Annotated in this window: 417 protein-coding genes, 17 pseudogenes and 1 riboswitch (2 of these 435 running past the window's edge); of the genes and pseudogenes, 221 read left to right on the top strand and 213 right to left on the bottom strand. The window is 61.2% G+C overall.

What is annotated here, in order from left to right; genetic code table 11:
• The 4 genes and pseudogenes from PZN02_RS22665 to PZN02_RS22650 all read left to right on the top strand — a co-directional run.
• A protein-coding gene (locus tag PZN02_RS22665) for a sensor histidine kinase (protein WP_280662911.1) crosses the window boundary here: on the top strand, positions 1–110 show its end. The gene continues 1,489 nt to the left of window position 1, outside the view; only the last 110 of its 1,599 coding nucleotides appear in the window; its start codon lies beyond the left edge, outside the window; its stop codon occupies positions 108–110.
• A gap of 96 nt (positions 111–206) precedes the next feature.
• Positions 207–674, top strand: a complete 468-nt coding sequence (locus PZN02_RS22660) for a response regulator (RefSeq protein WP_425336358.1) — start codon at positions 207–209, stop codon at positions 672–674.
• Between the two features lie 347 nt (positions 675–1,021).
• Entirely contained in the window at positions 1,022–1,165 is a 144-nt protein-coding gene (locus PZN02_RS32270) for a hypothetical protein (protein WP_425336342.1), read from the top strand.
• Between the two features lie 528 nt (positions 1,166–1,693).
• Positions 1,694–1,873, top strand: a pseudogene (locus PZN02_RS22650) (hypothetical protein); the annotation flags it as partial.
• A gap of 313 nt (positions 1,874–2,186) precedes the next feature.
• Here PZN02_RS22650 and PZN02_RS22645 read toward each other — a convergent pair.
• The 3 genes from PZN02_RS22645 to PZN02_RS22635 are packed head-to-tail and all read right to left on the bottom strand — an operon-like array spanning position 2,187 to position 5,588.
• Positions 2,187–3,695 carry an ABC transporter transmembrane domain-containing protein gene (locus PZN02_RS22645; protein WP_280662909.1) on the bottom strand — a complete coding sequence of 503 codons (1,509 nt, stop codon included), beginning with the start codon at positions 3,693–3,695 and terminating at the stop codon, positions 2,187–2,189.
• Positions 3,692–4,738, bottom strand: coding sequence for a hypothetical protein (locus tag PZN02_RS22640; protein WP_280662908.1), 1,047 nt, complete (start codon positions 4,736–4,738; stop codon positions 3,692–3,694). The genes PZN02_RS22645 and PZN02_RS22640 overlap by 4 nt, the downstream gene beginning before the upstream one ends.
• Complete coding sequence (locus PZN02_RS22635; RefSeq protein ID WP_280662907.1) at positions 4,731–5,588, bottom strand: alpha/beta hydrolase family protein; 858 nt, start codon at positions 5,586–5,588, stop codon at positions 4,731–4,733. The genes PZN02_RS22640 and PZN02_RS22635 overlap by 8 nt, the downstream gene beginning before the upstream one ends.
• A 71-nt stretch (positions 5,589–5,659) precedes the next feature.
• Here PZN02_RS22635 and PZN02_RS22630 point away from each other — a divergent pair, with 71 nt between their 5' ends.
• Together PZN02_RS22630 and PZN02_RS22625 are read left to right on the top strand one after the other, a co-directional pair.
• On the top strand, positions 5,660–5,806 hold the full coding sequence (locus PZN02_RS22630; protein ID WP_280662906.1) for a hypothetical protein: 147 nt from the start codon (positions 5,660–5,662) through the stop codon (positions 5,804–5,806).
• 642 nt (positions 5,807–6,448) lie between these two features.
• The gene (locus PZN02_RS22625; protein WP_280662905.1) at positions 6,449–7,999 is read left to right on the top strand and encodes a hypothetical protein; all 1,551 of its coding nucleotides are present in this window, start codon (positions 6,449–6,451) and stop codon (positions 7,997–7,999) included.
• A gap of 305 nt (positions 8,000–8,304) precedes the next feature.
• Here PZN02_RS22625 and PZN02_RS22620 read toward each other — a convergent pair whose 3' ends face one another.
• Positions 8,305–8,604 carry a HigA family addiction module antitoxin gene (locus PZN02_RS22620; protein WP_280662904.1) on the bottom strand — a complete coding sequence of 100 codons (300 nt, stop codon included), beginning with the start codon at positions 8,602–8,604 and terminating at the stop codon, positions 8,305–8,307.
• A 180-nt stretch (positions 8,605–8,784) separates the two neighbouring features.
• Positions 8,785–9,480 (bottom strand): DUF899 domain-containing protein, encoded by a 696-nt coding sequence (locus PZN02_RS22615; RefSeq protein ID WP_280662903.1) that lies wholly within the window; start codon positions 9,478–9,480, stop codon positions 8,785–8,787.
• A 387-nt stretch (positions 9,481–9,867) separates the two neighbouring features.
• Here PZN02_RS22615 and PZN02_RS22610 point away from each other — a divergent pair, with 387 nt between their 5' ends.
• On the top strand, positions 9,868–10,281 hold the full coding sequence (locus PZN02_RS22610; RefSeq protein ID WP_280662902.1) for a hypothetical protein: 414 nt from the start codon (positions 9,868–9,870) through the stop codon (positions 10,279–10,281).
• 83 nt (positions 10,282–10,364) lie between these two features.
• Here the strand turns inward: PZN02_RS22610 and PZN02_RS22605 are convergent, their stop codons facing one another.
• On the bottom strand, positions 10,365–10,835 hold the full coding sequence (locus PZN02_RS22605; protein ID WP_280662901.1) for a DUF6522 family protein: 471 nt from the start codon (positions 10,833–10,835) through the stop codon (positions 10,365–10,367).
• Positions 10,836–11,292: 457 nt separating this feature from the next.
• Between PZN02_RS22605 and PZN02_RS22600 the strand changes: the two genes are divergently transcribed.
• Positions 11,293–11,766 (top strand): MarR family winged helix-turn-helix transcriptional regulator, encoded by a 474-nt coding sequence (locus PZN02_RS22600; protein ID WP_280662900.1) that lies wholly within the window; start codon positions 11,293–11,295, stop codon positions 11,764–11,766.
• Between the two features lie 42 nt (positions 11,767–11,808).
• Positions 11,809–11,963 (top strand): annotated as a pseudogene (locus tag PZN02_RS22595) (chloride channel protein); the annotation flags it as partial.
• A gap of 547 nt (positions 11,964–12,510) precedes the next feature.
• On the opposite strand, the gene PZN02_RS22590 reads toward PZN02_RS22595, so the two are convergent.
• A complete protein-coding gene (locus PZN02_RS22590; RefSeq protein ID WP_280662899.1) occupies positions 12,511–15,012 on the bottom strand; it encodes a TRAP transporter permease in 2,502 nt (833 codons plus the stop codon).
• 160 nt (positions 15,013–15,172) lie between these two features.
• Positions 15,173–16,156, bottom strand: coding sequence for a TAXI family TRAP transporter solute-binding subunit (locus PZN02_RS22585; protein ID WP_280662898.1), 984 nt, complete (start codon positions 16,154–16,156; stop codon positions 15,173–15,175).
• Between the two features lie 117 nt (positions 16,157–16,273).
• On the opposite strand from PZN02_RS22585, the gene PZN02_RS22580 reads away from it, so the two are divergent.
• Positions 16,274–17,146: a MurR/RpiR family transcriptional regulator gene (locus tag PZN02_RS22580; protein WP_280662897.1), complete on the top strand. Its 873-nt coding sequence runs from the start codon at positions 16,274–16,276 to the stop codon at positions 17,144–17,146.
• A gap of 6 nt (positions 17,147–17,152) precedes the next feature.
• Here the strand turns inward: PZN02_RS22580 and PZN02_RS22575 are convergent, their stop codons facing one another.
• The gene (locus PZN02_RS22575; protein WP_280662896.1) at positions 17,153–18,478 is read right to left on the bottom strand and encodes an aspartate aminotransferase family protein; all 1,326 of its coding nucleotides are present in this window, start codon (positions 18,476–18,478) and stop codon (positions 17,153–17,155) included.
• A gap of 126 nt (positions 18,479–18,604) precedes the next feature.
• Between PZN02_RS22575 and PZN02_RS22570 the strand changes: the two genes are divergently transcribed.
• On the top strand, positions 18,605–19,453 hold the full coding sequence (locus tag PZN02_RS22570; protein ID WP_280662895.1) for a beta-keto acid cleavage family enzyme: 849 nt from the start codon (positions 18,605–18,607) through the stop codon (positions 19,451–19,453).
• 169 nt (positions 19,454–19,622) lie between these two features.
• Positions 19,623–19,859: a hypothetical protein gene (locus tag PZN02_RS22565; protein WP_280662894.1), complete on the top strand. Its 237-nt coding sequence runs from the start codon at positions 19,623–19,625 to the stop codon at positions 19,857–19,859.
• Between the two features lie 256 nt (positions 19,860–20,115).
• Here the strand turns inward: PZN02_RS22565 and PZN02_RS22560 are convergent, their stop codons facing one another.
• Complete coding sequence (locus tag PZN02_RS22560) at positions 20,116–20,436, bottom strand: DUF1476 domain-containing protein (protein WP_280662893.1); 321 nt, start codon at positions 20,434–20,436, stop codon at positions 20,116–20,118.
• Between the two features lie 364 nt (positions 20,437–20,800).
• Here PZN02_RS22560 and PZN02_RS22555 point away from each other — a divergent pair.
• Both PZN02_RS22555 and PZN02_RS22550 read left to right on the top strand, forming a co-directional pair.
• Positions 20,801–21,467: pseudogene (locus tag PZN02_RS22555) on the top strand (IS110 family transposase); the annotation flags it as partial.
• A gap of 128 nt (positions 21,468–21,595) precedes the next feature.
• Positions 21,596–22,276 carry a DUF2161 domain-containing phosphodiesterase gene (locus tag PZN02_RS22550; protein WP_280662891.1) on the top strand — a complete coding sequence of 227 codons (681 nt, stop codon included), beginning with the start codon at positions 21,596–21,598 and terminating at the stop codon, positions 22,274–22,276.
• Between the two features lie 282 nt (positions 22,277–22,558).
• Here PZN02_RS22550 and PZN02_RS22545 read toward each other — a convergent pair whose 3' ends face one another.
• Positions 22,559–22,825: a GNAT family N-acetyltransferase gene (locus PZN02_RS22545; protein ID WP_280662890.1), complete on the bottom strand. Its 267-nt coding sequence runs from the start codon at positions 22,823–22,825 to the stop codon at positions 22,559–22,561.
• Positions 22,826–22,874: 49 nt separating this feature from the next.
• Between PZN02_RS22545 and PZN02_RS22540 the strand changes: the two are divergent.
• The 8 genes and pseudogenes from PZN02_RS22540 to PZN02_RS22505 form a co-directional block, all read left to right on the top strand.
• A pseudogene (locus PZN02_RS22540) lies at positions 22,875–23,033 on the top strand (type II toxin-antitoxin system RelE/ParE family toxin); the annotation flags it as partial.
• Positions 23,034–23,255: 222 nt separating this feature from the next.
• Positions 23,256–23,687 carry an acetyl-CoA carboxylase biotin carboxyl carrier protein gene (locus tag PZN02_RS22535; RefSeq protein ID WP_280662889.1) on the top strand — a complete coding sequence of 144 codons (432 nt, stop codon included), beginning with the start codon at positions 23,256–23,258 and terminating at the stop codon, positions 23,685–23,687.
• The gene (accC, locus tag PZN02_RS22530; RefSeq protein ID WP_280662888.1) at positions 23,687–25,078 is read left to right on the top strand and encodes an acetyl-CoA carboxylase biotin carboxylase subunit; all 1,392 of its coding nucleotides are present in this window, start codon (positions 23,687–23,689) and stop codon (positions 25,076–25,078) included. The genes PZN02_RS22535 and accC overlap by 1 nt, the downstream gene beginning before the upstream one ends.
• Entirely contained in the window at positions 25,075–25,503 is a 429-nt protein-coding gene (locus tag PZN02_RS22525) for an acetyl-CoA carboxylase (protein ID WP_280662887.1), read from the top strand. The genes accC and PZN02_RS22525 overlap by 4 nt, the downstream gene beginning before the upstream one ends.
• Positions 25,500–26,207 carry a 5-oxoprolinase subunit PxpB gene (gene pxpB, locus PZN02_RS22520; protein WP_280662886.1) on the top strand — a complete coding sequence of 236 codons (708 nt, stop codon included), beginning with the start codon at positions 25,500–25,502 and terminating at the stop codon, positions 26,205–26,207. Before PZN02_RS22525 ends, pxpB begins: the two co-directional genes overlap by 4 nt.
• Positions 26,204–27,199 (top strand): 5-oxoprolinase subunit C family protein, encoded by a 996-nt coding sequence (locus PZN02_RS22515; protein ID WP_280662885.1) that lies wholly within the window; start codon positions 26,204–26,206, stop codon positions 27,197–27,199. The genes pxpB and PZN02_RS22515 overlap by 4 nt, the downstream gene beginning before the upstream one ends.
• Before the next feature lie 31 nt (positions 27,200–27,230).
• A complete protein-coding gene (locus tag PZN02_RS22510) occupies positions 27,231–27,998 on the top strand; it encodes a 5-oxoprolinase subunit PxpA (protein ID WP_280662884.1) in 768 nt (255 codons plus the stop codon).
• 42 nt (positions 27,999–28,040) lie between these two features.
• A complete protein-coding gene (locus tag PZN02_RS22505) occupies positions 28,041–29,252 on the top strand; it encodes a pyridoxal phosphate-dependent aminotransferase (RefSeq protein WP_280662883.1) in 1,212 nt (403 codons plus the stop codon).
• Positions 29,253–29,304: 52 nt separating this feature from the next.
• Here the strand turns inward: PZN02_RS22505 and nac are convergent, their stop codons facing one another.
• Positions 29,305–30,210: a nitrogen assimilation transcriptional regulator NAC gene (gene nac, locus PZN02_RS22500; protein ID WP_280662882.1), complete on the bottom strand. Its 906-nt coding sequence runs from the start codon at positions 30,208–30,210 to the stop codon at positions 29,305–29,307.
• Between the two features lie 241 nt (positions 30,211–30,451).
• Between nac and PZN02_RS22495 the strand changes: the two genes are divergently transcribed.
• The 10 genes from PZN02_RS22495 (at position 30,452) to PZN02_RS22450 (ending at position 38,455) form a co-directional block, all read left to right on the top strand.
• Entirely contained in the window at positions 30,452–31,231 is a 780-nt protein-coding gene (locus PZN02_RS22495) for an SDR family oxidoreductase (RefSeq protein WP_280662881.1), read from the top strand.
• The gene (locus PZN02_RS22490; RefSeq protein WP_280662880.1) at positions 31,228–31,935 is read left to right on the top strand and encodes an amino acid ABC transporter permease; all 708 of its coding nucleotides are present in this window, start codon (positions 31,228–31,230) and stop codon (positions 31,933–31,935) included. Before PZN02_RS22495 ends, PZN02_RS22490 begins: the two co-directional genes overlap by 4 nt.
• A complete protein-coding gene (locus PZN02_RS22485) occupies positions 31,932–32,690 on the top strand; it encodes an amino acid ABC transporter permease (RefSeq protein ID WP_280662879.1) in 759 nt (252 codons plus the stop codon). The genes PZN02_RS22490 and PZN02_RS22485 overlap by 4 nt, the downstream gene beginning before the upstream one ends.
• A complete protein-coding gene (locus tag PZN02_RS22480) occupies positions 32,687–33,451 on the top strand; it encodes an amino acid ABC transporter ATP-binding protein (protein WP_280662878.1) in 765 nt (254 codons plus the stop codon). The genes PZN02_RS22485 and PZN02_RS22480 overlap by 4 nt, the downstream gene beginning before the upstream one ends.
• Positions 33,452–33,481: 30 nt before the next feature.
• Entirely contained in the window at positions 33,482–34,318 is an 837-nt protein-coding gene (locus PZN02_RS22475) for an ABC transporter substrate-binding protein (RefSeq protein ID WP_280662877.1), read from the top strand.
• A gap of 98 nt (positions 34,319–34,416) precedes the next feature.
• Complete coding sequence (locus PZN02_RS22470) at positions 34,417–35,091, top strand: 4-carboxy-4-hydroxy-2-oxoadipate aldolase/oxaloacetate decarboxylase (protein WP_280662876.1); 675 nt, start codon at positions 34,417–34,419, stop codon at positions 35,089–35,091.
• Positions 35,092–35,152: 61 nt separating this feature from the next.
• Entirely contained in the window at positions 35,153–35,923 is a 771-nt protein-coding gene (locus tag PZN02_RS22465) for an SDR family oxidoreductase (RefSeq protein WP_280662875.1), read from the top strand.
• Entirely contained in the window at positions 35,892–36,452 is a 561-nt protein-coding gene (locus PZN02_RS22460; protein WP_280662874.1) for a gluconokinase, read from the top strand. The genes PZN02_RS22465 and PZN02_RS22460 overlap by 32 nt, the downstream gene beginning before the upstream one ends.
• A gap of 13 nt (positions 36,453–36,465) precedes the next feature.
• Positions 36,466–37,413: a 2-hydroxyacid dehydrogenase gene (locus tag PZN02_RS22455; protein WP_280662873.1), complete on the top strand. Its 948-nt coding sequence runs from the start codon at positions 36,466–36,468 to the stop codon at positions 37,411–37,413.
• 10 nt (positions 37,414–37,423) lie between these two features.
• Positions 37,424–38,455 carry an L-idonate 5-dehydrogenase gene (locus PZN02_RS22450; protein ID WP_280662872.1) on the top strand — a complete coding sequence of 344 codons (1,032 nt, stop codon included), beginning with the start codon at positions 37,424–37,426 and terminating at the stop codon, positions 38,453–38,455.
• A gap of 818 nt (positions 38,456–39,273) precedes the next feature.
• On the opposite strand, the gene PZN02_RS22445 is transcribed toward PZN02_RS22450, so the two are convergent.
• The 7 genes from PZN02_RS22445 to PZN02_RS22415 form a co-directional block, all read right to left on the bottom strand.
• A complete protein-coding gene (locus PZN02_RS22445; protein ID WP_280662871.1) occupies positions 39,274–40,269 on the bottom strand; it encodes a Gfo/Idh/MocA family protein in 996 nt (331 codons plus the stop codon).
• Entirely contained in the window at positions 40,266–41,147 is an 882-nt protein-coding gene (locus PZN02_RS22440) for a sugar phosphate isomerase/epimerase family protein (protein WP_280662870.1), read from the bottom strand. Before PZN02_RS22440 ends, PZN02_RS22445 begins: the two co-directional genes overlap by 4 nt.
• A gap of 22 nt (positions 41,148–41,169) precedes the next feature.
• A complete protein-coding gene (locus PZN02_RS22435; protein ID WP_280662869.1) occupies positions 41,170–42,003 on the bottom strand; it encodes a carbohydrate ABC transporter permease in 834 nt (277 codons plus the stop codon).
• Positions 42,000–42,923, bottom strand: a complete 924-nt coding sequence (locus tag PZN02_RS22430) for a carbohydrate ABC transporter permease (RefSeq protein ID WP_280662868.1) — start codon at positions 42,921–42,923, stop codon at positions 42,000–42,002. Before PZN02_RS22430 ends, PZN02_RS22435 begins: the two co-directional genes overlap by 4 nt.
• Before the next feature lie 117 nt (positions 42,924–43,040).
• Positions 43,041–44,240, bottom strand: a complete 1,200-nt coding sequence (locus PZN02_RS22425) for an ABC transporter substrate-binding protein (protein WP_280662867.1) — start codon at positions 44,238–44,240, stop codon at positions 43,041–43,043.
• A 24-nt stretch (positions 44,241–44,264) separates the two neighbouring features.
• On the bottom strand, positions 44,265–45,230 hold the full coding sequence (locus PZN02_RS22420; RefSeq protein ID WP_280662866.1) for an alpha/beta hydrolase: 966 nt from the start codon (positions 45,228–45,230) through the stop codon (positions 44,265–44,267).
• Positions 45,227–45,913, bottom strand: a complete 687-nt coding sequence (locus PZN02_RS22415; RefSeq protein ID WP_280662865.1) for a GntR family transcriptional regulator — start codon at positions 45,911–45,913, stop codon at positions 45,227–45,229. The genes PZN02_RS22420 and PZN02_RS22415 overlap by 4 nt, the downstream gene beginning before the upstream one ends.
• Positions 45,914–46,013: 100 nt before the next feature.
• Between PZN02_RS22415 and PZN02_RS22410 the strand changes: the two genes are divergently transcribed.
• Entirely contained in the window at positions 46,014–47,090 is a 1,077-nt protein-coding gene (locus PZN02_RS22410) for an ABC transporter ATP-binding protein (protein WP_280662864.1), read from the top strand.
• A 218-nt stretch (positions 47,091–47,308) separates the two neighbouring features.
• Here the strand turns inward: PZN02_RS22410 and PZN02_RS22405 are convergent, their stop codons facing one another.
• The 3 genes from PZN02_RS22405 to PZN02_RS22395 form a co-directional block, all read right to left on the bottom strand.
• Positions 47,309–47,656 (bottom strand): type II toxin-antitoxin system MqsA family antitoxin, encoded by a 348-nt coding sequence (locus PZN02_RS22405; RefSeq protein WP_280662863.1) that lies wholly within the window; start codon positions 47,654–47,656, stop codon positions 47,309–47,311.
• The gene (locus tag PZN02_RS22400; protein ID WP_425336341.1) at positions 47,643–48,038 is read right to left on the bottom strand and encodes a hypothetical protein; all 396 of its coding nucleotides are present in this window, start codon (positions 48,036–48,038) and stop codon (positions 47,643–47,645) included. The genes PZN02_RS22405 and PZN02_RS22400 overlap by 14 nt, the downstream gene beginning before the upstream one ends.
• Before the next feature lie 202 nt (positions 48,039–48,240).
• Positions 48,241–49,428 (bottom strand): right-handed parallel beta-helix repeat-containing protein, encoded by a 1,188-nt coding sequence (locus tag PZN02_RS22395; protein ID WP_280662862.1) that lies wholly within the window; start codon positions 49,426–49,428, stop codon positions 48,241–48,243.
• A 276-nt stretch (positions 49,429–49,704) separates the two neighbouring features.
• Between PZN02_RS22395 and PZN02_RS22390 the strand changes: the two are divergent.
• The 7 genes and pseudogenes from PZN02_RS22390 to PZN02_RS22360 form a co-directional block, all read left to right on the top strand.
• Positions 49,705–49,794, top strand: a pseudogene (locus PZN02_RS22390) (type IV secretion system protein VirB1); the annotation flags it as partial.
• Between the two features lie 58 nt (positions 49,795–49,852).
• A complete protein-coding gene (locus PZN02_RS22385) occupies positions 49,853–49,981 on the top strand; it encodes a hypothetical protein (protein WP_280662861.1) in 129 nt (42 codons plus the stop codon).
• Positions 49,982–50,026: 45 nt separating this feature from the next.
• Positions 50,027–50,496: pseudogene (gene tnpA / locus PZN02_RS22380) on the top strand (IS66-like element accessory protein TnpA).
• Entirely contained in the window at positions 50,493–50,849 is a 357-nt protein-coding gene (tnpB, locus tag PZN02_RS22375) for an IS66 family insertion sequence element accessory protein TnpB (protein WP_280662860.1), read from the top strand. Before tnpA ends, tnpB begins: the two are co-directional and overlap by 4 nt.
• A 48-nt stretch (positions 50,850–50,897) precedes the next feature.
• Positions 50,898–52,472, top strand: a complete 1,575-nt coding sequence (tnpC, locus tag PZN02_RS22370) for an IS66 family transposase (protein ID WP_280662859.1) — start codon at positions 50,898–50,900, stop codon at positions 52,470–52,472.
• A complete protein-coding gene (locus PZN02_RS22365; RefSeq protein WP_280662858.1) occupies positions 52,469–53,032 on the top strand; it encodes a YecA/YgfB family protein in 564 nt (187 codons plus the stop codon). The genes tnpC and PZN02_RS22365 overlap by 4 nt, the downstream gene beginning before the upstream one ends.
• Positions 53,033–53,412: 380 nt before the next feature.
• Complete coding sequence (locus PZN02_RS22360) at positions 53,413–53,784, top strand: response regulator (protein ID WP_280662857.1); 372 nt, start codon at positions 53,413–53,415, stop codon at positions 53,782–53,784.
• Between the two features lie 368 nt (positions 53,785–54,152).
• On the opposite strand, the gene PZN02_RS22355 is transcribed toward PZN02_RS22360, so the two are convergent.
• The gene (locus PZN02_RS22355) at positions 54,153–54,281 is read right to left on the bottom strand and encodes a hypothetical protein (protein ID WP_280662856.1); all 129 of its coding nucleotides are present in this window, start codon (positions 54,279–54,281) and stop codon (positions 54,153–54,155) included.
• A gap of 366 nt (positions 54,282–54,647) precedes the next feature.
• On the opposite strand from PZN02_RS22355, the gene PZN02_RS22350 reads away from it, so the two are divergent.
• From PZN02_RS22350 to PZN02_RS22335, 4 genes are all read left to right on the top strand, one after another.
• On the top strand, positions 54,648–55,064 hold the full coding sequence (locus tag PZN02_RS22350; protein WP_280662855.1) for a hypothetical protein: 417 nt from the start codon (positions 54,648–54,650) through the stop codon (positions 55,062–55,064).
• A 285-nt stretch (positions 55,065–55,349) separates the two neighbouring features.
• Positions 55,350–56,069: a response regulator transcription factor gene (locus tag PZN02_RS22345; RefSeq protein ID WP_280662854.1), complete on the top strand. Its 720-nt coding sequence runs from the start codon at positions 55,350–55,352 to the stop codon at positions 56,067–56,069.
• Positions 56,070–56,231: 162 nt separating this feature from the next.
• Complete coding sequence (locus tag PZN02_RS22340) at positions 56,232–59,072, top strand: ATP-binding protein (RefSeq protein ID WP_280662853.1); 2,841 nt, start codon at positions 56,232–56,234, stop codon at positions 59,070–59,072.
• Positions 59,056–60,372, top strand: coding sequence for an MFS transporter (locus tag PZN02_RS22335; RefSeq protein WP_280662852.1), 1,317 nt, complete (start codon positions 59,056–59,058; stop codon positions 60,370–60,372). The genes PZN02_RS22340 and PZN02_RS22335 overlap by 17 nt, the downstream gene beginning before the upstream one ends.
• A gap of 453 nt (positions 60,373–60,825) precedes the next feature.
• Here PZN02_RS22335 and PZN02_RS22330 read toward each other — a convergent pair whose 3' ends face one another.
• A complete protein-coding gene (locus tag PZN02_RS22330; RefSeq protein WP_280662851.1) occupies positions 60,826–61,059 on the bottom strand; it encodes a hypothetical protein in 234 nt (77 codons plus the stop codon).
• Here PZN02_RS22330 and PZN02_RS32265 point away from each other — a divergent pair.
• The 12 genes from PZN02_RS32265 (at position 60,991) to PZN02_RS22275 (ending at position 73,656) form a co-directional block, all read left to right on the top strand.
• Positions 60,991–61,296, top strand: a complete 306-nt coding sequence (locus PZN02_RS32265; RefSeq protein ID WP_425336340.1) for a helix-turn-helix transcriptional regulator — start codon at positions 60,991–60,993, stop codon at positions 61,294–61,296. The two genes, PZN02_RS22330 and PZN02_RS32265, sit on opposite strands and share 69 nt — an antisense overlap.
• A gap of 251 nt (positions 61,297–61,547) precedes the next feature.
• Positions 61,548–62,576: a substrate-binding domain-containing protein gene (locus PZN02_RS22325; RefSeq protein ID WP_280662850.1), complete on the top strand. Its 1,029-nt coding sequence runs from the start codon at positions 61,548–61,550 to the stop codon at positions 62,574–62,576.
• 69 nt (positions 62,577–62,645) lie between these two features.
• Entirely contained in the window at positions 62,646–64,172 is a 1,527-nt protein-coding gene (locus tag PZN02_RS22320; RefSeq protein WP_280662849.1) for a sugar ABC transporter ATP-binding protein, read from the top strand.
• A 22-nt stretch (positions 64,173–64,194) separates the two neighbouring features.
• Positions 64,195–65,184: an ABC transporter permease gene (locus tag PZN02_RS22315; RefSeq protein ID WP_280662848.1), complete on the top strand. Its 990-nt coding sequence runs from the start codon at positions 64,195–64,197 to the stop codon at positions 65,182–65,184.
• 1 nt (position 65,185) lies between these two features.
• Positions 65,186–66,193, top strand: coding sequence for a sugar-binding transcriptional regulator (locus PZN02_RS22310; protein ID WP_280662847.1), 1,008 nt, complete (start codon positions 65,186–65,188; stop codon positions 66,191–66,193).
• A complete protein-coding gene (locus tag PZN02_RS22305; protein ID WP_280662846.1) occupies positions 66,190–67,185 on the top strand; it encodes an aldo/keto reductase in 996 nt (331 codons plus the stop codon). The genes PZN02_RS22310 and PZN02_RS22305 overlap by 4 nt, the downstream gene beginning before the upstream one ends.
• 8 nt (positions 67,186–67,193) lie before the next feature.
• Positions 67,194–68,942, top strand: coding sequence for a glycerol-3-phosphate dehydrogenase/oxidase (locus PZN02_RS22300; protein ID WP_280662845.1), 1,749 nt, complete (start codon positions 67,194–67,196; stop codon positions 68,940–68,942).
• Complete coding sequence (locus tag PZN02_RS22295) at positions 68,915–69,757, top strand: class I fructose-bisphosphate aldolase (protein ID WP_280662844.1); 843 nt, start codon at positions 68,915–68,917, stop codon at positions 69,755–69,757. Before PZN02_RS22300 ends, PZN02_RS22295 begins: the two co-directional genes overlap by 28 nt.
• 31 nt (positions 69,758–69,788) lie before the next feature.
• Positions 69,789–71,318, top strand: a complete 1,530-nt coding sequence (locus PZN02_RS22290) for an FGGY-family carbohydrate kinase (protein WP_280662843.1) — start codon at positions 69,789–69,791, stop codon at positions 71,316–71,318.
• 2 nt (positions 71,319–71,320) lie between these two features.
• Positions 71,321–72,937, top strand: coding sequence for a GMC family oxidoreductase (locus PZN02_RS22285; protein ID WP_280662842.1), 1,617 nt, complete (start codon positions 71,321–71,323; stop codon positions 72,935–72,937).
• A 90-nt stretch (positions 72,938–73,027) separates the two neighbouring features.
• The gene (locus PZN02_RS22280) at positions 73,028–73,288 is read left to right on the top strand and encodes a type II toxin-antitoxin system Phd/YefM family antitoxin (RefSeq protein WP_280663234.1); all 261 of its coding nucleotides are present in this window, start codon (positions 73,028–73,030) and stop codon (positions 73,286–73,288) included.
• Positions 73,285–73,656, top strand: coding sequence for a PIN domain-containing protein (locus PZN02_RS22275; RefSeq protein WP_280662841.1), 372 nt, complete (start codon positions 73,285–73,287; stop codon positions 73,654–73,656). The genes PZN02_RS22280 and PZN02_RS22275 overlap by 4 nt, the downstream gene beginning before the upstream one ends.
• Here PZN02_RS22275 and PZN02_RS22270 read toward each other — a convergent pair.
• Positions 73,634–73,912 carry an HU family DNA-binding protein gene (locus PZN02_RS22270; RefSeq protein WP_280662840.1) on the bottom strand — a complete coding sequence of 93 codons (279 nt, stop codon included), beginning with the start codon at positions 73,910–73,912 and terminating at the stop codon, positions 73,634–73,636. The two genes, PZN02_RS22275 and PZN02_RS22270, sit on opposite strands and share 23 nt — an antisense overlap.
• Positions 73,913–74,250: 338 nt before the next feature.
• Here PZN02_RS22270 and PZN02_RS22265 point away from each other — a divergent pair, with 338 nt between their 5' ends.
• From PZN02_RS22265 to PZN02_RS22245, 5 genes are all read left to right on the top strand, one after another.
• On the top strand, positions 74,251–74,850 hold the full coding sequence (locus tag PZN02_RS22265; protein WP_280662839.1) for an SOS response-associated peptidase: 600 nt from the start codon (positions 74,251–74,253) through the stop codon (positions 74,848–74,850).
• Entirely contained in the window at positions 74,850–75,401 is a 552-nt protein-coding gene (locus PZN02_RS22260) for a DUF4334 domain-containing protein (protein ID WP_280662838.1), read from the top strand. Before PZN02_RS22265 ends, PZN02_RS22260 begins: the two co-directional genes overlap by 1 nt.
• A gap of 279 nt (positions 75,402–75,680) precedes the next feature.
• Positions 75,681–76,553 carry a S1C family serine protease gene (locus tag PZN02_RS22255; protein WP_280662837.1) on the top strand — a complete coding sequence of 291 codons (873 nt, stop codon included), beginning with the start codon at positions 75,681–75,683 and terminating at the stop codon, positions 76,551–76,553.
• A gap of 16 nt (positions 76,554–76,569) precedes the next feature.
• Positions 76,570–77,142 (top strand): helix-turn-helix transcriptional regulator, encoded by a 573-nt coding sequence (locus PZN02_RS22250; protein ID WP_280662836.1) that lies wholly within the window; start codon positions 76,570–76,572, stop codon positions 77,140–77,142.
• A gap of 552 nt (positions 77,143–77,694) precedes the next feature.
• Positions 77,695–78,060 (top strand): phosphoglycerate kinase, encoded by a 366-nt coding sequence (locus PZN02_RS22245; RefSeq protein ID WP_280662835.1) that lies wholly within the window; start codon positions 77,695–77,697, stop codon positions 78,058–78,060.
• A 68-nt stretch (positions 78,061–78,128) separates the two neighbouring features.
• Here PZN02_RS22245 and PZN02_RS32165 read toward each other — a convergent pair.
• Positions 78,129–78,415 (bottom strand): annotated as a pseudogene (locus tag PZN02_RS32165) (hypothetical protein).
• Positions 78,416–78,581: 166 nt separating this feature from the next.
• Positions 78,582–79,055, bottom strand: a complete 474-nt coding sequence (locus PZN02_RS22240) for a Ros/MucR family transcriptional regulator (protein ID WP_280662834.1) — start codon at positions 79,053–79,055, stop codon at positions 78,582–78,584.
• Positions 79,056–79,418: 363 nt separating this feature from the next.
• Between PZN02_RS22240 and PZN02_RS22235 the strand changes: the two genes are divergently transcribed.
• Both PZN02_RS22235 and PZN02_RS22230 read left to right on the top strand, forming a co-directional pair.
• Entirely contained in the window at positions 79,419–79,694 is a 276-nt protein-coding gene (locus tag PZN02_RS22235) for a type II toxin-antitoxin system ParD family antitoxin (protein ID WP_280663233.1), read from the top strand.
• Positions 79,691–80,020 carry a type II toxin-antitoxin system RelE/ParE family toxin gene (locus PZN02_RS22230; protein ID WP_280662833.1) on the top strand — a complete coding sequence of 110 codons (330 nt, stop codon included), beginning with the start codon at positions 79,691–79,693 and terminating at the stop codon, positions 80,018–80,020. Before PZN02_RS22235 ends, PZN02_RS22230 begins: the two co-directional genes overlap by 4 nt.
• 123 nt (positions 80,021–80,143) lie before the next feature.
• Here the strand turns inward: PZN02_RS22230 and PZN02_RS22225 are convergent, their stop codons facing one another.
• Positions 80,144–81,028, bottom strand: coding sequence for a LysR family transcriptional regulator (locus tag PZN02_RS22225; protein ID WP_280662832.1), 885 nt, complete (start codon positions 81,026–81,028; stop codon positions 80,144–80,146).
• 89 nt (positions 81,029–81,117) lie between these two features.
• Here PZN02_RS22225 and PZN02_RS22220 point away from each other — a divergent pair, with 89 nt between their 5' ends.
• Positions 81,118–81,822, top strand: coding sequence for a haloacid dehalogenase type II (locus PZN02_RS22220; protein WP_280662831.1), 705 nt, complete (start codon positions 81,118–81,120; stop codon positions 81,820–81,822).
• 19 nt (positions 81,823–81,841) lie between these two features.
• Positions 81,842–82,633, top strand: coding sequence for an aldolase (locus PZN02_RS22215; RefSeq protein ID WP_280662830.1), 792 nt, complete (start codon positions 81,842–81,844; stop codon positions 82,631–82,633).
• A gap of 115 nt (positions 82,634–82,748) precedes the next feature.
• Here PZN02_RS22215 and PZN02_RS32260 read toward each other — a convergent pair whose 3' ends face one another.
• Positions 82,749–82,967 carry a hypothetical protein gene (locus PZN02_RS32260; protein WP_425336339.1) on the bottom strand — a complete coding sequence of 73 codons (219 nt, stop codon included), beginning with the start codon at positions 82,965–82,967 and terminating at the stop codon, positions 82,749–82,751.
• Positions 82,968–82,990: 23 nt separating this feature from the next.
• Between PZN02_RS32260 and PZN02_RS22205 the strand changes: the two are divergent.
• Positions 82,991–83,577, top strand: a pseudogene (locus PZN02_RS22205) (substrate-binding domain-containing protein); the annotation flags it as partial.
• Positions 83,578–83,600: 23 nt separating this feature from the next.
• Here the strand turns inward: PZN02_RS22205 and PZN02_RS22200 are convergent.
• Positions 83,601–83,728: pseudogene (locus PZN02_RS22200) on the bottom strand (ThuA domain-containing protein); the annotation flags it as partial.
• A 174-nt stretch (positions 83,729–83,902) separates the two neighbouring features.
• Between PZN02_RS22200 and PZN02_RS22195 the strand changes: the two are divergent.
• Positions 83,903–86,050 (top strand): ParB/RepB/Spo0J family partition protein, encoded by a 2,148-nt coding sequence (locus PZN02_RS22195; RefSeq protein WP_280662829.1) that lies wholly within the window; start codon positions 83,903–83,905, stop codon positions 86,048–86,050.
• Between the two features lie 121 nt (positions 86,051–86,171).
• Positions 86,172–86,669 (top strand): annotated as a pseudogene (locus PZN02_RS22190) (DUF932 domain-containing protein); the annotation flags it as partial.
• Here the strand turns inward: PZN02_RS22190 and PZN02_RS22185 are convergent.
• From PZN02_RS22185 to PZN02_RS22165, 5 genes are all read right to left on the bottom strand, one after another.
• The gene (locus PZN02_RS22185; protein WP_280663232.1) at positions 86,667–87,338 is read right to left on the bottom strand and encodes a recombinase family protein; all 672 of its coding nucleotides are present in this window, start codon (positions 87,336–87,338) and stop codon (positions 86,667–86,669) included. The pseudogene PZN02_RS22190 and the gene PZN02_RS22185 overlap by 3 nt on opposite strands.
• A 125-nt stretch (positions 87,339–87,463) precedes the next feature.
• Entirely contained in the window at positions 87,464–87,829 is a 366-nt protein-coding gene (locus tag PZN02_RS22180) for a hypothetical protein (protein WP_280662828.1), read from the bottom strand.
• Positions 87,826–89,964 carry a hypothetical protein gene (locus PZN02_RS22175; RefSeq protein ID WP_280662827.1) on the bottom strand — a complete coding sequence of 713 codons (2,139 nt, stop codon included), beginning with the start codon at positions 89,962–89,964 and terminating at the stop codon, positions 87,826–87,828. The genes PZN02_RS22180 and PZN02_RS22175 overlap by 4 nt, the downstream gene beginning before the upstream one ends.
• Positions 89,961–91,745, bottom strand: a complete 1,785-nt coding sequence (locus PZN02_RS22170) for a hypothetical protein (RefSeq protein ID WP_280662826.1) — start codon at positions 91,743–91,745, stop codon at positions 89,961–89,963. The genes PZN02_RS22175 and PZN02_RS22170 overlap by 4 nt, the downstream gene beginning before the upstream one ends.
• Positions 91,742–93,205, bottom strand: a complete 1,464-nt coding sequence (locus PZN02_RS22165; protein WP_280662825.1) for a tyrosine-type recombinase/integrase — start codon at positions 93,203–93,205, stop codon at positions 91,742–91,744. The genes PZN02_RS22170 and PZN02_RS22165 overlap by 4 nt, the downstream gene beginning before the upstream one ends.
• Before the next feature lie 159 nt (positions 93,206–93,364).
• Between PZN02_RS22165 and PZN02_RS22160 the strand changes: the two are divergent.
• A pseudogene (locus tag PZN02_RS22160) lies at positions 93,365–93,592 on the top strand (P-type DNA transfer ATPase VirB11); the annotation flags it as partial.
• Between the two features lie 37 nt (positions 93,593–93,629).
• Here the strand turns inward: PZN02_RS22160 and PZN02_RS22155 are convergent.
• A complete protein-coding gene (locus PZN02_RS22155; RefSeq protein WP_280663231.1) occupies positions 93,630–94,010 on the bottom strand; it encodes a MerR family transcriptional regulator in 381 nt (126 codons plus the stop codon).
• A gap of 685 nt (positions 94,011–94,695) precedes the next feature.
• On the opposite strand from PZN02_RS22155, the gene PZN02_RS22150 reads away from it, so the two are divergent.
• A complete protein-coding gene (locus PZN02_RS22150; protein ID WP_280662824.1) occupies positions 94,696–95,157 on the top strand; it encodes a hypothetical protein in 462 nt (153 codons plus the stop codon).
• 119 nt (positions 95,158–95,276) lie between these two features.
• Here PZN02_RS22150 and PZN02_RS22145 read toward each other — a convergent pair whose 3' ends face one another.
• Complete coding sequence (locus tag PZN02_RS22145; protein WP_280662823.1) at positions 95,277–95,927, bottom strand: LuxR C-terminal-related transcriptional regulator; 651 nt, start codon at positions 95,925–95,927, stop codon at positions 95,277–95,279.
• The gene (locus PZN02_RS22140) at positions 95,924–97,366 is read right to left on the bottom strand and encodes a sensor histidine kinase (RefSeq protein ID WP_280662822.1); all 1,443 of its coding nucleotides are present in this window, start codon (positions 97,364–97,366) and stop codon (positions 95,924–95,926) included. Before PZN02_RS22140 ends, PZN02_RS22145 begins: the two co-directional genes overlap by 4 nt.
• Positions 97,367–97,426: 60 nt before the next feature.
• Between PZN02_RS22140 and PZN02_RS22135 the strand changes: the two genes are divergently transcribed.
• Both PZN02_RS22135 and PZN02_RS22130 read left to right on the top strand, forming a co-directional pair.
• Positions 97,427–98,335 carry a hypothetical protein gene (locus tag PZN02_RS22135; RefSeq protein ID WP_280662821.1) on the top strand — a complete coding sequence of 303 codons (909 nt, stop codon included), beginning with the start codon at positions 97,427–97,429 and terminating at the stop codon, positions 98,333–98,335.
• A 67-nt stretch (positions 98,336–98,402) separates the two neighbouring features.
• The gene (locus PZN02_RS22130; protein WP_280662820.1) at positions 98,403–99,188 is read left to right on the top strand and encodes an EAL domain-containing protein; all 786 of its coding nucleotides are present in this window, start codon (positions 98,403–98,405) and stop codon (positions 99,186–99,188) included.
• 115 nt (positions 99,189–99,303) lie between these two features.
• Here PZN02_RS22130 and PZN02_RS22125 read toward each other — a convergent pair whose 3' ends face one another.
• A complete protein-coding gene (locus PZN02_RS22125) occupies positions 99,304–100,200 on the bottom strand; it encodes a LysR family transcriptional regulator (RefSeq protein ID WP_280662819.1) in 897 nt (298 codons plus the stop codon).
• 100 nt (positions 100,201–100,300) lie between these two features.
• Here PZN02_RS22125 and PZN02_RS22120 point away from each other — a divergent pair, with 100 nt between their 5' ends.
• Complete coding sequence (locus PZN02_RS22120) at positions 100,301–100,678, top strand: Atu4866 domain-containing protein (RefSeq protein ID WP_280662818.1); 378 nt, start codon at positions 100,301–100,303, stop codon at positions 100,676–100,678.
• Positions 100,679–100,810: 132 nt separating this feature from the next.
• Positions 100,811–101,545, top strand: a complete 735-nt coding sequence (locus PZN02_RS22115; protein ID WP_280662817.1) for an SDR family oxidoreductase — start codon at positions 100,811–100,813, stop codon at positions 101,543–101,545.
• Positions 101,546–101,597: 52 nt separating this feature from the next.
• Here PZN02_RS22115 and PZN02_RS22110 read toward each other — a convergent pair whose 3' ends face one another.
• The 9 genes from PZN02_RS22110 to pepT all read right to left on the bottom strand — a co-directional run bounded on the left by PZN02_RS22110 (position 101,598) and on the right by pepT (position 113,398).
• A complete protein-coding gene (locus tag PZN02_RS22110; protein ID WP_280662816.1) occupies positions 101,598–103,418 on the bottom strand; it encodes a hypothetical protein in 1,821 nt (606 codons plus the stop codon).
• Positions 103,419–103,904: 486 nt separating this feature from the next.
• Complete coding sequence (locus PZN02_RS22105; RefSeq protein ID WP_280662815.1) at positions 103,905–105,824, bottom strand: caspase family protein; 1,920 nt, start codon at positions 105,822–105,824, stop codon at positions 103,905–103,907.
• On the bottom strand, positions 105,772–107,766 hold the full coding sequence (locus PZN02_RS22100) for a C1 family peptidase (protein ID WP_280662814.1): 1,995 nt from the start codon (positions 107,764–107,766) through the stop codon (positions 105,772–105,774). The genes PZN02_RS22105 and PZN02_RS22100 overlap by 53 nt, the downstream gene beginning before the upstream one ends.
• A 105-nt stretch (positions 107,767–107,871) precedes the next feature.
• Positions 107,872–108,819, bottom strand: coding sequence for a glycoside hydrolase family 19 protein (locus PZN02_RS22095; protein ID WP_280662813.1), 948 nt, complete (start codon positions 108,817–108,819; stop codon positions 107,872–107,874).
• 22 nt (positions 108,820–108,841) lie between these two features.
• Positions 108,842–109,300 carry a hypothetical protein gene (locus PZN02_RS22090; RefSeq protein WP_280662812.1) on the bottom strand — a complete coding sequence of 153 codons (459 nt, stop codon included), beginning with the start codon at positions 109,298–109,300 and terminating at the stop codon, positions 108,842–108,844.
• A gap of 556 nt (positions 109,301–109,856) precedes the next feature.
• A complete protein-coding gene (locus tag PZN02_RS22085) occupies positions 109,857–110,246 on the bottom strand; it encodes a hypothetical protein (RefSeq protein ID WP_280662811.1) in 390 nt (129 codons plus the stop codon).
• Between the two features lie 342 nt (positions 110,247–110,588).
• Positions 110,589–111,620, bottom strand: coding sequence for a glycoside hydrolase family 25 protein (locus PZN02_RS22080; RefSeq protein WP_280662810.1), 1,032 nt, complete (start codon positions 111,618–111,620; stop codon positions 110,589–110,591).
• A 64-nt stretch (positions 111,621–111,684) separates the two neighbouring features.
• Positions 111,685–112,071 carry a substrate-binding domain-containing protein gene (locus tag PZN02_RS22075; protein WP_425336357.1) on the bottom strand — a complete coding sequence of 129 codons (387 nt, stop codon included), beginning with the start codon at positions 112,069–112,071 and terminating at the stop codon, positions 111,685–111,687.
• A 94-nt stretch (positions 112,072–112,165) separates the two neighbouring features.
• Positions 112,166–113,398 (bottom strand): peptidase T, encoded by a 1,233-nt coding sequence (gene pepT, locus PZN02_RS22070; protein ID WP_280662808.1) that lies wholly within the window; start codon positions 113,396–113,398, stop codon positions 112,166–112,168.
• A gap of 159 nt (positions 113,399–113,557) precedes the next feature.
• Between pepT and PZN02_RS22065 the strand changes: the two genes are divergently transcribed.
• A complete protein-coding gene (locus PZN02_RS22065) occupies positions 113,558–114,616 on the top strand; it encodes a maleylacetate reductase (RefSeq protein ID WP_280662807.1) in 1,059 nt (352 codons plus the stop codon).
• Between the two features lie 62 nt (positions 114,617–114,678).
• On the opposite strand, the gene PZN02_RS22060 is transcribed toward PZN02_RS22065, so the two are convergent.
• From PZN02_RS22060 to PZN02_RS22025, 8 genes are all read right to left on the bottom strand, one after another.
• Positions 114,679–115,752: an ABC transporter ATP-binding protein gene (locus PZN02_RS22060; RefSeq protein ID WP_280662806.1), complete on the bottom strand. Its 1,074-nt coding sequence runs from the start codon at positions 115,750–115,752 to the stop codon at positions 114,679–114,681.
• A 4-nt stretch (positions 115,753–115,756) separates the two neighbouring features.
• On the bottom strand, positions 115,757–117,685 hold the full coding sequence (locus PZN02_RS22055; RefSeq protein WP_280662805.1) for a glycoside hydrolase family 127 protein: 1,929 nt from the start codon (positions 117,683–117,685) through the stop codon (positions 115,757–115,759).
• Between the two features lie 22 nt (positions 117,686–117,707).
• On the bottom strand, positions 117,708–118,571 hold the full coding sequence (locus PZN02_RS22050) for a carbohydrate ABC transporter permease (protein WP_280662804.1): 864 nt from the start codon (positions 118,569–118,571) through the stop codon (positions 117,708–117,710).
• The gene (locus PZN02_RS22045; RefSeq protein ID WP_280662803.1) at positions 118,568–119,485 is read right to left on the bottom strand and encodes a carbohydrate ABC transporter permease; all 918 of its coding nucleotides are present in this window, start codon (positions 119,483–119,485) and stop codon (positions 118,568–118,570) included. The genes PZN02_RS22050 and PZN02_RS22045 overlap by 4 nt, the downstream gene beginning before the upstream one ends.
• 172 nt (positions 119,486–119,657) lie before the next feature.
• Positions 119,658–120,896, bottom strand: a complete 1,239-nt coding sequence (locus tag PZN02_RS22040) for an ABC transporter substrate-binding protein (RefSeq protein ID WP_280662802.1) — start codon at positions 120,894–120,896, stop codon at positions 119,658–119,660.
• A gap of 39 nt (positions 120,897–120,935) precedes the next feature.
• On the bottom strand, positions 120,936–121,928 hold the full coding sequence (locus PZN02_RS22035) for a LacI family DNA-binding transcriptional regulator (protein ID WP_280662801.1): 993 nt from the start codon (positions 121,926–121,928) through the stop codon (positions 120,936–120,938).
• Between the two features lie 92 nt (positions 121,929–122,020).
• Positions 122,021–122,704: a DUF6064 family protein gene (locus PZN02_RS22030; protein WP_280662800.1), complete on the bottom strand. Its 684-nt coding sequence runs from the start codon at positions 122,702–122,704 to the stop codon at positions 122,021–122,023.
• 47 nt (positions 122,705–122,751) lie between these two features.
• Positions 122,752–123,669, bottom strand: a complete 918-nt coding sequence (locus PZN02_RS22025; RefSeq protein ID WP_280662799.1) for an aldo/keto reductase — start codon at positions 123,667–123,669, stop codon at positions 122,752–122,754.
• A gap of 322 nt (positions 123,670–123,991) precedes the next feature.
• Between PZN02_RS22025 and PZN02_RS22020 the strand changes: the two genes are divergently transcribed.
• A complete protein-coding gene (locus PZN02_RS22020; protein ID WP_280662798.1) occupies positions 123,992–124,879 on the top strand; it encodes a DUF930 domain-containing protein in 888 nt (295 codons plus the stop codon).
• A gap of 95 nt (positions 124,880–124,974) precedes the next feature.
• Here PZN02_RS22020 and PZN02_RS22015 read toward each other — a convergent pair whose 3' ends face one another.
• From PZN02_RS22015 to PZN02_RS22000, 4 genes are read right to left on the bottom strand one after another with little or no spacing between them, the layout of a single operon-like run.
• Complete coding sequence (locus PZN02_RS22015) at positions 124,975–125,748, bottom strand: ABC transporter permease (protein ID WP_280662797.1); 774 nt, start codon at positions 125,746–125,748, stop codon at positions 124,975–124,977.
• Complete coding sequence (locus PZN02_RS22010; protein ID WP_280662796.1) at positions 125,732–126,562, bottom strand: ABC transporter ATP-binding protein; 831 nt, start codon at positions 126,560–126,562, stop codon at positions 125,732–125,734. Before PZN02_RS22010 ends, PZN02_RS22015 begins: the two co-directional genes overlap by 17 nt.
• 13 nt (positions 126,563–126,575) lie before the next feature.
• Positions 126,576–127,577 carry an ABC transporter substrate-binding protein gene (locus PZN02_RS22005; RefSeq protein WP_280662795.1) on the bottom strand — a complete coding sequence of 334 codons (1,002 nt, stop codon included), beginning with the start codon at positions 127,575–127,577 and terminating at the stop codon, positions 126,576–126,578.
• 47 nt (positions 127,578–127,624) lie between these two features.
• Complete coding sequence (locus PZN02_RS22000) at positions 127,625–128,707, bottom strand: 4-oxalomesaconate tautomerase (protein WP_280662794.1); 1,083 nt, start codon at positions 128,705–128,707, stop codon at positions 127,625–127,627.
• A gap of 111 nt (positions 128,708–128,818) precedes the next feature.
• Here PZN02_RS22000 and PZN02_RS21995 point away from each other — a divergent pair, with 111 nt between their 5' ends.
• The 7 genes from PZN02_RS21995 to PZN02_RS21965 all read left to right on the top strand — a co-directional run bounded on the left by PZN02_RS21995 (position 128,819) and on the right by PZN02_RS21965 (position 135,927).
• The gene (locus PZN02_RS21995) at positions 128,819–129,754 is read left to right on the top strand and encodes a LysR family transcriptional regulator (RefSeq protein WP_280662793.1); all 936 of its coding nucleotides are present in this window, start codon (positions 128,819–128,821) and stop codon (positions 129,752–129,754) included.
• A gap of 223 nt (positions 129,755–129,977) precedes the next feature.
• Positions 129,978–131,237, top strand: coding sequence for an ABC transporter substrate-binding protein (locus PZN02_RS21990; protein ID WP_342394730.1), 1,260 nt, complete (start codon positions 129,978–129,980; stop codon positions 131,235–131,237).
• An 83-nt stretch (positions 131,238–131,320) separates the two neighbouring features.
• Positions 131,321–132,247 (top strand): carbohydrate ABC transporter permease, encoded by a 927-nt coding sequence (locus PZN02_RS21985; RefSeq protein WP_280662791.1) that lies wholly within the window; start codon positions 131,321–131,323, stop codon positions 132,245–132,247.
• A 5-nt stretch (positions 132,248–132,252) separates the two neighbouring features.
• Positions 132,253–133,119, top strand: coding sequence for a carbohydrate ABC transporter permease (locus PZN02_RS21980; protein ID WP_280662790.1), 867 nt, complete (start codon positions 132,253–132,255; stop codon positions 133,117–133,119).
• Between the two features lie 3 nt (positions 133,120–133,122).
• Positions 133,123–134,184, top strand: a complete 1,062-nt coding sequence (locus PZN02_RS21975; protein ID WP_280662789.1) for an ABC transporter ATP-binding protein — start codon at positions 133,123–133,125, stop codon at positions 134,182–134,184.
• Positions 134,177–134,941: a formylglycine-generating enzyme family protein gene (locus PZN02_RS21970; protein WP_280663230.1), complete on the top strand. Its 765-nt coding sequence runs from the start codon at positions 134,177–134,179 to the stop codon at positions 134,939–134,941. The genes PZN02_RS21975 and PZN02_RS21970 overlap by 8 nt, the downstream gene beginning before the upstream one ends.
• Positions 134,920–135,927: a ScyD/ScyE family protein gene (locus tag PZN02_RS21965; protein ID WP_280662788.1), complete on the top strand. Its 1,008-nt coding sequence runs from the start codon at positions 134,920–134,922 to the stop codon at positions 135,925–135,927. Before PZN02_RS21970 ends, PZN02_RS21965 begins: the two co-directional genes overlap by 22 nt.
• Positions 135,928–135,940: 13 nt before the next feature.
• On the opposite strand, the gene PZN02_RS21960 is transcribed toward PZN02_RS21965, so the two are convergent.
• The 3 genes from PZN02_RS21960 to PZN02_RS21950 form a co-directional block, all read right to left on the bottom strand.
• Positions 135,941–136,723: an ATP-binding cassette domain-containing protein gene (locus tag PZN02_RS21960; protein ID WP_280662787.1), complete on the bottom strand. Its 783-nt coding sequence runs from the start codon at positions 136,721–136,723 to the stop codon at positions 135,941–135,943.
• The gene (locus PZN02_RS21955) at positions 136,713–138,965 is read right to left on the bottom strand and encodes an ABC transporter permease (RefSeq protein ID WP_280662786.1); all 2,253 of its coding nucleotides are present in this window, start codon (positions 138,963–138,965) and stop codon (positions 136,713–136,715) included. Before PZN02_RS21955 ends, PZN02_RS21960 begins: the two co-directional genes overlap by 11 nt.
• 185 nt (positions 138,966–139,150) lie before the next feature.
• Positions 139,151–140,233, bottom strand: a complete 1,083-nt coding sequence (locus PZN02_RS21950) for a substrate-binding domain-containing protein (RefSeq protein WP_280662785.1) — start codon at positions 140,231–140,233, stop codon at positions 139,151–139,153.
• Between the two features lie 720 nt (positions 140,234–140,953).
• On the opposite strand from PZN02_RS21950, the gene PZN02_RS21945 reads away from it, so the two are divergent.
• The 5 genes from PZN02_RS21945 to PZN02_RS21925 all read left to right on the top strand — a co-directional run bounded on the left by PZN02_RS21945 (position 140,954) and on the right by PZN02_RS21925 (position 146,427).
• Positions 140,954–141,703, top strand: coding sequence for a GntR family transcriptional regulator (locus PZN02_RS21945; protein ID WP_280662784.1), 750 nt, complete (start codon positions 140,954–140,956; stop codon positions 141,701–141,703).
• Between the two features lie 131 nt (positions 141,704–141,834).
• A complete protein-coding gene (locus PZN02_RS21940) occupies positions 141,835–143,298 on the top strand; it encodes a putative N-acetylmannosamine-6-phosphate 2-epimerase (RefSeq protein WP_425336356.1) in 1,464 nt (487 codons plus the stop codon).
• A gap of 51 nt (positions 143,299–143,349) precedes the next feature.
• Positions 143,350–144,681, top strand: a complete 1,332-nt coding sequence (locus PZN02_RS21935) for an extracellular solute-binding protein (protein ID WP_280662782.1) — start codon at positions 143,350–143,352, stop codon at positions 144,679–144,681.
• A 54-nt stretch (positions 144,682–144,735) separates the two neighbouring features.
• Complete coding sequence (locus PZN02_RS21930; RefSeq protein ID WP_280662781.1) at positions 144,736–145,602, top strand: carbohydrate ABC transporter permease; 867 nt, start codon at positions 144,736–144,738, stop codon at positions 145,600–145,602.
• A 3-nt stretch (positions 145,603–145,605) separates the two neighbouring features.
• Positions 145,606–146,427, top strand: a complete 822-nt coding sequence (locus PZN02_RS21925) for a carbohydrate ABC transporter permease (RefSeq protein ID WP_280662780.1) — start codon at positions 145,606–145,608, stop codon at positions 146,425–146,427.
• Positions 146,428–146,455: 28 nt separating this feature from the next.
• On the opposite strand, the gene PZN02_RS21920 is transcribed toward PZN02_RS21925, so the two are convergent.
• Positions 146,456–146,875, bottom strand: coding sequence for a GlcG/HbpS family heme-binding protein (locus PZN02_RS21920; RefSeq protein WP_280662779.1), 420 nt, complete (start codon positions 146,873–146,875; stop codon positions 146,456–146,458).
• A 217-nt stretch (positions 146,876–147,092) separates the two neighbouring features.
• On the opposite strand from PZN02_RS21920, the gene PZN02_RS21915 reads away from it, so the two are divergent.
• Entirely contained in the window at positions 147,093–147,608 is a 516-nt protein-coding gene (locus tag PZN02_RS21915) for an acyl-CoA thioesterase (protein WP_425336338.1), read from the top strand.
• A gap of 276 nt (positions 147,609–147,884) precedes the next feature.
• On the opposite strand, the gene PZN02_RS21910 is transcribed toward PZN02_RS21915, so the two are convergent.
• Together PZN02_RS21910 and bdcA are read right to left on the bottom strand one after the other, a co-directional pair.
• Positions 147,885–148,322, bottom strand: a complete 438-nt coding sequence (locus tag PZN02_RS21910; RefSeq protein WP_225168725.1) for a hypothetical protein — start codon at positions 148,320–148,322, stop codon at positions 147,885–147,887.
• A 250-nt stretch (positions 148,323–148,572) separates the two neighbouring features.
• Positions 148,573–149,286 (bottom strand): SDR family oxidoreductase, encoded by a 714-nt coding sequence (gene bdcA / locus PZN02_RS21905; RefSeq protein ID WP_280662778.1) that lies wholly within the window; start codon positions 149,284–149,286, stop codon positions 148,573–148,575.
• A 72-nt stretch (positions 149,287–149,358) separates the two neighbouring features.
• Between bdcA and PZN02_RS21900 the strand changes: the two genes are divergently transcribed.
• The 3 genes from PZN02_RS21900 to PZN02_RS21890 all read left to right on the top strand — a co-directional run bounded on the left by PZN02_RS21900 (position 149,359) and on the right by PZN02_RS21890 (position 151,460).
• Positions 149,359–149,952: a TetR/AcrR family transcriptional regulator gene (locus PZN02_RS21900; RefSeq protein WP_280662777.1), complete on the top strand. Its 594-nt coding sequence runs from the start codon at positions 149,359–149,361 to the stop codon at positions 149,950–149,952.
• 169 nt (positions 149,953–150,121) lie between these two features.
• Positions 150,122–150,224: riboswitch (TPP riboswitch) on the top strand.
• A 113-nt stretch (positions 150,225–150,337) separates the two neighbouring features.
• On the top strand, positions 150,338–151,132 hold the full coding sequence (thiD, locus tag PZN02_RS21895; protein ID WP_280662776.1) for a bifunctional hydroxymethylpyrimidine kinase/phosphomethylpyrimidine kinase: 795 nt from the start codon (positions 150,338–150,340) through the stop codon (positions 151,130–151,132).
• 115 nt (positions 151,133–151,247) lie between these two features.
• The gene (locus tag PZN02_RS21890) at positions 151,248–151,460 is read left to right on the top strand and encodes a hypothetical protein (protein ID WP_136507612.1); all 213 of its coding nucleotides are present in this window, start codon (positions 151,248–151,250) and stop codon (positions 151,458–151,460) included.
• Between the two features lie 125 nt (positions 151,461–151,585).
• Here PZN02_RS21890 and PZN02_RS21885 read toward each other — a convergent pair whose 3' ends face one another.
• The 8 genes from PZN02_RS21885 to PZN02_RS21850 all read right to left on the bottom strand — a co-directional run bounded on the left by PZN02_RS21885 (position 151,586) and on the right by PZN02_RS21850 (position 160,500).
• On the bottom strand, positions 151,586–153,952 hold the full coding sequence (locus PZN02_RS21885; protein WP_280662775.1) for a polysaccharide biosynthesis tyrosine autokinase: 2,367 nt from the start codon (positions 153,950–153,952) through the stop codon (positions 151,586–151,588).
• A 54-nt stretch (positions 153,953–154,006) separates the two neighbouring features.
• Positions 154,007–154,912 (bottom strand): UTP--glucose-1-phosphate uridylyltransferase, encoded by a 906-nt coding sequence (locus PZN02_RS21880; protein WP_280662774.1) that lies wholly within the window; start codon positions 154,910–154,912, stop codon positions 154,007–154,009.
• The gene (locus PZN02_RS21875) at positions 154,879–155,925 is read right to left on the bottom strand and encodes a glycosyltransferase family 2 protein (RefSeq protein WP_280662773.1); all 1,047 of its coding nucleotides are present in this window, start codon (positions 155,923–155,925) and stop codon (positions 154,879–154,881) included. Before PZN02_RS21875 ends, PZN02_RS21880 begins: the two co-directional genes overlap by 34 nt.
• Complete coding sequence (locus PZN02_RS21870; RefSeq protein ID WP_280662772.1) at positions 155,922–156,872, bottom strand: glycosyltransferase family 2 protein; 951 nt, start codon at positions 156,870–156,872, stop codon at positions 155,922–155,924. Before PZN02_RS21870 ends, PZN02_RS21875 begins: the two co-directional genes overlap by 4 nt.
• Positions 156,869–157,861 carry a glycosyltransferase family 2 protein gene (locus PZN02_RS21865; protein WP_280662771.1) on the bottom strand — a complete coding sequence of 331 codons (993 nt, stop codon included), beginning with the start codon at positions 157,859–157,861 and terminating at the stop codon, positions 156,869–156,871. The genes PZN02_RS21870 and PZN02_RS21865 overlap by 4 nt, the downstream gene beginning before the upstream one ends.
• Positions 157,858–159,066: a glycosyltransferase family protein gene (locus PZN02_RS21860; protein WP_280662770.1), complete on the bottom strand. Its 1,209-nt coding sequence runs from the start codon at positions 159,064–159,066 to the stop codon at positions 157,858–157,860. Before PZN02_RS21860 ends, PZN02_RS21865 begins: the two co-directional genes overlap by 4 nt.
• 109 nt (positions 159,067–159,175) lie before the next feature.
• A complete protein-coding gene (gene exoK, locus PZN02_RS21855; protein WP_280662769.1) occupies positions 159,176–159,967 on the bottom strand; it encodes an endo-1,3-1,4-beta-glycanase ExoK in 792 nt (263 codons plus the stop codon).
• A 5-nt stretch (positions 159,968–159,972) separates the two neighbouring features.
• Positions 159,973–160,500, bottom strand: coding sequence for a hypothetical protein (locus PZN02_RS21850; protein WP_280662768.1), 528 nt, complete (start codon positions 160,498–160,500; stop codon positions 159,973–159,975).
• On the opposite strand from PZN02_RS21850, the gene PZN02_RS21845 reads away from it, so the two are divergent.
• The gene (locus tag PZN02_RS21845) at positions 160,472–161,020 is read left to right on the top strand and encodes a hypothetical protein (protein ID WP_280662767.1); all 549 of its coding nucleotides are present in this window, start codon (positions 160,472–160,474) and stop codon (positions 161,018–161,020) included. The two genes, PZN02_RS21850 and PZN02_RS21845, sit on opposite strands and share 29 nt — an antisense overlap.
• Positions 161,021–161,203: 183 nt before the next feature.
• On the opposite strand, the gene PZN02_RS21840 is transcribed toward PZN02_RS21845, so the two are convergent.
• The 4 genes from PZN02_RS21840 to exoX all read right to left on the bottom strand — a co-directional run bounded on the left by PZN02_RS21840 (position 161,204) and on the right by exoX (position 164,115).
• A complete protein-coding gene (locus tag PZN02_RS21840) occupies positions 161,204–161,461 on the bottom strand; it encodes a hypothetical protein (RefSeq protein ID WP_280662766.1) in 258 nt (85 codons plus the stop codon).
• On the bottom strand, positions 161,458–161,949 hold the full coding sequence (locus tag PZN02_RS21835) for a thermonuclease family protein (protein ID WP_280663328.1): 492 nt from the start codon (positions 161,947–161,949) through the stop codon (positions 161,458–161,460). Before PZN02_RS21835 ends, PZN02_RS21840 begins: the two co-directional genes overlap by 4 nt.
• 632 nt (positions 161,950–162,581) lie before the next feature.
• Entirely contained in the window at positions 162,582–163,607 is a 1,026-nt protein-coding gene (locus tag PZN02_RS21830) for a glycosyltransferase family 2 protein (protein ID WP_280662765.1), read from the bottom strand.
• A 220-nt stretch (positions 163,608–163,827) separates the two neighbouring features.
• Positions 163,828–164,115 carry an exopolysaccharide production repressor ExoX gene (gene exoX / locus PZN02_RS21825; protein ID WP_280662764.1) on the bottom strand — a complete coding sequence of 96 codons (288 nt, stop codon included), beginning with the start codon at positions 164,113–164,115 and terminating at the stop codon, positions 163,828–163,830.
• A gap of 788 nt (positions 164,116–164,903) precedes the next feature.
• Between exoX and PZN02_RS21820 the strand changes: the two genes are divergently transcribed.
• The 4 genes from PZN02_RS21820 to PZN02_RS21805 all read left to right on the top strand — a co-directional run bounded on the left by PZN02_RS21820 (position 164,904) and on the right by PZN02_RS21805 (position 169,233).
• Positions 164,904–165,584: a sugar transferase gene (locus tag PZN02_RS21820; protein WP_280662763.1), complete on the top strand. Its 681-nt coding sequence runs from the start codon at positions 164,904–164,906 to the stop codon at positions 165,582–165,584.
• 62 nt (positions 165,585–165,646) lie between these two features.
• Complete coding sequence (locus PZN02_RS21815) at positions 165,647–166,918, top strand: polysaccharide biosynthesis/export family protein (RefSeq protein ID WP_280662762.1); 1,272 nt, start codon at positions 165,647–165,649, stop codon at positions 166,916–166,918.
• 8 nt (positions 166,919–166,926) lie between these two features.
• A complete protein-coding gene (locus PZN02_RS21810; RefSeq protein WP_280662761.1) occupies positions 166,927–168,207 on the top strand; it encodes an O-antigen ligase family protein in 1,281 nt (426 codons plus the stop codon).
• A gap of 30 nt (positions 168,208–168,237) precedes the next feature.
• Positions 168,238–169,233 (top strand): acyltransferase family protein, encoded by a 996-nt coding sequence (locus tag PZN02_RS21805; RefSeq protein ID WP_280662760.1) that lies wholly within the window; start codon positions 168,238–168,240, stop codon positions 169,231–169,233.
• Positions 169,234–169,397: 164 nt separating this feature from the next.
• On the opposite strand, the gene galE (PZN02_RS21800) is transcribed toward PZN02_RS21805, so the two are convergent.
• Positions 169,398–170,405 carry a UDP-glucose 4-epimerase GalE gene (gene galE / locus PZN02_RS21800; protein ID WP_280662759.1) on the bottom strand — a complete coding sequence of 336 codons (1,008 nt, stop codon included), beginning with the start codon at positions 170,403–170,405 and terminating at the stop codon, positions 169,398–169,400.
• A gap of 468 nt (positions 170,406–170,873) precedes the next feature.
• On the opposite strand from galE (PZN02_RS21800), the gene PZN02_RS21795 reads away from it, so the two are divergent.
• From PZN02_RS21795 to PZN02_RS21785, 3 genes are all read left to right on the top strand, one after another.
• Entirely contained in the window at positions 170,874–172,688 is a 1,815-nt protein-coding gene (locus PZN02_RS21795; protein WP_280662758.1) for an ABC transporter ATP-binding protein, read from the top strand.
• Positions 172,689–172,984: 296 nt separating this feature from the next.
• Positions 172,985–174,001 (top strand): NAD-dependent epimerase/dehydratase family protein, encoded by a 1,017-nt coding sequence (locus tag PZN02_RS21790; protein ID WP_280662757.1) that lies wholly within the window; start codon positions 172,985–172,987, stop codon positions 173,999–174,001.
• Positions 174,002–174,198: 197 nt separating this feature from the next.
• Positions 174,199–175,347, top strand: coding sequence for a CapA family protein (locus PZN02_RS21785; protein WP_280662756.1), 1,149 nt, complete (start codon positions 174,199–174,201; stop codon positions 175,345–175,347).
• Positions 175,348–175,607: 260 nt separating this feature from the next.
• On the opposite strand, the gene PZN02_RS21780 is transcribed toward PZN02_RS21785, so the two are convergent.
• The 3 genes from PZN02_RS21780 to PZN02_RS21770 form a co-directional block, all read right to left on the bottom strand.
• Complete coding sequence (locus PZN02_RS21780; RefSeq protein ID WP_280662755.1) at positions 175,608–176,954, bottom strand: SLC13 family permease; 1,347 nt, start codon at positions 176,952–176,954, stop codon at positions 175,608–175,610.
• 96 nt (positions 176,955–177,050) lie between these two features.
• Positions 177,051–178,565 carry a malonate--CoA ligase gene (locus PZN02_RS21775; protein ID WP_280662754.1) on the bottom strand — a complete coding sequence of 505 codons (1,515 nt, stop codon included), beginning with the start codon at positions 178,563–178,565 and terminating at the stop codon, positions 177,051–177,053.
• Positions 178,562–179,986 (bottom strand): malonyl-CoA decarboxylase, encoded by a 1,425-nt coding sequence (locus PZN02_RS21770; RefSeq protein WP_280662753.1) that lies wholly within the window; start codon positions 179,984–179,986, stop codon positions 178,562–178,564. The genes PZN02_RS21775 and PZN02_RS21770 overlap by 4 nt, the downstream gene beginning before the upstream one ends.
• 165 nt (positions 179,987–180,151) lie before the next feature.
• On the opposite strand from PZN02_RS21770, the gene PZN02_RS21765 reads away from it, so the two are divergent.
• Positions 180,152–180,802: a GntR family transcriptional regulator gene (locus PZN02_RS21765; protein ID WP_280662752.1), complete on the top strand. Its 651-nt coding sequence runs from the start codon at positions 180,152–180,154 to the stop codon at positions 180,800–180,802.
• Between the two features lie 29 nt (positions 180,803–180,831).
• Here PZN02_RS21765 and PZN02_RS21760 read toward each other — a convergent pair.
• From PZN02_RS21760 to PZN02_RS21750, 3 genes are all read right to left on the bottom strand, one after another.
• Positions 180,832–181,780 (bottom strand): IS630 family transposase gene (locus PZN02_RS21760; RefSeq protein WP_280662751.1). Its coding sequence is split into 2 segments (ribosomal slippage): positions 180,832–181,443 and positions 181,445–181,780, totalling 948 coding nucleotides; the frame shifts between segments, so codons are not numbered across the junction.
• A gap of 147 nt (positions 181,781–181,927) precedes the next feature.
• Positions 181,928–182,638, bottom strand: coding sequence for a metallophosphoesterase family protein (locus PZN02_RS21755; RefSeq protein ID WP_280662750.1), 711 nt, complete (start codon positions 182,636–182,638; stop codon positions 181,928–181,930).
• Positions 182,635–183,456 carry a nucleotidyltransferase family protein gene (locus PZN02_RS21750; RefSeq protein ID WP_280662749.1) on the bottom strand — a complete coding sequence of 274 codons (822 nt, stop codon included), beginning with the start codon at positions 183,454–183,456 and terminating at the stop codon, positions 182,635–182,637. Before PZN02_RS21750 ends, PZN02_RS21755 begins: the two co-directional genes overlap by 4 nt.
• 357 nt (positions 183,457–183,813) lie before the next feature.
• Here PZN02_RS21750 and PZN02_RS21745 point away from each other — a divergent pair, with 357 nt between their 5' ends.
• Entirely contained in the window at positions 183,814–184,254 is a 441-nt protein-coding gene (locus tag PZN02_RS21745; protein WP_280662748.1) for a DUF2267 domain-containing protein, read from the top strand.
• A gap of 139 nt (positions 184,255–184,393) precedes the next feature.
• Here PZN02_RS21745 and PZN02_RS21740 read toward each other — a convergent pair whose 3' ends face one another.
• Positions 184,394–186,379, bottom strand: coding sequence for a protein-L-isoaspartate(D-aspartate) O-methyltransferase (locus PZN02_RS21740; protein WP_280662747.1), 1,986 nt, complete (start codon positions 186,377–186,379; stop codon positions 184,394–184,396).
• Positions 186,380–186,697: 318 nt separating this feature from the next.
• Here PZN02_RS21740 and katE point away from each other — a divergent pair, with 318 nt between their 5' ends.
• Both katE and PZN02_RS21730 read left to right on the top strand, forming a co-directional pair.
• Entirely contained in the window at positions 186,698–188,815 is a 2,118-nt protein-coding gene (gene katE, locus PZN02_RS21735) for a catalase (RefSeq protein WP_280662746.1), read from the top strand.
• 81 nt (positions 188,816–188,896) lie between these two features.
• Positions 188,897–189,172 (top strand): hypothetical protein, encoded by a 276-nt coding sequence (locus PZN02_RS21730; RefSeq protein WP_280662745.1) that lies wholly within the window; start codon positions 188,897–188,899, stop codon positions 189,170–189,172.
• Positions 189,173–189,279: 107 nt separating this feature from the next.
• Here the strand turns inward: PZN02_RS21730 and PZN02_RS21725 are convergent, their stop codons facing one another.
• Positions 189,280–190,359 carry an AI-2E family transporter gene (locus PZN02_RS21725; protein ID WP_280662744.1) on the bottom strand — a complete coding sequence of 360 codons (1,080 nt, stop codon included), beginning with the start codon at positions 190,357–190,359 and terminating at the stop codon, positions 189,280–189,282.
• Between the two features lie 43 nt (positions 190,360–190,402).
• A complete protein-coding gene (locus tag PZN02_RS21720) occupies positions 190,403–191,146 on the bottom strand; it encodes an endonuclease/exonuclease/phosphatase family protein (protein ID WP_280662743.1) in 744 nt (247 codons plus the stop codon).
• A gap of 80 nt (positions 191,147–191,226) precedes the next feature.
• Between PZN02_RS21720 and PZN02_RS21715 the strand changes: the two genes are divergently transcribed.
• The gene (locus PZN02_RS21715) at positions 191,227–192,168 is read left to right on the top strand and encodes a lysylphosphatidylglycerol synthase domain-containing protein (protein ID WP_280662742.1); all 942 of its coding nucleotides are present in this window, start codon (positions 191,227–191,229) and stop codon (positions 192,166–192,168) included.
• Here PZN02_RS21715 and PZN02_RS21710 read toward each other — a convergent pair.
• A pseudogene (locus PZN02_RS21710) lies at positions 192,123–193,717 on the bottom strand (phospholipase D-like domain-containing protein). The gene PZN02_RS21715 and the pseudogene PZN02_RS21710 overlap by 46 nt on opposite strands.
• A 470-nt stretch (positions 193,718–194,187) precedes the next feature.
• On the opposite strand from PZN02_RS21710, the gene PZN02_RS21705 reads away from it, so the two are divergent.
• On the top strand, positions 194,188–195,180 hold the full coding sequence (locus PZN02_RS21705; RefSeq protein WP_280662740.1) for a YihY/virulence factor BrkB family protein: 993 nt from the start codon (positions 194,188–194,190) through the stop codon (positions 195,178–195,180).
• Positions 195,181–195,278: 98 nt separating this feature from the next.
• Here PZN02_RS21705 and PZN02_RS21700 read toward each other — a convergent pair whose 3' ends face one another.
• A complete protein-coding gene (locus PZN02_RS21700; RefSeq protein WP_280662739.1) occupies positions 195,279–195,707 on the bottom strand; it encodes an FKBP-type peptidyl-prolyl cis-trans isomerase in 429 nt (142 codons plus the stop codon).
• Positions 195,708–196,148: 441 nt separating this feature from the next.
• On the opposite strand from PZN02_RS21700, the gene PZN02_RS21695 reads away from it, so the two are divergent.
• On the top strand, positions 196,149–196,673 hold the full coding sequence (locus PZN02_RS21695; protein ID WP_280662738.1) for a tetratricopeptide repeat protein: 525 nt from the start codon (positions 196,149–196,151) through the stop codon (positions 196,671–196,673).
• Between the two features lie 183 nt (positions 196,674–196,856).
• On the opposite strand, the gene PZN02_RS21690 is transcribed toward PZN02_RS21695, so the two are convergent.
• The 4 genes from PZN02_RS21690 to PZN02_RS21675 all read right to left on the bottom strand — a co-directional run bounded on the left by PZN02_RS21690 (position 196,857) and on the right by PZN02_RS21675 (position 200,015).
• Complete coding sequence (locus PZN02_RS21690; protein ID WP_280662737.1) at positions 196,857–197,414, bottom strand: hypothetical protein; 558 nt, start codon at positions 197,412–197,414, stop codon at positions 196,857–196,859.
• 102 nt (positions 197,415–197,516) lie between these two features.
• Positions 197,517–198,050 (bottom strand): L,D-transpeptidase, encoded by a 534-nt coding sequence (locus PZN02_RS21685; RefSeq protein ID WP_280663327.1) that lies wholly within the window; start codon positions 198,048–198,050, stop codon positions 197,517–197,519.
• A 173-nt stretch (positions 198,051–198,223) separates the two neighbouring features.
• The gene (locus tag PZN02_RS21680; RefSeq protein ID WP_280662736.1) at positions 198,224–198,556 is read right to left on the bottom strand and encodes a pilus assembly protein; all 333 of its coding nucleotides are present in this window, start codon (positions 198,554–198,556) and stop codon (positions 198,224–198,226) included.
• Entirely contained in the window at positions 198,537–200,015 is a 1,479-nt protein-coding gene (locus tag PZN02_RS21675) for a type II and III secretion system protein family protein (RefSeq protein ID WP_280662735.1), read from the bottom strand. The genes PZN02_RS21680 and PZN02_RS21675 overlap by 20 nt, the downstream gene beginning before the upstream one ends.
• A 485-nt stretch (positions 200,016–200,500) precedes the next feature.
• On the opposite strand from PZN02_RS21675, the gene PZN02_RS21670 reads away from it, so the two are divergent.
• The 7 genes from PZN02_RS21670 (at position 200,501) to PZN02_RS21640 (ending at position 211,605) form a co-directional block, all read left to right on the top strand.
• Positions 200,501–203,713, top strand: a complete 3,213-nt coding sequence (locus PZN02_RS21670; protein WP_280662734.1) for a PAS domain S-box protein — start codon at positions 200,501–200,503, stop codon at positions 203,711–203,713.
• Between the two features lie 226 nt (positions 203,714–203,939).
• The gene (locus tag PZN02_RS21665) at positions 203,940–204,623 is read left to right on the top strand and encodes a LuxR C-terminal-related transcriptional regulator (RefSeq protein WP_280662733.1); all 684 of its coding nucleotides are present in this window, start codon (positions 203,940–203,942) and stop codon (positions 204,621–204,623) included.
• Positions 204,624–204,810: 187 nt separating this feature from the next.
• Positions 204,811–206,175: a CheR family methyltransferase gene (locus PZN02_RS21660; protein WP_280662732.1), complete on the top strand. Its 1,365-nt coding sequence runs from the start codon at positions 204,811–204,813 to the stop codon at positions 206,173–206,175.
• Positions 206,172–206,834, top strand: a complete 663-nt coding sequence (locus PZN02_RS21655) for a chemotaxis protein CheW (protein WP_280662731.1) — start codon at positions 206,172–206,174, stop codon at positions 206,832–206,834. Before PZN02_RS21660 ends, PZN02_RS21655 begins: the two co-directional genes overlap by 4 nt.
• Entirely contained in the window at positions 206,812–208,437 is a 1,626-nt protein-coding gene (locus PZN02_RS21650; protein WP_280662730.1) for a methyl-accepting chemotaxis protein, read from the top strand. Before PZN02_RS21655 ends, PZN02_RS21650 begins: the two co-directional genes overlap by 23 nt.
• A gap of 1 nt (position 208,438) precedes the next feature.
• Entirely contained in the window at positions 208,439–210,559 is a 2,121-nt protein-coding gene (locus PZN02_RS21645; protein ID WP_280662729.1) for a hybrid sensor histidine kinase/response regulator, read from the top strand.
• Between the two features lie 8 nt (positions 210,560–210,567).
• Positions 210,568–211,605 carry a chemotaxis protein CheB gene (locus tag PZN02_RS21640; RefSeq protein ID WP_280662728.1) on the top strand — a complete coding sequence of 346 codons (1,038 nt, stop codon included), beginning with the start codon at positions 210,568–210,570 and terminating at the stop codon, positions 211,603–211,605.
• 140 nt (positions 211,606–211,745) lie between these two features.
• Here the strand turns inward: PZN02_RS21640 and PZN02_RS21635 are convergent, their stop codons facing one another.
• The 4 genes from PZN02_RS21635 to PZN02_RS21620 all read right to left on the bottom strand — a co-directional run bounded on the left by PZN02_RS21635 (position 211,746) and on the right by PZN02_RS21620 (position 215,436).
• Complete coding sequence (locus PZN02_RS21635) at positions 211,746–212,714, bottom strand: type II secretion system F family protein (protein WP_280662727.1); 969 nt, start codon at positions 212,712–212,714, stop codon at positions 211,746–211,748.
• An 8-nt stretch (positions 212,715–212,722) separates the two neighbouring features.
• Positions 212,723–213,724 (bottom strand): type II secretion system F family protein, encoded by a 1,002-nt coding sequence (locus tag PZN02_RS21630; protein ID WP_280662726.1) that lies wholly within the window; start codon positions 213,722–213,724, stop codon positions 212,723–212,725.
• A 28-nt stretch (positions 213,725–213,752) separates the two neighbouring features.
• Positions 213,753–215,183: a TadA family conjugal transfer-associated ATPase gene (locus tag PZN02_RS21625; protein ID WP_280662725.1), complete on the bottom strand. Its 1,431-nt coding sequence runs from the start codon at positions 215,181–215,183 to the stop codon at positions 213,753–213,755.
• A 91-nt stretch (positions 215,184–215,274) separates the two neighbouring features.
• Positions 215,275–215,436 (bottom strand): Flp family type IVb pilin, encoded by a 162-nt coding sequence (locus PZN02_RS21620; protein WP_280662724.1) that lies wholly within the window; start codon positions 215,434–215,436, stop codon positions 215,275–215,277.
• A gap of 271 nt (positions 215,437–215,707) precedes the next feature.
• Between PZN02_RS21620 and PZN02_RS21615 the strand changes: the two genes are divergently transcribed.
• Complete coding sequence (locus tag PZN02_RS21615; RefSeq protein ID WP_280662723.1) at positions 215,708–216,226, top strand: pilus assembly protein N-terminal domain-containing protein; 519 nt, start codon at positions 215,708–215,710, stop codon at positions 216,224–216,226.
• Positions 216,227–216,230: 4 nt separating this feature from the next.
• Here PZN02_RS21615 and PZN02_RS21610 read toward each other — a convergent pair whose 3' ends face one another.
• The 4 genes from PZN02_RS21610 to PZN02_RS21595 are packed head-to-tail and all read right to left on the bottom strand — an operon-like array spanning position 216,231 to position 219,771.
• On the bottom strand, positions 216,231–216,653 hold the full coding sequence (locus PZN02_RS21610; RefSeq protein WP_280662722.1) for a TadE/TadG family type IV pilus assembly protein: 423 nt from the start codon (positions 216,651–216,653) through the stop codon (positions 216,231–216,233).
• Positions 216,650–218,395 (bottom strand): TadE/TadG family type IV pilus assembly protein, encoded by a 1,746-nt coding sequence (locus PZN02_RS21605; RefSeq protein ID WP_280662721.1) that lies wholly within the window; start codon positions 218,393–218,395, stop codon positions 216,650–216,652. The genes PZN02_RS21610 and PZN02_RS21605 overlap by 4 nt, the downstream gene beginning before the upstream one ends.
• A 26-nt stretch (positions 218,396–218,421) precedes the next feature.
• Positions 218,422–219,216 (bottom strand): Flp pilus assembly protein CpaB, encoded by a 795-nt coding sequence (gene cpaB / locus PZN02_RS21600; protein WP_280662720.1) that lies wholly within the window; start codon positions 219,214–219,216, stop codon positions 218,422–218,424.
• A gap of 42 nt (positions 219,217–219,258) precedes the next feature.
• Positions 219,259–219,771 (bottom strand): A24 family peptidase, encoded by a 513-nt coding sequence (locus PZN02_RS21595; protein ID WP_280662719.1) that lies wholly within the window; start codon positions 219,769–219,771, stop codon positions 219,259–219,261.
• Positions 219,772–220,003: 232 nt separating this feature from the next.
• On the opposite strand from PZN02_RS21595, the gene PZN02_RS21590 reads away from it, so the two are divergent.
• Together PZN02_RS21590 and PZN02_RS21585 are read left to right on the top strand one after the other, a co-directional pair.
• The gene (locus PZN02_RS21590) at positions 220,004–221,257 is read left to right on the top strand and encodes a pilus assembly protein TadG-related protein (protein WP_280662718.1); all 1,254 of its coding nucleotides are present in this window, start codon (positions 220,004–220,006) and stop codon (positions 221,255–221,257) included.
• Positions 221,258–221,552: 295 nt separating this feature from the next.
• Positions 221,553–223,745 carry a putative bifunctional diguanylate cyclase/phosphodiesterase gene (locus PZN02_RS21585; RefSeq protein WP_280662717.1) on the top strand — a complete coding sequence of 731 codons (2,193 nt, stop codon included), beginning with the start codon at positions 221,553–221,555 and terminating at the stop codon, positions 223,743–223,745.
• A gap of 163 nt (positions 223,746–223,908) precedes the next feature.
• On the opposite strand, the gene paoC is transcribed toward PZN02_RS21585, so the two are convergent.
• From paoC to paoA, 3 genes are read right to left on the bottom strand one after another with little or no spacing between them, the layout of a single operon-like run.
• Positions 223,909–226,110 carry an aldehyde oxidoreductase molybdenum-binding subunit PaoC gene (paoC, locus tag PZN02_RS21580; protein WP_280662716.1) on the bottom strand — a complete coding sequence of 734 codons (2,202 nt, stop codon included), beginning with the start codon at positions 226,108–226,110 and terminating at the stop codon, positions 223,909–223,911.
• A 4-nt stretch (positions 226,111–226,114) separates the two neighbouring features.
• The gene (locus PZN02_RS21575) at positions 226,115–227,065 is read right to left on the bottom strand and encodes an FAD binding domain-containing protein (protein WP_280662715.1); all 951 of its coding nucleotides are present in this window, start codon (positions 227,063–227,065) and stop codon (positions 226,115–226,117) included.
• Positions 227,062–227,697 (bottom strand): aldehyde dehydrogenase iron-sulfur subunit PaoA, encoded by a 636-nt coding sequence (paoA, locus tag PZN02_RS21570; protein ID WP_280662714.1) that lies wholly within the window; start codon positions 227,695–227,697, stop codon positions 227,062–227,064. The genes PZN02_RS21575 and paoA overlap by 4 nt, the downstream gene beginning before the upstream one ends.
• A gap of 346 nt (positions 227,698–228,043) precedes the next feature.
• Here paoA and queC point away from each other — a divergent pair, with 346 nt between their 5' ends.
• The 3 genes from queC to queE are packed head-to-tail and all read left to right on the top strand — an operon-like array spanning position 228,044 to position 229,841.
• On the top strand, positions 228,044–228,751 hold the full coding sequence (gene queC, locus PZN02_RS21565; RefSeq protein WP_280662713.1) for a 7-cyano-7-deazaguanine synthase QueC: 708 nt from the start codon (positions 228,044–228,046) through the stop codon (positions 228,749–228,751).
• A complete protein-coding gene (queD, locus tag PZN02_RS21560) occupies positions 228,751–229,107 on the top strand; it encodes a 6-carboxytetrahydropterin synthase QueD (RefSeq protein ID WP_280662712.1) in 357 nt (118 codons plus the stop codon). Before queC ends, queD begins: the two co-directional genes overlap by 1 nt.
• Positions 229,104–229,841, top strand: a complete 738-nt coding sequence (queE, locus tag PZN02_RS21555) for a 7-carboxy-7-deazaguanine synthase QueE (RefSeq protein ID WP_280662711.1) — start codon at positions 229,104–229,106, stop codon at positions 229,839–229,841. The genes queD and queE overlap by 4 nt, the downstream gene beginning before the upstream one ends.
• A gap of 166 nt (positions 229,842–230,007) precedes the next feature.
• Here the strand turns inward: queE and PZN02_RS21550 are convergent, their stop codons facing one another.
• Positions 230,008–231,819, bottom strand: a complete 1,812-nt coding sequence (locus PZN02_RS21550) for an ABC transporter ATP-binding protein/permease (RefSeq protein WP_280662710.1) — start codon at positions 231,817–231,819, stop codon at positions 230,008–230,010.
• A 624-nt stretch (positions 231,820–232,443) separates the two neighbouring features.
• On the opposite strand from PZN02_RS21550, the gene PZN02_RS21545 reads away from it, so the two are divergent.
• Together PZN02_RS21545 and PZN02_RS21540 are read left to right on the top strand one after the other, a co-directional pair.
• A complete protein-coding gene (locus PZN02_RS21545; protein ID WP_280662709.1) occupies positions 232,444–232,695 on the top strand; it encodes a helix-turn-helix domain-containing protein in 252 nt (83 codons plus the stop codon).
• Between the two features lie 235 nt (positions 232,696–232,930).
• The gene (locus PZN02_RS21540; protein WP_280662708.1) at positions 232,931–233,620 is read left to right on the top strand and encodes an alpha/beta fold hydrolase; all 690 of its coding nucleotides are present in this window, start codon (positions 232,931–232,933) and stop codon (positions 233,618–233,620) included.
• A 54-nt stretch (positions 233,621–233,674) separates the two neighbouring features.
• On the opposite strand, the gene PZN02_RS21535 is transcribed toward PZN02_RS21540, so the two are convergent.
• Positions 233,675–234,295 (bottom strand): TetR/AcrR family transcriptional regulator, encoded by a 621-nt coding sequence (locus PZN02_RS21535; RefSeq protein ID WP_280663326.1) that lies wholly within the window; start codon positions 234,293–234,295, stop codon positions 233,675–233,677.
• A 116-nt stretch (positions 234,296–234,411) separates the two neighbouring features.
• On the opposite strand from PZN02_RS21535, the gene PZN02_RS21530 reads away from it, so the two are divergent.
• Positions 234,412–235,635, top strand: a complete 1,224-nt coding sequence (locus PZN02_RS21530) for an MFS transporter (RefSeq protein ID WP_280662707.1) — start codon at positions 234,412–234,414, stop codon at positions 235,633–235,635.
• Positions 235,636–235,671: 36 nt separating this feature from the next.
• Here PZN02_RS21530 and PZN02_RS21525 read toward each other — a convergent pair whose 3' ends face one another.
• The 3 genes from PZN02_RS21525 to PZN02_RS21515 form a co-directional block, all read right to left on the bottom strand.
• The gene (locus tag PZN02_RS21525) at positions 235,672–235,845 is read right to left on the bottom strand and encodes a hypothetical protein (RefSeq protein WP_280662706.1); all 174 of its coding nucleotides are present in this window, start codon (positions 235,843–235,845) and stop codon (positions 235,672–235,674) included.
• A gap of 67 nt (positions 235,846–235,912) precedes the next feature.
• Positions 235,913–236,278, bottom strand: coding sequence for a response regulator (locus PZN02_RS21520; RefSeq protein ID WP_280662705.1), 366 nt, complete (start codon positions 236,276–236,278; stop codon positions 235,913–235,915).
• Positions 236,275–239,133, bottom strand: coding sequence for a PAS domain S-box protein (locus tag PZN02_RS21515; protein ID WP_280662704.1), 2,859 nt, complete (start codon positions 239,131–239,133; stop codon positions 236,275–236,277). Before PZN02_RS21515 ends, PZN02_RS21520 begins: the two co-directional genes overlap by 4 nt.
• Positions 239,134–239,338: 205 nt before the next feature.
• On the opposite strand from PZN02_RS21515, the gene eglC reads away from it, so the two are divergent.
• Positions 239,339–240,736 carry an endo-1,3-1,4-beta-glycanase EglC gene (gene eglC / locus PZN02_RS21510; protein ID WP_280662703.1) on the top strand — a complete coding sequence of 466 codons (1,398 nt, stop codon included), beginning with the start codon at positions 239,339–239,341 and terminating at the stop codon, positions 240,734–240,736.
• A gap of 61 nt (positions 240,737–240,797) precedes the next feature.
• Here eglC and PZN02_RS21505 read toward each other — a convergent pair whose 3' ends face one another.
• Both PZN02_RS21505 and PZN02_RS21500 read right to left on the bottom strand, forming a co-directional pair.
• On the bottom strand, positions 240,798–241,787 hold the full coding sequence (locus tag PZN02_RS21505) for a sugar-binding protein (RefSeq protein ID WP_225109504.1): 990 nt from the start codon (positions 241,785–241,787) through the stop codon (positions 240,798–240,800).
• 47 nt (positions 241,788–241,834) lie between these two features.
• A complete protein-coding gene (locus tag PZN02_RS21500; RefSeq protein ID WP_280662702.1) occupies positions 241,835–242,815 on the bottom strand; it encodes an NAD-dependent epimerase/dehydratase family protein in 981 nt (326 codons plus the stop codon).
• Between the two features lie 261 nt (positions 242,816–243,076).
• On the opposite strand from PZN02_RS21500, the gene PZN02_RS21495 reads away from it, so the two are divergent.
• Together PZN02_RS21495 and PZN02_RS21490 are read left to right on the top strand one after the other, a co-directional pair.
• Positions 243,077–243,817, top strand: coding sequence for an ATP-binding cassette domain-containing protein (locus PZN02_RS21495; RefSeq protein ID WP_280662701.1), 741 nt, complete (start codon positions 243,077–243,079; stop codon positions 243,815–243,817).
• 31 nt (positions 243,818–243,848) lie between these two features.
• Positions 243,849–244,847, top strand: a complete 999-nt coding sequence (locus PZN02_RS21490) for an ABC transporter permease (RefSeq protein WP_280662700.1) — start codon at positions 243,849–243,851, stop codon at positions 244,845–244,847.
• Between the two features lie 25 nt (positions 244,848–244,872).
• Here the strand turns inward: PZN02_RS21490 and PZN02_RS21485 are convergent, their stop codons facing one another.
• From PZN02_RS21485 to PZN02_RS21465, 5 genes are all read right to left on the bottom strand, one after another.
• Positions 244,873–246,117, bottom strand: coding sequence for a S41 family peptidase (locus PZN02_RS21485; RefSeq protein WP_280662699.1), 1,245 nt, complete (start codon positions 246,115–246,117; stop codon positions 244,873–244,875).
• A gap of 256 nt (positions 246,118–246,373) precedes the next feature.
• Positions 246,374–246,874, bottom strand: a complete 501-nt coding sequence (locus tag PZN02_RS21480; RefSeq protein ID WP_280662698.1) for a DUF1772 domain-containing protein — start codon at positions 246,872–246,874, stop codon at positions 246,374–246,376.
• A 78-nt stretch (positions 246,875–246,952) separates the two neighbouring features.
• Positions 246,953–248,083, bottom strand: coding sequence for a site-2 protease family protein (locus tag PZN02_RS21475; protein ID WP_280662697.1), 1,131 nt, complete (start codon positions 248,081–248,083; stop codon positions 246,953–246,955).
• A gap of 157 nt (positions 248,084–248,240) precedes the next feature.
• Positions 248,241–248,543 (bottom strand): cupin domain-containing protein, encoded by a 303-nt coding sequence (locus tag PZN02_RS21470; RefSeq protein WP_280662696.1) that lies wholly within the window; start codon positions 248,541–248,543, stop codon positions 248,241–248,243.
• Between the two features lie 161 nt (positions 248,544–248,704).
• Entirely contained in the window at positions 248,705–249,742 is a 1,038-nt protein-coding gene (locus tag PZN02_RS21465; RefSeq protein WP_280662695.1) for a substrate-binding domain-containing protein, read from the bottom strand.
• Between the two features lie 172 nt (positions 249,743–249,914).
• On the opposite strand from PZN02_RS21465, the gene PZN02_RS21460 reads away from it, so the two are divergent.
• From PZN02_RS21460 to PZN02_RS21435, 6 genes are all read left to right on the top strand, one after another.
• A complete protein-coding gene (locus PZN02_RS21460; RefSeq protein ID WP_425336336.1) occupies positions 249,915–250,904 on the top strand; it encodes a Gfo/Idh/MocA family protein in 990 nt (329 codons plus the stop codon).
• 8 nt (positions 250,905–250,912) lie between these two features.
• A complete protein-coding gene (locus PZN02_RS21455) occupies positions 250,913–251,815 on the top strand; it encodes a sugar phosphate isomerase/epimerase family protein (RefSeq protein WP_280662693.1) in 903 nt (300 codons plus the stop codon).
• A gap of 62 nt (positions 251,816–251,877) precedes the next feature.
• Positions 251,878–253,107 carry an ABC transporter substrate-binding protein gene (locus PZN02_RS21450; RefSeq protein ID WP_280662692.1) on the top strand — a complete coding sequence of 410 codons (1,230 nt, stop codon included), beginning with the start codon at positions 251,878–251,880 and terminating at the stop codon, positions 253,105–253,107.
• Between the two features lie 126 nt (positions 253,108–253,233).
• Positions 253,234–254,136 (top strand): carbohydrate ABC transporter permease, encoded by a 903-nt coding sequence (locus tag PZN02_RS21445; RefSeq protein WP_280662691.1) that lies wholly within the window; start codon positions 253,234–253,236, stop codon positions 254,134–254,136.
• Complete coding sequence (locus tag PZN02_RS21440) at positions 254,133–254,960, top strand: carbohydrate ABC transporter permease (protein ID WP_280662690.1); 828 nt, start codon at positions 254,133–254,135, stop codon at positions 254,958–254,960. The genes PZN02_RS21445 and PZN02_RS21440 overlap by 4 nt, the downstream gene beginning before the upstream one ends.
• On the top strand, positions 254,957–256,093 hold the full coding sequence (locus PZN02_RS21435; RefSeq protein ID WP_280662689.1) for an ABC transporter ATP-binding protein: 1,137 nt from the start codon (positions 254,957–254,959) through the stop codon (positions 256,091–256,093). The genes PZN02_RS21440 and PZN02_RS21435 overlap by 4 nt, the downstream gene beginning before the upstream one ends.
• 250 nt (positions 256,094–256,343) lie before the next feature.
• Here PZN02_RS21435 and PZN02_RS21430 read toward each other — a convergent pair whose 3' ends face one another.
• From PZN02_RS21430 to PZN02_RS21330, 20 genes are all read right to left on the bottom strand, one after another.
• Entirely contained in the window at positions 256,344–257,099 is a 756-nt protein-coding gene (locus PZN02_RS21430) for a FadR/GntR family transcriptional regulator (RefSeq protein WP_280662688.1), read from the bottom strand.
• A 20-nt stretch (positions 257,100–257,119) separates the two neighbouring features.
• The gene (gene yjfF / locus PZN02_RS21425; RefSeq protein ID WP_280662687.1) at positions 257,120–258,088 is read right to left on the bottom strand and encodes a galactofuranose ABC transporter, permease protein YjfF; all 969 of its coding nucleotides are present in this window, start codon (positions 258,086–258,088) and stop codon (positions 257,120–257,122) included.
• Positions 258,085–259,110 carry an ABC transporter permease gene (locus PZN02_RS21420; protein WP_280662686.1) on the bottom strand — a complete coding sequence of 342 codons (1,026 nt, stop codon included), beginning with the start codon at positions 259,108–259,110 and terminating at the stop codon, positions 258,085–258,087. The genes yjfF and PZN02_RS21420 overlap by 4 nt, the downstream gene beginning before the upstream one ends.
• Positions 259,107–260,627 (bottom strand): galactofuranose ABC transporter, ATP-binding protein YtfR, encoded by a 1,521-nt coding sequence (ytfR, locus tag PZN02_RS21415; protein ID WP_280662685.1) that lies wholly within the window; start codon positions 260,625–260,627, stop codon positions 259,107–259,109. The genes PZN02_RS21420 and ytfR overlap by 4 nt, the downstream gene beginning before the upstream one ends.
• A 138-nt stretch (positions 260,628–260,765) precedes the next feature.
• Entirely contained in the window at positions 260,766–261,728 is a 963-nt protein-coding gene (ytfQ, locus tag PZN02_RS21410; RefSeq protein ID WP_280662684.1) for a galactofuranose ABC transporter, galactofuranose-binding protein YtfQ, read from the bottom strand.
• 136 nt (positions 261,729–261,864) lie between these two features.
• Positions 261,865–262,908 (bottom strand): glutathione synthase, encoded by a 1,044-nt coding sequence (locus PZN02_RS21405; protein ID WP_280662683.1) that lies wholly within the window; start codon positions 262,906–262,908, stop codon positions 261,865–261,867.
• A gap of 9 nt (positions 262,909–262,917) precedes the next feature.
• The gene (locus PZN02_RS21400; protein ID WP_280662682.1) at positions 262,918–264,792 is read right to left on the bottom strand and encodes a flavohemoglobin expression-modulating QEGLA motif protein; all 1,875 of its coding nucleotides are present in this window, start codon (positions 264,790–264,792) and stop codon (positions 262,918–262,920) included.
• Complete coding sequence (locus tag PZN02_RS21395) at positions 264,789–265,619, bottom strand: N-formylglutamate amidohydrolase (RefSeq protein WP_280662681.1); 831 nt, start codon at positions 265,617–265,619, stop codon at positions 264,789–264,791. Before PZN02_RS21395 ends, PZN02_RS21400 begins: the two co-directional genes overlap by 4 nt.
• Before the next feature lie 148 nt (positions 265,620–265,767).
• Entirely contained in the window at positions 265,768–265,980 is a 213-nt protein-coding gene (locus PZN02_RS21390) for a hypothetical protein (RefSeq protein WP_280662680.1), read from the bottom strand.
• Between the two features lie 238 nt (positions 265,981–266,218).
• Positions 266,219–266,761 (bottom strand): molybdopterin-dependent oxidoreductase, encoded by a 543-nt coding sequence (locus PZN02_RS21385; RefSeq protein WP_425336372.1) that lies wholly within the window; start codon positions 266,759–266,761, stop codon positions 266,219–266,221.
• A gap of 113 nt (positions 266,762–266,874) precedes the next feature.
• Entirely contained in the window at positions 266,875–267,849 is a 975-nt protein-coding gene (locus PZN02_RS21375; RefSeq protein ID WP_280662679.1) for an alpha/beta fold hydrolase domain-containing protein, read from the bottom strand.
• 87 nt (positions 267,850–267,936) lie between these two features.
• Positions 267,937–269,256 (bottom strand): glycosyltransferase family 4 protein, encoded by a 1,320-nt coding sequence (locus PZN02_RS21370; RefSeq protein ID WP_280662678.1) that lies wholly within the window; start codon positions 269,254–269,256, stop codon positions 267,937–267,939.
• A complete protein-coding gene (locus PZN02_RS21365; RefSeq protein ID WP_280662677.1) occupies positions 269,253–271,466 on the bottom strand; it encodes a hypothetical protein in 2,214 nt (737 codons plus the stop codon). Before PZN02_RS21365 ends, PZN02_RS21370 begins: the two co-directional genes overlap by 4 nt.
• A gap of 10 nt (positions 271,467–271,476) precedes the next feature.
• Complete coding sequence (locus PZN02_RS21360) at positions 271,477–272,208, bottom strand: hypothetical protein (protein WP_280662676.1); 732 nt, start codon at positions 272,206–272,208, stop codon at positions 271,477–271,479.
• A gap of 10 nt (positions 272,209–272,218) precedes the next feature.
• Positions 272,219–273,481 (bottom strand): glycosyltransferase family 4 protein, encoded by a 1,263-nt coding sequence (locus PZN02_RS21355; protein WP_280662675.1) that lies wholly within the window; start codon positions 273,479–273,481, stop codon positions 272,219–272,221.
• Positions 273,478–274,320, bottom strand: a complete 843-nt coding sequence (locus tag PZN02_RS21350; protein ID WP_280662674.1) for a class I SAM-dependent methyltransferase — start codon at positions 274,318–274,320, stop codon at positions 273,478–273,480. Before PZN02_RS21350 ends, PZN02_RS21355 begins: the two co-directional genes overlap by 4 nt.
• Positions 274,317–276,560: a glycosyltransferase gene (locus PZN02_RS21345; RefSeq protein ID WP_280662673.1), complete on the bottom strand. Its 2,244-nt coding sequence runs from the start codon at positions 276,558–276,560 to the stop codon at positions 274,317–274,319. Before PZN02_RS21345 ends, PZN02_RS21350 begins: the two co-directional genes overlap by 4 nt.
• Before the next feature lie 72 nt (positions 276,561–276,632).
• Positions 276,633–277,292 carry a calcium-binding protein gene (locus PZN02_RS21340; protein WP_280662672.1) on the bottom strand — a complete coding sequence of 220 codons (660 nt, stop codon included), beginning with the start codon at positions 277,290–277,292 and terminating at the stop codon, positions 276,633–276,635.
• A gap of 277 nt (positions 277,293–277,569) precedes the next feature.
• Positions 277,570–278,994 carry an HlyD family type I secretion periplasmic adaptor subunit gene (locus tag PZN02_RS21335; RefSeq protein ID WP_280662671.1) on the bottom strand — a complete coding sequence of 475 codons (1,425 nt, stop codon included), beginning with the start codon at positions 278,992–278,994 and terminating at the stop codon, positions 277,570–277,572.
• On the bottom strand, positions 278,994–280,760 hold the full coding sequence (locus tag PZN02_RS21330) for a type I secretion system permease/ATPase (protein ID WP_280662670.1): 1,767 nt from the start codon (positions 280,758–280,760) through the stop codon (positions 278,994–278,996). Before PZN02_RS21330 ends, PZN02_RS21335 begins: the two co-directional genes overlap by 1 nt.
• Positions 280,761–280,964: 204 nt before the next feature.
• Between PZN02_RS21330 and PZN02_RS21325 the strand changes: the two genes are divergently transcribed.
• The 10 genes from PZN02_RS21325 to rfbB all read left to right on the top strand — a co-directional run bounded on the left by PZN02_RS21325 (position 280,965) and on the right by rfbB (position 293,274).
• Positions 280,965–281,537, top strand: a complete 573-nt coding sequence (locus PZN02_RS21325; RefSeq protein ID WP_280662669.1) for a MarR family transcriptional regulator — start codon at positions 280,965–280,967, stop codon at positions 281,535–281,537.
• A 45-nt stretch (positions 281,538–281,582) separates the two neighbouring features.
• The gene (locus tag PZN02_RS21320) at positions 281,583–282,830 is read left to right on the top strand and encodes a glycosyltransferase family 4 protein (protein WP_280662668.1); all 1,248 of its coding nucleotides are present in this window, start codon (positions 281,583–281,585) and stop codon (positions 282,828–282,830) included.
• Between the two features lie 182 nt (positions 282,831–283,012).
• Positions 283,013–284,485 (top strand): DUF6212 domain-containing protein, encoded by a 1,473-nt coding sequence (locus tag PZN02_RS21315; protein ID WP_280662667.1) that lies wholly within the window; start codon positions 283,013–283,015, stop codon positions 284,483–284,485.
• A complete protein-coding gene (locus PZN02_RS21310) occupies positions 284,472–287,150 on the top strand; it encodes a glycosyltransferase (RefSeq protein WP_280662666.1) in 2,679 nt (892 codons plus the stop codon). The genes PZN02_RS21315 and PZN02_RS21310 overlap by 14 nt, the downstream gene beginning before the upstream one ends.
• A 37-nt stretch (positions 287,151–287,187) precedes the next feature.
• A complete protein-coding gene (locus tag PZN02_RS21305) occupies positions 287,188–288,366 on the top strand; it encodes a polysaccharide pyruvyl transferase family protein (RefSeq protein ID WP_280662665.1) in 1,179 nt (392 codons plus the stop codon).
• A 44-nt stretch (positions 288,367–288,410) separates the two neighbouring features.
• The gene (locus PZN02_RS21300; protein ID WP_280662664.1) at positions 288,411–289,583 is read left to right on the top strand and encodes a polysaccharide pyruvyl transferase family protein; all 1,173 of its coding nucleotides are present in this window, start codon (positions 288,411–288,413) and stop codon (positions 289,581–289,583) included.
• Complete coding sequence (locus PZN02_RS21295; protein ID WP_425336335.1) at positions 289,570–290,703, top strand: glycoside hydrolase; 1,134 nt, start codon at positions 289,570–289,572, stop codon at positions 290,701–290,703. The genes PZN02_RS21300 and PZN02_RS21295 overlap by 14 nt, the downstream gene beginning before the upstream one ends.
• Positions 290,704–290,755: 52 nt before the next feature.
• Positions 290,756–291,637, top strand: coding sequence for a glucose-1-phosphate thymidylyltransferase RfbA (gene rfbA, locus PZN02_RS21290; protein ID WP_280662662.1), 882 nt, complete (start codon positions 290,756–290,758; stop codon positions 291,635–291,637).
• On the top strand, positions 291,630–292,193 hold the full coding sequence (rfbC, locus tag PZN02_RS21285; RefSeq protein ID WP_280662661.1) for a dTDP-4-dehydrorhamnose 3,5-epimerase: 564 nt from the start codon (positions 291,630–291,632) through the stop codon (positions 292,191–292,193). The genes rfbA and rfbC overlap by 8 nt, the downstream gene beginning before the upstream one ends.
• A 10-nt stretch (positions 292,194–292,203) precedes the next feature.
• Positions 292,204–293,274 (top strand): dTDP-glucose 4,6-dehydratase, encoded by a 1,071-nt coding sequence (rfbB, locus tag PZN02_RS21280; protein ID WP_280662660.1) that lies wholly within the window; start codon positions 292,204–292,206, stop codon positions 293,272–293,274.
• 262 nt (positions 293,275–293,536) lie between these two features.
• Here rfbB and PZN02_RS21275 read toward each other — a convergent pair whose 3' ends face one another.
• The 3 genes from PZN02_RS21275 to rhtA form a co-directional block, all read right to left on the bottom strand.
• Positions 293,537–294,586, bottom strand: coding sequence for a siderophore-interacting protein (locus tag PZN02_RS21275; protein WP_280662659.1), 1,050 nt, complete (start codon positions 294,584–294,586; stop codon positions 293,537–293,539).
• The gene (locus PZN02_RS21270; RefSeq protein ID WP_280662658.1) at positions 294,583–295,551 is read right to left on the bottom strand and encodes a GNAT family N-acetyltransferase; all 969 of its coding nucleotides are present in this window, start codon (positions 295,549–295,551) and stop codon (positions 294,583–294,585) included. Before PZN02_RS21270 ends, PZN02_RS21275 begins: the two co-directional genes overlap by 4 nt.
• Before the next feature lie 143 nt (positions 295,552–295,694).
• Positions 295,695–297,929 (bottom strand): TonB-dependent siderophore receptor RhtA, encoded by a 2,235-nt coding sequence (gene rhtA / locus PZN02_RS21265; RefSeq protein WP_280662657.1) that lies wholly within the window; start codon positions 297,927–297,929, stop codon positions 295,695–295,697.
• A 162-nt stretch (positions 297,930–298,091) separates the two neighbouring features.
• Between rhtA and rhrA the strand changes: the two genes are divergently transcribed.
• The gene (gene rhrA / locus PZN02_RS21260; RefSeq protein WP_280662656.1) at positions 298,092–299,039 is read left to right on the top strand and encodes a rhizobactin biosynthesis transcriptional regulator RhrA; all 948 of its coding nucleotides are present in this window, start codon (positions 298,092–298,094) and stop codon (positions 299,037–299,039) included.
• A gap of 76 nt (positions 299,040–299,115) precedes the next feature.
• Here the strand turns inward: rhrA and PZN02_RS21255 are convergent, their stop codons facing one another.
• The 7 genes and pseudogenes from PZN02_RS21255 to PZN02_RS21225 all read right to left on the bottom strand — a co-directional run bounded on the left by PZN02_RS21255 (position 299,116) and on the right by PZN02_RS21225 (position 308,777).
• Positions 299,116–300,921 carry an IucA/IucC family protein gene (locus PZN02_RS21255; RefSeq protein ID WP_280662655.1) on the bottom strand — a complete coding sequence of 602 codons (1,806 nt, stop codon included), beginning with the start codon at positions 300,919–300,921 and terminating at the stop codon, positions 299,116–299,118.
• Positions 300,905–302,269, bottom strand: a complete 1,365-nt coding sequence (rhbE, locus tag PZN02_RS21250) for a rhizobactin siderophore biosynthesis protein RhbE (RefSeq protein WP_280662654.1) — start codon at positions 302,267–302,269, stop codon at positions 300,905–300,907. Before rhbE ends, PZN02_RS21255 begins: the two co-directional genes overlap by 17 nt.
• 2 nt (positions 302,270–302,271) lie before the next feature.
• The gene (gene rhbD, locus PZN02_RS21245; RefSeq protein WP_280662653.1) at positions 302,272–302,862 is read right to left on the bottom strand and encodes a rhizobactin siderophore biosynthesis protein RhbD; all 591 of its coding nucleotides are present in this window, start codon (positions 302,860–302,862) and stop codon (positions 302,272–302,274) included.
• The gene (gene rhbC, locus PZN02_RS21240; protein ID WP_280662652.1) at positions 302,855–304,612 is read right to left on the bottom strand and encodes a rhizobactin siderophore biosynthesis protein RhbC; all 1,758 of its coding nucleotides are present in this window, start codon (positions 304,610–304,612) and stop codon (positions 302,855–302,857) included. Before rhbC ends, rhbD begins: the two co-directional genes overlap by 8 nt.
• Positions 304,599–306,095, bottom strand: coding sequence for an L-2,4-diaminobutyrate decarboxylase (rhbB, locus tag PZN02_RS21235; RefSeq protein WP_280662651.1), 1,497 nt, complete (start codon positions 306,093–306,095; stop codon positions 304,599–304,601). Before rhbB ends, rhbC begins: the two co-directional genes overlap by 14 nt.
• Positions 306,092–307,505 (bottom strand): annotated as a pseudogene (rhbA, locus tag PZN02_RS21230) (diaminobutyrate--2-oxoglutarate transaminase). Before rhbA ends, rhbB begins: the two are co-directional and overlap by 4 nt.
• A gap of 3 nt (positions 307,506–307,508) precedes the next feature.
• Entirely contained in the window at positions 307,509–308,777 is a 1,269-nt protein-coding gene (locus tag PZN02_RS21225) for a RhtX/FptX family siderophore transporter (RefSeq protein WP_280662649.1), read from the bottom strand.
• A gap of 244 nt (positions 308,778–309,021) precedes the next feature.
• Here PZN02_RS21225 and PZN02_RS21220 point away from each other — a divergent pair.
• The 3 genes and pseudogenes from PZN02_RS21220 to PZN02_RS21210 all read left to right on the top strand — a co-directional run.
• Positions 309,022–309,213: pseudogene (locus tag PZN02_RS21220) on the top strand (MBL fold metallo-hydrolase); the annotation flags it as partial.
• A 176-nt stretch (positions 309,214–309,389) separates the two neighbouring features.
• Complete coding sequence (locus PZN02_RS21215; protein ID WP_013851102.1) at positions 309,390–310,391, top strand: IS30 family transposase; 1,002 nt, start codon at positions 309,390–309,392, stop codon at positions 310,389–310,391.
• 126 nt (positions 310,392–310,517) lie between these two features.
• Positions 310,518–310,699: pseudogene (locus tag PZN02_RS21210) on the top strand (ISNCY family transposase); the annotation flags it as partial.
• 151 nt (positions 310,700–310,850) lie between these two features.
• Here the strand turns inward: PZN02_RS21210 and PZN02_RS21205 are convergent.
• From PZN02_RS21205 to PZN02_RS21195, 3 genes are all read right to left on the bottom strand, one after another.
• Positions 310,851–312,368, bottom strand: a complete 1,518-nt coding sequence (locus PZN02_RS21205; RefSeq protein ID WP_280663324.1) for a sulfatase — start codon at positions 312,366–312,368, stop codon at positions 310,851–310,853.
• Positions 312,369–312,650: 282 nt separating this feature from the next.
• On the bottom strand, positions 312,651–313,460 hold the full coding sequence (locus PZN02_RS21200; RefSeq protein WP_280662648.1) for a glycerophosphodiester phosphodiesterase: 810 nt from the start codon (positions 313,458–313,460) through the stop codon (positions 312,651–312,653).
• A gap of 13 nt (positions 313,461–313,473) precedes the next feature.
• Positions 313,474–314,517, bottom strand: coding sequence for a LacI family DNA-binding transcriptional regulator (locus tag PZN02_RS21195; protein WP_280662647.1), 1,044 nt, complete (start codon positions 314,515–314,517; stop codon positions 313,474–313,476).
• A 111-nt stretch (positions 314,518–314,628) separates the two neighbouring features.
• On the opposite strand from PZN02_RS21195, the gene PZN02_RS21190 reads away from it, so the two are divergent.
• The 6 genes from PZN02_RS21190 (at position 314,629) to PZN02_RS21165 (ending at position 321,777) form a co-directional block, all read left to right on the top strand.
• A complete protein-coding gene (locus PZN02_RS21190) occupies positions 314,629–316,002 on the top strand; it encodes an ABC transporter substrate-binding protein (protein WP_280662646.1) in 1,374 nt (457 codons plus the stop codon).
• Positions 316,003–316,076: 74 nt separating this feature from the next.
• Positions 316,077–317,030 (top strand): carbohydrate ABC transporter permease, encoded by a 954-nt coding sequence (locus PZN02_RS21185; RefSeq protein WP_280662645.1) that lies wholly within the window; start codon positions 316,077–316,079, stop codon positions 317,028–317,030.
• A gap of 1 nt (position 317,031) precedes the next feature.
• Positions 317,032–318,099, top strand: coding sequence for a carbohydrate ABC transporter permease (locus PZN02_RS21180; protein ID WP_280662644.1), 1,068 nt, complete (start codon positions 317,032–317,034; stop codon positions 318,097–318,099).
• 5 nt (positions 318,100–318,104) lie between these two features.
• Positions 318,105–319,169, top strand: coding sequence for an ABC transporter ATP-binding protein (locus PZN02_RS21175; RefSeq protein ID WP_280662643.1), 1,065 nt, complete (start codon positions 318,105–318,107; stop codon positions 319,167–319,169).
• A 41-nt stretch (positions 319,170–319,210) separates the two neighbouring features.
• Positions 319,211–320,080 (top strand): glycerophosphodiester phosphodiesterase, encoded by an 870-nt coding sequence (locus PZN02_RS21170; RefSeq protein WP_280662642.1) that lies wholly within the window; start codon positions 319,211–319,213, stop codon positions 320,078–320,080.
• A gap of 164 nt (positions 320,081–320,244) precedes the next feature.
• Positions 320,245–321,777 carry an FAD-dependent oxidoreductase gene (locus tag PZN02_RS21165; RefSeq protein WP_280662641.1) on the top strand — a complete coding sequence of 511 codons (1,533 nt, stop codon included), beginning with the start codon at positions 320,245–320,247 and terminating at the stop codon, positions 321,775–321,777.
• On the opposite strand, the gene PZN02_RS21160 is transcribed toward PZN02_RS21165, so the two are convergent.
• Complete coding sequence (locus tag PZN02_RS21160; RefSeq protein WP_280662640.1) at positions 321,774–322,052, bottom strand: hypothetical protein; 279 nt, start codon at positions 322,050–322,052, stop codon at positions 321,774–321,776. The genes PZN02_RS21165 and PZN02_RS21160 overlap by 4 nt on opposite strands.
• Before the next feature lie 387 nt (positions 322,053–322,439).
• On the opposite strand from PZN02_RS21160, the gene PZN02_RS21155 reads away from it, so the two are divergent.
• Both PZN02_RS21155 and PZN02_RS21150 read left to right on the top strand, forming a co-directional pair.
• Positions 322,440–323,111, top strand: a complete 672-nt coding sequence (locus tag PZN02_RS21155; protein ID WP_280662639.1) for a protein-L-isoaspartate(D-aspartate) O-methyltransferase — start codon at positions 322,440–322,442, stop codon at positions 323,109–323,111.
• A gap of 423 nt (positions 323,112–323,534) precedes the next feature.
• The gene (locus PZN02_RS21150; protein ID WP_280662638.1) at positions 323,535–323,744 is read left to right on the top strand and encodes a hypothetical protein; all 210 of its coding nucleotides are present in this window, start codon (positions 323,535–323,537) and stop codon (positions 323,742–323,744) included.
• A gap of 123 nt (positions 323,745–323,867) precedes the next feature.
• Here the strand turns inward: PZN02_RS21150 and PZN02_RS21145 are convergent, their stop codons facing one another.
• Positions 323,868–324,887, bottom strand: coding sequence for a LacI family DNA-binding transcriptional regulator (locus PZN02_RS21145; RefSeq protein WP_280662637.1), 1,020 nt, complete (start codon positions 324,885–324,887; stop codon positions 323,868–323,870).
• Between the two features lie 173 nt (positions 324,888–325,060).
• Between PZN02_RS21145 and PZN02_RS21140 the strand changes: the two genes are divergently transcribed.
• From PZN02_RS21140 to PZN02_RS21120, 5 genes are all read left to right on the top strand, one after another.
• Positions 325,061–326,320 carry an ABC transporter substrate-binding protein gene (locus tag PZN02_RS21140; RefSeq protein WP_280662636.1) on the top strand — a complete coding sequence of 420 codons (1,260 nt, stop codon included), beginning with the start codon at positions 325,061–325,063 and terminating at the stop codon, positions 326,318–326,320.
• Positions 326,321–326,493: 173 nt separating this feature from the next.
• Positions 326,494–327,372 carry a carbohydrate ABC transporter permease gene (locus PZN02_RS21135; RefSeq protein WP_280662635.1) on the top strand — a complete coding sequence of 293 codons (879 nt, stop codon included), beginning with the start codon at positions 326,494–326,496 and terminating at the stop codon, positions 327,370–327,372.
• The gene (locus tag PZN02_RS21130; protein WP_280662634.1) at positions 327,365–328,201 is read left to right on the top strand and encodes a carbohydrate ABC transporter permease; all 837 of its coding nucleotides are present in this window, start codon (positions 327,365–327,367) and stop codon (positions 328,199–328,201) included. The genes PZN02_RS21135 and PZN02_RS21130 overlap by 8 nt, the downstream gene beginning before the upstream one ends.
• A gap of 12 nt (positions 328,202–328,213) precedes the next feature.
• Positions 328,214–329,356, top strand: coding sequence for an ABC transporter ATP-binding protein (locus PZN02_RS21125; RefSeq protein WP_280662633.1), 1,143 nt, complete (start codon positions 328,214–328,216; stop codon positions 329,354–329,356).
• Between the two features lie 26 nt (positions 329,357–329,382).
• A complete protein-coding gene (locus tag PZN02_RS21120) occupies positions 329,383–330,507 on the top strand; it encodes a glycoside hydrolase family 172 protein (protein ID WP_280662632.1) in 1,125 nt (374 codons plus the stop codon).
• Positions 330,508–330,627: 120 nt separating this feature from the next.
• Here the strand turns inward: PZN02_RS21120 and PZN02_RS21115 are convergent, their stop codons facing one another.
• The 4 genes from PZN02_RS21115 to PZN02_RS21100 all read right to left on the bottom strand — a co-directional run bounded on the left by PZN02_RS21115 (position 330,628) and on the right by PZN02_RS21100 (position 334,030).
• Positions 330,628–331,017: a type 1 periplasmic-binding domain-containing protein gene (locus PZN02_RS21115; RefSeq protein ID WP_280662631.1), complete on the bottom strand. Its 390-nt coding sequence runs from the start codon at positions 331,015–331,017 to the stop codon at positions 330,628–330,630.
• Between the two features lie 37 nt (positions 331,018–331,054).
• Complete coding sequence (locus tag PZN02_RS21110) at positions 331,055–331,870, bottom strand: oxidoreductase (RefSeq protein WP_280662630.1); 816 nt, start codon at positions 331,868–331,870, stop codon at positions 331,055–331,057.
• Between the two features lie 75 nt (positions 331,871–331,945).
• Positions 331,946–333,244 carry a beta-ketoacyl-ACP synthase II gene (fabF, locus tag PZN02_RS21105; RefSeq protein WP_280662629.1) on the bottom strand — a complete coding sequence of 433 codons (1,299 nt, stop codon included), beginning with the start codon at positions 333,242–333,244 and terminating at the stop codon, positions 331,946–331,948.
• A gap of 198 nt (positions 333,245–333,442) precedes the next feature.
• The gene (locus tag PZN02_RS21100) at positions 333,443–334,030 is read right to left on the bottom strand and encodes a TetR/AcrR family transcriptional regulator (protein WP_280662628.1); all 588 of its coding nucleotides are present in this window, start codon (positions 334,028–334,030) and stop codon (positions 333,443–333,445) included.
• A gap of 97 nt (positions 334,031–334,127) precedes the next feature.
• On the opposite strand from PZN02_RS21100, the gene PZN02_RS21095 reads away from it, so the two are divergent.
• From PZN02_RS21095 to PZN02_RS21085, 3 genes are all read left to right on the top strand, one after another.
• A complete protein-coding gene (locus tag PZN02_RS21095; RefSeq protein ID WP_280662627.1) occupies positions 334,128–335,243 on the top strand; it encodes an efflux RND transporter periplasmic adaptor subunit in 1,116 nt (371 codons plus the stop codon).
• Complete coding sequence (locus tag PZN02_RS21090; protein WP_280662626.1) at positions 335,240–338,350, top strand: efflux RND transporter permease subunit; 3,111 nt, start codon at positions 335,240–335,242, stop codon at positions 338,348–338,350. Before PZN02_RS21095 ends, PZN02_RS21090 begins: the two co-directional genes overlap by 4 nt.
• A gap of 146 nt (positions 338,351–338,496) precedes the next feature.
• On the top strand, positions 338,497–339,120 hold the full coding sequence (locus PZN02_RS21085; RefSeq protein WP_280662625.1) for a TetR/AcrR family transcriptional regulator: 624 nt from the start codon (positions 338,497–338,499) through the stop codon (positions 339,118–339,120).
• A 210-nt stretch (positions 339,121–339,330) separates the two neighbouring features.
• Here PZN02_RS21085 and PZN02_RS21080 read toward each other — a convergent pair whose 3' ends face one another.
• The 4 genes from PZN02_RS21080 to PZN02_RS21065 form a co-directional block, all read right to left on the bottom strand.
• Positions 339,331–340,404, bottom strand: a complete 1,074-nt coding sequence (locus tag PZN02_RS21080) for a lipocalin-like domain-containing protein (RefSeq protein WP_280662624.1) — start codon at positions 340,402–340,404, stop codon at positions 339,331–339,333.
• Positions 340,394–342,805 carry an FtsX-like permease family protein gene (locus PZN02_RS21075; RefSeq protein WP_280662623.1) on the bottom strand — a complete coding sequence of 804 codons (2,412 nt, stop codon included), beginning with the start codon at positions 342,803–342,805 and terminating at the stop codon, positions 340,394–340,396. The genes PZN02_RS21080 and PZN02_RS21075 overlap by 11 nt, the downstream gene beginning before the upstream one ends.
• Positions 342,802–343,458, bottom strand: a complete 657-nt coding sequence (locus PZN02_RS21070; RefSeq protein ID WP_280662622.1) for an ABC transporter ATP-binding protein — start codon at positions 343,456–343,458, stop codon at positions 342,802–342,804. The genes PZN02_RS21075 and PZN02_RS21070 overlap by 4 nt, the downstream gene beginning before the upstream one ends.
• Positions 343,459–343,663: 205 nt before the next feature.
• Positions 343,664–344,587: a LysR substrate-binding domain-containing protein gene (locus PZN02_RS21065; protein WP_280662621.1), complete on the bottom strand. Its 924-nt coding sequence runs from the start codon at positions 344,585–344,587 to the stop codon at positions 343,664–343,666.
• 127 nt (positions 344,588–344,714) lie between these two features.
• Here PZN02_RS21065 and PZN02_RS21060 point away from each other — a divergent pair, with 127 nt between their 5' ends.
• The 3 genes from PZN02_RS21060 to PZN02_RS21050 are packed head-to-tail and all read left to right on the top strand — an operon-like array spanning position 344,715 to position 346,657.
• Positions 344,715–345,104: a RidA family protein gene (locus PZN02_RS21060; RefSeq protein WP_280662620.1), complete on the top strand. Its 390-nt coding sequence runs from the start codon at positions 344,715–344,717 to the stop codon at positions 345,102–345,104.
• A gap of 49 nt (positions 345,105–345,153) precedes the next feature.
• A complete protein-coding gene (locus tag PZN02_RS21055) occupies positions 345,154–345,543 on the top strand; it encodes a RidA family protein (RefSeq protein ID WP_280662619.1) in 390 nt (129 codons plus the stop codon).
• A 1-nt stretch (position 345,544) separates the two neighbouring features.
• Entirely contained in the window at positions 345,545–346,657 is a 1,113-nt protein-coding gene (locus PZN02_RS21050; protein WP_280662618.1) for an NADH:flavin oxidoreductase, read from the top strand.
• Between the two features lie 133 nt (positions 346,658–346,790).
• On the opposite strand, the gene PZN02_RS21045 is transcribed toward PZN02_RS21050, so the two are convergent.
• The 9 genes from PZN02_RS21045 to PZN02_RS21005 form a co-directional block, all read right to left on the bottom strand.
• Complete coding sequence (locus PZN02_RS21045; RefSeq protein ID WP_280662617.1) at positions 346,791–347,168, bottom strand: DUF3307 domain-containing protein; 378 nt, start codon at positions 347,166–347,168, stop codon at positions 346,791–346,793.
• Positions 347,104–349,026 carry an adenylate/guanylate cyclase domain-containing protein gene (locus tag PZN02_RS21040; protein WP_280662616.1) on the bottom strand — a complete coding sequence of 641 codons (1,923 nt, stop codon included), beginning with the start codon at positions 349,024–349,026 and terminating at the stop codon, positions 347,104–347,106. The genes PZN02_RS21045 and PZN02_RS21040 overlap by 65 nt, the downstream gene beginning before the upstream one ends.
• 2 nt (positions 349,027–349,028) lie before the next feature.
• Positions 349,029–350,345 (bottom strand): NAD(P)/FAD-dependent oxidoreductase, encoded by a 1,317-nt coding sequence (locus PZN02_RS21035; RefSeq protein WP_280662615.1) that lies wholly within the window; start codon positions 350,343–350,345, stop codon positions 349,029–349,031.
• A gap of 3 nt (positions 350,346–350,348) precedes the next feature.
• On the bottom strand, positions 350,349–350,822 hold the full coding sequence (locus PZN02_RS21030) for a DoxX family protein (protein WP_280662614.1): 474 nt from the start codon (positions 350,820–350,822) through the stop codon (positions 350,349–350,351).
• Positions 350,819–351,619: an HvfC/BufC family peptide modification chaperone gene (locus PZN02_RS21025; RefSeq protein WP_280662613.1), complete on the bottom strand. Its 801-nt coding sequence runs from the start codon at positions 351,617–351,619 to the stop codon at positions 350,819–350,821. The genes PZN02_RS21030 and PZN02_RS21025 overlap by 4 nt, the downstream gene beginning before the upstream one ends.
• On the bottom strand, positions 351,606–352,637 hold the full coding sequence (bufB, locus tag PZN02_RS21020) for an MNIO family bufferin maturase (protein WP_280662612.1): 1,032 nt from the start codon (positions 352,635–352,637) through the stop codon (positions 351,606–351,608). Before bufB ends, PZN02_RS21025 begins: the two co-directional genes overlap by 14 nt.
• A 35-nt stretch (positions 352,638–352,672) precedes the next feature.
• A complete protein-coding gene (locus tag PZN02_RS21015; protein ID WP_280662611.1) occupies positions 352,673–352,942 on the bottom strand; it encodes a BufA1 family periplasmic bufferin-type metallophore in 270 nt (89 codons plus the stop codon).
• A 390-nt stretch (positions 352,943–353,332) separates the two neighbouring features.
• The gene (locus tag PZN02_RS21010) at positions 353,333–354,415 is read right to left on the bottom strand and encodes a patatin-like phospholipase family protein (RefSeq protein WP_280662610.1); all 1,083 of its coding nucleotides are present in this window, start codon (positions 354,413–354,415) and stop codon (positions 353,333–353,335) included.
• A 26-nt stretch (positions 354,416–354,441) separates the two neighbouring features.
• Positions 354,442–355,272 (bottom strand): 3-hydroxybutyrate dehydrogenase, encoded by an 831-nt coding sequence (locus PZN02_RS21005; RefSeq protein ID WP_280662609.1) that lies wholly within the window; start codon positions 355,270–355,272, stop codon positions 354,442–354,444.
• A 175-nt stretch (positions 355,273–355,447) separates the two neighbouring features.
• Between PZN02_RS21005 and PZN02_RS21000 the strand changes: the two genes are divergently transcribed.
• From PZN02_RS21000 to amrS, 5 genes are all read left to right on the top strand, one after another.
• Entirely contained in the window at positions 355,448–356,383 is a 936-nt protein-coding gene (locus PZN02_RS21000; RefSeq protein WP_280662608.1) for a LysR family transcriptional regulator, read from the top strand.
• Between the two features lie 112 nt (positions 356,384–356,495).
• On the top strand, positions 356,496–356,990 hold the full coding sequence (locus PZN02_RS20995) for a cupin domain-containing protein (RefSeq protein WP_280662607.1): 495 nt from the start codon (positions 356,496–356,498) through the stop codon (positions 356,988–356,990).
• 81 nt (positions 356,991–357,071) lie between these two features.
• Positions 357,072–358,331 (top strand): MFS transporter, encoded by a 1,260-nt coding sequence (locus PZN02_RS20990; protein WP_280662606.1) that lies wholly within the window; start codon positions 357,072–357,074, stop codon positions 358,329–358,331.
• A gap of 37 nt (positions 358,332–358,368) precedes the next feature.
• On the top strand, positions 358,369–358,848 hold the full coding sequence (locus PZN02_RS20985; RefSeq protein ID WP_280662605.1) for a DUF302 domain-containing protein: 480 nt from the start codon (positions 358,369–358,371) through the stop codon (positions 358,846–358,848).
• Between the two features lie 205 nt (positions 358,849–359,053).
• Positions 359,054–360,127 (top strand): AmmeMemoRadiSam system radical SAM enzyme, encoded by a 1,074-nt coding sequence (gene amrS / locus PZN02_RS20980; RefSeq protein ID WP_280663323.1) that lies wholly within the window; start codon positions 359,054–359,056, stop codon positions 360,125–360,127.
• 167 nt (positions 360,128–360,294) lie between these two features.
• Here amrS and PZN02_RS20975 read toward each other — a convergent pair whose 3' ends face one another.
• The 7 genes from PZN02_RS20975 to PZN02_RS20945 form a co-directional block, all read right to left on the bottom strand.
• Positions 360,295–361,422 (bottom strand): ribonuclease Z, encoded by a 1,128-nt coding sequence (locus tag PZN02_RS20975; protein WP_280662604.1) that lies wholly within the window; start codon positions 361,420–361,422, stop codon positions 360,295–360,297.
• A 199-nt stretch (positions 361,423–361,621) separates the two neighbouring features.
• Positions 361,622–361,846, bottom strand: a complete 225-nt coding sequence (locus tag PZN02_RS20970) for an HP1242/YdcH family protein (RefSeq protein ID WP_280662603.1) — start codon at positions 361,844–361,846, stop codon at positions 361,622–361,624.
• 97 nt (positions 361,847–361,943) lie between these two features.
• The gene (gene acs / locus PZN02_RS20965; RefSeq protein WP_280662602.1) at positions 361,944–363,974 is read right to left on the bottom strand and encodes an acetate--CoA ligase; all 2,031 of its coding nucleotides are present in this window, start codon (positions 363,972–363,974) and stop codon (positions 361,944–361,946) included.
• Between the two features lie 470 nt (positions 363,975–364,444).
• The gene (locus PZN02_RS20960) at positions 364,445–365,875 is read right to left on the bottom strand and encodes an RtcB family protein (protein ID WP_280662601.1); all 1,431 of its coding nucleotides are present in this window, start codon (positions 365,873–365,875) and stop codon (positions 364,445–364,447) included.
• 9 nt (positions 365,876–365,884) lie between these two features.
• On the bottom strand, positions 365,885–366,322 hold the full coding sequence (locus PZN02_RS20955) for an archease (RefSeq protein WP_280662600.1): 438 nt from the start codon (positions 366,320–366,322) through the stop codon (positions 365,885–365,887).
• 160 nt (positions 366,323–366,482) lie between these two features.
• On the bottom strand, positions 366,483–367,907 hold the full coding sequence (gene glnA / locus PZN02_RS20950; protein WP_280662599.1) for a type I glutamate--ammonia ligase: 1,425 nt from the start codon (positions 367,905–367,907) through the stop codon (positions 366,483–366,485).
• Positions 367,908–367,987: 80 nt separating this feature from the next.
• Entirely contained in the window at positions 367,988–368,515 is a 528-nt protein-coding gene (locus PZN02_RS20945) for an aminoacyl-tRNA deacylase (RefSeq protein WP_280662598.1), read from the bottom strand.
• Positions 368,516–368,940: 425 nt separating this feature from the next.
• On the opposite strand from PZN02_RS20945, the gene PZN02_RS20940 reads away from it, so the two are divergent.
• Positions 368,941–369,426 carry an adenosine-specific kinase gene (locus tag PZN02_RS20940; RefSeq protein WP_280662597.1) on the top strand — a complete coding sequence of 162 codons (486 nt, stop codon included), beginning with the start codon at positions 368,941–368,943 and terminating at the stop codon, positions 369,424–369,426.
• A gap of 98 nt (positions 369,427–369,524) precedes the next feature.
• Here PZN02_RS20940 and pqqE read toward each other — a convergent pair whose 3' ends face one another.
• From pqqE to PZN02_RS20910, 6 genes are all read right to left on the bottom strand, one after another.
• On the bottom strand, positions 369,525–370,649 hold the full coding sequence (gene pqqE / locus PZN02_RS20935; RefSeq protein WP_280662596.1) for a pyrroloquinoline quinone biosynthesis protein PqqE: 1,125 nt from the start codon (positions 370,647–370,649) through the stop codon (positions 369,525–369,527).
• Positions 370,646–370,954 carry a pyrroloquinoline quinone biosynthesis peptide chaperone PqqD gene (gene pqqD / locus PZN02_RS20930; protein ID WP_280662595.1) on the bottom strand — a complete coding sequence of 103 codons (309 nt, stop codon included), beginning with the start codon at positions 370,952–370,954 and terminating at the stop codon, positions 370,646–370,648. The genes pqqE and pqqD overlap by 4 nt, the downstream gene beginning before the upstream one ends.
• Positions 370,951–371,721 carry a pyrroloquinoline-quinone synthase PqqC gene (gene pqqC, locus PZN02_RS20925; protein ID WP_280662594.1) on the bottom strand — a complete coding sequence of 257 codons (771 nt, stop codon included), beginning with the start codon at positions 371,719–371,721 and terminating at the stop codon, positions 370,951–370,953. Before pqqC ends, pqqD begins: the two co-directional genes overlap by 4 nt.
• The gene (pqqB, locus tag PZN02_RS20920; RefSeq protein WP_280662593.1) at positions 371,718–372,629 is read right to left on the bottom strand and encodes a pyrroloquinoline quinone biosynthesis protein PqqB; all 912 of its coding nucleotides are present in this window, start codon (positions 372,627–372,629) and stop codon (positions 371,718–371,720) included. Before pqqB ends, pqqC begins: the two co-directional genes overlap by 4 nt.
• A gap of 249 nt (positions 372,630–372,878) precedes the next feature.
• A complete protein-coding gene (gene pqqA / locus PZN02_RS20915) occupies positions 372,879–372,974 on the bottom strand; it encodes a pyrroloquinoline quinone precursor peptide PqqA (protein WP_026187092.1) in 96 nt (31 codons plus the stop codon).
• Between the two features lie 371 nt (positions 372,975–373,345).
• On the bottom strand, positions 373,346–374,287 hold the full coding sequence (locus tag PZN02_RS20910; RefSeq protein WP_280662592.1) for a LysR family transcriptional regulator: 942 nt from the start codon (positions 374,285–374,287) through the stop codon (positions 373,346–373,348).
• Positions 374,288–374,391: 104 nt separating this feature from the next.
• On the opposite strand from PZN02_RS20910, the gene PZN02_RS20905 reads away from it, so the two are divergent.
• Genes PZN02_RS20905 through PZN02_RS20865 form a run of 9 tightly spaced genes read left to right on the top strand, consistent with a single transcriptional unit; the run spans position 374,392 to position 383,612 of the window.
• On the top strand, positions 374,392–375,441 hold the full coding sequence (locus PZN02_RS20905) for a class 1 fructose-bisphosphatase (RefSeq protein ID WP_280662591.1): 1,050 nt from the start codon (positions 374,392–374,394) through the stop codon (positions 375,439–375,441).
• Positions 375,442–375,451: 10 nt separating this feature from the next.
• Positions 375,452–376,321, top strand: coding sequence for a phosphoribulokinase (locus tag PZN02_RS20900; protein WP_280662590.1), 870 nt, complete (start codon positions 375,452–375,454; stop codon positions 376,319–376,321).
• A 10-nt stretch (positions 376,322–376,331) separates the two neighbouring features.
• Complete coding sequence (tkt, locus tag PZN02_RS20895) at positions 376,332–378,419, top strand: transketolase (RefSeq protein WP_280662589.1); 2,088 nt, start codon at positions 376,332–376,334, stop codon at positions 378,417–378,419.
• Between the two features lie 2 nt (positions 378,420–378,421).
• Positions 378,422–379,501, top strand: a complete 1,080-nt coding sequence (gene fba / locus PZN02_RS20890) for a class II fructose-bisphosphate aldolase (protein WP_280662588.1) — start codon at positions 378,422–378,424, stop codon at positions 379,499–379,501.
• A gap of 30 nt (positions 379,502–379,531) precedes the next feature.
• Positions 379,532–380,992 (top strand): form I ribulose bisphosphate carboxylase large subunit, encoded by a 1,461-nt coding sequence (locus tag PZN02_RS20885; protein WP_280662587.1) that lies wholly within the window; start codon positions 379,532–379,534, stop codon positions 380,990–380,992.
• 27 nt (positions 380,993–381,019) lie between these two features.
• Entirely contained in the window at positions 381,020–381,409 is a 390-nt protein-coding gene (locus PZN02_RS20880; protein WP_280662586.1) for a ribulose bisphosphate carboxylase small subunit, read from the top strand.
• Positions 381,410–381,423: 14 nt separating this feature from the next.
• Positions 381,424–382,359 carry a CbbX protein gene (cbbX, locus tag PZN02_RS20875; protein ID WP_280662585.1) on the top strand — a complete coding sequence of 312 codons (936 nt, stop codon included), beginning with the start codon at positions 381,424–381,426 and terminating at the stop codon, positions 382,357–382,359.
• Positions 382,356–383,042 (top strand): ribulose-phosphate 3-epimerase, encoded by a 687-nt coding sequence (gene rpe, locus PZN02_RS20870; protein ID WP_280662584.1) that lies wholly within the window; start codon positions 382,356–382,358, stop codon positions 383,040–383,042. The genes cbbX and rpe overlap by 4 nt, the downstream gene beginning before the upstream one ends.
• Positions 383,043–383,045: 3 nt before the next feature.
• Positions 383,046–383,612: a thioredoxin family protein gene (locus tag PZN02_RS20865; RefSeq protein ID WP_280662583.1), complete on the top strand. Its 567-nt coding sequence runs from the start codon at positions 383,046–383,048 to the stop codon at positions 383,610–383,612.
• A gap of 368 nt (positions 383,613–383,980) precedes the next feature.
• Here PZN02_RS20865 and gfa read toward each other — a convergent pair whose 3' ends face one another.
• The 5 genes from gfa to PZN02_RS20840 form a co-directional block, all read right to left on the bottom strand.
• Positions 383,981–384,550: an S-(hydroxymethyl)glutathione synthase gene (gfa, locus tag PZN02_RS20860; protein ID WP_280662582.1), complete on the bottom strand. Its 570-nt coding sequence runs from the start codon at positions 384,548–384,550 to the stop codon at positions 383,981–383,983.
• A 51-nt stretch (positions 384,551–384,601) separates the two neighbouring features.
• Positions 384,602–384,736 (bottom strand): hypothetical protein, encoded by a 135-nt coding sequence (locus PZN02_RS20855; RefSeq protein ID WP_280662581.1) that lies wholly within the window; start codon positions 384,734–384,736, stop codon positions 384,602–384,604.
• A 136-nt stretch (positions 384,737–384,872) separates the two neighbouring features.
• Positions 384,873–385,316 carry a cupredoxin domain-containing protein gene (locus PZN02_RS20850; RefSeq protein ID WP_280662580.1) on the bottom strand — a complete coding sequence of 148 codons (444 nt, stop codon included), beginning with the start codon at positions 385,314–385,316 and terminating at the stop codon, positions 384,873–384,875.
• A 36-nt stretch (positions 385,317–385,352) separates the two neighbouring features.
• On the bottom strand, positions 385,353–386,327 hold the full coding sequence (locus PZN02_RS20845) for a YVTN family beta-propeller repeat protein (RefSeq protein ID WP_280662579.1): 975 nt from the start codon (positions 386,325–386,327) through the stop codon (positions 385,353–385,355).
• A gap of 1 nt (position 386,328) precedes the next feature.
• Entirely contained in the window at positions 386,329–387,516 is a 1,188-nt protein-coding gene (locus tag PZN02_RS20840; RefSeq protein WP_280662578.1) for an ABC transporter substrate-binding protein, read from the bottom strand.
• A 270-nt stretch (positions 387,517–387,786) separates the two neighbouring features.
• Between PZN02_RS20840 and PZN02_RS32255 the strand changes: the two are divergent.
• Positions 387,787–388,012 (top strand): annotated as a pseudogene (locus PZN02_RS32255) (hypothetical protein).
• Between the two features lie 37 nt (positions 388,013–388,049).
• Here the strand turns inward: PZN02_RS32255 and PZN02_RS20830 are convergent.
• The 6 genes from PZN02_RS20830 to PZN02_RS20805 form a co-directional block, all read right to left on the bottom strand.
• On the bottom strand, positions 388,050–388,916 hold the full coding sequence (locus PZN02_RS20830; protein ID WP_280662577.1) for a substrate-binding domain-containing protein: 867 nt from the start codon (positions 388,914–388,916) through the stop codon (positions 388,050–388,052).
• Positions 388,873–389,409, bottom strand: coding sequence for a c-type cytochrome, methanol metabolism-related (locus tag PZN02_RS20825; protein ID WP_280662576.1), 537 nt, complete (start codon positions 389,407–389,409; stop codon positions 388,873–388,875). The genes PZN02_RS20830 and PZN02_RS20825 overlap by 44 nt, the downstream gene beginning before the upstream one ends.
• A 78-nt stretch (positions 389,410–389,487) precedes the next feature.
• Positions 389,488–391,293, bottom strand: coding sequence for a lanthanide-dependent methanol dehydrogenase XoxF5 (xoxF5, locus tag PZN02_RS20820; RefSeq protein ID WP_280662575.1), 1,806 nt, complete (start codon positions 391,291–391,293; stop codon positions 389,488–389,490).
• 273 nt (positions 391,294–391,566) lie between these two features.
• A complete protein-coding gene (locus PZN02_RS20815; protein WP_280662574.1) occupies positions 391,567–391,980 on the bottom strand; it encodes a c-type cytochrome in 414 nt (137 codons plus the stop codon).
• A gap of 13 nt (positions 391,981–391,993) precedes the next feature.
• The gene (gene fghA, locus PZN02_RS20810; protein ID WP_280662573.1) at positions 391,994–392,824 is read right to left on the bottom strand and encodes an S-formylglutathione hydrolase; all 831 of its coding nucleotides are present in this window, start codon (positions 392,822–392,824) and stop codon (positions 391,994–391,996) included.
• An 8-nt stretch (positions 392,825–392,832) separates the two neighbouring features.
• Positions 392,833–393,960: an S-(hydroxymethyl)glutathione dehydrogenase/class III alcohol dehydrogenase gene (locus PZN02_RS20805; RefSeq protein ID WP_280662572.1), complete on the bottom strand. Its 1,128-nt coding sequence runs from the start codon at positions 393,958–393,960 to the stop codon at positions 392,833–392,835.
• A gap of 171 nt (positions 393,961–394,131) precedes the next feature.
• Here PZN02_RS20805 and PZN02_RS20800 point away from each other — a divergent pair, with 171 nt between their 5' ends.
• Positions 394,132–394,737 (top strand): hypothetical protein, encoded by a 606-nt coding sequence (locus PZN02_RS20800; protein WP_280662571.1) that lies wholly within the window; start codon positions 394,132–394,134, stop codon positions 394,735–394,737.
• A 130-nt stretch (positions 394,738–394,867) separates the two neighbouring features.
• Here the strand turns inward: PZN02_RS20800 and PZN02_RS20795 are convergent, their stop codons facing one another.
• The 6 genes from PZN02_RS20795 to PZN02_RS20770 all read right to left on the bottom strand — a co-directional run bounded on the left by PZN02_RS20795 (position 394,868) and on the right by PZN02_RS20770 (position 401,679).
• On the bottom strand, positions 394,868–395,221 hold the full coding sequence (locus tag PZN02_RS20795; protein ID WP_280662570.1) for a hypothetical protein: 354 nt from the start codon (positions 395,219–395,221) through the stop codon (positions 394,868–394,870).
• Positions 395,218–395,895 (bottom strand): hypothetical protein, encoded by a 678-nt coding sequence (locus PZN02_RS20790; protein ID WP_280662569.1) that lies wholly within the window; start codon positions 395,893–395,895, stop codon positions 395,218–395,220. Before PZN02_RS20790 ends, PZN02_RS20795 begins: the two co-directional genes overlap by 4 nt.
• Positions 395,896–396,004: 109 nt before the next feature.
• Entirely contained in the window at positions 396,005–398,248 is a 2,244-nt protein-coding gene (locus tag PZN02_RS20785) for a hybrid sensor histidine kinase/response regulator (protein WP_280662568.1), read from the bottom strand.
• On the bottom strand, positions 398,245–399,414 hold the full coding sequence (locus PZN02_RS20780) for an FIST signal transduction protein (protein ID WP_280662567.1): 1,170 nt from the start codon (positions 399,412–399,414) through the stop codon (positions 398,245–398,247). The genes PZN02_RS20785 and PZN02_RS20780 overlap by 4 nt, the downstream gene beginning before the upstream one ends.
• A gap of 46 nt (positions 399,415–399,460) precedes the next feature.
• Positions 399,461–400,150 carry a response regulator gene (locus PZN02_RS20775; RefSeq protein ID WP_280663322.1) on the bottom strand — a complete coding sequence of 230 codons (690 nt, stop codon included), beginning with the start codon at positions 400,148–400,150 and terminating at the stop codon, positions 399,461–399,463.
• 377 nt (positions 400,151–400,527) lie between these two features.
• Complete coding sequence (locus tag PZN02_RS20770; protein ID WP_280662566.1) at positions 400,528–401,679, bottom strand: helix-turn-helix domain-containing protein; 1,152 nt, start codon at positions 401,677–401,679, stop codon at positions 400,528–400,530.
• A gap of 392 nt (positions 401,680–402,071) precedes the next feature.
• On the opposite strand from PZN02_RS20770, the gene PZN02_RS20765 reads away from it, so the two are divergent.
• The 6 genes from PZN02_RS20765 to PZN02_RS20740 are packed head-to-tail and all read left to right on the top strand — an operon-like array spanning position 402,072 to position 408,042.
• Positions 402,072–403,085: a UDP-glucuronic acid decarboxylase family protein gene (locus PZN02_RS20765; protein ID WP_280663321.1), complete on the top strand. Its 1,014-nt coding sequence runs from the start codon at positions 402,072–402,074 to the stop codon at positions 403,083–403,085.
• On the top strand, positions 403,085–404,071 hold the full coding sequence (gene galE / locus PZN02_RS20760) for a UDP-glucose 4-epimerase GalE (RefSeq protein ID WP_280662565.1): 987 nt from the start codon (positions 403,085–403,087) through the stop codon (positions 404,069–404,071). The genes PZN02_RS20765 and galE (PZN02_RS20760) overlap by 1 nt, the downstream gene beginning before the upstream one ends.
• Complete coding sequence (locus PZN02_RS20755; protein ID WP_280662564.1) at positions 404,068–405,927, top strand: glycosyltransferase family 2 protein; 1,860 nt, start codon at positions 404,068–404,070, stop codon at positions 405,925–405,927. The genes galE (PZN02_RS20760) and PZN02_RS20755 overlap by 4 nt, the downstream gene beginning before the upstream one ends.
• A 9-nt stretch (positions 405,928–405,936) precedes the next feature.
• Complete coding sequence (locus tag PZN02_RS20750) at positions 405,937–406,551, top strand: DUF995 domain-containing protein (RefSeq protein ID WP_280662563.1); 615 nt, start codon at positions 405,937–405,939, stop codon at positions 406,549–406,551.
• On the top strand, positions 406,548–407,501 hold the full coding sequence (locus PZN02_RS20745) for a glycoside hydrolase family 26 protein (RefSeq protein ID WP_280662562.1): 954 nt from the start codon (positions 406,548–406,550) through the stop codon (positions 407,499–407,501). The genes PZN02_RS20750 and PZN02_RS20745 overlap by 4 nt, the downstream gene beginning before the upstream one ends.
• A 25-nt stretch (positions 407,502–407,526) precedes the next feature.
• Entirely contained in the window at positions 407,527–408,042 is a 516-nt protein-coding gene (locus PZN02_RS20740; protein ID WP_280662561.1) for a DUF995 domain-containing protein, read from the top strand.
• Positions 408,043–408,139: 97 nt separating this feature from the next.
• Here the strand turns inward: PZN02_RS20740 and PZN02_RS20735 are convergent, their stop codons facing one another.
• Positions 408,140–408,445: a hypothetical protein gene (locus tag PZN02_RS20735; protein ID WP_280662560.1), complete on the bottom strand. Its 306-nt coding sequence runs from the start codon at positions 408,443–408,445 to the stop codon at positions 408,140–408,142.
• 132 nt (positions 408,446–408,577) lie between these two features.
• On the opposite strand from PZN02_RS20735, the gene PZN02_RS20730 reads away from it, so the two are divergent.
• On the top strand, positions 408,578–408,721 hold the full coding sequence (locus PZN02_RS20730) for a hypothetical protein (protein ID WP_280662559.1): 144 nt from the start codon (positions 408,578–408,580) through the stop codon (positions 408,719–408,721).
• A gap of 75 nt (positions 408,722–408,796) precedes the next feature.
• On the opposite strand, the gene PZN02_RS20725 is transcribed toward PZN02_RS20730, so the two are convergent.
• A complete protein-coding gene (locus PZN02_RS20725; protein WP_280662558.1) occupies positions 408,797–409,996 on the bottom strand; it encodes a GGDEF domain-containing protein in 1,200 nt (399 codons plus the stop codon).
• A 157-nt stretch (positions 409,997–410,153) separates the two neighbouring features.
• Between PZN02_RS20725 and PZN02_RS20720 the strand changes: the two genes are divergently transcribed.
• Both PZN02_RS20720 and PZN02_RS20715 read left to right on the top strand, forming a co-directional pair.
• The gene (locus PZN02_RS20720) at positions 410,154–411,452 is read left to right on the top strand and encodes an amidohydrolase family protein (RefSeq protein ID WP_280662557.1); all 1,299 of its coding nucleotides are present in this window, start codon (positions 410,154–410,156) and stop codon (positions 411,450–411,452) included.
• 330 nt (positions 411,453–411,782) lie between these two features.
• Positions 411,783–412,004, top strand: coding sequence for a hypothetical protein (locus PZN02_RS20715; RefSeq protein WP_280662556.1), 222 nt, complete (start codon positions 411,783–411,785; stop codon positions 412,002–412,004).
• A 23-nt stretch (positions 412,005–412,027) separates the two neighbouring features.
• Here the strand turns inward: PZN02_RS20715 and PZN02_RS20710 are convergent, their stop codons facing one another.
• Together PZN02_RS20710 and PZN02_RS20705 are read right to left on the bottom strand one after the other, a co-directional pair.
• On the bottom strand, positions 412,028–413,827 hold the full coding sequence (locus tag PZN02_RS20710; RefSeq protein WP_280662555.1) for a PAS domain-containing sensor histidine kinase: 1,800 nt from the start codon (positions 413,825–413,827) through the stop codon (positions 412,028–412,030).
• A gap of 258 nt (positions 413,828–414,085) precedes the next feature.
• The gene (locus PZN02_RS20705; protein ID WP_280662554.1) at positions 414,086–414,736 is read right to left on the bottom strand and encodes a response regulator transcription factor; all 651 of its coding nucleotides are present in this window, start codon (positions 414,734–414,736) and stop codon (positions 414,086–414,088) included.
• Between the two features lie 497 nt (positions 414,737–415,233).
• Between PZN02_RS20705 and PZN02_RS20700 the strand changes: the two genes are divergently transcribed.
• The 9 genes and pseudogenes from PZN02_RS20700 (at position 415,234) to PZN02_RS20660 (ending at position 423,852) form a co-directional block, all read left to right on the top strand.
• Positions 415,234–416,793: an ABC transporter substrate-binding protein gene (locus PZN02_RS20700; protein WP_280662553.1), complete on the top strand. Its 1,560-nt coding sequence runs from the start codon at positions 415,234–415,236 to the stop codon at positions 416,791–416,793.
• Positions 416,794–416,913: 120 nt separating this feature from the next.
• Positions 416,914–418,713 carry an ATP-binding cassette domain-containing protein gene (locus PZN02_RS20695; protein ID WP_280662552.1) on the top strand — a complete coding sequence of 600 codons (1,800 nt, stop codon included), beginning with the start codon at positions 416,914–416,916 and terminating at the stop codon, positions 418,711–418,713.
• A gap of 8 nt (positions 418,714–418,721) precedes the next feature.
• Positions 418,722–419,564, top strand: coding sequence for an ABC transporter permease (locus PZN02_RS20690; protein WP_280662551.1), 843 nt, complete (start codon positions 418,722–418,724; stop codon positions 419,562–419,564).
• Positions 419,468–420,556, top strand: a complete 1,089-nt coding sequence (locus PZN02_RS20685) for an ABC transporter permease (RefSeq protein WP_280662550.1) — start codon at positions 419,468–419,470, stop codon at positions 420,554–420,556. Before PZN02_RS20690 ends, PZN02_RS20685 begins: the two co-directional genes overlap by 97 nt.
• 187 nt (positions 420,557–420,743) lie before the next feature.
• On the top strand, positions 420,744–421,328 hold the full coding sequence (locus PZN02_RS20680) for a helix-turn-helix domain-containing protein (RefSeq protein WP_280662549.1): 585 nt from the start codon (positions 420,744–420,746) through the stop codon (positions 421,326–421,328).
• A gap of 446 nt (positions 421,329–421,774) precedes the next feature.
• A pseudogene (locus PZN02_RS20675) lies at positions 421,775–422,019 on the top strand (hypothetical protein); the annotation flags it as partial.
• Between the two features lie 263 nt (positions 422,020–422,282).
• On the top strand, positions 422,283–422,942 hold the full coding sequence (locus tag PZN02_RS20670) for an NnrS family protein (RefSeq protein WP_280662548.1): 660 nt from the start codon (positions 422,283–422,285) through the stop codon (positions 422,940–422,942).
• 7 nt (positions 422,943–422,949) lie between these two features.
• Positions 422,950–423,216, top strand: coding sequence for a DUF6522 family protein (locus PZN02_RS20665; protein WP_280662547.1), 267 nt, complete (start codon positions 422,950–422,952; stop codon positions 423,214–423,216).
• Between the two features lie 198 nt (positions 423,217–423,414).
• A complete protein-coding gene (locus PZN02_RS20660) occupies positions 423,415–423,852 on the top strand; it encodes a pseudoazurin (protein ID WP_280662546.1) in 438 nt (145 codons plus the stop codon).
• A gap of 890 nt (positions 423,853–424,742) precedes the next feature.
• Here PZN02_RS20660 and PZN02_RS20655 read toward each other — a convergent pair.
• Positions 424,743–426,035, bottom strand: coding sequence for a carboxymuconolactone decarboxylase family protein (locus PZN02_RS20655; protein WP_280662545.1), 1,293 nt, complete (start codon positions 426,033–426,035; stop codon positions 424,743–424,745).
• Between the two features lie 169 nt (positions 426,036–426,204).
• On the opposite strand from PZN02_RS20655, the gene PZN02_RS20650 reads away from it, so the two are divergent.
• Positions 426,205–427,119 carry a LysR family transcriptional regulator gene (locus tag PZN02_RS20650; protein ID WP_280662544.1) on the top strand — a complete coding sequence of 305 codons (915 nt, stop codon included), beginning with the start codon at positions 426,205–426,207 and terminating at the stop codon, positions 427,117–427,119.
• Between the two features lie 39 nt (positions 427,120–427,158).
• Here the strand turns inward: PZN02_RS20650 and PZN02_RS20645 are convergent, their stop codons facing one another.
• Entirely contained in the window at positions 427,159–427,605 is a 447-nt protein-coding gene (locus PZN02_RS20645; RefSeq protein ID WP_280662543.1) for a DUF2214 family protein, read from the bottom strand.
• A 137-nt stretch (positions 427,606–427,742) separates the two neighbouring features.
• On the opposite strand from PZN02_RS20645, the gene PZN02_RS20640 reads away from it, so the two are divergent.
• The 4 genes from PZN02_RS20640 (at position 427,743) to PZN02_RS20625 (ending at position 433,616) form a co-directional block, all read left to right on the top strand.
• A complete protein-coding gene (locus PZN02_RS20640; protein WP_280662542.1) occupies positions 427,743–428,339 on the top strand; it encodes a TetR/AcrR family transcriptional regulator in 597 nt (198 codons plus the stop codon).
• 484 nt (positions 428,340–428,823) lie between these two features.
• A complete protein-coding gene (locus PZN02_RS20635; protein WP_280662541.1) occupies positions 428,824–431,967 on the top strand; it encodes an efflux RND transporter permease subunit in 3,144 nt (1,047 codons plus the stop codon).
• Positions 431,968–431,982: 15 nt separating this feature from the next.
• Entirely contained in the window at positions 431,983–433,134 is a 1,152-nt protein-coding gene (locus PZN02_RS20630; RefSeq protein WP_280662540.1) for an efflux RND transporter periplasmic adaptor subunit, read from the top strand.
• A 293-nt stretch (positions 433,135–433,427) separates the two neighbouring features.
• Positions 433,428–433,616, top strand: a complete 189-nt coding sequence (locus PZN02_RS20625; protein WP_280662539.1) for a hypothetical protein — start codon at positions 433,428–433,430, stop codon at positions 433,614–433,616.
• A gap of 110 nt (positions 433,617–433,726) precedes the next feature.
• On the opposite strand, the gene PZN02_RS20620 is transcribed toward PZN02_RS20625, so the two are convergent.
• Positions 433,727–434,674, bottom strand: coding sequence for a LysR family transcriptional regulator (locus tag PZN02_RS20620; RefSeq protein WP_280662538.1), 948 nt, complete (start codon positions 434,672–434,674; stop codon positions 433,727–433,729).
• Positions 434,675–434,973: 299 nt separating this feature from the next.
• On the opposite strand from PZN02_RS20620, the gene PZN02_RS20615 reads away from it, so the two are divergent.
• The 3 genes from PZN02_RS20615 to PZN02_RS20605 all read left to right on the top strand — a co-directional run bounded on the left by PZN02_RS20615 (position 434,974) and on the right by PZN02_RS20605 (position 437,284).
• Positions 434,974–435,606 (top strand): response regulator transcription factor, encoded by a 633-nt coding sequence (locus tag PZN02_RS20615; protein ID WP_280662537.1) that lies wholly within the window; start codon positions 434,974–434,976, stop codon positions 435,604–435,606.
• 381 nt (positions 435,607–435,987) lie between these two features.
• Positions 435,988–436,467: a carboxymuconolactone decarboxylase family protein gene (locus PZN02_RS20610; protein WP_280662536.1), complete on the top strand. Its 480-nt coding sequence runs from the start codon at positions 435,988–435,990 to the stop codon at positions 436,465–436,467.
• A 61-nt stretch (positions 436,468–436,528) separates the two neighbouring features.
• Positions 436,529–437,284, top strand: a complete 756-nt coding sequence (locus PZN02_RS20605) for an SDR family oxidoreductase (protein ID WP_280662535.1) — start codon at positions 436,529–436,531, stop codon at positions 437,282–437,284.
• Positions 437,285–437,428: 144 nt separating this feature from the next.
• On the opposite strand, the gene PZN02_RS20600 is transcribed toward PZN02_RS20605, so the two are convergent.
• On the bottom strand, positions 437,429–438,235 hold the full coding sequence (locus PZN02_RS20600; protein ID WP_280662534.1) for an SDR family NAD(P)-dependent oxidoreductase: 807 nt from the start codon (positions 438,233–438,235) through the stop codon (positions 437,429–437,431).
• A gap of 274 nt (positions 438,236–438,509) precedes the next feature.
• Between PZN02_RS20600 and PZN02_RS20595 the strand changes: the two genes are divergently transcribed.
• On the top strand, positions 438,510–439,484 hold the full coding sequence (locus tag PZN02_RS20595; RefSeq protein WP_280662533.1) for an alpha/beta fold hydrolase: 975 nt from the start codon (positions 438,510–438,512) through the stop codon (positions 439,482–439,484).
• Between the two features lie 455 nt (positions 439,485–439,939).
• Here the strand turns inward: PZN02_RS20595 and PZN02_RS20590 are convergent, their stop codons facing one another.
• A complete protein-coding gene (locus tag PZN02_RS20590) occupies positions 439,940–440,332 on the bottom strand; it encodes a response regulator transcription factor (protein ID WP_280662532.1) in 393 nt (130 codons plus the stop codon).
• Positions 440,333–440,967: 635 nt separating this feature from the next.
• Between PZN02_RS20590 and PZN02_RS20585 the strand changes: the two genes are divergently transcribed.
• The 6 genes from PZN02_RS20585 to PZN02_RS20560 all read left to right on the top strand — a co-directional run bounded on the left by PZN02_RS20585 (position 440,968) and on the right by PZN02_RS20560 (position 447,938).
• Positions 440,968–441,111 (top strand): hypothetical protein, encoded by a 144-nt coding sequence (locus PZN02_RS20585; protein ID WP_280662531.1) that lies wholly within the window; start codon positions 440,968–440,970, stop codon positions 441,109–441,111.
• Positions 441,108–441,734, top strand: coding sequence for a response regulator transcription factor (locus PZN02_RS20580; RefSeq protein WP_280662530.1), 627 nt, complete (start codon positions 441,108–441,110; stop codon positions 441,732–441,734). The genes PZN02_RS20585 and PZN02_RS20580 overlap by 4 nt, the downstream gene beginning before the upstream one ends.
• Before the next feature lie 14 nt (positions 441,735–441,748).
• Positions 441,749–442,120 carry a response regulator transcription factor gene (locus PZN02_RS20575; protein WP_280662529.1) on the top strand — a complete coding sequence of 124 codons (372 nt, stop codon included), beginning with the start codon at positions 441,749–441,751 and terminating at the stop codon, positions 442,118–442,120.
• A gap of 443 nt (positions 442,121–442,563) precedes the next feature.
• Complete coding sequence (locus tag PZN02_RS20570) at positions 442,564–444,621, top strand: MASE1 domain-containing protein (protein ID WP_280662528.1); 2,058 nt, start codon at positions 442,564–442,566, stop codon at positions 444,619–444,621.
• A gap of 504 nt (positions 444,622–445,125) precedes the next feature.
• Entirely contained in the window at positions 445,126–446,160 is a 1,035-nt protein-coding gene (locus PZN02_RS20565; RefSeq protein WP_280662527.1) for an HlyD family secretion protein, read from the top strand.
• A complete protein-coding gene (locus PZN02_RS20560; protein ID WP_280662526.1) occupies positions 446,157–447,938 on the top strand; it encodes a DHA2 family efflux MFS transporter permease subunit in 1,782 nt (593 codons plus the stop codon). The genes PZN02_RS20565 and PZN02_RS20560 overlap by 4 nt, the downstream gene beginning before the upstream one ends.
• On the opposite strand, the gene PZN02_RS20555 is transcribed toward PZN02_RS20560, so the two are convergent.
• Positions 447,831–449,285 (bottom strand): GntP family permease, encoded by a 1,455-nt coding sequence (locus PZN02_RS20555; protein WP_280662525.1) that lies wholly within the window; start codon positions 449,283–449,285, stop codon positions 447,831–447,833. The two genes, PZN02_RS20560 and PZN02_RS20555, sit on opposite strands and share 108 nt — an antisense overlap.
• Before the next feature lie 3 nt (positions 449,286–449,288).
• Complete coding sequence (locus PZN02_RS20550; RefSeq protein WP_280662524.1) at positions 449,289–450,329, bottom strand: patatin-like phospholipase family protein; 1,041 nt, start codon at positions 450,327–450,329, stop codon at positions 449,289–449,291.
• 285 nt (positions 450,330–450,614) lie between these two features.
• Between PZN02_RS20550 and PZN02_RS20545 the strand changes: the two genes are divergently transcribed.
• From PZN02_RS20545 to PZN02_RS20520, 6 genes are all read left to right on the top strand, one after another.
• Positions 450,615–451,091, top strand: coding sequence for a MarR family winged helix-turn-helix transcriptional regulator (locus PZN02_RS20545; protein WP_280662523.1), 477 nt, complete (start codon positions 450,615–450,617; stop codon positions 451,089–451,091).
• Positions 451,092–451,348: 257 nt separating this feature from the next.
• Positions 451,349–452,284 (top strand): NmrA family NAD(P)-binding protein, encoded by a 936-nt coding sequence (locus tag PZN02_RS20540; RefSeq protein ID WP_280662522.1) that lies wholly within the window; start codon positions 451,349–451,351, stop codon positions 452,282–452,284.
• Positions 452,285–452,476: 192 nt separating this feature from the next.
• The gene (locus PZN02_RS20535) at positions 452,477–452,878 is read left to right on the top strand and encodes a cupin domain-containing protein (RefSeq protein WP_280662521.1); all 402 of its coding nucleotides are present in this window, start codon (positions 452,477–452,479) and stop codon (positions 452,876–452,878) included.
• Positions 452,879–452,928: 50 nt separating this feature from the next.
• Positions 452,929–454,242, top strand: coding sequence for an epoxide hydrolase family protein (locus PZN02_RS20530; protein WP_280662520.1), 1,314 nt, complete (start codon positions 452,929–452,931; stop codon positions 454,240–454,242).
• A 144-nt stretch (positions 454,243–454,386) separates the two neighbouring features.
• Positions 454,387–455,124: a response regulator gene (locus PZN02_RS20525; protein WP_280662519.1), complete on the top strand. Its 738-nt coding sequence runs from the start codon at positions 454,387–454,389 to the stop codon at positions 455,122–455,124.
• The gene (locus tag PZN02_RS20520) at positions 455,124–456,446 is read left to right on the top strand and encodes a sensor histidine kinase (protein ID WP_425336334.1); all 1,323 of its coding nucleotides are present in this window, start codon (positions 455,124–455,126) and stop codon (positions 456,444–456,446) included. Before PZN02_RS20525 ends, PZN02_RS20520 begins: the two co-directional genes overlap by 1 nt.
• A gap of 163 nt (positions 456,447–456,609) precedes the next feature.
• Here the strand turns inward: PZN02_RS20520 and PZN02_RS20515 are convergent, their stop codons facing one another.
• The 3 genes from PZN02_RS20515 to PZN02_RS20500 all read right to left on the bottom strand — a co-directional run.
• A complete protein-coding gene (locus PZN02_RS20515) occupies positions 456,610–457,245 on the bottom strand; it encodes a VOC family protein (RefSeq protein ID WP_280662518.1) in 636 nt (211 codons plus the stop codon).
• A gap of 421 nt (positions 457,246–457,666) precedes the next feature.
• Entirely contained in the window at positions 457,667–458,713 is a 1,047-nt protein-coding gene (locus PZN02_RS20505) for an alpha/beta fold hydrolase (protein WP_280662517.1), read from the bottom strand.
• Between the two features lie 194 nt (positions 458,714–458,907).
• On the bottom strand, positions 458,908–459,594 hold the 3' portion of the coding sequence (locus tag PZN02_RS20500; RefSeq protein ID WP_280662516.1) for a GlxA family transcriptional regulator. It continues 252 nt past the right edge of the window; 687 of the gene's 939 nt are visible here — the last part of the coding sequence; the start codon falls outside the window, past its right edge; its stop codon occupies positions 458,908–458,910.

The following is a 459,594-nucleotide window of genomic DNA, read 5'->3' as shown; positions in this document are numbered from 1 at the left end:
AGAACCGGCGCGAGGGCGGTTCGGCCTTCCATCTTGATCTGCCTTGGGGGAAACGTCATCAATCCAAGGCGGTTGGCCGAACTGAAGGGAAGCATGTGGGCTTGAGTTGAGGGGCAGCGGCCGGAGGCCAACGCCGGGCGCGCCGTAGCCGTTCATGTCCATGGTATAACGAGCATCTTCTATGAATTGTGAAACTGTGAGGAATGATGTCAGAAACCTCCGATCTCATGCGCCGATCCGTGATCCTGATCGTGGACGACGAGCCCGCCAACGTCACGCTGCTTGAGCGGCTCCTCAAACGGGAAGGCTTTACTGACCTCCTGATGGCCACCGACCCGCGCGAGGGCCTACGGCTTTTCCAGGAGCATCCGGTCGACCTCGTCCTCCTCGACCTGATGATGCCCGACCTCGACGGCTATGCGCTCCTGGAGAGTTTTTCTCGGCTGGTCCCCGCCCAGGCTTATTTGCCGATCCTGGTGCTGACGGCAGATGTTACGCTTCCTGCCCGTCGCCGCGCACTCTCGCTCGGTGCCAAGGATTTTTTGACGAAGCCGTTCGATGCCATCGAGGTCGTGTTGAGAATTTTCAATCTGCTCGAAACGCGCATTCTGACGCTTGAGCTTGCCAAACATGGCCTGCCACGGCCGAACAGCCCGAGGCCGATGTTCGGCTGACACATTATGGACCTGGCGAGAGCGTCGGGGTCCCGCTTCCGGGCCAACTTGAGTTATTCATGGCGCCGGATGCCAGTGACAGCAATGGGTCGAGAATTCGCCTTCATCCGCGTCACGGTTGGGTGGAGGGCGGGAAGTCCGAGGTGAACGAGCAAGTCGGCCGATATGCGCCGATAGGGCGGCATTCGGCGGCCTTCTTCAAAGCGAAGGTTGCGGTGGCGTCGCCGTCGACACATACGCGACGTAAGCGCCCACACTGGCTTTGATGTGTGGGAGACGTCTCGAGTCGCAGTTCGCATCGGGGCCGCGAGTCGAAGACTCTCGTCGCGAAAACGATCGTCCTTGGATTGTCCACCAACGTCTACCTCTCGCTCGCCATGCTCTGGCTGCTCGGCGCGTCGGACGTCTTCAGCGTGGTGATCCGCCAAACATTGGTCCAGAGCGATACTCCGGATGTGATGCGCGGACGGGTGGCGGCGGTCCTCGAATGAGCTCGGAGAATTCGAATCCGGTGTCACGGCGGCGCTGTTCGGTCTCGTGCCGGCAATCGTCGTTGGGGGTGCCGCCACGCTCTTTGTCTCTGCTCTATGGGCAATCATGTTCCCAGACCTGCGAAAACGTGATCGCCTCGTCGACTGATCAGTTCGGTTGCGATTTACTGGGGCAGTTTAGAACCATTGGCGTTGCCGCACTATTGCTAGGGCGTACAGTTCGGACCGAGGCCTCCTGCATCTTCCTGGCTTCGAAACACATTTGAGAGAGCGAATTGGGTCCAGCCCAACATGGCGTTGACCGCTGGTTCGGAGTCACGGCGCGAATTTCGAGACCCCGTCTGCCACCGTCCTCTGCATGGAAGGTCAAACCCTATGGCGAACCTGAAAATGCTTCCGTTTACTTGATCGCTCGGCTCGGCCACGGACTTTGCGATAGTCAATCAGGCCGATGCGTTCACGATCCGTGCCTCGGCAGTTGCATAATGTATCAATGGAACGCGAGGCGCCACGGATGAAGACAACCTCGTCCGACTGCGCCAACTCGACAATCACGAACTCCCAATTTCGTCGGTCGAGAAACAAGCTGCCGCCGCCACCTCCATGCGCGCTGTCGAGAATACCCTGAACAATCTCAGCTCGGACATGCGGCTGGTGCGGAAATTCTGCAGCGTACGCGAACGTCATAACTCACTCATTCAGGGCTGATCGACGAGTCGCGCAAGCCGAAAAGTTGATAGCGGACCTGCCGCGTTCGAGTGCCTTAGTTGCAGCGAACCGCGCCAAAAAACTCCCGGCAGGTCACATCTACCGAATTTGCGGCTGCCGTGTCCTCGCGGACGCTTGCGCGACGGCGCCGGGCGATTTCGCCCTAGGTCCTCCGCGCGCGCCAAGGTTAATGTTCGATCATAAAATGGTTTTGGCAAAGATGGGTGTTCACTGAAATCGTTGGCGGAAATCGTCTCGCATTTATCGGCTAAACCTAACGGGCGTATGACGTTTTGCGGTTTGAAACGACAAACTAAAAGCCACACGGATGCCGGCAAGGCACCAACCAGAGCCGTGTCGCGGGATGGGTTCGGACCCAAACGTCAATGGATGGGTCAGGCAGGTTCGCGACAATCAAAAGCAAGCCCGGACGCCCCAGCGCTGCGCGCAGGGCGGCAAGGCGGATACGTTCGGCATCCGATAGGTCCGCGGCCCCCTCGGCGATTCGACGGTCCAGACCGCCAAGACACTCAAGGATAGGTCCAAGGTTCTGTACGGCCAGCCTGTTGCGAATAGCCTCATCAGAAGGACGGTCCAACACGCCAAGCGTCAGTGCACGCCGTATGCTTCCACGCAAAACCGCTGGCTTTGGACCAATGACGCAGACGCTGCGCCGCAGACTTCCCAATGTCAGCCGTCCAATCGGCTCGCCTCCGAGCGCAATTCCATCCACGGGCGCAGCGTCGTGGCCGCTTAAGATGGGCACGATTGAAGATGCTGTTTCAGGGAGATACCCGTCTCCGCCCGGCCCCAACGTCAATGGGGGTATGCCAGGAAGCGTGAGGGCAAGCGACAGAGGGCCTCTTCCCAGTCGAAGGTTGCGGAAGGAATCGGCACGGAGAGGGCGAGCCAGAGCCGCTGCCAGTTTAGCATGTGCGGCGCGGAAGGCGGCGAGGTGGTTTACCACTCCCATTGCCTGGCGCAGGGGATACAGCGAGAGACCAAGAGCTGCCAACGCCGCTGCAATGGTTCCCGAGGCCATCCCAGCATGCGACCCATGGATTAGGATCACAGCGGCGGCGATCCCGGCTAGCGCCTCCGGCAGGCCGTGCAGCAATTCGGCTAAAGCGACTCGTTCGAGGGCCACGTGGCGCAAGGCGGCACTACGCTTCCTGATGAGGCGTAACTCGCGTGCGCGGCGCCCTAGCGCAGCCAATTGCGGGGCGAGCGGCAGCCTTTCCGTCATGTCGGCCGCCAACCGCGCCCGACGTGCCCGCAACAGCCTGTGCGATGCCGTTAGAGTGTTGGCTCCAATCAAAATTGCCACAAATGCTGCGGCGGTCATCACCAAGCCGGTCCACCCGAAAGGGGCCGCCAACCAGAACAACACGCCGATGGCGGCAGGCAATAGTGCGGCCGCTTGCACGAGCCGTGGCAAACCAAGACCCGGCCAATTCTTTAACGCAGCTAGGTCGCCGATAAACCGCATCGCCATGTGGCCAGTCCGTCGCTTCGTCAGTTCCGAGGCGGCGGTTCGACTGGTATGGTCGAACAGAGCCAGGCGCACGTCACGGGCATAGTCCTGACCGAAATCTTCAGCCAGCGTTCTGAACAAGGGGCGTAATACGGTCATTGCCAACCCGGCGCCCGCAAGCGCACAGAGCACGGAGGGTGGAATCTTCCCTGTCGCTTCGAGCCAGGAGAAGGCCGCCCTTGTCGCGAAGGCGGTGGCGGCCAATGCGACCGCCTGGGCGAGCGCAGCTCCGATCAGGCCTGCGAACAACATCCGCCGTCGCCCGGAGAAGAGTGGCGGCGCGTTCATGCCGCACTCGCAACCCGTTGCGCCCCGACCTGTACGGCAAAACGGTTCGCTTCCGCCGGATCCAAAAGCTGTGATCGATTGATGACAGGAACGCCCGTGGCGGCAAGCGCCTCGGCAGAAGCCATCGGTGAGCAAGACAGAAGGCCGGTCAGCGCCAATGGATGTACCCCCTGGCGGGCCAGCTCGGCCACACCGCCGGCCGCCGCCACGGCGTCCCCACAGGCAAAGATGACACCTGATGCCCATGTCCGGAATCCTGGATCAGCAATCAATGCCGCCGTCTCCCGCTGGAAAATGCCATCGGCAATCTCCATTACTGCTAAATCGCAGCCCGCATCTTCGGCGGCGGCCAGCAGGTCCCTGATTCCCTGCGCTACGCGCGCCAACGGCTCGCGGTAGGTCGTCACCATTCCTGCATCGGTGAAATCGGCCACGAAGGCTGAGCCGGCATCCAGATAGTGGTTAAAGTCGCCAAATGATCCCGTCCCCGTACCCTTCAAGGTCGCCACGCGCCATCCCGCCAGTGTCAGACCGTGCGAAAGCGCGACTGTCGCCGTCGTCTTGCCGGAATTCATTGCGGTACCCAAGACGATGATTACCGGCAGCGCGGGCGTGGCCGTCGCGCGAGGCAGGGCAAAGTTCATCGTATCCAGCACCTGCCCATCGGCAGCAGTTATGCGCCCAAGCGGCTGCACTCGCGTCGGTGGCTTAATTCGATCATTGCGGTACATCATTCGCCCCAAGCATCCACCGCCCGCCAGCATGTCACAGCCCTTGGGATCGATCTCGGCAACCCCCTCGAACTGGTCCGGGGCATAGCGCGCACCGCAGGGCATGACGATGAGATCGCCGGGGTAGAGGGTCGAGGGCCGCCCTGACGCGAGCTGCATCCGGCCGTGCTGTCCGATGGAAATCACCTGCCCAAGGATGAGCTGTCCGGGAACCACCTCGTCCCACCGCTGGTCAAGATCGGACGCAAAGGCACGGGTCGCACGCCGGGTGGAGAAGGCCCATTTAGCACGGGCGAAGAGATGCTCATTCATACTCGTCTCCTTTGGTTATTGACAATCCGCAGACCTGGGCAGCGAGGCCAGCGACCTGGGCGCATTGGGGGAAATCGTGGCCGCAGCCGGGTAGGACCGTAAAGCTCAGGGTCGGAACGATCCCGCGCGCGTGCGCAGCGCTCTTAAAGGCAGTGGCAAATGCATGGGCACGAGCCACGCGATCTCGGCCTTGCAATGCATCTATGCGTCGGTCCCGCCGGAGGGCGGGGTCTCGCAGGCGATCATCTTCGCCTACGTAGATTCGAAGCGGGAGTTTCAGGAAGGCTGAAAGCTGCGCCCGCATCAAACCCGCGATATCCGGTTTGCCCGGGGGAACCATGTTGGCTTCGGTTCGCAGTCCCATGGGGAACGGCACGCTATCGTCCGGCAAGCAATACCAGCCCGCAGCAGCCACATGGAGCGCCGCCACATGCTGCGGATAGAGCATCGCAAACCGGTGCGCGAGTTGCGCGCCACCTGAAAAGCCGAAGAGGTCAACTTTCCTCGTATCCGCCAGCCCCATCGCTTGCAATCGGGCGAGAAGCGCCAGCACAGGCTTATCTGGCCGCGCGCCGCCGATCCGCTGAAATACTGGCCAGTCGCCTGGCGGAAAACGCGGAACGATCAACACCCTCCCCGCGGCGGCGGTCAGCGGAGCAAATGCTGTGGAGAGGGCATTCGCGGCGCGCGAGATCCCGTGTAAGGCTAAAAGCGGAGGCACCGAAGCCTGGGGGTTAGCCGGCACAAAAATGTCTGCACGCAGGCGTCCCTCTGGCAATCGTACCCACAGACGTGTCGTGATGGGCTCCTCTCTCCCGGCCAGCACCTCCCAATTGGCAATGTTGAGCATCGCGGCCCCTCTCGCTCCGTTGAAATCGGAAGTAGAACGGGCGAGCCCCCCGGTTATTCCATGGAGACTTTATGACTGCGTTTCTCATCCTCGTCGCGATCACAAAGGCAGGGGAATGCATGGATATCAGTCAGTTCGAGTGCTCCCCGCATTGGGTGACTGCGCTGCATGGCTGCACCGCGCAGCTGAGTGTTGGTCCAGCCGCGCTGCAAGAATGACACTCCAAGACTGGCATCGGCGGGCCGTCGGTTTCACAACACTCACGCATGCCGCGGGCGTTTCTTCCACCGGCGATCGACTCCAAGGCGGGCATGTCCGAAAGCCGCTCCGGTCGCAGTCTCGACCAGTGCAGCTATTTTGAAGGTACGACCTCGCGAATGGCGGAGGGATCAGGCGCCGTAAGCCGTTCAGCGAAGTGAATCGGCCTGTGATGAGCATAGCTGCTCCGCGAGAACGGCCCCTTGGGGGCATTCCCTGGTTTGGGCTGACTTGCCTGGGGTCGCACATGGTGGGCGCATAGGGCGCCGCAGCCAAGCCAATGCCTGTAAGAGTATGATGAATCAATAAACCCATCAATTCTGATTTTTTTCTCTACGATTTTAGGATAATTATCTTTTCTGCAACGACCAATTCTTCCCCGAACGTCCTTAGAATCTGCTGTATTGGCAAGGGGGGGAAGTGTTGCTGTGTCGATGCTCTATGTTGCATTAGATATAGTTTGAACATGACTAAGCCCGGATCTCAATGATCGGGGCTTCTTTCATCTGTTCAGCCTAACAGGTACTTCCCCGCCATCCTTCCGATCTGGGTCCGGTCGCGTTCTGCCCGGGCTCCCGTGCGGCTTGGCCAAAGAGGAACTTGTGCACCGCGAGACGATGGCGCCGGAAATTGGTTGCCACCGAACTGTTTCAGTTCAGTGTTCTTCGCCACGTGGTACTTCGGCTCATGGCCAAGTGCCGGAGCAGCGGCGATCAGAATCGCTGCCGACAGGGCGCTGGAGAGAAGGTGCGTTTTCATCTTGCGCGATTTGTTTCTGGGGCGAGGCGCTCGTGCTCGGCCCGAACATCAACGCGCCGATGGATCCCGATGGAAATGCTACGGCGATGGCCGCAATGGCGAAGGCCACGGCCCTGGCGCCTAACGCATCTCCGCGTGAGCAGGCGTTGATCGCTGCTCTGGCCCATCGCTATGCGCCGGATACCGACCGTACCGTTCTTGATCAAGCCTACGCAGATGCCATGGCCGAAGTCGCCAGTAAGTTTCCGGATGACGATGATATTGCCGTTCTTTATGCCGAGGCGTTGATGGACCTCAGCCCCTGGGACTACTGGGCCGACGGAGGCGAAAAACCAAAGGGACAGACTGTGGAGATCATCTCGACACTTGAACGGGTGCTGGCGCGCAACGCGGACCATGTTGGCGCGATCCATCTCTACATTCATGCTGTCGAGGCTTCGACCACGCCCGAGCGGGCGGAGCCGCACGCCGATCGCCTGATGAAGATGGAGATCGATGCCGGTCATCTGGTCCACATGCCCTCTCACATCTACTACCGGGTTGGACGCTATGCGGATTCGCTTGCGGTCAACCGCCGGGCGGTCGCGGCGGACGAGGCCTTCTTTCAAGCCGTACCACCTGAGGGGCTCTATGCAGGCGGCTACTATCCGCACAATATCCACTTCCTTCTAGTTTCGGCGCAAATGGCCGGCGACGGACCGACTGCAATCGAAGCGGCGCACAAGCTCTCGCGGGTAGTTTCGGACGAGCTCGCGCGCGCCGCGCCTGCGTTCGTTCAGCCGATAAAGGCCGCCCCCCTGTTTGCGCATGCCCAGTTCAGCGATCCTGAAACGATCCTGGGGCTCGCGCGTCCAAGCGGCGCTTTCCCGTTTGTTGATGCGGCCTGGCATTATATGCGCGGGGTGGCCCAAGCTGCCCGCGGTGATGTCGACGCTGCTCGGGTCGAAGGGGCGGCGATCGCAGAGATCGCACGATCTTCCGACTTAAGCGGGCTCGAGGCAGGCGGAATGCCCGCTGCTGACGTATTGGCTATCGCCAGGCACGTCCTCACGGCTCGCATTGCCCAAGCCCAGGAAGATTGGCCGGCTGCCGCTCGCGCATTCGCAGATGCCAAGACAGTTGAGGATCGCCTCTCATATATGGAACCACGCCACTGGTATTACCCAATCGGACAGTCACTTGGGGCGGCGCTGCTCCGCGTTGGCGATATTGATGGCGCGGAGAAGGCCTTTCTTGAGAGCCTCGATCTTGCTCCGAATAATGGCTGGGCACTGTTCGGCCTGAGCGAGGTCTACCGTGCACGCGGCGACGAAGTTTTGGTTGAAAAAACAACGCGTCAATGGCGCGATGCTTGGGTTGGCAACACCTCGATGCTGCGGCTCGACCGGCTTTAGGGGCGAAAGGGCGCAGCAATTGCCGGCTCGAATTGGTGCGATCGGTACAAGTTCCAGCCGGCGGCGCAGTGCGCGTTCGGCGGGATGGTGCACTGGCGCCGCCGCCGAGCGTGGTGAGTGATGCAGCGAACGTCCGCATTTCGCTGACTGCCGAATTGCGGCGCAAGAGTGGCCCCCGGTAAGCAAGCAGAATGTCCTCGTTTTGTGCTCCGAAAACGCATAATGGATCGATTGGAACCCGGCTTTGGTGGACGCTGACGGGTTATGCGCAGGCTAGATTGGGCAGCGCGGGGGGCACGAACCAGCTATGCCGCCGTCTCGATCTCCGGGATCCGTTCCAGTTCGTCATGAAGCGCAATTTCCCCTGTCTTGAGGTCGAAGCTGGTCTGCATGTTCATCCAGAATTCCGGCGTCGTGCGGAAATACCTGGCGAGGCGCAGGGCGGTATCCGTCGTTATCGGTGTTTGCTCCGCCGCGATACGCTCGATGCGGGTGCGGGGAACATTGAGCTTCTTCGCCAGTGCGCCGGCGCTCATCTCGAGGGGAAGCAGGTATTCTTCGCGAAGGATTTCGCCCGGATGGACCGGGGGAAGGATATGGGTCATCTCAAGCTCCTTGTGCGCCACCATTGGCTTTCAATGGTAGTCGACTATTTCGACGTCTTCGATACCAGCATCCGTCCACACCTACGGCGCTGTTTATGGCATAGGCCCTTGGAAATTCGCCGAAATCGGTCCCGAGAAACGCCGCTGACGTTTTGCAGTGCGTTCAGAGGCTCGCCCAACTCATGCGTCTCCCTTCGGTTGCGGAGGGTTGGGAGCAGCGACTGGGCCGTAGTTGTCGTGAAGACGCCACCACGTGTAGGGATCGCCCTGAGGACGCCCGGGCGGTACCTCCTGCCAAGTCTCCTGCCGACCTAACAGCGTCATGTCGAGAAATGACCAGACGGGACCTATTTCCTCAATGCCGCGGCCGTTCAGAAAGTAGGTGCGGAAAATACGTTCACCGCGCCGGATGAAGACGTTGATGCCGAATAGTTCTTCAACACCGAAATCCCGAGAGAACCGCTCATCGGGCAGCGAATAGAAAGGGATGTGGTTCCATCCCATCCGTTCGCGCAGGCTCTCGATCTTGTCGATAGGAGCAGCAGTGACGAAGGCGAGGGTCGTGTCGCGTGCTGCAAGATGGGCAGGATGAACGACGGTGTCAGCAAACAGCGAGCAACCGCTGCACGCCCCATCCGGCCAATTCTCGACATCGGGCCCATAGAAGAAACGATAGACTACAAGCTGTCGTCGTCCTTCGAACAGCCCCAGCAGATCCCTATCACCATTCGCGCCTATGAATTTGTAATTGCGGTCAACTTCGGTCACCGGAAGGAGTCTGCGCTTAGCGACCAGACGATCCTTGGCCTTCATCAGGGCCTTTTCCTCCGCAAGCAGCTTCTCGCGGGCAGCGTTCCATTCATCTTCCGAAACCACATCGAAGTCGCCAATGGGCTCGCGCATAGACGGAGCAAGGACTCCGGGACCTTCTTGTCGAGCCATATTCTCCTCCGCTGAAAGTGTTGCATGTTTGCATTCAACGGCTATGCGACACGCGGGTTCCAAGGGAATGATTTGTCTGCGGTTCGAAGCTTCTACTCTCCCTAAGCACGACCGTCTGCTTTCCATCCCGAAACCACCCCTCGACAGGGTCGGACCGTAGGGTCGGCAGAGGATCAGATGATGACATTGGAGGCGTTCACGCCGCCGTGCGCGATCGATCGGTCGCGTCTCCCGGTCCCGCGCGTGGCTCGACCGCAATGCCGATGCCTTTGCGTGCGAAATATATCATGATATGATATAGTTGGAAGAAGGAGGAGAGAGATGTCCGAAATCAATGAAAGCGGCTGGTCGACCTATCGCCCCACGAAAACCGTGTGGTTCTGGTCGACCGTAGGCGCTTCAATACTGACCATGGTCGTCGGCTTCACGTGGGGCGGCTGGACTACAGCCGGCGGCGCTGCGCTGATGACCGATCAGGCGGTCCGCTCAGCTCGTGCAGAGCTCATTTCAGATATCTGCGTGCACAACTTCGCGTCCGCTGCGAATGCTACGGAAAATCTGAAGGAGCTCAAGTCGAAGTCCAGTTGGGAACAAGACGACTTCATCGAGAACGGCGGCTGGGCGATGGTTACCGGTCTCTCGAAGCCGGTTCCCGATGCCGCCGACACCTGTGCCGATGCGCTGGTAAAACTGAAAGAGCTGCCATCGGTCGCCGAAGCGGAGACCAGCAGCTGAAAGAGAACCCTTGGCCGACCGCTGACTAGCTGGGGGCGACCAAAGGCAAGGCCCGCCTGAAATGACTTCAGGCGGGCCGTCGCTCATTCGGGTATGCCTGCCGTCGCTGGGTCGATACTTAGGTCACAGTTCGCGTTGCGAGAAACGCCCTGCTCGACGCGATTCCAGACTGGGCGCCGAGAGCAGGGGCTCGCTTGCGCGCGGAAGCAGATGCCGAACCACAGGCTTAGAGTATTCGTCTTCAGGGAGCTCAGCTGGCGGTCCGGTTTCGGTCTTGCCAATTTGCCGCGCAGGAATGTCGTGGTTTCATGAACGACAGTTCCTTCCTCGTTGACGAGCGCTTCCCATACACGATTGCCAAGACGGCATTTAACGCGGCTTATGCCCGTTTGACCATCGACACCGCAATCGACGCTCGCGACAATCATGCCGAGGTGTCGATAACGTTCGAAATCACTCACCGACAGACCAAGCTGTCCAGCGATGTAATCGGTCTTCAGAATTAGGTTGTCAGACGAATGAGAGCCGAACCCCTGACGGCGCTTGCGGGTCACTGCCTTCGTCCCGATGATGCGAATTGCTGTGCGGCGCGAGTCGGGCGTGCGGGGTCATGGTCGTCAATCCGCGTTACGGAGCCTCCATCGATAACAACCCTACCGCCCTTATTGACCAACGTGCCCCGAACCGTTCCGTGAACGACTGCAACCGCATCCTTCTCAATCACAAGATCATGTCCGACCGTGCCGAAGAGTTCGAATGTTCGTTCCGGCGGAACTGTGAGAGTGCCGGTGATGGAGCCATAAAACCGCACGTCTCGCGGCAGTTCGAGCGATCCGTTGATGTTTGCGTTCAGGTCGTCCAAGGATATGCCCTCGCCGTGACACTATTCAGCAATACGATTCGCGAGCGCGGCATTTGCCCTTTTTAGTTTCGCTGACGCGCTCGCGAACGCCCTCCCACAGGGTACAAAGCAGTATATATCATGGCATGATATAAATAAAGGATGTATCGATGCCCTCCGGCGCACGTCTCAGATCTAGCAAACAAACGCCCGGCACACCCGATGAGGCGATTCTTGATCCGGGGATCTTTCAATGCCTTGCTGGGGTCAGGCTGGCCATGCGTCGCTTCCTTTCCTTCAGCGAAGCGGTGCTGACCGAGGCGGGAGTGACCTCGCAACAGTACCAGGCATTGCTGGTCATCAAAGTCGCTCCGCAAAGCCGGATTATGGTTCGGGCACTCTCCGAACAGATGCTGATACAGCATAATGGCGCCGTTCAGCTCGTTGATCGACTTGAAGCGGCGGGTCTTGTCCTGCGCGTCCAATCGACTGCCGACAAACGCAGCGTCCTCGTCGGCCTGACTGTCGACGGTGAAAGGGTGCTCAACGCCCTAGCCAGGAGACATTTGGGTGCAATGCTTGAGAATGAACCGTTGCTGGTTGAATCGCTCGCGCAACTTCGACAATTGGCTCAGATAGGCTAGGCCCTGCGGCAGTCCGCGATCAGCACGGGTTGGCATGCAAGACGCGGCCGTATCCTGGGCGGCTCCGCGGCAGGGATCGCGGCCGCATTACGCCGCTTACTGGAATCGTGTTTGCGATCGAGGAAATGAGCCGGGCCTACGAGGCTCGTGCAATTGGTGTGGTGCTGACGGCCGTGATCCTATCGGGCCTTGGTGCTTGCCGCGATTATCCTTGGGTTCGAACCATTCTTCTGCGAGCAGGGCCGGCTACCCACAGCCATTGACGGCAATTTTCATCCTTATTCGCCACTTGGACCACCGAGCTCAGGTGACGGAGACTTTCAGCGAAGCCTCTTCCGACTCAGGGTTCTTGGAGCTATTCGCTGCGGCTTGGTGAAGCCAAGGACATAGCGCCGCGTTTGCCGTCAGTCGTGGCGCGAGCACATGACTTCTTGACCAGAGCTCGCGCCTGTTCGCACACGGCAACTGCTGTACCGACGAGAGCGACAGCGACGAGCGCCGCAGCGGCTTGGTTTGCTGTTGAACCATCCCATAGCAGTCATAGGGGTTGATGTTTCGTCGACCTAGACTAGCTCAACGGCGATTCCTTTTGCGCGGCTTGGCACGGCCGCGGTGATGGCTTTTGCCTTGTCGAGCTGCACCACAACTCGGGCCGAACTCCGCAAAAATGCGAAAGCCGTCAGTAAAGCCGCACTCTGCAGACGGTTTAAAGCCCTCTGCGCTGTCCGACATGCTTGCCTTCCGTCACGGTCGCTCGGCCGTCGTCACCTGGACTGGCCTTCTTCGAGCGAACTGCAGGCCGGCAATGCCGGCGGTCAGGGCCAGCGCAATGCTTACCGGGATAAGGCTTGATGGCTGCTCGGCTCTTTTCAGCACTGCGACCACGTCGTATCCGACCTCGAGCCCGATGCGCTTGGCGTAGGAGCCGAAGGCGACATTGCTAATCATCAAGTTGTCGCCTGCGGGCGTGACGGTGAGCCCGATCGATCGCAGCCGCTGCAGCGCTTCGCCCGGTTCGCCGAGTGGAACGTTGACAGTCTTGCGAACCTCGTCGCCCATGAGGTCGATTCCTTGGACCACGAAGTTGATCCGGCCTTTTGCCGGAACCTCCTCGATGGCCGACAGGAATTCGGAGGCCGGCAGTTCCTTGTAGGGCGGCGAGACCTGATTGAGCCACCAGTCCGGGCGGAACAGCGTAAAGCAGGCGAGCAGCAGCACCGCGCTTTCCCACAGCCGGCTTTTCGTCACGAACCAGTTCATCGTCGCGGCGGAGAAGATGAGGATGGCGGCAAGGGAGATGGCAGCGACCCAGATGGTGTGGGCCCAGGTTTCGACGCCGATCAGCAGGATCGCTGGATTGAATACGAAAACAAAGGGCAGGATGGCGGTGCGCAGTGAATAGAGCGCCCCCTGGAAGCCCGTGGCAATCGGATCTTCCTTGGATATCGCCGCCGCCGCGAAGGCGGCGAGCCCGACAGGCGGCGTGATGTCGGCCATAATCCCGAAATAGAAGACGAAGAGGTGCACCGCGATCAGCGGAATAGCGAGCCCTGCCTGAGCGCCGAGTTCGACGACCACGGGCGCCATCAGGGTGGCGACCAGAATGTAGTTGGCGGTCGTCGGTATGCCCATGCCGAGCACCAGACTGATCGCTGCGATGAGAATAAGCATCAAAATGACGTTGCCGCCCGAGATGAACTCGACGAGTTCGGTCATCATGAGGCCGAGACCCGTGAGCGTGATCGTTCCGACGACGATACCGGCCGTGGCGGTGGCAACTGCAATGCCGATCATGTTGCGCGCGCCGAGCGCCAGACCGTCGGTCAGGTCCCAGGCTGCCGCACGCACCGAACTTGCAAAATGCTTCCTCCGGAAAATCGCCATCAACGGCTGGCGGGTGGCGACGATGCCGATGATCGTTAGCGTCGCCCAGAAGGCCGAAAGTCCGGGCGAAAGCTGCTCGACCATCAGACACCAGAGCAGGACGGCAATGGGAATGAGAAAATCGAGCCCGGTTCGCGTCACATCCCATGCCCGCGGCAGTTCGAGTATCGGTGCGTTTGGATCGTCGAGTTCGAGATCCGGGTAGCGAGCCGAATACCAGATCGTCCCGACGTAGAGCGCCACGCCCGCGATCGCGAGCACAAGGGGCGAAGTCTCGCCGAATGCGGCCTTAACGGCGACGATACCGTAGTAGAGGAGGCAGACCGCAAGGACGCTCCCGGAGAGCCCGAGAGCCATGCGGAGCCATCGCTCGCGCCTCGGAGTCGGGCGCTGCGGGATCGGCTGCATGTTCAGCTTCACCGCCTCCAGATGCACCATGTAAAGAAGGGCGATGTAGGAAAAGACAGCCGGCAGCAGCGCGTGCTTGACGATCTCCGCGTAGGGAATACCGACATATTCGACCATCAGAAATGCGGCGGCGCCCATCACCGGTGGCATGATCTGACCGTTTATCGAGGCCGAGGCCTCGATCGCGCCGGCCTTCACGCCGGAAAGTCCGGTGCGCTTCATCAGCGGAATGGTAAAGATGCCGCCCGACACGACGTTGGAGACAGACGAGCCGGAGACGACACCATTCAAGGCCGAGGAGACCACGGCGACCTTGGCCGGGCCACCGCGCAGATGCCCGAGCAAAGCGATCGAAATCTGCATCATCCAGTTGCCGGCGCCTGCCTTTTCAAGCAACGTTCCGAACAGGACGAAGAGAAAAACGAAGCTCGTCGAGACCCCGAGCGCAATGCCGAACACGCCTTCCGTCGTCAGCCACTGATGATTGATGAATTTCACCAGCGATGCGCCGCGGTGCTGGATGACGTCCGGCATGTACTGGCCGGCGAAGGTGTAGAAGATGAAGGTGCCCGCTACGAACACCATCGGCAGGCCGAGCGCACGGCGTGTGGCCTCGAGCAGCAACAGGATGCCGGCGGTGCCGCTGACGAGATCGAGTGTCGTCGGCTGGCCGGGCCGCCCGGAAAGCACGACATAGAAGAGGAATAGATAAGCGCCGGCGAAGGCGCCCAGCACCGCAAGCACCCAATCAGCGAACGGCACCCGGTCGCGAGGGGATCTTTTCAGAGCGGGATAGGCGAGAAAGGCCAGAAACAGCGCAAACCCGAGGTGGATGGCGCGCGCTTCGGTATCGTTGAGCACGCCGAAGCCAAAGACAAATGGCAGGGGGGACGCGTACCAGAGCTGGAACAGCGACCAAGCGGCAGCGGTCCAGAGCAATATCTGCCCCGTCACCCCTTTGGCGTTGCGCCCACCGGTATCCGCCTCGGCGACAATCTGCTCCAGGTCCAGATCGACCTGCCGTTCTTGAACGTCGCTCGTGACACCCTCCCACTTTTGTTCGCCGGCGGGGACACCATGGAACCCGCCGGCCGCCGCGAGAATATGCCGGTGCTTATTTCAGCCAGCCCTTCTCCTTGTAATACTTTTCCGCGCCAGGATGCAGTGGCGCCGAGAGACCGTCCTTGATCATCTTGGCCGGATCGAGATTGGCAAAAGCCGGATGCAGCGACTTGAACTCATCAAAGTTCTCGAACACCGACTTGGTCAGCTGGTAGACGCTTTCCTCCGGAACATTGGCCGACGTGACCAATGTCGCCAGAACACCAAAGGTTTCCGTATCCTCCGGATTGTTGTTGTAGAGGCCACCCGGGATGGTCGCCCGTGCGTAATAGGGATTTTCCGCGACCAGCTTGTCGACCGCATCGCCGGTCAGCGACACCAGCTTTGCGCTACAGGTCGTCGTCGGATCCTGGATATTGGCGGAAGGATGGCCGACACCGTAGAAAAAGCCGTCGATCTTGCCGTCGCAAAGTGCCGGGCCGTGCTCGTCGGCCTTGAGTTCCGACGCAAGCGAAAAATCGGCCAGCGTCCAGCCCATCGTGGCGAGCAGACGCTCCATGGAAGCGCGCGTGCCCGATCCCGGATTGCCGACGTTGAAGCGCTTGCCTTTGAAGTCTTCGAACTTCGTCACGCCGGCATTCGGATGAGCGAGCACCGTAAACGGCTCCGGATGAATCGAGAAGACCGCCCTGAGGTCGGCGTGTGCGCCGCCCTCCTTGAAGGATTCCTCGCCCTTGAAGGCGTTGTACTGGATATCGGACTGCGCCATGCCGAAGTCGAGTTCGCCCTCCTTGATTGTGTTGACGTTGAACGCCGATCCGCCGGTCGATTCCACTGAGCAGCGGATTCCGTGCGTTTTCCGGTCTTTGTTCAAGAGCCGGCAGATAGCGCCGCCGGCGGCGTAGTAAACGCCAGTGACGCCGCCAGTCCCGATGGTCACGAACTTCTGTTGCGCCACGGCGCTGCCTGCAAACAGCAGTGCAGCCGAAAGAGCGGCGATCTGCGCTCCGCGCAGGGTAATCCGTTCATGTTTCATCTATTTCTCCCTTGATCCTGTGCGTGCCATTGCAGCCGTCCCGAGTTTTTGTGTCTGAGGCACGTCGAGGCATGCTACGATCGTTGCGCTTCATCAAGCAAGAGGAATACTTGTTACATGGACGGGCCGGACATGAATTATGATGCGGTGCAGGCGCGCATCTTGACCGAGATTCCTGATTTGAGCTCGGAATTGCGCAAGGCGGCCCGGTTTCTCGTAGACCATCCCGATGAGGTCGCATTGGTATCGATGCGCGTGCTGGCGTCGCGCTCGGAGGTGACGCCGACGACCTTTGTCCGGCTGGCTCGGCGCCTCGGCTTCACCGACTGGGCGGCGTTTCGCAAACCGTTTGAGAACCGGCTTCGTTCCGGCAACGCTCCGTTCGCAGCCAAGGCCGATGCGCTGGTTTTGCGCGGTCCGGAAGCAATCTTCGTCGAATCGCTTCGGACCAACGCGGCTAACTTCGCGGCAGCCGAAGCCGCCAACGACGGCAAGGAGATTGCGAGAGCTTGCGCGATTCTGGAACGGGCACAGCATGTCCGCGTGGCCGGCTTCCGGAGTTGCCGCGCTCCGGCTCACGCCCTTGTCTATCTCTGCCGGATGTTCCGACGCGACGTCACGCTGCTGGGCAGCGACGGCGGTTCATTGGAAGCGGAACTCGCGGCGCTGGACAGGAAGGACGCGGTCGTCGTTATCGGCTTCGCGCCCTATTCTCGCGAACTCGGGCCCGTCGTGGAGACCGCGCAGCGGCACGGCGTCCCGATGATCGCGATAGCCGACAGCATCGCCGCCCCGATCGCGCGGCACGCCGAGGTCACCCTGCGCTTTTCGACTGACAGTCCATCGTTCTTCCCATCGGTTGCCGCGGCACTGGCGATCGTCGAGGCATTGGCAGCGACGATGCTTGCGCGCAGCGGCCCCGCCGCGGCGGCCCGGGTTCGGGCTACCGAACTGGAGCTCCAGGGCCTGGGGGCCTATCTGCCCGAATGACGCGCGTTAATCGGCAATAGCCGCATCAATCGCTTCGCCTAACCGATCGACAACCGTGTCGACCGTCACCGCATCGATGATGAAGGGCGGGGCGATAAGAACGTGATCGCCACGCACGCCGTCAATGGTGCCGCCGCCAGGATAGACCAGCAAGCCGCGCGCCATTGCTTCGCGCTTCACTCGTGCGTGAACATTGAGGTCAGGTTCGAACGGCGCCTTGGTCGAACGATCCCTGACCAGTTCGACGCCCATGAACAGACCGCGTCCGCGGATGTCGCCGACGTGCGAATGATTGCCGAAGCGTTCACCCAGCCGCCGCGAGAGGTACGCACCCATTGTCCTGACGTTGGCCAGCAGATTGTCGCGCGCAATCGCCTCCTGCACGGCAAGTGCCGCGGCACACGCCATCGGATGGCAGATGTAGGTGTGGCCATGCTGGAACTGGCCCGTGCCGTTGGCGAAAGCATCGAAAATCCGCTGGCTGAGCAGCACTGCGCCGATAGGCTGGTAGCCGCCGCCGAGCCCCTTGGCGATCGTCATCAAATCGGGGGCAATGCCGTCCTGCGTGCTGGCGTGAAGCGTACCGGTCCGGCCCATGCCGCACATCACCTCGTCGAGGATCAGAATGATACCGTAGCGGTCGCAGATGGCGCGGATGCGCTGGAAATAATCTGCAACGGATGGCACCGCACCGGCGGTGGCGCCGACCACCGGCTCCGCGACGAATGCCATTACCGTTTCGGGTCCAAGTTCGAGGACCTTGTCTTCGAGCGCCTGCGCGGCGCGCACCGCATAGGCTTCGTCTGTTTCGCCGGGCTCCTGGAAGCGGTATGCGAAGCAAGGGTCGATATGGTGCGTTTCGATGAGCAGCGGATGAAATTGCGTCCGGCGCATTTCATTGCCCCCGGCCGCGAGTGCCCCCAGCGTGTTCCCATGATAGCTCTGTCGCCGGGCGATGATGTTGCGCCGTCCTGGCTGGCCAGTTTCAACGTAATATTGCCGCGCCATCTTCAGTGCTGCCTCGATCGCCTCCGAACCGCCCGACACAAAATAGGCGTGGCTGATGCCTGCCGGCGCGCCTTCGATCAGCCGGTCGGCCAGTGCCTCGGCGGGCGTGTTGGTGAAGAAACTCGTATGGGCATAGGCAAGTCTATCGGCCTGTGCGTGCAGAGCGGCGATCACGTCGGGATGGCCGTGGCCGAGGCAAGACACCGCCGCGCCGCCGGATGCGTCGATATAGGACCGTCCGGCAGTGTCGACAAGGTAAACGCCGTGCCCACCGTCCGCCGTCGGCAGTTTCGCATGGATCTGGCGGTGCAGGATTCGTGTCATGACGTCCCTCGGATCAATGGTGTTACAAAGCCAAACTTCCGCCTGGCAGGAGGTAACCTCCCGTAGCGCCGGGCATGCAACATATGTTACACTAGCAGCGATTATAGAAACAAATGAATTGCGTGCATGACCACATCTGATCCGACCACCCAGAGCGGTCCTACGCCAATCGCTATCGCCGTCGCGCCCAATGGAGGCCGCCGCTCCAAGGCAGACCATCCGGCCCTGCCGTTGACACCTGATGAACTCGCGGCGGATGCCAGGGCCTGCCTCGAATCCGGCGCTTGCATGATCCACATTCATGTGCGCGACAGGGATGGCAGGCATCTGCTGGATGCCGGCGTTTACCGCGCGGCGATCGCCGCAATCCGTGCGGCGGTAGACGACCAGCTCGTCATTCAAATCACCAGCGAGGCGCTCGGCATCTACCGGCCGGCAGAGCAGATGGAGGTGGTGCGCAAGGTGCGGCCGGAGGCGGTGTCGATTGCGCTGAGAGAGCTACTGCCGGATGAAAGCCACGAGACTGGATTTGCCCAGTTTTTGGAGTGGCTTCGCAGCGAAAGGATTGTACCGCAGATCATCCTCTACACGCCGGAGGAAGCCGCTTTACTCGCAGCGCTAACGGCGCGCGGCCTGATCCCGTTCGAGCACCTACCCGTCCTCTTCGTGCTCGGCCGCTATGCCGCCGAGCAACGCGCGATACCCTCGGATCTTCTGGCGTTTCTGGCGCCCGGCGTGCCGCGTTTTGCACACTGGAGCGTTTGCGCCTTCGGCCCCCGGGAGGCCGCTTGCGTGACGGCCGGCGCTTTATTCGGCGGACATGTCCGGGTCGGCTTCGAGAACAATCTCTGGCTGCCGGACGGTTCGCTGGCATCTGACAACGCGGCCCTTGTCGCGGCGAGCTCTGGAGCCTTGCGCGCCTCTGGGCTCACCATCGCGGATGCCGATCGTTTGCGTCGCATGTGGTCCGCGTGATGAGCCGGCCCATGGGAGTGTCGCTCGACGTCCCCGAGTGCCTTCGGATCGCAGCCTACGGTTGCGACCCTCCTCCGGACCCGGAAAGGCAGAGCGTGTCGCTAGGTGCTGAGCCGCTGATCACCACGCTGCACGCGAGGTTGGGCCGACTGAACAGGAGGATGCAACCATGCCCAGACGCGACCAGTGCGGCAACGACTATGACAGGGCTTTCCAGGCGAACCTGGGGGATGAGACCCACACTTTCGATAGTTTCGAATGCGCGATCCAGAAACTTGCTCCGACATGCCCGCATTGCGGCGTCCGGATCATCGGGCACGGAGTCGAGCAGAGCGACATCATTTACTGCTGTGCCCATTGCGCCGAGCCGGAGGGAGCCGACGCTCTTACCGATCGTGCACCTTGATGCAGTCACCGTCCTGCGAGCTTTTTGCGGACATTCCTGGCGCTGCTTCAAAGCCGACATCCACGTTACAGAGGGGTCGACCGCTCGACGATGGTCATGGCGATCCAAACCGAAGATCCGGAATTGCCGGGATTGGCGATACCCTTGCAACGCCGCTCGCGGGCGTCCTCTCCGCGGCCCAAAGCACTAAACCACCGGATTGGACTTCCCAGTCCGAGACCGTAGTCGACGGTTTTCTGTCAGAACTTACTGGTAGTCAGGTGTCCCTGATCTGGTCGACTGCAGTTGCCAGCAGTTCGTCCATGATGACGCGTATCTGTTGATCGGACTGGGCTACGCCAGCCGCGTCGAAATCGGCGCGCACCTTGCGGAACACATCGTTGTCCCCTGCTTCTTCGAAGTCCGCGCGGACTACTTCCTTCGCATAGGCGTCGGCGTCTGCGCCGGTTTTACCGAGCTTTTCAGCAGCCCACAGGCCAAGCAGCTTGTTACGCCGCGCCATCGCCTTGAACTTCAGCTCCTCGTCCATCGCAAACTTCTTTTCGAAGCCTTCCTGACGGTCCTTAATGCTGCTCATCGCTTGGCCTTCGTTTCAGGTTGTGAGTTTCGACCTTCATCCGACATCCAGAAGATGACCGGCTAGGCGCGACCGAGAGTGGCGCGAATGGACGTCGTTTGCAAGACCAGGCCATTCACATCAGCGAGGTCGGAAGGCCCGGATTGCCCAACATCACCTACCTTTCCGGGATCAGAACAAGAACCGCACCATTCCAGAGCCCTGTGCACGGCTTGTTGCGAGGATGTTCACGTTCTGGGCTAAAAAGGGGGTGTAACGGGCGGAACCCGGCCCGCCAGGTTTGAAGGGCCGGTGGTCGTCCCTCACAATGATGGTGTCGCGGAGTCAGGAGTGGCCTGCTCCATAGCAGCACGGAGAGACGACCATGAAGCAGTATGCCGGCATCGACGTATCACTGGAATACGCAAGTGTGTGCGTGATGGATGCGGATGGCGGCATTGTGCGGGAAGCAAAGATCCTCAGCGAACCCGATGCGCTGATCGCCTGGTTCGGCGAGCACGGCGTGGCGATGGAGCGAATTGGTCTGGAGGCCGGGCCTTTGTCGCAGTGGCTCCATGCCGGGATGGTGAAAGCAGGTCTTTGCGTCGAGCTGATCGAGACGCGCCACGTGCGTGCAGCCTTTGAGACGATGCCGGTGAAGACCGACAAGAAGGACGCACGGGGCATTGCGCAGTTGATGCGGCTTGGCTGGTTCAGACCGGTCCACTGCAAATCTCTTGCCGCCCAGGAGGTGCGTGCTCTGCTGACCGCCCGCAAGCTCATTCAGGGCAAGCTTCACGACATCGAGATGAGCCTCCGCGGCATCCTGCGCGGCTTCGGCCTCAACGTCGGGCCGACGACGCGGCGCAGTTACGTGGGCGCGCATCCGCGCGCTGATTGCAGGCCTTTCGACCCTGGAAGCGATCGCGACGGCACTGCTGAAGGTGCGCGACGCGCTTGTGCATGCATTTGCAGGTTTTGCGCGCAAGCTGCGTGCCATCGCCCGCCAGGACGACAACGCACAGCGGTTGATGACGACGCCCGGCGTTGGCGCTGGTCGATCGCCGCAGGGATGCGTTGGCGCAACCATACCGTGTAACCGCGGCGGCGATAGATGGGTGTCCCGGACAGGCGGATCGATGTAGTTATGGAACGATTCTTCGCTTGAACCTGCAGGCATATGGAAACTTCGCTTTATCTGCCCGTCAAAGGCTTTCTCGAAAAGGCAGGTTACGTCGTCAAGGGCGAGGTTGGCGGCTGCGATCTCGTCGGGTTGAGCGATGACGATCCGCCTGTGGTCGTGATCTGTGAACTAAAATTGAGCTTCAATCTGGAGCTCATACTGCAGGCCGTCGATCGCGCAGCTGTCGCGGACGAGGTCTGGATCGCGGCGCGAGTCTCGGCCAAGGGCAAAGGTCGCGAGGCCGACAAACGCTACCGCGATCTCTGCCGCAAGCTCGGGATCGGCATGCTCGGCATTTCCGATGCCGGCGACGTCAGCGTTATCGTCGGGTCCGTATCGCCGATGCCGCGAACCAATCCGAAACGGCGTTCGAGGCTCATGCGTGAACACCAGAGGCGACGCGGCGATCCGGCAGTAGGCGGGAGCACACGCGCGCCTGTCATGACCGCGTACCGCCAGCAGGCGCTCGGCTGTGCATTAGCCTTGGCATCAGGACCGATGCGCGTGCGTGAAATCAGATCCAGCATACCGGATGCCGGGAAGATTTTGCTTGCGAATGTCTATGGCTGGTTTGAACGGCTCGACAGAGGCGTCTATGGCTTGACCGACGCCGGACGGGAAGCACTGCAGCGATGGCCGCAGCAGGACATGCCGACAACAATAGCCGTCCCGGCCTGATTTCTGTTCCGCAATAGAGCTTTACGCCGCTCAATCGAAAACATGGCCTGTAGTTCGAGTCCGCTCAAGGCGAGGGATCGAATCTCACTTCCGGAGGCCGCAAAGGGCGGAGGGCGGTCACTGACCGGTCAGGTTCGCGAAGGAGTTAGGATGTAGCGGTGCTGCATGATGGTTTCGCCTCGTGGGCGAGAAAAGCGCTGAGCCATATCGATTGGATAAACCCCAGCTTGGTGAGAACGCGCCCAGAGGCCGGGTTGTCATGCGCGTGACCGGACGTGAGCTTCAAAAGCCCAACTTCCTCAAATGCAAGCGTGTCACGGCATGTGCAGCCTCGAAACTATAGCCCTGACCCCAGGCCGCGCGATCGAACCAGTAGCCCAAGGATCCCTCGCGTTCGGCAACGCCGTCAAAATCGACCACGCCGATCATTGACGCCTCACGTTCTATGGCGAAACGATAAGCCTCGCCCACCAACCATTCTCGCTGGTGATCGGCAACCCACAGGCCGACCTCATCTTGGTCCGGAGGGAAGGATGCCATGCGCAGCATGCGCGTAACGTCCCAGACCATCTGAATCTCAAATGCACGACCCGCTTCTCCCGAAAGTGGTCGTCCTAGTCGGATCGCCGGGACTCGGGAGCTTGTTATCCCGCGTACACCTGTCATTGCCGCCTACACCGTGATGGCGGATAGAGTTCGCATTCTGCGTGTTTTGCATGGCGCCCAGACGTGGCCCGTAGAGTTCAACGACGAATAAACGCGATCGACGCTACTTTCTCCTCGCCGTCTCAGGTTCGATACCGCTCAAGGCGCTCGCATTCGGTAGGAAGTAGCAAGTGCTACGTTTGCATGCTGCCGATGGCCATCAAAAGTTCTTCTGACCCCATCGCACGGGCCATCGTGTTACGGAGGAAGTCAGCCGAACGCGGTCCGATCTGTCCGGATCATGAAGAGGCATTCCGAAGTACCGAGTGCGCTCATGGACCTGTCTAAGATAAAGACCCTGATCGATTTTGTCGGACACTCGAAGATTACCGAGCTCCGGGTAACGGAAAAGGACCTCACGGTTCGCATCTTCCGCACGCCGGATGTCGAATGGACGCTAACTCCAAACGAAGCAGCGGGTACTTCGCCCAAGCCGCCTCGCGAGACGTCCTCGGCAACTGCCAAGACGTCGGCGTTCCCGGTGAAGGCGCCGACCTTCGGCATCCTGCATCGGGCGCCGGCTCCGGGACAAGAGCCGTTCGTCGACGTCGGTGATACGGTGGACGAGGGTCAGACCCTATTTATCATCGAAGCGATGAAGGTTTTGAGCACCGTCGCAGCACCGCGTGCCGGTCGTATCACGCAACTGACTGAAATCGACGGCGGCGAGGTCGAGACCGGCGACGTGCTGGCGGAGATTGCATAATGGCCGAGTCTCTCGATAACACTGCGTCGGCCAAGCAAAGTTTCGATACGGTGCTGATCGCCAATCGGGGGGAGATCGCCGCACGGATCCAGCGCGCCTGCCGTGAACTCGGTCTAAAGACGGTTGCGATCTGTTCCGAGGCAGACAAGCACGCGCCGTATGGCAAGACTGCCGACGGCTTTCTATGCATTGGTCCCTCGAATGCGGCAAAGAGCTATCTCAATCAGGACGCGATCCTCCTGGCGGCGCGTCTGACCGGCGCAGGGGCCGTCCATCCGGGTTATGGGTTCCTGTCGGAAAGCGCGACGTTCTCCAAAGAGGTCGAAAACGCCGGCCTTGTTTTTATCGGGCCAGAGGCTTCATCGATCGCGACCATGGGCGACAAGATATCGGCGAAACGGGCGATGGTCGGCGCAGGCGTACCCTGCGTGCCCGGTCCGGATACGTCACTTCCCGGTGATTCCGTCGCCGTCGAACGCATAGCACAGGAGATCGGATATCCTGTCATCATCAAGGCCGCCGGCGGTGGGGGCGGGAGGGGCATGCGCGTCGTGCGGGAGATCGACGCGTTGCACGAGGCAATCGCCTTGACCCGGGAGGAAGCCCGTCAGGCGTTCGGTTCGCCCGAGCTCTACATGGAGAAGTTTCTTGAGCAGCCGCGGCACATCGAGATCCAGGTGCTCTGCGATGCCCATTGCAATGCCGTCTGGCTCGGGCATCGTGATTGTTCGATGCAGCGCCGTCACCAGAAGGTAGTGGAGGAGGCGCCAGCGCCGGGCATTGCGCCGGATGTGATCCGCCCTGTCGGAATGGCTTGTGCGAAGGCCTGTCGGCAGATCGGCTATCGCGGCGTCGGAACCTTCGAATTCCTCTACGAGAATGGTGCGTTCTATTTCATCGAGATGAATACGCGCCTGCAGGTCGAACATCCGGTCACGGAAATGACCAGCGGCATCGATATCGTCCATGCCCAGATCAGGACTGCGCAGGGAGAGCCCCTGGATTTGCGTCAGGGCGACGTGAGATGCGATGGGCATTCTTTCGAATGCCGCATCAATGCAGAGGATCCCGACAGCTTCCTGCCTTCGGCCGGCCTCATCACCGATCTTGCTTTGCCCGAGGGGCCGGGCATTCGCGTCGACACGCATATCCACGCCGGCTACAGGGTTTCGCCCTACTACGACTCCCTGATTGCCAAGTTGATCGTCCATGCGCCGACCCGGGCGAAAGCAATGGCGAAAATGCGCGAGGCGCTGGCAGCCACGCGGGTGGAGGGAATTTCCACCAATCTGCCGGTCCTGCGCGCGCTCTTCGAGGATGAAGCCTTTGCCCGTGGAGAGACGGACATCCATTACCTCGAGCAATGGCTCAGGCAACGGAGGACAGCATGAGCGCGATCGATTTCAGCGATCCGGCGACGATCGCAGTCCTGACCGACGCACTGATCGCGGCGGGTGTCGACGGCCTGGAAATCTCCAAGGCAGGCGCACATCTGCGCATAGTCGTTTCGAAGGGAGGGGGCGCTCGGGTCAGCCTCACCGGAAATGCGCCGCCAGATTTGGCGGCGGCACCGGCAGCGATCGTCAAGGCGCCGATGGCGGGCCGCTTCTGCGCCTTGCGCCCTTCGGCTCCCGCCGAAGCCGGGCAACTCCCGCGTGCGGTTTCCGACAAGGAGGTGATCGGCTTCCTACGCATCGGTTCCGTCCTGCTTCCCATTCCTGCCGGCCGGTCCGGCTTGCTGACCAGACGGCTGACAGAACCCGATGCCCTGGTCGGGTTCGGTGATCCCCTGTTCGAAATCGAGCCACAACAATGACTGTCACTTCGAACATCCTTGCGTCATCACGCGTGATCGTTCCGGCGACCAAAGGACGAGCGCGGGTCTCGTTCATCGGTGCCCGTGCCTTCCTTCTCGAAGTACCGGGAGATTTCGACCTCCCTGCGCAGCGCCGGATTTGGGCCCTATCCCAGACAGTTAGGCGTTGGGTGGATATCGCGGAAGTGATCCCCGGCATGACCAACCTTTTGTCGATATTGAAGGAAACGCCCGAGGATCCCGAAATCGTCGTCGGCCGGCTGCTTGAAGCGTGGAATAATGCTGAGAGCCTTGATCTCACCGGAAAGTCGATCGACATCCCGGTCCACTACGGCGGAGATTACGCGATCGATCTTCCCGCCATCTGCGACTTTTCGGGGCTGAGCGATCGCGAGGTCGTGCGCATTCATCATGAGGCGACCTACCGCGTCTTTGCCCTGGGAAGCGCCCCCGGGTTTGGCTACCTCCACGGGCTCGATCCCCGAATATACATGCCCAGGAAGACCGTTCCGTCGCTCAGGATGGAGAAGGGCTGTGTGACGATCGGCGGGATGCAGACGGGCGTTGCGATGCTGACCGGTCCGAACGGGTGGAATTCGCTCGGCTACGCAGAACTCCAGATGTTCGATCCAACCTCTCCGACGCCCGCATTGATGGCGCCGGGCGACACGGTCCGCTTCGTGCCGGCGAGGATCGAGCTATGATCGAGATCATCGAAGCCGGTCCATTCAATACGGTGCAGGACCTTGGCCGCCCCGGTTATCGCGATATCGGTGTGTCTGCCAGCGGCGCCATGGACCCGCTCGCTGTCAGGATTGGCAACATTCTTGTTGGCAATGACGACGGCGCGGCTGCCATTGAGGTTCAGACCTTTCCTTTCAAACTGCGTTTCGAGGCTCGTGTGGCTTTTGCCGTCACCGGCGCGGATGGCCATCCGGTGCTGGACGGAAGGGAACTGCTTCCATGGTGCACCCACGTCGCCGAAACAGGCCAGATCCTCGAGCTGAGGCAGCCGCCGACGCTCGCGCGCGCTTATGTGGTTGTCGGCGGGGGACTCGACGTGCCGGTTCTCATGGGCTCCCGAAGCACCGCACTGCGCGGCGGTTTCGGGGGAAACAGCGGTCGGCCTCTGGTCGACGGCGACCGGATCGAGATCGGCACGCATTCCGATGCACTGCCGCTGCCAGCAAGCGGAATCGCCGTAGTCGAGCCGACTGTCGCGCTGCGCGATGTATTTCCGGCTCCGGTCGATGGCGTGCTGCCGATCCGAGCGATTGCCGCCGGCGAGCATGAGCTGTTTGCCTCTGATGGGGAGGCTTTCTGGAATCAGGCTTGGCGTATTTCCTCGCGCAGCGACCGGACCGGCTATCGCTTGTCCGGTGAGCCCATCAAACCAACGGCGACGATCGAGATGCGCTCCCATGGTGTTGTGCCGGGCGTGATTCAGGTGCCGCCCGGAGGAGAGCCGATCATCCAGATGAGCGACGCCAACACGGCGGGGGGCTACCCAAAGATTGCCGGGGTCATCGAATGCGACCTGTGGCGGCTCGGCCAGGCACGCATCGGCAGCCGGTTGCGATTCATCCGCTCGACGCACGCCGAGGCGCGAGCGGTCGAGCAGACCGCTGCCAGGTACATCGAAGATGTCAGGCAGACGTCGCAGATGATCAAGCGCGCGTTGAAGGCGATGACCTGACGACAAGTGAACCGGTCAAAAGGAGGAAGCGGTGAAGATCGATCTGAATTCCGACATGGGCGAAGGTTTCGGTCCTTATCGGCTATGCGATGACGAGGCGATGATGAAAGTCGTTTCGTCGGCCAACATCGCCTGCGGCTTTCATGGCGGTGACCCGGATACGATGGCGCGCATGGTGCGGCTCGCGAAGAAAAACCGCGTCGGTGTCGGCGCGCATCCGGGCCTGCCGGATCGGTCCGGTTTCGGTCGGCGCGAGATGCCGTTCCAGTCGGACGAGTTGCGGCAGCAGATGCTCTACCAGCTCGGCGCGCTGATCGCGATCGCCAAAAGCGAGCAGATGACCGTCGGCCATTTCAGCTTTCATGCGGCCATGGGGAATATGGTCAATCGCGATCCCGCGCTCGCCGATCTGATGATGGATGCCATTTCCACCGTGGATCCGCGTCTTGCGGTGTTTGTGACCCCGCAGAGCGAAATTGAAAAGGCCGCCAAACGTGCCGGGCTCAAGACGCTGGCGTTGTTCCTGGCCGACCGCGCCTATGATGCCGGTGGCAAGCTGGTGGCGCGCGGCCTGCCAGGCGCATTGGTCAAGGATGAGGCGTCGGTACGGGCCCGGGTGCGCCGTTTTCTGACCGACGGAAGCATCGAGGCGATCGACGGCACCGTCATTGCCATGCCTGCACGCTCCATCCTCGTCCATAGCGATACGCCCGGCTCTCTGGAGCTTGCCCGCATCGTCCGCAGTGAAATCGAGGCCTACGGCGCCACGCTCGCGCCCGCGGCCGAACTTGCATCCTGATCAGGTCGCTGATCGCCACGTTTTCCATCTCACCGAAAGATCATGTCGATGTCTTCCATAGCCGACCGTCTGAAAAACGTTTCCATCTCCGCATCCGCCGCCATGACCCAACGCGCCAGGGAACTGGCCGCCGAGGGGATCAAGGTCGTGAGTCTCTCCTCCGGGGAGCCGGATTTTCCGACGCCCGCCCATGCGATCGAGGCGGCCCATGCCGCAGCACTGGGCGGCGACACGAAGTATCCGCCGATGGATGGCACTCCGGCGCTGAAGGCTGCGATCAGCAGGAAGTTCAAGAGGGACAACAATCTCGATTACGATGCCACCCAAATCGTCGTTTCCGGCGGCGGAAAACAGGTGATCTTCAACGCGATGCTCGCCACCTGTAATCCGGGCGATGAGGTCGTCATCCCTACACCGTCGTGGGTCAGCTACGCCGATATTGTCAAGTTTGCCGGCGGCGTCCCGGTGGCTGTGCCCTGCTTCGAACAGGCTGGGTTCAAGCTGCGTCCCGAGGACCTTGCGGCCGCGATCACGCCGCGCACCAAATGGCTTATCCTCAATTTTCCGAACAATCCGACCGGGGCAGCCTGCTCGCGCGCGGAAATGGCCGCAATCGCTGAAGTCATGCTGCGCCATCCGCATGTCTGGATCCTGACCGACGATATCTACGAGCACCTGGTCTATGACGGATTCGAATTCTGCACCATCGCCGATGCCGAACCCGGTCTCTATGATCGTGTCCTGACGATGAACGGCGTCTCCAAGGCCTATGCCATGACTGGTTGGCGGTTGGGATATTGCGCCAGCGGCTCGAAGGAACTGATCCGCGCAATCAGCAACGTCAACGGCCAGAACGGAGGTGGCATCACCACCGTGACGCAGGCCGCAGCCATCGCGGCGCTGGATGGTCCTCAGGACCTCCTCAAGGAGCGGGCGGCAATCTACAGGGAAAGGCGCGATTTCGTCCTGGGCCAAGTGGCGAAGATCGAAGGGTTGCGCTGCCACAAGCCTGAAGGCGCCTTCTATATCTATCCCAATATTGCCGGCCTGATCGGCAAGACCTCGAAGGGTGGACGCAAGATCGAGACCGATGTCGATTTCGTCATGGCTTTGGTGGATGAGCACCACGTCGCGACGGTGCAGGGCGCGGCCTATGGGATGAGCCCATATTTCCGCATTTCCTACGCGACAAGCATGGAAATGCTGAACGAGGGCTGCGCGCGCATCGCCCAATTTTGCAGGGATATGCGCTGATCCATGAGCCGCAGCCTTCCGGCCCGGAGGGACCAGCACCAGCTCGCGGGCTTCAGAGTTTCAGTCGCTCAGTCAGCTCAACGAGTATGTCCTTGACGGCGAATGCCGGCTCCGACAGCGAGCCCTGATCGGACGTGCAAAGAGACAGGGTTTCCTCGATCCTTGGGGAGACCAGCCGGCAAACGAGAGGTTCGCTTGATTCCGATACGATGCGATCGGCGATGGCCTTGGGCATGATGGTCGCGCCTAGGCCGCCGCCCACCGCGCGGGCGAGCGTGCGCACGATTTCCACTTCCGCCACCACCTTGAGATTGATCCGGCTGCGCGTGAAGGCCGTATCAACGGCGCGGCGCACGAAATTGTAGACCGGTGGTAACAGCATCGGCATCCCGTCCAGCGAACCGACCGGCACCGGTTTCGAATCCGCTTCGATCGCGAAATTTCGGTGCGCAACGAAATAGAATTCCTCGTTGAGGATAGGTTCGAACCGGACGCCCTTGATTGGACCGACACCATGAATCAGCGCCATTTCCAATCGGCCGTTCATGATCATCTGACTATAGGTTTGACCGACGCTTTCTGTCAGATGAAGCAAGATCCCGGGATGCCTTTTCCTCGTTTCCGCGAGGAGGTCGACGGAGAGCGTGGCGGCGCTGCTGAACGGCACGAGACCCACGGAAACACGCCCCGCAAGCGAATTACCTGCGGCCGCGGCGTCTGCCTGCGCCTGTTCCATCTGGCGCAGGATGATCTGCGCATGCCGATAGACCGCATGTCCGGCATCGGTCATGGTGACGCCCTGCTGGCTTCTGATCAGCAGTTTCTGGCCGAAATGTTCCTCCAGTGCCGCCAGTTGCTGGCTCAGTGCCGGCTGGGCCAGGTGCAGGATATCCGCCGCACGCGTTATGCTGCCGCTGTCCACGATGACGATGAAGGATTTGAGGCGTCTTATATCCATGGGGATTGGCGTTCTTTGATCTTCGCAGGAGCATGTTTACAGACGCGCCCCTGATTTTGCAAAGCGAGCACGACCGAAGCCGTTTCGCCCTTGAGTAAAAGGCAAGATTTCCCGCGTTTTGGACCGTTCGTCCGCTGCCGGCCAAGCTCCATAAAAGTTGCTTATTGCTCCAAAAATAATCGGTCTTAGGCAGAGAGTTAAAGCTCCGCTAATGTCCAACACAACAAAAAAGGGGATCAGAATGCCATTCTCCGATTACAAGACCGCATTGGTGACCGGCGCTTCCTCCGGTATCGGCGCTGCAGTCGTAGAGCGGCTTCGCCGTGAGGATATCGAAGTACATGCAATCGCCCGAAGCGCCGGCGCCCTGAAGGAGTTGGCCGAGCGTACGGGCTGCATGGCGCACGTTATCGATGTCACCGATCGGCTGGCGATCGCCGATCTCGCGAACCGCGTGCACTTCGATATTCTGGTCAACAATGCCGGCGTCGATCGGCCAAAGAAATTCCTCCAAGCGGACGAAGAGGACATCGATCTCTTGGTTGATGTCAACCTTCGCGCCGTCCTGCATATTTGCCGTCTGATCGTGCCCGGGATGGTGGAGCGCGATCGCGGGCACGTCATCAACATCTCCTCGATTGCCGGCAATTATAATTTCGGCGGCAACTCTACCTATCATGCCGTCAAGGCCGGCGTCGCCATGCTGTCGAACCAGTTGCGCATTGATGCATTCGGCAAGCGCGTGCGCGTGACAGAGATCTGCCCCGGCCGCGTCGCGACGGACATATTCAACCACGTTCATGGCAATGACCCGAGTGTCCGTGAGCGCTTCATCGACGGGTTTGAACTGCCGCAGGCCGCCGATATCGCCGAGGCGATCGCCTTCGCGATTTCCGCGCCGGTCGCAGTCAACATCGGGCATATGGAGATAACGCCGACATTGCAGGTGATGGGCGGTTTGCAGACGGCCAAGCCGCAGGCCCCGGCGGAGCCCAGCACGTCGAAGGAGCCGAGGCCGTGAACGGGTTCGACCTTTCGGCCATCCTGAGAAATCAGGAATATGTCGCGATGCTCCTGCACGGGATCGAGATGACGTTCGTCATCTATGTCGGATCATGGCTTCTGGCGATGACGCTTGCGCTCATCCTCCTCTGCATCCGGTTTTCGCCTTCGCGTTTCGGCGATCGCGCTGTGGCAGCCTATGTCTCCTACCATCGCAACGTGCCGACCCTCGTGCAGTTGATGTTGTGGTATTTCGGCATATTCACGCTGTTGCCCTCGGGACTGGCCGATTGGCTCACAGCCCACAACGGCGAAACGATCTTTGCGGTGATTGGCCTCGGGCTTTGTCAGGCAGCCTATTTCAGCGAGGACCTCCGGTCCGGCCTGCGTTCTGTCAGCCCCGGCCAGATGGAGGCGGCGAAGGCGTTGGGACACAGCTATCTCTCGGCGATGCGCTTCATCATCATGCCGCAGGGCGTGCGCAATGCGCTCCCGCCTCTCATCAATCACAGCGTCTCCCTGTTCAAGAACAGCAGCCTTGCGATCGTCATCGGAGCGCCCGAACTGACGCATGCGGTGAAGGAGATCGAGAACTTAAGCTTCCGCACGTTCGAGATCTATCTGGTCGGCACGGTTCTCTATCTGGTCTTCTCGCTGCTGATCATGGGTGCCGGCGCCTACTTCGCGATGCGCGCTGATCCGGTACGGAGGGCGCGCGCATGATCGGCGACATCGTCAATATCATCAACGACTACTGGCTGCTGCTGCTGATCGGCCAGTATCCGAACGGCCCGCTCGGAGGACTGGCGAACACACTGATCCTCTCGGGGCTCAGCATCGCGCTTGCCTTCCCGGTCAGCATTCTCCTCGCGTTGGCGCGCCTCTCCAAGTGGGCGCTGCTGCGGTGGCCGGTGACGGCCCTCGTCTACATCACACGCGGCGTGCCGCTGCTGATGCTCATCCTGTGGAGCTATTTCCTGGTACCGCTGCTCACGGGAGCCGACGTCCCGAGCTTCTACACCATGCTAACGACGCTGGTAATCTACCAGGGCGCCTTCCTAAGCGAGGTGGTGCGAGCGGGGATTGTCGCCTTGGGACCTGGCCAGATGGATGCGGCGCGTGCGCTCGGCCACAGCTACATGGGTGCGATGCGCCTCATCATCCTACCCCAGGCGCTCTACAACATGATCCCGAGCATGATCTCGACATTTGTGGCGACGATCAAGGACACCACGCTCGGATATGTCATCAACGTGCCTGATCTCACGTTCGCGGCAAGCCAGGTCAACAACCAGCTTCTGACGCAGCCCTTCCAGGTGTTTCTCATCCTCGCGGTCGTCTACTACGCCATCTGCTGGAGCCTCACGCACGTCGCAAACGTCATTGAGCGACGCATCGCCCGCAAGCGTGCCGGAGTGGTGTATCGCGAGTCCTCCGCGTCGCTGGCGCAGGTCAAAGTCATAACGGAGCAGCCATGATCACGTCAGCATCATCGCCCCAGCAGCAGACGATCCGTCTTTCCAACGTCTGCAAGAGCTACGGTAACTATCCGGTCCTGAAAAACATCGACGCCGAGGTTGCGCGAGGCGAGGTGGTGGTGATCTGCGGACCGTCCGGGTCGGGCAAGTCCACGCTGATCCGCACCATCAATCGCCTTGAAGAAATCAGCAGCGGATCGATTACCCTGGATGGCCAAGACATTCATGCCGAAAAGAGGACTAAGGAACTCAACCTTTTGCGCAGCCGCATCGGGTTCGTCTTCCAGAACTTCAACCTGTTCCCGCATCTCTCGGTCGTCGAAAACGTTACGATCTCCCCGATCCGCGTGAAGGGAGTGGCGCCAGACGTCGCTCATGAGAGGGCGCTTAAGCTGCTCGACCGGGTCGGTCTTGCCGAGAAGGCAGGAGCCTATCCAGGTCAGTTGTCCGGCGGCCAGCAGCAACGCGTGGCTATTGCCCGGGCGCTCGCCATGGAGCCGCCGGTCATGCTGTTCGACGAGCCGACCAGCGCGCTCGATCCGGAAATGGTTGGTGAAGTGCTCGCTGTCATGAAGGGCCTTGCTGCCGAAGGCATGACCATGCTCTGCGTCACCCACGAAATGGGCTTCGCCCGCGAGGTGGCCGATCGCATCTGGTTCATCGATGCCGGCCAGATCCTCGAAATCGCTCCACCAGAAGAGTTCTTTAAGAACCCACGTCATCCGCGCGCGCAGCGGTTCCTCACAGATCTGCGCCACTGATACTCACGAGAAAATACAAGGAGAACAGCAATGAACTGGAAATGCATCACGCTCACGGTCGCGCTTGCAGGTGCTGCCGCAGCCACGCCGGCAAAAGCGGATCAACTCGACACGATCCTGGCAAACAAGACGCTGCGTTGCGCGACATTTGCCGATGTTCCGCCCTTCGCGGCGCCCGATCTGAGGACCCGCGAAATGGCCGGCTTCGACGTCGATCTGTGCAATGCCATCGCCAAGGAGCTCGGCGTCAAGGCCGAGGTCAAGCCGGTATCGGTCGAAGCCCGCGTGCCGGAAGTCAAGCTCGGGCGCGTAGACATCACCGTTGCCAATCTCGCTTATACCCTGAGCCGCGCCGAGCAGATCCAGTTCAGTGATCCGTATTACCTCGCCAAGGAAATGCTAATTGTCCCGGTGGACGATCCGGGGAAGAAAAAGTCCGACTACGAAGGCAAGCGCGTCGCTTCGACCAAGGGCTCTACCTCGGAGATGTCGATCAAGCTCAACAAGTCGGAGCCGCTGACCTTCCAGGATACGGCGTCCGCCTACCTCGCCGTCCAGCAGGGCAAGGCACGCGGCATGGTGGCGAACACTATGACGACGACCAAGTTCGTCAATGAATCGAAGAACAGGGGCAAGGAAATGCGGATGATCGAGGAACCGATGCTGTTCCAGCCGATCGGCATCGGCATGGCCAAGGACAATCCTGCCCTGACCGCCAAGATCAACGAAGTGCTCCATAAGCTCGATACGTCCGGCGAGCTCAATAAGATCTGGGACAAGTGGCTCGGCCCGGATACCGAATACAAGATGACGCGTACCGACAAGGTCGTACCGCTCTCTGAGCTGAAGTTCAACCCAATCCCGTAAGCCCAATTCTTGCTCGGCTCAGCCAAACCAATCTCAAAACATCGAACACTCCAGGCGGCGGGAAATGCCCGCCGTCGGTCTCACCATGGGAGTTTCTTATGATCCATATCAAAGACATCGTCGAACGTCCCAGCCGGGCCGACATCGAGGCGCTGTCCAAATTTTCGCCTGCGACCATCCACGAAGCCCAGGGACGCAAGGGGGCGCTTTCCTCCCGCCTGAAGCCGGTCGATTATCGCATGAAGCTGTGTGGTCCGGCCTTTACCGTAAGATGCGCGCCGCGTGACAACATCATGCTGCAACTCGCCATTAACTACGCCAAGCCGGGCGACATCATCGTCGTGTCGGCCGGCGAATATGAAGAAGCCGGTTCCTTCGGCGACGTTTTGGCCAATGCCTGTCTTGCCAAGGGTATCGGCGGTCTCGTGACCGATACAGGCGTGCGTGACACTCTTCAATTGAAGGAGCTCGGCTTCCCGGTCTTCTCGCTCAGTGTCTGCATCAAGGGTACGGTCAAGGAAACGATCGCCGCCGTCAACGACCCGATCATCGTCGGCGGGGAAATCATCAATCCCGGCGATATAATCGTGGGCGATGCCGACGGTCTGGTGGTCGTCCGGCGCGCCGAGGCCCAGGAAGCCGCACGTCTTTCGCAGACCCGCGAGGATGCCGAGGCTGGCTATATCGAGGCCTATAAACAGGGCAAGTCGGTGATCGAAGTTAGCAAGCTGGAATCGGTTTTGAAGACCAAGGGGCTGGTCGTAGATATCTGAGCCCGGCCTGCCGCCCTGCCGCCGTGTGGTGTTTTCATTTCTATCCTCGCAAGGAAGTTTCATGACCTTCCCGCTATTTGATCTTTCCGGTTCCCGCGCGTTGGTCACAGGATCGTCGCAAGGGATAGGCCTTGCCTTGGCGCGCGGGCTCGCGCAACACGGCGCGTCGATCGTGCTGAACGGACGAGACGAGGCCAGGCTCGCAGGTGCTGCAACAGCCCTCAAGAACGAAGGTCACGGTGCCATCGATGTCGCGGACTTCGACGTAACGGATGCGGAAGCAGTTCGGCGCGGTGTGGATGCAATCGAGGAGGGTATCGGTGCGATCGACATCCTGATCAACAACGCCGGCACGCAGTTCCGTGCGCCACTGGAAGACTTTCCTGCCGACCGTTGGGAACAGTTGCTCAAGACAAATATCTCCAGCGTCTTTTATGTCGGCCAGGCGGTTGCCCGCCACATGATTGGGCGAGGGCGCGGCAAAATCATCAACATCGCTTCGGTGCAGAGTGAACTCGCCCGTCCCGGTATTGCGCCCTATACGGCGACCAAGGGGGCGGTGAAGAATCTGACGCGCGGCATGTGTGCGGATTGGGCGCGATACGGCCTGCAGATCAATGCGATCGCGCCCGGCTATTTCAAGACGCCGCTCAATCAGGCGCTGGTCGACAGCACCGAATTCTCGTCCTGGCTGGAGAAGCGCACGCCGGCCGGCCGCTGGGGCAATGTCGAGGAACTGGTCGGCGCGGCGGTTTACCTGTCAGCCAGGGCTTCCTCCTTCGTCAACGGACACACGCTTTATGTCGACGGCGGCATCACGACCAGCCTCTAAGGTGGCGAGCGCCTTCGGCCCGATCGTGGTGATGGGCGTATCCGGCTGCGGCAAAAGCTCGGTCGGGGAGCGGCTTGCCGGATATCTCGATTGCCCGTTCGTGGAAGGCGATAGCCTGCATCCTGCGGCCAATGTCGAGAAGATGCGGATGGGCATCCCGATTGATGATCACGATCGGTGGCCCTGGCTTGACGCGCTCGGCAGGGAGTTGGGCGCGGCGAGGGACATCGTTGTTTCCTGCTCAGCCCTAAGGCGGTGCTATCGCGATCGGCTGCGGATGCTCGCCGGGCGCCCGATGACATTCGTCTTCCTGCAAGGCGACCGCGCGCTGCTGGCGGCGCGCATGGCGGGGCGCCAGCACGAATACATGCCGCTTTTGCTTCTCGACAGCCAATTCGCCACGCTCGAACTGCCGACGGGCGAGAAGGACGTGGTGACGCTGGACATCAATCAATCGCTGGAGGCCATCGTCGCGATGGCCATGACGCTTCTGGCTGCCCGCAAGAGAAACGCAGGCCAGACCTACTGATCGGAGGAGAACAATGAGCAGACCGGAAATCTTGATGACGGGGCCTTATCCGGACTGGGACCTCGTCGAACTCGAGGGCCGCTATATCGTCCACAAGCTCTACGAGGCGGAAGACAGCGATGCCTTGATCGACCGGCATGCCGAGAGCATTCGCGCGATCGCCACGCGCGGCGAGCTCGGCGCCTCGGCCGCCCTGATTGAAAGGCTTCCTAAGCTCGAAGTCATCTCTGTCTACGGCGTGGGTTACGATGCCGTCGATCTGGCGGCCTGCCGGGCGAGGGGCATCCGCGTCACCAACACGCCGGACGTGCTGACCAATGATGTCGCCGATCTTGGCATTGCGATGATGCTGTGCCAGTCGCGCGGCATGATCGGCGCCGAAACCTGGGTGAAGGACGGAAGCTGGGAGGCCAAGGGTCTTTATCCGCTGAAGCGCCGCGTCTGGGGCCGCAAGGCCGGCGTACTTGGTCTCGGTCGCATCGGCTTCGAGGTCGCCAAGCGCCTGCGCGGCTTCGATATGGATATCGCCTATAGCGACGTTGCCGACAAGCCGTATGGGGAAGGCATGGCCTTCATCGCCGATCCCGTCGCGCTGGCGTGCCATGCCGACTTCCTGTTCGTGACGCTGGCCGCATCGGCCGAGACCCGTCACATCGTCTCGAAAGACGTGATTGCGGCGCTCGGTTCGGACGGCATGTTGATCAACATCTCGCGGGCGTCCAACATCGATGAAGAAGCGCTGCTCGAGGCGTTGGAAAACGGCACGCTGGGATCGGCGGCGCTCGATGTCTTCGAAGGCGAGCCGAAGCTCAACCCGCGCTTTCTGAAGCTCGACAATGTCCTGGTGCAGCCGCATCATGCATCGGGCACGGTCGAAACCCGCAAGGCAATGGGCAAGCTGGTGCGCGACAATCTCGCGGCCCATTTTGCCGGCGCCGCCCTGTTGACCCCCGTTATCTGAGAGAAGCCCGATGAAAGCCGTCGTCATCCACGCCGCCAAGGATCTGCGCATTGAGGAAAGAGAGGTCGAAAGCCCCGGCCCCGGACAGGTGGAGGTGGCCATCGAGGCCGGCGGCATCTGCGGCTCCGATCTGCATTACTACAATCACGGCGGCTTCGGCACGGTGCGCGTCCGCGAGCCGATGATCCTCGGGCACGAAGTGGCCGGCACGATCAAGGCTCTGGGGGAGGGCGTTTCCGGCTTCGCAGTCGGCGACCGGGTCGCCATCTCGCCGAGCCGGCCCTGCAATACCTGCGACTACTGCCTGAAGGGGCAGCAGAACCATTGCCTCAACATGCGCTTCTACGGCAGCGCCATGCCGATGCCGCATATCCAGGGTGCGTTCCGCCAGCGCCTCGTCGCTGAACAATGGCAATGCCACAAGGTGGCGAACGGCGTGTCGATCCACGAAGCGGCGATGGCTGAACCGTTCGCCGTGGCGTTGCACGCGGTCGTGCGTGCTGGCGCGCTCACCGACAAGCGGGTTCTCGTCACCGGCTGTGGGCCGATTGGCGCGCTGGCCATCATCGCGGCGCGTGCGCACGGCGCCCGTGAGATCGTCGCGACGGATGTAATGGATGCGGTTCTGAAGAAGGCGCTCGAGGTCGGCGCCGACCGGGTCATCAATGTAGCGAGCAACGCGGAAACGCTTTCGGCTTACTCGGCAAACAAGGGATACTTCGACGTCCAGTTCGAGGCGTCCGGCAACCAGAGCGCCCTGCGTTCCGGTCTGGAGGTTCTGAGACCACGCGGCGTTCTCGTCCAGCTCGGCCTCGGCGGCGATGTCACCATCCCGCAGAACATGGTGGTCGCCAAGGAAATCGAGATGAAGGGGACGTTCCGGTTCCACGAGGAGTTCGGTCTTGCCGTCGACCTCATCAACCATCGCCGGTTCGACCTGAAACCGCTCGTGACCGGAACCTTCCCACTCGAGGACGCCGCCAAAGCCTTCGAAACCGCCGCCGACAGGAACAAATCCATGAAGGTCCAACTGCTGTTCTAGCGCCCAAAAGGGATTGCCCCATCGGCGCCTGCTTTGACCGGAGTGCAATGAGAACAGGTCGATTGCTGTTCACGCTCTGTGCTTCGAAAATCGCATAATGTACCCCTGGAACATTCGACCGAAGCCGGGGCGCTATTCATTGTCGGAGGCGTCCTGGGCGCGGACCCCGCCGATGTGGGAATGTTTGGCGGAGCAATGGCCGCCGAATGTTGCTGATCACGAGGATCGGCTGTTGCGGATCGCTCGAAGCTCAGCAAGGAAGGCGACAGCAATCTCGGTCGCCTCAAATGCTTCCGCGGTCGCCACGTCCAATCCGTGCGCTGCGCGGTTCATCGCGTGAAGGGCGTTTCGGAACCGCTCGGCTGTTTGCGGCGCTAGTCCGAGTCGCTGGAGCTCCGTTAGCATCGGCCCAGAGCGGCCGATCGCTCGCCCTCGGCCTGGTTGGCCATCAGTGGGCGGATTTCACGCTCAACCTCTGTGCGCAGCTTCACGAGCGACATCAATGGGACCCCGCGTGCAAATTCCGCCTCTGTGGGGAGCTCCTGCAATGGTTCGGGGAGGGCTGCAGAGATCCTATATTCCGCAACGCCCATCGGCCTTGTCGAATCTCGAAGAACGATCGCCGAGACCATCGGCCGGACCGCCAGGGATGCGGACCCGGTGGCGATCATCGAGGCGGCCGAGCAGGCCGGTGCATCAGATGATTCGGTCGATGCCGGAAGGCTATGACACGCGGACCGGCGCCGGCGGCGCCACCCTGTCCGCCGGACAGCGCCAGCGCATCGGCCTTGCCCGGACGCTCTACGAATGATTTTTGATCAAAGGGCGAGTTCGCGCCGCAGCGTTTCCAAGCGCTCCATGGCGACGACGCCGTCGCGGATGGTTGGAGCCGCGGTCGTCGCTCCGCCAAGCGTCGGAACAACGTCAGCGAGAAGCGAATGGTAGCCCTTCGGGTCCTCGTTCGCCGCCGCCGTGAAGTTCGGCTTCCAGGTGAGGCTGTCGACCGTATCGGAAAGCGTTGCCGCCGGATCGTCCACCTTGAAGGGCGGATTGCGGTTCCAGCGCACCTCGATGACGTTGTCGATCTCGATGCGCTGATGGTCGCCCATGATCTCGATGCGTTCGACCGGCGCCCCGCGCGATTGCGTGGTGCCCATGGCAATCGTGCCGATCGCACCGCATTCGAAGTCGAAATGGACGTGGAACAGCACCTTGCCGCGCTCCTTCTCCACCTTGCGGGCCGAAAGTCTGGAGACGGGCGACACTAGGAAGGACACGAGGTCCATGTAGTGTACGCAATGGTGCAGGAAGAAGCCGGTATAGTCCACGTTACCGGCGAAATAGCCCGGCGCGGTCATGTAATAGCCGGTCAGGCCGTAGATCTCGCCGAAGCGGCCGGAGCGCAGGATGTTCGCGGCGATCCTGTTGCCGGCGGAATAGCGCTTCATGAAGCCGACCAGCAGCGGCTTGCCGGATTTCTCGGAGGCCGCCAGCAGTTCCCGCGCGCCAGCGGCGCTGCCTGACGGCGGCTTCTCCATGAAGACGGGAAGACCGCGCGCGAGCGCCGCCTTGCCGAAGGCGAGATGCTGGTCGGGCCCGACCGCCATGCCGATGGCGTCGATGCCCGACATGGAGATCAGCTCGGCGGCGTCGCTTGTCAGCCGAGATACGCCGAACTGCCGGCCGGCCGAGGCGAGGCGCTTGCCATCGATGTCGCAGAGGGCTGCGAGCTCAACGTCATGGCGAACGAGTTGCGGGAGCAGCATCTGGGTGGCGTGTACACCGCACCCGATCCAACCGATCTTAAGTGTCATCGACGATATTCCGTAAGCAGGATGTGGGATTTGATGAATTCAGCGCTGGCTCTGAGGCGTGCGCTCTCGTCCTCGTGCGGCGGCCGCCACTGGGCAAAGGGCACGCCGAACCGGTCGTCGTCGCGCCGGAAGGGCTCCAGCGATACCGGCCCCTCGTAGCCGATCTCGCGCAACGCGCGGAACACCTCGACCCAGTCGGTCGCGCCCGTTCCCGGAAAGCCGCGATGGTTTTCGTTCGCCTGGAAATGCACGACGCGCTTGCCGCCGAGGCGGATCGCCTCGGCGATCGAAGCCTCCTCCATGTGCATATGGAAGGTGTCGAGCATCAATTGGACCGCCGGGTGTTGGACCGCATCGAGAAGCTCGATCGCCTGCTTTGTCGTGCAGAGCACGTCGCTCTCGAAGCGGTTGAGCGGCTCGACCGCAAACATGACGCCGAGCGCCGCCGCGTGGTCGCCGGCTTCCTTCAGCCCGGCGACCGAGCGCGCCTTGCGCGCGCGCCGTTCCTCCTCCGCGACCGGTTGCGGCGGCCGTCCGGCGAAGACGAGGGGGTTGCCCGTCAGTGGACCGCCGACGATCGTGGCGCCGAGCGCAGCCGCGCAGTCGGCGGCGTATTTCAGGTAGTCGATGCCGGCGCGGCGGGCTGCCGGGTCGTCGGAGGAAAGGTTGCGCTGGAGGTTCACGCGGGCGGCAAGCACAACGGAGAGTTCGGCCGCTTCCAGGGCCTTGCGGGTCTCCGCAAGATCGAGTTCACCGGGCTCGGGCACCAGCAGTTCGACGAAGTCGTAGCCGAGCCTGCGCATCTCGTGGAAAAGCGGAAAGTGTTCGGCCGTGAAGGGCCGCGCATATTGCATGGAGATCAACCCGACGGGGTTCATTGGCTGTCCTCTTTCATGAGCGTCACCCCTTCACCGCGCCCTGCGTCAGTCCGCCGATCAGGCGGCGCTGGACGAGGAGGAAGAGGATTGTTGCCGGCATGGCGCCCACCACCGCGCCGGCAGCGAGAAGGCCCCATTCGATCTGGTACTCGCCGATCAGGGTCTGGATGGCGACGGTGACGGGCCGCACATTGCGGCCGCCGAGCGTCAAGGCGTAGAGATATTCGTTCCAGGCGGTGATGAAGATGTAGATGCCGGTCGAGATGATGCCGGGCATGGTGAGTGGCAGAACGACGCGGCGAAGCGCCGTCAGCCGCGAGCAGCCGTCGATCATGGCCGCCTCGTCGAGGCTCTTCGGAATCGCGCCGACATAGCTCGTCATCATCCAGACGGCGAAGGGAATGGCGACCGTCGCATTGGCGAGAACGAGGCCGAAATGCGTGTCGAGGATGCCGATCCGCCGCATCAGGATGAAGAGCGGCAGGATGAGCAGCACGACGGGGAACATGTTGATCAGCAGGAACTGCAGCATCAGCAGCTTGCGGCCGGTGAAGCGGAAGCGCGAGAAGGCATAGGCAGCGGTCACAGCGACCGCCAATCCGAGCGCGACCGTGCCGCAGGCAATGATCAGGCTGTCCAGCATGTTGTCGAGAAAGGACGTCTGGCGCAGAAGCCGCGCATAATTGTCGAGGCTCCAGCCGGCGGGCGAAACCGAGACGCCGGTGGCGTTGAGCGTCGCCGTCGGCGTGAGCGAGGTCAGGACCATCCAGGCGAAGGGCCCCATCGCGAAGAGCACGATCAGGAGCACCGGCAGGTCCGTGGTGAGGATGCGACGTATGGTGCCTGGCCCGTTCATCGTTCTACCTCGCGCATGGTGCGGGCCAGATAGGCGGCGACGACGGCCCCGAGCAGGATCGTGAAGGTCACGGCGATCGCAGTGCCGTAACCGAAGTCGAGATTCTGTCGGGCGCGGATGAAGGCATAGAGCGGCAGCGTGTGGGTGGCATAGCCCGGTCCGCCTCCGGTCATGACGAAGATCACGTCCATCGAGTTGGCGACCCAGATGACGCGGAGCAATCCCGCCGTCGCCAGCACCGGTGCGATGCCGGGCAGGGTGATGTGGACGAATTTTCGCCATGGCGTCGCCCCGTCGATGGCGGCGGCCTCATAATGGCTCTTGGGAATGCCCTGGAGCCCGGCGAGGATCATCACGGCGAAAAAGGGAAAGCCCTGCCAGGTGAGTGTCGCGATGATCGCGTAGAGTGCGAGGTCGGGATCGGCAAGCCACGGCACCGCGGACTGCACGATGGAGAGGTGGATGAGGACGTCGTTCAGCACGCCGGTATTGGGATCGTAGATCCAGCGCCACATGAGAGCGATCACGACGCTTGGGAGTGCCCACGGAATGATGATGAGCGCGCGGGCCAGCCCACGCCAGGGAAACTCGCGGTTGAGGAGCAGTGCCGTCACCAGGCCGAGACCCATTTGTAGCGGCACGGTGAGGCCGATCCAGATCGCCGTGTTTGCGAGCGCCGTCCAGAAGATGGGGTCGACGAACAGCTTCACATAGTTACCGAAGCCGACGAAACGGCTGGCATTCGGCTTCCACAGGATCATGTCGTAGAAGCTGGTGACGACTGCCTGCAGCATCGGAAAGAAGACGATGAAGAGCGTCACGAGCACTGCGGGCGCCAGTAGCATGTAAGGCATCAGCCGCACGCTCCAGGGCGTGGGGATGGCGATATTGGTTGGGTGGCGGGCGATTGTCACGGTCATGCGGTCATATCCCGGCCGGTGAAGGCTCTCGAAATTGGTCCGGCCGCCGGTGTTCGGCCGGACGTGAATTCGGAGGTCGGGACTGCCCGGTGTCCCGGCCAGTCCCTGGGCAGGACATCATTGCGCGAAGAGAGACTCGAGCTGTTGCATCATCTGCTCGGAGGTGATTTGGCCCGTCAGCGCCTGCTGCATCGTGGTCTGCCAGGCGGTGTTGACGAACTCCGAGGTCGCCGTGTTCGGGGGTAGAACACGCGCGAAGGGCAGCGACTGCACGGTGGCGTCGACGAAGCGGCGTTCATGCAGGTCCCAGTTCTCCGAGCCGCTCTTGGTCACGGTCAACTGGCCGGTCGCCTTGTTGAACTCCACGTTGTTCTCGGCCTCCGCGAGGAACGAGATCCATTTCCAGGCTGCGTCCTTGGCCTCGGACGAAGAGAAGATCGCCAGCGACTCGTCGCCGTAGGACGTCCAGCGGCCGCCGCCGCATTCCGGAACGGGCACGGCGGAGACCTTGTCGCCGAGAGCCGTCACCATGTCCTTGGACGAGCCGATGTGATGGATGGTCATCGCCGTCGTGCCGTTCTTGAAGGCGCCGGTGATTTCCTGGAAGCCGTCGTTCGGAGCCGACGGCGGGATCGCCTTGTCCTTCTGGAAGAGGTCGATCAACCATTGGTTGGCAGCGACCGCCTGCGGCGTGGTGAGACCGCCGGGCTCGAGCTTGGCGCCCTGCGACAGCACGAAGGCGCCCCACTGGTCCCAGCCGCCCTTGCCGCCGCGAAGGCCGAAGCCATAGGTATCGGGCGCCTTGGTCAGCTTGATCGCGGCATCGCGGAACTCGTCGCAGGTCGTTGGCGGCTTCAGGCCAGCCTGCTCCAAGAGATCGGCGCGATAATAGAGGTAGAGCACCACATACTGGACCGGAAGATAATATTGCTGGCCGTCCGGACCTTTGTTCAGTTCGAGAAGATTGTCGAGCAGGTCCGCCTTGCCGGACCAGGCGTCGATACGCTCGCCAATTGGTTCGAGCGCACCCATTTCGATCAGCCGCGGCTGGGCGAAAAGCTTGACCATGGCCGCATCGGGCGCATTGCCGCCGACCAGCGCGGTGTAGAGATTGTCGTAGTAGCTGTTCCACGGAACATTTTCCGCTTCAATCTCGATACCGGGATTGGCGGCCTCGAACTTGGCGACCAGCTCGTCCATCGGGTTTTCCGGATTGTCGAAATGGTACCAGAAGCGAACGGTCTCCGCCGATGCGGCGCTCGCGACCAGCGAGACCGCAAGCGCGGCGCCAATGGTGAATGTCCTCCAGATTTTCATTGTCTCCTCCTCTGAAAATCGAACTCAGGTGGTTGCGGCCATTCGAGCGGCCGCTCGCCCGGCCTCGGCCAACGCCTCCCGCGCTGCCGCAAGATCGAGGGTATTTTGCAGGAAGCCATGCGTGACCCCGGGTATGACGGTCGCCGTTTCGCTGCGGCCGAGCGCGCGAAGGCGTACTTTGAGGGCGAGGGTGTCCGACAGCAGGGGATCGACGCCCGCGGCCATGAGGTGAAGCGGGGGGAGGGTGGCGAGCGCGGCGTCTTCGGCCAGGAGCGGGCAGGCCAAAGGGTCGGTGGAGACATCACGATCGCCGACATACCAGCGCCAGTAGCGTTGCATCTTGCCCGCGGTCAGTCCCGGTCCGTTCTCGAATTCCCTGTAGGAAGCGGTCGCGAAGTCGCCCGCATAGGTGCCGTAGAAGAGAAGCCCGCCCGCCACCGGCGGCAGTCCGATCGCCTGCTCGTGCAGCATCGCGGCGAGCGCCAGATTGGCGCCGGCGGAATCGCCGGCAAGGATCAGTGGACCGGCTTCCAGGCCAGAAGCCTTCATAAGAAGGGGGGCCTGCCGGACCGTCGAGATCACGTCCCTGAGCCCGGCCGGGTACGGGTTTTCCGGTGCCAGCCGATAGTCCGGCAGCAGAACCGGCAGGCCGGATTCGAGCGCCAGCACTCGCGCGCAGCGCTCATGCGTTTCCGGGCTGCAGAAGGCGAAACCGCCGCCATGGACGAAGACGATTGCGCCCGCTCCAGGGCGATCAGGCACCAGGACCTTGACGCGCACCCTCTCGGAGCCAAGCTCTGCGATCGGCTCGATCCATGCCTGCGCGGCGCGTGCCATCGCAGGCAGCTCGCGGTTCCAGCGGCGGTTGCTTTCCTCGGACAACAGCCGTCCTTCGGCAGGTGGCATCAGGGTCGGGTCGACCTGAGCGAGGGGGGTAAGCAGCTCTGCCATTTCCGGCGAGAGGCGCGACATGTTCGTCGTGTCGTTCATTGGCTGGCATCCGGAAAGACGTCCGGTCCCAGATCGACGATCGTCGCGATGTGATGGCTGAGCGCCGCGCTCGTCCTGGCGAGGTCGCCGCTCTCGATCGCATCGATGATCGGGCCGTGGCGTTGAGCGGTCGCCGTGAGATCGCGCGGCGTCGTGCTGCGCGAGATCTTGAAGCGATGGTTATGGACGAGGCAGCGGTGCAGGATCGGATCCAAGGCCGGCAGACGCGCGTCCTGGAAGATGCGGCGGTGAAAGTCCCGGTCGAAAGAGGCAAGCTCGAGCTCGTCGCCGGCCCTGGCGGCTTCTACCATCTCTGCGAGCAGTGCGCGGAGGTCCGAGACGAGGTTGCGGCTCGGCGCCTGCAGCACGCGGACGATGCCGTTGCATTCGATCTGCTGGCGCACGCGGAACATCTCGACGGCCTCGGCCTCCGTGCATTCGGAGACCTGCGTGCCGCGATGGCCCTGACGGCGCACGAGACCCTCTTCCTGCAATTGAAGCAGCGCTTCGCGAACCGTGCCCTGGCTGCAGGAGAAATGGGCCGCCAGATCCAGCTCCGTCAGCGCCGTCCCGGCCGGCAATACGCCGAGCATGATGTCCCGCTTCAGCGCATTGAAGGCTGCCGTCGACTTCGCCGGCTTGCCGGCATTTCGACCATGCGGCCCTGCGGGAAAATAAGTCATGGATGCGACCTGTGGAGTTGCCAATCGTCGTGTGTATCATTATTGATATTGATATCGATAATAAAGGTCAAGGACCGATTGGCCTGGTGGAGGAAAATTCGTGACCGCTATCGCGTTGAGGCAGATCCGGAAAACCTATGGCTCGCTGCAAGTCATCCATGACATCGACATCGAGATCGCGAGCGGAGAATTCCTCGTGCTGGTTGGCCCCTCCGGCTGCGGCAAATCCACCCTGCTGCGCATGATCGCGGGGCTGGAGGAGATCTCCGGCGGCGTGCTCGATATCGGCGGCAAGGTGGTGAACGCCCTGCCGCCTTCCGATCGCAACATCGCCATGGTGTTCCAGGACTATGCGCTTTATCCGCACATGAGCGTGCGCGAGAACATGGCCTTCGGGCTCAAGATGCGCCGAGCCGACGAGGAGACGATCAAGCGGCGCGTTTTGCAGGCTGCCGATATCCTCAAGATCCAGCCTTTCCTCGATCGCCGCCCGGCCCAACTTTCCGGTGGTCAGCGCCAGCGCGTCGCCATGGGGCGCGCGATCGTGCGCGAGCCGTCCGCCTTCCTGTTCGACGAACCGCTCTCCAATCTCGACGCCGCCTTGCGCGTGGAGATGCGCCTGGAGATCGCCAAGCTGCACAACCGAATGAAGGCGACGACCATCTATGTCACCCATGACCAGGTGGAGGCGATGACACTTGCCGATCGGATCGTGGTGCTGAATTCCGGCGCCATCGAGCAGATCGGCCCGCCGCTCGACCTCTACCATCGTCCGGCGAGCCTCTTCGTCGCCCGCTTCATCGGCAGTCCGACCATGAACACCATGCCGGTGGATGTGGTTGGCGACGGTACCGGCCGGCGCACAATTCGCCAGAGTGGCCGCGAGTTGCCCGCTTCGGGCATCGGTCTGTCGCAGGACGGGCCCGCGATCCTGGGCATCAGGCCGGAGGACCTGTCACCCTGCCTGGCGGAAGATGCCTGGTTCAGCGGCAAGCTGGCGGTCGCCGAACGGCTGGGCAGCCAGACCTACGGCTATGTTGAAATCGGCGAGGGACAGATGCTCACCGTCGAATTCCCGCGGAATGCCACGATCCGGGTGGGTGAACAGATTCACTTGCGCGGCAATCCGGAGACATTTCATCTCTTCGACGCCAGGTCGGGCCTCCGCCTCAGCTGACCGGGACCGCCGCGCAACCGCCGGACTCGGCGGAACGTGCCCGATGGGGTTGCCGTCCTCTTTGAAGGAGCAGGTCTCGGAAGCCCTTACATGTCCGGCGTGACGCTGGCCGAACGGCTCCGCCGCGAGAGGTCGTAACCGAATAGGGGTTCTGAGCCTCGAATGTCGCATAACATCTCATTGGGAACCGCGTTGCTCCACGCTGGCATCATGAGCGACTAGGCCACGCGTTGACGGAGTTCCTCGATCAGCTCGGGATGGTGATCCAGTAGACGTAACAACTGGCTGGTCGGGCCGCTTGGCTCGACCAGCCCCCGCTCGTACTTGTCGAAGGCATTTTCCCCAACCTTGAGCAGGCCGCCAGCCTCACGCTGAGACAGTTTCAGTTTCTTCCGTACTCTTTTTATAGTGGCAGGCGAGGGAATGCCTTCGAGCGCCTCCTTCAACGCCCTTAAGGCCGCGTCGGTAACGGCCATGTCGTCACCCACATGAATACCTTCGTCACCGTTTTCCGGATGGTATCCCGGTAGTTCATTGGTTTTGCTCTTGCCCCTATAGATAACCACGAAGGGGCGCATCCCCCGGCGTAGCGTCTCGCCGGTCTCGGGGGAGACCATCGTGTCGGGCAGATCCCTTTTCGATACTAGGACCTCCTGCGATCTTGATGTTGCGGCCCTTCAGAATCACATGAGCAAAGTCACGATCGAACACGTTCCGAGCCGTGCTCAGGCTCATCGCCGGATAAGATCCGAGCTTTTCTTGATCCATTTCTGGTCGCGCCATTGCTGGGGCCATCCGGTCTGCAGTTACGCGGGTTGGCATCGGCTTCATAACGAGGACGAGCCGGCCGGTGCCATGGCCTTCACCATCGATGAGGTTTAACTGCTTGCCGCTCTCTTCGACTTGTTTCAGCGCGCGGCGAATTTCTCCATTCGTGAGGCTTGGCACTTGGCTCTCCCGTCGGCTCTGAAGTGGGGTCGCCAGACGGGTTCCTGGGGTCGCCGACTTGGGTCAGAAGGGTGCTCGATCCCCCAAAAAAAATGCCACGGCATCCTGTAGTGCGACAACTCAGAAAACGTATGTGATTCAATGGTAGAAGCGTAATTGACCGCGACTGGAAATCGACGAGTAGGATGGTTGTGGATGATCATCATCGTCCGACTATTGCAACATTGCCACCTATGTCATTCGTAGGATCGTCGTTCCGAATGAGATCTCTCGGGCCGCCTTGAAGTTTGTTGCCACGGACGACGTTGTGCCGGGCGAGGTCCAGGTTGCTCGCGCTGCTGCCAAAAGGAAAGGCAGGATCCTTGAAGCAATAATTGCGCTTGCCGTTGCGAGAGTTCAGCCAGACGGCGGGCTTCAGGAAGTACAACGAGCGATAGCGAAACGTATTGCCAATGATCTGATTGTATTGTGGTTCCTGATGTCGGATAACGCCGCCTTCACCACAATTTCGGTAAAGGTAAATACCGCCGTTTTCGGCCTGTCCGAAGACATTATTGGTGATCCTGTTGCGGGCTGAACCGTCGATGGCAATCAACTCGCGCTTCTCTGTAGCGATCGTGAACAGGTTGTTGCTGATGTTGTTGTTGGCGGACTCAGCGTCAAGGTAGACTGCGACTGACGTCGACGTGCCACCGATCCTGGTGTCGACCAACGCTGCCCCTGTTACGCCAGGGCCAACGTAAAAGGGAATGCCGCCGGGCGCATCGAAGGCCACGTTTTCAACACGCACGTCCTTCGGAGCGGATGCTTGAGCGAATGCCGTGTGATGGGCGTTGTGGGACGACAGTCTCATTGCCTCACCGTTGGCGTTTTCACCAAGTCCATAAACGCGAACGAATCCCTTAATCTTGCAATTGCGCACCGTCACGCCAGAAGGCGCGTCCCAAGTCCCAGAACCGGTTCTTCTAGAGCGAACGACGATCGCGGTTTTTTCTTTCCGGGAGCGCCCCGCGCTGACGTCGAGTGTAGCTCCGTTGCAGTCCAGCAACGATCCGGAAGCGCCGCTTCCTTCGAAGACAAGTGGGTGAGTGATAACATTCGCGGAGGACAAACGGATGCTGCAAGTCAAAGAAATGGGCTCAGAACCGGACGCCAAGAGCGCGGTGACGACGACTTCGCCGCAACGCGGTTTTGCAGTACGGTTTTGAGCGACCGATGCGTTCGGAGCCGCCGGTTGAACTAACTGCATGGAACTGTCCTTGGGAGCGGATTTTCGTGCCGGCGGGTGGCGAGGAACCTCCACCACCGTTTCGTCCGCGGCTGTGGCAAGTTCGCTTTGGCAGAGGATTAGGCTGATTGCGGTCAACGCTGGTATCAGCTTCTGATGCATTCCGAGTCCCAATCAGTGCTCCGGCATTCACGTTCTGTAGATCCGCAAGAAAACGAAGCGGGCTGCGCTTGCGATTTCAACTAGACCACCCAACGTTCTTACGGCCTTGTTTATTTGTATGTCCAGGGTCGCGGGCGGGTCAGGAGCGCACGCCGATGGCGTGGGTAAATCGAGACGATAGCAAATCCGCTACCGCCTTGCCGCGCTGACGATAGGGCAGGTGGCTTCGGCACCCCGAGGGCGATGGTGCACCTTCGCGTGAGGCTGTTCGTTCTGGCAAGCGTCCCATCCTGGGATGTCTTCAAATCGCGACGGAGATCTTCCGTCCTCGTCTTCCAAAACGAACAATCGGAGCAATCTGAATGAGATACAAGGCCGTAATCCGCCGCGTTGCCGCGCCCTCCTGATGGCTTGCGTCTTGTCGATGGGCGCGATCGAGCCAGCATTCGCGCAGGCGACCGGCGGCATCGAGAGCGTCCTCGAAAACATCGTCACCATGCTGACCGCGTGGCCAATCGTGAGCGCGACGAACACCCCACCTTTCCTTTTGTGATTGAGGCCGCGAGATAAGCTCCTTCATCGATAGGAGCGGAACGGGATGGTTGGAGATCGCGCTGATGCCATGCTTGAAGTCATGGATGAAGGCATGGATGAAGCCAGGCATGACGGAAAATATCGTCGGATCGAGGTGATCACCGGTCGGCGGCAGCGGCGGAATTGGACTGACGAGCAGAAGACGCGGATCCTTGCGGAGAGCGCCGAACCCGGAGTGAACATCTCGGCTGTTGCCCGGCGCTGGGGCGTCAATCGCGGTTTGCTGAACGTCTGGCGTCGGGAAGCCGGGCTGACCTCTCGTCGATCTGCCAAGGCCTGCGCGCAGCAGGCGGTGTTCGTGCCGGTGACGTGGTTGGAGATCGAACGCTTCACGAGGGCTCGCGGTCGGATGTCGCCCCCGTGGCCGCTGGTCGAATTGAGATCGAGATTGCCGGCGCGCGCCTGACCGTGATCGGCTCGGTGGCGCCCGAGTTGGCGCAAGCGGTAGTAGCGGCGTTGCGAGGTCGCCGGTGATCGGTCTTTCGCCGAATGGCGTGAAGATCATGGTGGCGACGCGGCCTGTCGACTTCCGGCGCGGCATGAATGGCCTGGTGGCATTGGTGGCGTCAGCCCTTGCGGCCGATCCTTATTGTGGCGACGTGTTCGTGTTCCGCGCCAAGCGTTGCGATCGCCTTCGCTGCATTTACTGGGACGGGTCAGGCATGATCCTGGCGACGAAGTGGTTGGAGCAGGGCAAGTTCGTTTGGCCACCGATCCGCGATGGCGCGATGCAGATGAGTAGCCAAGAGTTCTCGCTTTTGCTGGCCGGTATCGACTGGACTCGGGTCAAGCGAAACGCCGTAAAGCGGCCAACGAAAGCGGGCTGATCCTATTGGTTTTGCTTGAAGATTCAGGATCATGTGCTAGGGTCTGCCATGCCGCTTCGACCCGACCCTTTACCTCAGGATGCCGCGCAATTGAGCCGGATCATTCTCTCGCTTGATGCAGAGAATGCCGACCTCAAGGCGCGCGTTGCCTTCCTGGAGCGGCAGCTCTTTGGGCCGAAATCGGAGAAGATGACGGCGATCGACCCGACGCAGGCGACGCTTGACCTTGGCGATCTCAGCGACATTCCCGAGGCGGCCAATGACGATGTTGCACCCGTGGCTGAAGGGCCAAAGCAGGAGCGACGACCGCCGTCGCGCAACATCGGTCGTTTGCCCAAGCACCTCCCACGGTATGAAGAGCTCATCGAGCCGGAGAGCAAGATTTGCCCGTGCTGCTCGTTCGAGCTTCATTGCGTCGGCACGGACGTCAGTGAGGCGCTCGACATCGTGCCGGCGGTTGTCCGGGTGAAGCGGACGATCCGGCCGCGCTATGCATGCCGGGCCTGCGAAAGCGTCATTGTGCAAGCGCCCGCGCCGGCGCGCGTGATGGACGGCGGCATGGTGACCACGGCCTTTGCAGCCCATGTCGCCGTTTCGAAGTTTGCCTGGCATCTGCCGCTGCATCGCCAGGCGCAGATGCTTGCCTCCTGCGGCGTGATCATCGATCGCGGCACGCTTGGCGCCTGGGTGACGCGGGTCGCCTGGTGGCTCGAGCTTCTCTACGATGCGCTTACCGCCTTCATCCGCTCCCAGCCAAGGGTATTCTGTGACGAGACGCCGCTTCCGCGGCTCGATCCGGGGCGCAAACGCACCAAGCTTTGTCAACTCTGGGCGCAGGCGGTCGACGATTGGCCATGGAATGGTCCGGCGCCGCCGGCGGTGGCCTATACTTTTGCCGAAAGCCGCAGCGCTCGCGAGGTCGAGGGGCAACTGTCGTCGTTTGCCGGCGTGCTTCAGGTTGACGGGTATCAAGCCTATAAAACCTTGGCCAAGCGCCGGGGGAAGAGCAATGTCGCCCCCATGCGGCTGGCCTTCTGCCTTGCTCACGCACGACGCAAGTTCGTCGATGTCGTCAAGCTGACCGGCTCTTCGGAGGCGCTGTCGATCCTGGCCAGGATCGCCGAGGTCTATCGCATCGAGGCGAAACTGCGCGGCGAAAGTGCCGATACCCGGCTCGCGATACGGCGTCGCGAGACAGCACCCATCATGAGAGAACTGAAGGTCCAGCTCAGCGAACTGAGCGAAGAGGTGTCGGCAAAATCGGCGCTGGGCAAGGCCGTCTCCTACGCGCTCAATCACTGGAGCGGGCTGGCAGCCTTCCTGGAGGATGGCCGGATCGAAGTGGACTCCAATGTGGTCGAGCGTTCGATGAAATCGGTGGCTCTGACGAGGAAGAACTCGTTGTTCGTGGGCAACGAACGCGGTGGCAAGTCCTTCGCGGTCCTGGCATCGCTCGTCAACACAGCAAAGCTTAACGGCGTGGATCCTGAAATCTGGCTTGCCGATGTGTTGGAACGCATCATCTCCGGCAAAGTGAAAGCCGACCGGATGGAAAGCCTCTTGCCGTGGGCTTGGAAGGCCGAACGCGAGGACATTGCAGATCAGGAGCGACGGGCGGCATGACACAGAACAGCCAGGGGACGACGGCACGACCGAAGCTCGATGATGAGGCGTTCGAAGCCTTCATCAGGGCGCGCCGTCCAGTATCTCCGATCTGGTCGATGAGTGGCCTTGACGGCTATCTCACGGCTCTCATCATCGGCCCGAGGTTTATCGACCCACGTCAGTGGATCCCGGAGCTGACTGGCCCGGAGGCGCTGAACCTGCCAATGGAAACAATCGAGCATCGGGCCGTGCAGACCATCGTTGCGGAATACAACCGGATATCGGCGAGCCTCGCCGAAACGCCGAAAGACCACCGGCCCAGGTTCACCAGGATCGATGATCTAACTTTCGATGCCATGGACTGGGACGTCTGCTTTCTGATAGGAACCGGGTTCGCCCCCAAGCTGTGGCGGCCCGTCATTCGCGGCCATGCCGTCACCGGCGATATCATCGCGCCAATCCGCAAACTCAGCGAGACTAAAGGGCCCACCACCCACGAGGATGCTGCTGCCGTCGGCGAAGCGCTCGTCAACATCCGAAGCTACTTCATGCCAAAGCGGGCAAAGCAGAAGTTCTGAAAAAAGCGCTACTGCCATTCCGTCAATGCCGAAAGCAGTGGGCCGTTCGTCGCGCTCACGGCCAATCCCCTTCCGACCATCGGAAGCGGTATCGGTGACGACATGTGACCGATTTTCCGGGGCGCGCTCCGGAAGACCGGTCACGGCGCAAACTAGGGAAGATTCAAACGGCACATTTGGTTGACTGCAGCAGGCAATCGAACCCCTGTGGCCGGACGATCGGGACCAACGCCTCCGGTATAAATTGAGAGGAATGACTTCCTCCTCGGAACTGCGACACACAGCAAACGTTGGTTTACATGTTCGTTTAGCGACCTTTGATATAGTGAAGGGGTGAGTTGGCGTCATCGCTCTTTGCGACAACCACTCTCCGAGGATCAATGCAGTCAGAAACACAGAAACCAGTTGCTATTATCGATGACGATCCCTTTATACTCGAGTCACTGCGTGATCTCTTTGAGTCGATGGGGATGAAGAGCACTACGCACACCTCCGCCGACGCGTTCCTGGCGTCCGGTGATTTGCGCGGCGTGCATTGCATCCTGACCGATCTGAAAATGCCGGGCACGAACGGACTTGATCTGTTGCAGAAGGTTATCGCGGAAGGTGGGCCGCCTGTGTGTATCATGACGTCTCTTACGGACAGCCACACGGAGGCCGCGGCTCAATCACGGGGCGCGGCAGGCTTCCTTCGAAAGCCGATAAGTTCCGCCCAGCTTCTCGGCTTTGTCTCCAGTTGCCGCAGCAAGTGAGCCAAGCCGGTGTTCGGCTGGCCGCTCATCCTAGAGGCTCCAAAAGACGCAGTAGAGTGCTCTGAAGCGAACGCGCACCGAGACTGGTCGGATTCTCGCGCCTAGCGCATTCGAAGCGCGACCTGTTCAATGAGCAGCAGTTCGCTCGACTGTGCTTGCCGACACGAACGTATATTTTGGAGCCTGGGCCGGCATAGCCGCAATAACGCCCTTGATCCGGTAATAGGCAATTGCGAGCGCATCATCGTCTATTGGTAGTGCATGTGGGGATCGTTCCCCACCCCTCGATCTTGCGTCAATGCAAACCAAGGCTCGCGTGGTTTTGCGCACCGCAGTTCCTGGTTCCGGTGCAAAACGTGATGGCGGACTTAGACGCGTTGCCCGACAAGGGCGCGCGCGGCGCTCTGCAGAAGCTGCGCGAACGACTGCTGCCCGATCCCGTCTGCCGCGTTGAGCAGGGCAATCAGTTCGTCTGTTGCCGCCTCTGCGAGCGTCATTTCCCTCAAGCAACAAGCATTGCATTGCGAGGCCGGGGTCGATCGAGGTGCCGGGGCGGGACCGGCTCCGAGATAAGCTTGGCGCTGACTCACGCGCCGTCGACGCAGACGCCCACGCATAGTGTTTTTCCCTAAGGGGTCGAGCATGAGATCCTCCGAAGCGGTCGTTATCATCGGATCATAGCGACGGGCCGCCCTGGGGCACACTAAACTTGAGTACATCTTCGTATGAGTATCGGTATTCGCGACGCCACTACCGGAAGCGATCGGCGATGAGGATGCACTCGCAATGGAAATAAACTCACAGTAGCCGCAGCTTAACCAAATTTAACGTCTCTTAACATGTGATCGCACGCGCCCTGACTTATGTTCGAGCCAATTCGTTTCAACGGTCCTCCGGTAATGAACCAATCGTCCGCAGATATATTGCGACAGCCAGCAGAAATCGCTCCCGCTGTTCAAGCATTTGTTGCCGCCGTCAATGACGGCAGCTTGCCGGATGTCATCAACGCCTTTCTGTCCGACGCAATCGTTAACGATCAACTCGTGGAGTACGAGGGGCACCATGCAATAGGGGTTTGGGCCCGCAACGATCTTCTCGCCCAGCGCACCCGAATGTCCGTCATCCGATGCAGGACACGTCCGACCGGCGTCGTCCTGACCGTTGAAATGACCGGTGACTTCGATGGTTTGGGCTTGCCGGAACCATTGGTTCTTTCGTGCTATTTCTCGCTTAGCGATCGGAAGATCGATCAACTCATTATTCTGCGGAAAGACCTTTAGTCCTGCTCAGCGCGTGCGATCCGCCGCCGTTCACTCGCGCGACAGCTCCTTTTCAGAAGTTTGCGCCTGTTCGGCACCGCAACTCGTTTTACATCGTTCGAGCGCGATCCCGAACTTGTCGTGAGCTGCAAGCGCATGATGCATGCACAGTTGGTGTCCCTAACACCACCGAAGTGCTCCCAACGAGACTTAGCCTTTAACAACAAATCTAAACTCGCGGCGATGTGATCTGCGGAACAAGATGACCAGGCAATCATCGACACTCCAAGTTTGAAGGAAGTTTCCATGCATCTCCAGAAGGCTGTAGAAGCGAAGCGTCCCGGCGCCGGCAGACACCCGAAGGTATTCCTCCTTGATGCCGACCATCAGACCATACATTCGTTGACCGAGCTATTCCTCGACATGGGTCTGGATGTGATGGCCTGTGGGGACGCTGGTGAACTGATGGAGAGCATCGAAAGCCACGAACCCGGCATCGTTGTCTTGAACAGCCTTCTGCCGGAAGGGCCGGGACTCGACGTGCAGAAGCAGCTCCTGGCAAGCGACGTCGAAATGCCGATCATCTTCCTTAGCCAGGAGCATGACGTCCACACATGCGTGCAGGCAATGAAGGCCGGCGCAATTGATTTCTTGCTGAAGCCCATCGACAAGTACGCGCTTTTGCGCGCGCTGGATGCCGCGCTCGTCAAAGAGGAATCGGGCCGACGCATCGCCGAGATACGGCGCAAGGTCCTCAATTGCGCCAGGACGCTTACCCGACGCGAGCGTGAGGTATTCGATGGGGTGACGAGGGGGCTGATGAACAAGCAGATCGCATACGATCTGGGCATCAGCGAGATCATGGTGAAGATCCATCGTGGCAATATGATGCGCAAGATGCAGGCGCGGTCCTTGGCCGATCTCGTCCGGATGTCCGAGCTGGTGGCTGCCGCAAATTCCCGCAAGCAGGTCACCGAGGAACGATTGTTCGCAAGAGAATCAAAGCGAGCAGGCTGCACCCGCTAACGGCAATTTCTCGCCGCGCCACCTATACCTTGGTTTGCGTCGTCTAAGGTTCCGATCGCCAGTAGTGTCTTAGCTGCCGCGCCCTTCAGGCGCGGTGAGGCTCCTTGCCGCCAGCCGGCTATTTGGGGCAGCGCTGCACGAATGGAGACATCGGAGCCACGGATGGCCTTCAGATTCGGACCCTTCCGCATCGTTCCGGCGGAGCGGGTCGTAGAAAAACACGGCGAACGTGTTCAGATCGGTAGCCGTGCCTTCGATTTATTGCTGGTGCTTGTGGAAAACAGTGGCGAGGTAGTCAGCAAGAAGCAGCTTACCTCTCGTGCGTGGCCCGATACCGTGGTCGACGAGGTAAGCTTGCGGGTTCACATCTCCGGGCTGAGGAAAACACTTGGCAAAACGCCGCTGGGCACTCCCTACATCACCAACGTGTCCGGCCGCGGCTACATGCTCGTCGTACCTGCGGAACGGGACGACGCCCCCCCGCAGCTGCGGCCCGTTCGCGCGGCGGCAATGGCTGCGAGCTTGCCGCCTCGTCTGTTCCGCATGGTTGGCCGCGACCAGTGCGTGCGTGAAGTCGAAGCGCTGCTTGGCGAGACACGATTTGTGAGCATCGTCGGCGTAGGTGGCCTGGGCAAGACCACTGTCGCCGTGGCAGTGGCTCACGAACTCCGTGAACGGTTCGATGACGGTGCCTTCTTTGTCGATCTCGCTTCTGTCTCTGATGGCGAATTGGTTCCTTCCACGATCGCTTCACTCTTTGGAATTTCGGTCACGGCGTCTGATCAGGTTCCCAGCCTTGTCTCCTTTCTACGACAAAGGCGGGTCCTCGTTGTCCTGGACAATGCTGAGCACCTTATCGACGACGTTGCCGTTCTGGCCGAAAGAATTTTCGAGCATTGCCCCGGCGTCCACATCCTGACAACCACGCGTGAGGCCCTGCGCGTCGAGGGCGAACACATCTATACCCTTGCGGCACTTGAGATCCCTCCGCTCGAGGCGGGACGCGGCTCGCGGGATATTACGGACTACTCCTCCGTCAGGTTGTTCATCGATCGTGCCTTCGCGAGCGGCGGTCGGCGCGAACTGGAAGAGCCGGAAGCGCAGATCGCCGCTGAGATCTGTCGCCGTCTGGACGGAGTAGCACTCGCCATTGAGCTTGCGGCGGGCAGGGCGGCGACGCACGGAGTTGCTGGCGTTCTTGATCTGCTCGACCGCCGGTTCGGTCTGCATTGGCAAGGACGGCGAACGGCGCTTCCGCGTCATCAGACGCTCGCGGCATTGCATGACTGGAGCTACAACCTTCTCGATGACGACGAAAAGCTTGTCCTCAGGAGGGTTGGTTGTTTCGCCGGCCCATTCACGAACGAGGCAGCCCGTACGGTTGTCGGGGATCAGTGGCCGGTCACCCGGATAATCGATGCGCTTTCTGAAAAGTCTCTCGTTTCCCGGGTGGTGGGACCGGACGGCAGAATAGCCTACCGCCTTGCCGAAACGACGCGCGCATATTGCGTTGACAAACTTCGTACGGCTCCTGACGAACAAACGAAGGTTTCGGCTGCGCATGCTTTGTACTACACCGAACTCCTAGAGGGTCTGGTGGGCGGACGGGATTTCTTTCGCGTGACAGGCCTGACGGCCATCAAGCCCGAACTGCTCGGAAACATACGGCAGGCGTTGGAATGGTGCTTCAACGGCGGCGACACGAAACTCGGGGTGCGGTTGGTCGCGAGTTCGGTTCCCTTGCTACTCGAGCTTTCTCTGCTGGCGGAATGCCACAGCTGGGCTTCGTTGGCCGTCGAAGTCATGCCGCCGGAACTGGTTGGCACGCTTCAAGATGCCACCATCAACCAGGCATTGGCGATATCAGGCATCATCGTGCGAGACGCACAGGGGAAAGTGAAGCAAGCCTTCGCCAGAGCGTTGGAGATCGCACGGGCGCTGCAGCATAAGCGCCTCGAGCTCGATATCCTCGCCGGCATGAACATCTTCGTCATGAGAGCTGGCGATTGTTACGCCGGATCGGAGTTGGCGATCGAATGCGAACAAGCCGGGCAGGGCATAAACGACGGCGACGTCCGAGCCCTCGTCAGTTGGATAAAGGGGATCGCGTACAGCTACGCCGGTGAATGCGGCGCTGCCATTCGATGCTTCGAGCTTGGTTGTGCGCAGGACGCGCCGCCTGGGCTCGATCTCAACCTGGTGGTCTTCACGCAGCGGATAAGGGCCATCGTACAATATGCCCGATGCCTCATGGTCCAGGGTTCTGCTTCTTTGGCGAAACGAACGGCGGCGCGAGCCGTCCAGGACGCTACCGCATACGGGCATCCGATCCCTCGTTGCATTGCCCTTGCCTACGCCGCTTCGACATACATCTGGAAGGGTGACTGGGATGATGCGATCTCGCTGGCGGATGAGCTCGCCACGGTCTCTCAACAACACTCGCTGACCGCTTTCCACGCCGTGAGCACTGGTTTGAAGGGCGAACTTGATGTTCGCAGGGGACTCCCTTCTGAGGGAATTAGGCAATTGCGTGAAGCCCTTGCCATCATGACCGCGGAGAACCATCACCACATGGTCGTCAGCTTTCTTGCCGCGCTTGCCGAAGGACTGGCGGACACCGGCGAACATGCCGAGGCCCTGGTCACCCTGGCCCGCGCCATGGCGCGCGCCGAAGAAAGCGGCGAGATGTTCCAGATGGTGGATATGGTCGGATTGAAAGCGTCGATCGAATTGTCGACCGGGCCTCACGAAGCGGCGTCGATAGTCCCTGTGATGGAAGCCTTGGCGCTAGCACGAAAGGAAAATGCCTTGACACTGGAGTTGCGCATTGCACTGAGAGCGGTCAGGGACGAGCAATCGGCGGTCGTTCAGTCATCCCAACTGGCCCAGGAAATCAAGTCGATCATCTCGCGTTTCGGAAGCGTCCAAGATACGCAAGACTTGCGTATCGCTGGAGCAATTTTGTCGAAGTCCAGGATCGGACGTGATGCAGCGGCCGGTTGATCATTCGGAGGTTCTAGCAACGAGCCGATCGAGGTTCAGGCTGCTTGCAGCCGCCGTACTGGGCAATGTGTGCGAGTTTTTCGATTTCACAAGTTACGCCTTCTTCGCGGTAATGATCGGGAAGGCCTTCTTCCCTTCCGACAGCCCATATGCATCCACACTACTGTCCCTGGCGGCATTCGGGGTCGGCTTCGTGGCACGTCCATTTGGAAGCTTGCTGATCGGCCGCTACGCCGATCGATCAGGACGCCGCCCGGCGCTCCTGCTCACGATCCTAATGATGGCCGGCGGAACACTGATGATCGCAGTGACGCCAGGCTATGAAACGATCGGCTTTGCTGCGCCACTGCTTATCGTTATCGCCCGCCTTCTCCAAGGGGCTGCCCTTGGTGGGGAACTAGGTCCTGCAACAGTCTATCTCTTCGAGGTATCTTCCGTCACGACGCGGGGGATCTGGACCAGTTGGCAACCCGCCAGCCAAGGCCTGGCCACGATGCTGGCCGGCGCAACGGGCGCGTTGCTGGCTACGAGCTTGAATGAAGAGGAGTTGCTTCAGTGGGGATGGCGCATCCCGTTCGTGCTTGGCATGGTGATCGTTCCAATCGGCCTCTATCTGCGGCGAAATCTGCCGGAGACGATGCCCCTTCCTCGACGGGAATGGCGCCCTTCGACACATTCGGCCTTCGGCCGGAGACCTGGAATGAAGTTGCAGATCGCAATTTTCGCCCAGATAGGCTTCGGAACCATATCGATCTATCTCACCACGTATATGACCACATTCGCAACGCAAACACTCGGCCTTTCGCCCAGTGTTGCGTTCTATAGTGCGATCGTCGCCGGCCTTGCCGTCTTTGCTAGTTCTCTTATAGGCGGCTGGGCGTCGGATCGCTTCTCGCGGCGCATCGTGATTGCTGCCCCGAGATGTCTCATCGTCCTGGTAGCTATCCCGATGTTTTCGGCAGTCGTCAGCAGCCAGGACATACTGCCGCTCATGCTTCTCAGTTTCGCGCTGCCGTTCCTTGCGATGATAAGCGGCGGTGCAAGTTTCGCCGCCATGATTGAGGCGCTTCCGGTGGGCTACCGCAGTACCGGCCTTGCAACCGCCTACGCCTTGGTGGTGACGCTCCTTGGCGGTACCGCTCAGTTCGTTGTGACCTGGCTGATTGCTGCAACGGGCGACGGTTGCGTTCCGGCCTATTATTTGATCGCTATCGGCGCGCTGAGCACGGCGACATTGCCTTGGCTGCAAAATGAGGGTCTCGCTAGCGCTGAAGCGGCAGGCATTTTGCAGTCGGATTGAAACACCTGGATCGCCCGCCGAGCCAAGGCTCAGGCTCCGGTGTAGTCGCCGCGGCACTCCGGATCTTAAAAAAGTGGGGCCGTTTCTTTCTGAGCAAACGGCCCTCAGGTAACCGGCGTTGGCGGTCGTGTCGCGGGGAGGCGACCGTGCCACCGCAATCATCACTTCAAGGAGGGAACGTCGGCGAGTGATGATGTCACGGAGTTTAGCGACCCTCGGGCGTCTGCGTGAGTATACATGCGTTTAGTCTGGCGCCCGGTCTTCGACCGCTCCTCGTATTCTTGCTGCGGTGTCGCTCAAGCGGATGGATGCGATGGGAATAGACGCAGAACTGCTTTTCCGCGTGTCGAGCCCTGCCGAACGCATGGCGGCACGCAAAGCGACGAACTGCAGATGGATATTATTCGCCCGCGATCCGGGAGCCGCCAGTTCCGCCGACGACTGCTGCACGACTCAGATGTATGCTCCGGTCATGGCCTTTGAAATATCCCAGAGGCGCCGCGCCGCAACAGGATCGATCGCCCAACTCGCCACACCCCTGCTGCCCAGTTCACCATTACAGGGGCCGGCGACGTCGAAGTCTTCCAGATAGAGGCCTCCAAGGCCATCCAACCAGCGATGCAGGCCATTCATGCCGAACCGGCGCGCGCCTGGACGGTGAGTGAGTTGGCGCGCATCGCCGGGCAATCGCGCTCCGGCTTTGCGGCCAGATTTCATGACCGGATGGGGCGCTCGCCAATAGACTATCTCGCGCGCTGGCGCGTGCGACTGGCAGCCGCCCGGCTGCGTAGCAGCGGGGCCCCAATATCGGCCATCGCAATGGAAGTCGGTTCTGCGACGGACAGCGGATTCAGCGCCTTGTTCCGCAGAGTGATGGGCATGTCGCCGCGTCAGTATCGGAACCGGAGCAAGGCGGACGACTGACCCGCACCGTCCGGGCTTCTTCGCACCCGTCCAGGAGCGCGAGAGGAGGATGGGACCGGTGAAGGAAGTCCCAGAGTGAATTGCAGTGTCCGTGAATTTTAATTCACTCCGTGAATTATATTGACAGGCAATGAGCTTTGCGTTTAGCTGCCCATACCGGACTTCGAGGAGGAAATCCGGTCTTCACTGAGATCGGCGTCGGTTCGGCGCCCTCGGGCTTTTTGGAGGGGCTTCGGCCTCGAGGAGGACACTTGCGCACTTTTTTCAGCACGACCGCAATGGCGGTCCTTGCGGCAACGCTTTTTGCCGGTTCCGCAGCCGCCGAGACGGAGAAACCGTTCCGCTGCAAGCCGGGCGAAAAATACGTCATGAACGTCATGGTCTCGGGCGTCGAATACTGGTTCCCGGTCTATGAAATGTTCAAGCAGGCGGGCCAGCAGTTCGGCTGCGAGACGGAATATACGGGCACGCCGGAATATGACGTCAACAAGCAGATCGCCACCTTCGACCAGGCACTGGCACAGAACCCGGCCGGCATTCTCGTCCATCCGATGAACTCCGACCCCTTCATCGAGCCGATCAACCGCGCGATCGATCAGGGCACGGCGGTGGTGACCTTCGCGGCCGACTCGCCGCTCTCCAAGCGCGTGTCCTTCATCACTTCGGACAACACCCGCGAAGGCATCTATGCCGCCGATGCAATCGCCGAGAAGATGGGCGGCAAGGGCGAGTATGCGGTTCTGGAAAATCCGGGTCAGGACAACCACGACAAGCGCATCGCGGCCTTCATCGGCCGCATGGAGGAGAAGTGGCCGGACATGAAGCTCGTCGGCCGTGCCGCCTCCAACCAGGATCCGACCAAGGCCTATCAGGGCCTCAACAGCATCATCCAGGCCAACCCGAACCTCGGCGCCGTCTTCATGCCAGAGGCGAATTCGGCAATTGGCGCCGCGCAGGCCAACAAGGAAAGCGGCGGCAAGGTCCTCGTCATGTGCGCGGACGTCAACGCCAATATCCTCGACATGATCAAGGCTGGCGAGGTCTTCGGTTCGATCAACCCGAACCAGGGCATGCAGGGCTATATGGGCTTCATGTTGCTTTGGCTAGCCAAGCATCCGGAGCTGATCGATCCGATGAACGACGCCAAGCGCTCCGGCTTCAACCCTATGAGCATCCCGGTCGTCGACAACGGCCTCTCCATCGTGACGGCGGAAAATGCCGACGACTTCTATTGGGACAAGTACCTGAAGCGTCGCGGCACGAAGGGTATCGAGGAGTAAGCTCCGGATTAGCGCCATCCGCGCCTCACGGTGCGGATGGTCTCAGGGATCAGGGAGGAGAGGAACACGATGGCGGAGCCTGTGCTCACCATTCATGGCGTCACCAAGTACTTCGGGTCGGTGAAGGCGCTGACGGATGTCGACTTCACGCTCGAACGCGGCGAGGTCCATGCGCTTTGCGGCGAGAACGGCGCCGGAAAGTCGACGCTGATGAACATCATCGCCGGCGTGCTGGAGCCGACCGCGGGCGAGATCCGCGTGGACGGCAAGGTTGTGCGAATCTCCTCGCCTGCCGTCGCCCAATCGCTCGGCATCGGCCTCGTGCATCAGGAAATCGCGCTCTGCCCGGATGCGACGGTGGCCGAAAACATGTTCATGGCGGCGACCAACCGTCGCCATGAACTCTTCATGAATTACCGCGCGCTCGAACGCGACGCGCAGGCGGTGATAAACCGGCTTGCCGCGATCGACGTCCGTCGCAAGGTTGTGGACCTGCCGGTTTCCAGCCAGCAGCTCGTCGAGATCGCCAAGGCCCTGACGCTCGATTGCCGCGTGCTGATCCTGGACGAGCCTACCGCGGCGCTCACCGAAACCGAGGCGCAGCAGCTATTTTCGATCATCCGCGACCTCAAGGCGAACGGCATTTCGATCATCTATATCAGCCACCGCATGGCGGAGATTTTCAGCCTATGCGACCGGGTTACCGTGTTCCGCGACGGCCGATACGTCTGCACCGATCGCATCTCCGATATCACGCAGGACGACGTGGTACGCCGCATGGTGGGGCGCGAGATCACGCAGCTCTACCCGGAAAAGCTCGGGCCGGATGAGGCGTCTGGCGAGACGATCTTTGAGGTGGACAGCATCGGTGACGGCGAGCGTTTCCATCGGGTCAGCTTCGCGCTGCGCAAGGGCGAGATCCTCGGCATCGGCGGCCTGATCGGCTCCGGCCGCACGGAAATCGCCGAGGGCATCTGCGGGCTCCGGCCACGCACCGTGGGCACGGTACGTCTGCGTGGCAGGGCGCAGAAGCTCAATTCCTACTCCGATGCCGTGAGGGTCGGCATCGTCTATCTGTCGGAAGACCGCAAGGGCGCTGGGATCTTTCTGGAGATGTCGATCGCGCAGAACATGTCCGTGCTGGATCTCAAGTCGCTGACCAATTCCGCTGGCCTCATGAACGCACGTGCGGAGGCCGCGCTTGCCGAGGATTTCGCCCGGCGTCTTGCGGTGCGCATGGGCGGTATCGAGGCACCCGTAAAATCGCTCTCCGGCGGTAACCAGCAGAAGGTCGCGATCGCCAAGCAGCTCGCGGTGAAGCCGAAGGTCATCCTGATGGACGAGCCGACACGCGGTATCGATGTCGGCGCGAAGGCGGAGATTCACCGGCTGCTGCGCGAGCTTGCGCGCTCAGGCATCGGCATCATCGTCATCTCTTCGGAAATGCCGGAGCTGCTCGGGCTCTCGGACCGCGTGCTCGTCGTCCGGGAGGGGCGCATCGCCGGTGAGCTCGGCGCCGCCGAGATGACGGAGGAGGCTGTGATCCGCCTCGCCTCGGGGGTGGGAACGACAAGGGTGGCGGGCCATGCCGCGTGACGAGAAAGTGGGAGGGACGGGAATGGCAATCGACACGATGGTGGCAGGCGCGCCTAAGACATCATCCTGGAAACGCATCGGCACGATGCGCGAGGCGGGGCTGATCGCGATCATCCTCGCACTTTGCGTGATAATGAGCTTTGCCTCGCCGCACTTCCTGACGCTCGGCAATTTCCGCGCCATGCTGATGAGCTTTTCCGTCGAAGGCATCGTCGTCGTGGGAATGACGATCCTGCTCATCGTCGGCGGCATCGACCTCGCGGTCGGCTCCGTGGTCTGCTTTGCGATGGTGCTCTCGGGCTCGCTCTTCCTCGCCGGGCTCGATCCCTGGACGGCCTCTCTCGTCGGCATCGCCGCGAGCAGCGTGATCGGCGGCGTCATGGGCCTCTTCGTGACGGTCGTGGGCCTCAACCACTTCATCACGTCGCTCGCCGCCATGGTGATCGTGCGCGGGCTTTGCCTCATCGTCACAAAGGGAACGCCGCTTTCGCTCTTCACGCTGCCGGCGGGCTTCAAGGCGGTGGGGCAGGGCACGTTTTACGGCGTACCCTATGTCATCCTAATCTTCGTCGCTGTCGTCATCCTGTTCGATTTCCTGCTGCGCCGGGCGACCGCCTTCCGCAAGGTTTTCTACACCGGCAGCAACGAGAAGGCGGCGCTCTATTCCGGCATCAAGACCAATCAGGTGAAATTCTGGGTGACGGTGCTCTGCTCCACGCTCGCCGGTGTCGCTGGCGTCATTTACATGTCCCGCTTCGGCGCGGCGACCCCCACCTTCGGCGTCGGCATGGAACTCAACATCATCGCCGCGGCGGTGATCGGCGGCGCTTCGCTGAATGGCGGTTCAGGCACAATACTTGGCGCTATCCTCGGCATCGCCCTTCTCTCAGTCGTCACCAGCTCTCTGATTTTGCTCGACGTTTCGGTCTATTGGCAGGACATGCTTAAGGGGTGCATTCTGCTCGCTGCCGTTTCCATCGACCATTTCCTGCAAAAGCGGAAGGCCGCCTGACATGCCAATTGCCAAACTGAAACGCAAGACGACAGCACCGCGCGAGGAGATCGTCATCGCCCGCCAGATGCACCAGGCGCTTGTCCTGCATTTTATGGAGGGCCTGACGCAGGCACAGATCGCCGGACAGCTCGGCATCTCGCAAGCCACCGTCAACCGCCTCATTAAACGGGGCCGTCAGCTTGGCCTCGTCGAGATCAAGATCAAGTCCCCGGTCGAGCCGCTGGTCGACCTGGAGGAACGACTTTTGGCGCTCGGTGGCATCAGCCGTGCGGTCGTGGTGCCGACCATTTCCGACAATCCGCAGACCGCGCTTCAGGCAGTCGGAGAGGCGGCGGCCCGCCTGCTGCTCGATGAGATCGGCGACGGCGACACAATCTGCATCACTGGCGGCAAAGGGGTGAGCGCCGTCGTCGCCGGCCTGCAGCCGCCGCGCCGTTTTGATGTCGAGGTCATTCCGGCAACGGGCTGCGTGCAGGGCAAGCACTATACCGACGTCAACCATGTCTCGACGCTGATGGCCGAGCGGCTCGGGGGGCGCTCCTACCAGATCCACGCGCCCCTCTTCGCCGACGATGCCGAACAGCGGGCGATGCTGATCAACATGCGCTCCGTCGCCGACGTCTTCAAACGGGCGCGCGAGGCGAAGGTGGCGGTGGTCGGCATCGGCTCGATCCTTACCGACGACTCGAGCTACTACGACCTGCATCCGTCTTCCAGCACCGACCGGGCGGCGATCGAACGCTCCGGCGCGACCTGCGAACTGCTCGCCCACCTGCTCGACGACCGAGGCCAGGTTTGCGACTACAGCCTCAACCGTTCGCTGGTGTCGCTGACGCTTGAGGAATTTGCCTCGATCCCGACCAAGATCGGGGTCGCGAGCGGACCGAACAAGGCGGGTCCGATTCTCAGCGTCATGCGCGGCAACCATCTCGACACGCTCGTCACCGACGAGGCGACCGGCGCGCGTATTCTTGAAATTGCGTCCGAGGGAGGAATTTCCGCATGAGCGGTGAGCAGTTAACCCGCGAGATCGGGCGCTCCGGCGTAAAGGCGTCGGCCGTCGGCCTCGGCACCTGGGCGATCGGCGGCTGGATGTGGGGCGGAACCGATGAGGCGGAATCCATTGCCGCTATTCAGGCTTCGCTCGAGGCCGGCGTCACCCTCATCGACACGGCGCCGGTCTATGGCCTCGGCCGGTCGGAGGAGATCGTCGGCAAGGCGATCGCTGGCCGCCGCGACAAGGCGGTGATCGCAACGAAATGCGGCCTCGTGTGGCATACGCAGAAAGGCAACCACTTCTTCGATCAGGACGGCAAGCCGGTCCATCGTTATCTCGGCCGGGACACGATCATCCATGAGGTTGAGCAAAGCCTGCGCCGGCTCGGCACAGATCATATCGACCTCTACATCACCCATTGGCAGGACGCGACGACACCCATCGAGGAGACGGTTGCGGCGCTGGAGGACCTGAAGCGGGCCGGCAAGATCCGCGCAATCGGCGCGAGCAACGTCAACCACTCGGAGCTGAAGCAGTACATCGAAACCGGTTCGCTCGATGCAATCCAGGAGCGGTTCAGCATGATCGATCGCGAGATCGAGGCGGACCTGCTGCCGCTCACCGTGGCCAATCGCGTGTCGACGCTCAGCTATTCCTCGCTGGCGCTCGGCCTGCTCTCCGGCGCGATCGGACCGGAGCGGGTCTTTTCCGGCGACGATCAGCGCAAGGACAATCCGCGCTTTTCCATCGCAAACCGGCGCAAGGCCAGGGATTTCGCCGAGGCGATCCGGCCCGTCGCAGAGCGGCACGGCGCGAGCATCGCGCAGACGGTAATCGCCTGGACGTTGAAACAGCCGGGCGTGACCTTTGCCCTCTGCGGCGCGCGCAACCCAGCGCAGGCGATCGACAATGCGCAAGCCGGAACCTTGCCGCTTTCCGGTGAAGACCTGGCAGCCATCGAAACTGCCGTTTCGGCGACGCTGGCCAACATGGACGGATAACTGTCACCATGAATCGCAAAGAGACATTGGACGGGCTCCGCCACGGCCCGAAGTTAGATGTGTGCATCCTCGGCGGCGGCATCAACGGGATCAGCGTCTTCCGTGAGCTGGCGCTGCAGGGCGCGAGCGTGCTGCTGGTCGAGAAGGGCGACTATTGCTCCGGCGCGAGCGCCGCCCTCTCGCGCATGGTCCATGGCGGTCTGCGCTATCTCGAGAACGGTGAGTTCAGCTTGGTGCAGGAGTCGCTCGTCGAGCGCGATCGGTTGCTGCGCAACGCCCCCCACTATGTCGCCCCGCTGCCGACCACGGTGCCGATCTTCGATACCTTCTCCGGTCTCGCCAATGGCATCGTGCGTTTTCTCGGCCTCACCCGCCGCCCCAGCCGCCGTGGTGCCGTCGCCATTAAGGCCGGTCTTGGCATCTACGATTTCCTGGCGCGCAAGCGGGCGCTGCTGCCGCGGCACCAGTTCCGCGGCCGCAAAGCAACGCTGGAAAAATGGCCCGCGCTCAATCCGGCAATCCGCAGCTCCGCGACCTATCACGATGCCTGGGTCAGTCATCCCGAACGAATTGGCATCGAGCTGTTGCGCGACGGACTCTCCGCCGGGCCGCATGCCGGGGCGCTGAACTACGCGACGATTGACCAGGCCCATGCCGGGGAACTCCTGCTGCGGGACTGCCTTTCCGGCGAAGCGTTCCCGATGCAGCCGCGGCTGGTCGTCAACGCGACCGGCGGCTGGATCGATATCGCGAACGGCACGCTGTTTCCCGCGGACACGCGGCCCGCGCCGCTGATGGGCGGCACGAAGGGCTCGCATCTGATCATCGACAATCCTGCGCTGCGCGACATGCTCGATGGGCACATGATCTACTATGAGAACGAGGACGGACGCATCTGCATCCTGTTTCCCTATCTCGGCAAGGTGCTGGTCGGCTCGACGGATATCCGCGTCGATGATCCCGGTACGGTGCGGTGCGAGGACGATGAGCGGGATTATATCCTGCAATCTCTCGCCTTCGTGCTGCCGGGCGTGCGTATCCGACTGGAAGAAATCGTCTTCCAGTTCGCTGGCGTCCGCCCGCTGCCGGCCAGCAATGACAGTTTCACCGGCCGCATCCCGCGTGACCATTTCTGCACCGTGCTCGAAGGCCGCGACGGCGGACCGCCGGTGCTCTGCATGATCGGGGGCAAGTGGACGACCTTCCGTTCCTTCGGCGAACTCGCCGCCGACATGGCGTTGGAACGGCTTGGCCGGAGCCGCCGCGCCGACACGGCGGATCGCCCCTTCGGCGGCGGACGGGTATTTCCGAAAGATGGTAGCGGCTGGATTCGGGACTTGTCGGAATCGACGGGCCTGTCCCGCGATCGCGTCGCAGAGCTTTTTGGCCGCTATGGCACAGACGCGGAGGATGTCGCCCGATTCACCGTCGCAGGGCCGGACCACCTCTTGCCCCATCCCGGCTACAGCGCTCGTGAGCTCCTGCATCTCATCCGCACCGAAGCCATCGAGCATCTGGACGACCTGCTCCTGCGGCGTACGACAATCGCCATCACCGGCGAGCTTTCCCTCGACATGGCCGAGGCCGCGCTTGATCTGCTTGCAGCCGAAAAGGGCTGGCTGGCGCCGCAGAAGGCCGAGGAGCGCAGCCGTTTTCTCGTCCTCATGCGCGAGCGCCACGGCGTCGCGGAGTCAACCCTTTCCGCAAGGAACGAACAAAGGAGCAAATTATGCGAGACAACCGTAAGGTCCGGATGAACCGGCTGTTCGGCAACGGTCGTTGCCTGGACGTGGCGATCGATCACGGCGTGTGCAATGAGCCGTCCTTCCTCAACGGGCTGGAGGACATGCCCGTCGTCGTGAAGGCGCTGGTCGATGCCAAGCCCGATGCGATCCAGATGAACTACGGCCAGGCCGACCTGTTACAGGACATCCCCGGCAAGGAGAAGCCGGCGCTCGTCATGCGCATCGACATGGGCAACCCCTATAACCGCATCCGCCATCGCGACATGTGGGCGGTTCTGCAGAACGAGGCCGAGCCGCTGATCGGCGCATTGCAGATGGATGCCGCCTGCGTGGTGGTCAACCTCTTCATGCTGCCGGACGAACCGGATCTCTTCCGCCAATGCGTCCAGAATATCGCCCGCGTGCGGGCCGACTGCGAGAAATACGGCATGCCGCTGATGATCGAGCCGCTGGTCATGCAGCCCGTGACAGAATGCGGCGGCTACATGGTCGATGGCGACGCCGACAAGATCGTGACGCTGACAAGGCTTGCCCGCGAGATGGGCGCTGACATCGTCAAGGCCGACCCGACGGCGAATGCAGAGGAGTTCCATCGCGTCGTTGAGGCGGCGCGCTGCCCGGTTCTCGTGCGCGGCGGCGGCAAGGAGGATCTTCGCGCCGTATTCGACAAATCCGCCGCCTTGATGCGGCAGGGCGCTATGGGCATGGTCTACGGGCGCAACATCTACCAGCACGCTAACCCGAGCGCCGTGGTGCGCGGACTGATGGCGATCTTGCACGCGGATGCGAGCGGCGAAGACGCCTTCGCACTCTATCGGCAGGGGTGATGGCGTCAACGAACCTTAGGAGGGGTTCCGAATGGGAGACTATCTGTTGGGGCTCGACGCCGGCAACACCGTCATCAAGGCGGTGATCTTCGACCGTACGGGCAGGGAAGTGGCGTATGCCGGGGAGGAGGGCCACAGTCACATGCCTTTTACCGGCCATGTCGAGCGTGACCTCGGCGAACTCTGGGCCAATGCCAAGCGCGTCATCCGTGCCTGCCTTGACAAGGCGGGGCTTGCCCCGACCGGCATCGCTGCGATCGGCTGCGCCGGTCACGGCAACGGGCTCTATGCGCTGGACCGGCAGGGCGAGCCGCTCCTCGGCATCCAGTCGCTCGACACGCGGGCGACCGGCCTCGTCGAGGAATGGGCGGCGGAAGGCGTGGGCGACAGGACCTATCCAATCGCCCGCCAGCGCCCCTGGGCCTCGCAGACGCCGACACTGCTCGCCTGGCTGAAGCGTAACCGGCCGGAGCTCTTCAAGGGCATCGGCACGGTGTTCTTCTCCAAGGATTTCGTCGTCAACCGCCTGGCAGGGAGCCGCGTCAGCGAGGTCTCGGACATGTCGGGCGCTGGCCTGCTCGATCTCGCCGCCCGCCGGTACGACGGGGCCCTGATGGAGGCTTACGGGCTGGCAGATTGCATGGACTTGTTGCCGCCGCTCATCGAAAGCGCCGACATCGCCGGCACCGTAACGGAGGCGGTGGCGAGAGAGACCGGGCTTGCCGCGGGCACGCCGGTGATCGGCGGGCTCTTCGACGTCGTCGCCTCGGCGCTTGGGTCCGGCGTCACGCGCACCGGCAGCGCCTCGATCATCGCTGGCACCTGGAGCATCAACCAGGTCATCATCGACCGTCCCGATCTCGACGGCCCCGTCTTCATGTCGTCCACCTTCGACCGCACTCGCTACATGGCGATGGAAAACAGCGCCACTTCGGCAGCCAATCTCGAATGGCTGGTGCGGGAGTTCCTCCCGGGCGAGCAAGCCGAGGGTGTGTCGCCGTTCGATGCCTGCTGCGCGCTCGCTGCGGTTATCGAGCCTGCGGCGGACGATCCGCTTTACCACCCCTACCTCTACGGTGCCCAGCAGGACGGCCACGCGCGGGCGGGTTTTTATGGGATCGCGGGCTGGCACAGCAAGGGGCATCTGATCCGTGCCCTGCTCGAGGGCGTCGCCTTCGGCCACCGCCAGCATATCGAGACGATCCGCAAGGCGGGGGCCAGCTTTGACGAGGCGGTGCTGTCCGGTGGCGGTTCGCGCAGCCGACTGTGGCTGCAGATCTTTGCCGATGTGCTCGGCGTCCCCGTCTCCGTCGCGGCCTCGCGGGAAACGGGCGCGCTGGGTGCGGCGATCGCCGCTGGAACGGGCGTCGGTCTCTTCGCCGATTTCACGGATGGCGCGGCCGCCATGGTGCGTGTCGACCGCGAATACAGGCCGAACGGCGGCCTCGCCGCTCACTATAACCGGCGCTACGCGCTCTACAAGGACATCGCGGAAGCCATGACGCCGATCTGGCGTCGGCTATCGGCGCCGGCAGAAAAGGCATCGGGAGTTGCCGCGTGAGCATGCCTATAACTGAAACTGCAGTGGACGAAGGCACCTACGATTTCATTATCGTTGGTGCCGGCTCGGCAGGCTGCGTTCTGGCGAACCGGCTTTCGGCCGATCCCAAGAACCGGGTGCTGCTGCTCGAAGCTGGTGGTACGGACCGCTACCACTGGGTTCATGTGCCGATCGGCTATCTCTACTGCATGGGCAATCCAGGCACGGATTGGATGATGAAGACGGCCGCCGAAGCCGGCCTCAACGGCCGCGCTCTTAATTATCCACGCGGCAAGGTGCTCGGCGGCTGCTCGTCGATCAACGGCATGATCTACATGCGCGGCCAGGCGGCCGACTACGACGGCTGGCGGCAGGCGGGCAATGCCGGCTGGGGGTGGGACGACGTGCTGCCCTATTTCCTGAAGTCGGAGGATAATTACCGCGGCAAGTCCGCCGTGCACGGGGCAGGCGGCGAGTGGCGCGTCGAGCGCCAGCGCCTCTCCTTGCCGATCCTCGACGCATTCCGCGATGCGGCGGAAGAGCTCGGGATCCCGAAGACCGACGACTTCAACGATGGTGACAACGAGGGTTCCGGTTACTTCGAAGTCAACCAGCGCGGCGGCGTGCGCTGGAACACAACAAAAGCCTTCCTGCGGCCGGCAATGAAGCGCAAGAATTTGCGCGTCCTGACCGGGGCCGAGACCGAAAGGCTGAAATTTGACCGCAAGATGGTCACCGGCATGCGTTTCCGCCTTGGCGGCCGCCTCTGCGTCGCTCGTGCATCACGCGAAGTGGTGTTGTCTGCTGGTGCCATCAATTCGCCAAAAATCCTAGAGCTGTCGGGCATCGGTCGACCGGACGTGCTGTCCACCCTCGGCATTCCCGTCTACCACGAAATTCAGGGCGTCGGCGAGAACCTTCAGGACCACCTACAGATCCGCACCGTCTTCAAGGTCGAAGGCGCGCGCACACTGAACCAGCTCTATCACAACCTCTTCAGCCGCGCCGGCATGGGTCTGCAATATGCCATTAACCGAGCCGGCCCGCTCTCGATGGCGCCGAGCCAGCTCGGGATCTTCGCCAAGAGCGATCCGGCCGTCGCGACGGCCGATCTCGAATACCACGTCCAGCCGCTCAGCACGGACCGGCTCGGTGAGCCCTTGCACCGCTTTCCCGCTGTCACGGTGTCCGTCTGCAATCTCCGGCCGGAGAGCCGCGGCACAGTGCATGTCACCGCGAGGGATGCGGCGCTGCCACCTGAAATCCGCCCAAATTACCTCTCCACCGCCGGCGACCGATTGCTTGCGGCGAAGTCCATCCGCCACGCCCGCAGCCTCATGGAAACGAATGCGCTCGCGCGATTCCGGCCGCAGGAAATGCTCCCCGGCCGCGAGCACAACAGCGACGAGGATCTGATCCGCCGCGCCGGTGACATTGCGACAACCATCTTTCACCCCGTCGGTACCTGCAAGATGGGGAGTGACCCTATGGCAGTGGTGGACGCGAAGCTGCGCGTGCACGGCATCGGCCGATTGCGTATCGTCGACGCCTCCATCATGCCGACGATTGTCTCCGGTAACACGAACTCACCGGTAATTATGATCGCGGAAAAGGCATCGGAAACCATTCTGAAGTTGTGAGCATCAATCGACGGGACGTTCATGTTCTGTACTTCAAAAGTCGCATACCGTCGAGAACGCTGGCAGCGCCAGATCACCTGCTGTTGGAGCCTGACGCGCCTCGGGTCTGCTCGACTTAACCGAGAACTGAATCATGACGTCAGTAGCGCCAAGAAGGCGGCAAAAAGCGGTCCGGTTATCATCACGGCTCGCGGCAAGCCTCCGCATGTCCTGATGACCTATGACGAATTCGAGCGTTTGACCGGCAAGCACCGCAGTCTTGTGGACGCTCTCGCCATGCGTGGCCTCTCGGGGATCGGTTTCGAGCCGCACCGCGTTGAAATCGGGCCGCGCGAAGTGGATTTGTCTTGAGATACCTGTTGGATACCAACGTCGTTTCCGAACTGCGCAGGATTGGTGACGGCAAAGCCGATACCAACGTAGCGTGGGTAGGAGCGGAAGATGCGAGGCGCTTTCTCGCTTCGGCCATCACGATTCTTGAACTGGAGCGCAGTGTACTCGGGGTGCAGCGCCGGGAGCGCTTCTTCAGAGCTAATGGCTTCAAGTCGTCTGGAGCGGCTTCATGTGGGTTCAACTGGGGCAAGAATGTCGGCGGGATCTTCAGCGCACGCACTGCGCACGTGACGGGATGCCGTCGGGGGATCGTCGTCGCTCGAGGAGAAGCCTTGAAAAGGCAAGGCTTCTCCACCAATCGGCTTACTTGTTCAGTGCGTCCTTGAGTGCCTTCGCCGGCGTGAAGGTCAGCTTCTTCGCGGCGGCGACCTTGATTGTCGCGCCCGTCGCCGGATTGCGTGCCTCTCGCTCCGGCGTGTCCTTGACCTTGAACTTCCCGAAGCCCGGAATTGATGTCTCGGCACCGGAGGTCGCGGCCGCGGTGACGGCGGCAAAGACGGCCTCGACGATCGCCTTGCTCTGCGCCTTGCTCAGGCTGTGATCGGCTGAGATCTTGTCTGCAATTTCGTTGGTTGTAGTCATGATTTAGCCCCTCTTTTTATGACGACCGAGATACTTGTCAGTTTGAACCCCTTTGTCACCGGGCCGACTTCCTCCAGGGGTTCAAAGAATAGGATTTCCACAGGTGCTTTTGAACTCCCTGCCGGTCGAGATCCATTTTCGGGGGTGTCGGATCGACGGACCGCGCGCAACTTGCGGACGCAAGCTCGGGAGCGGAGACGAATCCGCCTCCCTGGACTACCGGCACATGCCTCGTTCCACCAACGAGCGCTTGGAACCATCGATCAGAGCCAGGTCGACGGACATACTTGCACCGAGCCGTCTGGACGTCCTGATCACGAGCGCTACGTTGATGGCGCATGTGTAACGACTACGAGCAGCACATCAGATATGCCGAATACTGCAGAATGATGCAGCAGATCGCGCTCGGCATTCCCCCGCATCAGTCGGAACTCGACCTCCCACAGGCGGACGACATCCGGATCGGCGACACCGGACCGGTGGTGAGGGCTGCAGGGGGCAACGTAGTCGAACTCGTGCCGATGACGTTCGGCTTCCCGCCGCCTGAAGGACGCAAGGGCGGACCGGTCTTCAATTTCCGGAGCGAGGGGCGCAGCTTTGCAGAGAGCAGGCGATGCCTCATACCAGCGTCGGCCTTCTTCGAGTTCACCGGTACAAAATATCCGAGGGCCAAACATCGGTTCACGCTGAACGACGCGCCGTTCATGGCGATTGCCGGGCTCTGGCGGGAAGGGCAGGGAAACCAGCCCGCGTCGTTTACAATGCTGACCACGGAACCCGGACCTGATGTCGCGCCCATCCACAATCGCCAGATCGTCGTTCTGCGCCCGCCGGATTGGAAGGACTGGCTTGCCCTGTCGAGGCCGGAGAGGGAGCTTCTCCGACCGCTTCCCGAGGGAAGCCTCCACGTCGAGGAGGTCAGGTCAGGCAGCGATTGATGATCAACCGATTGACATTCCCGTCCGAAGAGGCGGCCTTCGCATATTTCGACAGGCTGCATCCGGTGCCCGCGGGCGAACTGGTCGGCCTTTGGAAGGGAAGTGAAATCTCGACAGGACATCCGTTCGATGGCGTGCTCGAAAATCTGGGGTGGTACGGGAAGCGCTTCCGCGCCGACATGCGTGCCGACGCCCTGTTGTTCAAGAAAGACGGCAACCGCCTTGTGCCGATCGATCCGTCCCCGATCCCGCTGGGACTTGCCTTTCGCTTCCGTCGACTGGGCCGTACCGAAGCTGCCAGGAAACTGTTCTCCCACCTGATCAAGCATCTGCGCGCGACCGGACCAGTCGCCTCGTTGCGAATGATGCGCTTCCGCGGCGACGTCAGCGCGGCAATGGTCTATGACACCAAGCCTGTTGCTGATCATTTCAGAAAGATCGACACCGACACATTGGTAGGGGTGATGAGCATACAGGGATACGACGAGCACTTCTTCTTCCAGCTCGAGCGTGTCAAAGTGCCTGACCCCTCGCGTCAGGAGGCCGCCTAGCGTCGTCACCGCCTGGCTGCCTTATCGCCGATGGCACCGCCGGGGCGTATAGGCGAACTCAATCACGATATGCACTGGTTGAAGGCACCCGGTGCCTATGCTGCTGGTCATCCTTTGAATCGTCACCACAGCCCCGGCCGATCGATGCTTGTATGTGTGCTGGAGCCGGCGTGGTGCGACCTGCCCGGATGGCCAGTTCGCGCCAAACCTAGCCGTCAGGCCAGTTGGACGGCGTGGTGAAACAGACGACATTCCTCGTATGCTTTGAGGAGAAAGACCATGCCGAAAGCCAGCCTTGCCGACTTCTCTCGCGAGATCGCCGGCCTTGTCGCCGCCACCGCTGCGGGGATCGCCGCCGTCCATGCCAGCCGCCACAGTTCTTCGAGCGCCGTCCATTGGCGTGAAGGATTGTTCGTTGCCGCGAGCGAGGCGATCGAGACCGAGGAAGGCATCACTTTGACCTTGCCGTCCGGCAACTCCGCGGCGGCTGAACTCGTCGGGCGCGACCCAACGACAGGGATCGCGGTGCTGAAATCGGATGTGCCTGATGGCGCATCGGCTCTGAAACCTGCCGGGCCGACGGAGGCAGGCAATCTTGTCGTCGCTGTCGGCCGCTGGGAAGCTTCTACGCTGGCCGGCTTCGGGATTGTCAGCGAGGCCGGACCCGCTTGGCGCAGCATGCGTGGCGGCCTGATCGACCGGCGCATCCGCCTTTCCGCGAGCATCGACCCGCGCGCCGAGGGCGGTGCGGCGATCGATGCCGAGGGTGGCTTCATCGGACTCGTCCTGTTCGACCCCCGCCGGCGCGCTCTTGTCATTCCGGCCGAAACGGTCGACCGGGTTGCGGCAACGCTCGCCGAAAAGGGCCATATGCCGCGCGGATATCTCGGAGCAGGGTTGCACCCGGTGCGTCAGGAGAAGGTGCGGGGCGCAATGGTGATGAGCCTCGAGGCGGGCGGTCCGGCGGAGAAGGTCGGGCTGGTGCTCGGCGACATCATCACATCCTGGAACGGCGAGACGGTGGAAGGCGTGCGGGACCTGATCCGCAAGATCGGTCCCGACAGTGTCGGCAAAACGGTGGCACTCGGAATATTGCGCGGTGGTGAGGCGCGAACCCTCGACGTCGTCGTCGGCGCACGGCCGCGCTCCTGAGCGACAGTGAGGATGGATGGCTCAGCGCCCGCTGACAGTGATGATCGCCCTGTCCGATTCGGAGCAGGCGGAGGAATTGGAACAGGCTCTGGGAGAGCGCGGTCATGTGGCCGTCGCGACGTCTTTCGATCTCGAGCAGCCGGAGGATTTCGATGTGGTCGTGACCGATGGCGAACCTGTCGATGCAGCGACGCCGCATATCGTGCTTGGTGCAGCAGCCCCCGGTGGCAACATCCATGCTGTGCTGCCGCATTCCGCGGATGCGGCGCTCATCGCTGCAGTAACGACGGTCGTCGCGGCAGGATATCGCCTGTCAGCCGCTGACGCTGCAGATGCAAACGAGACCGCTGATACGGACGAGGCAGTGCTGCCGAGAGACGTACCTCACAATCTGTCCCTCAGCCCCCGCGAATTGGAAACGCTTGCGCTGCTTGCTGACGGGGCCTCGAATAAGGTGATCGCCCGCCAGCTCAAAGTCTCGGTGCATACCGCGAAATTCCACGTCGCTGCAGTGCTCGCCAAGCTTCATGCGCAGAACCGCGCCGACGCTGTGGCCATAGCGCTGAGGCAAGGGCTGCTTTACCTATAACGCTCATAGGAAATGCCCATGTGCCGCGATGCAACCGAGATCTAGTGTGCTCGCAGCTGCTGCCCGTCGTAAGAAGATCGACGTGGCGCCGCCGCCAATGCGGCTCTCCGGTGAGCTGTTCTCGCATAATGTATCCATTGGAACACCGGGTCGTGGGAGGCGCCCGACCAGGGAAGGTTGCTCGCCAACGAGCGTCGCAGCTTGCGAAGACATCCGACACCGCAAGTCAATCGCGCGTTCGTTTTTCAGCCGCCAGACGCCCGGAGAATCGTTGCTCTGGACCGTTGCGAGGCTCATCCTCCTTCGCACCCCCTTAGCAGAATGGCACTCTTCAGGTGCAGGACGAGGCCGGTCCCACGCTCCTTCGCGTTGTCGTCCCTCCGGGTTTTCGCGTTTCTGCCGGACGGCGCCTTGCCGTCAATGCCCTGCCCGCGCCAGCCATCGGGGGCGGGACGCCCCGGCGAAGGCCCGTGTTGGCCATGACGGCGGCGGCTAGTGCCGCCCGGCCTTTCACGCCGCGTCTTTCGGGACGAGCAACGAAAGGAGAAAATCGTGGGACTCGACATGTATGCCTGCACTCTTCGCAAACCACCCGCCGTGCCGGTCGACTTTGAAGTCGAAGAGGCCGCGGCGCTCCACTACTGGCGCAAGCATCCGGATCTTCACGGCTGGATGGAACGGCTCTACCGCGAGAAGGGCGGCAACGACGCGAATTTCAATTGCGTCAATCTTCAGCTAACCGCCGACGATCTCGACTGCCTGGAAACAGCGGTCCGTGATCGCACCCTGCCGCCGACCGACGGCTTCTTCTTCGGTGTGTCCGACGGCAGCGAAGTCGGCGATGATCTCGCCTTTGTCGCCAAGGCCCGCGACGCGCTCGCGGCCGGCCTTGCTGTCTTCTACACATCCTGGTGGTAAGCACCCGGAACCGGGACGGTCAGACCGTCCCGGTTTCCGCCGTCCGGCGGCCCAGCGGTGCGGCCGGCTCACTCGGTCCGGTCCAAGACGATCTTTATGTCCTGATAACGTCGGCCGCATCGACGAGAGCATTCCTGGCGTCATCGGCGGAGAGGTCGCGAGTGCGCTCCGATGATATCCGCAGATCGATGAGAACGTCCGTGCATCATCGATACCTGCCATGCCAGTCTGTTCGCGCATGTCGCAGATAGCGTCTATCGAGCGATCAAAGAGCCGGCTTATCTCGTGGCGTCAGTCGATCGACCTCGTTTGCCGCCCTGATCAGCTCTGCAATGAAATCGGTCGTTAGAGTCATCGAGGTGATCCTGCACGCTCATTCCTTGACCGGTGGCACTTTCTACTAGGCCGGCATTCGGGCAGGTACATGCCGGGCCCCATCGTGACCCCCCATGTCTTGCCAGTCGATTTTTGGCTCTGTCGTCTTGGCAACATGCTCACTTGTGGTGGCCCGGGCCGCGGCGTTAACGGAACTTCAGGCCTATCTTTTTGCGAATAGGAGGCGAGACTTCTGCGGGCGCTGATGGCTGTTTCTTTCCCAGGCCGGTCGCGCGTGCAAGTTCGGAGCGCTGTCGGGCATAATTCGGAGCTGTCATCGGGTAGTCGGCTGGAAGCTTCCATTTCTCTCGATATTGCGATGGCGTGATTCCGTACTTTGCCATCAGGTGACGCCGCAGGGATTTGAATTTCCCGCCGTCCTCCAGGCAGATGATGAAGTCCTCTGTCACGGATTTCTTGATCGGGACGGCGGGCCGTTGCTCTTCGAGGGCGGCCCCGGCTTTGACCGGCTGGGAAGTCCCTTCCAGCGAATCGTAGGTTTGCCGGATAAGATGCCGCAGGTCACCTGCGGGAACGACGTTGCGGCTCAAATAGGCTGACACGATGCGGCTGGTGAGCTCGAGTCTCGGTTCCCTTATTTCCGAACGCGATTCCGTCAATAATCTTCTCCGTGGCTCATGCAGTTTGAAATCGACGTGCGTAACTTGCAGGTATTTCGGCCGGAAGGAAGGCTGCTTGAGAGTAGGGGTATGTTTGTTACCAATTTTCCGGGCCTTTGTTCTTTGATGTCCTGGCAACATTTCATTTGCAAGAAGCCCTCCAGCTTTCTGTCGCAATTGTGGTGCGACTCGCCCGACGGACTGCGCCGACGCGTCAGGTCCGCTTTGGGGTCGGGAGCAGCCGCGCCGTTAGGAGCCTTTGGCGCAGCGTATCGGTGGATGTTCCCGTCCTGTGCTCAAAACATCGCATAATGTATCAACGCCGCGTCGGGTTCGTCGTTGAAGGGAAAGCGGTCGTCGTTCTTGCCAATTTTTGCCAAAGCCGCCATGATCTTTCGCATGAGCACAATGAACATTTCCCTCCCGGACCATCTTAAGAGCTTCGTCGATGAGCAAGTCGCCGGACGGGGCTATGGGACAAGTAGCGAATATATCCGGGAATTGATACGTCGAGATCAGGATCGTCTCGCTCTACGCAGGCTGTTGTTCGACGGAGCCGCGTCCGCACCGACCGACCCGGTTGACCCTGATTATTTCACTAGCCTGCGCGATCGAGTTCGTGGTCGGCACAGCAAGTGAATAACAAGAGGATTATTCCACGGGAGCTCGCTCGCAGCGATGTCGAGGCGGCCATCGATTATTATGCACGCGAAGCTGGAACCGAGGTCGCTTTCCGTTTTATCGACGCTCTTCAGGCGGCGTACGATTTGATCGCGAGCCATCCGGAGCCCGGATCGTTGCAGTATGCATACGAATTGGGATTACCTGACTTGCAGAGCGTCTCTCTGAAGCGACATCCCTATCTCGTTTTCCATCACCACCAGCCAGGTCATGTCGACGTGTGGCGCGTGCTTCATGCCAGGCGGGACATCCCGCAATGGATGCAGGAGCCGGATAATCACTGACTGCTGCGTCGTGGAGGAGGGTCGAATCCGTTCGAATGGTCGAGCATCCAACGGCGTAGGCTCGGGATAGGAGCCGTGATCGCATCGCGTGCTAAAATCCGGGAAGAACGAAGGTTGGTTGGTTCATGCGGCTGCCGGCGTTCGCCGCAGTGACGTCAGATTGACCACCAGGAAGTCCGCAAGCTCGCGCACCGCCGGTTCCAGCTTCTTCGTGATAGCGATGAGCGCGAGTTCCGACGGAGGCTGCGGGGTAAAGCCGTCGGCGCCGTTCAACAGATGATGCTCGGGTAGAATCGCATCGGCCGGCAGCAGGCTGATGCCGAGCCCCGACGCAACCGCTGCCTGGACACCCATCAGACCCTGGCTGGAATAGGCGATACGCCAACGACATCCACTGCTTTCGATCGCGCGTATCGCCCGTTCGCGATAAATACATCCGGCGGGAAACACTGCAAGAGGAACCGGATTGCTGCTGGTCGCAAGTGGCTGGTCACCAACCCAAACCAGCTGCTCCTCCCATTTGGCAATGCATGTCCCGTCGCCCGGCTCGCGCTTGATGAGGGCGAGGTCGATCTCCCCCGCTTGCAGAAGTCGGCGCAGTTCAAAGCTCCATCCACTGACCGTGTCGAGCCTTGTGCGCGGTGAAATTTGCGCAAAGCCGGAGAGCAGATCGATCATGCGCCGCCCGGCGAAATCCTCCGGAACGCCGAGCCGCACGGTCTTCGGCAGAGGCACGGATCGGCCGAGAGCCTCGCTCGCTTCGGAGGAAACCGACAATATCCGCCGGGCGTAGCTCATCAAAAGTTCGCCTTCCTCGGTCGTCCGTATTCCCCCCGTCGCGCGGTCACGGATGAGAAGGGTACGGCCAAGATTTGTCTCGAGCTTCTTGATCTGCTGACTGATCGTCGACTGTGTGAGGTGAACGCGTTCCGCCGCACGCGTGAACCCGCCCGCCTCTACAACCGCGGTAAAGCTGCGCAGCAGATCGAGATCGAAACCGAAGCTCATTCGATTCTCCAATAAAAGTTATGGCGACATTTAATTTCCAAATGAGGACGGCGGATGTCAATCCTCTCGCCGACAATCAGGAGATCGACATGACGCTTTCAGGACCGCGGCCAGAATGGCTGACCTTCGATTGCTACGGCACCCTTATCCAGTGGGATGAGGGATTGCTGGCGGCAATGGACAAGATCCTTGCCGGAAAAGGCCGCTCCATCGACCGCGATGCGTTCCTCGCCGTTTATGATCGGTACGAACATCGGCTCGAAGCGGAGCGGCCGCATCGTTCGTTCAGGGATGTAAGCGCCACGGCGCTTGCGCTTGCCATGGATGAATTCGCTCTGGAGTTCTCGGCCGGTGACTCCGATACTCTCACCTTGTCCATCGGTCGCATGCCGCCGTTTCCGGAAGTGGTCGCCACGCTTGCCGGGCTGAAGGCGGCAGGATTCAAACTTGCCATCATCTCGAATACGGATGATGCGATCATTGCGGGGAATATCGCGCAACTCGGCGGTGCGATCGATCGCGTCATTACGGCGGAGCAGGCGAGGGCCTACAAGCCGGCGAAACAGATATTCCAGCATGCCTGGAGAGAACTCGGCGTGGAAAAGGAGCAACTGGTTCATATTTGCGCCAGTCCGCATCTCGATCTTGCGGCGGCAAGAGAGCTTAGTTTCCGGACGATATGGGTTGACCGCGGGAGCGGCCGGAAGCCGCTTGCCGACTACGCGCCGAATGAAACGGTCGCCCGGCTCAGCGAGGTTCTCGGCTTGCTTTCGGTGGCAGGATGGACGGAATAGTTCTTGAGGAGATCTTAGCATGGCCCATGAGCTTAAACGCCCGCAGACAGCACCGGCAACCCTGCGAAATATCGACTTCGACAGGCAAGAGATCTGGCAGGCGCGTGTGGACTTAGCTGCTTGTCTGCGGGCGGCGGCCCGGTATGGTCTGGAAGAGGGGATCTGCAATCACTTCTCGGCGCTCGTGCCGGGACATCACGATCTCTTCCTCGTCAACCGGCTCGGCTGGGCTTTCGAGGAGACGACAGCGTCCAGCCTGCTGATCTGCGATTTCGATGGCAATGTCGTTTCCGGCGATGGCGAACCGGAGGCGACGGCTTTCTTTATTCATGCCCGGCTGCACAGGATGGCGCCGCGTATTGGCGCGGCATTCCATACCCACATGCCGAACGCGACAGCGCTCAGCATGATCGAGGGCGAGCCGCTGGTCTGGGCCGGGCAGACCGCGCTGAAGTTTTACGGTCGCACGGTGGTTGACGAAGACTATAACGGTCTTGCGCTCGATGAACGGGAAGGGGATCGTTTGGCGAGCGTTCTCGGCGACAAGGATATTCTCTTTATGAAAAACCACGGCGTCATGGTCTGCGCACCGAACATCGCGGAAGCCTGGGACGATCTTTATTATCTCGAGCGGGCGGCGGAGGTGCAGTTGAAGGCGATGAGCACGGGGCGGCCTCTATTGCCCGTCCATCCCGAAATCGCGGCTGCGACCGCCAAACAGATGCGGGAGGGCGATCCGGAAAGCGCGCGCCTGCATCTGGAAAGCCTCAAGCGCAGGCTCGACGTCAAATCCCCGGACTACAAACTTTGATTGTGCCGTACGGTGTAGCGGCGGTGCTTGAACACACCGCTGCTATTTCCCGCTGAATCAGGCAGTGAGCACGTCGTCCTGATATATCTGGTAATCCGTGTATCCACGGGCATCACTACCACAGAAGGTAATCACGATCGGCTTGGGCAAGCGGCCAATCACGGCGGAAGCGCTCCACGAGGTCAGGATTGGCGATGAACGGTTCGCCGAAGGCTGGCAGGTCGATCAGGCCGTCATTGAGCAACTGTCTGGCCTTCGTCAGATCGAGCCGTAACGACGTGCAACTCGCTGATCTCGCCCGCTCCAGTGCCGGCTCTTGCTCATCGGCCCGCATGACCGGGACGCCATCGCCGCAGCCGCTCCATCGCCTTTGTCTACGGCACGCCCAGTTATCGCGGTCGCCGGGAGCGTTTCTACGGCGCCCGCGAGATTGCCGAGCGCTACGAAAACGTCGAGCTGCATGTCCGGCAGTTCGAGGAGCAGACGGGCTTTCGTGGGGCGTTTCGCAATCTTAAGGAAAAAGGCATTCATCCAACCGACTATTTCTGTGCTCATGACGGCCTTGCCGTGACTGTCGTCAACGAGCTTCTCGGCCATGGCTACCGTATCCCTGAAGATGTCTCGGTAGTCGGCTTCGGGACTTCTCCCCGGCGACGCAGATTTCACCGCCGCTGACCACCGTGCGCATGGTAGGCGCCGAATGCGGCGCTGTGGGTCTCAGGTTGCTGCTCGAAAGGATCGAGCAGCCGCGCCTGCCCGGCATGCCGGCACGGCGCATCAATGTCGCCTCGCGGATCGTCGAGCGCGCCTCAGCGGGCCCCTGTCCGGCCCCGCCGGATCCGCTCCAAAAGGCTGGAAGCACCCTTCCGTTCGCGGCGACCGACAGTCCCGACAAGGCGCGTCCCGCCGAGGCGCGAAGGCCTGGCCGCGAGGTCCGTCCGTAAGGCTCCGCGCGCAGCAAGGTGATGCCGCGGCGGAAGATGGTCTTTATCTGCGGCACGTTGAATTCCTTCGCCTGATGGCCGAGCGGGGGATAGAAGGCGCGGCCCTTGCGTATTTCCGCTTCCAGACGACTGGCATGACCACGCCGTCGATCTAGGAGTGCAGCTATGCGTATTCGCGGGCTCGATCTGTCGGCGGAATCGGCAGCGCTTCAGCGTCCGCCTGGCGGGAGGGCGTGACGGCAGAGGGAGGGGAGGGAGGGTGGAACCGTGACGGGTTGAGAGGTTCGGAGAGAGTCTTCGGCCGGCCCGTTATGGAGAAGTGGACATGGCCCAAGCCAACCAGAAAATCATCCTCAGCGCCGCGCGCGACATCCCCTTCAACAAGCTCGTCTTGTCGCAGCAGAACGTCCGCAGGACCAAGGCTGGCGTTTCGATCGAGGATCTTGCCGAAGACATTGCGCGCCGCGGTCTGCTTTCGAGCCTCAATGTGCGGCCTGAACGCGATTCCGACGGCAAGGAGACCGGTTTCTACCATATTCCGGCCGGCGGCCGGCGCTACCGTGCCTTGGAGCGGCTGGTCAGCCAGAATCGCCTGGCAAAGACGGCCGCCGTTCCCTGCATTATCAGCAGGGGCGAGACGCTCGAGGTCGAGGACTCTCTTGCCGAGAACGTCCATCGCCTGCAACTCCATCCGCTAGACCAATTCCGCGCCTTCCAGACCCTGCGCGAACAGGGGCTGGACGAGGATGAAATCGGCGCCCGGTTCTTCGTCAGCGTCGCGGCTGTCCGGCAGCGCCTGCGGTTGGCTTCCGTCTCGCCGCGGTTGCTCGAGCTCTACGCCAATGACGAAATGAAGCTTGAACAGGTCATGGCTTTCTCGATCACCGATGACCATGTCCGGCAGGAGCAGGTCTGGGATACGGTTTCGCGGCAGCATTCACGCGAGCCTTACTATATCCGCAGGCTGCTCACCGAGACCGCGATCCGGGCGACCGACCGCCGCGCCGTCTATGTCGGCGTCGAAGCCTACGAGGCGGCCGGCGGTGTGGTGATGCGCGACCTATTCGATGAGGACAATGGCGGATGGCTGCAGGACCCGGCGCTGCTCGAACAGCTCGTGGTCGAAAAGCTCACCGCGGACGCCGAGGCCCTCAAGGCCGCCGAAGGTTGGAAATGGGTCGAGGCTGCCTTCGATTTCCCCTACGGATATACCTCTCTTCTTCGCCGCTTCTACGGCGAGCGGGCCGAATTCACCGAAGAGTCACGTGCTCGCTTTGATCAGATCAAGGCGGAATATGAAAAGCTCGATGCCGAATATGCCGACGCGACCGAGTATTGCCCAGAGACCGAACAGCGACTGGAGCAACTCGGAAACAAGCTCGACCGGCTGAAGGACCGGCCCTATGTCTTCGATCCGGCTGAAGTCGCCCGCGGTGGCGCCCTCGTCTCGCTCGGTGCTGATGGTGAGCTCAAGATCGAGCGCGGTTTTGTCCGGCCCGAGGATGAGCCGCAGGTCGAAAGCGTCGTTGATGGTGCGTCGGATGCCGATGGTGAAACCGGTGATGACGTGTCTGGATCGTCATTCGTCGGCGAAGCCGCGGTGAACGGCGCGCCCGCTCACAAGGCACACATCGACGAGGGGGACGACGACGGTAAACTCCGACCGCTCTCCGACCGTCTTGTCGAGGACCTGACGGCGATGCGCACGGTCGCGCTCAGGAACGCGCTGGCGAACAATCCGGTCATTGCTTTTATCGCGGCTCTGCATGTCTTCGTCCTGAAGACCTTCTACGTCTACGGATCGGATTCGTGCCTGGAAATGACGCTGCAGAGCGTGAAGTTCGGCCAGACCCAGGGGCTCGGCGACACGGTCTGGGCGAAGGAGATCGAGCTGCGGCACGAGGCCTGGGGGCAGGATCTTCCGAAAAACCCGAACGAGCTCTGGGACTTCCTGATTGCGCTCGATGACGTCAGCCGCGAGGTGCTCTTCGCCCATTGTGTCTCGCTGTCCGTCAATGCGGTTGTTCAGCCGTGGAACCGACGGCCGGCGGCGATCGCCCATGCCGATCGGCTCGCTCATTCGATCGGCTTCGACATGGTGCAGGCAGGCTGGGAGCCAACGGTCGACAATTATCTTGGACGCGTGACTAAAGCGCATATCCTTGAGGCGGTCCGCGAGGCGAACGGCGAGCAGTCGAGCGAGCTCATAGATCACCTGAAGAAGCAGGATATGGCGCGTGAAGCCGCGCGGCTACTGAAGGGTAGCGGATGGCTTCCCGAACCGCTTCGGCTCGCTGTCGATAACATCCCGATCGGCGACGCCATTACCACGACTGACGCCATCATCGAGGACGATCCTTCCGAGGGCGCCACGGTTGAACTTCCGGCATTCCCGACCGAAGACGTGCATGCCGAAGAGGCGTCCCCCGACACCCACGCAGACGAGCACCAAGACATCGCCGCTGCAGAGTAACCTGATTCCGGCCTGCGTATCTCTTCCCACCTGACTACATCGTCGCCTGCCACCCTCGGCAGCAATCATCCCCATTGGCCCGGCCCTCATGCCGGGCGTTCTCATTTTGAGGAGACTGCACATGAACACCATGGCTTCCAGCGTTCCGCCGGCATCGACCGGCTTCAGGGTCGACATCTCGCGCGGAGAGCGCGTCGGTCGCGTGTCGTCGGAATGGTTCTCGCGCCCGGACGACGAGCGCTATCTCTCCCTCGGCGACCTCTACGATGCGGTAAAATCGCGGACCGACCGCGCCCATGCCCGCACGGTCGAAAGCTCCTCCATCCGGGTCGAGGCGAGCCGTAATAATTCCGAGCGGCTCGAACTAATCATTCCCGCTGAGAAACGGCCCGTCACGCCGACACACTGGAGCTACGGACAGCTTTGCAGCCTGGTCGGCGCGCCGGCGAGCTACATGCGCCAGCTTCCCGCTCCGCTCGCCGGCATAAACCTCCAGCACGGCCTCCTCAATCACCGCGCCGAACTGGTCAAGACGCTGGAGGCCGATGACGGTCGGCTCGAACTCAGGGCGATTACCGGGCCAGAATACATTGATTATCTGAACGGTCATCTTGTCTCACTGCCAGTTCATCGGTCCCTTTCCATCGGTATCGCGCCAGACTTGGTTCGGAAGCGGCTGTCCGCTTTCGACGGGTTTGGAGCGTTTAACGATATCGGCGACGGTATTCTTGCTGATGCCAAGATCACGGGCGATCCAGCGGTAACTGCGACCTTCGGCGACAAGCGCGAGAACTTTTGCCGCAAGCCGATCGGATTTGGGCCGCTGCCCGGTCTGCCGGCCAAGCTTTTTGCCGCGCGCTTTCGCTGCTGCGAGCCCGGACTTAACCCGCTCGCTGATCAGGTCGCGTTCGAATTCGGCGATGCCGGCAAGGAAGGTTGTCAGCATCCGGCCGTACGGCGAGGACAAGTCGAAGGTTATTCCGTTCGTGGCGATGACCGACACGTTCCAGCTCGCCAGCGCCCGCAGCGTGTTGAGGAGATCGATGGTCGAACGGCCCCATCGGGAAAGCTCTGTCACCAGGACGGCATCGATCTGTCTGGCCTGGGCGAGCGCCATGATCTTTTTGCGTTCAGCACGATCAAGCTTCGCGCCGGAACCCGTCTCTTTGAAAATTCCCGCCACGTCGTAGCGGGCGCGGACAGCGAACGATGTCAGGTCGCGCTCCTGCCTCTCACATGACTGGTCGGCGGTCGAAACCCGACAATAGATGGCGGCACGCTGTCCCAATTGAACCTTCCGGAATCTGAAAATCGGAAGGCCTTGATAGGTATGGCGCGAGTGTTGTCCAGAACAGACTGTAATTTAATGGGGACAACAGCATGCCGCCGATTCACATCCGGAGTGAACGGCGGTTAGGCATCATTTAACTTGCTTATCGTGAACACCAGCTTACCACCCCGGTTCGCGCTGGCGCGTTGCAACAGGGCGCGGACTTGAAGGTGCTGGGCGATCACATTCGCCGCGTCGCGCTGATCGCGCGTTGCGTCGATCGGCTGGGGGCGGGGCTCTTTGAGGGGCGGAGTGGCGGTCTCAGCCACAACCGCGCGCAGCTGTGCGACGATTGCCGTGGCGCGGTTTGCCGTTGCCCGGCTGACATTGGCCTCCCGTGCCAGATTGGCAACCGTCAGACGTCCATCGGTCCGGATTGCCTTGCCCGAGACAAGCCGGTTCAATGCGGCACGAAGTGCCTGGTCGGTCGCTATGCTGACAGGCTTCAAGACCGTTCCTCCAGGAGCGGAGCGATCAGCTTGCGCATCCGATCCCGATCCTGCCGGATGGCGCTGCGCTGCAAGCTCGACAATCGCTTCTCTTCGAGCATGGCTTCGGCGTGCGCGATCGCGGCTTGCCACGCCGGCAAATGGCGGCGTGCAATGCAGGAGTTCGGGCAGCGATCGGGAGCGCAGTTCGACAGGATGGGCTGGCTTGGCGAGGTCTCTGACCGGCCGAGGCAGAGCGCGGTTGCCGGCTCAAAGAAGCAGTCGTTCAGGTAGCCGACATGCAGCGTGCGTGCGAGGTGAGCAAGCATTGCCTTCACGCGTTTGCCATCCGCAATCACGCCAGGCAGGGAGCCGATCTCCTGCGCCGCCCGATCAATCTCGTGTGTGATGCGGGATGCGCCGGGGCCGGCCAGGCGCTCCCCCCGTCGTGTCGCTTCATAATGCTCGACGATGTCATCGAGCTGCCCCAGACAGTGTTCCTGCTCCACCTCCTGACGGAAGCCGGAGGTCGACGAGCCGGCGTAGCCGTCGAACATTGCCACGGAGGCATGCTTGTACTGGATCTTGCCGGCGACCACACCGAAAGGGCGGTTGGCAATGTACCAGGCGACCGTGCGGCGGAACTGCCGCGTGTTGAAGACCCAACTGCGCCCCTCGACGAGCGGAATTGCTGGCTCGTCCTTGGTTCCGAACTGCTTGTCCAGGTACTGGCGGTACCGATTGATCCGATCTACCACATCCGGTATGCCACGGTCGCTCACAGTCGCACGATGAAGAGCGATCCAGATGCCATCATGCTTGCGTTGTGGTCGGTGCCTCAATGCGAGGCGCTCGGCCACCTCAATGGCACGCGCGACTGGCGCGATCGTCACCCACTCCTCGGGAGTGCCCTGTTCTTCACGTCCCTTGTAGACGGTGCTTCGGATGGCCAGCCGCTCGATCATGCCGTCGACGCTGCGTTTGCGCTGAAGACAACCGGGTTGCATCGCCTGGAGTTCACTGTCCCGCATGCCGGTCAGATAGGCGCAGACGATATAAGCGGCCATCTGGAGCTGGCGCTCCTCGTGCGCCAGGGCGTAGTCGTCGAAGCGAGGCCGCCATGGGCGGCCGCTCTCAGGATTGATAGCGATTGGCGTGTCCATGCCGCCGTGCTCCACACCCAGTTCCTGCACGGCTTCGAGGAGAAGAGCGTAGGCAGTCTTGTTGTAGAGGCGGATCGTCGGGCGCACACCGCTGTGCAACGAGATCAGCCGCATGTTCAGCACTTCCCCGCCGATCCGGGTCCCGCGCGCAAGAGCACCGCAAAAGCCACCAATGCTGGCAGGACCGTTCCACACCGGGATGCCGCGGCCGGCACGACGGCGTGCCTCGATGTAGGAAACGACGCGCGGGAGAATACTGCCTGGCGCAGCTCTGTGAGGGCGGATCGGAGAGGCCGCTTCCAGTCTGTCAAGTTCCTCGCGCGCTGCAAAGATGTCGGTTGAAAACAGCTCGACATAGCGAAGCGACCACCGTAGCAGTTCGGTGATCACCGGCTCGGGTATGCGCGGCGTCCGGTTCTCATGGGGTCGGCCGCCACATCCTGCCACTCTGTAGGGCGCTGCGCCGTTCCATGGGACGAAACTTAATCCGCCGTGTGTCAGGAAGCGGCCGAGCCGGTGAAGCTGCAAAGGCGCTTGCAAGTAATCGGCAACCCGTCCTGGCGAAACGGACCGGCGCAGGTGGGACGTGAGATAGGCATCGAGCAGAGCCTGATCGACGAGAGCGGAGTCGAACCGTCCCCTTTGTTCCCGTACGAAAGCCATGAACTGACGCAGGGTATTGAGCACCCCGCGTGCTGCCAACGGCCGCAGCCGACCGGAGCGATCTGGCAAGCGCTCATTGAGCCAAGCGTAGATGTATTCCTTGGCAGTCAGCTTCTCCACCGGACAGACGAAGGTGGTGAAGTCAAGGGTGCGGCCTTCGCGTACCCTCTCCTGGAAAATTGCCGGCTCGAGATCCCAGACGTCCGCGCCAAAGAGAGACAATGCTTTCCGATCGGTTCCTTCTCGGAGCTTCATCGACGCAAGGACAATGTCGGTGTCGCTTCGGATATGAGACGAACGCGGGATATGGTCGAGGCTTGTCGCTGTCATCGTGCCGTCGCTTCCACTGGCAGATAGAGAAGTGTCGGGTCTCCGGCTTCAATCGTAGTTCGGGCCGCTTCCACCAGCTGCGGCGCAAAGGCCGGAAGGATCTGGTGGGTGATGCGATGCCAGGCGCGAGCAAACTTGACCGACCACTCTTCGGCACTGAGGGCGGCGCGCTGGTCGGCGATGAACGACTGAAAGGCGAGAAGTGCAGGGAGCTTGCGTTCGGTAATGACGGCGTTCTCGCATTCCAGGCATCCCCAGAAGGGGATCGGGCAGGGTTTGCCGGCTTCGATGAAAGGACTCTCGTAAAAGCCGCCGCAGCGCGCGAGCCAGACATCCTGCTCACCCTTCGGCGGAGCCTGCTCCTGCGGCTCTACGATAGGGTTCTGCCGCTGGCTGGTGACGAGGCGTGGTCTAAGTGCGGCGTCGAGGGCGTCGTGAAACGCGTCAGCCAGTGTCTGCTCGTGGACATGACGCAGGGCCGGTATGTCGGCATAGTGCCTGGCTGCAACGCCGATCGAGTGGCCGACGGCGAACTGCTCGAGTTGTCCGTTCGTGCGACGATACCATTCTGCTTTATAGGTCTTTCGAAGCCGGGAGAGCTGTAAGCGCAACGGCTTGCCGTCATCATTCGCCAGCTTGTACTGCTCGACAAACGTCTCGACGCCCAGTCCGCCACCCTCACTCAGAGATCGTAAGCCGTTGACAGTCCAGAGAATCCACAAGCGGTCCGATCCCGTGTGCCGGCGTGCTCGTTCGGTCAATGCGATCGCGAGTCTGATCAGTCCGCCTGGCGTTGCGATCGATCCGTCCCGCACCCGCAGGCGCTTCCATTCCGAGCCGCGTGCCCGCCGCTTGTAATACTCGATCTCGACGTAGCCTTTGGTGGGATTGCGCAGGCAGTCTGCCTTGAGACGGTTCAGGCACTCCATCTCCATGCCGGTCTCGAGCGAGAGCAGCACCAGGAACGCCGCGAAGTCGATTGCCGTCAGGTGGAATCCCCTGTGCAGCACCTCGACCCTCGGATCGACCTGTCGAGAATAGCCGAGTTGCATGAAGCGTTTAAAGGCTGGATGTCTTGTCTCGATCCTGCCGGATCTTACGATCTCGGCCCTGACGGCATCATAATGGGCGCGCAGCTGCGTACATGTATCAACGCCGGGTGGAGGCGCTGGAAGGTCGTCGCCGATGGTGATGCGCTGGCGGGCGTTGGCGACTTGCGCGCGCGCGGCGGTCCGCAATGCTTCGGCGATCCTGCTGCTATAGGCGTCACGAGGGCGGCTGCTGCCGCCGTGACCATGTCCCAAATAACGCAGCCGCAACACGACATCAGGGGTGAGCACGCCGGGACGATCCGTGAGCGCGATCCGCAACACACCGATCAGGGCCGCCAACAGGTGCCGTTGCGACAATCGGGTCCCTACATTCTGCTCAAGCCAACCTTCGTAGTCGTCGATCAGCTTGACGCTGATGTCGCCCAAAGCACGTAACGTGTGCCCTTCAGCATCGAGGAAGGACCAAAACCGCCGCAGCTCCAGGATGTTACGCTGCAGTGAGCGCCCGATCGGGGTTGGTCCCATCTGACGGATGCGCTCACGCAGCAGCGGCGCGATCTCCGCGACGAAGGATGGGTGAGTCCAGGCGCTCAGGTCGACGAGGAGTTCGCTGCCCGTGTCGACACGCACGGCGAAGCGGCGCGGATCGGCGGTGATGATGGCCGCGACCGTATCCGCATCCGATGTCTCCGACTGCGGCGGAAATTTAGCCCGTCGTCCCCGCCTCATGGCACGAGTTCCCCGGACACCGCGTCCAGCCCGAAGCTGCTTACGGCCGCATCGACGATCTCCTGACTGTCGGCAAGATGGTCGAGATAGATGTAGGTGCTTTCGATCCGACTATGTCCCATCAGCCTTTGAAGCTTCAGCAGCGGGTCGCCGATCATCCGGCGATAGGCGGAGCCGAGATGCGCCGATCGTTCGCTGACCACCCAACGGACCTGCTCGCGCAGAAGCAATGTCAGCATGTGGACGGCAAAGCTGTGGCGGAGCATGTGCGGCGTGACGTGCATGTCCTCGAAGCCAAAGCGACGGCATCGTTCGCTGGCCCGCATGAACACGGCTTCCCAGGCAGCCATCGAAGCCGGCTGTCCGTCCTCGGTCAGCCATAGCGCCAGTGGCGAGCCGGTGGCTTTGTCGACAAGGCGGGCCCGTTCGGAAGGGCTCAGTTGATCGACGCTTACTCTGACGGCGTGATCGCCGTTGACCAGGCGCAGAGCGCGGTGCTCATATCCGGCGACCGCGATCGATCGCTTCATCCGGTAGATGCGACCGCGCCGCCGACGACGCTGAAGAGCATTCTCCCGCTCAATCAAACCGTAGTCCTGGAGCTGCCTGATCAGGCGAATGGGCATGCGAATATCCCGGCCGCGCGACCCCTTTGCCGTCGCCGCGGCGAGACGGAAGGCTAGGGAACGAGCGGTATCGCCTGTTTGGATGTCCAGCTTTGGCAGCTCGTTCAGCAGCAGGCTTGATGCTTCCTGCAGTCGCAGACCGGTCGTGATCAGCAGTTCCGCAAATAGGGCGTTGCGCTCGCCATTGCGGCCGCGCCAGGTGGGGTCTTCCTGCCCGTCAGGGAGCCGGCCGCGCAACCCGACGTCGCGGAACACCAAATAGCGCGGCAGATCCAGGAAGCGCATGTCGCCCTTGCGCGCCCCATTCTCCTTGGCGCAGTTCACCGCTACGGCCATAACCGCTCCCGAAGAAGAGGAGCGTGACCACATCTGCCTGTAGGTGAATGGCGCCGTTGCGACGATCCTCTCATCGACGGCCCAGCGATAGAGTTTGTCGAGTGCCGCAATCATCCGGTTCCAGGACGAAGCCGATATGCGAAACGGCGGCTCCGACAGGCGCCGGGCCTCGTGGAAAGCGGCAATGTCGTCACGGTCCGCTGCCCACACAGACTTGCCGTCCCGTCGCTCCTCGAGAAAGCGCATCCAGACGACGATGTCTCGCGCATAGGCGCGAAGGCTGTTCAGCGAGCGTACGCCCATGGTCGGACACGATCGCAGGAAGCGGTTGACGTTATGGTCGTAGGTTCCGTCTTGCCTGAGAATGAAGGGCATCCCCTCGACAAGCCCGATGTTGTCCGCGGCCGCTATCTCTTCCTTCGACAGCTCATGCGCCACGCCCTCGATCGTCACCGACCGATGCAGGGTGGAAAGGTCGGTGAAGAAGAGCTGTGGCAATGGAGCCCTCCGAGCGGCGGCGATGATTTGCCGGGACGGGCTCGAGCCCGCCCCGGCAAATCATCGCCGGCACATACGCAACGATGCGCATTCCAATTGCCGGCATACTGATCATGATGCCGTGAAACCTGTGAGACAGGTCCGCAGAGACGAGATAACCTCCGCAATGTCAACTCTGGTCATCCTGGATCAATCACCACAGTGCATGCCGATTCCGCCAAGCTCGCCTTCCAGCAGTTAACGCTCCTCGTGAAAGAATCCGAAGCGGGGCGTAATCTAGATCGTGAAGACATCGACAGTCTGCTGAGGTTCTCGATCGACGTGATTGTCCAATGCAAGCGAATGGATGGACGGTTTCGCGCAACAGAAGTCTACTTTCGGATTTGAAAAATCACCGAGTTCCGCCGTTGTCGTCGATCACCATTTACAACAATTGGCGCGTCGCTGACGACATGGCGCGACTCCGAACCGCTTGCCGAGCAGGGAAAGCCTGCGGCCTCCGGCCCTTGCGTCCTGCCGCATCGGCAGGGTTCGCCAGGCTACATCGTTCGATAGACAGGCAGCCGCAACCGATGCACTCGGTAAGCCCGGACCGCAGGCGCTGCAACTCGTCGACGCTTTGCCCGCTCGCCCGCGACCAATCCCGACGCGACGGCACGCGATCGGCCGGCAACTTGGCGACCTCGGTGCCGATCCGCCCAAGCGTCAGCCCAATGTCCTGCACAAAGACGATGAAGGTGATCCGGCGCAGCACGGACCGGTGATAGCGCCTATGTCCCGAGCCGGCCCGCTCGGACGCGACCAGCCCGCGCTCCTCGTAGAAACGCAGGCCGATGAGGCGACGCCGCTCGCGGGCGGCGACTGGTCTTTTGCCGGCATGCCAGGCGGTGCTCTCGGCCGTGCATCCTTCAAGGAAACCCGCCTGAGGGAAGCGGACCTTACCTTACGGGCGCATCCTGACGGGAACCCTCCTTTGATCCTCATGCATGCAGAGGGCTGCGCGCGTAATTCGAATAGCCTACGCTGGGTGTCGTTCCTGGATCCTTTCAATTGGCAACAATCCGGCATGGAAGCCAGAGTGGTCTAGCTCTCGATCCGGTCAGACTTTCACCGGAAGGCATGGTGGCTGACAGCGGCAATCGACTGTGCGCATCGTCCGGATTGCTGAACCGTCTGCCAAAGTTTCGATTGCAGGGGCGCCGATGGTTACCTAAGACCTTGGTCCTAAACGGACCGGACGAACGTCTGAGCGGGCTGGGTTAAAAGTCCGGGGCAGCCGGGGTTTTCGGTGCCCGGAGTTGACGGCGGGATTGAAGCGTGAGCAAAGATTTGATGGTCTTGCTGCGCGCGCTTCCAGGCTGCCCGCGGGCTTGTCGAGTGAACGGCGCCTCCTCGCCACCCGGAGATGGGACAGTCATTGGCGCCCGTGCATGTGTCCAAGGCCGTGGTCGAGTAAGCGGGGCGCCGATGGAGGTTACTAAAGGGCTGAAATGATGGAGCGTCGAAAGTTCGTCACTGCGTTATGTACCGCCTCGATCGGCTTCGCCATCGCGGCCCTTCCGTACAAGATCACGGTGTCCGGCTCCACGCTTGAGCTCGCTTCCCAATCCGCCTTCGCCAAGGACGGCAACAATGGCAAGGGTAATGGGGGAGGGGGCGGCAATGGGGGCGGGAACGGCAAAGGTGGAAGCAGCAACGGCGGCGGAAATGGCAACGGGAAGGGAAGTGGCGGCACGGGCAATAGCCGGTCGAGCAACGCTTCGACCGGGGCGAGCGGAAAGAGTACGAGTGTTCGAGGCAACGGCTCCGGTTTGAGTATTCGCCATGCCGACGGAATAAGCGAGGAGATCAGGGCCGGCCGTTACATCATGAAGGACTCGCGCGGGCGTACGATCGTCAATCGGCGCGCCACCTCGGCAGATGAAAAGCGGCTTCAAGCCCTCGTCGATTAGAGCGCCTTCGTTGAAACAGCGGCGCGCTCTACAGCGCCGCGCGTCCAATCAGACGCGCAATGGACGCTGCTGCATGTTTTTATCCTTGAATCGGATACGATTTAAGCGGCTCTTCCCGCTTAACCGGGGCGACCGTCGATTGCGTCGCGCAGCACCATCGCCGCTTCCGTCCGGTTGGCGGCGCCAAGTTTCGTCATGATCTGCGTCATGTGGTGCTTGACGGTCTTCTCCTGGAGATCGAGCTTTCTTGCGACCTGCTTGTTGCTCATGCCGGAGGCCACGAGATGTAGAACCTCTTGCTCCCGAGCGGTCAGTTCCGCGATGAGGTCGGATTTGCTCGCCGTGGCCGGCGAAGGGTTCGAGAGCAACTTGGCAGAGAGTGTCGGTGCGACATAGCTCTCGCCGGAGGCGACCGTCCGTATGACGTCGGCCAGCGCCCTCGATCCGATCCCCTTCAGGACATAACCTTTGGCGCCGCCATTGAGAGCAGCGGTGACGTCGTCACCGGCCTCGGACACGGTGAGCATCACGATCTTCTGTCGCGGTACCAATTCAAGAATAAGCGGAATCGCGTTCAGTCCACCTCCCGGCATGGAGATGTCCAGCAGCATGACGTCTGGAGACAGGTTCGCGGCGATCCTCAACGCGTCGTCGCACGAGCTTCCCTCCGCAACGATCTCAAAACCGTCGATCTCCGAAAGACTTCTCGTCACGCCCTCTCTGAACAGAGGGTGATCGTCGATTACCGCCACGCGTATCGCTGCAGTCATGCCTGTCCAATCTCCTCGATGCCGAGTGACATCCTAACAATCGTGCCGGGGCCGGCACCGTCGATTTCAAATGTACCGCCCAGACTCTCTATCCGTTCCCTCAGCCCGGCAAGACCGAGGCTTGTCGGTCGGATGTCATTGGGGTCAAAACCCGCTCCGCCGTCGGCAACCGCGATGCAGACCCTGTCGCCTTCCGTGCTCTGCACCACACGCTGCGCGACACCGCCACCGTGGCGGTAAGCATTGTTGAGCGTTTCCTGCACGAAGCGGTATATGCATATCTTTGCGGAGGGAGAAAGGCGTTCGGGCGGATCGGACAGCGACAGATCGACAGTCGATCCGGTTCGTTCTTCATGGGCGCGAACGACGCGCTCCAGGAGTTCGGGCAGGCTGGCCGTCTCGATCTGCGGCAGGACCAGTCCGCTGCATATCGTTCTGATCTCGCGCATCGCCTCGTCGAGGCTTGACTTGATGGTCGTGATTTCCCGTTCCCGCACCTCCGCCGAAGTCGATGCGCTGACCAATTTGTTGCTGTCCAGCCGCAACGAGGCGAAGGCGACGAGCTGTGCCGGGCCGTCATGCAAGTCGGCACCGATCCTGCGCAGCATGTTCTCGTTCAACGCTGTTGCGCGTTGCGAAGCCTGCTGCAAGCGCCCGCGCAGAGCCTCGTTCTGCGAAAGCAACGCCGAAAGCTCGTCTACGCGTTGGCGCAGGGCATGGCGCTGCTTTTCGATGGTTCTGCTGCCGCGCATGACGATTGCCGAGAGCATGATGAAGAAGGCAAGCGTGAAACCCGCGACGGCAAGCCACGTGAGAACGCGGGCCTGGCTCAAGCTGAGCTCGAAGTCATGGGCAACTTCATGGAATTCCGAAACGGCGACGACCTCTCCGGACCACGGCTGAAGTACGGGATTGTAGATCTCGAGCAGCGGTTTGCTCGCACTCTGGTTCGTCTCGTCCGCGGTATCGTCGGCCGGCTTGAACTGAGCCACCATCTCGCCGCTGAATGCGGTTCTCAACTCATCGCCGAGCTCGAAACGCCGTCCGACCATGTTCTCTTCGTTGGAGTAGAGAATCGTGCCGTCCGAGCGCCACAGGCGAAATGCCAGCAACCGGTTTCCTAGAGCCCCTTGTCCAAGCGTCTCGTCGAGCGCGCGCGCAACCGTGTCGTCGAGAACTTGCGTCGTCTGCATGTCGGGTAAGAGCGGCGCGATCACGCTGTCGACGTATAGTGCAGTCGTCGCTGCCGAGTTTCGGGTGACGGCGCCTTCAATGAGGCTGGTGACGAAAGCGCCCACCACCAGCATGGCGGACGCTGCAACGATCCCGCCGATCAGCAGGAACTGCCTCGCCAGTGGCTGCGCGTTCCATCGTTTGATCAGGTCACTGGCACGCAAGGGGAATCTCGGAGTTATACGCTCAGCAAAGTGGCTGGACATCGGTCGCAGTCGCGCCGGTAAAAGTAATGCGTCCAGTCGAACGGTCAATGGCACGCGATCTTGGTCAATGTCCATCGGACTTTCGATGGCAGGTTGATCCGACCTAAGTCCTATTCACCAACGCAATGGTCCGGGGACGGTGGTGCCCTCCAGCGACGCAAGTTAACGTTGCGCAAATTCGAATGTGGTTCGATCAGCGCCATCTGCAGCGGGCCGCGAAAATCAAAAGACATGGAGAAGTTCATGACCATTTCCAAAGTGATCGGACGAAGCTTCGTCGCACTGGCGATCGCCATCGCCCCTGTGGCAGGCGTTACCTTCGGCGCATCGACTGTTGCTTTTGCCAAGGGCGGCAATGGCGGTGGGAACGGCGGGGGAGGTGGAAATGGCGGCGGCCACGGAGGCGGAAACGGCGGCAGCCACAGCGGTTCGCATTCCAGTTCGGGCAAATCGGGAACGTCAGGGACGACCAAGAAAGGCAGCGATAGCCGCGGTACGTCGAAGCAGAAGTCCCTCACCACACATAAGAAAACCGGCTCGGCAGTCAAGTCAGCGAAGGCCGTGACCACGGCAACGACGGTAACCACGCCGGAGAACACAGCTCCCGACACAGCAAAGCTCAGTTCGCTGAACCGGAACTTTCATGCCTATTTGAACTCCAACGATCCCCGCATGGTGGCCATTTCCGCTTATGCAACCGCCTATGCGGCGTTCGAGGCTGAGAACGGCCCAGATGCCATTCCGACGGATCCGGCCCTGAGCGACGAAGCACTTCGCGAAGCGCTTGAGAGTTTCACGAAGGACGGTGTTGTGACTGATGACACGCTCGCTGACGCCAAGGAGATACTCGGCGTCGGGCCGGCTGTCGGCAAAATCGACGAAATCCGTGAGACGCTTCCTGAGCCGGAACCTATCGATCCGGAACTGGAACCTGAGACAGTCGATCCGGAGTTGGAAACCGTTAACTGAACCTAAGCCCGGCCGGCCGCGGCGATCGCCGCGGCCGGCCTTAAATCCGAAAGGGGCGGTTCGATCCATGGACCTGGAGAAATTCAGCAGCGTCGTCCGACATGTGACACAGGCGATGCAACATGGACGGATCGGTTTTTCCCTCCAGCAAATCAACTCGGTCGACGACCCAAGCGAAGTTCTCTATTCGGAATGCCTGGGAAGGCTCGTCGAACCCGACGGCACAATCAGGACCTGTGGCGAGTTCATAGCCTTTCTCGAAGCGTCGGGGCGTGCTCCCGCTTTTGACCGGCATGTGGTTGACCTCGCATTCGAGTGGTTGGCTCGCCATCCATCGGCTGCTTTGGGGTGCAACATCTCGGCAGAAAATATCGCCGACATACAAAGCTGGGCCACTCTTTACGATCTGCTTTACAAGCACAGGGCGATGGCGCCACGCCTGGTTCTCGAAATAACGGAAAGCCTGCCGATTGCGACGCTCTCCGCCGCCGCTGACTTGCTTCAGAGCGTTCGCGAACTGGGATACAAAATCGCGATAGACGACTTCGGCACCGGCTACTCGACGCCCGAAACGCTTCTGGCCCTTCCCGTCGATATCGTGAAGATCGACGGCTTTTTCGTACAGCGCCGCGGCGATAAAGCAGAGCGGTTCCTTCGGCACATGGTCGGCCTGGCATCCTGCGCGGCATCCACCGTGATTGTCGAAGGCATTGAGACCTATGCCCAGTTGGAGGCTGCAAAAACAGCCGGGGCGACACATGTGCAGGGGTTTCTTTTGTCCGAGCCAACCCTGCCGCCCGTCCATTGCGGACAGGTGAGTCGGCACGCGGTAGCTACCAAATGGATGATGTGAGTGGCCGGTGGGTGCGGACCAAGCGGCTCGGCGTGATTGCGCCGAGGTGATCCCACGGCGGCGCTCACCCGACGGTGATCTTGCGGCCACACTCGACCTCCCGGAACTTGTTCGTTCAAGTCTTTCGCGATTTCCGAATGTATTCGACCAACGCGCGGAGCTTCAGCGGCTGCCGGTGACGCGTGGGATAGTAGAGGTAGAAGCCGGCAAACGGAGGACAGTAGGCTTCGAGCAGCGGCACGAGCTCGCCGCGCTCGATATAGGGCTGGAACGTCTCCCGCATCCCAAACGTGATGCCTGCCCCGGCCCTGGCCATACGGATCATCACTCCCATGTCATTGGTCGTCACGGCCGGATCCACTGAGACATCGAAGTCCCGACCATCCTGCGTGAATTCCCAGCGGTAGGGCGCGACGTCCGGGCGCGGCCGCCAGCCGACGCAGACATGCAACGGAAGGTCGCGCGGATGGCTGGGGCTGCCGTGTCGTTCGATATATCCGGGGGAGGCGACGGCGCATTGTCTTTGCTCCGTCGATACCGGCAGCGCGATCATGTCCTGCTCGATCACTTCGCCAAGCCGTACGCCCGCATCGAAGCCGGCCTCGACAATGTCGAACTCGTCGTCCGTGATCGTCAGGTCCAGCCTCACATCCGGAAAGCCCTCGATAAAGCCCGCGAGCAACCTGCCGGAAAGGAAGCTCTCGGCGATCGATGAAACGGCGATCCGCAAGCGCCCGCTCGGATGGGCTTCGACCTCCCGCACCGCCTGCACCGCCGCGCTTACCTGGGCGGCGGATAGGCGCACGGTCTCGTAGAAAAGTTCGCCTGCTTCCGTCAGCCTGACGCTGCGCGTCGTGCGCTGCACAAGAGCTACGCCGATGCGATCTTCCAGGCGCTGAAGTGCTTGGCTCACCGCCGAGCGGGTGACGCCGAGCCGCTCGCTCGCAACGCGGAAGTTGCGCGCTTCGGCTACCGCCAGAAACACTGAGATGCCTTCGAAATCATCGGCCATTGGTTAGCAAATCTAACCAACCCATCCGGGATTGGCAACTCGATCGCGACGTGTCAGGCGCATAGTCTGCGATCGTTATCAGACCTTCATGAGAGGAAACATGTCCACTTCCTTTTCCAAAAGCCTGGCGCTCGGCCCGGCCATCACCTTTGTTGCGACCTGCGGATCGGCGAGTTCCGCCTCCGGTGAAACCCGGATCCACGATTCGTCACCGCATCAACACACGCAACAGCAAGCAACGGCACCGCATCCCTATGTCGGGATGTGGGTGACGGACGACGGGTATGTCCGGCACGAGCTTCTCGCCAATGGACGCTACAACGAAGCCCGCGGTAACCGGCAGAGCGCCTACCAGGGGCGCTACGAGGTGTTCGGCAATCATATCGAATATTGGGACGACACCGGTTTTACCGCCGACGGCGATTTTGTGGACGAGAACACGCTCCACCACGGCGGCATGATCCTTCGCCGCCGATGATGCATCCCAGATTTCGCGAAAGGGAAAGCCGCACGTGGCCGGAAACCAGCGCTGATTGTGCACCGAAAGCCGAACCTTTTCAAACAGGAAGCCCTCGCATTGCCGTGAGGTGAGCAGGGAATGGAGTGAGAGATGTCGAATATTCAAGGTAAAGTCATCGCGATCACGGGAGCCAGCAGCGGTATCGGCGAGGCCACGGCGCGTGTTCTCGCGGCCGCGGGAGCCCATGTGCTGATCGGTGCCCGGCGGGCGGATCGGCTGGAGCGTCTCGCCGAGGGGATTGCTGCTGCCGGCGGCTCCGTTCGCGTCAGAAGACTGGACGTGACCAGCCGAACGGATGTGGAGGCCTTTGCGCGTCACGCCTGGTCAGAGTTTGGCCGTCTCGACGTCATCGTCAACAACGCGGGCGTCATGCCGTTGTCGCCAATGGCCGCGCTCAAGGTCGACGAGTGGGACCGCATGGTTGACGTCAATATCAAAGGCGTCCTCTACTGCATTGCAGCGGCACTGCCGATGATGAGCGAGCAGGGGAGCGGGCAGATCGTCAATCTGTCATCGATCGGCGGTCACAGTGTTTCGCCGACCGCCGCGGTCTATTGCGCCACCAAGTTCGCCGTCTGCGCCATTTCCGATGGCTTGCGGCAGGAGACCGACAAAATCCGCGTCACCGTCATCTCGCCCGGAACCACGACGTCCGAGCTAGCCGATACCATTACCGACCCGACCGCCCGCGACGCGATGAAGGCCTGGCGCGCGATCACGATCAGTCCCGAAGCGGTCGCCAACGCTATCCTTTACGCGGTCAGCCAGCCGGAAGACGTCGATGTCAGCGAGATCATTATCCGACCGACGGCTAGCCCCCACTGAACACGTCGTATTGCAATGGCGGTGGCAGCCTGCCATCGCCGTTGCCCGCGATCTACCGGGTCCGCACACCGGCCAAAGCTGCCTGGGCTCTGCCCGGACCATGTGACTGCAAGCTCAAAGCGAATGTCGTTAGCGCGATCAACGAGAAGAGAGATTTGGACACCAAGCTGACCAAGAATGTCGCTCGATAGGCAGGTTCGATCAGGATGCTCGTCTCAAGTAGAATATAGATCACGGTGAATATTGCTGCGAAGCAATAAAGGGGAAGTCTGAAGCCTTCAGGTCTTCCGTCGTTTTCGATGACGTAATCCGTTATTACGCAGATACCAAGACCATACATTGCCGGAATAAGAGAGCAGATTGCGTAATACCCCGTCAGCACAAGGATTCCTCCTCGGCCGATCTGCAATAGCCCGGCTACACTGTCATATCGCCACTGATACAAAATGACCCAAATGATGGCTGTCGCGAAGGCGCAAGTCATCGCGGCAAAGATGATGCCGCCATACTGGGAAAGTGGGAAATTGCGGATATCCGAGAAGGGTATCCATGTACCCTGGTCGATCTTGTGGCTTCGTATGAAAAGAGCGCAAATCCCGGCCGCGAGGAAACTTGTAAACAGTGATGCTGACGTGAAGAAAGCCTCTTCGAACGGACCGACGCTCGAAGGGCTGAAGAAAACTGCATGTATCTTGTGGTATGCGGTCAACAGGATCACGCAGCCTACAAATGCAGTGAAGGTCGACAACAAGGCTGCATTGTTCCATGGCCGAGGCTTGCTGCGGCTCCTTCGTACGAGCAACAGCAGTTCTCGCAGCACGACGTCGAGCGGCCGCGCTCCTTGGTCGGGATGCAGATGTGCCTTCATCACTCGCGTGTCATTGAGAGCGATGATCGAGAAGAGCGCACTCAATCTGCGGTTGGATATGCCGATTTCCGTCGCTTTCGCGCGCCATAGGTCCGCAAGCGTCAGGTAGAACCGAATGTCCTCTTGCTGCAGTGAGGCGAAAGACGACGTTGGGTTAGCGAGAATTTCGGCGGAAATAGATTGAATTCTTTGCGCATCGCCGTCCCCGATCGGGACTTCCGGCGAAGTGTTGCTTTTTTCAATTATGTATCTCACGACAGGCGAAGAAGAGGTCTTTGAAACAAGTTCCTTTACCTCCTGCTTCAGGCTTTCGGACTTGGGTCTGAGAACGTCCAAGACATCGCGGTATTTGTCGAATTCTCCCGCCGACCAAATGTCTTGTCCGTTAATCGTCCATCGGGCGAACAGCTCCGCGCCCACCGTCCGCCTTGCCACTTTGTCAGCCTCCTCCCGCGAGCAGCCTGCGTAAAGAGCGAGACTTTGAATCTTGCGAAATCGTTGCAGGTCCGGCTCATAGCGCGGGTCCCTTCCCACATACGCCTCGATCTCGCTCTGAGAGAGCTTGGTGACGCGCTCAAAAAACTCGTCGGGAATGTTGGATACGCTATGGGCCATGCTGCGCAGGGAAATCTCGATCTGGGCGAACAATGGGGTGGACGGGATTACGCCTATGACAATGAGGGCCGCACCAAGCGGCCATGCCGGTCCCTCAAAACCATCGAGTTTTCCCTCGACCAGGACGCGTATGATCGGCTGTGACGCGCACATGAAGAAATAGAGGATTTCCAAGGACACCGTGTAGATGAGGTAGGCCTTGCGGAAAACGCTCTTGCCGACAATCGCCGGCAGCGAAAGAAGCCGGACGAAGTCGAATTCTTCGCCTCTGGGCGGTGTTATCAGGGACTCGACGCGCTTTCTTGAATGAAAGGCGATCGTCAAAGCCCCGAACAGGAATGTCAGGCTTGTTGGGTCACGCAACCAGTCAAACGAAAGCAACGCGCCCATGGTGTGCACCCCTTCAGCATCGATTGATTTGCGGATTACATTGCGCGTTCGCATCCCCCGATGCAGCGGGAACCAGCCCACATGCTATGGAGGCCGCCAAAAATAGGGTCAGGAGGATTTTCTTTCGCATGGCCAGCTCCACGAATAGATCTCGCGGCACATTTCGGGCGTGAGATGGTTGAGTTTTGATACAAAGCCGCCTTTGGAAAGAATAAAAGCCTTCGGATAAGAGGGCGGTCTGTAGATATTACATGATAGCGCACATCGATCGCTGGACCTGTTACATTTGTTACACTACGGCTTCTTTGGCCCGTGTGAAACAAAGTATCTTTTTTGTCCGTGATGCGAGCGAAACGGCGGACTGCATCGGTGAGCCGATAGCGGCCCTTCCAGTGACATTATGGCCAGTCGGCTCCCTCGTGGGGAGCCGACTGGTCGAACTCCACCTTTACCCCTGCATCCTGTGAGCGACCTGCTCGGAGATGATCAGATGGCAAAGGGCGTCTGCGCATCGTAAATCGGGTTCCTCGGTCCGACCTGCCAATGGTTGGGGGTTTGATCGGGTGGCAATTTCATCATGATGGCCCGGTGGAAGGCGGCATAGTCGCGGTTGAAGCGACCATGGTTCCAGGCGGAGATCAACGCGGCGGTAAAGGCGCCGTTGCCGATCCCGTCAAGCGAGACCTGATTGTCCTGACATCCGGAAATCAGGCGAACGCTGCACGAGATTGGAGACGTGATTTCGCGGGTCAGATTGCGTCCTTCGCCAAGCGTGATGGACGCGCCCAGCCTGGCATAGAAGTCGCGGTTCTGGCGGAATGTCCGCGTGGCGACATCGATGGGCATAGCGCGCGGTATTCCCGCGGCAACTGCGTGTCCGTTGGCCAATTCATGCCCGTTAGGGAGGCCGGCGCGCACGACGGTGCCGCTGTGGCAACTGTCCGAGATCACGAGCACCCGCACCCCCGACCTGAATTCGGACCAGAGGCCATAGAGCTCATCATCAACAAGCTGGCCGTCATAGAGGCACCAGGTTTCGTCGGTGGAATCGTCTTCATCGTTGTTGAAATCGGGAAGCTGTCCGCCGTGTCCCGAATAGCTGATGAGGAAGATATCGCCCTCCTTGAGGTCCCTTGCGGCTCTCTTGACCTCGCTGATGACGTTTTGGCGCGTCGCCTCCTTGGTCAGCAGCGACTTGGTCTCGTATCCGAGGCCGTCGGCAATCTCCTGCATGTCGCTCGCGTCGAATTCACACGCGCGCAGCGGTCCTTCCCAGCCCGCGTAGTGAGCGGCGCTGACCATGTTCAGGCCAATGTGGAGAGACATTCCTGACGGTCCGTCCGTTGCCCGCGAAGCCGCGGCCGCCGGGCGGGCAGGTGTTTCGACTGCCGCCGTCGCGGCCGACGGAGCCTTGGATTTTCCGGCGCGCGCCTTGCTCGCTTTATGCTCGACCTCGCGCGCCTTTGAGGTGAACTGTTCGATCAGGGTCGAGAATTTTTGCGCCACTTTGGCATAGCCGGTGTCTGTCGGATGCAACTCGTCGAACCACTCCGTTGCATTCACTGTGCTACGGCAGTTGATGTAGTGGAGCCGCGCCGATGAGCTCTGCAGCAGCGACAGGCGTTCATTGAAGCGATCGATCATGACGCGCGCAATCGCACGCTGGAAATCCGGATCCTTGATGCCTCGCGATTCCATCGGCTTGCCAAGCCAATTTCCCTTTGCCGGGATCGTATAGTCGTAACCATGGCATAGGATCTGCACTTTCGGAAAAGCCTTGGCGACCTGACGAACGAGCTTGCCATACATGCCGATTGCATCGTCGAGCATTGTCTCGAACGAGGGCCTGAGATGCCCCTCGGGCGGCAAGGCAGGATCGAAATCGAAGAGATGAGCGGCGAGGTTGCCGCCCGCCACGACGTCGTTGCCGCCGCCGCTGAACAGGAAGATGGATGCTCCCGTGTTTTCGATGGCATCCATGTATTCGGCTTGTCTCAGCATGTTCGACAGGGTGTCTCCAGCGGCGTCCAGGCTGAAGATTGCATAGTTCTTCATCAACTGGTCGATGACGTCCATCAGCCGGAACGGATACTGAAACCAGCTGTCGCCCTCGGAGACGATGATCGGCCCCTTGTAGTCTCCGCTGCCGATGCGATTGTGGAAGACGGCCTGGCGGCGAAGGCGTGAGATGAAATTTGCGCTGTTCAGAAGGGCAGCGCTGCGGGCCCGTCCTTCGGGTGTCGCGGGAACCGTGACGAGTTCACGATTGATCGCAAGGACGGGATTGAAGGGTCCCGACTTCTCATCGTCGACCGTAAAGTATTTCTGAAGCTCCTGCTCGCTCAGACTGGGATCAGCAAGCTTCCTGTTCAGTTCTTCCAAAGATATTTTGCTGCTTGATGTCATGGCGCGTGCTCCCTCTTTGCCGGTCGGGAACATCCGACACGGGCGCGATGCGGTTGAGTATCTGGCCGAGCAGGTCGGTCTTCAGCTGAAGATCTTCCTGTTGGAGTAATTCTCCAAGACGAGGCGGGATCGAGATTTCGTTGATCTGGATCTTCGAGAAGGCGGGGTGCTCCTTCCAGATCTCATCGATCCGAGTCTTGCGAAGCGACTTGCCGATAAAGACCGGCGGCGAGCCGCTCGAGCGATCGGAAAAGGCCTTCTCTATGAGATCAAGTATCGACTTCGAGTACATGCCCACCGTCAGCCTTCCATACGTAGCGGAATCAGGGACATGGAGCGCGACGGCTGGCGTGTGGGTTTGATTGGTGGATCGTAGCGCCGATATCAGTTGCGCGAAGCCGTCAGCAAAGTCCTTTGCGTCAATGGTCGGCGTGATAAGGTCGAGACTGGCGAGACGCCTGGTGAGCAGACGGAACGACGCAACTCGGTCACGTCTCCACCTCTCGATGAGGTCGCGGAAGAGCAGGACGCCAGCGCCGTCGCAAATGATGTGCAGGGAATATTGGTCCAGCGCCAACAGGCACCCCAGGACATGATCGACCGGACCTTTTATTGCCGCTGACTTCCAGCTGGCCGACTCGACGTCCCGCCAGAACGACCGGCCTATCCCATGTGTAATGTCCTCGATCAGGTGGTCCAGCCGATCGCTGCGGACATCGATCTGCTTGGTGGCTTCCGTGAAAAGGCTGGAGAGGACGGCGGTGGTCTGGTCGACGAAGTCGTTGCACCAAGCAATCGTCAGCGGGTAGAGGCCATGCTGCTTTATCGCATTCTTTTCTCGTGCGATCTGCTGGGCGGTCTGACCGAGCCCCAGCAAACTGCCGCCGAAACGCAGGAGAATTCCGCGGTAGCCACGATTGGCCGGGTCACGCTCCGGCGCCCAGACAGGTGCCGTTGGCTGATCGTCTTGGCCATTCCGGCTAAGGAACCTCACGGTCTCATCGAATGTCTTGGCGGAATATGGATAAGGCGCCCTCTTGACCTCTTTACCATCGTCAAGGTGGATAAGGTGGCCCAGCACCTCGTAACCTGGAGTACCGGCAACACGGGCAGGTTTGCGAGCAAAAAAGATGCCCTGTTCTCCGATGGAGAGATCGAAGGCGCCGGGTGTGGAAACACCCAGCCGAAGTACCCAGCCATCGAAGATGTTGTCGGCCCAGTCCTGATAGGACCAGTGGCCCAATCCGTTGCAGCCGAGATAGCCGCCCCATTGGCTCCCCCACGAATTCAATACCAGGAAGCCCGTGCTGTCATAGCCGACGACGACAAACGCATGGCCGCCTCCGTCTCCGGTCGACTGCATGATCTTGCCGGCATTGGCGCGCACCGCTTCGATATTCCAGCCGACATGCGTCCCCGCGGAAACAAGGACAGGTCCTACTTCGTTCAACGCGGCGTGATAATCGTTGAGGCTCGGGCGCAGCCGATAGTAGGCGCCGAGCGACACCTCGCGTGCCGCCTTGGCACGCCGTACGTTCAGCGTCCCGCCGGGATTGCCCGGCTCGTACTTCCAGACATCGTCGGAGCAAACGCCATGATGGTAAAAGCCTTTGATGACCTCCCGAAGGGAAAGACCCTCATCGCCGTCGGCTGGTTCGCGCGGCCGCGCCATCTCGTAAAGCATGCGCGCGCTGACCGGCATGTTGGCAGCTGCATCCTGGCAATTGAGCATTCTCTGGAGGTCGATGAGACTGGCGAGCGCCTGGGCGCTGCATGTGCCCTCCACACCCTGATTTCTCGGCAGCCAGTATAGAGGTTCGGCGCTCTTCAGCGCATCGAGAACGATTTCCGCCGGCGACAGCACTGGCAGGAGCGGGCGAAGGCTCGGCGCGTAGATCTGATCGCGCAAATCGATCGGATCGCGCGGAACATTGCGTACCATCTCCTGTCGCTTGCGAGAAAACACCTGCATGGCAGCGCCAAAAGCCTGAATGGGTTGTGATTGGGTGACGCCCGGCAGGGAATGCCGGGCGTCACTTTTCATCAATTAGGCGGCACGCGGTTCCGCCTCTTCACTCCCTTCGAGATACTCGGCGTCCGGTTCAGCAAGCTGCCGGCGGCGAGACAAGTCGTCGGAGTTCGAAAGGGCGAAATAAACGTCCGCGATCAGCTCAGATATCCTGGAGGGATCAAGCTTATTGTTGCTCACGAACCCCGTTACGATCTCGGCGGTCATCTGCAAGATCGGATCCGGTTGCGCGGTGTCGTTGTCCATGGCCCCGACAGGCAACAACGGAGTTCTCGGTGTCTCCGTGAATTCCGAGTCGCCGTCGTAATGGGCTGCGGCGATCGGATTCGCCGACCGCGTGCCGATCCCTTGCACAAGTTCGGGCGCAAAGGCAGCCTCCAGCCCGGCTCTGACGGGCACAACGAGCCTGAGTGCTCCAAGGAACCTTGCGTGATACCTCGCAATCGCTTCCGCAATCCCTGGTTCGTACCCGTTAATTATGGCGCGCGCTCCAACAGGGTCGTTTACGTTGTGCTTGAAGTATCGCGACAAGCTATGTCGGCCGCGGCTGTCGCTTCGAAACCAGCCTTCGCCCATGCCGACAAACATGATGGCTGCTGCATAGTGCGGCCGCAAAGCCAGATCGGGGTGATCGACCAGATTGTCGCCGACATGGTCTCCGGCGCGTCGATAGTTGTCGCGCCAGGTCAACTGGACATATCCGCGCCCGTAATAGGGATAGTAACGAAGGTTGCGCCGTCGCCAGTTTTCGGAGAGCCAATATGCCTCCTTCACCGGCGTCATCTGCCGCGCGGTTTCGTGGAACGTCGTGGCAAGCATATAGGCCAGCCAGCGCGGGTCGCCGTCGGGAAGTCTCTGCTCCCACTCGTCGACTATGGCCGACATCCCGTCTACTTGACCTTGAGTCAGCCGGCCACCGAACATCGGCCGAACTTGATTGAAGAAGAATGTGCGATCGAATGGCATTCGTGCCTCCTATGTTCAATGCTCACTTGAGAGAACAGGACATTGGTGATTGGAATCCGAATGCGTTGAGCGTTGCGCCCAATGTTTCGCGGTCGATGACAATGGCAGCCGAGGTTGGTTGAAGGCTGGGGTTGTTTCCTTGGAGCCGGTCCGAGTAGGCGATGATGTGGCCTTGGGAAGCGATGATGCTGTCAGCTTTCCCTTCCCAGCAGCCGCTGTATGCACATATCGACATATCCTTGGTGCTGGTATTGACCCCACCGCCGGCAGGCGTGAATCCCTCAGAACTCTCGCATTTGTCGGAGTCGCAACGGATTTCGAACTCGCCGTTGCTACACGAATAGGCATCTGATGCCGCGAAGGCGTCGAAGGGTGAAAGTATTATGATTATCGCTGCTAAACGAACGTTTCGCATGATCACCACCCCAAAAAGTATTGTCTCGCCTTGTTCCAAGTGGCCGCGAGTTATCGCCCGCGCCATGGACTCCATGCGTGTTTGATAATCAGGGTCTAAGCATCGAAAAATGACTGGCGGATGCGACGGGAGCGAAATACGCTTCGGCTCAAAACGAGCGCAGACTTACACCAAACGTTGCGCGGAACGTTGTTCGGCTTTCCGGGTCCTAACCACGCTTCAGAAATTACGAACTATGTGCTTTTGACTGTCGTGACGCCCGGGATCTGCCCGGCAATGCATCGCTCAACTATTGTCAGCAGCATTCCTCATCAGCATAGCTCATCATATCGCGTCGACGCGCTGACGCTTGTTACATATGTAACATCGCGGCCGAACGCGATTGTCGCGAGCACTGCTTGCTATAAGTCCGATTTCACTGGGGTATATTCTTAAATCGAAGCTTGCACTGACTCTTCTAGCTTCCTGCTAAAGCTCGATTTTGATTGCACCACACGCGGAAGGGCTAGGAGGCGGCAACCCGTCATGAACGTTGCGCCACGGCGAAGCATGCCATGGCGCTGAGTTTAGGCGATCAAAGGGCACGTGCCTGTGGCGGTTCGCTCACGACGAGAAACCGCATTCACATGACCAGTTGCCCGGCCATGTCCTTGGTCAGCAACTCCTGCTCCTCGCGAACCTGCTTTGCCGTTTCGGCTGCGACGTCCGAGCTGATCTCTGCGATGCGCGCAGCCTCGTCCGAATAGTCGAGAAATGCGTTCTGCCAGAAGCAGCAATAGACATCGAAGGTTTCGTTGAGATGGTCAGGCGAGAGCAGGTCTTCGAGCAGCTTAAGGTCCTGCTCGCGCCGGTTCTTCAGGAAATTCAGCATCTCGACCTGATAGCGCAGGGTCATCTTCACGGCTTCCGCCTGGAAGCGTCCCATCGAGAGAAGGTATTTCGCACCATCGGCCATCACCGGCCAGCTTTGCGTCGGAAAATTGGTGATAGGGGTTGCGATCATGCTGGGCATCGCCACGACTCCTCGTTCACATCATTCGCCCGGTCGGCAATGCGGCTTCCCGAACGGTCGCCGCCGTGCCAACGAGCATAGAAGGGACTTTCATCGAGCCATCAGTCTACGTCGAAACGCTCGGCGTTTCGAAAGAAAGTTAAGCCGGCGGACGCGGTCGGTCCTTGATCCGCATCAACATGGACCAACGGTGCTCGGAGGATGCCGCGTGGTGTCTTGCCCGTGCTCGGCGAGATCACGATGATTTTGGGTCGAATCGACCCAAAATCATGAACGCGATCGATACTAAGAAGTTGGAGCGGGATGCGGGCGGAAACCGCTCACACTTTTCTTCATCCCGCTCTAGCTGGACCGTGCAGCCACCCAGCTGTGCCACTCGTCCTCACTGCCATGGAATACGTTGAGGTCAATCCTGCCGTCGACGCCGTGCGAGAGGCCGGAGCCGGAATATTGCCAGAAGAGCCATTTGCGTCCCGGATAGACCTTGGACGGGTGAGCGGCCACCGAGCGCAGCCAGAATGGATGGTTCGGGAAGGCGCCTTTCAAGTTGTCGCGATAGAAATCCGGCGCGGTGTAGATGATCGGGCGCTGGCCATAGTGCCTTTCCAGCTTGTCCATGAAGACCTGCATCTTTTCCAGGACCCGTTCGCGCGAAGGGCGCCTTTTGCAGCTCGACTCTCCGTTCCACTCGACGTCGATGACCGGCGGCAGGGCGCCAGCTTCCCTCGGCACGTTGCGGATGAACCAGTCGGCCTGTTCGCCGGCGGTTCGGCACCAGTAGAAGAAGTGATAGGCGCCGCGTTTCAAACCGGCTTCCTTGGCCCTGCGCCAGTTCTTCTTGAACATCGGATCGAGATGGTCGCCGCCGTCGGTTGCCTTGATATAGGCGAAGTTCGCGCCCTGTGTCCTGAGCTTCGCCCAGTTGATATCGCCCTGCCAGCGGGAAACGTCGACGCCGTGCACCGCAAGTTTTCTCGGAGACCGCGAGCCAAAATTGATCGGCTTGGCGTCGCGGAAGCGATGACTGTAGACCTGTCCGCGCGTTGGCGGCGCCTCCTCGATCGCGGGATTTTCCGGTGCGATCAGAGCGATCGGTCTTTCCGAAGGTACGGGCATCCCGGTTGTTCTGGCCACGGGCACGAAGGCCTGCGGCTCGGGAACCGGCCCCGCCCACGCCATTTCCTGCGGCGGCTGAGCTTGCGAAGCAGCCGTGCCGACATTCGCGGCGGGCATGGGGCTGGGCGATTGGGCAACGGAACTCGTCGTTTCCCGTGATGGTTGCTGAGCCGCAACCCTATCGCGATTAGAACTGAATCCGCAGCCCGACAAAACGAGGCCGGCAAGAAGGACCACTGGCACAGCTGAGAAACGCATAGGAACCCGTACGCAAGACTTTCGGTGACAGCGGAACAGCCGCCGGACCCACTGACGGGAATTGCTAACGGAAAATTACCAAAAAAGACTGAATCCGATCTTTCCAGGCGTCGGATTTGTGCTTGCGGTCGAGATGCGGCAATCCGCTGTCACGAAGGCCGTCGCGTTGAGAACCGGGACGCGAGTTGTTTGGTGAAGGGGGCGGCCGATCTTGACGGTAGACGCCGTGCGCTACAGCCGGGGGGCCGCGCAAATGGTATCGCCGCGCGGCGTGCCGCTTCCTGGCGTAAAAAACCAGCGCCGTGCTCTCGCGAACGACGAGTTCGACCGGCAGTACGGTTTCAATATCGACGCTGGCCGTCTCGGCATTCATCAGCCGCAAGAGGATATTCGCCGCTGCATGTCCGGCGCCGTGCCGCTGAATCCTGACGGTCGTCAGCTTCGGTCGCATGAGTTCGAGAAGGGGCATGTCGATGAAGCCGGTGACGGAGACTTGGCGGCCATGGCTGGCCCGAACCAACAGTCCGGAGCCGAAGCAGGACGATCTAGGCGCGCTCTTCCCAGATTCTGGCGAGTTCGACGAGCGTCTTGACGCTCTTCTCCATGTCCTGCCGGCTGATCCACTCGAGCGGTGAATGAAAAGCATGGCCGCCGGCGAAGATGTTGGCGCAGGGCAGCCCCATATACGACAACCGCGATCCATCGGTGCCGCCCCGGATGCTGCCGCGCACCGGAGCCATGCCCGCGCGTCGGATTGCCTCCATCGCATTCTCGACGATCTCAGGATGGCGATCGAGGATCGCCTTCATGTTGCGGTACTGCTGCTTGACCTCGAACGTGTAGCTGGAGCCTGGAAAATCCGCCATTACGCCTTTCACGATGTCTTCGAGCATCGCTTCCTTGACGGCGAGGCCGCCTTCTTCGAAGTCGCGTACGATGAAGCCGATTGTGGCCTTTTCCATCGAGCCGGTCACGCCGATCGGATGGATGAAGCCGTCTCGGCCCGCGGTCGTCTCCGGCGCAATGTCTTTCGGCAAGCGGTCAATGATCGCGCTCGCGATCTTGATGGCGTTCTCCATCTTGCCTTTAGCGAAGCCCGGATGGATCGCGGCACCCTGGATGGTAATCTCGACGCCGTCGGCCGAGAAGGTTTCGTCCTCGACGTGACCCGCCGTTTCGCCATCCACGGTGTAGCCGAACTCGGCTCCGAGCTTCGCGAGGTCGGCCTTGTCGACGCCGCGGCCGATTTCCTCGTCCGGCGTGAAGAGCAGCTTGATCGTGCCGTGCTTGATGTCCGGATTGTCGACAAGGACTTGCGCCGCCGTCATGATCTCGGCAAGGCCGGCCTTGTCGTCGGCGCCGAGCAGCGTTGTGCCGTCGGTGGTGATGATGTCGTTGCCGATCTGGTTGCCGAGCTCCGGATTGTCGCTGACGCGGATGACCTGCTGCCGATCCCCAGGGAGCTGGATGTCGCCGCCGGCATAGTTTCGCACCACCTGCGGCTTGACGTTGGTGCCTGTGAAATCGGGCGCGGTATCCATGTGCGAGCAGAAGCAGATCACCGGCACCGGCTTGTCGACATTCGACGGGATCGTCGCATAGACGTAGCCATGCTCATCGAGATGCGCATCGGTGAGGCCGATCGCCAGCAATTCCTCGACCAATATCCGGCCGAGATTCTTCTGCTTTTCGGTGGAGGGCTGCGTCGACGATTTGGGATCCGACTGGGTGTCGATGACGACATAGCGGAGGAAGCGATCGGTAACGGTGTCGGTCATGGCGGGTCCAATCTGTTCGTCAGCATTGGGACCGCTATAGCGTTCGCGGGCCTTCCCGTGAATGCATTTTTTCTGGAACGCTCCTCAAACGCCGTCCTGGTTTGGCTTATCCTAGCAGCCGATGTCTTGGTCGTGGCACGCAAGCCAAGGAGTGCATGCATGAACCGTGATTTCGTCTATAGCGGCAGTCCCGCGCATATCGTCTTCGGCGAAGGCAAGAGCGCGCTGGCCGGGGCGTGGGTGGAGACGATCGGCTGCCGGAAAGCGCTCGTGCTGTCGACGCCACAGCGGCAGGCGGACGCCGAGGCGCTGGCTGAACGTCTCGGCCCGGTCGCTGCCGGTGTCTTTGCCGGCGCCGTGATGCATACGCCGGTCGGCGTGACGGAAAGAGCGATGGAGACGGTGGCGCGAATGGGCGCTGATTGCGTCGTTTCGCTCGGTGGCGGTTCGACCACCGGTCTCGGCAAGGCGATCGCCTATCGCACCGACCTGCCGCAGATCGTCATTCCGACGACCTACGCCGGCTCGGAGGTAACGCCAATTCTCGGTGAAACCGAAGGCGGGCGGAAAACGACCGTACGTCATCCCCGCATACTGCCGGAGGTCGTGATCTATGACCCGGCTCTAACGCTCGGGCTCCCGGTCGGCATCAGCGTGAACAGCGGCTTGAATGCCATGGCGCATGCGGTCGAGGGGCTCTACGCGCAGGACCGAAATCCGATCTCGACGCTGATGGCGATCGAGGGGCTCAGCGCCCTCAGGACGAGTCTGCCGAAGATAGTGAAGGCTCCCCGCGACATCGACGTCCGGGCCGACGCACTTTACGGCGCCTGGCTCTGCGGCGCGGTGCTCGGCACGGTCGGCATGGCACTGCACCACAAGATCTGTCACACGCTTGGCGGCACCTTCGGCACGCCGCATGCCGAAACGCACGCAATCATGCTGCCGCACACCGCCGGCTACAACGCGGACGCTGTCCCGGAGTTGCTGGCTCCGGTCGTCGAGATTTTCGGTGGCTCGATCGGCGGCCTTTGGGATTTCGCCAGGGAGATCGGCGCGCCGCTTACGCTGAAGGATCTGGGCTTGAGCGAGGCCGATCTCGATCGCGCTGCGGAGGTCGCCACGGAAAATCCCCATTGGAACCCAAGGCCAGTCGATCGGCGATCCATCCGCGCCTTGCTGCAGGATGCCTGGGAAGGCAGGCGGCCAGCGCCTTGACGATGCTCTTTTCCAGGCTTTGCCGCTCCACCCAATCGGCCACGGAGGGAACGGCCTCTGCTTCAGGTCAGTCTCCGGCCGTTCGCAGCAAATAGCCGTCGCTGATTTTCGTCGACCGAAAGGGCTATTGTGCTGCCCGCATTGATTTCCGGTCCCGAACGATATTCGGCAATGAGCGGCTGGCCATCGGCAAGCTGGCAATAGAGATACTGGGTGCCGCCGAGATATTCGGCAAAATCGACTTTTGCAGGAATGCATCCCGCTCCACCGTCGGTGACGAAGAGATGTTCCGGTCTTGCCCCGAAGGAAACCTTTTCTCCGATCTGCAACACGTCGCCGGCGACCGGCACCGACATCTCGCTGCCGGCAACGCGGACGCGCCCGTTGCCTAACCAGACGGCGTCGAGCAGGTTCATACGCGGCGAGCCGATGAAGCCCGCAACGAAGATATTGGCGGGATTTTCATAGACCTCCCGTGGCGTTCCCGCCTGCTCGATGCGGCCGTCACGCAATACCACGATCTTGTCGGCGAGCGTCATCGCCTCGGTCTGGTCATGGGTGACATAGATCATCGTATTGCCGAGCTCGCGATGGAGTCTCGCGATCTCGATGCGCATCGAGACGCGCAACTCCGCATCGAGATTGGAAAGCGGCTCGTCGAAAAGAAAGACGTCGGGTTTGCGCACGATCGCCCGTCCGATTGCGACGCGCTGGCGCTGGCCGCCGGAAAGCTGTCCCGGGCGCCGGTCGAGCAGATGGTCGATCTTCAGGATCGCGGAGGCGGCGTTCACGCGCGTGTCGATCTCCGCCGTCTCGGTGCGCGCCATTTTCAGGCCGAAGGCGAGATTTTCGCGCACGCTCATATGCGGATAGAGGGCATAGGATTGAAAGACCATTGCAATGCCGCGGTCGGAGGGATCGAGATCGGTGACGTTGCGGCCCTTGATCTCGATCTCACCATCGGTGACCTCCTCGAGCCCCGCAATCATCCGCAGCAACGTCGACTTGCCGCAGCCGGACGGCCCGACGAAGACGACAAAGGAGCCTTCGGCAATCCTGAGGTCGATGCCATGGATGACCTCCAGGCTGCCGAAGTTCTTGCGAATGTCCGTCAATACAACTCCGGTTTCATTCATGCCGTCACCGCCCGATTTCACCGGCGCGGATCCAGACGAGCATCTCGCCGGGCGCGCGGTTGTCCCATAGATGATAGGGAACGAAGCGAGCGGTCGCCTGGTTCACCTTCGGCGGTGTCGTGCGATAGAGCGTGGGTCCCCAGTCATCCGCTTCATCGCGGGCGACGGGAATGTCGAGCGCGACTGCCCCTTGCAGCTCAGCGATTTCCGCAGTCTTCGCCTTCGAGACATCGGAACCAAGCACGATCCCGTTCAAGTCCGCGCCGTTGTCGGTTGCCTCTGCGCAGTAAACGAGCGGCCCGCGCATGAGCGCGACGCGGCCGGTGTCCTGCCGCACCTGCGGATTTGCCCAGAGTGCGCGCGGCGTCAGCGGGATATCGAGCTCGACACGGTCGCCGCTTCGCCATTCACGCTCGATCCGCGCGTAGCCGTCGATCGTTACGGCCGAAAGATTGACGGTCTCGCCGTTCAGTTTCAACGCAGCGCCCTCCGCCCACTCGGGAATGCGCAGCGACAGCGAGAACCGAACCGCATCCTGCGTCGTGACATCGAAGCGGATGGCGCCGTCCCAGGGATAGCGGGTGTTCTGCGCAATTTCGACCTTCATGCCGCCGATTTCGAAATGCCCCTTGCTCTCGCCATAAAGGTGCACGGCGATTTCGTCTTCTGCCACGGCGTACATATAGGAGCCGATGGACGCGAGCAGGCGCGAGATGTTCGGCGGGCAGCAGGGGCAATGGTGCCAGACCCAGCGATGGTGCTTGCCGGCGCTTTCAAGCGGGTTCTCGTAGAAGAATGTCTTTCCATCGAGCGAAAGACCGGCCATGGCGCCGTTGTAAAGCGCTTGTTCCATGATGTCGGCATAGCGCCGGTTCGGGCCGCGCCCGAGCATACGGCTTGCCCAGAAGACGAGACCGACCGAGGCGCAGGTCTCGGCATAGGCGCTCTCGTTCGGAAGGTCGTAGTAATCGGTAAAGCCTTCATTCGACGCCGCCGGTCCGATGCCGCCGGTGACATACATCTGCTTGGTCGTCAGGTCATCCCAAAGCGTTTCGAGTGCCGAGGTGAGGCTGTCGTCGTTGTACTCGGTCGCGATGTCCGCCATGCCGGAGTAGAGATACATGGCGCGCACGGCATGGCCGACGACCTTCTTCTGCTCCCTTACTGGCAGATGCGCCTGATTGTATTCGTAGGTCTTCTGGATGAACTGCTTCGGATCGCGGCCGTCGCGGATCGCCTCCTCGGTGAAGAAGTGAGGCTCCGTACCACGCTCGTCGATGAAGAACTTGGCGAGGTCGAGATATTTCTTCTCGCCCGTGACGCGGGCAAGCTTTACCAGCGCGAGCTCGATTTCTTCATGGCCGCAATAGCCCGGCAGTTGCCCTTCGCCATGTCCGAAGACTTCGATCATATAGTCGGCAAAGCGACACATGACGTCGAGCAGCTTGCGCTTTCCCGTGGCCTGGTAATAGGCAACGGCCCCCTCGATCAGATGGCCGGCGCAATAGAGCTCATGATGATCGCGAAGATTGGTCCAGTACCGGCCGGGCTGTACCCGCTGGAACCAGGCGTTCAGGTAACCGTCTTTGTCCTGCAGCTTTTCATACATGTCGACGATGGCATCGACCCGCGCCTCGAGCCTGGGGTTGGGCTTGCGGTAGAGTGAATAGGCGATGGTCTCGATCGATTTTCCGAGGTCGCTGTCCCAGAACATCTGCGTTGAGCCCGACCAGGCCTGCAGCGGAATGACGATGCCGGGGCTCGGCTGGTCGACGTCGATGGCCCTGAGCATGCCGGCCTCGACGCAGCGGTCGAGCAGGACTTCGGCGGTGGATTCGCAGATCGCGTCCTGGCGGTCGCCGAAAAGCCCGTGCACTTCAACGCTCGGAACGGGGAGGGGGCGGAACTGGCGATCGTGTCGGGGTTTGTTCATGACTTCATCCGTTTCTTGGAGTTCATTTCACCGCGCCGGCCATCAGCCCGCGCATGTAGTAGCGTTGCAGAAGCAGGAAGACGACGAGGCAGGGCAGGGTCATGACGGCGACACCGGCCTGAACCGCGCCCCAGTTGACCGCGCCAAGGCGACCAGCACGCACCGCCATCATCAGAACCGGGAGCGTATATTTCTCGTTGCTCGACAGGAGCACGAGTGCGGCCAGGAATTCGTTCCAGGCATTGAGGAAAGCGAAGATCGCGACGGTCGCAATGCCGGGCAACACCAGCGGCATCAGCACTCGGAAGAGCAGCTTCAGGTCACGGGCGCCGTCGATACGGGCTGCCTCCTCGATCTCTTTCGGCACCGCATCGAAGGCGTTGCGCATCATGAAGACCGAGAAGGGAAGCTGCAGCGTCACGTAAACGAGGGTCAGCCCGAACAGCGAGTTGTTGAGCCCGAGCCTGGCGAGGATGATGAAGAGCGGTGTGAGGATCGACTGGAACGGGATCATGAGCGTGGCGATGATCAGCACGAACAGCACGTTCTTCAACGGAAAGCGGTAGCGCGAGAAGCCGTAACCCGCGAGCACGCTGACGGCGACGGTCAGGGCAACGGTTGCGAGCGACACGAGCAATGAATTGAACGTGTGCTGCCAGACACCGGCTCCGAACGTGTCGAGCGAGCGGTAGGAATCAAGACTGATGCCGTTCGCCGGCCACGGCGGCAATGGTGGCAGACGGGCCTCGGTGCCGTGTCGGAACGACGCGAGCAGGGTTATGGCGAAGGGCGCCAGGAAGAAGAGCGCGATCGCCAAACCTGTCGCGTGATAGGCCGATTTTGCCCGGAGTGCCTTGCGTGCCCGACGCCGGCTGGAGAGGCTCATGGGCGATCCTCCCCGACGCGAAGCAGCCGTAGTTGCATGACGCTGATAACCACCAGGATGGCGAGGAGCGCGATCGAGAGAGCCGCGCCATAGCCGAGATTGAAGGACACGAAGGACTGGTTGAAGATGTAGTAGACGACGGAGATCATGCGGTTTTGCGGACCGCCGCTCGTCATGATGTAGAACTGGTCGAACGCCAGGATCGAGCCTGTCACCGAAATGATCAGCGCCAGGGCGATCGTCCGGCGCATCAGCGGCAGAGTGAGATGGCGGAACCGCTGCCATGGACCGGCACCGTCGATACGGGCCGCCTCGGTCAGCTCGGGTGGAATTGCCTGCAGTCCCGTGAGCAGGATGATCATCGTGAAGCCGGCGATCTTCCAGACGACCATGACGATGATCGTAAAGAAGGCGCTATCGAAAGTCGCAAGCAGATTGGGGCTCTTCTCAACGATCCCGAGTGCCTTCAGGGCAGGGCCGATGAAGCCGCTGTCGACGTTTGCGAGCCAGACCCAGAGCAACGACGCCGAGGCGAGCCCGACGACGACCGGCAAGAAAATGATGGTGCGGTAGGCGCCGACGAAGCGTCGGTGCTTCTCGACGAAGATCGCCAATGGAAAGGCGACGGCGAAGATCGCGATTGTTACGATCACCGTGTAGTAAGTCGTGAAGCGCAGTGCCGATGCGAAGCGCGCGTCGTTCGCCATGCGGAAATAGTTGTTGAAGCCGATCCAGCGCGGCGAACCGAGCAGCGGCCAGTTGTGCAGGCTCATCCACCCGGTAAACAGCACCGGCATGACGAAGAAGACGATGACGAGGGCCATCGCCGGGGCGATGTAAAGAAGGCCGCGCCACTGCGAGTGGCGCCGTCTCCTGCGCACGGGCAATGCTTTTCCTGGGCCAGAGCCGGCCATCGAAGATTCTCCGCCAGTTCAAGAAAGAGGGGCCGGAGGATTGCCTTCGGCCCACTGCATGTCTCCTTAAATCGGAGCCGATTTTAAGGATAAAAACATGCAGCAATTCAAAGTGCTACAGCGACCGCCGTGCGTCTGAAAAGACGCACAGCGCTGTAGGTCCAGCTTGCGATCACTGGCCAGTATCGATGATCGACTGCATTTCCGACTGGGCATTCGAGAATGCCCCGTCGACATCGTCGCCATAGATTGCCGCATTGGTGAAGGTTGCCCAAGGGCCGTTGGCGCTGTTGATCAGATCGTTGAATTGTAGCGTGTAGGGTGTCTTGGCGACTTCGATCGCCTTGATGCCCACCTGCATGCGCGGGTCGAGACCCTCAAGCACCTTGTCGGCGATATCGCCGCGGGTCGGCAGGCTGCCGTATTTCGCCATCACCTTCTGACCGTCCATCGAATAGGTGTATTCGAGGAATTCCTTCACCGCGTCGATCTTCTTCGTGCCTTTGGTGATAACGAAGTTATCGCCGCCGGCAAAGGACGAGGTTCCGCCGTTGACGCCGGGGATCAGCGTCACGCCGAAGTTGATGTCGGGGTTTTCAGTCACCAGCGTGCCGATGGCAAAGGCGCCGATGCTTTGCTGGCCGATCTTGCCGTTCGTGAAAGTCAGGAAGTTTACGCCATTGTCGCTGGCCGCGCTCGCTGGCACGAGGTCCTTCTTGACCATCGAGCGATAGATATCGACCGCCTTGCGCATTTCCGGCGTGTCGAGCGTCGCCGTCTTGCCGTCAGCGGAGAGAATGTCGGCACCCGAACCCCAGACGAGCGGGGTGAAGGTGAAGATCATGCAGCCGCCGCAACCGCCGCCGGAGAAGTAGAAGCCGTAAATATCGTCACCGAGCGCGCGGATCTTTTCAGCATTGGCTTCGATCTCCTCCCAACTGGTCGGCGCCTTTTCCGGATCGAGGCCGGCCTTCTTGTAGAGGTCCTTGTTCCAGGCAAAGATCGAAGTCTCGACCGAAAGCGGCAGGCCGTAGATGCGGTCCTGGTAGGTACCGAGCTTGACGTGCGACGGCGAGAGCGAATTGAAGTAGGGCAGGGCCTTGGCCCAGTCGGTCAGGTCCTCGAGCTGGCCGGCGGCCGCAAAGGCCGGGGTGTAGATGAGGTCGAGCGAAAGCGCGTCCGGGGCCTGTCCGCCCGCGATCGCGGTCGCATATTTTTGCACCAGTTCGGAGAACGGCACTTCGGTCATGGCGACCTGGTTCTCGTGGCTGGCATTGTAGGCCTCGACGACCTTCTTGAAGGATTCGCCGATGCCTGAGCGAACCCACATTTCGATCTTCTCGGCGGCCGACGCACCCGACGCCAAGCACAAGGTAACGATGCTCGTTGCTGCCAATAGACGCTTGATCATGGCACTCCTCCCGTTGTGGCGCCTCCACGCGCCGTTTCGTTATTCCGTGGGGCTCATGCCCCCGCACGATTGCCGGACAACCAACCGGCACGGCAATTTCCTCACGCCCGGCTCAATCGGCCTTCCCTCCGCAAGCGCAAGCACGGTGAGTCCGGCCTCGCGGCCAAGTTCCTTCAAACCCATGTCGATGGACGTCAGCGGCGGGCGGGTTTGTGCCGCGACGATCTCCCAGTTGTCGAAGCCGACCACCGACACGTCTTCCGGGACCCTGATGCCTCGCTCGCGCAAGGCGTCGACCACGCCACGGGCGATCTGGTCGTTGCCGCAGAAGATGGCATCGGGCTTTTCGCCGGGCCGACCCCAGATCGACCCGACGGCCTCATGACCCCAGCTTTCCGCCCAGATGCCGTAAAGGACCGGCTCGAAATCGCCGGCGACTTCGCGGTAGGCGCTGGAGCGCTCCCGGACCGAGAAGAAATCTTCAGGTCCAGTGATATGCGCGATCCGGCGGCGCCCGAGCTGTGCCAGCCATTCAACCGCAAGACGCGCGCCCTGCGCATCATCCGAGCGCAGCGTCACGCTGTTTTCGGTTCCTTCGGTAAAGGCATAGACGACGGGCACCGGCAGGCTCGACAGATCGACCGGCAAGCGCCGGTCCAAGCGCTTGCCGGAGGCGATGATGCCATCGACCTGCTTGTCGAGCATGGCTTCGACATGGACCTGCCCCAGCGCCGGATCGTCCTCGATGGCGCACAGGAATACCGAGACGCCGTGATCGACCAGCGCTTCCGAAATGCCCGCCATGACCGGTAAAGTAAAACGCCCGTAGGTGTCGTTCGTCAGAAGCCCGATGGTGAAGCTGCGTTTGCTGAGCAGTCCGCGTGCAAGAGCATTCGGCCTGAAGCCGATTTCGCCCGCGATCCGCTTCACGCGCTCGCGCGTTTCGGCACCCATGCGGCCAGTATTGTTCAACGCCTTCGAGGCCGTTGAAATACTGACGCCTGCCGCCGCAGCAACGTCATGAATGGTCACGCGTCTGTTGGCCGGACTATCCAGTGAACCCTCCCATGCTTGAGGAGAGAAAACCTTTTCTCACGGGCTCTGTCAACAGAAAAAAGGTTTTCTCATCGTCGGTCACCGGAAAGGGTTCGGGACTCGTCCGGGGTCAGCAGCAAGACCGCGACAAAGACGATCGAGGCAATGGCGACGACTGCGCCGCGATCCTCCATCGCCAGCAGGATCAGGCCGCTGAAAGCGCACCAGAGGAGGGGGATCGGCAGAAGTAGCAACAGGCGTCTCCCTCTGATCGACAGCACCGTGCCGAGCGTCGCGATGGCGGTCGGATCTGGCATCATGCCGAAGGTTTCGGCGGCGGCCAGCGAACGCGCCGAAAGCAATGCGAGAAGCGGGTGAAACAGGAGCCCGAATAGGGCAAGAACCATACCGCCGTAGCGGCGCAATCGGCTGACGGCGATGCGATGGTTCGGATCAAGGCTGAGAAGCGCCACGAGCCCGGCCTGAAGAAAGAAGGCCATTGCAGCATAGGTTGCGCCCCAGTTTATGGTTGCATAGCGAAGCCAGAGGAACTGCCAAGCGCAAAAAGCCCAGGCCACGGCAAAGGCCGGCAGGAGCGCGATCTTCGCGAACCGTACCTCCCTGACCGCGAGAACCATGATCGCCAGCAGGGCGGCCACGAAGACGAGCTGAAGTGGCCAGAAATCCTGATTGTAGCGCTCGATCAGGCGAACGTAGACGCGCGGCGAGAACATCAGGAAATCGGCAGGCGTATAGGTCCACCATTCCGACATCTGCCGACCTCACTGCTCGTTCCTTCGGCGGCACTGGAGGGTGGCGGTCACAACGCCTCCACATAGTCGACCATACGCCGCCGCATCGCCTCGTCAGGCAGGACACCGCCGCCCGCTTCAAGATTCTCGCGCACATGGTCGACGCGCGTTGTCGCCGGTATGGCGCAGGTGATCGCCGGATGCGAAACGATGAACTTGAGCAGGAACTGCGCCCAGCTTCGCGCGCCTGTCTCGGCAATCCACTCGGGCAACGGTTCGTCGTCGAGTTGCCTAATCAGGCTGCCCTGGCGGAACGGGCGATTGACGATGACTGCGATGCCTTTCTCCAGGGCCAGGGGCAGGATGCGCTCCTCCGCTTCGCGGTCGAGGATGTTGTAACTGACCTGAACGAAATCGATCGGCTCGCTCGCCATGACGCTCTCGATTTCCCGATGTCGTCGTCCTTCCGAAGTGGTGATGCCGACGTAACGCAATTGCGCCTTTGCCTTCATCTCGAAAAGCATCGGCAGATGGTCTTCCCAGGAAACGAGATTGTGGACCTGCATGAGATCGAATTTCTCGACGCCCCAATAGGCGCGGGAGGCTTCGATCTGCTCCGCCCCGCTTGCCGGATCGGAAATCCAGACCTTCTCGGCTGAAAACAGGCGATCGGGATATCCGAGCTTCTTAAGGCCGTAGCCGATGGTCGGCTGGGAGGAGCCGTACATGGGAGAGGAATCGATCATGCGCCCGCCACCCTCGAAGAAGGCCGCCATCACGGCGGCACATTCGTCCTGAAGCACCGGATCGTCGCCGACGTTGAAGGTGATCCAAGTGCCGAGTCCGATGATCGGTATTTCCTCGCCGCTCGAAGGGATCGCCCTGCGGACCATGCCGGCGGCCTGAGCATGCGAGGAATGCCCCATCGCCGGCAAGGATGCAGCCAATGCAAGTCCCTGAAGGATACTTCGCCGTGTGAACCTCATCGAGACACCTCCTTTCCGCGCTCGGCAAGGGACAGAGGCACACGAAAACTATATTCGTTACATTCGGCGAGATAATGAACCGTCAAGGCCGGGATCCGAAACCACGAGGTCGTGATGAGTGACTGTCGGCCTGAACGCGAAGGCGCTCCGGGACTTTCCGCTTGTTCAGAGCCGTTCAAGCCCTTATTTGACGTTGACCGTCGCAGGCTGGAACGGGATGGGCAAAGACTGCTTCGTCTTACGGTCCGGCCTCCTGCAGCCCGCTGTCTTTTGAGCAATGCAACAGTTCGCCAAGGCGCCGAAGAGAGAGATCGGATGGGGAATGCCGACGTCGGTTGCCGTGCATCTGGCCGTCGCGTTCCTGTTACTTTTTCGGCTGCCCGAAGTACCGCCGGAGCCGGCGAAGGAACAGAGCGTCAACGTCGAGCTGGTTCCGCCACCGCGCCCGAAGTCGCCAGAAAAGCCGCCGGCAGAACCGGCGAAATCAAGCGCCAAACCATCAGCCACGCAGCCGCAGGCCTTCGAATCCGCTTCACCGCGCGCCGAAGTAAAGGAAGCGCAACGGCCGCCACAGAGCCAGAGTGGGGCGGAGGACGCCTCGAAGGTCGTCGAACAGCCGAAGCCGACGCCACCCAGGACAGAGACCGCTGCGCGCGAAACGCCTGAAGCCAAACCGGCGCCGCCGGTGCTGGCAACGCCGCAACCGGACTCGGCGACGCAACAGGGCGAGACAGAAGCTGCTGCCCTTGAAAGCGTGCCGGTTCCCGTGCAAAGGCCGCCGCCGGAAACAGCGAAGAAACAGGAGTCCCCGGAACCGGCAGGCGCCAAGGTCGATCTGAAATCCGACGAGCTCGTTCCGGCAAAAGAACTCTTTTCGCCAAACGCGCTGTCGAACCCGCGCATCAAGCAGGCGCTCGGCAAGCTCCCCGTCAAGGCACGCATTGCGCAGATCTGCAGCATCGAGGCGCTGGAGCAGATCCGTAACCAGAGGCCGGACGCTTTCCCGGATATGCTAGCCCGCGCCGGGACTATTTCGACTTCGGCGGTCACCGCCGTAGGCAGCGCCTACCGGAGCAAGGCGACCTGGTACAATGTCGACTTCAAATGCGAGGTCGACGCCGAGGCGACGTCGGTGGTTTCCTTCAGCTTTGCGATCGGTGGTGCAGTACCGAAAAGCGAATGGACTGCGCGCCAACTGCCGCTGAATTGAGGTGGGGCGGAGGCGACGGCGCGGTCGGACACTCGCGCGAAAGCAAACAGGGCCCCCGTTTCGGGAGGCCCTGTTTCCGGCTTACGGAGTTTGCTTCAGGCGGGACGCTCGCCGGCGCTCGGCCGCCACTTGATCAGCCGATTTTCGACCACGTCGAGAAGGCTGTCGATGATCAGCACGAAGATTGCCAGTATGATGATGCCGGCAAATACACCGACTGCATCAAAATTTCCTTCGGCCTGAGCGATCAGGTAGCCGAGACCGGCGGAGGCGCCGAGATACTCACCGATGATGGCGCCAACGACCGCAAAGCCGACGGAGGTGCGCAGCGAGGACAGGATCCAGCTTGCCGCGGCCGGAAAATAGACATGGCGCAGCAGGTCCGACCGCTTTGCCCCGAGAATGCGGGCATTCGACAGAACGACCGGGTTCACCTCACGAACGCCCTGCATGGCGTTGAAGAACGTCACGAAGAAGACGAGCGTGACGGCGAGTGCCACTTTCGACCAGAGGCCGAGGCCGAGCCACAGCACGAAGATCGGCGCGAGGACGACGCGTGGGATCGCATTCAGACCCTTGATGAATGGATCGAGAATGCGAGCCGTCCTGCGGCTAAGTCCAAGCCAGACGCCGGCAGCGACGCCAAGGCCTGTGCCGATGAGATAACCGAGCACGGTCTCTGTCAGCGTGATCGTCACGTGGCGATAGAAATCAGTATCGGTCACCCACGATATGACCTGGTTGAAGATGTCGACCGGCGCCGGGAAGAAAAAGACATCGATCACGCCGGCAGCGACGCCAAGTTGCCAGCCGCCGAGAATGACGGTCAGGAGGCAGAGCTGGATCAAACGTTCAGTCATGGCGTTCATAGCTTTTCTCCACTTCGCCGCGCAGTGACGCCCAGATGTTGCGATAAAGATCCATGAAGCGTGGATCGAGCTTGATTTCCGCCACGTCGCGCGGCCGGTCGAGGTCGACCGCGAAGCTGTCGATGACGTGACTGCGCGGCCCGGCCGCCAGAACCACGACGCGGTCACCGAGCGCGATGGCCTCTTCGAGGTCATGTGTGATCATCACGACGGCGCGCCGCTCTTCCTGCCACAGGCGCAAGAGTTCGTTCTGCATCAGATGACGCGTGTGGATATCGAGCGCCGAGAACGGTTCGTCCATCAGAATGACCTTTGGCCCGGTGATCAGCGCCTGGGCCATCTGGACGCGTTTGCGCTGGCCACCCGACAACTGGTGCGGATAGCGGTGCTCGAAACCCTTGAGGCCGACCTTGGCGAGCCAGGCCATGGATCGTTCACGACGCTCGGAAGCGGCAATGCCCTTGAACATCGGGCCCAGTTCGACGTTTTCCAACGCCGTTTTCCACGGAAGCAGCGCATCCTGCTGGAAGAGATATCCGATATCGTTCTGGACGCCTTTGACCGCCGCACCGTCGATCGAGACCGTACCGCTCGCAGGCTTCAGAAGGCCAGCGATCGCGTTGAGGATTGTGCTCTTGCCGCAGCCCGTCGGGCCGACGATCGCGAGAAATTCACCATCGGCAACGGTGAGATTGACATCCTGAACGGCGACATAGGCGCCGAATGACATGGTGACCGCATCGATCGACACCATCGCCTTGGGCGTTTGCCGGCCGACCGCATGCGGCACGGGTTTCACGACAGCCAACGACATGGCTTCCTCCTCATCAGTTCGCGACATCGTGCGGCACTTTGCCGATGAAGTCGTTGGTATAGGTTTTCGATAGATCGATATCCGCGGCCGCGACCTTCTCGTTGAAGCTCTTGAGAACGGCGAGCGGCGTCTTGACGTCCTCGTCGTTGAAGCGGCCGTCGGTCGAGAAGATCGCCTTCGCGTTTTCGACAGCTTTTATGTAGGTTTCTCTATCGCCCGAAATGAATTCTTTCGGGAGCTTCTCGACGATCTCCTCGGCCGAGTGATTGTTCATCCACTCCAATGCCTTGACAGTCGCGTTCGTGATCTTCTGGATCGTCTCGGGGTTCTCGTCGATGTAGTCCTGGGTGGCATAGAGGACGGAGGTGGGATAGGTCCCGCCGTAGATTTCCTTGGCGCCTTTGTCGCTGCGCGCATCGATGAGGATCTTGCCGACGCCCTTGGCTTCGATGAAGGTGGCCGCCGGATCGTAGTTGACAAGCAGGTCGACCTTGCCCTGTTCGAGTGCGGCGACGGCTGCAGAGCCGGAGCCGACGCCGATCAGCGAAACGTCGTCCGCCAACAGATTGTGACGCTGCAGATAATAGCGAACGAAGAAATCGGAGGACGATCCGGGCGAAGTGATACCGATCTTCGCACCCTTGATGGTTTCCGGCTTTGCCGGGTCAAAGGTGGCATTCTTGCCGCCGGCAAGGACAAGGCCGGAGTTGCGCGCAAGTTGTACGAAGCCGACGACGGCCTTGTTCTGTGACTGCATCTGAATCGTGTGGTCGTAGAAGCCTACGGCAACGTCGGTCGAGCCGGCTACCAGCGCCTGCAACGTTTTCGAGCCACCGGAGGCAAAGTTCTCGACGGTCACCTGAAGACCTTCCTGCTCGTAAAGCCCGAGACCCTGAGCGACGGGAAAGGGAAGGTTGTTGAGATTATACGAGCCAACGCTGATGCGAACCGGTTCCGCGAAGGCGGATCCGGCAAACGCAACGGTGGCCGCGAGGGCGAGCATGAGCTTACGCATGATTGTTCCTCCAGGTTACGTGGTGCCCTCCCGGCAGCCACTTCAAATTATGCCGCGCAAAACAGGCGCTTGGTAGGCTTTGCGAAAACGTGCCCTTCGAACAGGCGTCGCGCGGTTCGCAAGATGCCGGCGACTATCTTGCCGTCCCTTTCTTGCAGCTTCACATCGAGGTGGCCGCTTGGGTGTTCGATCGACAGTACAAGCGGGGGCGCGCGCAAGCCGGTCAGCCGGGAAGCCACGGTGTTTCTGGCGATGCAGGCCGTGGCTATCCCGACGGCGCCGGTGGTGGCAAGCGAGGGATGACATTGGTGCGGCATGAAGTACCGAACATTGATGTCGCCGTTTCCCTTGGGCTTGCTGACCAACACTGGCTTCGGCGTGACCTGATCGCTCACGTCGCCCATGCCCATGCGCCGGCCCGCCTCCATCCTTAACGCTTCGATCCGGCCGAGCGCGGCCTTGTCGGCATTGAGTTCAGCGGCCGTTTCGTTTCCCGTGGCGCCGATCGCCTCTGCGTCGAAAAGGACCATGGGCATGGCGCAGTCGATGCAGGTCACCGCGATGCCGTCGATGTATTCCAGAGATTGTCCGGTCGGGAACAATTTTCCGGTCCGCGCTCCGGCGGCGTCCATGAATGTCAGCGCGATTGGTGCGGCCTTGCCGGGGACACCGTCGATCGAAGCGTCGCCAAGATAGGCGACCTTGCCGTCTGGCGTCGGAACCTCTGCCTCGATCAGTTTGCCGGTGTTCACATTGTGAATACGGACGAGGGTCGTTGCGCCTCGCGCTAAAACCAATCCTGCTTCGATCGAGAATGGGCCGACGGCGGCGAGCATATTGCCGCAGTTCGGCGACGTGTCGACCATCTGCTGATCGACGCGCACCTGGGCAAAAAGATAGTCGACGTCGGCGCCGGGGACGGTGGAGGGGCCGATGATTGCGACCTTGCTGGTGACCGGATTGCCGCCACCGATGCCGTCGATCTGCAGGGGATGGCCCGAGCCCATCACCGAAAGCAGGATCTGGTCCCGCTCGGCCTGATCCGCCGGCAGATCCGACGCGAGAAAGAACGGACCTTTGGAGGTGCCGCCTCTCATCAAGACGCAGGGTACGGAAATCAGGTCGTTCATCGCCAAAATCCATGAGACTTATGTTTACGCCGTATCAATGATCGGCTTTATTGCATTTAGCGACAACGCGATTGATATGTGAAATGCAAAATTTTGGAGAATTGATCCGATATGAGCATCAATTGCGAGATTCTCGACCTGAGGGCATTTCTGAGCGTGGTGGAGCTGGAAGGCTTCCACAGGGCTGCAGAGGCGCTCAATGTTTCGCAACCAGCCCTGAGCCGCCGCATCCAGAAGCTGGAGATGGCAATCGGTGCGCCCCTGCTGGAGCGCACGACGCGGCATGTCTCGCCGACGGCGCTCGGAACGGAGCTGATACCGCTGGTACGTCGCATGCTCGAGGAGTTCGATGGGTCGCTCTTTGCCGTCAGGGACGTCGGTATGCAACGAAGCGGCCTGGTGACGATCGCGTGCCTGCCGACGGCGGCCTTCTACTTTCTTCCGACCGTCATCAGGCAGTTCAATGCCGAGTATCCGAACATCCGATTTCGAATTCTCGACCTTCCGGCGATCGACGGCCTGCAGGCGGTGGCGCGGGGCGAGGTCGAATTCGGCATCAACATCATGGGCACCTCCGACCCCGACCTGATCTTCGATCGGCTGGTGGAAGACCCCTTCGTGCTCGCCGCGCGCATGGACCATCCACTCGCCGACAGGCAAGAGGTCGGCTGGAGCGATCTGGAACCGTTCCGACTGATCACGGTGCACAGGTCGAGCGGCAACAGAACGCTGCTCGACGCCGCGCTTGCACGATCCAACATCAAGCTGCGCTGGTTCTACGAGGTCACGCATCTTTCGACCTCGCTGGGGCTCGTCGAAGCCGGCCTCGGCATTTCCGTGCTGCCGCAAATGGCCACGCCGCAGGGCGATCACCCCTTCCTCGTCACCCGACCGATCCGCACTCCCGAAATTTCGCGAACGATCGGCGTCGTTAGGCGTCGGGGCGGGACACTTTCTCCGGCCGCCGAGCGTTTTCTCGACATGTTGATCGGGACATGGAGAGTCGAAAGCCGTGTACCCGAAGATCGGCCCCCCGCGACCTCCTGATTGCGTAAGGCGTCATCTAAGTTGTCGCTAATGTTGCGCTTATGAGGAATGCGCGCAGTGTGATAAAATCGCGCCTGGGAACAATTCCGGCCTAGGGAGGCGCCGGAAAATTTCAGTTTGCCGTAACACGCTTCGAAGCAGCGTCTCCGCCGTGCCGGATAGGGTGAGGTCCTCCTTTCGAAAAAGCGGCCTCTGAATAATAACTGGGAATGGGAGGTGTATGATGGTTCGTAAACTGTTTCTCACCTTGGCTGCCGCGGCGTCCGCGCTCGCGATCAGCGGAGCCGCATGGGCCGATATCACGGTCCTCGTGCCATCCGGCAGCGAAGGCGACGGCCTGAGAGCCGCGGCCGCCGACTACGCAAAGATGAAGGGCACTAAGGTAGAGACCGTCCAGGCGCCCTACGCCAACGTTTTCGAACAAGGCGCCAATGCCGGCGCCACCAAGTCCGGCGTCTTCGATATCGTCCTGATGGATGATCCGTGGATTCCGTTCTTTGCCGAGAACGGGCATCTGGAGGACTTGACGCCCTACTTCAAGAACGCCGGATTGGAAGGACCGGACAACGATTTCCTGTCGAAGTCGCTGGCAATCTGCCGCAACCCCTACAATTCCGGACCCTATGTCTGCCTGCCCTATGTGGGAAACGCGCAGATGTTCTTCTATGACGCCGCCAAGTACAAGGAAGCCGGTGTCGAGGCCCCGAAAACCTGGGATGATGTGCTGAAGGCGAGCAAAACGCTGACCGAGGGCGGCGGCGGCCGCTATTTCGGCTATGTCTTCCGCGGCGGCCAGGGCAACCCGGTCGTTGCCGATTTCATGCCGATCTTCTGGTCTTATGGCGCCGATCTCTTCAATGCCGATCGGAGCAAGGTCACGATCGACACGCCGGAAGGTGCTGCCGCCATGAAGATGTTCATGGCATTGCGCGATGTCTCGCCGAAAGGCGTCGAGAGCTACAACGCCAACGAGGTCGGGACGGCGCTTGCCGCAGGCACCTCCGCTTCCTCGATCAACTGGCCGAACTGGGTCGCGACCTTTGAGGATCCAAGCCAGTCGAAGATGGTCGGCAAGATCTCCTATACCGCCATTCCAGCCGGAACCAAGCCGGGCAGTTCGGAGATCGGCCACTGGACCATGGGCATCATGTCGGCATCGAAGAACAAGCAGGAAGCCTTCGACTTCATGCTCTGGGCGACCTCGCCCGAGCAGATCAAGATTTCCGCCGAGCGCGGCAACCCGCCCGTCCGCGCCTCGGTCTTCACCGATCCGGAGCTGACCAAGCAGGAGAAGTTCCGGCACTATCCGGTGCTGATGGAGGCGATCCAGGCTTCGACGCCGCGTCCGCGCCATCCGAAATGGCCGGAGATCGAAAATGCCTTTGGCATTGAACTCTCCAAGGCCGTTGCGGGCACGATCACGCCGGAGGAGGCGCTGAAGAACTCGCAGGCGGCGGTCGAGCAGATCACCGGCCTCAAATAGCCGGAAGTCCTGCACGAGCGGGGCTTTCGGGCCCCGTTCGCGGCGTGGATCGAGGGCCGATAAGAGGTCTGCAGGAGAGACGGATGTTGAAATCCGCCGACGACGGCACATTGACCGCGCAGTCTCAACCGGGTGGCGGGCTGGAGCGGTGGGCGGAGCGCCATCTGCGCTATCTGATGCTTGCGCCGACGGTTTTGATATTGCTGGCGCTGACAATCTTCCCGAGCCTCTACATGTTCTACGGGGCGGTTCACAGGATCAGCCCGAATCCCGATCTGCCGTGGGAGTTCGTCGGTGCCGGCAATTTTTTACGGCTCCTGTCGGACGCGCAGTTTCACGTCGCGCTCCGCAACACCATCGTCTTTACCGTGGTGGCAGTCACGGTCGAGTTTCTTCTCGGCCTCGGCCTGGCCTTGCTACTCGACAAATTCATCCGCCGGCTGACGTTTCTGAAAACCGTGCTGATGATTCCGATGATGCTGCCGCCAATCGCGGTCGCCATCACCTGGAAGCTGATCTACGAGCCTCAATTCGGCGTGCTCAACGAAATCATGTACCGGCTCGGTCTTCCCCTGCAGGCATGGGCGGGCGACGTGAACCTCGCGATGTTCTCGATCATCGTTGCCGATGTCTGGCAATGGACACCGTTCATATTTCTGCTGATGCTGGCTGGCCTTGCAAGCCTGCCGGTGGAACCCTATGAGGCGGCCGCGCTCGACGGCGCTTCGTCCTGGCGACAATTCTGGGACCTGACGCTCCCCTTCCTGAAACCGGTGATCGCTATCGCGCTGTTGCTGCGGGTCATGGACGCGCTGCGTCTCTTCGACCTGGTTTTCATCCTGACCGGCGGAGGTCCGGCCGATCGCACCAAGGTGCTGAGTCTTTACATCTATCAGGTCGCTTACCGCTTTGCCGATCCCGGCTATGCGGCGGCGATATCGCTGTTCGTGCTGTTCGTGACGATCGTTCTCAGCACCTGGTTTATGAAGCGCATGCGGCTGGCGGATTGAAGACGATGGCGACAAAGACCCTCCATAGACGCAGCCGCACAAGAGAGATGCTCGTACGCCTGTCGGCCTATCTGGCGATCCTGATCGCGTTGATCCTCACGCTTTTCCCGATCTATTGGATCGCCGCCAATTCGCTCAAGTTCGACATCGACATTTTCGCCGTGCCGCCGGAATGGCTGCCTAGCAACCCGACACTGAAGCATTACGACGAAGCCTTCATCCAGCGTCCTTTCCTGCGCTATGCGCTGAACAGCTTCCTCGTCGCGGTCGGGACGACGACCGTTTCCGTGGTTTTCGGCACCATGGCGGGTTATGCCCTGGCGCGGTTCAATTATCCGTGGCAGTGGCGCAAGCAGATTTCGTTCTGGATCCTGTCGACACGCATGATGCCGCCGATCGTCAGCATTATTCCGCTCTACCTGTTCTTCAACTACTTCGACATGTTGAACACGAAGTCAGCGCTCGTGATCGCCTACACCGCCTTCAACCTGCCCTTCGCGACCTGGATGATGAAAAGCTATTTCCAGGACCTGCCGGTCGAGCTGGAGGAGGCCGCGGTCGTCGATGGCGATACCCGCTGGGGCGCCTTCCTGCATGTGGCCTTGCCGCTTGCCCGGCCGGGGCTCGCGGCGACCGCCATCTTCTGCCTGATCATTTCGTGGAACGAGTTCCTGCTGTCCCTCATCATTACGCTCACCGAGCAGTCGCAGACACTGCCGATCGGTATTGCCGGGCGCGTGACACAGTACAACACCTATTGGGGCGAGATCAGCGCTGCCGGGTTCATGGCTTGCGTCCCGATCGTCATCTTCGCTTTCATCGTTCAAAAGCATCTTGTCCGGGGGCTCTCCCTTGGAGCTGTCAAGGGTTGAGCCATGGCGTCGGTCACCTTCAAGAACGTCTCGAAGAAGTTCGGCGAATTCGTCGCGATCACGGACTTCAACCTCGAAATCAAGGACAAGGAGTTCCTCGTGCTGCTCGGCCCCTCCGGTTGCGGCAAGACGACGACCATGCGCATGGTCGCGGGGCTCGAGGAGGCGACGTCCGGCGACATCTACATCGATGAGGACCGCATCAACGGCGTGCTGCCCAAATATCGTGATGTGGCGATGGTCTTTCAGTCCTATGCGCTCTATCCGCACCTGACTGTCGAGGACAATATCGGCTATCCGCTGAAGATCCGAAAAGTGCCGCCCGCCGAAAGCAAGCGGCGGATTGTCGAAGTGGCGCGGCGCGTGGAACTCGACGCCCTGCTGTCCCGTCTTCCGAGAGAGCTTTCCGGCGGCCAACGACAGCGCGTGGCGCTTGCGCGTGCGATCGTACGCACGCCGCGCGTCTTCCTTATGGACGAGCCGCTTTCCAACCTCGATGCCAAGCTCCGCACCCAGATGCGCGCAGAACTGAAGCATCTTCAGCATGAACTCAAGGTCACGACGATCTATGTCACCCATGACCAGATAGAGGCGATGACGCTCGCCGACCGCGTCGCGGTGATGAACAAGGGCGTGATCGAGCAGCTCGGAACGCCGCGGGAAATCTACAACGATCCGCGCACGCTTTTCGTTGCTGGTTTTATCGGCTCGCCAGCGATGAACCTCATCCCGGGAGAGGTGAGGGATGGCGTGTTTGCGAGTGCTGGTCTTAGGGTCGGCGGCCTCGGCCGTGTCAGCATATCCCGCGCCGTTCTCGGCGTGCGTCCGGAGGACGTCCACGCGGCTCGGGTCGACGATCCAGACGTCAATCTGGTTGCGCCGATCTATTCGGTCGAACTCACCGGCGACAGTACGCTCGTCAGCCTGCGGCTCGGCGCACAGCTCATGACGCTCAGGGCCGACAAGAATTTCGCAGGCCAGATCGACCAGCGGATCGGCGTCAAGGTGGCGGCGGATCGGGTGTTTCTGTTCGACGGGGAGACACAAGCCCGTGTCGATGTCTGATCTTTACCCGGCGGCGATCCTCCTTGCTCTTTCATCTCACGCGGCTGCGGCCGAGACCGGGCCGATTGTCGACAACCCGCTGATCGAAATCCCCGCCGGTCCGTTTGTCTTCGGTCGCGACGATGGTCCCGAAAACGAGCGCCCGCGCCGCGTGCTCGACGGAGAGGCGTTTGCCATCAACCGCACCGAGATCACCAACCGCCAATATCGCCGCTTCGTCGAGGCAACCGGTCATCGCGCGGCGTTTTATGCCAATCACCCTGCACTCGGGCTGGATGACCGGCCGGTGGTCGGCGTGAGCTGGGGAGACGCGATGGCTTTTTGCCAAAACTACGGTTTGTTGCTGCCGTCGGAGCAGCAATATGAGAGAGCCGCGCGGGGAGTGAATGGAGCGGCATTTCCGTGGGGAGAGAACGGCGGCAAGGTGGTGCCGGCGAATTTCGGCACCGACAGCTGCTGTTCCGGCGACGCGCGCGACGGCTATCCAATGACTGCGCCGGCGGACGCCTTTGCCGATGGCGCAAGCGAGGAGGGCGTCCTCAATCTCGTCGGCAATGTCTGGGAATGGACGAGCGACATCTACGCGCCTTATGCGGGTCAGGCTGCGGCGGAGACCGCCGGGCAATACCGCGTGCTTCGCGGCGGCTCCTGGAACAGCGATCCGAGCCATCTTACCACGACCTACCGTCTCGCCTATGATCCGGAATTCCGTTTTGCAGCCAATGGCGGCTTCCGATGCGTTCGCTCCGAACCCTGATCATCGCCACCGGTCTTCTGTTCCTCGCAGCCGGGGCTGCTGCCGACCCGGTGGCCGCTCCCGGCTACCGGCTGGAAACGGTCAGCAAACCGGGCGCGGCTTTCTCCGGCCTTTCGCGCGACGGGGAGGCGCTGCTGGTCACCGATCTTGCCAGCGGCCGGCTCTACCGGCGCGAGGCCAACGGTGAGTTCGTCGCCTTCGGTCCGGTTTTTCCTCACGGCCTCGACGTGATCGGCGACCCGACCGGTCCCTATCGCGTCGTGCGCGTTGGCGATGCTTTTGTCGTGGCTCAAGGGTGGACGCCGGTCGATGCCGGCGAAGGCCCGCTTGACCATGCCCTCGTGGCGGTCGGCAAGGACGGTGGCCCCCGCGTAATCAGCAGCGATTTCTGGAATCCGTTCGACTTCGCGATTGCGAATGGAACCTACTACGTGATCGACTCCGCACGAAACAGTGTCGAACGCATGCAGGCGGATGGTCAGAAGCAAACGATCATGACCTTTCGCCGCATGAAACAGGAAACGACGGCCTTGCGGCAACTTTCTCCGACCGAGTTCACCGAAGGAAGTGACTACGAGGTCGATGCAGTGCCGACCGGCATCGCCCTTCGCGACGGGCGCATCCATGTCGCGCTGTTCGGCGGATTTCCTTTCCTCGACGGAGCGGGAAAGGTCGTTTCAGCTCCAGAGACGGGCGGAGTTGCGCCGCCGCGGGTCGATGTCGAGGGCCTGAACGCGCCAGTGGCAATCACCTTCGACGCGGATGGCGGGATGCTTGTCCTCGAGCATGGTCGTTACGGTCAGAAGGAAGGTTTTCTGAAGGGGAGCGGCCGATTGCTCAAACTCGACAAGACGACGGGCGCCCGGCAGACCATTCTCGACGGGCTGACACGGCCAGTCTCCGTCCTTGTCTGGGACGAGCGGCGGCTCGTCGTTTCCGAACTCGCCGGCAATCTCCATTTCCTGACGCGGGAATCGACGCCGTGACGTTGGCGAGCATTCAGGCTTTTATTGCCTGGTCCGCCGTCAGCGCCTGCTCGCGCGTTCCCGAAACGATGATCTCCAGCACCTCGTGCTCATCGGTGTTCTTGACGTAGCGGTCGCCGACATATTCGCCGCGCTTCAGCACCATGACGCGATCGCCGACGGCGAAAATGTCGACGAGGCGGTGGGAAATGATGATCTGGGCGACGCCTTGCCGCTTTAGTTCCAGCATAGTCTCGAGCAGCCGCTCGGTCGCCATCACCGAGAGGTTGGCTGTCGGTTCGTCGAGGATCACCACGCGCGGCTCGAAAGAGATCGCGCGGGCGATTGCCACCGATTGCTGGCGGCCACCCGATAGGCTCTCGACCCTCTGGTAGACCGAGTTCACATCCACCTTGAGGCGCTTCAACACGCTATCGGCTTCCGCATACATGCGCCGCCGATCAACGAAGAACCCCCGCCGCGGCCAGCGGCCGAGAAAGATGTTCTGGCCGACATCCATGTTTCCGCAAAGGGCGAAGTCCTGATAGATCATCTCGATGCCCGCCGCGCGGCTTTCATGCGGGCTCTTGAAATAGACTGGCTCTCCGGCGACGAAGATCTCGCCGGCGTCGCGCTGGTAGGCGCCGGTCAAGATTTTCATCAGCGTCGACTTGCCGGCCGAGTTGTCCCCGACGAGGCCGAGGATCTCGCCCGGGTGGAGCACGAGGTCGACGCTGCGGAGCGCCTGCACCGCCCCGAAGGCCTTTTCGATGCCGCGCATCTCCACGATCGGAGCACTTTCGGGGCTATCGGGCATGGCTGGTCTCCGGGGCTCTCTGGCGCGTCATGCGCTCGCGCAAGCGGCCAAACAGGTTAGCTTGGCGAACCCAGATGTCGACCAACACCGCGACGATGAGGATGCCGCCAACGAAGACGTTGATCCAATGCTGCGGCATGCTGAAGCCCTGCACATTCAGTTGCAGCAGCGCCCGGATGAGCGTGATCACGGCCGCGCCAGCGAGCGCGCCGATCATCGTGCCGTAGCCGCCGAAGATCGAACCGCCACCGATGATGACCGCGGCGATCGCATCGAGCTCACGGAACTGACCGGCCACCGGGTTGAAGCTGCGGAAATAGGCGACGTTGATGATCCCGGCCATGGTCGCGCAGAGGGCGGCCAGAAGTAGCGAAAGGAAGCGCACGCGATTGGTGTTGATGCCGGCATAGGCGGCGGCTCGGACATTGCCGCCGGTGGCGTAGACCTTCTGGCCGAACGGCGTGTAGGCAAGGACCACGCCGGCGACGAGTGCCACGAGGAGCATCCAGATCGTCTGCACGCTTACGACCAGAGCGACGGCGCGCAGAAGCCCATCCGGCAGCAGGATCTGCATGTGCAGGAGAATGTCGTTCACCTTGCGGCCGATGAGGTTGTAGCCCTCGGGCCAGCCGGTCAACTGCTGGCCGGCGACGAACCAGGCGGCGAGGCCGCGGGCGATGTAGAACATGCCGAGCGTGGCGATGAAGGCCGGCAGCTTGAAGCCGACGGTGACGACGGCATTGACGAGGCCGGCCGCCATCCCCGCCAGCAGACCCATTGTCACAGCCGTAACCGGATCAGCGCCCAGCACCTTCAGAAAATAAGCCGCAGTGCTGCCGGCGAGCGCGAGCACCGCGCCGACCGAAAGATCGATGTCGCCGGCGGCGATGACATAGACGAGCCCGACTGTGATCAGTGCCAACTCGGTATAGTTGAGTAGAATCGCAAAGGTATTGGAGAGGTTCCACCAGTAGTCGGGGCGCAAGGCAAGGCCCGTCAGCCACAGGAGCACGGCGAGGATGATGGCGAGCGCATCGCGGCGGGCGAAGAACCGGCCGAACGCCGTCGCCGAAACTTCTATGTCGGTTGCCATCGCTCCCTTGGTCTGGACGCCCTCCAACGCCACACCACCGATCTCGTAGGCCGGCGGCGGTGGCTGGCCCCGCAACCACGCCCAGAACCGGGCCGCAAGCTGACGACGAATGAGATATGGCTCGATGAGCACTGCGATGACGAGCAGAAGGCCGAGGAAAACCAGCACGGCGCCCGCCGGCAAGGTGTATCGGGCGTTGACGGCAATGCTCTCGCCATCGATCACGACGGTGCGCGTGATCGACCAGCCCTCGCGCAGCACCTTGTCGATCAGGACGACCGCGGCGGTGCCCAGGCAGGAGCCGATTACACGGCCGCGCCCCCCAAGGATCGACGCCCCACCGATTATGACGGAGGCGATGACGGTAAGCTCCCAGGTAACGCCATAGAGAGGGGTCACGCCCTTGTCCTGGGCGGCCGACAGAAGCGCTGCAAGGGTCGCCGAGAGCGACGAGATCAGATAGGCTCGGATGCGCACCCAGCTCGTCGGGATGCCGGCATAGATCGCCGCCTGCTCGTTGCCGCCCGTGGCGAAGGTCTCGTAACCCCAGCGGGTCTTTGCGAGCACGAAGGCGCCAACGGTGGCGACGAGAGCAAAGATGATGATCTGGTTGTTGAAGCCCAGGACGTTGCTCTCACCGAGATGGAAGAAGAGCGGGTAATCCCTTGCTTTGCCTGAGTAATAGATCGCCTGACCGTGCGTCAGCGCCAGCACAAAACCGCGACCCATGAAAAGCATCGTCAATGTGGCGATGAATGCCGGCACCTTGAGGATCGTGACGAGTGTGCCGTTAACGAGTCCGATCAGGGTACCGAGGAGCGCGCAGAGGATGACCGACGTTGCGATATCAAGATCAAGGAAGCTCGGCGCGAACAGCCGGGCGAAAATCACGGCGATCAGCCCGTAGGTCGAGCCGACTGAAAGATCGAGATCCTTGTTGGCGATGACGAAGGTCATTCCGACGGCGATGATCCCGACGCGGGACGTGTCACGCAAAAGCGCGTGAAGTGCCCCTGTCGACCCGAAGAAGGCTGGATTGACAAGCGCCCCACCGAAATAGAGTAGGGCGAGGAAGATCAGGAGGCCGACTTCCCAGCCGCCAAAAAGCTGCGGAGGTGCACGGCCGAGCGAAGTCGTCGTGAGCGCCATAGAATTCCTACCGGTCCGTCCTTGTCAACGGAGGCGAGAGAGACGCACCCTCCCGCCTTTGCTCAAATGCTCCTACAGCGCCGCGCGTCTTATCAGACGCGCAAAGAAGTCGCTGTAGCACTTTGAATCGCTGCATGTTTTTACCCTTAATTCGGACTTGATTTAAGGAAACATGCAGTGCGGCCTCAGTTCTCGAAGCGCTTGCCGACCTTGCCGACCGTCTCCTTCGTCACAAGCTGGGCGCGCGTGTCGAGATTGGCGGCCGAAATGCCACGGTCGATCTGCAGGTAAAGCTGCATCACCGGCCAGAAACCCTGCAGGAACGGCTGCTGCCCGAGCGAGCCGGTCAGGTTGCCGGCAGCGATGCCTTCCTGCTGGGCCGGACCAAGGTCGAAACCATAGGCGCAGAACTTGTTCGTCCACCCCTTCTGTTCAACGGCCTTGACCAGCGGCGGCGTGAAGACGTTGTTGGCGGTAAAGGCGCCGACCACGTCGCCGCGCGACTCGAACAGCGATACAAGCGCGTTGACCGGATCGTTCGGGTTTGTATCGATGCCGACGTTCTCCGGACCGGCATCGACCTTGAATGCGTCGAGCTTGCCGGCATCCTTCAGCGTCTTGACGATCGCGTTGAAGGCGGCGGTAACGCGGTTGTTGACCTCGATGTTGCCCATCGCGGTCGACGACGGCAGCAGGATCGAACCTGACGTAGCGCCGCTATCGAGCACGCATTTGGCAAGCGCCTCACCGCCGATCGCAGCAGCCGAAGCGTCCTGGCCGGTATGGCTGATGCTGCTGCGGTTAAGGATCGTGCCGTCGAAGGAATTGGTCGTGGCGACCGGAATGCCTGCGGCCTCGGCGGCTTTGACGATGTCGTTGTATGCTCCGGCCTGCGGCGTCGTCATGATGATCCCGTCGATCGTCGGATCCTGCACGATCTGGTTCAGGATCTCGATCTCGCGGGCGGGATCGTCCACCGGCGATTCCGAGCCGAGCAGCAGGATGTTGGCGCCGATCATGTTGCCGGCGACCTTGGCCCCGACATAGACCGGATCGAAGAAGCCGTTGCCGGCCGTGTGGGTCACGATGGCAAAGGTCAGATGGCCGTCGGCCGAATGGAAGTTCTTCGTTTCTGGCGCTTCCTTGGCGGCTTCATCGAAATTGTAGCCGCCGACTGCCTTTTCGACGCTGCCGGATTGGGCAAAGGCGTTTTGGGCGCAAAGAGATAACGCCGCGACCGATGCCGCGTACAATAAAACTCGCCTCATGTTGGTCCTCCCTTGTGGTCAAGGGCCGGAAGCCTTCGGGCGGATGTAACGAGAGGGTCCGAAAAGCTTCCTCCCATTTGCCAAGATGCTAATATTCTGCGCATTCTGGTCGAAGTAAATGGTGAACTCACCAAATTGTCGTATTTATTAGGCCGGTAGATGGTATCGGGTGATAGACGCCCTGACACTGTCGACGCCGGCGAGCGCACCCATCGCCGGCGTCTGACCGATGCCGGCAGCGCTTCTTTGACCATTGCACACGCATCCTCGCCGAAATCGACGCCGCGAAGACGGATGCAAGCGGGCTCAGCAGCGAATTGATCGGCACTCTGCGGGTCCACAGCACGCCGGGCGTCGGCCAGGCGCTCGTCGCCGGCGATCGTCGATTTCAACGCGCGATATCCTTCGATAAAGGTCGAGCTCACCGTCCGCGCCTACTCGGTGAATCTGATGGACCGCGGCGTGGATGTCGTTATCGACAGCCGACATTCGATGACGACGAGTCCTTCCACACCGGTCCGGCAGCCAGTGGCGATGACGGGCCGTGCGCTTTTCGCGGATCGATGATCTCGCTTGCGGAAAAGACGTGGCGGCGCAACGGGTGAAATGAACTCCGTGCCGGCACGTCGGCGGATTTGCGCTAAGAGGATAATACCAGTATAGCTCCAGCTGGCGTTTGTGGACGAAATCCACAGGCGGCAGAATTTGCATGGAGCGGCAATGGAAACCGATCTTTTCATCGAACTAATAGGCAAGGAACTCGCTGATGCGGCTCCCGGTTCACCGCTCTACAAGCGATTGAAGGCGGCGATCGAGACCGCCATCCGTTCCAACGTTTTGAGGGCCGGTGCGGCCCTGCCGGGAGAGCGCGTCATCGCCGATGCGTTTTCGCTCTCCCGCGTGACCGTGCGAAAGGCGCTTGCACTGCTCGAAGAGGAGGGATTGCTCAATCGCCGGCATGGCTTCCGCACGGAAGTCGGATCGCGCGTCGAAAAATCTCTGTCGACGCTGACGAGTTTCTCCGAGGACATACGCGCACGCGGCCTGATGCCCGGATGCATCTGGCTTTCCAAGCAGATAAGCCGGCCTTCGCCGGCTGAGATGATGGCACTGGGGATTGCCGGCAACGCCAATGTCGTTCGCATGAAGCGGGTTCGAACCGCCGATTCCGTGCCGATCGCAGTCGAGATTTCGGCAGTACCGGTTCGCTTCCTGCCGTCGCCGGCTCTCGTCGGCAATTCCCTCTACGAGACATTGGAGGCGCGTGGATTTCTGCCTCAACGCGCGATCCAGAGAATGCGGTCGAGAGCAGCCAGCGAGGAGGACGCGCGGCACCTCAATTGTGATGTCGGCGCGCCGCTGCTGATGACCGAGCGACGCTGCTTCCTCGCGGATGGTCAGATCGTCGAATATTGCGAGACGCGCTACAAGGGCGATGTCTACGACTTCGTGTTCGAACTGCAGAGATAATACCAGTCATAAACTGGTTGTAATCTGGTATTTTCGATCTATCGTGATGCCGAAGGGGAGTGTCACGATTGCAGCGCGAAAACATAAGGAACGGCCTGATCGTCTCTTGCCAGCCGGTGCCGGCGGGCCCGATGGACAATGCCGAATTCGTGACCGCGTTCGCCAAGGCAGCGCTCGATGCGGGCGCCTGCGCGCTGCGGATTGAATCCGGCGCCTATGTCCGGGCGGTGCGTTCCGCGGTCGCAGCTCCGATCATCGGTATCGTCAAGCGCGACCTTGCCGACAGCCCGGTGCGCATCACGCCCTATGTCTCCGACGCCGAGGCCCTCGCGAACGCCGGCGCGGACATCGTTGCCTTCGATGCAACTGGCCGGGTTCGCCCGGCCAGGATCGAGGAACTGGTCCGGGCCGTGAAGGCGAAGGGCAAGTTGACGATGGCCGATTGCTCCTCGCTGGAGGATGCCCAGCGTGCGCTTGCTGCCGGTGTCGACTTCGTCGGCACGACGCTCTCCGGATATGTGGGCGGGCCCGAACCCGTCGATCCGGACATAGACCTTATTGCAGCCATCCGGAGGCTCACGCCTTATGTCATTGCTGAGGGACGCATTCGCTCGCCGGAACAGGCGGTCACCGCTGTCAGGGCCGGCGCCTATGCCGTCGTCGTGGGGTCGGCCATTACCCGGACGGAGCACGTAACCTCGTGGTTTCACGAAGCCGTGGCGAGAGCCTACACCAAACAGGAGGGAAGGTCGGCGGAAACCGTGCTCGCGGTCGACATAGGCGGCACGAAGACGATGGCGGCACTGGTCAAAGGCACCGCGATTGCCGACGAGACTCTCATTCCGACCGCACGCGAGGCGGGGGCCGACGCTTGGCTCGAAGCCATCGCCGAGAGTACGGCCCGATGGCGCGGCCGTTATGCCCGCATCGGCTTTGCGGTGACCGGGCTCGTTCAGGGCGGGCATTGGTCGGCGCTCAATCCGGCGACACTCGGCATTCCCGATGGTTATCCTCTGGTCGACAGGGCAACACGCCTCTTCGACAAGCCGGTTTTCGCCATGAACGATGCGCAGGCCGCGGCCTGGGGGGAGCATAAGTTCGGTGCCGGGTCCGGTGGAAGCCTCGTCTTTCTGACCATCTCGACCGGGATTGGCGGTGGCATCGTCATCAATGGACGGCCGCTTTCGGGTCTGGCAGGTCATTTCGGTCTCATTCGCGGCCCGTCTGAGAGGCGGGGGCCGTTGGAGGACGAGACGTCCGGTCGTTGGATTGCCGCCGAGGCGCTGAAGGCCGGGCATGAAGTGGAGGCCGCCGAGGTATTCGAAAGGGCGAGGCAGGGCGCGCCATGGGCGCGAGCGATCGTTTCGCAATCGGCGCTGCGCGCGGCAACCCTCTGTCGCGATATCCAGTTGATGCTTGATCCGGACCAGATCGTCATCGGCGGCGGCATCGGACTTGCCGCCGGCTACATCGATGAGATGCGCGATCATCTGAAGGACGTTGCGCCACGTCTCGCCCCTCGTCTCGTCGCGGCTAAGCTCGGCAGCCGCGCGGGCATCATCGGCGTCGCCGATCTCGCGGGAGAGGGCGGGTAGCGACGCTGTTTCGCATGCATTCGAACGTCAAAGATAAGAAAGGGAACAACGATGAAACTGAACAGGACGTCTTTTTCGGCTGTGGCCGTTCTTCTCGCAAGCGTTGCCCTGCCGGGCATATCCCATGCAACGGTCACGGTTCTTGGCTGGCCCGGCGGTTCGGAGGAGACCGCTCTCCGCGCGACCGTCGAAGCCTATAACGCCCAGTCCGGCATTGCCGACGCCGACAAGGTCGAACTGCTTTTCTTCAACCGCGACGGTTTCTTCGACAAATTGCAGGCGGACATGGCAGCTGGCTCCGACGCCTTCGATGTTAATCTCGTCGCGACCTATTCGATCGGCCGTTACGCGCCCTATATGGAACCAGTCGATCTCGGTGCCGATGCCGGCAAGGTGTTCGGCGAGTCCGTGCTGAAGACGATGCAGTTCGACGGCAAGCAGTTTGGCGTGCCGACCGACCTGTCGCTGCATTTCATGTATTATCGCAAGGACCTTGTCGACGCACTGATGCAGGACGATGCCGGCAAGAAGAAATATGCGGAGATCGCCAAGGAACACCTCGGCAAGGATCTGCAGCCGAAGGATCCGGACAGCTGGACCTGGGACGATTGGGCGGCGACGACACTTTATTTCAGCAAGCAGGTGAATTCCGAGAGCCCGGTGCGCTACGGCACGGTGCTGCAGATGAAGAACCTGCTTTTCAACGTGATGGTCTTCCAGTCGCTGCCGCGTTCCTATGGCGCGGATTGGACCGACAAGGACGGCAACGTCACGGTCGATTCCGACGCCTACAAGACCGGACTGGAACTCTACAAGAAACTCTATGACGCCGGCGCCTCGCCGAAGGATTCGCTGAGTTACGAATATGCGGAGACAAACGCTGCGTATGGTTCCGGCCAGGCGGCGACGGCGCTGCAATGGAATGCCGCAGCCGCTGATTTGACCAATGCCGAGAAAACCCCTGCGGTCGCCGCTGTCACCGGGATCGTCGCGCCTCCGGCCGGCCCGAATGGCCGCGCCGATCATATCCATGGGCTCGGTCTCGGCCTCAACAAGAATGCCAAGAATAAGGAAGGCGCCGTCAAGTTCCTGAAATGGCTGGCCACCGAAGATGCTGCGCTGCTTTACGCCCGCAGCGGCGGTTCGCCGGCGCTTGCCCCCAACGTCGCCGCCAAGGTTTCAAAGGAGCGACCGGACCTCGTCAAGCTCGGGGAATTCGCCAGCCAATACGGCTACGTGATGAATGGCGCCACCTCGGCAAATGCGCTTTCGGTCTACGAGCTCCAGGCAAAGGAGTTCACCGGTTACTGGGCTGGCCAACAAAGTCTCGAAGATGCGCTGGCGCGCACCAAAACCGGCATGCAGGATCTGCTGAAGAAGTAATTTTGAGCCGGACGCCGGGCAAGACCTGGCGTCCGGCGCATCTGGCGGATGGAAATGGCTATTGTAAACCGCGCCGAAGGCAGAGCCTACCTCACGCCGCTCGTGGGCTTTCTGCTGTTTTTTCTGGGCTTTCCTGCGGCGGTCAATCTCATTTATTCGATCTCGACTGTTTCCTTCGAGACGTTGCGCAGTCCGAGCCTCAGCGGCTTCGGCAACTACGCGGCGGTGCTCGCCGACCGCGAGTTTTGGGGTGCCGTCTCCTTTTCCATGCGCTTCGGTGTGTTGACGGCACTTGCCGAATGCCTGATCGGACTCTTCCTGGCCGTTTTCCTCACGCCGCTTCTGGCGAAGCGCTCGTACCTGATGGCACCGTTGATGCTGCCGCTGATGGTCGCCCCGGCGATGATCGGCCTCATGTATCGGCTTGTTTTGCACGAGTTCGCTGGCCCGGTGCCCTATTATCTGTTCGAATGGTTCGGTGACAGCCCGGCCTTCCTCGACGTCGACAACGCCTTCCGCACGCTGCTCGTCGTCGAAATCCTGCAGTGGACGCCATTCGCCTTCCTGCTCTTTTACATGGCCTATGTCTCGATACCACTCGAGGTTCGCGAAGCGGCCTCGCTCGATGGCGCGTCGGCTCTGAAGGCTCTCTGGTGGATCGAACTGCCCCTGATGCTGCCGACGCTGGTGATTGCCTTCTTCATCCGTTTCATCGACGGCTTCCGTGTCTTTGACAATGTCTATGCGCTCACGGGCAGCGGTGCGGGCGGATCGACGACCTCGCTTTCGATCTACATCTACCAGGCCTTCTTCAAGGGCGGGGCGATCGGCAAAGCTGTCGCGGCATCCGTCGTGCTTTTCCTGGCGTCGCTCGTGGTGCTTTACGGTCTCAACTGGATAACCGGCCGCGGGAGGCGCTGACCGATGCTCAATCTGCTGCGCTGGCTTGTCTTCGTGGTCGCCGTACTTGCGATGAACTTTCCCGTCATCGTCACGGTGATTACGTCCTTCAAGAGCGCGCGCGAACTGTCGTTCAATCCCGGATTCTGGATCGGCGAACCGACGCTTGAAAACTATACGCGAGTGCTGGGCGAGACCGACCGATTCAACATCTACGGCTACCTCTTTAACAGCACCGTTGCCTCGCTGATCGGTACGGGGCTGGCGATCGCGCTCGCTTTTCCGGCCGCCTACGCCATCGCTCGGAGCGAGGCGGGAAAGCGCACGCTGCTGCCGCTCATCATCAACCTGCGCGCCGTGCCGCTCATCATCTTCGCGATCCCACTCTACATGATGTACCAGTGGTTGGGCCTGCTCGATACACAGCTCGGCCTCGGCCTGATCCTGACAATCGTCAACACGCCGCTGGCGCTCGTCATCCTCGTCAACGCGATTTCCGACGTGCCGTCCGAACTGGACGAGGCGGCAAAGATGGATGGAGCCAGTTCCTGGCAGGTCATGCTGATGATCATCCGTCCGGTGGTGCGGCCGGCCTTGGTCACGACCTTCATCTTCGGGTTCATCACGGCCTGGAACGAATTCCTCTTCGGCCTGATGCTGACGACCAGCCGGGCGGTTCCGATGACGGTCGGAGCGTCGTTCTTCTTCGCCGCGAGCGGGGGAGGCGTGCAATGGGGCACCGCCTCCGCCGTTATGGCGCTCGGAGCACTGCCCCCCGCTTTGCTGGGCCTATTGATGTATCGGCAGATCTCGGCGTCTTTGACCGCGGGTGCCGTTAAGGGTTAAGCTCGCGCTTGCGCGCCTTCTCGACTGCTCAGATCGGGTCAGCGCCAATTGCCCTCAACGCCGCGCGGGCCACTTCGAAATCCTGCTCGCCCGTGCCGGAACCGACGCCGATGGCGCCGGCGAGTCTTTCGCCGAAGCGAATGGGCAGGCCGCCTGGAAGGTGCGTCACGCCGCCCTGCGATGCTATTCCTGCGGCAACCCCGAATTCGACCTGCATTGCGCCCGTCGGCCCGTTGATCGACGCTGCGGTGCGGGCCTTGGCGCGGGCGGTATGCATGCTGAGATATTTCGCGCCATCCATGCGGATGCTGGCGATCGTCTCGCCGCTCGCGTCGACGATGAAGACGCACTGCGGAACGCCGATGCTTTCCGCGTGACGCACTGCGGCCGCCAGGGCATTGATTGCGCCTTCGTGGGCAAGGCTGATCGTCTCTTTGTAATTCGCCATCGTTCTCTCCCTTTTCGCCACGACCCTAGCCACGACCCTACAATGACAAGCGAAAGTGGGAATGCTCGTGTTCGGCGAAGCACTTTCACTGTCGGGGAACAAGTCAGAGTGCCGCGATGGACTTGGGGACAGAGACTGATGTTGCTATCTGCGAGCCTGCTGCCTATGCGCAGTATGATGCTTCGGCCATAGTGGTGAAAACGAAAGGATGGGGTCCATGACATCGATGGAACAGGATGCGCGACGCCTTGAAATGACGGTTCTGATGACGCCGGACATGGCCAACTTCAGTGGCAAGGTGCACGGCGGCGCGCTGCTGAATCTGCTTGATCGCGTTGCCTTTTCCTGTGCCTCTCGCTTCTCCAAGCAATATGCGGTGACGTTGTCCGTCGATCAGGTGATGTTTAAGGAACCCATCCAGGTGGGCGAACTGGTGACCTTCCGGGCCTCGATCAACTATGCCGGCCGGACCTCGATGGAAGTCGGTATTCGCGTGGAGGCGGAAGATATCCGTGCCGGTACCCGGCGGCATACGAACTCCTGCTACTTCACCATGGTTGCCGTGGATAGCGCCGGCCGCCCCGTGGAAGTGCCGCAGTGGCGTCCCGAGACGGCAACCGACCAGCGCCGACATCGCGCGGCGGAGTTGCGCCGGACGCTGAGGCGCGAGTTTGCCACCCGACTGGAGGCGGTAGCGCAAACAGGTCGTGACGTGGAGGGGGCAGGAGATTGATGAGACGTAGAACGGCCCTCAGAGCAATCGCTCTTGCCATGCTGACGGGACGGCCCACTGTAGCGACTGCGGCGCTTGCGAGGATCCGCTGACGAAATCCCGCGCGCAGGAAGAGGCGGGGCCACACGCGGGCCCCAGCTCAGGAGACCAAACGCTCTCACCCCGGCCGAAACGGCCGGGTTGATGCAAGCGTGCCAGCCATAAGCATCTGCTTTGCGGTCTGGCCAAGCGGCCAACCGCTTCAACCAGGAACCCGCAAAGCGTGGCCGGCTGGCCTCAACCGACAAATATGGCGCGCAAACGCGCAAACAGGCCTGTCTGCTTCCCGGATATCGCTGCGCGGATGTGACGGGCTGCCGTCGCAGCGCTCACCGTTGCACCGAAGTGGCAATAGCAGATAACCCTGTGTAATTGCTCGTCGCTCAGTTCAAAGAACCGCTTTGCTTCGCCATAAGTGTCATTTTCCATTCCGGCAGCGCGCAGGACAGGATCCTTGAATGCGACCGAGATCGGCGAGTCGTCGCCGCGCATGGTCGCACGCACTCTGGCCGGCTGGTACTCGGTCTCGTGCAGCGTCGAGAGATGTCTGTGCGGGATTTGTTCCAGGAGTTCCGCCCAGCGTTCCAGACGCTCTGCGCGCGTTGTAAGCCGGCGCGGGAAGTCCTGTTTGACCTCTGCGACGATCTGCAGTTGCTCGAGTGCATGGTGCTTCATTTTGGCCTCCATTCAGACGATAGTTGCTCCGCCCCAGTTCCGAATTCAGCCCGGCTATAAAGGTGACTCTTGCGCGTGCCGAAGTCCAATCACGATCTGTCGTGGAAGGCCGCTTTCACCAAAATGTGCAGCTTTCGCAACGGCGTGGCCGTGTTGCGAGTCCGTTTTGCGCGTGTTCGGAGATATTGCCGACGGGCCACAACCCCGTGCCGGCCGCAACCGCCGCACGGGGTCGGATCGCGGCGGCGTCCTACGCGCCAAAGCCGCCGTCGATGGTATGAAGCGCTCCGGTCGTGAAACCGGCTTCGGGGCCTGCGAGATAGGCTGCAAGACCGGCGACTTCCTCCGGGCGGCCATGGCGCTTGATTGCCATGAAGCTGTGCATGAATTCGCTCATCGGGCCGTCTTCCGGGTTCATGTCCGTCGATGTCGGACCGGGCTGGATGACATTGACGGTTATGCCCCTGGCGCCGAAATCGCGGGCAAGACCGCGGGCCATGCCCTGCACGGCCGACTTGGTCAGTGCGTAAGCGGCACCGCCGGCGAAGGGCATTCGGTCACCGTTTACCGAGCCGACGATGATGATGCGGCCGCCCTCGGGCATCTGCCGCGCGGCTTCGACCGCCGCGTGATAGGGTGCGCGTACATTCACGTCGATCATCCGGTCGACGGCATCCGCATCCACGTCCAGGGGATCGCCGAGCACCAGGGTTCCCGCGTTCACCACGAGTACATCGAGCGCGCCTTGGTTCCTCACAACCCTGACGACGGCGTCCCGGTCCGCGGCATCGGATTGGATCGCAGTCGAGGCCGTTTCCGACGCCAGTGCTTTTGCCGCCTCGGTTGCCCCTGCATAGGTGAAGGCAACGGTCGCCCCTTCATTGGCGAAACGCCGGACGATGGCCGCACCGATGCCGCGGCTGCCGCCGATGACCAAAATCTTCTTTCCACTGAAATTCGCCATGTTTGTCTCCTTGAGGAAAATGTAGTAGGCGCTACATAAAAGGAATGGAAGGCGAGTGCAAGGAATTTTGTAGTGAGCGATACAAAAAATGTGAAACCGCGCGGCCGACCTCGAGCCTTTGACGTCGACGAAGCCGTGGGCAAGGCGCAGGCGCTGTTCCATCAACGGGGGTATGATGCGGTCAGCCTCACGGACCTGACGGGAGCTCTCGGGATCAATCCGCCGAGCTTCTATGCCGCATTCGGCAGCAAGGCCGATCTCTACGGGCGTGCGCTGGAGCGCTACGCGAAGACGGAAGGCCTGGACTTCGATCATTTGCTCGCGCCGGAAAAGTCATTGGACGACGCGCTGGCGGCGCTGTTCGAAGCAGCAGCGGTGTCCTATACGGCACATCCTGAAGCAACTGGCTGTCTGGTTATCGAAGGTGCGCGCGGCGGTACGGATGCCGTCGCTTGCGACAAGGCAAAGACGCTCTGGCGTCGCAGCCGGCAGGTGGTGCGCGACGCCATCGCCCGGCGAGAGACTGACCGGGCGGACGAGATCGCCGACTATGTGATGGCGGTGCTGGCGGGCATCTCGGCAAGTGCGCGTGACGGTCTCGGCGTTGACCGCCTGCGCGCAATCGGGCGCAGGGCATCACTAGCCTTCGTGTCTGACAGGGCATGATGAAACGGTATCAATTGTCCTACTGCATGACACCTTGATCGGTATCGATTTAGCGATGGCACGCTCGCAGAGATCGCGCGCAACGAGGTTCATGAGGCCTTCGCAGACACCACAGGCGAGCCGACTGGCGACCACGTTGACAGATAGGCACCGCTGTCCGATACAATGCCAACATTCCGAGGGGAGCACTGAGCGGTGCTGAGATGGCGGTGAGCCGGACCCTTGAACCTGATCCGGGTTATGCCGGCGTAGGAACGGGAACAGGGCCTTTGAAGGCGCTCTAGCCACTTCTCCGCGATTTCCTGGATCTCCGTGATGTTCCAATCTGGAGACCGACCATGATGCGCCTTTTTTCGTTTCTATCTGTCGTCACGGTGAAAATCCGATGACGCCAATCGCGCTGACCATCGCAGGCTCCGATTCCGGCGGTGGGGCCGGCATTCAGGCTGACCTCAAGACTTTCTCCGCCCTCGGTGTCTATGGCGCCAGCGTCATCACCGCGGTGACGGCGCAAAATACGAAGGGCGTCGCCGCCGTTGCCGACCTTTCACCGGAAATCGTCACGGCACAGATCGACGCGGTCCTTTCCGATCTCAACGTCGCCGCCGTCAAGATTGGCATGGTCTCGCGCCGGGAGACGATCGCCGCCATCGCCGACGGACTGCGCCGCTTCGGTAAGCAGGTCGTTGTCGATCCGGTCATGGTGGCGACTTCCGGCGACCGGTTGCTGCGGCCGGATGCTGTGGCGGCGCTGGTAGATGAACTCCTGCCGCTGGCACTGGTTGCCACTCCGAACCTGCCGGAGGCCGCATTGCTGACCGGCCGTTCCGTCGCCGAGGACGAAACGGAGATGGCGCGGCAGGCCGAAGCCATTCTCAAGACCGGTGCCCGTTCCGTGCTGGTCAAGGGCGGTCATCGGCGAGGCAGCGAGGCAACGGATCTCTTCTTTGACGGCAACGCGATTGTCCGCCTCCCGGCTGCCCGGATCGAGACGATCAACGATCACGGCACAGGCTGCACGCTTTCGGCGGCCATCGCTGCCGGTCTCGCGCTCGGACGGCCTTTGGTGGAGGCGGTGCGCGAGGCGAAGGCCTACCTGCATGCTGCGCTTTCCGCAGCGAATACCTTGTCGGTGGGCGCAGGACGGGGGCCTGTGCATCACTTCCACCGCTGGTGGTGATGGGACCACCGTATCCCAAGGTCGAATGCGAGCTGCCGCCCCGGTGTCGCCACTGTTGCGACGCAACATGTTTTGGTCCATGGTTAATGGACTGGTTCCACGAAGGCAGCGATATATGCAGTTCCTTGCACGTCGTTTGGAAGCTTTCAACCGAGACGAACTGCCGGATTGGCGTCGGTCGCCGACGGTGTTGGGTCGTGCGCTGCGGCTTGTTCCGAGCCTGCTCGAATTTTTCCTGTTCTATGTCCTGGCACTCGCCATTCTGGCGGGCGTGGTCGCACTGATGGCGCTGGCCTGGATCTTCAGAGTCGATCGAAAGCCGTCGTAGGGCGTTTCGCCAAAAACGGCGGAATTTCAAATCGGTAGATCATTTTGTTGATCCAATGGAACAATGAAAAGATCGAGCGGGGCCGCATCCGCATCCACCTATGGCAGATGCGGACACCCATCGGCTCAAGCTGCGGGGCGGTCCCCGCTGATCGAATGCTCGACATAGTATTTGCCGTAACGATGTCGATATTTCTCGACACCGCCGAAGTCGCTGTACTTCGAAAGCTCATCCATGTCGGTCTTGTTGAGGATAACCCCGAGCACCTTGGAATTGATCTGCGGCTCGGAATGCAGAACGTCGCGCACCAGTCGGGACGGCGTTTTTCCCCATTCGACAACGAAGATGAAACCATCTGCAAGCGAAGCGAAGGCCTTCGCATCCACGACAGGCGCCAGCGGAGCGAGGTCGACGACCACGTAGTCGAACGAGCTGCGTGCATTCTCGATCAAGTTTGCCATGGCAGCCGAGGCGAGCAGTTCGTGGCTCTGATGGGGTTGATGGTTGGACGCCCCGCCGCCGACAGGGAAGATCGCAAGTTTGGTGCGCTGGTCGACCTTGATGCCGGCGGGCCAGGTGGCTTCACCCATCAGCGTCTCGACGAGCCCCGTGCGAGGGGCGGGCGTGATCATCTGGGTGAGGCCGGGCTTGCGGATATCGCCATCGATCAAGAGCGTCCGCTTTCCGCTCGCGGCCAACTGCGCCGCGAAGTTTGCGGCGATGACGGATTTGCCCTCGTCCGGAACCGCGGACACGATCCCGATCACGCGGCTATCGTTGCCGTGCAGCATGTGATCGCAGGCAAGCTTGGCATTCCGGAAGGTCTCGGCAAAGGAGGATTGTGGCGCTTCAAGGACCATGCGCGCCAGGCGCTGAAAGGCCACCGTCTCTTCGCCGATTACTTCTGGTTGCCTGTCGGACGCAAAGCGTGTGCGCACGAGTTCCGCACTCTTCTTCGTCCGCGTACCGATCAACGGCACATAACCGAGCGACTTGTGACCGAGGATGGTGCGCACATCGTCCTCAAGCCGGAAGGTTCTCTCGCGGAACTCCTGGAAGGCGGCGAAGGCGCCGCCGGCCATCAAGCCGAGCACGGCGGAAAGCGCCAGCGTCAGGGTCTTCTTGGGGCTCGACGGGGCGGTGGGAACGCCCGCTTCGGAGATGACCCGAGCCTTGGCGATCGGGAAGGAGCGTTGCTGCGCCGCCTGCTCGTAGCGGCCGAGATAGGACTCGTAAAGCGTCTTCAGCGCCGCCGCCTTCTGCTCCAGCTCCCTCAACTGAACCAATGACTTGCTGGCGTTCGAGTTTTTCCCCACGACCCCTTCGATGCTTTCACGCAACGACTGCTCGCGGGAACGGGCGACCTCGTATTCATTCTTGTAGCTTGCCGTCAGTTGCTGCAGTTCCTGGTAGATCTGCCGTCCCATGTCGGCCTGCTCCGTCCTCAGTGATACGGCCTGCGGGTGGTCCTCGCCAAAGCTCTGAGAGACCTCCTGCTCGCGTTTCACAACAGCGAGATAGCGCGCCCTGAGATCGCGGATAACCATGTTGTCTCCCTCTTTGGGAGAAATGGTCGCGTTGTTGACGGCGGTCTCCGGCCCCTGGTCGATAATCGACTTGAACTGATTGTAGCGCGCCGAGGCGCTGGCCGTGTCGGCCTGGGCGACGATGAGCTGGCTGTTGAGGTCCGACAATTGCTGTTCGGACATCAGCTCGCCGCGTGCGGCGGTCAGACCGTTATCGCTTCTGAACTGCTCAACCTCGAGTGCCGCCGCCAAAGAGCGCTGCCGCAAGTCCGTGAGGCGTTCCTGCAGCCAGACGGAAGCACGTTCGGTCGCTTCGAAATTGGCGTTCAACTGATCGGTGAGATAGGCCTGCGCATAGCCACGCACGACGGTTGCGGCAAGGAGGGGGTCGTTCGACTTATAGGAGAGGGCCACGACGGAGCTTCGCGATACGCGCTCGACCGTCAGGGCCTGTTGGATCAACGCTGCCGCCGCCAGTCGCCGATTTTTGCGTACTACCTCCTCCGAAACCGTGGGACCGGACGAAAAGAGGCCGGTCGCTGTCCTCACCCAATCCTTGACGTACGCAACCGGCGAGCGCGGTGGATTCATGATCGTGGCATTCTCGGAAAGATTGAGTTTGTCGACGACCCGCAAGGCAAGCTCGCCGGACTTCAGAATCTCCACGGCACTCGCGATCTGCGTGTCCAGCATCTGGCTGTTTGCTGGCGTCGGCTCTTCCTCGGCAAATTTCGACAGATTTTCGTCGAGCAGAATTTGCGTCATGGACGTGTATGTCGGCGTCGCAAACAGCAGGTAGGCGACGCCCAGCATGATGAAGAGGACAACAAAGGCCGCAACCAGCTTGGCCCTGCGGGCGGCAATCGCCAGAAGCCGATCAAGATCGATGAAGCCGTCGGATTCTTCTTCGCGGGGCACGATGCTCAGGGGGACACTTCTTTGTTTCATGGGGGCCGCTCTGTTCATTTTTTTCTCCGGTCCGTGAGCCGGCGGCTCCAGGAGCCGCCGGGAAACATTTGCCTATGCCGCGCGGATGCGGCTTTCGTGAGACAAGACGATCTCGCGAATGGATTCGAAAACCATGTCGCCGATATCCGCCCGGCTAAGCGCGAAGGCGACATTCGCTTCGATGAAGCCTTGCTTCGAACCGCAGTCGAAGGTTCTGCCTTCGTAGGGATGGGCGTGGAAGGGCTGATTTGCCGAAAGCTTCAGCATCCCGTCGGTCAGTTGGATTTCGTTGCCTGCGCCGCGTTGCTGGTGCGCGAGGATGGAAAAGATCTCCGGCTGAAGGATGTAGCGTCCGTTGAGATAGTAGTTCGACGGAGCCTCGCCTGCGGCGGGCTTTTCCACCATCTCGGTTACCGCAAAGCCGTGCCGCACTGTTCCGCCCTTGCCGACGATGCCGTATTTGGAGGCGTCTTCGGGCGCGCATTGCTCGACGCCGACGACATTGCCTCCGACCTCCTGGTAGAGATCCATCAGGCCGGCCATGCAGCCGCGTGCGCCGAACGAAACCATGTCGGGAAGCAGCAGCGCGAAAGGCTCGTCGCCAATGAGATCGCGCGCGCACCACACCGCATGGCCAAGGCCGAGCGGAGCCTGCTGTCGTGTGAAGCTCACGGAGCCGGCCGTCGGCAGCATGCTTTCGAGCTCGGAAATCTGCGCATTCTTGCCCGAGCGCGACAGTGACGAGATGAGTTCCGGCGCATCGTCGAAGTGGTCCTCGATCGCCTGCTTGTTGCGGCTGGTGACGAAAACGATGTGTTCGATGCCGGCCTGACGGGCCTCGTCCACGGCGTATTGAACCACGGGCCGATCGACGATCGTCAACATTTCCTTCGGCATGGCCTTCGTTGCGGGAAGGAACCGGGTTCCGTTTCCGGCAACGGGGATCACTGCTTTCCTGACGGTCCTGATGCGGTCCATTCTATCGTCCTTTGCTTATGAGGGCTGTCGCCCAGCGGGGGTGGTTCGGCCGCCGCCGTCATGGGGGCGGTGTTTGCCGAGCGCGCCGCAAGGCGGCGCAGTCGTACGGCGATCGGCATATGCAGATGCCGAAGCGCAAGCGGGTCGGCGAGCGCGGCCTTCAATGCGCCAGCCAACGATCTGTTTTTCAACTGCTCGACCAGGAGGAGAAACGAGCGCGCCTGGTGGAAGCCGCGGGTACGCTTGCGCTGCATTCTCTCCGACAGGATATCAAGGGGGTAGCGACGCAGGAACGCTTCATCGGCGGACATCATGGCGTCGATATGGTCGAGCTTGAGCACGCGTGAGATGGATCCCTCGCGGATATGATAGATATAGCCGGCCGAGGGCTCGATGGCGCAACGGCCGCCAGAGGCAAGCGCCGAGGCAAGCAGGATATAGTCCTCGCCGATCCGGAGCGCCTCGTCGAAACGAAGGTCGTGCTCCTGTAGGAAGTGCCGTTCGAAGACGGGCTTCATGTAGCCGAAGTTGTGCTGCGCGCGGAAGATCACGTTCGACTCGATGAACGCGGGGAGCGTCAAAAGCGGCCGCTTAGCGAGTTCGGCCTCCGCGAACATTCTGACGCTCCGCCCGTCGAGCGAGACGACGTCGAGATTGTCGACGACCACCTGCGCTCCGGTCTTCTCGGCGCGCTCAATCATACGCGCCAGCCGATCCGGCCTCACGGTGTCGTCCGAATCGAGAACCGCGATCCACTTGCCGCGTGCTGCCGCCAATCCGGCATTGCGGGCCCCACCCGGGCCGCGATTTTGCTCGAGAGCAATCAGGCGCACCCTCGGGTCGGCGATTGTCGAAACGATCTCCAACGTCCCGTCCGATGAACGGTCGTCGACGACAACCACTTCGACGGAAACGCCTTCCTGACGAAGTGCGCTCTCGACGGCGCGCACGATGGTGCCCGCGGCATTGTAGGCGGCCACGACAAAGGTGACGTCCGGAACGAGCCCGCTCATTGCGACGTCACCTCCGTTGCTCCGTATTGTTCAAGTTCCTTGTGTCCCAGGAGGCCGCTCACGACGCCGGCATGCATGATCGCGCGCAGCGCAAAACGATAGCGGTGCACGGGCGAGGGCAGGAAAAGCAGGGTCGCCAGCGAGCAATAGGCCGATTTGGCCGAGGCCAGGGCGAGGTTCCACGGCTGCCGTGAACGGTTCGACTTCTCCATCAGCAGGCGGCCGTGCGTCTGGCCGGAGCGAAAGCGACGCTTCGAAAGCCAAGAGAGCGAGGCGCGGTTTTCCGGCACCGGTTCGTGGACCCAGGCTTCCGAGGCGAAAGCGATGGTTCCTCCGGCGTCATGCACCGCGGCGAAGAAGTCCGTGTCCTCGCCGCCGCTCTTGCCGAGTGCGAGCTTGAAGCGACGGCCAATCACCGCCGGAGCTCCGAGGTTCAGCAGAACGTTACAGGTATAGCCGGTGCGAATTTCACCAGCGACCCATACCGGCCGCGTCGAATGAAAATCGCCGCGGCGCATCCACGCGGGCGCCGACGAGTCGTAGCCCGCACGGACGGGGCCCAGAACCGCCTCGGCGCCGGTCGCTCGCGCCGCTTCCAGGAGGGCGGTCAACCACTCTTTCGAAGCGGTCTCATCGTCGTCGATGAAGGCGAGAAAATCGCCTGTGCTGCTGTCAAGGCAGGCATTGCGCGCGAGCGAGATGTTCGACGCCGGGCAATGGACATAGGTAATGTCGAAAGGCATCTCCGCGCGGAGGGCCTCGACGTGAGGCTTTGCGGTCGGTTCGACGTCATTGTCTGCGACGATGATACGGATCACGGCCCTCTCGGGCACGGTGATTGCCGCGAGCGAACGGAGCGTCTGGACTACCTCCGGCCGCCGAAAGGTGCAGACGGCGATATCGATCCGCATCGGATTCTGTGAGGTTTGGTTGATTGCGGCCATCATGGGGTCACCCGAAACCGTCGCAAGTCGAGAAGCTCGCGCCAGAAGCCGGCGGACCAGGCGAGGTGCATGACCATTGCCGAGACCGCGGCCAGCGGCCCATAGGGATTTCGCTGGCCGAGCGCCATCCATGCGCCATAACCGAGGCACGCGACAGCCCAGACGCCGAACGGAATGACGGCGATCCAGTTGACGACCGCAAGCAGTGCCCCGACCGCCACGGGCGCGACCGCCAGCGGCAGCATCTGTCGCAAGCCGGGCATGGCGCGATGCTTGAGGATGTTCTTTGCGCGGCCGCGGCCATAACCGAAATACTGCCGGAAGAGCGGACCGACCTTCGCGCGCGGGTAGTAGACCATGTTCGTCTTGTCGGTCATCCAGATGCGGTACCCGGCTTTCGCCAAGCGGTAATCCAGTTCGGCATCTTCATTGTGGCTGAAGGTCTCGTCGTAGCCTCCGACCGCCTGGAAAGCTGCGATGCGCATGAGCGCGTGGTGTCCGTGTTCGGCCCAGTGACCGGCAGCGCCGGCCCGGTGTTTGGAGCCGCCGTTGCCAAGCGTCGAGTTCTGGGCGAAGGCGGTTGCCTTCTGAAAGGTGCTGAAGCCAACCGTCTGCATCGCCACGACCACCGAGTCGGCGTCGGTCGCCACGGCCTCTTCGACGAGACGCTGGCAATAGTCGTCCGGGTAGCTCCCGTGCGCGTCGACGCGGATCAGGTAGTCGAAGGAGGATCCAAGTTCCGAAACGGCGCGGTTGATCGCGGCGCTCTGTATGCGCTTCGGGTTGTCGAGGAAAAGGACACGTTCGTCCTCGGCGGCAAGGCGGCTGGCGATCTTGCGCGTGCCGTCGGTGCTGCCGCCGTCGACGATCGCAATCTTCGCGTTCAGCGGCTCCAGCGACGGGCGCAGTCTTGCGACCAGCCCCTCGATGTGCTCGGCCTCATTGAGGCAAGGAATGACGATCAGGCTGGAGGTCAAGCGGTTCGTGTTCATAGCAATCCACCCTCGTTGTGGCGGGGCTCCGGTATGGCCGGAGTCGGCATTGCTTGTGTCGTTTCGACAGCGAGTGCCGCGAGGCGCCGCACCAGCGCCTCGCAGTCCGTGCGGTCGAAGACCCAAGTCCCGGGGTTGCATTGGGCGACGCCGTTAGCCGCCTCGATGTATCGATCTGGCGTCATCGATCCGATTAGCGTGGAGAGGCTCTCTGCGTTGGCCTCTTCCAGCACCAGTCCGATGCCACGCACCGACAGGAAACGTGCGGTCTCCGTGCCCTTCATGGCGATCGGCACCCGTCCGTAACGGCATCCCTCATAGAGGCGGTTCGGCAGCAGCCATGCGGAATTCTGGCCCTCCTCGAAGAAATCGATCGCCCATGTGAAGTGGACACCCCCATAAATGTCGGCGAGATCTTCCGGATTGCGATAGGCGCCGTCGAAGCTCATGAAGGGCTCATTCCGGACGAATGCGTCAAAATCCGCGAATTCAGAGTAGGCAGGCCTGCCCCGCAAAACGATTTCGAAGCGGCCTTCCATCTTTCGGGAGAACTCGGCGAGCAGCGCGAGGGACTTGGCGCAGCGCAAGGCCCCGAACCAGCCGATCTTCCATGGAGGACCGGGCACCGGGCATTGCGCGGAATCGGCGACCCGATCCGCAGGGCCATCGATTTCGAGGACCTTGTTTTCGAGAAGCAGCGCCGGCGCATCGAGCCCCGAGAGCGGGCGGAAATAGTGTTCGATGAAGGCTGGCGAGCTGGTGATCAGCCAGCGCGCGTCACGTCCGAGACGAGCCTCGGTGGCACGCAGCGCACGCCCGACGACGTCCTTGCGTAGGAGCAAGCGGTGTATGTCGAGGCACTCGTAGACAATCGGAACCTGGCCGCCGAAAAGCGTGACTGCCCGCTTGGCAATGGCGAGCATCTCGAGATTGCGCGCGATGATCAGGTCGGGTTTGCCGACATTCGCGAGCTTGCTCTTCAGTGAGAGGCAGGCAGCGGCAACCGCGCCGATGCGCTGCGCGAAGCGACCGTCGGCCGTAACCCCCAGTTCGATCGGCTCGATGCCAGGCATGGCCGCGAGCGAATTGGCGTCCCGGCGAAACCCGGCAAGCGTCACATTCGCGCCGCCCGCGACAAGCGTCAGAATCCGACGGCGTACCGCAGGATCGGTTAGGTCCTGTGCCAAATAAAGTATCTGCAGCATGAAAACATCCGTTTCCGTGCTCAGCCCGAGCCGAGCTTAGTTCAGTTTTTTGTGCGCCGCAACAAATTGCTGCATATGCTCAATCGTTGGTCAAATGCTCAGAATCCGCTCAATCCATGCGGCAGGCGACTGACTCGGCGAACTGGCACTCGTCGCCAGGAGCCGTGAAGGCGACGCGATCGACCTGAAGCGTCGTCGGCTCCTTGTAGGAAAATGTGCCCATCCAGTCGCTGAGGGTATCCGTTCCCCAAAGGCTGAAGAAGATCTTCTGCGCGTTTGACGGGATCTTCGCCGGATCCGTGACCTCATGGACCAACTCACCGTTGACGTAATAGCGGATCCGTTCCTTCTCCCAGACAAAGGCGTAGTCGTTGAAGCCCTGGTTGGCCCCGCCGGGAACATCCGCGAGATATTCGTTGCCGCCCTTGGCCGAGACATATTGATTGACCTGGACCTTCGCCGGATTCTTGCCGAGCACTTCGAAATCGATCTCGTCGTGCGGCTTCTTGTCGGCTGGACCGATATACGTGAAGAAGGCTGAGTTCAGCCCGGACCCGTCCGCTGTCTTGATCCGCGCCTCATAGGTGCCGTAGCCAAAGCGCTTGCGGGTCTGAATTTCACCGCAGGCGAAATTGCGTTCGCCCTCCTTTCGATGCTCGAAGGTAAGTTCCAGAATGCCGTTGTTTATCTTCACCTGCTTCTTGGACCAGGTGCAGTTCTGGTGGGCGCCATTGTTCCATCCGTCCGAGACAAACCAGAAGCCGGTATTCAAACCGTCGAAATCGTCCATGAAGGACGCGCCATTGGCGCCCGGCTGGGCGGCCGCCGTTCCAGCGAGGCCGGCGAGCGGGAGCGTGACAAGTGTGAGGTAGCGCAGGCGCGCATAACAGTCGGATATCATTGTCATTACCTTTGTTGCGGCGAATAGCTCGCATGTCCGCCAGCTTGTGGCGGAAGCGCCATTCGCCCTGTACCTCCTCGGCTGCCCGTGAGGGCGCCGAGCAGGTCGGGTGCCAGTCGCACCATTTGATTGTGGGAAGCGACCAGGATTGCGATCACCAGGATCGGCATCGTGAAGTAGAGAAGGGGGTAGTCGCGCGGCGTTGCGTGCACAACATCCGACAAGTGACCGAAGCCGATGCCGTTGAGCTGCGCAACATAGACCGCGAGAAACAACGCCCCGCTCCAGATGAGGAACGGCCGCAGCATCGTTTTCGCCTTCAACGTGTTCCAATAGTCGAAGCTGTCTATGCCCCGCCTGAAGAGGAGATAGCCCGCGATCGCACCGAGGCACGGTACGCCCTCCCGGAACAGGCTTTCGCCGAGATAGACGCGAACCCAGTCCAGAAAGCCGTATGCACCCAGGAACAGGCTCGTCTGCGGATCAAACGGGATGTGCACCAACATGATGCTGGAAAGCAGCACGATGCGCATCAGATCGATCCGCGACGAAACATTCGCGTCCATACCCACGATGTCAGTCACTCCCTATCTGGCAGCGCCTCGGCGGCAGCCGTTTCAACAGAGCAGTCTTGAGCTCGTGGGACATAAACTAGGGCATCGGCAAAGAAAAAATATGGCGGTGCAACAGAAAAATGCAACGAATCATGCTGCACTGCACCTAAGCGGCGAACCCGTGGAAAACCGGCGGTCACCGCTTCATGCCGTCGTTCTTCGAAAAACCTCGGTTTCGTCGCATGTTGCAGAAATTGTGCCCCGCAAAATTCTGGGACAAGCAAAGGTTGAGTTGCAGAAATATGATTTTTTTAATCGATTGTTTTTTTTGACAGCCAATCGGGCGTTGGAGCGGCGACGCGGTGAATTGCGGCAAGGTTTGGGCAGCTTTTCGGCGTTCGCTCGAAGACCGAATCGGCAGGCGGCAAAGCCGTTGAACATGCTCGAATATTTGGCGTCACGCCTATTGCATGATTCCTCAAATCGGAAATCGATTTGAGGACAAAATCATGCAGTGCTTCAAAGCGCTCCAGCGACCTTTGCGCGTCTCGAAAGACGCGCGGCGCTATAAGCCCGCTTGACAGGAGCCTTGCTGATTCCGCGCGCTGGGACACGGCTGGATCTCAATCATTGCACCAACCCCGAGGCCGCCGCCAAATCCGCCTGCGCGGTGTCTGTCGCGTCAGTCGTCGTCGTGCTTCGCGGAAACGGTTCGCGTCTCGTTCTCCACGAGAGGTCTGGCGATCTCTTCCGCGTCGTCCTTGCGCTTCTCGGCCACTGCCTTTTCTTCTGATTTCAGCGAGGGCATCAAAAGCGCAACGATGATGCCTATCGGGCCAAGTACACAACCAATCAGCAACCAGCGAAGACTGTGTCCGCCCCTGAGCGCGGCCACGACCGCGGTCACGATGCTGCATAAGATCCAGATTTCAATGATCATCGATTTTCGCTTGCTGCCTTCAAACACGTCGGCTTTCGGTTCACGCGCCCGGGCGGTGCCGGACATGACTGGCCGAACTGACTGCGCCAAATGCCGGCGCCGGCCGAACGGGCGGTCGCCTGCGCGTCAGCATAGACGCCCTTGCTGTGCTCTTCCCGGTCGACTGCATTACCGGTCTCCACCAGCCAGCGGTTCACGTCTTTGCCGTCGGCGCGAAAGCAGGTGCCGACAAAGCGGCCATAACGATCGCGCCTGACGGGTTCGCAGCGCGTAGGACGGGAAGCCGCCAGAAACGCGTTCAAAGCGGAAGCCGCCTCGTCGCCGCATCGGTAGTCCAGGCCTTTCTCATCCGAGCAGACCTGCCAGCTTTCCGGTGCGTCGACGTCGCTGAACTGGATCCGCTCGCCAGCGATTTCAATGGTATCGCCATCGATTACCGCCGCGTCACCAATGATCGGCTCGTCCGCTTGCGCACTGTTCGCCGTCATCAGCAGAACCAGGAAAAGTTTAATTTTCCCCTTCGTTACTGGAGACGAGGCGACGTTGCAACTCGATTTCATTCGGAGCTGGAAGGAAGGACGCCTGTTGCCGAAAGCCGTTGCGGCCATCCCTATGCCGATCATGCGCAGTTCCCATCCAGCCTCAGTCCTCTATCAGCCTAACGCAGGCAGCCCGCGGTTGGCATCCTGCAAAACTTGGGGTTAATGGCCGCGTAAAGCGCATTACCGCTGATTGAGCCTGCAGCGGCGAGGCAGAGATGTGGAGGCAGGCGGTGGGCCGAGGCGTTCGGGCAACAAAAAGGCCGGGACACCCCGACCTTTTCCTCTTCGCTGCTCTATCTGCCAGTACATCCGTGGTCAGCGTACCGAGCGCGAAGCCTGCCCGCAGGTTTGGCCATCTCGCCGACATCTGAACGGGCAATTTGTCGAGGCGGATGTGGGAGTTCCAAAGAGCGATTGCAAGAGCGGCCGCGCCCAATCTTTTCGGATGTTACTCGACGGAAGCCGCACTCCCGTGACTGGCGAGCACGCGCCAATTCATGGAGTTTCCGCAATAGCGGTCGCTCTGTCCAAGCGATAAATGGGAGTAGCCCAATTCCCTGCGAACGTTTGAGCTTCCGCTATTCTCCCGGCTCGATCATAGGCGAGTCAAGCAGATAGCGGATGGCACCCGAGCCTCCGAGCGCGACCGGCGCAGAGGATTGGCGGGGCCGGAAACGTTCGGTCTTGTCGGCAAGGATCCCGCCGACGATCGCCGGAAGCGCACCGGGATTTGTAAGCCCATAACCTATCGCGCTCATGAAGCCTGCCTGGTTCTTGAGATCGAGGAAATGCCGCAGTTCATAGCGGTCCCGGATGTGGCGCTCATGGCGCCGAATGGCGGTGGCGGCATCGGCGCTCAATGGGCCTTCGTTAAGGATCGCCCGATCCGCTTCGTAGAGCCGCCTCAGGTCTGCCGTGCGATGGCTGCCGCTCAACGAATTGCCCCGGACGACGGCGGCATAGCCGCAGCTGTGGATGATCTTGTAGCGTGCACCCTTGGCGAGCGCTCTGGCATAGAGGTCATAGTCTTCACCGAGGCGCAGGTCTTCCTTGTAGCGGAGCCGATGGTTATCGAGGAACGAGCGCCGCATCAGCGGCTTAAGGAAGCCGATCTCGCCGCGGCGAACGCCGCGCCTGGAGATATTGCCTTCGACGAAACCGACTAGATCGAGCACGCGTGGACTAGGCGTGAAGCGGACGACCTTGCGGTGGGCGGTCTCGGCCTCGCTGGCGTCGATGAACGCGATATTGTCCGCGATGAAGTCCCAGCCATCTTCTGAAAGAAGCTGGCGAAGCCGACCCGGAAAAAAGAAGTCGTCCGCATCCAAGATGCCAAGGACGGGGGATCGCGAGATCGCGATGGCGTGATTGCGGGCGGCGGCGGGGCCGCGGTTTTCTTCGAAGCGCACGACGTTCAACCGACCGGTTCCGTCGTCGGCGGCGCGTGCCGTCCGGGGCGTGTCATCGGTCGAACCGTCGTCTATGACGATGACTTCCGCGGCTTCGGGTTCGGCCAGAGCGGAGGCGATCGCCTTGGCGATTGTGTCGGCGGCGTTCTTTGCGGCGATGATAATGCAGACATTCGTCGGCGCGGCTGCGGTCATACGGGCCTCCAGCAGGTGATCGAAATGCGTCGGTGTAGTGCAAGTTCACCGAACCTGCAGAACATGTCCGCAGATCATGTCGCAAACGCGTCAAGCGTAAAGTTTTTTGCAATGCGGCAAAATGCGGCAGCGAAGCCGCGAACGCATCGCGCTCATAGAGACGACCCACAAAGCGGATGATGCATGCCGCCGAATATGTGCAGCGGGATCGGAACGGGCCTTAGGGATTGGAGTGGCCCGGGCGGTTCAGACGGCTGATGGAAACCTTGCCCGAGTTGTCGTTGGACACCGAATCGACCGGCACCTTGCTGGGAGATAAATTCCGCCTTTCGCGCGCCTCCTTCCAGACCAGGAAAACGACAGCGACGAAATATCCGACCTGCATGAGCACGGCGCAGATCAATGTCTGTAATGCGGTTGAGACCAGCGAGCCGTTCAGTACGTAGGTTGCGATGGCAAAGGCCATCAATGCGCCGATCATGCTAACGAAGACGCGGGGTGCGAACATCGCGCTACCCCGCCTTTTGATTTTCGATTGCAATGGTCATTGGACTCTTAGCCCTCTCCTCCTGCCGTTAACAATATATTAGGGGTTTCTTTTTTCTTCAACACGCAAACTCAACTTTGTCGCTACTCTCTCTATCGCGAAAACCTTTCCGTCCTCTTTCATCCTCAAAAGCAGGGAATCACGTTGGGGTGATTTGCGGCTTGGTGAGTACAAACAAGAGTTGAATATCGAGTGAACGCACCAGAACTGCGCGAATGCCGGATTCAAAAATGGTTCCTTGACGGGTCCCCTAAATTGTCAGGGGGAATTGCGAACTCATTCTGATTGCTGCATCTTTCGGCTCAGCGAAAACGTTTTTAGCGGATCAACTTTTGTTACAACTCACGCACAGAAAGCGTGAGGAAAATGTGCACTGCAATATGATGATGCAATGCAAAAAGCTGAGCCGGAATTAGCCCTTGTCAATTTCGTGCCGGCGGCGCCTCCGCCCGTCAGAGTGAAACGACGATCCGTTTCCTGTAATACTTCGCGATCCGAAAGAATTAAATCGCGCCGATGTTTCAACGTTGCAATCGTGTGACAAATTGTCGTAATTATAAATTTCAGATCGTTATAATTAAATTTTAGTAATAGTGCCTGCGTCCGATCGGTCAAAACGGTTTGGAGACGGGGCGCGGCGACGCCGCCTTGATTTCGCCTTCAAAAAACAAATTCTCACCATACACTCGCGCTAGATGACCCGCGTCCTGCGGGACCGACAATCGCAAAACGTAAATGGAGTCACCTCTATGAAGTCCGCGACTCGCTCGGCCAGTTCGCCGTTTTTCATCGCAAAAGAGACCGGGGTATTCCGGCCGATCGGCGGCATATCAAAACGAAGTTTTGACATTGCCGCTGCGTCCTTGGCTCTCATCTTCTTCAGCCCGCTCTTCCTGCTCATCATGGCGCTCGTGAAGCTCTCTGATGGCGGGAGTGTTTTCTATGGACACCGTCGCATCGGTCACAACGGTCAGGCCTTCAAGTGCCTGAAATTCCGGACGATGATGCAGAACGGCGATGGTGTGCTGCAAGACTATTTCAAGGAGAATCCTGACGCCTACGAAGAGTGGCGTACGACCCGCAAGCTGCAGGACGACCCGCGGGTAACCGCTGTGGGTGCCGTGTTGCGCAAGCTTAGCCTCGACGAGCTGCCGCAGCTCCTCAACATTCTCCGCGGCGAGATGAGCGTGGTCGGTCCGCGCCCGGTCGTAGAGGACGAGCTCGAGCTTTATGATTCGGCTGCCGTCTACTACCTGCGTTCCCGGCCTGGTCTGACCGGCCTTTGGCAGATCAGCGGCCGTAACGACGTATCCTACGCGGCCAGAGTGGCCTTCGACACGCAATACGTCCAGAACTGGTCGCTCCTTGCCGACCTTGCCATCGTCGTCAAGACGATCCCTGCCGTCTGCTTCTCCCGCGGCAGCTATTGAAACCTTGGCACTGAATGACCCTCCGGGGTCGAGACAGTGTCAGGCATCAGGAAATCACGAAAATGCAACCTATCAAAATTTCGGGGACGTTCGGCGTCTCCAAAAAGCTTTCCTGTTTCGCCCGCGTCGTGCTGATCGCGGTCATCGCCGCTTCAGGAGCGACCGCGGCACAAGCCGACGAATATCGGCTTGGCGCTATGGACAAGCTGCGTGTGCGCGTTGCCGAGTGGCAGACGGCCCAGGGCGCGGTGCGCGACTGGTCGGCCGTCAGCGGCGAATACACGATCGGCGCGTCGGGTAATCTATCGCTGCCTTTTGTCGGCGACCTGCCTGCCTCAGGCAAGACGACGACGGAAGTCGCGGCCGAGATCGGCATCCAGATGCAGAAGCTTTTTGGTCTGCGCGACCGGCCTTCGGCGTCCGTCGAAATGGCGCAGTACCGTCCCGTCTACCTTACCGGCGAGGTGGAGACCCCGGGCGAGTATCCCTATGTGCCGAACATGACCGTGCTCAAGGCCGTCAGCCTCAGCGGCGGGTTGCGCCGCGCCGAAAGCGGCGGGCGTTTTGTCCGCGACTACATCACCGCGAGCGGCGAATCTGCCGTGCAGGTCGCGGAGCGCAACAGGCTGCTCATCCGCCGCGCCCGGCTCCAGGCTGAGATCGGCAAGCGCAACAAGATCGAATTGCCCAGCGAACTCAAGAACGCTGAGGGGATTGAAAAGCTGCTCGCCAACGAGACGGCTTTGATGGAGTCGCGTGACAAGCGCCAGGAGCGACAACTGGACGCTCTTGCCGATCTTAAATCGCTTCTTCAAAGCGAGATCGAGTCGCTTGGGAAAAAATCAGAGACGCAGGCTCGCCAGCTTGAACTCGTCATGGAAGATCGCGAGAAGGTCGACAGCCTCGCCGAAAAGGGACTGGCTTTGAGCCAGCGCAAACTCGCGCTCGAACAAAGGGTTGCGGATGTCCAGTCGTCGCTGCTCGACATCGACACCAATTCGCTCAAGGCAAAGCAGGATTACAACAAGGCGACGCAGGACGAGACCAATCTCCGCAACGATTGGGACGAGCAACTCGCCCAGGAACTGCAAAACACCGAGGCTGAACTCGACACGCTCACGCTGAAGGCCGGCACCAGTCGCGACCTGATGGCCGAGGCACTGCTGCAATCGGCCGAAGCGGCACAATTGGAAGAACAAAATTCCGAGGCGAACATCACCTATTCGATCATCCGTGAAGAAGATGGCAAGCCCACGGAGATCGCGGCGGACGAGAACACCGAGGTGCTGCCCGGAGACGTCATCAAGGTAAGCGCTGCGCTGGCGATGCGGTGAGTTCCAGCATGCGGATTTCGAAGGCGAGCCTCGTCAGTCCCGGGACGAATCAGCTTTACGGCACGCTGGCCGTGGCGCTGTCGTTGTTCGTCTTCGCCTATTCGCCGCGTTTCGGACAGGTCTCGATCCTGCTCTATTACGCTTTATGGTTGCCTCTGGTCCTCGTCGACTACCGCAAGGTGCTAGGCAACTACGGCAAGTATCTCTGGATCGTCGCCTTCACTGTCTTTGCCTGTCTTTCGTTCTTCTGGTCGGCGGCGCCCGGGATGACGATGCGCACAGGAGTGCAGTATCTCAGCCACGTCGTCTGTGCGCTGATCGCCATGCGGACGATCGACATCCCGACCCTGACGCGCGGAGGGATCGCCGGCGTCGCCCTTGTCCTTCTCTATTCGCTGGTTTTCGGCGTGTATCACTATGATCCGCTGGACGGTACGTTCAGTTTTGTCGGCGCCTTCTCATCGAAGAACCAACTGGGCTTCTACGCGTCGTTAGGCATCTATTTCGCCTTCGTTGCCGTTTTCACCCTTGGCGAGCGCGGCGTCTGGATGGCGGCGGCGGGTGTCTCCGGGTTGATCTCTGCCTACTCGCTGCTGGCCTCGCAGTCGGCGACCTCGGTCCTGACGACTGTAGCAATCATCGGTCTTTCCCTCGGAATGCGGGTGATATCCACCCTGCGGCCGTCAAACCGCAAGGGCCTTTTCCTCGCTGCGGCAATGTTCAGCGTCGTCGCAGCCGTTGCGATCGCCTATAGCGGCGGCATCGATGTGGTACTTGGCGCCTTCGGCAAGAATTCGACCCTCACCGGCCGCACCTATCTCTGGCAGCAGGGCATAGAGGCGGCAATGGAGTCGCCGATCTTCGGGGGCGGCTACCAGGCCTACTGGATCCAGGGATTTTCGGAGGCGGAGCGGCTTTGGGAAGAATTTTACATCACCGCACGCTCCGGCTTCCATTTTCATAATACCTATATCGAGGCAATCGTGGAAACGGGGGCGATCGGCCTCCTGCTGCTGACCATGGTATTGGTCACGACGGTTTTCGGCCACCTGAAGCGATTGCTTTCGGAAGAACGCGATCCGGATTCGATGGTGCTCTTCGGCATAGCAATACTGCTTCTCATCCGATCTTTCGTCGAGGTCGACATTCTTAACCCGTATCACGTCGGGTCGTTCTTGCTGTATTTCTCGGCGGGCAAGCTGACGATCAAGCGCACGCGACCGACCATGAACTGGCTATGGCCGGAAGACGGGCGTTCCACAGCCTACAGAGTTCGTTTCAGCGCATAATCGGACAATACTGCGTCGTGGGGGCGCTCAATGAAAACGATCCACGGGATCCAATACCTGCGCGCTGCGGCAGCGCTGGCGGTGGTGATATTCCATGCCGCAGAAAAGACTGGCCATCATTTCGCGATCGGCGCGGCCGGCGTTGACGTCTTCTTCGTCATCAGCGGCTTCATCATGTGGGTGATCAGCGATCGCCGGCACGTCACGCCGGCGCAGTTCATGGTCGACCGCATCCGCCGCATCGTGCCCATCTATTGGCTGGCGACCATGGTCATGGTCGCCGGAGGGATCGCGGGGCTCTTCCCGAACATGGTTCTATCCGTTAGGCATGCGCTCGCTTCGCTGTTCTTCCTGCCAATGCGCTCTCCGAGCAACGGCGAGATATGGCCAGTCCTGGTGCAGGGCTGGACGCTCAATTTCGAGATGCTATTTTACGCTGTGTTCGCGGTCTCGCTGTTGCTGCCGCGAAACTGGCGCCTGCCTTCGATCGCCGGTCTGTTCTCTCTACTGATCGTGGCCGGATTGGTGACCAGCTTCGACCATCCTTTGATGCTGACTTATACACGTCCGGTCATACTTGAATTCGTGGCAGGCATGGTGGTCGGCGAGTTTTGGCTGAAGGGCAGGGTGCCGCCGCTGGCGGTCGGCGTAGCGCTGATCGCTTGCTCGTTCGGCGGTTTCGCATTTGTCGGCCTTCTCCGCCTGCCGTTCGACGAATTCACAATTGGTCCGCTTGCGGTGATGCTCGTCGTCGGCGTCCTCTCGATCGAGGCGCGCGGATATATCCGTTCGCTACCGTTGCCGAACCTTCTCGGCAATGCTTCCTACTCGATCTACATCTGGCACACTTTCGCAATTTCCGTCGTCGCCAAGGCCGCTTCGATGGTCGGGATCGATGCCTGGATAGCGATGGCTATTTCGGTGCTTTCCGGCACGGCGATCGGCGTTGCCGGCTATGCGATGCTGGAGCGTCCGTTGCTTTATCGGAAGCGCATGCACCCGGCGGCCCAAAGCCTGGCTGGCTAGGCCTGCATTGGAGCGCTTGCCTGTGTCGGCGCAGGGGTGCGCTGCCCACCAACTACTATTTAGGCCGAGGCAAGTTTCCTTGGAGGGACACGTCTACAGCGCCGCGCGTCTTTCACACGCACCGCGCTGTAGCGCTTTTGAATTTTCTCGTAGCGGCGCAGAAATCAGGCGCCCTGATTTCTGCGTGAGTGCCAATTCCAGGCGGATTCTGTGATCGCCGCAAGGTCGTATTGCGGCTCCCAGCCGAGCACCGCGCGTGCCTTGTCGTTGTTGGCGACCAGCGTGGTCGAGTCGCCTTCGCGCCGCTCGGTATAGCGGATATTGAACGGCCGCTTCGCAACCTTTGCGATTGCGCTCAGCAGCTCCTTGACCGTCGTGCCGGTGCCGGTACCGAGATTGAGCTCGACGCTGTTGCCACCGTCGAGCAGGTAGTCGACCGCCCGCATATGCGCATCCGCAAGGTCGAGGACGTGGATGTAGTCGCGCACGCAGGTGCCGTCGCGGGTATCGTAGTCGGTGCCGAACACGCTGAAACTTTCCCGCCGGCCAAGGGCCGCGTCGATCGCAAGCGGGATCGCGTGGGTTTCCGGCTCGTGCCACTCGCCGATCCGTCCTTCAAAGTCGGCACCGGCGGCGTTGAAATAACGCAGGATCACGGAGCGCAGGCCCTTGTACAGGTCGTAGTCCTTCAGCGCCTGCTCGCAGACCCATTTCGTGCGGCCATAGGGGTTGATCGGCGCCTGTTTGTGGGTTTCGTCCATCGGCACGCGATCGGGCAGCCCGTAGGTGGCGCAGGTGGACGAGAACACGAAGGCGTCGATCCCGGCCGCCAGCGCCGCCGACAGCAAGGTGAGCGTGCCGATGACATTGTTGTCGTAAAATGCCGCCGGATCCTTCACCGACTCGCCGACCTCGATCATCGCCGCAAAATGCAGGATGGCGCGCGGCCGATACCGGGCGAGAACGTCATCGAGACGCTTGCGGTCGCGGATGTCCCCTTTTTCGAGAACGCCCCATTGGACGAATTCTTCATGGCCGTTCGAGAGGTTGTCGTAGACGATCGGCTGGTAGCCCTTGGCGGCCAGCTGGAGACAGGTATGGGAGCCGATATAACCGGCGCCGCCGACGACAAGAATGTTGTTGTTCTGCACAGGCAACCTCGAGAATCTCATCTAGTTTCAATAGGAACCGTCGTAGCGTTCGCAACGAATAGCGGCGAAATTCCCAGCACTTTGTAAAAGTTCTGCGAAACGGGCGGGATTTTCAGCCAACGCGCTGTTCCGCGCTGGCGGGTGACGGGCGACTGTTGCAAACAGGCTGCACTTTGCTGGTAGCGACGACGAAATACAATATCCGCGCTTGGCGCACAGGCTGAGTTCAACTATAAAGGGTTTTCCGGCAGTCAGAATCAGGGAGGCTAAGATGACCGTTTTTTCCTTCTCCCTATCGGGCGATCCAATATTCTCCGTGTGACATGGGCGGCGCTTGCGCTTCTGATCGCAGCTTAGGGGATTGGCTTCGTCCGGTGCTCTCCGCCTTGGAGCCTGCACCGATTCATTGATGCCGCACGAGTCGCTTTCCTGACGGCATTTCTTTCGTGACCAGATTTTGAGGCCGGTGCACCGTCACCGGGCATTCATATGACATTTACTCGTTTTGTGGCGCGCGACCGCGCGTTCCGTAGTGTCTTCCGCTTTTGTTGGGCTCATTGGAAGAGGCAGCCGGCGCGGCTCTTGGCGATCCTCGGAGCCGTGCTTCTTTCCACGCTTGCCGACGTGTTGACGCCGCTTTATTCCGGCAGGCTCGTAGACGCCGTCGTCTCCGGCGCGCCGACCGATGAGATTGCCTGGAACGCGGCAGTCGCGGCCTTCCTGATGCTGATGGCGCTGTCGCTCGGCGCGATCGTGCTTAGGCACGTGACATTCATGGTCATCGTCAGCCTGACGCTGAAGATGATGTCCGATATCGCCTCGGCCGCCTTCCATCACATCCAACGGTTTTCCAGTGACTGGCACGCCAACAGCTTCGCCGGCTCGACCGTGCGCAAGGTGACGCGCGGAATGTGGGCGCTGGATCTCTTGAACGACACGGTGCTGGTGGCGTTGTTCCCGTCGGTGATCATGCTGGTGGGCTCGACGGCGCTGATGGCCTGGTACTGGCCGATGATGGGCGTGATCATCGGGGTCGGGTCGATCGCCTTCATTGCAATAACAGTCGCCCTGTCGCTCGGCTATGTGGCGCCGATGGCAAGCCTAGCCAACCGCTGGGATACAAGGCTCGGCGGCGCACTGGCCGACGCCATCAGCTGCAATATCGTCGTCAAGGGTTTCGGCGCCGAAAATCGCGAAGATCAACGCCTCGCCAAGGTTCTCGGCAAGTGGCAGAACCGGACCCGCCGCACCTGGACCCGCGGAACAGTCAACGGCACGGCCCAAGGCGCAATGCTGCTCATGCTGCGCGCCGCGGTGATCGGTTTTGCTTTGGTGCTATGGGCGAGGGGGCAGGCGAGCGCCGGCGATATTACCTTCGTGCTGACATCCTTCTTCATCCTGCAAGGATATCTGCGCGAAGTGGGTATGCACATCCGCAACCTGCAGCGGTCGGTCAACGACATGGAAGAGCTTGTCGACATCCATGCCCAGCCGCTCGGTATCGAAGACCGGGCCGGTGCCAAGCCGATACGCATCACCGACGGCAAGATCGAGTTCAAGGACGTGACCTTCCACTACGGCGCGCACCGGGCACCGCTCTATGACCGCTTCTCGGTGTCCATCCGTGCTGGCGAACGGGTCGGCCTCGTCGGGCATTCCGGTTCGGGCAAGACGACCTTCGTCAAGCTGGTCCAGCGCCTCCACGACCTGAAGGCGGGCGAGATCAGGATCGATGGGCAGGACATCGCCGACGTGACGCAGGCGTCGCTCCGTCAGCAGATTGCCATCGTGCAGCAAGAGCCGATCCTGTTCCATCGTTCGCTTGCGGAGAACATCGCCTATGGGCGCCCCGGAGCGACCCAGCGCGAGGTCGAGGAGGCGGCAAGGCTTGCGAGCGCACATGATTTCATTGCGGCTCTCCCGAAAGGCTACGGCACGCTGGTCGGCGAGCGCGGCGTCAAGCTTTCGGGTGGCGAGCGTCAGCGCGTCGCCATCGCTCGGGCATTCCTTGCGGACGCGCCGATCCTGATCCTCGACGAAGCGACATCGAGCCTCGACTCCGAATCCGAGGTGCTGATCCAGCAGGCGATGGAGCGGCTGATGATGGGGCGCACGACGCTGGTAATCGCGCATCGGCTGTCAACGGTACGTGCGCTCGACCGGTTGCTGGTCTTCAACCGCGGTCGTATCGCCGAAGAGGGCGATCATGGCACGCTCATTCGTCTGAAGGGCGGCATTTACCGTGGCCTCTTCGAGCGGCAGGCGTTGGAGCTCACCAAGGGCCTTGTCCTCAACGACGGCTGAGACGACCCGCATTCACCCAGCCGTCAAAAATGCACAGGCCGCGTCTGGTGAGGGGCGCGGCCTGTGGCGTCGGTTTGAACGGTATTCGGTCTTTGGGGCTGGCGCGAACTTAACGGAAGCGAATTGTGTGTTAGTTTCCGTACAACAATGCATTAGGTGTTAGCCCCTGGTCGCGGCCTTCGTGGGCGCCGAAACGATGGCCGGGCTAGCCAGAGCGCTCGCGACACATGCGGACAAGCCGACCGTTCTGCACAAGGATGCGGTGCGACGATTGAGATCGGCGAAGGAGTTTAGCGATGCCCAAAGCCGTGATTGTTGGAGGGACCGGACAGATCGGCCTCGCAACGGCCCGTCGCCTGGTTGGTGAAGCGTGGGAGGTGACGGTCGTAAGCCGCCACCCCACAGCTCTGCCGGATAACTGTCACCACATTGAAGCCGATGCACGCGACGCTGAGAAATTGTGCACCGTGGTGGGCTCGGATACCGATCTGCTGATGTCCTGCGTGGCCTTCGATGCGGCCGATGCAGAATGTCTTGCTCAGGCGGGACGCGCGGCGGGACGCATTTTGGCGATCTCAAGCGCGAGCGTTTATCGCGATGATGAAGGGCGAACGCTGGATGAGGCGTCCGGCCTCGGATTTCCTGCTTTCTCCGTGCCGTTGACCGAGAAGAGTCCGACGGTCGCACCCGGGCCTGAGACCTACTCGACGCGAAAGGTCGCGATGGAAAGCGCGCTTCTGAGCCGCGCGGCGTGCCCGGTGACGATTCTGCGTCCCTGCGCCATCCACGGACCCGAAAGCAAACATGCCCGGGAGTGGTGGTTGGTGAAAAGGCTGCTCGACGGGAGGGCTGCGATCCCCTTGGCCTATAGGGGACGAAGCCAATTCCAGACCACATCCGTCGCGGCGATCGCCGACGCGGTAGGTCGAGCGGCGGCGGGAAACTTGCCGGCGATTGCTAACGTCTCTGACGCGGATAGCCCTACTGTCGCTGAGATCGGCCGCGCGATCATGGACGTCATGGATGTGCGGGCGGAGCTCGTCGGCTTGCCTGATGCGCCCGCTTATCCGCCGAAGCTTGGTGCAACCCCATGGTCGATCCCTCAGCCCATGATAGTCACGGGTGCGGCGAGCGCCGAAGCCACCTATGCACAATCGGTCGAACCTGCCGTCAGATGGCTCGTCCAGCATGTTGGAAACGACAATTGGCGAGAGCGCTTGCCGCAGCTTGCAGGATACCCCGTCGATCATTTCGACTACCAAGCCGACGAGCGCGCGTTGCGGTTGCCGGGGGCCGCATCGCTGGCTGCCTGATCGATGAACACATGCCCGAGGACGGGCTGAATCGTTGCGGCATAGGTTGGACGTCCATTCTCCCTACAGCGCCGCGCGTCTTATAGGACGCGCAAAGGCCGCTGTAGCACTTTGAATTGCTGCATGTTTCCTTAAATCGGCTGCGATTTAAGGAAAACATGCAGCAGGCGCGATAGCAGCCGTAAAAGGGGCATCTGATGGGACAGTCGCTCCAGAACGATCTGCATATGCAACTCTTCCTTTGCGGTGACGTCATGACCGGACGGGGCATCGATCAGGTGCTGCCCGTTCCGTGCGATCCGATTCTGCATGAGCGCTATTGTCAATCAGCCCGTGACTACGTTCGTCTGGCGGAGCGAGCGCACGGGCCGATTCCGCGGACGGCGGCTCCAACCTATATCTGGGGGGTGGCGTTGGACGAACTCGAGCGCGCGAGTCCGGATGTTCGCATCGTCAATCTCGAAACGGCCATAACCCGCAGCAACGATTACGTCCCGAAGGGCATCAACTATCGAATGAGCCCCGAAAACGCCTCCTGCCTTGTCGCTGCCGGCGTGGACTGCTGTGTCCTTGCCAACAACCACGTCCTTGATTGGGGACCTGCCGGCCTGCTCGATACTTTGGCAGTATTGGGCCGGTTGAAAATCAAGACGGCCGGCGCCGGACACGACTTGGCCGAAGCCAGCGCGCCGGCCGTCCTGGCGATGGGTAAAAAAGGCCGCGTGCTCGTGTTTGCGCTTGCGGCGCCGACGGCCGGGATACCACGAGGCTGGGCCGCGGCAAGGACCAGAGCAGGCGTGAATTTTCTGCCGGATCTTACTCCGCCCAGTGCCAGTCGCGTTGCCGATCATATCGTGAAGATGAAGCGGCCAGGGGATGTGGTGGTCGCATCGATTCATTGGGGCCCCAACTGGGGGCATGACATACCCGTCGCTCAGCAGCAATTTGCGCATGCGCTTATTGACGATGCCGACGTGTCGATCGTGTACGGACACTCATCGCACCACGCCAAAGCGGTCGAAGTCTATCGCAACCGCCTGATCCTGTATGGCTGCGGTGATTTCCTCAATGACTATGAAGGCATTGCGGGGTACGAAGAATTTCGGAGCGACCTGCGTCTGATGTATTTTGCCGACATTAACCCGGCGAATGGCGACCTAACGGCGCTTGAAATCACCCCCCTCCAGGCTCATCGCTTCAGTCTCGCTTATCCAGCCACAGAGGACGTTGAGTGGCTCGCAGCAGCGCTCGACCGGAACAGCCGGCGGTTTGGGACTGGCGTGCAACAGGAGCCGGGCGGACGGCTCTCCTTGTCGTGGTCGAGCGCAAACAAGCGGGGGCAATGAAGATCTATCTCTGACGCGAGCAGAAAGTCTGCGCTTGCTCTGAATGGACGTCCACAGCGGGGCAATCGAGGAGCAGAGGAGCCTGTCCGGACGCTCGGCAGGGCGGGCACCGCCTCCCGACAAGGATATCGGGATCCCGGAAGGCGTGGTGCAGGACGATCCGCGCGTTAGCACCACGCACCGGCGCTTGTCACGGCAGGCTCATCGACAATCGTTGCAATCGGTGTTTGACGCCGACGCGGCGACACGCTGGTCTGCCGTCAGACCAAGCCAGGCACGACGAAGACCAACCAGGCAACGACGGGCCCGATGATGGCGATGAGCATGCTGTAGACCAGCAGTTGGCGCAGCACGTGTTCGCGCTTGTCATCCGGAGCATTGGCAACGACGAGCGCGCCGTTGGTTGAAAACGGGCTGGTATCGACGATCGTCGTCGATATGGCGATCGCCGCCACGACGCCAATGGCGCTGATGTGGCCTTGCAGGAGGAACGGCACTGCCAAGGGGATGATGGCGCCGAGCAGCGCCGTCGAGGAGGCGAAGGCTGAAACGATGGCGCCCGTGAAGCAGAGCAACAGCGCCACCAGGAGCGGCATACCGAGACTGGAGATGCCGTTGGCGACATAGTCGACCGTGCCGGCCTTCTCCATGACGCCGACATAGGTGATGATCCCGGCAATCAAAAGCACGGTCGACCAGCTTACCTTGTCGATCGCCGCCTTCTGGGTTTTCGGCGAGAGTAGTGCGAGCGCGACGGCAACGGTGATCGCGACCAGGCCGACATTGAACTTGAAGACCAGTGCGCCGATGCCGAGCGCCGTGAGGCCGAGCAAGGTTGTCATCTGCTCCGTTGTCAGCCGCAGGGTCGCTGCAGTGTCGGCTGCCGTACCGTAAGTATGTTCTCTGATCGGCCTAGCGGGCGTGCCGCCATGGCCTCTGATCGACGCCGACACGCCTTCGGGGTGGAGTTCGGGCAAGGGGCCGGAGGCGGCCGACTTCTGCTTCATGACCCGCGCCCCGCCGAAGACGAAGAAGACCAGCGCGGCAATCGCCAGGTTGAAGAAGAAACTGGAGAGGAAAAGCGACGTCGGCGCAAAGGGCAGTCCGGCCTTGGCGACGATCTGGTTGGTGATGCCGCCATAGACGCTGATTGGCGAAAAGCCGCCGGCCTGTGCGCCATGAATGACCATCAGCCCCATCATCACCGGGTGGATGCGGTACTGCACGGCAAAGCTCAGGGCGACCGGGGCGAGGATCGCCACCGCGGCCGGGCCGAGCGCGCCGAAACCGGTGATGACGGCGGCAACGACGAACATGACCCAGGGAATCCAGGCGACGTGCCCGCGTACCAGCCGCACGGCGCATTCGACGAGCCAGTCGATGGTGCCGTTGATCTGTGCGATGGCAAAGAGATAGGTAACTGCGACCAGCGTCAGGAACAGGTCGCTCGGGAAGCCCGCGAAAATGTCGTTGGCCTTCATGCCTATGATCAGCGATCCAAGTAGGAACGTGCAACCGAACGCCAGCGCACCCATGTTGATCGGCTGGATCGTCGCGATGACGAACATGGCGATCAGCAGCAATATCGATAGGATTTCGATGCTCATGATTCCCCTCCCTCCGACGCCTCCAGCGCCGGTAGCTCAAGTTTTCAAGAATTGAAGATATCCGCGCGCCGTCCTCCCAGAGGGCGCGCGGACGGGTTACGTCTCAGCGTAGAGGTCGGCGTATTTTTGCCGCAGAACGTTCTTCTGGACCTTGCCCATCGTGTTGCGCGGCAGGTTCTCGGTGAAGATGATGCGCTTTGGCTGCTTGTAGCGTGCGAGCCGGTCCTGGAGAGCGCCAAGGATGGCCATTTCGTCCAACATAGCATCGGGCTTGCGTACGACGATGGCGGTGACGCCCTCGCCGAAATCGGGATGCGGCACGCCGATCACGGCGCTTTCGGCGACACCTTCGAGCTGGTCGATCTCGCCCTCGACCTCCTTGGGATAGATGTTGTATCCGCCCGAAATCACCAGGTCCTTGCTGCGGCCGACGATGCGGACATAGCCTTGCCTGTCGATCTTGCCGAGATCACCGCTGATGAAAAATCCGTCGGCGGTGAATTCCGCGGCGGTCTTTTCCGGCATGCGCCAGTAGCCCTTGAAGACGTTCGGTCCCTTGATTTCGATCATGCCGGTTTCATCAGGCGGCAGCACTGCGCCCGTGGCGGGATCGGTCACGCGCACCGTGACACCGGGAAGGGGAAAGCCGACCGTTCCTGCGATCCGTTCTCCATCATAGGGATTGGACGTGTTCATGTTCGTTTCGGTCATGCCGTAGCGCTCGAGGATGGCGTGGCCGGTGCGCTTCCGGAACTCGATATGCGTTTCGGCAAGCAGCGGCGCCGAACCGGAAATGAAGAGACGCATATTCGCGACGGCTTGCCGACCGAGGCGTGGGCTCTGCAGCAGGCGCACGTAAAAGGTCGGAACCCCCATCAGGAGCGTCGCCTGCGGCATCAGCGACAGGACCTCGTCCGGATCGAACTTCGGCAGCAGGAACATCGAGGCGCCAGCGATGAGCGTGACATTGGTGGCGACGAACAGCCCGTGGGTGTGGAAGAGTGGCAAGGCATGGATCAGCCGATCCCCGGCGGTCACGCGCCAGCAGCCGCGCAAGGTCACGGCATTCGATAGCAGGTTGCCGTGGGTCAGCATCGCCCCCTTGGAGCGCCCCGTCGTTCCTGAGGTATAGAGGATTGCCGCCAGATCCTCGGCCGAACGGGAGGCATCGACGAAGTCGGCTGGCTCGTCACGGGCAAGATCGAGCAGTGAGCCCGTGCCGTCGGCATCGAGCGTTTCCACGATCGCACCGTGAGACCCGGCGATTCTCTCGACGCTCTCGCGAGCGGCCGAGGAAACGACGACGAGCCGCGGTTCGGCGTCGCCGATGAAATAGTCGAGTTCGGCGAGCGTGTAGGCGGTGTTCAGCGGCAGGTAGACCGCACCGCAGCGAAGGCAGGCGAGATAGAGGATCAGGGCCTCGGCGCTCTTTTCGACCTGCACGGCGACCCGGTCGCCCGGGCGGATGCCGAGCGTATCGATCGCGCCGGCGATGCGGCCCGAAAGGTCGAGCGCGTCACCATATGTCCAAATCCGACCGCCATTGATCCGGATGAATGGTGTATCGCCGGAAGCTGCGGACCGAATGGCATCAAACAGATGGTTGCTCACTTGCGCCCTCCTCCAATCTTTGCGTTCATGACCTGCACCAATCGACGCGGAACCTGCTCGTGCTTGCCGGCGCGACGATTTTCTCCATTCCGGGCAAGCATGTTCTTGACGGCCGGCGATGCGGTCACTTCGCCGCGTTGCGCCAAGGCCTCGTGGTTCGCCTCGATGTCCTCGAGCTTGTAGAGATAGTTGACCATCAGGCCGTGCGCCTGCTGCATGGCCTTGGGCGAGCGATCGCCGAGGAAATTCAGCTTATCGAGCCGCGCGCCATTGCCGAGATGGAATCGAGCGACCGGGTCGACAGGGCGCCCCTCCGGCGTGCGTTCGATCAGGAAATAATGCGCTGCGAGCGGCAGCAGCACGCGCTCGACCTGGTTTGCCCTACTATCGTCATCAGCCCATCCCGGTTCATTAAGCAGCGCCAGCACCTTATGGTCCTCGGCCGTCAGCATGAGGTCGGCTTCCGAGCTAAGCGCCTTGGCGAGCCAACGGGCAAAGCCCGGGACGGGCGATAGCGTGACGAAATTCTTGAGACCGGGAAGATCCCGGCGCAGGTCTTCGACGACCTGCTTGATCAGGAAGTTGCCGAAGGAGATCCCGCGCAGGCCGTCCTGGCAGTTGGAGATCGAATAGAAGACGGCGGTTGTCGCCTGATCGGCACTGATCTGCTCTCGGCCCTCGTCAAGCACGTCCTTGATGGCGCCTGGCACGCTTCGGGTGAGCGCTACCTCGACGAAGACGAGCGGTTCGTCCACAAGCCGCGGATGGAAGAAGGCAAAGCAGCGCCGGTCTGCCGGCGCCAGGCGGCGGCGCAATTCCTCCCAGCCGGCGATCTCATGCACGGCCTCGTATTTGATGATTTTTTCCAGGATGTGCGCCGGCGTCGACCAGTCGATGGGCCGGAGTGTAAGGAATCCGCGATTGAACCAGGAGCCGAACAGGTGGGCGAAGTCGGCGTCGACGGCGCGGAATTCCTCCGACCGTTCCCGGAGACTGAGAAGCTGTTGACGCATCTGGACGAGCTTGGCCGTGCCGTTTGGTGCCAAATTCAACCGTCGCAGCAGTTCCTGGCGCCGCGGTTCCGCTGCATTGTGGAGAGCAATGATTGTCGCAGCGCTTCTTTCCGCGCGGTATCTGTCGACGGCCTTGTCGAGCTTTGCCGTTTCTGCACCGAATTTTTCTGAAAGCATCTGCAGGAACTGCTGCACGCCGGCACCTTCGAGTTTGCTCCAGCGTTCCAGGATTTCGGCCGCAATGGCCATGCCAGATGCTTCACCGCGGCTCGACAGCAGCATTTCGCAGAGCGTCTCGAGATCGACTTCGGCGGCTCCCTCCGCGGTGCGCGAGCCGGCAAACAGCAGCTTGCGCCCGCGCTCGGTGATGCCCTGCAGCATGTCGCTGAAAAAAGAGGTTCCAGGCATGCCACTCTCCTCCCTTTGCTTTTGGACGAGTCCGCAGGCCGTCCATTCGCCAGCGTTCTCAATTCTGGGACTTGGCAGTATAGTATATAAGGTGGCACATTACGTGCACGACGTCAATGATCGTGTATACAAGAATGGCATGTTTGTATTATGAGGACCGAACGAATGTCCGAAAATGTTGGCCGCTGGCTTCGGGACGAGATCGAAAACGCAATCCTTTCCAACGAGTTTGCCCCTGGCGAGCGGCTGGACGAAATGGTGCTGGCCAGCCGTTTCGGTGTATCGAGAACGCCGGTTCGCGAGGCGCTGATGCAACTCAATGCGATCGGCCTCATCGAAATTCGGCCGCGCCGAGGCGCCGTGGTCATCGATCCGGAACCGCACCGCATCTACGAAATGTTCGAGGTCATGGCCGAGCTCGAGGGCCTAGCCGGATCGCTCGCCGCCCGCCGCCTCGACGAGGACTCCCGTCAGGCGATCACGGCGGCCCACAAGCGCTGCGAGCACTCGGCGAAGGTCGGCGACAGCGACGCCTATTATTACGACAACGAGGAGTTCCATAAGGCCATCTACGCGGCAAGTCGAAGCGAATTCCTCGAGGAGCAATGCACGCAACTGCATCGCCGACTGCGCCCGTATCGAAGACTGCAGCTGCGCGTGCGCAATCGTCTCTCAACGTCCTACTCGGAGCATTGCGGCATCGTCGACGCGATTTTTGCCGGGGACGGGGAGGGGGCCCGCCGGCTGTTGCGCAGCCATGTCGGCATCCAGGGCGAAAGGTTCAGCGATCTGGTCGCCAGTATGGCCACCAGATGAATTCAAATTTGGGCGATCTCTAGAGCGTTTCATGTTTTGACGGAAGCGTAGCCTGCGTTGGCCAGATAGTTTGAGCATTCGTCTGGGTGGATTGTTTGGACGAGCGCTCCGATGTGTCGCCAGGTATCTTCAACGGTTCGCTTCTGGGCTTGCCGCATCCAGTGCTTGATCTTGGAGAAAGCCTGCTCGATCGGATTGAGATCCGGCGAATAGGGCGGCAGGAACCAGAGCCGTGCACCGGCCGCCTTTATGATCTGCCGGATAGCTGCCGATTTGTGGCTGCCGAGATTGTCCATGATGACGATATCGCCGGGTTTGAGCGCGGGCACGAGCTGTTGCTCGACATAGGCGCGGAAGCACTGGCCGTTGATCGGTCCGTCGAAGACACAGGGAGCAGTCAGCCGATCGCTGCGCAAGGCACCGAGGAAGGTCAGCGTCCGCCAGTGGCCGTGCGGAGCAAAGGCACGCAGGCGCTTGCCCTTTGGTCCCCAGCCTCGAAGCGGCGTCATGTTGGTCTTGATCCAGGTCTCGTCGATAAACACCAGCCGCTCAGGATCGAGATTGCGCTGAAAGGCCTTCCATCGCTCCCGCCTGCGAGCGATGTCGGAGCGGGCTTGCTCAAGGGCGAACAGCGTTTTTTTTGAAGCGCAGTCCCTCGCGCCGGATGAATTCCCAGATCGTATTGTGGGAGACCGTGACGTCGCGTCTTGCCAGTTCATCCTTCAAGCCATGCAGCGTCAGATGCGGGTTCTGATTGAGCCGCTCGGCAATGAAGGCGCGATGCGGTTCCAGAACACGCTTGCGATGGCCGCCCATCTTGCCCGGTGCGCCAGAACCGGTCGCACGATAGCGCTGCGACCATTTCACCACGGAAGAGACGGCAACTCCGAAGCGCGCCGCCACCACACGGCTGGTCTCGCCGCTCAAAACCGCTGCCAAAACGCGGTCGCGAAGGTCATTCGATAAGGGTCGCGTCATCCGATGCTGGCCTCCTTCCAGCCAGCATCTTGAATCACAGGAACGACGATTCGGGAATCGGCAACGATTCAATCAAACCCGGAAACGCTCTAAAGCGCACGCGCGTCTTATCAGACGCCACGTCAGGGCTGACACGCTGCCGCATGGTCAAAGCTCGAGAATGGCGTAGGGTCGGCCCGTTGGCTTTTCGATGTGCGCCGCGACATTGAACACCGGAGCGCCGCCCGGCGTTTGCCCTTCATAGGTCCCTTTGTGCGCATGGCCGTGAACGACCGCGCTGACCTGGAAGCGGTCGATGGTCTCGGCAAGACGGGATGAACCGAGGAACGGATATATTTCCTTGGGTTCACCCGCCACTGTTTCGACGATCGGGGCATAGTGCAGAATGACAAGGGCGCGCTTTGCCCTGGTGGTTCTCAGGGCATTCTCCAGGCGCATGGCCTCGTCCACGCTCTCGGAAACCATGGTTTTAATGGCAGCCTCGCCGAAGGAACCCAGCATGTGCCGGCCGAAGCCGCCGATGAAGCCCTTGGTTCCGGCGAATCCCACATCCGCGATCTCGATCGCCTGGCCGTTAAGAAGGTGGACGCCAGCCTTGAGGAGGATGGAGGAGACTTCCTCCGTCGCATCGCCCTGGTGATCGTGATTTCCAAGAACGGCGACCACGGGAACCGTGCAGGACTTCAAGTCGTCCGCCAGGAGTTCGGCTTCAACCGGCTTGCCCAGGTCCGTCAAGTCGCCGGCGATGACGAGCACGTCAGCGGCTTGCGAAATCTCGGAAAACAGCTCCGCATAGGAGACGGACCTGTCCTCTTTCATGTGGAGGTCGGCTACGGCGGCGACCTTCAGCTTGCTCATGGTGTCTGCTCCTCTATTCCTTCGCGCATCTCAACGTCGCCGCCGACATCGGCAAATCCCCATTCCCTGACGTCGATCTCGTAGTCAGGGCGCGAGTACATGCGCCCGCGGCAGATTTTCGTCTGCGGCAGCGGCAGATCCCGTTGCGCCGAAAGCCTGCTCAAGAGTTCGTCCAACAACCACTGCGGAACATTGTTGCGCTCGGACGGATAGATCCACCGGAAATTGAGGAGGTGGATAAGCAGCACCTCCCAGTGAACTTCCATGTATTCCAGCAGTCTTGCCCAATCGATCCTGTCGTGCGCCTTCAAGATCACGTGCGCCACGTCGGCACCGTCGTAGCGTTCGCGAAGCTGGATGAAGGACTTCGACCACACCAATTCGGTCGGCGCAGCGATAGAGACGGGACAACCGCTGATTTTTACAGGCAGCGCATGGGCGAACCAGCCATCGTTGACCAGCATCGTTCCATTCGGCGAGGCGAAGATTACGTCGAAGAAAAATCTGCCCTTGAACACCTTCCCGAGCCACCGGTCGTCTTCGATTTCGACCGCATACCCGCGGGACTTAAAGTGCTTGAGGATGCGGGTGTAGTCGCCCGCCTTGCAAAAGATGTCTAGATCCTTCGTCGGCCTTGATATGCCGGTATAGGCGCTGACGGCAAAGGTACCCGCCACCAGGAAGGGTATCTTGGAGCGAACGAGCTCAGTGAGTGCTTCGGCAACAAACGCCTCGGCTTCCTCATCGACGAGTTGCGGCATCGCGAGAGATCCGGACGCCCGGCGCGAATTCTTTTGCGGCGGTACGGCTGACATCATGCTGTCCTCCTGAGCCGACAAATCTTCTACGAGAACACGCCAAACTGAGGGAAGTTCCGCGCCGTCGTCGGAAGCAGATCGAGAGGCTGCCTCGCGCAATCGAGGTTAAACGGTCGTCAACGAACGTGCGGGAGCGCGGCGGCCTGTCCAGCGCCCGTGGGGTTACCGGGCTTGTCCAGCACTACGGCATTTCCGCTCTTTCGCGCATTTCGCTGGGCAGCGGCTCCATATCGAGCGCAATCAAAATCTCGTCTCTCAGCCTTCGGCTCCATCTTCCGGGAACTCCAGGACTTCCCGCTGCGGAACAATCAAAAGCGACGGCGGTTCGACCCTCGTGAAGACATAGGAGGAAAAATCATGAGCGCTTCCGGGGTCGCCGTGTTCGACAAGACACTCCAGGTTACCAACACATGGTTGGACGACATCGTGAAACAGCAGGGGCCGGATCGCCAGGTTGCGTGGCATATCCTCGGTGCCGTCCTGCATACGGTTCGGGACCGTCTGCCGGCAGACCTGTCCGCCCATCTTGCCGCCCAATTGCCGCTGCTGGTGCGCGGCGCCTATTACGAGCAGTACCAGCCGTCCAAGCAGCCCACGCGGTTGCATTCGCTGGACGAGTTCCTCGATCAGGTGAAGAAGGAACTCGCCTTCACGCGGCCGGTGGACGCGAAAGATGCGGTACAGACGGTCTTCGCCGTCCTCTCGCATTATCTCGATCCCGGTCAGGTCACGAAGGTGCGGGAGGGCTTGCCTGAAGACATACGTGCTTTGTGGCCGGATCCCCATTCCAGACATTGAAATTGAATAAGTGATCAGAGTCCTAGTGGTGGGCGAAAGTGGAATGCTCGGCGAAATCGCAAGCAACTCGGCGGTCGAGAAGTACGCGGCAAGCGCCGCGATGTCGTACAGGCCCAACCGCTGATTGCGTTCGCTCGCCTCAGAGTCCGAAGGGGAATGTCTCCGGCACGCCTGGGCTTACATGCTCCGGCATCAGAGGGGCTACCGGTGTCGTCAGGTCGAACCAGACAAACGCATCGAATTGATGCGGCAACGATGCATGGGCATAGTGGCTCATGCGTTCGGTCTCTGGCCTGTAGATGACACCGATGAATCGCTCGAGTCTCGGCTCATCGAGGCGCCGGCGCAAAGCGTCGTTGCGCGAGAAATCGAGCAGAAAGCGATCAACATCCGAGTCGTGAAAGACTCGTTCGTAGCTGCCGGGTAGGGAAGGCTGGATTTCCTTCATCTCGATCTCGCCATCCCAGGCGCTTGCGGCCGCCACTTTGCCGCCATGCGTTCCGAAACCGATCAATGCTGCCTGCTCCCCGAAACGTTCGCGGCAAAGCTGACCGATGTTCAACTCGTCACGAGCCGCTCCCATCTCCGTGTGGCGCGCATCGCCGATATGGGAATTGTGCGCCCACACGACGGCCTTCGAACCGGGGCCGCGCGACTCCAGGAGATGTTCGAGCGTTTCGAACATATGCCTGTCGCGCAAGTTCCAGGAATCGGCGCCGGCGTAATACATGGTTCGGTAGTATCGTTCGGCCGAGGCAATCAGCCGGGCATTCTGTGCCGCGTCGAAAAGCTGGTCTCCGTCACTGTCGGTCGCTTCCAGGCGTCGCTCGAGAAGCTCGCGGCACTGACGCACCACGGCCTCCTCGCATTTGTTGTAGCTGGCGGTCAGCACGGCCCGACCATAGGTAGTTGGATCGTTTTGCCATGGCGTGAGACATCCATAGCGTTCCCTCGCGACAGTCGCGGCGGCCGGATCGACCTTGTCGAGATAGTCCAGAACGGCGGCAATGGATTCGCGCATGTTGTAGATGTCGAGGCCGTAGAAGCCGGCCCGGTCCCGTTCTGCGGTGCTGTGATTGTATGCGCGCATCCAGTCGACGAAGGATATGACCTCGCGGTTTCGCCACATCCACGTAGGAAAGCGCTGGAATGCAGCATTCGAGCCACGCCTGTGAGGGCGGTGCCGAACATACCGATCAACGGCTGCCGCGTCCGGCCAGTCGGCCTCCACCGCGACGATTGTAAAACCGTGCTCCTCGATGAGGTGACGGGTGATGGCGGCGCGAGCGCGATAGAATTCCGAGGTCCCATGACTGGATTCCCCAAGCAACACCACGCGGCGGTTGCCAAAACGATCGAAGAGCCGCCCGAAGGCTGGATCGTCGAGGTCGGGCAATGGCTCGGCGACATCGGCCACCATTTCTGGCAGCGTCCGCGAAGGCGGACGTGGCGTTGGTCGAGCAGGTTGCAACCGCTCATTTTTCCGGGCGTGCTCGCCGATCAGCGGGACAAAGCGGACGCCGCCAAGGTCATGCTCCTCGAAGGTCGTGGCGTTGACTCGCGTCACCTTGAGCAAGCGTTGCTCGCCCTGCGGTCCGATCGGTATGACCATGTGACCACCAAGATCGAGCTGCTCCTTCAGCGCTTGAGGCACGTTGGGGCTGCCGGCGGCAACGAGAATGGCATCGAAGGGGCCTGCTTCCGGCCAGCCCTTCGTTCCATCGCCGATGCGGACATCGATATTGTCGTAGCCGAGCTTGGCAAAACGCCGCCTGGCCTCGGTTGCGAGCGGCGCGTGGCGTTCGACAGTGTAGACATGTCCGGCGACCCTGCTCAAAACGGCGGCCGCGTAACCGGAGCCGGTCCCGACTTCGAGTACCGTATCGCCAGCGTCGATCTCCGCCTCAGCGATCATCAGCGCGACGATGTAGGGCTGCGAGATCGTCTGTCCTTCGCCGATCGAGAGCGGAGCGTCCTCATAGGCGAACTCCTCGAAGCCCGGATCGACGAAAGCCTCGCGAGGAACAATGCGCATGGCTTCCACGACACGGGGATCATCGATCCCACGGCGGACGATGTGGAGATCCACCATCCGGTCGCGAGCACGGGATAGATCGAGCTTCATGAGAGATTCCCTTACATTGACGGTGACGGCGGGTGCGCGCCGAATGTGTCCCAGGGCGGCGAGCGGCCGGTTTTTCGTGGTTCAGTCGGGAACCAGTGAAGAGCGCTAATGTTCCGCGCATCATCATTCCGAGACAGCGCGTTTCCTCTTCGAACGGAGCATTGCGTGATGGAGGAATCAGGCGAGCACCTAGCTGCTTTTGCATAACCTAGGAGCCAGGGCAGCAGTTTTTGCCCGTCCGAGGTCTTTCTTGGGAACCAAGCATCCCACGCGTCGGTTTGTCGTTCGTTCCCATGCCCCGATCGACGGAGAACTCCCATGGCCAATAGAAACGCGCGGCCGGCAACTTCCAAGTCGGCCATAATTCACGAACAGAAACTGACACGTGGCAACGGAGGGGAGCTTCATCAGATTGCCGGGGACGGTCACCCGATCCTGACGACTGCGCAGGGTGGCCCGGTTGCGGACGACCAGAACAGCCTGCGCGTGGGCGAACGGGGTCCGACGCTCATCGAGGATTTTCATTTCCGCGAAAAGCTCTTCCATTTCGATCACGAACGCATTCCCGAACGCGTCGTGCATGCGCGCGGTTATGGCGCGCATGGCTACTTTGAAACCTATGAATCGCTTTCGGAAATTACGCGTGCGGATGTCTTCCAGCGCGCGGGAGAGCGAACACCCGCCTTCGTGCGGTTTTCTACAGTCGCAGGCAGCAAGGGGTCCGCCGACCTCGCGCGCGACGTTCGAGGTTTTGCGGTCAAGATCTACACCAAGGAGGGGAACTGGGACATCGTCGGCAACAACATCCCCGTCTTCTTCATCCAGGACGCGATCAAGTTTCCGGACGTCATTCACTCGGTGAAGCCAGAGCCCGACCGGGAGTTTCCGCAGGCGCAGTCGGCCCATGACAATTTCTGGGACTTCATCAGCCTGACGCCGGAAAGCATGCACATGATCATGTGGGTCATGTCGGATCGCGCCATTCCACGGTCGTTCCGGTTCATGGAGGGCTTTGGTGTTCACACCTTTCGTTTCGTCAACGCCAAGGACGAATCGACTTTCGTGAAGTTTCACTGGAAGCCGAAGCTTGGCCTCCAATCCGTCGTCTGGAACGAAGCCGTGAAGATCAATGGAGCCGATCCCGATTTTCATCGGCGCGATCTTTGGGAGGCGATACAGGCCGGCAATTTCCCCGAATGGGAACTGCAGGTCCAGCTTTTCGATCAGGATTTTGCCGATACCTTCGACTTCGACGTCCTGGACCCCACCAAAATCATTCCGGAAGAGATCTTGCCGCCGAAGGCGGTGGGGAGATTGGTTCTGGACCGGATGCCGGACAATTTCTTCGCCGACACCGAGCAGGTCGCCTTCATGACCCAGAATGTGCCTCCGGGTATCGACTTCAGCAACGATCCGTTATTGCAGGGACGAAACTTCTCCTACCTCGACACGCAGCTCAAGCGGCTTGGCAGTCCCAACTTCACGCACATTCCGATCAATGCGCCGAAATGTCCCTTCCACCACTTCCAGCAGGACGGGCACATGGCGATGCGCAACCCGGTCGGGCGCGTGAACTATCAGCCGAACTCCTGGGGTGAGGGGCCGCGCGAGTCGCCAGACAAGGGTTTTCGGCATTACGCTTCCGACGAGCAAGGCGCCAAGGTCCGTCTTCGCGCCGAGAGTTTTGCCGACCACTACAGCCAGGCCCGCCTGTTCTTCGTCAGCCAGACGCCGCACGAGCAGCGCCACATCATCGACGCGCTGACGTTCGAATTGAGCAAGGTGCAGACACCGGCGATACGAGAGCGCATGGTGTCGCATCTCCTCAACATCGACGAAGCCCTCGGGAAAAAAGTTGCGCATGCACTGGGACTGAAGTCGGTTCCGAAACCGGCGGATGCCGCCATTCCGACGCGCAAGGATCTCGCGCCCTCGCCAGCGCTCAGCATTATCGAGCGCGGTCCGAAACGCTTCGAAGGCCGCAAGCTTGGCATACTGGTAACCGACGGGACCGATGCAGCGATCTTGAAAGCCGTGAAGACGGCGGTCACGACAGAAGGGGCTGTGTTCGAACTCGTCGCCCCAAAGGTCGGCGGCATTACGGCCTCGGATGGGGAGTGGATACAGGCGCATCAAATGATCGAAGGGGGCCCGTCGGTATTCTACGATGCGGTAGTTCTCCTGCCTTCGGCTGAAGCGGTTTCGGAACTGGCGGAGGTCGCAGCGGCGCGAGACTTCGTTGCCGACGCCTTCGCCCATTGCAAGTATATCGGCTACGCCGAGGCAGCCATGCCCCTGCTGGCGAGAGCCGGCATCACCGACACTCTCGACGATGGGACGATCAGTCTCGGAGACGCCAAGAGTGTCGCGGCCTTTGTGAAAAGTCTCGGCAGCTTGCGTGTTTGGGCGAGAGAGCCTTCGGTCAAGCTGAAGTAGCGGCGCCCGCCGGAAGCGAGAGCAAAGGTCACGGTTTCTGCCCGTGACTGCTCTCGAATACCAACAGCGATGGAGAGAGTGATGGAGGACTCACAAGCGATTTCCCGGCCTCAGCAAACTTCCGACTATCCGGGACGCCAGACAGACTGCATTGCAGCGCTCAGGCCAGCCGTATCGGATCTGGCCGCGACCTCTCATAACAGCATTGTTGCGGTAATCGGCGGAGAGATGACGGACGAGTTGCTCGCGCTCGCCCATAAAGCGGAAGAGGCGGGCTGGACCTTCGAAGAGGCATCGGCGGCGATTGAAACGCTTGCCCGGGAATATGAGGGTGCCAAGGGCACGATCTTCGACTGAGCTGGGGCCGAGCGCGCAGTAACTGCTGGCATTGCCGCTCATCCTGCTCGGCATCGCCGGCGCGGAGTGTGCTGGGGAGCGGCGCCCGCCTGCGAACGCGCGGGTTGTCACTTTTGATGTCCGTCCGCGCTGTCCTCGGTCGCTTGTTCGTCCGTCAGCGTGGGAAATACCGACCACGCCGCCAGGAACAGCGCGGCGATCACCGGGCCGATGACAAGGCCGTTCGGACCGAACGCGGCGATGCCTCCGAGCGTCGAGATCAGCACCAGGTAGTCGGGGATCCTGGTCTCCTTGCCGATGAGAATCGGCCGCAACAGGTTGTCCACGAGCCCAATCACCAGCATTCCGTAGACGAGCAGCACGACGCCTTGCCATACCGCCCCGGATGTCAGCAGGTAGATCGCAATAGGCCCCCACACAAGACTGGTCCCCACCACCGGCAGAAGGGCGAAAATGACCATCACCGTGCCCCACAGCACGGGGGCCCTAACATCGAGCATCCAAAGGATGAGGGCACCGAGCGTCCCCTGCACAAGCGCCACGACGATGCTGCCCTTGACGATGGCGTTGATTGTCAACGCGAAGCGGCTGAACAGCGCCTGGCGAAGCCCGCCGCTGAGTGGGATTGCTTTGCCGACCAGCCGCAATACATCACGCCCATCACGCAGCAAGAAAAAGAGCAGATAGAGCATCACGAAAAAACTCGCGATGAGGTGGAAGGTCGACTGTCCTATGTTGATCGCCTTACCCGCTACGAATTGGCCGCTCTCGACAAGTGCGTTCAGCAGCCGCGTGCGCAGCGCGGCCGCATCGGGCAGTTCGATGCGGTTGAGTAGGTCGTTCAGCCAGTCCGGTAGCATGTCCCGCAGCGCCTGGACGTCGATGCCAAGAACGATCTGGCCCGCCGCGATGCCCTGATAAACGGAGGTCGCTTCGCGGAAGACAAGGTTCGCCATGAGCAGAAAAGGCAGGATCACCATCACCAGAATGATCACCAAAGTGATCAGCGCGGCGATGTTGCGCCGACCGGGAATATGCCGGAGGATGCCGCGGTTCACGGGCGCAAACAGCACGGCAAGTACGATCGCCCAAAGGATGGCGCCCGAAAACGACCACAGCACCGACGCAAAGGCCAGCGATATCGCGGCGGTCAGCAAGATGAAGGTTTTGTACTCGATTTGCCGCACGGCCAGCGTTCCGATTGCACCTCTACGATCGACTGTTTGTGCATCAGTCTTGTTCCTTGGAGAGATCGATCTCCAGTTCTGCGACGAGTGGTAGATGATCCGAGGCGACGCGCGCCAGGGCGGTATTGTGCACCTCGCAATGCGCCACGTCTATTTCTTCGCCGACGAAGACGTGGTCTATCCGCAAGAGAGGCAATCTCGAGGGGAAGGTCGGTCGCGGCTTAGCGCCCGTCTGCAACTGCGCATCTCTAAGCTGTCGGGCCACGAGCCTGTAGGCCGCCGACCGCGCCGTCGCGTTGAGGTCGCCCGCCAGGACCACGGGCGCCTTCCGCTGATCTATTCCGCCGAGCCAACCTGGTCCCAAAAGCGTCGTTGCCTGGCGGACGCGTTCGGAACCGCGCAGTCCGAGGTGTGTAACGACGATTTGAAGGTTGACGTCAGCCAGATCGACTTCCACCCAGAGCGCCCCTCGGGGCTCTCCGGCGGACGGCAGGGCGGCGGCTTTGATCAAGCGCATGGGCAAGGCAGTCAAGACCGCATCTCCATACTTTTCGTCCTTCAGGTGGAGAGCCGGATGAAATTGCGCCTCCATCTGCAGATGCGCGGCAATCATGTGCGCCTGGTCAATTCCGCCGCTGCGCGCGCGGCCGACATCCACTTCTTGCAAGGCGATAATATCCGGCCGGCATTCGTTGATGACGGCAGCAGTACGGACGGGGTCGAGCTTGCGGTCGGTGCCGAAGCAACTGTGCACGTTATAGGTGAGGAAGCGTATCCGCCGTCGCATGATCTCATTTCGGTGATCTCGCATTTTTGGAACACGCGGGAGCTGCTTTTCGTTCCGGTGGAGGTGTGGGAACAGCACGTATGGTCATGAGGCTTTTTGCAAGATTGATTGTCGTTGCCGTCATCATTCTGGCGGGGTGGTTGATCTATCGCACCCTCAGCACGTACAGCATTGGCGAGATCGCGACCTCGATCAGGCAGATCCCTCCGGGACATCTGCTCACCGCTGTCGGCTTCGTCTTTCTATCTTATTTTTGTCTGACATTTTTCGATGCGCTTGCCGTGCGTTACGTCGGGCGAAAGCTTGCCTACAGGCAAGTCGCGATCGCCTCGTTCACCAGCCTTGCGATCGGCCACAATGTCGGAGGCGCGGCTTTAAGCAGCGGGGCCGTCCGGTATCGGTTTTATTCGCGCTGGGGGCTGAATGCCGAAGAAGTCGCAAAGATCATTCTCTTCTGCGGAGTGACCGTCGGCCTCGGTCTTATCACATTGGCCGGTCTTTGTTGTCTGATCATGCCAGCGGGTCCAGCGCGGATCATCGGATTGTCGCAAACCGGTGCCCTCGTCTTCGGTGCGACCTGCCTTGCCGCCTCGGGCGGTTACTTGATTCTTGCGGGCTTTCTCAAAGGATCGGTCCGGGTATTTCGCTGGAGGTTCGAAATGCCGTCGGCGCCGATCGCGGTCTGCCAGCTGATCGTTGGCACGGTCAATTTCCTATGTGTCAGCGCGTGTCTGCATCAGTTGCTGCTAGCCTTTGGAAATCCAAGCTTCTTCGATACGGCGACAGCATATGTAAGCGCCAATGCCGCGGCACTCGTCAGCCATGTTCCAGGAGGCATTGGTGTGATCGAGGCAACGGTAGCATTCCTGCTTGGCAGTTCGGCGAGCATCGGCGCTTTGATCGCCTTTCGGGCGATCTATTTCTTCCTGCCGTTGCCGCTCGGGTTGATTTCGCTTTCGCTCGCCGAGTTCGTCGTTCATCGAGACGACGGAAGAAACCTGGCGAGAAAGGCGAAGACCTGACCTCCCCAGCGTCTTATCAATTTATGCATGCGGTAGAACGGTCGGATCGGTCTGCGCGGATCGACAAGGTCTGTGCCCCAGACAAGGTTGGTCGCCCCACCGTGGTCGGCGACACCATCGAAGGTCCGTATGCCGCGGCGGCCGGTGTTTAATCTATCAAGGGCAGCGACCAGAGAGCCCGTGTCCCTTAACGCGCTCTCGATTTCGCTCGTGTCGACGTCGAGATGTTCCGCCAAGAGCCCGTTGCGAACACTGACGATTGCGGCACACTGTTCTTCGTTCGCGGCTTCCACCGCGACGTCGCATTCCGTGTCGAGGCTTTCGGAGCGGTGGTTGAAATTCGATGAGCCGACGCGGAGAAATCGGCCGTCGATCGCGACCACCTTGGAATGGATCAAGACCTCCTGTTCCGATTCATCGCCGGCAGGCACGACCGGGTAGCCGACCCGCAGCCTGTCATAACGGTCAGCCTGCTTCAGCCGTCGGATGAGGCGGTCGCGATTTCCGCCCATGAAAACGTTCTCGAGGAAGCCATGCGAACTGCGGGTGGTGACTATGACAATTTCAGGACCGTCCGGCTCCTTCAGGCGTCGGCAAAGCAACGCGCCGATCTTCCGCGAGGCGAAATATTGATTCTCGATGTAGATGTGGTGCTGCGCGCTGCGTAGAGCGTCGAGTGTCAGGCGCAGCGCTTCTCGCCGGCCTCTTCCTTTGCTGATCGCTGGCTCGGTCCGTGCAATCGCGACCGAGCAATTCGTCAGGATCGGGACGGTGCCGGCGGGCCACGCAACTCTCGTTGCGCGTGGCGCTCCGACGTCATCGCCGGTCGACGCCTTCCAGCGGGACCGGCAGAGGTCTCCAATCGCGCGGCTGGCGTCCCCATCCAGGACCACCTGGATGTCGTGTACCGGACCGTAGGATTTTCCATCGGGATCGCGGCGGATCTCATTATCGGCCAGGTGATCCGGCGTATCCCAGCGCCGCGCAGTCAGGTCGATGCCTCCGGCGAAAGCGATGCCGTCGTCGATCGAGATAAGCTTCTGGTGATGCGAACCGCGGAGCGCACGATGGCTCGCGAAGCGAAGTTCGATTTGGGGATGGGCAGCCCATTTCTGCTTGCGAAACAGCCGCAGCGACTTTCCAGAATAGATCGGCCCCATTGCCCAGACGAGAATGCGGATCTTAAGGTTCGGCTTTTGCGCGGCCAAGCGCTCCAGCAGATCGCCGAGCGATTCCGCATGCGGATCGTCTGGGCGTAATTTGATGCGCGGATCAAAATCCCATCCGGTTATCCAGACCTGTTCTTCCGCCTCCTCGAACGTGCGTTCGAGACAAGCGTAATAAGCGGCGGCATCGATGAGAAAGGATAAGCGCCCTGTCGACACGCTGCGCCAGGCATTTTCCGCCTCCTTGACAATTGGTCGGCGCGCCCGATCCTCTTGGTCAGTTGTCCTTCCGCTAGATTCTCTCTTCCAAACCAAGCTTTTGCATCCCGTCGGTGGCGACTGCAAAGTGAATTGATTTCAACCGCGATTTGTTCCTGCAGCAACGGAACAAGGCGAGGCCGCAGACGGGTGCGAGGTCCCGCAGCGCCCGGGAGAGACTATCGGTCGTTACCTCCTCCGGGACCTCGCGCGCCTACGGGGGCCATTGGGGGGTCACTATTGGTAGGCGCTCCATGCGCAAACTGGCACGAGAAGGGTATTCGTCAATGGCGATAAGACCTTTGGCACCCGGTGCTGGGACTTAGGTCCGTAGTTTGGGATGTCGAGTTCGGTCGCGTCCCTTACCGCCTCTTCCATGCGTTTTTCTGATGTCAAACTGCGACCAAGCGCGAGTGTAAGGAACAGAATGTCGTCCAGGCATTCGCAGCGCATGAGCATTGCCGGTTGAATACTGCCGCCGACGGTGCCCCATATGCACGCAGGGTGACGGACCGTCGGAACAAGGCATTTTCCCCGGCGTTGCTATTGCGTGCGGCGGAAGAAGCCGATTTTGAGCAATCAGCGGACACCGGTCATGACTGCGAAGGAAATGGATCTCGTCGAAAGACTGCAGGCTACGGAGCCGGGACGGGGACGGGACGCCGCGACACCGGGAGAAATACCCCCGAGGGGGATGCGGGACGTCTTCTGGCGAGTGGTGGCCGAAATCTCTGAAGAGCGGATCGTTCTGATCGCGGCCGGCGTGACCTTTTATCTGCTGTTGGCGCTATTTCCCGCGCTGGCGGCACTGGTCTCGATCTACGGACTTGTCGCGGACCCATCGGCAATCGGCACGCATATGGGCGTTCTTAAGGTGTTGTTGCCGCCTGGATCCTACGATCTGATCATGGATCAGTTGAAGTCGCTGACAACTCAGCGGACGTCTACGCTCGGTATCGGCTTCCTGGCAGGCCTGTTCGTTTCCCTGTGGAGCGCGGCCAATGGTATGGCGGCGCTCTTCGACGCAATGAATGTCGCATATGGAGAACAGGAAAAGAGAGGTTTTTTGTCGAGAACCCTTTTGTGTCTTGCGTTCACCTTTGCAGCCCTGCTGTTCGTAGTCGCCCTTATCGTTGCGATTGGCGTCGTGCCGGCTGTGCTTGCCTATCTGTGGCTCGATCGCTGGGTAGAGAACCTGACCAAGGTGGCGAGGTGGCCGGCCATTCTGCTTCTTGCCACGATCGGCACGATCCTCATCTATCGTTTTGGTCCAAGCCGGGAACGGGCGAAACTCAGATGGCTGAACTGGGGCGCGGTGTTCAGCACATTGCTGTGGCTCGCTGCCTCCTGGATCTTTTCTTTCTATCTGGAGCACTTCGCCAACTATAACGCCACATATGGCGCTCTCGGCGTACTTGTCGGTTTCATGATGTGGGTCTGGATCTCGGTGATCATCCTCATTGTGGGCGCGCTCATCAATGCCGAGCTCGAGCACCAAACGACGGTGGACTCAACAACAGGCAAACCACGGCCGATGGGCCAACGCGGTGCTTACGTGGCCGACACGCTCGGCAAAGCGGCTGATTGACGGGTATGGCGCCGGGTCCCCGACCGCTCAAAGGGAGCCATCGGCGCCGGTTTCCGCCCACGCTGGCGTTATCTGACCGGCGACGACAGCAGCGCCGCTTATGTGTCCACGACTTCCACGACGGTGACATCGAAGACCAGATCCTGGCCGGCGAGCGGATGATTGCCGTCCACCGTCACTCGTTCGTCATCGACACCGGTCACGGTGAACGCCATCTGACGGCCATCCGCGGTGGTTGCCTGGAGCTTGGTCCCGATCTCGACCCCGGCGGGAACCGCGGAACGCGGTACCGTCTGCACCTGGGCGTCATCATGAGGGCCATACGCCTCCTCAGCGGGAATAGCGACCGTGTTCATCTCGCCGATGGCCATGCCGCTGATCTCGCGGTCGAGCCCCGGAATGATCTGGCCTGCGCCCACTTGGAATTCAAGCGGCTCCCGACCCTGCGAGGATTCGACTGCCGTGCCGTCTGTCAGCTTGGCAGTATAGTGAATGCGAACGACGTCGCCGTTTTTGACTTCGGTCATATCTGCCTCTCGATGGATGTTGGAGTGATGATTTGCGGTCACTTGGCGAAAAGGCCGACCGCGCGACGACATGCCGGTCTCTATGCCGACATCGCTAAATGCGAAAACTAGGGCGCTAACCGCAAATGTAAACCGCGGTTTGCATGCGCATGCCTCTCCGGTCCGGTGACACCGGTGTTAGCAACGTCTGCGACGATTCAGAATCGGATCCGGCAACAGAGTCGTGTGCGTTTCGAGCGGAAGAGTTTTCGTCCGTCGCCGGCCTCTCTAAGACTGCTACCGAGGCGGCTCGTCCATGCGGTAGCAATGGCAATCCGAATCATGTTTCTCTAAAGCGCCTCGCTGCTCGAAATCAGCGTTTATTGGCTGCCTTCGTGCGAAGATTTTCCGTGAGCACTGGCAGGGGCATGGCTACGATGGCCTCGTGTTTTGGGGGAATGAATGCTTGCACATCGAATTCGCTCACAACTTCGCCTTCCGCCATTGCTGTTGGCCGCGCTCATCCTGACCGGATGCCAATCGGCGGCGTTCGATGACCTCGCGGCGTTCGGCGACAGCGCCAAGACTCTGGAGGACGATTCGGCCGTCGCCTTCTACAAAGACGATGAGTTGATCACGACGGGCAAACTGCAGTTCAAGGAAAAGAACTACGGAAAATCTTACGCGATCTACAAGCGTGCCGTAGCCGTCTTTCCGGAGGATCCTGCCGCTTGGCTCGGTTTCGCCGCCTCTGCCGACATGATCGGTCGATTCGACACCTCGGATCGGGCCTATAAGCAACTCTCGAAGATGATTGGCAACAGTCCGGTCTACTACAACAACATCGGCTATTCCCATCTCCTGCGCGGCGACTTGCCGACCGCCCGCCGCTACTTCCTGAAGGCTTATGAACTCGACCCCACCAATGAGACGACGGCAAGAAACCTCGAGCTGATGAAAAACAGCGTTAGGTTCGCGCAGCGATGACAGTGCCAACAGCGCCGCGCGTCCAATCGGACGCGCAAAGGTCGCTGTAGCACTTTGAATAACTGCAGCGGCGTCTGCAGGCCGAAGCAGTTGGCAGCCGCAACCTTCGGATCTCGCAGCCACGGCGCTTAACGTCGCTGTATATGGAAGTGCCGCGCTCGAACGTAGTGGAGCGGAGGGCTGCTATGGCACCTTGCGCAGGATCAGTTTGCCCTCCGGCGAAATGGATCGCTCATAGCGTGGCAGATCGGCGACCGAGGGGCTCTCGGCATCGATTGCCGGCTGGCCCTCATCCGCTGCCGAAAATTCCGCTCCGGAGGACGCCTCCGGCGTGGGCTCGAGGCGCTGCATTACTCCCTTACCGGGTGCACTCAAGATGACGGAGCCGCCGGAAGCGAGGGAGCCGGAACGTATCCGCTCGCTAAGGACGGATAGGTCTTTCCCCAATTTCTCGACCTGCTGGCGAATGGGCACAGCGTCGTCGGCCCTGCCCATGTTGCGGTCTTGCTTGTCAATCTGCAGCTTCAGACCGTCAATGGACCTTTTGACCGCAGCGAGCGTCTCGCGGCTCTCACGGACATCCGCTGCGTTCTTGGCCGTGTAGAGGAGCGTGCCGGCATTCAGCGGGAGGAAAACCAGGGCCAAGGCAATGAACGGCGCGTTGCTTGCCCGGGCCGCCTTTACCGCTCGAACGGCTCTCGCATCGCCGGGTTCGATTTCCACATTCGCCAGGTTGGTCATCCTCTTCCTCCGCCGCAAGCCGGGCCGAAGCCCAAGAGCGCATCCGTCTTTCGGGCTACGGTGTTTCTCAGTTCCCGTGAAATCGCATTTTTGCTCGTTCCACTACTTCACCACCACGGTCGCTCCGATTCTCACCCGGTCAAAAAGATCGATGACATCGGCATTGCTCATTCGGAAGCAGCCGGAGGACGCGAATTCGCCGACCGTGGACTGCTCATTCGTCCCGTGGATGCGGTAGAGCGTGTCAGCGCCTCCCCGGTAAAGGTAGATCCCGCGCGCTCCCATCGGATTGAAGGGGCCGGCCGGCACGAGTTCGGGAAGTTCCGGCGCACGCGCCTTCATCTCGGCGGGCGGTCGCCAGTCCGGCCACTCCGCCTTGCGGCCAACCCTGACGACGCCGCTCCACCGGAAGCCGTCGCGACCGACGCCGATCCTGTAACGGATCGCGCGACTGCGAGAGAGGACGAGATCGAGCGTTCGCTTGTCGCTGAGGATGATGATCGTGCCGGGCGGATAGTCTTGGGGAGTAGCTACGACGACGCGCGTCCTCGGTCCGAGGCTCCGCGGCACACGTTCGCCCGCCGCATCAGCGGAAGGCGTAAGGCCGATGGAAGCGATCGCAGCAGCGATTAGCATAACGCGGTTTATCGCCGAGATGACGCCCTTGCTCTCGCGTGCCCAAGCCTTCATCTCATCAGCGCTCCGTCCCTGGCGACGGCATTAGGAGGTGCCAGCGCGCATTTGTCTCGATCAGCAATGGGCCACGATCGGCAGCCCGAGCTAACGTGTCCCCGATATGCGCAATCACGTCAGTTTTCCGTACCGTTGCCGGACGCGCCATTCGTCCCTGTGGGAGGCGTGACCGTCGGCAGGATCACGGCCGAGGGGGCCGGTGCGGCGCCGGGCGCTTCGCCCTGATAGGTGCGGATCGCCCGATGGATCACTTTTCCATCGCCGGGGATGCGCGTGTTCTGCGCCACTCGCGGAAAAGGCTCCTGCGTGTGGATGCCCTTGTTGGCTTCCACAGCGTTGCCAAGCCCGAAGGTGATCGAATCCCTGTGGTTCAGGTAGTCGGCACAGCCGGGAAGGAGCGCGGCGGCGATCACTAAGAGAGGGGCGCGACTACTTCTTGGAAAGGGCATGCACGCCTCCCACATCGAGATCGAGACGATGGCCATAGGGGCCCTTGACGCCTTCGCCATTCTTGAAGCGGCGCAGCATGTCCTTGTCGACCTCGAGAATGCCGAGGGCGAACAGCTCCCAGTCGTTCGACGAGCGCGTCTGGTCGAGCGGGGTGTAGAGGTCCTCGCCGGGTGTGGACGGCCGCACGATGTGCGGCGTGACGATGATGACGAGATCGGACTCCCGCTTCAGGAAGCTCGTCGAGCGGAACAGCGCGCCGATCACCGGAACCTGCGACACCCACGGCAATTGTTGCACGTCCTTGGCATTGATCGACTGCAGCAACCCGGCCATGGCGAAGCTCTGGCCGTCGCGCAGCGCCACCGTCGTCTTCGCCGCGCGCGAGATGAAGCCGGGATTGCCGTTGACGTTGATCGAGGTGTCGAGCTCCGAGACTTCCGGCTCGATCCTGAGACTGATCAGCCCATTGTCGAGCACCACCGGCGTGAAGGTGAGCCTGACGCCGAACGGCCGGTAGTCGGTTTCGGTCGCGACCGTGGCACCATTGGCCACCGTCGTCTGGATCGGCACTTCGCCGCCGGCATGGAAGCTCGCGGTCTCGCCACTCATGGCGATCAGGTTCGGCTGCGCCAGCCGGCGCACCAGGCCCTTCTGCTCCAGTGCATTGATGACGATGTCAATCCGACCGCCGGCAATCTCCAGCACCTTGGCGATCAGCTGCCCGAAGGGCTGCATGCCCGTCGCCGCGCCCGCAGCGTCTTCGAGGGTGCGGACGAGATTGCCGTCGTCATCGACGCTGATACCCTGGCTGTGTGTTGCCTTGCCGATGCCGTTCCGGCCGTGGCCGGACCAGCCGATACCGAGGTCGCGGCCGGTCTGGCGCGAGGCCTCGATTACCCGAACTTCCAGCATGACCTGCTGGGAATCGGCGACGCGCAGCTGGTTCAGCACCGGCTGTGCGGAATAGGATTGGGCGATCTCGATCACCCGTTGCAACTCCACCGCGTCGCGCACCACGCCCGTCAGCCGGATGCGATCGTTCGAGTTGAACACCCGGACCCGCGCGGAGGGTGCGGCGGACCGAATCGCGGCGGCGACCTCGCTGAAATCGCTGGCGACGCGGATATCGATAACGCCGATCAGCGCCCTGTTGTCGTCGTAGACCGAGATATTGGTGGAGCCGATCTGCTTGCCACGGATGAACAGCGACCGGTCGGAGAGCGGCACGACATCTATGAGTTCGGCGCTGCCGATGACGAGATCGCCGAATGGCTTGCCGGTCCTGATCGTCATCGTGTCGTTCGGCGCCAGCGTCACCTGCTGCACGGTGCCAGTGAGGCTCACAAATTCTTCCTGGGCGTGCGCCGTGCCGATGAGACCGGGGCTCCACAAACCGCTGACGATTACTGCCGCCGTGACCGCCGAGAGGGTTCGGGCTCGCGCTCCCCCCTTGCTCATTTTCCTTGCCATTCCCGCTTCAGCCTCCGCTCCTCGTTCAGCCCCAGCGCCCACGGGCAAGCCACAACCCACTTCACCGGATCACTCCGACTCGATGCTGCACCACGTCCTGGTCCAGACACCAACGGTCGCCCATTTCGGCTCCACCGGCAAGGGTGGTTGCGCCTCTCGCTCACAATCTGTGACTGCTTTTCGCGAACTGGTTGCTTTGCCTCGCTTCTACCAAGTCGCTCCGACGCCCAAGGCGACCTTCGCACGCTCACCCTGCGCATCGTCTCGAATGGCGCAAAACGCTTGTGGGCCAAGAAATCGATCAGGCTTTGGAAGCCGAGTCCGAGTCGCCAGGACCGGTGGTTCATAACCCGTCATAACGGCGGCGTGGGGGAACCAGTCGCATCGAAAGGAGTTAATCTAGGTTGTACAACCTGGCGGGGGCTCGACCACTGCGATATGGGCCTGTTGCCACCCAGTCCAAGGGTAGTGGCATGAACGCTCCGATCCCCGAACGTTCGCCGAAGAAGTCCCATGACTTCTTTCAGTATCTTGTCGATGGGATCGCCGAACCGGTGATCGTCAAGGACGAGGCGTCGCGATTTGCTTTCGTAAACAGCGAAGCATGCGCGCTTTTGGGCAGAACTCGCGATGAGCTCCTCGGACGCACCGACTATGATTTTTTGCCAGGTGAGGAAGCCGATAGGATTGTCGCGCTTGACAGAGCCGTCCTTTCGACCGGCCAGGACCGCCAGCTCGAAGAGCAAATCACGACGCCAGATGGCGCCACTCGGACGCTGCTGACCAAGAAACGCTGCGTGCGCATACCGGTCGGCGCGACGGAAGAGAGGTTCCTGGTCGCCGCCATCGTGGACATCACACATCTTCGTAAGACCGAAGCAACGCTGCGCGCCAGTGAAGAGCATTATCGGTCTCTCGTGGACTTGCATCCCCAGGTTCCTTGGACGGCTGACGCGCAGGGCGAGATGTTGGAGGTAGGCCCGCGATGGACCGAATTTACCGGACTGCATGAGGAAGAGACGCTCGGACGTAGATGGGCAAAAGCCGTGCATCCGCAGGACGCCGCCATGGTCAACGCGCAATGGCAACGCTCGCTTTCGAGCGGCGAACCGCTCAATATCGAATTCCGGCTTGCGACCGCAACTGGTCGTCACCACTGGTTCCGAGCCCGCGCAGTCGCCAAGCGTAATAGCGTTGGAGAAATCGTGCGCTGGTACGGTGTCCTGGAGGATATCGACGAAAGGCGACGAGCCATTGACGCTTTGCGTGAAAGCGAGGCGCGCTTTCGGGCAATCGCCGACGACGCCCCGGTAATGATCTGGGTGGCCGACCCTGCGGGCGACACCAGTTTTTTTAATCGTTTGTGGTTGGAGACCACCGGCCAAACGGAAGCCGAAGCGCTCGGTTTCGGCTGGGTGGATGTGATCCACCCCGATGACCGGGAGAAAGTGCAGCAAGCGTTTTTCAGCGCGGCCGCAGGAAAAGAGGCCGTCCGCAGCGAGTACCGGTTGCGGCGGGCCGATGGAAGCTGGGCGTGGGTGATAGATGTCGGTCAGCCCCGCTTTTCTGCCGATGGAACCTTTCTCGGATATGTGGGGTCGGTTCTCGACATCACGGAACGTCGAGCCGCTGAGATCGCTCAACAGGAAGCGCAGGCGTTCATCAGAAGCATTTTCGACAGCAGTCCCGACTGTGTACGCGTACTCGATCTGGAAGGACGGCCGTTGCTTATGAACAAAGCTGGCCGGCATATCTTCGGTCTGGCGGAAGGGGCCCCGCTTACAAAAACGACATGGGATGTTGTCGGCAACGCTTCCGACGCACAAAAGGTACAGGCGGGCTGGGAAAAGGTCAGAGCGGGCGAGACAGGTCGCTTCGAGATCACCGTACGGGCCAGGGGCGAAGAACGATGCATGGACGTGATCTCAGCCCCGATCATGGGGCGCGAAGGAAAGCCGGTCAGAATGCTTTCGATCTGGCGCGACATCACCGATGCGAAGCGCGCCAGCGAAGAAATCAGCCGCGCGCAGAGGAGAGCCGAAGCCGCGGCTGATCAGCTTTCCTCGGTTCTCGAAAGCACCATGGACAGCGTCATGCTTCTCGATGACCAGTGGCGTATCCGCTATTTGAACGAGAACGCCAAGACGCTTTTGCGGATCGGGGATGAGTCGCTGGGGAAAGTCTTTTGGAAGCTGTTCCCAAAGGAAAGGAAGGGAAACTTTGCCAAGCACTGCCAGGAGATCATGGACCGCCGTGTCCGATCCTTCTTCGAGGGTTACTTGTCGTCCCTCGATCGATGGATCGAGGCGGTTACTTCTCCTGCGCAAGACGGCATTTCAGTTTTCTGCCGAGACATAACGGAGCGCCGCCGGGCCGAGGAGGACAAGTTACTCGCCCAGAATCAGATGGCCCACTTGGCCAGGCACGACATGCTGACCGGACTTGCGAACCGGATGTTCTTCCGCGAATGCTTCGATCGGGCCCTTAGCGAGATGGGTGCCGCCGGCCGCATGGCTGTGCTGTGCCTAGACCTCGACGGGTTCAAGGCCATCAACGATACGCTTGGTCATCCCGCTGGCGATGCTTTGTTGCGCCAGGTGTCTGCGCGACTCGTCCAATCTGTGAGAGCCACGGATATCGTCGCGCGCCTCGGGGGTGACGAATTTGCGATCATACACCGCTTGGCAGGGACCGATGATGAGGCCTTTCGTCTCGCTCAGCGGATCATCGATACGCTATGCGAGCCGTTCACCATAGAAAGCGTTAGCGCCACGGTCGGGGTGAGCGTCGGCATTGCTTTTGCGCCGGACGATGGGACTACCGCGGATGAATTGATCAAGGCGGCCGATATCGCCCTCTACAATGCAAAGTCAAGCGGGCGCGGAACCTACAAGCGCTTCGATATGGCCATGCATGCGCAATTGCAAGCGCACCAGCAGGTCAAGGTTGCGCTCAGGGGCGCTTTGGAAAGGAACGAGCTCGAACTGCATTATCAGCCGCTGATAAGCTTGAGATCGCGCCGCGTAACAGGCTGCGAAGCGCTTTTACGGTGGCGCAGTCCCGAAAGAGGTATGATCGCGCCCTCCGACTTCATCCCCATTGCTGAAGAAACCGGACTGATCGTGCCGATTGGCAAGTGGATTCTTGATCAAGCCTGTCGCCAGGCCGCGTGCTGGCCGGAACATATCAGCATTGCCGTCAACCTCTCACCCGTCCAGTTCAAGCATCGGAACCTTGTAAAGACAGTAGCCGATGCACTCTCGGCCTCCCGTCTCGATCCAGCCCGCTTGCAATTGGAGATAACGGAGTCGGTCTTGCTGGACGAGAGCGAGCACAATCTCCAACTGCTCATGGAGTTGCGTAGCCTCGGTGTGAAAATCGCAATGGACGACTTCGGAACAGGCTATTCGTCCCTCGGTTACCTGAGAAGCTTCCCTTTCGATAAAATCAAGGTGGACCAGGCCTTCGTCCGCGACTTGCCACACGGCAAAGAATCTCTCGCGATCGTCAGAGCCGTCGCCGGTCTTGGACAAAGCCTGGGCATGACGACGACGATCGAGGGCATTGAAACAGAGGACCAATTGGCGATCGTGAATGCGGAAGGGTTCCATGAGGTTCAGGGGTACATCTTCTCGCGCCCCCTGCCGGCATCGGAAGTCTCGAAGTTGATTGACGGCCCCTTCTAAGAGTTGGCGCTTCATGCGGTTCACACCGTTTTGCGAATCGCCGTCGATCATTGGTGCAGCATTTGGCCCTACACGTCGCCACGCGTGTGTGGCACAATCTGCATACTACCGCGCATTGCTACGCAATGACGGGAACGCATTCGCTGAGACGATCGTTAGTTGCAGACCGGCTAGCGAGCCGAATTGATGGCCCCGCAAGCGCCAGACAACCGGCGAGGAAAGCGTAATGAATGCCTCACGCGTCGCACTTATCGCCGATGATGATGAATTCTTCCGGATCGCGCTTGGCTTCATCTTGAAGAGCAAATTGCACTTCACGGAGATCATCGAAACCGGGTCGCTCGACGAAGCGATTGAACGGCTCAGCGAGCGCGGGGACATATTGCTGGCGTTGTTCGATTTGGCGATGCCCGGCATGCAAAGTGTAGCCAGCCTTGCGGCCGTGCGCGACATCCACCCGGATCTAAAAGTCGTCGTCGTCTCGGCTTCATCGCGCCGGTCGGACATCTTGTCTGCCCTCACTGCGGGTATAAACGGCTATGTACCAAAGGGCCTCGGCGCGAGCGATGTTGCCGAAGCAATTGGCGCGATCCTGAACGGCGCTGTCTACGTACCCCCATCTATAGCGGGCCGCGCCGCCCCTTCCGAGGAAGCAGAGGTGCCCCAGACCACCCGGGGAAACCAGGACGGACGCGGCCATCGTACAATCGAATTCCTCACACCGAGGCAGCGCGAGGTCCTCCTGCTCCTTGTGCAGGGGCTCTCGAACAAGGAAATCGCCCGCAAGCTGAAACTCGGCGAGGGCACCGTGAAGATCCACATGGCAGCACTCTTCCGTAGTCTGCGGGTAAGGAATCGCCAGGAAGCGGCCGCCGCAGGGGCGCGCCTGTTACCCATGACCGAGAGCTAGGTCGACATAGTCCGGTCGGATAGGCCGCCGTCTAAGCCATCCGGACGAGTAGCGCAAATTCATGCCAGGACGTAGTGACGACAGCACCGGAATGAATGTGGAACCAAATGCGCCAGCCTGCTTCGACAGCCAGCTTGTCCCGAGCCCCGCTTCGTGCCAGCCCGGCAAATGAGCAAGGGGGTGTCCGGTGACAGGGCACGCGCCGTCATCAAACCTCGCTGAACAGGTAGCCTACAGGGTTGGCCTCAGCTTTCCAGCATCGCGCAAAGGAGCCGTCGCTTCGGCGATCACCCAGCTCATGGTGCGGCGTGGGATTGGCGACAGCCGGTTGCTTCTCGACCGCCTGGGACTGGACGAGGATTTGACCGAGGATGCGATCACAGCGATCACGGTTGGAGAAACGCATTTCTTTCGAGGTCCAGATCAATTCCAGCTTATACGGCAGACAATCCTTCCCGAGTTGCGGCGACGGCGGTCCGACGGCTCTCCCGTCCGGATCTGGAGCCTCGGCTGTGCAACGGGTGAAGAGCCCTATTCCCTTGCCATTCTCTGCGACGAGGAAGGTCACTTGGACGATGTTCGAATAGGCGCGGCCGACATCTCGAGAAGAGCGCTCGCCGGTGCGAAGGCCGCCGAGTATGGCGAGTGGTCCTTGAGGAATACGGGTCATAAGCTGAAGGAACGATATTTCACCTCACGTAAGGGACGGTTTCGACTGCACGAACGACTGCGCCGCCGGGTCGACTTCGCACACGTGAGCCTTGGTGCAGACGAGCTTCCGGCGCCGGAAAGGGGATTGGCTGACTTCGACTTGATCCTTTGCCGCAACGTGCTCGTCTATCTCGACGCGAGCGCGGTGCGTCGGATTGCGCGCCAGCTATTCGCCTGCCTTGCCGACGGCGGTTGGCTGTTGACGGCTCCGACCGATCCGCCCTTGTGGAAATATGCCCCGTTCGAAACGTCAATCACGCCCGCGGGCGTTGTCTATCGGCACATAATGGCTCATCCAGACACTTGGCAGCGCCTGAGCTCTCGCGCCACCTCTGTTCAGTGCCAAACCAAGAGACCTCTCGCCTGCATCCCGCCCGCTCGAGCTTGCGTCACCGATGCGCGAAACACACTCGGCGACAACCCGGTCAAGGCGATTGCCCAAGAAATCCGTTCGCGTTTCGATATGGGTGAGACCCGCGACGCCGCGCGCCTTGCTGCGCAGGCGCTTGAAAGTCACCCGCTCTCAGTGGAACTGCATTTTCTCCAAGGACTCTCCCAGATGACCCACGGGGAGACCGATGCGGCTGCAGCGGCGCTGCGACGGGTGATCTATCTGGACAGCGATCTGGCTGCCGCGCAGTTCTTTCTCGGTTTCTGTCTCAAGGACAGCGATCCGCAAGCGGCCCTACGTGTCCTCGAAAACGCGCTCCTGTTTTGCCACTCTCGTCCGGCGCGCGAGCGCGTCGCCCTGATGTCCGGGGCGACGGCTGGACATCTCGCGGAACGCGCAAGGCGAGAGATCGGTAAAATCCGGCGGCATATGGGGAGCGAAGGCCTATGACGACATCTTCCCGGCCTGCCGCCCGTCCGGTCGACTGGAACGCCGTCAGAAGACGGATGGCAGCAGCGATAGAACAGACGGAAGCGCTTTTGGAAGCGGCACAACAGGATGCGCAATACGAACGGCGATCAGCGCGCTCGGCCGGTGATGCGCTCGCCACACAGAGCGAAGAGCAGGCAATCGGTCTTGTAACCTTCATGCTATCGGATCGCCAGTTTGCATTGGAGATCCGATACGTCTGCGAAATCGTTGCGAAGGCACGCTTCAGCCCGCTTCCGGCAATGCCCCCGCATGCCTGTGGCGTCTACGATTTGCGCGGCCAATTGCTTCCCGTCTTCGACCTGTGCGGACTGCTCGATCTCCCGCGCGGTACCGGCACCGCCAATGACTGGGCGATCGTATGCGGCCAAACACAGCCGGAGTTCTTGATCCTGTCTGACGCTGTGCCCGAAATATCGACGCTCCCCCTTGAGGAAATCGAAGCGGTGGAGCCCGATCCCGGTGACAACACTTGGCATTGCGCGACGACGAAAGCGGGCACGGTCATTCTGGACGGCGACCTTCTGTTGAACGACCGCCAATTCTTTCTCGAGGACGAGCAGATCATCGCAAGCGACGACGAAAGGACCGAGATCCATGAGCCCCCGATTAGCAAATAGCCTCTATGGCGCGTTGGGGCTGGCAATGCTGCTGTTCGTGGCCGCTTCGGCGCTGCTCGTCGGGTCCAGCTTTATTGCCCTGGAACGGGTGCGGGCCGATCTTGCGGCGACGTCCTCGCTGGGCAAGGAACGTGTCGCCTACCAGATGATCTATGCAGCCGGGCGCCTGGAAAGGGCGGAGGGGCCTGCTCGGGCCGCTGCTGCCGATGAACTGCGTGGCCTGATGAATCGCAACGAGCTGCTGCTTGCGAGTCTGGTCGATGGCGACGGAAGGCTCGGGCTGGAGGCAACGACCGATCCAGCCGCCGTCACGCAGCTTGAACAAGCCCGCCAACAATGGCGGGAACAGGTGAGGCCCGCTCTGGAACGCGCCATAGCCGATGCGCCGATCGATCATGCCGCACTGGATGCGCTCGACCCAAAGATCAGGACCTTCGCCGCGCTAGTGGACGAATTGATCAACCGGATCGAGCAGGCGGGAGTCACCCGGCTCCAACGCTCTCAGTTGCTGCAACTTGGTTTTTCCGCTCTCGCCGTTCTCCTGCTCCTCCACGTGCTCCGCGTCGCGCGTCGACTCGTCCGGCGTACCCGCGCGCTCGCCGGTGCGGCGGAAAAGGTCAGCGCTGGTGACCTGGAGCAGAAGGCCTCCGTGGAGGGCAACGACGAGCTCGCGGTTCTCGGCGCCTCCTTCAATGCCATGACCGCAAGGCTTGCCGGCATGATCGACAACGAACGAGGCAGCAGGGAAAGGCTTGAAGAACTGCTCGCCACGATCTCGGAAACGGCGCAACACCTTTCGTCATCCGCTGCCGAGATCCTCGCCGGAACCACGCAACAGGTCGAAGGCATGCGCGAGCAGTCGTCGGCCGTTGCCCAGACGGTGACGAGCGTCGATGAGGTACTCCAGACGTCGGAACAGGCGGCGCAGCGCGCGCAGCAGGTTGCCGCCTCCTACGACCAGGCTGTCAAGATCAGCAATGAGGGACGCAGAGCGCTCGACGACACGGTGCAGGCGATGAACACGGTGAGCGGACGCACGGAAGCGATTGCCGGAGACATTCTTTCCCTGGCGGAAAACAGCCTGGAAATCGGCGAGATCGTCTCGGTCGTTGCCGAGATCGCTGACCAGACGAACCTGTTGGCGCTGAACGCTGCCATCGAGGCTTCGCGTGCAGGCGAGCACGGCAGAGGCTTCAGTGTCGTCGCCAGTGAGATCAGGACGCTTGCCGACCAGTCGAAATCCGCGACCACGCGGGTCCGTCGAATTCTAATGGAGATCCAGAAAGCGACAAACGCGGCAGTCATTGGCGCCGAGGACGGGACGAAGAGTGTCAGCCGCGCCCTTGAGACAGTGAACGAAGCGGGCGAAACCATCCGGCAGCTCGAGTCGATCGTTGCCGATTCCGCGCGCTCGGTCGCCCAGATCGCCGCTTCCGCGGGCCAGCAAAAAGCGGGGATGAAGCATATTCACGACGCGATGCATTACATCGAGCAGGTGAGCAGCCAGAATCTCTCGGCGATCCGGCAAGCGGAGGAGGCCGCGAAAGATCTCAACGAGCTGGGCTCGAGGCTGAAGGAAATGCTCGCTGACCATGGCAACTGACATGACGAAACCCGACGAATTCGACCGTGAACTGCTGCACATGTTCACCCAGGAAGTAGGGGAGCGGGCATCCGACATAGAGCAGGCTTTGCTCGCCATCGAGGGTACCGGCGAGGCCGACGAGAAACTCCGCCTGGAGGAGCAGCTTCTAAGGAGGGTGCATAGCCTCAAGGGAGCCGCCGGGCTGCTTCAGGTGCGGGGAGTGGAATCGATTTGTCACTGGATGGAAGAGATACTCGCCATCGCGGTGAATGAGCAGCGCGTGCTCGAAAAGCCCAAACTGGACCTGCTGCTCTCGGCCGCAGACGCAATCAGGGATGCGGCCCGGTTCTTGGAGGCCGGAGAGACGCCTCCGCCGGCGCACGGCGAGAGCGTGGTCGATGGGCTGAAGGCGGCCATAGCGAAAGGGGCGGATCAGCGTGGTGGCAAGCCGAAGTTGGCTCCACCTTCGGGGGGATTGAAGGTGCCGGATCGCGCTAGCGATACCGACGGCTCCATGCGCGTCTCCGCCGATCGACTGGATACCCTTCTCTACAGGAGCGGCGAATTGCTGTCCTTCAACGCGATTATACTGCGCCACGCCGAGGAGGCGTCCTCGCTGCGGGAGCAGGCGCGGAAACTGCGTGGGGTCGGCCCCGAGTTCGCCGCGCAGGCGGCTAGCATTGAGAGCGGACTGCGCCAGCTTGCGACATCGCTGCGCCAGGACATGAGAGTGATGCACCGTGCCGCGACAGCACTTGACCATGAGGTGCGGCACGCGCGCACACAGCCCTTTGTGGAGGCCTGCAAGGGGCTCGACCGCGTCGTGCGGGACCTGGCGGCGGCATCGGGCAAATTGGCAGAGCTTGAAATCAAGGGCGGAGAGATCGAGATCGATCGCTCCATCCTTTCGGGGGTTAACGATTCGCTTCGGCATCTCGTGCGCAATGCCGTCGCGCATGGCATCCAGCCCCCGGAGGAGCGCCAGGCAGCAGGAAAACCGGAAAAGGGAAGGGTCCTGATTGCAGCCGCCATCTCCGGAGACCGGATGCAGGTACGCGTCGAGGATGACGGCCGCGGCTTTGACATTGCCTCCCTCAGCAAGGCCGCGGGTGCCGCCGTAGGCAAAAACGAAACAGAACTCCTGCAGCGTGTTTTCGAGCCGGGCGTATCGACATCGGAAAGCGTCACCAAACTCGCCGGGCGCGGGATAGGCCTCGACATTGTCAAACGCAATGTCGAAGCGCTGCGCGGCACGGCCGAGGTTTCGCAGATACCGAGCGGAGGCGCGGCCTTCACCCTCACGCTGCCGCTGACCCTCGCGACGGTCCGCGTCCTGGAAGTGCTCGCTGGGGAGCATGTATTCACGATCGACACGGCCTCGGTCCAGCGGGTGATACGCATTCATGCGCAAGACTTCGCCATGTCTGGGGGCAGGTGCGTCGTCAGCACGCAGATCGGTCCGATACCGTTCGTGGATCTTGCCAATTGGTCCGGGGCGCGGCCGGGCCAAGGCGATGTCCAGCAGGCCATGCCGGCCATTGTGGTCGACGCTCCGGGCGGGCCGATCGCGGTGCTCGTCGACGCCGTTGCCGGTGAGCAGGAACTTCTCGCACGCCCACTCGGACCGCGGCTCGCGAAAGTTCGTCGTTATAGCGCCGGCATGGTACTGCCTGACGGGCGTATCGCTCTCCTCCTAAACGTCGCAGCGCTCGCCGAGGCTGCCGCCGAGACGCGATCACCAGACGGCGCACGCGTGCCCCAGCCGATTTCGGCAACGCGTCGCAGGGTGCTCGTCGTCGACGATTCAAAGTATGTACGGACGTTGGTGAAGCTCATCCTCGAGGGCGCGGGCTACGATGTCGCGATGGCAAGCAATGGCAAGGAAGCGTTGGACCAGCTTGGTGACCATGGCGCCGACATGGTCGTCGCGGACGTCGACATGCCGTCCATGAATGGCTTCGAACTCACTGAGGCCATTCGTCGATCGGAGCGTTTCACCGACACGCCTGTCGTCCTCGTGACGGGCCGTGAAACGCTTGAAGACAAAGTCCGGGGGCTGCGTGCCGGCGCAAATGCCTATCTGAGGAAGGACCAGTTCGATGCGCAGCACTTCCTGGAGACGATGCGCCGGGTTGTGTGAGGACGAGGATGACACGTATTCTACTTGCGACATCAACGCCCGGCCTTGAAAAGCTCGTCAAAAAGGCGGCTGAGACCGATGCTGCCGTAGAGCTCGTGGGTGTCGCAAGAAGCGGCAAGGACGCGGTGACGATAACCGGTAAGCTTTTGCCGGACATCGTCGCAGTGGAGCTCCGCGATGACGACACCGCCGAAACGGTCAGGGAGATCATGATCGCCGCGCCGACGCCAGTCGTGATGGTGTCATATCAGGACCGTTCGTACTTGGGAGCGATGTCCGCGCGCGCACTCGACGCCGGCGCGCTCGCGGTTATCCCGGCGCCGATCGCATCCGGGACGTCCCTCGAACAAGCGGCCTTCGACAAGTTCCTGTCGACCATCAAGGCCATGGCACAGGTCAAGGTCGTTCGCCAGTGGCGCAAGAAAACCCGTGGCGATCACCAGGTCAAAGAGGCACCCGAGGCTGCGGCCCACGCCCGGATCGCGATCGTGGGGATTGCCGCCTCCACCGGCGGACCGGCCGCGATCCGTTCTATATTGAGGGAACTCCCTACCGATTTTCCCGCACCCATTCTCGTCGTGCAGCATATGTCGAACGGCTTCATCGACGGCGTTGCCGCATCCCTTGACGCGACGGTCGCACTCAAGGTGAAGGTCGGGACGAATGGCGAACGACTGAGGCCCGGGACCGTTTACCTTGCTCCGGATGGCCATCAGCTCGGCGTCTCTGGCAAGTTGCGCCTTCGCGTGGTGGACGAAGATCCCATCCAAGGGTTCAAGCCGTCCGGATCCTATCTCTTCGGTTCGATTGCTCGCGCTTTCAAGGACGAGTCTCTCGCGGTCATCCTGACGGGGATGGGCGATGACGGCACCGAAGGCCTTCGGGCGCTGCGCGTGGCAGGCGGAAAGGTAATTGCTCAGGATGAGAAGAGCTCGATCGTCTTCGGAATGCCGAAATCGGCGATCAGCGCCGGTCTCGTCGATTTCGTCCTGCCGGTTGAAGACATAGCCGCGAAGATCACTGCTCTCGCTATTGATCGAAGTTAAGTCGCGGCGCTGCGCGCCGAACCTCCGCGCAGCGCCGCTCTCGCCCCACCCCCATTCTGCGCTGGAGCGATCCCGGATCGGGAAGGGCGAACTCAGGGAGCGCCTTTCGCGCTTGTCCGCCCGATATCATTCATCGCCTCCTACATACTCATGATCTGGATGGCGGCCGGCGTGATGATGACCGCGAAGAGCACAGGCAGGAAGAAGATGATCATCGGCACCGTAAGCTTCGGCGGAAGAGCGGCCGCCCGCTTTTCCGCCTCGCTCATGCGCATGTCACGGTTCTCCTGCGCCATCACGCGGAGCGCCTGACCGAGGGGCGTGCCGTATTTTTCTGCCTGGATGAGGCTGGTCACGACGGCGCGCACACCCTCAACGCCGGTTCTCTGCCCCAGATTCTCGAAGGCCTGCCGTCGGTCCTGCAGGTAGGAAAGCTCCGCGGTGGTGAGTAGGACTTCCTCCGCGATCTCCGGCGACTGCGCGCCGATCTCCTCACCCACCTTCCGGAAGGCGCTTTCGATGCCCATGCCGGATTCAACGGTGATCAACAGGAGGTCCAGCGCCTCCGGCCATGATCGGCGGATCGCCTGCTGCCGCTTGGTGATCCTGTTCTTGATGAAGATCGCCGGGGCGAAGTAGCCGAACGATCCGATTCCGGCCGCCATCGCCACGACCAGTATCAACGGCGCCTCCGGCCGAACGATGATGAGGAGATAGAGCAGAGCGGCAATGAAGATCGCCACCGGCGCTATCAACCGCACGGCAAGGAAGGTCGTCACCGGAGCATGGCCGCGATAGCCGGCCATGCTCAATTTGCGGACGATTTCGCCATCCTCCGCCTGCTTGGCGAGATTGAAACGGTCAACGATCGCCTGGAAGAGGCGCTTGGGTTCCACGCGCAGCGAAACCTTGCTCTTCCCAGCCTCCAATCGGGCCCGCTCGCGCTGGCGGATACGTTCGCGCTCGCCTTCCACCTTTTTCATTCGCTCGGCCAGCGTATTGCGAAAGACATAGGGCCAGGAAACGACGACGACTGCGGAGAAGGCGGAAAGGCCTGCCATCAAGGCGGACAACTGCTCCGGATCGGGGATATGGGCGACGAGGCTCATGTCGGTTCTCAGAAGTCGAAGTTGATCATTTTGCGCATGACAAGGATGCCGATGGCCATCCAAAGCCCGCAGCCGACAAGCACGAGCTTTCCGGTCAGCGTCGCGAACAGAAGCATCATGTAGTCCGGGCTCGTCAGATACACGGCACCAGCGACAAAAACGGGCAGAGCGCCGATGATGCCGGCGGAGGACTTTGCTTCAGCGCTCATCGCTTTGATCTTGCTCTTCATCTTCTTCCGCTCCCGGAGCACCTTCGAAAGGTTGCCGAGCGCCTCCGAGAGGCTGCCGCCGGTGCGGCTTTGAATGGCGATGACGATGGCGAAGAAACTGGCTTCCGGCAGCGGTATGCGTTCGCACATGCGCTGCACGGCCTCGTCAACCGGGATGCCCAGCGTCTGGTCCTGTGCGATGGTGACGAACTCGCTTTTGACCGGTTCCTGCGCTTCTGCCGCAATCACTCTCAGGCAATCGCCCATCGGCAGGCCCGCCTTGAGCCCTCGAACGATCACATCGACCGCATTCGGAAACTCGGCAGCGAAGCGGGCAAACCGCGCTTTACGCTTCTGGCTCACATAGGCATGCGGCAGCAGCAAGCCGCCGGCGATGGCGAAGCCGACCGCCACCAGCGGGCCCAGACCCAGCGGAAGCATGACGCTCCAGGTGGCGAGGGCCGCACCGGCGCAAGCGAAGAAATAGGTTCTGGTCGACCAGTGCAGGCCGGCCTGGCGGATCCTGCCGGCGAGCGACGGCCTGCGGCTCTTGCGCGCATTCGCCTGATGCTTCGCTTCGATCTCGCGCAGCGTCTTTTCGACCGAACGCCGGCGATCCCGGCCATCCTCTTCCGTCCGGTCGCTCTGCTTGCGCTCCGCCACAGCCGCGATGCGCTCGAACCTTTGGCGATAGGCGCTTGCCTTGGCCACCCGCGGATAGAAGGCGACCATCATCAGGCCGCCCATGCTCGAGGAGGCCAAGAGAAAGACAAACGCGGGAAACAGGAGGGAGGTCAGCATCTCTGGTGGACCTTTGATCAGTCTTGGCTTACGCAGCCGCCTTCATTTCCGCGGCGTCGAGGGCGGCGGCAAGCCGGGCCTCTTCGCCAAAGTAACGTGCACGGTCCCAGAATGCCGGGCGGCCGATGCCCGTCGAACGATGCCGTCCCATGAGGTTGCCCTTTTCGTCCTCACCGAGGATGTCGTAGACGAAGAGATCCTGGGTCGTGACCACATCTCCCTCCATGCCGAGCACTTCGGTGATATGGGTGATCCGGCGCGAGCCGTCGCGAAGACGCGCCGCCTGCACGATCACGTCGACCGAGGAAACGAGCATCTCGCGAATTGCCTTGGCCGGCAGCGAACCCCCACCCATGGTGATCATCGCCTCGATGCGCGAGATCGCCTCGCGCGGCGAGTTAGCGTGAAGCGTGCCCATCGAACCGTCGTGACCGGTGTTCATCGCCTGCAGGAGGTCGAAAGCCTCCGGGCCGCGAACCTCGCCGACGATGATCCTTTCCGGCCGCATGCGCAGGCAGTTCTTGACGAGTGCGCGCATGGTGATTTCACCCTGACCTTCGATGTTCGGCGGGCGCGTCTCGAGCCGCACGACGTGCGGCTGCTGCAATTGCAGCTCGGCCGCGTCTTCGCAGGTGATGATGCGTTCGCCCGGGTCGATGTAGCCGGTGAGGCAGTTCAGAAGCGTCGTCTTGCCGGAGCCGGTACCGCCGGATATGAGCACGTTGCAGCGGACGCGGCCGATGATCTTCAGGATCTCGGCGCCTTCCGGCGAGATCGAGCCGAAGCGCACCAGTTGGTCGAGCTTCAACTTCTCTTTCTTGAACTTGCGGATCGTCAGCGAGGGGCCGTCGATGGCGAGCGGCGGCGCGATGACGTTGACGCGCGAGCCATCTGCGAGACGCGCGTCGCAGATCGGGCTCGATTCATCGACGCGCCGGCCGACCTGGCTGACGATGCGCTGGCAGATGTTCAGGAGTTGCTCGTTGTCGCGGAACCGGATGTCCGTTTCCTGCACCTTGCCGCCGACCTCGATGAAGACGTGGTTCGCGCCATTCACCATGATGTCGGCGATGTCATCGCGTGCGAGCAGGGGCTCCAGCGGGCCATAGCCCAGAATGTCGTTGCAGATGTCGCCAAGCAGATCGTTCTGCTCGGCCATGGAGATGCCGGCTTTCTTTGCCGCGACGATATCGTTGACAATGGCGCCGATCTCGCTGCGCGCTTGCTCGCCGTCCATGCTCGAAAGCGCCGCCACGTCGATCGTGGCGATGAGCGCGCTGAAGATTTCCCTTTTCAGGCTGTAATATTGTTCGGCCTTTTCCGGCTTGGCAGCTGCGGGCTGCTCGGGGAGCTTCTGCACCTTCGCGGGCATCTGAGGAACTTGCGTTACGCTGGCAACCTCTGCCTGTACCGGCGTTTCGGAAGCGCTTTCCTCCAACACGGATTTCTTGCCGAACATTTGCTGTCGCCCTGTCTCATTCGGGAAATTGGGAGGGCCTGGGACGGGCGGAGGGAAACCCTCCGCCTCGCTCGATACATGCTGCCATCGATTAGATGGCGTTGGAGACCGAGGTGAACACTGCGCTCACGTCTGTGCCGAGGGTTCTCACGGCCGCGATGATCGCGACGGCGATCAGGCCGGCGATCAGGCCATACTCGATCGCGGTCGCGCCGGATTCATTGTGGGCGAAGCGGATAAGAAGATTCTTCATGGTTCGGGTCCTTCAGTGGTTTGAGGTTGCGCCGACGCCAAGTTCGGCATCACAGGCCGGGCCAGGTTCTGCCTCGTCTCCCGCTTGCTGTGTGGCTCTCATATAGACTTTGTTAACCATCTCGATCCATTCAGCCTGATGGCCGATGGCCGCCCGCAAGTGCCTCGGCCGGTTGGCCTAGTCCGATCGTCGGCATCGCACTACTTCCATGCTTTGCCAGACTTATTGGAACGGATGTCACATCCATCCGTTGAGATGGCGGGAGCAACTAATGGGAGTGATTCCAATGCGCACCGGTGCCGAATGGCTTGTTCTAGCGGTCGCGACATGGGCTACCGTCGGCGCGGCGCAGGCAGCGGAAAATGTCCCCCCAGCGGTCGCCACGCTGCAGCCAACCCGCCAGACCGAGGGCGTCGTCAGGGTGATCGTCGATTTTGCGAGAACGCTCCTGCTGGCGCGGCCCGTGAGCACGCTCATCATCGGCAATCCGGCCGTCGCGCAGGCGACTCTCAGCGACGACAAGACGGTCATTCTGACCGGCAAGGCACCCGGTTCGACAAACCTCATCGCCATGGGCACGGATGGCGCAGAGGTGGCCAACGTCATCCTTGACGTCGTGGCTGCAGGCGGTCGCCTTGTCACCGTCGACGAGGGTACGGGTAGGACAACATATAGTTGTACGATCCGGTGCGATCCGGTCCAGTCCGGCGAACCAGCCGCCCCGCAACCTCAGAGCACTGCGCCACCGCCTGGGGATGACGCCAATTCCACAGGCGCTGGCAATCCTTGAACGATCACCCGATCGGGATTCGCCGCGAAAGCTGAAGGTTGAAAGGACTCTCCGACAAGCCAGGCAGCACGAAGGTGAAGGGATACTGAATCGATAGAACGCGAAAATCGATCCCGTCCACCGTTTCCTTGCCGGTGACGATCTGAAGCAGCGCCGGATCCCCGCCGTGGAAACTCTCACGCACCGCGCTCTCAAGCTTCTGCTGCGCCTCGCCGTCGGGCGCGTCGCGGGCGATTTGGCCAATCAGGACCTTCCGCGCGGCGAAATCGGCAGCGTATGAGAGGTCATTGCGCACGTAAAACGCGCGGCCGAACTCGATGATCCCTAGCATCAGCAGCAGCAAGGGGAGACAGACCAGCGCAAACTCCACCGCCGTCGCGCCCGACTGGCTGCGCCACAGAGGTCGAATGCCGCGCTGCAGCTTCATCGGACTTCCACCTGGATCGAAGAATTGAGTTCGAATTCCGGAAGCACTTCCGGCGCAGACATCGGCCGGTAGAGTGTTGCTGCGTCGAGGCGATAAAAGACGAGTTCCGGCGCTGAATTGGCGCACGGGGTCTTTCCGCATTCCGGGGCCGCCTCCGGTTTGACATCGGCACTTTCCGGGCAGGCGCAGTAGCGGTTCACGGCAGCAACGGTGGCATTGGCCGGGTTTGCGCTCTTGGCGAGCGTGGACTGCATCACCTTGTAGACCTGTGTCGCCCCGGGATCGGCCATCGCGGCCTGCGCGCCGGCGCGAAGAGCATGGTCGAGCGTCATCCGCTCGTAGATCGCAAAGCCGAGATCCGCCATCGCCACAAGAGCAAGGGCGAGCACCGGGGCGATCAGCGCGAATTCGACCGCCGAGGCGCCCGCCTCGGACGCTTTAAGCTCACCCACTTTCTTGCGCGGTGCTGAGTAGGCCTTCGGCTTTCCGCGCTTGAAGACGTTCTGCAGCAATGCCTTGAGGCCCTTCTGGCGCGTCCGTCTCTCCCTCGTGCCGCCCACGCGCCACGCCAGCGCGGCCATCGCCCGGCCCGCTTCGGAATCCGGTGCCTGCTCGATGACGAGCTTGCCATTATTCGCCGCGGCGCCGAACAACTGCGGATCGAATGGAACAGAGACGTTCTCCTGCAGGCCCACCGCAGCGACGAAGTCCTTTACCTTGACTTCCGGAAGCTTGGGCGTGCCGTGCTTGTTCAGCACAAGCCTCGGTGGCGGGTCGTTCGGCCTTGCCTTCTTCAGGAAATCGATCAGGTTCTTTGCATTGCGCATGCTGGCAAGATCAGGCGTTGCCGTGATGACGATTTCGTCGGCCTCGAGCAGGATCTTTCGCGTCCACTGCGTCCAGATATGAGGCAGGTCCACGACGATGTGCCATGAACTCGAACGCGCAACGTCGAGGAGATGATCGACGTCGTCTTCCCGCAAGTTGAAGAACTTGTTGAGGTCTGTAGTCGCCGGTAGCAGGTGCAGACGATCCGTGTAGGTTACTGCCAGACGTCGCAGAAGCACGTCGTCCAGGCGATCTGGACTTTCGAGTACATCCACCATCCCGTTGTCGGCTTCGATATCGAAATTGAGACCGAGCGTACCGGATTGAAGGTCGAGATCTGCGAGAAGCACATCGGCATCCACGCGTTTGGACATGGCATAGGCCACGTTATGCGCAAGCGTCGAGGATCCGGTTCCTCCCTTGGCGCCGACGAAGGCGACGATGCGGCCCAGCTTCTCCTCGGTTGAGTTGCGAAAGCAGCGGTGCACGGCAGCGACGAAATCCATCGGCTCGAACGGCGTTACGAGGTAATCGCTCACCCCGGCGTCCAGGAGCTTCTTATAGAGACTGACATCGTTGGAGCGACCGATGACGATGACCTTGGTTCCGGTGACGCACTCCACGGCCAAGGCTTCCAGCGCCGCCATCAGCCGAACCTCGTCGTCATCACTTTCCACGACGACGAGGTTCGGCGAGGTGACGCCCCCATAAAGAGCTGTCGCTTCCCTTATCCCGCCCGTCTTGATCGTCACCGTGGCGCGCGCCATACGACGGTCGATTGCCGCCGTACGGATGGCCTCCGTCACCTCCTCCGATCGGCAGAAGGCGGCGATCTCCACTTTCGGGATGGACAACAGCGGTGGAGCATCCACCATCTGCGATGTTTCCTGGATTTGGTTGCCGAGCTGCTTCATTTGTCCGAGACTTCCATGAAAACCGATCAACTGCCGTTGGAGCGGGAGGGGACTTCGATCATCGACATGCGTCCGCCGCTGATGATGCGCACCACGCCCGGTCGCTTTTCTTCCGTTTCGACGAGCGACCTTTCGTGATTGTCGGCCACTGCGCGGAGTGCCAGCGAAACCGTGCCGGAGGCTTCCGCAGCCGCAATGGTTGCGATCTGTTCCGGTTCCGCTTCGAGCGTTGCGGTTTTCCCGATCACCGAGGTGCCGTCGGCTGCTTCCGAAATGGTCTGATCGACGGCGAGCACGCGTATGTTGGAAAGGATCGCGCGGCTGATCACCTTGCCATCCTTGCCGGAGGAGTCCGGCCGGGCGACCGTGTGGATGACGTCGACGTGGTCGTTGGGCAGGATGAAGCCGCCGGCTGTGCTCTCCGCTGTCACCCGGACGCCGATCGCCCGTTTCCCGGACGGCAGCATGCTCGACAGAAAACCGGTGCCGCGCTGTGTGAGCTTGTCCTCGCGAATGGGTTCTCCCGGCACGAAGTCGCTCAAGGCGAGCGAATTCTTGAGCGCCGTTATCGCGTCCGGCCTTGAACTGCGGCTGATGAAGACGGGAGGGATATCCCCCTCCCACGGCTGCCAGCGCATGTGGCTCTCGTCGAGCGTCGCGCCACGTTTGAGCTCCGCGGACGCGACCAGCACCTCCTGCGAGGGGGCCTCTTCAGCGGCTGCTGCTACCTCGACCGCCGGCTGCTCGGACGCGCCGAGTGCCAGCCAGGAGGCAGTCCCGCCGGATGCGAGGGCAAGAAGGAGAATGGCGAAGCGGATCATGGTCAAACCTTTTCAAGTAGTAACGGAAGCTTGGTGCCGCCGTCAGAGAAGAGCGGGGAACCAATGGCTTTCCGGCAGCAGCAGAAGCGCCGCCGGCGCCATCGCCGCCCCGTAGGGAATACCCGTCTCCGGCGCGTGCAGGCGAGCGGACCAGGCCTTCTTCTGCAGGACCACCGGCAGGGGCATGCGCCGGAACTGAAGGAGCGCAAGCGTCAGGGCCGCGCCGATCACGGCCGTGTAAAGGATGAAGTCGAGCGCGAGGTCGGACCCAAGCCAGAGCACGGCCACGGGCAAGAGCTTTGCGTCGCCGCCGCCGATCCAGCCAAGGGAAAAAAGCGCAAAGGTGCAGATCAGTATGCCGGAGCCGATGAGAATGCTCGAAGAGATCGTGGCTACGCCCAGGCCGGCTGCGGGCGCGAGAACGGCAAAGGAAACCGCCAGTGCGAGCACCAGGCGGTTCGATATGGTCATCGTGGCCACATCCTTGATTCCGGCATAGGTCATCGTTCCTGCAAAGAGGAAGATTGCGAGCCAAGCTGCGGATGTCGAGATCATGTTCGATGCCTTTCGTGCGCCGATTGGAAGTGTCGCGAATGTGCCCCTTGAGCCGCGCAATAGCCATTCGACCTGATGGCCTACGCGTGAGGAGCCAAAGGCCTGCGGCCCGGACTAGGCCACTTGGCCGAATCGCCAACGATGTGCGCGGCATATATCGTCCGCCCCCGAAACTCGAGTATTGGACAGAGGAATGTGCGGGAGAAACGACACGGTCGACGCGGAAAGGCCGATGCCACGGCGGCGCGCCGGCACACGTCGATTCATGAAAGACGAAGGTGGTACGGTCGCCGTCATCGCTGCGATCGCGTTTCCTGTTCTCGTCGGTGCGATGGGGCTCGGGGCCGAGACGGGCTATTGGTTCCTGGAAAAGCGTAAGCTGCAGCACGCGGCCGACGTATCGGCACACGCCGCTGCCGTGCGCTTTCGGGCTGGAGATCAGCAAGGCGCGCTCGAAGCCACTGCCCGCAGGATCGCGAGTGCGTCCGGCTACATCCCCGGCAGCCTCACCGTCAGCACGCAGCACGGCCTTGGGGGATCCAGCAAGCTCGCGGTCGAGTTGACCGAGACGCATCCACGCCTTTTTTCGTCCGTCTTCGGCGACGAACCCGTCACGATGAAGGCGCGCGCCGTCGCCGAAATCAAGGGGGGCTCGAAGGCTTGCGTGCTTGCGCTGTCGAACTCGGCGTCGGGCGCGGTAACTGTTACCGGCTCGACGGAAGTTCGCTTGTCCGGCTGCAGCGTGGTCTCCAATTCGAGTGCAGCCGACGCGTTCCTGATGAAGAATGGCAGCGCAATGATGTCGACAGACTGCGTCTACACCGTCGGCGAGGCCGTTACGACGACACGCCTGAGCCTTACCGGCTGCAGCGAACCCGTCGAACGGGTGCCGCCGACGGCGGATCCTTTTGCGTCCGTCGCGGAGCCCGACAAGTTGCACATCCAGCAGCTTCCCTGTCGAACGCTCGCCTATATCTCGAATTCCACCTACACTTTCGACCGGCTTGCAAACGGGACCGAGGCAATCAGGCTCTGCGGCGGGCTGGAGATCAAGGGTACGATCACACTGAAGCCGGGCCTATACATCATAGACGGCGGCGGCTTCACGGTCACCGCGGGGGCAAAGCTCTCCGGTGAAGGCGTCACCTTGTTCTTCACCAACGGAGCCGCGGCGAATTTGCTCGGCAACGGCGACATTGACCTGTCCGCCCCGACTAGCGGCCCCTTTGCCGGCCTGCTTTTCTTTGCCAGCCGCCAGGGCACGGGTGTGATTCATCAGGTGACGGGTAATTCCGAATCGACTCTGGACGGAAACCTGTACATGCCCACCGGCCGTATCGATTTTACCGGCAACTCTACTGTGTCCGGAGGGTGCACACAGATCGTAGCGGACCAGATCACGTTTACGGGCAATTCGACGATGGAAACCTGCGCCTCGCCGACTGACGAGATCTTGGTAGGCCGAACGGTCTCGCTGATCGAGTAGCATGCCTGACACGGCTGGGATCACGTGATCGGTCCGTTGGATGAAGCAAATACATCCGGGCAGTGATCTTGGTTCCGCGCGGCCTCAGGGGCCGCTCCGCCCCCTGAGGGTAAGCTTTCCACGCTACGTCGATCCCGGGCTCAATCGCACCCGCTCGCTCTCCGAGCAACCCGCAACAGGAACCCCGCGCCAGGCGCCCGACCAATCTATCCGTCAAAATTTAGACCCGCGGGAGCTTACGGCGCTTGGAAAGCGTGATGCCGATCAATAAGAAAGCCTCCTGGGAGGAGCGCCGATGAGATTCTCGGTTGGCAACATCGCGGTTTTCAAGTCGATGCTGCCTTTGGTAGTCGCGATGACTCTAATGAGTGGCGTGTATTTGGCTGTCCGTTGGTCAACTCAGCAGTCCGACGCTGTGGCAGTCGCACGCCAGCAGCAACTCATCGAGCTTGTCATTTCCAAGATGCAATACAGCATCGCCCACGATCAGGAGAGTGTCACCGTCTGGGATGATGCAGTCAGGAAAGTGTCGAAGGAATGGGATCGTGAGTGGATCGACTCCAACCTCGGTAGCTGGATGCACAGCTATTTCCGACATGACGGCGCGTTCCTGGTCAGCCCGGATCGTAAGCCGCTATACGCGTTCCTTGTCGGAGAGGCCAACGAGCAGAGCGCTTTCAGAAACATAGCACCTGAGGCAATGCCACTCATCGCCAAGTTGCAGAAGAGGCTTGCAGAAGGCGACGAGGCAGGAACAAGCGAGCAGGTGCTGTCGATCGGGGAGAGCGATTTGGTTCGCCTCGGCGGCCGGCCGGCGATCGTCAGCGTGAAGCCGATAGTGTCGGACACCGGTAATATCGTGCAGGAGCCCGGCGGGGAGTTTCTTCACGTAGCCGTCCGTTTCCTCGACGGCGATTTCCTTACTCATCTCGGTGAGGACTATGTTTTTGAAGACGTTCGCTTTTCTGTTGTGCCGAACCTTGGCCAGGAGCGATCCTATGCGCCAATCGTGTCGTCTTCTGGTGAAACGATCGGATATTTCTCCTGGTTGCCGTTCAGACCCGGTGCCGATGTGGCGAAAGCCACGGCACCGGTTCTTCTGGTCGCCGCATTCTGTCTTTTCGCGCTCACAGGTGCGCTGAGCATGATATTGCGCAAGCGGTCGAGACGCCTGCAGCAAAGCCAAGCTGAGCTCAACCACCTGGCGCTTCACGATCCGCTGACCGGCCTCGCGAACCGTGCGTCTTTCAATCAGTTGCTTGCGCGTGTGGTCGCTGCGTCGACAGCCGACCAAACCAACGCTCTTCTGTACCTCGACCTCGATCGCTTTAAGCAAGTGAACGACACGCTCGGCCATCCCGTCGGCGATCGGCTGATGATCGAAGTCGCGAAGCGACTGAAGGAAACCACGGCTGGTGCTGCAGTTATTTCCAGGATTGGTGGCGATGAGTTTACCATTGTGGTCGAGCACTCGCGCCAGGACGAGGTGGAGAAACTCTGCGACTCTCTGATCGCTGCGGTCCGTAGGCCTTTCGAGATAGACGGACAGCCCGTTCTTATCGGGCTTTCGATAGGGGTTGCAGTTACGAAGGGGAATGATGCCGATCCCGTAGAGATTACGCGGAAGGCCGATATCGCGCTTTATCACGCAAAAACGTCCGGGCGGAACCGATACGCAATCTTTGGCCCCCATATGGACGAACTGATCAGGACAAGGCGGGATCTGGAACAGGATCTGCGAGCGGCGCTGGAAGCAGGCAATCAGCTCGAAGTCTTCTACCAACCCGTCTATTCCGCCGCGTCCCACGAGATAAGCGCGCTTGAAGCTCTCATTCGCTGGTGGCACCCAAACAAAGGCGCCATAGCTCCGGAAGTCTTCATTCCGCTTGCGGAGACTTCCGGCCTTATCGATCGGCTCGGAGCCTTCGTACTGAAGGAAGCCTGTTCTACCGCGCGTGAGTTTCCGGACCTCGATATTGCAGTGAACGTCTCCGCGGTCGAGCTTGGACAGCGACATTATGCTGCTCAAGTTTTCTCGCAGCTGCGGCAGTTCGGGATTGAGCCGTCGAGACTGGAGCTTGAGATCACCGAAACAGCTCTCCTCGACGAAGCCGGCGTCTGCGAAAAGAACATCACGGCGCTGCGCGAGTTCGGCGTGAAGTTCGCACTCGACGATTTCGGAACGGGCTTCTCTTCATTTGGCCGATTGCAGCGCTTGGAGGTCGATCGGATCAAGATAGATCGCTCTTTCGTCCAAGCGTTTGACAGGCCTGATGGTGGCGTGGCGATCGTGCGGTCCATTGTTGGCGTCGCACATGCGAAAGGCCTGCGCACGACGGCTGAAGGCGTGGAGACCGAAGAGCAGAGCGAGATCCTGCGCAATCTTGGCTGCGACGAGTTGCAGGGTTTCCATTTGGCAGTGCCAATGTCGAAGAATTCACTTCGCGAACTTCTTGGCACCGAGAGAACTAAAAGAACCTCTTCCTGAGCAGAAAAGACTATCCAAACCCCGGCAAGAAGCTTTCTGAGGCGTCGTCAGGCGCCGTAGGCTAGATCATTTCATTGTTTCATTGAAACAGTGAAATGATCTAACTCTTTGAAACTACGCAATTCCGGACGGAAAACCGTTACACACTTTTCCTGGAATTGCTCTAGCTGACTTCCGGGAGCTCGTTGATCAGCTTGTCCAGCGTGATCGGATATTCCCGTACCCTTATGCCGGTCGCATTATAAATGGCGTTCGCGACGGCCGCGGCAACGCCGCACAGGCCGAGCTCGGCGATCCCCTTGGCCTTCATCGGCGACGACATCGGATCGGTCTCGTCGAGGAAGATGACCTCCTGGTGCGGGATGTCGGCGTGCACCGGTACCTCGTAGGCGGCGAGGTCGTGGTTGACGAAAAACCCGCGCTCCTTGTCGACGACGAGCTCTTCCGACAAAGCCCCGCCGACGCCCATAGTCATCGCTCCGATCACCTGACTGCGTGCGGTGATCGGATTGAGGATGCGACCGGCGCCGCAGGTCGCCAGCATTCGCCGGATTCGCGTCTCACCAGTCGCAACATCGACTCCGACCTCGACAAAATGGGCACCGAAGGTGGACTGTTGATGGGTCTTGTCGAGATCGCCGAACTCGATGCGGTCCTCTGCCGCGAGCGGTTCATCGCTTGCTGCTTGCGCAAGTGGCATGCGCCGGTCGCCGGCGCGGACTTCGCCCTCGGCGAAGGTCAGTTCATCGGGGCTGTTGAAGCCGAGCTTCTGAGCCACCGCCTCCCGCAGTTTGACGCAGGCTGCGTAGACCCCTGCCGTGGAGCAGTTTCCCCCGAATTGCCCGCCCGAGCCCGATGAAACAGGGAAGCGGGAGTCGGCGAGGCTGACGGCAACCTTGTCAACTGGGACGCCGAGCATTTCCGCGGCAGTCTGGGCGATGATCGTGTAGCTGCCCGTGCCGATGTCGGTCATGTCGGTCTCCACCGTGACGATGCCCTCGCGGTCGAGGCGGACGCGGGCTCCGGAGGGCAACAAGAGGTTGTTGCGGAAGGCCGAGGCCACCCCCATGCCGACCAGCCAGTTCCCCTCGCGCCGCGTGCCGGGCTGCTTGTTCCGGTCGTGCCAGCCGAAGCGCTCCGCGCCGGTGCGAAGACAGCCGACAAGATCGCGGTGCGAGAATGGTCTCTCGGGATTCTCAGGATCGACCTGCGTGTCGTTGATGACCCGGAACTCGACCGGGTCGAGGCCGAGCCTTTCGGCCATCTCGTCGATCGCGATTTCCAGGGCCATCATGCCCGGCGCTTCGCCCGGAGCGCGCATGGCGTTTCCTTCCGGCAGATCGAGAGTGGCAAGCCGCGTGGCGGTCATCCGGTTCGCGCCGGCATAAAGCAACCGCGTCTGCTGAACGGCCACTTCGGGGCCTCCGCCCGGGAGATCGCCCGACCAGCTCTCATGCGCAATCGCCGTGATCCTGCCATCACGCTCCGCGCCGATGCGGATCCTCTGGATCGTCGCTGGACGGTGTGTCGTGTTGTTTATCAGGAAGGGGCGGGGCAGGGCGACCTTCACCGGACGCTTGGCTTCGCGCGCGGCAAGCGCCGCCAGCACCGCGTCTGCACGCAAAAACAGCTTGCTGCCGAAACCGCCGCCGATGAAGGGCGACATGATGTGGACTTTCTCCCTGTCGATCCCGAGGGTCGTCGCGAGATCGGTCCGCCACCAGTCGATCATCTGGCTCGAGGTCCAGACCGTGAGTTCATCGCCGTTCCAGGCGGCAATGGAGGCGTGCGGCTCCATCATCGCATGCGATTGATCCGGCGTGGTGTAGGTCTGGTCGAACCTGACGGCTGCGGTCTCGAAGGCGGCATCGAAGTCGCCCACGGCGGAATCCGGTTCGCCGTCCTTCGGCTTGACCGCAGTGTCCTTCGCCGCCTCCAGATCGAAGACGCCCTTCTGCTCGGCATAGTCGACCTTGACGAGCGCGGCGGCAGCGCGGGCCTCTTCGAAAGTTTCCGCGACCACCACCGCGATCGCCTGGTGGTAGTGCTGGATCTCGGTGCCGCCGAAGAGCTTGGCGGTGTTGTACTTGCCCTTCTTCAGTTCCCCGACGTCGTCGGAGGTGACGACCGCGATCACGCCGGGCGCCTGTTTTGCGGCGGAGACGTCGATGGACGCGATCCGGCCCTTGGCGATCGCCGAGCCTACGACATAGCCATAGATGTAGCGCGTGTTCGGATCATGCCATTCGTAGGCATAGACCGCGCGGCCGGTTGTCTTGAGCGGACCGTCGATGCGGTGGATGGGTTGGCCGACGACCTTACCTTGGTCAATCGGGTTCATCGTTGCAGGTTTGTCGAATCTCATTTTCTCATCCCCTCGCTTCGGCAAGAACGGCGCTCAGCGTGCGTTCGACGAGCGCCACCTTGAAGGCGTTCTGGTCCGTCGGGCGGGCGTTCGCGAGAAGCCTGGCGGTGACCGCCTTTGCTCCGTTCGGAAGTTCTCGCTCGGCCGCCTCGTCGCGCCAGGGTTTGGGCGCGACGCCGCCGACCGCGACGCGGCCGGCCCCGTCCGGCAGCACCACCGCAGCGATGGAGACCAGCGCGAAGGCGTAGGAGGCGCGATCACGAACCTTCCGGTAGATGTGCTTGCCGCCTACCGGCTGCGGCAGGACGACCGCTGTGATCAGTTCGCCCCGCTCGAGGACGTGCTCGATGTGCGGCGTGTCACCCGGAAGGCGATGGAGATCGGCAATCGGGATGCTGCGCGTAGTGCCGTCGGAGCGGACCGTTTCCACAATCGCGTCGAGGGCGCGCATGGCGACCGCCATATCGCTCGGGTGGTTCGCGATACAGGCATCGCTGACACCGACGACCGCAAGCTGGCGGCTGAAGCCGCCAAGCGCCGCGCAGCCGCTGCCGGGCTGCCTTTTGTTGCAGGGCTGGTTGGTGTCGTAGAAATAAGGGCAGCGCGTCCGTTGCAGCAGGTTGCCGGCTGTAGTTGCCCTGTTGCGCAACTGTCCCGATGCTCCGGCGAGCAGGGCCCGTGCCAGGACCGCGTAGTCTCGGCGGATCCGCTCGTCGGCGGCAAGATCGGTATTGCGGACGAGGGCGCCGATCCTGAGACCGCCTTCCGGCGTCGATTCGATCTTGTCCAGACCCAGTCTGTTGACGTCGATCAGATGCGTGGGCGTCTCGATCTCGAACTTCATCAGGTCCAGGAGATTGGTGCCGCCGGCGATGAACCTCGCGCCGTCTGTGCCGGCGGCGGCCTTTGCAGCCGCTTCGATCGTGGAGGCACGCTCATAGCTGAAAGCTCTCATGCCTTCCTCCCCGCAACTTCGGTGATGGCTTCCACGATGTTCGAATAGGCGCCGCATCGACAGATATTGCCGCTCATGCGCTCCCGGATCTCGACGGGCGTGACCTCGGCGGGCGCGAGTAGATCGCCCGTCACATGGCTCGGAACATTGGCCTTGATCTCCTCAAGCATGGCGACGGAGGAACAGATCTGGCCGGGCGTGCAGTAGCCACACTGGAAACCGTCATGCTCGACGAAGGCGGCCTGCATCGGATGGAGGCTGCCGGGCTGGCCCAAGCCCTCGATCGTCGTGATGCTATCGCCCTCATGCATGACGGCGAGCGTCAGACAGGCGTTGACGCGGCGCCCGTCGATGAGGACGGTGCACGCGCCGCACTGTCCGTGGTCGCATCCCTTCTTTGTGCCGGTGAGATGCAGATGCTCCCGGAGTGCGTCGAGCAACGTCGTTCGGTTGTCGAGCTGAAGCTCCCGGCGCTCGCCATTCACCGTAAAGGAGATTTTCGTGCTTTGCGATGCGGCGGGGGCATCTGTCTGGGAGTGGCTGAGCGAAGGCGTGCTCGCCACCGTGACGGTAGCAGCAGAGGCGACCAGCAGGTCGCGCCGCGAGATTTCAAGTGCGCCAGGACTTTGCATATCCAGCTCCAGTTCTCGATGATGAAAAGGTCAAGGACGGTGCGCCTGTCCCAGGGCCCGCGAACGCCAAACAGCGGAACTGGCGGAAACTTCCGCCTGTCCGTCCGAGTCAGCTAGGGCGCTGGATGGATGCGATTAGTAGCCGTCGGCCGATAGCCCTTATTGACTGGCTCGATAAATACCGAGCTGTGACCGCAGCAAAGCACCGGGGGTCGTCCGCTCATGCGACCGCTCGGTCGCCTCCGTGGCCGTAGGTAGGGTATTCACAAGGCGCGCCGTTTGGCCTAAAGAACGCGCAGGTAAAACTCCGGTCGCAGCCTACCCGGTCAAAACAAGGACACCTGTCATGAAAACCATAGTGATCTGCTCCGGCGGATTGGATTCCGTTTCGCTTGCGCACAAGGTCGCGGCGGAACACGAGCTTGTCGGCCTGCTGTCGTTCGATTATGGCCAACGGCATCGCAAGGAACTGGATTTCGCCGCCGCCTGCGCCGAACGTCTCGTCGTCCCTCACCAGATTATCGATATCCGCGAGATCGGCCGCCACCTGAGCGGTACGGCATTGACCGACGATGTCGACGTGCCGGACGGACATTACGCCGAGGAAACCATGAGGGTAACGGTCGTGCCGAACCGCAACGCCATCATGCTCGCGATCGCCTTCGGCGTTGCCGCGGCCCGCAAGGCTGATGCGGTGGCGACCGCCGTACATGGTGGCGACCACTTCATCTATCCCGACTGTCGGCCGGGATTCATCGACGCGTTCCAGACAATGCAGGGCCACGCGCTGGAAGGCTATGCCGACGTCACGCTCTATGCGCCTTACGTCAACGTCTCCAAGGCTGAGATCGTTGCGGACGGGACGAGAAACGGAACGCCTTTCGCCGACACCTGGTCCTGCTACAAGGGCGGCGTGCGCCATTGCGGCCGCTGCGGCACCTGCGTCGAACGACGCGAAGCCTTTCATCTGGCGGGCGTCGAGGATCCGACGGAATACGAGGATCCGCATTTCTGGGCTGCGGCTACAGGCTTTTCCGCCGAGGAGGTGAAATAATGTTCCGCATCACCAAGGAATTCCATTTCTCCGCGTCGCATCAACTGACGAGCCTGCCGCCCGAGCATCAGTGCGCCCGGCTGCACGGGCATAACTATGTCGTCGAGGTCGAGCTTTCGGCCAAGACATTGAACGAACACGGTTTTGTTCGCGACTATCATGAGCTCGCGCCGTTGAAGTCTTATATCGACGAAGCCTTCGATCACCGGCATCTCAACGACGTTCTCGGCCACGACCGGGTGACGGCGGAATGTCTGGCGCAGCACTTCTACGACTGGTGCAAGGCGCGGCTTCCGGAGACGACCGCGGTGCGCGTCAGCGAAACGGCGAAGACCTGGGCGGAATACCGGCCATGACCTCCGACAGATCCGCCGAGATCCGCGTCAGCGAGATCTTCGGGCCGACGATACAAGGTGAAGGCGTGCTGATCGGCCTGCCAACCGTCTTTGTCAGGACTGGTGGGTGCGATTATCGCTGCTCCTGGTGCGACAGCCTGCATGCAGTCGATAGCCGCTATCGCGACGAATGGAAGGCGATGTCCACGGAAGATGTCTGGCAGGAGGTCGTGCGGCTCTCAGGCGGAGAGCCGCTCATGGTTTCGCTCTCAGGCGGCAATCCGGCCATCCAACCGCTTGGCGAACTCATCGATCGCGGCCATCGCCAAGGCTATCGTTTTGCCCTCGAAACGCAGGGGTCGGTTGCCAGGGACTGGTTTGCCGATCTCGACGTGTTGGTGTTGAGCCCGAAGCCGCCGTCGAGCGCGATGGAAACGGATTGGCAGGCATTCGACGCGTGTCTGCGGGTGTCTGAGGGCAGGCCGCAAACCGTGCTGAAGATCGTCGTATTCGACGAGGCGGATTATGCCTATGCCCGGGCCGCGGCCGCGCGTTATCCGCAACTGCCCGTCTATCTGCAACCCGGCAACCACACACCGCCGCCCCCCGATGACGACGATGCGGCAATCGACATCGACGGCATAATGGAGCGCATGCTCTGGCTGGTCGCCAAGGTTACCGAGGACCGCTGGTTCGAGGCGCGTGTCCTGCCGCAACTGCATGTCCTGCTCTGGGGCAACAAGCGCGGCGTCTGAAGCAATTCTATTGCATGTTTCCTTAAATCGTCGCCGACTCAAGGATAACAACATGCAGCAAGTGCTACAGCGTGCTTTGCGCGTCTGATAAGACGCGCGGCGCTGTAGGCAGTTCCGGCGTGGCGTCGGCGCATACACCGCCGCACCGGCTGAAGCCGTACCGACGTCAAGGCGCGCTCGCCGCGAGTTCCTTCTCGTGCACACTACCGCCAAGGTGAATGGGTTTCAGCACGGGGCCTTCGGCGTCCTTCACGAGATGGATGACACGGGAGAACAGTGGTCCATTCCTCGGCGTACGGCCAATTTTGACGACGGCCGTATCGCGGAGGTCGTCCTCGAAGATGGATAGGGCCAGCTTCATCGCTTCCCCATCCATCGTCTCGAGCGCCTCATCGATGATCACCCAACGCGGCCGATGGAGAACAAGCCGTGCGAAGGCGAGTGAACGTTGTTCGTCATCGCTGAGTTCGCGCTCCCAGCGCGCTTCACGATCGAGCAGCGTGGTCAACTGATCAAGCCCGACTTTCGAAAGTGCCGCAACAAGGCTCGCATCCGAGAAGTCACCGGCACGCGGATAGGAAAGCGCGTTGCGCAGTTTGCCCCGCGGGAAATAGGGGGAGCGCGGGATGAACGCGACCATCTCGCCAGCCGGCAACCCGACGCGCCCGCTGCCCCAGGGCCAAAGCCTTGCGAGCGCCCGGAAGAGCAGCGTCTTTCCTGCGCGGGGGTCGCCGCTGATCACCACGCGCTGACCCGCGCCGATCTCGATATGCGGTTCGGAAAGCCTGGTGCGCCCGCTCGACGACGCGACCTCGAGATTGTCGAAGGTCAGCTTGTTTGTGTCATTCTCGACGAACTCGATCCGTTTTTCCGCGTCGTGCAGGACGTCGGTCATGATCAGCGCGCGACGGAAGGCCGCGACGCGCAGAAGCGTCGCCCGCCAGTCGGCGATGGCGCTGATATTTGCGACGAACCATTTGAGCGATGTATGAACCTGGTTGAAGGCGCCGACGGCCATCATCAGGCCGCCGAAGCTGATTTCGCCGGCGAAATAGACGGGCGCGGCGACCAGGATCGGCGCGACGACCGTGACCCAGCCATAGCCGTCCTGGACCCAGGCAAGATTGATCTGGGCACGGAAGATGTTGCGCATGGCGCCGAGCACGGTCGCGAGATCGAGCTCCAGACGCCGCCGCTCGCCGGTCTCGCCGCCGGCGAGCGATATGGCGTCGATATGTTCGCTGACATGCATCAGCGAGAAACGCAGTTCCGCTTCGCGTCCGTAGCGGTCACCATTCAAGACGATCAGCCGCCGCCCGACAAGCCAACTCAGCCAGGATGCCGAGCCGGCGTAAAGGATCGCTGCCCAGACCATGTAGCCCGGGATCTCGAGCGAGTAGCCACCGATGTGGAAAACAAAGCCCGCCGACAGCGCCCAGAGAACGCTCACGAAAGATATGAGCAGGATGGACGACTGCAGAAGGCCGAAACCGAGGTCCGTGGTGAGATCGGCAAGATGCCCGGCGTCTTCCTGCATTCTCTGGTCCGGATTGATGCCCATTGCGCCGGAGTTGGCAAGCCGGAAGGCGCGCAGCGGCCGCATCCATTCGTTGATCAGGTCGAGCGTCAGCCCCTCGCGCAGCTTCAATCGCACCATCTGGTTAAGCCATTGCTGCGTGACATTGAGCACCAGCAGGCCACCGGCGATGGCGACAAACAATAAGAGCTGATAGAAAAAGGCGTCGAGATCGCGCCGCTCGATCGCGTCAAAAAAAGGCCGGTTCCAACGGTTGAGGATGATCTGTCCGATTGCTGTCGCGATGATGATCGCGAAGCTGCCGGTCGTAAGCCATAGGATTGTCTTCAGCAGCGGGGACGCCATGAAGGCGTGGCGCATCATGTCGAACTGGTCTCGGAGGGTCGTGCTCTCCGCGCCCGGGGGTCTGGGGGCTGCGTTCGCTCCGGCTTGATTCGTCATCTTCAGTTCCTTCCCTTCAGAAAGGGCAATCCACCAAAGTCGTTCGGGTGCCTCAGGTGGGGCTATCGTCCAAAGCGGGGTACCACCATCGGATTGGGGGATCTTGCGGCCGCGCTTGGCTCGGCGACGGAAACAATTCCGCCGGGTGCCGTGTCCAACCGGCTGAGCCGGTTACAGGGATCGACGGCAACTGTCTGTTCAGTGGAGAACCGAGATATCCGGCCTCGTTGCTGCCGTCGCGATGTCGCGTTTCCTTGTCGAGCAGCAGCCTGTGCAAAGCAAATATGCCACTGAAGATCTGGACGTGCTGAAATGCAGCGAAACTGAAAACCCTCATGAGTCCCAGTCTATGGCCAACGGCGCCCGCTGGGAACTGGTTTTAAGGACAGGAACAAGGATCTCGCCCCAGGATGTTGGAAACTCCGTGAGCGCTCATAACGAGGTCCAAAGTGTGATTGCATTCGGATTTGATTATGCAGGGCGAGCCCGTCGCAGCGCGTTTCGCGGTATGGTGGCTTGTCTATGTTACATTGATGACATAAAACGTTACCGCCGTCGCCAAGCCGCGCGTCGCCCCTTCACATCGAATTTACAAAAATTCAATGCCCAGAGAAGGAGACATTTATGTCCATTTCACTCGAAAGTTTTAACAATAAGCAAGCCGCTGCCGTCGTCAGCAACGACGTGGCTGCCCGCGTCCGGGCCGCTCGTGAGGCTGTCGGCTACAGCATCGAGGACCTTGCTGTTACTTGTGGCCTCGCCAACGTCGAAATCAGTGACATTGAAAGCGGCCTGGATACCAATCCGGCAAAGCTGAAGCGTATCGCATCCGCGTTGCAACTGCCGCTATCGGACTTCTTGACCGTGGAAATTTGACGGACAAGCCGACCGGTCCCGCCGTGCGGACCGGTCGGAAGGTCTTGAAGTTCTCTGCATGCTATTGACTTTATTCAGGTAATTCCGGCCCTTATCGAGCCCACGCAGCGCGGCGGGTGGTTAAGCACCGACGTTCTTTCCCAGCCTTTCCTTTCAGTGCCCTGTCGGATGTTCCTCTCAAAAGTCCGGAGGCCGTGCAGGTCGAGCAGTCATCCCACTTGAAAGAACCGAACGGATGAACATCGTCCTTGTCCCCGGGTTCATGACTGACCGCGAACTGTGGTCGGACATGCTCCGTCGGTTGCCGACGAGCGGCCAAATCGTCCATGTCGATCCGACGCGGGCGCAGTCGATTGAGGAAATGGCGAGACAGGCACTGATTGACGCACCAGAGCAGTTCGTGCTCGTCGGTTTCTCCATGGGAGGTTACGTCGCGCGGGAGATGGTACGGCTCGCACCACGGCGGATATCGTCCCTCGTGCTGATCGCTACCTCTGCGCGAGGTGACGGCGAAATTCAAGATCGGCGCAGGTCGGCGGCCTCCGCTTTCGATCCTGCCACATTCCGGGGGCTTAGCCGTGCTTCCCTCCGCACCTCTGTTCACCCGGATCGAGAGAACGATGTTGAATTGATCGATCGGATCCATGCGATGAGCGTTCGCCTCGGTGGCAGAGTTTTTCGGCAGCAGACAATGTTTCGCCGCGATGGCGATCTTGAACGCCTGAGCGAGATCCGCTGCGCCACGCTGATCGTGGCAGGAACACAGGACCGCCTCCGCAGCATCGAGGAGGCCGAAGAACTGCGCGATGGCATCCCTGGCGCGGTCATGGAGTTGGTCGAGGCCGGGCATATGATCCCCATGGAAGCGCCCGAGGAGCTTGCGGCGATCCTGGCACGCTGGCTGCAGGGTCGATTGGCTCAATAAGTGGCGAGAAAATGCGTCGGCGGCTAGGCGAGGGTCCCGGTCAAGGTCCTGTTGTTAAATCGTCGCGCGCGCCTTGGCCGTGTCTCTATCAGGCTTCTTCAGTCGCTCGAGCAATGCGCGGAAGGCCTCCACCGCCCTTTTTGATGTTTCCTGCGGGTCCTCCGAGTTGGCGATCCACAAGGCGGCGTGGCTGCTGGCGCCGTTGATCAAGCGCGCAGTCGCTTCCTCATCGACTTCGACAATCGCTCCGTCCGCCTTGAGTTGGCTCAGGCTCCGACTGAGCGCTGCGATACAGCCGTTGGTGCTTGGCCATTGGGATATGTCTCCGAGGACGGCGGGGCCGTCGCGAAACATGATTCGTTGAATTTCGGGCTCGAGCGCCATCTGAATATAGGCCACGCACTCGTCGACGAACCCCTGCCAGCGCGTCGGCGCCTGTGACGAGACGCTGTTCAACCGCGCCGTCATCTCGGCATCCATCTCTTGAATCACCGCCTGCAGCAGCCCTTTTTTGTCTCCGAAGTGGTGATAGAGCGCGCCCCGCGTCAATCCCGCGCCAGCGGTGAAATCATCCATTGAGGATTGCGCATAGCCTACCGTCCCGAAGGCGTGCCGGGCCGCGGCAAGCAACTTCGCGCGTGTCTCGGCGATCATTTCCGGGCGCGGCTTGCTCATGGATTCTCCTTCTTCACATACGACGCGTATTTTATTTGACATACGTGGCGTATGCAACTACTGTCCACATACGCCACGTATGTAAGTAGGGCGTCCTGATGACGAAGGAACACCTCATGTCTAATCCTTACAGAGAAATATTCAGGGTGCGGGGCGCGAAAGGCTTCTCCGCCGCGGGCTTTTTCGCGCGCTTGCCTATTGCCATGGCACCGATCGGCATTGTCGCCATGCTGTCGCAGACACACGGGGAATATTGGATCGCGGGCGCGGTTTCAGCAACGTTCGCCCTCACGAATGCGCTCGCATCTCCTCAAATCTCGCGGCTGGTTGATCGGCTCGGCCAATCGACAGTCATAGCGCCGACCACAGTGGTCTCGGTCCTGGCTTTTGTTGCTCTCATGATGGGAGCGAACCAGGATTGGCCAGCGTGGGCGTTGTTCGCGTCGGCCTTTTTCGCGGGGGTGATGCCAAGCATCCCGGCGATGTTGCGGGCGCGCTGGACGGAGATATTCCGTGACCGTCCTGAGTTGAACACGGCCTTTGCCTTTGAGTCGGCAGCGGACGAACTGGTTTACATCGCTGGCGCGTCGCTCTCGGTCGGGTTGGCGGTCGCGCTGTTTCCGGAAGCCGGGATGCTGGTCAGCACCATTCTCCTCGCGATCGGAACTGCTGCTTTCGTCCTGCAGCGCTCGACTGAACCGAAAGTGCGTCCTCTGGAGCAAGGCGTTTCCCAAGCATCGGCAATTCGGCTGCGACCGGTGCAGATCATAACGCTCGCACTGGTATTCGTCGGCTCGATGTTTGCTACGGCGGAAGTCAGTGCCGTTGCAATCACGAAAGAGCTTGGGCAGGCAAATGCCGCAAGCCTGGTCATCGGCGTCTACGCGATCGGGTCGTTCGTCGTCGGGCTGGTCATCGGGGCCCTGAACCCCAGGATGCCGCTGCACAGGCAATTGCTGATCGCGGTCAGTGTCCTTGCGGTGACGGCCCTACCGCTGCTTATTGCCGATACGGTACCGCTTCTGACTGTCGCCGTCTTCGTCAGCGGCATCGCCATCTCGCCGACCTTCATCACGGCCTTTGGCTTGATCGAGCGCCAGGTTCCGGAATCAATGCTGACCGAGGGCGTTACATGGGTGATGACGGGCATTGGAATCGGCATGGCGCTCGGGGCCTTCGTCGCGGGCTGGGTAGTCGATAATTTCGGCGCGCAAAACGGCTTCTTCGTATCCGTAGCCGCTGGCGTGGCGTCCGTGGCGATCATCGCATTGGGTCAAGGAATACTGGCCGGAGGCCGAATAGAAGCTACAGCGGACACGCTGCCCCAACCCGCAGAGTAGGAGAGCTCAACTCACCGATGACCTTACGGCGGTTATTCAAAACAGAAGCAGCATGTCGCGCGTTGCAGCGCGACATGCTGCCGCCGTTTGTCTCCACGAGTACTGGCCGAAGACGAGGTGGGGATGGGCGCCGGCATTCACGGAGAAGCGGGGCGCGCGTGCAAGGCTTGCAAGGTCGCCGGTCGGGACCTGCATGACGTGGCTGGACATGGCCGGACTTTCACCGGCGATTGTTGCGCGTCTGGACGAGGGCGAGCTTTCGCCGTAGGAGCCGGTGTCACCTCGCGGCCAGAAGGCTTTCGACTTGTCTGATCAGTTCGGGACCGTCGAACGGTTTTGCCAGGCGAGGCAATGCACGAAACCGCTCCGGTAAATCTGCCGCCGTATAGCCCGTCAGCAGCAGGACGGGCACGCCGCGCTCGAGCAGTTCATCAACGAGTGGATAGACGAACTCGCCGCGTAGATTCAGGTCCAGAGTGGCGACTTCGAATTTCTGTTCGCGTGACGCGGTGATCGATCCCTGTAACGTCGTGAAAGGGCCCACGACGACGTAGCCGGCTGCAACGAGGTCGTCCTCGATCTGCAATGCCACCAGGAATTCGTCTTCGACGACGAAAACCCGGCATCCCCCGGACTCCGTCATTCGGCACCCCTGAGATAGGGCACGTCGATCGTGCAGTTCAGCCCTTGTGACGCAAACTCCAGGCGGACATCACCGCCCAGGTCGGAAGCGAGGACCCGTTCGAGAAGCAAGCGGCCGAAACCGTTGTGGCTTGGCGGCGATACGGGGGGGCCCCCTGTCTCGCACCAGCGGATGCAAAGCCGGTTCTCAGTCGGGTCGACAGCCCAATCGACACTTACACGACCGGCCTTTACGGAAAGCGCGCCGTGCTTGGCGGCATTGGTGGCAAGTTCATGCGCGGCCATACCGAGGGTCAGGGCATGTCTGGGTGGCAGGGTCGTTGGCGGGCCGTCGAGGGAGATGTTGTCCATGTCCTCGTTGCGATAGGGAGCCAACTCGTCGGAGAATATGGTCTCAAGGGAGACTCCCGACCACCTGGCTTCCGCAAGACGGGTATGTGCTTGTGCCAAAGCCCGGATGCGGGCATCGAACGATCGCTGCGCATCGTGGGCGTCCGGGTTCGTCGAAAATGACTGCCGTGCGATCGAGTTGACGGTGGCCAGCGTGTTTTTCACGCGGTGGCTGAGTTCAGCGACAAGCAGGTCCCTCTGCGCCTCAGCCTCCTTTCGCTCGGTGATGTCCATGCAAATGCCAGCCAGACGCTCACCCGCCGCGCTGTCTGAGGAAGAGAACCGGCCAAAGGCTTCCATCCAGCGTATCGCCCCGTCGGGAAGGCGCATGCGGTAGGTGACATGATAGTCCTCGCGGGTCGCAAGGGCCTTTTCGATTGCCTGTTCGACGGCCGGAAGATCGGCCGGATGAATACCACGCTTGAAATCGGCAAGCGTCCCCCCGAACGTTCCCGGCTCGAGATGATGAAGCGCTTCCAGCCCGGGTGACCAGATCACTCTGCCGCTCTGCAAGTTCCACTCCCAGGCGCCCATCCGCCCGGCATCCAGAGCCATTTTCAGCCGGCGCTCGCTTTCTCGAAGGGCTTCTTCTGTCTGCTTGCGCTCCGTGATGTCGATGAAGGCTGCCACGGCGCCCGTTATTTCCCCAAGGGCGTTTCGCAACGGGGTCGCGTTGCCGAGGAGATGGCGCGATTTACCATCTACGAACCGGATCTCCTCTTCGAAGTTTTCGACATCTTCTCCGCGTGCGGCGCGCTGCACGGGCAGTTCATCGGCCGATAGCATCCTGCCCGCCGAGAAAATCTGAAACCCGGATGGCCGCTCTTCAGGGGGCGCCGAAAACGAGAGGTTCGAACCTGGTGGCAGGTGGAGCAACTCGTAGGCGCTTCGGTTACCTTCGATGACACGGCAGTCAGCCGTTCGTGTTATCCAGATGGGGGCCGGAACCGCCTCCATAATAGCCTGCAGTTCGGCTGCGCGTGCCCGTTCGTTCGCCTCGTTGCGTCGTAGTTGCTCCTCCGCGAGGTGCCTTGCCCGTTCGGCTCGTAAGCGTTGGATACTGAAGCCGAGCTGTCGCGCGATTGTCAGCGCGAGGCCGATCTCCGTCTCGCTGAACACATGGGGCATGTCGTAATACGCCATGAACTTGCCGATCAGCCGTCCTCCGGTAATCAAGGGAATGAACCCGAGTGCGGCAATGCCTTCCGATGCGATTGTCGCTCTGAGATCGTCGGAAAGGTCGGCTCCAGTCACGTCTTCAACGAAGATGGGGTCCGGATCACGTGCGTCCGGAGTCCACGGAGAATGGCCGTCGACGGCATGACGGTAATGTTCTGACAATCCGCTCCAGGCCACGAAGCGCATCGTATCGGACTGGTCGAACAACAGAATCGACGCGCGACTGCAGTTGAGCGCCGCTCTGATTGCATCCAACGCCGCGTCGTAGGCCTCTTCAATGCCCTTGGCGCGATGAAGCTTTTCAGTGAGGCGGTAGAGCGAAGCCTGCTCGCGCAGCCGCGCTTCCATTGTCTCTTCGGCTTGCTTGCGTTCCGTGATGTTGCGGGCGATTTTCGAGGCGCCGATTATGCGGCCTGTGGCGTCACGAACGGGCGAAATCGTAAGTGAGATATCCACAAGGCTTCCGTCCTTGCGCTGACGCTTCGTTTCGTAGTGATCGATACGCACTCCATTGCGGATGCGATCGAGGATGTGAGGCTCCTCATCCTCATGACCGGGCGGTATAAGAATGGTGATCGGCTTCCCGATCATTTCATCGGCGGTGTACCCAAACAGGCGCTCGGCTCCCTTGTTCCAACTGGTGACGATGCTGTTCAGGTCCTTGCTGATGATGGCATCGTCGGAGGACTCGACGATCGCTGCGAGATACCTGGAATCCTGTTCAGCCCTTCGGCGGCATTCAGCGTCATGCTGGCTGGCGAGTAACGAATGTGCGTTGTCGATCGCTGTTGCTGCGTGTGCAGCGAGCGCATCGACGGCATCCTCGGATTCCTCGGAAAATACGCCGGGTTCATCATGCCCGAACAGCCCGCCGCCGATATCGACAAGGAGATTGATCGCCCCCGTCATCATTCCCGACTTGTCAAAGATCGGTGTCGGGTAGGGAAGGATCGGAACCATCGTTCCATCCGGCCGCACAGCCACAATCCCACGCCCCCTGATCGCTCGCCCTTCCTTGAGCGTCTGGGCCATCGGACACTCGTCATGGGGCAGAATTGACCCGTCCGCGCGACGCAGCTCCCAACTGACGCACCAACGATCCTTGCCGAGTTTGGGCTCCCTGCCGGCGAGATCCGCAGCCGCCTGATTGAAGTAGGTTATGATCCCCTCTCGGTCCGTGGCGTAGACCGCCACAGGCAATGCGTCCAGCACCGCCCGAAAATCCGGCGAATCCAAGGCATTGATCTTGCTCTCCAAATTTTTCGGCAGAGCCTCCGCGCTGCACATAGGTCCCTCCGCAAGCGCTCGCTGACCCCGGGAAACGCGGCACGGGCAGGTTTGTTCCTGAGAGGCACGCGCTCCACCTGCCTGCCAACCCCCAAGGTCGCACGGGTAGATCCTCAGCAAAGCTGATGTTAGGTTCCCTCGCCGGTGGAGTGGAGACTGGCAGGATCCGCGGAGGAGACCGAGTAGTTAAATCGGAGATGTTTTTATGAGCAGAACTGTGCTGAACGCCGTGGGCAAAACGCTGTACTACAGCGGAAGTTCGACGGCATGGTTTTCCGCCACAGGATCAGGCCCGACACTCTACGGGACGTCCGGTAACGATTCCATCTGGGGCGACAGTTCCGTCAATGTCACCATGATCGGCGGCAAGGGCGACGACATCTATTATCTCTATTCCGGGATCAATCGAGCATACGAGGCTCCAGGCGAGGGTGTCGATACGATCAACACCTGGATGAGCTACACGCTGCCGAACAATTTCGAGAACCTGACCGTCACCGGCAACGGTCGTTTCGCCTTCGGCAATGACGGCGACAACATCATCACCGGTGGCTCCGGCAGCCAGACGATCGACGGTGATGGCGGTAATGACGTCCTGATCGGGGCGGGCGGCACGGACATCTTTGTCTTCTCAAAGGGCAATGGCAGCGATCTGATCACCGATTTCAGTTCGAATGATATCGTGCGGCTTAACGGCTATGGCCTAACTTCGTTCGACCAACTCCTCGAAAATATGGTGCAGGAAGGTGGCAATCTCCGGCTTAGCTTCGCCAACGGCGAGAGCCTGGTCTTCGCCGATACGACCGTCGACGAACTGCAAGCAGGCCAGTTCCAGTTGAGCCTCGACCGGTCTGCTCTGACGCAGACCTTTTCCGACGATTTCAATACCCTGCGGCTTCGTGACGGTGCGAGCGGTATCTGGGATGCCAAATTCTGGTGGGCACCCGAAAAGGGAAGCACGCTCACCGGTAACGGCGAACTGCAATGGTATATAAACCCGGCCTATCAGCCGACGGCTTCCGCTAATCCGTTTTCCATCAACAACGGTGTCCTGACGATCACCGCAGCGCCGGCGTCCGATGCCATTCAGGCTCAGATCAACGGTTACGACTACACATCGGGCCTGCTCACGACCCATTCCTCCTTTGCCCAGACCTACGGCTATTTCGAGATTCGTGCTGACATGCCGAACGACCAAGGCGCCTGGCCGGCCTTCTGGCTGCTCCCGGCCGACGGCTCCTGGCCGCCGGAATTGGATGTTGTGGAAATGCGCGGGCAGGATCCGAATACCGTCATCGCCACCGTCCATTCCAACGAAACCGGGTCGCAGACCAGCATTGCCAGCGCCGTCAAGGTTGCCGATACCAGCGGGTTTCACAAATACGGAGTGCTTTGGACGGAAGAGGAGATCGTCTGGTACTTCGATGACGCCGCGATCGCACGCGCCGACACGCCCTCGGACATGCACGATCCGATGTACATGCTCGTGAATCTCGCCGTCGGAGGTATCGCGGGCACACCGACCGACGGCCTTGTCGATGGGGCTGAAATGAAGATCGACTATATCAGGGCCTATTCGCTCGATCCGGACTGGCAGATCTAAACGATGTAATCTTTGGCGGGGGCCGGCATGTCGAGCTGCCGGCCTCCAACCATATGGCCCCTTACTTCTGAATGCAGGTGTCGACGGTATCTTTGGTGCATTCGTCGAGACCGGTGAACACCGGGTCTTCGACGGGCTTGCCGGCGATCAGGTCCAGCATCACCGCTGGTGCCTTGTAACCCATCTCGAACGGCCGCTGGCCGACGAGCGCTGTTACGAGGCCCTCGCGCGCGATCGCCACTTCTTCGCCGATGGTGTCGGCGGCGCCGATGACGAACTCGTTCTTGGCGATCTTGTCGGCCATCGGCTTGAACAGATCGCGATAGGGTTGCGGCGCACCGAACAGCGGCCAGCCGCCCATGATGCCGAAGGCATCGAGGTCCGGGTTGGCGGCAAGGATATCGGTCATAGCCTGGACGCCCTTGGCGCCGTCGTCATTGGTGAAGACCGGGCAGCCGGCGACTTCGGTCCAGCCGCCTTCGCCCTTCAGTTCTGCGAGACCCTTTTGGCCGGTCAGCGTGTCCCGCATCCCCTGGGCACGGCGCAGAATATTGTCCGCACCCGGGTTACCTTCGATCGTGCAGATCTTACCGCCATTCGGCTTGGCCTTCTTGATGTATTCGGCGATCCGCGCGCCCATCAGGTAGTTGTCGGTGCCAAGATAGGTCTTGCGCAGTGCCGAATCCTCGGCGGCAAGATCCGCATCCAGCGTCATAACCGGAATCGACGGATTGGCCGTTTTTAGCGTTTGGGCGATGAGTTTTGCGTTTGACGGCGAGATGGCGATGGCGGCCGTTTCTGCCTTGCCCAGCATATCCTGGACGATCTGCGCCTCGCCAGCCTCGTCCGACGTCGATGCCGGACCGGTGTAGAAGCATTCATATTCCGAATCCGGGTTTTCCTTGTTCCACTTCTGGCAACCCTGGTTGATCGCTTCGAAGAACGGGTTGTCGAGGCCCTTCACGACGATGACGAGCTGTTTCTTCTGGGCCATGGCCGTTCCGGCGCTGAGTGCCAAGACGGCAACGGCAAGCAATAGTGCCTTCCTCATTCCTTCCTCCCTTGAAACAAACGGGCACCCACGTGCCCGCCCACAAATCAACCCGGGTACCAGACGATGCGCGGATCATCCTGCGAACGCTCGTACTGCCAAGCCGAGTCGATAAGCTTTTCCATGTCGTAGTCAGGTCGCCAGTCCAGCAGGTACTTCGCCTTGCTGTTGTCCATCCAGTTCGAGTGAAACTGGCTTGCTATGTCGACGGAAGCGAGGCCGCGGGTGCGGGCGAGATAAGCGGCAACTTCGCCATAGTCGACCGGCCTGTCCATTGAGATGTTGAAGAGCTGCCGCGTCGCGCGCGGATTGTCGATCGCTGCCAGTATGGCGGAGACCAGATCATCGACATGCACGAAATTGCGTTTCAGCGGCTGCCCGTCGGCATCGCGTAGCAGTGGCACGGTGCCGTCTCTGGCGTAGCGCTTCGCGTCGGCCTCCGGAACGAGGTTCTTCCACACCGGGCCGCCGAAGACGTCATCGCCGAAAGACAGCGTGTACCTGAAGTCGTCCTTCTCCATGATCCACGGCGCGCGCAGGCAGCAGCCATTGAGGCCGTACTGGATGCCGAACTGCTCCAGCATCACCTCTTCGAGCACCTTCGACAGCGCGTAGCACCCGGGATAAGCCTGATGCGGTACCTTCTCGGTAATCGGTCCGTCATGGCGGTAGTAGAAATGACCGATGCCGGCGTCGCCGCCGATGAGGATGAACTGGGACGAGGACGCGCTTGCGCGGAACTCTTCCAGCAGCCAGAAAAGTCCCTTGACCGTAACGTCCATGACGTCGTCGGGGGTCTCCTTGCAGGTGGCGAGGTGCACCACGTGGGTGACATCGGCGAGCGCTTCAGAGACGACCTGCCGGTCGGCGATCGATCCGCGCGCCACCTCGACCCGGTCGGTTTCCGGGCACAGCCGATTATGACAAAGCGCACGGATGCGCGCCTCGGAAAATCGCGGATCGTCAAGCAGCCCAGCAATGAAGTGCCGCCCGACCTTGCCCGTTGCTCCGGTGACAAGGATCAGCATGCTCTTGCTCCCCTTTTTAAAGCTAATATCGGCGCGCTTCGCTCGTCAACGAGTATTTGTAATACAAAATAGATTCTTGCCCGCGTGGAACGACTTAATTCGCAGGACAATCGATTGACGCTGTCCCAAGGTTTTGCGTAAATTCGCTTAATCGCTCTTTCGGGGAGGAAATCGGAGAAGCGAGATTGCGACGGCTCCGCACCCAAGACGAAGGGGTTCGGAGCGGGCGCAAGCCTGGAGCTATCGGGAGGATAGACGGCCGTGGCGGTCCTCGAACTCGCCAACATTTCCAAACATTTCGGCGCCATCCAGGCGGTCAATGATATTTCGCTTTCGCTCGAAGCGGGAGAGGTGGTCGGCCTCATGGGCGACAACGGCGCCGGCAAGTCGACATTGGTCAAGATGATCGCCGGCAACTTTCGGCCAAGTCACGGCACGATGCACCTGGACGGCGCGGAACTCGTTCTTCATCGGCCCGTCGAGGCGCGCCAGCATGGCATCGAGATCGTTCACCAGGATCTGGCGCTCTGCAACAACCTGACGGCCGCGGCGAATGTCTTCCTCGGACGCGAACTGCGGCGCGGTCTCGGCCCACTGCGCATTCTTGACCACAAGAGGATGTACAAGCGTGCCGGCGAGATTTTCAGGGAGCTGAAATCGGAAACGCGGCCACGTGATCTCGTCAAGCAGATGTCGGGCGGTCAGCGGCAAGCGGTTGCGATTGCCCGCACGATGCTCTCGGAGGCAAAGATCGTGCTCATGGACGAGCCCACCGCGGCGATCTCGGTTCGTCAGGTGGCGGAAGTCTTGAACCTGATCCGGGAACTGCGCGACCGGGGCATTGCGGTCATCCTGATCAGCCACCGCATGCCCGATGTCTTCGACGTCGCCGACCGTGTCATCGTGATGCGGCGCGGCCGAAAGGTCGCAGACAAACCGATTGCCTCAAGCTCACCGGAAGAGGTTACCGGACTAATTACTGGCGCGATCGAGCAAGTATGATCGGACGGGCCGAAGGGATACGAGGTCGACGATGGCAACAACGCTAGAACGGACCATAGAACACAGGCAGCAAACCTGGCCGGCGGCGTTGCTCGCGAGCCAGACGTTCTGGGTGCTGATCGCGGTGATCCTCGCCTGCATATTCTTGTCTTTCGCCACCGACTCCTTCGCCACGGCGAAGAATCTCTACAACATCACCCGCAACGTGACCTTCGTTGCGATCATCGCTCTCGGCATGACCCTGGTCATCATTACCGGTGGCATCGATCTGTCCGTCGGATCCGTGCTTTGCCTGTGCAGCATGATCCTCGCGGTCGTCATGCACGCCGGCTACAGCATCGAGGTCGGCATCGCCGCCTCGATCGGCACTGCGCTTCTGATCGGCGCCTTCAACGGGGTGATGATCGCTTATCTCGGGTTCCCGCCCTTCGTGATCACGCTCGGCATGCTGTCGATCGCACGCAGCTTGGCGATGGTCGCGTCGAACAACACCGTCGTCTTTCAGTTCGGACCGGATCACGACAAGTTGCTGGCGCTTGGCGGCGGCGCATGGTTCTTCGGCATCGCCAATCCCGTGCTCTACATGATCGCGCTGGCGCTCCTCACTGGTTTCGTGCTGCGCTGGACCAAATTCGGCCGCTACGTATTTGCCATCGGCGGCAACGAGCAGGCGGCCATACTCACGGGCGTTCCGGTCAGAAGGATCAAGGTTACCGTTTACATGATCTCCGCGCTCGCGGCCGGGATCGCCGGTATCATTCAGACTGGCTGGCTCGGCGCCGTCACGACCAACATCGGCGCGGGAATGGAACTTCAGGTCATTGCCGCGGCGGTAATCGGCGGCGCCAATCTCGCCGGCGGCGTCGGCACGGCCTCTGGAGCCTTGATCGGTGCGGCGCTCATCGAAGTGATCCGCAACAGTCTCGGCCTGCTCGGCATCAATGCCTTTTGGCAGGGCACCTTCATCGGCGGCGCCACGGTGCTGGCCGTCCTGTTCGACCGAATCCGCAACTTCCGGCAGAGCGAATAAACCCGCGTGACTGGAAGCTGCCGCCTCAGCCCTTGACCAGAATGCGCCGCATCTCCTCCATGGCGGCGTCGAACTGAGGATCTTTTCCTGCCGCATAAGGCAGGCTGAATGGCACCCGAATGTCGGGATCGATGCCTCGCCCTTCGAGCCGCAGCCCCTCGTCGACGACGGCGTCCGAAACGGCCAGTTCCAGCAGGCTGTCGTCAGGCAGCAGATAGGCGCGTCCGGCGAGCAGCGCACCGGCCGTTCGCGATCCGACGAGCGGAATTCCGTTCACCTTCAAGGCATAGGCGAAGAGTTCCAACCCGCTTCTGGCACCTTCGTCGATGATCGCGACCACGGGACGACGCCAGCGCACGTTGGCGAGCGTCTCCTTGCCATTCCGATTGATCAGTCGGAACGTCGGAGTATCACCGACGAAAAGCTCCGCTGCGTCGGCCGGCCCGCCGCCCCACCGGCCGCGGAGATCGACGATTACGCCGTCGGCATCCTTGAGGCGCCCGGTTGCGAGCTCGCGGGCGACGATGTCCAGCCCATCTGCCGTCGAGAGCGTCCACAGTCGAAGATAGCCGATCCGCCGTCCGTCATGCTCCGTCACTTTTACGCTGCTCTCGATCGCCCTCTCAAATGTCCGCAGCGGCCTCAGTCGCTCGACGGCAACCTTGACGGCGATCGGCTCGGCGCCCGGTCGACGCCGCAACCGAACCTCGACGCTCCGCCCTATCTTGTTACGAAAGGATTCGATTTCGCGGTAGGGGGCGCCATCCACCGAAAGGATCTCGTCGCCGACAAGAATTCCCGCGCGGTCGGCAGGCGAGCCGTCATAGACATCGGTGACGAAACGCGGGCCATCGCCCTGTGTGATCATGCCGACGCCAGCATAGTTCACGTCGCCATCCGGCGGAAACAATCGCCGCATGTCGTTGCGGACGGCAAAGCGGAATATATCGATGATCTCGAAATAGTCGATCGTATCGCGTTTGAAGCGGGCGGTATGCGACGCACCGAGGCTCGCGAGGATCGTGTCGATCGCTTTGTCGACCTCAGCCCGCGAACTTTTGGCGGTTAGCGGCACATCTTCAATCTGGCGGCGCACCGTCGCGGCGAACCGATCGAGCGCAGATGCGTCGTGAAAATTATCGACCACGAGCGTGACGGCCCGGTCGAAGACCGGATGCCCCGATCGAGGCGGTTCGAGGGCAAAGGCTTGCCCGGATGTGAGAAAAAGCAAAAGTATGAGGGGGAGGGAGCCGACCGTCCTTGCGCGCATGGGCCGATTTCCGTTTCTGTTTCGGCTACGGCATGTTTCCTAAATCGATTTAAGGAAACATACCGACATTCAACGTGCTACAGCGTCTTTTCCGCGTCTGATAAGACGCGCGGCGCTGTAGTATCGGCGAAACCGCGGCTGGATTGCGACCTCGGCAAACAACATTCCGTGAGCGTCGTGCCGATGTCGCGGCGCTTTGAGTGGTTGGTGGGCGCCGCCCGCCACGCAGGATGGATGAAGTTAATAGGTCCTGAGCCTAGAGCGCGACAGCCACCACGAGGAGGATTAGGCTGATCATGGCAAACGCCGCCCGTGCGACATGGGAGAACTCCCAACGATCACGCAGATAGGTCCAGTCGAGATTTTCGGAATCCGGAGGATCTCGCGAAGCGGCCAGCGAGAAGAAGCCGGCGCTCACGCCCTTTAGTTCGACATCCTTGAGCCAAAAATTGTTCACCGGGTGCGTCAGGATCCAGTAGGTCGCCTGCATGGCCAATAGGCCGATGAAGGCAGAGGCTATCAGCCAGAAAGCCAGCGTGCCGGGTGGCGTCAAGAACAGGAGAACGGCGCTGAACAACAGGCCGAGAGGCTCGGCCGCACCTCCGATGGTGAAGCCGGGATAGTAGATCGGTTGAATACCGAAATACTGTTCCTTGGCCAATCTGAGTTTGCCCGGCAATTCGAGCGCGTGCGCGAGTGCCAGCGCCATGGCGATAGCCACGATGATGATCGTCAGAACCTGCAAGGCAAGGAACATGGTTGGCACCCGATTCCGCTTCAGGGGTCGAACGTTTCAGCGCATGTTCGGTTCCGATGCCGTTTACCGCTGAAAGGCTCAAAAGTGGGTATGACCACCCTTGTCCCGGCGCAGGTGGCCGAAACGGAAGCTCCCTGATGCAGCCGCGCGCACCATCATCATTTCGCCGATCGTCTCATGGGTCATGAGCCCGACGAGATGGTCCGAACCGTCGACCACCGCAACGGCGGGAGAACTCGCCTGTTGCATCAGTTTCAGGCTCTCTTCGAGGCGCTTGCGATAGTGGATCCGCGGAATGTCGTCGCGCATCGCGCTGACGACCGGCGTTGCGGCCCCTCTTTCCTTCAGAGTGCGGATCATATCGTCGCGTGTCAGCAGGCCCTCGAAACGGCCGGTGGCGTCGACCACGGGGAACTCGCGTTGCGTCGTCGCGAGCAGCATCTCGATCGCCTCGTCGATGGTCGCCGAGCGGTCAAGCCTTGCGAATTCGGTGACCATGACGTCGGCGATGAGCACGCTGCCGGAAACGGCGCGGATATGCGCGTTCTGAGCTTCGGCCGTTGCGGCCAGATAAACGAAGATGGCGATGAAGATCAGCAGCGGATTATAAAACAGGCCGATGAAACCAAAAACGAAGGCAAGGCCCTGGCCGATTGCCGCGGCGATCTCGGTTGCTCGTGCCCAAGTGAGCCGCGAGGCGAGGGCTGCGCGCAGCACGCGACCCCCATCCATCGGAAAGGCCGGAATCATATTGAAAAGCACGAGAAAGACGTTGACCCCGGCAAGCCTTGCAAGAAAGCTCGTTCCGGGATCTTCAACACCGGCCATCTGCTCCATGCCCACCGATCCGCCGAGCGCGAGAAAGATGAGCCCCGCGATCACGACATTGACGAGGGGACCGGCAATGGCGATCACAAACTCCTCGCGAGGTTCTTCGGGCATGCGTTCGAGACGAGCCACGCCGCCGATCGGCAGCAGGGTGATATCCGGTGTCTTGATTCCGAAATAGCGCGCGGCGGCGATGTGCCCGAACTCATGCAGCACGACGCAGACGAACACGGCGATGATGAAAACGATGCCTTCCCACGCCGCGGGCGCGCCGCCGATCCGGTAATGCATCAGCCATATCCAGATAAGCAGGAGCGCAAAGGTAACATGCAGCCGTATCGCCGTGCCGGCAATCGTTCCAATCCTGAGAGACCAACCCATGTGCGTCCTGCTCCCGCGTCCTGTTGTCGGCAGGCAGCCTTTCCTCTTCAATGACCTCAGCCGTCGACCGAGGTGCCGACAACGCTATGATAGTCGATCACCTCGGCTTCGCCATGGCGAAGATGCCAACTGCGGTCGGGCTGTTTCAAAAAAATATTCAATAGGCCCGCGGCGGCACAAACAGACAAATTGTCTTGCTGTGCTCCTCGCCTGCTGCCGAGCACCAATGGTAGAACCCGTCAGGTGAGATGCGCACCCTCCCATCGGTGTAGGGAAGTACTTCGCCGGTCGCCTTGATGATATAGCCTTGCGGACGTTCGCTTATTGCCGTCTGGGTGACCTGCCGGCAATCCAGATTTGAACAGCAGGAGTTCGGATATTTCCATCCGCTAGGGGCGTCATGGGCAAAGGCCGTCGTTGACAACCCGAGAAGGGCAGGGAGGAGGAAAATTCCGCGCATCGCAATCTCCTTTCAGGAGGGCTCCGACGGGGTGAGAGGCCGAAGCCGACAATTGACCTACGTCATCAAACGCCGAAATTGCGGAAATGATCCGACTGCGGCCGTCGGCAGGTTCAAAATCGGGTGACAATCACGCCAGCCGCAGGAGTATCTGCCGTCGCTCAGCGCTGAGCGACGAGGAACGAATCGCTCTCGCCCTCGACAAGTTCCATGGGCCAGACCTTGTTTGCAGGAGCGTCCGGATAATGGTCTCTGAAGGCCGGCATGGCGGAAAGCAGGGTTTCCGCCAGCGCGATGCCGAGATCGCGAAGCGACAGCCGGAAGCAGGTGAGCGGCGGCGAAAGGAAATGCGCGTGCGGGCTATAGCGCCCGATCACCGCGATGTCGCGCCCCGGCTTGATGCCGGCTTCGGAGAGGGCCTGGTAGAAACCGATCGCGATCGTCTCGTTGATCAGCACGATCGCCGTCGGCGGCTCGTCAAGCGCGAGAAGGTCACGGGCGATCTGGTAGCCGCCCGCCTCGTTCGGCGTCGAGCGGAAGATCAGATCCTCCTCCAGAGGCAGGCCGTGCGCGGCGAGCGCTTCGCGGCAGCGGTCAACGAAGATGTAGCCGAGATTGACGTCGTCGTGCGGACGCGTCACCGCGATGCGGCTATGGCCGCGCGCGACGAGGCGGTCGATCGCTGCTTGCGCCATGCCCTCGAAATCGAGATCGAGCCAGGGCTGGCCGGCATCTGTCAGGCTTCGGCCGAGTGTGACGAAGGGGATGTTGCGTTCGGCCAGGAATTCGATGCGGGGGTCGTTGCGCTGGGTTGCCGACAGGATCAGCCCGTCAGCGAAGCCGCGCGCCACGACGCGGCGCAGGTAGTCGTTTGGATCTTCCTGCGACGAGCAAAGCAGGGCCACGAGATCGAGCTTGTGTTCGGCAAAGACGGCCTGCACGCCGTCGAAAACGCTCATGAAGAATATGTCGCCCTGGCCGGTGATCTCCGTGCCGGTCTGGATCATGAAGCCGATGATATTGGTCGTGCCCTGCCGTAGACTGCGGCCCGATTGGTTCGGAACATAACCAAGTTCCGCCGCCGCCTCGAGCACGCGCTTACGCGTCTCCTCATTGACGTCAGGCTTGCCGTTGAGCGCCCGCGAGACCGTGCCGATGGAAATATCGAGATGTTGCGCAAGACGCCGAATTCCCTTCATCCCGACTTTCATCCTCCCGTCAAGCGTCCACTCGTCTCCGAATCCCTATTGACATGTTTCGGAAACTCCGCATAGTTCCGTAAACGTTTACGGTAGCCAAAACAAGGCGATTTCGTAGACTTACGGGAGGAGAAACGTGATTCTGCGCGCAGTTCTGTGCGGGTGCGGAGCTATGGCCAAAGGTTGGCTTAAGGCGATCGCCGCAAACCGCGAACTTCAATCATCGATCCGCATTGTTGGGCTCGTCGACGTCAACGCCGACACTGCCCGGAACCTTGCGGCGGAATTCGATATTGCGGATGCGATCATCGGCTCCGATCTCGATGCCGTCTTGAGCGAAACCAAACCGGATCTGCTCTTCGACATCGTCGTGCCCGCCGCCCGTCGTGATGTCGTTGCTACCGGGTTCAGGCATGGGTGCCACGTGCTGAGCGAGAAACCGATGGCGACCTCGCTCGCCGCCGGCAGGGAATTGATCCGTCTTGCGGGCGAGGCGGGCAAGATCCACGCCGTCGTCCAGAACCGCCGCTTTATCTCCGGCGTGCGCCGTATCCACCGCTTCGTCGAAAGCGGGGCGATCGGCACACTGACCGGTCTCCATTGCGATTTCTTCATCGGCGCACATTTCGGCGGCTTCCGGGAAGAGATGGACAACGTGCTGCTCCTGGACATGGCGATCCATACCTTCGATGCGGCGCGTTTCATCGCCGGCAAGACGCCGCTCGCGGTCTATTGCCACGAGAGCAATCCGCGCGGCTCCTGGTATGCGCACGGTGCGGCCGCGAACGCCATCTTCGAGCTCTCGGATGACGTCACCTTCACCTATCGCGGCTCGTGGTGCGCCGAGGGCGCGAATACAAGCTGGGAGAGCCAGTGGCGCATCATCGGCACCGAGGGCACGTTGCTCTGGGACGGAGCCGAGAGCTTCCAGGCCAACAAAGTCGCCGGCGAAGGCTTTCTGCGCGAACTGCTTCCGATCGAGGTCCCGGAACCGGCCGATCAAGCAGAGACGCATGGCCACGCCAGCGTGATCGCAGATTTCGTTGCGGCCATCCGCTCCGGCGAGAAGCCGGAAACGGCTAGCGATGACAACATCAACAGCCTTGCCATGGTTTTTGCAGCGATCGAAAGCGCCCGCACCCGGCAGCGCGTGACAATTTGAGGTATCTGATGAGCAATCCAGCCAAATCCATCCGCATCGGCACCATGGTCAGCGCCACGAAAGGCGAGGCTGCCAAGCGCATCGGCCAGATCGCCGACTTGGGGTTCGAGAGCTTCGAACCTTTCTTCTGGCAGACGACCAACGGGCAGGACCTCGCCGAGCTTGGCAAGCGCTGCAGGGAGGCGATCGGCGAGCGCGACATCACCATCTCGACGCTCGGCATGTTCGGCAATCCGTTGGAGGAGACCGACATCGACCTGCAGACGCTGCAGGGCTGGAAGGATTGCATCGACAACGCGCATCACTTCGGCGCGACCTGCGTCGCGGGGTTCACCGGCCGCATCCGCAATCGTCCGCTGACCGACAGCCTGCCGCGCTACAGGAAGATTTGGCGCGAACTCGGTGATCGCGCGGCAGACAAGGGCGTGAAGATCGCCTTTGAAAACTGCGCGATGGACGGGAACTGGGCGACGGGCGACTGGAACATCGCCCACAATCCCGATGCCTGGGAACTGATGTTCAACGAGACGCCGGACGACCATATCGGCCTCGAATGGGAGCCCTGTCACCAGATGGTCTATCTGATCGACCCTCTGCCGCAGATCCGCAAATGGGCGCACAAGATTTTCCATGTGCACGGCAAGGACGCGACGATCCGCTGGGACGTCATCCGCGAGCGCGGCATCTTCGGCAAGGAGAAATTCGTCTTCATGCGCACGCCCGGTTTCGGCGACAGCAACTGGACGGACGTCATCTCGGAACTCAGGCTCGCCGGCTGGTCCGGTTCGATCGACATCGAAGGCTGGCACGACCCGGTCTATCGCGATGCGCTTGAGATGACCGGCCAGGTTCACGCGCTCAACTACCTGAAAACCTGCCGGGGCGGCGATTTCGTCGTCGATCCGGTCTGAGACCATGCCCGACGACCGGCGCGGAGGATGCCGGTCGCGGAACAACCACAGAGGAGGAGATTATGGGTATTCGCAGATATGCAATCCTGGGCACCGTCGCCCTCGGCACTTCGTTGGCAGCATTCGCCGCCAGCGCAGAAGATGTGACGATCAGTGTTTGGTCGCTGGATCGAGACATTCAGCCGGCGCCAAACTTGATCAAGGATTTCAACAAGCTGAACACAGGAATTAAAGTCGAATATCGCCAGATCCAGTTTGACGACGTTGTCAGCGAGGCCATGCGCGCTTACTCGACTGGCCAGGCACCGGATATCATCGCCATCGACAATCCGGAGCACGCGCTCTTCGCGTCCCGCGGCGCATTTCTCGACCTCACCGACATGATCGCGACGTCCACCGTCGTGAAGCCGGAGAACTATTTTCCGGGGCCGCTGGCTTCGGTGACCTGGGAGGGGAAATATTACGGCATCCCGAAGGCGACGAATACGATCGCCCTCTATTACAACAAGGACATGTTCAAGGCGAAGGGCCTCGACCCGAACAAGCCGCCGCAGACCTGGGACGAACTCGTCGAAGCGGCACGCAAGCTGACGGATCCGGCCGCCAATGTCTACGGCCTTGCCTTCTCTGCGAAGGCAAACGAGGAGGGAACCTTCCAGTTCCTGCCCTGGGTACAGATGGCCGGCGGCGGCTATGACAAGATCAATTCCGAGGGTGCGGTCAAGGCGCTCGATATCTGGAAGACGATCATCGACGAGAAGCTGGCGTCGCCGGATAGTCTGACGCGCGGACAATGGGATTCCACCGGCACCTTCAATTCGGGCAATGCGGCCATGGCGATCTCCGGCCCGTGGGAACTCGACCGCATGATCCAGGAGGCGAAGTTCGACTGGGGCGTCGCGCTGCTGCCAGTTCCCGAGTTGGGCGCCGAACGCTCCTCGGCGATGGGCGACTTCAACTGGGCGATCTTCGCAAGCACCGAACATCCGGCGGAAGCCTTTAAGGTGCTCGAATATTTCGCCTCGCAGGACGACAGGATGTTCAAGGATTTCGGGCAACTGCCGGCCCGCTCCGACATCTCCATTCCGCCGACCGGCGAGCAGAAGAAGGACGCTGCACTCAAGGCATTCGTCGAGCAGTTGAAATATGCGAAGCCACGCGGCCCGCATCCGGAATGGCCGAAGATCTCCAAGGCGATCCAGGACGCGATCCAGGCAGCGTTGACGGGGCAGATGAGCTCCAAGGAGGCGCTTGATCAGGCGGCTGAGAAAATCAAGGCTGTTCTCGGTTGAGAAGATGCCGCCGCTCTGACTTGCGGCGCGGCGGCAGGCATTCACCGGCGGATCGTCCGCCCGAGTTTCCTCCCGAAAGGCGATCTCCGGCTTCGGTCGGGATCGCCTGAGGGAGAGGGGATCACCATGAAGAGAATTCTATCCAGCGTCACGGACGGCAAGGGCTTCGACATCGGCCTCGTCGTGCTGCCGCTCGGCTTCCTGTTCATCATGTCCGGCCTTCCGCTCATCTACAACGTTGTGATGAGCTTTCAGGAAGTCGACATGTTCAGCCTCGGTAGTTTCTGGCGACCCTTTGTCGGCTTCCGCAACTATGTCGACCTGTTTTCGCAGCCTGAAACCCAGCCGATACTCTTCAATACGGCGCTCTTCGTGGTGGCCTCGATCTCTGGACAATTCGCGATCGGCTTCGGCCTGGCGTTGTTCTTCTGGATCAATTTTCCGGGCGCCTCGTGGCTGCGCGGTCTTTTCCTTGTCTCCTGGGTAATGCCCGGCCTTGTCGTCGGCGCCATCTGGAACTGGATTCTCTCCGGCGATTTCGGCGTCCTCAATTTCTTCCTGCGGGAGATGGGCGCTATCTCCGGCAATATTTTCTGGCGCTCAGACCCGAACTATTCGCTCTGGGCCGTCATCATCGCCAATATCTGGCTCGGCACGTCCTTCAACATGATCCTGCTCTCGGTCGGGCTGTCGGGGATACCGAAGGATCTCTACGAGGCGGCCGAGCTTGACGGCGCCAATGCGCTTCAGCGCTTCTGGACGATCACGCTGCCGATGATGCGTTCGACGATCGGCGCGATCATCGCGCTCGGACTGATCTTCACGCTGCAGCAATTCGACCTCTTCGCCGCCATTACCTCGGGCGGGCCGAACAATTCGTCCAACGTGACGCAATATTGGGCTTGGGACCTTTCGTTCCGGCAATACGACTTCGCCAAGGGAGCGACGATCTCGGTAATCATGATTGTCTTCGTTATGCTCGCTTCGGTCGTCTATGTGCGCTCCACCCGCCATGAGGTCCGAGGATGAGCGATCAATTCCGCAATCGGCTGATGCTCGCCGCCGCGCTGGTGCTGGCGGCCATCTACCTCTTTCCGCTCTATTGGATGTACGTCACCGCGCTGAAAACCGGTTCGGCGATGTTCGCGACACCACCGAAATTCCTGCCCAGTGAGCCGCAATGGAACATCTACGCCTTCGTCTGGGAAAGCCGGAACATGGGGCGCTATCTCTGGAACTCACTGGTCATCGCATTTGGCTCCGTGGCGTTGATCGCGGTGCTCGGCGTCGGCTGCGCCTATGTGCTCGCGCACTATCGCAATGTCTGGGTCGATATCGGCCTGTTCCTTATCCTCATGCTGCAGGTGCTGCCGGCCTCGCTGATGATCACGCCGATATTCGTCGGCTTCTCGCAGTTCGGGCTGCTCGACACGCCGCGCTTTGCCGTTATCCTGGCGATCGCGGCCAAGAGCATGCCGTTCTTCGTGGTCCTCGTCCGGGCGACCTTCATGAGCGTGCCGATGGAGCTCGAGGAGGCGGCGCTCGTCGACGGCAATTCGCGCATCGGCGCCTTCTTCAACATCGTCCTGCCGCTGGCGCGCAACGGCATTCTGGTGAGCGCGATCCTGATCTTCATGCAGGCCTTCGGCGAGTTCGTCTATTCGAAGTCGATGATCCAGGACATCGAACTGCAACCCGCCAGCGTCGGCCTGAATTCCTTCATGGGGCCGAACACCAATGAATGGAACAACATCATGGCCTACGCCACGATCTATGTGACACCCATTCTGGCCGCCTTCATTCTCTTGCAGCGCCGTATCGTTTCCGGCCTCACTTCGGGAGCCCTCAAATGACCCTTCAGATCGAACTCAACGGCGTCAACAAGTTCTACGGTGCCTTTCATGCGTTGAAGGACATCAATCTCGCGATAGAGGAGGGAACCTTTGTCGCCCTCGTCGGCCCATCCGGCTGCGGCAAGTCCACTTTGCTGCGTTCGCTCGCTGGTCTCGAAAAGATCTCGACCGGCGAGATGAAGATCGCCGGCGCACTCATGAATGGCGTTCCGCCCCGCAAGCGGGATGTCGCAATGGTCTTCCAGTCCTACGCGCTCTATCCGCATATGACGGTCGAGGAGAACCTGACCTACAGTCTGCGCATTCGCGGTGTGAAAAAGGTAGAAGCGCGCAAGGCGGCGGAAGAGGTGGCGGCAACCACCGGCCTCTCGCATCTGATGAAGCGCTATCCGCGCGAACTCTCGGGCGGCCAGCGCCAGCGCGTGGCGATGAGCCGAGCGATCATCCGCCACCCGAAAGCATTCCTGTTCGACGAGCCGCTCTCCAATCTTGATGCCGCCCTTCGCGTGCATATGCGCAAGGAAATCCGCGCCTTGCATGACCGGCTCAAGGCAACATCCGTCTACGTGACCCACGACCAGATCGAGGCGATGACGATGGCCGACCACGTCGTCGTCATGCGCGACGGCATCATCGAGCAGCAGGGCCGGCCGCTCGATCTCTATGACCGCCCGGCCAACAAATTCGTTGCGGGCTTCATAGGTTCACCCGCGATGAACTTTATACCGGCGATCGTCGGGGAAGATGGCGCCCACATCGTTCTCGATTTCGGCAAGATGCAGGCGAAGCTCGCGCTCGGGCGTGGTCTGGCGCCGGGATCGTCCGTCACTGCTGGTATCCGGCCGGAGCACATCAAGGTCGTTTCGGAAGGGCAGGGCGCTTTCGACGTCCCGGTCGGTTTCGTCGAGTCGACCGGTTCGGCCACTTTCATCACGTCGGCAACGCAGCCGGAACTGACGATCGTCGAGACCGGGCGCGGCAGAGCAGGAAGCGGCGACATCATCGGTCTTGCGATAGATCCGGCGCAACTGCATCTTTTCGACACCGCAACGGGCCGGCGGATCGAACCGGAAAATGGCCGCATCGGCATCGAGCCGCCGCGGCACCTCCACGTTGCAGGTCATGCGAGCTGACGCAAAGTCAGGAAAAGAGTGTAACGGTTTTCCGCCCGCATTCCGCGACTCATCGCGATCCAAAGAGGTGGGCGCAAGCGGCAGAGGCGCCGCCTCGTCTGAGAAAACCGCTCTAACGCTTTGTTCTTTTGCGCATAGCGCCGCGCGTCTAATAAGACGGGCAAAGGACAGTGTAGTACTTTGAATTGCGGCATGTTTTATCCTTAAATCGAGTAGGATTTAAGGAAACATGCAGTAGCGTTCGGCGTTTTCACGATCCGCTCTGAAGAGCGATCTTGCCTTCCCTTAGGTCAAGCATAAGTCGCTCCTGGCCAACCCGGATTACGTTCTCCATAGCGCTTCGGGCGCCATGCTCGTCGCGGCGCTGGATCTCTTCGACGATGCGGATGTGCGCCATCGCGACGCGGTCGATTTCCGCCTCTTCGGGGCTTGGACTCGTGAGTTTGAAAACGCCGATCAATGCTGCTTCGATAAGGCTCCCCACCGTCCGCATGAAGGGATTGAGGGAGGCTTCGAGCAAATGGAGATGAAATTCGAGGTCGGCGTGCGCCAGTGTCTGGGCGCTGTGCCCGGCATCGCCCATGGCAACGGCAAGCCGCATCATCTGGCTGATGTCGGCGTCGGACGCCCGTCGCGCCGCGAGACTTGCGGCATAGGGTTCGAGGGCCAGTCTCACTTCGCTCAGGTGATGCAGGAAATCCTGGTCCACGCCGACATTGAAATGCCAGGAGAGGACATCGGCGTCGAACAGGTTCCAATGCGTCCGCGGCATGACGCGCGTTCCGATGCGCGCCCGCGGGAAAACGAGCCCTTTGGCCGCGAGCGTCTTCATCGCTTCGCGCAGGACCGTGCGCGAGACATTGAAACGCGCCGCAAGCTCCGTGTCGCCTGGCAGTATGTCGCCAATGGCAAATTCGCCGCCGACCACGGCCTGGCCCAGCTCATCGACGACGAGCTGGTGGCTTGTGCGCTTCCCCGGTCGTTTGGCGAAGGTTTCCGGCGGCATTCACACGGTCCTCCGCTCACTCAGGCGTGTTGTCGGGCATCGCGCGATAGATGGATGATCCCCTTCTGCAGAAGGATGAAGGCAAACAGAAGCGCGCCGATCAGGATCTTCGTCCACCAGCTCGACAGCGATCCGTCGAAGGTTATGTAGGTCTGGATGAGGCCCTGGATGAAGATGCCGACCAGCGTTCCGGCAACAAAGCCCGATCCGCCGGTCAACAGCGTGCCGCCGATGACGACGGCGGTGATTGCATCAAGCTCGACGCCGACCGCGGCAAGCGAATAGCCGGCCGACGTGTAAAGCGAGAAAACAATGCCGGAGAGACCCGCGAGCAGTCCCGAAAGGGCGTAGATCTTGATCGTTGTGCTCGCGACCGGAACGCCCATGAGCTTCGCTGTCGCCGTGCCGCCGCCGAGCGCATAGACGTTCGTGCCGAACCGGGTCCGGTGAGCGATGAGGATGCCGACGGCGAAGACGAGCAGCATCAGGCCGCCGATGAGAGTGATCCGTCCTCCGCCTGGCAGCTTGTAGTAGAAGCCCTTCAACGTCCCGTAGAAGGGATGCTTGATCGGAATGGAATCGATCGACAGCACGAAGGCCATGCCGCGGGCGAGGAACATTCCGGCCAGCGTCACGATAAAGGCCGGCATCTCGAGATAATGGATGATCATCCCCATCAGCACGCCAAAAAGCGTGGTGATGGCGAGGACCAGCGCAAAGGCCGCGAGCGGGTGCATGCTGGTGTGTTCCAGGACAACCGCAAGGAACACCCCGGTGAAAGCGATGACCGAACCCACCGAGAGGTCGATGCCTCCCGAAAGAATGACGAAGGTCATGCCCACGGCGGCGACGCCGAGGAAGGCATTATCGGTCAAGAGATTGCCAATAACGCGGGTGGAGAGAATGTTCGGATATTGGGCAGCGCAGAGCGCATAGCTTAAGACGAAGATTAAGATCGTTGCCGTAAGTGGCAGATATTTCTTATTCATTTCGCCTCCTGCTCGGTCGTTTTGGCTGCTCGCCGTGGGACAGCAAGGAAAGCAAAGGCGGTGCGGAAGCGCGGCGACTGAAGCACCAGAATGAAGACGATGATTGCCGCCTTGATGATGAGGTTGAACTCCGGCGGGAAACCGGAAAGCAGGATGCCGGTATTGATCGCCTGGATGATGATCGCTCCGAGCACCGACGCGGCGATGCTGAAGCGGCCGCCAAGAAGGGAAGTGCCGCCGACCACGACCGCCAGAATGGCGTCGAGCTCCAGCCACAGCCCCGCATTGTTTGCGTCGGCCCCCCGGATGTCGGCAGCAGCGATGATGCCGGCAATCGCGGCACAGAGGCCGGAAAGCATATAGGCGGCAATCAGAAGCACCGGGGTGAGAACCCCCGACAGCGTGCTTGCCTGGCGGTTGATGCCGATCGCCTCGATCAGCATGCCGAGGGCGCTCTGCCTAACGAGCAGTGCGACGAGAACTCCGAAGACGAGCCAGACGACGACCGGCATCGGTAAACCGGCGAAGGAACCGCTGCCGATGAAGATGAGGCCGGCATCATTGAAGGTGAGAATCGCACCCTCGGTCACGAGCTGGGCGATGCCTCGCCCGGCAACCATCAGCACGAGCGTCGCGATGATAGGCTGAATGTCGAGGACAGCGACGAGAATGCCGTTCCATATGCCGCAAAGGATGCCGACCGCAATCGTGATCAGGATCGTCTCGAACAGCGAATGGCCGGACGTGATGGATGACGCTGCAATGGCACCGCAAATCGCCATGACCGCGCCAACGGAAAGATCGATGCCCTTGGTTGCAATGACGACGGTCATGCCGATCGCCAGCAGCACGACTGGAGCGCCCCGGTTAAGGATGTCGATCAGGCTGCCGTAGAGGCGGCCATTCTGAATTTCCAGGTTGAGGAAACCGGGAAAGGTCATTGAAATCGCGATGAGAATAGCCGCCAGCGCGATCAGTTGTGGCAGCAAACGGGCGAGATAGATCCGGACGATCGATGTCACGATGCCCTCCGCTCATTGGTCGCGGCAATCGCCTCGACGATCTGATGGGCCGTAATGCGCTCTCCGCCGAGTTCGGCGACGTGGGCGCGGTCGCGAAGAACGATGATTCGTGTGCTGTAGGCGACCAGTTCTTCGATCTCCGATGAAATGACGATCAGTGACATGCCTTTCTCACGCAGCGACTCGATCAGCCTGACGATCTCGGCATGTGCGCCGACATCGATGCCGCGCGTTGGTTCGTCGAGGATCAGGAATTCGGGTTCCGTGGCCAGCCAGCGGGCGAGGATGGCTTTCTGCTGGTTGCCGCCGGAAAGCAGCTTGATCGGCTTTTCCCTGTCGGCCGTTCGGATATCCAGTGCCCGGATATAGAGGTCGGCCAGCCGGTTCTGCTCCGTGCGCGAGATCGGCCGTGTCCAGCCCCGGCTGGCCTGCAGCGCAAGAACGATGTTCTCGCGCACAGAGAGATCACCGACGATGCCGGCGGTCTTGCGGTCCTCTGGGCAAAAGCCGAATTTCTGGCGGATGGCGGCACGAGGCGACGACAGTTCGACGCGGCGGCCGTCGATTTCCGCCGTCCCGCTGTCGGCGCGATGCGCACCGAAGAGGACCTCTGCCGTTTCCGTACGGCCCGAACCGAGCAGGCCGGCAATACCGACAACCTCGCCCGCCCTGACGTCGAGATCGAAAGGATCGATGCGTCCACGCCGGCCGTAATTCCTGAACCGGTAGCGCGGCTCGCCGCCTTCCGCAGCGGCAGCCTGGACTGCGTGAATCTCTGCCGCAAGTTCGCGGCCGATCATCATCGCGATCAGATCGCGACGATCGAGGTCGGCCGTGTTGCGGGTTCCGACAAGTCGCCCGTTCCTGAGCACCGTGATGCGGTCCGAAATCTCGTAGACCTGCTCGAGAAAGTGGGTGATGAAGATGATGCCGAGGCCGCGTGCCTTGAGGCGCCGGACGATGCGAAAGAGCATCGCGACCTCATGTGCATCGAGGCTCGCCGTCGGCTCGTCGAGGATCAACACCTTGCCCGAAAGGTCGACGGCGCGGGCAATCGCCACGACCTGCTGAATGGCGACCGAATAGCTTGCGAGCGCACGGGTGACGTCGAGCTCGAGCTCGTATTCCGACAGAAGTTCGCGTGCCTTGCGGTTCATTGCGCGGATGTCGACCACGCCGAAACGCCGCGGTTGCCGGCCGAGAAACAGGTTCTCGGCGACGCTGAGGTTCGGCAGCAGGTTCACCTCCTGATAGACGGTCCCGATCCCGAGCCGCTGGGCCTCGAAGGTGTCGCGCGGGTCGACTTCAACCCCGTCGAGCAGGATGCTGCCGCCATCCCGGCGATAGGCGCCGGTGAGGCATTTGATGAGTGTCGATTTGCCGGCGCCGTTCTCTCCGAGAAGCGCGTGAACCTCGCCGCGCTGCAGATGGAAATCGACCTTGTCCAAGGCCTTGGTTCCGGGAAAGCCCTTGTCGATCCGGACCGCCGAAAGAATGTTGTCGCTGCTGGCTTGCATGGATACCGTCTCTGGAACGTCGAGACCGGAGCGGGAACGACATGCCGCGCGGCATCTACTCTCGTTTCCGGTCGAGCCTTCTTTGCAGAAGGGCAGAAGCGACCCGCACCGGTTCTGCCGGGCGGGCCGCAAGCGAGATCAGTAGCCGAGGCCCTTCTTCTCTTCGTAGACCTTCATCGGATCGTCGGCCTGGGTATAAAGCTTCGATTCCGTCTGGATCCACTTTGCCGGCGCCTTTCCATCCTTGAGGTAGGCGGCGAGGGCGTCGAAGGCGGGACCAGCCATGTTCGGGGTCAGTTCGACGGTCGCGTTGGCTTCGCCAGCGGCCATCGCCTGGAAGATGTCCGGAACGGCATCGATCGAGACGACGAGAATGTCCTTGCCCGGCTTCAGGCCGGCTTCCTTGATGGCCTGGATCGCGCCGACGGCCATGTCGTCATTGTGGGCGTAGAGCGCGCAGATGTTCTTGCCGCCGCCTTCCGCCTTCAGGAAGCTTTCCATCACTTCCTTGCCCTTCGTGCGGGTGAAGTCGCCGGTCTGGCTGCGGACGATCTTCAGATTGTCGTGACCGGAGAGCGCCTGTTCGAAGCCCTTTTTGCGGTCGATCGCCGGCGACGAACCGGTCGTGCCCTGAAGCTCGACGACGTTGCAGGGCTTGCCGGCAACTGTGTCGGCAAGCCACTTGCCGGCGACATTGCCTTCGTGGACGAGGTCGGAGGTCACAGCCGTCAAATAGAGATCGTCGGATGCGTCGACGGTGCGGTCGAGCAGGATGACAGGAATTTCCGCATCCTTCGCTTCCTGCAGCACTTCATCCCAGCCAGTTGCGACTACTGGAGCGACAAGGATCGCGTTCACGCCTTGCGCGATGAAGGAACGGATCGCCTTGATCTGGTTTTCCTGCTTCTGCTGCGCATCGGCGAATTTAAGGTCGATTCCGCGCTGCTCGGCCTGCTGCTTCGTCAGCGTCGTTTCAGCTGCGCGCCAGCCGGACTCAGATCCGATCTGGGAAAAGCCGACGACGAGTTCCGCGGCCGATGCGCTGCCGAAGGTGCAGGCAGCAAGAATCGTTGCACTCGCGAGTGCCTTCGCAAATTTCATGATTTCCTCCCAAAGAAAGCTGCTCTCCATGCAGCTGTCGAGAAAAAATCATATAATAATACTTTTGTAAACTCACGTTTGAAATCTTCCAGCGTATTCCCGCCAAATTCATCGGTGCGTCATGCGCTTGATGTCGTTAGAGCGTGGCCAACGTGCGGTTCGACAATGTTCCCAAATAGAGCTGTCGGATGCTCAGCTTGTTTTCGAGCGCGATGATGATGTCCTCGCTGAAATCCACGCCGTAAAGCGCGGCGATCTCCGGGAGGGCTCCGGGACTGTAGACATTGATCTCCAGTATCTTGTCGCCGACGATGTCGAGGCCCACCAGGAACATGCCGTCTTCCACCAGTTTCGGTCGGAGCTTTTCCGCCAGGGAGAGGATTTCGGGCGTGACCGTTGCCGCTTCCGGCGTGCCGCGGGCGTGCATGTTGGAGCGCACATCGCCCTTGGCCGGCACCCGGCGGAGCGCGGCATGAACACCATCGCGCTCCAATGGCCGTCCGTTCATGAGAAAAAGGCGGACGTCACCGGCGGTCGCTTCGGGCAGGTAGGTCTGGGCGATCAGGTACCCTTCGCCGCTGGCAACTTCGAATATCTGATTGAGGTTGGCTTCCTTGGAACTGATCTTGAAAACGTTCTTGCCGCCTGATCCCTGCAAAGGCTTCAGGATCACGCCGTCAGGATGCGCATCGATGAAGTCCCGGATTTCCTCGATGCTCCGGGAGATCAGCGAGGTGGGGCGAACAACTTCCGGAAAACCCTGCAAATAGAGCTTGTTCTGGGCACTCGCCAAGCCGGCCGGATCGTTGACGACGATCACGCCGCGATCGACCGCAAGACGGCCAAAATTCACGCCGGCATAGGCTGCCCAAGAACGCTTTTCGGCGTCTTCCGAAGGATCGTTGCGCAGAAAAAGCACGTCGATTTCTGTGATGTCGATCGTCCTGACCTTTGCTCGCTCGTCCTTGAGCGCATTGAGCAACGTCTCCGGCTTCTTCGGTTTCGGGCCATGCAAGGTCGTAGCCCGGACCATCAGGCTGTCGTCGGAACGCAGCACGAAATCCCCGGGCATGACGTAGCAAACGTCGTGACCACGGGCGAGCGCCGCGAGCGCAAGCCAGGTGGTGGCGTAATAGGTAGCCTCGCCTTCGATGGAATTGACGAAAAAGGCGATGCGCATGTCCGGCTCCTAACTTTCGATCATGTCGAGCGGTGACATTCCCGCGCGTGCCTTGGCTAGGCGCGATGGTGCTTCCGGATTGTCAAGAAATATAGGGTGCACGGCCGGCACACCAAGCAGTCCGCGGGCACTCAATTCCTGCATGACGCCAAAATGCGAAGCGGCGATCTTTCCCATCCAGAACGGCTCCAAGGCGCCGTCGGCGGCCAAATGGGAGAGGAGTTGCAGAAGGCCGCGCAGGTATATCGCATCCTTGGCGAGACCCCCACTGCGATAAACGCGCAGGACGACGTTGAAGGCATCAGCCTTCAAGAACCCATGGTCCTTGACGAGCTGTTGATAGGCTTCCGGCAGCGATGCGCCATCTAGCATCGCGGCGCAGGCAACGACGCGGGCGGCAATGAGGCGCAGTCGCTCGCTGCTCATGCCGCCCGTCAGGTACTCCGCAAAGACTGCCAATCCCTCTTGCATACCTTCGTATCCGGCGAGGCCGGACCGGAAAAGACGCAGACCCTGCGCCGAACCGTTGAAATAGGTCAGCAGATGGACACCGATCTCGTGGCTCAAGATCGGCTCGACGCGTTCGGCTTCCATCGCGGTGCTGCGTGCGATCAGCAGGCGGTTGCCCGAAACCAGGAGACCCGAGGGAAGATCATCACGCACTTCGACGGTGGCGTCGAAGCCGGCGTAACGCCGCCGATACTCAGCGATCATCGCGCGTGCCTGTTGCTCGACGAAATAGCAATCGGCGTGGCGCTCCGCGACGCGCCCTTGACCTGGATTGGCGTCTCCATCGTCAGTACGGGCAAGAATATCCCGAGCAGCCCGCAAGAGTTCCGGTTCGACGGGACCATAGAGGGCGCGGCCGAATTCAATGAACTTTGCGCTTTCCCGGGCCGAAAGCAACGACAGCTGAAGGTCTAGTTCCTGCTGCTTTTCGCGGTAGAGCTGGTACAGCACCGGATCTTCGAGGTGGTCGAAGGCGATCGAGAAGAGCTTTTTCTTTGCCGCCGCGACCTCCAGCGTCAGCGGCCGATAGAGAAAGCGCGGGGCTCGCCGGTACTCGCTCGCGGCAAAATCGCTCCATGCCGCGTCGGCATTGATCGGTGTCACCGCGAGCAGGAAATCGAAGGTCGACGCAACCTCGTCGATACTGCGGTCGGTGCGGACCACGGCGTCGATGAAGGCCTTTCTACCAAGCGCCCGATGCGTCGAGATGTCCATGCTTTTGGTGGCCCTGACGAACGCGGCGAAGGCTTGCAGGCCGGCATCGAAGATACTGGCGATCAGCCGTTCGCGAAGCTGCGGATAAATGTTGCCGGACTCACGTTGCCGATAGATCGGTGCAAATCGCACGCGAAGACAGGGAAACGGCACATTCAGCCCATCGGCTTCGCGAAACTCCACACGCGGCGTGCGGAACTTTGCTTCGGTCGCCTCGGCGGCATTGGCGAATGCCGTTGCGGCAATCCGTGCAGGCTCCTCCGGGCTTGCCGCAACCTCGATCTTGAAGGGTGGAAGATATGGTGCGTCGTCGGTCAACAATTCGTCGCGCGCGAGTTCGCCGATCTCCAGGACTATGAATGCTCCGAGGCGCCGCTCGAGCAGCGCGCCGACAGCCCCGATGACCAAGACAGCAATGTTGGCATCTGGCGCAATGAGGTAGGAGGCATTCGCCTGGGCGATCTCACGGGCGACCGGACCTTCTTCGGCGCCGGAGATGTGCAGGCAAAGAAAAGGAAGCGCGCGGTCGATATGCAGCCGTCCGCCGTCCGGAAGGTCTTTTCGCACGGCCTTGCCGGCCTTGATGGAGGCCAGCGCCTCGGCGAGCCATTCGGGCGTATCTGCGGTATCCCTAGGGGAGGGCGCGGCGGAACGTTTCATCGGTTCGCTCCCAGCGCGCTCACAAGCAGCGGCAGCGTTGACGAGACAAGCTTCCTGAGTGCCGCAAGCGCCTCCATGTTCGGCTCGCCCGTCCACTCGTCCATGAAGAACTTCTTGAATTCGACGGCAATCGCACAGCCCGTGTCGGGGAAGCGCTCATGGATGAATCGCGTTTGTTCACCTCTGCCCTGAAATGCGATGTTTTCGCGTACGTCGAGCCGTCGTCCTTGCCATTCAACGGAGCGCAAGGCCTCGACGAAAGCGTCCACCACCAGGGCCCATTTCACGCGATCCATCGAATATGTGCCGATGTTGACCTCCGGCGCCGCTTCCGCTCGCGTTGCTTCCGCTTCCGGACCGTCGCGCCTGTGGTTGTAACTGTGGACGTCCAGAACGACGAAGCGTCCATGGCGGCGCTCAATGCCCGTGAGCATCGCTTCCAGCATGGCGTAATATTCGTCATGCATCGCCAGCGACGCTTCGACCACATCGTGCGGGGGCTCGCGGGCCCAAACCTTGAGGCCCCAGGCCTGCTCCGGCCGCACGTATATCGCACCGCCACGGGGGCGATTGATATCGACCTCAAATCGCGACCGATGAACGACAATCCGATTCGGGAAATCGCGGATGATGAACTCGGTGAAAGGATCCTCCTCGCGCAGCCGTTCCGCGGCAGAAAGAGCAAGGAGACGTTCGACCGCGCCGCGCACCGCGTGGCCGTTATGGATGGCCGTGGCGACTATGGGAGAGTCACCACGATGCTGAGTCCACCATTCGTCGTCGAGAGACTCCCTCAACACCTTGCTCGGGCAATCCGGTCCATTCATCTCAACGCTTTCGCCAGCCGCATTCCGCGTATCGGTGACAGGGCTACAATTCAAAAACGAAGTTTTCTGTTCCGCGCATGGGCGCAAAAAATCGTCCGCTCGAGCGGTACACGCTGTCACTGGGTGCGAAATCAGTCGGGCCCTTAGCTCATGCGCGATTGATCGTAGGCAGCAGGAGTTGCACCTCGCGCTGTCTCTCCGGCGCAAGTATTTCTACGTTTTTCCTCCAGAACGCCTCGGCCGCCGCCGGCTCTGGCTCCCAGTTTCTGACCGAGGTCTGGTTATCGTCGATGACCACCCGGCGATGACCGCCGAGGCGCAGGTATTCCTCTGCCAATTTGCGAGCGTTTGTCAGTTCCATGACTCTCACTCCACGTCGTTCCCGGATGCTCGGCTCGGCGGCGCCTCGCCGGATACTACCTATCCGAAACGTTCCGGGCGCACGGACGTTCCCGGATGCAAACCCTCGGCCCTTGAGGCACTCGTCCAACCGAAGTCTATGATATTTATACGCGCTTCCGGCCGTCGATGCGAGAACTCGGTTGCCTTAGGGCAGGCGTAGAGCGCTTCGCCGTGCACATATCGAACAGAACGTATGACTACTCGACTATGACGCGTACCGTGTGGACTGCGTTACGTACCGCCTCGACCGGTTGCGCCGCGCCGCCAGCCTCGATGGCACGGGCGCTAAGGTGTGCGACGCCCCGAAGGCCCGGCTGCCACTGCAGCGAAAAGCGCTGCCAGGTCCAGCCGCGCCTCGGCTGAACCGTCGCATGCCTGTAGGTGTTCCCTCCATCGGTGCTGACCTGCACGCTGGCGATGCCGCGGAACGACCAAGCCCATCCCCAGATTTCGACCGACTCGCGAAGCGCGACCACTGCGTCGGGTGCAGGAGCCACGATGATTGATTCCGGTGCCAGCGCCCAGACCGGCCGCTGCGGCGGCAGGCCCGCCGCGATGTCCCGTGCATCGCTCGCGTCGTTGTAAAGAGTGGTCGTGAAAAGCCCGTCCGCCCTCCGTGCGGCAAGCTGCAGCCTCCACAGCCACTTGACGCTATTCGTACCATAGTAACCCGGCACCACGAGCCGCGCCGAAAAGCCATGCTCTGCCGCCAGCGGCGCGCCATTCAGTTCATAGGCGATGAGGACATCGCCGGCGCTCAGCCGTTCAAGCGGCAGGTCCTTGAGATACCAATCGCAGGAAGACCCGGCGAATTGTCCTCCATCGAGCCAGGACCTGAAGTTCTTTTTTGCCGCTAAAGAGCTGCCGCACCCAAGGTGACTTGTGGGTCCTGAGCCTGGAGCGCGCGAGCCATGCGGCTATCGAGCTCTTGCAGCCGGCGCGCGAAGCCTGGATCGCCCGGTTGCAGCGCCACGACCTCGGCTAGCTTGTCGCGTGCAACCGCGAGCTCGCCGTCGCGGATGTGGCGGTTGGCGCGATGATAGAGGAAGTTGACCCGCTCGACGGGCGAAAAACCACTTTCAAAGCGCTGCTGAAACCGGTCGGCCCAGGCCGGATGGCGGGCGATCGCCGTGACTGCGATTTGATAGGGGCGCATGGGAGCATCGACCCGGGCGGAGCGGGCGAGGGTGCGCAGGCCCGGGTCATCGTCTGAACGGCAGGCCTCGATAAGCGAAAGGGCGCGCGCCGATCCGGTGAATGCCCGTACGGTGCCATGTCCCGTCATGTGCACGGGGATGAGGCGCGTATCCGTTTGCAGCGTCGCAATCCTCTCGGCGTGGCGGCGATCGACGGCATGGAAGGGGTCGTAGAAAATATAGGCCCGGCCGGCAGCGTGGTCGGCTGCAATCCCCATATTGGCATGGAGATCGGGCACGAAATGACGCGTGAAGCGACCGTCGAAAGGCACGGCCTTGGGGTCTATCGACAGTTGCGGACAAAAGGCGATGGCGACGGTGGCGTCAAAGCGTCGCCGGTAGCGCAGCGCCGCGTAGCCGCCTTGTGAATGGCCGTAGAGGATGCGCTCCGACGCTGCGCGAAGTATCGGCGCCGCCGCGCTCACCGCCTTCACGACGCTTGCCGCCGGAAACCAGTTCGGCCGCCTGCTGATGAACCCGAGCGCGGCAATGTCCGCTTTCTCGCAGAGCCGCTGACCCCAGAAGCGACTGCCGTTCGCCTGCATTTCCATTTCATTGAAGGTGACGAGAAGATACGCCGACGATCCGGGGCGATGTATCACCTCGAGGTTTTCGTCGGAATAGATGAGCATGTGGAGACTCCAGGACCATTTGGACGACGCTGCGGACTCGATATCGTTTCACTCTTCGGGAGACATGACGCACTTCTTCCCAAAGCTTCAGGCGGTCAGCGAGACCGGATCGTAGTGCCCGCCATCCATCGCGCTCCGTTTTTCTCTGAGAAGCCGGCGATAGAGCTCTGCATGGGCGCGAGCCGCGTCGACATGGCTGGTCGGCGGCCGCAGGGTTGCATGCAGTCGATCCCAAACCTGTGGCTCGGCCAGCACTTCGATAAGCCGGTCGGCGAGGTCCTGGGCGCTGCCCGCGCGGAAATGCAACCCATCCCTGCCGTCCTGAACCTTCTCGGCCATGCCGCCGATATCAGAGCAGATGATCGGCCGACGGTGATGCAAGGCCTCCTGGATAACCACCGGCGAGTTCTCCCACCAAATCGAAGGCAACATTACCCAGTCGGCCGAACGCATGAGCCGCGGCATGTCCGCGTTCTGATAGGCACCGTAGAAGCGCACCCTGCGACCGGCGTCGTCAATGAGCTTCTTGACCCGGTCCTGGAATTCGGTCGGCTGGCGTTCAAGGTTACCGCCGAAGATCATCAGGCAGGAATCTTCGCCCCAGATCTCCTGCGGCACACGCGAAACCGCATCGATTAGCACGTCGACGCCCTTGAAAGGCGTCATCTGCCCGAAATAGGCGAAGCGGTTTCGCCGGGCGGTCTGAACCGGCAGGTCTCGCACGGGCGCGCGCTCGCCAGCCACTATCCCATTTTCGATCACGGAGAGTTTCTCCGCGTCGATTCCCCATTCGACATATCGCGTGGCGAGGAACATGCTCGGGGAGACGAAGGCGTCGGCGAGGCCGAGCATGCCGCGCAGGAACTGTTCGCGCTTCAGGAAACGGGAGACGGGGATTTCGGGAAAGCAGCCGTGGCAGCTGATCGGAGAAGCCTTGCTGCAGAGTTGGCCTGACGGTCGCTTCACCATTTGCCCGTGATTGTGGCAGATCGAAAGATACTCGTGGAAGGTCACCACGATAATCGCTTCCGGCAATGCTTCGCGAAGAGCGTAGAGGGCCTCCACTCCCATGCCGATCAGATGATGGAAGTGGACCACATGGGGCTTAAGATCGCCGACAAAGCGCAAGAGGTCGCGCCGGATTGCATCCGTATCGCCGTTGGAGAGGAAGAAGTGGTCGTAATCGTCGGCGTGGAAGAGCACTTCATCCGGCGCGAGACGGTGGCTCATGAGAGCTGACGCACCGTGGCGCGGAACCGGATGGCCGACGCGCGCCAGATAGATCGATTCAACCCCCGGCAACGTGTTCAGGCCCTTGTGAAGGCTGTGGGAAGCAATCTCAGCCCCGCCCAGCGACATCGCCGGATGTCCATGCGAAACAACGAGAACGCGGAGACGATCGCTCATGCGGGGACCTCTTCGAGCCAATTGCCTTCGCCTTCCGGGGCGGGAGCCCAACGGGCAGCGAATATTCTGCGGTCGATCCGCTCGACGAGGGGAGCCGCCGCCGCGCCGGGCGTCTCATCGGCCCCCAGCATCTGCACCGATGGCAGCCAGTAGGAGGGCATTCCGTCGCGGCTGAGCCTCAGGCCAAGGTCCAGTCCCTTTTGCTGAGAGCCGAGATAGCCGCCGGAAAAGCCGCCGGCGAGGAGGAAGGCTTCGCGTGGCATGATGCAGCATTCGAACGAGGCTGCCGCGACCTGCGTCAACTTAAGACCTGTGACCGCGCTCAGCGGGTAACCCGCATAGCGCCCCGCGGCCGGATATTCGGATTGTCCAGACGACCAGGTCCCGGCCCAGCGAACAGAATGGTCCTCATAGGCAAGCGTAGGGGAAATGATGCCCCCATTCGCCTCATGGGCAGCGACGAGCTTGCCGTACCAGCCGACCCGGTTCGGCAACAGCGAGCCGGCAAGCAGAACCACCGTCTCATGCGAGATCGCCCGAATTCCTGTTTCCAGGAGATCGTAGAGATCGCCGCTCTCCGCAGCCGATATGAGCCTGAGTGACAGCCGGTAGAATTGCGCCAGGTCCCTGATGCGGCCGGCGTGCCGCCGAAAGCGTTCCGCGGTCAGGACGAGGGCGATGGGTGCGCGCCGGGTCTCGGGATCGAGCGCCAAGAGCCCGAGGAAGGGGGCCATGTCTCCTTCTTCAGAGTCCTCGGCGGCTATGACGATCGGCGGGCCTCCCGCTTGCTCGAAGGGACCGGCATCAAGGATGGTGCCGACGCGCGGCGCGGAAGCCTCGGATGCACAGAGAAAGGGAACGATCTGGCGATCGACGATTTCCGCGAGTCCCCAGTTTGCCGGATCGATGGAACTGATCTGGCGAAGTGCGGCCAAGCGGGGCGGAACGCTGATCGGAGCCAGCGGCATGAAGGCGCGACGGGAATCCTTGAGCGTCAATTCCAGATGCAAGGGTGTCGCCGCATCCCAACCGAGGCCGCTCGCAAAGACGATGAAACCGTGGGAATGGATTCCATGGCCGAATGCGCTCCGGAACATCGGCTCGTCGGTAAAGGCGTCCGTCACGTCGGCGCGCTCGAGCCGGGTCCAACGATCGTCGAGCCGCGCTTCTGCGCGCTGGCCACAGAGCTTGACGCTTTGGACGTGGGCTTCGGGGTCAAGCAGCCAGCCGGAGATCAGGAAAGCACCCCCGATTGCCTCAAAGGCGCTATCTATTCCCATCCGTACCGGGACGGGCAGCGCGGACAGTGTCTCGCGGCCCTCGAAGCTGTTTGCCGCTGAGCGCAGTTGCAAGAGAACCTGCGGCGAGCTGCGGGTCTGAAGCAGCACCGAGCGAATATGCCCGGGTGTCTCCGAAAGGCCGGCGATCTGGCGGTGCTCATGAACCGGCGCGTACCGCCAGCCACCACGCCCGCGATAGACGAGCCCCTCGATGTCACGGACCCGGAGCAGTTCTTTTGTCGAAATTAGTCCGACGAAACCCGAGCCTCCCGCCGGCACGTCCTGGCGGAGAAAGGTGGCAATCCCACAATCGCAAACGACGGGCTTGCTGCCATTCACCACTACGCGGCAGTTGCCGGGCTCGATAACGCGGCCCCATCCCTTGACGAGAATTACTCCGTCGTGGGTTTCGCCAAGGAGTTCTATGAAACCGTCGCCCCCCTTTCGGGACTGCAACAGAGCGATAATCGCGGCGAGCCTTCGCGGCCCGATGGACCCCTGCATCAGCCCATCGACCAGCGAATCCAGCACACCACCGAGTTGCTCCCCGGCGAGCTCCGCCAGGAGCGCGGCGGCCTCGCCCACCGGAATTGACCGCGGGGCGAAGATGTATCGCTTGCCCGTCTCCGCCTCGCCGAGGCGAAGCGTCGTGAGGGGACGATCGGTGTCTCTCATCTGCAGTAGGGCGGCGAACCCATGCGTGGCCGATCTCGAAGGCAAGGCCAGGAGCCAGCCAGCGATGGAGGCGGTCACCCGGCTGGCAACGTCGTCATTGATCTCCGCCAAGAAAGTTCCGGCCATTGGTTCGCCCGTACCGATGACCAGTAGAAATCCCTCGTCGACGGGGCAGGCGAGGACTCTTCCACCCCTCATGATCCTGGCGGCAAGCTGCGATGCCGACGAAGGAAGCGCTTGTTCTACAGCGACCATATCGAGCCCCTTACGCGCCCGTGAAAAGCGCGAGGGCAGCGCCGGCGGCGAAGCCCACGAGAACGAAAAGCAAGAGCAGCAACGGCTTCAACTCTGCGTTCGAACGCTTCTGCAGGCCGCCGAGGTTCTTCTCCATGGCCGCCACGACGCCGTCGAGGCGCATGAGGTGGACATCGAGGTCGTCCAGCCGCTGCGCAACATCGGAGCGGAGGCTTGCGACGGCGTCGCCGATCGCGGTCAAGCCTTGTGTCTCTGCTTCCCCGCCCTCATCGTTCTGGGTGCGCAGGAGAGAGCGCTGTGACACCTGCAATTGTCGCTGGGCGGCCATCAGGACGTCGAGCTTGTCGAGAACCTTCGTCAACGGTGCAGCAATGAGGGCTTCGGCCGCCTGCTCGTCGGGGCGGGGGACACGCAGCCTCTGCTCCGTGCCTCGTCCATCCAGGGCCGTCACGACGAGCTCGGCCGCACGCACGGCTGCCGCCTCCGGCAGCGCGATTTCGAAGGCGTGGCTGCCGTCGCCGATACCATTGCGCTTCAGGTCGGGCCGGTTGCGGTCGGCGACTGCCTCGGCGATTACACTGCCATCCAGAAGCACACGGATAGTGAGCCGCTCATTAGGCGTCGCCGGATCGAATGCCCAGCCGAAGACGCGGCCCTGATCGATCGCGTCCACGCGGCCACTCATCGGCCTCGCGTTGTCCTGTTCCGGGGCGGCAGTTGATTTTTCGGCAACAACAGACATCGATTTTCCCCTATGCCGCTTCGATACGCACTGGCTCGATCGCGTCGATCAGCTCGAGATAGCGTCGCGCGGTCGTATCAATGTCGTCGGGCTCGCGGGCGTTTGCGGAAAGGCGCTGGCCCAAAGTCGGATCCTCCACGAAGCGACGCATGGCGGATGCCAGCGAACGCGGATCGTTGGGCGCGACTGTGAGACCGTTGACGCCGTTTTCGACCATCTCGGCCATGCCGCCGATATTGCTCACGATCACCGGCCGGCCGAGAGCCTGCGCCTCCTGGATGACCAGTGGCGCGTTCTCCCACCAGATCGAGGGAACGATGGTGCAGTCGACCGCGGCAATGAGGTCGGCGACGTCTTCGCGGCGATAGGGTCCGCGCTGTTGCACGACTGGAGCCGTTTCGCCGAACAGGCGAGCAATCTCTTCCCTGAAACTCTCGCTCTGGAAGGGGGCACCGCCGTGAACCCGCAGCTCGAACTGTACGCCCTCGGCAATGAGCTGTCTCGCTGCCTCGAGCAGCACCGGCACGCCCTTCCACGGATTGAGATTGCCGAAGTAGCCGAAGACGGGCCGATCTCCGCTGATCCGAGGCGCGCCGGCGCGCGCGGCTCTATGTGGCAATCCGTTCGGAATGACGCTGATCGCATCTTCCTCGAGCCCCCATTCAATGAAGCGTTGCCGGAGGAAACGGCTCGGTGCAACGAAACGATCCACCTCGCGAAGCAGGGCCTTCAGATGACTTTCGCGCAACACGAACCGGTCGAGGGCTATGTCCTTGAAGCAGGCGTGGCAGCGGTCGGGGGTCGCTACGTGGCAAAGTTCCTTGCCGGTTGTGCGCACCATCAGCCCGTCGTGATGACAGATGGGATAATAGTCGTGCAGCGTCATGACGATCCGGCACGCCGGCAATGTGCGGCGGACGATATGCGGGAACTCTGCTCCGAGCAGGAGCAGATGATGGATGTGCACCACGTCCGGCCGGAATTCGCGCAACAGTTCCTCGAGGTCCGGAACGACGCCATAGAGATCGATCTGGCTCATGAAGAACCGGTCGAAGTGACCGGACCACAACAACACTTCATCGCCTGCGGGGCCGATCCCCTGAAAGCTCGTACCGGGCCGTGCCTGGCGATGGATCTGGTTCGTGGCGCCGAGAAAAAACGTTTCGCAGCCGGCCTGCCGATAGGCGCGGAACAGGTCGTGCGCGAAGATCTCGGTGCCTCCGGGATGGAGTGCCGGATGATTGTGGGCGGCAACGAGAATGCGCATGCTCAAGCGTTGCTCCCCCGCTGCTCGGCGACGAAGACGTCCTGATAGTGATCTGCCGCCTGCCCGCGCCAGGAACCGAGTGACTTTGTGACGGCAGTGAGGCCAGCCCGGCCGAGAGCACCGTCGAGGAAACCGTCGTCGAAGCCCACCGCGGCAAGCCGGGGCAAGTCGGGGACGAACCAACAGGGGCCGTCGCCATCGCGCAGGAACGCCAGGCGTGGATCGCGCCTGCCCGTTTCATTCGCCGCGGCAACGGAGTCGACAACGAAAGCGGTCATGAACAGGCGTCCGCCCGGCCGAAGGAGCCGGCCGATCTCGCTCAGATAGACGATGACCTCATCCGGCGGCAGATGAGTCACGATCGATGTCATGATGACGAAATCGAAGTGGCGATCGGCATAGGGCAGTCTCAGTGCCTTACCGCTGATCTTGCCCTGCGGATTGTAGAGGTCGTGCGCGATGTCGACCCGCTGGAACGCGAAGTTCGGATAGGCGGGAGCGATGAAGCGCCGGCACCAGGCGATGCCGCCTTCGACGGGGTCGATGCCGCTGTAGCGTCCCTTCTCGAAGTCCAGGTACTGGGTGAGCGGAACCGCCATCCGGCCGATACCGCAACCGATGTCGAGCACGCGGCTTTCCGGCTGCAGCCCGCCCATCCGGATGAAGTGGCCGAGGAATTCGGCGCCCACCGCCTTGAAGTCGCCATCGCCGACAAAAACGCTGTCAGGGGCCGGTTGCGGCAGGAAGCGGTTGCGCAGGACGCTGTCCTGTAACCACTGAACCCGATCCTCAGTGGCAGGCGCCGTTGCCGGCGCGCTCTCTTGACGCAGCGCGATCTCGCTCATGCGGCACTCCTTGCTTCTGCTTCGCCGCGGAAGGACGCGATTGTCTCATTGACGCTGCCGGCAGCCATCAGGTCGGCGATGTCGTCGTTCCAGCGCACGGTATGCAGCCATGAATTGTATTGGCTGGCTACGCCGCGCATGTAATCCTCGCTGCGGCGGATCGAGCGGCGCTCGAAATGATAAAGGCACGCCGCTGGCTCATAGCCGATGTCGTAGCCGCCCCGACGGATCTTGAGGCACAGATCACTGTCTTCATAATCGCCGATGACATAGTCCTCGGTGTATCCGCCAACGAGTTCGTAGATATCCCGGCGCGTGACCAGGCATGCGCCGGTAACGCCCGGAACACTGCGGGGAACCTGCGCCGGCGCATAGTCGCCCGGCATGCCCTTGTGGAAATGGTGGTTGAGCCACACGCCGTGCCGGTCGCGCGCGAAGTACAGCCCGGCATGCTGCAGCGAACCGTCCTCGAAGATGAGCTTCGGACCGATGGCGCCGAGCCTCTTCTGTTCCATAAGTGGCCGTATGAGCGCCTGCAACCAGCCGGTTGCCCTGGGCACGACGTCGGAGTTGAGCATCACGATCACAGTGCCCCGCGCGAAGCGCGCACCAGCGTTGCAGGCCCGTGCATAGCCGCCATTGCGGTTCATGACCACGAGCTTCATCGGCAGGCCGTGGAGGAGATGGAAGCCGCCGAGCAGATGTTCCGTCTCGTCCTGGATTTCCGGCGAATCCAGCACATAGATGATCTCCGCGTTGCGCGCGAGCCAAGGATCCGTCGCCATGCCGGAGAGCTGGAAGCGGAGGAAATCGAGAACCCGGTAAAGCGGCACGACGATCGAGACGATCGGCGCCTCCCGCGGCAGGCCGTAGTCCTTCGTGTAGTCGACCTCTATCGTCCTGCCCAGGCGCCGTTCCACATCCTGCAGAGCGGGCGCAAGTATTGTGCGGAAGGCTTGGTCAATGGCGTGTTGCGGGGGGACTGCGCGCAGGATGCGATTGCGTTGCGCCGTGGGCTCGAAGGGCTGCGGCCTCGGCACGAGCGGCTTCACTGCGCCGGAGGCGAGCCGCATCTGGAAGCGCGGCTGGAGGAGGGTACCCAATGGCTCATCGAGCGGCAGCCAGGCAACAAAGCCAGTCACGTCCGTTCTTGAGTCCTCTTTTACTCCGCGCGCCCAGGCGGGAAACTCATACCAGTTGCCATCGAGCGGCACCGCCGTGCCGTCCTCTTTCAGGTAGTCGATCCCGGCGAGAATACCTGTGGGATCGTGCGACCAGCCCCCCGCGAGCAGGCCGCCCGAAAGGGCGAGAGCAAGGTCGACCTCGGCGGCGGGATGCATCGGGGATTTGCCGATCTGACGCGCAGGCAACGGGGCGCGGAGCTGCAGGTCAGTGGCCATTGCCGCGCCACCTTCCGGCGCGCCCGACAGCGACCGCACGACAAACTCGCGCAGCTCGGGTGCGCGGCCGCGTTCGGTCCACCAGGCTTGAAGGCTCGGGTAACGGGGATTGCCGGGGGCCAGCTCCCGGACCGCGATGCCCCTTTTGCCCTGCAGCACCAAGGACTGAGGGAGCCTCGAACATTCGACGATCAAGTGGCATGGCCGCAGGTTCTTCTCCCCCTGGGTGCCGACGCGAGACCATGACGCGAGTGGCAGGACGGCATTCGCGGTAAGCGCGTAGACGGCACTGATCTCGCCGAAATCAGCACCGATGGCGGTCTCGACCAGGTATCGTCCTTCAGCGACGGGGCAAGCGGCCTTGGCCGGCCCCGGCCGCGAGGTCAGCGCGTGAAGCGCGTCCTCGACGACCCCGACGAAAAGCGGGTCCCTGGAGAGTCGGAACGCGCTTCGCCAAGCCGTCAACAGATTGCTCAGGAACTTGATGCAAGCCTCCGGCGCAAGATCGGCAAACAGGGTCTCGACATCGAAGGGGGGCAGTTCACCGATAGGCCGCAGGGTAACCGTTTGAAGGCTGCCGCTTTCGATCGAGATCTGCGCCGCGGCTGGTTGCTTGCCGGGACGCATGGCCCAGAGGATGCGATGGCCGCCGGCGGCGAGCGAGAGGGTGGTGCTGACTAGCGGGACCGGTTGCTCAGGCATGACGAGTGTGTACTTGGCCGCGGACGGCAGCCTGGCGGGAACGTCAAGGATCAATACGGCTACATCGGAGCCGAGCCGAAAGGCCTTCGCGTCGTCGAAAACAACTCTGGCGCCCCTCGTACGGTCGTCAAACGTCACACGCTACTCCTCTGGACGGATTGCAGGAGGTGGCACGCCCCGCGGGAGGAGGCAGGGCGCGCCCGTTCAAACTCAGTGGATGGTGAAATAGTTCTCGGGGTGAGCCTGCATGTCTTCGGCGTCGGCGTTCACCAACGTCAGGGTGTCGCCATGGCCGAGGTCGATCACGACATTGCCGCCGACCTGGGTGATGCGCGAAGCAAGGTCCTCGGGCGCGGTGACGTCCAGACCATTGATGCCCTTGGAGATCTGCAGCACGTCCTCGCCGGGAGTAAAGTCGAGGATGACGTCGTTGCCGCCACCACCATCGAAAACGAAGACATCGCTGCCCTGGCCACCGACCAGGAGATCGTTGCCTTCGCCGCCATTGATGATGTCGTTGCCGGCGCCACCGTAGAGCAGGTCGCTGCCCTTGCCGCCGACGAGGAAGTCGTTGCCTTCGCCGCCAAGAAGGATGTCGTTACCCTTGTCGCCGTCGAGCAGGTCGTCACCCGATCCGCCGACTAGGATATCGTTGCCCTTCTCACCATAAAGAATGTCTGTGCCTTCGCCGCCGAACACGGTGTCGTTTCCGTCGTCGCCGAACAGCAAGTCGTCACCTCCGTCACCGAAGATGATGTCGTGCCCCTTGCCTCCGTTGACGAAATCATCACCCCCTTGGGCGCGAATGAAATCGTCAAAGCGAGAGCCAAACAGGGCGTCGTCGTATGCGCCGCCTTCCAAAGTGGCCATCTGCTTACTCCTCTTCGTCGTTTGATGCATGCATCATCGGCAGGGAGCCGAGATTGCGTGCCGGAGTGTGCATCGCAATAAACCAGAAGGCAACATCCAAGAGCAGGAATAAATCCGTGTAATTTCGGGGTTATTTTCCTGTTTCGACTAAGATTCGGAATATGTGTTAATATTAGCACAATATATTTTTAGGAGTTATTATTCGAGCAATACCCGTAAAACGATTCAAAATTCAAAGTAATTTGTGCGATGCGATCGTCGCTAGTGGAATTCTCCGTCAATCTTCCCGGAACGCCCGGTTAAAGCTGTCGGTGACCGGTGAAACGAGATAGTCGATTGCCGAACGGGGTTTGTGCACGATCAGCAACTCGGCGGGCATGCCGGGATAGAGGCGGATGTCGGGATTGGCGGCGAGGGATTCCGGCGCGACCTCGGCACGGGCCACGAAATAGGAGACGTTGGACTTCTCATCCACCGACTGGTCGGCCGCGATATAGGTGATCTTGCCGTCGAGCGGCAAATGGGTGCGCTGATTATAGGCCGTCAGGCGGATCTGCGTCTTGGACCCGATTGTAATGCTGTCGATGTCGCGCGTGCTGACATGCATCTCCACGAGCAGCGGCTCGTCCTCGGGGACGATGTCGAGCAGTGGCTGGCCGGGGGTGACCGCGCTACCGGGCGTCCGCAGCTGGATATTGGCAATGACGCCTGCCTGGGGAGAGCGGATCTCGAGGCGGCGCAGGACGTCCTCTGCAGCGATGATCCGCTCCTCGACATCCGCCAGTTCGAGCCGCGCCGTAGTGATCTCTCCGGCGATCTCCGACTGGAAGTCGCTTTCTATTCCGATCAACGTGAGCTCGGCCCCGGCCATCGCTTTTTCCGCCTGGGCCTTGTCACCGGCAACTTCGCCGCGCGTTGCGGCAAGTTCGCTGAGCCGGGCGTCGATCTCGATGAGCTTCGAGCGCTGGGCAAATGCCTTGTCGACCAGGGTTGCGATTGCCGTCCGCTGCTCGTTCATGAGCTCGATCTGGCGCTCGGTCGCCTGAAGCTGCGCGGCGAGCGACTTGGCCTTCTCGGAATATTCCTCGATGGTCTTGCGCTGAATCTCTATCTTCCCCTCCTTGGCCGCGCGGCGTTTCTCGAAGAACACTGTCTCCGCCATCACGGCGTCCCGGGCAGGCGTGTCGCCCGTGCCGGCGAGATCGACGGGGAAGCCTATCTCTGCCGCCCCCGCCTGCTCGGACCGGAGACGGGCGAGCTTTGCGATCAGGCCGACGCGCCGGCTTTTGAGTGCCTGGAGGTCGGAGCGGGCACGCGTGTCCTCGAGCTTGATGACCGGTTGCCCGGCGGCAACGTGATCGCCCTCCTGAACCAGGACGCGGCTCAGGACTCCGCCTTCGAAATGACTGATCGTCTTGCGCTTGGAGTCGACGACGATGGTGCCGCTGCTGACCGAGGCGCTGCTAAGTTCCGTCGAGAACGCCCAACCGAAAAAACCGCCGAAAGCGACCAGAATCGTCGTCAGTCCCGCAATGACGAGCCGCCGAATGGGCGAACGGTGATGGTCGTCGGGGAGGTCGTGTTCAGGTGCTACCGTTGAAAGCGGCGCGCCTGCGCGGACCGGCAGGCGGCGTTCCGGATTGTCGGTCTTGACGAGGGGCTGCGCATCCAGGCGAACGGGCAGGATCGGTTCTTTCATCATCAGGCGGTACCTTCGCGTCGTGTTTCGCCCGGCATCATGGAAGCGACAACGTCCGTACGCGGGCCGAACTGGCTGATGCGGCCGCCTTCCAGCACGAGCAATTTGTCGGCAACCTGCATGATGGCCGGCCTGTGGGCGATGAGGATGACAATGGCGCCGTCGCGGCGCGCGTCTTCGACCGCGCGGATGAGGGCCCGCTCGCCGATCGCATCAAGATTGGCATTCGGCTCATCGAGGACGATGAGACGCGGGCGGCCGTAAAGGCAGCGGGCGAGCGCGATGCGCTGCCTTTGCCCGCCGGAAAGGGTCAATTGCCCTTCGCCAACCGGCGTGTCGTAGCCGAGCGGCAGGCGCCCGATCATATCGTGGACGTCGGCGAGCCGCGACGCCTCGAGCACCTTGTAGGGGTCGCTCTCTTCCATGCGGGCGATGTTTTCGCGGATCGTTCCCTCGAGGAGGGAGACGGACTGGGGAAGATAGCCTGCGACCTTTCCGAATGAACTGCGCTCCCAGAGATAGACATTGTTGCCGTCCAGGAAGGCGCCACCCGCCGTCGGCTTCAGGATGCCGACGAGCAGCCGCGCCAGGGTGGACTTGCCGGCGGCGGAGGGGCCGACGATTCCCAGGACCTCCCCGGGCGAGAGAGAGAATGAGATGCCCTTGATGATCGGCACGTCGATGCCGGGTGCGGCGTAGACCAGCTTGTCCACGACCAGGTCGCCTTCGGAGCGCGGGGTCGGCATGGTCTGGCGGACCGCGAGGTCTTCGTTCAGCGCAGCCTCGATCCGGCGCCAGCCGGCGATGGCCAAGACCCATTGTCGCCAGTTCTCGATGACGGAATCGAAGGGCAGGAGAAGGCGCCCGACAAGAATGGTCGTCGCCATCATCGCGCCGGGGGAGATCTCCTGTTTCATCACGAGCAGAGCGCCCGCGGCGAGTGATATCATCTGAATGGCAAAGCGCAGGCTGCGGGTAATCGAGGCCATCGCCCTGCTTCTGATTCCACTGGCCTCCAGCACGCTGAGGGCGTGCAGCTGCGCGACTCGCCACTTCTTCGCGAGTGCGGGCAACATCCCCATAGCCTCAATGGCCTCGGCGTGACGTAATGTCGCACCTATTTTCGAGACTGCCTCAATATTAGCCTGACTTGCCTCTTTCATGAGCTGCCGGGTCAGAAGGTCGTTCAGGAGACCGCAGCAGACAAGCACCGTTACGGAAATCGCGCCAATAAGCCCGAAGAGCGGATGCAGCAGAAAAAGAACGCCCAGAAAGATGGGGGACCAGGCCGCGTCCAGAGGAGCGCTGACCGCCGAGGAGGTCAGAAATCCGCGCAGCTCGGTGAGGTCCCTGAGCGACTGCGTCGCACGGGCAAGCCCTTGATCGGCCGAGGCTTGCACTGCAGCGGTGAGGACCGGCAGGTTCAGCCAGCGCACGACGGCGCTGCCCATGGCCTGAAAGGTGAGGGCGCGGATGAAGTCGAGTACGCCGAGAACGACAAGCGCGCCGAGGGCCAGAATCGTCAGCATCACGAGCGAGTCCATGCTCTGGCTATTCAACACCCTGTCATGTACCTGCATCATGTAGAGCGGCATTGTGAGTTGCAGGAGGTTGATACAGGCGCTTAGCAAAGCTGCATAAAGAAGTGTCACAACGAAAACGCGACGGGCCCGCAAGACCAGCAGCCTTGGGTTGATTGTTCCGTTTTGCGCCGGATTTGCGTTGATTTGGCTCTTGCTAATCATTTGATTCGGAACAGTATTACGCATCGGCGATTTTCCGGCTAGGAGGTGTATGCGAGGTCGCGATCTGGGTCAGATTCACTCAAATCACAGTATTGCTGTGATCAGTGTGGCACAATAAAGATCGCTTGCTCAAGATGAGGAAATTCGGGGCGGGGGCGTCACGAAATTTGCTTCAATTTTTGAAGTAAATTCTAGAACTTTGAAGTAACTTCCCCAATGGAGAGAGGGATGAATCATAGGATTCACTATCCGTTCGCAGATTTCGCAGACACGGTGGCCGTCCTGCCCGCCAGTGACACGATGAGGAAGATGCCCGACAACCCTGAGACCGATCGCGACGGAGACGGTCCTCTGATCACATATTTCGAGCTGGCTCGGGTCATGGAGCGCGCCAGCCGACGGTTTTCCGGCTTGTTGCGCACGGAACTTTCCAAGATCGGCGTCGATGACATCGGGCCCGCCCAGGCCATGGTACTTCTGGCTATCGGAGAGGCGGAGCTCTCGGTGGGCGAACTCCTGGACCGCGGCTACTATATGGGCTCCAACATCTCCTATTATCTGAAGCAGCTCGGGGACGGCGACTACATCGACCGAATCGCTTCGCAGCGCGACAAGCGATCGGCCCGCATCCGGCTTTCGGAAAAAGGCAGAAAGCTTTGCGCCAACCTGCGCGAAGCGGCGAAGTCTTATGAACGCGCCCTTACCCATGGCGAGCAGGACCGGCGAAACCTTGAGACCGCCTTCCAGACCCTGCACCGTCTCGAACTGGTCTGGGGCAATGCCGCTCGTTACGGCATTTGATGTGCCTTCGAAGAGTGATCCCTGTTTTGCGGTTGGCTTGAGAACATGCATGTAGCATTTGTGCACCGGCGCGGCTTTGGCCAGTTCGCGGCCCTCGCTCACCATCTCGTAGAGGCGGGCAACGAAGTGACCCTGGTGACCGAAACTGTGGATCAACGGATCCCTTCGGTCCGCGTGGTCAGGCATCGGGTGGAACCGGGTCCCCGGGCACATCCGCAAATGGCCCGGCATCTCAGCGCGCCCGACCACCATGTGCGTATCGGCCATCGGGTCGCGGAGACCTTCGACGCGATGGCACGCCTCGGCCAGGTCCCCGACGTCGTCCTCGGCCACATAGGCTGGGGAAGCATGATGTTCGTGAAGGATGTGCTGCCACGCGTACCCGCGCTTGGATATTGCGAGTTCTTTTATCGCGCCGAAGGCGCGGACGTCGGCTTCGCGCCGGATGACAAGCCCGATTCGGAGACCCGCAAGAGATTGCGTCTGCGCAACGTCGCACAGTTGCTGTCGCTGGAGGCAATCGAGGGCGGCATCAGCCCGACCAATTGGCAGAAAAGTCTTTATCCGGCCGATGCGCAGCCACGCATAGCGGTTTGCCATGAAGGTATAGACACGCGACGCTTCCGTCCGGATCCCGCAGCTTCGCTGAGGCTTCCCGACGGACGCGTGCTCAAGGCCGGTGACCCCGTCATCACCTTCGTCGCACGCGATCTCGAGCCTTATCGGGGTTTTCCGCAGGCGCTTGAGGCGGCCCAAAAGGTCATCCGGCGGCATCCGGATGCGCTGTTCGTTTTTGTCGGCGGTGACGGCGTGAGCTATGGAGCACCGCCTCCCGGCGGAGGATCTTGGAAGGATCACCTCCTTGCGTCACTGGATGTCCCGCGCGAGAGGGTCATTTTCCCTGGCGTCGTGACACATTCCGTGCTCCGCCAGCTTTTTCAGATCTCCGCGGCCCACCTTTACCTGACCTATCCCTTTGTCCTGTCCTGGTCGGTGCTCGAGGCCATGGCGTGCGGTGCGCTCGTTATCGGATCGGACACCACACCGGTTCAGGAGGTCATCCGGTCGGGCCGCAACGGCCTGCTTGTCCCGTTCTTCGACACCGACGCGCTCGCCGAAGCGATACTCGGTGTGCTCGAACGCCCGGACGATTTCCGCGCGCTGCGCGCCGCCGCACGCAGAACGGTCGAGCAAAGATTCCGGCTGGACGATTGCCTCGCGCAGCAGTTGATGTTGATCGGCAATGCTACCGGAAAGAAAATAGTCCCCTCGAAAGAAACGCACCTTGCTTGAATATTGCTTCAAGTTTTGAAGTATAAAATGCGAGCAATACCCCAAGATTTTACTATTGTGCACTGCGAAAAGCCTCGATAGGTTTTGGGCGATGATTTTCAGGGCGAATTTATTCATTCGCTTGGGCAAACTTCATCCTCAATATAATCGATTTCTTCTGGGGCCGCTGCGTGCAAGAGTTGATGTCTTCTAGCGTGAGGCAATCGCCGGCGAAGCGAAGGCTGGTTGTAGCATCCGATCGGGATCGGGCACATGTCGAAGGAAGCGACATCGAGCATCTGGTCCACTTCCTCAAGACGGGAACAGACTCCCGAGTTCCTCTGCAGAACGCATTCCCGCTGATTGCGCTCGCCTTCTCTGACGAGGCGGAGGCTGACCTAAGCGAGGGACTTACGGCCCTCCGCGCCCTGGGAACGATCCCTGAGATACCGCTTCAGCGGATCAATGCGAGGAGTAAGGCGGAGAGCCTGGCGCTCGTTCGTGCGCTGGTCGAAGGCGGGGTAGGGCGGCTTGCCGGGTTCACCGCCTCGGTAACGTCCGAGCTCGCCATCCTCAGGCGCGAGCGGGAAGCGCTGCTTGAGAACTACCGCGCGCTCGAGGACGCATTCCAGGCGCGCAACTGGGAGCCGGTGGCCGAGGTTTTCGCACACGATCCTTATGTCGATCCGAAGGACGAGGGCATTGGGCAGCTGCTTGCGACCGGGCATGTCGAGCAACTCCTGCCAGTCTCCAGCCTTGGCGTGGCGGGCGTAGCGCTGCACCTCCACTCCGTCCCGAAGGATGGCGGCGAACTGGTCGTGATGCTCGGCTATGTCGAGAGCGGGGAGGGCGTAGCCGAGTGGATCGTGCCTTACGCACAGGTCGTCGCAGGCTGGAATTTCTTCGCCCTGCCGCGAGCTTGCGGCGGCGGGGCAAGGACGCTGCGGCTCAGGGTCTCCACAACCGGTTCAGAAATGGTAGGGCTCTCGCTCGGTTATCCGATCGCGAGCGAGCGCTATACGGCCCGGTCCGATGCCGCGCATGCCGATCTCGACCTCAGGCCCCTTGCATTCCGGGTGTTTACAGGGCTCGCCGGCGTCAGACCGGCGCGCATGCCCAACATGATCGCTCCGACCGCCTTGCTCGAAGGGCATTTCATTGAAGACTATCGTCTGGCGGTCGAGCTTTTGAGCCAGATCGTCGACGTGTCCGTCACGCCTTTGGTTCCGGAGTTCCAGACCGTCCGCTTCCTTGAGCACGAGCATGCCGTGGTGTGTCACCCGCTGCCGAGCGGAATTTCAGCCGGCACCATCGGTCGCGCCGTCGAGCCCGGCACGATTTCCTTCTCGGCGAGCGCCGTCATCGACCATCCGCAGGGCGCGCCCGCGGCCGTGAGCTTTCTGCTTGCTCCGGCCAATTCGAATGCGCGATCCGAGGTGGCGGAGCTGGCGCGCAAGGGAGCGGCCAAGCCTTCGGCATTCTTCAGCGGTTGGCGTGAAGTCACCGCCCAGCAGGCGATCAACATCAACTTTCAACTGGATAAACCCGTGCGCGAACCCATGGATCTCATGATCCTCAGCCGCGCGGTAACGGACACGGTCGATTTTTCGTGGCTCAAGGTGTCCGGCTTCCGGTTGGTCAAGCAGTCCGCAGGGGCACCACATGTCCGGCAATAAGGACGTTTCGGACCTGATCGCAGTCGCCATGCCGCTCTACGGACACGCAGCCCTTGTCCTGGAGGCGATCGAATCGGTGCTTGCATCGACCCTTTCCGAATGCAGGATTGCGGTGGTCGTATCAGTCGATGGCGATCCGCGGCAGGAGACCTTCGACCAGCTGCTCCTCTATGCTGCAGCCCATCCGACGGTTCATGTCCTTTTCGGAGTGAATGCCGGGCCGGGCGGAGCGCGCAACCGCGCGATCGACTATGTGCTCGAAAACCTGCCGGAGGCGCGAGCCGTCTATTTCCTCGACGCCGACAACCGCGTCCTGCCGGGCACGATCGAAACCCTCTACGGTCAGCTCGCCTCGACCGGCTGCGGCTGGGTCTACACCAACATCGACACTTTTTCGGTGAGCTGGCGGGCCCATTATGGCAACCGCTACTCGCGGCTTGTTCACTGCATCACCGACAATATCTGCGACACCGGCTCGATGATCTCGATCGACGTATTCCGTGCCGGCGTACGCTTCAACGACGACAGGCAGAACGGTTTCGAAGACTGGGAGTTCTGGCTGTCCTGCATCGAAAATGGCTTCGTCGGAACGCCGTGTCACGATACAACGTTCGAATACCGGCTCCGCGCGGAAAGCCGCTTCAAGGAAGCCAACCGGGACCGTGCCGCCTCGGTGAGCTTCCTGAGAAAACGCCATAGGGCACTTTTCCAGCGTCCGATGCTCGTCGATTTCGAGCACGAGGAATGCCCGCGCTATCTGTTTGCGCGGACGGAAGATGCCGCGATCTCCTTCTTCACCGATCCGACAAAGACACCGCACAGGCTTCGCCTCGACGACATCATCCCCGCCTTTTGGGCAAGCATCGGCGAGCCCGACAATGTCCATTTCCCGCCGTTCCTGATCGCCGGAAGCGGCGCCACTCTCGATCTCCTGCTGCGCTCGCGCATGCTGCCGAACGTGCTTTCGCATCTGGAGCGCTTGAGCGAGAAGGCCAATGTCGTCTTCGTCCAACTCGGCAATGACGCCGCGCAACGCAAGATCGAACCGGTCTTCCATGAGGCCGGTGCGCACGTGGGGCATGCCGATCTCATCTTCCTGTCGACCTCGCTCGTGCGCGACGTCATCCAGAACAATGCGCTCGACTGGTTCGCGTCGATCGGCAACCAGCAGGTATGGCCCACATCGGCCGTCCTGAAGGTGCGCTTTCCTTTCCCGAGAACCCTGCCGCGCCGCTCGCTGATCACGCCCCAGCAGGTGATGATCAATTGCGTCAACGCCATCGCGACCAGTCCGTTACGCCGGACGGCCGGCCGCCGCTGGACCTGGCGCCCGGCGCGGCTGGTACCCTATGCGGAACTCCACAAGGCGCTTCGCCACGAACTCGGCGGCTCGCCGGTGCTGCCGCTCGGGCATAGTGAGGGAGGCAAGCGAACCGCGGCACTGCTCGTTCCGAACGCCTCGTTCGGTGGCGCCGAAAAAGTCGTCTACGCGGCGGCGCGTGAATTGAAGGCGAACGGCTACGAAACCCACCTGTTCGTGCTCGGCACGTCCAGGATGGATGTAATCGACGAGTTCGATGCGAGCTTCGACTATATTCACTTCTGGGACCAGGGCATTCCCGCCTGGGGCGGCTCCGGCTCCTTCCTGGGGCAGGACTTCATAGCCGAGGGGCATGACGTCGATTGGTCGGCACTCAAGGGTCAGCTTTCCGGTTTCGACCTCATAATCAACAATCATGTCATGGCGGTGCACCCGCTCATCGCACGCCTGCGCTCCGAAGGAAGCCGCACGGCCTGCTATCTTCACGTCGTCGACAATACGGGCTTCAAAAGGCCTGCCGGACAGCCGTTCGCCGCAATTGCCCACGAGCATTGCTATGACGCGTTCCTGACCTGCTCGGAGCAGCTCAAGATCTATCTGCATAGCTTCGGCGTGCCGCACGAAAAAACCTTTGCGGTCCCCAATGGCGCGAGCTTCTCCGTGCCGCCCAAGGTCTTGGCCGAGGTTCTGTCGGTCAGGCGGATAGAGCGCAAGGACGACCGGCTCCGGGTCCTCTATATGGGCCGACTCGACCAGCAGAAGGGAATCGACCGCCTGGCTGCCGCGATCGCGGAGCTCAGGGCCTCGCGTGTACCGTTCGATGCCCGGGCGATTGGCGGCGAGATCCTTGCGGACGCGACTATATCGTGGACCGATCGGTTGAAGGATCTCGGTGTTGACGTACGCCCGCCGGTCTTTGCGAGCAAGGATCTCGTCAAAGCACTGGGGTGGGCGGACGTCCTCCTGATGCCATCGCGTTGGGAAGGGGCGCCATTGATGATCGCCGAAGCGCAGCAGCTCGGCTGTGTTCCGATCGCGACCGCCGTCGGCGCCGTCGACGAGCTCATAACGGATGGGGAGGACGGCATCCTGATCGACGCCTCCGCCGATCCGCAGGTGGTGCGGGATATGGCGAAGGTCATCGCGGAGGTCGCCCACAATCGCGAAAAACTCGCGCCTCTCATGGAGGGGTGCCTGAGAACCGCGGCACGCCGCTCATGGGCATCCTCCTTTTCCGAGTTCCTCGGCTGGTGCGACCGCTCAGTGAACAATTCATCGCTTTCGCGCTCGACGGTCATACGTCAGCGCGAGACATCCAATCCCGAGGTTGCGGCGGTGGGCTGACAAGCTCGCGCCGATTTCAAGAAGAAGGGTCTATTGCATGCGTCCAAGAATCCTCGTGACGGGAATTCCTGGCCACTACACGCGCCTTGCCAACGGCGCTCACGGCCTGTCGGTGTCCTATTCGGAGCGGCAGAAACAGCCGGAGACGAAGGAGGAGTTTCTCCAGGAGCTTCGAAATATCAGTAACACCGGAAACTACCTGATCGGCGAAGGGGCGCTCCGTGCGATCGCGCCGCATGCGAAGCAGGTTCCATTCTGGCATCTCTACAACTGCAGCAAGAATGGAGTTGGTTTGGAAGAGTTCAACGCCAATTTCGACATCTGCGTGTTTACCTGCGCGAACCTCCTGCGCAAGGGCCTCTCCGCCGACGCGGAAGCCGAGGTGCTAAGCAGACTCAAGATGCCGATCGTCATGCTCGGCATCGGTCTTCAGAACCGCCGGGATCTCGAGAACAGCCTGCCTGAGGGCACGAAGCGGCTCCTGAACGTTCTCAAGGAGCGGGAGCATTATTTCCTCACGCGCGGGTTCGAGACGGCAGGCTTCCTGAAGGACCAGGGCTTTTCCTACGTCCAGCCGACAGGCTGCCCCTCCGTCTATTTCATGCCGCACAACATGCGCGCGTCGCTGAAGAAGCTGCCGCATGTGAAAGTCGGCAAAGCGCGGACGATCTTTTCCGGCTATCTCGGCGCCAATCACGATACGATCGTCGATGCCGATGCGCTGGCGCCCGAGGGCTCACGCCCCCAATACGTGATCCAGGACGAGTTTCTGCACTTCGACATGACGGTGGAGGCGAATGGCGACGGGCGCGTCTATGATTCCGCCTCCGGCTCGATGCTCGGCGATCTCAGCTATCCGGGCACGGACCGGCTGAAGACGGCCTTCGACATCCGCACCTTCTTCGATACGAACCAGTGGCGTGCCTGGGCGTCGTCCATGGACTTCAATTTCGGGCGGCGCTTCCACGGCTCGATCATCGCCATGCAGGCGGGTGTGCCAAGCCTGATGGTAGCGGTGGACGACCGGATGCGCGAAATGCTCGGCTATACGGGCCTGCCCGCCGTCGATGCCATCGATGTGGACAAGGCGGAAAACCGGGCCGAATTCGTCGCCGACCATCTGGCCGGGCTGAATGCGTCCGAAATGGTCGACAGATATTCCGATCGCGAGCGCACCTTCCGCTCGGCGCTGCGCGAAATCGGCATCGGGCAATAATCGTTCGTGGGCGCGGTCCCGGACTCAAGAAATCAGGTGTTTCGATGCGTATCTTGCTTACAGGAATCCCGTCATATCTGCAGCGCACCGTAGCGGGCGTATCCGGGTCGGAGGTCCGCCACAGGCCCTATTTCGATGAAGTCAGGACAAAGAAGGACCTCATCGACCAGGTGCGGAGAATCGCCAATACCGGCAACTATCTGATCGGCGAAGGCGCGGCCAGCGCTTTGCGTGGACATGACGTCACCTATGTGCCGTTCTGGCATCTCGCCAACAGCCGCAACTCCGACGAGGTCTACGAGCGCTTCAACGAGGAGTTCGACATCTGTGTCTTCGCCTCGGCCAATCTCTTGCGGCCCGGTTACTCTGCGGATCTCGAGGCGGAGGTCTTCGACAAGCTGAAGATGCCCGTGGTGGTGATGGGGATCGGCATTCAGCGCAGAGAGGGGCTCAAGGAAAATCTGCCGGCCGGCACGCTCAAATTCCTGGAAGTGCTTAGAAAGAAAGAGAGCTTCTTCCTGACCCGCGGTTATTTCACCGCCGAGTTCCTCAGGGAGCAAGGCATGAAGTCCGTGAGGCCCACGGGCTGCCCGTCGCTTTTCTTTGCTCCGAACGAGATGAAGCGCTCGCTCACCGCTCTCGCCAACCCGGAGCTGGCGACGGCCCAGAAGATCGCCTTCGGCGGCTACCTCGGCAGCGTCGCCGATACCATCGTCGATGCGCATGCGCTCCTGAAACACGACAGCGTTGCAAGCTACGTCGTCCAGGACGAAGTGGTTGCCTACAACCTCTCCCTGCCCGGTGAGGACGACGTTGCCGTTTACGACCGGGCAAGCGGACGCATCACCGGGCAGGCCGAATACAAGCATTCCGAGAAGTGGCAGAGGAAGCACGAGCTGCTTGTCTTCTTCGACACCAACCAGTGGCGAAGCTGGGTCAGTTCCCGCGACCTCTGCTTCGGCCGCCGGTTCCATGGCTGCATCATCGGCATGCAGGCCGGCGTGCCCTCGCTTATGATCGCGGTTGACGATCGCATGCGGGAGATGCTGGAGTTCATCGGCTTCCCCTATATGGAGGCCGCGATCTGGAACCGCGAGACGGACCGGAAAACCTATCTGGCGAATTTCCTTTCCAAGATCGACTCGCAGGCCGTTATCGACCGGTATTCGGCTTGTGAGGCCAACTTCCGCACTGCCCTCGCCCATGTCGGCCTCTAGGCTGGGGAAGGGGGCGGCGCAGTTGGCAGCAGCCGCCTTGAGCGGATGGCTTGCACTCCAGCCTGCCTATGCCGATGACGCCCCATCTGCTCGCGTCGGGATAAACCGCGTAAACCTCGGATGGCTGTCCCGCAGTGAGCAGGAAAGGATACTCAAGGACATCGCCGCGAGTGGAGCGACCGACGTGCGCCTCTCCTTGTCGCGACCCGTGGACCAGAGCATCGAGGCGCTGGCCATCGCCAGCGGGCTCGGTCTCAGGATCCTTCTCGAAATCCAGCTTGGGAACAAGAGCTACTACCGGGAGAGCGCCCGCCCGCGGACAGGCTTCGGACGCATATGGGACATCTATCGGCTCTCCGATCTCGATCTCGGTCGGTATCGCAAGGGTTTGCGCGAGGCGCTCCAACGCATCGACGCGCTGGGCATTCGCCTGGAGGCTATCGAGCCCGGGAACGAGATCAACCATGCCGGCTACAACGGTGACCTTGCCGTCTATCCGAAACCGGGTGCTCCGACGCCACGCAGCATCGCCGATCTCAAGGACCGGCTGGCGTTCGAGCGGGGTCTGGACAATTACGTCCGCGTTCTCGAGATCAGCCGCGACGAAGTGCGCGCCACGGTGCACAGCCGCAACGCAACCGTCGTTTCCGCCGGGTTTTCCGACATGAGCGCCGAGGAGGCCGACAAGCGCGGCGTGGAACGGCTCGATCCGCGCGAGTTTGTCGCGGCTCTTCACCATCGGGGCGCCGACAGCTTCATCGATGCCTATGGGATCCACATCTATCCGGGCCGGAAAGCGGCGGGAGCGCTGGCAACCCGTGTGAACGGCCTTCTCGATTTCTGCCGGGCATATGGTCAGGGCAAACCATGCTGGGTGACGGAATGGGGTATCGCCAATCCCGCTCGTTCCTGTCCCGTCGATGATCGGGCGCGGGAGGGGGCGGTGCGCGCCATGCGCGCAGCCTTCGGCGAACTGATGAAGGAGGGCCGACTGGCAGCGGCGTATTACTACGATTGGGACACGCAACCGTCTTACAGCCTCTGGCGCTGCGGCAAGTTGAGCCCCGCCGGTGCGGCCGCGATCCGACCGGCCGAAATCGAAGGGGCGCGGGCGAGATGACAGGAACGTTCACCAGCCGCAAACCGAGTTCGACGGCGTTGGGAGACACCGCATGAAGGGCATCATTCTTGCAGGCGGCAGGGGAACGAGGCTCTACCCGGTGACGATCTCGGTCTCGAAGCAATTGCTCCCGGTCCACGACAAGCCGATGATCTATTACCCGCTCGGCACGCTCATGCTCGCGGGAATTCGCGACATTCTGGTGATCACCGTGCCGAGGGACAGGCCGCTGTTCGAAGAGCTGCTTGGCGACGGAAGTCAACTCGGCCTGTCGATCTCCTATGCGGAGCAGTCCGAGCCGAACGGCCTCGCGGAAGCCTTCATCATCGGTCGGGAATTTGTCGGGGACAGTCCGGTCGCGCTGATCCTCGGGGACAATATCTTCTACGGCGCGGGCCTTCCTGAGCTCTGCCGCGAGGCCGCGGCCCGCAAAAGCGGTGCCACGATCTTCGCCTATCGCGTGGACGACCCCGAGCGTTACGGTGTCGTGAGCTTCAATAGCCACAACGGGCGCGCCGAGATCATCGAAGAAAAGCCGCAACAGCCGAACTCGAGCTGGGCCGTAACGGGCCTCTACTTCTACGAGAACAGCGTGCTCGACGTCGCGGCCTCGATCAGACCGTCCGCTCGCGGCGAGCTGGAAATAACCGACGTCAATCGCGCCTATCTCGACCGGGGGGACCTTCATGTCTGCCGCCTGGGCCGGGGCTACGCGTGGCTCGATACCGGCACCCATGACAGCCTGCACGATGCCGCTTCCTTCGTGCGTACGATCGAGCATCGCCAGGGCGTGAAGATCATGTGCCCTGAAGAGATTGCTTTCGAGCTCGGTTACGTCTCGGCCGAACAGGTGCTCCAGCGCGCCGCCTTGCTCGGCAAGAACGAGTACGCGAACTACCTCCAGCGACGCATCAGGGAGCTTGCCGATGGCTGAGATCAAGCGCCTCGCCCTCGACGGCGTCCTGGAAATCGTACCGCGCAAGTTCAGCGACGAGCGGGGGTTTTTCTCGGAGACCTACAATGCCGAGACGTTGCTGGCGCATGGCATCCCGCTGGCCTTCGTGCAGGACAACCACTCCTATTCCGCAATGACGGGCACGTTGCGCGGTCTGCACTACCAGCTTCCGCCGCAGGCCCAAGCCAAGCTCGTGCGGGTCGTTCGGGGGAGGGCGTTCGACGTGGTCGTCGATATCCGCAAGGGATCGCCGACGTTCGCGCAGTGGGTCGCGGTCGAACTCTCGGCCGAAAGATGGAACCAGATCCTGGTGCCCGTGGGGTTCGCTCACGGCCTGATCACACTCGAACCGGAGACGGAGGTCCTTTACAAGGTGAGCGAGCACTATTCCGCAGAGCACGAACGCGCGATCCGCTTCGACGATCCGCAAATCGGGATAAGGTGGCCCGTGGCCCCTGATCGTTTGCGACTATCCGCGAAGGATCGGGACGCACCGCTGCTGGCCGATGCCGACCTCTTCGATTTTGGCCGGTGAGGGGGCAGCCATGCGTGTTCTCATAACAGGTGGCGCCGGCTTCATCGGTTCCGCGGTCTGCCGGCATCTGGTTGCCAATGGCGCCGAGCGGGTCGTCAATGTCGACAAGCTCACCTATGCCGGCAATCTCCAGTCCTTGCGAGCGGTGGACAATCACCCGAGCTATGTTTTCTACCGGGCGGATGTCCGCAACGAGCAATCGCTGCTGGACATCATGCGCCTCGAGCGCGTCGACGCTGTCATGCATCTGGCGGCCGAGAGCCACGTCGATCGATCGATCGACGGACCCGGCGCATTTGCGGAAACGAATGTTCTCGGCACGGTCCGTCTGCTTTCCGCGGCGCTCGCCTACTGGTCTGAGCTCGGCCCCACAGCGCGCGACCGGTTCCGCTTTCATCATATCTCCACCGACGAGGTGTTCGGGGATCTCCCTTTCTCCGGGGGCGTTTTTGTCGAAGAGACGCGCTACGCGCCTTCGTCGCCCTATGCGGCCTCGAAGGCGGCGGCGGATCATTTCGTTCGTGCCTGGCATCAGACGTACGGGCTGCCGGTGGTGCTCTCAAACTCTTCCAACAATTACGGGCCGTTTCATTTTCCCGAGAAGCTGATCCCCCTGACGATCATCAATGCGATGGAGGAAAAGCCGCTGCCGCTCTACGGGTCGGGAGCGAACATCCGCGACTGGCTCCATGTCGAGGACCATGCGCGCGCGCTGGAGCTTGTAATGAGGGAGGGAAGGCCAGGAGAGAGCTACAACATCGGCGCCCGGGCCGCTCGCAACAACCTGTCGGTGATGGAAAGCATCTGCGATCTGCTCGACAGCCGCCTGCCGCGCAAGGGCGGCGAAAGCTATCGCGATCTTATCACCCTTGTCGCCGACCGGCCGGGTCACGACCGTCGTTATGCGATCGATCCCACGAAGATCGAGCGTGAACTTGGCTGGAGGCCGAAGCGGGGTTTCGAGGAGGGTTTGAGCGAGACGGTCGATTGGTATCTCGCCAACAGTTGGTGGTGGGAACCAATCCGGCGCGAGCGCTACGCCGGCGCACGCCTCGGCGGACGCCATCGGAGCGTTGCGTGAGAATTGTGGTGACGGGTTGCAAAGGGCAACTGGTGCAGTGCCTCGTCGAACGGGCGTGTGGACGACCGGATGTTGAGGCCGTCACGGTCGGGAGACCGCATCTTGATTTGGCCCGCACGGAAACGATCCTGACCGGGTTAAAGGCGCCTGGTTCGGCGACGGGGCAGCCGGGATATGCAGGCGCGCGACGACAGATGGCTCGAGGCGGTATCAAAAGGGCATGCAGCCGTTGACGCGGTTCCGAGGGATGCGGCCCCGTAGCTCACGTGGCGTGCCAGTATGCGGCGACCGATTGCTCCTCTTTCGTGAATCCTCGGTCGCGAAGAGTTGCCCGAACAGCCTTTGCCGTCTCGCTTTCGCTTGCTATCCAGACAAATCTCTTCCGGGAAGCGTCCGGAAAATCCATGCTGGCAATGACGCGCGCCAGGCCTCGACAGTCGCCGTCGTGATTCTCCCGGTAAAGCCATCTGGTTTCGACGGCCGCTCGGCTCGTGAAGGGGATCGTATCCGTCGGGCTGCCAACCTCGATCACCACGGTCGCGGTCGCACGCTCATCAAGGGACTCCAGAATTCGCGAAATTGCCGGCAGAGCAGTTTCGTCTCCGGCAAGGAGATACCATACCGCGTCGCCGCATCCCCCTCCACTCGGTCCCGCCGCACCGACGACGTCACCGCGCCTTGCCCGCATGGCCCATCGGGAACCGGGACCTTCCGCGTTGTGCAGTACGAAATCGACGGCAATTATGTGATTTTCGGGCTCGACAAAACGGACTGTGTAGGCCCGCCAGATCGGCGTCACATCAGATGGTGACGATCCCCGTCGGCTTCCGCGTGACGCGTGCTGCTCGGCAAGCTCCTGGAAATTGAAGAGGATTCGCAAATGCATGTCGTCCAACGTCTCGAAGGATCGGGCGTTGGCTGTCCTAAAACGGATCCGCCTCATCCTGGGTGTAATATCGACGATGTCGTCCACCGTCAGAACGGCGAAGCTGGGCGGCAGATGACGCTGAAGACAGTCTTCGCTCCAAACGATGCGAATTGTTCCGAAGGCCCGTTCCTCTGCAACGGCGTCCTGGAGCCAGACCTTGGCGAAATACAAGCTCTCAAGATCGGTGGCGGCAACATCCACCTCGATGCCACCATCTATCAACCTCAACGTGCCTGAGACCGCGGGCAGATCGACGAACAAGCTGTCGCCGGATAAGCGAGCATCGACATCGTGTTCGAGCAGGTGGGCGTGCAGGCGTTCGAAGAGGTGCTCGGGCCTTTCCGCGACGATTTTTGCCTGCAGCCTGTGAGGGAGCTCTCTCATGAACTTGCCTCGTCCGGGGCGACGCTTGGGTGCCATAGGCGGTTCGAGAAGAAGTGCTGCCTGGAGATCGACATGATCGCCGCTCGCTTTGTCGGGAGGTCGACGCTTCGTATGTGAGCAAATCCCGAGCGTTGCAGGTTGCGCAGTTGGCGGTGGTGGGCCGCGCTCGGCTCCTGCACGATCCGCTCGGTCCGCGGGTCGTCGAGAAACATCAGGTGCAAAAGGGAGGGTAGCCAGGCCGTGAACCAGGGCTTTCCGCGGAAGGCTCCCTCGCCGACGATGACGTGGCAGCCTCGGTCATAGTCGCTGGCGCCGCAGAAGGGGCCGATCAAATCCTCTTTCGCCCAGTAAATCTCGAAATAAGAGAACGCCTGTTCGTTGAAGCGGCCGATCAGCGGTATGACGTGCGGATCCGCGAGCATGCGCTCGAGATAGCGTCTATGGGCTGCTTCGCTTCCCGCTTCATTCCAAAACTCGTCGACTCTCGGATCGTTCATCCAGCGATGAACGTCGGGCACGTCGTCGAGTGTCGCGACGTGGAACGAAAGCGTCCCGGAAAGCCACGGGATGAACCGGGCATAGACGCAGCCGGCGGGCTTTGGCGGCCGTAGCGGATGCTCGCTCTTTCCGTCGAAGACGTCGCGTCTTGGGTGGGCAAAAGACGGCGAGGCCATCCAGATCTCCGGCGTCTGCCAGAACATCTCCGCGAACACCGATGGCTGCGCAGAGGCACTGTTGCCCTCTACCAGAAGGCCTTTCCGCCTCAACGTCGGCAAGAGGACTTGCCAGCCGTCTCCCTTAAGCGTCACCGAGACCAAGTCTCGTTTCGTCGCGAACAGGTACTCGAATGCGGAGCAGGCGAGCCTTGAGCCTTCGGTAGCGTCCGCACGGAGGTCAGCAATTCTGAGTGCCCCGTCCACAAGATCGAAGGTCGCCTCGTCATTCATGGCGGCCGAGACCGCCAAGATGGATCCGGCCTCGAACACGTCGACTGGCCCGCACTGGTGGAGCTCGAAGGATCGAAAAACGCCGTCTCGAAGGCGAGCGTTTCGGGGCTCGCCCGGCGTTTCCGCAGGAACACTCCGCAGACCTGGACGAAATTGGTCCATCAAAAGACTTTCGTCAGCGAGATTGCAAATGTTCGTCCGCGGCCCTTGTAGTCGAATATCGATTCGTCGGCCAATCCGCCATAAAGGGCTTTGGCGCGCGAACCCCAGATCGTCGTGTAATCTGTGTCAAAGACGTTGTGGATGCCGAAATTCAGCGTCGTGTCCGTATTCGCGAAGGTGTAGCCACCGGTCAGATCGAACAGCGTGTAGTCATCGATCGTGAAGTCATCGGCGTCGGTGAGCTCGAAGACATGCTGGCCGGAAAATTTCAGGCTGAGGGCGTCATTGGTCCAGCCGACATAGCCGCCGAGCTTGGAGACGCTCGCGCTACCGACCGAGTCCTTTTCCCAGCCGTCGTCGCCCTTGACCTCCGTTCTTACCCAATGGCCCAGGACTCCCACATCGAAGCCATGGTCGAGCTTTACGCCCGCCTTTCCTTCGATGCCGTAGACGCGTCTCTCCTGATCAACGACCTCGACCGCGAGCGTGGTGCGATCGAGATTGATCGAGCGATCGGAAAGAGAATAGTAGGCCGCAGTCTCAAGATTGTAGGTGCCGTCGTCAAAACGATAGCCGATTTCGAATGAGTTGGTCTTGATGGCCTCCAGGGCGGAATCGCCGACGTTCACACTGTTGCCAAGCGTATAGTGGCCGCCGGACAAGGTGTAGCTGCCAAAGCCATAATATTTGGCCGGATCCGGCAGCTCGAAGCCCTGGCTGAAGTTGGCGTAGACCTGCTGCGTATTCGTCAATTGGTAGGTCGCGCCGGCACTGAACAAAAAGGCGTCGTAATCGACTTCGCCGCCGGGTATGGCATCGGCGGAGGTTGCATCGCCTTGCAGGATGGCGACCTGTTGCGCCACGCCGACGAAATCGGACACCTCGGTGTTGACGAACTGGTAACGGACGCCGCCATTCAGCGTCAGCCTGTCGGTCGCCTCGTAGGAGGCCTCGGCAAACCCGGCAATGGTCGAGACATCAATGGACGGATAAAGACCGGTGACGCCGATCGTATCGAAATCGAGACCGCCGCTGGTCGCGGCCGTATCAAGGTCGAAGATGTTCTGACGCGACTTGAAGGAATCCCGATCGGCATCGATACCGTAGGTTATCTTCAATTGGTCGGTGGGTTCCGCGATCAGGGCGGCCCTGACGCTGTAATAGTTGGTGTCTTGCGAGCTACCGAAGAAATAAAGGCCGGTTTCGTTCGTAACCGTAGGGAAGGGATGGAAATGAATTTTCTCGTTTCTGTAAGCGCCTTGTAGCAACAGTTGCTGCCCGAAAACGTCGTCATCAGTATAGGTGACGTTCAGCATCGAACGGCGGGTTTGCGGATTGAAGTCGGACTCATATCCCTCACGGGTTTCAAACAGGCTTGGATCGCGGAGCGCTGTAAGACTAGGCCCGTAATAAAGCCCGTAATCCGACTCCTGCTTGCTGTCGAAATATTGCCCGGAGAATTCAAGGCGGCGCCCGTCGTCAATCTGGTAACCGATCGAACCCATCACGTCGATGCGCTCATTGAAGGCAGTCGAGGTCTGCGTGATGTCGGGGATCAGCATAGTGCCGCTGCCGTCATAGAAGGCGCCGGTCTTGTTGCCAGCGATCGAGAAGCGGGCGTCCCAATTGTCGCTGTTATAGGTGACGGCGCCCGCCGCATTGCGGTCGAAATCCTGGCTGCCCGCAAAGCCGCTGCCCATGCCGCCCACGACTTCCGCATGAAGCCCGGGTTCTGCGTCCTTGCCCTTCTTCGTAATGATGTTGATGATGCCGCCGGTGGCGTTGCCGCCGTAGATCGCGGTCGCCCCTGACAGGACTTCGACACGCTCGATATTGAAGGGATCGATCGCATCGAACTGGCGGCTGAGCGAACGCGCCGAATTCATCGAGACACCGTCGATGAGGATCAGCGGTGGCCTTCCGCGCAGGTTCTGTCCGAAGGATGTGCGCGCGCCCTCGCTCGCGGGATCGAAGCTCGGGATGTTTTCACCGAGAATCTGCTGCAGCGTCTTGCCAGACCGTGCCTCGGCCTGGATCTCATCCGACTCGACGACGTAGATGGTCCTGGGGATTTCCGAAATCTGCTGCGCGGATCGACTGCCCGTCACGACGATCGCTTCCAAGTTGGTCGCAGCGTCGGGTTGACCCGCCTCCTGGGCAACCGCACTCGTGCCGACAGCCATCGCCACGGCGAAGACACAAAGGCCAACGCCGCCATTTTCATTCTTATCCATAACGCCCCCTGCGCGCAGACAACCAATGCCGCCACAGCGGACAATCTGCAAATACAAGACTATTTAAGTCATGTTTTATGGGCTATGGGTGTTCGCCGCTTGGATAATGGCGAACCTCATTTGGACGGATGCGAACGTCAACAGGAAAGGCTGGCTCACGACATGGAGATAATCCGACCGCTGAAATTCGGGACGCTTTCTCTGACAGATCGCGAAAGCAGGCTCGTTTGCAGGAGCATTCTTGTCGATATGCTCGGGGAGTCGACGATTGCCACGGAAGAGGGCGATTTGGCCGGCGTCACTGGATTATTCTGGAGATACGTCTCACTTTCGCTCGCCACGGTCTATTTCCCCAAAACGCCGCTTCGGATGGCGGCAAACGGGATCAGGGATGCCGGTATTGTAATCATGCGCGCGATGGACGGCCCGCTCATCGTCCATCATCGACGCAAGAAGGTGGAGGCGGCGAGGGGAGATGTCCTCTTTCTTCCCGCGGACGCATCATGCGAATTCACACTGCCAGAAGGCGGGCGCTTCGACTGCGCGCACCTTCCCGCCTACGCCGTTGCCTCGGTGCGTGCACTTTTGAGGCCGCTGATGATGCAACCGCTTGCAGCTGAATGCTTGCCGTTGCAGCTGCTGACGAATTACGCCGGCTACCTTTTGCGACAGGAATATCAGAGCGAGGAGCATGCCGGCATGATGGTCGCTCATTTCTACGATTTGCTGCCGGTGCTCGCGCAGCATGTTGGCAACAGGGCGCCGCGAGAGACGCCGCAGAATCGCATGGCCTCCATCAAGAAGCTGATCGAACAGAACCTCGCGAACGGCTCCTTCTCGATTACCGATGTGGCCGGCGCCGAGGGAATCACGCCGCGGGCAATCCAGAAATTCTTCAGCCGGGAGGGAACGACTTTCTCCCGCTATTTGCTCGGACGGCGGCTTGCGCTCGCGAAGGGCCTCATATTGGCGGAAGGCAGTTCCTGCTCGATCAGCCAGATCGCCTACAATGTCGGCTTCAACGACCTTTCCTATTTCAATCGCACCTTCAGAAGCCGCTATGGCGTGCGCCCATCCGATCTGCGCCGGCTCGCTTCGGCGGCCGCCTAACGACAAGGGGGTATCAATCCAAAGGGCCGCCCCGCAAAGGCGGCCCTTTGGATCTCTTCGGCAACTTCGGGCGCGATTACGCCGCGTTGCTGCGCTTGTCGAAAGCGACCAGCGGATTGTCCACCATGCCCTGAAAATCCGGGACGGGGCGTTCGTCGTCGTCGGCATAGCCGTGCGTGAAAAGGCGAACCCGGTTCAGGCAAAGGCGCGGATATTCGTCGCCGAAGAGATCAAACGTTGCGAAGCGCGACGCCATTTCGGGGAAACGTTTCTGGTATCTGAGCACGGTGTCGCGCGCCAAGGCCCAGAAGGCGCTTTCGGAGACGCCGGAGCGCTGGTCGAGCAAGACCGACATGTAGCGGAAGACGCAAATGAAGAGCGTCGTCTGGATGAAGTGGATCAGGAAGTCGGCAGGCAGGCACAGGAGGACGGCCCGGACCTCCTCAGGCATGCTGGCGGTTTCGGGAAAATCCTGATCGCAGACGATGACGTCGTCGATGAAATCGCGCAGCGCCAGGCGCTCCGGGCGTCCGTCCTTCAGGACGAGCGTTGCATTCTGGCCGTGCGCCGAAAAGGCGAGGCCATGCTTGGCGAGAAGGTGGTAGACGGGCGGAATGACGACGTCGAAGAAACGCGCCATCCAGTCGGATACGGTGATGCCTGCCTTCTCCGCCAGTGCCTGAACCACCGGTTTACCGTCCGCGCCGGCGTGCAGGAGTCCCGCAAGCGGGATACCGGTTTCGCCCGGCTTGAGATGCTCGGCGAGGCTGTCCCGCCACAGGCAACCGAGCATTTCGTTGAACTGATAGGGTGCGCCCTCGATCCGGGAGAATTGCGGATGGACGTAGTGCATTCCGGCGCGCTCGCCGAGCAGGACGAGACCGCATTCCTCGGAGAGGAACCGGTCGTTGGCAAGCAGTCGGTCGAGCCACGTCGTCAACGGTGCGGCCGTCAGCGCCCGCTTTCCGGGAATGCCTCGGTAGACGGCCGTGTTCAAAATGGTCATGCACAGTTTCAGGGTCGATTTCTCTGGGTGGGAGATATTCGACAGGGTGCGCACCGATTGCTGCGGGAGGTAGAGATCATCACCCTTGCCCAGCAGCATGATGTGTCCGGCGGCGATATCGGCGGCGAAATGCGGCACGATCATATGGTCCCACTGCCAGGGGTGCACCGGCATCATGTAATGCGTCCCTGTGGAGCCGCCTCGCTCGGAGAGCGTTGCGCAAAACTGATCGTAGCGCATCGCGCCGACGGCCTCGCGGACGAGTTCCTCGTTCGTCAGCGTCTCTTCCGCGACGAAGGCGGCGCGTTCCCTGCTGACCGCGAGCCAAACCACTTCGGTCGGCGTCCGGTTTTCCGGCGTGAAGGCAAGGTAATCGGAATAGCCGAGGCCGATGCGCCCCTTGCTCACAGTGACCCAGGGATGGCCGGTCGTCTCGCCTTCCATGCGAATGTCGTCGAGTTCCGCAAGCTCCGCGCCGGTCTTCGATGCCCGTGCGGCGATATGCGCATCGGCGACGAGCGTGTTGCCAAGTTCCTTGATGAAATGCGCCGCCGTCATTGGCTTGACGCCGAGTTTCGGAAGCACCTCCGTGCAAAAGGCAAGCGGATCATCGAGGGGAATGTCGGCATCACCATCCTTCTTCACGATGCTTTCGGGCTCGACCGAGAGGTTGTCGAACACATAGCGCTTGGCTTTGAAGCGATAGGCAGCCTCGCCGATGTCGATGCGATAGTGGCCCGGCCTTTCCTGCGCAACGTCGAAGACGCGTTCGTAGGCGAACTCCTCGATGACCTTTGCCAGAAGACGTCTGGAGACCTGTTGCCAAAGCTCCCTGGAAAAGGCGCCGGGAAGAAGCGGATCATGACGCATGGGCATAGAAATCTCCTGAAATCGAGGACGGGCTGTTCTGGCCGGGAGGCAGGCCAAAGGTCTGGAAGGACGCCGGCGCGCTGACCCGGTAGTGTTCGCGGCCCAGAAGCTGGTTGACGATGGCGGCGTTGCGGAAGGCGCCAAGGCCGAGATCCGGGGCGCCGACCCCGTGATGAAAGGTTTCGGCGTTCTGGACGAAGACATTGGCTTTACCGCCATCGCTGCGGCGGGCGCGGAAATCCTCGCCGACGATCAGGTCGCCCCGCTCGCAGGTATCAAGGACGCCGCCCTTGAGATTGTCGAGCCATTCCGGCCAGCAATGCCGGTAGCCGGTCGCGGCGACGATCGCATCCGTCTCGACGGTTGCCTTCTCACCCAGATGGTTATGGCTGATGCCGATGCGGAATGCCCCTGACGGTCCTGCGCTCTCCAGCGTCTCGACCTCGCAATTGGAAAAAAGCGAGAGGCCGGGATCGCGCCCTCCGACCGAGCGTTGATAGAGAAGATCGAAGATCTCACCGATGGTCGAAAAGCTGATGCCCTTATAGAGCAGGCCCTGGCTTGCGACGATTTCGCGGCGCTTCGCTGGCGTGATCTGATGGAAATGGCGCATGTAGTCGGGCGTGAAATATTCGAGCCCGAGCTTTGAATACTCCATCGGGAAGAACCCGGCCGAGCGGGTGATCCACTGGATGGAAGCGCCAGCCGCGACCATCTCGGGCGTCAGATCGTTATAGAGCGCAAGGACGCACTCGGCGGCACTTTGCCCGGAGCCGACAACGGTTATGCGGCGGCGTTTCGAAAGTTCCATGCGCCGCTTGCCGAATTCGCTCGAATGCAGGAGCGGTGCCGTCGTCTTGGTCCGCGCCCATTGCGGCAGGAAAGGCGCCGTGCCGACACCGATTGCGATGTTACGGCTTCGATAGCGCTGCCTTGCGCCCGAGGCGGACTGGCTTTCGACTACGAAGCTGTCCGACGCTGCCTCGTGGGTGACGTCGACCACGTCCTCTCCGAAGCGGCACGCGGGAAGCTGCTGCGAAGCCCAGCGGCAATAGTGATCGTATTCCTGCCGCGGGATCATGAAGTTTTCGTAGAAGTAGAACTTGTAGAGGCGGTCGTGCTTCGCGAGATAATTGAGGAAGCTCAAGGAGTGCGTCGGATCCGCCATGGTGACGAGGTCGGCCAGGAAGGGGACCTGCAGCGTCGTTCCCGGAAGAATGAGCCCCTCATGCCAGCGAAATGCCGGCTTGCGCTCGAAAAAGACGCTCGAGAGATTCTTGTGAGAAGAGAGAAGGGCGGCGAGGCCGAGATTGAACGGCCCGATGCCGATCCCTGCCAGATCGAAATCCGTCATGATCATAGTCCGAATTGTTGGATGAAGCGTTCCCGGTGGCAAAACATCAGTTTGGCGCGCTTGTCGGGAAGATCGATGTCGCCCTGGTCCTCGAAGCCGCAAACCGGTGCATAGCGAAGCAGGCGCCGAGCCTCGACGCTCGGTTCGCCGACGACCTTGCAGGTCTTAGGATCGTCGAGAAAGAGGAAGCGGGTGAAGGCGCGGATGACCGCGGGCGCGATGCCGCGGCCGAAAAAGGCGGGTTCGCCGACCAGCATGTGCCAGCCCCGGTCCTTGTCCTCGGCCGGATAATGCCGGCCAAGAATATCGTCCTTCGCCCAATAGGCTTCCCAATAGCTCATCGGGATCCCGTCGATGAGGCCGATATACGGATCTTGATGCGGATCGGCGAGATTGAGATCGATGTAGGCGGCAATATCCTCGATCGGCTTCGCCATTTTCCATTGCGGCACTACATGCGCCTGGTTCATCCACCGCCACAGGAGGTTGAGATCGCGCTCCTTCTCCAGCAGTCGGAAGCTGATGGTCCGGCCAATATCCGGATCGAAGCGCGAATAGGCAAAGGAGCTGTCCGGCACGCGGTGCTCAAGCATCGACCAAGGCCTTTTCGGTCTCAAGCAGGGGATTATTGATTTCGAGATAGACCGATTGCGTTTCGAGCGGGCCGACGAGCTCGTCCATCCGCGCAAGCCGGGTCTTGAGGTTCGCCTTGCACTGCAGCGTTGGTGCCAACATCTTGCGCACGAGGCGGGAGTTCGCGCCTTCCAGCGCCTCGAGCCGGAGCAACTCACTCCGCAGCATGGCAAGGAGGATCGTTTCGCTGACGAGCCCTTCGCGCCCAAGCGCGCCGACCATGCCGAGGACCGAGTTGATGAAGGCGTAGTAGAGCAGGCGCTCATCCACCGGCTCCTCACCAAAGACGGATTCGCTTGCTTCACCGAGACCCGGAAGTGCCTCGATGAGCGCCTTGTGCGCACGCTCATGATGGAAGAAGCCCTGATTGTCGCGATAGAATATGCCGACCGGATAACCGTCCTCGATCTCGATCAGGATGTTCTGCTGGTGGGCCTCCATGGCGATGCCGTGGCGCAGATAAAGGGCGAAGATCGGCCGGGCGAAGACTGTCAGAAACCGCTCGAACCAGTCCCGCGCAACGGCATCGAGAGGACGTCCTTCCAGCCCCGCCCGGTTGCGGATCAGCGCCCCGAGCCGGCTGCCGCGGCCCGGCAGATGCTCGCAGAGCGCCGCGAGCAGCGACACATTTCGACTAGCATCCGCGCCGGTGAAGGGATTCTCGCGCATCGATACGGAAAGGCCGTCGATCACGGTGCCGTCGACCTTGACTCCCATATAGGCAGGGTCCGGCACGAGCGTCAGTCCCGGATAGGTGCGCGAGAAATCCTGCCACAGCCGATGGCGGCGGAAGCGGTACATGTCGTCGCCGCGAAGCAGTTCGCGGGCAAGGTTGACGCGGACGGAATTGGTGATGCCGACGCCCAGCGAAACCTTCAGCATGAAGGGCGCATCGGGACGGTAGAGCGTGCGCACGGACGATGTCGGGAACCACGGTTTGCCGGCCTCGCCGCAATCGATCAGACGGCCGTCGGTTACCAGAGCCGCCACGGCGGGGTCCTTCAGCATCTGGTCCGCCTGCCATGGATGCACCGGCAGCAATGCGAATTCACCCTCGGGCAAACGTGCTCTGAGCGCATCGAGGTCGCGCCCCATCGCTTCCTTCAACCACTCTTCGGCCGAAGGCGAGCCTTCGGAGTGCCCGGTGTGGAAGAAGCTGCGTTCCACGGCGAACCAGCGCAACGGAAATCCGGCTGCGAATTCTGGCGAATAACGGCGGGATTGCGCTTCCGTCATTCCCTCCCGACTCTTCGGGCACGGGTGAATGCCATGCCCGGCAATCAGCCCCTGTTCCGCCGCGATGAAGGAGACCTCCTCACCGGCGAGACCGGCAAGGTCCGCCTCGCGTGCATCGAGCGCCGCTTCGATCAGAAGACGGCTCGAATGTGTACGTTTAAACAGGTCGGCCCGGCCTTCCTTTGCCGCGGCGGACGGTTCCAGCCGCCTGACGACGGCGGTGATCGCTTCCACGATGCCTATCGTCTGCGGTCCCTTTTTGTCGGTGATCGTCACCGGCTCGCCGAACAGGTGATGGCCCGTCGGCGAACGATAAAGGACCGGCAGATCGAGGGTGCCACTATCCTCCGGGAACGTCAGCGCGAAGTGCGATCGTCCGGGCTCGTCCGCCCAGCGAACGCGATCAGGATATTCGCGTGCCACGCAGTTAAGAAGGGAGCGCAGGGTGAGCGTTGCGGCGTTATGCGCGTGCATGATGGGTCTCCAGTTCGCGGGCCGTTTCGCCAATCGCATCAAGGACGCGATGAACGACATCGGGGGTTGAACGCGGATTGAGCAGCGTGAGCTTGAAGTGGACGCGGCCGTCGAGAACGGTCGTCGCAAGGGCAGCGATGCCGGCGTGAAAAAGCGCCGCGCGCGTCTTCAGCGTGATTTCGTCGGCGAGATCCGGCCCGCCGGCCGGGACGTAGCGGAACAGAACGGTCGAGAGTGATGGCGGCCGGGCGAGACGCAGATAGTCGCGCGCCTCCACTGCCTCCGCCGCAGCACGGGTGTTTTCCAGTGTCTGGCAGATCAATGCGTCGAGGCCGTCTCGGCCGATCGAGCGCATAGTCATAAGCACTTTCAGTGCATCAGCCCGGCGCGTCGTCTGCATCGAACGCTCGACGAGATTGGGCGCATCGGCAAAGACGGCATCTTCCGGATTGAGGTAGTCGGCCTTGCTGGCAAGCGGCGCGAAATGCGCGCCGTCGGCAAGGAGAAGCGCGCCGCAGCTGATCGGCTGAAACAGCATCTTGTGAAAATCGAGCGCGATCGAATGGGCGCGCTCGAGTCCCGCAAGGCGGCCGCGATGGCGGGAGAAGAGAAGCCCGCCGCCATAGGCGGCATCCACATGCATCCAGAGATCATGCGCGGCGGCGAGATCAGCGATCTCGGCAAGCGGATCGATGGCGCCGAGGTCAGTCGTTCCCGCCGTCGCAACGACAGCCACCGCCACGCCACCTTCACTAAGGACCCGCTGCAGCCCGGCTTCCAGCGCCGAAACCGACATTCGGCCCTCGGCATCCGTTGCAATGGCGATGACCGCATCATCGGCGAAGCCAAGGATGGCGGCGCTCTTGCGGATGCTGAAATGGGACTGTTCCGATGTGAAGATGACACCGGACCTTCGCGCTTGCGCGCCGAACCGCGCGGCGGCCAGATACAGGGCCGTCATGTTCGATTGGCTGCCGCCACTGGTAAAACTGCCGCTTGCCGAGGGAGGCAGTCCTGCAAGTTTCGTGAGTTGCGCGAGCACCCGCTCCTCGACGAGCGTCGCGAACGGCGACTGATCCCACGAATCGAGCGATTGGTTGGTGGCCGAGATCAGCACTTCGGCGGCCAATGCCGGCACGGCAACCGGGCAATGAAGATGTGCCATAGCCGCCGGATGACCGACCGCCAGCGCATGATCGAGTGCCGGTCTGCCGATGTCGGCAAGTGCCGCGGCGATACCGGTCCCGACCTCCGGGAGCGGGTCTAGATCATCGAGAAGACCGCTGAGGCCCTGCACTGTGGTACCCGAGTAGGAGCCGCTTGCTGCGCTTCCGTCGGCGACCATGTCGACGGCCAGAAGCATCGCGTCGCGAAACGCCCGGCGCGACGCTGTGCTCGGCCCAAGTATCTGGTCCGCGTAGTCCGGCTCGGTGGCCGGCGCGGCGGCCGGCGCGGCCTTGAGTACAGCAACGTTCATGTTCATGCGGCCTTGCGTCCAAGGCGCTCGAATGCGACGGCAAGGATGTCGGAAACCTGTTCGATCTCGGCGTCGGAAATGGTAAGCGGCGGCAAGAGGCGCAGCACGCTGCCGTAGCGGCCGCCGGTTTCGAGGATGACCCCGGAACGGAACACGTCGTTCTGGATTATCCGGGCGATTTCCGGCCCATGCGGCGGATGGCCCAACGCATCCGGCCGGCCATCCGGATCGACGATTTCGATGCCGAGCATCAGGCCTTCGCCACGGACCTCGCCGATATGAGGTGTGTGTGCCGCGAGCCGCTCGAGATTGGCGCGCAGCCTCCGCCCGGCGATCGCCGCGCGCTCGACGAGCCCGTCGCGCGCGATGACCTCCAGCGTCTTGGATCCGGCTGCCATGGCAAGCTGATTGCCGCGGAAAGTGCCCGCATGGGCTCCCGGCTTCCAGAGGTCGAGACCCTCGCGATAGACCACGACCGCGAGCGGAAGGCCGCCGCCGATCGCCTTGGAGAGCACGATCATATCGGGAACGATGCCGGCTTTCTGGAAAGCATAGAAACTGCCGGTGCGCCCGACGCCGCTCTGCACTTCGTCGAGGATGAGCGGGATGCCGAGATCGCGCGTCACGCGGCGGACCGCGCGCAACCATTCGGCCGGAGCCGGAATGACGCCGCCTTCGCCCTGCACGGCTTCAAGAATGACGGCCGCCGGAAGGTTGATTCCGCCTTCGGGATCCCGCAGCGCCCGCTCGAAATATTCGGCGGCAAGATTTGCCGTTTCCTCGCCGCCGCGGCCGAATGGGCAACGATAGGCATAGGGATAAGGGAAGAAGTGGACGCCCGGCACGAGCTGGCCGACATGCGCCTTCGGCGCGAGCGAGCCCATGAGCGAAAGCGAGCCCTGCGACATGCCGTGATAGGCGCCCCGGAACGAGACGATGTCGGTGCGGCCGGTCGCAGTCTTGGCAAGCTTGATGGCGGCCTCGACGGCATCCGTGCCGCTCGGCGAGCAAAACTGGATCCTGGCCTCCTCGCGGAGCCCTGCCGGGAGAGTTTCGAATATGTCGGCAACGAACCGGTCCTTCACGGGCGTCGTCAGGTCGAGCGTGTGGAGCGGAAGGCCGGAACGGAGCACCTCCTGCAGCGTCTCGATCACTTCCGGGTGGTTATGGCCGAGCGCCAGCGTGCCGGCCCCCGCAAGGCAATCGAGATAGGTTCTGCCATCGACATCGGTGACCGTAGAGCCGAAGGCCGATTTCAGCGCAATGGGAAAGCGACGCGGATAGCTGCGGGCATTCGACTCTCGTCTCGCCTGCCGGTCGAGATAGAAGGCATTGCTGGCGCGTGCGGAAGCATCCATGATGATCAACTCCGTTCGAGATTTGCCGGTCAAATAATTCCGGTGAAGCCTGCGGCAGGGGTCAGACGCCTGCCGGTATAGGCTTGGGACATGCCTTGATCCTTTCCAGCATCCAGACCGACGCGCCGATGCCGAGGACCGAAATAGCGGTCGCCGAGGAAAAGAGCGCTGCGTAGCCGAACTGGTCGGCAATGTAGCCTGCGATCGCCGTGCCAAGCAGGTAGACGACCAGTTCGGCGCAGCTGAGGATTGTGAAATCCGTACCGGGCTGATCGTCGGAAGAGGACGCCATGAAGAAGGAATAGATCGCGACCAGTTCCATGTAGCGGATCAGGGTCTGGAAGGCGGACGCCGACATGGCGATGGCCACACCCGGCCACACGCCGAATGCATTCAACGCGAAGGCGAGGAAGCAAAGGCTACGAAGTCCGCCGAGCAGGATGAGCGTCGCGGTCAATCCCGCCTTGCGGATGATCAGCGCAGCGATCGCTGCACCGAGAAGCCCTGCCGTCGCGGCCGCACCTCCGGAAAGGTAGCCGATCCAGTCGATCGGCACCTTGCTGTCGACGAGAAAGGGGCCTTCCATGCCACGCACGAGGCCTTCGCTCGCCCTGTAGGTGAGGGCGAAGGCGAGAATGATCCAGGCGTTCGGCCGCCGGAAAAAGACAAGAAGGCTTGGTCGAGTGCGTGGAGGTGCATCCGCGCCGGGCTTGACCTTGTCGTGCATCCAAATCGCCGCGATCAGTGGCAGCAGCGACAGGCCTGCGACCAGCAGGATCGTCGGCCGCCAACCGATCTTGTGGAAGAGGACCAGCGTCAGCGTGCCGCCGATGATGACGCCGAGCGCGACGGAGCCTGCCTGCACCGCATTGCCGATCGGCCGCGTCCCGCCGCTGAGGTGCCGCACCGCATAACCGTCGGTGGCGATGTCCTGAACCGAGGACAAAAGCGTGATGCAGATGCCGACCGCGAAGAGCACGCCGGCCTGGCTGGGCTCGACCAGGGCCATCGACGCAATGCCGGCACTGACGAGAAGCTGCGTCGAGACCACCCAGCCGCGCCGGTGGCCGAGCCTCGGCCAAGGCGCCCAGCGATCGACGAGAGGCGCGACGGCGAATTTCAACACGAGCGGCAGCATCAGCAGCGAGAACAGGCCGATCGCGGTACGCGATGCGCCGCTCTCGCGCATAAGAGGCGGTAAGGCCACGAGCAGGAGATAAGTCGGGATCCCCTGGGCGAGGTAGAGCCCGCCCAAAACCGCATAGAGCCTTCCAGCGCCTTGCGCTGCCTTCTCCTCGCGGACCCGTGAAGAAGCCTGCATAACTGTCATGGTCGTTAGGTTCCTTGCTCCGCAGTGCCGAGCACCAGTGATTGCCGCCGCCTCGCGTGCCCTATAAACAGGAGTATTTTTCTCATGTTTAATGGGCCAAACAGCGAAAGGCTTGGATACGAGCGAACCTGATTAAGACAATTGCGAACGAGCTCCTGGGAGAGGCAACAACGCAAGTCGCCACAAGGGCCTATGGAGGGAGGTTGCCAGGGTAATGCAGCGAACCAGGGTCGCCAAATCGGCAAGCCATCTGTCGTTGGTGCAGTCGCTCGGCTGGATCGCAAGGCTTCAGCCAAAGCGTGCCGTGCTGACGCACATGCACGTGCCGTTGGACTATGAAACGCTGCAGAACGAAACGCCGGATCACGTCGGGCCGGCCTACGATATGATGCGTCTCGAGTTCGACGTCACAATGCCGTCCGCTGAAGAAGCGTAACATCCGACGTTAGCATGCGGCTCCAAAGCGTTGATTTCGCAGGATTCGGTGAATTCGAGGCTGTGTGGTTGAGTTCCATAATTAAGCTTATGCGATAATTGTATGTAGCCGGGTACATTCTATTTCCAAGTGCGACATGCCAATAAAAACAAAGGCTTCGCCCTGGAGATTTTTGGATGTCGCAGTGCTATTTGCAGCTCACCCTTCCCGATCGCCGACGCGTGCATCAGCTTCTCGAACGCAAGGTGCCGATTGCTGAGATCGCCCGCCAACTCGGTCGGCATCGATCGACGATCTATCGTGAACTGAAGCGCAATACCTTTCATGATGCCGAGTTTCCGGAATACAGCGGCTATTACAGCGGTATCGCCAACGACATCTCGAAGGAGCGTCGGCGACGGCTGCGCAAGCTCAGCCGCCACGCGCAATTACGCGAACTGGTCATCGAGCAGCTGAAGGCACTTTGGTCGCCGGAGCAGATCGCCGGCCGTCTGCTTGCCGATGGTGTGAGCGCCGTCCGCGTCTGCACCGAGACGATCTATCGCTTCATCTATAGCAAGGAAGATTATGCGCTGGAGCTCTATCAGCATCTGCCGGAAGGCCGTCGTAAGCGCCGCCCACGCCGCTCCCGCAAACCCCGTGACGGCTCGATCCCGTTGGACTGCAGGATCAGCCAACGCCCTGATTTCATTGCCGATCGCTCTCAGTTCGGCCACTGGGAGGGTGATCTCCTGATCTTCCGGCGCGACCTTGGTGAAGCCAATGTCACCTCGCTGGTCGAGCGCAAGAGCCGCTACACGGTGATGATCAAGAATGGCAGCCGTCACTCTCGTCCGCTCATCGACAAGATCATCGATGCCTTCTCACCGCTACCCGCCTTTGCCCGGCAGAGCTTCACCTTCGACCGTGGTACCGAGTTTCGCGGTTTCAAGGCTTTGGAAGATGGACTCGGCGCCAGGAGCTGGTTTTGCGATCCGAATTCACCGTGGCAGAAAGGCGCGGTCGAGAACACCAACAAGCGCATCCGTCGCTTTGTGCCGAGCGATACGGACCTGTCCGCCGTCAGCCAGCCGCAACTGGTCGCCCTCGCCCACCATCTCAATTCACTGCCCAGGAAGTGCCTTGGTTACCGCACGCCCGCCGAGGTCTTCATGGCCCATTTGCGCGATTGCGGGTAATCCCCTACCCTCCACTCGTCATTGTTGCACTTGGATTAGATTCTCCACCGCAAAGTTAGAGTGTCCTGATCCTGCAAAGTAAGAATGTCACGCTCCCCGCGTTTTCAATGACGCCGGAGATTGCGGATGGGACTGATTGCGATGAGCGAGCGCGATCTGCAGCGGATCGAGATTTTGTCGGCGGTCGTCGACGATCGTGTCTGCAGCCCACGTCTCGCGCTAAGCACGCGCCAGGTGCGCCGGTGCTCGATGTCTTCGAGCAGCATGGCGCCGCGGCGATCCGGCACAAGGCGCGCGGCCGACCGTCGGCCTCCAACTACGCGAGGCGCCACCACTCGCCGCGCGAAGTCCGCTCTGATGCATCGTGCGACCGTCGAAGTACGAAACATGATCGTCGCTCTGACGACGCCGAATTGGTCAATCGATGGACAAACGGCAGATCTAACTAGCGGGGTTGCATTACTCAGCCTCGATCCCAACACGCGCGTAGGCTTCTGGCGGAGCATTATTGCCGCGCATCAGATCCTGCATGAGACGGGTCATTGCCTCCTCGATCTCCGGGGAGACAAGCGGCGTATTCTGTCCTGGATCATCAGCCAGATCGAAGAGCCGGGTTTCACTCTCAAGGAGCGCGCCGGGACCGTAGTTGTCGAACATCGGCGACCGCTCGATCACCGGTATCTTGAGGACCGGCGCTCCCTTCGTGAACGGCAACGGTTGTGCGAGCGTGGCTCCGGCCAGTTCCTCCGGCGTGAACGGCTCCCAGATGTGCGTCGGCATCAGCGTGTATTGATAAAGCTCCTGGGAGCGAGGATCGGGCGGGAAGCGATGATAGGTGTAGCGTCCGTCCGTCACATTAATCGCACCGCCGAAATAGCCGAACAGTGCGCCCGCCCGCAGCGAGCGATCGGCGTCGAGCAGCGGCAGGAGCGAATGCCCCTCCATCTCGGCAACGGCCGGCGTGTTGAACAGATCGAGGAAGGTCGGCGCGAGATCGATGGTCTGGGTCAGAGCCGACCGGCGGACGCCGGCGCTGCCCGGCCGGCACGGCTCGTAGAGGAAGAGCGGGATGTGCACGATCTCCTCGTACATGTTCATCCGGTTCTTCGCCCAGAAATCGTGCTCGCCGAGAAGAAAGCCGTGATCGGTGGTGACAACAAGTGCGGTGTCGCTCCAAAGGTCGTGCTGATCGAAATAATCGAGAAGCTGCCCGATGAGGAAATCGCAAAGCGCAACGAGGGCGTAGTAGTTGGCGCGCAGTTCCTCGCACTCTTCGGGAAGCTCGTCGACGCGGCCGTAGCGCGGCCAGTCTCGAACCGGACCGTTCCAACCCGTCGTGAATGCCTCGCGAAACCGCTCCGGCGCGGTAAAGGGTTCATGCGGGTCGAACGTCTCGATCTGAAGAAGCCAATTGTCCGCGGTCCGGTTCCGCTCGAGGAACTCCAGTCCGGCGGCGAAGCAGCGCACCGACGGGAACTCGCTCTCGTCCTTGATGAACTCGCGGTTGACGATGTTGCGGCGAAACTTGTCGCGTGCCGACTGGCTGAATTGCCGCTCATGATACATCTGGCGCAGGCGCTCCCAGGGTGGCTGCACCATCGCTTTCCAGGGGTCGCCCTCCTGCCCGCGAATGAACTCGTAGCTGTCGTACCGGGTGTGATAAGTGGCGCCACCGTCCTCGAAATAGTGGAAGTGGTCGGTGACGAGGTGGCTGTATGAGCCGGCCTTGCGCAAAAGCTCGGGAAAGGAATTGTCGAACGGCTCAAGCGGCCCCCAGCTCCTGTGGAGAAAGCTGAGGCGCCCGGTCTGCAGGTCGCGACGCGCCGGCATGCAGGGCAGGCTGCCGACATAGTGGCGCTCGAACGTTGCGGTGCGCTCGGCCAGTCGGGAAAAATTAGGCGTCGGTACCCGCTGTCCCCCGTATGGGGCGAGCACGTGGCGGTTGAGCGAGTCAAAGAGTACGAAGACGGCCTTCATCGTGTTTCCGCTGTCCCTCATTCAGAGCTGCATTGCAGCTTGTCGTTTGAGCGCTTCGACCAGAAGCAGACGCAGGCGCGCGGCTTCCATTTCGCCGCCCGCCTGATCGGCGGCCGTTCAAAAAGGCGACGGCACCCATTTTGCGGAAGATAGCGCGGCCGCAACTGGATTGTACCGGCCCCGAGCACTACTGCAGCGACCTTTGCGCATCTCAAAAGACGCGCGGCGCTGTAGGAGGGGTCCCCTCACCTGCCGCGATGTCTCAGATACCTCGAAGAGGCTTTAGCCGACGCGGCCGGCGCGTTTGACGAGCATGGCGATGAACGGTACGTCGTCACCCGAGATCGTGTCGATGATGCCGTCGGCGATCCATTGCACGAGCTCCGGCAGGGGGTCACGTCCCCCACGCCAATACTCGGCGAGCACGGCAGGGCGAGGCACGTGTACGCGGTTGCTGAAGCCTGCTTCATGCAATGCCTTCGCATCGTCGGGGTGGAACATGTCGAGCTCGATCGAAACCGAGTTCGCCCTGCACGCCTTCAAAACCCCGACGAGGTCGGCGTGGCGAGCGTGGGTGATGGCTTCGGTCCTGAGATCCGGATGGCGCTCGACCGCACGCTTAAGCACCACATGGTCGAAGCCGATGATGATGACCCGGTCGAGGGTGCCCGTCGATCGCAGCAAGGCTGCCACCTGATCGACGGCAAGGTCCGGGCGCTCCGCCTCCTTGATCTCGAGCACAATACCCATGTCGTCCGCCCTCGCCCAATCGAGCGCCTCCGCCACGGTCGGTATCTGCGTTCCGGCGAAAGCGGGATGAAACCGGGCCCCTGCGTCCAATCTGCGGGTCTGCTCGAGGCTGAGGTCTGCCGCAAAGCCGTGTCCGTTTGTCGTCCTGTCGACAGTCAAGTCGTGCAGGATGATCGGCTCACCGTCTGCGGTCAGTACCACGTCGACCTCGACCGTGGTCGCCCCTGCTGCCTTTGCCGCCTTCAATGCCGGCAAGGTATTTTCCGGGTAATGGAGGCTGTAGCCGCGGTGGCCGCAGACATGGACACGTCCCATTTCGCGAGCAAGGAAGCTGAAGGCCATTCGATTTGATCCTCTACCGTGACAGCGCGACTTCTCGACCGTGCGCTCTGACTGTTTCACGAACAATGAGCTCAACCGGCACGTAGGCCGAAATCGGCGGCGAGTCAGGATCGGCGAGCCGCCGGTCGAGTATCGATACGACATCCCGGGCAATTCGCCGGGGATCCTGCCGCAGAGTGGTCAGACGGTAGGAAGACCATGCGGCCATGGGCACATCGTCAAAGCCGATGACTGAAACGTCGTCGGGCACGCGCAAGCCCGCTCCACGAAAGTAGTCGAGCGTTCCGAAGGCCATGAGATCATTCACACAGAAGACCGCGTCAGGCGCCGTCCCGCTCGCCAGCAGCTGTCGCGCCGCCTCTTGCCCGCCGTCATAGTCGGCAAGACCCGCCCGAACGATCTTCGCCTCGAACCCGGACGCCGTGGCAAATTGCGTGAAGGCGTGCTCGCGGGCGGAGAGGCACGGGCTCGGGTTTACCCTGTTGACCACGGCGAAACGGGAGGCTCCCGCGAGGCGCAGGGCCTCGAAGGCTTGCTGCGCTCCGTCCCTGTCTTCACAATGGACGCTGTCGAGGCCGGTCTCGGCCCGATTGATCAGGATCAGCGGCTGTCCATTTCGCCGCGTTAGCTCGACAAGACTGGTCGGCGGCGAACCCGAGAGAAAGACGGTCGCCTCCGCTCGATAGCGCAGCAACTGCCGGGTTGCATTCGCGACGTCGTCCGCAGTGGGGCCGATGCTGATGATCGCCGGCACGTTGCCGCGCTCGATCAAGGCGTGCGAGAGGGCCGCAATCATCTGGGCCCGGAATGGAGTATCGGCGTCGGAGGTCACGAGTCCGACCAGCCGGCTCCGATTGGCGAGGAGCCCGCGCGCGAGATCGTTGACCTGATATCCGAGCGCTGCGGCTGCCTCGTGCACCCGCGCCAGCGTTGCTGGCGCGATGCTTGCGCCAGGCGTGAAGGCCCGCGAAACCGCCGACCGGGACACACCGGCACGCTCAGCGACTGCGTGGGCGCTCACAAAGCGGCCCTGGTTGCTGTCTCTGGTATCCGACACCCGTGCGACTCCGCTGGACATTCCCCAAAGCGCATTCATAATCGTGTTGCACAGCATTGCAACAATCAATGACGACACGATGCAAGCGTGTCGCGGCTGGGAGGAAATCAGATGATTCACTGGAAAATCGGAACTGCTGCGCTTCTGAGTGCGGCATTGGCGGCCGGCAGTGCGGCCTTCCTTGCAGCAACGCCTCTGTTGGCGCAAGAAACCGTGAAGCTTGAGCTCTGGTCGCGCCAGGATCCATCAGGGCCGCTGCGCCCGGGCAATGTGGTCAAGGCTGCCGAGCGGTTGAACAAGGAGCTTGAGGCCGAGGGCTCCCCCAAGCGCGTCGAGGTTGCCGTGCGCGAGAGCCCCGCCAAGGGTTTCGACGACGATGCACTACAGCTTCTCAAGGTATTCGGCATCGGAGAAGGCCCCGATATATTCATCGCCGCGCACGAATGGATCTGCGCCTTCCAGGAGGATGGCTTCGTTCTCAAGCTCGATGACTATATCGCGAAATACCCTCAGCATTTCGGCACGATCTTCCCTTCGCTCTGGTCATCGGCGAAATGTCCCGATGGCACCTACGCTATTCCGCAGGATGCCGAGGCGAGAATGTTCTTCTACAACAAGAAGCTCCTGCGCGAGGCCGGCTACGACGCTGCCTTCGTCGACGCCATGCCGGAGCGGGCCTTGTCGGGCGACCTGACGATGGATGAGGTGCTGGAGATCGCCAAGCAGGTCGTCGACAAGACAAAAGCACAATACGGCGTGCTTCACCGGCCGAACAAGGGCCCGGACTACATCATGGTCTTCAACACTTACGGCAACGACTTCATCGATCCGGCAACTGGCAAGCTGCTCCTTGAGCGCGACAAGCTCGCTGCCGCCTTCGGTTGGTTCGAGCGCGGGGTGAAGGAAAAGGTCATCCCGGCCAACAACACGGCGATGGAATTCGATGCGCTGCGCAAGGAATTCTACACCGGCAACGCCGCATTCTGGATGTACGGCATCTGGGACCTCGGCAGCGTCGCGTTCCCGACCTACGGGCTGCCGCAGGACGAGAAGGCTTTCTTTGCGGATTGGGGCTGGATCACCGGGCCGGCACCCCAGAAGGGCGGTGCGCCGGTCAGTCTGACCCATCCGATCGTTTATGCCATTGCGGCCGACACGAAGGAGCCGGAACTCGCCGTCCGCCTGCTTGGCCACGCTTCAGCGGTTGATCTCAACACTGATCACGCGGTCACAACGACACATCTCGGCATCAAACCCGAGCAACTCGAAGATCCGCGCTATGCCAAGGCTTGGCCGCTCGCCAGGGCAACGGAACTGCTCAAGATCACCAAGTTCCTGCCCAACAACTCGCAGTTCGGCGAGCTCAACGGCATCATCTTTGCCGGGATTCAAGGCATAGAATCCGGGCGGCTCTCGGCTGAGCAAGCGGCTGATTTCGTCATCGAGGAGGCGTCGGCCACCCTCGAAGACGTGACCGTCAAATAGGTCCGATCGGTCTCGCAGCCGTCGGCCCGGCCCGCCGGGTCGACGGTCGTAAAGTCCGGCGTACGAGACGAACGATGACGACGACAGCAGATGAACTCACGATCGAGCGACGCGGCCGTGCGGGGTCAACGGCCCGCAGGCGCACGAACTTCGTGATCTTTCTCGGTCCCGCGATCGTCCTCACAGTCCTCTTCTTCGTCGTCCCAGTGGTCATCGACATCGCAGTGTCGTTTACCGACCTCAGCCGTTCTCTACGCATCAGCGAGTTCACCACAGAGCAGTACGAGAAGGTCTTTAGAACCGATCGCCGTTTGTCGCAGGTCATCGCGCTGACCTTCATCTACGTCTTCGGCACGCTGGCGATCTTCAACGTGACCTTTGGCCTGATCCTCGCCATCACCACCACCGCGATCAGAAATGTTTCCGGCAGCTTCTTCCGGGGTGTGTGGCTGCTACCGCGGATGAGCCCGTCGGTTCTTTACATCCTGCTCTGGCTGTGGGCGGTGAGCCCAACGGAAGCCGGCCTCGTAAACCAGGTGCTCATGCAGGCGTTCGGCCTCGACGCGCCGCTGGACCTCCTGACCTCGGCGCCGATTGCGCTCATCATCATCTCGAACGGCTTCATCGGCGCTTCGATGGGCATGATTATCTTCACCGCCGCGATCCGCGGGATCCCCGAGCACCTGTTCCACGCCGCGGCGGTGGACGGTGCCGGAACCTTTGCCAAGGTCCGCTTCATCACCCTGCCGGCGCTGCGTTGGCCGATCAGCTTCGTCACGATCTATCAGACACTCTCGCTGCTGGTGAGCTTCGAATACATCCTGCTTCTCACTAAGGGCGGTCCCTTTTACGACACCACCGTCTATGCGCTCTACGTGTATCGTCGCGCCTTCGAGAGCGGCCAATACGGATACGGAGCCGCGCTGGCGCTTTTTCTCATCGTCATCGGCGTTGTCGTCGCCCTCATCGGCTGGCGCTTCTTCGACATGGAGCGCCTGCTGCAGCGCCCGCGCATCGAGGTGCATTGAGATGGCCGCGCGGGCGACGGTCGACTGGGACGCATTGGCAGCGCGGGCGCGTGTCGCCCGGCGCACCAAGGCGGTCGTCTTATACGCCTTCCTGATGGCCGTATCGCTTCCGATCATCCTCCCCTATTTCTGGCTCGTCACGATCGCCTTCTCGGCCAAGACCGGCGTTGCCGACACGGCGGTTCTGTGGCGCTCGATGGCCGTGGTCATTCCCGCCGTCGTCGCCTTCTGGCTCACGGCCGCGCTCGCGCAAAGCCGGCGCCAGCTGTGGATCGGCTTTGCCGCAGTCGCCGCGATTGCTCTCGTCGCCTTCGCGCTGCTGGTCGGCCCCGACCTGCACCTCGGCAATTTCATCTTCCTGTGGGAGCCAGACTTCGCCTCGGTCGTGCGGTCGCGGATCGGGGAAGTCAAAGGAGCGGTCCAGTTTCCCAACGTCTGGCATGCCTTCGGCAACTCGATCCTGATCGCCGGGGCGCAGACGGCAATCGTCGTCACCGTCGCGTCGCTGGCAGCCTATTACTTGTCGCGCTTCCAGTTCCCCGGCCGCTCCTCGATGCTGCGCTCGCTCCTGGTGCTCCACGCCTTCCCCGTGCTGACACTGATCGTGCCGATGTTCCTGATGCTTTACTGGATCGGGCTCCTCGACACGCTTTCCGGCGTCATAATTGTGCTTGTCGCCTTCGAGCTGCCATTTGCGATTTTCATCATGAAGGGCTTCTTCGATGCCGTGCCGTGGGACATCGAGATGAGCGCGCTGACCGACGGCGCGTCGCGGCGGCAGGCATTCGTGAGTGTGGTGCTGCCACAGGTGAGGAACGGTATCCTTGCCATCGCAGTCTTTACCTTCATCCGCGGCTGGGAAGAGTACATCTTCGTGTTCACGTTCCTGATCCGGAACAGCAATTGGACGATGAGCCTTTACATGTACTGGGTGCGCGATGATGTCATGGGCGTCGACTATGGCGTCGTCTCTGCGGTCGGCGTCTTCTACCTTGTCCCGAGTCTGATCCTTTACATGGCCGCGCAGCGCTATCTCATGCAAATGTCGATCGGCGGCGTGAAGGGCTGACGACGATGGCGAAGATCGAATTTCGTAACGTGGTGAAACGCTTCGGCGACGTCGAGGTGATCCCTGACATGAACCTCGTCATAGAGGACGGCGAGTTCGTCGCGCTTCTCGGCCCTTCCGGCTGCGGCAAGTCGACGAGCCTGTTCATGCTCGCCGGCATCTATCTTCCAAGCGGCGGCGAGCTCCTCTTCGACGGCCATGTCGTTAACGAGGTAGAGGCACGTGACCGCAATGTCGGCATCGTCTTTCAATCCTACGCGCTCTACCCGCACATGAGTGTACGCGACAACATTCTATTTCCACTGCGCTTCAAGAAAACCCCGCGCGACGAAGCCCTCGCCCGGGTGAAGGCGGCCGCGGACCTTGTCCGGGTCGCGGAACTGTTGGACCGTCGCCCCAGCGAGCTTTCCGGCGGCCAGCAGCAGCGCGTCGCCCTTGCACGCGCCTTGGTGAAGGAGCCCAAGCTGCTGCTCCTCGACGAGCCGCTCTCCAACCTCGACGCTTCGCTTCGCCTTTCGATGCGGACCGAGATCAAATCACTGCACGCGCAACTCGGTGTCACGACCGTCCTCGTCACGCATGATCAGATCGAGGCGACGACGATGGCCGACCGTATCATCTGCATGCGCGCCGGCCAGATCGAGCAGGTCGGGACGCCGGACGACCTCTATCTCAAGCCATCGAGCCTGTTCGTCGCCGGCTTCATCGGCTCACCGCCCATCAACCTTATTGCCGGCAAAGCCGAAGGCGGTACGGTAACTGTAAATGGCGTCAGATTTCCGGTTGAAGGCGCGTCGGGATCGGTCACTGTCGGGCTAAGGCCGGAGCACCTCAGATTTGGCAATACCGGCTTTGCCGGACGCATCGCGCAGATAGAGCCGATGGGCCGCGAGATCCTCTATGTCGTCGAAACCGGCATGGGCGTCGTTCGCGTGCTCGAACAGGGTTCCTCGGCCGGGCACTCGACAGGCGAAGAGGTAAGGATCGGTTTCGAGCCCGAGAATTCGCTCGTCTTCGAGACGGCGCGACAGAAACTCATCGCCGGCGCGCGTGTCCGTGCACCCCTTTGACAGAAGCGAGCGACAGCCACCCGAAGCGGAGAGGACACGCGGTGACAGCCTTTGATGTGAGTAACCGGACATCGACCACGCCGATGGCAGTCGAGGGACCGTATGGGCCTATCCGACTCAAGTGGCACAAGCTGCGCACCCAGTTCGCCGAGGCGCCCTTCAAGCGTTCCAATCTCGCCCTCGGCTGGCGGCTCGGCGCGAGCCTCGAGATCGACATACTCGCCACCGCCGATGGCCGCTTGGCCGTCCTCCACGATCCGACGCTCGGCCCTTCGACGACCGGGAGCGGCCGCGCTCCGCGCATGCCGATCGCATCGATGGGAGGGCTTTTCCACCGCGATGCCGACGGCGCTCCCGACCCCGATGCGCCGGTGCTATCGCTCGCCGAACTGGTGGCTCCGTTGCGAAGGCTGCCGAGAGCGCCGTCGGCCAACCTTCAACTCGACCTCAAGCTGCTCGAGGGACACACGCTTCCGGATTCGGCGGTCGCGGATGCGGCGGCCGCTGTCGCCGGGCTGGCGGATGCCATCGTCATCGGATCGCATCATCTGGGTGAGGCACGCCGTCTCGTCGCCGCCATTCCGGGAGCCCGGCTCGGCTACGACCCGATGTTGGCGGTGTCCCGCCAACCAGCTCTCCGTGATCCGGAGCGGCTCCTGCGCCACATGGAACGGCACAGCACTGGCGTATCCCTTGCCTATCTCCGGTTCGACGCCATTGTCGCCGCGGAAAGCCAAGGCTTCCCGCTCGTTCAGCGCCTGTTGGACCTCGGGATCGAGACCGACGCCTGGACGGTCAATCCCGGCCCTGCAATCAGCGACGCCATCCTGCGCACGCTCGTGGAGGCGAAAGTGCGCCAGATCACGACGGATGCTCCGAGGGAAATCTTCCGACTGATACGGTCGTGTTGAGCTAGAGGAGCGACTGCATCTGACTTCATCACGAAAATTCCGCTCAACTGCAGCCCAAATTCATTTGCCTGCAAGCCGGAATAGCGGAGAATTCAAGCGAAGCCACATGCTAACCGAGCGTCGCAATCGACGATACCGGCAGCTGCCCTTTGAGGGAGGAGAAAATGGCAGGTAACCATTCAGACCCGACCGGACCCGATCTTGCCCTCGGCATTGCGCTCGCCGATCTTCCTGACGGCGGCAAGCTGGTCGGCCATCGCGACGGCGAGCCCGTGCTTCTGGTGCGCCGCGGAGCAGAGATCTTCGCCATTGCTGCCGCCTGCTCGCACTATGGCGGACCGCTGGTCGACGGCCTCGTTGCCGATAACAGCGTCCGCTGCCCCTGGCATCACGCCTGCTTCGACTTGCGCACCGGCGAGGCTCTGCGCGCGCCTGCCCTGTCGCCGCTCGCTTGCTGGTCGGTCGAGCAGCGCGGCGAAAGGATTTTCGTTGGCGAGAAGCGCAAGAAGCCGTCTCCGGCCCCGCGCGAAAGCGATGCCGGGGTGTCTCCGGAACGGATCGTCATCGTCGGCGGTGGCGCGGCCGGTTTTGCCGCAGCCGAGAGACTGCGGCGTGAACAATATCAGGGTGCCATCGTCATGATCAGCGACGACGAGGCACTGCCCGTCGACCGCCCCAACCTTTCGAAGGACTATCTCGCGGGCAAGGCTCCTGAAGACTGGATCCCGCTGCGCAAGGAAGGCTTTTATGCCAAGAACGGCATCGATCTGCGCCTCGGAACCAAGGTTACCGGCATCGATGTTCGTGCCAGCGAGGCCGTACTCGCCGATGGGGCACGGGTCACCTTCGACAAATTGCTGCTGGCGACCGGCGCCGAACCGGTGCGCCTGACCATACCCGGTGCCGGCGAGCCTCACGTCCACACACTGCGCTCTCTTGCCGACAGCCGGAGGATCATCGCGCAAAGCGGCGCGGCGCGGCACGCTGTCGTGCTCGGCGCCAGCTTCATCGGCCTCGAGGTTGCCGCCTCCCTTCGGACCCGCGGCGTTGAGGTGCATGTAGTGGCGCCCGAAGCCCGGCCGATGGAACGGGTGATGGGCCCGCAGATGGGCGACTTCATCCGCGCCCTGCATGAGGAAAATGGCGTCGTCTTCCACCTTGGGGATACCGCGGCGAGCATCGGCGCGAACGAGGTCCTGCTGAGCAGCGGCACTGCCCTCGCCGCAGACATGGTCGTTGCCGGCATCGGCGTGCGGCCGCGGGTCGATCTCGCCGAGGGCGCCGGTATCGCCACCGATCGGGGCGTCCTGGTCGATGCCTATCTTGAGACCAGCGTGCCGGGAATATATGCGGCCGGCGATATCGTGCGGTGGCCCGACCCTCACAGCGGCGAGAACATCCGGGTGGAGCACTGGGTGGTGGCGCAGCGGCAGGGTGCTGCCGCTGCGCTCAACATGCTCGGACGCCGAAAGAAGTTCACGGATGTGCCGTTCTTCTGGAGCCAGCATTACGACATTCCGATTAACTATGTCGGCCATGCCCAGGGATGGGACGCGATCGAGATCGAGGGCGACATTGCGGCCAGGGACTGCCTCCTGCGCTTCAAACGCGGCGGACGCGTTCTGGCGGTTGCCACGATCTTCCGCGATACCGAAAGCCTTGAGGCAGAACTGGCGATGGAGCAGAGCGAGGCCTAGTGCACCGTGGACCGCGGCCTTCCATCTCGAAACAGCGCAAGTAGCGCTATGCCGTGCTGCAAGAGAAGCTCAGCCGCAGGCAGGTTGCTTGTCACGACATCGCCAGCGCAGCCGCTTATGATCCTGGCCAGACTGATCGAGTTCGCCGCAAACCTGTCGTTGCCGATTTGCTGCGCCTTCTCGGCCGTCGCCTCAAGCGCATTGGCGACTGACGTCATCAAATCCGAACGCTCGCGGAGTGTCATCGCATCCAGGGTCTTGGCAGATTCCCGCATGGCTATCTCTCTCTTCGTCGAGTGGGAATTGGTCGCGCTCGGCCAGTCAGCCGGCGGACGTCTACCACTTTAATGGGTTGATTATTGGAGTCCGGGAGCTCTAAAGCCGCTTCCCACCTCACAGATCGGGATTCGGCACGGCTAATGCAAGGAATGGCTACTATGCGGCTTGCGCATGCCGCGCGGTCGCAGTGGCGACTGGCACTCGGAACAAACGGCCCAGACGGCAGTTGCGAGAGAACTATGTCGGTTTTGTTGCCGCGGTACCGACTTCAGCCACTATATCGCTGGGGCCATTGTTCGCGTTTTGATCTTGCGATTGCATATCCATGGCCCTTTAATGTCGAGACGCCGATCTGGCGGCCAACTGCTGAGGAGGTCCGCCTCATGAAGCGAATGAAGGAAGAGCACCTCGCGGTTCTGCGCAGGCACATGGTCGAGGTGATTGAAATCTATGCTGACCTTGAAAGCGAAGAGCTGGGCAAGGCGGCGCTCGATGAACGGGTTATGGCAGCGATGCTGAGGGTGCCCCGGCACCTCTTCGTGCCCGCTGCGGCTGCGCCCTTTGCCTATCAGGACATGCCACTGCCGATCGGCTTCGATAAAACGGTGTCGCAGCCCTTCATGGTCGCCCTCATGGCCGATCTCCTTGCTCCCCAACCGCATGAGGTAGTGCTCGAGATCGGCACCGGCTTGGGATACCAAACCGCAATCCTCGCAGAGCTCGCCGCGCACGTTTGGAGCGTCGAAATCATCGAGGAATTTGCAAGCCATGCCGAGGCTCTCCTGCACGGCCTCGGCATTTCAAATGTCGGCGTTCGTGTCGGCGACGGATCGCGCGGCTGGCCTGAGCACGCCCCATTCGACAAGATCCTGGTCACGGCGGCGGCTGAGGAAGCGCCTCCGGCTTTGCTTGAGCAGCTCAAGCCAATGGGCCGTCTGGTTCTTCCTATGGGATCTGAAGAACAGGTGCTGACCGTCATCGACAAGGATTCGGCGGGAAAGCTCGAGGCGCGGCCACTCATCCCGGTTCGATTCAGCCGGCTCGAGGCGGTCTAATGCGCGTGTGGACATCTGGCGCACCAGAGCCTTCGCACACTACTCTGGGAGGACCGTTTGCCACACCCATGCAGACGCCCGGCTGGTTGGCGCGATAGACTGTCTCGGCCCCAAGTGCTTGTTCATCTCTCGCCTTGAACGGATTCGAACCGACGGCCCAAACCCTGTAACGGCGAAAGTGTTCGAGCGGCTAGTGCGCCGTCCTCACATCCCTGAGTATCTTTCCGACCGGACTCCCGACAGTTCTCACGAATAGTTGTCGTTTTATTCCAACGCCCGGCAACAGTGTGACATGCGTAACACTCCCGATCGAATGGGTGTGCTACCCTCGAGCAGATAAACCCAATCTTGGCGATCCGGCTGGGGTTCCATTCATTTCTGCTTTCATTAGCATCGGCGTAACTACATCCAAGAGGGGATATCATGGGGCTGGTAACGCTTGTGATGACTGTGTGCCTCGCATCGGCGCCCGAAAAGTGCCGCGAGGAGAGCTTGCAACTTCAGGAGCTCGGCTCGGTAACCCAATGCATGTTTCAGTCCGTCGCGTACATCGCCCAATGGTCGCAGCAGCATCCGGCTCTGCTTGTCAAGAAATGGCGATGCAAGCTTCCGGACATTGACCAGCTCATCTGAGTGGTGGCAATTGTACTGGGGCCTGTGAGATCGTGGCGACTACAAGCCTCTTCGGGACCTCACTTGGACAATAGACGCGGCGATCCAGCGGATCCGCCGTTCGCACTGAGGCCGCGGGGTCGATCAAACCGCACCGACCGAGCCTCGCTCGATGAGGCGACAAGGCAGCATGGCGTGTTTTGGTTCGAGGTCTTCGCCCTCGAGCAGCCGCTCGAGCCGCTCGGCTCCGCAATAGCCCAGGTCGTAGTAGGGCAAGGCGGCGGTGGTGAGTTCGGGCTTCAACGCATGCGATACCGTCCGGAAATCGTCGAAGCCGACGATGCTGACATCGTTTGGGATGTTCAATCCCAGGCCAAGGGCCGCGATATAGACCTGCAGGGCCATCTCGTCGTTTCCGCACACGATTGCCGTCGGCCGTTTTGGCTGCGTCAGGATCTCCCGCGCAGCGGCGAAGACATAGTTGTTCTCCTCGCCGATTTCGCCGTCCATTCCCAACCGGACATCTATATCCCTTTCGCACAGTCCGGCATCTCGAACGGTCTCGCGGAATGCCTCGTATCGGAGCTCTGCTCCGAGCAGACGGGGGTTGAGGCGGATATAGCCGATGCGCCGATGTCCCCGTCCGAGCAAATGCCGCGTCAGGTCGCGGGAGCCTTGAAAATCGTCCGGTTCGATCGAAACGTTGGACTTCTTCGATCCAGGGCGGCAGTTCACCAATACGGTCGGAATCTGAACGTCATCAGGCTCGGGATCGATGACGCGATGGTACATCGTCACAAAGAGCACACCTTCGATGCGATGTGACTGGAAGGTCCTCCATGTCTCCCGCTCCCGCTCATGGCTGCCGTTGGTATTGGCCAAGAAGACGGTGCGACCATTCGCATTGGCCCAATCCTGTATTCCGCGCACGATGTCGCCTGAATACGGGGTTGTTGAGATGAAATCGGTTATGATGCCGAACGTGCGGGATCGGTTCGAGCGAATGAGGCGCGCGGCCATATTCGGAACGTAGCCCAACGAGGCGATTGCCGCCTCGACTCTCTGAAGTGTGTCTGCGTGGACATTTGGTTCTTTGTTGACCACGCGCGAAACCGTCTTGTCGGAGACGCCGGCCAGTCGAGCGACGTCCTTGATACTGACCATGATTGCCATCCCTCCCCAGTTGGCCTCAACATATGAAGACAGTGCGTTATGCGCAAGTGACAACGTCGACATTTTTGATGACAACGTCGTCAATCGCGATTGACAACGTCGACATTCTTCCGCTAGCCTCTGCCGCAGGGTTGGAAAAAAGCGAGCCTTTGGGAGGAGCCGCAATGAAAAGATTGCTTGCAACAAGCGCGATCGCATTGGTGATTTCAGCCGCCGCCGCGCAGGCCGAGACTCTGAACATTCTCGTCGAGGGCGGTGGCGAAATGCTGCAGAAGGCCGTCGCCGCACAGTTCACCAAAGAGACAGGCATCGAGGTCAAATTCACCGTCGTCCCCTACCAAGGCGTCTACGACAAACTCTCGGCCGAGATCGCTTCGGGGCAGTCGAATTTCGATGTCGCCTCGATCGATGTCGTCTGGAATGCCAAGTTTGCGCCGCACCTGGAAAGCCTCGACGATCTTTTCACGCCCGAGTTTGCGGCATACTTTTCCCCGGCGCTTTTGGCAGACGCGAAGCTTGGCGGGCACTATGTCGGCGTGCCGGCCTGGGCCAACGCAGAGGTCGTGTTCTACCGCAAGGACCTGTTCGAGAACGCGAACGAAAAGGCCGCCTTCAAGGCCAAATACGGCTATGAGCTTGCCCCGCCGGCGAATTGGCAGCAATGGCGGGATATTGCCAAGTTCTTCACGCGAGACACCGACGGCGACGGCAAAACCGACTTCTGGGGCACCGACACGATCGGCGCCTATTCCGAAGAATGGATGGCGCATGTGTTGCAAGCAGGCTCGCCCAGCGTGGTCCTCGATGCCAAAAACAATGTGATCGTCGACGACGCCGCTCACAAGGAGGCGCTCGAGTTCTATGTCGCTCCGCTCTGCCAGGACAAATCCGTTCCGGAAAACGTCACCGAGATCGGCTGGGGCGAGGCCCAGAACCTCTTCTATCAGGGCAAAACCGCCATGATGAAGTTCTGGGCGCATGCCTACAGGATGACGCCGGCGGACTCCAAGGTTAACGGCAAGGTCGGTGTTGTTCCGATGATCGCCGGAAAAGCGGGAATCGCCGGCATTCCCGGCACCTGGTACAACGTCATTCCGTCGACTGCCGCCAACAAGGACGCCGCGAAGAAGTTTATCGCCTACGCGGTCAAGCACAATGCGATGGGCATAGAAGCTCCGCTCGGTCTAGCGGCGACGAACTCTGCCTATCAGAGTTACGCCGGCAAGCCGGGGTATGAACACTTCGAGCCGCTCCTGAGGACCTTGGCGGCAGACGCAACACGTGGCCGTCCGATGCACGAGCACTACCAGGAAATCGTCGACGAGGCGGTCCTTCCCGCCGTGCAGAAGGCTCTGTCTTGCGAAGATGACATCGGTGAGGTCCTTTCCGAAGCTAGGGAAACGATCGAGGACATCTTGAACTAACCCACCCACTGCATGATTCCTTAAATCGGAATCGGTTTAAGGAAAAAATCATGCAGCAAATCAAAATGCTACAGCGACCTTTGCGCGTCTGAGAAGACGCGCGGCGCTGTAGGCGGGTCGGCTAGCCTTCGTCGCCCCGCCGCCCACAGCATGTCCTGATACCGGAGTTGGAGATGACCGAAAACCGGTTTGTCCTCGCTATGCTTGCGCCGGCAGCAATCTTCTTGGGCTTGCTGGTCGCCTATCCCGTCGCTCTTCTGGTCTTCAATTCCTTCTACAAGGTCGAGCTCATCGCACCGGATGTTCGCGCGTGGGTCGGACTGCAGAATTACATCGAGGTTCTGACGTCATCGCGCGTCCGCGAGAGTGCACTGCGCACTGTGCAGTACACGTGCTTCGCGCTGCTGTTCGAGTTCGTCTTCGGCTTCTGCGCCGCATTGCTGTTCAACGCGATCGCCGAAGGCTCCCGCTGGCACCGCACCATTTTCGCCCTGCCGCTCATGGTTCCGCCGATCGTCGCCGGCCTTCTTTGGAGGTTCCTACTGATCGGCGATATCGGCATCCTCAACTACGGACTGGATAGCCTCGGCCTGGTCGACAATCCCGACGCCATCCGCTGGCTCTCCGACGAGGACGTCGTCATCTACGCGGTTTCCTTCGCAGACATCTGGCTGACGACCTCATTCGTCGCGCTCGTCAGCTATGCGGGTCTGACCAATATTCCCCGCGAACTGCTCGAGGCTGCCCGGATCGACGGGGCAAGTGCCTTGAAGAGGTTTTGGCACGTCACATTGCCGATGATGCGCCCGGTCCTCGCGGTTGTCGTGATCGTCCGGGGCGTCGACGCCGCCAAGACGTTCGACCTCATCTGGATCCAGACACAGGGCGGCCCGCGCCATCAGTCCGAAGTCATTTCCATGAACATCTACCAGAGGATGGTGCGCTACGGTGACCTCGGCGACGCATCCGCTTCCGCAACGCTCTTCCTCCTCGTCATGATCCTTCTCGCCGTCGTCGCCTACTGGAAGATCTGGAGGCCCGCCAATGATTGAGCGCAAGAAGAGTGACGTCGGCCGGACGGTCATCAACGTCTTCGCTTTGCTGCTGGTGCTGTCCTATGCGGTTCCTTACGTCTATCTGCTGATGACGGCGCTCAAACCTGCCGCCGACGTGCAGCAGATTCCTCCATCGTTCTTCCCGAACCGCATCACGCTCGAAAACTTCAGGACGGTTCTTGCCACCCCGAGCCTGCCCGCCGCTTTTGCGAACTCGCTGATGGTGGCGGTGCTGACGACAGTCTTGTCGCTGGTTCTGGCCGTGCCCGCCGCCTACGTCGCGACACAGTATCGCCGGTCGTTCACGACGTTCTTCCTGCTGTTCGCGCTCGTGACCCGCATGGTGCCAGCCGTATCGCTCGGCGTGCCACTGTTCACCTTGCTCAAGTCGATGGGGCTTCTGGATACGACGCTGGGGCTCGTGCTCGCCCACACATCGACTGCCGTTCCCCTTGCATTGCTGCTGATGTCCGCCTTCTTCGAAGGCCTTCCAAAGGAGCTCGAAGAAGCGGCCCGAATGGACGGTTGCACGCGGTTTCAGGCTTTCGTGAAGATCATCCTTCCGGTGATGCGCAGCGGCATCGCGGTCACCGCCCTCTTCTCGTTCATCGCCAGTTGGAACGAGTTCCTCTACGCGCTTCTGCTGACTTCGGAAAAAGGCAAGACCGCCCCCATCGTCATCGCGGAATACAACTCCGTCTATGGGCTGGCCTGGGGGCCGATGACGGCGGCTGCAGTGCTCTATTCGCTGCCAGTCATCCTCATCACCCTCATTCTTCAGAAACAGATTATCGGCGGCCTGACCTTCGGCGCTGTCAAAGGCTAATGGAGACGAGAAATGGCCGAGATTTGCTTGAGCAACATCAACAAGGTCTATGGCGACAGCTTCCACGCGATCCGCAACCTGACATTCGACATCAAGGACGGCGAGTTCCTGGTTTTCGTAGGCCCTTCAGGCTGCGGCAAATCCACGGCACTCCGGATGATCGCCGGGCTCGAGAGCATTTCGGGCGGGGAACTGCGTATCGGCGACAGGCTTGTGAACCATGTAGACCCGAAGGACCGCGATATCGCCATGGTCTTCCAGTCCTACGCGCTCTATCCGCACAAGACCGTCCGGGAAAACATCGCCTTTCCTCTGCGCATGGCCAAGCTGCCGAAGCCGGAGATCGACCGCCGCGTCGAGGAGGCTGCGCGCATCCTGGAACTCACCCCCCATCTCGACCGGAAGCCCGGCAGGCTCTCCGGCGGCCAGCGGCAGCGCGTCGCGATGGGAAGAGCGATCGTCCGCAAGCCCGCGGCCTTTTTGATGGACGAGCCGCTTTCGAACCTCGATGCCAAACTCCGTGTGCAGATGCGGGCGGAGATTTCGCGCCTGCAAAAGGAGCTTGGCGTCACCACCGTCTACGTCACCCACGACCAGATCGAGGCAATGACCATGGGAGACCGCGTCGCCGTCCTGAAGGGCGGCGTGCTCCAGCAAATCGACACGCCGAAGAACCTCTATGACCGGCCCATCAACGCCTTCGTAGCCGCCTTCATCGGCTCGCCCTCGATGACCCTCTACGAGGCATCCCTGTCGGGAGAAGAGCTGCGACTAGGTTCGCAGACCATCAGGCTGCCCGATGAGGTGTTTGCGGCGCGCCCCTGCCTTCGGTCGAACGGTGGGCGAAGAGTAGTCGTCGGCATCCGCCCGGAAGACATGGATGACGCTTCGATCGCTCCGGCAAGCGCAGAGATCCAGGCGGCTGTCACACTCGTGGAGGGCCTCGGTGCTGAGACGATGGTTCATCTCGCGATCGACGCGCCCTGGGTGGACGCCGGCGATCCCGACGCCATCGCGGAGATCGGTCAGCAGCGCTCGGCAGTCGGCCGTTTCTCACCAAAAACAGCCGTTCAGATCGGCGACCGAGCCCGCGTCGCGCTGAACGCCTCAAACCTGCATTTCTTCGATCCCGAAACCCGCACCAGCATCTGGTGACGGCCACAACCCAAGGAGACTGTGACATGACATTGCCGTTCATCCCCACGAGTCCGCTCGCGGGGCTCCCCCTCGTGCGCCCTGGCGTCCGCTCGAAGCGTCAATCGAGCTATGACGTGACCGGCGGCAACAAGGACTTCAAGACCGTCCCCGCCGGCGAGACGCAAGTGATGGCCGACATCGATGGAGCCGGCTGCATCAAGCACATGTGGATTACGACGCGCTGCTACGATCCGCAATATCTGCGCAAGCTAGTGCTCGAGATGTATTGGGACGACAGTTCGGAGCCGTCGGTGTGCGCGCCACTCGGCGACTTCTTCGGTGTCGGTCATGCAACGGGAGCACACTGGTGGTCTCTGCCGATGAACACCACCTTCGGCGATCGCCGCGGGCCGAAAGGGCCGTTCTCTCCGGCGATGAACAGCTACTGGCCGATGCCCTTCGAACGTGGAGCCAGGGTTCAGATCGTCAATGAAGCGGATGAGCCCATCCAGAATCTGTTCTACTATATCGACTACGAGCTTTACGCCGATGGGCTCCCCGCGAATATGGGGCGGTTCCACGCAACATGGAACCGGGAGAACCCGACGACCGCTATACCCACCGTGCAGCCCTACGCCAACCCGGCACCATGGGATCTCGGTGGAGAGAATATCACGGGCGAAGACAACTATGTCGCTCTCGATATCGAGGGCGAAGGCCACTACGTCGGCTGCATACTCAACATCGACAACTTCAATGCCTCCAACCAAGAATACACATGGCCTGGCGAAGGCGATGACATGATCTTCATCGACGGAGAAACATGGCCGCCGTCACTGCATGGCACCGGCACTGAGGACTATTTCGGTTGCTCCTGGGGGTTCCCGGCGGGACAGCACTCGACGCCCTATCACGGCATTTCACTCGGCGCGGACGTACAGGAGCATTTTGGCAAGTGGTCGCTCTACCGCTTCCACATCGAGGACCCGGTGCACTTTTCGAAGTCCATCCGGGTCACCTTCGAGCACGGCCACGCCAACGATCAATCGAACGACTATTCCTCGGTCGCCTACTGGTATGCGCTCAAGCCAACTGCCGCCAAGACTCTGCCGTCGGTCAAGGACCGGCTTGTCCGGCGCTGGCCCGAACATGGGCTGTGGGACAGATAGGTCTCGTCCCGAGCAACTTGGGCCGGTCTTCGTGCCGGCCTCTCTTTTCTTTGGAGACGTGAATCAATACGGGGAAAATTGACCTCTTGCCGCTGTTGCCTGACCAATACCAAGTGTTGGCTATTTCAGTGAGGCCTGTTGGACAAGATGGCGGACAACGTCCAGCCCGCCCTGATAGTCGTCCTGCACGACAGAGGGCAGAGCGCGCTCGGGGGCGCTGCAATTCACCAGCACTGTCGGAGTGTTCGGAAACTCTGTACCGGGCGGGACATGGCGATGAAACATGGTCACGTAGAATACCCCGCCGATACCATGCTCGCGGAAGATCTGCCAGGCGCGCTGCTCTTTCGCCGGATCGGCGGAGGTGTCCACGGTCAGCAGCGTGTAAGGCGTATCGTACGACCGGCCGACAAATCTGCTCACTGACCCAAACGCTTTCGGGTTTGCCGCCATCGACCTCGGCGATCGCGCCGCCACGGAACGCACCAACGGTTTCGCGTAATCGATCAAAATTGCCCTGCCTCGCGCGAAACGCATGTTGTCGACGTCAGACCGGGAGCCCGGCCTGTTTGCGCAAGCTCTTGTCGAATGCGGATTCGGGGACGAAACGGCGCAGCAAGCGAACTTGGCCGGTCAGTTTTCCCGCGGTGTAACGTCTTCTCGGCGCCTTGGCCGTTGCCGCTTTGACAACCGTCTCTGCCACAACCTCGGGGTCGTCGCCTCTTTCGACGCTCTTCCGCAAATGCACTTCCATGTCGGCGCGCACCGCATCATAGACGGCAAGGGAACGATCGGGCTTGGTTATGTTCTCCTCGAACGCCGTGCGGGTAAAGCCGGGCTCGACGAGCGCCACCCGAATTCCGAACGTGCGCAGTTCGTGATCGAGCGATTCGGAGTAGCCTTCGACGGCATGCTTGGTCGATGCATAGAGAGCATTGTAGGGGGACGGGATCAGCCCGAGGATGGAACTTATATTGATGATCCTGCCCTTGCCTTGGCTCCGCATTGTTGGCAACACCGCGTTGGTCACGCGAAGAACGCCGAAGACGTTCACGTCGAACAGTGCCTGAGCCTGGGCAGTCGAGGACTCCTCTGCGCCGCCGAGCAGCCCAATGCCGGCATTATTGACGAGCAGGTCGATGCGCCCTGTCTCGGCTAGCACCTCCTCCACCAGTTTCGCCACGGATGCGTCATCGGTCACGTCACAGGTCAGCATAGTGATACCGTCAGATCTTTCGGGGACCGCGCGACGGCTGGTTCCGAAGACGCGAAAACCCGCCTTCTGCAGGGCTTTGGCCGTCGCGTGCCCGATGCCGGTCGATGCCCCAGTGACCAGGGCGACGCCAAGATTGGCTTTGTTCATGGAAATTACTTCCTTCTTGGTGCTGGATTTCGTTTCGAGTGGATTGGGAAAACGGGAGCGGTCAGAGGCGAGCCTTCAGTCACGGAGCTCCCCAGCGCCGGTCAACTTGTCCGTCCAACGTCGGAACACCGCGCTGGCGTTGACTCCTCCGAAGCCGAAGCCATTGGAGATCGCGTAGTCCATCTCCATTGGCCGAGCCCGGTTCGCAACGAAGTCAATCCTGTCGCCGGCCGGATCTGGAGTGTTCAAGTTGAGGGTCGGCGGGGCAATCTGATCCCTAAGCGCCAGGATCGTGAAGATGGCTTCGAGCCCGCCGGCAGCTCCGAGCAGGTGTCCGGTCGCCGACTTCGTTCCGCTGACAGCTATGGCGGAGTCTGTACCGAAGACCCTCTTGATCGCCGCGATTTCCCCCAGGTCGCCGACTGGCGTCGAGGTCGCGTGTGCATTGAGGTGGCGGATCTCGCGCGGCGAAATTCCGGCCTTGGCAATCGCGATCTCCATCGCGCGGCGCGCACCGTCGCCGTCCTCGGGGCCGGAAGTGACATGGTGAGCGTCCGCTGTCGTGCCGTAGCCGACGAGCTCGGCGAGTGGCTTCGCGCCGCGTGCGAGCGCGTGGCTCAATGCCTCGATGACCAGGATGCCGGCGCCTTCGCCCATAACGAAGCCGTCACGCAACATGTCGAAGGGGCGCGAGGCCCGATCAGGCGTTTCATTGAAACCGGTCGAAAGAGAGCGTGCCGCGGCAAAACCACCGAGACTGACGACATTCATGCAGGCTTCCGTTCCGCCGCACACCGCGATGTCGGCTTCATTGGCGCGGATAAGACGGGCCGCATCGCCGATCGCCTGAATGCCGGCCGCACACGCGGTCACCGGCGCGCCGATGGGCCCTTTGAAGCCGTAACGGATGGAAATCTGTCCCGCTGCCAGGTTCACCAGGAAAGACGGCACGGTGAACGGTGAAAGACGCCGGACACCGCGCTGATCAACCGTTCGCACCGCCTCAGTTATGGCCGGAAACCCGCCGATGCCCGAAGCGATGATCGTCGCGGTGCGGGCCTGGTCATCTTCCGAGACCGGCTTCCATCCCGCCTGCGCAAGCGCCTCTTCCGCCGCCGCCAGTGCGAAGAGAATAAAGCGGTCTACCTTGCGCTGATCCTTTGGGGCAAACACGGTATTCGGATCGAAGCCCGCCTCGGGGTCTTCTTCCAGAGAGGGAACCATTCCACCGACCTTCGCCGGCAGGTCCCCCACGACATCGTCAGGAAGCCGTCGGATGCCCGAACGCCCAGATAAGAGCCGAGACCAGGAAGTCGTCACGTTGGCTCCGAGGGGGCTGACTGCTCCAATCCCTGTAATAACGATGCGACGCATGTGATCTCCAAACTGTCATTTTGTCTCATCCATCTGCACGCCGTGCAGATGCTCGATCGGCGATTGCCGCTTATTCACTTGGCAATAGTGTCGTCCGGGTGATCTCGACACGTATCCCAATGACCGAGCGGGCGAGAACCCGGGAAGGCAGCGTGCGAACGTGTGAGGCAATGACGCCATTGGCAGGAAGTGGACATCTCATGTGTTTCTTGCGGAGGCGGCGATTCGCCGAACTTCGTCGGCGGCTGCCTCGAGAAAGCGCTGCGACATCGCTTCATCATTCAGGATACGCGAGATCGTCACGGCACCCACCATCAGCGACAGCATCGCCATGGCCTTGCCATAGGCTTTTGGACTTTCCGGCTCGGGCATCAATTCGCTGAGCATCTGAAGATGAGCTTGGATGCCATCCTGGAACGGGGCTCTCACCTCCTCGGTTTGACGCGCCGCATCAGCACCAAGCGCCACCAACGGGCAACCGTCGCTCTTCTCTTCGCGATGCCCCATCGACAGGTAGAGCTCAATAACGGCCTCGAGGGGGTCAGGGCTTGCGGCAGCAACAGCCGACCATCGGCGCGTAGCGTGCTCCATCGCTCGCCTCGATGCCTGTGCCGCAAGATCGTCCTTGGATTCGAACTGCTTGTAGAATCCACCCTGGGTAAGACCGGCCCCCTTCATCAGATCTTTGAGCCCGATGCCATCAAAGCCGTGCTCTCGAAAAAGCCGGCTTGCCGCGTTGATGACCGCTTCGCGATTAGCCTCGGCCTGTGCTCGACTAACTCTCATGATCGACTCCAATTAGATTTCACTTGACATCTATATCACAGTTAGATTTAGATCGCAATCTAATAGAGGCAGCGCCCGTCAACAAGGGTCATCCGACATGAACCGCAAATTTCTTCTCACATCCATTGGCCTTGTGGCTGCAGCCGGGGGCGCCGCGTATGCGTTCGTTTTCGAACCGCCAGCAGGGGACGCGGAGGCCGCCGATCCCCGCCTCGCGTCGCCGCTTGTGAAATTGGTGGAAGCCACAAGACCGGAAAGAGCTGATCGCGCCTTCACAGGTACAATCGCCGCCCGGGTGCAGAGCAACCTTGGCTTTCGCGTACCTGGCAAGATCGTTGAGCGACTGGTCGACGTCGGTCAGCAGGTCAAGGCGGGTCAAGCTCTGATGCGCATCGACGAAACCGATTTGCGTCTTGCGCTGACTGCCAAGCGCAATGCGGTTGCCGCGGCCCGCGCGGTCCTCGTTCAGGCAAGCGCGGACGAGAGGCGCTATGCCGCTCTTGTCAAAGGCGGGGTCGCCGCTACTCCCCAACGTTACGAGCAGGCCAAGGCGGCGTTAGATACGGCTGAGGCGCAGCTTGCCGCCGCGGAAGCGGAAGCCAAGGTCGCAGAAAACGAAGCGACCTACTCGGTCCTGGTGGCCGATGCGGACGGAACGGTGGTTGCGACGCTCGGCGAACCAGGACAGGTCGTCGCAGCGGGGCAGACGGTGGTTCAACTCGCGCATGCAGGCCCGCGCGAGGCCCTGGTCGCGCTTCCCGAAACCGTTCGTCCCGCGATCGGGTCGGAAGCCGAAGCAAGTGTCTATGGAAGTGACGGGCGGCGCGGAAAAGCGCGCCTGCGACAAATCTCGGATGCTGCCGATTCCCAAACCCGTACCTATGAAGCGCGTTACGTGCTCGACGGCGAGGCGGCCTCGGCGCCGCTCGGTTCGACGGTAACAATCAGAATCCTCAACGGAGCAGGACAGTCGGAGGTCGCGGTGCCGGTCGGCGCCGTGTTGAATGACGGCAGCCGCACCGGGGTTTGGGTTGTTGACCAAGCTTCTTCCACCGCGCGCTTTGTTCCGATCGAGATCAAACGGCTCGGTGAAGAAACAGCGTCTGTCACCGGGATCGAGCTCGGAGAGCAGGTCGTCGCCCTCGGGGCGCATCTCCTCAAAGATGGCGCGCCCGTCAGGACCGAGCTTCAGGCAGAGGTGTCCAACCGATGAGCTTCAATCTTTCCGCGCTCGCGGTTCGCGAGCGAGCCGTCACCCTGTTCTTCATCGTTCTGCTGGCTGCCGCAGGCGCCTATGCCTTCGTCAAGCTCGGGCGTGCCGAGGACCCCTCCTTCACCATCAAGACCCTGACGGTCACTACCGTATGGCCAGGCGCTACCGCGCGCGAGATGCAGGATCTCGTCGCTGAGCCGCTCGAAAAGCGCATCCAGGAACTGACCTGGTACGATCGCGTCGAGACAACGACAAGGCCGGGCTACGCCTTTCTGACGGTCACGCTGAAGGACAGCACGCCGGCCACGGCTGTCGAAGAGGAGTTCTATCAGGCGCGAAAGAAGCTCGGGGATGAAGCCCGCAACCTGCCTTCCGGCGTCTTAGGTCCCTTCGTCAACGACGAATATTCGGACGTGAGCTTCGCCCTTTATGCGCTGAAGGCCAAGGGTATGCCCATGCGCGAGCTTGTGCGGCAGGCAGAGGTGATCCGCCAGGATCTTCTGCACGTGCCGGGCGTCAAAAAGATCAACATCCTGGGGGAGCGGCCGGAACAGATCTTTGTCGAGTTCTCGTATGCCAAGCTCGCCACTCTCGGACTATCGTCACAGGACATCGCCGCCGCTTTGCAGCGGCAAAACACCGTCACACCGGCAGGGTCGATCGATACGCGCGGGCCGCAGGTCTTTATCCGGTTCGATGGCGCCTACAACAGTGTGCAGGCAATTGCCGACACGCCGATCGTCGCTGCCGGACGCACGTTGAAACTCTCTGATTTCGCGGAGGTGCGGCGCGGCTATCAAGACCCCGCGACCTACATCATCCGCCATGAAGGCGAGCCCGCCATCATGCTGGGCGCGGTGATGCAGCAGGGTTGGAACGGGCTGGAACTCGGAAAGGCGCTCGAAGAAAGATCTGCCGCGATCGCACGGACGCTGCCGCTCGGTATGACACTCGCCAAGGTCAGCGACCAGGCCGTCAACATCGACGCTGCGGTCGGCGAGTTCATGCTGAAATTCGCCATGGCGCTCGGGGTTGTGTTGCTCGTGAGCCTGCTCAGCCTCGGTTGGCGTGTCGGGATCGTCGTGGCGCTGGCCGTTCCGCTGACGCTTGCCGTCGTGTTCCTCATCATGTTGGAAACCGGCCGGTTCTTCGATCGCATCACCCTTGGCGCCCTCATTCTGGCGCTCGGCCTTCTCGTCGACGACGCCATCATCGCCATCGAGGTGATGGTGGTGAAGATGGAGGAGGGCATGGATCGCATCAAGGCGGCCGCCTATGCCTGGAGCCATACGGCAGCGCCGATGCTGTCCGGTACACTCGTGACCATCATCGGACTGATGCCGGTTGGATTCGCCAGATCAACCGCCGGTGAGTACGCCGGCAATATCTTCTGGGTCGTGGGTTTTGCGCTAATCGTTTCCTGGTTCGTCGCAGTCATCTTCACGCCCTACCTCGGCGTCAAGATGCTGCCGGCGATCAAGCCAGTCGAAGGTGGGCACCACGCCATCTACGACACACCGAATTACCGGCGTCTGCGGAGTCTCATCAAGTTCGCCGTGCGCCACAAGTTCATCACATGCGCGGTCGTCGGCGTCGTCATGGCTCTTTCGGTCGTTGGCATGGGAGGGGTGAAACAGCAGTTCTTCCCGACGTCGGATCGTCCCGAAGTGCTGGTCGAAGTCCGCATGCCGGAGGGTACGAGTATCGAGACGACGAAGGCTGCTGTCGAGAAGGTTGAAAGCTGGCTGCAAAACCAGCCCGAGGCCAACATCGTCACCAGCTACGTCGGTCAGGGTGCTCCCCGCTTCTTCTTTGCGATGGCGCCGGAATTGCCGGATCCCGCTTTCGCCAAGATCGTTGTGCTCACCCCTGACTCTCACGCGCGCGAGGCTTTGAAGCAGCGCCTTCGGGCTGCCGTTTCAGACGGACTGGTTCCCGAAGCCTACGTTCGCGTCACGCAGCTGGTGTTCGGTCCGTATACCCCGTTCCCGGTCGAGTTTCGCATCATGGGGCCGGATCCTGCGCAATTGTACCAGATCTCCGAGAAAGCCCTCGACATCATGAAAGGCGTACCGGACGTCCGTCAGGCCAACCGCGACTGGGGTAACCGTACGCCTGTGCTTCGCTTTGTCCCCGACCAGGACCGGCTCAATCTGATTGGCCTTTCGCCGGCTGAGGCAGCCCAGCAGATGCAGTTGCTGCTGAGTGGCATTCCGGTGACGCAGGTTCGCGAGAACATCCGCAACGTGCCCGTCGTCGCACGCAGTGCTGGCGAGAGCCGCCTCGATCCGGCGAGGCTCGCCGACTTTTCGCTGATGAGCAGGGACGGCCGTCAGGTTCCGCTCGATCAGATAGGCCATTCCGAAATCCGGTTCGAGGAGCCGATCCTGAAACGTCGCGATCGAACGCCGGTCATCACGATCCGGTCGGACATCAACGAGGCGACGCAGCCCCCGGAGGTCTCACAGCAGATCATGACGGCACTTCAGCCGCTGATAGCCTCGCTTCCCGTCGGATATCGCATCGAAATGGGTGGAAACATCGAGGAATCGCTCAAGGCCAATGTGGCGCTGGTCAAAATCTTCCCGGCCATGATTGCCGCCATGCTGATCGTCATCATCCTCCAGGTCCGCAGCCTGTCAACGATGACCATGGTCATGTTGACTGCGCCACTCGGTCTTGCCGGGGCGGTTCCGGTGTTGCTCCTCTTCAATCAGCCCTTCGGCTTCAATGCCATTCTCGGACTGATAGGACTGGCGGGAATCCTGATGCGCAACACCTTGATCCTGACCGAACAGATCAAGGAAAACCGCGCTGCCGGCCTCGACGACTATCACGCCGTCATCGAGGCCACGGTGCAGCGAACGCGGCCTGTGATCCTGACCGCACTTGCCGCCGTGCTGGCCTTCATCCCGCTCACGCACTCCGTCTTCTGGGGATCGATGGCCTATACGCTGATTGGCGGCACGGCGGTGGGTACAGTGATGATCCTGCTCTTCCTTCCCGCGCTCTATGCCGCGTGGTTCAGGATCAAGCCGACTGCCGATGAGATCCATGAGGACCCGACAGAGGAACTGGGAGTACGCCTAGCAATGGCGGCCGAGTAGAGCTGGGTCGTCGGGCGGACACGGTGCAAGGTCTCGCGCGTTGACCATGCCTTGACACACGCAAGGTCGGTTGCACGATCTTGCCGCTACAGATGATCGTTCACGGTGAGCCCGGTAGATCCGATTCACCGGTTCTGGAGAAAACCATGAATCTTCTGGTCCGACCGGGGATTGATTCCGACGAGGTACGCGCGCGCATCCTGGAAGTGGCGGAGGAGCACTTTCGCCGCATCGGCTACGCTAAGACTTCGGTGGCCGATATTGCCTCCGAACTCGGCATGAGCCGCGCGAGCGTCTACCGTTTCTTTCCCTCGAGGGAGGCAATCAAGGAGGCCATCTGCAGGCGGGTCTTGAACGGTACCGCTGAAGTCGCCTTTACGATCGCACGCAGGAGCGCGCCGCCCTCGGAGAAACTCGAGGAGCTCCTGACCGCCGTTCACCACCACAACAAGACGAAACTGCTCGACGACAGGCGCATGCATGACCTGATTGTAGCGGCCATGCGGGAGAACCGGCCGGTCATCAAGGCGCATACTGAGCAGATGGTGACGGTCTTCGAGGCAATCATCCGCGAGGGCATTGAAACGGGCGAGTTCGAGGTCGAAGATCCTGCCGAAGCGGCGCGCGCAGTCAAGACCGCGTTCATGCCGTTCTTCCATCCGATTCTGATCGAGCACTGCCTTCGACACGGCGAAGACACCGAAGCGGGCCTGCGTGAGCAGATCCGGTTCATCCTAAAAGCTCTCGGGAGGTCGGACTATGCCCGCTGACCAGCCGGATGCGGACCTAGTCGTCGCGCATGGCGACGTCGCGCCCCAGCCGGCAACACCGACGCGTTGCCGGAAATAGGCGAGGAATGGCTGACGGAGAACCCCTATCGGGAGGCTAAGGTCGGGCACGATGTCTGGCTGAAGGCCGTCGAGATCGGCGCATCCGGCAACTGTTCCCGCTGCCGCCTTCCCGCTACTCAGCGCTTCAGGCTAGTACCCGGTCATCTCCAGATAGCCCTTCCCACTGACACTGCCCTCGAAGGCGATCGGGCCTTCCCAATACGGTATGGACGTTGACATCCATGATTGGTCGTTCAGAGGCTGGGTTGTGACGTCAAAGCCGCGACTTGGAATCTGGACGTTCCAGGAAACAGGGATTTGACGCCCTGCGACTTTGGCGGTTCGCACGGGAGCGATCTTCAGAGCTGCCGCGGGTAGAGGTTCCGGTCGCCCGTCGGCGGCGATCCAGGTGGCGGAGGTGAATCCCTCTCCTTCATCTCTGAGACGGAAGCCCATGAGCTTCTCCCCTGTATCGAGGTGCAGCGAGAACCAGTCCCAACCGGTCTGGTCTTCCGCGAGCGGCTGTGACGACCACTCGCGGTCAAGCCAAGCCTTCCCCGTCACCTCTACGTTTCCGGTCGGTAGCGAAAGCGAGCCGGTCACCGCATAGAACGGTTGCGAATAGTAGTAGCTGGCCTGTCCCTTCGCCGATTTCACCGAATAGCCGTTGTCGCCCTGCGGCACCAGCGGGCCGGTAGCTGATAGGCGGAGTTCATAGCCAAAGTCCTCTGCTGTCGCAGTCAGGCGGAGGTCGGCCATTTGATCCGCTCCTGGGGCTGCAAGTCCCCTCATCTGCCAGTCATCGATCCAGGCCGAGAACGGCTCAGCGACAACCCCAGCCTGCCCCACTCCCCCGCGTGAAATACGTTCTGCGACGAAGTGGTCCTCTGAAGTGGTGACGGCTGCGTGGCCCATCCAGACCTGTGGACTCGACCACCCCTTGGCCTCCCTTGGAGCAAGCGCTGACCGGAAAAGGGTCCACTGCGCTCCGTATTGCGTCCCGTCAGGAGCTTCGAGATTGGCCGTTAGATACCACCACTCTATCCGGAAGTCCGGATGGGGGCCGTGGTCGGCGGGGAAACCGAACAGCCGGCCGGGCTGCGGTACCGAAAACCCTTCAGCCGCCGCGCCGAGGCCCGCAAAACCCTGGTAGGCCGCTTGGCTTCCGGACAAGCTCGTCATGGTCGTCACCGCAAAGGCGATCGCAATCGATCTAACGCTCATTGGCGAATACCTTCAGAAGTTCCGACGGCGCGAGTCCCGCCAGCCGGCGAAGCGGGATGAATACGGAAACAACCGCAGCGGCGAGCGCGACGAGACCGAGCCGCACCCACTCGTAAGGAAAGATATACATCGGCAGACGCCAGCCAAAGGCTTCGACGTTCACCACCGCGAGAAGCACCCACGCCAACACCAGGCCGAGCGGCAAAGCGGCAATGAATGTCGCAAGCCAGAGCACCAACGTCCTCAGAAGCTCAAGAAGAGCGAGATCGCGTCTTGTGACACCCGTGGCCCACACGGGTGCAAGCTGCGGGAGGCGCATTTCCGAAAGTGTGAGCATGCTCGAGAACACGGCCAATGCTGCAACCCCAAGCGTGAATATGTTCAACGCGCCGGTAACCAAGAATGTGCGATCGAAGATCCGCCGTGACTGTTCCTTCAGTGCCGCTTGATCGACGACGTTCTCTGGTGGTAGCCCGAATTCGTCCGAGAGGCTCGAACGGAGGTCCGCAACCTGTTCAGGCTGGACCCGCAGGCCGTGGCGCAGGCGCGAGACGTGCGGGTAGCGAGAGGTCAGGGCGTTTATTCCGGCGATGACCTGGCCTTTTGGGTTTCCGTAATCCGAATAGACTCCGACAACCGCCGCCTTCCAGTCGCTTGCCAAATCCAGCTCATCTCCGATGCGGAGCCGCTCCCGCCTCCAGAACTGCTCGTTGACCAACACCCCTTCACCGGACGCCACCAGATCCCAAACGTCCGGCATGCCAACGATCAGGGGCCAATGCTTCCTGTAGATCGGATCGTCGACGACACCGAAGATCTGCATCGGCTGCCCCCGGATCTCGGCGTCTATGCTGGAGATCGGTAACACCGATTCCACCTTCGTTGCCAGCCATGCCCTAAGCCTGTCTGCCTCGCCTTCATTCCGGGCAGCGACGTAAAGCTCCGCGGCGAGACGTTGGTCGAGCCATCCGTCGAACGTGAGACGGAAGCTCGACACCATGGTTCCGACGCCTACATTTGCCGCCAGCGCAAGAAGCAATGCCATAAGCGCAAGAGAAAGTCCGGGGAGCTGCTGCCGCGCGTCGGCCCAGAACCACGTGACGAGCGCACGCGAAGACACCCGCTGCATCAAGGTGAGGAATCCAGAGAGCACGGCGGGGAGAAGTAGCGCCGCCCCGAGCAGCAGACAGCCAAGCACGCCAAAGCCCGCCTGGAGTCCATCAGCCCACAGAAGAAGAGCTCCCGAGAGGGCGAGCAAAGCCGCAGCGGCGAGCACCTGAAACCGCCGCCCCTTTTCCGACGATCGCCCCCAGGCCTGAGGCTGAGCTGCCGCCAGCAAAGGCACACTCATCAAGCGCAGCAGGCTCTGTGCCGACGAAACCAATGTTCCGGCCAATGCGATGGCAAAACCAAAAACCCACCACTCCGGCCGTAGAGAAAGCGTGCCAGGCATGCTGGCTCCGTAGAGTCCTTCGAGGGTTGCGGCCACTCCGGGTAGCAGCAACGACGCGACCAGATATCCAATGGCTACACCGACCGCCCCGGCGGCAACGGCGAAAAGGACGAGCTCGGCGAGCAGCAGGACCGCAAGCCCCCTCAATGAAACTCCAAGGCAGCGAAGCGTTCTAAAGGTCGGCCGCCGTTGCTCGAAGGCGAGACCGATCGTCGAGTACACTATTAACAACCCTACCGCGAAGGCGAGAAAACCGAATGCCGTCAAATTGAGATGGAGGCTCTCGGTAAGATGCTCGACGTCGGTTTGTGCATTCGGCTCGCGAACCGAGAGCGTCGGAACAAGCTTCCCGAGCGGCTCCAGACCGGAACGTTGGTTTTCGGCGATCACAATCCGACTGAGTTCGCCGTCTCTTCTTAATAGCCTCTGGGCCAAGCCGATATCGATGAAGGCGGCGCCGTCGAGCATCCGATCCGAAACACGCAATGCGAGGCCGGTCTGCCCTCGGATCTTCTCCGCTGTTTCAGGAGAGACAACCAGCGTGCCCGGCGGCGTGATGAAGGAAAGCAAGTCCTCGGCATTTCCCAGATCGACGATCTGCGTCTCCGCGGGCATCGTCAGCGGGTCTATGCCAATCACCCTTAAGCGGGTGGCTCCAAACCGATATTCCCCCTCCAAAACTGGCGAGACCTTCCAGCCAGCCCGTCTGAGCCGCACGAAGGCGGACTGAGGAATCGCGCGGCCGTCTGGAGAGACCAGTTGCGCCAACCCGTTTTGATCGAGCACAGCCGCGGCACGGGCGTAGCTCGCGCGGGCTTCTGCGTTGATCGCCTGCACTCCGGACCACAGGGCAGTCGCCAGCGCCAGGCCTGATAAGAGAGCCCCAAGTTGCAGCGGCCGTCGTCGCCAGTGGGACAGAAGTGCCGTGGCTGCGGTCCACATCGTCATTCGAGCTTCCCAGATCGCAAATGCACCTGCCGATCGAGCCTATCCGCCAGTCTTTGCGAGTGTGTCACCAGGAGCAGCGTCGATCCGGTTCCCTTCGAAAGCGAAAGCATCAGTTCCAGGACGGCGTCTCCGTTGGCCTCGTCCAGATTTCCGGTGGGTTCGTCCGCCATAACCAAGCCGGGACGTGCGGCAAGTGTTCGTCCGATCGCCACGCGCTGCTGCTGACCGGTGGAAAGCTGCTCTGGAAATCTGGTCAGCAATGCCCCGATTCCGAGGTGCTCCACGAGTTCATTTTCCCACGCTGGATCGTGGCGTCCCGCAAGCTTGGCGTGAAAAGCGACATTCGCGGCCACGTCCAGTGACGGGATAAGGTTGAACTGCTGAAACACGAGGCCGACTTCTGTCCGCCTATAGGCGGCGCGGTCCCGGTCGTTCAGCTTGGAAATGTCTCGGCCCCCGATCACGATCTCGCCTGAGTCCGGGCGGTCGAGGCCGGCTACGAGATGCAGGAGTGTGCTCTTTCCGCTGCCAGATTCCCCTGTGAGGGCAACGCTGTCACCCGCGCCGAGATCGAGGTTGATCCCTCTCAACACCTCAAGCCGCCCTTCGGCAGTCTCGAAGGATTTCCTAAGATTGCGGACAGCGATCACCATTGGGCGGCCAAGATCAGGACGATTGCACTTATGTAACTCTCCACGGCGGCTTGGAAAGGTACCGGTGAGGCGATGCGAATGCTGACCTCGTCGAACGTCGGGTTCTTCGCAGGGCGGCTCTCCTCTCGAAGGAGATAAAACTGCTGTCGCCGTCTTAGCGCCATTTCCATGAAATGATCGAGGCGGCCGGCGCGGTGCCAAGGCGTCACGACACGAGCCGGCAGTCGCTGCCGCCAAATTGCGCCATCACCCAGTCGCGCAACACACGCGTCGCCGGTCGGTCGGCCATGCGCGGGCTGTAGACGAGATCGTAGCGGTCGGCTTCGAGCGACAGCAAAAATGGTTGGACGAGGATGCCAGAGGCGAGCTCTTCCGCCACCAGTGTGAGGCTCAGCAGCCCAATCCCCTGCCCGGCCACCACGGCCTGGACCGCATGGATCTCGTCGGTGAAGGAAATGCCAGCGCTCGCGTCGACGTTTTCGACGCCGGCCCGCGCCAGCCATTGCCGCCAGACCGGCGCCCGCGGATCGTCGCGCCTTGCGGCCCCCCAATCGAAATGAATGAGCGTCGCATGCCGAAGATCGACAGCGCTCGTCGGAGCTAGGCGCGGCGCGCAGACCGGCGCGAAGCGATCCTCAAACAGCGTCTCTGTAACAAGGCCTGGATAGTTCCCGCCACCGAGACGGATAGCGGCGTCCGCATCTGCCTCCAGATCGACGGTCCGGTTGGAGGCATCGAGACGCAACGTCCAATCCGGATATGCCTCGCGAAACGAACCCGTGAGCGGCGCTAGGCGCTTGGCGACAAAGGCGACGGTGGAAGTGAGCCGCGCCACCTTGCTTGCCTGCTGGCGACGCACGTCTGCGATCGCCTGTTCGAAGCGGTCCAAGCCGTCGCGCAGCACTGGAAACAGCGCCTTTCCCGCGGCGGTCAGATGCACCTGTCGCGTTCCGCGCTCGAAGAGCTTGACGTTCAGCATCTCCTCCAACTGGCGGATCTGATGGCTGACGGCGGTCGCCGAAACGTTCAGTTCCTCCGCGGCATGCTTGAAGCTCAGCCGCCGGGCAGCCGCTTCGAAAACCCGCAGAGCGCCCAGCGGCGGCAACTTCCTCATTATTCCCCCATACATGAATTCAGATCATCTATTGGCTGAGAAATGGTCCTTTGTCAGCGCGTGACTGCCTCAGCATATTGTCTTCCACAAGCAAGGCAACGGTGCCGAGCTGAGAAAATCTCAAGCATGAAAGGACGCCCCCATGTTTCTCGAACAGGTCGTCACGAACCCGGATCCCTATGCGCCCTTTCTGCTCTCGCAGGCGATCAGGGCCAACGGCTTGGTCTTCGTTTCGGGCCAGGCGGCTATCGGCGACGACGGCGAAATCGTAGGCGGCGGCTTCGACCGCCAGGCCGAACAGGCCTTCCGCAACCTCGACCGCGCGCTCAAGGCCGCCGGTTCCGGGCTCGACAAGATCGTCAAGGTTACGATCTTCCTGCGCTCGATGGAGAACTTCTCAAAGGTCGTCGAACTGCGCCGCAAGTGGTTCTCCGCGCCCTACCCGGCCGACAGCATCATCGAGGTCTCCTCGCTCTATTCACCTGAGGCACTGATAGAGATCGAGGCGATCGCGCTCGACAAGGACCGCTGACGTGGACGCGCGTGAAATCACTCCCTCTCCAGTCTTGAAAGGACATCCCATGCCTCTCGAACAGGTCGTCACCGAGCCCGATCCCTATGCGCCTTTCCTGCTGTCGCAGGCGATCAAGGCCAACGGCTTTGTCTTCATTTCGGGCCAGGCGGCTATCGGCGACGACGGCGAAATCGCAGCCGGCGGCTTCGACCGCCAGGCCGAACAGGCCTTCCGCAATCTCGACCGCGCCCTGAAAGCAGCCGGCTCCGGGCTCGACAGGGTCGTTAAGACCACAATCTTCCTGCGCTCCATGGGAGACTCAGGGAAGCTCGTAGAACTCCGTCGCAGGTGGTTTTCCGCCCCCTACCCAGCCGAAAGCATGATCGAGGTCTCCTCTCTCTATTCACCTGAGGCGCTGATCGAGATCGAAGCGATCGCGCTTGATGGGGACCGCTGACATGAACGCACCGGCGATGATCCCCTCACCGGTTTTCACCGGTACCAGCCTCAAGGGGCTGGATTTCGCCAACCGTATGTCGGTGGCACCGATGACACGCATCAGCGCCTCGTCCGCTGGTGTGCCGGGTGAACGCATGGTGCGCTACTACGAGCGCTTCGCGCGCGGCGGCTTCAGTCTGGTGACGACCGAAGGCATATACACCGACAAGGCCTACGCCCAGGCCTATTTCGGCCAACCCGGCTTGACTGACCGGGAACAGGCGGACGCCTGGCACCACGTCGTCGATGCGGTCCATGCAGCCGGCGGCAGGACCTTCGCGCAGCTCATGCATGGCGGCGCGCTGGCGCAAGGCAATCCTTACCGTCCCGATACAGTAGGTCCCTCGGCCATCCGCCCGAAAGGCGGCCAGATGACCGGCTACCATGGCGACGGTCCCTATGCCATGCCGCGCGAGATCAGCGAGGCCGAGATCGCCGAGGCGATCGAGGGCTTCGCCAGCGCAGCGCGCCTGGCGATCGAGGCCGCCGGTTTCGATGGCATCGAGATCCACGGCGCCAACGGCTATCTGCTCGACCAGTTCTTCACCGACTATACCAATCAACGCGAAGACCGTTGGGGCGGCGACATCGTCACTCGCCTTGGCCTATCGCTGGAAGTGCTCAAGGCCGTGCGCGCGGCGATCGGCCCATCCGTGCCGCTCGGCCTGCGCCTCTCCCAGGGGAAGGTCAACGACTTCCGGCACAAATGGGCGGAGCGCGAACAGGGCGCGGCGAGAGTGTTCGAGGCACTGGCTGAGAGCCCGGCTGATTTCGTTCATGTGACGGAGTTCGAAGCCTGGCAGCCGGCTTTCAAAGGTGGCGACATCTCTCTCGTATCGCTTGCCCGCCGTCATGCGCCGCGTCTCTTCCTCATCGCCAATGGCAGCCTGCACGATCTTGCGCGCGCTGAGCAGGTGATGGGAGCGGGAGCGGACATGATCGCGCTCGGCCGCGGCGCGCTTGTCAATCCCGACTGGCCGCGCCTCACCGCCGAACGCAGCGACTTGCGCCCGTTCGAACTGCCCATACTTGCACCGATCAGCGATATCAAGGACAGCGAACTCGCCCTTTAAGAGTTGGACCGACGGGCGCCGTCGCGAGGCGCCGTCGGTAAAAATTGGCCAGACAGTCTCGTAGCCTTACAACCCTTGCTGACAAACCCGACATCATTGCCACCGCGGGTCGAATGTTCAAGAACGAAAGCACTTACGCCAGCGCGGCTAGGATCAGCACCGCATAGGTGAGCTGGTGCATCAATTGATCGGCTCCGTGCATCGCCCAATAGGCGCGGGTTGTCGCATCGGCGCGGCTATGCCGCGACAGCAGTGCCTTGCCATAGTCGATGAGATAGTGAACGAGGAATTCGGCGAGCACGAGAATGGCGACGCGCATCAACCCGACTCCGGCGAGCATCAGTGCCGGCACGGTTCCGAGCGCGTGCCCGCCTGCGTGGACATAGCCGCCGATCAGGCGGAAATTCCCCTTGCCACGGAGGATCCAGGCGGGCTGCAGCACATAGTCAACGACGAAGTGCTTGAGCTGCATCCAAGCGAGCATCGCCACCGTCGTTATCGCCATTTCCATCGCTTCCTCCCGCGGACCGAACTTTTGCCTGGTCAATCGTATGAACGCCAACGGGCCTGGCCTTGCCGCGGACCGTCGCAAGCCCGAGCGGTCTCGTTATCGGCTCTGCCCCGAGCTCGCGCATGGTCGCGTCGCTGAGCACGATTTCGACGCCGCGCTCCTTGGCCACATTCACCAACCGGCTCGCGACATTGACCGTGTCGCCGATGGCGGTGTAGCTCAACCGCTCGGCGGAACCGATATTGCCGATCAGCGCCGTGCCGCTGTTGATGCCGATCCGCACGCGAACCGCGTTCTCGCCGGCCGCGATCGGCGGCTCGTCATGCATTGCCGTCCGGATGGCGACAGCCGCGCGGCAGGCGCGGGCGGCATGATCCGCCTGCCTGCCGGGCGCGTTCCAGATCGCCATGACGGCATCCCCGATGAACTTGTCGACCGTGCCGCCCTCCGCATGGACAGCGGCGACCGCAATAGTCAGGAAGCGCGTCAGATGCGGCTCGACGCCGGGTCCGAGCCTCTCTGTCAGCTCCGTGAAACCGGGCAGGTCGGCGAACATGACCGTCACTTCGCAGAGCGCGCCACCGGGCTTCGGCTCGATGCTGCCTTCGACCAGCGGTCGCACGACGTCGAGCGGCATATAGCGGGCGAAGGCTGAAAGCCCGACCGCCATCCGCTTCAATGCCTGGGAGAAATCGTTGAGCTCGGCGAGGAAGGTTGGGTGATGGCGGACGCTCTCCAGCGAGAAGCGCTCGACCGCACGCAATTGCGCTGCCAGCCGGGCGAGCGGCCGGGCGAAGAGAAAATTTGCAAAGCCGACCGCAGTCGCTGCAGCAAGCGCCGCCATGGCGAGCACGACCAGGGCTATGCGCCGGATATTCTTGTCGATACCGCTTGCGAAGGTCGAGCGTGGCGTGGCGGTGACAAGGCGCCAGTTCTCGAACGGCAGGCGCGACGACGACACGAAGACGGGCCCGAGCGAGGCGTTTGGCACTACCACGCGGAAGGCATCGACCTTATTGGCCGAGACAGCCTCGGCGGCGGCCGACGCCACGGCATCGGCCGCCGGAAAGTCGGAAAAATGTGCAGCCATCACGCCATCGGAGGGTTGCGATGTCGCAAGGACACGCCCCCGCTCGTCAAGAACGAAGGCTTTGCTCAAGGCTGGGATGTTGAGCGCCTGCAGTGCCTCGGACAAGCGCCGGAGACTGACGGCCACCATTACCACGCCGGTAAACTTCCCGAAGGTCTCTACGCGCTTAGACAGCACGATGGCGGGCTCGAATCCGTTCGGCAGCACGTTCGTGACGGTCCAGACGGGCTCACCGCTTTCCTTAGCCAAGCGATACCAGGGGGCGCCGAGCGCCACATAGGCGCTCTCCGCCTTAATCCGCTCCTCGAAAAAGATGTCGCCCGGGATCGGTCGGTAAAGATCGCGCCGCAGCGGACGGAGTTCGCCGGCTCCCGCAGCGCCGATTTCCACCATTTCGATCCGGCCGTCGGCGGTCGCGTGCGATCCGAAAAAGCGCCCATCCGGAAAGCCGAAGCCGATCCAGGCGATGGCAGGCTGCTCGCGCAGCAGCGACAGGAACAGGAACTCGCGCTTGACCTCGTCATTGGAGCTGATTGCACCCTGGAAGAAGATGGAGCGGACAATTTCAGCGGTGCTCGACACGAGCGCCAGCGTCCGGGACAGGTCATTCCTGACCGATCCCGCCGTCTGGGCATCGAGGCTCGCGACGATCTCCTCGATGCTCTCGCCGGCTGCCCGCTGCCAGATGACATGGATCAGCGCGGCGGTGGAGAGCACCGCTAGCATGACGAGAACGACGACGACCTGGGCGAGCTTCGGGCGATACATCGCTAGGCCTCATGGTGGCCGGTGATCAGTCGCGCGGCGCGATCGTTGCGGAGATAGGCGACCGCCCAGTCGAGAAACACCACGAGGCGGTTGCGGAAGCCGACGAGGAACCAGAGATGGGCGAAGTTCCAGACGAGCCATGCGGGAAAGCCAGAGAGCCTGGCTCTGCCGAAATCGGCGACGGCTGCCTTGCGGCCGATGGTCGCGAGATTGCCGTAGTCACTGTAATTGAATGGCGCCGATTGCCGACCTGCCATTTCGTCGAGAATGGCCCGCGCCGCGTAGCGACCCATCTGCTTGGCCGCTGGCGCCACCCCCGGAACAGGACGTCCGTCCGCACCAGTCACTGACGCGGTGTCGCCGATGACGAATATTTCGCCGTGCCCCGGCGGATTGAGGCGCTCGTCGACGATGACCCGGCCGGCGCGATCGGCCGGCGCGGCGATCCACTTGGCGGCGCGCGAGGCCATGACGCCTGCGGCCCAGAGAATACAGGCGGAGCCGATTTCAGCTCCGTCGGCCAGCCGCACGCCGCTGTCGTCACAGCCGGCGACGGCGTTGCCGAGCACCACCTCGACGCCAAGCCTTTCGAGTTGTCTCTGGGCCTTTCTCGAAAGGCAGGGCGGCATCGCCGGCAGTATCCGCTCACCCGCCTCGACGAGCACGACCCGGGCGGAGGAAGAATCGATGCGCCGGAAATCGTGAACGATCGTCCTTCGGGCGAGCTCAGCGATCGCGCCGGCAAGTTCGACACCGGTCGGTCCGCCGCCGACGACAACGAAGGTCAACAGTTTCTGACGCAAACGGGGGTCATCGGTCACCTCCGCCCGTTCGAAGGCGGAGAGGATGCGCGCGCGGATCGCCGTCGCATCCGTGATTGTCTTCAGGCCCGGGGCGTGGTCCACCCAGCTGTCATTACCGAAATAAGTATGGCGGGCGCCGGTCGCGACGATCAGGTAGTCATACGGGATACGCCGGCTGCTGGTGACGACGCATCGCGCGGCGGTATCGACCGCCTCGACCTTGTCCATCAGGACCGTGGCATTCGACTGCCTCGAAAGAATGCGGCGGATCGGCATGGCAATCTGCGCCGGCGAGAGCCCCGCGGTCGCTACCTGGTAAAGTAGAGGCTGGAATAGGTGATAGTTTCGCCGGTCGATGACGGTGACTTCGACCGGCGCGCGGCGAAGCGCCATCGCCGCGTTCAGGCCGCCGAAGCCCGCACCGAGAATGAGCACGCGCGGCCGGTGCTTTGCCTGGTCCGTGCCGGTCGCGATCTCGCCCGGCACGGAGGCGCTCTGAACAGGGGTCACTGACATCACTCAGCCTCCGGCACGGATACGTCGGGCGACCAGATGATCGACGGAAAGCACTCCGGCGCCCCGCGAGAGGATGAGCAGGAGCAGGCTCGTCCACATCAGATGCTCGGCCCAATGATCCGGGTAGACGAAGATCTGGATGGTGGCGACGACGCCGAGCAGCATCAGTGAGGCGAGCCGCGCGAGCAGGCCCAAGCCAAGCATTGCCGCGCCACTGAGTTCCGCCGCCGTCGCCATGAGGGCGGCCAGTCCGGGATCGAGCAACGGCAAGCGGTATTCGAAGGCGAACAGCTGGAGCGTGACCGGCCAGGAGGCGAGCTTTGTCTGGGCGGACTGCCAGAAAACCTCCGCGACGGCGACGCGGGAGGCCAATTGCACGATCGATAGCGGCAGGGCGGTCGCCCACTCCACGACAGTGCCGTGAAGCCTGTAGATCGTTCTGGAAAAACTCATCGGTGTTGCGCGCATTGTGGTCATGACACTCTCTCCTGACGGTTGGAAGGCTCCTTCATGCGATGGATGCCGATGACGAGTTCACTGACGAAGAGGCCCGTCAACGCTCGCGCGATATCGAACTCGGGCGCGTGGCGGCAGGCGCGGGCGACGGCAGCCTCGAGTCCCCTGCCCCGCATCAACGTGTGCCAGAACGCAAACTCCGCGGCGTCGAGGCGCAGGAAGCGAACGGTGTCACCATGCCGCCAGAGCGCGATGCGCTCCGGTTCGCGGTTGAGATCCGCGAGCCTGTCGGCATCGCCTCCCTGCTGGTGCGCCGCCCATATGCTGAGGGCAGGCCAGCGGCAGAAAACGAGTCGGAGCGAAGGCTGTAGGAAGAGCGCGAAGGACCCGCTCGACAGCCCATCGTAGAGCTCCATGAGCGTGCATGGCCGCTTCAGCGGCGCGTCAAGCGCTTCGGCAATCTTCCACTCCAGCCGCGCCGTCTCAGAGACAAAGGGCAGTTGGGCGGTTCCCTCGAAGCGGGCGAGGAATCTGGCAAAATCTCTGCCGTAGCGGGAGAGCCTCGGCTCCTGCGGCGGGTTGTTCCGGATAAAACAGCCGGCCGCGTAGGAGAAATAGCGCTCATCGAGCAGCCGCGCAGTTACGGGGAAAACTGCCTTCAAGGTTGCGGTCAGCGAGACGAGCGTATTGTTGCGGTAGATGTTCAGCCGCTTTGCGGGATCGAAACGGCCCCGCGCGAGCAGTGGCAGAATATCTGCCGGCCCGGTCGTCAGAACTGCGCGCGCGACGACACTCTGCAGGGTCTCAATGGAGGACATGGCCGTCCCTCCTGCAATGATCCGATGCGCACTTGCCGCAAGCGACTTTTACTGCCGCGATTGCAGCTAGTGCCGGGAAAAGGATACCAGTTGTGCCGTCGCGGCCGGGCAACCTCATGGTCTCAAAACGGCCGTCTGGTACGGTACCCGGCGGCTCCTCAAGGCGTTCGTCGAAGGCGATCCGGCGGGCGAGCATGTCGGCCCACATCGCTTCGCCCAACAAGACCTCAAGCGGCGGCACATCGGTGTCCCATTCGATGAGTGTCGGTCGTGGACCGATCCTGCGGAGGGCGTGGGCATAGAGTGACCAGACGGCCGGTGGCACGCGCGACCCATGGTCGTCGATGAGAATGACGTCGCCATCCACCTCGTTGACGGCGTGGCCCGCAAGGTGAATTTCACCGATCGCGTCGGCAGGCAGGGCGTCGATGAAGGCCAAGGCATCGAAATCGAGGTTGCTTGCGGAGACATGGACGTTGTTGACGTCCAGCAGCAAGCCGCAACCGGTTCGGCTGACGAGCTCGGTCAGGAACTCGGCCTCGGTCATGCTCGATTCAGCGAAGGCGAGATAGGCGGACAGGTTTTCGATGAACACGCGGCGCTTGAGCGTATCCTGCAGCCGGGCCACGTTCCCGGACACGATGGCGAGCGCCTCTTCGTCATAGCGGAGCGGAAGGAGGTCGTTGAGGTAGGCGCCGTCGGAGACGCTCCAGGCAAGGTGCTCCGAGACGATCGCTGGCTGGAAGCGTTCGCAGACGCGATGCAGCCGCTCCAGATGCGCCCGGTCGAGACCTGAGGCACTGCCAAGTGAAAGTCCGACACCGTGCACCGAAAGCGGATAAACCTCGCGCAGCTTTTCGAGCGCATCCACCGCCGCTGAGTGGCCCATGTAGTTTTCGGCATGGACTTCCAGCCAACCCGCAGCAGGCCTGCGGGAAAGCATCTCGGCAATGTGTATCGAACGGAGGCCGATGCCCGCAGCGCACGGCACCGGGTGAGTTGGAAAAGTCTTGGGCATCGGTCTACTCCCTTTGCTTGGTTATCGAGAGGCCGTCAGGCCTTGGGGGCGTCGCTGCCGCCGGCGATCTTTCCGCAGGTGCCGGCAGGCACGTAGATCCAGGCATCGGCCTGGTCGTCCATCGTCGAGGTGCCCGCGCAGGAATGGGTTGCCGTCTGGCAGTCGTTCTGCCCGGCCTTGACGATGCCGTAACACTTCTCGAACGAGAACTCGGGCTGGGCGGCCGGTCCTGCCGAAGCCGTGGAAGCCGAAACGGAGGCGATCGCCGCGAGCGCGGAACCGATGAGCGTACGAGTGTTGATCATTGAACATCTCCTGGATCTGACGTTGTTCAGACCGGACATCGGCCTGATGTAAGAAGCTTCGCAGACCGCTCGCGCTGTTTGAAATGCTGTTCAGGCATGGTTTCGATAGGCCGAACTATCCGCCGGCGACGGGTGCACCTGAGACGAAAAAAGCCCCCCGGATCGGGCCGATCGGGCCGTATCGGGGGGCAGGACTGCCATTGGGAGGGGATGGCAGCGAGGGCATGCGCGCACTCCGTGGCGACGCGCCTGATTGGTCGGGAAGCGTCGAACGCCCTAGATCACGATGATTTTGGGTCGAATCGACCCAAAATCATAAACGGGATCGATTCTAATAAGTTAGAGCGGGATGCGGGCGGAAAACCGCTTCACACTTTTCCTCATCCCGCTCTAGAGGTAACGCGTACTGATATCGACGCTCGAACGCTTCCCTATCGCGTCGTAGTTCGCCATCAGCCACTCCTCCGCGCACTGTCGGCCGCGGTCACGGAGGTCGACGAGGGCTCCCCACTCAGCGTTGAGCTTGCTCGATACGCTGAGGTTTCTCATCGTCTCGTCGTCGGAGATGCCGTGCACGAAGATGCGCTTGAGATCGAGGCCCTTGCCAGCCTTGGAATCGATCAGCTGCGTTACGAAGGCGATCGCTCGCATCTCCCTCAACAGCGACGAGTTGAAGCTGATCTCATTGATCCTGTTCAGGATTTCGCCTGCAGTGCGCGGCAGTTCCGTGCGCTCCAGCGGATTGATGTGCACCACTAGCACGTCCGGTGTGTCGCAGCCGTAGATCAGCGGGAAAATGGCGGGGTTTCCCATGTAACCTCCGTCCCAATAGGCCTCGCCGTCGATCTCGACGGCTTGAAACAGGAACGGCAGGCAGGCCGAGGCCATTACGGCGTCGATCGAGATCTCGTCGTTGGAGAATACCTTGACCTTGCCAGAGCGCACGTTGGTCGCGCAGATGTTCAGCTTCACCGGACAACGCGACATGCGGATCGCGTCGAGATCGATCGATTGCTCCAGAACCTGACGCAGCGGATTGTAGTTCAACGGATTGAACTGGTAGGGCGAGAGCAGCCGCGTCACCATATCGAAAATGACAAAGGCAGGCGAAAACTCCAAGGATTTCGACCCGGTCACGCGGTCCAGAAAACTCGGCTGCAGCGGACTGAAAGCCGCAGAATGGCTGATGCGGCGCCAGAAATTGGCAAGCGCTCTTTGCGCGCCGCTGCGCCCGCCTTCCGCAAGCCCATAGGCCAGGACGGCGGCGTTCATCGCGCCGGCACTGGTGGCGACGATGCCTTCGAAGGAGAGGTTCGGCTCGTCGAGCAGCCGGTCGAGCACGCCCCAGGTGAAGGCGCCGTGCGCACCGCCTCCCTGAAGCGCCAGGTTAATCGTTCGTGGCGGACGCACACTGGCGATGACGGGCCTTTCCTGATCGTCAGGCGCGGGGCCAAATTTGGCGTGCTTGTTCATGGCTCTCCTCCTCTTCGCTGCGGCGGTCAGTGGGCCGTCCATCCGCCATCGACAGGGATTGCCGCGCCGGTTATCGAGGCGGCGGCGGTGCTGCACAGAAAGACACTCAACGCGCCCATCTCCTCGACAGTCGCAAAGCGCTTGGTCGGCTGGTTCTTCAGGAACACGTCGCGGATGACCGCATCGCGCGCGATGCCGTGGGATTTTGCCTGATCGTCGATCTGCTGCTCGACGAGAGGAGTCCAGACATAGCCCGGGCAAATCGCATTGGCCGTGATGCCGAATTCCGCGCCTTCGAGAGCCACTACCTTGGTGAGCCCGACGAGCCCATGCTTGGCGGCCACGTAAGCGGACTTGTAGGGCGAGGCGACGAGACCATGCGCCGAGGCGACATTGATGATGCGCCCATAGCCGCGTGCCCGCATCTGATCGTAGGTCGCCTGGACGAGGTGAAACGCAGCAGAAAGATTGATCCCAAGGATCGCGTCCCACTTGGCCGCAGGGAATTCGGCGATAGGAGCGACGTGCTGGATACCGGCATTGTTGACGACGATGTCGATCTGTCCGAAGCGGGCGCCGGCGCGCTCGACCATCATCTGGATCGCACGCGGGTTCGACATGTCGGCGCTGTCGTAGGCGACGTCGACGTCGTTCTCCTCCGCCATCTCGGCCCGCTGCCGTTCGATTTCGGCCGGTTCGCCAAAGCCGTTGAGCATCACTGCCGCGCCCGCCTTGGCCAGCGCCTGGGCGATGCCGAGACCAATGCCGCTGGTGGAACCGGTGACGATGGCGCTGCGCCCCTCGAGCGCCTTGCGCCCGAACATCGCGCCGATTTCAGCGTCGCTACTTTTGAACATGTCCGCGTCTCCTCACGTTTGGGCCGAAGGGCCTCTGGTGGGACGAGAATGGCGCTGTATTCATTTCAACTGAAATGCCACTGTGCTATGAATTCGATAGGTGAATTGCATTGGTGAAAGCGGCGCCTGCATTGGAGAGTGGCCGCCTGGACACGAAAACCCTGCGGGGGACGGTATGGACATTCACCACGTTCGGTATTTCCTGGCCGTTTGCGAGACGCGAAATTTCACGCGTGCCGCCGAAAAGTGCCACGTGACCCAGCCGGCATTAAGCCGTGCCGTCCAGCAACTCGAGGATGAAGTGGGCGGGCTCCTGTTTCGGCGGGAACGGAACCTGACCCACATCACGGATCTCGGAAACCTGCTGAGACCGCGGTTTCAGTCGATTCTCGACGAACTCTCGGGCGTCAGGCAGGAAGCGTCACGCTTTCTCTGTCTGGAAGACGCGCATGTGAAGGTCGGCATCATGTGCACGATCGGGCCGCGTCGGTTTACCGGCCTCCTGACCGACTTCAACATGCGTCACCGCGGCGTTCAGCTTCAGCTCGTCGAAGGTGTGCCGTCCAAGCTTTCAGAACTGCTTGAGGAAGGGGAGATAGATGTCGCCATCATGGCGAGCAGCGACCGTTTCCCCGAACGCTTCGACGTGACGCCGCTGTTTCGTGAAAGGTTCATGCTCGCCTTTCCTCCGGGTCATCGTCTTTGTCAATACGATGCGGTTCCCATTACCGCCATCGATGGCGAGATCTATCTTAGACGTGTGAACTGCGAATATTGGGATTATCTGACGGAGTTGTGCGAGTCCTCTGGTGTGAAGACTCAGATCTCCTACTCGAGCGAGCGGGAGGACTGGATACAAAACATGGTGGCCGGCGGGCTCGGCATCTGCTTCATTCCCGAATACAGCGCCGTCATTCCAGGTTTGCAGGTGCGGCCTGTGGTCGAACCGGAGGTCACGCGGGAGGTTTGCCTCGTGACTGTCGCAGGCCGGCGGTTCTCGCCGGCTGTCGCCACCTTCGTTGGAGCGGTCAAATCCTACGGCTGGGCGGCACCACATTCTGGCATAGACATGCGCCGATCGGCCGCCGACACCCCTCCCCTTCCGCAATAGCTCTGAGCTATGGAATTCAAAAGCAGGCGGCATTTCTTTGTCGGCCGAATGTCCCGCAATCTCCTTGTGCCGCCGGAATATCTCCGGCCGGACCGACCAAGGAGAACCGGACATGATTCAGAAATCCATCGCAGGCCGTCTGTCGTTGGCCGCCGCTGCGGCGCTCGGACTCTTCGCAAGCGCACTCGCCGCGCCATCGGCTATGGCCGGAGAATGCCCCAAGGACCAGATCGCAGCAAATGCCATGGCGCCCGGCGCCACGGCGCCCGAAGGCGTGACCGATGAAGTCCTCGCGTCGATCGATCTTTCCTCGAAGGGAAGCGCGTGGGAAGGGAATGCGCTGCGGCTGCGCAAGCTGATCGTCCAGCCGGGCGGCGTCGTGCCGTGGCATTCGCACGAGGCGCGTCCCGCCAACATTCTGGTCGTGGAAGGCACGATCACCGAATATCGCAGCAGCTGCAAGGTTCCGATCGAGCACAAGGCGGGCGAAGTGACCGCCGAATTCGGCGAGCTTGCCCATTGGTGGAAGAACAACGGCTCAAAGCCGGCCGTGCTCTACTCGGCCGATATCTTGCCGCCGATGCAGGATGACGACCACGCCATGTGAGCCACAGCGCTGTAGCACCGCAACATCGCGGACGTTTCCGGCCACTGGCGGGAAACGTCCGCATTTTAAGGAGGATAAGCGATGGCGAACCTCGATCGTACCTCGCTGCCGGCGTCCCTGTCCGTTCTGGCAAGCCCCGCAGCCGACCGCTGGCATTTCGGCATCATTGCACTCATTGCATTCCTGACCCTGGTCGACCTCTTCGCCGCCCAGGCGATCCTGCCGTCGCTGCAACGAGAATTCGGAGTTAGCCGCGCAGCCATGGGCTTCGCCGTCAATGCCAGCACCTTCGGCATGGCGGTCGCCGGCCTCGCCGTCGGCATTTTTGGGCGCAATCTGGATCGGCGGAACGGCATCTGGATCAGTCTCGCACTGCTTGCCGTGCCGACCGTGTTGCTCTCGACAACGCGGGACATCGCGATCTTCACTGGCCTGCGCGTGGCGCAGGGCCTGTGCATGGCGACCGCGTTCACCCTCACTATGGCCTATCTGGCGGAGCATCTCCCGGCTGAGCGGGCAACGGGCGCACTTGCGGCCTATGTCACCGGCAACGTCGCCAGCAACCTCTTTGGCCGAATTCTGTCGGCGGCAGTTGCCGACCTCGGCGGATTGTCCACCAACTTCCAGACCTTCGCGCTTCTCAACCTAGCGGGAGCGGCCCTCGTCTGGACCACATTGAAGCGGACCGAGCACATGATGCCGGACCGGCAAATGCGAAGCAACGGAAGCTGGCGTTCGGTACTCGGCAGTCGGCGCCTGCTGGGGCTGCTCGCCATCGGCTTCCTGATCCTCTTCGTTTTCATAGGCACTTACACCTATGTCAACTTCCGGCTAGTGGAGCTCGGGCTTTCACAGATGCAGCTCGGCCTCGTCTATTTCGTTTTCCTGCCATCGCTGTTCACGACGCCGCTAGGCGGACTCATCTCCCGTCGTCTCGGCGCCGGAGCCGGCATTGTGCTCACACTCCTTTGCGCCGCGCTTGGCCTCATCACCCTCATGAGCAGCAGCCTCGTCGTGGTGCTTGCGGGCCTCGCCATGGTCGCCGTCGGCACCTTTCTCGCGCAAGCGCTGGCGACCAGTCAGGTCGGCCGCATCGCCGACACGGAGAAGGCGGCAGCAAGCGGCGCCTATCTCGCCTCCTATTATACGGGTGGGCTCTTCGGCAGCCTGGTGGTGGGCCAGATCTACGATCGTTTCGGATGGAACACTTCAGTCCTGGTGCTCGTCGCCATGCTTGTGCTCGCCATGCTCTTTGCCGTACCGCTGCGCGCCATGAGGTCCAGTTATCGAAATGGACAAGAGACGGCATTATCAAATCGCAGCCGGCAGCCGCATCCTTGAATGAGCCCATTTGAGGGCTAGAGAGAGGAGCTCTGAAATGATGAAGATCAGCAATGCAATGCTGTCGGCCGCCTTGATCACCGCAACCACGGCATTGGCTCAAGTTTCGATGGCAGAGGCCGCAGACAGCGACGGCATCGTCACGGTCAAGAGCCGCTATTCGGTCAGCGAGACGGTGCACCGCATCAAGGCCAGCGTCGAGGAAAAGGGCATCACCCTCTTCGGCGTCATCGACCAGGCCAAGCTCGGCAACGCCGCCGGCAACGAAGTGCGTCCGTCGCGCCTGGTGATGTTCGGCAATCCGGCGCTCGGCACGACTTTCATCACCGCCAATCCACTCGCGGGACTCGACTGGCCAGTCCGGGTCCTCGTTTATCAGGCGAAGGACGGATCCGTCTACGCGGCCTACACAGACTTCGACTGGATCGCAAAGCGCCATCGAATTTCGAGTCGGGACCGCGAGTTCGCCATGGCGTCGCAGGTGATCGAAACTGTCACAGCAATCGTGAAAGAGTAGAGATGCGGCCAAAGCGCTCGCTTTCGTCTCCTTCCCCAGGAGCCGGCGAGCGCTTCTTCCGCACCCGCGGCGATCAGGTGCTCCTGCGGGAGCGGGCACAACCCATTGAACGATGCCGTGACAGGTCTATCATGCGAGCATGTTCTCGATCCCCAACGCCACAACCGCTATCCGCCCGGAATTGCAGCCGGGGGACGCCTCCATTGTGCCAGGCCGCTATTGGCACGCGCTCGCCGACGGGCGCGTCCAGTGCGACCTCTGTCCGCGATTTTGCAAGTTGCATGAGGGGCAACGGGGGCTCTGCTTTGTCCGCGCTCGCCGGGACGACCGGATGGTGCTGACGACCTACGGCCGCTCCAGCGGCTTCTGCGTGGATCCGATCGAGAAGAAGCCGCTCAACCATTTTCTGCCGGGCACCGCCGTCCTGTCGTTCGGCACGGCCGGCTGCAATCTTGCCTGCCGGTTCTGCCAGAATTGGGACATCAGCAAGTCTCGCGCGATCGACACGCTTGCCGACGCGGCGTCCCCCGCGGTGATCGCCCGTACTGCGGCGGATCTCAGCTGCCGCAGCGTTGCCTTCACCTACAACGACCCCGTCATTTTCCATGAATACGCCATCGACGTCGCCGATGCCTGCCGCGAGCGGGGGATCAAAAGCGTCGCGGTCACGGCCGGCTATGTCTGCTCAGAACCACGCAGCGAATTCTACCGCCACATGGATGCGGCCAATGTTGATCTCAAGGCTTTCACCGAGCGCTTTTACCAGCGCGTCTGCAGCGGCCATCTTTCGCCGGTGCTCGAAACGCTTGTTTATCTCAAGCGCGAGACCTCGATATGGTTCGAGATCACGACGCTGATCATTCCCGGTGAAAACGATTCCGAGGCGGAGATTGACGCGCTGACGCAATGGATCATGGAAGAACTTGGCCCGGATGTGCCGCTTCACTTTACGGCCTTCCATCCCGACTGGAAGATGATGGACAAGCCGCCCACCGCGCCCGAGACGCTGACACGGGCGCGCCGGATCGGCCTCCAAAACGGGCTGCGTTACGTCTACTGCGGTAACGTGCACGATGACGTCGGCGGCAGCACCTGGTGCCATGCCTGCGGCGCATGCCTCATCGCCCGCGACTGGTACCACTTGCTGTCCTGGGCTCTCGACGCCAAGGGCCGCTGCCACCGCTGCGGCACGCCTTGCCCGGGCGTGTTCGAGCCGCAGCCGGGTGACTGGGGCGCCTATCGCCGGCCGGTGCGCATCGCGCCAACGGCGCCGGCTTGACCAGCCAGCGAAAACGGCTGAACGCCGCCCGTCGGCGGAGGAACGACTGCAGCGAATTTCTGGGTTGATCGGAACGGCGCCTGCGATTGCTGTTCGTATTCGTTTCCCGAAGATAGCATGGCGGACATGGCACCCCGCAGGCGCAGTAGCCGAAGAGTGATTGCTAGTCAGAGGGTGGTGAGTCCTGTAGTGAGTCCCCTCTGAAACTCATCCAACAACAATTGCTCTCGACCGAGATAGCGGGGGGAGAAATGCATGGGAACGCATCTTGAAACGCGTGCGGCTGCGGCGATCCTTCCCGCCTGAGATGCCGTCAGATGCCTCTTGGACGCTGCGATGGCCTTGTCCTCATCAAGGAAGCCGCCCTCGATGAAGAGGTAGTCCGACCCTTCCGCTAAGGCGAGCAAGCGCGACAGGTTCGCGTCAGTGAATGCCAGGTCCGTTGCGTAGCAGATACGCTCTCCGGGACCGGTGACGAGTGCCTTGGCACTAAGAAGATCACCAAGTTTCATGTCGCCGTGCCCCGGAATTTTGACGATTGCGCCCGGATCCGCGTGAGACCGCACGAGCTGTTTGGCCTCGGTCAGCCAAGGCCCGGTCGGGAGACCAAGCTCATTCAACCGCGCCTTGTGCACGTTTACCTTTATGTTCTCCTGAAACGCGAATGCCAAACATGGGATCCCATGATCGAGCTCGACCGCCTCGACGTAGAAGTCGGGCTCCACCAAGAGACGTTGGGACGTCAGCGTCACCACCCCGAGTGGCTCGCGACCGAATCTATTGCGTGCCTTGAACCGCGACTGCGTCACCTCGTCTTTGAGATTCCACTCTGCGGCGATAATCGAGAAGTCCTCGGACGTCTCATTCAGAAGATTCCACGTGTAGGCTCGCAGCTTTGCCTCAACGGCATCTGTTAGACCGGGAGAGCCGAATATCTGCAGCTCTGCCGTCCGGTTAAGGAGCAGACGGAGTATCCTGTCAAAGCCCGCAAAGTGATCCATGTGCAGGTGTGACACGAATGCCTGGCGGATCCTGGAAATTGTACCAGCCGGAAGCGGAGCCAGGTCGCCAAGATCGAAAAGTATGGCGCGCGACCCGAAACTGAAATCAAGCAGGAGGCCTGCATCGCCGAAAGGCTCATTGACCAACCTGGGTTGAACAAGCAATACCACATACTGCTCCGCAGAATGTGAAGAGCTCCGCCCGAACCAACCGGATCTCTTTCCTGATGAAATCTCGGGGTCGTGGATCGCCGCGGAGCCACAGTTCTCAAGCCATCTCACGCCGATCTGCATGCCTCTGTCAACCGCTCGGCAGCCAAGCCCTGCTGCATCGTCAGGCGCTGGCGTAGAAGGCGCGGGTTCGTCGCTTGAGGGGCCGGCGGCGCAGGTGTCGGTTCGGGAGGCGTCTCGGCTGTTTGCTGACCGGATCCCGGTATCAGGTGTGTCAACGCAAGAAGGACCAACCCGGCTGCTGCGTCGCACTTGCTTGGCGTTACAGCGGCTGATGTCCCTCAATGCGCGTGAGCAGCTCATCCTCCAGCAAAGCCCTGTGCTCCCTGAGCCGTGCCACCTGCGCCTCGCAGGTATCGAGGAGATCGACAATCTTGCGGTACTCGTCACAAAGCGCATTGAAGCGCGCGTCCGTCGCGGCCAGCCGGCGGACGATCTCTTCATCCTCGGGGAACCTCGCCAGCAATGATCGAATACGCTCGACCATTTTGTTGGACTCCTCACCTCATCAGCCCGGTATCAGCAAAAAGCCTGATCACTCCGGCGTGGGACTCCTCCCCGAACGCCATTCCATGGCTTCGTGGCTAGACCTTTATCTTTCGAATCTCGTCAACGACCTCGGGATTGGCGAGCGTCGAGATGTCGCCGGCATCCTCATCGTTCGAGATCGCCCTGAGCACGCGCCGCATGATCTTGCCGGAGCGGGTCTTCGGCATGTCGGGGACGATCACGACACGGCGCGGCCGAGCAATCGGCCCGATCTCACGGATCACGGAATCCTCCACGCGCTTGCGAATGGCCCCGCTCGCGGCGAGGCCGGGCTTCAGCGAGACATAGAGGTCGGGCACCGTGCCCTTGATCTCGTCTCTGGCGGGGACGACCGCAGCCTCGGCGACCTCCTCAATCAGCAGACTGGCGGACTCGATTTCCTTGGTCCCGAGCCGATGCCCAGCCACATTGATGACGTCGTCTATGCGGCCGAGGATGCGATAGTAGCCGTCGGCCGCCTGCAACGCGCCGTCGCCAGCCATATACGGCCAGTCGCGCCAGTCATGGCTCCCCCGGTCCTTGCAGTAACGCGCATAGTATTGTTCGACGAAGCGATCCGGGTCCCGCCAGATCGTCTGAAAACCGCCCGGCCAGGGGTTCTGGATGCAGATGTTTCCCGCACGGCCGGAGCGCGGTGGAATCTCGTTGCCAACTTCGTCATAGATGATCGGATGAATGCCCGGTAGGCCGGGCCCTGCGCTTCCCGGCTTCATCGGGTGAAGCGCAGGAATGGTGCTACACAGGAAGCCGCCGTTCTCCGTTTGCCACCAGGTGTCGACGATGACCGCCTCGCCCTTGCCCACGACGTCGTAGTACCACCGCCAAACCGCCGGCTCGATGGGCTCGCCGACAGTCGTCATATGCTTGAAATGGTGATCGTATTTCCGCGGCTCGTCGGGGCCTGCACGCCGCAGCGCCCGTATCGCCGTCGGCGAAGTGTGAAAGATGTTAACCCCAAGTTCTTCCGCAATGCGCCAGGGACGTCCGGCATCGGGATAGGTGGGAAGGCCCTCGAACACGACCGAGGAGGCAGCGAGCGCCAGCGGGCCGTAGACGATATAGGAATGACCGGTGATCCAGCCGATATCGGCCATGCACCAGTAGACATCCTCCGGATGGATGTCCTGAATGTATTTCGACGTCCCCGCGACATAGGACAGATATCCGCCCGTGCTGTGCTGACAGCCCTTCGGCTTCCCGGTGGTGCCGCTGGTGTACATCAGGAACAGCGGATCCTCGGCCGGCATCTCGACCGGGTCGATCGTGCGGCGCCGGTAACCCGACAACACCTCGTTCATGATGAAATCTCGGCCCTTTACCAAGGGCGTTGCACTGGAATATTTGCCCGGGTGCCTTTGCCAGACCAGCACCTTGTCAACCGACAAGCCCTCCTTCTTCGCCTCCCTGACAGCGACATCCGCTTTTTGCTTGTGATCGAGAAGCTGGCCGCCACGGTAGTAGCCATCCATCGTGATCAGCACCTGGCTCTCGGCATCGACAATGCGGTCTGCCGTCGCCTTGCCGCTAAAGCCGCTGAACACTTGCGAGTGAATGACGCCGAGCCTGGCGCAAGCAAGCATCGTGATCGGAAGCTCGGCCACCATCGGCATGTGCAGCGTCACTCGATCGCCCCGTTTCAGCCCGCAGAAGTCTCGCAACAGCGCCGCGACCTCGTTCACGCGCACGTAGAGTTCCTGGTAGGTAACGTGCTGGATCGCTTCCTGCTCCGCTTCGGGGACAAAGTGGATTGCAGTCTTGTTCCTGTGCTTGGCGAGGTGGCGATCTATGCAGTTGTAACTCGCGTTGATCTTGCCGCCGACAAACCATCGCCAGAACGGCGGTTTGCTCGTGTCAAGCGTGGTGTCCCAAGGTCTGTACCAGTCGAGAAGATCGGCGTGCTCCTTGAAGCAATCAGGGAAGTTGTCGAGGCTGAACCGTTCCAGGACCGTCCTGTCGGTCAGGTTCGCCTGCGCAATGAATTTCTCCGATGGTTTGACGTAATCCTCTTCCTGCCAGTGGACGGCGATCTCGGCCTCGGACACGTCTGCGGCTCTTTCCTGTGACATAGGCTGCCTCCCAGGTCATTTCTGTGGCTTAAGGAAGCCGTGGATCCCAAGCCAAATTGGAAGGATAGCACCTGTGTGCTGGCGCCGAAAGGTTGGCGCCCGTTTGCCCCGCGCGGTCTCGCGCACCTATCCGTCGACCCCGAACCGATAGAGGCAGCGCCCGACGAGGTCGGGAATGCGTGGCATGAAGTCAAAGCCGAGAATAGGGTCCAGTCACTGACCGGAGCTTCACGCGAAGGCTGCCCAGCCTTCACCGCTAGATGCCGGGTTAACATCGCAATGCTTGTAAAGCGTGCTGGCGAGCGCCGTCCGGATCCTGGCATCGGTTTCGTCGAGGGTCGGTTTCCGGATTGAAGGAGAGAAAGCGCCTTTTGCCTTTGACATGGAACACTTTGAATACAGCGGCGCTGGCCGCATGAAGCTCGAAGACACACACTGTCTGCGGACGAAATTCGCCCTTCAAAGGAAGATCAGCCCTTGATGCATATGAGCGGCCGCATGCGCGCCACGCGCCGCGCAAGGCCGGCCCGCTCGGCCGCTAGCACCACGGCCTCGACATCCTTGTAGGCGCCCGGTGCTTCTTCTGCCACACCGCGGTCGGAGGGGCTGCGAACCAGGATTCCTCGCGCCGCAAGCTCGTCGACAATTTGCCGGCCGCTCCATTGTTTGAGCGCCGCGTGTCGTGACATGGCTCTGCCGGCTCCATGGCACGCGGACGAGAATGCCTTCTCCTCGCTCGTCGGCTCGCCGGCCAGCACATAGGAACTGGTGCCCATGCTGCCACCGATGAGGACCGGCTGACCGACGGCATGAAATGCTCGCGGAAGGCTGGGATTGCCGGCACCGAGCGAGCGGGTTGCGCCCTTGCGGTGGACGAAAAGTTCGCGGCGCTTGCCGTCGACCTCGTGGGTCTCAGGCTTGCAAGTGTTGTGCGAGACGTCGAACAGAAGGTCGAGACGCGTCCCCGGAAAATGGTGGCCAAAGACCCGCCGGCTAAGATCACCAAGGATCTCCCGATTCGCGAGTGCGCAATTGATCCCCGCGCGCATCGCCCCAAGGTACCGCTCCCCGAGCTCCGATTTGATCGGCGCACAGGCCAACTCACGGTCCGGAAGGATGATTCCCGCCTCCGGCGCCGTGCTTGCCATTTCCTTCAGGAACTCGCTGCCGATCTGGTGGCCGAGTCCGCGCGAGCCGCAATGAATCGTGACAACGACGCCATCGGGGCGCAGGCCGTATGCGGCGGCGGCCTCTTCATCGAAAATCTGCTCCACCGCCTGCACCTCGAGATAGTGGTTGCCGGAGCCCAATGTGCCCATCTCCCGCCGCTGGCGATTCTTTGCGCGATCGGAGACGTAGTGCGGCCTGGCGTCTTCCATCCGGCCGCCCTCTTCGATGCGTTCCAGGTCGCGCTCTTCGCCCCAGCCCTGCTCGACAGCCCAGCGCGCTCCACCGACCAGCATCGCTTCCATCTCGGCATCATCGAGCGTGATCTTCCCCCGGCTTCCGGCGCCGGCGGGGATTTGCCGGAACAGAGACTCGGCCAGGGCCTCTTGCACCGGCAGAATATCCTTGACCGAGAGGCTGGTGAGCATCGTCCGCACACCGCAGGAGATATCGAAGCCGACGCCGCCGGCGGAGACCACGCCTCCCTTCTCCGGATCGAAGGCGGCGACACCGCCAATCGGAAATCCATAGCCCCAATGCGCATCGGGCATCGCGAAGGAGGCAGACACGATCCCCGGCAGGGTCGCAACATTGCAGGCCTGCAGGGCGACCCTGTCGTCCATTCCGCGGATGAGTTCCTCGTCCGCGAAGATGATCGCCGGCACGCGCATCGCTCCCGTCGGCTCGATGCGCCACATAACCGGACCAATCTGGGTGAAGTTTGCCGGATCCATCGAAGCGCCTCATACGTCAATGACGCACTGTGCGGACCAGATGCCATTGTCGTCTCGCGTCACCTTCAATGCCGTGAGCGTGGCACCCTTCGGTTCGCAAGCTGGTGCGTGCCGCGCCACGTCGACGGGCTCGCCCCAAAGCGTACCCTTAAGTATGCGTCCGTCTGTGCGGACCGTAAAGCATCCGAAAAGCATCTTGCGGGTCGCCATCTCGTAAATAATCGCGTCGAGCCAATCCACGAAGAGCAATTCCAGGTCGCTTTGGCGGCACTCCACATCGAGCTGGATATTCACGACGATCGGACTGTAGGTCACGATCCGGGTCAGGCCCACTGCGGCCTGTTCGAAGGCCTCCGCAACGGATCGGCCTCTTCCGCGCACCCCAATATCGGCGTCATGATGGAAATGCTCCCAGCCAAATCCCGATATCGTGCCCGTCGCGCTCATGGCCATCCCTTTTGGTGACTTCGGCCCGCCAGCCCTTCTCGTCCAGTAAGGGTGAATTCATCGCGACGTGATCCAGGCTATGGCAGGCGGCGCAATTTTGCTCGCGAACTGCGGCTCCCTTCAGGATCCACGTGTATTCGAAACATAGCATGCACCCCCACTAGACGTCATAATAGAGAACAAACTCATATGGATGCGGGCGCATGCGTATCTCGGTGATCTCGTGCGAGCGCTTGTAGTCCACATAGGTCTCGAGGACGTCCGTCGTGAACACGTCTCCTGCAAGCAGGAACTTGCAGTCCGCCTCAAGCGCATCGAGAGCCTCGGCGAGCGAGGCCGGTGTCGATGGGATTGCGGCGCGTTCCATCGGGGGCAGGTCGTAGAGGTTCTTGTCGATCGGCTCCCCCGGATTGATGCGGCTGCGGATACCGTCGAGGCCGGCCATGAGCATGGCGGCGAAGGCCATATACGGATTGCAGGAGGGATCCGGGCAGCGGAACTCTACCCGCTTGCTCCTGGGGTTGGATGAGTACATCGGGATCCGGCACGCCGCGGAGCGGTTGCGCCGCGAATAGCCGAGATTAACCGGCGCTTCAAAACCCGGCACGAGCCGCCGGTAGGAATTGACGGTTGGAGCGCAGATGGCGAGCAGTGCCGGCGCGTGCTTAAGCAGTCCGCCGATATAGTAGCGCATCGCTTCGCTGGAACCGGCATAACCGTCGCCGGCAAAGATCGGATGATCTTTCCGCCAGATGCTCTGATGGACGTGCATGCCCGACCCATTGTCCCCGAACAGGGGTTTCGGCATGAAGGTTGCGGTCATGCCGCGGCTGCGCGCGACATTCTTCACGACAAATTTGTAGATCATCACGCTGTCGGCCATGCGCGTCAGCGTCGCAAAGCGCATGTCGATCTCGCCCTGGCCGCCAGTCGCGACTTCGTGGTGGTGCGCCTCGACCTCAATGCCAATGCGCTCGAGCAGCGTTACCATTCTGGTGCGTGCGTCCTGAAGGGTATCGGAAGGCGGGACGGGGAAGTAGCCCTCTTTCGGGCGCAGCTTGTGCCCGAGGCCCGTTCCATCCCTCGCTTTCCAATTCGCCTCGACGGCGTCGATCTCGTAGTAACCGTAGTTGGTACCCTGATCGTAATGGACCCCGTTGAAGACGAAGTGCTCGAGTTCCGGGCCGAAATAGGCCGTATCGCCAATACCGGTCGCCTTGAGATAGGTTTCGGCCTTTTGTGCGATGAAGCGGGGGTCCCGGCTATAGGGTTGGCCGCTGGCTGGGTCGAGAATATTGCAGATCAGGACAAGCGTTGGCGCCTCCGTGAACGGGTCCAGGAAAGCGGTGGTCGGATCCGGCACGACGAGCATGTCGCTTTCCTGTATTTCCTGGAAGCCCCGGATGGACGAGCCGTCGAAGCCGATGCCATTGGCGAAGCTGTCCGCGCTGATGGCGCGCGGCGGCACGGAGAAATGCTGCCACAGGCCGGGAAGGTCTGTGAACCGCAGATCGATCATCGCGATCTCGCCGTCCTTTATCATCCGCAGAACGTCATCCGGGCTGGCGTAGCCATTGTCAGACATCGCCGCCTCCCTTCCTCATGTCGGTCCGTCGAAACGAGGCCGGCTGCGCCGCCAGCCTTCTTCCGTCGATCGGCCGCTTATCACTCGATCGCCGAACGCGTGGAGCTCCGGTTGCGAGCGCTGAAATTCTCATGAAGCGCCTCCCGCGTGAGCCGCGCGAACTGTGCCTGGCTCATATGGACGAGGGTGGCGTGATCGCCGCCCTCGAAGTAAACCTCCGGTTGGTCGCAGACGCTGTCCTCGATAACGGCGTCCAGCCCGTAGCAGTCGCCGACTGGGGGAACAGCGCCGTGCGCGCAATCGGGGATCAACTGATCGAGCTCATGTTCCGTGGCGAACGTCAGGTCCTCGCCGAGTGCTGCTTTGAGTTTGCTCAGCCGCACATTGCCGCAGGCCGGCAAGATCGCCAGAAGATAGCCATCGCGTCTTCGCAGCACGACGCCTTTGGCCAGGCAGCGGGCCGCGATGTGGCAGGCGCGGGCGGTAGACATCGATGATCTGGTCGGCCTGTGCTCGACCAGATCATACTCGACGCCCTTGCGATCGAGATATGTCTGGAGTGTCAAGGCAATGGTCACTATACCACCCTCCGGGCGGAGACCTTCCATCGTGAGGCCCCTGCCGGCACCTCGCAACGCGAAGCCATTTAATATAACACGTCGCGGCCTCTCGCGTTCTAACTGTTCAATTTGCGGCGAAGGTTCGAAGCGCAGAGGCCCTATGGCATTGCCGGTGACCGCGCCGAGCGCAGGCTAGTGTGACCGACGCCAACACACGGATCGGGCAGCCAAGGGCGGCGCTATCGGTGTGGGGCTCACCAGCCGTCGATGGTGGGCGAGTTGATCGTGCTGCCGGGCAGTTGAGCGGCGCCGCCCAATGATCCGAAGGAGGCACTCCTGCCGCTGTACCGGGCGTTCCGCGAGGAAGCCGAGGGTGGCAGCATCGGGAGGCGAATCGTCCGCCTGTGGCGGCTTGAAATCGCCTTCTGTCGGCCTACCTACCATTGCGTTGCCCACCTTGAAGGAGCGCAGCCATGGAACTTACCGTGGTGCCCATCGTCAAGCCGGACGCCTCCAACTTCATTTTTGGCCAGTCGCATTTCATCAAGACTGTGGAAGACCTCCACGAGGCGCTGGTGGGGACCGTTCCCGGCATTCGCTTCGGGCTGGCCTTCTGCGAGGCCTCCGGTAAGCGGCTGGTGCGCTGGTCGGGTAATGACGAAGCCGCGCTTACCCTCGCACGCGACAACGCATTGGCCATTGGCGCCGGCCACATTTTCCTGATCTTCCTGGGCGACGGATTCTTTCCCGTCAACGTGCTGGCCGCGGTGCGTGCAGTGCCGGAGGTCTGCCGCATTTACTGCGCGACGGCCAACCCGACACAGGTGATCGTCGCGCAAACAGAACTGGGCCGCGGCGTGCTCGGCGTGGTCGATGGCGCCTCACCGCTGGGTGTCGAAACCGACGCCGACATTGCGTGGCGGAAAGATCTTTTACGAAATATCGGGTACAAGTTGTAGTGGCTGGATGAAGCCGATCGACGGCCAGGATCTCGACCCAGAGAACCATCTCGCCCTTCTCAACCTGACCCGTATGGAATTTCTGACCTCGATGAGCGCTACCGTCCGCGGTAGCTCAAGGTGGCCGGCGACATCGCCGAAAGCCGGTCCGTGTCCCGCGTCAAACGTTCGCGCAGCGGCGATCGGATGCAAACCGGATCGGTCGCGCGCGCGTCGCCGGCAAGCGCCATTGCCTGGCAACGGCAGCCGCCGAAGTCGACCTGCTTGCGCTCGCAGCTGCGGCAGGGTTCGGCCATCCAGGCGTCGCCGCGATAGGCGTTGAAGGCGTCGCTCTCGTACCAGATCGCGGAGAGCGTGTCTTCGCGCACGGTCTTGAAGGTGAGGCTCGGGATCGTTTCAGCCGCGTGGCACGGAAGCACCCGGCCGGACGGCGTGACATTGAGGCCGACGCGCCCCCAGCCGCCCATGCAGGCCTTCGGGTATTGGGAATAATAATCGGCCGGCACATAGTCGATCACCAGGATACCCTGATATTTTTCCCGCGCCGCGGCGACGGTGCGCGTCGCGTGCTCGACCTGTTCGCGCGTCGGCAGCAGCGCCGCCTTGTTGCGCTCGGCCCAGCCGTGAAACTGCACGGTCGCGATCTCCACCCGCCGCGCCCCAAGCCGGATCGCCAGCTCGATCATGGCTTCGATCTCGCCCATGTTCTGCCGGTGGCAGACGGCGTTGACGGTCAACGGGATGCCGGTGGCCGCCACCCAGCTTGCGACGGCCATCTTTCGCTCATAGCCGCCCTTGTAGCCAGCGATCCGGTCGGCGCCTTCGGGGGAAACACCCTGGATCGACAACTGAACGTGGTCGAGCCCGGCCTCGGCTAGGTCGTTGATTCTGGCCTCCGTCAAACCCACGCCGGACGTGATCAGATTGGTATAAAGACCCAGCGAAACCGCCGCCCGCGTCAGTTCGACGAGATCGCGTCGCGCCGCCGGCTCGCCGCCGGACAAGTGCAGATGCAGCACGCCGAGAGCGGCCGCCTGGTTGAAGACGTCGATCCATTCCGCGGTCGACAACTCCTCGTCCGCCGTCGTCAGGGCGATCGGGTTGGAGCAATAGGGACACGCCAGCGGACAGCGATGCGTCAACTCCGCCAGCATCGCCATCGGCGGCGGCACGCGCGCAACAGGGTCGGCGGCTTGGTTTGTGGAGGCGACGGCGCTGCTCATGCGACGATCTCCAGCAGGCGGCGGATGGCAAGCTCTTGGACGAAAGCCCTGACATCGCCGGCGATCTCGGCGGCGGGAGCGTCGAACTTGGCGGCAAAATCGGCGACGATCCGGTCGAGGTTCCGCTTGCCGTCAAGCGCTTCTACGATTGCGACGGCAATATCGTCGAGCGCCATCGCCCGCTCCGGTGCCAGGAGCACCATCTGGCCGCGAACCGGATCCTCGTGCAGCCGCACGCCGCGCGCCAGCTTGACGACACTCGCCCCTGAAATCCTGGCCCCTGAGTTCATCGCATTGGCGCTCATTCCGCCGCCTCCATCGCCGTCGGCTCGCCGACGACACCTTGCTTGCCGTCCCAGCCGCCGGGCGGGATCAGGCCGGGCGTCACATAGGCGGAATAAAGCGCGTCGAGCTGCGACCACAGAACATCTGTCTTGAAGGTGAGCGCCGCGGCGGCGGCATCCTGTTTTTCCGCTGTGTCGGCGTGATCGAGCACATAGGCAAGGCCGAACTCGACGTCGCGCGGCGCTTCCGCCAGCCTTTGGCGGAAGTAAGCAAGCGCTTCGTGGTCCGCGAACGCATAGTGCTCCAGCAATCCGGCAATACGCTCCGAATGGATCTTGGGCGCAAAAAGCTCGGTGAGCGAGGAGGCCACGGCCTCGATGAGCGGCTTCTCCCGCACGAACGACACATAGGCGTCGACGGCAAATCGGGTCGCAGGCAGGACACCCCGCGTCGAAGCGACATAGGCGGGGTCGAGGCCGACCGCTTGCGCAAGACGCAGCCAGCGGCGGATGCCGCCGCCCTCGTCGAGGCCGCCGTCGTGGTCTTCGATCCGCGAGCGCCAGGCCCGGCGCAGGTCCGGGTCGTCGCAGCGCGACAGGAAGGCCGCGTCCTTCATCGGAATGCGGCTCTGGTAGTAGTAGCGGTTGATCACCCAGGCGCGGACCTGCGTCATCGTTGCGCGGCCACCGTGGAGCATCGCGTGGAAGGGATGCTTGTCATGATAGCGCTCCGCCCCGATCGCCAGAAGGCGCGCGTGAAACGCGTGCTTGTCAGTTGCCGTCGTCACAGGCTGACCTCCATGCCGTCGCACCCGACTTCAAAGCCGCGGCTTTCGACCGCGGCGCGCTCGGGGCCAGCCCGCCAGATCGGGTTCGTGTTGTTGATGTGGATATAGACCTTTCGGCGAATGTTCAGGCCGTCGAGTGCATCGAGGCTGCCGCCCTCGCCGGCGATCGGCATGTGGCCCATGCGGCGGCCCGTCTTGCGCCCCGTACCGGTCGCAATCATCTCACGATCGGTAAAGAGCGTGCCGTCGAAGAACAGCGCGTCGGCATCGCGCAGGCGCGCGCCGAGGCCGGCATTGATCGCGCCGCAGCCGGGAACATAATAAACGCGCTTGCTGCCGGCTCTGAGCTCGATCCCAACCGTGTTTTCGCCCTCGACGTTGAGATCCGGTTCGTCGTCTTCGAGGAACAGCGGCACCTTGCCGGGAACGGCGAAGAGCCGCGCCTCGAGGTCGGGAAGTGGAAAGAACGCTTCCTCGATCTCGACGCGCCTCCTTGTAACCACGTCCGGATCGAGCACACCGAAGACCGGATTTTCGGCGATGATCTCGCCGACCGAACCGGTGGAAAACACCGTGAACGGCTGCTTTTCCCTGAGGACAAGCAGTCCCGCCAGATGATCGATGTCGCCGTTGGTCAGCACCACGCTTTTGATCGGGCTGTGACGCAGCCGGCGCGGCTGCAAGAGACGATTGTCTTCAATCTGCTGGCGGATGTCCGGAGAGGCATTGAAGACGGCCCAGGCCTCGCCATCGAGGCTGACGGCAAGCGATGATTGGCTTTGCGGCTTGAGGGCGGAGCCCGGATCGCGCGCCATCGTGCAGTTCAGGCAGCCGCAATTCCACTGCGGAAGACCGCCGCCGGCGGCGGCCCCCAGAACGATGATACGAAGATCGAATGATTTCTTCACCGGAATACCCAAAGAGCTGCGGGCAGATCCTCATAAGGCCGCGTCCTACAGTGCCGCGCGTCTTTTGAGACACGCAAAGGCGCTGTAGCACCTTGAATCGCTGCATGATTTTGTCCTCAAATCGATACCGATCTGAGGAACCATGCAGTAGAGCGGGATGAGAAAACGTGTCCGCCGGCATCCCGCTCTAACTTCTTGGAATGGATCACGGTCGTGATTTTGCGTCGATCCGACCGGAACCATCGCGATCTAGAACAGGATCGGCTCATCCCCGTCCGCGGGAGCGTAGCGGGTGATTTCCATCGCGCAGCTGACTTCAATGAATTTTGGTTTATGCCAGGACATGTCTCCTCCATTCGTCCAGATCTGTGTGCCGCCCTGCATTGCTGGCGCCTCGCAACCGGGCCGAACACGAAACAAGCGTTGCTCTCAGAGCGCTGCTTGGGTGAAGAGCCGGAACGGCCTGCCGCCGCACCGACATGCCCGGCGTCGCCGTCGCCGGGGTTTTGAGACCGCTATCGCCGCAGGTCGGACCTGACGGCGGCGGTTACGGATGATCCGTGCGAGGGGACCTCCACCCTCTATGTTGAATGGTATCAACCGTTCAGTGGCCTCACAATTAAGACCAAGGTGGCGGTCGACACCGCGTTTTCCTGCTGCGGGACCGGGAGCTTTGCGCGTTCCGTCGGCTGAGGCCTGCCCGTGGGCTACCCGGCCTAACGGAACGCGTTGGCGGGATAGGGCTTGCTGACCACCGGCAGATATCGCGCGCCCTGCGCCAGCAGGAACCGCTCGAAAGCTTGCATTGCCGGGGTGGTGACGCGGTCGGAGCGCGACACGCTGAACCATTGCCGGCGGATCGGCGTCTCGACCACGTCGAGTATGACCAATCGGCCGAGCTTCACCTCCTGCTCGATAGTATGGGCCGAGATGAAGGCAATCCCAAGACCGGCGATGACGGCCTGCTTGATCGTCTCGTTCGAGGCGATCTCCGTGCCGAGTTCTTCCAGCTTGTGCGGCGTGCCGCTCAGAAAGATCTCAAGCGAGATGCGCGTCCCCGAACCCTTCTCACGCACCAGGAACTGCTCCTGGGCAATGCGCTCCCGCGAAATTTCTAGAACGCCTGCGAGCGGATGACCGGCCGAGGCGATGAAGACCAGCGGGTGGTCGCCGAACACTTGCGCCCGCACCTCGACGTCGCGCGGTGGCCGCCCCATAAGGGCGATGTCGACTTCGTGATCCCTCAGTTTGGTAATTATCTCGGCACGATTGCCGATGAAGAGATTGATCTCGATGCCCGGAGTCTGATCGCGGAAGGCGGCAATCAGCTGGGGGGCGAAGTATTTTCCGGTCGATACGACACCGAGACGCAACCGCCCGGTTCTGAGCCCCTTGATGGCACTGATTGCATCCTCGAGCCCGACGAGGCTGTCTTCAACCGCCCGCGCCGCCTCCAGGAAAGCAAGGCCGTAGGCCGTCGGGACCATGCCGTTGCGCGTTCTGTCGAACAGCGGGACGCCGGCGTCTCGTTCCAGCTGCTGGATCTGCAAGGTGAGCGCCGGTCCGGTCACACGCAAGGCCTCGGCGGCGAGGTTGATCTTCCCCAGCCTGCAAATGGCCTCAACGGTGCGGAGTTGGCGAAGGGTCAAGTTGCGCATGCAATTCCAATAATAAGAAAATCTAACTTCTGTAGTCAATCGAATAAATTTTACAAACCATCCGTTTGCGCCATCCTTTCCTGGACATCGTGGGAGGAGACATCATGTCAGGCGCAACTCTCGAGGCTTATCTCGCATCACGTACGGCCAATGGCGACGATTTGGCGCCGGACGTGGCCGCAGTGATCCAGAGGCTGGCAACGGCCGCCCTCGTCGTCCGCAAAATCATTAATCAGGGAGCGCTCGACACCGCGTTCAACGGCACACGCGGCGGCAGCAATGCCGACGGCGACCTGCAGAGGAATCTGGATGTCCTGTGCAACGAGCTCTTTCTGTCGTGCCTGCACGGGGCACCGGTCGCATACTACGCCTCGGAAGAACTGGAAAAGCCTGTCCCGCTCGATCCGACGGCACGTCTGGCAGTTGCCATCGATCCGCTCGACGGGTCGTCGAACATCAACAACAACGTCTCCATCGGCACGGTCTTCTCCGTGCTGCCCGCCGTCAAGGGACCAGATCTGGACCCCACGCAGTCCTTTCTGCAGCCCGGAAACCAACAACTGGCGGCGGGCTTCTTCGTCTACGGAGCACAAACCACGCTCGTACTGTCGCTTGGCAAGGGCACGGAGATTTTCATTTTCTCCAACCGGCTTGGATGCTTCGTAGAGGCCTACAAATCGGTCAGCATCCCGGAGCGCACCAGCGAATTCGCTATCAACATGTCGAACTATCGACACTGGGAAGAGGCGATCCGGCTCTATGTCGACGATTGCCTGGCAGGTTCGGAAGGGCCGCGCGAGCGGGACTTCAACATGCGGTGGATCGCCTCACTGGTCGCCGACTCTTATCGGATCCTGGTCCGCGGCGGGATTTTCCTGTACCCCGCCGACGGCCGGAAGGGCTACCACCAGGGCCGGCTACGGCTGGTCTACGAGGCCAACCCGATCGCCTTCATCATCGAGAACGCCGGCGGCGCGGCCACGAACTCGATCACGCGCATTCTCGATCTCGTTCCGGAAAACCTGCACCAGCGCGTGCCGCTGGCTTTCGGCTCGCGCCGCGAGGTGGCGCGCGTCGCCCGCTATCACGTCGACCCGAACATGATTGGCGAACGCGCACCGCTCTTCGGCAAGCGCGGTCTGTTTCGCGCCTGAGGAGAGCAACATGTCAGCCAGATACCCAATCATATCGATCACCGGCTCCTCCGGCGCTGGCACCACGACGGTCAAGGACACTTTCGAGAAGATCTTCAAGCGCGAGAACGTCTCGGCGTCCTTCATCGAAGGTGATGCTTTCCACCGCTACGACCGGGAAACCATGCGCCGCAAGATAGCGGACGAGAAAGCGCGAGGTGTCGACTTCACCCATTTCTCCGCCGAGGCGAACGAACTGGAAATCCTGGAAAGCGTCTTTGCCGAATATGGCAGGCGCGGCGTCGGGCGCACCCGCCACTACGTGCATGATGACGCCGAGGCCGCAAAATACGGCGCCGAACCCGGTACATTCACGAACTGGGAAGAGTTTGGCGACAGCGATCTCCTGTTCTACGAGGGATTGCATGGCTGTGCGGTCACCGACACCGTCAATCTCGCCCAGCATTGCGATCTGAAGATCGGCGTCGTGCCGGTGATCAACCTGGAATGGATTCAGAAGATCCATCGCGACAAGGCGACGCGCGGGTACTCCACCGAGGCCGTGACCGACACAATCCTGCGGCGCATGCCCGACTACGTGCACTATATCTGCCCGCAGTTTTCGCTCACCGATATCAATTTCCAGCGTGTGCCGATCGTCGACACGTCCAACCCCTTCATCGCCCGCTGGATACCGACGCACGCCGAATCCATCCTGGTCATTCGCTTCGCAAAACCGCAAAGCATCGATTTCCCCTACCTGCTGTCGATGCTGCACAACAGCTTCATGTCACGCGCCAACTCCATCGTGGTGCCGGGCGACAAGCTCGACCTCGCCATGCAGCTGATTTTCACGCCGCTCATCCACAAACTGCTCGAGCGCAAACACCGCATGTCGTGAGGAGGACACCATGAATGTTTCGCAGCAGATCGAAACCCGTGCCGCCGCATCGGAGCGCAACATGGCCGATGCCATCCGGTTTCTCGCCATGGATGCCGTGCAGAAGGCCAATTCCGGGCATCCCGGGATGCCGATGGGCATGGCCGACGCGGTGACAGTCCTCTTCAACCGCTTCATCAAGATTGACCCCTCCCTGCCCGATTGGCCCGATCGCGATCGTTTCGTGCTTTCGGCTGGCCATGGGTCGATGCTGCTCTATGCCATCCATCACCTCATCGGCTTTGCCGACATGCCGATGGCCGAGCTCTCAGCCTTCCGCCAGCTCGGCTCGAAAACGGCCGGCCATCCCGAATACGGCCATGCCCTCGGGATCGAGACCACCACCGGCCCACTCGGCCAGGGAATTGCCACAGCCGTTGGCATGGCGATCGCCGAACAGATGATGGCCGCGCGCTTCTCGAGTTCGCTCTGCAACCACTTCACCTATGTGGTGGCCGGCGACGGCTGCTTGCAGGAGGGTATCAGCCACGAGGTGATCGACCTTGCCGGGCATCTGAAGCTGCGCAAGCTCATCGTGCTCTGGGACGACAACCGGATATCGATCGATGGTTCGACTGACCTCTCCACCTCGATGGATCAGCTTGCACGTTTCCGCGCGGCCGGCTGGGATGCGCAACGCGTTGACGGCCACGACCCCGAGGCCGTGGCGAAGGCGATCCAGCGAGCGCACCGGACCCGCAAGCCATCGCTGATTGCCTGCCGCACCCGGATCGGCAATGGCGCAGCCAACATGGAAGGCTCGCATAAAACCCACGGGGCGGCACTCGGCGACAAGGAAATCGCCGCGACACGCGAGAAGCTCGCCTGGCCACACCCACCCTTCTTCGTGCCGGCCGAGATCAAATCCGCCTGGCAAAGGGTGGCGGTGCGGGGCCGGATGGCCCGCGAAGCATGGGAAATCCGGCTCGACGCTTCGCGCTCGAAAAAGCGCTACGAACAGACCGTCGCCCGGGAACTGGACGGCGGTGTCGCGGATCTGCTGGCAAAGTTCCGAGCCGCGCATCGCAAGAGAGGCTCCAAGGTCGCCACCCGGCAGGCCTCGCAGATGACGCTGGAGGTCATCAATGGGGCCACGGCTTTGACGGTCGGCGGCTCCGCCGATCTGACCGGCTCGAACCTGACGATGACGTCCCAGACTCAACCCATTGGGCCGGGCAATTTCAAGGGCCGCTATCTGCATTACGGCATCCGTGAGCACGGCATGGCGGCCGCCATGAACGGCATCGCCCTGCATGGCGGTTTCATTCCCTATGGCGGCACCTTCCTGGTGTTTTCCGACTATGCACGCGGCGCAATCCGTCTCTCGGCACTGATGGGCCTGCCCGTCATCTATGTGCTGACTCATGACTCCATCGGTCTCGGCGAGGACGGACCGACCCATCAGCCGGTCGAGCATCTGGCGATGCTGCGTGCCACGCCCAACCTCAATGTCTTCCGGCCCGCCGACATCATCGAGACTGCCGAATGCTGGGAGATCGCGCTTGGTGAGAAGAAGACGCCGAGCGTCCTCGCTCTCTCGCGGCAGGCTCTGCCGATGCTGCGCCAGACGGGCGGGAACGAGAATTTGTCCGCGCGCGGAGCCTATGTCCTTAAGGAAGCGCAGAGGCCCCGCGACATCACGCTGCTTGCCACAGGGTCCGAGGTCGAGATCGCCGTGGCCGCGGCGGAACGCCTGCAAGCCGAGGAGGGTATCGAAGCGGCGGTGGTCTCCATGCCGTGCTGGGAGAAATTCGAGGCCCAGGATGCATCCTATCAGCGGCAGGTCCTCGGTGATGCCCCCCGAATTGCCGTCGAAGCGGCTGGCCGCCTCGGCTGGGACCGCTGGATGGGACCTGATTGTGCCTTCGTCGGCATGGTCGGCTTCGGAGCCTCCGCACCGGCCGGAGACCTCTACCGCCATTTCGGCATCACCGCCGATCACATCGTCGCCGAAGCTTTGAGGCTTGTTCGCAGGGACTTCCGGGAGGTGCCCCCCATCGGCACCCGGACCGGCGCTCGGGCCGGCGAAGTCGTCATCGCATCGACCAGGAAGGTTTGAACATGGCCCGCATCACGCTCCGCCAACTTCTCGATCATGCCGCCGAACACACCTATGGCGTACCGGCTTTCAACATCAACAACATGGAACAGGGCCTGGCGATCATGGAGGCGGCGCGCGCCTGCGACGCGCCTGTCATCCTCCAGGCCTCGCGCGGCGCGCGCTCCTATGCCAACGACATCATGCTCGCCAAGATGATGGAAGCGCTCGAGCAGATGTATCCCGACATCCCGCTCTGCATCCACCAGGATCATGGCAACAATGTCGCGACGTGTCTCTCGGCGATCCAGCACGGCTTCACCTCGGTGATGATGGACGGTTCGCTGACGGAGGATGCGAAGACGCCCGCCGACTACGCCTATAACGTCGCGATCACCGCGGAAGTAAGCCGCCTCGCCCATATGGTCGGTGCTTCGGTCGAGGGGGAACTCGGCTGCCTCGGCTCTCTTGAAACCGGCCATGGCGAAGCCGAGGACGGCCACGGCTTCGAAGGCGCGCTCGATCGTTCGCAACTCTTGACCGACCCGGAGGAAGCCGCCCGCTTCGTCGCCGAGACCGAGGTCGATGCGCTGGCAGTGGCCATCGGCACCTCGCATGGCGCCTACAAATTCAGCCGCAAGCCGACCGGCGAGGTGCTCGCCATGGACGTGATCGAGAAGATCCATCACCGGCTGCCGGACACCCACATCGTCATGCACGGCTCCTCCTCGGTGCCGCAGGAGTGGCAGGATGTCTTCAACGCCCATGGCGGCGAAATGCGCGAGACCTACGGCGTGCCGGTCGAGGAGATCGTGCGGGGCATCCGCTTCGGCGTGCGCAAGGTCAATATCGACACGGATCTGCGCCTGGCGGCTGCCGCCGCCTTTCGCCGCGTCGCCGACACGAGCCGCAGCGAATTCGATCCACGCAAGTTCCTGAAGCCCGCCATGGACGCCATGTCGGCCGTCTGCAAGGCCCGGTTCGAGGCCTTCGGCACCGCGGGCAACGCATCCCGCATCAAGGTCGTGCCGATCGCGGAGATGGCCAGACGCTACGCTAGCGGGTCGCTCAAACCCCAGACGGCGCGGTCGCAAGCCGCCTGATCACATTCATCCCGACGAAAGGACTGTGTCATGAACGCCGACGCAAAGACAGAGATCAAGGGCAAGGAACGCTACAAGGCCGGCGTGCTCAAATACGCGCAGATGGGCTATTGGAACGGCGACTACGAGCCGAAGGACACCGATCTGATCGCGCTGTTCCGGATCACGCCGCAGGAGGGCGTCGACCCGATCGAGGCGGCCGCCGCGGTTGCCGGCGAAAGCTCGACGGCCACCTGGACCGTGGTATGGACCGATCGCCTCACGGCCTGCGACCAATATCGCGCCAAGGCCTATCGAGTCGATCCGGTACCCGGAACACCCGGACAATATTTCTGCTATGTCGCCTACGACCTTATCCTGTTCGAGGAAGGATCGATCGCCAACCTGACGGCGTCGATCATCGGCAATGTCTTCTCGTTCAAGCCGTTAAAGGCGGCAAGGCTCGAGGATATGCGCTTCCCCGTCGCCTATGTGAAAACCTTCAAGGGTCCGCCGACCGGCATCGTCGTGGAGCGCGAACGGCTGGACAAGTTCGGCAAGCCGCTGCTCGGCGCCACCACCAAGCCGAAACTCGGGCTTTCGGGCAAGAACTATGGCCGCGTCGTCTACGAGGGGCTGAAGGGCGGTCTCGATTTCATGAAGGATGACGAGAACATCAATTCGCAGCCCTTCATGCATTGGCGCGACCGCTTCCTTTACTGCATGGAGGCGGTCAACCATGCCTCCGCCGTCACTGGCGAGGTCAAGGGGCACTATCTCAACGTCACCGCCGGTACGATGGAGGAGATGTACCGCCGCGCCGAATTCGCCAAGGAACTCGGTTCGGTGATCGTCATGGTGGATCTCATCGTCGGCTGGACGGCAATCCAGTCGATCTCGGAATGGTGCCGACAGAACGACATGATCTTGCACATGCACCGGGCCGGCCACGGCACCTACACGCGGCAGAAGAACCACGGCATCTCCTTCCGCGTCATCGCCAAATGGCTGCGGCTTGCCGGTGTTGACCACCTGCATGCCGGCACTGCCGTCGGCAAACTCGAGGGCGACCCGATGACGGTGCAGGGTTACTACAATGTCTGCCGCGAAACAAAGAACGAAGTCGACCTTGAGCGCGGCATCTTCTTCGAGCAGGACTGGGCGGACATCAAGAAAGTCATGCCGGTTGCATCGGGCGGTATCCACGCTGGCCAGATGCACCAGTTGCTCGATCTTTTCGGCGACGACGTCGTGCTGCAGTTCGGCGGCGGCACGATCGGTCACCCCATGGGCATCCAGGCAGGAGCCACCGCCAATCGGGTCGCGCTGGAAGCCATGGTGCTTGCCCGCAATGAAGGCCGCGACATCGCCCATGAAGGTCCTGAAATCCTCAGGGCGGCGGCCAAGTGGTGCAAGCCGCTCGAAGCGGCCCTCGATACCTGGGGCAATATCAGCTTCAACTACACCCCGACGGATACCTCGGATTTCGTGCCGAGCGTAAGCGTCGCCTGACGGGCATGAGAAGAAGGAGAAACGAACATGCGTATCACCCAAGGATGCTTCTCGTTCCTGCCGGATCTGACGGATGAGCAGATCACGGCACAGGTGGAATATTGCCTCGGTAAGGGATGGGCGATCGGCGTCGAGCACACCGACGACCCGCATCCCCGCAACACCTACTGGGAAATGTGGGGCAATCCGATGTTTGACCTAAAGGACGCCAAGGGCGTCATGATGGAGTTGGAGGATTGCCGCAAGGCCCATCCGCAGGATTACATCCGCCTGAATGCCTTCGATTCCAGCCGCGGCCTCGAGACCGTGACGATGTCTTTCATCGTCAACCGTCCCGACAACGAACCGAGCCTCAGGATGACCCGGACGGAAAGCCGCGGTCGCAGCCAACGCTATGCCTGGGAAACGCAGCGGTAGAAGGAGCAGACGAAATGGCGATGCCGGAAGCTCTATCAGGCACCGAAAACCTGCCGACATCTGTCGACCTCGCTGAGGAATACAGGGCCTCCGGCGTCGCCGAGGTGCTCGATGAACTGGATAAAGAACTCGTCGGTCTGAAGCCCGTGAAGCGGCGAATCCGTGAGACCGCAGCCCTGCTGCTCGTTGAACGGGCCCGTCGTGCAATGGGCCTGACCCACGAAGCGCCGTCGCTGCACATGAGCTTCACCGGCAATCCAGGCACCGGCAAGACGACGGTGGCATTGCGCATGGCCAATCTGCTGCACAGGCTCGGCTATATCCGCAAGGGGCATCTGGTGTCGGTGACGCGCGATGATCTGGTCGGGCAATATATCGGCCATACCGCGCCCAAGACCAAGGAGATCCTGAAGAAGGCAATGGGGGGCGTGCTGTTCATCGACGAGGCCTATTATCTCTACCGACCGGACAACGAGCGCGACTATGGCCAAGAAGCGATCGAAATCCTGCTTCAGGTAATGGAAAACAACCGCGACGACCTGGTGGTTATTCTCGCCGGCTACGCCGACCGCATGGACCGGTTTTTCGAGAGCAATCCCGGCTTCCGCTCGCGCATTGCCCACCATATCGACTTCCCCGATTATGACGACGGCGAGCTCCTGTCGATCGCAGAAAGCATGCTGAGCCGTCAGGGCTATCGCTTTGACGCCAAGGCAACTGCTATAATGAGCAACTACATCGCGCGGCGCCGGCGCCAGCCGCATTTCGCCAATGCTCGCTCGATCCGCAACGCGCTCGATCGGGCTCGGCTGCGGCAGGCGAATCGCCTGTTCGAGGAAAGCGTAGGCCCGGTCGACGCCGAGCAACTCTCAACCATCACCGCTGGGGACATTTCCGCGAGCCGCGTGTTCACGATGGGTGAACCCAATCATCCGGAGACATCGTCATGAGCGAGAAGACCATCATTGCCCCCTCTGTTCTGTCGGCCGACTTCTCGAGACTCGGCGAAGAGGTCGAGACCGTCTGCCGGGCGGGTGCCGACTGGATCCATCTTGACGTGATGGACGGCCATTTCGTGCCAAACATCACCTTCGGGCCACCGGTCATCAAAGCAATCCGGGGCCGAACCGACAAGGTGTTCGACTGCCACTTGATGATCGCACCGGCCGACCCGTTTCTCGGCGCCTTCGCCGATGCCGGCTGCGACATCATCACTGTACATGCCGAAGCGACCACCCACCTCGACAGATCGTTGCAGGCGATCCGCGACCTCGGCTGCAAGGCCGGCGTGTCGCTCAATCCCTCGACGCCGGAGACCGCCCTCGAATATGTGCTGGACCGGCTCGACCTCATCCTCCTGATGACGGTCAATCCGGGTTTCGGCGGCCAGGCCTTCATCCCGTCCGTCGTCGAGAAGGTGCGGCGCGTGAAGTCCATGATTGGCAGCCGTCCGATCCACATCGAGATCGATGGCGGCGTGACACCGGAAACGGCGCCGCTCGTTGCCGCGGCCGGTGCGGACGTGCTGGTTGCCGGCTCCGCGGTGTTCAAGGGCGGCAGCGAGGAGGCCTACGCGAAAAACATCGCGGCCATCCGCGCGGCATCCGATGGCGCCATGAAGAAAGCGGCGTGAGCCATGGCCGCCACCCCTCCTGTCTGTGAATTCGGCTGGCCGGCGGTCGACGCAAGGCTTCCCGGCGTCGATGGCGCCACCCACTCCATATTCGATCAGGCCGGCCCGAAGGGGCTGGTCGTTGCCTTCATCTGCAATCACTGCCCCTATGTGAAAGCGGTGATCGCGCGGATCGTTCGGGACGCGGTCGGCCTCAAGACTCACGGTGTCGGCTTCGTGGCGATCAGCGCCAATGACGCCGACAGTTATCCGGAGGACTCGTTCGACAACATGAAGCGCTTCGCTTCGCAAAACGCCCTGCCCTTCCCCTATCTCTACGACGAGGATCAATCCGTCGCCAAAGCCTATGGTGCCGCCTGCACGCCAGACTTCTTCGGCTTCAACAAGGACATGAAGCTGCAATATCGCGGGCGACTGGACGCCTCGCGCAAGGAGATCGGCCCTGCCGATCTGAGGCGTGACCTTTACGAGGCCATGGTCATGGTCGCGCTGTTTGGCAAAGGGCCGGCGGAACAGCAGCCTTCAATCGGCTGCTCCATCAAATGGAAAGTTCCGCCCTATCAGGTCTGAATAGCTATTCCGTTTGTTCCGCCGGCCGGGTACCCCACTCTGCCCTGCCGGGCATCTCCCCCACAAGGGGGGAGATTGGCAAGCAGTGATATCCCGCTCAACCACAGATCCCTGTGCGTGCGCGTTGAATTTGCGCAACTTGGGCATTTTGCGAGTTTGTTGTCGGGCAGGGCTTTGCTTCTGGCCAATCGCCCCCCTTGTGGGGGAGATGCCCGGCAGGGCAGAGGGGGTATCAACGAGCGCTCTCCCGATCTTCGCCGCGCATCGACTCCGAAGGCACAAAAACGCCTCAGACCCCACCCATTGGGAGAGCCTCCTGGAAGGAGACAAACGGGTGGGGTCCGAGGGAGGAGGCGTTGAGCTCTTTGTCAGGCCGGCAGGGCGCCGGTCTGTTTGGCGATGTGCGTGGCGATTGCATCCATCAGCGCCGGCGACAAGCAATCATAGGGCGGCAGCCCGAGTTCTGTCAGGCGAACGCGTATATCCGGCATCCTGTCGGGGCTGACGCCGCTTTCGATCACGGAAGATACGAAGGCTGCGAATCCCGGCGGCGACCAACCGGTCTCGTCGCTGAGCTCGGTATGGACGAAATCGAGGCCATAGAAGGGATGCTTGGTGTTCTCGATCCGGCCATACATGTGCGCGCCGCAATCCTTGCAGGCGTAACGCTGGATCGTCGCGCTTGGATCGACGATCTGCAGCTTTTCTGAACCTGAGGCGACATTCACCTTGTCGCGGCTGACAACCGCGATCTGCGCGAAGGTCGCGCCATCCGGCTTCCAACATTTGGTGCAGCCGCAGGCATGGTTGTGCGCCGTCTGCGCGCCGATTTCAACGGTCACCGGATTGGTGGCGCATTTGCATTTCAACGTGCCACCCTGAAAGTCCGGACTGGCAGGCGGAAAGCCGTTGTCGATGGACGGATGTAGCTTAAGCATTCGTTCCTCCTCTCTCTTGAACGTCTTCAGGTCCTTCCCGAGAAAGCAGGATCAAGGCAAATGCCGTCGGCGGCAATATAGCGGAAAGTGTCGGTTTTCCGCGTCGACCTCCTGGAAACTGGCATTGTCGAGCGTCTTGCGCGATCCGTGGCTATAGCTGACATGGCTGATCTCAAGCCCTGTCATGATGCGTCTCCCTGGAGAGCAACGCTGCGCGCAATTGCGGCAGATCCTCGGCCACGGCAGCCGCCGGCGCGAGCGCGAGAAGGCATGCGGCCAGTTTCAAAGCGTTCATCGCCCAAAACTGTCATCTGCAGCCGGCTCACTCGATGGAGATCTGCACCTTCTGGCTGTCGCTTGTGGTGTCCGGAATCTTCACCTCGTAGCTGCCCGGCTTTATGGCGATGAACGAGAGGGTCGCCGTGCCCGCCTCGTCGAATTCGAGGCTGTCGATCGCCATGGGGCGCACTTCTATGCCGTTGATGACGATCTCGTTCATCCAGATCGCACGAAAGAACGGTGCGCCGATGAGTGCCAGTTCCGCAGATCCGTCTGCGGTGATGTGCATTTCATAATAGGCGCCGGACTGCAGCGCGATGGCACCTTTGCCAAGCGGCTTGCCGGAACTGAGCGTGATCTCGATAGGCTCGCCCCGGTTGCATTTGGCGAGCAATCCGGAAAAACCGAACTCGCCGCAAAGCGGCGCGGCGACGGCAGGGCCTGTCAGAAAGAGCGCGGTCAGCACTGCGATAATCGATCTATGCACGATGAAAATCCTCCCAATCCTATTGCATTGCCCCGCTCAATTCGGGGCGACCACGACCCCCCAGGGCTGCTCGCCGACTTGAACCGACTGGATCACCGTTTCCTCCTTGACATCGATGACGCTGACATCGTTGGAATTGCCATTCGTGGTGATCAGGAATTCCTCGCCCGGGGTGAATGCCATCTGCCAGACGCGCTGCCCGACGAGCAGGTAATCGAGAACTTCATCCCGCGAGGCGTCGATCACCGCGACCCGGTTGGCCGGGCCAAGCGCCACGAAAACGCGGGAGCCGTCCTTGGTCGCCTTGACGCCCACCGGCTGCAACCATTCCGGCAGAATGCCCGGCACGGCAAAGCCGATCTTCTTGGCGATCGCCGGCTCGGGCGCGGTCAGATCAATTACCGAAACGGTGCCGCCGATTTCAGAGCTGACGTAAAGCTTTTTGCCGTCGGCCGTGAATTCGGCATAGCGCGGGCGCTGGTCTACCCGCACGTTGTGCACGATCTCGTAGGTGGAGGCGTTTATGAAATGCGCCATATTGGTGGTTTCGGAGGTGTTGATGATGGTCTTCGCATCCGGACTGACCGCAACGCCTTCCGGTTCCACGCCGACGGGTATTTCGGCCAGCACCTGGCGCGTCTTGACGTCCACGACCGTCACCAGATTGTCGTCCTCGTTGGCCACATAGAGCGGATTGCCTGAAGGATCGAGAGCGAATAGTTCCGGATCGGGCCCCGACGGCAGCGTATGCAATTCCTGGTAGGTCTCAGGATCGAAGACCCGGACGGTGTCGTCGTCCGAGGCGCAGACATAGAGCTCCTTGCCATCCGGGCTGATCGTGATGCCGCGCGGCCTGTTGCCGGCCGGGAAAGTGGCGATCACCTCCCAGCTTTGGCTGTCGAGTACGGTCACGTTGTTGCTGCGTTCATTGGTCACGAAGACCTTGTTGGCCTCAGCGGGGCCGGCAAACATAAAAGCGGCTGACAGAAACACCACTGCGGATCTCAGCATTCTATCCTCCAAAGGCGTGGCAAGCGGTTTCGGGTGCATCGATACCCAGCGTGTCGAGCGGCGAATGCTGGTGCAGGTAGCCATCCTGCGGCGAAACGGACACCGTCACCCGACCGTCGGTCAAAAGGATCGGCTGGCGCAGTTGCCCGTTCCACGGGCGGAAGGTCAGCTTCTGCCCCTTGAACGCCGCCAACTCGAAATCCTCCGAAAGAGCATAGGCCCGCACGGACGCCGGGTCGGTCTTGCCGGACTGCGTCACGGCCTCGCCGATCACGCGCATGGCAAGCCATGTCTGATAGTCCTCCTCGCGCATGTTGCGCCCGGTCAGTTTCTCGAAGCGGCGTTGGAACTGCGTCGCGCCCCAGGCTTCATGGGCGGCATGCCAGGACACCGGGCGAAGGCCCGCGGATCCTGCCACAGGCCTTGGATCCCAGGAGTGATAAGGCAGGTAGGGTGCGAAGACGCCGGCCTCGTCGGCCGCGATGATCACGTCGTAATCCTCGGCATCCTGTGTAAATGCGGGGATCTGTTTTTGCACCATGACGTGGCCGGTATCCGTGCGCCGGGCGCCGCCCGTGTCGACGAACTCGCGCTCCTCGACGATCGTCGCACCGAACTTCGCGGCCGACTTGCGATAGTTTTCTGCCAGAAGCGTGTCTTCGGGGTGCGAGCCGTGGATCAGGAGGATACGCGGCCACTTCTTCCACATGAGGAACTGGATAACGCTATCGCTGAGCATGGAGCGGCTCGGTGAGACATGCAGCACGTTGGCGCGGCAGTCTGCGTCGCGCAGCGTCTCGTCACGAGCGCCTGCATTCAAAAGCAGCACCTCGGGCCCAGCCCCGTCTGACAGCGCCTTCAGGGTGTCGCCCTCGGCGATCACCGTGATCAGGCCGAAGCCTTCGGCTTTCAGCGCATCCAGCGCTGCCGCCGCCTTATCCGGTGCTACCGCCTGCGTCTTCAGCGTGTAGTCCGTGTCCGTGAAGGCGCCAGTCGTCCGATTGTCCTCGTTACCCAGCATGGCGCCGGCAAAACCCAGATCGGCAGGCGGCGCATCGAGCCGAGAAATCGGCGGGCCGACCACGCGATCGATCCTGAGCACGGCAGCTTTCACCTCCATGGCCCGCAAAGGGAGCGCGACAAGCATCGCCGCGCAAAAAACGGCAAGCGCGAGCCGTAGGTTGGACATTGCCGGAACGACCTCCCAATCTCCGTGAAGTCCCTTGGGCGAAAAGATTAACAGGGCAATTTGTGCCTTAAAACCGAGACTTAAGGAGCGTGGTTTCGCAAAATGCCTGTGCTAGGCTGAGCCATGCAACGCATCCTGATGGCGCTAATCCTGGCCTTGTTGCCGACACTCGCCTTGGCAGGGCTCGACAAGCCGCTGATGCCGGGCGCCAAGGTGGCGTTCCTCGGCATGACCTTCATCGACCTGTCGACGGAGGGCGCCTACAACGGTGTGCGCGCCGATGAAACGGCGCGGCTCAAGCTGTTGGAGGGGGCCGCGCGCCACCGTTTCGTGGCGGAAGGTCTCCAATCTCGTTCTATCGATAAACCTGGTGCTGCGCGACGTGCGCTCCGGCGAGGTGCTGCGCGGTCTTGCGGTCGACATCCGCTCGAACACCGACGACAGCTGGCTGCGCGGCCTTCGTTGCATCCTAAATAATCACCTCTTCAAAACGTGAGGCCGGCAGCCGCCGAGGCAGGCAAGCTGCGGACGGATCATTGTGACACCTTAAGCGGCCCTGTCCCCATATCGTTCACCAGCGGCACACCCGCCTCCGTGAGAATGGTGTTGATCTCAGACTGATTCCTGCGGATCAGGGAGTTCAGCTTGCGCTCCCAGACCTTCTCGCCTTGCCGCACGCCCATGGTGATGCGGTAGAAGAGCTTCGGCAGCGTCGGCTCCTGCAAAAGCGGCGTCACCTTCAGGTCCGGATGGCTCGCCTTGACCACGGGCGCACCGATCGGCCCCCAGAGGATGGCTGCGTCTATGGCGCCGGACTTCAGGTCGGCAAGCATCTCGTCGGCCGGGTCCTCGTAACGCCGATCGACCATCAGATGGTACGGCTTCGCTTTGGGCAACAGTCCGTTCCTCGCCATATGCGTCGCCGGCGGGGTTCCCGCGATAATGCCGATCCGCTTGTCCTTGAGGAGTGGATCAGACAGCTTCGTGACGCCGGACAGCGGACCGCCCGAGTGGACGATCAGTACATATGCAGAGGTGTAGTAGTGGTTGGTATTCAATACCAGCTCGTCGCCCTGGGCGTAGCCAATGACCACATCGCAGGTATTGGCCTGCAGGGTCTTGCGAATGAAGCCGGTGGCCATTGGAAACCAGGTATAGTCCAATGGCAGTCCGAGCTTGGACGCCATCAGCTCGGCAATCTTGTTCTCGTACCCTTCGCCCGAGCGATCCGACATCGGCAGATTGGCCGGATCGGCACAGACTCGGAAAGCTGTCTTCGACACCAAGTCCGACGTCTGTGCCATTGACGGACCGGCACAGACGAGCAGGACGAGAGCGCTGACTGGCCCGACGAGGCTAGTTACTGCCGAGGCACGATTTTTCAGCATCCCGGATCGCATCCGATTTCGCTTCCTTCTTGGCCGGGCGTCCCCGCGGCAAGGCACCGGAGCCACGCGCTTTCAAATAGGTATAGATGTCGTCGAGATAACACATCACGTTGGCGTTCTCACCGAAGGCGGGCATCACCGAGTGCTCGGCCACGTTCACCTTCTTGCGTCCGTTCGTGACAACTTCGAGAAAGGCGTAGTAGTCCAAGTTTATCGCCGAGTTCTTCAAGGCCGGCGCGTAGCTTGAGCCCTCCCCCTCCGGGCCATGACAGACATGACATTCGGAGTGGTAGCGGCGGAAGCCCGAATAGGTCATCCAGTCGACCGTGCCATCCTTGGCGATGTTGAAGGTCGGAACGTCATCGGCGGTAAAATACCGCCCGTTCTCGCTGCGGACCGCGGTGATGTTGTCCTTTGGCGCCGATGCGTCTTCTGCGCCAGCGGTGCCGGCAAGAAACGTCAACACGGAAAGGATCAACGGTATAGCGAGTGTGGTTCTAGTCATCTTACGTCCTTTTAGGCGGGAGACGAATGGACGCGGGTTTGGCTACCCGCGCCCATTCCCTGAGCGAAGATTGCCGCTTCAATCCGGCAGCTTGAACACGGTGAGCGTGCCGCCGAGCGCGGTGTAGTTGCTGAGGGCCGCATAGCCGCCGACAGCTCCCAGACCTTCATTCGGGTTGGTCAGGCCCGCTGCCAGACCAATGCCGGCCCAGCCGCCGACACCCGAGAGCACGGCCACGTACTGCTTGCCGTCACGGGCGTAGGTCATCACGTTGCCGATCACCCCTGAAGGCGTTTTGAAGCGATAGAGCTCCTTACCCGTGGAGGCATCGACCGCCTTCAGGTAGCCCTCGAGCGTTCCGTAGAAGACCACGTCACCGGCTGTTGCCAGAGCGCCCGACCAGACGGAGAAGGGTTCCGGCAGGGACCACTTGATCTTGCCTTCCTTGTTATCCCAGGCAATGAAATTGCCCATGCCGCCATGGCTGTCTGCCGCCGGATACATCGACAGCGTTGCCCCGACATAGGGCTGACCGGCGGTGTAGTTTACCCGGAACGGTTCGTAGTCCATGCAGACATGGTTGGTGGGCACGTAGAACAGCTCGGTCTTCGGCGAATAGGCCGCGGGCTGCTGGTCCTTGGATCCGAGCGCCGCCGGGCAGATACCGGTCGAGTTGGTGTCCTCGCCATTCTGCTCGGTCGAAAACTGCGCCACGACCTGCGGCCGACCGTACTGGTCGGACTTCGGGTCCATGTTTACTTCGCTCGCCCAATTGACCTTGGGATCGAATTTCTCGGCCACCAGCAGCTCGCCGGTAACACGGTCCATCGTATAGCCGAAGCCGTTGCGGTCGAAATGGGTCAGCAGCTTGCGATCCTTGCCGTCGATCTGCTGGTCGGTAAGGATCATCTCATTGACGCCGTCATAGTCCCATTCGTCGTGGGGCGTCATCTGGTAGACCCATTTGGCCATGCCGGTATCGACATCGCGCGCCCAGATTGTCATCGACCAGCGGTTGTCACCGGGTCGCTGGGTGGGGTTCCAGGTCGAGGGGTTGCCCGATCCGTAATACATCAGGTTCAGTTCGGGATCATAGGCGTACCAGCCCCAGGTCGTACCACCGCCGATCTTCCACTGATCGCCCTCCCAGGTGGTGAGGCCCGAGTCCTTACCGACGGGCTTGCCCAGGTGGGTGGTTTTTTCGGGATCCATCAGCGTATCGCTGTCAGGGCCCATGGAATAACCGCGCCACAGGAGCTTGCCGTCCGCGATCGAATAGGCCGTCACGGAACCGCGCACACCGAACTCGCCGCCGGAGATACCGACAAGCACTTTGTCCTTCACGGGCATGACGGTGGCGGTGTTGGTCTCGCCCTTGGAAGCATCGCCGTTCTTGACGCTCCAGATGACCTTGCCGGTCTTGGCGTCGAGCGCCACGACCGTTGTGTCGGCCTGATGCAGGAAGATCTTGTTATCCGCATAGGCCACACCGCGATTGACGGTGTCGCAACACATCACGGGAATGACGTTCGGATCCTGTTTCGGCTCATATTTCCAAAGAATCTGGCCGTCATTCTTGAGATCCAGCGCGTAGACCGTGTTCGGAAACGGCGTATGGACGTACATGATGTCGCCGACGACGAGCGGCGCACCTTCGTGACCGCGCAGCACGCCGGTCGAGAAAGTCCATGCCACCTGCAGTTTCCCGACATTGTCCTTGGTGATCTGGTCGAGCTTCGAGTAGCGCAGGTTGGCGTAGTCGCCGGTCTGGATAGCCCATTGATTGGGATCGTCGATAAGCTTCTGCAATTCCGAGTTGGCAAGAGCGACCTGCGCGCTGCCGCCTACCGACATGATGGCAAGCAATGTAAGAAGTCGTTTCATTTTCATCCTCCTCTCGAGTGCTGCCGATCAGGGTCAATTCAACCCGCTCGCTCCGGGAAAACCTCACGGTCTCCTCACTTCCCGGCATCGGCCTGCGACACTATCCCCGCGGCTTCAACGAGGCCGGGGCACCTTCGTCCTGCTTTTGGTTTTCGGCTCCTCCTTCGCTTTGGTGAATGTCGCCCGAGAGTGTGCTGCGGTTTCGGGACAACGACATGCATGAAATCAAGGACCTAAAGCGCGTCGCGTGGCTGCAATTGAGTGCGACGCGCTTTAGGGAAACGTTGCCAAATAGGCGATCAGATCGGCGCGCTCCTGATCCTTGCGCAATCCAGCAAAGGTCATCTTCGTGCCGGGCAAAAAGGCTTTCGGGTTGGTCACGAACTCAGCGATCTTCTCAGGCGTCCAGGTCAATCCACCTTCCGCCGCCTTGGCCATGGCAGGGGAATAGGAGAACCCTTCGATTTTGCCGGCGGGGCGGTCGACCACACCGGTGAGCAGGGGGCCAGTCTTCGATTTGGCATCCGGACCGATCGCATGGCAGGCCTGACACTTGCGAAACACCGTCTTGCCCGCCGCTGGGTCGCCGGCCGCGGGATCAAGAGCGAGCGCCGGCGCAACCGAGCCTGCGAAAACTCCACCAAATACGACGACTGCGGTCAGTGCGGTACCAGGTCTAAAAGCCATGCCTTCCTCTCCCTTACGCGGTGTTCAACCGCTGTGCATGCCAGCGCACGTGGTCTTCGCCGAAGCTCGCCACGAAGTAGTAGCTATGGTCATATCCCGCCTGCATCCTGAGGACGCTGGCTTGCCGCCGCTCGGCCAGCAGCCGGGCCATCGCCTCGGGCTGCAACTGTCCCAGAAACTGGTCCGCCATGCCCTGATCGATCAGGATATCGCCCTGCCAGCCAAGTTCGCTTAGCAGCAGGCAGGCGTCGTACGTGCCCCAATGGGCCTCGTCGTCACCGAGATAGGCCGAGAACTGCTTGCGGCCCCAGTCGGACCGGGTTGGATTGACAATCGGTGCAAATGCGGAAACCGAACGGAACAGCGAAGGATTGCGAAAGGCGATCGTCAGCGCGCCATGACCGCCCATCGAGTGCCCGGTAATGCCGTTGACGCCGTTCACCGGCAAGTGCTCTTGCAGCAAAGCGGGCAATTCCGTGACGATGTAGTCATACATCCGGTAGTGCCGTGCCCAGGGCTTCTGCGTCGCATTGACGTAGAAGCCTGCGCCCTGACCGAGATCATAGGCCTCGTCGTCGGCGACGCCTTCGCCGCGCGGCGAAGTGTCGGGGAAAACCAGCGCCAGCCCCTCTTCCGCCGCGTGCCGCTGCAGGCCCGCCTTGATCATGGCGTTCTCATGGGTACAGGTCAGCCCCGAGAGATACCATAGCAGTGGGACCGGATGCCTCCGCGCCTGGGGTGGCAGGTACAGGCCGAATGTCATCTCGACGCCGCAGACATCGGACATGTGCCGGTAGACCGACTGCGTCCCGCCGAAACATTGGTTTTGCGTTACGAGTTCCATGTTCACGCTCAATAGAGGACGACGCTGCGGATGCTTTCGCCGGAATGCATCAGCTCGAAGCCCTTGTTGATGTCATCGAGCGGCATCGTGTGGGTGATCATCGGGTCGATCTCGATCTTGCCTTCCATGTACCAGTCGACGATCTTCGGCACGTCGGTGCGCCCGCGCGCGCCGCCGAAGGCGGTGCCCATCCAGGTGCGGCCGGTGACCAGCTGGAACGGCCGCGTCGCAATCTCCTGGCCGGCGCCGGCGACCCCGATGATCACCGACTTGCCCCAGCCGCGGTGCGAGGCCTCGAGCGCCTGGCGCATCACGCGGGTGTTGCCGGTGCAGTCGAAGGTATAGTCGGCGCCGCCGATCTGGTCGGCACCGCGCTTGGTCAGGTTGACGAGATAAGGCACGATGTCGTCGCCGACCTCCTTCGGATTGACGAAGTGGGTCATGCCGAACTTCTCGCCCCAGTGCTTCTTGTCGTTGTTCAAATCGACGCCGATGATCATGTCGGCACCGGCGAGTCTCAGCCCTTGAATGACGTTGAGGCCGATGCCGCCGAGGCCGAAGACGATCGCCGTCGACCCCATTTCGACCTTGGCGGTGTTGATCACCGCGCCGATGCCGGTGGTCACCCCGCAGCCGATGTAGCAGATCTTGTCGAACGGCGCGTCGGGATTGACCTTGGCGACCGCAATCTCCGGCAGCACGGTGAAGTTCGAAAAGGTCGAGCAGCCCATGTAGTGATGGATCTTCTCGCCGTTGAGCGAAAACCGCGAGGTGCCGTCGGGCATCAGCCCCTGGCCCTGGGTGGCGCGAATGGCGGTGCAGAGATTGGTCTTGCGGCTGAGGCAGGACGGGCAGGATCGGCATTCCGGCGTGTAGAGCGGAATGACGTGGTCGCCCTTCTTCACCGAGGTGACGCCGGGGCCGACGTCGACGACGATGCCGGCACCCTCATGGCCGAGGATCGCCGGGAACAGCCCTTCCGGGTCGGCGCCGGACAGGGTGAAATCGTCGGTGTGGCAGATGCCGGTCGCCTTCACCTCGACCAGCACCTCGCCGGCCCGGGGGCCTTCGAGCTCGACTTCGGTCACAACAAGGGGTTTTCCGGCTTCGACAGCCAGAGCAGCGCGAGTGCGCATCAATGCCTCCGATAACTGCGTTCTGTAAGGGTGGCCCTGTGTGGCCTTGTACGCAGATTACAGACGCGCCAAAGCACAAAGACAATTGCGACCTTAGTGTGTAAAACGCGACCTTTGGCTTCTCCCTTGGTCAGCCTATACTGACGCTCGTTCGAACAGGGGAGACCGAAGATGAGTGCCGCCAGTTATGCGTTCAGTCTGGCACTTTGCCTGACGCAAGCTCCCGGCTTTGCAGGCGCTGCGGACTTTTCCGATCCCGACTGGCCCTGCATCCAGCGCAAGGTCGAGAACCTTTCGGCAAGCCTGATGTGGCCGGAGCCGATAGCGCCTATGGCACTTGCTCCTGCGGCAAATGACTTGGTGGAAGTCGTGTCGCTTCGCCGGGTTACACTCGAAGAAGCAGAGGCCCATCTCCGGGCCTTCGTCGAGAAGAATGCTCCCGTGGACGGCCAACTGCTCGGCAATATCTTCCTCGCCGTATTCGACAAAATCGCCGATACCCGACAGCGGCTGATCGCCGGGATTGCCCGCTATTCCCGCAGCCAGATCGCGCTCTCCTCGCGGATCGACGACGGCCGCGTCGAGATGGCTAAGCTTACGCGCCAGAAAGATCCGGATTTCGACCGTATCGACAAACTGGAGGAACAGATCGACTGGGACGAGCGCATCTACCGCGAACGCGCACAGGCGCTCACCTATGTCTGTGAAACGCCGGTGCTTCTGGAGAAACGCGCCTATGCCATTGCCCAGATCCTGCTCAAGCAGATGCCGGATTGAGCCATACCTCTCCACGTAGGCACGTGGCCTTCGGCGTTTCCTTAAATCGCAGCCGATTTAAGGAAACATGCAACAGTTCAAAGTGCTACAGCGCCGTTTGCGTGTCGGATAAGACGTGCGGTGCTGTAGGTCAGAAGCACAGCATCTCCGCCTCTGCCTGGGCGCGCCTCAGATCGGCCACCATCGTGCGCGGCATGGCCGCCGACTTGAACATGGCCGTATGTTCGCCGCCTACCTGCTGCAGCGACAGCACGGTCTCGGCCTGGACATATTTGTCATAGGGCAAGATGGATGCGATCAGGTCGATCGAACAGGCACATTTGCCCAACACCGCTCGGCTTTGGCCATTGACCGCCATGCAACCGAACACGTAGTCGGCCCGCGCCTCGGTCGGATAGTCGTTCAGGCGCTCCGACACGCTCTGTCCGCTTGCCGGCACAGCGGCTGCTGCAATTGCCAGCGCTGATAGGGCTTCCCGCATCATGGCCGGCCCTCCCCCGCCCGTTTCAGGGTAATCGCGTTGGAATAGCCGGCCTCTGCCCCGCCAGCAGCCGCCGGCACGGTGGCAACCAGCGAATAGTACCAGCCAGGAATGTCCTCCGACACGGTGACGGCAAGCGCCAGTTCGGCAAACCGCCCCATTCTCTCGCGCGCCTTGTCTTTCGTGAACGGCCGGATCGTTACCTCGCGCGCGGCGATGTCGCGGTTCTCGTAGTGGAGTGATACGGGCATGACTTGCGCATCCCGCAGCAGGGCCTCCTTGATCCGGTTGCGCATGTAAAAGGGGCTGCCACCCGATTGAGCGGCAACGTCGGCAAGCACGTTTTCGAGGAAGTACATGATGACGGGGTTGCCGACCGAAGCCGGATAATTGCCAAGCCCGCGGGAACGGGTGCCCTGATAGAGGGTCATGGCGACATTGTCGTTGGGCTCGATCTTCAGGCCTATGCCGAAGCTGCCGCCTGTCTGCCCGACATTGGTACCGGATATGACCTTGTCATAGACAAGCGTGCTCCGCCCTGCTTCGCTATTACCCGGCACCGCCTCGAGCCCCTTCAGTGCGGTCGACCGAAAGAGAAGCTCGTAAGTTTCGGCAGCCGCGGCCGGCCCATGGCCCATTCCAAGCAGCAACAGAGCAAAGAGGAGAAGAACACGCATCGCAGACCTTCCGTCCTAACAGCGCCGCGCGTCTTACTGGACGCGCTGCTGGCGATGAGCCTAGCAATGCCTGCCGGAAAGTCACCGGAGACCTTTGTCTGTGTTTGTTTCACGCCACGCGCGCCCGGGTCTTCCAGTCGATCAGCGCCCGCAGCCGCACCAGTTGCACCGGCTTGTTGAGCACGGCGAACGACATTTCGTTGCAAAGCTGCAGGAATTGGCGCTGCCGGTTGGCAGAAATGATGATCGCTGGGATTTCGATTCCCGCAAGCGCGCGCAGCGTGCGAATGGTTTCTATGCCATTGTCGCCGTCGTCCAGCTGATAATCGACCAGCAGAATGTCGGGCGCTGTGCCGATTTCCTGCATCAGCGCAGCGGCATCGACCGTCGAGGCCGCCGCCAGGACGCTCGCTCCCCAGCTTTCCAGCACCTGCGTCATCGCGTGAAGCTCGTCGGAATCGTTCTCCACGACCATGACGATGAGATCGAGGCTGCCATCAAGCATCTGCTCCATCATCGGGTTTTCGCAGACGCTGGCACGGCCAGGCGCGGCAAGCGGCACTTCGATCGAGAAGACGGAACCACGGCCGGGCTGCGACACCAGCCGGACGGGATGATCGAGATGCCGGCAGGCCCGCTCGACGATCGACAGGCCAAGTCCCATGCCCGTGCCTTTTCCAGCACCGCCGGCCCGGATGAACTCGTTGAAGATCCGGGTCTGGTCCACCTCGGAAATGCCTGAACCGGTGTCCCAGACTTCGATCCGCAGCCGATTGCTTCTGAGCCGGCAACCAACCAGCACACGGCCGCGCTCTGTGTACTGGATCGCGTTCACCACCAGGTTCTGGACGCAGCGCATCAGGTAGCGCTGATCGCTGGTGACCCAGCGCGTGGAAGGGACTATCCGAAGCTCTATCCCCTTTTCTGTCGCCAACGGCGCCAGATCCCCGGTGAGGCCCTGCAGCAGGCTTCCGAGTTCGAACGACGTGATGTTGAACTCGGCTGCCGCACTGTCGAGGCGCGAAATATCGAGGAGCGCCTGCAGAAGCGATTCGATCGAGGTAAAGGATCGCTTGAGCCTGCCGACCACATCTTCCGCCCCGGGCTGCCCCGCCGTCTCCGTCAACATCGAGAGATAGAGTTTCGCGGCGTTGATCGGCTGAAGAAGGTCATGGCTGGCGGCCGCCAGGAAGCGAGTCTTGGATGTATGGGCCGATTCGGCTGCCTCCTTGGCCTGCCGAAGGGCGGCTTCGATTTTGATCTGCTCAATGGCATGGATCTGCAGCAGGCGATTGGCTTCGGTCAGTTCGGCGGTCCGCTCCTGTACCCGTTGCTCCAGAAGCGCTGCCGCTTGCGTCTCTGCGGTAACGTCCATGAGCGACACGATGAAACCGTCACCAGGCAAGGAATGAATGCGAATGTCGAGGCTCATGCCGTCGCGTCGCCGACACCGTTCCTGCATCGTCTCGCCGCGGCGCATGGCCTTGAACCAGCTCGCGAATTTGGACCGTCGGCCTTTGCGCTCGAGAATCTCGTGACGTTCCAAATGTTCGATGATGCGCTGGAAGGGACTTCCCTTCTTCAGAAGTGAAAGCGGTACGCCGAGAAGCTCGCCGAAACGCTCGTTGCGAACCAGCAATTCGCCGCGTGACGAAAACGTGCAGATGCCGAGCGACATGTGATCGAAAGCGGCCTGCAGGAAATGGGCCTGCTGGTCGATCAGGCGGTTCTTCTCGCGCCGGTTCTCCCGCACGATGTCGGTGATTTCGGTCTGCAGCACGGTGATGCTGCCGGAACTGGTCTGACGGTAGGAAATCTGGAACCAGCGATCGTTCCTCAACTCCATGACAAAGGACGAAAAGCGTTGGCCGGACCTCTGCTCCGTCACCTGCGGCTGGGGACGGCTGATCCCCCCGTTTTCGTCCCGGCTCAGATACTTGCTGGCATTGACGGCCGCGAGGTAGTCGTCGAAACCGAGACCGGGTTTGATCAGCGGCTCGACGTCGGGGAGTAGGTACCGGAACTGTGCATTGCAGACCTGCAACCGCTCATCGGAGAAGAGGGCGAAGCCGTCTTCCATGGCCACCATGGCATCGGCGAGGTTTCTCTGGATGCGCTCCTGCGTCTGATAGGCAATCTCAAGTTCATTCGACGCCCTGCCGAGTGTGTCGAGGGCCTTTTCCAGATCCTTGGTCTTTTCCCAGACCTCCGTCTGCAGAGCGATGGCGGATTCGAAGAGTGAATAGGCGGAGCCGCCGACTTCATGACCGCGTTCGGCCCGATTGATCAGCGCCTCGATGATCTTGGCCTGCTTGGCGATCTGGATCTTGTAGGGTTCGTTCGGATCGATCACAGCGGCGCGCCTCCCTTTGGCCGGAAGAATGCGACGCCTACAAAGGTCTGGTTCACATGCACGCCGAGGTGCTGTTCGCCATAGGTGTTGAAACCGACGACCCGATGCTGGCGGAACTGCTCGGACGCCTTGCCGTCCAGGCCCTTGCGCTCGATCTCGAGCTTGCGCAGATAGCAGTCGAACCCCAGGATGAAATCAGGTGCCTCACCATCCTTGTCGCTGACGGCGAGACCCGTCTCGAGCGTGCGGATGATTTCCTTGCCGCGGCCGAGCCTCAATAGCAGACCGTCATCGATCGCTGACAGGAAGGTGAGGCCATGTTCGCCGTTAATCTGCTGGATTGCCCGCACGTGATAGAGATTGCCGTTGCGCACCAGTACCGGGTTCTCGGCGAAAACCATCGGTGACAACTCGCTGACCGGCACGTTGACGAGCCGGGCATACTCCTCGGCCGCCGGTGTGCCATTGATTTCCAGAACCAGCCGTTCCTCCGGGACAGCACGGGTCACCACCATGCGTGTTTCCGTGGGCTGGAAATGATCGAAGCCGAGGCCGCTAAAGTCCAGATCGGTTTCCAGTAGCAGAAGAAGCGCAGCGTTGCTGTGGAACTCGCCATTGCGCAGAACCTGCGTGCGCTCGAACCGCAGCCCGTCGCCGGCCGACCCGCCAAACACGGGAATGTCCTTCAGGCCCGCCTCCAGCGCTGCCATCAGGATATCCTCCTGTTTGGACAGTCCATCGGCAAAAACCAGGGCAAGCCGCTTTCGACCCGGCGTCGCACGGAATTGCGAGGCGAGCCGCTCCGTCTGCGACACGACATCAGCGATCGAAACCGGCGAGATCGGTTCGAACAGGATCGAGGCCACCCGGAAGTGATGCCGCTGGAAGGCGATCGCCAGCAACGCGTCGTCTTCATAGCCCCGCGACGTGATCTGGCCGGCTGTCGTGCAGCCGAAGACCACAGTGTTCGGTAGCGACACTCGCAGAGCCTTGGCAACGTCATCGGGTTGAAGCCTGTTCGGCACGAACAGAAGGACGAAGCTTGGCCTTGCGGTGGCGAGCTGCCGTCTGATATCGGCAAGCGCAACGGCCGCGTCATCGGCACGCGATGCGGCAAGCCGCACCGCCTCCGCCGGTTTGCGGTCAAGATCGTTGACAGCCGTCATGCGCCGTCATCCTCCCTTCAGTCCCGATTGCCTGCGCCGGCACGTCTCATTGCAGGCTATGACGGATCGAGACTTCGCGCACAAGCATCGCCGCCTGTGTGCGGTTGTGGACGCCCAACCGGCGCAAAAGCGCCGTGATATGGGCCTTGACGGTCGCCTCGGCCAGCTGCATCTCGTAAGCGATCAGCTTGTTCGGCATCCCCTCGCAGATCAGGCCCAGAATGCGGGTCTGCTGCTGCGACAAATGGGCGATCTTGCGCGAAATCGATTCCACCGACAGGTCCGTGGCTGTGGTGCGGGACGGGATTGTGTAGCCGGGCGGCACATAGGTCTTGCCGTTCCAGATATCTTGCATCGCGTCCTGGAAATTCTGCCGGTCCATATCCTTGGGAATGAACCCAGCAGCACCGGCCGCAATAACCGACTGAACGACCTCCTTCGACGTGATCGCCGAGATGACGATCACTGGGATATCGGGCATCCTTTCCTTGATCTTCAGAAAACCGCTCAGACCCGACGCATCCGGCAGATTGAGATCAAGAATGATCAGATCGGGCGAGAACCGCATCCGCAGTTGCTGCATCGCTTCGCTTAACGAAGTTGCTGTTCGAATTCGACGCGTTTTGAAGGTGCTTTCCATCGTCGCGGCCAGGGCATCACAATAAAGCGGATGATCATCGATCACCAAGGCCGATTTTATTGAAAGCGAGTGGACAGGTAACGCAGTCTGCGACATGGCACTCCTCCCAAAATACTTCCTGGTCTTTGGAGCGGCGTCAACCAACTACAATTACACCGGAAGTATCTATGCTCCCATTGCGGTCATGCTCTCCTCCAGCACAACAGCGAGGAATTTGTCGCACAGTTTTCGAGGTCCGGCAATTGCCGAATGCTGCACCATCGGCTACCCGCTGAAAGCACTCAAGTGCCGTGCCGAAACGCGGCAACCGATAATCCTCGGCCGAAGTCGTCCTCGACGGCGGGCAGACAGATACTTCCGCTTCGTTGGCTGCCTGCCCTGAAACTCGCCGCAGCAGATCATTGCAATGATTGCCGTTCAGCCGAGTGCGGCGGGCGTGATAAACGCTGTCGCTTGACTGCCTGCTGGCGTTCTCAGACTTGAACGGATTTGAGCCAGTCGCCGATGGTGGTTCCGCGGGGGCGCTCGGAAAGAGCAAGTGGTGCGACATGCTGTTCGGCGGCCGCCATCTTGCGGATGTCGCGCGGGTTTGCGCCGAATTCGTGGTTGAAGGCACGCGTGAAATTCGCGGCCACGTCGAAACCTGCGGCTTCCGCGATTTCGGATATAGGCCGCTTGTTCGTCGGGTCGCTGAGGTCCGCATAGGCCTGCAGAAGCCTGCGGCGGCGAATGTAGTTGAGGACGCCGCCACTCGGCTCGAACAGTTGGTAAAGGCGTGTGCGGGAAATACCGAGTGCGCGGCACATGGCATCCGGTGTCAATTCCCCGGAATGAAGGTTGAGATGGATATACCGGTGCGCCCGTTCCATCATTCCCATGTTTACCGGGGACCCTGCCGCATCCGGCCGCGTCGACGATGCAGCGCAAGCGACGATCATGTCGCGAATCGTGCGCACGATACGCGGCACTTCAGGCGCGGCGATCGTGCTGAGGCTTGATTCGATGCCATTAATGTAGTTGATGAGAAGCTCCGCCAAACTACCTGACAAAACAGAATTATTGGCACCATCAAGCTTGCTCGCATCGTCCGCCAGCAATTCGTATGGCATGAAGAGAAGGACGGCCACGGACTCCGTCACGCGCCCGCGGTAGGGATAGCCAAGGGACCGGAAAAAGAGCTCTCCCGGCCCTGTCTCCGTGACGTGGCGATCGACTTCGGTCCATGCTCGACCGCTGCGAAACACTCCGACGTTCCAGTGGTCGATCGGGCTGGAGCGCAGCATGGCGCGAGACCGCTCATAGCTATATCCCGGCGTACGCTGTTGAACGACGAGCAAATCGCCGAGGTGCCATCCTACCTGCTCGGCAGGAAAGCCTTCATCCGGAGACTTCCCGTCTGGCAAACGAACATCGATCAGCGGTGCCATGTGCCCGCGCCACGCGTCAAACTGCTCCGCCGGCGGTAATCCGAGCGTCGAGAAATGCGAGGGCACCAGCCCGGGATGGGCGATGGCTTGATGTTCCCCTCGCGCAGTTGGCTCGCGGGGCCACCGGCGCCGCTCCAAATGGGCGGGCCAGGCGGAAACTTCCGGCGGACTATCTCCTGATCCAGACTCCTTACTCATGCAACTCCTCCAGTGAATGGTCGCTCTCGAGCGTGAAGCGCGGGCCATGGAATGCCTGCAGAGGGGGGCCATCCCGTCTCTTCACAACTCGCCCAGCGGTAGAACAGAGCTCACAGCTTACATCCAGGGAGTGCTCGTTATACCTCTTTTTGTGTAGAAATGCACGGCAAGATAACTATCCGGATTGGGTGATAATGACATTCTCCACACGGCGGTTGTATCAGTAGGCAACAGTCGCTTCCAAATAGCGCAAGGCAAAAGCCAGGGTAGTTTCGAACGAAAGTGTTTGCATTACCTAGTCATTTTTTTCGTTGGCGAACAAACTCTTATGTCGCCGATTAATTGCGTGGAGCTTATCCGTGAATTACTTTCGAAATAATTTCATAAACGCTTTGCCAACGACAAAAGACGACAGTGAATTCCAGCAGCGCGCGAAAAATCTGAAACGAATACTCGTTACTGGCGGCGCGGGCTTCCTGGGATCACATCTATGCGAGCTGCTTCTCGGCGCCGGTCATGAAGTCATCTGCGTCGACAACTTCTCGACCGGCGTGAGACGCAATATCACGCAGTTGAAGAGCTTCGAAACCTTTCGCGTCATTGGCCATGACATCGTGGAACCGATCGACCTCGAGGTCGACGAAATCTATAATCTCGCATGTCCGGCATCGCCGCCGCACTATCAGGCCGATCCGATCCAGACCATGAGAACATGCGTGATCGGGTCGCTAAATCTCCTCGATTTGGCTGCGCGCAGGGGCGCACGCATCTTTCAGGCCTCGACGTCGGAAATCTACGGCGATCCGCAAGTCCACCCGCAGGTGGAAAGTTACTGGGGCAACGTCAATACTTTCGGCCCACGCTCCTGCTACGACGAGGGCAAACGTTGCGCAGAAACCCTGTTCCACGACTTCCACAAGGTTCACGGGGTCGAGATCAAGATCGTTCGCATCTTCAACACCTATGGCCCCCGGATGCGCCCGGACGATGGCCGCGTCGTCTCGAACTTCATCGTCCAGGCCCTCAAAGGTGAGGACATTACCATCTATGGCGATGGATCACAGACCCGATCCTTCTGTTTCGTGGACGATCTGATCGACGGCTTCGTGCGCCTGATGGCGTCGCCGCCGTCGCTCACTGGCCCGGTCAATCTCGGCAATCCCGGAGAGTTCACGATCAGTGGACTCGCTGAGCAGGTGATCCACCTGACCGGCTCTCGCTCGAAGATCGTCCGCCGGCCTTTGCCTGTCGATGATCCGCGTCAACGCCGCCCGGACATTTCGCTCGCAACGAAAGCGCTCGGCTGGCGCCCGACAGTCAATCTGTCGGATGGTCTCGCCCGCACCATCCACTACTTCGATGGCCTCCTCTCCGGCTCCGATCGGAAAGTCATGGAACTGGTCTGATGGACGCGCCACGTATTCTTGTGACGGGTGGCGCCGGCTACATCGGCAGCCACACCGCAAAGCTTCTCCGCCTGGACGGCATCGAGCCCGTCGTCTACGACAACCTGTCGACCGGGAACCGCTCCGCGGTGCGCTGGGGACCGTTCGTGCATGGGGACATCCTGGACACGGCCCGCTTGGTCGAAGTGATTGAACAATATCAGCCGGCCGCCGTCATCCATTTCGCAGCATCCGCCTATGTCGGTGAGTCCGTCGCCGACCCTGCGAAGTACTATAACAACAACGTCCGCGGAACGCTGTCGCTCCTTGATGCTTGTCGGCAGGCCGGCCCCGACAAGATCATCTTCTCATCGAGTTGCGCCACCTATGGTGTACCGGCGGTATTGCCGATCGACGAGGCCACGCGGCAGATACCGATCAATCCCTACGGCAAGACGAAGCTGATGGCCGAGCATATGCTCGCCGACTACGCGTCGGCCTTCGGCCTCAGCTACGTTTCGCTTCGTTATTTCAACGCCTGCGGAGCGGACCCGGAGGGCGATCTCGGCGAATGGCACGATCCCGAAACGCATCTCATTCCGCGCGCGCTGATGGCTGCAGCGGGCAAGATTCCGCATCTGGAGGTCTTCGGCAACGACTACGACACGCCCGATGGGACCTGTGTGCGCGACTATATCCACGTGGCCGATCTCGCGCGCGCCCATGTGCTGGCATATCGGCATCTCGCCAAGGGTGGAGCGAACCTTGCGCTCAATCTCGGCACCGGCCGTGGTTTTTCCATAAAAGAGGTGCTTCGGGCAATCAGCGAGGTTACCGGGAACGACGTCCCGGTCGTGTTTCGCCAGCGACGTCCCGGAGATCCGCCGGCGCTGTATGCGAATGCTGGACTCGCTTACGAGACGCTCGGCTTCCTACCCTACTATTCCGATCTTGAAACAATCGTGCGAACGGCCGCGCCATTCTTCGGACTGGAGGCGCGACGGTGACCCGCCTCTCCGCCAACGACGGAACGAACACTTCGCAGGGTGGCGAGCCTTTGCTCGTCCCCGTCCTCACGGGCTATCGTCGCGCGGAATATCTCCTCGGCGCCGGCCTCTGGGCAGCAGCCCTCGTTCATTTCTGGGCCTGGTGGCTGGAGCCGCGCCACCACATGGACGCTTTGGGCAGCGTTACGGTGACCGCGGTCCTCGCGTGGGTGACCCTCCTGCCTGCCTACTTCATAGCGGTGTTCTATCGCGCGGCAAAACCAAATGGACCTCTGCAGTTGCCGGCCGGCAGTCGCGTCGCCATGGTCGTGACCAAGGCGCCATCAGAACCTTTTTCGATCGTGTCGGAAACGCTGATCGCGATGCTCGCACAGGATGTTCCGCACGACACCTGGCTCGCGGACGAAGATCCCTCCGAGGCGACGCTCGAGTGGTGCCGCAGGCACGGCGTCCTCGTCTCGACCCGCAAGGGGCGAGCCGACTACCATCGCACCTCGTGGCCGCGGCGCACGCGTTGCAAGGAGGGCAACCTCGCCTTCTTCTACGATCATTACGGTTATGATCGCTATGATTTCGTAGCTCAGCTGGACGCGGACCATGTTCCTGAGCCCGGCTACCTTTTCGAGATGCTGCGCCCCTTTGCCGACCCCATGGTTGGTTATGTCTCCGCACCGAGCATCTGTGACCGCAACGCGTCCGATAGCTGGGCGGCGCGCGGAAGGCTTTATGCCGAGGCGAGCATGCACGGCTCGCTTCAGGCTGGCTATAATGGGGGGCTGGCGCCGCTGTGCATAGGATCGCACTATGCGGTCCGCACGGCGGCGCTGGAGGAGATCGGCGGGCTCGGCCCGGAGCTGGCGGAAGACCATTCCACTACCTTGATGATGAATGCTGCCGGTTGGCGCGGGGTCCATGCGCTCGATGCGATCGCGCACGGTGATGGACCGCGCACCTTCGGGGACCTCGTGACCCAGGAGTTCCAGTGGTCGCGCAGCCTGGTCATGTTGCTGCTGCAGTATTCGCCACGCTTGGTCGGCAGGTTGCCGCTGCGGCTGAAGTTCCAGTTCCTCTTCTCTCAGCTCTGGTACCCGCTTTTCGCGTGCTTCATGGCGCTGATGTTCGCGATGCCGATTATTGCACTGGCACGCGGCCAGAATTTTGTCGCTGTGACCTATCCTGATTTTTTCGCGCATTTCGCGCCGCTTTCCATCATCCTCGTCCTTCTGGCCCATCGCTGGCGGGCAAGTCGCTCGTTCCGGCCATATGACGCCAAGATCCTCAGTTGGGAATGCATGCTCTTTCTCTTTGCCCGTTGGCCTTGGGCGCTCGCTGGCACGCTGGCGGCGGTGCGCGACTGGCTCACCGGATCCTTCGTGGATTTCCGCGTCACACCGAAAGGTGCATCCGAGGTCGATCCATTGCCGCTCCGCGTGCTGACGCCTTACGTGCTCCTCGCGGTTACGTCGGTGCTGCCTGTTCTCCTTGTTGACGATGCTGCTGAAGCCAAAGGCTTTTATCTCTTCGCGATCCTGAATGCCGCAGTCTACTGCCTGCTTCTGCTGGTCATCGTCGCGCGGCATTCGAAGGAGAATGCGGTCGCCACCACCTTCCGTTTTCGCCGTCCGGCGATGGCGGCCGGCCTTCTGGCACTCGTCGCGTTGCCCGGTATTGCGACTGCCGAACACGGGAAAGAAGGGCTTGAGGCGCTCGCATGGGGCACCGGGCACCTCCGCATTTTCGAGCAGCGCTATGCGGTGGCTGGCGCCGGTCAGGACGGCACCCGTTTGCGAAAGATTGTCTTTCGACCGCGCTGGGTTTCCGTCACGGCGGAACAAGGAAACGGTGGAGCACGCTGAGGACAAGCGATGACAGAAAAAGTCAAACGTGATCGAAAACAGGGCTGGGATACCCGCTGTGCGATGCTCGTCAGGCACTTCGCCCTTGGCGTCATGCCAGCCGCCCTTCTCTTCGGGCAATCGCCAGCGTCGGCAGAAGCCTTGGTTCCGAAAAACGCGCGCGTCATGACCGCAGCGGAACTCTACATGGTCTTCCGCGACAAGACGTGGAAGTGGGAGGATGGCGCCGGACGAATGCAGAACGAGGGCCGCATATTTACGGCCTGGGCGCAATCGGATACCGGAGCGACATGGGCGGAAGGCCGCTGGATCCTGAACGACCACGGTCAGCTTTGCCTGAAGGCGGTCTGGCATAGCCAGGAGGCGGCCGCGAGCAACACGGCCTGCTTCAGTCACCGGATACTCGATAATACCATCTACCAAAAGCGGGAGCCTGCCGGAGACTGGTACGTCTTTAAGCATGCCAGGCCGCTGGCCGATGACGAGTTCAAGAAACTCGTCATCGAGGATCTGGTCGGTGCGAGGCTTCCCCTCATGCAAAGACTAGTTACGACGCAGCCGAAATCAAAGATCGATGGCGTTCGCCCGGAAACCGAGGCGAACGAGCTTGGAGACACACAATGAACAGGAAATCGAAAGCGATCGTATTCTCAGTCGTCGGCCTGTTGCTGTCAGGCACTGTCCTGGCGGCCACTATACCGCGCGGGATCCCCAACGCAGATTCCACCACCACCGCGATCCCCTCACAAAAGCGGCCTGTACTCACGGAGCACTCGATAGACTTCGGCGCCTACGACCCCCATGGCGATTTCAGCAAGCCGTCGCAGTCCAAGATCGAACACCTCTTCTTGCCTTGGGAAGATGTCGACCTGACAACGCTGACCCTTGCCGACGACTACGCGCGAGCACGTGGGCGCTCTCTTATGATCACAATCGAGCCCTGGTCCTGGTCGCCCGAGTGGCGGGTCTCTGACCAGGAGCTTCTGCGCTCCATTCTGAGCGGGGAGCGCGATGAAAACATGGCGGCGGTCTGCTCGACGGCCGCCACGCTGAAAAGCCCGATTATCATAAGGTGGGGCCAGGAAATGGACGAGACGGACAACCAGTTCTCCTGGTCGCACTGGCGGGGTGAGGAATTCAAAGCGGCCTACCGGCGCATAGTGAACGTGTGCCGCGAACATCTGAAAAACGCGAAATTCATGTGGTCGCCCAAGGGAAACCAGGGGCTGGAGGCGTTTTATCCTGGAGACGACGTCGTGGACATCGTCGGGTTGTCGGTGTTCGGCTATCAGGAGTACGACAAAGGCACGACTGGCCGCGACCAGTCATTCTCGGAACGGCTGACGCCTGGATATGAACGGGTGAAAGGCTATGGCAAGCCAATTATGGTCGCCGAGCTAGGCTATGAAGGTGACGCCTCCTATGTGGCGAACTGGGCCGCAAACGTTGCCACGCGTCATGAGGAGTTCCCTGGACTGACAGCGGTCGTCTACTTCAACGACCGCGAAATCTACGCATGGCCCGGAGGCTATGGGCGGCCCGACTGGCGGGTCGTCCGGGAAAGTACCAATTAGCAATCAGTTCGACAGGAGACATGAAATGACGTCAACACTACGCACAATGTCCTTGGCTGTAGCCATAGCCGCGGCCATTGGTGCGACGGCATCGGTCGCCGAGGCCGCGACCAGACGCGTGAACGCTAAAAATGCAACGCCGCTGACGCACGAGGAGCTTTATAAGCTCTACGGCCAGAAATCGTGGATCTGGAACGGGGGCGCAGGGTATTTCTCGGTGCGGCAGCGCCGGTTTACCGCCTGGTCGAGGGAGAACGGCAATCCCTCCTACGGCGTCGGTCGGTGGTTCATCACCGGACCAGGAAAACTCTGCTTCACGGCTGATTGGCACGCCAAGGACGGCACCGCTCCGGCAACAACATGCTTCAGCCATAGCAAGCGAGGGAGCGTCATCTTTCAGAAGCGCGAGCCGGATGGCGAATGGTACGTCTTCAGGAACGCGCCCGCAAAAGCTGACGACGAATTCTCGAAGCTTCGCCGCGGCAATTATGTAGGCGCGCGGCTGAACAAGATCGAAGCGGGGCTCGGCAAGGTCGAATGATCCTGACGGGGATGAAGGAGTTGCGCCGCGTTGGCCGTCGGCGCATCAATTCGGCCCCGCAGATGAGCCCCTCGCGCCGAACGGCGCGACTCCGCCCCTATCGAAGGAAGCATCGCGAGGTGCTGCCAAAACCGCTCGGCGTGCAAATATATGGCGCGCGCCCGAGATAGGCGGCCCGTTCGAGCTTGGCAGGACGTTGAACGACGACCTGCTTGGTCGCGACGGGCTTGTTGCTCGACTCCGCATAGCCGACCTGCCTCGTCAGCGACGAGGTGTGGATACTCTGGTCCGGCATGGCCGAACATCCCGACACGGCTGCTGCAAGGAGTAGAGCAAACACGCTCCGCACTATGTTGCTGCGGCCGTCGACTAGCCCGACCGAAGTTCTTGTTTGCGCTTTCATGTCTAGAACTCCTGGTTCTTGAACCTCATGCGCATCACGGTAGATGAGACGATTTAAGTCGCCGTGCAGAAAATGCTTACAACTTGACCTATCCCACCCGGGGGGCCACCTGCATGTGGGAGTAGGTCGATCGTGCCCCTCGCCACCACAACATTCCAACATGTGATCGCCGCGATCGATGTCCGCTTCGCGCCGAAGACAACTATGGGCCTCGGCGGCTTCAGCGAGGTCGAGAAGCTCGATCACATGCCGACGTGTACGCCCGGCCAAGGCTAACTATGACTTCTCCTCGGAGAATGTCGCAGAGGTGAAAAGTGATCCTGCGGCAGCTTACGCCTTTCCCACCGGAAATCACGCACGCACGCTTGATGGGAACAAATGGTCCGATCTGGTTTCACCCGAGGGGATAGGCGCGTGATACGCCCCGTCTACGACAACCTGGTTTCGGCCAGCAGCTTTCGCGGCGTAGAGCGCCCGGTCGGCCCGCGAGATGGCCTTGTCCAAGGCCCGTTCCTCCGACTGCACCGCCGACACACCACAGCTGACCGTGATCCTGTCGCTGATGCCCTCGCCGCGCCAGTCTCTTTCGGCAAAGGAATGCCGCAGCCGCTGTGCGATCGAGTAAAGGTCCTGAGGCGCCGCCGCTGGCAGGAAAGCAACGAACTCCTCGCCGCCGACGCGGGCGACATATCCATCCGCGCCGACAATATGCCGGAGGTCACGGGCAAGCGCCACGATCACCTTGTCACCAATCGCATGGCCATAGTTGTCGTTGATCCGTTTGAAATAATCGATGTCGCAGACCACGACCGCGCCCCAGGGGATCGTGGACTTCAAGCCTCTTTCGATTGCCTGTTCGAAGCCGCGTCTGTTGAAGAGGCCTGTTAGAGGGTCTCGCTCGGAAGCATCGCGATGTCTTTCGACCGCCGCCGACGCAATCGCGCCTAAGGCGATAAACGGGAAAAGCATGCAAACCGTGATCGTTGTGACGTGGACGGCGAGATTGTAGGCGGAATCGGCAAAATCGGCGAAGTCGTCACTTGCCGTCGTGAAAAACGTAAAGAAGATCGTGCGCGCGAGCGTGTCGAGCACGACGATGGCACTCGTAAAGACCAGAGCTTTATCTACGGGACGGGAGGCCTTTCGCACCACAACGCAGAGCGCCATACTGAACAGGAATGCAAATCCGGCATCGGTCAGGAACAACTGCCATACCAGGCTTTCTTTGACGAATACGAGGTACGCCAGAGCAAGCGTATAGGCCACGGCAAAGAGCGTTCGCTCCACGCGGATCGTTGGCGCACCGAAATGAGCGAGTATGCCGCTGCCGTAGCAATAGGCAGCTCCGATAAATACAAGGCCGGAGGCAAAGGCATCGAAGGAGGGCTCTATCGAGAAAGTCGAAAGTACGAAGCCAGCCGCTGTTTGGGCGAATCCTGCGCTCCAGTGCCAAGAGGTCGTAATCTTCAGATGCCAGAGGAGAAAGAAGGCGAGTGCCACGATGCTGAATAGCGCTGGCGGCACATAGACGATAATATTGCTCGTCCCCATGGCGGGTCATATCCCAGTTATATGCATTGCCCATACAGCCTTGGATCTATTCGAAGCATTTTAACGTTTCTTGAATCTTAAAAGAAACCTTCCAGAAAGTACTCTCCATGACTCGTCGCGAACCGGAGCGCCAAGTGAACACCCGGAGAAGCCACCGATGTTCGACCTGATCATCCGCAACGCCAACCTTCCGGACGGCCGCCAAGGTGTCGATCTGGGCCTCAAAGGCGGCAAGATCACCGCGATCGAGAAATCCATTGCTGCAACTGACGGCGAGGAGATTGACGCGACCGGCCGACTGGTCAGCCCACCCTTCTGCGACCCGCATTTTCACATGGACGCGACGCTGTCGCTCGGCATGCCGCGAATGAATGTCTCCGGTACGTTGCTGGAGGGTATCGCGCTCTGGGGGGAATTGCGCCCGGTGCTGACAAAGGAAGCGTTGGTCGAGCGGGCCCTGCGCTATTGCGATCTCGCCGTCAGCCAGGGTCTTCTCTACATCCGTAGCCATGTGGATACGTCCGACCCGCGCCTTGTGACGGCCGAAGCACTGCTGGAAGTCAAGGAAAAGGTCGCACCCTATATTGATTTGCAGCTCGTCGCCTTCCCGCAGGACGGCTATTACCGCGCCCCCGACGGCGTCCGCTCACTCGAGCGTGCACTCGATATGGGGGTCGGCATCGTCGGCGGCATTCCACATTTTGAACGGACGATGGAAGACGGCACCCGCTCGGTCGAGGCGCTGTGCCGGATCGCCGCCGATCGGGGTCTGCCCGTCGACATGCACTGCGACGAAACTGACGATCCGATGTCGCGCCACATCGAAACGCTGGCGGCCCAGACGGTGCGTTTCGGCCTCAAGGGACGCGTTGCGGGTTCGCACCTCACCTCGATGCACTCGATGGACAACTATTACGTTTCGAAACTCATCCCACTGATTGCCGAGGCGGAGATCAACGTGATCCCCAATCCGCTGATCAACATCATGCTGCAGGGCCGTCACGATACCTATCCGAAACGGCGGGGCATGACACGGGTGCGCGAATTGATGGCGGCGGGGCTCAACGTTTCCTTCGGGCATGACTGCGTCATGGACCCTTGGTACTCAATGGGCTCAGGTGACATGCTGGAGGTTGCCCACATGGCAATTCACGTGGCGCAGATGGCCGGCATCGAGGACAAGCACAAAATCTTCGACGCGATTACCGTCAATTCGGCGAAGACGATGGGGCTCGAAGGTTACGGCCTCGAAATCGGCTGCAATGCAGATCTCATCGTGCTGCAAGCGGTCGACGTCACCGAAGCGCTGAGGCTGAAACCGAGCCGGCTGTTCGTCATCAAGGCGGGGAAGGTGATCGCAAGGACAGCGCCGCGCATCAGCGAGCTGTTCCTCGGCGGGCGTCCGGCTTGGATCGATATCGCGCAAGATTACCTGCCGCAAACGCCACAGCGCTGAGCCTCCATGGGGCTCACGCAGTACAGACCGGCCGCGACAGTCATGGACGAGGAGATCGTCCAATGCGTCCCTTCTCGGCGGCCCTACAGCGCCGCGTGTCCAATCGGACGCGCAAAGGTTGCTGTAGCACTGGTTCTCTGCATGACTCCTTAAATCGATTCCGATTTAAGGACAAAACGCGACGCGCAAGTCGCCTACACTATGCGATCGCGTGAACCTATTCGAAAGTATAGACAAGACCTTCGTACAATAGATTTTTCTCCGAAATTGATTGATCCTTTCCATGGCATCCAACTATCCAGATGCGCTCAGTGGAAAGGAAATCGTGTCATGAGACACTTGTTTCTTATCACGCGGGTTCCGTCGAAGTTTCGCGAACTCGTCGCGTTTCTGTCCCTGGTCGCCGTGTTTTTCGTCGGCGCATGGGTTCTGCTCATAGCACCGAATGCCAGGGCGCATGATGCGCTGCCAACCGCCGCGCAACCACAAGCCCTTGCGAATGCTTGTGACCAGCAGATCACCGATGCACGCGTGCCCAGAATCCCGGGTTGACGTAAGCGAATGATTTATGTCGCTCAAACGGGCAGGCGCTCGGGCTCGTGGCCTGTTTGCACTTTGCTGGCGACCAACGTGCCGACGTCGATCGGTTCGCGGTCCCGCTCCGGCGATTGAACTGGCAGGCTGAAGGTGACTGTAGCCCCACGCCCAGGGGCACTCTCGGCCCAAACGCGGCCGCCATGCGCTTCGATGACCGAGCGGCAAATCGCCAAGCCCATGCCGATACCGTCTTTCTTTGTCGTGAAGAACGCTTCGAAGATCCTGTCAGAATCGTCGATTCCGTGGCCCCGATCGGAAACTGCCACTTCCAGCATCTCGGAATTGCGCAGGCGTGTCGCTATGCGAAGGATGCGGGCATGCACAGGGGTTTCCTGCATGGCTTCAATCGCATTTCTGACGAGATTGATAACAACCTGCTCGATCTGAACGCGGTCCGCCCCAACGCTTGGCAGAGCGGGATCGAGGTCGATTTCCAGCCTGATCTTACCCGCCTGAAGTTTGTCGGAGACCAGCTCGCATGTTTCATTGATGACCGTATTCAATTGGATCGGCTGTCGTGAATTCCCGGCCTGGGTAAATAGGGCCCGAATCCGATTAACGACGTCGGCCGCAGCATCGACGTCTCGAATAATCCACTCGGCGGTGCGGCTCGCTCGTTCAAAGTTCGGCGGGTTTGCCCGTAGCCACCGCTGAAATGCATTGGCGTTTGCGACGACCGCCTGCAGTGGTTGATTGAGTTCGTGCGCGATCGAGACCGACATCTCAGAAAGACTAGCCGCACGCAAGGCGCGAGCGAGCCTCTCGTCGGCGAGACGAGCGGCTTCCTGGGCCTGCATCTCATCGTGAATGTCGAGGCATACGCCATACCATTGAAGAATGCGGCCATCGGTGTCGCGGAGAGGCTCAGCCTTGCCGTCAATCCAACGATAGTTGCCATCAGCCCGTCGCAGCCGGTATTTCAGCATGAAGGGATCGCCGGATTTGAATGACTGGCTGAGAGCTGCCTGAAATGAGGGCTGATCGTCCGGATGGACGGCTTCGATGATCGTCGCAGCAAATTGGCTGGCGGTTCCAGTCGTCTCTCCACTCTGAGACATGCCGGTCCAGCGCAGCAATGGTTGATTGAGGTAGGACGGCTTTCCGTCAGGAGTTGCGCACCAAATGAGTGCCGGCACAGTATCGATGAGCTGGCGCAGTTGCTGTTCGCTCTCACGCAAAGCGGCTTCCGCCTTGCGCTGGTCATCGATATCGACGGTCGTGCCGTACCAGGCGGTGATGCGCCCATGCTCGTCTCGGGAAGCCACCGCGGAGTCGCGAAACCATCGGTAAGTGCCATCGTGGCGGCGGACCCGCTGTTCGTCGATCAATGGCTCGCCGGAACTCAGGCTGTGTTTCCACAGCGCAAGGCTCCGCTCGAGGTCATCGGGGTGTACAAATGGCTGCCACCAAGCGGTGTCACCAGCCTCCATGAGTTTTTTCATTTCCTCGACTGTCAGCCCGACAAATTCCAGCGCCTTCGGATTGACGAAACGCATCCGCCCATCGGGATAGCAAGACCAACCAAGACCGGGAATATCCTCCATGGTCGGCTGGGCGTTCCTGTAGACCTGCTCGTAGAAGCTGACGACCCTAAACAGCTGCACCACAAGCCATAGGCCGAATGCGCTGGCCACGAACACGGCGACACGGAGCCATCCGCCGGCGCCAATGGTATCGGAAGCCGTTTCAATCGCAGCTGCCGCAAAGCCAGCCATCACGATCGCCAACAGCCCTGCCTTCCAGCCGAAGCAAATGCAGGCGGCGGCAACCGCGATCAACAGGCCAGTCGGATCGGAAGAGAACCACGCCAAGAAAGCACCGGCCGCACTTATGGCCGCCGCCAAAGCCCGCCGTTTTGTCGATGACATTGCTTCGATCGAACCCCTCCGAGCCTTCAGGCCTTGATCAATGCGTGTAGGTCAATTCACCCTACCAGCCAGGCGATAGGGCTGAAAACCTATGCCTTGGGACAGAAAGCCTTGAGTGCTCGATCCGTTAACGGCTTTGGCGCCAGCCGCGAAGGCTTTTATGCCCCGTCACTCGTCACCGCGCCGCACGCTTTCAGGCAGGGACTGCCACGCCGTGAACAGCTGTGTAATGGAGTTTGCGTGCATCTTCTTCATCATGTTGCTTCGATGAAGTTTGACGGTAATTTCGCTGATGCCGAGTTCGAAGGCGATCTGCTTGTTCAAGGCGCCGCCGATGACCAGGCGCAAGACCTGCCGTTCGCGCTGCGTCAGCGTCTCGTAGTCGGTGGCATGCTTGCGCGCCGTGAGGGTTGCCTCCCGTCGCGCGATGTCGGTCGCGATGGCGTTAGAGACTGCGTCGAGGAAAGTCTGGTCGCGCACCGGCTTCGTCAGGAAGTCGACGGCACCGGCCTTCATCGCCTCCACGCTCATCGCGATGTCACCGTGACCCGTCAAGAACACGATCGGTGTCTCTATGCCGTTGGCCTGAAGGTGACGCTGCAGGTCGAGCCCGCTCAACCCAGGCATGCGTACGTCGAGCACGAAACAGCTGGGCCGATCCGGAAGTTTGGCCTCGAGAACTTCCCGAGCGGAAGAGAATGAAATCGTTTCGATCCCAACCGAGTTGAGAAGGTTGCTCATGGCCTCACGGACCTTGGCGTCATCATCAACCAGCATCGCGATCGGTTTGTCTCCCGATCCGGGAAATGATGCGTCCATGCCCTGCCCTTCAATTCAAGCTTCAACCAAGACCCCGCTCGATATGCGGTCTATCGCAGCCGCACCATGGTCCTCGCTCGGAAGACAACGCGGATGGTGATTCTCGGAAATTTGTTTGCAATATATAGTGAAAACGCAGGGGACTCGAACACGATTCTTGTCATGCACGGCGCAGAACGAGTCTCCATCGCGGCCTGATAACGCCGGATCGACGCTTTGCAGAACCGCCCGTGAGCACGACCAGGCCTCGCCGAGCCTTCCCTCAGGCGGATGACGCAGTGCACGGCCTATACCTTGGCCTGCGTTGTCACAGTCCGATTCTTCAATATTTTCTTGCCTTCGGCCGCTACGCTTGAGGCGCCATTCCTCGCTGGATAGGTTGCGCCGCGGACTGGGACACAGCACTGCCTGTCAAGCCAGTGGTCGCGTTTTGATAATGATCAAATTTCGGTGATGGCTGACATCGCCGATGGGAATAGGGCGTACGGGGACGCGGAATGCAAGCAAACCCTTCTGATGTTGTTGGCCGGGCGGCAAGGTTTCGCCTTGGCATTTTCCTGGTCGGGCCTCTTATGGCGCTGCTGGCTCTGGCGATGCCGGCCTATGCGGAAGAGATTCTGCGCATTCCATATGCCATCGACATTGGCACCTTCGATCCCGACAATGGTTTCGAGGTCGACGGGATAAGCGCAGTCAACAATGTCTATGAAGGCCTCGTCGAATATGCGCCAGGATCCACCCAAATCGTCGGTTTGCTTGCCAAGCGTTGGGAAATTTCCAATGACGGGCTCAGCTACACGTTTCATCTGGAGGATGGCGTCAAATTCCATGACGGCACAGCCTTGACCGCGCAAGCGGTGGTCGGCTCCCTCGAACGCCGCCGCGATGGCCGGCTCGTGCTCAGCTATATGCTCGGCAATGTCGCGGATATCAGCGCTCCCGATGACGCCACCGTAGTCGTACGACTGAAGCAGCCTCAACCGTCGTTCCTGGACGCGCTGGCGAGCGCCTGGGGGCCGAAGGTGATCAGTCCTCTGGCGCTTACCGAACATGACAAGTCAGATGGGGCTACGAACTGGCTCGGTGAACACGCCGTCGGTACCGGACCCTTCAAGCTCGCGGAATTCAAGCGCGGTGAGGGTTATGTCCTCGAACGCAATGCGGACTACTGGGGCAAGTCACCATACTTCGACAAGATCGAGATACCCGTAGTGCCGGATATTGGACAACAGATCCTCAAACTGAAAGCGGGTGAACTCGATGTCGTGCCGACCAACTTCCCGTTCGCGCAGTTGAACCACCTGCCGGCAGAGCTTGAGGTCACCGCCGCCCCGAGCATGACGCAATATGCCCTGTTCATTAAGCCCGGTTCGCCTCTCGACAATCCTGAAATTCGTCGTGCCGTCCTGAGCGCGATCAATCCTTCTTTTTGGGTCAAGGACGTATTCGGCCCCTACGCAGAGTTGTCGAAGTCAGCCTATCAGAACCTGATGCTCGACCCCGCCGATCGAATCGAGTTTCCGAGTGACATCGATGCTGCCAAGGCCGCGATCGCGAGACTTGGCGAAGTCAATCTCGTCATAGGTTTGCACAGCGCGAAGGCGACCTATGCCCGCATCTCCGACCGCCTGATCGTCCAGCTCGCGCTGATCGGCGTCAAAGCGACGGCCCATGTCCTGCCGCCGGGAGCCGCCTTTGCGTTGAAAGGCGACCCCAACGCACCGGACGCGTTGCTCACCATTTCCAGTCCAGACGCAGCCCATCCGGAGAACCAGGCTCGGGCTTTCTTCACCAAGGATGCACCGCTCAATTTTTATGGCAGGAGCCTGCCTGAAGCTGACGCCATTGTCGATGTCGCTGGCACAAAGACGGATGTTGCCGAGCGCAACGCCCTCTACGAAAAGGCCGGACGTCTTTATGTCGAATCCGGTCATCTCATTCCTCTGGTCGATGTAAAAGATGTCGTGGTTCACGCCAAAGGGTTGACTGATCTCGGGCAGCGCCCCGCCTTTCCACCCGGCAACATCGATTTTGCCACCGTGCGGTGGGCACGCTGAAGTAACGTTTGAATGGTCGAAGGCAATCAACGCGAGAGGCTCGGGACATGATCGGCGGTTTGAACCTTAGCAATTCGCAGCTGGGCTGGAACGCCATTGCGCTTCGGGAGGCGTGCTTCGTTGAGTTTCTATACGCCGGGCATCGAGATGGTTGATCCAGCCCTCACCGTTACCAAGCTCGGGGTCGTTCTTGCCAGGAACGGAGAGCGGCACCGTGTGCTCGACGAGATCAGCTTCGCGGTAACTCCGGGTGAAATACTGGCTGTTGTCGGTGAAAGCGGCGCGGGAAAGTCGACGCTCGGCGCCGCGATCCAGGGGCTCCTGCCGAACGATAGCGCGCCGGAAGTGAGCGGTTCGATCCAGCTCGCGGGCATGGAGATAGTCGACTCACCACCGCAGCTGTTGCGCTCAGCGCGACGTTCGCTCGTGCGTGCCGTCCCACAGGACCCGATGGGTGCACTCAATCCCACAATGACGATCCGCCGTCAGTTGCACGAATCGGCAGATGGGGACGAGGCGCTGATCCTTGATAGCCTGCGCCGCACCGGCTTGAGCGACGAGAGTCGCATCGCTGGCGCTTACCCTCATCGTCTGTCGGGCGGCGAGCGCCAACGGGTGCTGATCGCAATGGCGATGATGGCACGGCCGAAACTCCTGATAGCCGACGAGCCGACAACAGCTCTCGATGTCACGACACAAGCTCACTTGCTGCAAATCATTTGCAATCTCGCCCGAGAAGAGCAGATCGCGATCATCTACATCACCCACGACCTTAATGTCGCGGCGGCAGTGGCAGACCGCGTAATGGTGCTTTTCGGCGGGCGAATGGCAGAGATTGGCACGCTGCGCCAGGTCGCGAGAAGTCCGCAGCATCCTTACTCGGCCAGTCTCTTCGCCGCCCGCTACGATCTCAATACCGATCGTTCACGTCCGTTGCCGACCCAGCGGGCGGCATTCAGTCGCAACGAAACGAGCGATCATGGCTGCGGCTATGTCTTGCACTGCCAGATTGCCCGGACCGACTGTACCAGCATCCGACCCCGAGAGCGCCACGCTCGAGCACATTCTGGCCTGGTTGCATGCCATCGATCGGACGAGACGCCGCTGCCTATCCTTCCTGTCGCGGCATCGCGCGAGGCATGGGCGGGCGAAGAGGCCACGGACGGGCCGGTGGCGCTCGAGCTTGTGGACGTTCACAAGCACTTTCCTGCAGACAGGCAACGGGTCTGGGAAAGGCCGCGCCTGATACGCGCGCTCAGCGGAGTGAATCTATCGATCTCGCTTGGCCAATCAGTCGCTGTTGTTGGTGAAAGCGGCTCCGGAAAATCGACCCTGTTGACGATCGCCGCGGGACTGATGGCTGCCGACAGTGGGCGCGTCTCATGCCTCGACCCTCGGCCGCAGGTAATCTTTCAGGACCCCGTGTCGGCCCTGACACCGTGGCTGTCCATCGGCGACCAGATTGGTGAACGTCTGCGTCCACACGTCACCTCTGCAGCCGAGCGTCGGCGGAGGGTCGGTGAAGCCTTGCAGAGTGTAGGGCTCGATCCATCGCTGATGCATGTCCTGCCGTCGGAGCTCTCCGTCGGTCAGTGCCAACGCGCCGTCGTGGCCCGAGCCGTCGTCGTGCCACCCAAGCTGCTTCTATGCGACGAGCCGATCAGCGCTATGGACGTCCCGTTGGCGGCGGCAACTCTCAATCTTCTCAATGATCTTCGCCGGCGTCTTGGGCTCGCGATGCTGTTTGTAACCCATGATCTTGCCGCGGCAAGGATCATTGCCGACCGTATCGTTGTGTTAAACAAGGGGGCGGTCGTGGAGGAATTTGAAGCCGACATGTTGCAGTCCCCTTCCCGTAGCGCTGTCACACGCGCACTGATTGAGGCCTGTCCAAGCCTCGACGCGATGCTCGCTCGATGATCCATGGCATGAATGGACAGACAAACTCGCCAGCGCGCCTTTACGACGGTCTACGTATGGTTGGCTGGTCGGGTTGGGTTGGCATCGTCGGAGTCTTGCTGATTACGATCGTGGCCTTGTTGGCGACCTGGCTGACGCCCCATGATCCGTATGTGCGCATCGCAGAGGCTTATCTTCCTCCTTCAGGAACACATTGGTTCGGCACGGACGAGGTCGGTCGCGATCTGTTCGCGCGCGTGCTCGTCGGCGTGCAATCCACCTGGCTGGCGAGCCTTGCGGTGATCATTTTCAGCCTCGTGCTCGGTTCGCTCATCGGGGTTATTTCCGGCGCCATTGGCGGCAAGGTGGATTTCCTCGTTCAGCGTATCGTCGACCTGTTCCTGGTGCTGCCCAGCACCATGATTGCGCTTACGGTGGTCACTGTCTTGGGGCCGAGCCTCCTCAACAGCATCATCGCGCTCGCCATCTTCTGGTGGCCTTGGTACGCCCGTGTCTCACGGGACGAAATTCGGCGGCTTTATGCGCGGCCGCATTTGGAGGCGGCACGGGCCGCCGGTGTGCCCGGCCCTCGCCTGATGCTGCGTTACTTGCTTCCAGGAGCGGTCCCTTCTTTGACCATCGCGGCGACACTCGATGTCTCCAATATGGTCATGGCGCTATCGGTGATGTCGTTTCTCGGTCTCGGCCAGCCCGCACCATCGGCCGAACTCGGAGCCATGACAGCGCGCTCACTCGACAGTTTGACGGTTTTCTGGTGGATCCCGATGCTGCCTGCGGTCCCTCTCTTCTTCCTGTGCTTCTTCTCAAATCTCGCCGGCGATGGACTTCGCGCGGTGCTGAAGGGCACGTGAGCATGGCGTTTTATCTCGCGAAACGGGCGTGTGGTCTGGCCATTGTTCTCATGGTCATGAGCTTCATCGTCTTTTTGCTGCAAAGCGTCATCCCCTCTGACCCGGCACGCGCCATAGCAGGCCCCTACGCGCCGTCGTCGACGATCGAAACCGTGCGCGAGGAATTGGGCCTGAACGATCCGATTGCGGTGCAATACGGCCATTTTCTGATGCGTGTGAGCGCGGGAGACCTCGGGAAATCGGTTCGCACGCGCCAGCCGGTGGGTGACGACCTTCTGAGATACCTGCCCGCTACGCTGGAGCTCATTTTGGTGTCTACCATCCTGGCGATGGGACTGGCGTTTAGCCTGACACTGCTTCTATTGGGCGGCGCGCGGTCACGGGTCCTGCGCCATGTGTTTATTGCTCTGGGATCGACACCGATCATCTTATTGGCTGTGTTGTTGGCCTATGTCTTCTGGTTCCGTCTGGCTTGGTTGCCAGGAAGCGGTCGGCTTCAATTTCGCGACTTCGATGGAACGACGGGTTTCCATGTCCTGGATGGTCTTCTTGCCGGCCGGCCGGATGTCAGCGTCGACGCAATGGCACATCTGATCCTTCCTGCGACGGCCTTGGCGCTGCCGTTTGCGGTCGCGGTCGTTCGCAGCCTCGCAGGCGCCCTGCACGATGCGATGCGACAACCCTATATTCGAACGGCGCGAGGCAAGGGCCTGAGCGAGGCAGCCGTTGTGTTGCGTCATGGTCTCAGGAACGCAGCTTCCGCCCCGCTAGCGATGACGGGACTGCAGATAAGGCTGCTATTCGGTAACCTGCTGGTGGTTGAATCCGTGTTTGGTTGGCCCGGCCTCGGACTCTATATGACCCAATCCTTTGCAACTGCCGATCTGCCGGCGATACTCGGAGTCTCGATGGTTTTCGGGACGATCTACATTCTCGTCAGTATTGCGGTCGAAATCGCCCAATCGCTGACCGATCCGCGGATCGAACTGTAGACGCTAGGCTGGGCGGCCCCCAAAACTCTCGCTGTGACGACCACTCGGATCTGTGAAGCAAAGGTGACCTATACCGCCGTATAGGTCGACAGATACTACCATACGGTGGAACGGCGCCAGGATATTGAGGTCTAATCGTGTTTGCTCGGTGCCATATGGCTTATGGTGCCGCCGCGAATGGAGCACCATGGACCGCCTTATCCAGCCCAAAAACGTGAATGAAACATCGATGGATCGGCCGCTTGGGCACAAACCTGTCGCAATCGTGCCCGGCCGTGCCCGCGTATCGTCGTCAATCGAGCTCGAATCCGAACCCTTGCGTGACAACAGAGATGTTCTGGCCGGAGCCGACACCAGCCACCCGGTCGCTGGTATCTGCATCTATCCCGGTCAAGGCGACAGCGCGCTCAGCGACCGCCAGTTCGAGCGCGTCGTGGCTTATGTATTGCGCAACATGGATGGTCCGCTCAGGGTTCGTGAACTGGCTGGGCTGGCTAGGCTTAGCCCCAGCCACTTCACCCGCGCGTTCTCGGTGCGACTCGGAAAATCGCCCTACGCCTTCATCATGGAACAGAGAATGCACCACGCCCGCAATCTGATGCTGAACACTGGTCAGAAGCTCACCGAGATAGCCGGCAACTGTGGCTTGGCGGATCAAGCACATCTCACGCGTATGTTCAGGAAGTTCGAAGGCACGACCCCCGCGAGATGGCGACGCCTTCGCCGGTCGGATTCGAAAGGGGATTGTCAGACGGTACCAACGCCGGGCTAACGGCGCAGTCGGTGACCTTCATTCGTCGGAAAAACCGGCGACGCTGAATAGGCGCTCCAGCATCCATGGATTTTCTCTGCGGGACCAGTTCGCCCCATGCCGAACGGACAGCGTTCCTGAGCAGTTGAGCGCGAGCCGACGTATTTCGACGCTGAGAGTGGCCCCCATTGAGGCACTATACTTGTGTACACTGACGACGGGCCTAGAGAGATAGTATCTTTATCACATTATCACTTGCCGCCGCTCCCAGCAGGCGATGGTGCCTCGGTCCTCCCTCCGCTGTGGCACGACAAACAAGCCTGATCCGCGTGCCTGGGGCCGTCTGATTCCGCCGCAGACGGCCCCATTTTTGCTCCTTGCCGAAACACGCGATGCGTGGCGTCGGCGGCATGTGCGTCGCACACAAGGTGTCAATGCTTGGACAGAGCGCGCACGAAGTCACCGGCGCGCTCGCGATGGAACCGCTCGGAGAGGTCGCGGCATGGCGTCCGCCATCTTCGGCGCCATCCAGACAGTTGGCGGAGCGATCCTCGGCTGGGCGGTGGCGCAAGCCTTCGACGGAACATTGACGCCGGTGATCACGAGCCTCTGCATCTTCGGTACCTGCGTGCTCAGCTGCTTCCTGGTCGCCGAGAAGGGTCGGCTGTTTGGCAACGGCAGGGCGCAGATTGCACCTGCGGCGGACGCCTGATCCACCCGAGAGTAGGTTTCCCATTTGTTAACCAAATTTGCTCATTGTCCGTGGCTCGACCCCAAGGAGCCTCGGAGCACATGATGAGCTACGATTGGAGCGGCGAACGGACACGCCGAACGAGGATGCTGAGGATCAGTGGATTGGTCCTGATAACCGCGGCGATCATTGCCGTTGTGGCGACTCTGTCCATCTAGCAGCCGGTCGCTCGAACTTCGGCCGTTGCGAGCGAGCTTAAGCATCAAAGCAACCGCCGACGCGGGATGTCTTCATTTATCGCGGGCCAGGCGATGCACGAGACCACGCCTGCCGCGTTCCATTACGACTGCATGGTTCCAACTGAGAACAGGCTGCTGATGTTTTCGGGCGGTCTGCTGGGGCTGCAAATGAAGGGATGGCAAAGCGTTAGCACCCATCGTTATCCTGCCTTGTTCATGCTGCATCTTGCTTTTGCCTGGACACCGGCGGGTCTCGTTTTGACCGGTCTTGCGATTGTCTTTCCCGACCAGATTGCGCCTGCCGCCGCCCTGCATGCGCTGACCATGGGTGCCATGGGAACGATGATGGCCGCCGTGATGACGCGCTCGGCCATGAGACGAGATGGCGAGGCTCTGGTCGCCAATGGGGCTATGGCGTGTGCATTCGGCCTCGTGTCCCTTTCTGCGCTGTTGCGCGTTCCTCCCGGGCTACCGGTCGAAGCGCATTTCGACGCCGTGGTTGCGGCTGCGATCTGCTGGATGGCGGCTTGGACGCTCGTCCTGGTCGTCTACATACCAGCCCTGGTGGGTCCTGTTCCGCGGCCGGTATTCAGCGCAGCAATCGGCGACCGCGGATCGCGCCATTCGATGCACGCACAATTTGCCACTCCGGTCGAAATCGACGGCGCAGCGAACGAATTTATAGCAACGACTGAATCGCGGTAGAAAGCCAATGCACATCGAACGCAATCAAACCGGAGACTACATATTGGAATCCAGCGAGATCGCAGGTCGGTTCGGACTATCGAGCGATGAGTTCCGCAAGCACATGAGACGAGGCTCGGTGATGAGCTTGGTCGAGCGCGGCGAGGCCGAGGATGCCGGCACGTGCCGCCTCAGCGTAAAGCTTGGAAACCGGGTGTGGCGTGCTGTCCTGGACGGCCAGGGTCGGGTCGCGAGCGAAGAAATGACCATTCTTCGCAAACGCGTGCGGCCCTGACACTACAGCGCCGCGCGTCTTATCAGGCGCGCAAAGGACCCTGTAGCAATTTGAAATATCAGTAGACGGCAGCCAAAGGTTGCATCGTTCTGACGGGAGCCAAATTTGCGTTAAGTCAAAGAACGAACGGACCACACGGCTTAGTCATCGTCCTTGCAAGGCGCCCATGCGGGGTGTCTTCCAGCAAGGAGAATTGCAATGCGTTCCATGACCAAGTTTCTCGTCGGTGCAGCGTTCCTCGGTGTCCTAAGCGTTCCCGCTTTTGCCGCAGACCATGAGATCAAGATGCTCAACAAAGGCACGGACGGCGTGATGGTCTTCGAACCATCGGTGGTCAAGGCCAACCCCGGAGATACCGTGACTTTTGTGCCTGTCGACAAGGGCCACAATGTTGAAACGGTCAAGGACATGATCCCGCAGGGTGCCGAACCGTTCAAAGGGAAGATAAACGAAAAACTTAAAGTCACCCTGTCCCAGCAAGGCATCTATGTGGTCAAGTGCACGCCTCACTTTAGCATGGGCATGGTTGCCGTCGTTGTAGTCGGTGACACGCCAGCCAATGTCGAGCAAGTCAAGGCGGCAAAGTTCCCGAACAAGGCGCGTGAACGTATCGACGCCGCGCTCAGCAAGCTTTGAGCCTCATAAAGTTTGCGACTCACGACGAAGCAAGGATGTCGCCATGATTGCAGGGTTGGGCGCGGGGATCAGGCGGCATCGGCGGCCAGTGCCCCGCTGCCCAGCCATGCCCGTCTGGAAGGTCGCGAGTTGATCGCGCAGCTTGCCGGCTGATCAGCTGCACGTGCCGCTCGATCCCGGAAGCGCCTCCCCGGTCTTGTCTACCAGGGCGACGCCGGCCGAAACATCGTTCGTCGCTTGGTCTATCAACGCCTTGATCTCCCGCCCCGCGGCGGCTGCGTAGCGTTTTCCGTCCGGAATTGGGTGATCTCAAAGCGTTAGCTCATTCACGAAAGATGCCCTTATAAGATGCCCTTATAATAGGAGCCGTTAATAGGAGCCGTTTCTTGGCGGGGGATGGTTTACACCGCTTGCCCTGGGGTCGAACGTTCCGCTCCTGGCCCCCGCATTGGGCGTTATCGATGCAGTGTCAGGGTTCTCTGATACGCAGCCTACGCTGCCGACGCTGATTGCCACCGCCGTCAGCGAGAGAATAACAAACTTACACATGTCTACTTCCTCGGTTGAAGCTCGCCCGTACTTCGAATGCAAATCGGGCCGGAAGCCAGGATCATCCGCTCCTCGTCCTGAGAACTGGGCTAGTCTGCGGTCGCGCCCCGGCTACTGCAAAGTCGAGGAACTGCCTCGGACCGTTATCGTCAATCGGAAGATCCGCGACGCGAAGGATGTCCGGCACTACGGGTTCGGGCGCCTCTGCCGGACCGACTGCGGCGCCAAATGCTTTGAAGCGAACCCACGCCAATCCGTCGAGGATGGCCTGTGCCGTAGAGCAACACGTCAAGTTTCGGCGTAAAGTGTAACGGCTGTGTGACACCCCACCGGCTTGTTTTCTACTGCTCTGAAAAGACCTCGCTCGCCGCCGCCATCGCTGACTGAACGCGGCTGAAGCCAGCATAGGGCAGCATGTGGAGGATGGCCTCGGTCACTTCTTGCTTTGTTGCCCCGGTATTCAACGCGCCTGCGACGTGAACCTTGAGCGGTGTTTCATCCGCTTTTGTGCCACGCGCCGTAAGTGCGGCGACTGTAGCCAGTTCGCGCGATTTGAGATCGAGCCCAGACCGGGAGAATACGTCTCCGTAGGAGAACTCAAGGATATAGCGGCCGAGATCAGGGGCGATGTCATGGAACGCGTTGACCACTGCCTCGCCCGAAGCCTGGCTGATCTCGCCCATCGCTGTGACACCCCGATTGAACCGAACGTCGTCTGTCTCTGTCTGTGCCCGCTGTGTGGCAATTGCCTCGCCGGAACTTGACGGTGCGGCCAGGCCGCCCGGCCTTTCCGCTTCTGCAAATGCAGCCAGCGAGGGCTCCACCGCCGTCAGTGCCTGCGGCCAACCGATGTAGACCGGCATCTGAATCAGCAACTCGGTGATCTCGGCGCGCGTCCAGCCTGTGCGCAGACATGCCTCGACGTGGAAGCGAACCGAACTGTCAGGGTTGCCGATAGCTATCACCATGGCGAGTGTCGCCAATTCGCGATCCTTGAGCGCGAGCCCCGGCCGATTCCAGATTTCGCCGTGCGCAAACTCTACCGTCAGCCGATCAAGATCGGGCGAGGGGCCACTTCCGTCGATCACACGGCGGGCAAAGGTGCCGGCGTCATCGCCGCCAGTCTTGAGCAACTGTTGAACGCCGAGCGCCCAGTCATCGCCGTCCGGCCGCCCGCTGTCAGTTCCAACCGTCACGCCGCGCTCGGCAAACACTTCGCGCGCGACGAGCATGGCGTCCTGGGCGAAAGGAAAGCCGCCGTAAACGACGCTATGGAGCAGGGTCTCGACTATCTCGCGTGGACTCCAGCCGGTTTCCAGCATCCCGGCGATGTGAAAGCGAAGGGCGGGGCGCGCTGTGCCGAGTACGGTGATCACGGCGACATTGATGAGTTCGCGGTTTTTCTGGGACAGGCCGGGGCGCGCCATAACGTCCCCATAGGCGTCTTCGATGAGGAGCCGGGAAAGATCCGGCGAAAGCGGATCCAGGGTCCGACTGAAGTCTGCCCCACCGACGGCCCCGAGCGCTTCAAGGCCTCTTGCGCGGCGATCGCCGCCTGGTGCGCCGGTCGGTTGGGCAGCCGCAGAGTTGCCAAGAGCGGCCGCGGTCACCAGTCCTACGGATGTTTTGAGCATTGTTCGTCTATCCCGATCTGTTGTGCCGCCACTGTCAGGCCCGGCACCTTTCCACGCTTTAACCATCGTTTTGAGGATCCCTAGTTTGCTTGGTCAGGGGTGACAAAGGATGGGACCAATGATTGCGGAGGACTTGTAATGAATCCAATGAATAATTAGCATCATCGCCATGAAGGCTGTTAATATTGCTAGGATCGACCTCAACCTCTTGGTGGTGTTCGACGCACTGGTGGCGGAAGGGCATGCCACGCGCGCCGCTGAGCGAATCGGACTCACTCAGCCAGCGGTCAGTCACGCGCTCAATCGCTTGCGCACCCTGTTCGGAGATCCGCTGTTCGTTCGCTCTCCGCGTGGAATGGTGCCGACGCCGGCTGCACTGGACGCCGCTCCGGCTATCCGGTCGATCCTCGAGCAGGTCGAAGGTGTGTTGCGCGGCAGCCGGACTTTCGCGCCGGAAGAGAGCAGACGACAGTTCGTGCTTGGCCTATCCGACTATGCGGCCTACGTGCTCTTGCCTCGGCTCATGGCACGCACAGAACGCGAAGCGCCGAACATATCGCTCGTGATCCGCAACACCAGCCACGGTGTCGGCCTGCAGATGCTGGAAGAAGGATCAGTCGAACTCATCGCCGGCAATTTTCCCGGGCCGCCTTCGCACATATGTGAGGAACTGCTTTACGAGGAGGATTTTGTCTGTGCCGGCCGCGGCGATCATCCCGCCCTTGCAGATCCCCTCGATCTCGACCGCTACCTGTCACTGCGGCATCTTCAGGTATCGACGAGAGGCAATCCGCATGGTTATGTCGATGCCGTGCTGGCGGAGCGCGGCTTAAAGAGAAAAGTCGCCGTCACCGTTGGGCACTTCCTGATGGCTCCGTTTCTGGTCGGCTCGTCCGACCTCGTGGCAACTGAACCGCGCCGCCTTTTCGGGCCAGTCGTCAGTAGGCTGCCGCTTCGCTTCTTCCCGCCCCCCATCGATATTCCGCCGTTTCGGGTTGTTCAGGCTTGGCACACTCGTCATGACGCAGATCCCGGCCACCAGTGGCTTCGACGCGTGGTTCGCGAGATCTCGCAACAGACATGACGCTTCCTATTCCGCAAATCTATTTTCCAAATGAACCTCTCAGTAGCCGTAGCGAGCCATCGTGGCAGCGAGGACCGGAATAAGCGTGAAAACGCCAATCTGCGCCAGAATGTAGCCGCGCACCTTGGCAACGTCGTCGGGCAGCAGGCTGAACGCGTCTCCGTCCGCATTCTTTCGCCACGTGCGGATTTGCAGTGTAGGCCTGATGGAGAGGAGCCCGACCACCACAAAGGCCAGCATCTTCAGCCAGAACGCCCAATTGTAAACATAGGCTTCCCATCCCTTGAGGCCGAAGAGGACGCGAGCGATCCCGATGAGGAGCACAAGGATGGCGGTCGCGCCGTAATACGCATCGATACGGGAGAGCAGTTTCGCGCCTCCGCCAGACATATCCGGCCGCACAATCACCGCTTCGATCGCGATTATCGCCGCCAGCAAGAAGACCAGGAGGTGGTGGGCACTAGCGAGAACAAGATCCGTGAACATCTGGGACTCCCCGCCCGTCTGACAAAAGGCCGCGGTCGGACATGGTAGCCCTGACCTTGACTTTCGTGTGGGCACGTTGATCTTAACGACGTTAAGATAACGGCGTTCTTAACAGTGTCAAGATTGCGGTCAGACGAATGAACTCGAAAACACAAGCACGCGGATATCACCACGGTGATCTACGAACCGCGCTGATCGAGGCAGGATTAGCGCTGCTCGAGCGCGAAGGCCCAGCAGGCGTAAGTTTACGCGCCGTGACGCGCCAGGCCGGTGTTAGCCAGGCTGCCCCTTACGCGCACTTCGCCGGGAAGCGCGAACTGATGTCGGCCATTGCCACGGTGGGATTTTCGAGGCTGCGAGATCTGATCGCGCCACTTGCATCCGATCCCGCGCGCAGCATCGGCGATCTTGGCGTTGCCTACATCGAATTCGCAAAAGCGAACCCTGGGCTTTACACGCTGATGTTCGGATCCGGCGAGCACATCGACAGCCGGGACGCGCACCTGTCTCACGCCAGTCGCCAAGCTTTTGAGCTTCTTGCCACGAAAGCGGGTCGGAAAGGTTCGAGTGCGGTTGACGATCCGGGTCCGATTGCCGCTTGGTCTTTGGTGCATGGGCTCGTGATGCTTCTGATGAACGAGAAGATCGCGCCAGAAATGAACGAACGTCTACCTGAAATCCTTCGGCTGCTCGAGCCGGGGATAGCCGAACACACCCACAAAGGAGGAGTGTAGCGAATCTCCACGGATGTTGTGCTTTGGAAACAGATCGTGGGCAGCAACGACAATGCGGTCACGCGGGGAATGGACGTGATTGGCTGCAGATCAGTTGTCATCAGGGTCGGCCGGCCTATTTCGGTATGCATGGCTGACCCTTGACGCTGTGTTACTGATCGGTCGTGGGAGATCAAGGAGCAGCCGATTTTCTCGACCGCTTCCGTGAGTGCTGACCGCACAAAAAAAAATCTGGCACAATGTCACAATGTCGGTTGGCACGATCGTCAAACGTCTAAGTAACGGCGGTGCAGATCGCAATTTGCTGGTGTTGGAGCCTTACGATGCGCAAGCTGGATGGGCCGACGGCGGGAAAGCCTCTTATTAACCGGGTAGACCGCGTGTCGGTGGCCGCGGAGAAGGTCGATTTCGGCGGTGTCCATCGGCCGTTGCCGGCCGGTGCGGCCCAAGCTGGCGCCCGCGTCGTACATGGGTCGGTCCGGCCATGATCGAGTTCTTCATTCACCGGCCGATTTTCGCGTCTGCTATCGCCATCGTCATGACGCTTGCGGGCGCCATCTGCTATTTCCTGCTTCCGGTCTCGCAGTTCCCAGACATTACGCCGCCGCAGATCGTCGTCTCCGCCAACTATCCGGGTGCCAGCGCCCAGGTGGTCGCCGATACGGTCACAACACCGCTCGAACAGCAGATCAACGGCGTGCCGGGCATGCTCTACATGTCTTCGACGAGCTCCAATGACGGCTCGTCGAGGATCATCATATCCTTTGACGTCGGCTATCCGATCGACGTCGCAGCGCTCGACGTGCAGAACCGCGTATCGCAGGCGGCATCCTCGCTGCCGGCCCTGGTAAACCAGAGCGGTGTGACGATCGCCAAGCAGATACCGAACTTCACCGTGCTGGTCAGCCTCGATTCGCCCGATGATTCCGTCGATTTCGCCTCCGTCAGCAACTATGCCTACCTGCAGATCCTCGATCCGCTCAAGCGCCTGCCGGGCGTCGGCGATGTCCAGCTCTTCGGCGAACGGCGTTACTCGATGCGCGTCTGGCTCGATCCGGACCGGATGGCCAATCTGGGCATCACCGCCGTCGACGTGGAGAACGTCATCGAGGAGCAGAACGTCCAGGTTGCCGGCGGAAAGATCGGGCAATCCCCGGCACCGGCCGGCACACCCTTCGAGATGCAGATCAATGCGGTCGGTCGTTTGAGCGACCCCAAGCAATTTGCCGATATCGTCCTGCGTGCCGACCCGGCGACCGGCGCGACGATCAGGCTGCGAGACGTGGCGCGCGTCGAACTGGGCGCGCTGCTCTATTCGTCATCGGTGACCTTCAACGGCAAGGAGAGCGTCGTCCTGGCGGTGTTCCAGGCGCCCGGTTCGAATGCGCTCGATCTGCAGAGCCGGGTCAAGGCCAAGATGGACGAGCTGTCGCAGCGCTTCCCGAGCGGCATCGCCTATCACATGTTCTACGACACCACGCGCTTCGTGTCCGCGGCAATGCATGATGTGATTATCACGCTGGTCGAAGCGCTGGCTCTGGTCATCGCCGTCGTCTTCATCTTCCTCCAGAACGTGCGCACCACGATTATCCCGACGATCGCCATTCCGGTGTCGCTGATCGCGACGCTCATCGTCATGTACCTGCTCGGCTTCTCGCTGAACATGCTGAGCCTGCTCGGAATGGTGCTCGCCATCGGCCTGGTGGTCGACGATGCAATCGTGGTCGTCGAGAACGTCGAGCGACAACTCGAGTCCGGCCTGCCGCCGCTCGCGGCAACGCGCAAGGCGATGCAGGAGGTGACGGGACCGATCATCGCGACGACTGCCGTGCTTCTGGCGGTCTTCGTGCCAGTCGCCTTCATTCCGGGCGTAGCCGGCAGCCTTTACAATCAGTTCGCTCTGACGGTTGCGATCTCGGTCGCGTTTTCCGCTTTCAATTCGCTGACGCTCAGTCCCGCGCTCAGCGCCGCTTTCCTGCGCCATCGCGGCGCGCCGAGATTCGTGCTCTTCCGCTGGTTCAATACCGGTTTCCATTGGTTTTCGCATGCCTATGCGCACAGCATCGCGGGACTCGTCCGTTGGCGTTGGGCCCTCTTCGCACTCTTCCTGATCGCCATCGGCTCCACCTACGCATTGTGGCAACGCATTCCCTCGACGTTCCTGCCCGTCGAGGACCAGGGATATTTCTTCGTGGTCATCCAACTCCCCGACGGTGCATCGATAGAACGAACCGAAGCCGTCGCGAGGCAATCGGAGGGAATCCTTCGCGGCACGGCCGGCGTGGATTTCGTCGGCTCCGTGGTCGGCTTCAACTTCCTGACTTTCGCGAGCCAGTCCAATTCCGCGGTCCAGTTCGCCGTCCTGAAACCATGGGACGAGCGCCCTCCGGAACAAGGAGCATCGGCGCTGCGCGAAGCGGTGCAGCCACTCCTCCTGCAGATCCCCGACGCTCTCGTGCTCGCCTTCGATCCACCGTCGATACAGGGGCTCGGCGCAACGGGCGGTTTCGAATTCCAGGTCGAAGACCTGGGCGGGCGCGGCAGCGTGGCGCTGAACGACGCCACCCAAGCCCTGATAGCCGAGGCGCGAAAGCAGCCGGAAATCAATCCGCACCAGCTCTTCACCACATTCAGCACGTCGAGCCCGCAATTCAACTATGACCTCGACCGGGACAAGGCAAAGCAGTTGGGTCTCAACCTGCCGGATATATTCAACACCCTGCAGATCTATTTCGGTTCGCTTTATGTCAACGACTTCAACCTGTTCGGCCGCACTTTTCGCGTCACGCTTCAGGCCGATCAAAGCGCGCGCTCCAATCCTGCCGACATTTCCCGGCTTTACGTGCGCAATTCGGCGGGCGATATGGTGCCGCTCAGCACGCTCGGCGCGCTGAAACCGACCGTAGGCCCCGAGACAATCAGCCACTACAACAATTATCCGTCAGCGTTGATAAACGGCGCGGCCGCGCCGGGCTACAGTTCGAGCCAGGCGGTGGCAGCGATGGAGCGCACCGCCGCGGCCACCCTGCCGCGGGACTTCGGCTTCGAATGGACGGGCATCACCTATCAGGAGATCCGGGCGGGATCGATCGCCGCGCTCGTCTTCGCGCTGGCCATCGTCTTTTGTTTCCTGATCCTGGCGGCGCAGTATGAAAGCTGGTCGATGCCCTTCATGGTGCTGCTTTCGGTGCCGCTCGCCCTCCTTGGCGCCCTGCTCGCCCTGTGGCTCAGGACCATGCAGATCGATGTCTACTCGCAGATCGGCTTCGTTATGCTGGTTGGCCTTGCCGCGAAAAACGCTATTCTGATCGTCGAGTTCGCCAAACGGCGCCGGCAGGAAGGCCTGGACATCATCGCCGCCGCCGCCGAAGCGGCCCGCCTGCGGCTACGGCCGATTTTGATGACGGCATTCGCCTTCATTCTCGGCGTCGTCCCATTGATGTACGCGAGGGGCGCCGGTGCCGCCAGCCGGCAGTCGATCGGCACAACAGTGTTTGGCGGTATGCTCATGGCAACCGTCCTGACACTTGTTTTTGTCCCGGTTTTCTATGCAGTCATCGAACAATGGCGGGAGGGGCTGTCGACGAGCCCTGCCGAAGGGCAGCGAGACCCCGAGGCGGCGGAATAGGGACTGGAGCTTGATATGCGCGGTTTGAAACTTGGCTTTGCCGCAGCAGTCGCAATCGCGGCTCTGGCTGCGGCCTATTCATACACCGGCGGCAGGCTTGACCTCGAAAGCGGTGGCGCGGGGGCAGCGGTTGCGACTGCACCTCCTGCCATGCCCGTTCCCGTCGCCGCGGTCGTCAAGAAGACGATCCCCATTTACCTCGAATATTCTGCACGGACGGAATCGATCCGCAACGTCACGCTCCGGGCCAAGGTTTCCGGCTATATACAGTCGCAGGAAGCTCCGGACGGCGCCGACGTCACGCAGGGCGAACTCCTCTACCGGATCGACCCGCGCGACTACGAAGCAGAGCTCGATCAGGCGAAAGCCCAGGTCCGACGCGACGAGGCGTCGCTCGCCTATCTTCGCAGCAATCTCACACGCGGCAACGAACTGGCCACGACCGGCTATCTGGACAAGGACACCTTCGACCAGCGCGCAAGCGCCGTGCGCCAGGCGGAGGCGGCCCTCGCCATGTCGCGGGCGCGGGTCCGCACCGCCGAGATCAACCGCGACTACACTGAAATCCGCGCACCCTTTGCAGGAAGGCTCGGGCGAAACCTGGCTCCCGAGGGAACACTGGTCAGCGACGTGGCCGGCACGCCACTCAACAACCTCGTGCAACTTTCGCCGATCTATGTCTCCTTCAATCCGAGCGAACCCGAGCTCGCCGATATCCAGAAGGCACGGGCGGCCGGGCCGGTTCAGGCCGAAGTGTTTCTGCCGGGTGATGCCGAGCCGCGTCACCGCGGCGATCTGACCTTCATCAACAACGCGGTCGAGCGCAATACCGGCACGGTCGTGGCGCGCGCGACGATCGAAAACAAGGATCTGACCTTGCTGCCCGGCCAATACGTGCGCGTTCGCCTGCGCGTCAGGGACGAACCGAACGTGCTTATGGTGCCCGAGACCGCACTCGGGTCGAGTCAACTCGGCAAGTATGTCTATGTCGTCGGCAAGGGCGACGTTGTCGAGCAGCGGCTGGTCTCTCTCGGCCCGAGCAATGGCGGCCTCGTGGGTCTGTCATCCGGTGTTTCCGAAGGCGACAAGGTAATCGCCGGTAACCTGCAGAAAATCTTCCCCGGCGCGCCGGTGAAGCCGATACCGGTGAACCAGGCGCAGAAATAGCCAGGCGGTCGTCCTGCCGCACCGACGCGCGGGCACCGGACTGGCCGTGCGCCAGTCGACAGTTATGGCGCATGGCGAGGGCATGGGCGGTCCAATCATCTCCGATGGCGGCGCCCGGTTCCGATTCTCGCTGCCGATCCGGACGACGTTCTCCAACTTGCTGCGTGAGGCCGCATCGCAACCACATAAACTCCCGTATAGTTACGGCACCTGCGGAAAGTATCTACACCGCCACGAGCGGCCGCTAGGCGGCATCCGATCTACCGTTCACGAAATAGAGTGGGAGATACAGGATGATACGCAGTGATCTTAAAGCGCTCGATAAGTCTCCGACCAAGCAGGTTTGGGATGTGGCCGAATATTGCAGGCGGGCGGGTATAGGCGAAGCCGAACAAACGCGGCTGATCAAAGTGCTCGGCCCGTATGCCTCAAGCCACGAACTGCAGATGAACATCGTTCGGCCTCAGATCCGCACGCGCTGAACGCGAGCATTCAATGAATGTCTCATCGGGTGAGCAGGCCGCTTTCATAGGGCAAGACGAAGACCGGACGGCGGTGGGCTCGGTCCGCGATGATGCGCGGCGCGCTACCGTTAGTCGCCGAGCCGACCATCTTCTCTGTCGTCATCGGAGCTTTCCTGGTGTTGATCATGAAGGAACGGTTTGATCTGCTCCGCCACGAAGTCCATGAACAGTCGCGCCCGCAGCGGTGGCGTCCTGCCAAATGCATGAAGAAAGTGAAGCGGCACGCGTTTGAGGGGGCGAGAAGGCAACACGACTTCCAACTTCCCCGCACGGATGTCGGCTTCGACTGCGCAACGCAAGAGACAAGCCACTCCAAATCCGTTTAACGCGGCGGCTCGGAGCGCGAATCCGCTATCCAGATCAAGACGACCCTCGGGCTCGATGATCTCACCATCCAGGAACGGGATCAGAAAAGGCCGCCCGCCGAGGATGTAGCGCAAATGATTTGCTGAGCTAAGTTCCTCGATGGAGGCGGGACGCCCAATCTTGCGCAGGTAATCCGGCGCCGCCACCAGGACCATCGGCAGTTCGCCGAGCGTGCGGAGATTGAGTTCGCTGTCGACAGGAGCACCAGCACGCAATGCCAGATCGTAGCCCTCGCGGATCAAGTCGACAGGACGATCCGCCCACCCCACTTCCAGCCTTATCTCCGGGTGGGCAGGCAGGAAATCGGTTGTCAGCGCATCCATCAAAATTCGTCCGAGCTCGCTTGGCATCGTTACGCGCAGCGCGCCGCGAGCGGTGGAGGCCGACCGAACCACTTCCTCGGCATCTTCAAGGCCGCGGAGCAATGGCACGGTTCGCTCGTAGTAGGCTGTTCCTTCGACCGTCAGCGTGAGCGATCGCGTGGAACGCCGGAAGAGTTTAGCTCCGAGGCGCTGCTCCAATCTGGCTACACTCTTTGAGACCGCAGATGGGGTCGTTCCCAGGAGCTTGGAAGCGGCACTAAAGGAGCCGGCCTCCACGGTCAAAACGAACGCCGATAATCCGGCAGTCTTATCACCAATAATCGCCATTACCGACATCCCAGCACAAATGCTGTGCCGACCTAGGCACTTACGAGCCGGATTGTCGAGGATGTAATGAGCCGCGGCCTCGAGCCCAGCGAGTGCCGCACCGCCTAACCCACGGACAAAGCAGCGAAATCGTCGATCATTCAAAATTTTGGACGTTCAGTTGTGCATCCTCTAGCTTCTGCTCGCCATGGCCAAAAACGCGGGCGAGCTAAACCCTTCTATACTTCGAAACAGGGTGCCTCCTAAAACAAATCGAGGCAGAATGCGGCTATCGTTCCGGCATTCGAGGAGACAGCAAGATGTCCGCCGCACTCAAAATCGAAGACGCCCCGATCGAGGAACAAGTTGTGGTTGTGATCGACGACGATGCCGACATACGTCTTTCCATGGCCGATCTCTTTGAATCTGTGGGCATTAAAGCATCCTCTTTCCGCGACGCTCTGGATTTCATCGAGAACGGTTGCCTGAACGCTTCAGGTTGCATTGTTCTGGATGTTCGCATGCCAGGAATGAGCGGCATCGAGTTTCAATCCCGGTTGGAGGATCTGGGATGCCAAACTCCAGTTGTCTTCGTGACGGGCCATGCCGATGTGCCCATGAGCGTAACGGCAATGAAAGCCGGTGCGGTAGACTTTCTGCTAAAGCCCTTCACCAATGAAGAGCTGCTCGACGCAGTAAGCAGGGCTTTCGAGACTGATCGGGTCAAACGACAGGATGCCGTCGTCAGGAATGCCATCAAGCAGAAAGCGTCGACACTGACGCCTCGGGAAAAGCAAGTGATGCAGCACGTCACCGACGGCCTTATGAACAAGCAAATAGCCTATGAGCTCGGGATCAGTGAGATCATGGTCAAGATTCACAGAGCCAGCGTGATGCGCAAGATGGAAGCCCGCTCACTAGCCGACCTGGTGAAAAAATCAGAGCTCATCTAATCCTTGCCACCATGAAAAAGCCGTCCGAGAACAATTGCTCGGCATCGCCTTTTCTCAAGACGACCAATTTGCGCGACTGACACGTGGCCTGCTGCCGAGGTTGGGTAATCGCACCTGGCGCAACGATACGTTGCGAAGGCCGTGCGGGCGCATTGACCCCTCCATACACAAGATCCGTGGCCAGTCGCGCCCGCGGCGCTGTAGGGCGATCGCCCTCCAGCCGCCGCCAATCTCGCGTCCGCGAAGTGCCTCGAAGCGGATCCTAAACCAAGGTTTAGGATCCGTGGGGAGGGCGTTCAAACTACTATTCGCGACGTTCCAACCTCTCCCAAGCGCCGGCCGGGCCGGCATCCATTGGCGAACAAGCAGGGTAAGATTTCTATGACACAGCGACTGAACTACGCACAGCAGTCCCCCGAACTCTTCAAGAAGTTGATGGAGCTCAGCGCCGCAGTGAACGATAGCGTCATCGACCAGAAGACGCGCGACCTGGTGCAGATCCGGGCCTCGCAGATGAACGGGTGCGCCTTCTGCCTGGACATGCACGTCAAGGAAGCAAAGATCCATGGCGAAAGCGAGTTGCGCGTCCACCATGTTGCGATCTGGCGCGAGTCAAACTTGTTTGCCCCTCGCGAGCGGGCAGCGCTGACCTGGACGGAAGTGCTGACGAACCTGCCGGCCGGCGGCGTTCCGGATGATATTTACGAGCGTGTCCGCAGTCAGCTCTCCGAAAAGGAGATTTCCGACCTCACATTCGCAGTCATGGCCATCAATGCCTGGAACCGCGCCAGCATCGGCTTCAAAGCGGTTCCAGGATCAGCCGACAAGGCCTTTGGCCTCGACAAGGCCGGCTTGAACTAACTCGTTGCTCTCATTTGCTCGACTCCAAACGCGACCTAATCTGCAACCGGAGGTATATGTAATGAAAATCGTTATTATAGGTGGGACCGGCCTTATCGGTTCGAAGACTGCCGAGCGTTTACGCAAGCGCGGCCACGAAGTCATCGCTGCGGCACCGAATACGGGCGTCAATACGATTACCGGCGAAGGACTCGCCCAGGCTCTTGAGAATGCCAAAGTGGTGCTTGATCTCGCAAACTCTCCGTCATTCGAGGACAAGGCCGTGCTCGAGTTCTTCGAGACATCGGGCAGAAACCTGTTGGCTGCGGAGAAAGTCGCAGGTGTCAGGCACCACATCGCGCTGTCCGTTGTCGGCACCGAACGCCTGCAAGAAAGTGGCTATTTCCGCGCCAAGCTGGCGCAGGAAAACCTGATCCGAGCATCCGGCATACCTTATACGATTGTGCACTCCACACAGTTCATGGAGTTCGTTAACGGCATCGCCCAATCGGGCACCGTCGGCGACACGGTCCACCTGTCCCCAGCGTTCATACAGCCGATCGCTTCGGACGACGTCGCGGACGCCATGACCGACGTGGCGCTGGGTGAACCGCAGAATGGGATCGTCGAAATCGCCGGTCCCGATCGTGTGAAGCTCAGTGGATTGGTCGAGCAGTATCTGAAGAAGATGAAAGATCCGAGAAAGGTCGTGGCAGATCCGGAAGCACGCTATTTCGGTGCACGTCTCGAGGACAATTCTCTCGTTTCGGACAAGAGCCCGCGCCTTGGCCGCATCACCTTCGAACAGTGGTTCGCCATGACGGCCCAGCCGAAGTAAAGCTGAGCACGCGACGAGAGCATTTACGACATGCCGGGCGACTGGCACGTTCTCGCCGTAGCCACGAACAAATAAGAACCCGAAACGACAAAAAGTCTGGCCGCGACAGTAGAGTTCGCGGCCAGCCTTTTCCATCCCGGTTTCTCACACGATCGAAAGCCCTCCATCTATCGACAGAATTTGACCGGTCGTCCATGCCGTCTTCGGGTTCGCAAACATCGCTATCCATTGGGCGACGTCGTGCGGTGTGCCCCGACGCTTCAACGGGATCAGATTGCGCTCATGCTCCTTGACGTCCTCCGCTTCTTTGGCAGTCAGTCCCATCATCCCCGTCAGCGCGCCGGTTTCTGTCGGCCCGGCGGCAATTGCATTTACGCGCACTCCATGGGGTGCAAGTTCAAGCGCCCAGCAGCGCGTGAGATGCTCGAGCGCCGCCTTGCTCGCAGCATAGTGAGAGAAGCCCGGAGCAGCCTTGTGCCCATAGGTACTGGAGATGTTGATAATGGCCCCGCCCCGACCGCTCAAGTGCGGAAGGGCTGCGGCGGCCAATAGACTCGGGCCCAGCACGTTGACAGCAAAAATGTCCTTTATCCGGTCCTCTGTTGCGTCCGCGAGTGGCATGATGCCGCCTGCTCCGGCGTTGTTGATCAGAATATCCAGCCTCCCCCAAAGACCGATTGCTTCCTCAACCGTCCGCTTGATGTCAGCCGCCTTTGCCACATCGGCAATGATTCCTTTGATGTTTTCCGATTGGGCGCAGACTTCATCAATTCCCGGCTGACGCCGTGCCGTTATCAGAACACGAGCGCCAAGCTTTGCTAATGTAATAGCCACTTCGCGTCCGATGCCGGAACTACCACCAGTTACGATTGCGACTAGATCGCGCATCACTAAACCTCTTCTTTTCACTGGATTTTGGTCTTCATGGGCAACAACTGGTCTTTGCCTCATGAACGCTTTTCTCTTCGTTCCCGCTAACAGGAGCCAGACTGATCTATCACAACCGCAGGATTTTATTAGCTATCCACATGGCACGTCGCCTTTGCCGCTTTGTCTTGAATGAGGTCGCGACGGCGGCCTTTAGGAAACGGCCGGACCCAAACCTTTGTACAGCTACAGTTGGCAAACCTGGGCGCTCATGCTCGCAAGCGCCCAACGACGTCGTGGGCGGCACAAGCACGAAAACCATCCAACACGCATCGTTTTGCCGATGTAGGAGAAAGCAATGGATTCCAATACCCCCCAGACCACTCGCCGTGGCGTAATGACCGCCGGGCTCGGCCTCGCCGCTGCAGCGGCCCTTCCCGTGGCGTCGGCGACACCAGCCTCAGCTTCCCCCGCTTCTCCCGCAGGGAGCAGCACACTGCGCGCAAACAGAGTCGCCACTGCTGACGGCGTGGAGATCTTCTACAAGGATTGGGGCCCGAGGAGCGGGCAGCCCATCATGTTTCATCACGGTTGGCCGCTCAGCTCCGATGATTGGGACGCGCAACTGCTTTTCTTCATGGAGAAGGGTTATCGAGTCGTCGCTCACGACCGACGTGGGCATGGCCGATCGAGTGATGTAAACGACGGCCATGATATGGACCACTACGCCAGCGACGCCGCGGCCGTGGTCGAGCATCTGGATCTTCGCAACACGATCCACGTCGGTCACTCGACCGGAGGTGGCGAAGCAACCCGCTACGTTGCCCGCCACGGCAATGGGCGCGTGGCCAAGCTGGTTCTCATTGGCGCCGTTCCCCCTCTCATGGTCAAGACGCCTGCAAACCCCGGTGGGCTGCCCATTGAGGTGTTCGACGGCTTCAGGAAAGCGCTGCTGGAGAACCGCAGCCAGCTTTACCGGGATTTCGCAAGCGGACCGTTCTACGGATACAATCGACCCGGCGCGACCCCCTCGAATCCAGTGATCGAGAACTGGTGGCGGCAAGCGATGACGGGCAGCACAAAGGCCCAGTACGACGGCATCAAGGCATTCTCGGAGACTGATTTCACCGAAGACCTCAAGACCATCGACGTGCCGACTCTCATCATGCACGGCGATGATGACCAGGTTGTTCCGGTCGCCGATACCGCCCTCTTGTCCGCCAAGCTTCTCGGCAGCAACGTGCTCAAGGTGTACAAAGGTCTTCCCCACGGCATGGCAACCACCCACGCCGACGTGATCAACCGCGACATCCTCGAGTTTATCACCGCGTAAATAGAATTCGCCGACGTGCAATTACAGCCCCCAGTGTTGCTGGGGGCTTCCGAATTGCCGATGACGGAATCTGCGGCATCAATCCGCTTTGCCAGCCGCACTACTGCTCCAGCGTCCTTTGCGCGCCCAATAAGACGCGGCGCTGCAGGCTTCCAAGTCTTGTCTCGCGTGCGTTCAATCAACTGCCTGAGCTGTCACTTCGTCCTGGCAGATGACCGTTCTTGCCTCGGCATCGATCACAGTGGTCGAAATCGAACGATCCCTCCGCTCGCGGCCCGCTATGCCACCCGGAGCAATGCCTCGAGGTCGCGTCTTCGTGTTGGCATTCCGTCGGGATTGCCGTCGTAATCGAACACACGTAGTCGCTGTTCCGTCATTTGTTCGGGAGGTGCGCCCTCTGAGCTCGGGGGCCAATGCCGCAGCGGCGTTCAAAGGAATGCAGTCAGGGTGAGCGGCTAGTCCGTACCCTCACCGCGGCTGTCGTCTCCAACTGCCGACTCAAGCATCGCAACCAGCTGATCCGAGTCGATGGGCTTTGACAGAACACCACGAGCGCCACCTTGCCTGGCAGCTGTGGTCAACCACTGATCACGAAAGGCCGTCATGAATATGAATGGCGTTTGCACGCCCTTGCTGTTCAATATTTCCAACAACTGCAACCCATCGACACCGGGCATTTTGACGTCGGAGATAATGCAGTGAATTGGGCATTGGCGATAAAGCGCGAGGAATTCCGGCGCTGACGAAAAAGCAATGGCTTCGTAACCCAGTGACTCTAGCATATCTTTCATCGAATCGCGGAGAGCGTCGTCGTCATCAATAACAGCGATGGTGCATGGTTGACGCAAGAACCTAACTCTACTTCAGGAACTACTTAGCTAGAAGGCTAATCCTCCCAGCCGTGACTTGCTTTGGCGAAAACTGAATTCCGCCCTGGCCGGGAAACTGTTACGCGTCTCCCGCATTTCTAGGTGCGATGCTACATCATTTCTGTGCTCGGGACACATCCCTGCCCAATTGATACGCCGAAAGAGGCTGACATTCACACCCCGCACTTTCGAATGCTGGCGTTAGGTGCCCGTTATTGTTTGGGGCATGGCGCATTTCTCTCCCGACATCCAGGAGACGCGCCAGGGCACCAAACTCCAGTCGCGTGAATTGCCGGGGCGTCCTCCTCTATCCCATTGCGAAACTAACACATCGAGATACCTATTCCGACTAAACGAAAGTTTAGGTTGTCTAATCCTGGCCGCGCACACTCCAGCCGGCCGCCCATTCAGCGAGATGACGCGCAGTCGGTCGCGCAATGCACACTTGCGGCTATGCAGCCATTCAAAGTGCAACAGCAACCTTTACGCATCCGATTGGACGCGCGGCGCTTTAGGGTCGCCGAGAATCCCAAACCTTTGTTTGCGTTGATCCAGCGGAACGTAATGCTTCATCGTCTATGCTTCCAAATCAGCACAGTAAGGAGCGAGCGAATATGTCCGATATGACGAACCGATACCACGGGGCGGAGTACGCGATCGTCCGCGAAGCGAACTGGGAGTTCACGCTGGAGAAATTCGCAAAACGCGAAGGCGCCAAAGGCTTTCCTTCGCGCTTGGCGGCTAGCGAGGCACCATGAGCCCGCGCGAGGAAATGGTCTTCGTCGTGGATGACGACGCCAGAGTGCGCGAGGCGCTCGGCGAGCTGCTGGAGTCCCTGGGATGGCGGGCCGAGACGTTCGCCGTCGCGGCGGATTACCTCGCCTATGCGAGGCCCGATCTCCCTGCGTGCCTGATCCTCGACGTCGAGCTGCCCGGCATCAACGGCCTCGAGTTTCAGAAGCAACTGTCCGGGGACGTTCATCCCCCGATCGTTTTCCTTACCGGGCACGACATTCCATCGTCGGTGCTTGCCATTGAGGGCGGCGTTGTCGGCTTTCTGAGGAAACCGGTCGGGGAGAACGATCTGGTCGCGGCGGTTCGGGCGGCGATCGACCAGGATCGCGTTCAACGATCGGTACGGGCGGAGCTCACCGAGCTCGAACGCCGCTTGGCGGCGCTTACGCCGCAGGAGCGCGAGGTGCTGCCGCTTGTGGTCAGCGGCCTCCCGGACAAACAGGCCGCCGCCGAGCTCGGAATCAGCGAGATCATGATTGAAATGCACCGCAGCAAGATCATGCAGAAGATGCAGGCAACCTCACTTGCAGATCTGGTGCAAATTGCCGAAAAATTGCAGATTCCAGTCATTCGTTCCAGACGTTGAGGAAACGCGTACGCATGTCCAACTCAAAGTCCGTCGTGGCGGTCGTCGACGATGACCAGCGCGTGCTCGATTCGCTCCAGGATCTTCTTGAGTCAGCGGGGCACACCGTACGGGCATTCTCGTCGGCCCATACCCTCTTGAACAGCAATGCGCTGCCGGAGATCGATTGTCTGATCACCGACATCGGCATGCCCGGCATGGACGGCTTCGAACTGAAGCGCTTGATGAGCGAGAGGCGCCCCGGATTGCCAGTGATCCTGATCACCGGCCGCCACGAGATCCCTGAGCCGCCGCTGGCAAAGCACAACCGGTTCTTCCGCAAACCTTTCGACGGGCAGGCACTGCTCGCAGCGATCGGCGACGCCCTGACTGGAAAGCCACGATGAGAGCGAGCTATCAGAATGCGCAATCGATCACGGCCCGCCGGCAATCGCGCCGAGAGCTCTGCTCTCGGACAAACGATCTCTTTTGCATTAAACCCGCTATGCGGTGTACAAATGGACCGTCTCATAACAGCAAAAGTTATATCACCGGATGGTTCACTGCGTCGGCTGACATCGGCGTGTTTCAACAGAACCGGGCTCCGCGTTGCGCGAGTGGGAGCGCGAGCTCTCTCAGGTCATCGGCATGGTCTCGAGCCATCACATACGGAAGCGAGTTCACATCTCCGTGCGATACGTGTCCGCGCGACACGTGGATTTTCCATGAGGTGTGGCTCGGGCCTTGGGGGTTAGGGTTTGGGTGTGATTTCGCCATCCCGGATATCGGGGATAAACGCTACACGCGGCGCCGCAGTCCCCAGACTTTCTTTGTCCGGTAGGAGCAGCCGATGATGAGCGTCTGGTTGCACCGCCCTCGATTCTTGCATCTGGCGCTCTTTGTGGCGGCCTATGTCTTGGGCTGCGCCTTCGCGCATGTGCTCGGGATCGTACCCGGAACAAGCATTGCAATTTGGACTCCGGGCGGGCTTTTCATGGCTACGCTTATGCTCGCCGCTACGCCGAGTTGGCCGTGGTGGGTGCTGGCGGGCTGCGTCGGTGAACTGATCGGTCAGTTCTTGTGGTTCCATAGCCCGCTGCCTGCGTCCCTCCTGATGTATGTGGGCAACGCTCTTGAAGCGATGGCCGGTGCATGGCTCGTGACCCGTACCTGCGGGCGCCCGGTTCGGCTGGAAACCTTGAAGGAAGTTCTCGCATTCGTCGTACTGGGCGCTGGAATTGCGCCTGCCATAAGCGCGACGGTCGGAAGTGCGACACTTGCGTGGTTTGACATAAAATCGCAGACCTTTACGGCGGCTTGGCCACTATGGTGGATAGGAGACGCCACCGGGGTGTTGATCGTGGCGCCGTTGGCGCTGGACGTGTTCCACAACTGGCACGGGAATTCCCAGCTCTCCGCCGCGCGATGGATCGAGGCCAGTGTTCTTGGGCTGATCTTTCTCGGTGTCGCCGCCCTTTCCTTGAGCGGTTACCTCCCCTTCGCCTACATCATCATGCCGCCTCTCCTTTGGGCGGCAGTGCGCTTTGAACTCAGAGGCGCCGCCATCACCTTGATCGTCCTGGCTCTGATCACCACGGTATTCACGATATCCGGCGCCGGCCAGTTTGCCGGCGATCCCGAGTCCCAGAGGCAAAGGCAGATCATGCTGCAGCTCTTTCTGGCCATCTCGGCACTATCGGCGCTCATCGTGGCCGCGATATCCAGGCAGCACCAGCTGGCGGTGCTCAGATTGAGCCAAAGCGAGCGCTCGCTGCGAGAACTCGTCGAGACGCTGCCTGCGCTCATCTGGTGTGCAGCGCCGGACGGCAAGCCCATATACTTCAGCCAGCAACTGAGTGGCTTCATTGGCTTCAACGTCGAGGACAAGGATGTCGCTGGCACCTCGCGCCTCGCAAGCGTGCTAAACGCGATCATTCATCCGGACGATCTGGCCGCGGTAAAAAAGCTGCTCGCGCACTCCTTGGCCACTGGCGAACCCTATGCGCAGAAGCATCGCCTACGTCGCTTCGACGGCGAGTACCGGTGGGTTGAAATGCGCGCAGCCGCGATGCGCAGTGGCGACGGCGCGATCGTTCAATGGAACGGTGTCTGCCTCGATATCGAAGATCAGGTGCGTGGGCGCGATGAATTGCGCCTCGCCCAGGAAAACCTAGCCCGCGCGAGCCAGGCGGCAAGCCTCGCCGAACTCTCCGCGTCCATCGCGCACGAGGTCAACCAGCCGCTGGCGGCTATCGTGGCAAACTCGTACGCCTGCCAACGTTGGCTCATGGCCGAACCGCCCAATATCGAGCGGGCGCAGAAGAGGGCGGAGCGCATCATTCAGGATGCCAATTCGGCGGCTGACGTGGTCAGCCGCATCCGCGCCTTGTTCAAACATTCCGTAGAGACGAGGACCAGTACAACACTCTCCAGCGTCATCGCCGAAGCGCGCGACCTCATGGCCGAGGAGGCGGCGCGGCGGCGGGTTCGTATGGAGGTCGATGTGGAGAGCAACCTGCCATTCGTCGCCTTGGATCGCGTCCAGATCCAGCAGGTTCTGATCAATCTCATCCGCAACGGCATGGATGCGATGGATTCCACTGTGGGCGACAGGGTTTTCGGAATACGGGTGCGCCGGATGGGGGATGTCGTCCAGACCGAAATCAGTGATCGCGGCCCGGGCGTCGCTTCTCCTGACAGGATATTCGAGCCGTTCTTTACGACGAAAGAGCACGGGATGGGCATGGGGCTCGCGATCTGCCGTTCGATCGTCGAGTCCCATGGCGGACAATTATGGGCGGAGAACAACGAACCGCATGGAGCGACGTTTATCTTCACGCTGCCGGTTGACGCGGCGGCGGAAGCGACCGTCTCCCGCGCCGCAGGCAATCAGAGTCATGCCCTTTGATCTGCTTGATTGCCAGGATCGATAGCGCCGTGCGTGCGCAGGCAATCATCAGCCTGAAATTCTCCTCGGTCCCTGAGTGGTTCGCTCCGCCCACGGGACGTTCCATGATCGCGCCGATGTTCGCCGCCTACTGCATGTTCCCTTAAATTGCACCCGAATTAAGGATAGAAACATGCAGCAATTCAAAGTGCTACAGCGCCCTGTACGCATCTAGCATCACGCTGCAGCGTTGCTCGAAGAAGACCTCGGCAGCCGCTTGAAGAACGGCTTTCCGACGACTTTTCAACCGCCCCGACTTTGCTGCAACCACAGCTTTTATCCCTTGAAATTCTGACTCTATACTAGCCAACCTTTGTATAGTCGACTGCTGCTCCTTCAGCCATTACGCTCTCTGCTCAGTATAGGAATAACAAACGCCCGCTATCTCAAATGGGCGATGCACCCCCTTGACTGGTAACGCCGATTACCGTATGTCATTGGTAACGAACATTACCGGAGGTCGTTGTGGCGCAACTCAACAAGAAAAAGGTGGTCGGCTTGGCGCTGTGCCTCGGCGCCGTGGTCGTCGTGGCGGGCGGCTGGGCCTGGGCCCGTTCGAGCGGCTCGACGTCGACCGACAACGCTTATGTCCGCGGGGACGTTACTTCGCTCGCCCCAAAGGTCGCGGGCTACGTCATGGCGGTAGAGGTCAAGGACAACCAAACGGTCCGGCCGGGTGACGTCCTGTTCCGCATCGACGATCGCGACTATCGCGCGCGGCTTGCACAGGCGGAGGCCAATGTCGCAGCGGCCGAGGCGCACCTCACCAATGTCGATGCGGAGACAGAGCTCCAGCACGCCATGATTCGCCAGGCCGAGGCCCAGCGGCGTTCGTCTGTTGCCGAACTGGATCTGGCGACCAAGGCCTATGACCGCCGCCGCGAACTCATCCGCAGCAACACCATCAGCCAGGCCCATGTCGATGAAAGCGACGCGGCGCGAACGAGAGCCGAGGCAAGCGTATCGGCTGCCGCCGCAACGCTGGAGGCGCAGCAACAACGCATCGCCGTCCTTGCCGCCCAGCGCCAGGCGGCCGTCGCTGCCGTGGCGCAGGCACGGGCCGCGCGCGGCCTCGCTGAGATCGATTTCGAGAGCACCGTGGTCCGAGCGCCTGTCGGCGGCGTTATCGGCAACCGTCAGGTCCGCATCGGCCGGTTTGTTGCGCCCGGCGTCCCCCTGCTCGATATCGTTCCGGTCAACGATGTGTGGATCGTAGCGAATTTCAAGGAAACCCAGATCGAACATATCCAACCCGGTCAGCGCGTCCGCATCACCGTCGACGGCTATCCTAACGGGGCGCTTGAAGGCGTGGTCGACAGCTTTGCGCCCGGTAGCGGGTCGGCCTTCAGCTTGCTCCCCGCAGACAATGCAACCGGGAACTTCGTTCGCGTCGTCCAGCGCGTTCCGGTGAAGATCCGGTTTGCCAGCAATCCCATGCCCGGCCGGCTCGTGCCCGGCCTGTCCGCTCGCGTCGCGGTGGATACGGGAAGCGACCCATGACCACCACCGTCGCCGTAGCACCGAGCCACGGCAGGTCTGAGGCAGGGGCCCTTCTCATTGCGGGCATCGTGCTTGCCACGCTGACCGAGGCGATCGCCAGCACGGTCCTTTCGCTCGGGCGCGGCGACATCATCGGCGACACATATGCCACCCCCGATGAGTTCGCCTGGCTGGATGTCGGCTACACCTCTCTCAAGCTGATCGGATTCATGACCGTTCCCTGGCTGATGGGCCGTATCAATCCGCTGAGCCTCATCATCGCCTCGACGCTCGCCATGGGCACGGCGTGCGGCATTGCCGCCGTCACGGCGCGGCTGGACCTGCTGATCGCGCTGCGCATGATTCAAGGCTTCTCCGGCGCCACCCTGCTCGTCGGCGGCCAGGCGATCATTTTTCTCGCCTATCCACGATCCCGCCAGCCGATCCTTCAGGCACTGTTTGCGATGGGGTCCGTTGTCGCGCCCGCCACGATCGCCCCGGCGCTTCAGGGGTGGCTGCTCGACAGCCAGTCCTGGACGTGGATCTTCTTCAGCGTCGTTCCGGTCGCGCTAGCGGCTGCCGGGCTCCTGATGGTCGCAGACAGCCCGACGCCGGTCAGGACGGCGCACCGCCCGTTTGACTGGATCGGCTTCTCGCTGATCTCCATCACGCTTTTCTGCTTCACCTACGTCCTCAGCCAAGGCAGCCGATGGGACTGGTTCGAGGAACCCCGCATCCTGTGGCTGACTGTGATCGGTGCGGCAGCTCTGCTGGCATTCCTCGGCCAGCAGGAGTTGGCAAAGGGCCAAGGCCTGCTCGATTTCACCTTGTTCAAATCGGACGATTTTCTCTTCGCCTTTATCGTCAGTTTTGTTGCCGGCGCCGCATTGTTCGGGAGCGCGTACCTGATCCCGTCGTTTGCCGTGTCCGTCCTCGCCTTCACCCCCACCGATGCCGGGCAGTTGTTGTTGCCGAGCGGCGCGCTGTTCGTCGGCGCACTCCTCATTGCCGCCTTTCTCATGCAGGTCCGCCACGTTCCTCCGTTCGCCACCGTGCCCTTTGGCATCCTGATGATCATGATTGCGATGTGGATGCTCTCCGGATCGACCGTCGAAAGCGGCGCGGCTGACATGATGGCGGCGATTCTGCTGCGCGGGTTCGGCCTTGGCTTCCTGTTTCTCTCGATCACCCTGATCGCCTTCAGCAAGCTCGACAGCCGAAATCTCGCCTCCGGGATCGGTCTCTTCAATACGGGTCGCCAGCTTGGTGGCCTCATCGGGGTCGCCGCACTCCAGACGCTGATCGACCATAACGTCGCCGGCAATGTCGCGGTCCTCGGCGCCAGCGTCACTGGGGGGCGCTCCGCGGTCATCGAGCGCCTGGCGACCACGACAGCCATGCTGAGCGCGAAAGGGATGGACGCGGCAGTCGCAGGCCGGGCAGCGACGAGCCTTCTCGGCCGGGCCGTGACAGGCCAGTCCACCGTGATCGCCTTCGACACGGCCTTCAACGCGGTCGCCCTGCTGTTTGTCTTCGCGGCACCCGTGCTGGTGGGCATCAAGATCGGCATCGCCCGGTACGGGAAAGTGCGCGCTGCGCGGTTGCTAGAGACACGGGAGCGTAGCCAAGACCCGCTGTCAGGGGTTGAAGCCAACGGCGGCTCAGTCGCGACCTTCCCTTTCGCGGAAGTATCAGAACGAGCCGAAAATGGTCCCCAAAACGATGACCGCGCTCAGCGCAAGGATCGCTCCGATAATTCCGACAACGACGATGTCGCGGTAACTCTCTCCGTGGGTTGACCCGCAAACGGCAAGCAGGGTAACGACTGCCCCGTTGTGGGGCAGGCTATCCAGTGTACCTGCCCCGATGACCGCGACACGGTGCAACAGTGCAGGATCCAGACCTGTTTCCTGTGCGCGCATCAGGTAGGTGCTTCCAAGCGCGTCGAGGGCGATCGTAAGACCGCCGGAGGCAGAGCCGGTGAGCGCCGCCAGGATATTCGTGGCCACCGCGATCGAAACGAGTGGCCCTCCACCGATACCGAGCACCCAGTCGCGCACGATCGCAAAGGCGGGCATCGCCGCGACAACCGCTCCAAAGCCGACCAGACTGGCGACGGCGACCGCCGGAAGGACGGACGCGTTGGCGCCTGCGTCCATCGTCGCGCGCAATGTCGGCAGTCGGCGGAAATTCAACGCGACGACCGTCGCGACCGCGGCTGCCAGCGCCGTGACGACGGCCCATACACCGCTGACCGCGGAGCGCGAAACCCCTCCCCAGCGATCATCCGCAAGAAACCCGAGATCAAGCGCCGGCAGGATCAACAGCGTCATGCTGAGATTGACAAGGACAACCACAGCGAGCGGCAGCATAGCGACCAGGATTGGCGGTCCCGCCTCGCTGTGTCGGCCGTGCGCGATCTCGGCCGGATCGAATTCCCTGCCGACCGTGGCGCGTTCGCGCAGCTGGTCGTCGGACGCGAGACGTTCGGGTGTCGCGGGCGCGCCCTCCCCGAACCCTTCGCCAGACATGCGCGCAGCCGCCGCGACGTGACGAAGCCACCACAGGCCGAAGCAAAGCATGATGGCCGAAGCGAAGATGCCGAGACCTGGCGCCGCAAACGGCGTCGTGCCGAAGAAGGGCATCGGGATGGCATTCTGTATCGATGGCGTTCCCGGCAATGCCGACATCGTGAAAGTGGACGTTCCAAGCACGATCGCCGCAGGCATCAGCCGCCGCGGAATTCCGCTCGACCGGAACAGCTCCTGCGCCATCGGAGCGAGGACGAAGAAGGCGACAAAGAGGCTCACACCGCCATAGGTGACCAGCGAACCGGCGATGACGACGGCGAGGATGGCGTGGTCCTTTCCCAGTCGCCGCATCATGAAATCGGCGATGGCGGTTATTGAACCGCTATCCTCCATCAGCTTGCCGAAGAGTGCACCGAGCAGGAACAGCGGAAAGAACTGAGCGAAAAAACCTGCGGCGCTGTTCATGAAGGTCAGCGTCCAGTGCGCCAGCACCGGTTCGCGGGCAAAGAGCGCGGCAACGAGGGCGCCTAACGGCGCCAGCAGCAGGACACTCCAGCCCCGGAAGGCGAGCCAGATCAAAAGCCCGAGCCCAATCAGAATACCGAGAAGCCCCACCCGTCAGACCCCCTCCAGCAAGATATCGAGATCGAGCGACGAGCGGTGGCCGAGATCGTCGCCATGGGCGTCCAGGAAGGCCTCGGCGGACCTGCGTCCCTCGTTGTGCAGCATGGTCAGAAACTCCCATTCCGCATTGAGCTTCGAGGAGTAACCGAGGTCGGTCATGGTGTCGCTTGCGACACGGTGGATGCGCATCGACGCCCAGCGCGCGCCCTCGTCATCCTCCACCTGCGCTACCTTCCGAAGCAGGGCAATCATCTTCAGTTCTTTCAAAAGGACCGCGTTGAAGGAGACTTCGTTGATGCGATTGAGGATCTCGCGCGCGGACCGAGGTGTACCAGCCCTTTCAACCGGGTTGATCTGCACGAGAATGGTGTCCTGCGATATGCATTCGCGAACCAGCGGCGTGATCGTTGGGTTGCCGGCGTAGCCGCCGTCCCAATAGGCCTCGCCATCGATCTCGACCGCTTGAAACAGCGTCGGCAGGCACGCGGAAGCAAGCAGCACGTCCGGGGTCAGCTCGCCGTTACGGAACACGCGGCCGCGGCCGGTGCGGACATTCGTTGCCGTCACGAACAGCTTGATCGGACTGGCCGCGAGCCGCCCGAAATCGACGGCTTCCGCCAGTATGGCGCGGAGCGGGTTGGCGCCGGTAGGGTTGAGATTGTAAGGCGAGAACACCCGCGCCATCATGTCCATCGCCACGAAAACCGGCGAGTGGTCGAGCGTCCAGCGACCGAATAAGACATCGAGGGGGCCGCGTTGGAAGGGACTAAAGCGCGCCGCCTCCGATACTTTGCGCCAGAATGCCCCCAAGGCCTCGCGAGCGCCTGCGGCGCCGTTGGCGGCATAGCCGTGCGCCATGACCGCCGCGTTCATCGCTCCGGCCGAGGTGCCGGAAATCCCCTCGATCGCCAGCCATGGCTCCTCCAGAAGGCGATCGAGCACGCCCCAGGAAAAAGCACCATGGGCGCCGCCGCCCTGAAGGGCAAGGTCGACGCGGAGTGGGGCCCGTTGCATTGCCTTCGCGGTTGCTAGCATCAGCCTTGCCTGTTTCGGATTGTGCGGCGCACAAACAGTATCGCAGAATTGCGCACTCGTCATCCTCTCAGCGTATTGGTGCAGGCAGAGCGAAAGTGAACTGCAATGTCCCAAAGCCGAGACCCGCCTCGGGGCGACCTTCTCGACAGGATGTGCGAATTCCCGGTCGTTGCGGCGAAAGGACAAGTTGCGGGGTCGCGTTACGTTCTGCGTGGCATCAGAGCATTGAAAGTATGCTGCATATGCACCATACTTACCATGGTGCATATGCACCGTTGAGAGACCATGATGATGACCACCGAGATCAAGACGGCCGATGCAGGCGTTGTAGGCGAGGTCACGCGCGATTGCGTGATGACGCGCACGCGTCGGATATCGCGCGTCATAACCGGCATTTACGATCAGGCTCTTCGGCCGCACGGCGTCAATGCCTCGCAGTTCTCCCTGCTCGTGCTGATCGCGAAGCTGGGCGGAGCGAGCCGTGCCGAGATCGGACGGGCCAACTACCAGGATCGCTCGACGCTCACGCGCAATCTGGCGCCGCTCCTGACGGAGGGATTGGTCGAGGAGATGGTATCGGACGCGGGCGGCCGGAGCCGTCCCGTCATCATATCGGAAGCGGGCAAGGATCTATTGGTATCCGCGGTGCCGGCGTGGCGGTCGGCGCAGGTGAAGGCAAGGGAATTGCTCGGCGAGGAAGGTGTCACCGCCATCGTCAGCGTGGCTAACAGCCTTCCTCCGGAAGAACTCGCAAGTCTCTGAAGTTAAGCCAGTCCCTGACGAACAATGCTGCACGCTTTTCCAGGGACTGCTCCAATTTAAATGTTGCATATACAGCATATGGCGTGAACTCGAAACTCGACCTGAAAGGAGACTGCTCATCGACCGGACACCAGCGTCTCTCGTCCGCGAGCACACTGCTCCGTCGAGGATCGAAGGCCTGCAGGCCCAAGAGCGCAAGACCATCGAGACCGTCTGAACAAACGGATCCAACAGATTGTAATTGAAAGGACTTCAACATGACCACTACCTCCACGAATGAAAGGCCGATCCTGGTGACCGGAGCCGCCGGAGATCTCGGCGCCATCGGCCGGAACGTCACCGAAATGCTGCTCGCCAAGGGCAAAAAGGTGCGCGCGCTGGTCCGCAAGGAGGACGAGCGCGCCGAGGGTCTGAGGCGGATTGGTGCAGAAGTCGTGCAGGGAGACCTGACAGATCTTCGATCGATGCACCGCGCGATCGAGGGCGTGTCCCGCATCTATTTCGGCATGTCGGTTTCGCCGGCCTATCTCGAAGCGACCGTCAATACGGCCGCCGTGGCGCGGCACCATGATGTCGAGGCATTCGTGAACATGTCGCAAATGACGGTGACTCAGATGAGCATCACCGAAACCACCGACAGCCCGCAACACAAGCTGCACTGGCTTGCGGAGCAGGCATTGGCCTGGTCGGGGCTCCCTGTCGTGACAGTGCGGCCGACGGTGTTCCTCGAAGGCTTCTTCCTGCGTCTCTCCGCCGCAGGCGTTAAGCAGCGCGACGAGCTGGCGCTGCCGCTCGGTGACAGCAGGACCTCGCCGATCTCGGCCGTCGACGTGGCGCACGCCGTGTCGGCAATTCTCGACGACCCGGTGCCCCATATCGGCAAGGTCTACAACCTGACCGGTTACGAGTCGGCGGATCTCGAATATTACGCCCGGGCGTTTTCCGAGTCTTTGGGCCGCAAGATAACTTATCGCAACGTGCCGCTTGCCGGCTGGATCGAGGCTCTGCGCGGCTTCGGGGTACCGGATCACCTCGCCAGCCACCTTTCCGTGATGTCGAAGCTTCACGCGGAGGGGCGCTACGACCGCATGACGAATGACCTGTTCAAGCTCACTGGCAGGACGCCCATAAGCGTGCATGAATTCGTCAAGCTGCATGCCGCTGAATTCACCCAGCGTGAGGCTTCGGCCTGAGGGTGAGACCGGCGCCGGCCGGGCGCTCGCCCGGACCACCGAAGCGACGGCGGTAAATCAGCGCGGCGCGCCCGCGGATACATGGGCTTACAAATAGCCGCGCGTCCGACACATCGCCAATACACGCCTGCGCTGAAATTGACCCCGGCCTCGAAGATGAAGGCTCGATCATAGGTGTGAAAGGATAACCTTATGAAAACCACTCGGATCATGGCGGCTGCCTTGCTGATCGTTGGCGGCGGATGGACGCTCAACGTTGCTGAGGCGCAGCAGCCGGGAATTCACCGCACCGACCTACTCAAGGACGATCTTGGCACTCCCGGACGCGAGGTGGTGCAGGTGCGTGTCGACTTCGAGCCAGGGGCCATCTCGATCAAGCATTCCCATCCGGGCGAAGAGGTCGCCTACGTCCTCGAAGGCTCGCTCGAGTACCAGCTCGAAGGGAGAGCGCCCGTGACGCTCCACGCCGGCGAGGCCCTGTTCATTCCGGACGGAGTGGCCCACGTGGCGAAGAATGTCGGAAGCAGCAAGGCCTCGGAGCTCGCGACCTATATCGTCAACAAGGGCAAGCCCCTCGTTGTGCCTGTCAAGTGAGCTTTGTTGCCATGGCATGGAAACCAGACGATCGGTAAAGGGGTGCGAACTTGACAACACAGAAACCGGTCAACGCTTTTACTCTTTCCCGTCGGGCCTTGCTCCTGAACGGAGCGGCTGCGGCAAGTCTTGCAGCACTGTTCCGTCCCGCGATGGCTGTTGCCTCCCCGCCTTTCGCGGCAGACGCCATCCGCCCCTTCCGGGTCGATGTGCCGGAAGCAGAACTCGTCGATCTTCGCCACCGACTTGCGGCGACACGTTGGCCCGACCCCGAAACGGTCAGCGACCGGTCCCAGGGCGTGCAACTCGAGAGGTTTCAGGGGCTCGTGCGCCACTGGGAGACCGACTACGACTGGCGCAAGGCAGAGGCGAAACTCAATGCCTTGCCCCAGTTCCAGACGAATATCGACGGCTTGGACATTCATTTCATCCACGTTCGCTCCCGTCATGCCGATGCATTGCCGCTCATCATGACCCACGGCTGGCCAGGTTCGATTTTCGAGTTGCTGAAAATCGTCGGTCCGCTGACGGATCCGACCGCGCACGGGGGGACCGCGGAAGACGCCTTTCATCTCGTGCTTCCGTCCATTCCCGGCTTCGGCTTTTCGGAGAAACCCAAGGGCACCGGCTGGAACCCGGGCCGCATCGCCCGCGCCTGGGACGTCCTCATGAAGCGCCTTGGATACGGCCGCTACGTTTCACAGGGCGGCGATTGGGGCGCCATCATTTCCGATGCCATGGGACGCCAAGCGCCCCCGGGTCTGCTCGGCATCCACGTCAACAGGATCGAGCGCTCCACCACGCTCCCGCCGGAAGTTGCGAAGGCTCTGAAAAGCGGCGATCCCGCGCCGGCTAACCTGACCGCCGAGGAACGGGCGGTGTTTGGTGAGGCCAGGGAGTTCCTCAACAAGGGATTCGGATACGCCGCGATCATGGGGACGCGTCCGCAAACCGTCGGATACGGCCTCGCCGACTCGCCCGCCGGACTGGCGGCATGGTTCTACGACAAGATCGCTGATTGGGTGTTCACCCGCGGCGAACCGGAACGGTCGGTCACCCGTGATGAGATCCTCGACAACATCACGCTTTACTGGCTGACGAATACGGGGCCCTCAAGCTCCCGGATCTACTGGGAGAACGCTGCCGGCAACAATAGGCTGGCCGCCATTTCGATCCCAGCGGCCGTGACGATTTTCCCGGGCGAAGTCTACAGGCCGCCGAAGAGCTGGGCGGCACGGGCGTATCACAATCTGATTTACTACAATCGAGTGGACAAGGGCGGGCACTTCGCCGCGTGGGAGGAGCCGGATCTATTCAGTGCAGAACTGCGCGCCGCTTTCCGTCCTTTGCGTCGGTACTATTGAGTTAGAGCGGGATGCGGGCGGAAAACCGCGCACACTTTTCCTCATCCCGCTCTAAGCGCTTCGGCATGGGCGCACGGTCGAACGATGCTGCCACGGCAGGCTCATTTTGATAAGGAATGGCAGTTGAACGGTGGAGATCGCGCGATGGAGCACATTGATCACATCCTGATCGTCGATGACGATCGGGAAATCCGGGAGCTGGTATCGGCTTACCTGAAGAAGAACGGTCTACGCGTTACCGCCGTCGCCGACGGACGCCAGATGCGCACATTCCTCGAATCCAATACGGTCGATCTGATCATTCTCGACCTCATGATGCCGGGAGACGACGGCCTCGTATTGAGCCGCGAGCTGCGTGTCGGCAGACACAAGGCGACACCCATCGTCATGCTGACCGCCCGCTCCGATGAGATGGATCGCATCATCGGGCTTGAAATGGGCGCGGACGACTACCTCGCCAAGCCGTTTTCGGCGCGCGAGCTGCTGGCTCGCATCAAGGCGGTCCTGCGGCGCGCGCGCATGCTGCCTCCGAATCTGCAGATCTCGGAGGCCGGGCAACTGCTGCGTTTCGGCAGATGGAAGCTGGACACGACGGCGAGACATCTAGTCGACTCCGACGGAACGGTCATTGCACTCAGCGGAGCTGAATACCGCCTTCTGCGCGTTTTCATCGATCACCCACAACGCGTCCTAAACCGTGATCAGCTGCTCAACCTCACCCAGGGACGCGAGGCCGAACTCTTCGACCGCTCCATCGATCTCCTTGTCAGCCGGGTTCGCCAGCGCCTCGGCGACGATGCCCGGGAACCGACCTACATCAAGACCGTGCGCAGCGAGGGCTATGTTTTTTCGATGCCGGTCGAAATAGTGGAGCCGCGCTGATGGCGCCCACCGTTCTCAACGGAATTCGCCTGTGGCCGCGCACACTCAGAGCGCGACTGTTCGTCATTCTGCTTGCCGGTCTGACAATCGCCCACGCCATGTCGTTTGCGGTCTTGTTTTCCGAACGCTACATCGCTGCCAGGTCGGTGATGTTCAATACGCTCGAAAATGACGTCGCAACGTCGATCGCCATCCTTGACCGGCTCCCCGCGGCCGAGCGTGCCGCCTGGCTCGGCCAACTTGATCGCGGGTCCCACCGGTTCGTTCTTGGGCAAGGCATCCCCGGCAATCCCGTACTTAAGGCGGCCGACGCCGAGGTCGCCTCGAGGATCCAGACCGCAATCGGCGCGAAATACCCGATCGAGGTTGAATCGATCCCCGGCGGAGCCCGCCGTTTTCAGGCCCATCTTCGCCTAAGCGACGGCGCACCGCTGACGATAGATGTCACGCCAAGGGGCGTCATGCCAGTGGCCGACTGGCTGCCCTACGTACTCGTTGCGCAGCTTGCCCTCCTGGTTCTGTGCAGCTGGCTCGCCATGCGCCAGGCCGTCCGCCCCCTCGCCAATCTTGCAAGAGCCGTCGACACGCTTGACCCGACCGGCAACACGCCGCGGCTCAGCGAGACCGGGCCAAGGGAAGTCGCCTATGCGGCAACGGCCTTCAATGCGATGCGCGATCGCATTGCGCAGTATCTGGAGGAGCGCGTGCAGATCCTCGCGGCGATCTCACATGATCTCCAGACTCCGATTACGCGCATGAAGCTCCGCGCGGAAATGGCCGAAGAATCCATTGACAGGAACAAGCTGATTCAGGACCTCGACGAAGTCGAACGTCTCGTCAAGGAAGGGGTCGCCTATGCGCGCAGCGCCCACGGCAACGACGAAAAGGCCTCGCGCATCGATCTCGCCTCGTTCATCGAGAGTCTGGCCTATGACTATCAGGATACCGGCAAGGCCGTCACCGTCGGAGAATTGAGCGGCGGGGCCATCGTGACCCGGCCGCACGCCTTGAAGCGAATCCTCACCAACCTGATCGACAATGCGCTGAAGTTCGGCGGCGGGGCGGAAATTGGGGTGCAGCGCCGCGCCGACGACACCGTGGTCATAAAGGTCCTCGATCGCGGCCCAGGCATTCCGGAAAGCGAGCTGGAAGCGGTGATGGAACCCTTCTATCGCCTGGAACAGTCACGCAACCGCGAAACCGGCGGGACGGGTCTCGGCCTTGCCATCGCCCAGCAACTCGCGACCGTCATCGGCGCCTCATTGACCTTGCGCAACCGCGAGGGTGGCGGTCTGGCGGCGGAAATCACCCTTCGCGGATAGAGCAATGCAGGGAAAAATATGCAGCGAGATTCCGTCCAAAACTACGAAGTTTCAAAGAGTTACATCTTTCATTTCACTTAAATCGTGAACTGGCGCGCTCCAGGGCAACAGGGCGGCTTGCGGACCACCCTGCCTTCGCACTCATTTACACGGCGGTCGCCGCTCACGACGGTTGCGGCTCGCCGGCCTGTTCCCGGACGATGTACTCGGCGTACCAGTTGGGCCAATCCTCGTCCCGGTGGCCGAGTTGCTTCTCGTATTCGCCGTGGGCAGCCTCCGCACGCCGGAAGGCGCTAGCGAGATCGGCCACCGAGGCGAATGTCGTGGCGCCCGCGTCGACGCGTCCAGGCAAGCGCTCGGTGACCTCCTGGAGCAGCCAGCCGTTGCCGTCCGGATCGCTGAACGTGGCGTAGGAGCGATAGCTGCCACGCTCGGGGTGACGTCCGCTCACCGGCGGCTGTCCGGGACCGGCGCGATGGAAGATTTCGCTCACCTCGGCGCCCTGGTTGATGAGTTCGGCGCGCGCGACCTCGATGTCCGACACGACCAGGTACATGCCACCTACCGATCCGGGCGTGACCGAGGTGATCCCCTTGCCGAAATGGATCGAGCTCGGCGAGCCCGGCGGCGTGAACTGCACGACGCGGAAGGTGTCACCGACGGCAAAGTCGGCGTCGAGCCGCCAACCGAGGCCGCCATAAAAACTCTTGGCACGGTCGACGTCCGAAACAGGGATGACGACGACCTCGAGCTTCAGGTCCACCGTTGGCACTCTCTCGGTGCTGGTTGCAGCTGTCATGGCTTTCTCCTTGTGTCTGAAAAGGCGACGCAGGGGCGCGCCTTTGTTTCTTTTCAATCGACTAACGCAATGACTTGAACGAGGCTCTGAGCTCGCGCGCTAACACTTCCAGCTGCTCCAGGCGGGCAAAGTGCCCACCTTTATCGAGCCGGTTGTAGCGAATGAGCTTGGGTAACGTCTTCTCTGCCCAGGAACGTGCTGCTTGATAACGTTCGTCCCGAAACGCGCCCACGGCAACCGGTATCGACACAAACATCGGAGCAAAAGGCTTGCCATTAGCGAATAAAGTCCGGGCACGATCATGCTCCCAGTCTGCAAGGGGCGACGGAAGGCGGCCGATGTGGCTGTGCCGCCCCGGGGGATGATCGTCACCGCATGCACGGGCAGGCGTTCAGCAATCACCGCCCGCAAGCTAAGCGGATCAGAAACGATCGACGTCGACAACGGCCTGGGCGAAAGCCTGCGGCGCTTCCTGCGGCAGGTTGTGACCGATGCCGCCCGTGATCAACCGATGCTCATACTTGCCGGAAAACTTCTTGGCATAGGCCGAAGGCTCCGGATGCGGGGCGCCATTGGCATCGCCCTCCAGGGTGATCGTCGGCACGTCGAGCAATGGGAATTTGGCGAGCTTCTCTTCCAGATCGTCGTATTTTCGCTCGCCATCAGCCAGGCTGATCCGCCAGCGATAATTGTGGACGGTGATGTCGACATGATCCGGGTTCTCGAACGCCGCTGCGCTGCGGTTGAAGGTGGCGTCGTCGAAATTCCATTTCGGCGATGCGAGCTGCCAGATGAGCCTCGCGAATTCGGCGCGGTTTTGCTCGTAGCCGGCTCTGCCGCGTTCGGTGGCAAAGTAGAACTGGTACCACCAGGCAAGTTCCGCCTTCGGCGGCAAGGGCTTCTTGTTCAGGTCACGGCTGCCGATGAGGTAGCCGCTCACCGAAACCAGGGCCTTGCACCGCTCCGGCCAGAGAGCGGCGATGATGTTGGCGGTTCGCGCTCCCCAATCGCAGCCGGCGATGACCGCCTTCTCGATCCCGAGCGCATCCATCAGGTCGATGATGTCAGCGGCAATCGCCGACTGTTGGCCGTTGCGCGGCGTGTCGGGCGACAGGAAGCGCGTCGTGCCATAGCCACGCAGATAGGGAACGATCACCCGGTAGCCGGCGTCCGCCAAGAGCGGTGCCACATCGACATAGGTATGAATGTCATAGGGCCAGCCATGCAGAAGGATGACCACAGGCGCGTCGCTCGCGCCGAGCTCGGCATAGCCGACATTCAGCACGCCGGCGTCGATCTGCTTGATCGAGGCGAAGGATGTGTTCGTCCCAGGCGCGGTCGCGGGAATGTGGACCTGGCTGCTTGGTTGCGCGTGGGCGATGCTCGTCATGCCGAGCTTAGCGGCTGCGACGGCCAACGCCGCCATTCCCATGAAATGCCGCCGCGGCTGGTTGAGTTCCTCTGTCATTGATTCTTACCCGACTGTGTGAAGACAGCAGCAGATGCAGGCACACACTTGTCTTCACTGTGTCCTCAGCCGGCGAAATTGAAAGCCTGTGTCGAAATCAGGCGCCCAGACACAGTGAGATACAATTTCATGCCGCTGCGTCGACACTTGCCGAGGCTGGCGACGCGCCTGATCGGGTGGCCGCTTGCCGCTCCCTATGCGCTCTCGCGTGCATTTCGCCGGATCGTTTGGGGCGGCTGGCCGAGCGTGCGAAGAAAGGCCCGGCGCATGCGGTCGCGATCGGCAAAGCCGGTCTCTTCGGCGATCACGTCCATGGAATGTCGGCCCTGCTCCATCATCAGCCGGGCCGCCTCCACGCGAAGGTTCTCCACGGCCTTGGCGGGCGACTGCCCGGTTTCGGCCCGAAACGCCCGGCTGAACTGGCGCGCGCTCAAACCGGCCGCATCCGCCAGCTCTTCCACCGACAGGACTCCGCGCAGATGCGACTTGGCGTAATCGATCGATCGCTGGATCCGGTCGGATTTCGGATCGAGTTCGAGCAATGCGGAGAACTGCGACTGGCCGCCGGCGCGCCGGTGGTAGACGACGAGCTTGCGGGCGACCGAGCGTGCGACGTCCTGGCCGTGGTCCTTCTCGATCATCGCCAACGCAAGATCGATGCTTGCCGTCATCCCGGCAGACGTCCACACGCTGCCGTCGACGATAAAGATGCGGTCCTCCTCGACCTTCACGGTCGGGAACCGCTCCTGGAACTGGCGTGCGAAGGCCCAGTGGGTGGTCGCCCGGCGCCCATCCAGCAGGCCGGCTTCCGCGAGGATGAAGGCGCCCGTGCATGGGGCAGCTACGCGCCGCGCCGTTTCGAGCGCGTGATGCGCGAACTC

This window comes from Sinorhizobium garamanticum, from assembly GCF_029892065.1.
Classification (GTDB): Bacteria; Pseudomonadota; Alphaproteobacteria; order Rhizobiales; family Rhizobiaceae; genus Sinorhizobium; species Sinorhizobium garamanticum.
The sequence above is the reverse complement of the archived record's forward strand: the minus strand, read 5'-3'. Positions and strand labels throughout refer to the sequence as shown.

Bases quoted from the DNA above. Each gene is read 5' to 3' on its own strand.
- PZN02_RS20635 (WP_280662541.1), top strand. From the start codon at position 428,824: ATGATCGAGTTCTTCATTCACCGGCCGATTTTCGCGTCTGCTATCGCC.
- PZN02_RS20845 (WP_280662579.1), bottom strand. From the start codon at position 386,327: ATGCTGAGATCCGCAGTGGTGTTTCTGTCAGCCGCTTTTATGTTTGCC.
- PZN02_RS22480 (WP_280662878.1), top strand. From the start codon at position 32,687: ATGATCACGTCAGCATCATCGCCCCAGCAGCAGACGATCCGTCTTTCC.
- paoC (WP_280662716.1), bottom strand. From the start codon at position 226,110: ATGAGATTCGACAAACCTGCAACGATGAACCCGATTGACCAAGGTAAG.
- paoA (WP_280662714.1), bottom strand. From the start codon at position 227,697: ATGCAAAGTCCTGGCGCACTTGAAATCTCGCGGCGCGACCTGCTGGTC.
- PZN02_RS21540 (WP_280662708.1), top strand. From the start codon at position 232,931: ATGAACATCGTCCTTGTCCCCGGGTTCATGACTGACCGCGAACTGTGG.
- PZN02_RS21065 (WP_280662621.1), bottom strand. From the start codon at position 344,587: ATGTATGGGGGAATAATGAGGAAGTTGCCGCCGCTGGGCGCTCTGCGG.
- PZN02_RS21915 (WP_425336338.1), top strand. From the start codon at position 147,093: ATGACATCGATGGAACAGGATGCGCGACGCCTTGAAATGACGGTTCTG.
- PZN02_RS22050 (WP_280662804.1), bottom strand. From the start codon at position 118,571: ATGAGCCTCTCCAGCCGGCGTCGGGCACGCAAGGCACTCCGGGCAAAA.
- PZN02_RS21200 (WP_280662648.1), bottom strand. From the start codon at position 313,460: ATGGCCTTCAGCTTCCTTGCTCGCGAAATGGGACGTGTCCATGTCTGC.
- PZN02_RS22140 (WP_280662822.1), bottom strand. From the start codon at position 97,366: ATGTCCAGCCACTTTGCTGAGCGTATAACTCCGAGATTCCCCTTGCGT.
- PZN02_RS22635 (WP_280662907.1), bottom strand. From the start codon at position 5,588: ATGCTCAACATTGCCAATTGGGAGGTGCTGGCCGGGAGAGAGGAGCCC.
- gfa (WP_280662582.1), bottom strand. From the start codon at position 384,550: ATGCTTAAGCTACATCCGTCCATCGACAACGGCTTTCCGCCTGCCAGT.
- PZN02_RS21155 (WP_280662639.1), top strand. From the start codon at position 322,440: ATGAAGCGAATGAAGGAAGAGCACCTCGCGGTTCTGCGCAGGCACATG.
- PZN02_RS20690 (WP_280662551.1), top strand. From the start codon at position 418,722: ATGAATGGACAGACAAACTCGCCAGCGCGCCTTTACGACGGTCTACGT.
- ytfQ (WP_280662684.1), bottom strand. From the start codon at position 261,728: ATGAAATTTGCGAAGGCACTCGCGAGTGCAACGATTCTTGCTGCCTGC.
- PZN02_RS21030 (WP_280662614.1), bottom strand. From the start codon at position 350,822: ATGACCACAATGCGCGCAACACCGATGAGTTTTTCCAGAACGATCTAC.
- PZN02_RS21670 (WP_280662734.1), top strand. From the start codon at position 200,501: ATGAACGCTCCGATCCCCGAACGTTCGCCGAAGAAGTCCCATGACTTC.
- PZN02_RS20840 (WP_280662578.1), bottom strand. From the start codon at position 387,516: ATGTCCAACCTACGGCTCGCGCTTGCCGTTTTTTGCGCGGCGATGCTT.
- PZN02_RS21300 (WP_280662664.1), top strand. From the start codon at position 288,411: ATGCGTATCTTGCTTACAGGAATCCCGTCATATCTGCAGCGCACCGTA.
- PZN02_RS21520 (WP_280662705.1), bottom strand. From the start codon at position 236,278: ATGACGGAGTCCGGGGGATGCCGGGTTTTCGTCGTCGAAGACGAATTC.
- PZN02_RS20720 (WP_280662557.1), top strand. From the start codon at position 410,154: ATGTTCGACCTGATCATCCGCAACGCCAACCTTCCGGACGGCCGCCAA.
- PZN02_RS21295 (WP_425336335.1), top strand. From the start codon at position 289,570: ATGTCGGCCTCTAGGCTGGGGAAGGGGGCGGCGCAGTTGGCAGCAGCC.
- PZN02_RS21075 (WP_280662623.1), bottom strand. From the start codon at position 342,805: ATGACGATGTGGACCGCAGCCACGGCACTTCTGTCCCACTGGCGACGA.
- PZN02_RS21885 (WP_280662775.1), bottom strand. From the start codon at position 153,952: ATGAACAGAGCGGCCCCCATGAAACAAAGAAGTGTCCCCCTGAGCATC.
- PZN02_RS21950 (WP_280662785.1), bottom strand. From the start codon at position 140,233: ATGAGGCGAGTTTTATTGTACGCGGCATCGGTCGCGGCGTTATCTCTT.
- exoK (WP_280662769.1), bottom strand. From the start codon at position 159,967: ATGATATCCGACTGTTATGCGCGCCTGCGCTACCTCACACTTGTCACG.
- PZN02_RS20740 (WP_280662561.1), top strand. From the start codon at position 407,527: ATGACGTCAACACTACGCACAATGTCCTTGGCTGTAGCCATAGCCGCG.
- PZN02_RS21965 (WP_280662788.1), top strand. From the start codon at position 134,920: ATGCGTTCGCTCCGAACCCTGATCATCGCCACCGGTCTTCTGTTCCTC.
- PZN02_RS22110 (WP_280662816.1), bottom strand. From the start codon at position 103,418: ATGGGCGCGTTGCTTTCGTTTGACTGGTTGCGTGACCCAACAAGCCTG.
- rfbB (WP_280662660.1), top strand. From the start codon at position 292,204: ATGCGTGTTCTCATAACAGGTGGCGCCGGCTTCATCGGTTCCGCGGTC.
- thiD (WP_280662776.1), top strand. From the start codon at position 150,338: ATGACGCCAATCGCGCTGACCATCGCAGGCTCCGATTCCGGCGGTGGG.
- PZN02_RS21635 (WP_280662727.1), bottom strand. From the start codon at position 212,714: ATGAGCCTCGTCGCCCATATCCCCGATCCGGAGCAGTTGTCCGCCTTG.
- PZN02_RS22600 (WP_280662900.1), top strand. From the start codon at position 11,293: ATGCCCTCCGGCGCACGTCTCAGATCTAGCAAACAAACGCCCGGCACA.
- PZN02_RS22270 (WP_280662840.1), bottom strand. From the start codon at position 73,912: ATGACTACAACCAACGAAATTGCAGACAAGATCTCAGCCGATCACAGC.
- PZN02_RS21055 (WP_280662619.1), top strand. From the start codon at position 345,154: ATGCCTCTCGAACAGGTCGTCACCGAGCCCGATCCCTATGCGCCTTTC.
- PZN02_RS32260 (WP_425336339.1), bottom strand. From the start codon at position 82,967: ATGCGGGCCGATGAGCAAGAGCCGGCACTGGAGCGGGCGAGATCAGCG.
- PZN02_RS21120 (WP_280662632.1), top strand. From the start codon at position 329,383: ATGACATTGCCGTTCATCCCCACGAGTCCGCTCGCGGGGCTCCCCCTC.
- bufB (WP_280662612.1), bottom strand. From the start codon at position 352,637: ATGCCCAAGACTTTTCCAACTCACCCGGTGCCGTGCGCTGCGGGCATC.
- PZN02_RS21090 (WP_280662626.1), top strand. From the start codon at position 335,240: ATGAGCTTCAATCTTTCCGCGCTCGCGGTTCGCGAGCGAGCCGTCACC.
- PZN02_RS22290 (WP_280662843.1), top strand. From the start codon at position 69,789: ATGGGAGACTATCTGTTGGGGCTCGACGCCGGCAACACCGTCATCAAG.
- rhbD (WP_280662653.1), bottom strand. From the start codon at position 302,862: ATGCTTGAGCACCGCGTGCCGGACAGCTCCTTTGCCTATTCGCGCTTC.
- PZN02_RS22355 (WP_280662856.1), bottom strand. From the start codon at position 54,281: ATGACGCTCGCAGAGGCGGCAACAGACGAACTGATTGCCCTGCTCAAC.
- PZN02_RS21870 (WP_280662772.1), bottom strand. From the start codon at position 156,872: ATGATGGCCGCAATCAACCAAACCTCACAGAATCCGATGCGGATCGAT.
- rhrA (WP_280662656.1), top strand. From the start codon at position 298,092: ATGGAGATAATCCGACCGCTGAAATTCGGGACGCTTTCTCTGACAGAT.
- PZN02_RS20575 (WP_280662529.1), top strand. From the start codon at position 441,749: ATGTCCAACTCAAAGTCCGTCGTGGCGGTCGTCGACGATGACCAGCGC.
- PZN02_RS22420 (WP_280662866.1), bottom strand. From the start codon at position 45,230: ATGAACGACACGACGAACATGTCGCGCCTCTCGCCGGAAATGGCAGAG.
- PZN02_RS21335 (WP_280662671.1), bottom strand. From the start codon at position 278,994: ATGATGAAAGAACCGATCCTGCCCGTTCGCCTGGATGCGCAGCCCCTC.
- PZN02_RS22470 (WP_280662876.1), top strand. From the start codon at position 34,417: ATGATCCATATCAAAGACATCGTCGAACGTCCCAGCCGGGCCGACATC.
- PZN02_RS20670 (WP_280662548.1), top strand. From the start codon at position 422,283: ATGTCTTCATTTATCGCGGGCCAGGCGATGCACGAGACCACGCCTGCC.
- PZN02_RS21045 (WP_280662617.1), bottom strand. From the start codon at position 347,168: ATGGAAATGGCGATAACGACGGTGGCGATGCTCGCTTGGATGCAGCTC.
- PZN02_RS22495 (WP_280662881.1), top strand. From the start codon at position 30,452: ATGCCATTCTCCGATTACAAGACCGCATTGGTGACCGGCGCTTCCTCC.
- PZN02_RS22000 (WP_280662794.1), bottom strand. From the start codon at position 128,707: ATGAACGACCTGATTTCCGTACCCTGCGTCTTGATGAGAGGCGGCACC.
- PZN02_RS20560 (WP_280662526.1), top strand. From the start codon at position 446,157: ATGACCACCACCGTCGCCGTAGCACCGAGCCACGGCAGGTCTGAGGCA.
- PZN02_RS22525 (WP_280662887.1), top strand. From the start codon at position 25,075: ATGAGCGCGATCGATTTCAGCGATCCGGCGACGATCGCAGTCCTGACC.
- PZN02_RS20610 (WP_280662536.1), top strand. From the start codon at position 435,988: ATGACACAGCGACTGAACTACGCACAGCAGTCCCCCGAACTCTTCAAG.
- PZN02_RS20535 (WP_280662521.1), top strand. From the start codon at position 452,477: ATGAAAACCACTCGGATCATGGCGGCTGCCTTGCTGATCGTTGGCGGC.
- PZN02_RS22335 (WP_280662852.1), top strand. From the start codon at position 59,056: ATGCAGCGGCCGGTTGATCATTCGGAGGTTCTAGCAACGAGCCGATCG.
- PZN02_RS22545 (WP_280662890.1), bottom strand. From the start codon at position 22,825: ATGCTGCGCATGGCATCCTTCCCTCCGGACCAAGATGAGGTCGGCCTG.
- ytfR (WP_280662685.1), bottom strand. From the start codon at position 260,627: ATGCAAGCCAGCAGCGACAACATTCTTTCGGCGGTCCGGATCGACAAG.
- queD (WP_280662712.1), top strand. From the start codon at position 228,751: ATGTTCCGCATCACCAAGGAATTCCATTTCTCCGCGTCGCATCAACTG.
- PZN02_RS21390 (WP_280662680.1), bottom strand. From the start codon at position 265,980: ATGGAACTGACAAACGCTCGCAAATTGGCAGAGGAATACCTGCGCCTC.
- PZN02_RS20750 (WP_280662563.1), top strand. From the start codon at position 405,937: ATGACAGAAAAAGTCAAACGTGATCGAAAACAGGGCTGGGATACCCGC.
- PZN02_RS22300 (WP_280662845.1), top strand. From the start codon at position 67,194: ATGAATCGCAAAGAGACATTGGACGGGCTCCGCCACGGCCCGAAGTTA.
- PZN02_RS20600 (WP_280662534.1), bottom strand. From the start codon at position 438,235: ATGAGGCAAAGACCAGTTGTTGCCCATGAAGACCAAAATCCAGTGAAA.
- PZN02_RS22660 (WP_425336358.1), top strand. From the start codon at position 207: ATGTCAGAAACCTCCGATCTCATGCGCCGATCCGTGATCCTGATCGTG.
- PZN02_RS22320 (WP_280662849.1), top strand. From the start codon at position 62,646: ATGGCGGAGCCTGTGCTCACCATTCATGGCGTCACCAAGTACTTCGGG.
- PZN02_RS21955 (WP_280662786.1), bottom strand. From the start codon at position 138,965: ATGGCGCTCACGACGACTTCGCTCGGCCGTGCACCTCCGCAGCTTTTT.
- PZN02_RS20990 (WP_280662606.1), top strand. From the start codon at position 357,072: ATGGCGAACCTCGATCGTACCTCGCTGCCGGCGTCCCTGTCCGTTCTG.
- PZN02_RS21040 (WP_280662616.1), bottom strand. From the start codon at position 349,026: ATGTATCGCCCGAAGCTCGCCCAGGTCGTCGTCGTTCTCGTCATGCTA.
- pepT (WP_280662808.1), bottom strand. From the start codon at position 113,398: ATGACCGACACCGTTACCGATCGCTTCCTCCGCTATGTCGTCATCGAC.
- PZN02_RS21165 (WP_280662641.1), top strand. From the start codon at position 320,245: ATGGCAGGTAACCATTCAGACCCGACCGGACCCGATCTTGCCCTCGGC.
- PZN02_RS21370 (WP_280662678.1), bottom strand. From the start codon at position 269,256: ATGAGCGATCGTCTCCGCGTTCTCGTTGTTTCGCATGGACATCCGGCG.
- PZN02_RS21010 (WP_280662610.1), bottom strand. From the start codon at position 354,415: ATGAACAAGCACGCCAAATTTGGCCCCGCGCCTGACGATCAGGAAAGG.
- PZN02_RS20795 (WP_280662570.1), bottom strand. From the start codon at position 395,221: ATGATGCGGGAAGCCCTATCAGCGCTGGCAATTGCAGCAGCCGCTGTG.
- PZN02_RS20625 (WP_280662539.1), top strand. From the start codon at position 433,428: ATGATACGCAGTGATCTTAAAGCGCTCGATAAGTCTCCGACCAAGCAG.
- PZN02_RS21820 (WP_280662763.1), top strand. From the start codon at position 164,904: ATGAAGTCCGCGACTCGCTCGGCCAGTTCGCCGTTTTTCATCGCAAAA.
- PZN02_RS22570 (WP_280662895.1), top strand. From the start codon at position 18,605: ATGACCACATCTGATCCGACCACCCAGAGCGGTCCTACGCCAATCGCT.
- PZN02_RS21910 (WP_225168725.1), bottom strand. From the start codon at position 148,322: ATGAAGCACCATGCACTCGAGCAACTGCAGATCGTCGCAGAGGTCAAA.
- PZN02_RS21605 (WP_280662721.1), bottom strand. From the start codon at position 218,395: ATGAAGCAGCTCGGCAACCAAATCCAGGAAACATCGCAGATGGTGGAT.
- PZN02_RS21545 (WP_280662709.1), top strand. From the start codon at position 232,444: ATGTCCATTTCACTCGAAAGTTTTAACAATAAGCAAGCCGCTGCCGTC.
- PZN02_RS20550 (WP_280662524.1), bottom strand. From the start codon at position 450,329: ATGCTAGCAACCGCGAAGGCAATGCAACGGGCCCCACTCCGCGTCGAC.
- PZN02_RS20815 (WP_280662574.1), bottom strand. From the start codon at position 391,980: ATGGCTTTTAGACCTGGTACCGCACTGACCGCAGTCGTCGTATTTGGT.
- PZN02_RS21585 (WP_280662717.1), top strand. From the start codon at position 221,553: ATGAGATTCTCGGTTGGCAACATCGCGGTTTTCAAGTCGATGCTGCCT.
- PZN02_RS22095 (WP_280662813.1), bottom strand. From the start codon at position 108,819: ATGCCATTCGATCGCACATTCTTCTTCAATCAAGTTCGGCCGATGTTC.
- PZN02_RS21480 (WP_280662698.1), bottom strand. From the start codon at position 246,874: ATGTTCCTTGCCTTGCAGGTTCTGACGATCATCATCGTGGCTATCGCC.
- PZN02_RS21460 (WP_425336336.1), top strand. From the start codon at position 249,915: ATGGCCAAAGGTTGGCTTAAGGCGATCGCCGCAAACCGCGAACTTCAA.
- PZN02_RS22255 (WP_280662837.1), top strand. From the start codon at position 75,681: ATGCCGAAAGCCAGCCTTGCCGACTTCTCTCGCGAGATCGCCGGCCTT.
- PZN02_RS22485 (WP_280662879.1), top strand. From the start codon at position 31,932: ATGATCGGCGACATCGTCAATATCATCAACGACTACTGGCTGCTGCTG.
- PZN02_RS21960 (WP_280662787.1), bottom strand. From the start codon at position 136,723: ATGCCCGATAGCCCCGAAAGTGCTCCGATCGTGGAGATGCGCGGCATC.
- PZN02_RS21875 (WP_280662773.1), bottom strand. From the start codon at position 155,925: ATGAGCGGGCTCGTTCCGGACGTCACCTTTGTCGTGGCCGCCTACAAT.
- PZN02_RS21430 (WP_280662688.1), bottom strand. From the start codon at position 257,099: ATGCCGCCGGAAACCTTCGCCAAACGACCGGGGAAGCGCACAAGCCAC.
- PZN02_RS21780 (WP_280662755.1), bottom strand. From the start codon at position 176,954: ATGAGCATCGAAATCCTATCGATATTGCTGCTGATCGCCATGTTCGTC.
- PZN02_RS21830 (WP_280662765.1), bottom strand. From the start codon at position 163,607: ATGACCGCAGCCGCGCCGACGAATGTCTGCATTATCATCGCCGCAAAG.
- PZN02_RS21705 (WP_280662740.1), top strand. From the start codon at position 194,188: ATGACTGCGAAGGAAATGGATCTCGTCGAAAGACTGCAGGCTACGGAG.
- PZN02_RS20735 (WP_280662560.1), bottom strand. From the start codon at position 408,445: ATGAAAGCGCAAACAAGAACTTCGGTCGGGCTAGTCGACGGCCGCAGC.
- galE (WP_280662565.1), top strand. From the start codon at position 403,085: ATGGACGCGCCACGTATTCTTGTGACGGGTGGCGCCGGCTACATCGGC.
- PZN02_RS21945 (WP_280662784.1), top strand. From the start codon at position 140,954: ATGGAAACCGATCTTTTCATCGAACTAATAGGCAAGGAACTCGCTGAT.
- PZN02_RS20770 (WP_280662566.1), bottom strand. From the start codon at position 401,679: ATGAGTAAGGAGTCTGGATCAGGAGATAGTCCGCCGGAAGTTTCCGCC.
- PZN02_RS20910 (WP_280662592.1), bottom strand. From the start codon at position 374,287: ATGCGCAACTTGACCCTTCGCCAACTCCGCACCGTTGAGGCCATTTGC.
- PZN02_RS21980 (WP_280662790.1), top strand. From the start codon at position 132,253: ATGGCGACAAAGACCCTCCATAGACGCAGCCGCACAAGAGAGATGCTC.
- PZN02_RS21550 (WP_280662710.1), bottom strand. From the start codon at position 231,819: ATGACGAATCAAGCCGGAGCGAACGCAGCCCCCAGACCCCCGGGCGCG.
- PZN02_RS21860 (WP_280662770.1), bottom strand. From the start codon at position 159,066: ATGCTGCAGATACTTTATTTGGCACAGGACCTAACCGATCCTGCGGTA.
- PZN02_RS20945 (WP_280662598.1), bottom strand. From the start codon at position 368,515: ATGGAAGGTCTCCGCCCGGAGGGTGGTATAGTGACCATTGCCTTGACA.
- PZN02_RS22465 (WP_280662875.1), top strand. From the start codon at position 35,153: ATGACCTTCCCGCTATTTGATCTTTCCGGTTCCCGCGCGTTGGTCACA.
- PZN02_RS21350 (WP_280662674.1), bottom strand. From the start codon at position 274,320: ATGAGCGAGATCGCGCTGCGTCAAGAGAGCGCGCCGGCAACGGCGCCT.
- PZN02_RS21620 (WP_280662724.1), bottom strand. From the start codon at position 215,436: ATGAAGAATCTTCTTATCCGCTTCGCCCACAATGAATCCGGCGCGACC.
- PZN02_RS21110 (WP_280662630.1), bottom strand. From the start codon at position 331,870: ATGAACAAAGCCAATCTTGGCGTCGCCCTGGTCACTGGGGCATCGACC.
- PZN02_RS22645 (WP_280662909.1), bottom strand. From the start codon at position 3,695: ATGAACGCGCCGCCACTCTTCTCCGGGCGACGGCGGATGTTGTTCGCA.
- PZN02_RS21395 (WP_280662681.1), bottom strand. From the start codon at position 265,619: ATGAATGGACCGGATTGCCCGAGCAAGGTGTTGAGGGAGTCTCTCGAC.
- PZN02_RS22640 (WP_280662908.1), bottom strand. From the start codon at position 4,738: ATGAATGAGCATCTCTTCGCCCGTGCTAAATGGGCCTTCTCCACCCGG.
- rpe (WP_280662584.1), top strand. From the start codon at position 382,356: ATGAGCGAGAAGACCATCATTGCCCCCTCTGTTCTGTCGGCCGACTTC.
- PZN02_RS21470 (WP_280662696.1), bottom strand. From the start codon at position 248,543: ATGCGCGGAATTTTCCTCCTCCCTGCCCTTCTCGGGTTGTCAACGACG.
- rfbC (WP_280662661.1), top strand. From the start codon at position 291,630: ATGGCTGAGATCAAGCGCCTCGCCCTCGACGGCGTCCTGGAAATCGTA.
- PZN02_RS22560 (WP_280662893.1), bottom strand. From the start codon at position 20,436: ATGAGCAGCATTAAGGACCGTCAGGAAGGCTTCGAAAAGAAGTTTGCG.
- PZN02_RS21365 (WP_280662677.1), bottom strand. From the start codon at position 271,466: ATGGTCGCTGTAGAACAAGCGCTTCCTTCGTCGGCATCGCAGCTTGCC.
- nac (WP_280662882.1), bottom strand. From the start codon at position 30,210: ATGGATATAAGACGCCTCAAATCCTTCATCGTCATCGTGGACAGCGGC.
- PZN02_RS21095 (WP_280662627.1), top strand. From the start codon at position 334,128: ATGAACCGCAAATTTCTTCTCACATCCATTGGCCTTGTGGCTGCAGCC.
- PZN02_RS21770 (WP_280662753.1), bottom strand. From the start codon at position 179,986: ATGCCTGGAACCTCTTTTTTCAGCGACATGCTGCAGGGCATCACCGAG.
- PZN02_RS22250 (WP_280662836.1), top strand. From the start codon at position 76,570: ATGGCTCAGCGCCCGCTGACAGTGATGATCGCCCTGTCCGATTCGGAG.
- katE (WP_280662746.1), top strand. From the start codon at position 186,698: ATGGCCAATAGAAACGCGCGGCCGGCAACTTCCAAGTCGGCCATAATT.
- PZN02_RS22315 (WP_280662848.1), top strand. From the start codon at position 64,195: ATGGCAATCGACACGATGGTGGCAGGCGCGCCTAAGACATCATCCTGG.
- PZN02_RS22460 (WP_280662874.1), top strand. From the start codon at position 35,892: ATGTCGACGGCGGCATCACGACCAGCCTCTAAGGTGGCGAGCGCCTTC.
- PZN02_RS21190 (WP_280662646.1), top strand. From the start codon at position 314,629: ATGATTCACTGGAAAATCGGAACTGCTGCGCTTCTGAGTGCGGCATTG.
- fghA (WP_280662573.1), bottom strand. From the start codon at position 392,824: ATGGAACTCGTAACGCAAAACCAATGTTTCGGCGGGACGCAGTCGGTC.
- PZN02_RS22085 (WP_280662811.1), bottom strand. From the start codon at position 110,246: ATGCCCAGCATGATCGCAACCCCTATCACCAATTTTCCGACGCAAAGC.
- PZN02_RS20655 (WP_280662545.1), bottom strand. From the start codon at position 426,035: ATGCTCAAAACATCCGTAGGACTGGTGACCGCGGCCGCTCTTGGCAAC.
- PZN02_RS21275 (WP_280662659.1), bottom strand. From the start codon at position 294,586: ATGAGAGAGCTCCCTCACAGGCTGCAGGCAAAAATCGTCGCGGAAAGG.
- PZN02_RS21225 (WP_280662649.1), bottom strand. From the start codon at position 308,777: ATGACAGTTATGCAGGCTTCTTCACGGGTCCGCGAGGAGAAGGCAGCG.
- PZN02_RS20540 (WP_280662522.1), top strand. From the start codon at position 451,349: ATGACCACTACCTCCACGAATGAAAGGCCGATCCTGGTGACCGGAGCC.
- PZN02_RS20505 (WP_280662517.1), bottom strand. From the start codon at position 458,713: ATGACAGAGGAACTCAACCAGCCGCGGCGGCATTTCATGGGAATGGCG.
- PZN02_RS22395 (WP_280662862.1), bottom strand. From the start codon at position 49,428: ATGCATCAGAAGCTGATACCAGCGTTGACCGCAATCAGCCTAATCCTC.
- PZN02_RS22535 (WP_280662889.1), top strand. From the start codon at position 23,256: ATGGACCTGTCTAAGATAAAGACCCTGATCGATTTTGTCGGACACTCG.
- PZN02_RS21515 (WP_280662704.1), bottom strand. From the start codon at position 239,133: ATGTGCAGCGCGGAGGCTCTGCCGAAAAATTTGGAGAGCAAGATCAAT.
- PZN02_RS20970 (WP_280662603.1), bottom strand. From the start codon at position 361,846: ATGGTCGAGCGTATTCGATCATTGCTGGCGAGGTTCCCCGAGGATGAA.
- PZN02_RS20665 (WP_280662547.1), top strand. From the start codon at position 422,950: ATGCACATCGAACGCAATCAAACCGGAGACTACATATTGGAATCCAGC.
- PZN02_RS21995 (WP_280662793.1), top strand. From the start codon at position 128,819: ATGAGCATCAATTGCGAGATTCTCGACCTGAGGGCATTTCTGAGCGTG.
- PZN02_RS22215 (WP_280662830.1), top strand. From the start codon at position 81,842: ATGGCCCATGAGCTTAAACGCCCGCAGACAGCACCGGCAACCCTGCGA.
- PZN02_RS20615 (WP_280662537.1), top strand. From the start codon at position 434,974: ATGTCCGCCGCACTCAAAATCGAAGACGCCCCGATCGAGGAACAAGTT.
- PZN02_RS21175 (WP_280662643.1), top strand. From the start codon at position 318,105: ATGGCGAAGATCGAATTTCGTAACGTGGTGAAACGCTTCGGCGACGTC.
- PZN02_RS21755 (WP_280662750.1), bottom strand. From the start codon at position 182,638: ATGAGCAAGCTGAAGGTCGCCGCCGTAGCCGACCTCCACATGAAAGAG.
- PZN02_RS22065 (WP_280662807.1), top strand. From the start codon at position 113,558: ATGAACCGTGATTTCGTCTATAGCGGCAGTCCCGCGCATATCGTCTTC.
- PZN02_RS22450 (WP_280662872.1), top strand. From the start codon at position 37,424: ATGAAAGCCGTCGTCATCCACGCCGCCAAGGATCTGCGCATTGAGGAA.
- PZN02_RS20900 (WP_280662590.1), top strand. From the start codon at position 375,452: ATGTCAGCCAGATACCCAATCATATCGATCACCGGCTCCTCCGGCGCT.
- PZN02_RS21700 (WP_280662739.1), bottom strand. From the start codon at position 195,707: ATGACCGAAGTCAAAAACGGCGACGTCGTTCGCATTCACTATACTGCC.
- PZN02_RS20725 (WP_280662558.1), bottom strand. From the start codon at position 409,996: ATGGGGACGAGCAATATTATCGTCTATGTGCCGCCAGCGCTATTCAGC.
- PZN02_RS22345 (WP_280662854.1), top strand. From the start codon at position 55,350: ATGCATCTCCAGAAGGCTGTAGAAGCGAAGCGTCCCGGCGCCGGCAGA.
- PZN02_RS21650 (WP_280662730.1), top strand. From the start codon at position 206,812: ATGAGCCCCCGATTAGCAAATAGCCTCTATGGCGCGTTGGGGCTGGCA.
- PZN02_RS22630 (WP_280662906.1), top strand. From the start codon at position 5,660: ATGACTGCGTTTCTCATCCTCGTCGCGATCACAAAGGCAGGGGAATGC.
- PZN02_RS21180 (WP_280662644.1), top strand. From the start codon at position 317,032: ATGGCCGCGCGGGCGACGGTCGACTGGGACGCATTGGCAGCGCGGGCG.
- PZN02_RS20905 (WP_280662591.1), top strand. From the start codon at position 374,392: ATGTCAGGCGCAACTCTCGAGGCTTATCTCGCATCACGTACGGCCAAT.
- PZN02_RS21655 (WP_280662731.1), top strand. From the start codon at position 206,172: ATGACGACATCTTCCCGGCCTGCCGCCCGTCCGGTCGACTGGAACGCC.
- PZN02_RS20775 (WP_280663322.1), bottom strand. From the start codon at position 400,150: ATGTCGCAGACTGCGTTACCTGTCCACTCGCTTTCAATAAAATCGGCC.
- PZN02_RS20825 (WP_280662576.1), bottom strand. From the start codon at position 389,409: ATGACTAGAACCACACTCGCTATACCGTTGATCCTTTCCGTGTTGACG.
- PZN02_RS22105 (WP_280662815.1), bottom strand. From the start codon at position 105,824: ATGACATCAAGCAGCAAAATATCTTTGGAAGAACTGAACAGGAAGCTT.
- PZN02_RS20780 (WP_280662567.1), bottom strand. From the start codon at position 399,414: ATGACGGCTGTCAACGATCTTGACCGCAAACCGGCGGAGGCGGTGCGG.
- fba (WP_280662588.1), top strand. From the start codon at position 378,422: ATGGCCCGCATCACGCTCCGCCAACTTCTCGATCATGCCGCCGAACAC.
- PZN02_RS22565 (WP_280662894.1), top strand. From the start codon at position 19,623: ATGCCCAGACGCGACCAGTGCGGCAACGACTATGACAGGGCTTTCCAG.
- fabF (WP_280662629.1), bottom strand. From the start codon at position 333,244: ATGCGTCGCATCGTTATTACAGGGATTGGAGCAGTCAGCCCCCTCGGA.
- cpaB (WP_280662720.1), bottom strand. From the start codon at position 219,216: ATGATCCGCTTCGCCATTCTCCTTCTTGCCCTCGCATCCGGCGGGACT.
- PZN02_RS20585 (WP_280662531.1), top strand. From the start codon at position 440,968: ATGTCCGATATGACGAACCGATACCACGGGGCGGAGTACGCGATCGTC.
- PZN02_RS20650 (WP_280662544.1), top strand. From the start codon at position 426,205: ATGAAGGCTGTTAATATTGCTAGGATCGACCTCAACCTCTTGGTGGTG.
- PZN02_RS21360 (WP_280662676.1), bottom strand. From the start codon at position 272,208: ATGTCTGTTGTTGCCGAAAAATCAACTGCCGCCCCGGAACAGGACAAC.
- PZN02_RS21835 (WP_280663328.1), bottom strand. From the start codon at position 161,949: ATGACGGCGAACAGTGCGCAAGCGGACGAGCCGATCATTGGTGACGCG.
- glnA (WP_280662599.1), bottom strand. From the start codon at position 367,907: ATGTCTGACAATGGCTACGCCAGCCCGGATGACGTTCTGCGGATGATA.
- PZN02_RS21215 (WP_013851102.1), top strand. From the start codon at position 309,390: ATGTCGCAGTGCTATTTGCAGCTCACCCTTCCCGATCGCCGACGCGTG.
- PZN02_RS21785 (WP_280662756.1), top strand. From the start codon at position 174,199: ATGGGACAGTCGCTCCAGAACGATCTGCATATGCAACTCTTCCTTTGC.
- acs (WP_280662602.1), bottom strand. From the start codon at position 363,974: ATGTCACAGGAAAGAGCCGCAGACGTGTCCGAGGCCGAGATCGCCGTC.
- PZN02_RS20715 (WP_280662556.1), top strand. From the start codon at position 411,783: ATGAGACACTTGTTTCTTATCACGCGGGTTCCGTCGAAGTTTCGCGAA.
- PZN02_RS21465 (WP_280662695.1), bottom strand. From the start codon at position 249,742: ATGAAGGGAATTCGGCGTCTTGCGCAACATCTCGATATTTCCATCGGC.
- PZN02_RS20570 (WP_280662528.1), top strand. From the start codon at position 442,564: ATGATGAGCGTCTGGTTGCACCGCCCTCGATTCTTGCATCTGGCGCTC.
- PZN02_RS21790 (WP_280662757.1), top strand. From the start codon at position 172,985: ATGCCCAAAGCCGTGATTGTTGGAGGGACCGGACAGATCGGCCTCGCA.
- PZN02_RS21795 (WP_280662758.1), top strand. From the start codon at position 170,874: ATGACATTTACTCGTTTTGTGGCGCGCGACCGCGCGTTCCGTAGTGTC.
- PZN02_RS21690 (WP_280662737.1), bottom strand. From the start codon at position 197,414: ATGACCAACCTGGCGAATGTGGAAATCGAACCCGGCGATGCGAGAGCC.
- PZN02_RS21485 (WP_280662699.1), bottom strand. From the start codon at position 246,117: ATGCGCGCAAGGACGGTCGGCTCCCTCCCCCTCATACTTTTGCTTTTT.
- PZN02_RS20800 (WP_280662571.1), top strand. From the start codon at position 394,132: ATGAGTGCCGCCAGTTATGCGTTCAGTCTGGCACTTTGCCTGACGCAA.
- PZN02_RS22120 (WP_280662818.1), top strand. From the start codon at position 100,301: ATGTCCACTTCCTTTTCCAAAAGCCTGGCGCTCGGCCCGGCCATCACC.
- PZN02_RS20975 (WP_280662604.1), bottom strand. From the start codon at position 361,422: ATGCAGATCGGCGTGAGATGGCTTGAGAACTGTGGCTCCGCGGCGATC.
- PZN02_RS22360 (WP_280662857.1), top strand. From the start codon at position 53,413: ATGCAGTCAGAAACACAGAAACCAGTTGCTATTATCGATGACGATCCC.
- PZN02_RS22075 (WP_425336357.1), bottom strand. From the start codon at position 112,071: ATGCGACCGAAGCTGACGACCGTCAGGATTCAGCGGCACGGCGCCGGA.
- PZN02_RS21340 (WP_280662672.1), bottom strand. From the start codon at position 277,292: ATGGCCACTTTGGAAGGCGGCGCATACGACGACGCCCTGTTTGGCTCT.
- PZN02_RS21080 (WP_280662624.1), bottom strand. From the start codon at position 340,404: ATGAGCGTTAGATCGATTGCGATCGCCTTTGCGGTGACGACCATGACG.
- PZN02_RS21890 (WP_136507612.1), top strand. From the start codon at position 151,248: ATGCAGTTCCTTGCACGTCGTTTGGAAGCTTTCAACCGAGACGAACTG.
- PZN02_RS21315 (WP_280662667.1), top strand. From the start codon at position 283,013: ATGTCTTCTAGCGTGAGGCAATCGCCGGCGAAGCGAAGGCTGGTTGTA.
- PZN02_RS21665 (WP_280662733.1), top strand. From the start codon at position 203,940: ATGAATGCCTCACGCGTCGCACTTATCGCCGATGATGATGAATTCTTC.
- PZN02_RS21850 (WP_280662768.1), bottom strand. From the start codon at position 160,500: ATGCGCATCGTGCTGCTTTCCAGCATCATGTTGGTGCACATCCCGTTT.
- PZN02_RS21695 (WP_280662738.1), top strand. From the start codon at position 196,149: ATGCTTGCACATCGAATTCGCTCACAACTTCGCCTTCCGCCATTGCTG.
- PZN02_RS21595 (WP_280662719.1), bottom strand. From the start codon at position 219,771: ATGATCTCGACATCCGCAGCTTGGCTCGCAATCTTCCTCTTTGCAGGA.
- PZN02_RS22130 (WP_280662820.1), top strand. From the start codon at position 98,403: ATGGACCTGGAGAAATTCAGCAGCGTCGTCCGACATGTGACACAGGCG.
- PZN02_RS21325 (WP_280662669.1), top strand. From the start codon at position 280,965: ATGAATCATAGGATTCACTATCCGTTCGCAGATTTCGCAGACACGGTG.
- queC (WP_280662713.1), top strand. From the start codon at position 228,044: ATGAAAACCATAGTGATCTGCTCCGGCGGATTGGATTCCGTTTCGCTT.
- PZN02_RS21680 (WP_280662736.1), bottom strand. From the start codon at position 198,556: ATGCCCTTTCCAAGAAGTAGTCGCGCCCCTCTCTTAGTGATCGCCGCC.
- PZN02_RS21305 (WP_280662665.1), top strand. From the start codon at position 287,188: ATGCGTCCAAGAATCCTCGTGACGGGAATTCCTGGCCACTACACGCGC.
- PZN02_RS21715 (WP_280662742.1), top strand. From the start codon at position 191,227: ATGGTCATGAGGCTTTTTGCAAGATTGATTGTCGTTGCCGTCATCATT.
- rhbB (WP_280662651.1), bottom strand. From the start codon at position 306,095: ATGAACATGAACGTTGCTGTACTCAAGGCCGCGCCGGCCGCCGCGCCG.
- PZN02_RS21205 (WP_280663324.1), bottom strand. From the start codon at position 312,368: ATGAAGGCCGTCTTCGTACTCTTTGACTCGCTCAACCGCCACGTGCTC.
- PZN02_RS21150 (WP_280662638.1), top strand. From the start codon at position 323,535: ATGGGGCTGGTAACGCTTGTGATGACTGTGTGCCTCGCATCGGCGCCC.
- PZN02_RS20645 (WP_280662543.1), bottom strand. From the start codon at position 427,605: ATGTTCACGGATCTTGTTCTCGCTAGTGCCCACCACCTCCTGGTCTTC.
- accC (WP_280662888.1), top strand. From the start codon at position 23,687: ATGGCCGAGTCTCTCGATAACACTGCGTCGGCCAAGCAAAGTTTCGAT.
- PZN02_RS21940 (WP_425336356.1), top strand. From the start codon at position 141,835: ATGGACAATGCCGAATTCGTGACCGCGTTCGCCAAGGCAGCGCTCGAT.
- PZN02_RS21140 (WP_280662636.1), top strand. From the start codon at position 325,061: ATGAAAAGATTGCTTGCAACAAGCGCGATCGCATTGGTGATTTCAGCC.
- PZN02_RS20605 (WP_280662535.1), top strand. From the start codon at position 436,529: ATGAAAATCGTTATTATAGGTGGGACCGGCCTTATCGGTTCGAAGACT.
- PZN02_RS21490 (WP_280662700.1), top strand. From the start codon at position 243,849: ATGGCAACAACGCTAGAACGGACCATAGAACACAGGCAGCAAACCTGG.
- PZN02_RS22550 (WP_280662891.1), top strand. From the start codon at position 21,596: ATGGAAACTTCGCTTTATCTGCCCGTCAAAGGCTTTCTCGAAAAGGCA.
- PZN02_RS21050 (WP_280662618.1), top strand. From the start codon at position 345,545: ATGAACGCACCGGCGATGATCCCCTCACCGGTTTTCACCGGTACCAGC.
- PZN02_RS20985 (WP_280662605.1), top strand. From the start codon at position 358,369: ATGATGAAGATCAGCAATGCAATGCTGTCGGCCGCCTTGATCACCGCA.
- PZN02_RS22440 (WP_280662870.1), bottom strand. From the start codon at position 41,147: ATGAACCCCGTCGGGTTGATCTCCATGCAATATGCGCGGCCCTTCACG.
- PZN02_RS22515 (WP_280662885.1), top strand. From the start codon at position 26,204: ATGATCGAGATCATCGAAGCCGGTCCATTCAATACGGTGCAGGACCTT.
- exoX (WP_280662764.1), bottom strand. From the start codon at position 164,115: ATGTTCGCACCCCGCGTCTTCGTTAGCATGATCGGCGCATTGATGGCC.
- PZN02_RS21475 (WP_280662697.1), bottom strand. From the start codon at position 248,083: ATGGGTTGGTCTCTCAGGATTGGAACGATTGCCGGCACGGCGATACGG.
- PZN02_RS22445 (WP_280662871.1), bottom strand. From the start codon at position 40,269: ATGACACTTAAGATCGGTTGGATCGGGTGCGGTGTACACGCCACCCAG.
- PZN02_RS22125 (WP_280662819.1), bottom strand. From the start codon at position 100,200: ATGGCCGATGATTTCGAAGGCATCTCAGTGTTTCTGGCGGTAGCCGAA.
- PZN02_RS20660 (WP_280662546.1), top strand. From the start codon at position 423,415: ATGCGTTCCATGACCAAGTTTCTCGTCGGTGCAGCGTTCCTCGGTGTC.
- PZN02_RS22265 (WP_280662839.1), top strand. From the start codon at position 74,251: ATGTGTAACGACTACGAGCAGCACATCAGATATGCCGAATACTGCAGA.
- PZN02_RS22310 (WP_280662847.1), top strand. From the start codon at position 65,186: ATGCCAATTGCCAAACTGAAACGCAAGACGACAGCACCGCGCGAGGAG.
- PZN02_RS21070 (WP_280662622.1), bottom strand. From the start codon at position 343,458: ATGGTGATCGCTGTCCGCAATCTTAGGAAATCCTTCGAGACTGCCGAA.
- PZN02_RS21615 (WP_280662723.1), top strand. From the start codon at position 215,708: ATGGGAGTGATTCCAATGCGCACCGGTGCCGAATGGCTTGTTCTAGCG.
- PZN02_RS21765 (WP_280662752.1), top strand. From the start codon at position 180,152: ATGTCCGAAAATGTTGGCCGCTGGCTTCGGGACGAGATCGAAAACGCA.
- PZN02_RS20940 (WP_280662597.1), top strand. From the start codon at position 368,941: ATGGAACTTACCGTGGTGCCCATCGTCAAGCCGGACGCCTCCAACTTC.
- PZN02_RS22435 (WP_280662869.1), bottom strand. From the start codon at position 42,003: ATGAACGGGCCAGGCACCATACGTCGCATCCTCACCACGGACCTGCCG.
- PZN02_RS22350 (WP_280662855.1), top strand. From the start codon at position 54,648: ATGTTCGAGCCAATTCGTTTCAACGGTCCTCCGGTAATGAACCAATCG.
- PZN02_RS21610 (WP_280662722.1), bottom strand. From the start codon at position 216,653: ATGAAGCTGCAGCGCGGCATTCGACCTCTGTGGCGCAGCCAGTCGGGC.
- PZN02_RS21185 (WP_280662645.1), top strand. From the start codon at position 316,077: ATGACGACGACAGCAGATGAACTCACGATCGAGCGACGCGGCCGTGCG.
- PZN02_RS20545 (WP_280662523.1), top strand. From the start codon at position 450,615: ATGATGATGACCACCGAGATCAAGACGGCCGATGCAGGCGTTGTAGGC.
- PZN02_RS22170 (WP_280662826.1), bottom strand. From the start codon at position 91,745: ATGAGGCGGGGACGACGGGCTAAATTTCCGCCGCAGTCGGAGACATCG.
- pqqE (WP_280662596.1), bottom strand. From the start codon at position 370,649: ATGAGCAGCGCCGTCGCCTCCACAAACCAAGCCGCCGACCCTGTTGCG.
- PZN02_RS21685 (WP_280663327.1), bottom strand. From the start codon at position 198,050: ATGCTAATCGCTGCTGCGATCGCTTCCATCGGCCTTACGCCTTCCGCT.
- PZN02_RS21455 (WP_280662693.1), top strand. From the start codon at position 250,913: ATGAGCAATCCAGCCAAATCCATCCGCATCGGCACCATGGTCAGCGCC.
- PZN02_RS21525 (WP_280662706.1), bottom strand. From the start codon at position 235,845: ATGTCCAGCCACGTCATGCAGGTCCCGACCGGCGACCTTGCAAGCCTT.
- PZN02_RS20595 (WP_280662533.1), top strand. From the start codon at position 438,510: ATGGATTCCAATACCCCCCAGACCACTCGCCGTGGCGTAATGACCGCC.
- PZN02_RS21730 (WP_280662745.1), top strand. From the start codon at position 188,897: ATGGAGGACTCACAAGCGATTTCCCGGCCTCAGCAAACTTCCGACTAT.
- PZN02_RS22415 (WP_280662865.1), bottom strand. From the start codon at position 45,913: ATGACTTATTTTCCCGCAGGGCCGCATGGTCGAAATGCCGGCAAGCCG.
- PZN02_RS20620 (WP_280662538.1), bottom strand. From the start codon at position 434,674: ATGGCGATTATTGGTGATAAGACTGCCGGATTATCGGCGTTCGTTTTG.
- PZN02_RS21805 (WP_280662760.1), top strand. From the start codon at position 168,238: ATGAAAACGATCCACGGGATCCAATACCTGCGCGCTGCGGCAGCGCTG.
- PZN02_RS20955 (WP_280662600.1), bottom strand. From the start codon at position 366,322: ATGAGCGCGACGGGCACGATATCGGGATTTGGCTGGGAGCATTTCCAT.
- PZN02_RS21005 (WP_280662609.1), bottom strand. From the start codon at position 355,272: ATGTTCAAAAGTAGCGACGCTGAAATCGGCGCGATGTTCGGGCGCAAG.
- PZN02_RS21375 (WP_280662679.1), bottom strand. From the start codon at position 267,849: ATGCTCATCTATTCCGACGAAAACCTCGAGGTGATACATCGCCCCGGA.
- PZN02_RS21505 (WP_225109504.1), bottom strand. From the start codon at position 241,787: ATGAGGAAGGCACTATTGCTTGCCGTTGCCGTCTTGGCACTCAGCGCC.
- PZN02_RS22365 (WP_280662858.1), top strand. From the start codon at position 52,469: ATGACACAGAACAGCCAGGGGACGACGGCACGACCGAAGCTCGATGAT.
- PZN02_RS21530 (WP_280662707.1), top strand. From the start codon at position 234,412: ATGTCTAATCCTTACAGAGAAATATTCAGGGTGCGGGGCGCGAAAGGC.
- PZN02_RS21255 (WP_280662655.1), bottom strand. From the start codon at position 300,921: ATGCCCATGCGTCATGATCCGCTTCTTCCCGGCGCCTTTTCCAGGGAG.
- PZN02_RS20805 (WP_280662572.1), bottom strand. From the start codon at position 393,960: ATGCGCACTCGCGCTGCTCTGGCTGTCGAAGCCGGAAAACCCCTTGTT.
- PZN02_RS22430 (WP_280662868.1), bottom strand. From the start codon at position 42,923: ATGACCGTGACAATCGCCCGCCACCCAACCAATATCGCCATCCCCACG.
- PZN02_RS22010 (WP_280662796.1), bottom strand. From the start codon at position 126,562: ATGTCGTTGGCTGTCGTGAAACCCGTGCCGCATGCGGTCGGCCGGCAA.
- PZN02_RS20680 (WP_280662549.1), top strand. From the start codon at position 420,744: ATGGACCGCCTTATCCAGCCCAAAAACGTGAATGAAACATCGATGGAT.
- PZN02_RS21745 (WP_280662748.1), top strand. From the start codon at position 183,814: ATGAGCGCTTCCGGGGTCGCCGTGTTCGACAAGACACTCCAGGTTACC.
- PZN02_RS22295 (WP_280662844.1), top strand. From the start codon at position 68,915: ATGCGAGACAACCGTAAGGTCCGGATGAACCGGCTGTTCGGCAACGGT.
- PZN02_RS20790 (WP_280662569.1), bottom strand. From the start codon at position 395,895: ATGCGTGTTCTTCTCCTCTTTGCTCTGTTGCTGCTTGGAATGGGCCAT.
- PZN02_RS21125 (WP_280662633.1), top strand. From the start codon at position 328,214: ATGGCCGAGATTTGCTTGAGCAACATCAACAAGGTCTATGGCGACAGC.
- PZN02_RS22080 (WP_280662810.1), bottom strand. From the start codon at position 111,620: ATGCGTTTCTCAGCTGTGCCAGTGGTCCTTCTTGCCGGCCTCGTTTTG.
- yjfF (WP_280662687.1), bottom strand. From the start codon at position 258,088: ATGAATAAGAAATATCTGCCACTTACGGCAACGATCTTAATCTTCGTC.
- PZN02_RS22260 (WP_280662838.1), top strand. From the start codon at position 74,850: ATGATCAACCGATTGACATTCCCGTCCGAAGAGGCGGCCTTCGCATAT.
- PZN02_RS20580 (WP_280662530.1), top strand. From the start codon at position 441,108: ATGAGCCCGCGCGAGGAAATGGTCTTCGTCGTGGATGACGACGCCAGA.
- PZN02_RS20515 (WP_280662518.1), bottom strand. From the start codon at position 457,245: ATGACAGCTGCAACCAGCACCGAGAGAGTGCCAACGGTGGACCTGAAG.
- queE (WP_280662711.1), top strand. From the start codon at position 229,104: ATGACCTCCGACAGATCCGCCGAGATCCGCGTCAGCGAGATCTTCGGG.
- PZN02_RS21880 (WP_280662774.1), bottom strand. From the start codon at position 154,912: ATGGACCGCATCAGGACCGTCAGGAAAGCAGTGATCCCCGTTGCCGGA.
- PZN02_RS21750 (WP_280662749.1), bottom strand. From the start codon at position 183,456: ATGATGTCAGCCGTACCGCCGCAAAAGAATTCGCGCCGGGCGTCCGGA.
- PZN02_RS20855 (WP_280662581.1), bottom strand. From the start codon at position 384,736: ATGACAGGGCTTGAGATCAGCCATGTCAGCTATAGCCACGGATCGCGC.
- PZN02_RS21840 (WP_280662766.1), bottom strand. From the start codon at position 161,461: ATGATCATTGAAATCTGGATCTTATGCAGCATCGTGACCGCGGTCGTG.
- PZN02_RS21015 (WP_280662611.1), bottom strand. From the start codon at position 352,942: ATGATCAACACTCGTACGCTCATCGGTTCCGCGCTCGCGGCGATCGCC.
- PZN02_RS21320 (WP_280662668.1), top strand. From the start codon at position 281,583: ATGCATGTAGCATTTGTGCACCGGCGCGGCTTTGGCCAGTTCGCGGCC.
- PZN02_RS21400 (WP_280662682.1), bottom strand. From the start codon at position 264,792: ATGAAACGTTCCGCCGCGCCCTCCCCTAGGGATACCGCAGATACGCCC.
- PZN02_RS22575 (WP_280662896.1), bottom strand. From the start codon at position 18,478: ATGACACGAATCCTGCACCGCCAGATCCATGCGAAACTGCCGACGGCG.
- pxpB (WP_280662886.1), top strand. From the start codon at position 25,500: ATGACTGTCACTTCGAACATCCTTGCGTCATCACGCGTGATCGTTCCG.
- PZN02_RS21845 (WP_280662767.1), top strand. From the start codon at position 160,472: ATGATGCTGGAAAGCAGCACGATGCGCATCAGATCGATCCGCGACGAA.
- PZN02_RS22225 (WP_280662832.1), bottom strand. From the start codon at position 81,028: ATGAGCTTCGGTTTCGATCTCGATCTGCTGCGCAGCTTTACCGCGGTT.
- PZN02_RS22175 (WP_280662827.1), bottom strand. From the start codon at position 89,964: ATGACAGCGACAAGCCTCGACCATATCCCGCGTTCGTCTCATATCCGA.
- PZN02_RS22055 (WP_280662805.1), bottom strand. From the start codon at position 117,685: ATGAACAAACCCCGACACGATCGCCAGTTCCGCCCCCTCCCCGTTCCG.
- PZN02_RS21000 (WP_280662608.1), top strand. From the start codon at position 355,448: ATGGACATTCACCACGTTCGGTATTTCCTGGCCGTTTGCGAGACGCGA.
- galE (WP_280662759.1), bottom strand. From the start codon at position 170,405: ATGAGATTCTCGAGGTTGCCTGTGCAGAACAACAACATTCTTGTCGTC.
- PZN02_RS22030 (WP_280662800.1), bottom strand. From the start codon at position 122,704: ATGTCGGAATGGTGGACCTATACGCCTGCCGATTTCCTGATGTTCTCG.
- PZN02_RS22505 (WP_280662883.1), top strand. From the start codon at position 28,041: ATGTCGATGTCTTCCATAGCCGACCGTCTGAAAAACGTTTCCATCTCC.
- PZN02_RS20630 (WP_280662540.1), top strand. From the start codon at position 431,983: ATGCGCGGTTTGAAACTTGGCTTTGCCGCAGCAGTCGCAATCGCGGCT.
- PZN02_RS20525 (WP_280662519.1), top strand. From the start codon at position 454,387: ATGGAGCACATTGATCACATCCTGATCGTCGATGACGATCGGGAAATC.
- PZN02_RS21810 (WP_280662761.1), top strand. From the start codon at position 166,927: ATGCGGATTTCGAAGGCGAGCCTCGTCAGTCCCGGGACGAATCAGCTT.
- PZN02_RS21625 (WP_280662725.1), bottom strand. From the start codon at position 215,183: ATGTTCGGCAAGAAATCCGTGTTGGAGGAAAGCGCTTCCGAAACGCCG.
- PZN02_RS21975 (WP_280662789.1), top strand. From the start codon at position 133,123: ATGGCGTCGGTCACCTTCAAGAACGTCTCGAAGAAGTTCGGCGAATTC.
- PZN02_RS21330 (WP_280662670.1), bottom strand. From the start codon at position 280,760: ATGCGTAATACTGTTCCGAATCAAATGATTAGCAAGAGCCAAATCAAC.
- PZN02_RS22090 (WP_280662812.1), bottom strand. From the start codon at position 109,300: ATGGCGCGGGCGATAACTCGCGGCCACTTGGAACAAGGCGAGACAATA.
- PZN02_RS21645 (WP_280662729.1), top strand. From the start codon at position 208,439: ATGACGAAACCCGACGAATTCGACCGTGAACTGCTGCACATGTTCACC.
- PZN02_RS20520 (WP_425336334.1), top strand. From the start codon at position 455,124: ATGGCGCCCACCGTTCTCAACGGAATTCGCCTGTGGCCGCGCACACTC.
- PZN02_RS21535 (WP_280663326.1), bottom strand. From the start codon at position 234,295: ATGAGCAAGCCGCGCCCGGAAATGATCGCCGAGACACGCGCGAAGTTG.
- PZN02_RS20880 (WP_280662586.1), top strand. From the start codon at position 381,020: ATGCGTATCACCCAAGGATGCTTCTCGTTCCTGCCGGATCTGACGGAT.
- PZN02_RS21815 (WP_280662762.1), top strand. From the start codon at position 165,647: ATGCAACCTATCAAAATTTCGGGGACGTTCGGCGTCTCCAAAAAGCTT.
- PZN02_RS20705 (WP_280662554.1), bottom strand. From the start codon at position 414,736: ATGGACGCATCATTTCCCGGATCGGGAGACAAACCGATCGCGATGCTG.
- eglC (WP_280662703.1), top strand. From the start codon at position 239,339: ATGAGCAGAACTGTGCTGAACGCCGTGGGCAAAACGCTGTACTACAGC.
- PZN02_RS22020 (WP_280662798.1), top strand. From the start codon at position 123,992: ATGCCGACGTCGGTTGCCGTGCATCTGGCCGTCGCGTTCCTGTTACTT.
- PZN02_RS20865 (WP_280662583.1), top strand. From the start codon at position 383,046: ATGGCCGCCACCCCTCCTGTCTGTGAATTCGGCTGGCCGGCGGTCGAC.
- PZN02_RS21930 (WP_280662781.1), top strand. From the start codon at position 144,736: ATGGCTATTGTAAACCGCGCCGAAGGCAGAGCCTACCTCACGCCGCTC.
- PZN02_RS22305 (WP_280662846.1), top strand. From the start codon at position 66,190: ATGAGCGGTGAGCAGTTAACCCGCGAGATCGGGCGCTCCGGCGTAAAG.
- PZN02_RS22285 (WP_280662842.1), top strand. From the start codon at position 71,321: ATGCCTATAACTGAAACTGCAGTGGACGAAGGCACCTACGATTTCATT.
- PZN02_RS22425 (WP_280662867.1), bottom strand. From the start codon at position 44,240: ATGAAAATCTGGAGGACATTCACCATTGGCGCCGCGCTTGCGGTCTCG.
- xoxF5 (WP_280662575.1), bottom strand. From the start codon at position 391,293: ATGAAACGACTTCTTACATTGCTTGCCATCATGTCGGTAGGCGGCAGC.
- PZN02_RS21025 (WP_280662613.1), bottom strand. From the start codon at position 351,619: ATGTCCTCCATTGAGACCCTGCAGAGTGTCGTCGCGCGCGCAGTTCTG.
- PZN02_RS21445 (WP_280662691.1), top strand. From the start codon at position 253,234: ATGAAGAGAATTCTATCCAGCGTCACGGACGGCAAGGGCTTCGACATC.
- PZN02_RS22040 (WP_280662802.1), bottom strand. From the start codon at position 120,896: ATGATCAAGCGTCTATTGGCAGCAACGAGCATCGTTACCTTGTGCTTG.
- PZN02_RS21920 (WP_280662779.1), bottom strand. From the start codon at position 146,875: ATGGCGAATTACAAAGAGACGATCAGCCTTGCCCACGAAGGCGCAATC.
- PZN02_RS22060 (WP_280662806.1), bottom strand. From the start codon at position 115,752: ATGAATGAAACCGGAGTTGTATTGACGGACATTCGCAAGAACTTCGGC.
- PZN02_RS22145 (WP_280662823.1), bottom strand. From the start codon at position 95,927: ATGACTGCAGCGATACGCGTGGCGGTAATCGACGATCACCCTCTGTTC.
- bdcA (WP_280662778.1), bottom strand. From the start codon at position 149,286: ATGGCGAATTTCAGTGGAAAGAAGATTTTGGTCATCGGCGGCAGCCGC.
- PZN02_RS21970 (WP_280663230.1), top strand. From the start codon at position 134,177: ATGTCTGATCTTTACCCGGCGGCGATCCTCCTTGCTCTTTCATCTCAC.
- PZN02_RS22455 (WP_280662873.1), top strand. From the start codon at position 36,466: ATGAGCAGACCGGAAATCTTGATGACGGGGCCTTATCCGGACTGGGAC.
- PZN02_RS20745 (WP_280662562.1), top strand. From the start codon at position 406,548: ATGAACAGGAAATCGAAAGCGATCGTATTCTCAGTCGTCGGCCTGTTG.
- PZN02_RS22340 (WP_280662853.1), top strand. From the start codon at position 56,232: ATGGCCTTCAGATTCGGACCCTTCCGCATCGTTCCGGCGGAGCGGGTC.
- PZN02_RS21435 (WP_280662689.1), top strand. From the start codon at position 254,957: ATGACCCTTCAGATCGAACTCAACGGCGTCAACAAGTTCTACGGTGCC.
- rfbA (WP_280662662.1), top strand. From the start codon at position 290,756: ATGAAGGGCATCATTCTTGCAGGCGGCAGGGGAACGAGGCTCTACCCG.
- rhbE (WP_280662654.1), bottom strand. From the start codon at position 302,269: ATGACGGATTTCGATCTGGCAGGGATCGGCATCGGGCCGTTCAATCTC.
- PZN02_RS22580 (WP_280662897.1), top strand. From the start codon at position 16,274: ATGGACGGGCCGGACATGAATTATGATGCGGTGCAGGCGCGCATCTTG.
- PZN02_RS21145 (WP_280662637.1), bottom strand. From the start codon at position 324,887: ATGGTCAGTATCAAGGACGTCGCTCGACTGGCCGGCGTCTCCGACAAG.
- PZN02_RS21925 (WP_280662780.1), top strand. From the start codon at position 145,606: ATGCTCAATCTGCTGCGCTGGCTTGTCTTCGTGGTCGCCGTACTTGCG.
- PZN02_RS32265 (WP_425336340.1), top strand. From the start codon at position 60,991: ATGCAGGCCATTCATGCCGAACCGGCGCGCGCCTGGACGGTGAGTGAG.
- rhtA (WP_280662657.1), bottom strand. From the start codon at position 297,929: ATGGATAAGAATGAAAATGGCGGCGTTGGCCTTTGTGTCTTCGCCGTG.
- PZN02_RS21575 (WP_280662715.1), bottom strand. From the start codon at position 227,065: ATGAGAGCTTTCAGCTATGAGCGTGCCTCCACGATCGAAGCGGCTGCA.
- PZN02_RS20640 (WP_280662542.1), top strand. From the start codon at position 427,743: ATGAACTCGAAAACACAAGCACGCGGATATCACCACGGTGATCTACGA.
- PZN02_RS21990 (WP_342394730.1), top strand. From the start codon at position 129,978: ATGGTTCGTAAACTGTTTCTCACCTTGGCTGCCGCGGCGTCCGCGCTC.
- PZN02_RS21985 (WP_280662791.1), top strand. From the start codon at position 131,321: ATGTTGAAATCCGCCGACGACGGCACATTGACCGCGCAGTCTCAACCG.
- PZN02_RS21935 (WP_280662782.1), top strand. From the start codon at position 143,350: ATGAAACTGAACAGGACGTCTTTTTCGGCTGTGGCCGTTCTTCTCGCA.
- rhbC (WP_280662652.1), bottom strand. From the start codon at position 304,612: ATGCACGCGCATAACGCCGCAACGCTCACCCTGCGCTCCCTTCTTAAC.
- PZN02_RS21865 (WP_280662771.1), bottom strand. From the start codon at position 157,861: ATGAACACGAACCGCTTGACCTCCAGCCTGATCGTCATTCCTTGCCTC.
- PZN02_RS21135 (WP_280662635.1), top strand. From the start codon at position 326,494: ATGACCGAAAACCGGTTTGTCCTCGCTATGCTTGCGCCGGCAGCAATC.
- PZN02_RS22385 (WP_280662861.1), top strand. From the start codon at position 49,853: ATGGGCGCGATCGAGCCAGCATTCGCGCAGGCGACCGGCGGCATCGAG.
- PZN02_RS20830 (WP_280662577.1), bottom strand. From the start codon at position 388,916: ATGCGATCCGGGATGCTGAAAAATCGTGCCTCGGCAGTAACTAGCCTC.
- PZN02_RS21405 (WP_280662683.1), bottom strand. From the start codon at position 262,908: ATGCGCATCGCCTTTTTCGTCAATTCCATCGAAGGCGAGGCTACCTAT.
- PZN02_RS22045 (WP_280662803.1), bottom strand. From the start codon at position 119,485: ATGGCCGGCTCTGGCCCAGGAAAAGCATTGCCCGTGCGCAGGAGACGG.
- cbbX (WP_280662585.1), top strand. From the start codon at position 381,424: ATGGCGATGCCGGAAGCTCTATCAGGCACCGAAAACCTGCCGACATCT.
- pqqD (WP_280662595.1), bottom strand. From the start codon at position 370,954: ATGAGCGCCAATGCGATGAACTCAGGGGCCAGGATTTCAGGGGCGAGT.
- PZN02_RS21500 (WP_280662702.1), bottom strand. From the start codon at position 242,815: ATGCTGATCCTTGTCACCGGAGCAACGGGCAAGGTCGGGCGGCACTTC.
- PZN02_RS22195 (WP_280662829.1), top strand. From the start codon at position 83,903: ATGGCCCAAGCCAACCAGAAAATCATCCTCAGCGCCGCGCGCGACATC.
- PZN02_RS22005 (WP_280662795.1), bottom strand. From the start codon at position 127,577: ATGCGTAAGCTCATGCTCGCCCTCGCGGCCACCGTTGCGTTTGCCGGA.
- PZN02_RS21590 (WP_280662718.1), top strand. From the start codon at position 220,004: ATGCCACGGCGGCGCGCCGGCACACGTCGATTCATGAAAGACGAAGGT.
- PZN02_RS21100 (WP_280662628.1), bottom strand. From the start codon at position 334,030: ATGAGAGTTAGTCGAGCACAGGCCGAGGCTAATCGCGAAGCGGTCATC.
- PZN02_RS21035 (WP_280662615.1), bottom strand. From the start codon at position 350,345: ATGTCAGTGACCCCTGTTCAGAGCGCCTCCGTGCCGGGCGAGATCGCG.
- PZN02_RS21160 (WP_280662640.1), bottom strand. From the start codon at position 322,052: ATGCGGGAATCTGCCAAGACCCTGGATGCGATGACACTCCGCGAGCGT.
- PZN02_RS21630 (WP_280662726.1), bottom strand. From the start codon at position 213,724: ATGCTGACCTCCCTCCTGTTTCCCGCGTTTGTCTTTCTCTTGGCCTCC.
- PZN02_RS20700 (WP_280662553.1), top strand. From the start codon at position 415,234: ATGCAAGCAAACCCTTCTGATGTTGTTGGCCGGGCGGCAAGGTTTCGC.
- PZN02_RS22115 (WP_280662817.1), top strand. From the start codon at position 100,811: ATGTCGAATATTCAAGGTAAAGTCATCGCGATCACGGGAGCCAGCAGC.
- pqqA (WP_026187092.1), bottom strand. From the start codon at position 372,974: ATGTCCTGGCATAAACCAAAATTCATTGAAGTCAGCTGCGCGATGGAA.
- tnpC (WP_280662859.1), top strand. From the start codon at position 50,898: ATGCCGCTTCGACCCGACCCTTTACCTCAGGATGCCGCGCAATTGAGC.
- PZN02_RS21640 (WP_280662728.1), top strand. From the start codon at position 210,568: ATGACACGTATTCTACTTGCGACATCAACGCCCGGCCTTGAAAAGCTC.
- PZN02_RS20960 (WP_280662601.1), bottom strand. From the start codon at position 365,875: ATGGATCCGGCAAACTTCACCCAGATTGGTCCGGTTATGTGGCGCATC.
- PZN02_RS22610 (WP_280662902.1), top strand. From the start codon at position 9,868: ATGTCCGAAATCAATGAAAGCGGCTGGTCGACCTATCGCCCCACGAAA.
- PZN02_RS20885 (WP_280662587.1), top strand. From the start codon at position 379,532: ATGAACGCCGACGCAAAGACAGAGATCAAGGGCAAGGAACGCTACAAG.
- PZN02_RS21440 (WP_280662690.1), top strand. From the start codon at position 254,133: ATGAGCGATCAATTCCGCAATCGGCTGATGCTCGCCGCCGCGCTGGTG.
- PZN02_RS21740 (WP_280662747.1), bottom strand. From the start codon at position 186,379: ATGAAGCTCGATCTATCCCGTGCTCGCGACCGGATGGTGGATCTCCAC.
- PZN02_RS22585 (WP_280662898.1), bottom strand. From the start codon at position 16,156: ATGAAACATGAACGGATTACCCTGCGCGGAGCGCAGATCGCCGCTCTT.
- PZN02_RS21060 (WP_280662620.1), top strand. From the start codon at position 344,715: ATGTTTCTCGAACAGGTCGTCACGAACCCGGATCCCTATGCGCCCTTT.
- PZN02_RS22015 (WP_280662797.1), bottom strand. From the start codon at position 125,748: ATGAACGCCATGACTGAACGTTTGATCCAGCTCTGCCTCCTGACCGTC.
- PZN02_RS22150 (WP_280662824.1), top strand. From the start codon at position 94,696: ATGATGGAGCGTCGAAAGTTCGTCACTGCGTTATGTACCGCCTCGATC.
- PZN02_RS22475 (WP_280662877.1), top strand. From the start codon at position 33,482: ATGAACTGGAAATGCATCACGCTCACGGTCGCGCTTGCAGGTGCTGCC.
- PZN02_RS21310 (WP_280662666.1), top strand. From the start codon at position 284,472: ATGTCCGGCAATAAGGACGTTTCGGACCTGATCGCAGTCGCCATGCCG.
- tkt (WP_280662589.1), top strand. From the start codon at position 376,332: ATGAATGTTTCGCAGCAGATCGAAACCCGTGCCGCCGCATCGGAGCGC.
- PZN02_RS21675 (WP_280662735.1), bottom strand. From the start codon at position 200,015: ATGAGCAAGGGGGGAGCGCGAGCCCGAACCCTCTCGGCGGTCACGGCG.
- PZN02_RS22220 (WP_280662831.1), top strand. From the start codon at position 81,118: ATGACGCTTTCAGGACCGCGGCCAGAATGGCTGACCTTCGATTGCTAC.
- PZN02_RS20995 (WP_280662607.1), top strand. From the start codon at position 356,496: ATGATTCAGAAATCCATCGCAGGCCGTCTGTCGTTGGCCGCCGCTGCG.
- PZN02_RS22100 (WP_280662814.1), bottom strand. From the start codon at position 107,766: ATGGTACGCAATGTTCCGCGCGATCCGATCGATTTGCGCGATCAGATC.
- PZN02_RS21130 (WP_280662634.1), top strand. From the start codon at position 327,365: ATGATTGAGCGCAAGAAGAGTGACGTCGGCCGGACGGTCATCAACGTC.
- PZN02_RS22025 (WP_280662799.1), bottom strand. From the start codon at position 123,669: ATGAGGTTCACACGGCGAAGTATCCTTCAGGGACTTGCATTGGCTGCA.
- PZN02_RS21720 (WP_280662743.1), bottom strand. From the start codon at position 191,146: ATGCGACGGCGGATACGCTTCCTCACCTATAACGTGCACAGTTGCTTC.
- PZN02_RS22620 (WP_280662904.1), bottom strand. From the start codon at position 8,604: ATGACCCATATCCTTCCCCCGGTCCATCCGGGCGAAATCCTTCGCGAA.
- PZN02_RS21085 (WP_280662625.1), top strand. From the start codon at position 338,497: ATGAATCTTCTGGTCCGACCGGGGATTGATTCCGACGAGGTACGCGCG.
- PZN02_RS21450 (WP_280662692.1), top strand. From the start codon at position 251,878: ATGGGTATTCGCAGATATGCAATCCTGGGCACCGTCGCCCTCGGCACT.